The following is a 451242-nucleotide window of genomic DNA, read 5'->3' as shown; positions in this document are numbered from 1 at the left end:
TGCACGTGCGCGATGATGGCGTGGGCATCGCCGACGAAAATGCAGGCCATGGCCATTGGGGCCTGCAGGGCATGCGTGAGCGCGCGCAGCGCCTCGGCGCGGAGCTGCAGCTGTGGACCCGCCCCGGGCTGGGCACTGAAGTCGCGCTGGCGGTTCCCGCCCGGCGCCTGTATCACCGCCGCCCCTCACGCTGGCGGTGGCCCTGGAGAAGAACGTCCCATGAGTGAGTCCCCTGCCCCGATCGGCGTGCTGGTGGTCGACGACCACCCGTTGCTGCGTGACGGACTGGCTGCGCTGCTGGGCGCCCAGCCCGACCTGCGCCTGCTGGGCGAAGCCGCCGACGGCGAGGAAGCCATCGCCCGCTACCAGCAACTACGGCCGGACGTAGTGCTGATGGACCTGCAGATGCCACGCCTGGATGGCGTCGAGGCCATCGTGCGGATCCGCGCGATGGACCCGCGCGCGCGCATCATCGTGCTGACCACCTACCGTGGTGACGTACGCGCGGTACGGGCACTGCAGGCCGGCGCCAGCGCCTACCTGCTGAAGGACATGCTGCGCCACGAACTGGTCGATACCATCCGCATGGTCGCCGGTGGCCGCCGCGCGCCGATTCCGCCGGCGGTGGCGGCCAGCATTGCCGCGCACGTGGTGGAAGACCGGTTGTCGCCGCGCGAGACCGAGGTGCTGCGGCATGTGGCCGGTGGCCTGTCGAACAAGCGCATCGGCGAGCGCATGCAGATTTCCGAGCAGACGGTGAAGGCGCACATGAAGAGCCTGATGGACAAGCTCGGTGTGGGTGATCGCACCCATGCGGTCACCCAGGCACTGCGGCGCGGCATCATCAGCCTGGACGACAGCGGGCACGATTAGCGAGTGTTCGGCAGGGCCTGCAGCCCTGCACCCGCGGTAGTGCCGGCCGCTGGCCGGCAACCTCGGCAGCAACGGCAACCACAACAGCAACAGCATGGATTCCGTGGGATGGCGGGTGGTAGGTGTCGACCTTGGTCGACACGGTAGATCCACGCCATGCGTGGATGGATCTCTGTCAGATATCGAAATACATCTGGGGTCAGATCCGCTTTCCTCCGGAAAACGGATCTGACCCCGAGAGCGGTTCCAACAGACCGCAGGTGCAGGGCTGCAGGCCCTGCCAATCACCCCTACTTCAAACGCAGCAGCAGGCTGCTGCCCGCACACACTGCCGCCAACCAGGCCACGCCGTGCCATCCCCATTGCGCCAGCGCCAGGCTGCCCAGCGCGCCACCGGCCGCCATGCCGATGAACATGCCCGTGAACAGCAGCGCATTGAGCCGGCTGCGCGCCGGTGGCACCAGGCCGTAGACCAGCGTCTGGTGCGCCACAAGCGCCGACTGGAAACCGAAGTCGAACAGCAATGCACTCACCACCAGCAGCGGCAGCAGCGCAGTGACCGGCAGCCAGCGCTCAGCAAGCAGCAGGCCGAAGCCCAGCAGTGCCACTGCGATCGCCAGCCGCGCCACCGCATGGCTGCCCAACCGATCGGCGAAGCGACCGGCGAACGGCGCGGCCAGAGCACCGGCCGCACCGGCGATACCGAACGCACCGGCCGCAGCACTGCCCAGGCCCAGGCGTGCGTGCAGCATCAACGCCAGCGTCGACCAGAACGCGCTGAAGCCCACGGCCAGCAGCGACTGGCTGGCCACGGCGCGGCGCAGTTGTGGCTGCTCGCGCCACAACGCCAGCAACGAGCCCAGCAGCGCCGGATAGCGCAAGGTGCTGGTCGGTGCAAAGCGCGGCAGCGCGCGCGCCATCACCGCGCCCATCGTCGCCACCGATACCGCAGCCAGTACGAACTGCGTGCGCCAACCCCATGCTTCAGCCACCACGCCACTGACCACGCGCGACAACAGGATGCCGAGCAGCAGGCCGGTCATCACCCGGCCGACGATCTGACCGCGTTGTGCATCCGGCGCCAGCACCGCCGCGGCGGGCACGATGTCCTGGGCCAGCGTGGCCATCAGCCCGACCAGTAGGCTGGCCATCAGCAGCCCCGGCAGGTGCCCGGCCATCGCTGCGGCGCCCAGTGCCAGCGCCAGCAGCGCGGACTTCAACAGAATAAGGTTGCGGCGGTCGAAGCGGTCGCCCAGCGGTGCCAGCAGCAGGATGCCCAGCGCATAGCCGAGCTGGGTCAAGGTCGGCACCAGGCCGGCGGCGCGTTCACCTGCGCCGAGGTCCTGGGCGATCAGGCCCAACATCGGCTGGCTGTAGTACAGCGAGGCGACCGAGAAGCCGGCGCCGGCCGCCATCGCCAGCACCAACGGCGTGGACGGTGCGGTCGCGGGTGCGGCGGCGACGGACAGCGAAGGGGTAGACATGGGGAAGTCCGGTGGAGGAGGTGGGCGTATCCTGCCTGTATTCGCTTGGCGTCTGTAGTAGGCTCCTGCACATACACTTCATACGTGCCACGCATGAATGACCTTGCCACCGGCGCCGATCGCCTGGATCTGCTGCGCACCTTCCTGCGCATCGTCGATGCCGGCAGCCTGTCTGCTGCGGCCGTGCAGCTGGGCACCACCCAGCCGACGGTCAGCCGGCGCCTGCAGGCGCTGGAGCGTCAGCTCGGCCTGCGCCTGCTGCAGCGCTCCACCCACGGGCTGCAGCTGACCGAGGACGGGCTGCGCTGCCAGCGTCATGCACAACGCGTGGTCGACGAATGGGAGTCGCTGCAGGCCGAGCTGCAGGGCGAACCGGAAACGCTGCGTGGACGCCTGCGGGTAATGGTGCCGCACGCCTTCGGCCAGGCCCAGCTGCTGCCGACCATGCTGGCCTTCCTCGCCCAGCATCCGCAGCTGAGCCTGGAGTGGATCCTGGAAGATCGCCGCCCCGACTTCGTCGCCGAAGGCATCGACTGCGCGGTGCGGGTCGGCCCGGTGGACGAGCCGCGCATGGTCGCGCTGCCGCTGGCCGAAGTGCCGCGCATCGTCGTGGCAGCGCCCTCGCTGGTGCAGGCCACGGTGGTGCGCACGCCGGAACAGGCGCAGTCACTGCCGTGGATCTCGCTGGTCACCTATTACCGCGAGCGCCTGCTGCTGCATGACGCGCAGGGGCGCGCGCACACGCTGTCGATCAGCCCACGCCTGCTGACCGACAACCTGTTCGTGGTGCAGCAGGCCGCGCGCGCGGGGTTGGGCGCGGCGGTGGTCTCGGCCTGGCTGGTCGCAGAGGACCTGGCACAAGGGCGCCTGGTGCAGCTGCTGCCGGACTGGCAGGCACCGGCGCTCCCGGTGCACGTGGTGTTTCCTGCCGCGCGCCAGCAGCCGCCCCGGCTGCGCGCCTTCATCGACGCGATGAAGGCCGCATTGCCGCAGCTGCACGGAATGCGGCCGGCACCGCGCTAGCGCCCGCTCACATCATCCACGCATGGCGTGGATCTCCTGACGATACGGGTAGCTCCACGCCATGCGTGGATTCCGTTCGAGGCCACAGGGTCAGAGCGCTTCCCGGCGGGAAGGGATCGGACCCTGTCGATCATTGCGCCTTGGCAGCGTCGGCATTCCACGCCGCGACCTTTGCCTTGGTGTCGGCCAGCATCTTGTCCAGCGCGGCACGGTCATACACGTTGCCACGCAGCACCACGCTGTCGATCTTCTCGGTGGCGGCAATGTCCTGCAGCGGGTTGGCGGTCAGCAGCACCAGATCGGCGGCCTTGCCCTGCGCCACACCACCATAGCGGTCCATCTGGCCGAACCAGGCCGGGCCGGAACGGGTGGCGGCCGACAGCGCCTGCGGCGCGCTCAGGCCCTCCTTCACGAACAACTGCAACTCCTGGTGCAGGGCGATGCCCGGGAAATTGAACGAATTGAGGAAGCCCGCATCAGTGCCGGCGATGATCGTCACCCCCGCTTCCTGCAGCATCGGCAGCACGGCAGCCACCTGGTGATACTGCGCGTGGCGCGCCTCGATCTGTGCCGGTGTGGCCTTTGCCGCACGATCCACGCGCCATTGGTAGGTCGCGCGCAGGCCCGGGCCGATGTAGGCCAGGTACGGGTCGTTGGCATGGTCATCCTGGTCGAGGAAGTCGAGGATGCGGCCGCCGTTGAGGGTCGGGGTCACGAACACGCCACGCTTGGCGAAATCACGGTAGGCATGCATCGCCGTGTCACGGTCGAAACTGGCATCGAGGCGGCGGTTGGCTTCGGCGCGGTCGATGCGGCCTGCGCCGAAGTCGGCGGCGATCTGCGCTTCGTCCTTGCTGCCGGCCTTGAATGCATAGTCCAGATGCTCGATCGAGGCCAGGCCGGCATCGACCGCCTGCTCCACGGTCAGTGCCATGGGAATGTGGCCCGAGGCCTTGAAGCCGGCCTTTCGCGCAGCGCTGGCCGAGTACAGGAACAGTTCCGGCGTCAGCGTGCTGTCGGTGATCTTCACGAAATCGACCTTGTCATGCTGCAGGCGGGTGATCGCCTGGTCGACGTCGGCTTGGCTGCCGACTTCGATCGTCCCCTTCCACACCGGCTTGATGCCTTCGATCTTCGCACCCGAGCTGAGCAGGCGCGGGCCGAACAGCGTGCCCTTGGCAATTTCACCGCGCCACTGCAGCACCTGCCCGGGCAGGTCGCCGGAACAGTCACGCACGGTGGTGATGCCGTGCGCGATGTACAACGGCAGCAGTGCCTTGTTCTCTTCGATCAGCGCCGGGCCACCGCCGAAGTGCACGTGCATGTCCCACAGGCCCGGGATCAGGTACTTGCCCTTGGCATCGATCTGGCGGGCTGCGCTCCACTGGCCGCGCAGCTGGGCGTCCGGGCCGACCGCAACGATGTCCTCGCCACGGATCACCACGCTCTGCCCGGCCCGGGTGCTGGCATGTTCCACGTCGACCACGGTGGCGTTGCGGATCAGCAGGTCGGCGCGCTCGGCAGCAGACGCCGACAGCGGCGCCACCGCGAGGAGGATGGCAAGGGACAACGGACGGGAACGGAACATGGACAGCATCCTGGTGGGCACGCCCAGCGTGCGGGTGGAAGGGGTTTGCATTCAGCGCGTCGCGCCGTGCTGGCGCAACAGGGTTTCAATGCCGGCATAGCCGCGCTGGCGCGCGTGTGCCAGCGGCGTCACGCCATCACCGTCGGCCAGCTCGGGATCGGCACCGGCATCGAGCAGCAGCTGCACGATCTGCACGTGGCGCGCGCCGCCATCGCCGAGCAGGATCGCTTCCAGCAGCGCGGTCCAGTGCAGGCGGTTGACATGATCCACCGCGACGCCGGCGCGCAGCAGCGTGCGCACGGTGGCCACGTGGCCACGCTCGGCGGCGGGAATCAGCGCAGTGCCGCCATAGCGGTTGGTGCTGTGCAGATCGGCGCCGTGCGCCAGCGTCATCGCCAGGATCTCGTCCAGCCCACGCGCACCGGCATACAGGTAGGCGCTGTCCTGCAACGCATCCTTGGCGTTGACGTCGGCGCCGGCTTCGATCAGCGCGCGCGCGGCCTCCACGTTGTTGCCGTGCGTGGCCAGCAGCAGCGCCGTGCGGCCCTGGCCATCGCGCGCCTCCAGCGTGGCGCCCTCCTCGATCGCCTGTCGCACCGCATCGGCGTCGCCGCGACTGGCGGCATCACGCAGGCGGCCATCGACGTCGGCTTTGGACGTTGCGGTGCAGGCGGGCGTGGCCATGGCCAGCAGGCACAACAGCAGCACGCGCGCGAACGGCGCAGGCCTGGCAGCAGAACAATGGAAGCGCATGACGTGTCTCCTCGTGTCCGTCGCACGGAATGCCGGGCGGCGGTGGCAGCAGCCGGGCATTGCCGGGCCGTGGCCTGCATGGTAGAAGTCGGCCGGGGTATCCAGAAGTGAAATGTTCAAATGGCTGACAGTGCCAAATCGAATAGAACGCTGTTCGAACTGGACCTGCTGCGGGCGCTGGTGATGGTGGCCGACTGCGGCAGCTTCACTACGGCAGCCACGCGCCTGCATTCGACCCAGTCCACGGTCAGCCAGAAGGTGCGCCGGCTGGAAGCGTTGGCGGGGCATCGCCTGCTTGAACGCGGCCACCGCGATGTCCATCCCACCGATGCCGGCCACACCCTGCTCGGCTATGCCCGGCGCATGCTCGACCTGAACGAGGAAATGGCGCAGGCACTGGCCGGCGCCACGGTGGAGACCGCGGTGCGCATCGGCGTTCCCGAGGACTTCGTCAATGCGCAGACCACGCGCATGCTGGCCGCCTTCAGCCGTCGCCACCCGCAGGTGAAGCTGGAGATCAGCAGCGGCCTCAGCCGCGACCTGGCACAGGGTTTCGACCACGGCGAGCTGGACCTGGTGCTGGTCAAGCAGCGCCGCAACAGCCGCCAGGCGGTGCACTGCCGCCGCGAGCCGATGCACTGGATCGACAGCCTGCGCAGCAGCTGCCTGCAGCAGGATCCGCTGCCGCTGGTCACCTTCCCGCCGCGCGGGCTGTACCGCGACGAGATGATCCACGCCGTGGAAGCACTGGGCCTGCGCTGGCGCATCGCGTTCACCAGCTCGTCGCTGAGTGGCATCCAGGGCGCGGTGGCCGATGGCATCGGCATCAGCCTGTTGCCGCGTCGGGCGGTCACCCGCGACCACCGCATCATCGATGGCGATCGCGCGCTGCCGGTGATCGACAATTACGAGATCGGCCTGTTGCACCGCGCGGACGCTGATGACGCCGTGCGTGCGCTGGCCAGCGAGCTGTGGCGGCAGGTACAGCGCGAACCGGAGTGACCACAGTGGATCCACTCCATGCGTGGATGCATCCCGATCGACGTCGTCCGTTGCGGAGGCAGGCGGGAAAACCGGCGAGCATGGCCGGCGCTGCAGCGATTGGCACGGCGCGGCGCTACAGCCAGCGGCCGTCGACCACCACCCGGCGCTCCACCGGTACCGCGGCCACCGCAGCCGGGCCGTGGTCCGCACGTACGGCGACGAAGGTCGCCGGCAGGCCTTCGGCGATGCCATGCTGCGGCAGGCCGATCACCTGCGCGGCATGCGTGGTGACCATGTCCAGCGCCAGCATCAGGTCCGCATCGGTGTAGAAGCCCGAGCGGTAGCCCAGCAACATCGCACGCTGCAGCAGGTCGCCGTTGCCGTAGGGCCACCAGCAGTCACGGATGTTGTCATTGCCCGCGAACACGCGCACGCCGGCATCGTGCAGTGCACGCAGTGGCGGGAACGGATGATCGCCCGGCGCGTTGCTCATGATGGCGACACCGGCGGTGGCCAGCGCCTCACCCACCTGCAGTGCGCGCGCCAGCGGCACATCGCCCAGCGAATAGGCATGGCTGACCGCCACGCGCCCCTGCAGGCCGGCAGCACGCGTGCGCGCGGCAATGCGCAGCAGCTGCGCCAGTCCGGTTTCAGCGGGCTCGTGCAGATGGATGTCCAGCCGCACGCCATGGCGCTCGGCCAGCCCGAACAGCAGCGCCAGCTGGCCTTCGGCATCACCATCGAGCGTGGTCGGGTCGATGCCGCCGAGCACTTCCACGCCCGCGGAAAGCGCCTGCTCCAGTACGGCGGCGGTACCCGGGCAGGACATCACCCCGGCCTGCGGGAACGCCACCAGCTGGATGCGCATGATGTCGGCACAGCGCCGCGCCGCTTCGCGGACCGCCTCGAGATGGCGCAGGCCGGTGCTGCCATCCACATCCACGTGGCAGCGCATCGCCACGGTGCCGAAGCGGCTGCATTGGCGGATCAATGCCTCGGCGCGGTCCGCCATCGGCGCGGCGCCGGCTATAGCGGCCTTCTCCACCGCCAGCCGCTCACGCAGGCTGTTCACCGGCTGGTGCGGATGCCAGCGGTCCCCGACGAAGCTCTTGTCCAGATGGATGTGGCCGTCGACCAGCCCGGGCAGCAGCGCAAAACCGTGCAGGTCGATGTGTTCGGCCCCTTCGGCCGGCACTGCATCGCTGCCGAGGCCGCGGATGCGCCCGTCCTGGATATGGAACTGCAGCGGCGCACCGTCGCGGTCGACACCGCCATGGACAAACTGGAGGGTCATCGGGAACTCCCGGAAAGCCAAGTCAGGGCGCCATCCTGCGCGCAGCAACCGCCATCGGCCAACGAAATATCTGGATGCCACATATTCACCAATCCGATGAACGCGGTGGCGACGGCACGCGACGGCCACGCCGTACAGACGCCTGAACGGGTAACATAGGCGCCTGTTTCCGCTGTGATGCCGCATGGGCCCGTCCGACCGCCACGACCGTCTCCGCCGCTGGCAGGCCGCGTCACTGCTTGCGGCTGCACCGATCGCCAGCCTGTCCGCCACCGATGCCGCCGCCAGCGCGCCGCTGCAGGCGCCGCCTGGCCAGCAACGCATCGCGCCGGCGGCACTGGTCGAGCGGCTGCACCAGCGGGTACTGTCCGGGCAGAGTGCCACCGCCACCCTGGAACACTGGTGCGCCGAGCATGGCTTGGCCGAGCAGGCCCGGGTACGCGCGGTGCGCGTGCATGGCCAGGACAAGCCCGCACCCGCCGACGTGCTGCAGGCGCTGGGCGCCACGCGATCGGGCACCCCACTGCGCTACCGCCGCGTGCAGCTGGTCTGTGGCAGCCGTGTGCTCTCCGAGGCCGACAACTGGTACCTGCCGGAGCATCTCAGCCCTGCCATGAACCAGGTGCTGGACAGCACCGACGAACCCTTCGGCCGTGTGGTCGGCCCGCTCGGCTTCCAGCGCCAGACCCTGGCCGACCAGACCTTCTGGCCGCCGCGCGGCGAAGGCGACCACGGCGTGATCCTGGAGGTGCGCGCCCTGCTGCGCGACCGCCAGCAGCAGCCCTTCAGCTACGTCATCGAATCGTACCTGCAGCAGGCGCTGCCCTAGGCCACCGGCGCGCGCCATCACAGCGGATATCGACACAGCAGAAGGCCCGGCATTGCCGGGCCTTCTGTCTGCCAGCCGGATCAGCGGAACCGGTAGTCCAGCTGCAGCCAGTACTGGCGCCCATACGGGTCGTAGTTGCCGACCGGGTAGAACGGCCAGCCGCCTCCGTTCTTGTCCGCCGGCGGGCGGCTGTCACGCAGGTTGTTGACGATCACGCCCACCGACAGGTTCTCACCGAGCTGGCGGAACACGCTGGCGTTGTAGGTCATGTACGGCGCGATGCGGCCACTGCCATCGGTCTTCGGCAGCGAGCCGAAGCGGTTGCCATACAGGGTGGTGGTCCAGTCTCCCTGGTTCCAGGTGATGCTGCCATTGGCCTTGCTGCGCCACTGGTAGTCATCCAGCGAATTGCGGATGTCGCGCTCCGGATCATCGGCGAACTGCCGGTACGTGTGTTCCAGCACCACGGTATAGGCCAGGCGCGTGGTGAAGCGGCCATAGCGGCCGGCGTCGAAGCGCCAGTTGCCCTTCAGGTCCAGGCCACGCACCGATTCGGAGGCCGCGTTGATCGGGTTGATCAGCACGCGGGTGACCTGGTCCGGCTGCACCGTGGCATTGGACGGGTTGCGGATCACCCGCGACAGCGCGTCCTGGCACAGCGGCGAGCCGATATCGCGCGCTTCGCCACCGAGCGTCCGGCCCAGGCGGCAATCGGCCTCGTCACGCAGGATGCGGCTGGTATCAAGGCTGGTCACCTCGTTGTCGATGCGGATGTCGTAGTAATCGGCACTGAAATCCAGCCCGGCCAACGGCGACCAGACCACGCCGAACCCATAGGACTTGGCCGTTTCCGGCTGCAGCTGCGCATTGGCGCGGTTGCTGTAGTCGATCGACAGGCCGTTGTAGTCGCAGTTGTCGTACGACTGGCCTGCGGTGCGGCAGCGCCAGTAATCGGTCATGCCCGGGTTGTAGCCCCGGGTCTCGGTGGCGAAAACGTAGTTCATGTCCGGCGCACGGAAACTGGTCGCGGCAGAGCCGCGGATCAGCAGGCTCTCGATCGGGCGGAACTCGACGCCGAAGCTCCAGGTCGCCTTGCCGATGTGCTCGCCGCCCGCACGGTACTGGTCATAACGACCGGCCAGCGTGGTGGTCAGCGATTGCAGCAGCGGCAACTGCAGCTCCACGCCGGCCGCATAGCGGTCACGGTCACCGCCGGCACCGATACCGGCGCTGGTGTTCCAGAACTCGCCGGTGCCCAGCCGCGGGTCCGGGCGGTTGCGGTAGCCCTGGCTGCCGGCCTCGACCACCGCTGCAAGCGCGGCATCACCGCCCGGCAGCGCGAACAGGCGGCCGTTGACGCTGGCGCTGAAGGTCTGCAACCACGCCGCGTTGCGGCTTTCCTGGTAGCCGGACAGGCGGCCGTACTCCTCCGGCGTCAGCGGCTGGAACAGGCGCGACGGGTCCGGTGCATAGACCTCCACGCCATTGCGCACGCCCAGCTGCGGGCCGAGCAGGTATTCGTTGATGCCGGCCAGCAGTACCGGGCGGCGGGTGCGGTTCTCATAGCGCGAACGGCTGTAGACCGCTTCGTAGTCCCAGCCGCTGTCGCCAAGCTGGCCACGCGCACCGATATTGAACGACCACGAATTCTCCAGGAACCGGTTGGCATTGCGCGGCAGGCCACCGATTTCTTCCGGCGCGAACCGGCGGTACCAGCTCTCCAGGGTGCCGGTGTTCTGGTTGTAGAAGTAGTTGCGCGAAGAGGTCCAGGCCGGTGCGCGGGTGTTGTTGCTGATGCGTGCGCTGCCTACCGCCAGATCGGCGAACAGGTCGGTGGTCTCGTTGAGGTGGAAGGTCGCCAGGCCATAGCCGTTGAGGTTGCGCTTCTCGGTCTGCACCGTCCAGTAGCTGGCCGCGGCCTCGTTGCTGCCGCAGTACCAGCCCAGGCGCGGGTTGCTGGCGCGGAACACGCTGCCACCGTAGATGCCGGACGCAGCATCGCAGCCGTTGAGGCCTGGATCGATGTTGCGGCCGGTGGCGGCGTTGCGACGGTAGGCGATCGCCGTTGCCTGCGGCGCCTTGCCGGCTGGATCATCATCCAGCGAATCCATGAAGTCGCGCTGGCGCGCGTGGATCGCCTTGCGCACGTCGAATTCGAAGCCGAACAGCGCATCCCATCGCTCACCGGAACTGCCGCCCACCACCTGCACGCGCTGGTTGTCACCGCCGCCCTGCTGGGTGCCGCCGGCGCGCACGTTCACGTCCACGCCTTCAAAATGGTCCTTGAGGATGATGTTGACCACACCGGCAATGGCGTCGGAGCCGTACACCGCCGACGCACCGGCAGCCAGCACTTCGATGCGCTCGATCAGCGCACTGGGGATGTTGGCCAGGTTGACCACGTTCACCGAGCCTTCGTAGGCCAGCGGGTAGTCGGCCTGGCGACGGCCGTTGACCAGCACCAGCGTGCGGTTGGGCCCCAGGCCACGCAGATTGATCGTGTTGGCGGCCGGGGTGAACGTATTGCCGAAGTCCTCGCCCTGTACGTTGCCGGTATTCTCGGTCAGCGCACTGAGGGCGTCGAAGGCATTGCGGTAGCCCTGCGCGTCGATCTGCTCGCGGCTGATCACCGTCACCGGCGAGGGCCCCTCGACGCTGGCACGTGGAATGCGCGAGCCGGTGACCTTCACTTCCTGCAATGTGGTGGGTGCGCTTTCCTGCGCGAAGGCCGGCAGCGAGGCCAGCATCAGGGACGACAGCGCGAGCACCAGCGGACGCGGGCGCAACGCCTTGGGGGAGGCGGACATGGGCTTCCTGGGGGAGTGGGTGGTGGACGGGGAGCCGTGCCTGTGCGGCGCATAACGATCCCGTAACGAAAGTGTCCTGAATGGACGGTTTCAACGGAAATGACCAGCCCTGATGGGCTTATGCCTGAACCGAATCAGAGCGGTTCGCGGCAGTAGGGCGTTTTTGCAAGGATTTGCATGGCATGCCAGGCGCGATGCTTCCATGGTGGGCGAATGACCCACAGCGCCCCTTTCCTCCCTCTTGACCCGCTAAGGCCCGTGCTGCGCCGCCATCTGCTGCACCTGCAGGCCGCGCCTGTCACCCTGCGTTCGTTCCAGCGCACCGACCTGCCGCGCTGGCGCGTCTTCGATGACCGCCGCCAGCGCGTGCAGCGGCATGCGCCCGGCGTCGACGAAGAAGCACGCTTCCTTGCCAGCGTCTATCGTTCGCGCCTTCAGCAGGACAACGATCTGCTGGTGCTCGGCGTATTCGATGACGCCGAGGGCGCCCTGCTCGACCAGCTGCATGTACGCCTGCACTCCCTGCACTCGCGCTGCGCCGAGCTGCACTCGCTGCAGCACGGCCAGGCGCATCCGCAGGCCGCGTTGCGCGCGCTGTGCCCCTTTCTGTTCGACGACGTCGGCCTGCACCGCCTCTTCGTGCTGCTGCCACCGGGCTGCACCTCCCCGTTCGCCCAGGCGCTGCAGGCCCAGGGTTTCAGCTGCGAAGGCATCCTGCGCGACCACCACCTGGATGCGGCCGGATGGCATGACCGCCAGCTGCTGGCGCTCACCGCAACCACCTGGCGCAACGGCCGGTAGCGAACCGGCTAACGCACCCGCTCCAGTGCCGCTCCGGCACCGGTCAACAGCGTGCAGGCATGGTCCTGCAGCTCTTCGCCACTGGCGTCGTTGCCGTTGGCCGCGTCCACCCGGGTGGCCAGCAGGATGAAGCCAGGGTCCCCCTGCACGTCGTCGCGGCCGGCCACCACCAGGCTCCACTGGCCGACATCGCCCACCCCGCTCAGGCCATAGGCCAGCAGGTTGAGCGGATTGGCGGTCAACTCTGCGCCGGGCAGCAGGTAGGCCTGGTACTGGTGCCCGCGCAGCGGTACCGGCAACGGGGACCAGTGCGGGCCCAGGGTGCCGGCGTGCGCGTCCAGCGCCTGCAGCACGTCCGCGCGCAGGCAGTCGACATGGATGTGCAGCTGGTGTTGCGAGCGGCCATGCGGTGAATTCAGCGCCAGGCTGGCCACGCTGCGCGGCAACGGCCGGCCCAGGGCGCGTTCGGTATGCGCGCGGGCCTGCCAGGCCGCGGCAAAATAGTTGGGCGCTCCACGCCGGTACAGGCCGTGGCTTTCGATGCCGGTGACCTTGTCCAGCGGCATCAGCAGGAACTGGTAGTCACCATGCGCGTCCTTGACCAGCACGTCGCGCCGGTCCGCCGCTGTCTCCACCCGCAGGCAACTGCCCCGCGGGCCTTCCGCCGCCCGGCAGTCGCGCTCGATCAGGCGCCACAGCGCGTCGGAATGCGCCGGCGGTGGCGGCGGCGCACTGGCACAGGCGGACAGCACCAGCAGGGAGGGCAGCAACAAGGGGCGCAGGGACACGGCAGCAGCTCACGGAACAGGCACGGCGGACAGCGCCGTGCTGCATTCTAGCCAGTGCCGTACTGCAGTCAGTAGGTGCCGAACGGCACTTCAACCACGATCGGGGCAGCGCCCTCGCCGGCCTGCAGGGTGTAGCGGTCCAGCGCGCCATCGTCGTCGGCATGCGGCTGCCGCTGGAAGTGCAGCAGATAGCGGGTGTCGCCCAGCCGTATGGCACTGCCATCGGGCTCCAGCGCGGCGCCCTCGGGAATCAGCAGGCCGCCCAGGTCACTGTAAGCGCCCGCCACATCGGCGAAGCCATAGTCGGCCAGTTCGTCCACCCGCTGCATCGCATAGACGTGCGGCAGATAGGGGCGCGCCGGGCTGCGGCCATTGCTCAGGTCGGTCACCCAGGCCTGCGGCAGGTGGTACTCCTCGCGCAGCGCGGCCACGCCCAGCGACGGGCTGGCTACCTGCAGGCAGCACACCGTGCGCTTGCCTTCACGGTCGACAATGGCGAACCGATCGCCGCGGGTGGCGGCCTGCGGCAGCATCGCAAAGGCCAGATCGCGCTGGGCCGGCACGTGGCCGGCTTCGGTCTGCAGGTTGCGCCAGGCACCGAACACCGGCGTTTCCGCAGCAGCGGCCGGCGCCGGTTGAGCCGCCGACGCGGCGAACGTCAGGCCCCATGCCGACAGCGCCAGTACCATTGCCCTGCTTTTGTCACGGAAACTGCCTGCCGACATACCTCTCCAGCACCCGCACCGGAATGGCCCGGCCTGCCCGCTGGCGTGCTGCCAGTCATTCCGCTCACTATGCAGTGATCGCGCTGTGCCGGCAATGACCGGGACGCTGACGCCTTTCGCACGCTGGGTGCTATCGTTCCGCCCATCTTCCCTGCGCAGGAGCGCTGCATGTCCGCCTTCCGTCTGTCCCTGTTGCTGCCCGCGTCGGCCCTGCTGCTGTCGGCCTGCGTCAGCACCCCCGGTCCGCAGGTCAAGGGTACCGGCCACTGCGACGCCAGCCAGCTGGGCTGGGCAATCGGCCAGCCTGCCAATGAACCCAACATCCGCCGCCTGTCCAGCGAAAGCGGTGCCGGCCTGGTCAACCCGATCGGCCCCAACACCATCACCACCAAGGACATCCGCCACGATCGCCTGCGCGTGTACGTGGACAAGGACAACATCATCACCGCCACCCGCTGCGAGTAGGCGCTGTAGAGCCGAGCCCATGCTCGGCTGCGCTTCCGTGACAGCCGAGCGCAGGCTCGGTGCTACAGCTCAGGGCTCGGTATACCCCGCGCAGTCCGGTAGCGCCTGGTCGGGGTGGCATGCTCGACTGCTGTCTGTCCGGACGAGCAGCCGAGCATGGGCTCGGCTCTCCATCATCCGCAGTCGCAGCCACCCCAGCCCTTCGCTTTCGAGGTCTGGCCGATACCGGGGTTGAACGTATTGCTCGGGTCCAGCTGCCGGTAGAACCCCGCCAGCGCCGGCTTGGCCGGGTACAGGTGGCCGACATTGTGTTCGGCCGGATATTCGGCGCCACGCTGGTCCAGCAGCGCCCACATTGCATGCTCGATCGCCATCGGGTCCTCGCCCTTGCGCGCGATGTAGTCCTGGTGGAACACGTGGCACAGGAAGTGGCCGTAGTAGAGCTTGTGCAGCAGGCGGCCGTCGAGATCGGCCGGCAACTGCTCGAACCAGTCGGCGTCATCGCGGCGCAGCGCGATGTCCAGCGCCACGATGTCCTGCACCTGCGCGCGATGCACTTCGCGGTAGCGCACCGCCGCACCGGCCACGGCGAAGCGGTGCAGGAAAGCCTTGCGCCCCTCCTCCGCCGTACAGTGGAAATAGCCTCCCTCGTGCGCGGCGAAGAAGTCGCGCAACCACGCTTCGGTCTGTGCTGCGTCCTGCGCAGAGACCTTCAGCAACAGGTGGTGCTCATAGCGCTGGCGGAACTCACCCATGCGCTTGGGCAGGTGCGAGGGCAGCAGGCCGGTCAGCCCCTGCATCACCCGGTCGGTGACCCCGCGCAGGCCCAACCGTTCGAACCAGCCATCGACCCGGCTCTTCAGTGCGAACGCGGCCGGCACGCGCGCAGTGCCCAGGCGGTCGATCAGCAGGAAGCTGTCCTTGCCGTAGCGCTCGCCGATGTCATACGCATCGCGGTGGATGTACTCACCGGCAATCGGCAGCCGCTCGAAGCCGGTCAGCAGCTGGCGCCGGATCGCCGTGAGGCTGTCGATGCGGTTGCTGCCGATGTAGAAGACCTCGGCGGCCTCCTTTTCGAAGGTATCCAGGCGCACCGCGAACACTGCCAGCTTGCCGGCCGAACCGGCCGCTTCGAAGTGGCGACTGGGGTCGGCGTTGAAACGCGCCGGCGTATCGGCATCAACCCGGCGCACGTCCTCGGCATAGCGTGAATCGGAGGCGGCGCGGCCATCGCCGTCGCCCACGTCGGCAGCCGTGTAGTCACCGGCCTGCAGGCGCTGCAGGATCTGCTCGGGCGTCTCACCCAGCGCGATGCCCAGATGGTTGACCAGCTGCAGCTGGCCCTGCGCATCGACCTGCGCATACAGCGCCAGCTCGGTGTACGCCGGGCCACGTCGCACCAGCGCGCCACCGGAGTTGTTGCAGATGCCACCCAGCACCGAGGCGCCGATGCAGGACGAGCCGATCACCGAATGCGGTTCGCGGCCCAGCGGCGCCAGGGTCTGCTCCAGGCGGTCGAGTGTCGCACCGGGCAGGCACAGCACCTGGCGGCCTTCGTTCAACAGCTGGATGCCGGTCAGGCGCAGCGTGCTGACCAGCACGATCGGCCGGTCATAGTCATCGCCGTCCGGGGTCGAGCCACCGGTCAGGCCGGTGTTGGCTGCCTGCAGGATGATCGCCGCGCCGCCCTGCACCGCCGCCTGCAGCACACGCCACAGTTCCAGCAGCGTGCCCGGGCGCACCACCGCCAGCACCGGGCCGTCGCCGAAGCGGTAGCCACGGCGGAAGCGGCGCGTGGCCTTGTCGCCGGTCAATACATGGCGGCTGCCCACCGCGTCACGCAACTGCGCCAGCAGGGCATCGTGGCCACTCATGGCAGGCTGACCAGCAGATCGCGGCCGATGTCGGCGATGCGGCGCGCGCCGGTCAGCGTCATCGCCACGCGCATCTCCTTGGCGATCAGGTCCAGCAGGTTGGCCACGCCGGCCTCGCCCTGGGCGGCCAGTGCATAGACGAAGGCACGACCCAGCAGCACGGTATCGGCCCCCAGCGCCAGCATGCGCACCACGTCCAGGCCGGTGCGGATGCCCGAATCGGCAAGGATCTTCAGGTCGCCCTGCACCGCATCGGCAATGGCCGGCAATGCACGTGCGGTGGACAGCACCCCATCCAGCTGGCGGCCACCGTGGTTGGACACCACGATGCCATCGGCACCGAACCTGACCGCATCGCGCGCATCATCCGGGTCGAGGATGCCCTTGATCACCATCGGGCCGTTCCAGAACTCGCGGATCCACTCCAGGTCCTTCCACGAAATGGACGGATCGAAGTTGCTGCCCAGCCAGCCGATGTAGTCCTCCAGCCCGGTCGGGTTGCCACGGTAGGTGGAGATGTTGCCCAGATCATGCGGGCGGCCGAACAGGCCGACGTCCCACGCCCAGTGCGGATGGGTGATGGCCTGGCCGATGCGGCACAGCGAGGCGTTCGGGCCGCTCATGCCCGAATGGGCATCGCGGTAGCGCGCGCCCGGCACCGGCATGTCCACGGTGAACACCAGCGTGGTCACGCCCGCAGCCTTTGCCCGCTCCAGCGCATTGCGCATGAAGCCGCGATCGCGCAGCACGTACAGCTGGAACCACATCGGCCGCTGGATCGCCGGTGCCACCTCCTCGATCGGGCACACCGACACCGTGGACAGGGTGAACGGAATGCCACGACTGTCGGCCGCGCGCGCCGCCTGCACTTCGCCGCGCCGGGCGTACATGCCGGTCAGTCCGACCGGCGCCAGCGCCACCGGCATCGCCAGTTTCTCGCCGAACAGCTCGGTTTCCAGGCTCAGGTCGGACATGTTGCGCAGGATGCGCTGGCGCAGCGCGATGTCGGACAGGTCGGAAACGTTGCGCTTCAGCGTGTGCTCGGCATACGCGCCGCCATCGATGTAGTGGAACAGGAACGGCGGCAGCCGGCGTTCGGCCGCAGCACGGTAATCGGTGGAGGCGGAGATGATCATGGGGTCAACCGTGTGGGGAAGGCAGGCGCGAGGCCCGCGCACGCCGGGCTTCGTTGTCATCGAGGGTGCGCAGCGTGGTGTGCACGAACTCGAGGTGGGCATGCGCGGCGGCGCGCGCGCGTTCGGGGTCGCCGGCAAGCACCGCGTCCATCATTTCGCGGTGCTGGTCGGACAATGGCGAGAAGGTCCGTGCCGAGGTATAGAGCTTCTCGCGGCTCTGCGAGATGTTGGTCTGCAGCAGCTCGAACAGCCCGCGCATCACCTGCAGCAGCACCAGGTTGTGCGACGCCTCTGCGATGGACAGGTGGAAGGCCGCGTCTGCCTCCGCTTCGCCGGCGGGGTCGTCCTTGCCGTGCGCGTCCATCATGGTCTGGAACGCCAGCGCGATGCGCGCTCGGTCTTCGTCGGTCGCCCGCAGCGCCGCATGCCAGGCGGTGGCACCTTCCAGCGCGTGGCGGATCTCCAGCACGTCGAAGCGGTATTCCGGATCGCCCTGGAACAGCGGCAGGTAGGGCGCCAGTGGTTCATCCAGCGCCTGCCGCGCGCGCGCCGCCGGTTCGGCCACGTAGGTGCCGCCACCGACCCGTGCGGTCAACAGGCCCTGGCTGGCCAGCTGCGCGATGGCCTCGCGCAGCGCGGTGCGCGAGACCCCCAGCTGCACCGCCAGGGTGCGCTCGGCCGGCAACCGGTCGCCCGGCCGCAGCCCCTGCTCCTGCACCAGGCCGCGCAGCTGCGCGGCCACCCTGTCCGAAATACGTTGCGTGCTCATGGCGCCATTGTGGCCCGAAGCGCGCAGCAGGGGGTCAGAGCGCACGGCATGGCTCAGGGAATCATCCAGGTCAGCCAGTAGGCCTGGGCCAGGGTGATCAGGCCGACCATGGTGGTGAAGACCAGGCTGTGCTTGACCGTGAAACGGAACAGGTCCGACTCCTTGCCGGCCAGGCCGACCGCCGCGCAGGCAATGGCGATCGACTGCGGCGAGATCATCTTGCCGGTAACACCGCCGGTGGTGTTGGCCGCCACCAGCAGCACGTCGGACACGCCGATCTGCTGCGCGGTGGTGGCCTGCAGTGCCGAGAACAGCGCATTGGACGAGGTGTCCGAACCGGTCAGGAACACGCCCAGCCAGCCCAGGAACGGCGAGAAGAACGGGAAGGCGTCGCCGGTGTGCGCCAATGCCAGTGCCAGCGTCGCCGACAGGCCCGAATAGTTGGCGATGAAGGCGAAGGCCAGCACCATGCCGATCGAGTAGATCGGCATGCGCAGCTCACGCACGGTTTCACCGAAGGTCTTCAGCGCCGATCGGGCCGGCATGCGCAGCGCGATGATCGCGATCACCGCGGCGAGGATGATCGAGGTGCCGGTGGCCGAGAACCAGTCGAATTTGTAGACCGCCTCATAGCTGAGCGGCGCGTCCACGATCGGCGGCATCTTCTGCACCCGCTGGTCCAGGCCCGGTACCGGGAGCTTCAGCACCCAGCTTTCCAGCGGGCCGCCCGCCGCGAACAGCGACTTGAACGGCTTGATGCTCCACAACGTGACCATCGCGGTGAGGATCAGGAACGGCGACCACGCCTTGGCGATCTGGCCGACGCTGTAGCGCGGTGCCTCCAGTGCCTGTGCAGCCGCCTCGGCGCTGGTTTCGGTATCGAAGCGGAAGATCCGTACCGGCTTCCAGCGGCGCAGGAACAGGGTCAGGCACACCAGCGACGCCAGCGACGCGGTGATGTCCGGCAGCTCCGGGCCGATGAAGTTCGAGGTCAGGTACTGCGCGAGGGCGAACGAGCCGCCGGCCACCAGCACCGCCGGCCAGGTTTCCTTGATGCCACGCCAGCCATCCATGATCGCCATGATCCAGAACAGCACGATGACGGTCAGGAACGGCAGCTGGCGGCCGGCCATCTGGCCGATCTCGAATGCGTCCAGGCCGGTCACCTGCCCGGCCACGATGATCGGGATGCCCATCGCGCCGAACGCCACCGGCGCGGTGTTGACGATCAGGCACAGGCCGGCGGCGTACAGCGGCTTGAAGCCCAGCCCGACCAGCAATGCTGCGGTGATCGCCACCGGCGCACCGAAACCGGCCGCCCCTTCCAGGAAGGCACCGAACGCGAAGCCGACCATCAGCATCTGCAGGCGCTGGTCTTCGGTCACCGACAGGATCGAAGCGCGGATGATGTCGAACTGCCCGGTCTTGACCGAGACCTTGTAGAGGAACACCGCGCCGATGATGATCCAGGCGATCGGCCACAGTCCGTAGACGAAGCCGAAGCCGGCCGCACCCAGCGCCTGGGGCAACGGCATGCGGTAGAACAACAGGGCCACGCCAAGCGCGATGGCCACGGTGATCGTGCCGGCCAGCCAGCCCTTCATGCGCAGCACGGCCAGGGCAACGAAGAAGAACGCGATCGGCAGCAGCGCGATCAGGCTGGACAACCACAGGTTGCCGGCGGGGTCGTACAGGTGTTGCCAGGGCTGCATGAAGACTCTCGACTGGAGGCGGAATGTACCCACCGCAGGCGGTGGATGGCCGTGGCTGGCGATTATTGGTACTACCAATAATGAATCCGATCAGACCACGCGCGACGGATTTAACCGCCACTCCGATGAAGAGCCTATTAGACCATAGGGTTACATATTATATTGGTCCTACCATTAGCAGCACCCTGGTAGTGCCGGCCGCCGGCCGGCAACTCGAGCTTCCTTATGAAATCCGCTTCTCCAACCGCCGCATCACCGCCAGCACCAGCACGCACAGCACGCTCACGCCGATGGCGATCACGTACTTGCTGATCCCCACCGCAATCCCGATGGCCGCGGCCATGATCAGCGAGCTGGCCGTGGTCAGGCCGCTGACCTGGTCCTCGCGTGAGCCGCGCAGGATGGTGCCGGCGGCCACGAAACCGACACAGGCCACCACCGCCTCGATCAGACGCACCGGATCAACCTGCAGCAGGTCGCGATAGCGCTCCTGCTGGAAATGCTCGGCGACCGAATCACCGAGGCCGACGATCAACGCGGCGGCCCCCGCGATCAGCATGTGCGTGCGCAGGCCAGCGGCGTGCTTGCCCATCTCGCGCTCGACGCCAAGCACGCCGCCGAACAGCATCGCCGTCGCCACGCGCAGCAGGATCGAGACATCCTGGGTAAGTTCCATGGGTCAGGCTCCGGGTGTTTTTCCCGGAGCCTTGCTCGGCGGTCGTAGGGCGGGAGTGAAGACGATGGCACGCCCTCTTCACCGCACGTCCTCATCCACGCAGGGCGTGGGTCCACCGGTCAGGCATCCACGCCCTGCGTGGATCTGCTGACCGCGCGCGCTCATTGCGCCAGGTAGCCGCCATCGATGGCGTAGTACGTGCCGGTCGCGAACGAGGCATCGTCGCTGGCCAGCCAGGCCACCAGCGCCGCCACCTCCTCCGCCGTGCCCAGCCGCTTCAATGCGTGGCGGCCCTCCAGGGTGGCACGCACCTTCGGGTCCATCTTCTCCAGCAGCGGCGTGCTGATGAAACCCGGGCCCACCGCGTTGACACGGATGCCGTCTGCGGCATGTTCCCAGGCAGCGGTCTGGGTCAGACCGACCACGCCGTGCTTGGCGGCCACATAGGCAGTGGAGCCGGCATAGCCCACCTGGCCCAGGATCGAAGCCATGTTGATGATGCTGCCGCCGCTGCCGGCCGCACGCATGGCCTGGATCTGCGCACGCTGGCACAGGAAGACACTGGTTAGGTTCACGTCGATCACGCGCTGCCAGCCATCGACCGGATAGTCGCCACTGCTGGCTGCAGGCCCGCTGATGCCGGCGTTGTTGACCGCGATATGCACGCCGCCGAGCTCCTTCACCGTACGCTGCACTGCGGCCTCCACCGCCGCATCATCGGTGACGTCCAGCGCCACACCGATCGCCTGTCCGCCGTGCGCCTGCAACTGCGCGACAGTGGCATCCACCGCATCCTGCTTGAGATCCCAGACCGAGATCCGGGCACCGGACGCCGCCAGTGTCTGCGCCACCGCAAGGCCGATGCCGGAGACGCCGCCGGTCACGACCGCGGTCTTGCCGGTGAGCTGGTAATCGATCATCTGTGTTCTCCACGTGTTGTCAATCGAAGCGGAATGCACCCGCCTGGCCAGCACGCTACGCCCCGACGTGTTACGACCGTGGCATATACAGGGCCTGCAACGATCCTTCCCATCGCTGCAACGCGTTCGCGCCTATGCTCAGGTCACGCATCTCCTCCCCATGGAATTCCCGATGACGACCCCTGCCGCCGATCTGCTGTTCACGCCCACCCGCCTCGGTGATATCGCCGTAGCCAACCGCATCGCGATGGCGCCCCTGACGCGCAACCGTGCCCTGCCCGACCGCGTGCCCTCACCACTGGCGGTCACCTACTACCGGCAGCGTGCCAGCGCCGGCCTGATCATCGCCGAGGCCACGCAGATCAGCCCGCTCGGCCAGGGCTATCTGGACACCCCGGGCATCTACAGCCGTGACCAGGTCGCCGCCTGGAAAACGGTCACCGATGCAGTGCACGCCGAGGGCGGACGCATCGTGCTGCAGCTCTGGCACGTGGGCCGCATTTCCCACACCAGCCTGCTGCCGGAAGGCGAAGTGCCGGTGGCGCCCAGCGCGATCCGTGCCCAGGGCAAGACCTTCACCGCCAACGGTTTCGAAGATGTATCCGAGCCCCGCGCGCTGGGCATCGAAGAGATCCCGGCGCTCATCGAGGCCTTCCGGACTGCCGCCCGCAATGCGATCGACGCCGGTTTCGATGGCGTGGAAGTGCATGCGGCCAATGGCTACCTGATCGACCAGTTCCTGCGCGACGGCAGCAACCATCGTGACGATGCCTACGGCGGCAGCATCGAGAACCGCACGCGCCTGCTGTTCGAAGTGGTCAGTGCAGTAGCCGATGCCATCGGCCCGGGCCGTACCGGCGTGCGCCTGTCGCCGGTCACGCCGGTCAACGACGCGCACGACAGCGACCCGCAGCCCCTGTTCAATCGTGCGGTGGAACGCCTGGATGCGATTGACGGGCTGGCCTTCATCCATGTCATCGAAGGCGCCACCGGAGGCGACCGTGACAATATCGCGTTCGACTATGCGGGCCTGCGCGCTCGCTTCCGCGGCCGGTGGATCGCCAATAACGGCTACGATGCCGCACGCGCCGGCCAGGCCGTAGCCAGCGGCTACGCCGACATGGTCGCCTTCGGCCGACCCTTCATCGCCAATCCGGATCTGGTCGCGCGCCTGCGTACCGGTGCGCCGTTGGCCGAGCTGGATGCGGACACGCTGTACGGCGGCGGCGAACACGGCTATACCGATTACCCACCGTTGGACCGCTGAGTTCAATGCGGTGCCTGCCCGGTTCCGGGCAGGCACCGGAGCCGGCAGTTTGGCCGTTTGGATCCCTGTTTTTGGCCACCCCGCCCCTCATCGAGGCGGCAGCAGCAGCGAAAATAACGCGATGTCACGCGAAGGGCGAGCGTGCACCGACGCCCCGTTTTCCTTGCCGAGCGCCGAGCGATGTCCCGATATTTCACCTTTGCCGATTACCGCCGTTTCGGCCAGCGCCATGGCTTCGATTACCGCGCTGATCCGGAACACCTGCGCGAGGACCAGTGGGCCGGTCGCGGCGAGGTCAACGAACAGTTCATGCGCGGTGGCATGAGCCTGATCGCCTCTGACGTGCATAACCGGTTCCCCTATGTGGCTACCGCGCAGCAGCGTCCCGGGCTTGCCATCCGCGTGATGCTGCAGGGGCAGGTCGACGTGCGTATCCCGCGACGCGGTGCATTTACCCTGCGTGCCGGTACCGCGATGACCGCCCAGCATCGCGACCAGATCGAGATGACCGGCGCGCACCCCGGCCAGACGCGCATGCGCGGGGTCAGCGTGATCGTGCCGGCGGGAGTCGATGCGGAAGTTTTCCGGATGCCACTGCTGGAAAAGGCGCTCGACACGCACCTGGAATGCCGCCACTGGGCCATTCCACACGCGATGTTGCCGGTGCTGGGCCAGTTGTTCGACCGCCCGTGGCAGGACGGCATCGATGCCTTGTGGCGCGAGGGCGTGGCACTGCAGCTGCTGGCGCTCGGCCTGCAGGCGGAGGACCTGCAGGCCGACCCGGTGCGCACGCTGCGCGCCGGCCAGCGCGAGCGCCTGGAACGCGTGCGCAGCTACCTGCATGACGACCCCAGCCATGCCCACAGCCTGGTCGAGCTGGCCCGGCTGGCCTGCATGAGCCCCAGCTCACTGCGCCGCCATTTTGCCCAGCAGTATGGAAGCTCGGTGTTCGACTATCTGCACGAGCAGCGCATGCGCCACGCCGAACAGGGCCTGCGCGAAAACGGATGGACCGTCGAACAGGCCGCCGCCGCCAGCGGCTACCGCCACCCCAGCAACTTCGCCGCCGCGTTCCGCAAGCGCTTCGGCCTGGTGCCCAGCCGATGGCGCACCGGTCCCTCGAAGGTGGGGTGAGGATCCCCGCTCCGGTAAGTGTCGATCTTGGTCGATCGGCATGCCATGGCCCCGCCTTGGTAGGTGTCGACCTTGGTCGACACTCCCAGAAGGCGACTGCACTCCCGGCACATCTTTGCGCATGTCGCATATGCCCATTGCCTCCAAAGATGGGCCGCGCCATCGTGGTAGGGCTGACCACAGGGACTCCGCGTGGAAAACCAGGATCAACCTCGCACGCCGATCTTCATCCGAAGTATCCAAAGCCCATGGATAGCCGAGGCGGGCGCGCATGCGGACGATCTGCGTACGCTGCAGGCGCATTGGGTCGAAGCTGCGATTCCCGAAGACTTCATGCGGCTCCTGCAGTGGTCAAACGGTGGGCGCTGCGTGTTCCCTCAGGCTTATGTCGACCTGTGGTCCGTCGCCAGCATCATTCAGCTCAACCGCAGCTACCAGATCCATCGTTATCTTGGCGACTCCCTGATGGGCATTGGAACGGACGGTGGATCGACGCTCATCGCGCTGGTTCTCTGCCCGCTCAGTCGCGGACAGATCGTCTCATTCGATCTGGGCGATCTCGACATCAGCCGGGGAAAGCCCATCGCCGAATCTATCGCCGAACTCTTTCGGAAGTTCGACAGCGGGCTGCTGACTAGCGACAACATTTATCCTTGAGCTTAGAAATGCCGGCCAGCGGCCGGCACTACCACGTGCTGCCGGGCCATGCCCGGCGTCATCCTCTCCGCCTCAATACACCGGCAGATCGATGTAGCTGGCCTGCCCCGCGCTGTGCCACACCCGCTGCGTGGCCTTCTGGTAATCGCCTGGCTTGGCCAGGTAGAGGTTGGGCACGTAGGTCTGCGGATTGCGGTCATACAGCGGGAACAGGCTGGACTGCACCTGCACCATCACCCGGTGCCCCTTCTGGAAGGTGTGGTTGGCGTTGGGCAGATCGAAGCGGTACGGCAGCACCTGGTTCGCCGCCAGCGGCTTCGGATCGCTGAAGCTTTCGCGGTAACGGCCGCGGAAGATCGCCAGCGACACGGGCAGCTCGTAGCCCCCCATCTCCGGCGTCGACGCTTCCTGGTCCGGGTACACATCGATCAGCTTCACCACCCAGTCGCTGTCGGTGCCACTGGTCGAGGCCTGCAGGTGAACCAACGGTGCGCCGCCGATGCGCAGCGGCGCCGTCAGCGGTTCGGTGATGAAGGTCAACACGTCCGGGCGACCATCGACAAAGCGCTGGTCCTTGACCAGCCAGGTGGTCCACATGTCGCGGTCGCCGAAGCGGATCGGGCGCGGCACGAACGGCACCGGCTTGGCCGGGTCGGACACGTACTCCTCGAAGTCGCCCTCGCCCGCCACTGGCGCTTGGAACGCCAGCTTGCCGCCGGCACGCAGATAGAGCGGCTTGCTGCTGGCGGCACAGCCCTTGTCGCAGCTGCGCGGCCACCCTTTCAGGCGGTCCCAGTGGTTTTCGCCGGTGTTGTAGATCAGCACCGGCGGCGTGTCGGCCTTCGGTGCACCGTCCACCAGGTACTGGTCGAAGAACGGCTTGAGCACATCGCGACGGAACTGCAGCGCGGTATCGCCATCGAACTTCAGCGCGCCCAGTTCGCTGCCGCTGTAGTTCACCTGGCTGTGCCGCCACGGGCCCATCACCAGGTAATTGCGGTTGTTGCCGCTGTCGCGCCCTTCCATCGCCTGGTAGGCGTGGTTGGCGCCCCACATGTCCTCCTGGTCCCACAGGCCCTGCAGCCACATGGTCGGTACCTTCAGCGGCGTCTTCGCCATCACCGCGTCCAGCGCCTGGCCCTGCCAGAAGCCGTCATAGGCCGGATGCTCAACCAGCTTCTTCCACCAGGTCAGCTGGTCCACGCCGGTGAAACGCGCGTAGTCGCCGGCCGAACCGAGGCGCAGGAAAGTGCTGTAGTCGTCGTAGCCCAGGCTGGGCAGCGGCGTGCCCTTGCCGCGCTTCTCGGTCTGCATTGCGAAATAGTTGAAATTGACCTGCCGGAACGCACCGTAGTTGAGCCAGTCGTCACCCATCCAGCCATCGACCATCGGGCTCTGCGGTGCGGCCACCTTCAGTGCCGGGTGCGGGTCGGTCAGCGCCATCACCACGGTGAAGCCCTCGTAGGACGAGCCGAGCATGCCGACCTTGCCATTGCTTTCCCGCACGTTCTTGACCAGCCAGTCGATGGTGTCCCAGGCGTCGGTGGCGTGGTCCACCTTGGTGTTGTTCAACGGCCCGCGCAGCGGCCGGGTCATCACGTAATCGCCTTCGGAGCCGTACTTGCCGCGGATGTCCTGGAACACGCGGATGTAACCGCCGTCGACGAACACCTCGTCGCCCTGCGGCAGCAGGTCGCGCATGCGCGGCGAATCGCTGCGGCTGGCGCGGCCGGCGGCATCGTAGGGGGTGCGGGTCAGCAGGATCGGCGCATTGTGGGCGCCCTTGGGCACCACGATCACCGTATACAGCCTGGTGCCATCACGCATCGGCACCATCACCACGCGCTTGTCGTAGTCACGACCGACATCGGGAGCAACGAAGGGCTTTCCGCTGATGTCCGGGGTCATCGGCGGGGTATCGGCGGCCAGCACGGTGCTGGACAGGCAAAGGGCAATGGCTACAGCGACGGCACGCACACGCATGGACAACCCCTCCCGGCAGGAAAGCTCCAAGCCTACTCCTGCCCTGCGCCGTGAAGTGTGTGCAGGCTTTGCATTCTGCGGTGGATGCAGGCAGGACTGATGGCACATGTGCCTGCGGTGCCGCTGCGCTCGCCGGCGAACGGTAGTGCCGGCCGCTGGCCGGCGACCGCGTAACGCGCCCCAGGAGCATGAAGTTGCCGGCCAGCGGCCGGCACTACCCGGTCAGGCCACCACCACCTCGTGCAGCGCCAGCCAGCGCCAGCGACCCTCTTCCTGCCTCAGCACCGCCAGCGATTCGCGCCACGCGGGCTGGCCGTCATCGATCGAATGCCCTTCGCGATAGCGCAGCACCGCCAGCGGCAATGGCGCATCCACCGCCTGCACGGCGTCGATGGAAATCCGCAGCCCGGGGCGCGCGCCGTGACCACCGGCGAACAACGCCTGCACGGCCTGCCGATCCAATCTGCGCCCGGCGATGCCGGCCATGCTGAAGTCCGCGCAGAAATGCGCCATCAGATCACCCAGCGCGTCGGTGCCGACGTCGGCACGGAACCAGGCCTGCAGCTTGTCATGCAGGTGGTGGATTTCATGTTCTGCGGTGGTTTCCATCAGGTGTTCTCCGGTTGCGAAAAGGTGATCCTCTGCGACCTGCGCAGCAATGCCATCGGCAGCAGGGTCAGCAGGGCGGCCAGCCCCAACGCTACGCGGGTGGCGTGGGCCGGCAGCCATTGCATGGCCAGTGCCAGCAGCAGCGCGATGGCCGCAGTACCGAGGCAGAAACTGAGCTGGCGGTTGAGATTCCAGAGAGCGCTGGCATCACCCAGCGCCTCGCCTTCCACGCCCTGGAAGGCCAGCGTCTGCGCGGTACTGCTGCACAGGCTGCCGCCAGCGCCCATCAGCGCGAACAACAGCGCGGCCGATGCGAAGGCGGGCGGCGGCAGCAGCGCCATCAACAGCAGCCCACTGGCCTGCAGCAGCATGCCCACGCGCAGTACCGTGGCCGGGCCGAGGCGGGCCAGCAGCCGTTTGCTGGCCGTGATCGCCACGGCCGAGGCCAGCGCCCACGGCAGCATCAGCGCGCCGATGCGTGCGGCGCTGTAACCGGCCTGGTGCAGCTGCAGGGTACTGACCAGCTGGCTGCCGATGAACACGCCGGGTACGGCCAGATACACCAGCATCGCCAGGCGCAGCCCGCGATGGGACAGCAGTGACCAGCGCAGCAGCGGTTGTGCCTGCCGACGTGCATGCTGCAGGTGGGCCGCCGCCAGCAGCAGTGCGACCAGCAGCAACACGGCACCTGCGCCGCGATGTCCGCACTCGCCCAGCCAGGTCAGCGCCAGCAGCAGCGCGCCCAGCGCCAGCATCGCGGTGGACAGCGCATAGGCCTGCAGGCGCGGTGCACTGCGCGTGCCGTCGGCCGGCATCCACGCCAGCACCAGCCCGATCGCCACCAGCGCCAACGGCAGGCTGGCCCAGAGCACGCCGCGCCAGGACAGCCACTGCACCAGCAACCCGCCCAGCGCGGGCGCCAGTGCCGGCACCAGCAGCGCCACCAGCAGGATGCGCCGGGTCAGCGCGCCACGCTGGTCGGGCGTGCAGTGCCGGTACGCTGCCGCCTGCGCCACGGGAATCAGCAGGCCACCGGCCAATCCCTGCAGCAGGCGCCAGCCGAGCAGCCAGCCGATCCCTGGCGCTGCGCCAGCCAGCGCAGCGGCAACCGCGAACAACAGCAGCGCCACCAGCAGCAAGCGACGCTCGCCGCAGCGCGCAGCCAGCCAGGGCGCCAGCGGAATCACCACGCTCAGGCCCAGCATATAGGCGGTGCCCACCCAGGCCAGGGTGCTGATCTCGGCGTGCAGTTCCGCTGCCAATGCCGGATAGGCCACCGTGGCGATGAACATGTTGACCAGATCCAGGGCGAACACCAGCAGGAAGATCGCCTCGTGGCGCAGGCGGGGGGACGGCATCGGCGGCGCTCCAGCGGGGAAGCGACCAGCATGCCGTGTGGGTCTTGTTGGAAAAACACGACGGCAGCTGCAACACTGTCAAAACCATTTTGACAGTGAGCCGCAATGGTCAGCCTCGACCGCTTCGATATCTTCCGCGCTGTGGTCGAGGCCGGCAGCCTGACCGCTGCGGCCGATCGCCTCGGCCTCAGCCGCGCGGTGGTCAGCTTCAACCTGAAGCGGCTGGAACAGGAGTTGGGCGTGACCCTGCTGCTGCGCAGTACCCGCCACCTGGCCCTGACCGAGGCCGGCGAGCAGTTCCTGCAGCACTGCGTGCAGGCGCTGGATGCCGCGCAAGCAGCGATCGATGCCGCACGCCGCGACCAGCACCAGCTGCAGGGTGTGCTGCGCCTGACCACCACGCCGGAGTACGCCCAGCTGCGCTTGATTCCTGCGTTGGAGGCGTTCCGTGCGCGGCATCCGGCCCTGCAGTTGCATCTGTCGACCTCACCGGCGCCGGCGGACCTCATTCCCGAGCGTTTCGACCTGGCGATCCGTCTTGGCCGCCTGCCGGATTCAGGGCTGCACGCCAGCGAACTGGAGCGCCATCCACTGTGTGCGGTGGCGGCTCCTTCCCTGCTGGCACGCCTGCCCTCGGCCGATGCGGCCGATGACCCCGTGCAGCTGGGTACCCTGCCCCGCCTGGGCTACCCACGCCTGGCCGACGTGCCGGTGGTTGCCCCCGATGGCAGCGACGCGCTGTTCGCCACTCATCCGGGCAATGCCGTGGTGCGCGTGGATGGCGCCAGCAGCCTGCGCGCCTTCGCCGTGGCCGGCGCCGGGGTCACCGTGCTGCCACGTTGGCTGATCGAGGACGACCTGGCCCAGGACCGCCTGCGCCCGGTGCTGCGCCAGCACCGCTTCCCGCAGCAGAGCGTGTATGCGGTCTACCCGCACAGCACGCAGCCCTCGCCGAAGGTGCGGCAGCTGATCGATTTCCTGCGCGGGTGGTTCGCCATATGAAAAGGGGACGGAGGGGATTAAGTCGTTTATGCATAAACGACTTAATCCCCTCCGTCCCCTTTTTCAGGCACGGCCCTGTGCGGGCCGTGCCTTCATGCATCAGCGCAGCACCTGCTCCACCAACTGCACGTCCACCGTCTGCAGCGGTTCGGCGGCGTTGCGCGACAGCTGCACCTGGTAGGTGCCACCGTCGATCTTCCACTGGCGCGCCTGTGCATCGTAGTGGGCCAGCGTCTTCGGCTCGGCTTCGATGCGGATGCGACGCTGTTCGCCCGGCTGCAGGGTCACCTTGTCGTAGCCGATCAGGCGGATCGGCGTGGTGCTGCCGGCCGGCAGCTTCAGGTACAGCTGGGCCACGTCGGCACCGGCGCGCTTGCCGGTGTTGCGGATGTCGACGCTGGCGACCAGGCGCGAACCTTCCACGCTCACCTTCAGGTTGTCATAGGCGAACGAGGTGTAGGACAGGCCATGGCCAAAGGCGAAGGTCGGGGTCAGGCCCTTGGCCGCCATCCACTTGTAGCCGACGTTGGCACCTTCGATATCGAAATCGAACACATCACCGAACGGCTTGGCCGGCTTGAAGCCCAGGCCATCGATATGCGGGCGCGGCAGCTGCGACTCGTCCGTCACCCAGGTCACCGGCAGGCGACCCGACGGATTGACCTGGCCGGTCAGCAGCGCGGCGATGCCTTCGCCACCGCGGATGCCCGGGTACCAGGCCTGCAGCATCGCCGGCACCTGCGCCAGCCACGGCGTGCGCACCGGGCCGTTGGTTTCCAGCACCAGCACCGTCTTCGGGTTGGCCTTGGCCACCGCCGAGATCAGTGCGTCCTGGTTGTCCGGCAGCTGCATGTCCGGCAGGTCCACCGATTCGGCCGCCCACTGGGTCGCGAACACGATGGCCACGTCGGCCTGCGCGGCGGCCTTGGCCGCGGCCGCGGCATTGGTCCCGTCCACATATTCAACGGTCGCGTCCGGGCGCGCCGCACGCAGCGATTCCAGCGGCGAGGACGGATGGAAGATCACCGGGCCCGGCCAGGTGGTCGGCATCACGCCCGGCACCGCGTTGGTGCCCTTGGCGGTCACACCCACCATCGACGAACCACCACCACCGATCACGCCCTTGTCGGCATGGCCGCCGATGATGACGATGCGCTTCACGCTGTCGGCCAGCGGCAACAGGTTGCCCTCATTGCGCAGCAGCACGCTGCCCTCTTCCACCGTGCGCTGCGCAACGGCGAAGCCGGCCTCGGCATCCACCTTCTGGTGCTGCGGCGGGTTGTCGAAGTTGCCATGCAGGAACATCGTGCGCAGGATGCGCGCCACCATGTCGTTCAGGCGCGCCTGCGGCACCACGCCGCCATGCACGGCCAGGCGCAGCGGCTCATCGAAGAACACCGCCGCGTCGAACACTTCACCGGCCGACTGCTGGTCCAGGCCGGCCAGCGCTGCCTTCGAGCCACTGTGCACGCCACCCCAGTCGGACATCACGAAACCGGGGAACTTCCATTCCTGCTTCAGCACCTGGTTCATCAGGTAGCCGTTCTCGCAGCCGTAGGTGCCGTTGATCTTGTTGTACGAGCACATCGCCACGCCCGGGCGGCCGGCGTCCAGCGCGATCTCGAACGCCAGCAGGTCCGACTCGTGCATGGCCTGTTCGCCGATGCGCACGTCGTGGAAGTTGCGCCGGGTCTCCATGTCGTTCAGCGCGAAGTGCTTCATCGAGGAGATCACGTGCTGGCTCTGCACGCCCTGGATCAGCGCGCCGACCATCGAGCCGGCCAGCAGCGGATCCTCACCGGCATATTCGAAGTTGCGGCCGTTGCGCGGGTCGCGCTGCAGGTTGACGCTGCCCGACAGCAGGATGTTGAAACGCTGCTGCCACGCCTCGCGGCCCATGGTCGCGCCACCGGCGAAGGCAACTTCGCGGTTCCAGCTCGATGCAGTGGACGGGCCCGATGGCATTGCCGTGGCGAAGTCGCCCGGGCGGATGCCCCCCGGATTGGTCACGCCGACACCGGCATCGGCCGACTGCTGCGACGGAATGCCCAACCGCGGGACGCCCGGCACGAAGCCGGCCGAACCGACCGCACCTTCCGGCAGCGGGCCACCGTCCTTGCCCAGCCCGAAGTAGCTGTGCAGCATCTGGAACTTCTCATCCTCGGTCATCGCCTTCAGCAGCAGCGCAGCGCGCGCATCGGCGTTGAGGGTGGTGTCCATCCATGGCTTTTCACCGTGCTTGTCGGCGGCATAGGCCAGGGTCAGCAGGGTGGCGCGCAGGGTGGTGCCTGCCACCTTGAACGGTGCGCTGCTGGCGGCCTGGAAACCGTCGCTGAAATAGCTGGCATCGGCCTCCAGCGCGACACGCGCCGGATCGAAACCTGCGGCCTTGGCCGATTCACCGGCCACCGCGCCGAGCAGCACCGCCGGGGCGCCCAGCCGCGAACGCGTGACCAGCGCCGGCAGCTGCGCCGCACCTGCGCCAGCATCGGTGTAGACCGCCACGGTGTGGCGGCCATCGTCCAGGCGCAGGTAGTTCAGGCCCGGCTGGTCGGGACCGGACTCGGCGGCGATCGGCAGCCGGGTCAGCACGGCCTGGCCGCGCTGGGTCTGGCCATCGTCCTTGCCGGCGGCGATGAAGCGGTATTCATAGCCCAGGCCATCGGCCAGCACCTGCAGCGGATCGACCTGGCCGATGCCGCGCTGTACCTGGCGCACGCTCACCGCGTCCACCTGCAGGGTCTTCAACTGCGCGGCCAGGGCCGGCATCGCCGTCGCATCCGGTGCCTGTTCCAGGGTCAGTACGGTAAACGCCGCAGGGTCGGCCCAGGCCGGGGCGGCCAGTGCGGCAGACAGGGCGAGGGACAGTGCGAGCGGCTTTGTAAACGTTTTCATCGGCAGGCGTAATTCCGTTGCCAAGGCAATCGGTCCAGGGAAAGTGCCGCCGAAGGGTGCAGCGTTCATGCCGCGCAGGGGTTGCCAGGCAACGCCCCACAGGCCGGAGGACGGGCCGGTCTGCGCGCGGGACCCTCCTCCCGGCGTGACAACCTGCCTGCCCGGGCCGCGCAGGGCGACCCAATCCTGTGAAGATTGTGCGAGGGCGTTCACACCTGTCAACAGGACCTAAGTCACAGGGGCAACCTGGCCCGCAGTTATCAGGCCATCACTGGCGGTCATCAGCGGGCCGCGCAGGGCTGCCGATAATGCAGGTCCCTGGCCACGAATCGAGCCCATGAACGTACATCGCGACTTCGACCATCTCTGGCGCGACCGCTGTGACACCTCCAGCCAGCGCGCACCGCGCGTGCTGATCCGGGTGTTCGTGGCTCCGGGCGAGCTGGAGCGCAGCGTGGCGTTCTACGAGCAGTTGCAGGGCGTGGTGGCCGATGCGGGCTTCCCGTTCCCGGAAGCCGGGCTGCGTCTGGCCATGGTCGGCGCCTTCCTGCTGATCGAAGGCAGCCAGGCGGCGCTGGCCCCGTTCACCTCGACCACGGGGACACTGTTGGTCGATGACGTTCGGCCCTATCACGACAAGCTGGTCGCCGCCGGCGCCGAGATCATCTTCCCGTTGCAGGTGGTCCCGACCGGGGCGGCGTTCAACGCCGTGCATCCCGATGGCACCGTGGTCGAATACGTGCATCACCGGCCGGACCCGCAGGGGCGCTGAGGGGGCGCCACAGCACAGCAGACCCCACCATGCGTGGATGCTTTACCCCTTCAGCAACCTGAAACCCGCCCCTCCGATTTCATTAGTAATTCTACTCACAGGGCGAGTAGCATGTCCGGTCTCAGCCCCTGATACCGGCCCGTCGATACTCGCGCCATGCCCGCCGTTTCCGCCCGCTCCCGTCGCTCCCAGCCTGCCCGGCGCCTCCCCTGGAGGATCGGCTGATGGGCGCCGTCGTCGCCCTCGACCGGCTGCTGGACGGCCGCCAGTTGTGGCGCGGCCCGGCCCGCCAGGGGCCAGCCAGCGACCACCTGGCCAGCGGCCACCCGGCGCTGGACGCACGCCTGCCCGGCGGCGGCTGGCCGGCCAGCGGGCTGTGCGAGGTGCTGCAGGCGGCGCCCGGGGTGGGTGAGCTGGCGCTGGTCTGGCCGGCGCTGGCCAGGCTGAGCCAGCGCGACCGCCCGATCGTGCTGGTCGCGCCACCCCATCGCCCGCATGCCCCGGCCTGGGCTGCGGCCGGGCTGGACCTGGCCCAGCTGCAGGTCATCCACGCTGCGCCGAAGCAGGCGCTGTGGGCCGCCGAACAATGCCTGCGCTCTGCCGCCTGCGCGGCGGTGCTGTGCTGGCCACACCAGGCCGACGACCGTGCCCTGCGCCGGCTGCAGGTGGCCGCCGACAGCGGCCAGTGCCTGGGCTTCGTGTTCCGCGAGGCACAGGCGGCGCGCAATCCCTCCCCGGCCAGCCTGCGCCTGCAGCTCGACCACGGCCAGGTACGGGTGCTGAAGTGCCGTGGCGGCCTGCCGCCGGCGCAGCCGTTGCCACTGGCCATCGCCCACTGAGGCCGCGCCATGCACTGGGCCTGCGTGTTGTTGCCGCAGCTGGCGCTGGACAGCGTGCTGCGCCTGCAGCCGGACCCGCAGCGGCCACTGGTGCTGCTGCAGGGCCCAGCGCAGCGCCGCGTGCTGCGTGCGGTCAGCCCTGCCGCGCGCGCAGCAGGGCTGCGCCCGGGCATGCTGCTGTCGGCCGCGCAGGTGCTGGTGCAGGACATGCACCTGCACGATTACGATCCCAACGCCGAACAGCACACCCGCCAGCTGCTGGCCAGCTGGGCCTACGCCTACAGTTCGCAGGTCAGCCTCGATTTCCCGCACGCGCTGGTCATGGAGATCGGTGCCAGCCGCGCCCTGTTCGGTGACTGGTTGACGATCCAGCAGCGGCTGCGCGGCGAACTGCACGAACTTGGTTTCCGCCACCGGCTGGTGGCGGCGCCTACTCCGCATGCCGCGCGCGTGCTGGCCAACGTCCACGATGGCCTCGGCATCGATGCGCAGCAGCTGCCGGCGGCACTGGCGCAGCTGCCCTTGCCGCGCTGCGGCCTGCCCAGCGAAGCGGTCACCGTGCTTGGCCGTTCCGGCCTGCGCACGCTGGGCGCGGCACTTGAACTGCCGCGCGACAGCCTGGCCCGGCGCTTCGCACCGGACGTGCTGCAGCAGCTGGATGCATTGCGTGGGCGACCCACCGCGCCCCTGCGCTACTACCAGCCACCGGACCGTTTCGATGCACGCATCGAATTCGAGTACGAAATCGAATCCAGCCAGGCCCTGTTGTTCCCGCTGCGCCGCCTGCTGCTGGACCTGGCCGCGTTCCTGTGTTCGCGCGATGGCGGCGTGCAGCGCTTCGACCTGCAGTTCGAGCATGACCTGCTGCCGGCCAGCGTGCTGACCATCGGCCTGCTGGCGCCCGAGCGCGATCCCGCGCTGCTGTTCGAGATCGCACGCAACCGCATGGAGGCTTTCGCCCTGCCGGCCGGCAGCCGCGCACTGCGCCTGCAGGCCGAGCAGTTGCCGCCGTTCGTACCGGCCGCGCGCGACCTGTTCGATACCCGGCCGGCGCAGGCGATGCCCTGGAACCAGCTGCGCGAGCGCCTGCGTGCGCGGCTCGGCGATGACGCCGTGCAGCCGCTGGCGGTGCAGGCCGACCATCGCCCCGAACGCGCCAGTGGCACCCAGCCCGCGGCCAAGCCTCCGTCGTACTGGCCGCTGCGCCCCGGCTGGTTGCTGGACACCCCACAACCGTTGCGTGACCCGCGCCTGCGCATCGTCGCCGGGCCGGAGCGGATCGAATCGGGCTGGTGGGACCAGGCCGACGCACGCCGCGACTACTACGTGGTGGAAACCGCACACGGCCAGCGCGGCTGGGCCTTCCGTGAGCGCAACGATCCGCATGCGCCGTGGATGCTGCACGGCTGGTTCGGCTGAGCCGCCATGCACAGCGCCATGCACAGCGAACTGCCCGGCTACGCCGAACTGCACTGCCTGTCGGCCTTCAGTTTCCAGCGCGGTGCTTCGATCGCCGAAGAGCTGTTCGCGCGTGCCGCCGGCCAGGGCTATCGCGCGCTGGCGATCACCGATGAATGCTCGCTGGCCGGCATCGTGCGCGCCTGGCAGGCAGCGAAGACGCATGGCGTGGCGCTGATCGTCGGTGCCGAATTCCAGGTCGAGGACGGGCCGAAGCTGGCCCTGCTGTGCACCGACCAGGCCGCCTATGCCGGGCTCTGCCAGTTGATCACCACCTGCCGACGGCGCGCAGCCAAGGGCCAGTACCGCTGCCTGCGCGAGGACCTGCTCGGCCTGCCCGACGGCCTGTTGTGCCTGTGGCTGGACCGGCAACCCGCCGCCACCGACCTGGAACTGCTGCGCGCCGGCTTCAATGATCGGCTGTGGTTGGCGGTGGAGCTGCACCACGAACACGACGACGCACGCCGCCTGCAGCAGCTGCAGGCCTTCGGCGAACGCCACCACCTGCCGCTGGTCGCCAGTGGCGACGTGCACATGCACGTGCGCCGCCGCCGCGCCCTGCAGGACACGCTGACCGCGATCCGCCACCGCTGCAGCGTGGCCGAGGCTGGCTGGCGCCTGTTCCCCAACGGCGAGCGCCACCTGCGCCCGCGCACCGCGCTGGCCCAGCTGTATCCGCCCGAACTGCTGGCCGAGACCCTGCGCATCGCCGAGCGCTGCCACTTCACCCTGGAACAGCTGCAGTACACCTACCCGCGCGAGCTGGTGCCCGAGGGCCACGATCCGGACAGCTGGCTGCGCGTGCTGGTCGAGCGTGGCATCGGGTGGCGCTGGAAAGACGGCATCAAACCGAAACAACGCGAGCAGATCGAACACGAACTGGCGTTGATCAAGCAGAAGAACTACGCCTCCTACTTCCTCACCGTGCAGGACATCGTGCGCTTCGCGCGCAGCCAGGACATCCTCTGCCAGGGCCGCGGCTCGGCGGCCAACTCGGCGGTGTGCTTCGTGCTGGGCGTGACCGAGATCGACCCGGCGCGCAGCAACCTGCTGTTCGAGCGCTTCATCTCCGCCGAGCGCGACGAGCCACCGGATATCGACATCGATTTCGAGCACGAGCGGCGCGAGGAAGTGCTGCAGTACGTGTTCAAGCGCTATGGCCGCGAGCGCGCCGCACTGACCGCGGTGGCCATCAGCTACCGTGGCCGCAGCGCGATCCGCGACGTCGCCCGTGCACTTGGCCTGCCGATGGACCAGGTCAACGAACTGGGCGCGGCGATGGACCACTGGGGCGGCAACATCCCGCTGCCGGAAACCCTGCGCGAGCGTGGCTTCGATCCGGACACGCCGTTGATGCGGCGCCTGCTGGCGTTGACCGCCGAGCTGATCGATTTTCCACGCCACCTGTCGCAGCACCCAGGTGGTTTCGTGATCTCCGAGCATCCGCTGTCGACCCTGGTGCCGGTGGAAAACGCGGCGATGGCCGACCGCACCGTCATCCAGTGGGACAAGGATGACCTGGATGCCACCGGCCTGATGAAGGTCGACTGCCTGGCCCTTGGCATGCTCACCGCCATCCGCAAGTGCCTGGCGATGCTGAAACAGCATGGCCTGCATGAAGGACGCATGGATGCGATCCCGCCCAAGGATGCAAAGACCTTCGACATGATCTGCGCCGCCGATACCATCGGCGTGTTCCAGATCGAATCGCGCGCGCAGATGGCGATGCTGCCGCGCATGCAGCCGCGCACGTTCTATGACCTGGTGATCGAAGTCGCGATCGTGCGCCCCGGCCCGATCCAGGGTGACATGGTCCATCCTTACCTGGAGCGGCGGCGGATCCTGCGCGAACAGGGACCGGGCGCATTGAACGACCCGGACAACCCGCTCTACCCGCCGCAGCTGGAACGCGTGTTCGCACGCACGCTGGGCGTGCCATTGTTCCAGGAACAGGTGATGCAGCTGGCGGTCGAAGCAGCCGGTTACACGCCTGGCCAGGCCGATGCCCTGCGCCGCTCGATGGCGGCCTGGAAACGCCGTGGCGGGCTGGAACCGCATCGCGAGAAGCTGCTGGCCGGCATGTTGGAGAACGGCTTCAGCCTGGAATACGGTGAGCACCTGTTCGAGCAGATCAAGGGCTTCGGCGATTACGGCTTCCCGGAAAGCCACGCCGCCAGCTTCGCCCTGCTGACCTATAACAGCTGCTGGCTGAAATGCCACCACCCGGCCGCGTTCACCGCCAGCCTGATCAACAGCCAGCCACTGGGTTTCTACAGTCCCGACCAGCTGCTGCAGGATGCGCGCCGGCATGGCATCGGCGTGCTGCCGGTGGACGTGCGCTACAGCGACTGGGACTGCACCCTGGATTTCAGCAGGGGCGCGGCCGCGATCCGGCTTGGCCTGCGCCTGGTCGACGGCTGCAATGAAGCGGCTGTACAGGCCATCATGCGCGAACGTGCGCGGCGCCCGTTCGAGGATGTCGGCGACCTGTGCCAGCGCACCGCACTGGATCGCCGCCAGCAGGGCCTGCTGGCCGATGCCGGTGCGCTGCGTGGGCTCAGTGGCCATCGCCATCGTGCGCGGTGGGACATCTCCGGCGTGGAAAACCGCCTGCCGCTGTTCGACCAGGCCCGCGCCACTGCTGAAGCGCGCGTGCCGCTGCCGCTGCCCAGCGCCTGGGACGACATGCAGGCCGATTACCGCAGCACCGGCACCACCCTCGGCCGCCATCCGATCTCGTTCCTGCGCGCGCAGCTGCGCAGCCGCGGCTGCCTGGATGCCGCGCAGCTGGCGGGCCACGGCCATGGCCGCCGCGTGCGCATCGCCGGCCTGGTCCGCATGCGCCAGCGCCCGCAGACCGCCAGTGGCGTTACCTTCCTCACCCTTGAAGACGAGACCGGCATGGTCAATGCCGTGGTCTGGCGGCACCTGGCCGATCGCCAGCACCGGGTACTGGTCGATACCCAGCTGATGCAGATCGACGGCCGCCTGGAACGCGTCGATGGCGTGCAGCATGTCATCGTGCAGCGCATGCATTGCCTGGATGAACTGCTGCAGGGGCTGCGCAGCCACAGCCGCGACTTCCATTGACGCCGGGAATCACCGCGTAACGGCCACTGGGTGATGTCGAGCAGGTAGAGGTAGAGTCGACTGTCAGTCGACTTGCGCGCGCCAGCGCGGGAATCTCCGTGATCTGATCGAACAGCAGTCGACTGACAGTCGACTCTACCCATCGCCTTTTGCATCCGCTATCGTCGGCACATCCAAGGAAGGACCACCCGATGCCCCGTGCGCTGCTGCTGACCACACTGGTGGTCTCCACCCTCGCCCTGCTTGTTTCCGGCTGGACCGCCTGGAACCTGCATCGCAGCCAATCGCCACAGCGCATCCTCGAAGCACGCGGGCTGATCATCCACGACGGCACGGGCCAACCCCGGGTGATCCTCGGCGCGCCGGTGCCCGACCCGGTCAGCCACGGCCGGACCCAGGGGCCGCGCGCCACGGCCCTGTCCGGCCTGATCCTGCTCGGCCCGGACGGCTCCGAGCGCGGCGGCTATGGCACCAGCGATCGCGGCGGCGAAGCCGTGCTGACCCTGGACGATGCCAACGGCACCACCGAGGTATTCAAGGTGGTGGCCAACCCGGACCGGGGTGCCAGCCTGATGGTCAAGCACCAGAACAACACCGGCGCCATGCTCACCTCCTGGCAGGGCACGCCGGAGCTGATGTTCATCGATGACAGCGGCCAGTCCTACTACGTGCGCCCCAACGCCAACGCCGCACCCTGATCTGCTTCTGGCGTCGAGCCATGCTCGGCGCTACACACCGCACACCGCCGCCAGATCATCGGCCAGCTGCCGCAGCTGCGCCGCACCCAGCGCCGCGCAGGTGATGCGCAGGCCATGCCCCGGCGCAGCCACCGCGAAAACTTCACCCGGGCGCACATGCCATCCGCGTGCGGCCAGCGCCAGTACCTGCGGATGGCTGTCGGCCGGCAACGGCAGCCACAGGTTCAATCCCTCCATCGGCAGCGGCGTCGGCACGCCCCGCGCGCGCAGCAGTTCCTGCAGCGACTGCAGGCGCTGCTGGTAACGCGCTCCGGCGGCGACGATCTTCGCCCGCTGCGCCGCCGAGGCCAGCACCGTGATGGCCGCATCCTGCAACAGATGACTGACCCAGCCGGTGCCTGGCGCCAACCGCAACCGCAACCGCGTCGCGGTCTCTTCATCACAGGCCAGCCAGGCCAGCCGCAGGTCGGGACCGAGCGGCTTGGACAGCGAACGCAGCAGCGCCCAGCGCCTGCCGTCCGGCGGCAACACCGAGTGGTAGGCCTGCTGCGAGAGCAGCGCGTAATGATCGTCGATCAGCACCGCCACCTGCGGGTAGGCCGCCAGCAACTGGCGCAGTGCCCGTGCCCGCTTCGCATCCAGGCACGCCCCGGTCGGGTTGTGCGCACGCGGCGTCAGCAGCACCGCACGTGCGCCGGCCTGCAATGCCTGCCGCAGCGATTCGACCTGCATGCCATGGGCATCCACCGCCACCGGCAACGGCGCGTGGCCCGAAGCGTTGAGCACGTTGAGGCTGCCGAGGAAGCATGGATCCTCCACCGCGATGCGATCTCCCGGCAGCAGCCACGCCGCCAGCAGGCGTTCAATGCCATCGACCGCGCCATGGGTCAGCTCCAGCGCATACCCCTCGGGGCAGTCTGCATCCAGCGAGGCGCGTGCCAACGCCTGCAACCTCGGGTCGACCGTGCCCACGCCGTACAGCCGTGGCGCCGTCGACGCCAGCCGCAGGTTCGGCAGCAGGCGCGGATCCGGATTGCCACCGGCCAGGTCCTGCAGCGCCAGCCCCGGCGTGCTGCCTTCGCGCGGCATCGCCGGCGGCAGTCCGCGCACCACGGTGCCACGGCGGCCCGCCGTGCTGGCCAGGCCCGCCGCATCCAATCGCTTGTACGCAGCAGCCACGGTGTTGCGGTTCACCCCCAACTGTTCGGCCAGCTCGCGCACCGGCGGCAGCACACTGCCGGCCGGCAGGCCGCCCTTGCCGATGCCATCGCGGATGCTGTCGAAGATCGACTCGGCGCTATGCCCGGTGATTTTCATTTTGTCCTATGCCAAACTATCTCTTGTCCTGTGCCAGTGTATCCGACCCTGGCCATCCTGCATTGGAGGTGCCCGCATGCCCCTTGCCGCTGCCGACTGGCCCGTCGCCCAGTCCGTTGAACAGATCGCCGCCAACCTGGTCACGGTGCGCCAGCGCATTGCCAGCGCCTGCGCCCGCGTTGGCCGCGACCCGGCCAGCGTGCGCCTGCTGCCGGTCAGCAAGACCGTCGATGAGGCACGCATCCGCATGGCGGTGGCCGCCGGTTGCCACATGCTGGGCGAGAACAAGGTGCAGGAAGCACAGCGCAAGGCCGAGGCAATGGCCGACCTGGACGTGCACTGGTCGGTGATCGGCCACCTGCAGACCAACAAGGCGCGCTACGTGGCGCGCTTCGCCAGCGAGTTCCAGGCGCTCGACAGCCTGCGCGTGGCCGAGGCCCTGCAGCAGCGCCTGCAGCTGGAAGACCGTACGCTGGATGTATTCGTGCAGGTCAACACCTCGGCTGAACCCAGCAAGTACGGACTGGAGCCCGACGCGGTCGAGGCCTTCGTGCACCAACTGCCCGCGTTCGATCGCCTGCGCGTACGCGGCCTGATGACGCTGGCCATCTTCACCCCGGAGGTCGAGCGCGTGCGTGCCTGCTTCGTGCGCCTGCGCCAGCTGCGCGACCAGCTGCAGGGCACTGCGCCTGCCGGCATCGACCTGTCTCAGCTGTCGATGGGCATGTCCGGCGACTTCGAAGTCGCCATCGAGGAAGGTGCCACCGTGGTCCGTGTCGGCCAGGCCATCTTTGGCGCGCGCGCCACCCCGGACAGTTTCTATTGGCCCAGCAATGGAGCCCCGGCATGAAGCATGCGGTCGTCCTGCAACACGTTGCCTTTGAAGACCTCGGTACCTTGCAGCCTCTGCTTCTGGCGCAGGGCTGGCAGCTGCAGGTGCTGCAGGCCGGTATCGACACGCTCGACGCGGCCGAGGCCGCCGACCTGCTGGTGGTGCTGGGGGGACCGATCAGCGTCAACGACGTTGATCTCTATCCCTTTCTCAACGACAGCATCGCGCTGTTGCAACGCCGGCTGCAGCAGCAGCGACCCACGCTGGGCATCTGCCTCGGCGCGCAGCTGATGGCACGTGCGCTCGGTGCCGACGTCACCGCCACGGGCGGCAAGGAGATCGGCTTTGCGCCGCTGCTGCTCACCGATGACGGCCAGCGCTCGCCGCTGCAGGCCCTGCAGGGTATCCCGGTGCTGCATTGGCATGGCGAGGCGTTCGAACTCCCGGCCGGTGCACGTCGCCTGGCCAGCACGCCGGCCTGCCGCCACCAGGCGTTCGCCATCGGCAACCATGCGCTGGCACTGCAATGCCATCCCGAGCTGGACGCACGCCAGTTCGAACGCTGGCTGATCGGCCACACCCTGGAACTGGCCCAGGCCGGCATCAGTCCCAACGACCTGCGTGCGCAGTCGCGTCGCTATGGTGCGCCACTGGCGGCGGCCGCCACCGCGATGTTCGACCATTGGCTGCAGGACCTGCCGGAGCAACCGCGATGAACTACCGATTGCAGATCCACCGCGATGGCGCCTACTGGGGCCACTTCGACTGCGCCGGCCCCGATGCCCTGCAACGCATGGACGCCATCGCCGCGCAGCTGCCTGCCGGCCAGGGCTTCCAGCTGAAACGGCAGAAAGGTGTCGGCGAAGAACGCATCCTGTCCAGCAATGCCGACGGCCTGCGCGTGCTGGCGGCGCAGGTCCAGTACCGCGACCTCTGACGATCCGATGGGGCACCGGCCGCTGGCCGGCACCTCTCTGCACGGCAAGCGGATGCGGGCGAAATACCACCGCTTGATGCAAATGATTCTCTTTTGCTGTAAGGTGCAGCCGCTGCCCTTGCCGCCGCGGGCTGTTCCCTTTCCCAGTTGTCGCCCGCCCCGTGTCCACGCCTGTCGAACCGACGGATGTCGCGCAGCTGTGCGCGGCCCATTACCGGCCGCTGCACGCCCATGTCCGCCGTAAACTCCCGCAACGCTGCGACGCCGATGACGTCGTGCAGGAAACCTGGCTGCGCGTTGTCAACGTCGCCGCCAGTGGCCTGCTGGCCAACGGCCGCGCCTACCTGTACCGCGTCGCCCACAATCTGATCGCCGATCATTACCGCCAGCGCAAGCGCCGGCGCGAAGAAGCGATGGATGAGGCGCAACTGCACGCGATCGCCGATCCTGCGCCATTGCCGGTACAGCGCCTGCTCAATACCGAACAGCTGCGTCACCTCGACGCAGTCATTGCCGCCCTTCCCCCTCGTTCACGCCAGGTGTTCCTGCTGGCACGGGTGGAGCAGATGGCACTGGCCGAGATCGGCCGCCAGCTCGGCATCAGCCGGCAGACCGCGCATGGCCATCTGCTGCGTGCGCTGGTCGCACTGCAGCAGGTCCCCGGCGCATGAGCCAGGAGGCGATCGCGCGCGAGGCCGCGCGTTGGTGGCTGGACGGGCATGAAGGCGGCCGCGACGAGCGTGCGTTCAATCAGTGGTACCACGCCGACGTGCGCCACGCCGCGCAGTACCAGCACCTGCAGGCGCTCTGGCAGGCCGGTGATGCGACGCCCAGCCTGCAGCGGCACCAGCACAGGCGGCAGCGCCGGCGCCTGCGCGAGGCCGGCACCGCGGTGCTGCTGCTCTGTGCACTGGGCCTGTATACCCGCCAGGCCGCACCGCCGGCCGCGCAGGTGATGCGCACGGCCGCGGGCGAGGTCCGCGAAGAAGTGCTGCCCGACGGTTCACATGTGCTGCTCTCGCCCGGCAGTGAAGTGCGTGTGCGCATCGATGCGCAGCGGCGCCAGCTGCAGCTGCAGCACGGCCAGGCGTGGTTCAAGGTGGCCGCCGATGCGCAACACCCGTTCCAGGTGCACACGACGCACGGCACGGTCACCGCGCTCGGCACGGCCTTCGACCTTGCCGTGCACGACAATGACAGCGTGGTCACCGTCACCGAGCATCGCGTCCGCGTGGACAGCGGCATCCGCAGCGAGCGGGCCACCGAAGGGCAACAGCTGCGCTTCGATGGCCGGGCTCCCATCCGGACCCTGGCGGCCCGCCCCAGTGCCCTGGACTGGCGCGAACGCCGCCTGCACTGGGTCTCCACGCCCTTGGCCGAGGTCACCGGGGACCTGGATCGCTGGCATGGCGGCCACACCTGGATCCTCGGCGCACACCTGCGCCAGCAGCCGGTCACCCTGCTCGGCAGCGCCGACGGTGCGGCGCGCAGCCGCGACCAGCTGGCCACGCAGCTGCAGGTGCGCGTGCTCCGCCTGGGCGCGGGCGTGCAGGTGTGGCTGCCGCCACGCAAGGGACATCGCGATGCACCCTGACATCGGCCCCGCCACTGCGTCTCCCCAGGATGACGACGCGCTGCGTCAGCCCCTGGAGCCCCCGATGCTGTTTCACCGCCCCCTTGTCCTGGCACTGTCACTGGCCTGCGCCAGTCCGCTTCCGTTGTTGCCTGCCAGCGCCTGCGCGCAGGCCGCCACGCGTCACTTCGATCTTCCTGCGCAACCGCTGGCCAGTGCGCTGGATGCCTACAGCCGGCTGACCGGTGTCGATCTGGTGATCGGCGCGGCATTGCCGGGCGGCCAGATGGCGCCGGCGCTGCGCGGACGGTTCGACGATACGCAGGCCCTGTCGCGCCTGCTGGTCGGCAGCGGCCTGCGCCCGCGCTTCATCGACGCACGCCGCGCCACCCTGGAACCGGCGCCGGCCCCCCCCGCCGATGGCAGCCGTCGAACCGGCCCGCTCCGCGTCCAGGGTGATGCCGCGCAGGGTCATTCTCCCGGTGCAGGGGCCAGCCAGTATGTGCCGGCCACCCGCGATGGCTTTGCGCCAGCGGTCGGCAGCGAGCGCGTGGCGATGGCCGAACGCCAGGACGGCAACAGCCTGCTGCGCTCGATGCCCGGCACCCACAGCTTCCACTCGCGCAGCCAGCCCGGCCTGCAGGTCAACATCCGCGGCATGACCGGTGCGGGGCGGGTCAACACCATGATCGATGGCGTCACCCAGACCTTCCGCAACAATGCGGGCCACGGCTCGGGCGGGCCGTTCGCCTATGTCGATCCGTTCCTGCTGGCCGGCGTGGACGTGCAGCGCGGCGCAGTCGCCGGTGGTGATGGCGCCGGCACGCTGGCCGGCAGTGCCAATTTCCGCACGCTCGACATCGACGATCTGCTGGGCGAAGGTCGTGACTGGGGCCTGCGCGCGGGCTACCGCCATGGCAACAACGGCTACGGCAATGGCCGTACCTTTGCCGGTGCCTGGCGCCACAGCGAGGATGGCGGCGACCGCCAGTTCGGCCTGCTGGCCGCTGCCAGCAGCAGCCGCAGCAGCGAATACGCCACCGCGCGCGGGCAGAAGAACACCGCCGACCCGGGCAGCCAGCAGCCCGGCAGCTGGCTGCTCAAGGCCCGCCTGCAGCCGAGCGACCAGCACCGGCTCGACCTGAGCCACATGCGTTACGAAAACGACTTCTACCACAACTACCCGTGGCAGATTTCCGCACACAACCAGCGCGCCCGCTACCACTACACGCCCTATTCGCCTTGGATCGACCTGCGCGCGACCTTCGCCGGCAACAAGACCCGGCTGTTCTATCCGCCCGTGGAGGATTCCAGCTACATCGGCCGCCGCACCCACAGCAGCCTGAGCAGCTGGACCCTGGACAACACCAGCCGCTTCGATGTCGGCGCACTGCAGGCGCGCTGGAACACCGGCATCAAGCACCAGTCGGATATCTATGTGGCCGACACCCCCACCCTGCGCGGGGCCAACCCCGAGGGCCGCAGCCAGCTGGACAGTGTGTTCAGCACGCTGGAGCTGCAGTACGAGGTCTACGCGCTGACCGCAGGCCTGCGCCAGGATCGCTATGGCATCCGTGGTCACGTTCCCTTGTGCTCGGATGTGCCCGGCCAGTGCGCCGAGATCAACGGCGGCGGCATCGATGTGCGCCGCACCCAGCGCGCACTCAGCCCCAGCCTGGCGGCAGCGTGGCAGGCCACCGACTGGCTGCAACTGTTCGCTGAAGTCTCGCGCACTTCCCGCCCGCCGCGGGTGCAGGAGATGTTCTTCGAGAAGATTCCTCTGGAAGGCATGAGCGATGCCGATGGCGTCGGCGCCAACCCGTTCCTGCGCCGTGAGCGCTCGCGCAATCTGCAGTTCGGCGCCAACCTCAGCGCCTCCTCGCTGCTGACCGACGGTGACCTGGCGCAGCTGCGCGTCACCCGCTTCGACAACCGCATCCGTGACTACATCAAGCCGCAGTACCTGCTGATCGTGCACCCGCCGGAGGTGGAGCCATTCGTGGTGCCGATCGACAGCGATCCGCAGCTCGCTGCCTGGACCGATGCGCTGGACGTGGACGACTTCAGCACCACCACGCGCTGGATGAACCACCCGGGCGTGGTGCGCATGCGCGGTATCGAGCTGGAAGCGCACTACGCCAGCGCGCACTACCACGCCACGCTGAGCTGGACCCGTTCGCACACCCGCGCGCCCGCCATCGAATTCGTCAACCTGGAAGACATCACCGCCCTGCCCGACCGCTACTGGACGCTGGACGTGGGCGGCCGCTGGTGGCAGCAGCGCGTGCAGGCCGGCCTGCGCGCCGAATACTCCGGGCCCACCGAGGAAGGCCATGACTTCTTCCAGACCCGCAAGACCGGCGGCACCGGCGTGTTGCTCGACTTCTACGCCAGCTTCAAGCCCCAGCCCAACACCACGCTGTGGCTGAACATCGAAAACCTGCAGAACAAGTCCTATGACAACAATGCCTCGATCGACAGCATCTTCAGCCCGATCCTGGACCGCGGCAACGGTCGCGGCCGCACCGTCTCGATGGGCCTCAACGTGGCGTTCTAGCCGCCGCTGGCTGCCGCTGTGCCTGCTCGCGCTTGCCGCACTGGTGCGCGCGCAGCCACTGCCCGGCACGGTGATCGATCTGGCCAGTGGCCAGCGCCTGGACGAAGCCGCGTTCGTGAAGCGCGCAGCGAATGCACCGCGACTGCTGCTGGGCGAACGCCACGACCAGGCCACTGACCACGCTGCCCAGCGCTGGCTGCTGCAGGCGCTGCAACAGCAGCGTCCACACGGCGCGCTGGTGCTGGAGATGATCGCCAGCGAGCGCCAGCCGCGCCTGGACCGCGTGCAACGCTGGCTGGCCAAGGGCAATCGTGCCGACGGCACGCGCCTGCAGGAACTTCTGGACTGGGATGCACGCTGGCCGTGGGCTGCCTATGGCGGGCTGGTACAGGACGCCACCGCGGCCGGCATCCCCCTGTTCGGCGGCAACCTGTCGCGTGCCGAGGTCAATGCGTGGCTCGCCTCCAACGCCTCGGTGCGGTTCCCGATGCCCACCGCCCGGCAACGCCTGTCGGTCGTGGTGCTGGCCCAGCACGCAGGCGCAGCGCCGATGCTGGAAGGAATGCTGGCCGTGCAACAGGCCCGCGACATCCGCATGGCACAGGTACTGGCCGCAGCCCCTGCACCCGCGCTGCTGGTGGCCGGCCGCTGGCATGTACTGCGCGGTACCGGCGTGCCGGGCTACCTGCCACCGGACGCACCGGCACTGGTGATCGCGCTGGCTTCACCCGGTGAAACCGTCGATGCGGCCGACGCCGACCTGCTGTGGGTGCTGGGCGATGAGTGAACGGCGCCAACACTGGCAGGCGATTGCCATCAGCATCGGCCTGCACCTGTTGCCCTTGCTGCTGTTGATGCACTGGGTGGCAACGCCGCCGCTGCCGCCGCCAGCTGAGCAGGACGTGCGCATCAGCCTGCGCCTGCTGGCACCGGCTACGCCGCCCCAGCCGGTGGAAGAGCGCCAGGCCGACACCCCCAGCCAGGCGCAGCAGGCGCGCGCGTCGCGGGCAACCAGGTCGCCCCCGCCACCGAAGCCCACCACCGCGCGCGAGGGAGAGTTGACCGCCAGCGCACGCGGCGGTTCCGGCGAGCACGCCCTGCCCCCCGCCCCGGCGGCGGCCGTGACCGATACACCTCCCGCACCGGCATCGATCACGGCCGCGCCGCCCACCCCGGACGCACCACCGGCGAACATCCAGGCCGGCGCCGCCAGCGACCAGTGGGACGCCCGCCTGATGGCGCGGCTGGAGCGCTACCGCTACTACCCTGCCGCCGCGCGCGCGCGCCGCCAGCAGGGAACGGCCTGGGTCAGGGCCAGCATCGACCGCACCGGCCGCCTGCTGTCATTGCGGCTGGAGCAGTCCAGTGGCCAGCCGGAGCTCGACGCGGCCGCGTTGCAGACGTTCCGCCGCGCCCAGCCGCTGCCGCCCATTCCCGATGAACTGAAGGCACCGCAGGAACGGGTGGTGCCGGTGGAGTACTACCTGCGCTAGGCGTCGCGGAACGGCGCGGCCGTCTGCGACCCCAACCGGGGTTGACGTCACGTACCTGCGCCACATCACAGCGGCCCGCCGCGCGCACCAATCCCGGCAGGGCCTAGAGCCGAGCCCGTGCTCGGCTGCTGCACACGGAAAGCAGCCGCGCAGGGATCCGGCCCCGCAGAAGCAGGTTCAGGTCCACGCCGGGTCCGCGGTGAAATCGATGGTCAGCCAGAACGTACCGCCACGCGCGTCCAGCCGCACCGCGATCTCATCGCGCATCGCATCGACCTCGCCCACAGCGCCCAATGGCGTCGCCGGGTCCGCCAATACGTGGATCTCGACAAAGCGCATCCGCCCCATCTTCGCCACATGGCTGGTGAAGCCGGCATAGCCCCGCTCGGCGACGAACGCCTGCATCACCTGCTGCACGCGCCGGTCCAGGTCATCCGGCGCCACCTGCAGTACCTCGCGCATGGCCTTCCACGCGCTGCGCGCCGGGACCGGCAGCACCGCCAGGCTGATCAACGCCAGTACCATCGAGTCCAGGTACGGCACCCAGTGGTGCCAGTCGCCCCCATGCAAGGCCAGCGCAAGCACGAAGGCCAGCACGACCGCCAGGCTCATCAGGCCGCCCAGCAGCCAGCCGCGCACATCCAGCCACAACAGCGCCGAGCGCAGCCGACGCGCGCGCTGCGCGACGAATGCCGCCATCGCCAGGTTGCTGGCACTCAACAGTGCCGCCCACCACAGCGCGGGCCCGAACTTCACTTCGTGCCCGCCCGTGGTCAAGCCGATCACCGCGTTGGCCAGCGCATACACGCAGGCCAGCGACAGGATCACACCGCCCAGTGCCTCGACCATCGGCTCCAGGTGCCAGTAGCCGTACTGGAAGCGCGGGCTCTGTTCCCGCGCCACCAGCCGCAGTACCGACAGCGACACCAGGGTCAGGGCAACATCGACCAGGCTGTAGACGCCATCGAACAGGATGGCCTGCGAGCCCACCAGCAGGCCACCACTGAAGCCGACCGCGCTCACCGCGATGGTGACCCCGATCGAGAACTTCAGGATGCGTTGCTCGCGCGCGGTGTCCATCGCTCTCCGAAGGGCCGACCGTCGCGGGTCAGGCCTTCAGCACCTCCACCCTGTACGAGGCCACATCGCCGTCATGCTCGATGATGAGCCCGTGCACGTCCGACTCGAAGCCCGGGAAGCGCGCGTTCTGCTCACGGGCGATGCGCAGCGACTGGATGATCGGCTCGTCGCTGTCGCCGAAGCGCTCGCCCGGCATGATGGTCGGAATGCCCGGCGGGTACGGCACCAGCATCGTCGCCGCGATGCGGCCGCTGAGCTGCTCGATGTCGACCCGCTCGATCTCCCCCTTCACCAGGTGGTTGTAGGCATCGGCCGGGGTCATCACCGGGGTCGGCAGGTCCACGTACATCTCACGCATGACCTTGGCCACGGCGAATTCCTGGTTGAACGCATGGAGCGCGTCACACAGATCGCGCAGGCCCCAGCCGGCGTAGGCAACCGGATAATCAGCCGCCAGCGTCGGCAGCGCCTGGCTCAGCGGTGCATTGCGGTCATAGAGTTCCTTGAATGCCATCAGCTCCGTCACCAGGGTGCTCCACTTGCCCTTGGTGATGCCCATCGAGAACAGGAACAGCACCGAGTACAGGTTGGTCTTTTCCACGGTGATGCCGCGGCCCCACAGGAACTTGCTCAGCACCGCCGCCGGAATACCCAGCTTGCCCATGCTGCCGTCCATTCCCAGGCCCGGGGTCAGCAGGGTCACCTTGATCGGATCGATCAGCACATAGTCGTCGACCAGGTTCTCGAAACCGTGCCAGTGCGCGTCCGGCTGCAGGTACCACTCCTCGCGCTTGGCCACCAGCGGCGCCGGCGTGTCGCCCTTGTCCAGGCTGCGCTCGACCTGGGTCGGCTGCCACACGCTGAACCACCAGTCGTCGCGGCCCAGGTCGTCGCGGACGTGCAGCATCGCGCGGCGGAAGGCGATCGCCTCGTCATGCATCTCCTGCACCAGCGAACGGCCGGCATCGCCTTCCATCATCTTCGATGCCACGTCACAGGCGGCGATCACCCCGTAGTGCGGGCTGGTCGAGGTGTGCATCATGAACGACTCGTTGAAGCGCTCGGCATCCAGGTTGCGCTGGGCGGAATTGCGCACGTGGATCATCGACGCCTGCGAGAACGCCGCCAGCAGCTTGTGGGTCGAATGCGTGGTGAAGATGATCGCATCCTGCTCGCGCGGCTTGCCCTTGGCCATGCCGTAGTGGTTCTCGTAGAACGGATGGAACGCAGCGTAGGCGTACCACGCTTCGTCGAAGTGCAGGAAATCGACCGCGCTGCCGATCTCGTCAGCGATCTTCTCGGCGTTGTAGCACAGGCCGTCGTAGGTCGAATTGGTCACCACCGCGATGCGCGGCTTGGAGCCGGCCTGATAGGCCTTGCTGGCCAGCGGATTGGCGGCGATGCGCTGCTGCAGCGATTCCGGCGTGAACTGGTCCAGGCTGATCGGCCCGATGATGCCGTGCGCATTGCGGCTGGGGGTGAAGTACACCGGTACTGCGCCGGTCATGATCAGCGCATGCAGCAGCGACTTGTGGCAGTTGCGATCGACGAACACCACATCGCCGCGCGCCACCGTGCCATGCCAGACGATCTTGTTGGCGGTGGACGTGCCGTTGGTGACGAAGAAGGTGTGGTCGGCGCCGAAGTTGCGCGCCGCCTCTTCCTCGGCGTCCTTGATCGGGCCGGTGTGATCCAGCAGTGAGCCGAGCTCGGGCACCGAGATCGACAGATCGCTGCGCAGGGTGTTTTCCCCGTAGAACTGATGGAATGCACGGCCGACCGGTGACTTGGTGAACGCCACGCCACCTGCGTGGCCCGGCGTGTGCCAGGAGTAGTTCGACTCGGCTGCATGGTGGATCAGCGCCTTGAAGAACGGCGGCAGCAGGTTCTTCATGTAGTCTTCGGCCGCGCGCATCACCTGCCGCGAGATGAAGCTCTTGGTGTCTTCGAACAGGAAGATGAAACCGTGGATGTACTTGAGCAGCTTGCTCGGCACCTTCTCGATGGTGCGGCGCTCGCCGTACAGGAACACCGGCAGATTGGCACGGCGCGCGCTCTGCTCGCGCAGGAAGGCGGTCAGGCGCTGGAACTCGCCATCCACCTCTTCGCTGCCATCGATCGAGATCAGCACCGCCGAGGCCGCCACGTAGGTACGGGCACCGGCCCGGGCGTCATCCAGGTTCAGCCCGCACAGCACGCGCTGGTCGTTGCTGCGCAGCTCTTCCACCAGCGCACGGATCAGGATGCCACCGATGCGCGGCGACTCGTAGTCGTTGTCGATGACAATGACCGGGTAGTCCAGGGACTTGAAGTACACGTTGATTCTCCTTGTCGAACTCAGGAATGCCGGGCGCCGGCGCTGATGGCCGAGGCCTCGCGGGCGCGCTGCCGCTGCTGGCGGCGCTCCTCGCTGAAGAAGGGATAGAACACGGTGATGAACAGCACGAACAGGAAGGCGTACTGCACGATGGTTCCCGACGAGCCGTAGATCGCCCACAGGCAGTACACGACGGTCAGGCTGGTCAGGGTCCAGAACGCACCGGTGTGGACCAGGGTGTGCGAACGCTCGACCACGAAGTAGCACGCCACGCACGAGTAGATGTAGGGCAGCAGGGTCAGCACCACGGCCGCCGACGTGATCACGTCGAACTGGGCCGACGCGGTTTCCGAGGTGGAGGTCACCAGCACCGCCAGGGTCATCAGCACTGCCACGATCAGCACGCCCTTGACCGGCACGTCGTCCTTGTTGGTCTTGCTGAAGATGCTGGGGAACAGGCCGTCATCCGACGCTGCCTTGGCACTCTGCGCGGTCAGCAGGATCCAGCCACCCAGCGAGCCGGCGGCGCCGATGAAGGCGCACAGGCTGACCAGCGCGCCGCCCCAGCCACCGACCGCCTTGGCCGCCGCCAGCGCGAACGGTGCGTCGGACACCTGCAGTTCCGCGTTCGGCACCATGCCCATGATCACCGACGAACTGGCGATGTAGGCAATGGCAGCCAGGAACACGCCGGCCAGCGTCGCGCGGGCGACGTTCTTCTCCGGATTTTCGACCACACCGGCCGTCACCGATGCAGACTCGACGCCGATGAAGGCCCACAGGGTCAGTGCCGCGGCGCTCGAGATCGCACCGAAGTTCGACTCGCCAGACACGTTGTAGGCGCCCTTGAAGATGTCGGCATCGAAGAAGAACCAGCCGAAAATGGCGATGCCCAGGATCGGCACCAACGCAAAGCTGGTGGTGACCGTCTGCACGCGGCTGACGAAGGCCGGGCCGATCACGTTGGCAAAGCTCAGCGCCCAGACCAGCACCAGCACCGCAACGCAGCGCACCAGCGGCTCGGACAGGATCGGGAAGAAATAGCTGAAATAGCCCACCGCCGCGATCGGAATGGCGACGTTGCCGATCCAGTTGGCGAACCAGTAGATGGTATTGGTCTGGAAGCCCATGTACGGCCCGAACCAGTCGCGCGCATAGGCGTAAGGGCCGCCCGCCTTGGGCGCAAGCTTGCCCAGCTTGGCGAACACGAAGGCCAGCAGCAGCGCGCCGGCGGTGGTGATCAACCAGCCCCAGATCGAGGCGGTACCGATCTTGGCGAGGCTGGACGGCAACAGGAACACGCCTGAGCCCATCATGTTGCCGGCGACGAGGAAGGTGGCTCCGACCACCCCGATTTTCTTTGCTTCTGCCATGACGATCTCCGGTACTGGCATGAGCCCGGCAGCACCGGGCGTGGGGACGGTTACGCTGGCGTACGACCGCTGGCGTCTATTTGATGAAGTTGTATTGCAGGCTGCCCTGCACCCGGACCGTGTCGCCGCGTGCGCCGCCCTGCTGTTCCAGCCGGCCGTACAGCAGTTCCATGCCCATCGTCCAGGACGGCGCCGGGCTCCATATCAGGTTGAACACGCCGTAGCGGCTCTGCCGGAATGCATCAGCGGCGAGTGCGGCGTTGCGCTCCAGGGTCAGCTGGCCAAAGATCAGGTTGGAGCGCCACAGCTCGGACCAGTAATGGGTGTAGCCGACGAAGCCACCGTGCAGGTCGAGCGCGTCGAGCCGGCCGTCGGCGCCGACCACCGCATCCAGTCCCGAGCCGGTCAGGTCGGCGGTATAGCGGCTGAGGCCGCGCCCGCCCAGCGCACCGAACAGCAGCAGGTCGCGTTCGCCCACCGATGCCGAGCCGCTCAACTGCAGGCCACCGGCCATGTGCCGGTCGCGCTCGCCCTCTCCGTCATAGGCCAGGCTGCGCGCCACCGCACCGAACTGCAGGTGGCCCCAGTCGCGCTCCATGCGCGCGGTTACCGTCACGTCGGGCAACCGGTTCACTGCCACCCGTGAATCACTGGCACCGGCAAGTTCGGTTTGCGGGTCTTCGGCTGCCACAGTCAGGGTGTTGCCCTTGCCCATCGTGAAACTGTGGTGGATGCCCGCCACCAGCAGGTAGCCGGCGCCGCCGGGGCCGGCGAAGTCCAGCGTATCGGGCAGGCTGTCCGGGTCCATGAAGCTGGAATAGCCATAGCCGGCGTAGGTGTTGCCCAGCTGGCCATAGGCATGGCGCAGGCGGAACTGGTATCCCTCGCTGCTGCCGAAGAAGTCGTTTTCCAGATAGAAGCGCAGGTTGCCGTGCGTGGTCGGGCGCCGCGCCTCGAAGCTGAAGCGGGTCTGCTTGGCGTGGATGTTGAAGTTGGAGACATCGCGATGGCTGCCGCCGACCGGCATCGACGAAGGAATGAACTGATCCTCGTCACCGGCGGCGCGCGAATCGGCAATCGCATCGAGCTTGGCGTAGCCGCCGATGCGGATCACCGTGTCAGTGCCAGGAATGGCGAAGAAGCCTTTCAGATCGGGATCGGTCGGACCGGCTGCACTGTCGGGACGCGACGCCGCCGTTGAGGGATCGGCCACCGATTCGCGCTGCGGCAGCACCGGTTGCGCCACCCCCGGCACCTGGGTCGGGTGCAGCATGCTGGCGCTGCCGCCCGCCGTTGCTGCCGGGGTCGGGGCCTGCGCCACGGAGGCAGGCGCTGAGCCCTCGCGCTGCTCAAGCCGCTCCAGGCGCTGCTGCATGCCTTCCAGTGCCTGGCGCATGGCCGCAATTTCCTGGCGCAGCGCCTGCGCATCCTCACGGGCGTCCTGCTGCGCATGGGCGGGCGTGATCGCCAACGCGGTCAAGCAGGCCAGACTCAGTACCGCAAAACGCATTGCATCCTCCCTGGACAAACACGGGCAATGCGCTGACGGGGCACAGGCACACAGCACCCTGACCACGCGTTGCCGTTGCTGGAAATGCGGATACTGCGTCCACGACATCGATCAGCCTGCCTGTCGCAGGCAACAGGACGATGACACTGCCCTGCCCGAATCGATGCCGAGTCCATCAAGGCCGCGCTGCCAGAGAGGTGGCGACCGCAGCGGTCTGGGTAACAAGCAGGGAGTGAGAACGTCGTGAATGGCTCTGCCGCCGATCCCGGATAAGTGCGTGAGAGGCGCGGCATCCCTCGCGCGTGGACGCTGTATTGCATGCGTCACAGGCTAATCCGACTGTCGTTTTTGGCCTTGATTGGAATCAAGGCGCGATGCTTGATGTCAGTCACGATTCAGACGTGACGACGAACAGGTAGTGCGCAGCGGCAGCGCGTGCATGCGCCAGGTAAACAACAGGCCCGCATGCTGCCATGCGGGCCTGTGCGTTACATCACGCTTTGCGCACCGGTCAGCGCGGACCCAGTACCGTCTGCAGGTCAGTGCCCTGGGGCAGGCCGGCGCGACGCTGCACCTGACCCTGCGCGTCCTGGAACAGGATGCCCGGCGTGCCCTGGAAGCCCATCTCGATCATCAGCACCTGGTTGGCATCGAGCTTGCCCGCGATCTCGCGGCTGATGCTCGGCAGCGCCTTGATGCCGCCGCGGTCGAACTGGTGCTCGTTCTCCAGCAGCGCTGCACTCGGGTCACGCGCCGACAGGATGGCAGCAGCCTTGGCCGGACTGTCCTCACGGATCACGCCGACCATGATGTGGCGCAGCTGCACCTTGCCAGCATCGACCCACGGCCGTGCCGCTTCCCAGAACTTGTGGCAGTACGGACAGTTGGCATCACTGAAGGTATAGACCACGCGCGGTGCATCGGCCTTGCCGTCGCGCACCCAGGCACTGGCGTCCAGCTTGGCCCACATCTTGGCCGACATCGGCGCGGCGACCAGCTTCTCCACCGCCTCGGCCGCCACGTCGTTGCCCTCGGCATCGAACAGGCTGCCTACCAGCACATGCTTGCCGTCGGCAGTCACGTACGCGGCGGCGGGCTGCTGTCCACCCACCACTCCGGCGAAGCCACGCAGGCCAGCCGGCGCATCGAACTCGGCGACAACCTCGAAACCGTGCTTCTCGATGCCTTTCAGCACTGCGGGCCGGTCCCCCTTGGCCGCGGCGGCCGGAGCGCTCGCTGCCGGTGTCACCGCTGTCTTGCCGGGCGGGGTCTGGGCCTGGCTGCAGGCGGCCAATGCCAGCATGACCGGCAGCAACAGCACCGCTGGAGCGATGCGCAGGGAAGTCGACAACATGGGAACTCCGTAATGAGATGCCCGCGCAGGCTACCGCAGCCGGCGCAGTTTGTGTTCAAGGCCCGCCGCGGTCAGTTCGCCAAGGTGCAGTTCACGCAGGCGTCCCTCGGCGTCGAAGAACAGCGTCGAGGGATAGGCCTGTACACCCAGTACGGTTGATGCGGAGGCGCTATCGTCCAGCAGCACGCTGTCCAGCCGCAGCCGTTCGGTGGCAAGGAAAGCCCGTACCTCGTCCAGGCTTTCCCCCTGGTTGAGGAACACGAACTGCACGTCGGTGTGGGTCTGCTGTGCCGAGGCCAGCACCGGCATCTCGCGCCGGCACGGGCCACACCAGCTGGCCCAGAGATTGAGCACCACCGGCTTGCCGCGGAACTGCTGCAGGTCGACCGTACGTCCCTGCAGATCAGCCACCTGCACGGCCGGCAGCGGCATCTGCCGTTCCTGCCACGCTGACAGCAGGTGGCTGCCCGTCGCCCACAGCCCCCCACCCGCCAGCGCGCCCGCCAGCACCGGTACCCACAACGGGCGCCAGGGCTTCAGACGCCAGGCTCCCCATGCCAGCGCGGCAACCAGAACGACCGGGAGGTGATACCCACCATCGGCGATCTGCAGGATGCTCCAGGGGGCCTGACGATAGAGCGCGAAGTTCAGGGCCACGAAGCTGATACGTCCGCACAGCAGGCCGACCAGCAACATGTCCAGGACCATGCTTGCGGCAGATGGCACTGCCATGCCGTTCTTCCGTCGCGGCCACAGGTGTGCCACGGCCATGGCCAGCAGCACGCATATCAGGATCAACACCACCGGCATCGGCACCGGCCCAACACTCGACATCAGCCCACCTGTCCAATCCGCCACTGCCTGCATGGTCGAAGCGTCGCGCCCGGGTTGCAAGTGCGACGCCCGCAGCGGGCTTCAGGCAACACTGCGTGGCATCTGCATGGCGGACGCCGGTTGCAGTCCGCGCAGGCTGCCGGCCACCGATGACAGCAGCGGCCGCTCACGCCGCTTGTTGCTGACCAGCCGGCGATAGTTGGCCGGCGTCATGCCAACAATGCGCAGGAACAGGCGTCGGAATGCGCTCTGGTCGGCATAGCCCACGCCCCACGCCACTTCATCGATACCCGCGCCCTGCTGCAGCAGCGTCTGCGCCTTGGCGATGCGCAGACGCTGGCAATACTCGATCGGGCGCAGGCCCGTGGCCTTCAGGAAGCGCCGTTGCAGCGTCCGCGGTTCCAGTCCGGACACCTCGCAGATCGCGCCGAGCGTGGCCCCCCGCGCGGCAGTGGTATGCAGCCAGCGCTGCGCCTTCAATACGTCACGATCCCCGTGGGCAAAGTTGGCGCTGAAGCGCTCAAGATCCTGCTGGATGGGCGCGGGCACGATAATCCCCAGCTGCTGCGCGACCGCGCTCGCCACGCCCTGCCCATGCAGCCGGTACAGCAGGCGCAGGCCGAGGAATCGCCAGGCCTGCGGACCGGCCACGGTCAGCAGGTCGCCGTCGTCAACGAGCGCACGCTCGCTGGGCACCCAGCTTGCCGACTGCCCCTGCAGGCCCGGATGCTGCCCGAGGTCCGGACCACTGACCGTGCGCCCGGCCAGCAGGCCCGCGCGTGCAAGCATGCTGACCCCATCGCTGGCCGCCGCCATCAGACTGCCACCGTCGTAGTGCGCGCGCAGCCAGTCCAGCAGGACCTCATCGGCGCGCAGGCAGACCCCTTGGCTGATCTGGCCGGGGACGGCGATCACGGCGGGAATGTCCGCCTCGAGCATCTCCGCTCCGGCAATCCGGTGCACGCCGGTCTGGCTGGCGGGCACGATCCAGCGGGTCACCAGGACACGCTTGAACGGTCGGCGCTGCTGCTGGGCAAGCCGGTTGGCAACATGTGCCATTTCAGTCAACACGGACGCGGCCGACGGGTCGCCTCCGGGATACTCGACCACCGCGACCTCGACGAATCCTTCGTTTCTGAATCCTTCCACAGACCATCTCCTCGGTTCGTTGCAGGCCATCCAGCGGCCGGTTCAGGCGCAGGGTAGGAACTGCCACAACGGCGGGGCTATGAAGAAAGTTGCAAAGTGCGCTGAATGCGCCGCCAGCGTCGGCAGCGTTGACCCTGGACCAGACTCAAGGCTTCAGAATGACCGGCAGCATCCGCAGGAATCCGTCATGAACATTGGTCAACTGGCACGCCAGGCCGGCGTGCCGATCGATACGGTGCGCTACTACGAGCGCCAGCAGTTGCTGCCCACGGCGGCCCGCTCGGCCGGGGGCTACCGCATCTTCACCGAGCAGGACCTGCGCAGGCTGCGCTTCATCCGCCGCGCCAAGACGCTGGGATTCACCCTGGAAGAAATCGCCGACCTGCTGGCGCTCAGCGACGGCCACCCGCACGACATGGGCGGCGTGCGCAACACGGCACAGGCCCGGCTGCAGGACATCGCGCACCGCATGGCCGAACTGCAGCGCATGCACACTGCGCTCTCGCAGCTGGTCGCCGCCTGCCCCGGCCATGGCACGCTGGATGAATGCCCGATCCTGGCGGCGCTGAGCGACGACACCCCGTGAGCGCAGACGGCCCTCCACCACCACGTCCCGCGCGTGAAGAAAAGTGCAACAAATGCTTGCCAACCCCCTGGGGCAAGGCTATTATTTCGCTCCTCAGCGACGTGGGGCCATAGCTCAGCTGGGAGAGCGCCTGCATGGCATGCAGGAGGTCAGCGGTTCGATCCCGCTTGGCTCCACCAATCTTTCGGCATTAGGCCGTCGAAAGGTCGCTAAAGAACATTGATGAGAATTGCGTCCCCATCGTCTAGAGGCCTAGGACATCACCCTTTCACGGTGGCGACCGGGGTTCGAATCCCCGTGGGGACGCCACTCATCACGAACAACGAGGACCCGGCCGATAACCGGGTCTTTTTTGTTCACCGCCTACCGGCATTCAGGTTGTGGCGTTGCGGTTCCCCTGCCCTCGTGGCCGTGGTTGAGCCGGAACGAAAAAAGTTCAAAAAAAACTTCCACAAACGTGAACACGCAGGTATGATAGGCGGCTCGGTAACACGGGGCCATAGCTCAGCTGGGAGAGCGCCTGCATGGCATGCAGGAGGTCAGCGGTTCGATCCCGCTTGGCTCCACCACTTTCGACATTAGGCCGTCGAAGGTTCTACAACATGAAGTTTTTCGTGCGTCCCCATCGTCTAGAGGCCTAGGACATCACCCTTTCACGGTGGCGACCGGGGTTCGAATCCCCGTGGGGACGCCAGTTTCAAAACGGACTCTGCTCCCGGCAGATCATCCGGAGTTTCACTGGGGCCATAGCTCAGCTGGGAGAGCGCCTGCATGGCATGCAGGAGGTCAGCGGTTCGATCCCGCTTGGCTCCACCACTTCGACATTAGGCCGTCGAAGCATCTACAACTTGAAGTTTTCGTGCGTCCCCATCGTCTAGAGGCCTAGGACATCACCCTTTCACGGTGGCGACCGGGGTTCGAATCCCCGTGGGGACGCCAATTCTTGAAAACCCCGACCCTGGTCGGGGTTTTTCTTTGCCTGTGATTCCTGGGAAGGCCCTATCCATGCCATGCGTGGATGGCTTCACCCCGCTCATGGCTCAGAACCGCCGGTACATTCCGATCGACGCCGGTGCCGTCGGCGCAAACCCGAACTGCGCATACAACCGATGTGCCTCGCCGTCGGCCAGCAGGCTGACATACGCCGATGGCGGCAGATTGGCCTGCATCCAGCCATCCAGGCGCCGCATCACCTCCTTGCCCAGTCCCTGCCCCTGCAACCGCGGCAGCACCGCGATGTCGCAGACCTGCAGATGGCAGCCGCCATCTCCCACGATGCGCCCCATCGCCACCAGCTCGGACCCTTGGTACGCGCACACGCCGAACAGCGTGTTGGGCAGCGCGCGCGTTGCCGCTTCCCGGCTCTTGGCACTGAGGCCTGCAAGCACACGCAACCGGCAGTAGTCCTCGACCGTGGGCACCGCGTCGCGGAACAGGCAGGTGACGGAATCGTTCATGCGGTATCTCCTGTGGGTCGGGCTATCCTGCCGCATCCACGTCGCAACCGCTGCGACCCTCGCCCGCAGAGTCCCCATGTGCTATTCCGCCCTGATCCGCGCCGACTACGCCAAGCTGGTGCGCGAGTTCGGCGCCATCCTGTCGCTGGAAGAGTTCGCCGAACTGTACGCGCACGATCCGGGCAAGAAACGGCCCAAGACCCCGAAGGCGATGGATGACGGGTTCGCCGGGGCACGTACCGAACAGGGCCGCGACATCGTGGCGAAGATCCAGCAATGGCACGCGCAGGAGCAACAGGCACTGGAGGCCGAACTGGCCCGCCAGCGCGAGCGGCGCGCCATCGCCCATGCTGCCCTGGCCACCCGTCCCACCCAGAAGGCGCGCAACGACCTGCGCGTGGCCGGCAACCGCATCGAGCGCGCGCAAGCCCGGCTGGAAGACCTGCACCGGGTACAGCTGCTGCCGCGCGACAACCGCATTTTCCCCGGCACCTACGCGCCGGTGATGGTCAGCGAGCACGGCCAGCGCGTGATCCGCCCGATGCGCTACCAATGCCGGCTCCCGGACAAGCCGGCGCGCAACGACGTGCTATACCCCGGCACCTACAACGCGAGGCGTGACAGCCTGGAAGGCTACTGGCGCGGTGCGTTCGGACTGCGCCATGGGGTGGTCGTGGTGCAGGCGTTCTACGAGCACGTGCCGCGCCACGCGATGGCGGGCCGCAGCCTGGAGGCCGGCGAGAAGGAACAGGACGTGGTGCTCGAATTCCGTCCCGATCCGCCCCGCGACCTGCTGCTGGCCTGCCTCTGGGCGGAGTGGGAGGGGCCGGAAGGCCACCTGCTGTCATTCGCTACGATCACCGACGCTCCTCCCAGCGATGTCGCCGCTGCCGGGCATGACCGTGGCGTGGTACCGATCCGCAGGGAACACCTGGACGCCTGGCTCAATCCCGACCCGGAAGACCTCGCGCGCCAGTACCGCATCCTGGATGACCGCGAGGAGATCCGCTACGTGTACGAGGAAGCGGGTTGAGTGCCACGCCCTGGCGGTCAGCAGTGGGGGAGGCTCAGGCCTTGACGCTGGTTCGGCCCACTGCTCGCGCCAGTGCACGCGACAGATCGGCCGACAGGTACGGCTTGACCAGCAGCAGGCCGGCCAACATCGGCGCTGGCAGCTGTTCGGCCAGCATCCCGGTGGCCAGCACGAAGGGAATGCCACGCGCCGAAAGCGCCGCGGCGACAGGCTCGCTCGTTTCGTTGCGGGCCAGCCGGTAGTCCAGCAGGGCCACGTCCGGGGCACTCTGTTCCAGCAGCCGCAGGGCTTCGGACACACTCGCTGCGAGCCCGACCACGGTCGCACCGGCATGCACCAGCTGCATCTGCAGGAGGGCCGCGCTCATCTCGTCGTTCTCGACCACCAGCACCCTCAGGTCCTGCAACACTGTCATCGGCTACCGCTCCTGGTGGCAATTGCACAGGGAGTATAGCCACCAAGGGGCCGATACCGACAGGAACCGGCCTGATAGGCCATCCCCCTAGGCATCTCCCGCCCACCTCGGTTACACTCGCACGCTGCCTGCCGGTGTGGCGGAATGGTATACGCAGCTGACTCAAAATCAGCCGGGGGTGACCCCATGAAGGTTCGAGTCCTTTCACCGGCACCACTGCATCAAAGGCCAGGTCCCCGACCTGGCCTTTTGCATGTTGCGGGCCGGGACGCCCGGCACCGACGAGGATGCCAACGCCAGCCCCACCCACGCTCGCCGCTGCCCTGCCCGCGCGGCTGCGCGCCCTGCCCCTGGAATCGACCTGCCGCATCGCCGCGGTGAACCCGTCCATGACCTCGATCCGCCTTGGCAGGGCCCGGTGCCGGGCACGCAGGCAGCCCACGCGGACAGCGCTGCGTCCCCCTGTTGCCACACAACTGCGACCTCCGACAAGGTTATAGATAGACGTAGCGCACACTTTTCTTGCCAGCCTCACGTACTTCTGCCTATCGTGATCCCAGCTGGATCTGGGGGCGGGGGAATGCATGACGTTGCGTGCGGCACTGTTTTTCATGGTCGCGCATGCGCTCGTCATTGCCCTGATCGGCCCGCAGGACCCGGTGGGCTCGTACCTGATGCTGATCACCGCGCCGCTGCTGGCCGCGCTGGCCTGCGTGCGGCGGGCTCGGGGCAGCCGCCGGGCGGCGTGCAAATGGCGGACGCTGGGCGCTGCCGTCAGCCTGTTCGCGCTCGCCCTGCTGGCCCTGCTGTATCGCAACGTGGCCGGCCTCACCCCTGCGCAGATGACCGCTTCGTCGCTGATCCTGTACGTGTTCTACCGGATTCCACTGACCTACGTCGCTGCCAGCCCGGGTGGCGGCAACCGCTGGATCCGTGCGGTGGACCTGTTGATCATCACGCTGCTGTGGTTGCTGTACTTCGTGCATGCACGCGCGATGGCGCCGTTGAACAGCGCGCTGTGGACACACTGCCTGCAGACGATGAGCAGCGTGCAGAACAGCCTGGTGTTCTGCTTCGCGCTGATCCGCTTCCTGGCCGAGGACGATGCCGATCGTCGCGACTTCTTCCGCGCGCTGTCGATCTACGCGCTGGGCTACTTCCTGCTGGCGCTCTACATCACCACCTGGCAGCCGCAGGTGCCCGACGGCGGCTGGGGAGACCTGCTGATCAGCGCACTGTTCGTATCGCTGGCGGTGATGGCTGGCAGCACACGACGCCGACCGGCGCCCGGCGTACCCCGCAACCTGCGGCGCATTGTCGACGCCGCCGGGCCGCTGATGCTGCCGTTGCTGTTGATGATGGTGGCGCTGCTGGTTGCACGCCTGCAGCCGACGCTGGCCACCGTGGGTTTCATCGGCGCGATGCTCGGCTATGCCCTGCGCAGCGTGCTGACCCAGGTCCAGATCCAGCGCGAGCGCGACGAACTGGCGTTGCTGGCCCGCCGCGATCCGCTGACCGGGCTGGGCAACCGCCGCAGCTTCGATGAATCGCTCGGCAGCGCACATGGCCGTGCGCGCCGCCATGGCATGGGACTGGCGGTGCTGATGATCGACATCGACCACTTCAAGCGGCTCAACGATACGTACGGCCACCCCGTGGGCGATCGCCGCCTGCAGGCGGTCGCGGCCATCCTCGACGCCTGCCTGCAACGCGGTGATGACCTGCTGGCCCGCTACGGCGGCGAGGAGTTCATCGCGGCGCTGCCCACGCACGGCCTGGACCACGCCCTTGGCCTGGCCGAGCGCCTGCGCACCGCCGTGGAAGCCGCTGCCCTGCCCGCCGCCGAGGCCCGGGTCACCATCAGCATCGGCGTGGCCTGGCAGGCCGCGCACGACCAGGGTGACCCGCGCAGCCTGGTCGAGCGCGCGGACCAGGCCCTGTACCGGGCCAAGCATGCCGGCCGCAACTGCGTGCACGCCGCCCCGGCCGTCGAGGCCGGGGAACAACAGGTCGACCGCCGCGCCTAGACCGCGCGCAGCACCGCCGCATGCGGCTGGCCGGCAACGCCATGGACGCGGAAGCTGGCCACGGTCTGCAGCAGCTGTGCCGACTGCTCTTCCATGCTGCGCGCCGCCGCCGAGGCTTCCTCGACCAGCGCGGCGTTCTGCTGGGTGCCCTGGTCGATCAGATCGACGGCCTGGTTCATCTGCTGGATGTCGTCGCTCTGCTGCTGCGCGGCCGTGCTGATCTCGGACATCAGCTCGCTGACCCGGCGCACGTTGGTGACGATCTCGTCCATGGTGCGTCCAGCGCTTTCGACCTGAGCGGTACCGGCGCCGACGTTGGCCACCGACGCATCGATCAGCTGCTTGATCTCCTTGGCCGCGCTGGCCGAGCGCTGCGACAGTTCGCGAATCTCGGTGGCGACCACGGCGAAGCCACGGCCGTGTTCCCCTGCCCGCGCTGCTTCCACCGCCGCGTTCAACGCAAGGATGTTGGTCTGGAAGGCGATACCGTCGATCACGCCGATGATGTCGACGATGCGCCGCGAGGACGCGTTGATCACCGCCATGGTCTCGACCACCTCGTGCACAACGCTGCCGCCTCGCGCGGCGACATCGGCGGCGCCACCGGCCAGCTGGCTGGCCTGGCGCGCGTTGGTCGCAGTGCGCTGGACGGTCTCGGCCAGGCCCTTCATCGACACTGCGGTCTCCTCCAGTGACGCGGCCTGCTGCTCGGTGCGCTGTGACAGGTCGCCGTTGCCCTGCGCGATCTCGGTGGCGCCGACGGCAATGGTGTCGGCGGCGAATTTGATCTGGCCGATGATCGCGCCCATCGCCTCGACCAGCGCATTCACGCCCTCGCACAACTCGGCGATCGGGCCGTTCTTGTCGGCGGTGGCCACGCGCCGGGTCAGGTCGCCCTGCTTGGCAGCCGCCACCACCTCGCGGGTCTGCGCCACGGCGCGCTGCATGGCCTGGTTCTCATGCACCTGCGCGGTGATATCGGTGGCGTACTTGACCACCTTGAACGGCTTTCCGTTGAGGTCCAGGATCGGGTTGTAGGACGCCTGGATCCAGACCTCGCGCCCGCCCTTGCCGAGCCGCCGGTATTGGCCGGCATCGTATTCGCCACGGCCGAGCTTTTCCCAGAACTGGCGATACTCGGCACTGTCGCGATGGTCGGGCTCGATGAACAGCGCGTGGTGCTGCCCGCGCACCTCGTCCAGGCGGTAACCGGTGGCGGCCAGGAAGTTGTCGTTGGCCGACAGGATGTGCCCATCCATGCTGAATTCAATCACTGCCTGCGACTTGTCGATCGCCGCCAGCTGCCCGGCCGAGTCGGCCGCCTGCAGCTTCTGCGCCGTGATGTCGGTGGCGAACTTGACCACCTTGTACGGGCGCCCCTGCCGGTCCAGCACCGGGTTGTACGAGGCCTGGATCCAGATCTCGCGCTGGCCCTTGCCAAAACGCCGGTACTGGCCCGCGTCATATTCGCCGCGGCCCAGCCGCGCCCAGAAGTCACGGTACTCGGCGCTGCGCGCGTGCTCCGGGTCGACGAACAGGGAATGGTGCCTGCCCTGGATCTCCTCCAGCCGGTAGCCCATCGCCTGGAGGAAGTTGTCGTTGGCCTGCAGGATGGTGCCATCGAGGGCGAACTCGATGACCGCCTGGACCCGGTGCAGCGCCGCGACCTGCGCCTCGAGTTCGGAACGGGCATCGGCCGCCGCATCGACGCCGGCGCGGGGATGGGGGGCCAGCGCGCCCAGCAGGGCACGCCACGGCGACCAGCGGGTATGCAGCTCGGCCGGCGCCTGCGCGCCTGCCGTGAAGCCTGGAATGAGCATTGTCTGATCCTCGGTGTCCGGTAAGCGGTTGCGACCCGACGGGCGGGATGCCCGGCGGCAACTTCAGTTGCTTGGGACTACAGGTGCCTGCAGGCACCCCGCGAGCGGCTGGCAAGCACGCCTGCTGCGGGCGCGGCCTGCATCCGGGGGCGGCGGAACACACAGCGCGGGCCACCCGTCAGGGGCAGCCTGGGGTCCTGCAGCGGGCGACGGGAGCGGGATCCAGAGGGAGTATCGGCGACGTGATCGTTGGCTTTAGCCGGATTACGCGACGTCCGTCGCAACTTCAGATGCAACGGCAGGGATGCGATAGACAATCGCGATCTTCATCACATTCCGCTCACGCACGCGGAAAGCGGGGATGCCGTTCAAGCAAGGAAGGTTTACATGACCAACGGGAGATTCCCGGCCCACGGGGAATGGCCAGCATGCAGCGGACTGCAGGACGTCACCTGACACGGAGATCGCATGTTCCCACGCTTGGCCAGCCTCCTGATCCTGGGCCTGTGCAGCGCCGGCGCGCTTGCCGCCGACGGCACCTATCGCCCGTCCTTCCAGCCGGACCTGCTGAAAGGACCACCGCCCGGCCCCCCGAACCAGGTGATGGTGCTGGGCAGCCCGCATCTCTCCGGCCTGCCGAAGACCTTCACGCGGGAGCATCTCGAGCCGCTGCTGGAGCCGCTGCTGGCGCGCCTTCAGGCATGGCAACCGACGGCCATCGCGGTGGAGAACCTGTCCGGCATGCAATGCGACTTCATGCGACGCAACCCCGCGCGCTACGCTGACAGTGTCGAGACCTACTGCATCGACCCGGCACCGGCCCAGGCTGCGACCGGCCTGGACGTGCCCAGCGCCAATGCCGAGATGGAGCGCCTGCTCGCGGATTGGCCGAAAGCCCCGACACCGGCCCAGCGCCGCCGCCTCGCGGCCGTGTTCCTCGCCGCAGGCGAGAACGGTTCGGCCGTGGTGCAATGGCTGCGCCTGCCCAGCGATGAACGTCGCGCCGCAGACAACCTGACGCCGGAGCTGGTGCAGTTCCTCGACAGGCGCTTGGCCAGGCGCGACGAGGCCGGCATGATCGCCGGCGTCCTCGCGGCACGCCTGGGCCTGGAACGGCTGTGGTCGGTGGATGACCACACCGCCGACACGCCTGTCCCGAAGGACCGGGAGAAGGCCTATGGCGCGGCGCTCCAGGCGGCCTGGGACAACCCGGCGACCACGGCGCGGTTCGTCGCCGACGAAGCGCTGCACGCCCACCTGTCCAAGCCCGACGGCCTGCTTGCGCTCTACCGCAACTACAACGCTGCGGACACGGCGATGACCATCTACCACAGCGACTTCGGCGCGGCCCTGGGCGAGCCGTCACCCGAGGCCTTCGGGCGCAATTACCTGGGCTATTGGGAAACCCGCAACCTGCGCATGGTCGCCAACATGCGCGACGTGCTCGGCCAGCACCCGGGCACCCGCATGCTCACCATTGTCGGTGCCTCGCACAAGGGCTACTACGAGGCCTACCTCAACCAGATGCATGATGTGCAGCTGGTCAGTACGGACGCCGTATTGCGCTGACGGAAGGGGTGCCGGCGCATGGCCGGGCCGCGCCGCCCCGGACATCCACTGCGCCAGCGGGCATCTCCAGCGGCCGCTGCCGCAGATCACTGCCTTCCGGCGCGCCCCATGCCGGCGCGTGCTGATGGATGCCGCGCTGGCATCGTGCCGGAAGCGATACGCCCACGATCACGGCGGCCATGCCGCCACAGCAACAGGCAGGCCGCAAACGTGCAGGCCAGACTGAGCAGCAGCAGCGCGAACGCTCCCCGCTGCAACACGGGCAGCAACGCCTGTGCGTGCAGGTCGCCGTGCAGCTGTTCGGTACGCAGGCAAGCGGCCAGCGCCAGGCACCAGCCGATCAGGGCCGGGATGAACATGCGTACCGCAGCCGGGTTCCAGGCATTCATGGGGTCACCTGCGTGAGTGGAGATGCGCGCAGTATTCGCGCGCGTCCTCTCACAGGCTGAGATCAGTCCTCGGCGGCGTCGGGATCGTCACCCGGACGTTCGGACAACTCGCCCTGCACCTGCACGTTGTTGCGCCCCATCGCCTTGGCCCGGTAGCACTGGGCATCGGCCGCAGCGACCGCCTGGTCCACGCTCATCCCGCCCGCCAGGGGCGCAATGCCGATGCTGGCTCCGACCCGCAACCGGTGCTGGTCCCAGGGAATGGACAGCGCGGCCAGGGTCTGCAGCAGCTCGCCGCCGATGCGCGCCGCACGCCGCGGCGTGCAACCGGACAGGATGACCGCGAATTCGTCACCGCCCAACCGCGCCACCACGTCCGAATCGCGCACGCCGTGGCGCAGCACGCTGGCCACCGCCCACAGCACGGCATCACCGGCCAGGTGGCCCCAGGTGTCATTGACCGGCTTGAAGCGATCGAGATCGATGTACATCAACGAAGCCGCCTGGCCGGTGCGCTCGACGCGGGTGATCGCCTGCTGCAGGTGCACCTCGAAGCCGCGGCGGTTGCTCAGTTCGGTCAGCGGGTCGATCTCGGCCAGGTGGCGCGCTTCGCGCTGGCGCGCGCGCTGCTGGGTGTCGTCGCGCAGCACCCACACCGCGCCGCGCACATGGCCTTCGTCATCGCGCAGCCAGGCACGGGTCAGGTCCACCGGCACCGTGGCCGTCCCCAGCCGCAGCAGCAGGTCGGCGTGCAGGTCCACCGCATTGCTCTCCGGGTCCAGCAGCACCGACACGTCCAGCACCGAGCCGGGTGCGTACTCTGTGGTCAGCGCCAGCACGTCCTGCACCTTGTGCCCGGCCAGCGACAATGCGCCATCACCGGCCAGGGTGCGCACCGCAGCCGCATTGGCGTAATCGATGCGCCCGTCCAGGCTGACGCTGATCACCAGGTCGGCCACTGCGTCCAGGGTGATGCGGCTGCGCTGTTCACTTTCGAACAGGCGCTGCTCGCTGCTGCGCTGGGCGGTGATGTCCTGGATCTGCGACACGAAATGCAGCGGCTCGCCGTGCTCGTTGCGCACCAGCGACACCGACAGACGCGCCCAGATGATGCGGCCGTCGCGGTCGAGATAGCGCTTTTCCAGGTGGTAGTGGCTGCGCCGTCCCGCCAGCAGGTCCTGCACCAGGGCCAGATCGGTCTGCAGGTCATCGGGATGGGTCAGGCGCTGGAAATCGACCTGCAGCAGTTCCTCGCGCGGATAGCCCAGGATCCTGCACAACGCGTCGTTGACGTCCAGCCAGCGCCCCTCCAGCGAGACCAGCGCCATGCCCAGCGCGGCAGAGGTGAACGCGCCGGCGAACTTCTCCGCCGACAATCGTGCCTCCGCGCGCGCCTGCAGGATCTCGGTGATGTCGATAGCCATGCCGACATAGCCGATCCGCGCGCCCCCGGCACCGTCCATGCGGCTGATCGACAGGCGCACCTGGCGGGGCTGGCCATCCTTGCGCAGCAACGTCCACTGCCGCGAATAGGTCTGTCCATCGGCACGCGCACTGAGTGCTTCGAACACATCGGGACGGTTGCCGTCGGCATCGACCAGCGGTTGCATCCAGGCCGCCAGCTCGCCCGGATCGTGGAAAGCATCGAGCCGGCGCTGGCCGACCACGTCCACCGCGCTGTAGCCCAGCAGCCGCTCCGCCCCCGTGTTGAACAGAGTGATGGTGCCATCGGTATCGGTGGCGATCACCGCCACCTCATCGGACGCATCGACCACCGCCTGCAGGCGTTGCCGGGTCTCGGCCGCGTCCTGCCGCGCCTGCTGCAGCTCGGTCACGTCGGCGTGGGCACCGGCCATCCACAACGGCCTGCCCTGCCCGTCCCACTCGAACACCCGGCCACGGTCCTGGATCCAGATCCACTGGCCGTTCTTGTGGCGCATGCGCAGCAGGCAGGCGTAGTTGTCGCTGCGCCCTTCGAAATGGTCGTCCAGCGCCGCATCCGACAGCGCGATGTCATCGGGATGGACCAGTTTCAGGAAGGTCTTCTGGCAGATCGGTTCCAGCTCTTCCAGGCGGTAGCCGACGATCTCGGCCCAGCGCGCGTTGACCCGCATCTCGCCGGTCTGCACGTTCCACTCCCAGGTTCCCGCAGCGGTACCGTCGATGATCATCGCCAGGCGGCGACGCTCTTCCGCCAGCTCATGCAGGCGGCGCTCCAGCAGTCCATTGCCGTGGGTGCCCTGGCCCGCCATCAATCCGGTCCCCTGCCGGCACAGGCAGGCGCCGACCGCAGCAGGGTGCTGCGGCCGCCGGTACAGGCGACGGGTGGTGCTGGCGTCATGGCCCTCCCCAGCGACAGCGGGGTGGCCGAACGCCCCCCTCAGGCGCAAGTGTGCGCAATCACGGGGAAAACCGACAAGTCCCCCGCCACGAGTCAAGCGTGACGGGGGGCACGATCCTCAACTGCGCTTGGCGCGGGCGAAGGCCTCGGCCAGGGCGTTGTTGGCCGGCGGAGCAGACTGGGCGGGACGACCGCCCGCCCCCTGGCCCCGGTTCGGACCGCGGTTCTGGCCGCCTGCGTCGCGGCGCGGTCCCGGCGCCTGGCCGCGTTCATCACGCTGGCCCGGACGGCTGGTGGCCTGGCCGGGGGTGTCGTCCAGGCGACGGGTCAGGGCAATGCGCTTGCGCGCCACGTCGACCTCCAGCACCTTCACTTTGACGATGTCACCGGCCTTGACCACATCGCGCGGGTCCTTCACGAACGTATCGGAGAGCGCCGAAATGTGGATCAGGCCGTCCTGGTGGACGCCGATATCGACGAAGGCACCGAAAGCAGCCACGTTGCTGACCACGCCTTCCAGCACCATGCCTTCGCGCAGGTCCTTGATGTCCTCGACCCCCTCGGCGAACCGCGCCGCCTTGAACTCCGGGCGCGGGTCGCGGCCCGGCTTCTCCAGTTCCCTGAGGATGTCACGCACGGTCGGCACGCCGAAGGTGGCATCGGTGAACTGCTCGGCCTTCAGGCCGCGCAGGAAGCTGCCATCACCGATCAGCGCCTTGATCGGGCGCGCGGTGCTGGCCACGATGCGCTCGACCACCGGGTAGGCTTCTGGATGCACCGCCGAGGCGTCCAGCGGTTCATCCCCGTCGGCAATGCGCAGGAAGCCGGCGCACTGTTCAAAGGTCTTCTCGCCCAGGCGCGCGACCTTGAGCAGCTCCTTGCGACGCTTGAACGGCCCGTTCTCGTCACGATGGCGCACGATGTTCTCGGCCACCGTGGCCGACAGCCCGGACACCCGCGACAACAGTGCAGCCGAAGCGGTGTTCACGTACACGCCCACGGCATTCACACAGTCCTCGACCCGTGCATCCAGCGCCCGCGCCAAACGGTACTGGTCCACATCGTGCTGGTACTGGCCGACACCGATCGCCTTGGGATCGATCTTCACCAGTTCGGCCAGCGGGTCCTGCAGGCGGCGAGCGATCGATACCGCGCCCCGCAGCGACACGTCCAGCCCCGGGAACTCCCTGGCCGCGAACTCGGACGCCGAGTACACCGACGCCCCGGCCTCGCTGACCACCACCTTCTGCAGCTTCGGGTTGGCGCAGGCCTTGATCGCTTCACCGGCCAGCTTGTCGGTTTCGCGGCTGGCAGTACCGTTGCCGATCGCGATCAGTTCAACGTTGTGCTTCACGCACAGCTGCTTGATCGTCTGCAGTGACTGCTCCCACTGCCGGCGCGGTTCATGCGGGTAGATGGTGTCGGTGGCGACCAGCTTGCCGGTGGCATCGACCACGGCGATCTTGCAGCCGGTGCGGATGCCCGGGTCCAGGCCGAGCACGGTCTTTGGACCGGCCGGCGCGGCCAGCAGCAGATCCTTCAGGTTGTCGCCGAACACCGCAATGGCCTCGGCCTCGGCCTTCTCGCGGGCCTGGTTGAACAGGTCCAGCAGCAGATGGGTGTGCAGCTTGGCGCGCCAGGTCAGGCGACAGGCATCCAGCAGCCAGCGGTCGGCCGCGCGGCCCTGGTCGGCGATGCCGGCCTTGCGTGCCACCCGACCCTCGGCGTACTGGTGGCCGGCCTCGGCATCACTGCCCGGGTCCAGTTCCAGGAACAGGATCTCTTCGCGGCGCGCGCGGAACAGTGCCAGCAAGCGGTGCGAGGGAATCCTGGCCAGCGACTCGGCATGATCGAAATAGTCGCGGTACTTGGCGCCTTCGGTCTCCTTGCCCTCGACCACGCAGGCGCGGATCACCCCGGTCTCGCCCAGCCAGGTGCGCAGTTCACCGACCAGCGCGGCATCCTCGCCCCAGCGCTCCATCAGGATCGCACGCGCGCCTTCCAGCGCGGCCTTGGTGTCGGCCACACCCTTGTCGGTATCGACGAAGGTGGCCGCGAACGTCTGCGGGTCCTGCGTCGGGTCGGCCAGCAGGCCATCGGCCAGCGGCTCCAGCCCTGCCTCGCGGGCAATCTGCGCACGGGTGCGGCGCTTGGGCTTGTACGGCAGGTACAGATCTTCCAGCCGGCTCTTGGTATCGGCCGCCAGGATGTCGTTGCGCAGTTCATCGCTGAGCTTGCCCTGTTCGCCGATGCTGGCCAGCACGGCCGCGCGGCGGTCCTCCAGCTCGCGCAGGTAGGTCAGGCGCACCTCCAGGTTGCGCAGCTGGGTGTCGTCCAGGCCGCCGGTCACTTCCTTGCGGTAGCGCGCGATGAACGGAACGCTGGCGCCCTCGTCGAGCAGGCCGACGGCGGCGCGCACTTGGGCGGACTGGGCACCGATCTCGTCGGCGATGGTCTGGGCGATCTGCTGGGCGAGCGCGCTCTGGGCGTTCTTGGCGTCGTGCATTGCTTCAGGTCTGAACCGCGTTACGGGAAGACCCCATTCTGGCAATCCACGACGGAGCCGGACAAGGCATTGACAGGGCGCGAGGTTCAGCGGCGTCGCCGGAGTCGACGCCGGCATCCTGGCAAGGAGCGGGCTCGGACTGGCCCGGGGCTGGGATGCCGGCGCGCGCGCGCGATGGTGGGCGCGCCCTGCCGCGTGTTGCGAAGGTCAGCGGTAGTGGCGGGCGGCACGCTGCATGACGATGTCGTCACGCATGCCTTCCAGGGCCATCAGGCGGACCTTGCCGACACCCTGCAGTTCCATGAACCGCTCCGTGTAGAACTCCGGCCCCAGCGCGGTGTCGGCGCGGGATTTGCTGAAGCCGTAGGGCACCACGCCCTTCTCGCCATCCTTGCTACCACCGACATAAAGAACGATTGCCATGTGATGTATTCCTCCAAATTGCTACTGCCTACTGCACTTGACGAGCGATGCTGCGAGCTCATCGAGGAAGAGCTTACCGCGTCGAACCTGACTGGAACGTCACGAAGGCTAATGACGATCGGTTGCATGCAGATGACTGCGGGATCGCAGCAGAATGCTTACGGATCTTTAACTTCCGGCTAACGAGTCGTGGGGATTTCAGCCAACGGCGCAGCCCCTCGTGGGTGGTTTGGTTGGTCGCGGAAAGCCGGTTTGCTGTGGGCTGGCCGGGAAGGTGGGTAGGCCGGGGACGCCGTGAACCCATCCATGGGGGCTTGGCCGCGGCATCCATGCCGCGGACACCCCGCCCTACCCACCCTCCCGGCCGCTGACAGATTTCTGGTGGCTGCCTCCACCCACGGAGAAGAAAAAAAGATCAAAAGCAAAAGCGGCCTGGCCGGCTGCTTTGTTGCTTCCTGTAGAGAGGGCCATGCTCGGCTGCGAGCAAGCGCAGCGCGCGACCCGCTTCTGCTGTTCTATTTCTTCTCCGTGGCTGGACGCGCACGGAAACTGTCAGGGGCCGGGCGGGGTGGGTTCGCGGGACCGTTGGCGCCATGGATGGCGCCATCGAGCCCCCATGGACGGGTTTACGGCGTGTCCCGCGAACCCATCCTGCCCGGCCCAATCGCATGAAACGCATTCCGCGACCACGCCACGAGGGGCTGCGCCGTTGGCTGGAAACTACGGCCACCAGCCGTGCCCGAACCGGGCGAAATGATCGGCCGCGCGTTCGAACGGATTGCGCGCACTCACCCCGCCGCACAACAGGTACACCGGCAGGTACAACGGCCCCAGCACCATGTACTGGTACACGTGCGCACGTTCGTGATCATCCAGCCGGATCAGCGGTTCCACGCCCCACCCCGCCTGATGCGCATAGGTGCGGCAGGAAATGCCCAGGTCATGCCCGGTGTGCAGGATCACGTTGCCCAGAGTGATCGCCCCGCCGGGACCCCAGGGCCAGCGGTCGAACACCAGCGCGCAGTCACGCGCGCTCCAGCGCAGCGTCGCACCACCGAGCATGCCGGCCAGCCCTCCGATCAGGCCCAGCAGGGTATTGGGCGATGTCCACGCCGCGCCCAGCACCTGCAGCGCGCGCAGCCAAGTCGGCCAGGGCGTTGCTCCAGTCTTCAATCGGCCTCGTTGGGAATCAGGAGCCACAGGATCAGGTAGACCAGGATGCCAGGGAAGGCGGCGGAGGCCAGCGAAACCAGGACGTAGATCACCCGCAGCAGGGTCGCATTCCAGCCGAAGCGATGGGCAATGCCGCCCATCACGCCGGCAATCATGCGGTCGTTCAATGAACGTGACAGCGTGCGCGGCGTGGTGTTCATGGCGGTTCTCCTGGGCTACGGGGAAAGCAGTCGGGCATGGCTCGACTCTACACCGCCCCCCCTGTCTACGGCGTGCGGTGGCGCAGCGCCTGCAGGCGCGCACCGAACCAGGCGGCAGCGGTCTGTTCAGGCTGCCCCGGGCACTGGATGCGATAGGCCTTGCCGCTCATGCTGCTCTGGCTGGCGGCGCGCTCGATGAACTGCTCGGCGCTGTCCACCATGTCCTTCTTCAGCAGATAGTCGTACTTGCGCTGCAGGTGCGCGCGCGCATCGCTGCCGTCGTACCAGCGGCCATTGCGCTGGAACCGGCACTGCGAGCCGTCCAGGCTGGAGATCAACTGGGCGATCTCCCGCCGCGCGTCTGCACCGGGTGCCGCCTGGGCGACCGGGGTGGCCAGCAGCAGCGCAGCCAGCAGCATCGAAATCCTGTGCGACATCATCATTCTCCCTGCCGTCGAGCATGGCTCGACGCTGCAAATAACGAAGCAGGCGCTACGCGTCGCGTGCCTTCAGCCACCCATCGATCGTGGCCGGTACTTCACGCTGCGCGCGACCGGACACGTAGATACCGATATGCCCGCCGCGGAAACTGGACTCGGTGTAGTCCTCAGTGCCCAAGCGTCCACGCATCGCGCGCGAAGCGTCCGGCGGCACGAGGTGATCCTGCTCGGCGTAGATGTTCAGCACCGGCAGCGTCACCTGCGACAGATCCACCGCTTCCTCGCCGATCCGCACCGTGCCCTTCATCAGGCCATTGGCCTGGTAGAACTGCTTGATGAAATCGCGGAACGCCTCGCCCGCCAGGTCCGGCGAATCGAAGATCCACTTCTCCATGCGCAGGAAGTCCTCCAGCGCCGCCTTGTCATCGAGGATGTCGAGCAGGCCGACGTACTTCTGCACGTTCAGGCGGAACGGCTTGAGCATCAGGTAGCTGGCGTTCATCAGGTCGGCCGGGATGTTGCCCAGCGTGTCGACCAGCAGGTCCACGTCCACCTGCCGCGCCCAGTGCGAGAGCATGTTGTCGGCGGTCTGGAAATCGACCGGGGTGACCATGGTGATCAACTTGCCCAGCTTCTGCTGGCGCAACGCTGCGTAGCAGAGTGCGAACACGCCGCCCTGGCAGATGCCGAGCAGGTCGACCGGGCCACCACTGCGCGCACGCAGCGCGTCGACCGCGCCGTCGATGTAGCGCAGCAGGTAGTCCTCCAGGGTCTGGAAGCGTTCGGAACGATCCGGGTAGCCCCAGTCCAGCACGTACACGTCCTGGCCCAGCGCCAGCAGCTTCTGCACCAGCGAACGGTCGGCCTGCAGGTCGACCATGTACGGCCGGTTGACCAGCGCGTAGACGATCAGCAGCGGCGTGCGCCGGGTCGGCGCCTGTTCGCCGACAAAGCGGTACAGCACCACCTTGCCGTCGCGCCAGACTTCCTCGCGCGCGGTCGCGCCATAGTCCACGTCTTCCACCTGCGGCAGCAGCTTCAGCCCTTCCATCAGCTTGCGCTGCATGGCCAGGGTTTCCTGCAGCAGGTCATCGGCATTGAAGCCCAGGGGTCCCTTCATCGGTCACGCGCCCGTGCGGAAGTGCGAGGCGCGGCCTTCTTTGCAGACGTCTTTTCTGCAGCCGCCGTCTTCGCCGGTGCCGCCTTCTTCGCGGCCTTGCGTGCGACCGGCTTCACCTTCGCTGGCGCCGGCTGTGCCACGGGATCCACCTCGGCGGTCCCGGCCAGCACCGCCACCTGCGCCTGCAGGCGACGCAGGCTGCGCTCCAGCTCGGCGATGCGGCGGTGGGCGGCGTCCATCTCGCTGCGGGTCGGCAGGCCGATGCGCTCGCTCATCTGTTCCACCTCGCGCTGCAGCCCGGCGCGCAGGCGCATCTGCGCGTTGCCCAGCAAGGCGTACACCTGCTGGAACGGTTCGGACATGGCGACCTTGGCGTAGGCCTCCTCGGCCGCATCGATCCACAGGTCGAACATCGCACGCGCACTGGTCAGCTGGCTGCCCGGCTGTTCGTGCTGGGCCAGGCGCTGCTCGAACAGCGCGAAGGCCTCGTCCAGCGCCTGCCTGATCTGATCGACGTAGGCCCGCGAATGCTGCTGGTATTCCTCCTGCGCCCGCAGCAGGGCCTGCCAGCGTGCCTGGTGCTCGCGCCCGGGGCCGAACGCCGGGCTCTGCAGCCACGGACCGGCCTGCAGTTGGAACTGCTGCAGCCACGCGGCGAATTCGGGCACGGCGGCGCCGGCATGGGTGCTGCCACGGGCACCCTGCAGCATCCACTGCAGCATGCCGTCGCCCTGCGCCTGCACCGCCTCGCGCCAGGCCTGGGCCACTTCAGCGCTGCTGGCGTCGCGGCCTGCGAAACGTGCGGCGACGTCCTGCATGGTGCCGTACCAGTTGCCCGCCTGTTCGCGGAAGCGCCGCACGGCATCGTCCGGTGCGCCCTGCGCCTGCTCGGGCAACAGCTGGCCCCACCAGTCGAACAGCCGCTGCCAACTGCCGGGATCGTCACCGGCGGGTGCGCTGGGCGTGCTCGCATGGCGCAGGGCGTCGCCCCAGGCGCCGAAGTACTGCCGGGCCAAGGTTTCGAAATCGCTGCTGCCGGCGTCGTGGGCCGAGCTGGTCATCGCAGGCCTCCGCTGGGCTGGCTCATGGCTTGGGGATGCGCAGGGTCTTGCTGATCATCAGCGACCCGGACAGCGCGAACAACAGCACCATCGGATGCAGCTGCCAAGGGCCGATCTGCCACTGGCCGAACCAGATGTGGTCGCCGATGGCATCGGTGCCGGCAGCGATGGCCAGCACGATCACCAGCACCAGGCTGGTCGGGATCGGGGTGCCCTCGAAGTACGTGACCTTGCCCTCGTCGCCACTCAACGCCTCGGCGGTGACGTTGTAGCGCGCCAGGCGGCTGACGCCGCAGCAGACGAAGTAGCTCAGCACCAGCCAGTCCCAGCCGCCCTGCATGCCGCAGGCATAGGCCAGCGCCGCCGGCGCCACGCCGAAGGAGATCACGTCGGACAGGGAATCCAGCTCGCGCCCCAGGGTCGAGCTGGACTTGCGCCAGCGCGCGATGCGGCCGTCGAGGGCGTCGAAGATGAAGGCCAACGGGATCAGCGCCATGCCGAACAGCAGGTAGCCACGCTCGCCGTCCTGCAGGAAGCGCATGGCGGCAAACACCGCACCGGTGCCGCAGAAAGCATTGGCCAGGGTGAACCAGTCGGCCAGCTGGAATTCGCGCAGCATCGAGAAGTGACGTTTCATGGGGTCTCACGGAGCATCAAGGCCCACAGGTTACCGCGAGCGCCGCCGCTGGCGACAGCGCTGACGGGGCCCACCCTTCACCGCCCCCTCACCCGCCCTCACCGGCGGTGAATTTTTCGCCACCCATCTTGACAGCCTAGGGGGGTGGCGCCTGTCGCGGCTTATCCACAAAGTTGCCCACGCGTAATCCACACCCCCTGTGGACAACCGGATCTCACCGACTGCGACCGTGGACATTTCCTCATCACCCCACAGCGGGGTTTCCCTACTTCCCAAGCCGCGAGGTCGGCGCTATGGTCACCGGCGGGCCCGCCGCCACGTCCGATTCCTGGTGACCGGCGATGATGATGCCGGATGCTTCCACCTGCTGCTGGCGCAGCGGCCCTGAAGTGGTAGAGCCGGCCGCTGGCCGGCTGCCCCTGCCCTTCCGGAATGCCGGCCAGCGGCCGGCACTACCCAGCGTGCACCCGCCGCCACCGGGCGAAACACATCACCTGCATCACCAGCATCGCCGCCAATCCCAGCGGCCACGCCCACCACAGACCCGCCAGGCCGTGCCGCGCCTGCAGCCACATCGCCAGCGGCAGCTCCACCAGCACGACCGCCATCATGCCCAGCAACGCTGGCCGCCATACCGTGCCGCTGCCGCGCATCACTCCCACCAGCACCGCGCTGACTCCCATCGCCAGCACGCCCCACACCACAGTGCGCAGCTGCGACGCAGCCAGCTCGCGCACTTCGGTCGCCGCCAGGATCAGCCCGGTCAGCCCGGGCGCCAGCATCACAACCAGCACCACCACCATGCCCAGCGTCGCCAGTCCAAGCAGCACCCCGGTGCGGGCGATGGCCGGCAGCCGTGCCGTCCGCCCAGCACCCACCGCATGCGCCGCGAGAATCGTGGCGGTGATCCCCAGCGACATCGCCGGCAGCTGCACCCAGCTCATCAGCTGGTTGACCGCACCGTAGGCGGCCGTAGCGGTGTAGCCGTAGCGGTTGATCCAGGCCAGCAACACGATTTCGGCGATGGCCAGGCTGAGCATCTGCAGCGAAGACGGCAGGCCGATGCGCAGCATCGAACGGATGAGTACGCCATCGAAACGAATCGCACGCAGCAGCTCACGGCCCGGTGCCAGCGGATGCCCTATCCGGCGCCAGCGCCACAGCAGCCAGCCCAGGGCCAGCAGGGAGGCCAACGCCGCCGATACGGCCGCACTGGCTGCCCCCTGCCGTGGCAGGCCGGCCCATCCCAGAATCAGCAGCGGCGTGCACAGCAGGCCGATCAGGGTGGCCAACAGTAGCGCCTGCAGGGGCGTCTTCGCATCGCCCACCGCGCGACTCACGGCGGTGGCCAGCCACAGCAGGAAGAACGCAGGTGCAGCCAGCAACAGCACGCGCGCGTAGACGATGGACTCGCCGAGGATCGGTGCCGGTGTGCCCAGCGCGGTCAGCAGGTGTGGCGCAACACCGCCGCCCACAGCCATCACCAGCACCGACAGCAGCAGGATCAGCGCCACCGCGCTGCCGGCCACCGCCCGCGCCTGTTGCGGCCGGTGCGCGCCCCAGGCCTGGCCGATCAGCACCATCGCGCCGGTCGCCAGGCCCATCACCAGGGCCAGCAGCAGGAAGAAGACCGGGAAGAATGCTGCCGCGGCGGCCACCGCCTGCGTCCCGAGCAGATGACCGAGGTAGATGTTGTCCAGCGTGCCTGCGGCCAGCTGCAGCGCGTTGGTCAGCAGCATCGGCAGCAGCAGGGCCAGGTAGGTGCGCCACAGAGGCGGCGCGACCGGGGGCGTGGGATGTACAGGGGCGTTCATGGGGTTCTCTGGGCAAGGCGCTGCCCTGCCCGGCGTTTCCGCCAGCAAAGCAAGCACAGGGGAGCGGGCCGTGGCCCGCGATCAGGTGGCGCCGCCGCGCGACGACGGCGCGATGGTTCAGCCGTCGGCGCTGTCGAACGCCAGGCGCAGGGCGTGGTCGCGCACATCCCTGGGCCAGGAATGCAGCACCGCTTCCAGGCCCGCGCGGTCATGCGCGAACAGCATGCGGATGGCCTCCTCGAAGCCCGGCAGGTCACCGGCGATGGTCTGCAGGAAGTGATAGGCGCGCTCGGCATCGCGACGCCGCCGGTCCTTGTCCGCACCGGCGCGGCTGGCCGCCTCCACCAGTTTTCGCAGTGCCACCGAGGCACCGCCCGGCTGCTCTGCCAGCCACGCCCAGTGGCGCGGCAACAACGTCACTTCGCGCGCTACCACGCCCAGCTTCGGGCGGCCACGGCCACGCGGGGCCGCGGGTGCGTCTTCGGCAATGACCTCGGCATCCGTCTCCACGGCGGGAAACGCTGCACTTACCCGCGACAGCAGTTCTGCATCACTGCCGCGCGTATCGAAATCACGGGTATGGCCGGTGGCGTTGTCGAACACCAGCAACGGCCCGGCCGCGTTGCTGGCGCGCAGTTGCTTGAGGGCAAGCGCAGCCACTTCCGGAGTGCCGGAAGCGACCAGGCGATGGCCGTCGAAACAACTGAAAGGAGGAAGACGGGACGCAGGCATGGCAAGGGCATCAGAGGCGATGCACAAATATTGCCCGGGTAATTTGTCGACGTCAATATTGCCCGGGTATTAATTATCCGGAAAAGCGTGCCAGCCTCGGTGCACCTCCCCGATTCGCCGGGTCACAGCCGACTGTAGGACCAACTGACCATGCGGCCGTCCTTGTACGGCATCACGCCGTGGAACGGGCGCGGGTCGGTGTCGAACACCAGCGGCAGGAAGTTGCGGTCGCCCTCCCACATCGGCAGCGTGTCCAGCTTGTCCAGGTCCACCCATTCCAGCGTGCCTTCATGGTTGCCGCCGTGCGGGGTGCCTTCGAAGGTGTCGATGACGAACACGAAGCCCAGCCAGTCTTCACCGTGCTTGCCGAAACCCGGCCAGCTGAGGGTGCCGCGCAGGCGCATGCCGGTGCAGTCGATGCCGGCTTCCTCGGCGATCTCGCGACGCATGCTGGCGGCCACGTCCTCGTCCGCTTCGATCTTGCCACCCAGCCCGTTGTACTTGCCCAGATGGTGGTCACCCGGACGGGTGTTGCGGTGGATCATCAGCACCTGGCGACGATCGGGCGACAGCACGTAGCCCAGGGTGGCGACGATCGGGGTGTACGGCATGGGGCGGCATCCAGCGGCAGGTCAGCCTTGGATTATGGCCGATCAGCGCACCAGCGACAGGCGGCGCTCGGCAGGCGCACCGGCGCCATCGGGGTCACGGCGCAGCGTGGCGACGCCATGGCCGCGCTCGGCCAGGTATTCCAGCCACTTGCCGAGGAAGGTGTTCATCCGCATGCGATGGCTGATCAACTCCGCCGGTGGCGGATACAGGCCCATGGTGTCCTGCCAGCGGCGGCCGACGTAGCAATGGGTGGTCTCGGCCTGGCGCGCATCACGGTACAGGCGGACGTAGGCCGACGGGTCCGGCTCACCGGTGACCGGGTCGGCCAGGTCGTAGGTCAGGCGCAGTTCCACCGTGTACCGGTGGCATTCGATCACGTCCAGGCGCACATCCAGGCCGTCACCGATCGAGGAGATGTAGCTGCCCGCGACCAGTCCCGCCGGCTCGAACAGGCGTACCAGATGACGGTAGTTTTCCGCGTACAGGCCCATGAGCCAGCTCAGCCGGCTCAGGCGGGGAATGCGTTCGGTACGGGGCAAGGCTCGGGCCATGGGTCGATCCTACACGTTGGTGCTTCAACGTGGGGGCGCCTCAAGCCACAGCCAACCCGTCGGTCGCTTTCATCGCGGTAGTGCCGGCCGCTGGCCGGCAGCCTCGCAGCGCGGGAGTCGCTGCCACCGCGGTAGTGCCGGCCGCTGGCCGGCAGCCCCGCAGCGCGGGGAACGATCAATACAGCTCGCGCTGCAGCCCCAGCGTGGCCAGCACCTTGCTGGAAATCTCCTCGATCGAGGTATGGGTGGTGCTCAGGGTCGGGATCCGCTCCATCTGGAACATGGTCTCGGCCGCAGCCACCTCGCGCTTGCAGGTCTCCAGGTTGGCGTAGCGCGAGTTCGGACGGCGCTCCTGGCGGATCTGCTGCAGACGGTCCGGGTCGATGGTCAGGCCGAACAGCTTGCGCCGGTAGTTGCGCAGGCGTGGCGGCAGGCGGTCGCTTTCCAGGTCCTCGTCGGTCAGCGGGTAGTTGGCTGCGCGCACCCCGTAGTGCAGGGCCAGGTAGATGCAGGTCGGCGTCTTGCCGGCGCGCGACACCGCCACCAGGATCACGTCGGCATCGTCGTAGTTCACCGCAATCCCATCGTCATGGGTCAGGGCGAAGTTCATCGCGTTGATGCGGCGATGGTAGGTATCGAAATCGACCATGCCATGGGCCTGGCCGACCCGGGCCAGGCGCGGGCTGGCCAGTTCGCGCTCCAGCGGCTCGATGAACGGCGCGAACACATCCAGCATCAAGGCTCCGCTGTCAGCCAGGATCAGGCTGAGGCTCTGGTCCACGCAGGAGTTCACCACGATCGGCCGGACCTGGTAGCGCTCCCCCGCCGCCTGGATCCGGGCACAGGCTTCACGCGCTTTTTCAGGGTCGTCGACAAACGACATCCGGTCGGTAATGAAGCTGAACCCGGAGAACTGGGTCAGCAGGCTATGCCCAATGGTTTCAGCGGTGATACCGGTTCCATCGGAAACGTAGAACACCGGACGGATGGTCGACATGCGCGCTTTTACCCCCTACGAAGCTTAAAAAGGCCGCCAGCACAAGCTTGTGCCGACGGTGCTCTGCCCGGCATCATATCGGCTTCTTCCTACGGACGCGGCCACTCAGCCCGCCTCGGGCGATGGCCAAACGGAGCATCGCGCTTGAACGAGAACATCCTGTGGTTGCACGAACTGCGTCTGGCCGATCTGGCCCGCGTAGGCGGCAAGAATTCGTCCCTGGGCGAGATGATCGGCAACCTGGCCGGTCTGGGCGTTTCGGTGCCGGGCGGTTATGCCACCACCGCTGAAGCCTTCAAGGACTTCATCGCGCACAACGACCTGTCCAAGCGCATCTTCGACAAGTTGGCCACGCTGGACGTCGAGGACGTCACTGCGCTGACCGCCGCCGGCAAGGAAATCCGCAGCTGGGTGATCGATGCACCGCTGCAGCCGCAGCTGGACCAGGACATCCGCACCGCCTACGCCAAGCTGAGCGCCGACAACGGCGGCGGCGACGTGGCCGTGGCCGTGCGTTCGTCGGCCACCGCCGAGGATCTGCCGGATGCCTCCTTCGCCGGCCAGCAGGAAACCTTCCTCAACGTCACCGGTGCCGACGACGTCGTGCACAAGGTCAAGGAAGTGTTCGCCTCGCTGTACAACGACCGTGCCATCGCCTACCGCGTGCACCACGGCTTCAAGCATGAGGACGTGTTCCTGTCCGCCGGCGTGCAGCTGATGGTGCGCTCGGGGGTCGGCTCCTCCGGCGTGCTGTTCACCCTGGATACCGAGTCAGGCTTCCGCGACGTGGTGTTCGTCACCTCCTCGTTCGGCCTGGGCGAAATGGTCGTGCAGGGCGCGGTCAACCCGGACGAATACTACGTCTACAAGCCCACCCTGCAGGCCGGCAAGCCGGCGATCCTGCGCCGCTCGCTCGGCAGCAAGGCGATCCGCATGGTGTATTCGGATGTTCCGGGTGAGCGCGTCAGGATCGAAGATACCCCGGCCGAACTGCGCAACACCTTCTCGATCAGCGACGAGGACGTGCAGGAACTGGCCAAGCAGGCGCTGGTGATCGAAAAGCACTACGGCCGCCCGATGGACATCGAGTGGGCCAAGGACGGTGTCAGCGGCAAGCTGTTCATCGTGCAGGCGCGCCCGGAAACGGTGAAGTCGCGCAGCCACGCCACCCAGATCGAGCGCTTCGCGCTGACCGAAAAGGGCGGCAACGTGCTGGCCGAGGGCCGCGCCGTCGGTGCCAAGATCGGTTCGGGCGTGGCCCGCGTGGTGAAGACGCTGGACGACATGAACCGCGTGCAGCCGGGCGACGTACTGATCGCCGACATGACCGATCCCGACTGGGAACCGGTGATGAAGCGCGCTTCGGCCATCGTCACCAACCGTGGTGGCCGCACCTGCCACGCCGCGATCATCGCGCGCGAGCTGGGCGTGCCGGCTGTGGTCGGCTCGGGCAACGCGACCAAGGTGATCGAAGATGGCCAGCTGGTCACCGTCAGCTGCGCTGAAGGCGATACCGGCTTCATCTACGAAGGCAAGCTGGGCTTCGAGCGCACCACCACCGATCTGGGCAACATGCCGCCGGCACCGTTGAAGATCATGATGAACGTGGCCAACCCGGAACGTGCCTTCGACTTCGGCCAGCTGCCGAACGCCGGCATCGGCCTGGCCCGCCTGGAAATGATCATCGCCAGCCACATCGGCATCCACCCGAACGCGCTGCTGGAATACGACCGCCAGGACGCGGCAACGAAGAAGAAGATCGACGAGAAGATCGCCGGCTACGGTGACCCGGTCAGCTTCTACGTCGACCGCCTGGCCGAAGGCATCGCCACCCTCACCGCGTCGGTTGCTCCGAACCCGGTGATCGTGCGCCTGTCGGACTTCAAGTCCAACGAGTACGCCAACCTGATCGGCGGCAGCAACTACGAGCCGCACGAAGAGAACCCGATGATCGGCTTCCGCGGCGCCAGCCGTTACGTCGACCCGAGCTTCTCGGCCGCCTTCGCGCTGGAGTGCAAGGCGGTGCTGCGCGTGCGCAACGAAATGGGCCTGGACAACCTGTGGGTCATGATTCCGTTCGTGCGCACCCTGGAAGAGGGCCGCAAGGTCGTCGAGGTGCTGGAGCAGAACGGCCTGAAGCAGGGCGAGAACGGCCTGAAGATCATCATGATGTGCGAAGTGCCGTCCAACGCACTGCTCGCCGATGAGTTCCTGGAGATCTTCGACGGCTTCTCGATCGGCTCCAACGACCTGACCCAGCTGAGCCTGGGCCTGGACCGCGACTCGTCGATCGTCGCGCACCTGTTCGACGAACGGAACCCGGCAGTGAAGAAGCTGCTGTCGATGGCGATCAAGGCTGCACGCGCCAAGGGCAAGTACGTCGGCATCTGCGGCCAGGGCCCGTCCGATCACCCGGATCTGGCCGAATGGCTCATGCAGGAAGGCATCGAGTCGGTGTCGCTGAACCCGGACACCGTGGTCGACACTTGGCTGCGCCTGGCCAAGCTGAAGGCCAACGGCTGATGCCACGAGGGGCTGACGTCGCTTTCATCGACGTCCGCCCATACTGCTGCTGCACGCAAGCCCCGCCTTTGCGGGGCTTGCTGTTTCTGGCGTCCACGCACGCCCTGCCCCACGCAGACATCGCTACGCAGCAAAGGACTTTCGCATGATCGCCGCCGCACCTCCCGCCCCCGCCGCAACGCCCTGGTTCCACTCGCTCAACTGGGAGCGCCTGCTGGAAACCTACGGTGTGCCGTTGCTGGCCGCCATCCTGGTACTGCTGGTGGGCCTGTGGGTGGCACGTCGCCTGTCCAATGCCATGCCGCGCGCCACCGCGCGCATGGGCGTGGACCCGATGCTGGGCAGCTTCCTGCGCAATGTGGTCTACGCAGCGTCGCTGGTGATCGTGGTGGTGCTCGCCATCGGCACGCTGGGCGTGCAGATCACTCCGCTGCTCGCCGTGCTCGGCACCGCTGGCCTGGCGGTCGGTCTTGCATTGAAGGATTCGCTGTCCAACATCGCCTCGGGTGTGATGCTGGTGACGCTGCGACCGTTCCGCGTGGGCGATGTGGTGACCGTGGCCGGGCAGACCGGCACGGTGCGCGAAGTGCGCATCTTCCAGACCGTGCTCACCGGTGCCGACAACCAGCACACCACCATTCCGAACACGCTGATCACTGCCGCACCGATCATCAACCTCACCGCCGAACCGACGCGCCGCGTCGAGCTGGTGATCGGCATCGGCTATGAGGACAACATCCAGCTGGCACGCGATACCGCGCTGGCGTTGATGAAGGCCGACCCGCGCGTGCTGCAGACCCCCGCACCGGACGTGGTGGTCTACGAGCTGGGCGCGCACGCCATCAACCTCGGCATCCGCTGCTACGTGAAGTCGGCCGACTGGTTTGGTACCAAGGTCACGCTGCTGGAGCAGCTGAAGCTGGGCTATGACAAGGCCGGCATCAACATCCCCTACCCGCAGCAGGACATGCATCTGTACCTGCACGGCAAGGATGGCGGCGTGGTTGAGGCCGACGCGCTGGTGCGCGACAAGCCGTGATCCGGCAGTGGAATGCCGGCCAGCGGCCGGTACTACCCCCTCGCCGCCTGACTGAAATGCCGGCCAGCGGCCGGCACTACCCCTCGCCCCCCTGACTGGAATGCCGGCCAGCGGCCGGCACTACCCACTCGCCGCCTGACTGGAATGCCGGCCAGCGGCCGGCACTACCCCCGCCGCCTGACTGAAATGCCGGCCAGGATCAGGCCGCGACGCTCTCTTCCAGCGTCGGGTAATCGGTGAAGCCGACCGCGCCACCGCCAAAGAACGTCGCGCGATCCGGCGGATTCAGCGCCGCACCGGTACGCAGTCGCTCCGGCAGATCCGGGTTGGCGATGAACGGACGGCCGAAGCCGATCAGGTCAGCCCAGCCTTCCGCCAGTGCCTGCTCGGCGCGCTCGGCGGTGTACTTGCCGGCGTAGATCAGCGTACCCGGGTAGACCATGCGCAGCGCCTGCTTGAACGCCACCGGCATCAACGGTGCATCGTCCCAATCCGCTTCGGCAATGTGCAGGTAACCCACGCCCAGCTCACCCAGCAGATGCGCGGCCGCCAGATAGGTCGCCTGCGGCGTATCGTCCACCGCGCCCTGCAGCGTGGTCAGCGGCGCCAGGCGCACGCCGACGCGGTCACCGCCGGCCACCGCGACCACCGCCTGCACGACCTCGCGCAGGAACCGCAGCCGGTTCTGCAACGCGCCGCCATAGCCGTCAGTGCGATGGTTGGCCTGCGAGTCGATGAACTGGTTGATCAGGTAGCCATTGGCACCGTGCAACTCCACGCCATCGAAGCCTGCGTCCAGCGCATTGCGCGCGGCCTGCGCGAAATCGGCGACGACGCCCGGAATCTCATCTTCGCGCAGCTCACGCGGCATCGAATGCTGGATCATTTCGCCCACCCCGGCTTCGGGACCTGCCCCGGTCGGGTCGACGAATACCTTCACGCCTTCCGCCAACAACGCCGACGACGACACCGGCGCGGCGCCACCCGGCTGCAGCGCCACGTGCGAGACCCGGCCGACATGCCACAGCTGGGCGTAGATGCGGCCACCGGCGGCGTGCACGGCGTCAGTCACCTGGCGCCAGCCCTGCACCTGTTCCGGGCTGTGGATGCCCGGGGTCCAGGCGTAGCCCTGGCCCTGCGCGCTGATCTGGGTACCCTCGCTGACAATGAGGCCGGCGCCGGCACGCTGCGCGTAGTACGTGGCCATTTCGGCAGTGGGCACGTTGCCGGCCGACGAGCGCGAGCGGGTCATCGGCGGCATCACAATGCGGTTGGGCAACGTCAGCGCGCCCAGGCGGTGGGGAGTGAACAGCATGGCGGCAATCTCTTGCAGGGGACTGCCGGCAAGGATGGGGATGGCGGCGGCCACGCAACAGGCACGCACTGGCAAAACAGTTGTTCCCTCAAGGCAAGGATGGCCGGCCGGCGGTCGGATCCCTTTGAACGGAACGGGCTCCGACCCCGAAGCCGGTTACAGCGTGGGTTCGATCAGCACGCCGCCATGCGCCACGCGGTCATAGCAGGTGCGTACCACGTCCTCGCCGTACTTGCGCTCCAGCCGGCGCACGATGAAGTGGCCGCGCGCCATGTCCTGGTAGTAGTCAGTGAACATGGTGTTCAGTGTTGCGCCGGCAGCGGCACCGACGATCGGCACCGCCTGCGCGGCGAACTTCTCGGTAACGACCACGCCAAAGCGCGCCGCCACCTTCTCCACCAGCTTCGCCAGCAGCTTGCCGGCTTCCTTCGGCGCCACGCCCAGGGTCAGGTCGCGGCCGGTCACCACGCGCCCGGCCAGCTCGGCCGAGAGATGGCGCATCACATCGGTCGTGAAGCCGCGGGCCAGGTAATAGCCCGTCTCGCTGGCGTCATCACGCGGCGAGTTGCCGCCCAGCGCGAATACCTCAAGGCACGCCTGGCGGGTGCTGAACTCGGACAGGTCAAAGCCCTCGCTGCGGGCCACGTCGGCCACCGCCCGCATCATGATCGTGGTCGATATCGGCAGTTCGATGAAAAGTGCCGCGAAGCCAAAAGCGCCTCCGACCGCGCCTGACGTCGCGGCCGCGACCTTGTGCCAGCGCGTGGATGCGCCCTTGCCAGGGGTGTTGTCCATGCTCCACAGGGCCGCCTGCGCGGACTTGGACAGCGCCGCCTGCACCGCGCCGTGGATGCGGCCCGAGACCGCCTTGGGCAGCGCCTTCACCGCGAACTCCAGTGGCGTGCCGACCAGGTTCGCCATGCGCGCGGTCAGGGTCGGCGCTTCCAGCAGCGCCACCGCCCGCTGCAGGTCGGACCAGTCGCGGGCGTCGTGGGCAATGTCGCGGGGAAGCAGGATCGGCTCGTTCATGGCGCCGATCTTAGCGCCCGGTAGTTGAACGGCTCGTCGCGGGTCACGCCAGAAGGGGCGGATCCGGCGCCTTGCCAGCCAGCGGCCGGCGCTACCCGTGGGCGTGTCACCCGGCGGCGTCGTTCAGGCAGCCGGCAACCCCGACAGCGCGCCCATGAACTGGCGGTAGTGGCGCAGTTCGGCGATCGAGTCGTGCACGTCGCTCAGCGCGGTGTGGTTGCTGTTCTTGCCGACGCCGGCAGCCACGCTCGGCGCCCAGCGCTTGGCCAGTTCCTTCACCGTGGACACGTCCAGGTTGCGGTAGTGGAAGTACTTCTCCAGCCTCGGCATCTGGCGGTGCAGGAAGCGGCGATCCTGGCAGATCGAGTTGCCGCACATCGGCGAAAGGCCGGCCGGGATCCACTGCGCCAGGAAGTTCACCGTCTGCGCTTCGGCCTGGCCCAGCGTGGTGGTGCTGTCCAGCACGCGCTGCCACAGGCCGGAACGGCGGTGCTGATTGCGGTTCCACTCGTCCATCGCTTCCAGCGTTTCCAGCGGGTGGTGGATGGCGAATTCCGGACCCTCGGCCAGCACGTTGAGCTGCGCGTCGGTGACCACGGTGGCGATCTCGATGATCGAATCGTTGTCGGTATCCAACCCGGTCATTTCCAGGTCGATCCAGATCAGCCGCTCGTTGGCCGCGCCGTTGTCCGCCATGTGTCGCCTCGGTGCTGGGCAGGCGCGCGGCCTACCGGTGAAGGAAAGGGGCGTCCATCATACCCTGTCACCCCTCAGCCCTCGCCGGCGTGGTCTTCCAGCAACAGCGGCGGCTTGCCGCGCTTGGCGCGGAAATAATTGGTCAGGCGCGTGCTCGCCTCCTTGGCCAGCACGCCGCCGTGGATCTCCACCCGGTGGTTGTGGCGCGCATCGCCCAGCAGGTCGAAGACGCTGCCGCAGGCACCGGTCTTGGGGTCGCTGGCGCCGTAGACCAGGCGGGCAACGCGTGCATGCACGATCGCCATCGCGCACATCGCGCAGGGTTCCAGGGTCACGTACAGAGTGCTGCCCAGCAGCCGATGGTTGGCCAGCCGCGTGCCACCGGCCCGCATCGCCACGATCTCGGCATGCGCGCTGGGATCGTGCGAGGCGATGTTGAGGTTCCAGCCCTCGCCCAGCAGCTGGCCATCGGCGCCCACCAGTACCGCACCGACCGGAATCTCATCGAACTCGCGTTGCGCGCGCTCGGCCAGGGCCAGCGCGTGGCGCATCCAGCGTTCATCGGCGTCGTGCACCGGCACACCCAGGGCATCGGTCATGGCGGTTCTCGCGTGTCTGCAGGGCCAGGATGGCCGCCGGGGCCGCATTGTACGCCCGCGGCCGTGCAGGCGCCGCTAGCGTGCGTCGAAGCGCTCGCGGGCGGCGTCCAGTGCCGGGAAGTTGTGCTCGGCCCAACGGTCCAGAGCGGACAGCGTGTCAACCAGGCCACGCGCGACTTCGGTCAGCCGGTACTCCACATGCAGTGGCTTTTTGCCCAGCTCACACCGCTCGACCAGGCCATTGCGCTCCAGCTGCCGCAGGGTCTGGGTCAACACCTTCTGCGAGATGCCTTCGATCTTCCGCAGCAGCGCGCCATTGCGCAGCGGCCCCTGCGACAGCGCCGGCAACAGCAGCATCACCCACTTGCCGGAGATCAGCGCCAGCGCATCACGTGCCGAGCAATCGGCGGCATAGACATCGCCCGGACAGGCCATGGTTACCTCAAGGTGCGTAATTGCCGGGGCACTCCGGCATCGCGAGGATGGTCGCACACTCCACCAACACCTCGCCCCATGCGCGCCCTGATCCTGCTTGCCCATCCCGAACCCCGCTCGTTCAACGCCTACCTGGCCGCGCAGGCCGCCGAACAGCTGCGCCATGACGCCCTGCAGGTGGACGTGGTCGACCTGTATGCGGAAGGCTTCGATCCACTGGAAGCGGCCCATCATCATTCAAGGCGCCTGCAGCCCGACCGCTTCGATGCCCAGCGCGAACAGCGTCACGGCGCCGAACAGGGCCGGCTACCCGCCGATGTGCAGCGCCATCTGCAGTTGCTGCGGGCTGCGGATCGGGTGATCCTGCAGTTCCCGCTGTGGTGGTTTTCGGCACCGGCGATCCTCAAGGGCTGGCTGGACCGCGTACTGGTCTACGGGCCGATGTACAACAGCCGCCTGCGCCACGAACACGGCGCGGTGCGCGGCAAGCGTGCCCTGCTCAGCGTCACCACCGGCGCTTCGGCGCGGGCCTGCGCGGTGGATGGCCGTGAGGGTGATACCCGCCTGTTGCTGTGGCCGTTGATGTACAGCCTGCGCTACGTCGGCTTCGATGTGATGGAACCGCATGTGGTGCACGGCGTGCGTTCCGGGCTGGCACCGGAGCGCGCGCAGGCACACGACGATGCCCTGGCTGCAGCAACCCACTACTACCGCGAACGCCTGGCGCACTGGACGCAGTGGCCCACCGTGCCCTTCAACGACAGCGCGGATTTCGAGGACGGCGTGGTGCTGCGCGCGGAGGCCACCACCTACAGTCCCTTCATCCGCCATCGCAACGCCGGATGAATCCAGGTCTGCACGCTGGATCGGGACGCGCGATACTACGTGCCCATTGAAAGCACCTGGGTGAACCCATGACCACCCTTCGCGCCTCGCGCGCCGACGACGGCGCCGCCCTCGTCGACCTCTGGCGCCGCGCCGTCGACGCCACCCACGACTTCCTCAGCGCAGAAGACCGCCAGGCCATCGACGCCGAAGTCGCCGGTTTCCTGCCGCTGGCGCCGATGACCGTGGCCGTCGACGCTCAGGACCGCCCCCTTGGCTTCATGCTGATCGATGGCACGCACATGGAAGCGCTGTTCATCGATCCTGACGTGCGCGGTACCGGTATCGGCCGGCGACTGCTGCAGCATGCGCTGGCCCTGCATCCGCAGCTCAGTACCGACGTCAACGAACAGAACGCGCAGGCCGTCGGCTTCTACCAGCGCATGGGCTTCGTCGAAACCGGACGTTCACCGCTGGATTCGCAGGGCCGCCCGTATCCGCTGATCCATCTCCGGTACGAGGGCTGAGATCAGCCCCGGCGGCGGGGGTCAATCCACGGGCGGGGCGCTTGCCTCGAATGCCGCTGAGTAGCGCACTTCGCCCTGCGCGATCGGCGGCACCAGGGAGAGGGCCTGGAAGTACGCTGCTGGAACACCCGGCAGTACCAGGCCCGGTTCGGCATGGAACCCGAATCGCCCGTAGTAGGACGGCTCCCCCAGCACCACACAGCCCTGCGCGCCCTGCCCACGCAATGCGTCGAGCGCCGCGTGCATCAGCGCAGCGCCAATGCCCTGCCCCTGGCATCCGGGCAGCACCGAGATGGGCCCCACGCCAAACCAGCCGGTGCTGCCATCGCTGATCGTCACCGGCGACAGGGCGATGTGCCCGACGACCTGCCCGTCCTTCTCGGCGATCAGCGAAAGACTCAGCTCTCCACGCGAACGCAGCGCATCGACAATGAACTGCTCGGTGTGGCTGCTGTGCGGCGCATCACGGAAGGCCGCCTCAGTGAGTGCGTGGATACTTGCACGGTCTTTATTGGACTCAGGCCGAATCGTGTAATGCATGGCGCCCGTCTCCGTGATGGAAATGTGAATTATTGATTTGAATCACACATCTGCAGAAGAGCCTGAGTCGCACGCAGCGCCAGCGGAAACACCGGATCGCCCACGGCACAAGCGATACGCCCGAGGTAGCACCCGCCGGCGCGTCAAAAACATGGCGCGCCGGGTGGCAATGGCTTGCCGGCACGCTCCATAATCGGAAAACCTGTCACCCAGGAAGGATATATGGACATGGACGCGCCATGCAGGACCGAGCCATGGATGTAGCACAGCGCGAACACAGGGGACGGCCGTTGTTGGCGTTGATCGCGCTATTGCCGCTGGCCGCGTGCTCACCTTATGCCGATGCCGAGCGCGACGTTGCTGCGGGTGGACGCGGCCTGGCCAGGCTCAACCCGGCGCCGAAGCAGGCCTACGAACTGGTGCTGACAGTGAAGGATGCACCGGGCCCGTTCGCGGTTGTTGAGGGCGTGGCCCAGTATGACGTCAGCAACTACGAAGACTGCGGGCGGGTCATCTGGTCCACCGGCACGGCCAGCCGCATCACCAGCCAGGAACCGGTGGAACTGCGCAAGACGGGCGAGAACGAATACCGCGGTACGTTCTACCTCGACCGCATGCAGGACCAGGACTATTACGATCGCGGTACGTGCCACTGGACGCTGACCGGCGTTGGCGCGATGTTGCGTGCCACGACCGGCGAAGCTGATACGCGATTCCTGACGTTCATCGACAAGAAGCGCATGGACGCGGGATCGCCGTTGACTCTCTACTATCCGAAGACTGCTTATCCCCGCGCCGAGCTCGCTGCCAACTTCCCTGCCAGCGGCAAAGAAGATCCGTCGGCCTACAAGGAGGAACTGCGCGACGCGCTGTTCTCGACCACAACCACTGTGCGGACGCTCGCGCCATGAGCTGCCAGTGCCACATTTCCCCCTACACACCAGGAGGCCGACATTGCGCCACAAGATGATTCCGTGCCTTGCTCTGCTTCTGTTGACCGCCTGCCATCCGGAGACCGCCATGAACCAGGAACGTGCCGCTGCTGAAGCCGATGTCGCCCAGGGTGGGCGCGGCCTCGCCAAGCTCAACCCCAGCCCGCGCAAGGCCTATGAACTGGTGCTGCGCCTGAAGGACGCCCCCGGCGATTTTGCGGTGGTCGAAGGCGTCGCACAGTACGACGTCACCAACGAAGACCAGTGCGGTCACATCGAGCCGGCCACCGGCACGGCCGCACGCATCACCAGCCAGGAGCCGGTGGAGCTGCGCAAGGTCGCCGATGGCGAGTATCGGGGCACGCTCTATGTGGACCGCATGCTGGATGAGGACTACTACGGCCGCGGCGTGTGCCACTGGGAGTTCACTGGTGCTGGGGCGATGTTGAAGGCGACGGGCGCTGAAGAAGAGACCCGCTTCCTAACCTTCGTTGACGCCAAGCCACTGACCGAAGGTGGCGCGCATACGCTCTACTATCCGGATCTGGTCTATCCGAAGGCAGATCGCGTTCCCAATTTTCCCGCCAGTGGCGAGCCCGATCGCAGCAATTACGCCCCTGATCTTCAGGACAAGCTGTTTACGATCACCCTCTCCGCAAGTGAGGTGGCGCCGTGACCATCACCTCCCAGGATTACGCTGCGTTATCTGATGACGCCTACAAGGATCGGGCCGTCGGCCGACGTGAACCCGGCCAAGAAGAGAAAGTCACCTTAAACGGCCATGAGTACAAGATTCTTGAGCATGTCAATAATCGTCTCAACGGCTATCAAGGGACCGTCTATCAGCGCGTAGACAGCAAAGAGATCGTCATTGCGCATCGTGGCACCGAGCAGATAGCTCGCGACGCGATTCTGACCGATGGCGGCATGGTGGTTGCGCGCACCAATGTGCAGGCGCCGGACGCGATCGCGTTGACACAGAGAACACTCGAAACTGCCGCATTGCAGGGACGCTTGAATGGCGGACATGCCCCCCAGGTCACCGTCACCGGTCACTCCCTCGGCGGCGCGCTGGCCCAGATCACCTCGCACCATTTCAACGTCAAGGGCGAAACCTTCAACGCCTATGGCGCGGTCAGCCTCAGCTACCGCATCCCGGAAGGCGGCAACACCATGATCAACCATGTCATGGCCTCCGATCCGGTCAGCGCGGCGTCGCCGCACTTCGGCCAGGTGCGCATCTACGCCAGGCCGAACGAAATCAGCACGCTTGCCGCGAACGGCTTCAGCAATCACTCATTGCGCGCCCTGATCCCCGACCGGCCGATCATCGCCGCAGGCAGCTCGTTCGGCGCGCACAAGCTGGGCAACTTCCTCGGTGACGGCTCGGTGCTGCAACACCCGGAAACGCAGAAGCTGGCAAAAGACAACGCCAGGATGATCGAGGAGTACCGCGACGACGTTGAATCACTGCGCCGCGGTGTCACCCGCGCGGCGCGCGGCATTCCGGGCGGCGCCGTCGATCTGTACGACCACATCCGCGGCCCGCTGCAGCCCGGTGAGCCGGCACGTCGCGAAGCCGAGAAGAATGGCCATCACACCAGCATGCTGCGCATGGACGATCCCAACCATGTGGGCAACCCACTGTTCAACGACGCGATCCGTGGCGTGCATGCGCAGGACGTCCGCGTCGGCCGGGTACCGGACGTAATGAGCACGCAGCTGGCCGGCAGCCTGGCCGCCGAAATGCACGCAGCGGGCGGCAAGCGCATCGACGAAGTGGTCATGAATGCCGATGCCTCGCGCAGCTTCGCCGTGCAGGGCCAGGGCGGCGATCCCGCCCACCTTCGCGTGTCGGTGGATACAGCAGTGGCGATGAACACCCCACTGGAACAGAGCAGCCAGCGCATCGACCAGCAGGCCGCAGGCCAGCGGCTTGCGCTGGAGCGCGACCAACAGCTGGAACAGCAGCAGCATCAGACCCGCAGCCTGCAGGTCTGATGGCGGCGCGGGAGCCACTCCCCCCGGCTCCCGCACCCTTCGGCACGCCGGCTCAGGGGCTGGAGGCCGCCATTGGCACGCCTACTCCGGCAGTCACGAACGGATCCGGGCCCGAATCCGGGAATCCGCCGCAGGCACGATCGCCGGGTGCCACCGGATCACAGGGCCGCTGGGCGCGTGCGACCTTCTCGCGCAGCTCGAAGCGATCACCGGTCCAGACCACAAACGCGATGTGCTCGCGGTTCCAGTCGCTGTAGGCGCGCGGACCGCCCTTCTGCGCCGTTTCCGGGTACTGCACGAACCAACGCATGGCCGGGCCGTACTGCAACTTGCTGTGGTCCAGGCTGATCCGGCCCTCACGCGACAGCTGTCGCGCCCGGTCGGCGTCCGTCACCGGCGGCATGGCCGGCATGGCATCGGCAGTCACATCCCGCGGCGCCGCGTCCCCACGAACCTGGTACACACGCTGGCCCACGTAGGCCTCGCGGCAATCACCCGCTGGCACGCGGACCGGCTCCGCGCCGTACTCACCGCGGTTGGCGACCTGGTCGCTGCAGGTGAACGGCGCCGACACCAGGTAGAACGTGCTGTCGGCGTCGCGCCCTTCCAGCGAGCGCACCCAGATATCACCCATCCGCGCGATGAAATCCGGGCGTTGGCCGTAGCCCGGCACCGCCTTGAACCAGGCCTTCTGCCGCACCTCGCGCTCGCGCCAGGCGCGCGGCAAGTGGATGTCCTGCTCGGGCAGCGCGACCAGCAGCGCGGCCAGATGCGCCGGCATCGTGCCCTGGCAGGCGCCGATCAGCAGGTCGCCCTGGCTCGCCAGCCGTCCGGCCAGATCCACCGGGCAGCGGGCACCGAGCGCCCGCTCGGTCGCCTGCTCGGGCGGCAACGGCACGATGGCCAATGCGGGCGGAGCGGGTGCTACCGCCGGAGCGGTGGGCTCGCCTGCGGCGGGAGGTGCAGCCACAGGCGCCGCCGCTGCGGGCGCAACGGGCGCAGGCGCCGGGTCCGCAGCCGGCGCCGGCTGCGTGTCCACCACGGGTGTCGCAGGGGGTATCACGGCAGCCGGTACTTCGGGAGCCGGCGCCACGACAACGGCGTCGGCCGCCGCGGGCGCTGTAACGGGCGCTGCCCCTGCAGGCGCGTCAACAGTTGCCTCCGCAGCGGGGCGCGTCTCCACGACGGGCGCCGCTGCCTCCTGAGCCTGTGCCGACGCTGCGGCAAGTCCAAGTGACAGCAGCCAGAGCGGCGGCAGGCGGCGCACGGGGGCATTGCAGCGGGCCGCGGCGTGCCGGGCATTCGGGGGAACGATTCGCATGTGGTGTCCTTACGGGTGGGTTTCCATGTCGGCGCCACAGGGCGCCACGCGTCGTACGTAAAGCGCCAGCGGGCACCCTGCCCGCCGGCATCGGTGTTACAGGGATCGAGAACGCTGCTCCTGCTCGCGGGCGAGCGCGGCCGCCGGGTCCTGCTGGGCGACATTGGCAGCCAACTGCTGGCTGCTCTGCGCCAGCGGCTGCTGCGCCGCTTGTTCGCGATCAACCGATGCGCGCAGCATGGCCGGATCGCCCAGCGCGCCCTGCACGGCAAACAGCGTGCGGCCGTCGTTGCCAGCCAGTAGATGATCGATGCGCGAAATCCCCGCCTTCTGCGCGCTCAGCGCCAGTGCGCCGGCAGCATTGTCCAGTTCCTGCACGCTGCGCAGACCGCTTTGCGGCCCCATCTGCTGCAGGTGCTGGCGCGCTCCCGAGAACAGCGTGTATCCCGGCTCGCCCGGTTGCGACATGTCGCGTCCCGTTGCCTGGTGGGCAGACGCCCCCACTTCGCCGCGCTCCAGGCGCGCCATCACATCGGGGGTCAGCTTCTGCTGCCACACGTCAAAACGCTGCTGGCGGGCTTCGATGCCGTTGAGCGCGCCATTCAGGGCACGCGTGGCTTCGCGCACATCCTCGCGCGCCGCCTCCGGCACCCGCGTCTGCCACTGCCACACGGCAATGCGACCTGCGTGCTCGGGCTGCGCGGCCAGTTCCGGGTGATTCACCAGGTCCAGTTCCAGCGCCTTGCCGGCACGCTCATAGTTCTCCTTGCCGACCAGCGGCAGATAGCCGCGGCCGTGATACTTCAGTGCGTCGCCAGGGGCATCGTTGCCCATGCGCCCGCCGTACATCAGCTCAGCCAGGTTTTCCGGGCGGCCACGCAGCGCTTCCTGGCGGGCGCTCTCCAGCGCAGCGTTGCCATTGCGCCACGCCGCTTCCACCGGGATCTGCGAGATGCCCCGGGTGAAGTTGAAACTCTCGTTGAGACGGCTCAAGCCACGGGATTCATGCCCGGCCTGCGCCATGAAGTTGGCCAGTTCCCGGGACGAAGTCATGCCGGCCTCCGTGGCCTGCCGCAACAGCAACGACTCCCTATCCTGCGACACGGTGAAACTCCTGCTCGATCATCGTTGGATACTCCCGCCTCCTCACAGGCATGGCACTCAGGGCAAGCTCACGTCGGCGACGACGGACGGATCGAAATCCTCGAACCGCACCCGGCCAAGCTCGGCCGCGGAGAAATCGCGCGTGTGGGTCGCTTCGGTTTCGGTGTCCACCACCTTGCGCTGCACGCCATGCACCCAGCACGCCTGCTCGGCAGGTGCATACCGGAAGGTGTAGACGCTGCTCCAGCGTTCGCGGCTGCCGCCGTTGGTGATCACGCTGAACGCGCCGTCTTCAATCGTCACGTAGGCGAAGGGATCACCGGCCATGCCACCGCGCGTTGAGCACGGCACCAGCTTGTCGTTGCGTGCCGCCAGCTGCCAGCGGCCCGTGGCATCACCCAGCAGCAACAGCAGAACCCGGTTCGGTCCGTGCTCGCCGGGCAGCAAGCCCTCCGGAGGAGGTTGGTCGATCACCAGGAGCTGGTCCTGGAAACCATTGCCGGTCAGATCGCCGCGTACAGCTTCCAGCAGGTTCGCGCCGGACGGAACGAACGCCAGGGCATTGTCCATGTGCGTGCCACTCCCCTTCTCCATCCCCTGCAACTCCTTCAATCCCGTCTTGCCAGTTCCCGAGCGGAGGCCGGAAACGGGGCGATGCCTCGCACGTGCCCGGCGGCCGCCATGGCGGATGATAGCCCCGAGCCCACGGCAACCGCGATGGTGGCAAGCGTCACCCGCACTGCGGGGGGACACAGTCCTCATGGACGGAAAAGCTCCTGCGTTCGATGGCACCGGCGCGTCGGGATTTTGACGCGCACGCAGCTTACTTCGAGGAGGCGGGGCTCGTCGAAGGGGGCTTGGGATGAAAAGCGCACTTGATCACAAAAAAGTGCGGTTAGCGCGACTAGTTGCCGAATCGAAGGCTGATAGCAGCCGGAACGGATTGAGTGTGCAAAGCCCAACGGAACTGGCCGGCGGCTTTCACAAGAATCAATGTCAGTCTGATCTGGAACTGAATCAGAGCCCGCAGGACCCTCTCTAACGGATGCCTCGAGGTACGTTCTGCTCAGTCACCCTGAAGACCAATCACAAGCAGGGAGCTCCTGCCGTGTCCGCAAACACACCTGTGGACGTACCAGGACTCGACAGGTCACAGCGTTCTTGCCGGCCAAACTTCTTCAACGCTGTAGCTCACCCTCTCACTAAAACGGGGAGACTGCACGCACTGTATACGACGTGGCATCCCTTCTGGGATGGATCGACACAGTTCTTTTTGGCCGCCACCACTGCGAGAACTTCCGAGGAACCAGTCCCCAAACCACCTGCAGCAGCCACTCTATTCTCCGAGGGCATCACCCAAGCGGCGCATTGGTTTCTGTATTTCAGGATCATCTTGCAGTCACGCGCCCCATTCCTACCACATTGTCGCAAGGCCTCGGACTCAGCCAGAGCCTCGCTATCGCGACCGACCACATCACCCGCGTCGCTCGTAGTCTCGGAAAACGCTATGGCCCCCCATTGATCCGCGTAGCGCATCCGTGGTTTCGAAGCTCCCCCCCGCTCCGTCGCCCCGGTATTGGCACCAGGAATCGGAGCGCACCCTTGAACACCCTGTCCTCCGATTGGATAGAAGCCAAGCGGACAATTTCCCTCTGCCGAGGCGGAATCAATGCTCCAAGCAGTTCCAACCATCAGGACCATCAATGCAGGCAACAGCGATTTCATGCGGACGGGATCCCATTGACGACAATTTTGGTCAATCAAGTGTTGCCGGAGGGAGCATTGCCCCGCAAACCCGGACCTGAAGTAGATTGCACTTCGCCCTGACCTTGGAGCCTAGGTGTCGCACTCTGGTTGGCCAACACACCGGTACTTGGGTTCAAAGCTGGCGCGGGAGGCGTAAACATACCACCCGACCCACTAGAACCCGGCGGCTGCCCAGTCGGTCCCGGCGAGGTCGGCACGGCGCTACCACCTATCTGCGAATCTGCCATGAAGGTACCCAGGGTGCCCTGGAAGAACATCGCAGCCATTGGGGGCGCAGTCAGGATCAGCGTCGTCAGGATCAGGCCCATGCCGCCCTGCTGCAGCGCCATGCTGCTCATGCCCTCGGTCAGGTTCGACCCCAGCAGTGCACCCAGCGCAGACGCGCCCCAGAACGAAGCCGCCACGCGCGCCACCATTTCCATGGCAATGCCGGCCATCGCGGCCAACACCGCCATCGAACATGGAGCCGTTGCCATAGAACAACCAGCGTTGGAAGATGGACTTCGTCTGCTCAAACAGCAGGCAGAGGATGAACAGCGGACCTAAACCAATGAGCAATGACCTTGCGATCCGGTACAGCAACAGCATGCGCCTGCTGTATCGGCCGGTCCACCGCTACCAAGCCGATGATCTGTCCGCGACACGCGCTGACCTCGTCTGAGTACATCTCCAACAACTTCCGCTGGCTCACCGAAGTGATTGCGACTCAATATAGTAGAGGTTCAGCCATCAAATCATCCGCACACAAAGCTGTCTCCTCCCCGAAGCACGAGATCTGACGCTTCATATGTAGAGTCCCGAGGTCCTCAGAACAGATTCAATTCTACTGTTTCAGTAAGTCCTGAATATGGGCTTTGTGCAGTCAGTGTAAAAGACCTTGCAGGCCCCAGCTTCGTCATTTGTGCAGCCCTTCTGCGCCTCCTGCTCCGCCAGCTCAAGTGTTGGCCCTCTTCCTATGCCAGAACCTCCCCGCCCCGTCTGTCCACTTGGCACCACCCACGCGGCACATTGATTGAAGTAGGCAAGCACCACTTGACAGTCCTTTGCACCCGCCGAGGAACATTTGCCAAGCGCCTCTTTTTCCGCGCCACTTTTCTTTCGCTGACCAGTGGATACACCAGCATCGGAAGTGCGCTTGGAGGTGGCAATCGCTCCCCAAGTGGTGATCCACTCACCGGAAGGTTGAGGCGGTGAAACAGGGGCGGTTGTACCACCGCCAGTTGCCCCGGGAATCGGCGCACAACCCTGCACCCCTTGGCCACCTATAGGATAGAAGCCAGGCGGACAATTCCCCTCCGCCAAGGCGGAATCAATGCTCCAAGCAGTTCCAACCATCAGGACCATCAATGCAGGCAACACGGATTTCATGAGGACGGGATTCCATTGACGACAATTTTGGTCAATCAAGTGTTGCCGGAGGGAGCATTGCCCCGCAAACCTGGGCCTGAAGTAGATTGCACTTCGCCCTGACCTTGGAGTCTAGGTGTCGCACTCTGGTTGGCCAACACACCGGTACTTGAGTTCGAAGCTGGCGCCGGAGGCGTAAACATACCCCCCGACCCACTAGAACCCGGCGGCTGCCCATTTGGACCCGGCGAGGTCGGCACGGCGCTACCACCTATCTGCGAATATGCCATGAAGGTACCCAGGGTACCCTGGAAGAACATCGCAGCCATTGGGGGCGCAGTCAGGATCAGCGTCGTCAGGATCAGGCCCATACCGCCCTGCTGCAGCGCCATGCTGCTCATGCCCTCGGTCAGGTTCGACCCCAGCAGTGCACCCAGCGCAGACGCACCCCAGAACGAAGCCGCCACGCGCGCCACCATCTCCATCGCAATGCCGGTCATCGCAGCCAACACCGCCATCGAGAACATGGTGCCGATGCCATAGAACAACCATCGTTGGAACAGGGACTTTGTCTGCTCAAACAGCAGGCAGAGGATGAACAGCGGACCAAAACCAATGAACAATGACATTGCGATCTGGTACAGCAATAGCATGGCGCCCGCCGTAACGGCTGGTCCGCCGGTGCCCAGCCCAATGAACCACATCGCACGGGTCTTTGCGCTATCCAGCGTTACGTCGCCGGCAACATCCAGCACACTCACCGACGTGAGCGCCAGCTGCATATAACCCAGGTTCTTGTCAATCAGTTCCTCGGCGGTCGACTTCTTTCCGGTCACGATATAGGTGATCTGGTCCTGCACATCGCCAGTCAGGAAGTTCTGCAGCTTGGTCCCAAACATGGCCATCGACGTAGCGACCGTAACAATCAGTGCCGCCCGTGCCATATTCGTCATCAACGCAGCCATCGAGTCACGGCTTCGCCCAGTCACGATGCGGAAGCCCTGGATGAGCACCCACAGCGTCATCAGCACCAGGGCCATCGTGCCGACCCAGGTCATCATCCGGCTCAGGATACCGTTGCCGAAATTGGTGATCTCTTCGCGCAGATATTCCAGGATCAGCCGGAAGAAGACGAAGTCGCCCACGGAGGCGAACAACGTGCCGTGCAACAGATCATTGAACACCATACCGTGCATCATTCCCTGACTCATCACATCACCCGCCCCGCGTCGGGGCCCTGCTGGAGTGCGTTGCGCACGTGATTCACTTGGTGGAGAGCGCGGCCTTCAGCGCGCCGGCCTTGATGACACTTCCAATCGGGTTCCGCTCGCCCCGCAACGCACGCTCGGCCAGATTCTTCTGCCGCCCCTGCAAGGCAGCGATCTGCTGGTCGTAGACCTTGATGGTGGTCTCCCACTTCTTGAAGGCCTTCTCAAGCTCGACCGAGGTTGCCGTATTGTTGGAGATATCCTCCTGCAGTGCGCCTTCATTCTTGAACGCGTTGCGGATCCGACGCAGCTGCTGAAGCATCTGCTCCATCGCCGGCATGGACATCTGCACGACCTCGACAGTCTCGTTGTACTTCTTGTTCTCAAGCACCTGGATGTAAGAGCAGATCGCACGCTGCTGCGCGCCGATGTCACCGCCCGGGCTCATGTTCAGCACTGCCATCAGACCATTCATGCTGATCATGGAATCGCCACCGCACTTCTCGGCCACGTTCCAGTTCTCGGGAATCTTCGTCAGCGCGGGAGTCGGCGGCATCAGCGGGGAAGCAATGATCTGGGTCCAGTTCTGGAGCTTGGACATCCAGTTGTCGATGGTCTTGGAGTACTGCTGAGCCGTTTCACTCCAACGCTGCGCAGTCTGAAGATATTCTTGACCGGCCTTCATCTCCTGCATGAAATTCATGATCCAGTTGAACGGGTCATAGACCGTCATCGCCTGCGCGGGACTGGTGCCCGTGCTGATGGTCATGCCCAGGGTCAACACTGCGGCCATCATCGGCGCGAAGCGCCTGCGTCGCATCGGAGTGCGGCGGAATTCAGTTGTCATGGCAGTTTCCTTGTTCGTATGAGCGAGCGTCGTCATGCCGTCTCCTCCTTCTCGGCCCGCTTCCCGGACCCTTTTCGATTTTTGTAGAAGTCTTCCAGCCACTGTTCCGGCGTAAGCTCATCCACGGTAATCCGGTTACGGACCGCAGCGGTCTGCAACACTCGGTGCATGATGTCGATGTTGTCGGTCGAGGCTGAGATCACCGACAGGATGTCGTCCATGCCGCGCAAGTTCAGCTGGCAGACGCTCGATGCGTGGCCCTGCTTGACCAGGAAGCAGCGCGAGCGCTCGTCGAGCGCGGTAACCACCTTGAACTCGGCCTCGGTCAACTTCAGGCCATCCATGTAATCGCTCTTGCTGGCGTTCGGGTTCGGCAGCAGGATCAGCGTGGCGGTCTGTTCGATCAGCGCGGCGGAGATATCGCTCTTCAGCGCGTCCTCCGGGCTCTGCGTCGCGAAGATGCCCAGACCGTTCTGCTTACGGATGGTCTTCTGCTTGTTCTTCGCGAATTCCTTCAGGCCACCCTCGCCGTCCAGGATCTTCCAGAACTCGTCCATCACGTAGATCAGCGGACGGCCGTCGATCAGCGACTCCAAGCGGTGAAGCAGGTAATTGATGACCGGCACGCGCACTTCGGGATTGTCGATGATGTCGGTGTAGTCGAAGCCGATGATATTGGCCCTGCTCAGGTCAACGGTGTCGACCGGATTGTCGAAGACCCAGCCCAGCGAGTTGCCCGAAGTCCAGCGGCGCATGCGCGCGTAGAGCCCATCGTCGCCCATGTTGGGCAGGCTCTTCTGGAAGTTGGTCATGCTGCGCAGGTGCATCGGCGTATCGAGCATGCTTTCCACTGCGCGGTAGATGTCCTCTTCCTCGCGCGCACTGTACTCACGCTTGCCGGCCAGCACCTTGATCAGGTCGGCCAGGAACTGGACGTTGGCTTCATTGTTCTCGCACTGGAACGGGTTGAACCCGGTCGGCGCACCGTTCTCCAGGGCCAGATAGTTACCACCGCAGGCGCGCACGAAAATCTCCGCACCACGGTCCTTGTCGAAGAAGAAGATGGTCGGTGACGGCTCGTACTTCTGAACCTGGCTGAGCAGGAAGTTGATCAGCGCGGTCTTACCGGTACCGGACTTACCAATCACCATGGTGTTGGCGATCGCCTTCTCGCCCAGCGAGTTCTCCGACGGATGGGTCGCGTGGAAATTGAAGTAGTACGGCTGGCCGTTGGTGGTCTGCAGCGTGGTGACGCAGTCGCCCCACGGGTTGTTGTGCTGCTTGCCGGTCGCGAAGTTGTGCAGCGGCGACAGGCCCAGGAAGTTCAGCGAGCTGACATTGGCCAGGCGGGTGCGGTAGCGCCAGTTGGCCGGCAGCTGCGAGTAGAAAGACGAGGTAACCGCGAGATCTTCCTTGGTCGACACAAAACCGGCATTGGACAGCTCGGCGCGCGTCGTGGCCACGTTCTGCGACAGCTTGGCCTGGCTGTCGCCGTAGACTGCCATGATGAAGTGGTACTCGCCCAGCACGAAATTGCCCGACGACAGCTGGTCCATCGCCTGGTCCAGCTCGACAATCTGGCTGACTGCCTTGTCACCGGAGGAGATCATCATGCCCTTGGTGCGGTCGAGCACCTTGAGCGCGTCCTGACGCCCCATCGGGCTGAACGAATGGGTGATGACGTACTCGTAGTCCAGGTACTTCAGGCCGTTGAGGATGCCCGGGTAAGTCCCTTCGGCATACTCCTTGATGTTCAAGATGGCGCCGAAGTGGTTGGCACCATTAGGGGTGTTGATGACGAAGTCACCGGTTTTGGCCGAGAACATGTGCCGGCTGACCGGCAGATAGTCCTTGATCGGTGCCGACAGCACCGGGACCGGCTCGTCGATGCGATTGATCAGGTAGCCGAACAGCTCCAGCGTTTCAGAGAACACCACGCCGTTCTTGGCCTCGTACATGCCCAGGCGATACGGCGCGTAATCGCGGATCACGGCCTCGACGTTGCCGGCCAGTTCCATCAGCTTCTCGATGGCCTGCTCCTGCTCGGCCTGCAAGCGCTCGACATTCGCCGACTTTTCCACGAAGCGTTTCCCGGCCACGACCGGGCGGTAGATCATGGTGAGGTACAGCTCGTTCTGCATGATGCGCTGGGCGGACAGCATGCCCATGTACTGGTCGGATACATCCTGATTGAAGCGCTGGCTGTAGTGGCTCTTGCCTTTCAACGTACGGCGACGGCGAATGTCGTGCACCCAGAAGGCGACATTGACGAAATCCGGCGCCCTCAGCGTCTGCAGCAGGCGGTTGAACGTATTGTGCCGGTGCTCCAGCTCCCATTCCTCGCGACCAACGAACGGCAGTCCTTCCAGGTACCAGGTCAACAGGTAGTCGCCGCCCGTGGTCTTGACCACGTTCGGGGCGACATGCGTCGACAGGGGAATGAACTCACTGATGGAGGTGTCAGGGCTGAACATACGACTGCTTCCAAAGAGGTACTGCCAAGAAGTTTCAACAGACCCGACGGACGCTTGCGCCCGCGGGCCGGATCCGGACCTCAATCCATTCGGGCCGGTTTGTCGCGGTAATGGTTGGGGTTGAACACCCACATACCATCGTGTTCCTGCACGTTGCGGACTTTCAGCTTGAACAGCAGGCGCAGACCCAACAGGCGGAAGATCATTTCGTCACGCTTGGCCATCTGCCGCATGATGAAGACCGCCACCGGAATGGTGAGCAGGAACCAGAAGTTCGTGTACATGCTGAGCAGCAGCAACCCACCTGCCACCATGAAGAATGGCAGGTAGGGAACGCCCAGGAACATTGCCGGACGTGTGCAGCCGCGGAAGACGACGTTCTTATGCACTGTAGTACTGGACAGCCTGCTGGATCAGCATGGAGGTCTTGCCCTCGCAGGTGCCATAGTCGTCACCCAGCAGCATACGTGCGATCTGGCCAGCGGCACCGATCAGTACGCCACCGATCAGGATCGGAGCCACATCACCAATGCGCTTATGCGCAAAAGCAATCTGGTAGCCGGCAAAGATGACGGCAATGGTCACCACGGCGATCGAGGCCATGTTCAGCAGACCATTGATGCTGTCGAAGAAGCCACATACCTTCTTCTCGGTGCCACCATAATTGACGCCGCCCTGATTGGCGAAGACCTCCGGAGCGAACAGCGCACCAACGAAGAGGGTGGCCATCAGCAGAGTCTTCAGCGTGCGCTGGGCCTGGACGAGGTCGAGATTGGATCGCTTCATGGATTGATTTCCTTGTTGATGGACTAACACAACTGAATCGGCCAGCCGGGGGACTGGCCGCACCACGACTTCGTCAGAACACGAAGGCCGCATCCCCTGCGGGAATCTGCTGCACCGGTGCGGGCTGCACCGGCGCGTTGTACGAATTGTCGGCACCCGCCACAGGCTGGTTGCGCTCGCTCCAGGGCCGCAGCATCACGGGCCCCTCATTGCTGGCACCGGCAGCGCCCGGCAACTGCTGCGGCATGGCCATCGCCTGCGCAGCACCCTGCTGAGGCAGCTGCTGCGGCATGCCACCGGCCTGTTGCTGGGGATAGGCGGGCCCTTGGCTGGGCTGCGCCTGGGGCTGCATCATCCTGTCCACTGAACCCAGCACCACCTTGGACAGCGCCTGGTCGGCGAGATTCAGCAGACTGCCCCGCGCCATCGCACCGGTGGACGGGTACACGACATAGGCGCGTGCGGGATCTTCCGACGGCACGTACACCGGGCCATTGGACTGCGCAACGATGCGCGCCTGCGCCGGCGAAGCGAGCTGCGGATGGTGCTCGACCTTCACTGCACGGCGCTCACCGCGACTGACCACGTCGATCGGTGCGACACCATTGCTGGCGACCTGCTGGCCGCGGCGGATCGAATCGTAGATCTTCTGCACGTAGCCATGACGGAAGCCGGTCTCGAAGTTGCCCGAGTAGTAGCAACTGAACGACTTGCCCCAGTCACCGCCGGAGCGCTTGTAGCACTCGGCGAGGATGCGCGAACCGGCCTGCAGGTTCGGGCACTGCTGGAAGGCCTTCTCGTAGGAATCCAGCCCGTACTTGCCCAGGTTGTAGCGATTGACCTGGGCCAGCCCGATCGAGAAGTTGTAGCCCTTCTCTTCCAGCATCCGTACCGTCGCCAGCGCTTCGTCCAGCGCCTTGGGCTGGCGCACCAGTGCACCGCCCACCACACCGATGGCGTAGGGATTGCGCGATGACTCGACGTTGATGACGTGCTGCATCACCTCCATCGATACGGCCATCTCCGGGCACGCCATCATTTCCAGTCCTGGCAGCATCCTTCAGCCCTCCTGCCCCTGGGCACGCCCAGGATTGAAGTCGATGCCGGTGATGTAGCGCGAACCGGCATGCGCCTTGATATGCACGACGATGTCGATGGTCATCATCAACAGCCGCTTGATGACGTTGAACTCCAGGCCCGAACCCTCGGCCGAAGCCTTCACCATCAGTGCCAGCTGGTCCCAGGTCTGTTCCGGACTACCGGCGTGGCAGCTGGTGATCGACCCTGGGTGGCCGGACGCGCAGTTACGGATGAAGTAGAACGCCTCGTCACCGCGCAGCTCGGCGAGGATGATGCGTTCGGGCTTCATGCGCAGGCAGGCTTCCATGCAGCTCTTGGCCGTCACATTGCTGGTGCTCTGCCCGCCTTTGGAATACAGCAGGTGCACCACGTTGGGCTGGGTCAGGAACAGCTCGCGCGCGTCCTCAATGGTGACCAGGCGCTCGTTGTCCGGGATATGGTTGACCAACGCCTTCATGAAGGTGGTCTTGCCACTACCGGTCGCACCGGATACCACGATGTTCTTGCGGTACATCACCGCACGCCGGAAGAACTCGGCGTACTCGCGCGAATGGCGCAGCTCCAGCAGCTCGCGATCCTGCTCGCTGATGCTGCCATCGGTTTCGAGGATCTGATTGAAGAATCCATCTTCGTGATACTGCGTGAGCGACTTGGTGTGCTTGGACGGCAGACGGATGGTGATCGACACCTTGCCAGCGTCGCAGGCCGGCGGAATCACGAACTGCGCACGCTGGCCGGTGGGGAACGTGAGCGACACCACCGGATCGGCATCGGTGATGCGCTGGCCGGTGTTGCTCTCGTTCACCACCGCCGTGCAGAACTGCCGGGCCCGCTCGAACGTCAGGCTCGGCACCTCCACCCGCTGCCATCCCGCCCGGGTTTCCAGGTACAGCTCGCCGGGACGGTTGATGCAGATTTCCGTCACTTCCGGAGAGGTCATGTACTCGGCGATGCCCAGCACTTCGTACTGATAGCGCAGGAAATCGCTGGAGACGAGGGCGAGGGGTGACACTTCGGCGTCCATGATCGTTCGTTGGGTTACCGGCGGGGGTTCAGCACGTTGGTGAAGTCAACGTCCTTGGCGACGTAGACATTCACGATCGTGCCCTGGTTGATCGTGACGGTTGGCGGACGGCGCTCGCTGAGCGCCTCATTGGCAAGTCTCTCCATGGTGCGAGCGGTTGCGCTCTCGTAGGGAGAGCGCACGGCAAAGCCGTTGCTGGCGACCGTTGTCGACTCTGGACCGTGCTCGGCTGCGGCGTACTTGAAGGCGTCTGCGATCAGGCTGATCATCAGCGCCGACGCGATACGGCTACCCCAGTGCGCACTGTACTGGCCAGGATGTCCTGCCCCGCCCAGGCCGTCCGTACCAGGGCTGGACATGGCCACGTCGATGCCATTCGGCGTGGTGATGCGATCCCAGATCACTTCCACCCGCTTGCCGATCGGACCACCGCCGTAGGAGCCATAGATCTTGGAGCCCTTCGGAAGCAGCAGGCTGCGCCCATTGATCGAGTACACCGGCTCGGTCAGCAGGCACGATGTGTAGCCGGCCACGTCGGTGATGATCCGCGTTTCCAGCACGCATCTCAGGTACGTGCCACGAACCAGCAGCGCGTCAGGGCTACGGATATAGGCGGCATTGGAGACATTTTCCACGTCGGGGCCACGACGGACCTTCTGCGGCTGGGCCTGAGGATTTGCTGCCGCCTGCATGGCAGCGATCATCGCCTGGTTGTAGTCAGAGTTCTGGCTGCCGGACGACGCGCCCGCGTCGCCCCCCCCTACCCCGGAACCGCCGCCCATGCGCCGGTCCATCAACGTCGGCCCGCGATCTTCTTGTGGCCTACTCGCCGACGGAAAACCGGGCATGGGCACTTCCTGCTGGGGCGCAGGCGGCAACATCGGAATCGGATCGGCAGCAGCCACCGGCGGCGCCGGATCAGCTGCGGTACCCACGCTCGGCAGCTGTGGTGTCGTCGCACGCGCCTCTTCCCGCGGCTTGTTCTGCTCGGTCGCATCATCCTGCCCCTTGCGGAACAGCAGGAAGCCCATTGCCATCAGCAGCAGCACGATGCCACCGAGGAACAGCAGCGCCTTTCGGTTCAGCCGCTGCTCTTCGGCCGAGCGCAGCTGCGGCGCGGCCGCGTCAAGATCCGGCGCCGGCTCGGCCTGGGCCGTGCCGAAGTAAGGATTCGACGGCGCGTCCGCGGCACCCTGTGCGCCGTACGGGCTCTGGCTCTCGTCGCGTCCGTTGTTCGGGTCGTTTCCGGGAGTGTTCTGCTGGCTCATTTCTTCACGTTCCTTCGCAGGCCGACGACGAAGTCGCCGTGGCGGATGACCAGGTACGGGTAGGTCCCGTGCACGATCAGCGTATTGCCTTCAACCGTGGTGTTGACCACGAAGTCTTCACCGTATTCCGTTTCGCGACCAAACACGGCCGGGAAGATGCCGGTCTTGTACTCCGGCGAGTTCGGCAGTTTCAGGTAGGTGAAACGGCCATCGTCATAGGCGTTGACCGGGATCAGCCACCCCATCTTCTTCGCCTTGCTGGTCGAATAGGAGTAGTTGAAGTTGTACTGGCGGTCCTTGGCCAGTTCCGAACTCAACAGCGGTTTGGCCTCTTCCTCCACCGCTTCCTGGGCGACACCGAACACGGTGTCGTTGGGATAGACGAAGGCGATCTTGTACTGCACGCCTGCACGACGGGCCTGCTCCAGCTGGCGCCAGTCGGTGGCCACCACCTTCAGTTCGAAGATGTAGGAATGGGTCTCGGTGCGCACCATCATGTTGGTGTCGACGTCGACGTTCTTCGGCTTGAGGTAGAACACATTCTCGCGACGGGTCAGTTCCCAGCCGCTGCTGAAGCCGGTGCTGTAGTCGAGGATCTTCTCGTTCGGGCTCAACTCGATCTGGGTGGTGAGGCCCAGGCCGGTGCGAACCGGGTAGATACGGTCCTTCTCGTACTCGTAGTGGTCCACCGCCTGCGCCATCGCCGCTGCTGAGAACAGCAACGACAACATCGACAGCAGCGCCAGCGCGCTTCCCCTGATATTTCGACTACTCATCGGTTGCTTGCTCCATCAGCAGTTCCGGTGGAATTGTTCTGCGCCGGCCTCATGGCCGGCTGTCCGGGCATGGCCTGCCCCGGCATTGCTTGCCCCTGCACCGGCTGACCCGGCATCGGTTGGCCCGGTACAGGCTGTCCGGGCATTGCCTGGCCCGGTACCTGGCCGTTGGCTGGCACCGCGACCGGCTGGCCGGTGGCCGGGTCGATCATGGTGGCCGCGGCCGGATTGTTGGGATCGTAGACACCCTGTGCCTGCTGCGCCGCCTGTGCAGCCTGCTGCGCCTGCGCCTGCATGGCGCCGTCATCCGGCACCGGCACGCCACGTGAATAGTCGTTGTCGACGCGGTACTCGGTGACCTGGAAGGCCAGCGGATTGAGGATGCGATCTTGTTCGGACAACGCCAGGTTCTGGTTGTACTCGAAGCGCATCGTCACCAACTGGTTGTCAAGGTAGCTGGATGCTCCGGTCCGCTTGTCCAACAGGCTGCGCTGGATGCGCACCGACGCACCGCGGAAGCTGCCGTTCGGCTCAGCCCCCAACGGCGTGATGCTCAGGATCTTGACCCGAATGGCCTTTTCGCGGCCGTACATCACAAACGGGTTCTGAGGGTTACTTCCTGCGTATCGCATACGCATGCTCTGAGCAACCGGGCTGCTCGACATCACGAACACCAGCTCCCAGTCACGCAGGCCCATCACCGCCGAGTCATACGATTCGCGCGCGAGCACGTACTGGGCGACGTTGCTGCGATTGATCGCTTCGTTGGTGGTGATCGTCTCGCCCTGGAAGGTGCCACTCAACCGCGCGACGGTCGCCGTACCCGTGTAGGCATCGGCCATCACCAGGAACGGCACCTTCTCCTTCAGCGGCAGCATGTAGTAGTAGCCGCCCGCCAGTGCGAGCGACATCAGCAACGAACCTGTGGCGACCCACCATGCGCGCCGCTCGCTGCGGCGTGCCATGTCGGCCACGGTGATCTCGTAGCTGACCGCCTTGGCGACCGACTGCTCGACCTTGGGACTATTGCCGGGATCCTTCTTGCGGAACATGGATTCTTCCGTACTGCTGAAACATCAATGGGCGTGGCACCCCTGCGACAGGCGCGGGGAGCGGCACGTTCGATGATTTCGAGGTGGACTCAGGTGCCGCTGTTGGAATCAGCGCCCTGTGCCGACGCGGTCGGCGTCGAGCCAGCGCTCTGCACAACGATCTGGTTGCCAACGATGGAGACGGAGATGCCCTGCGCTGCGTAGGCCGCCGTCAGATCGATCACGGCCTGCTGAGCGTTGGTGGTGTCGATGTTGGAGACCGCGCCGTACAGGGTGAAGTCCGAGCTCAGGCGGTAATCCAGCGTGCGTCCGGAATCCTTGGCCCAGCGCTCGAGCATGGCTTTGAGCGTGCCATCCATCGGCGAGGCCTGGTAGACGTAACTGGAGTACAGCGGGATCTCGGTGGTTGCCGCAGCAAAGCGGTTCACCGGCTTCCAGCGGCCTCCGAAATCGGGAGCGGACTTGGTGGCGCAACCGGCCACCATCAACGCCGCCACTGCGGCGATGGACATTTTCGCGATAAACGCCTGATTCATACGGGCTTCACTTTGACGTACGAAAAAGCAGTCCCGAGCATTGGTCCCCTGGTCGTCCGGCGCTGCGTCGCGCACACCGGAATCGGAGCGACGCACTGACTGGCAGCACACCTGCTCCGGCTCCCCTGCAGCCAACGGCTGCCAACCAAGTCGCGGGGCCGCCAGACACTGCCGACGACACACCCGCATACCTCACCAACGTCGAAACCATCCTTGTTTCATGGCACAAACTCCTGGCCACCCTGCTCTACAACATCTGCCATCCATCACACATTTCTGAACGACATGCACAGGGTCGCACAACCACGCGTCAATTCCATGTCAGACAAGTCTGAAAATCCATGAACAAATGCCAAATTCTTGACCGAAATCACGAATTCACCTTCATAACTGCGAATCAAGTTCACAAATTAAGCGTCGTGAATTAGACGTTCAGCATCGGAACATCCACCTTTGGTAGCAACCGGGCGGTGAAGTAGCGATCCTTGTAATAGCGAATCTTGTCGCATTTCACCGGATGTGGAATGCCTTCGTACAGGAACACTTCCATGTCCGGCCCCATCGCCTTCAGCTCCTGAGGCAGCATCAGCGCGCGCCGCTCCTCGGTGAAGTTGTGGGTCTTCTCGCGGGCATGGGTAACGTTCTTCTTGCGCACCGTGGTGTAGCCCAGCATGTCCGAGTAGTCGTTGGCATCCTGCTGTTCACGCGGCGCGTACAGGATCTGCAGGGCGTGGTTGGTGATGATCGTGCGCGAGACCTCCCGGCCATAGGTGGCATCGAGCTGGGACATGCTCTGGATGATCGGCAGCAGGCGGATGTTGTAGCCGGCCATGTAGGACACCGCCGAGGCGATGATCTCGACCTTGCCGATCGAGGTGAACTCGTCCATCAACAGCAGGCACTGGTACTTCAGGTCCGGGTTGGACTTGGGCAGCTCCTTGGTGTTGAGGTTGATCAGCTGGCTGAAGAACAGGTTGATGATCAGCCGGCTCTCGGCCAGCTTGTTCGGCTGGATGCCGATGTAGATGGTCATCTTCTTCTTGCGGACGTCGGTCAGCAGGAAGTCATTGCTGCTGGTGGCCTTGTCCAGCACCGGGTTGATCCAGGGATTGAGCGGCTCCTTGAAGGTGCCCAGGATCGAGGCGAAGGTCTCATCGGCCTGCGACAGCATGTTGGCGAACGCCGACCGTGCGTTGGCACTGAGGAACGGCCGCTCCGACAGGGTCTTGAGGTACTTCTTCAGGTCGGTGCCATCACCCGAGGACAACCGGTACACCGCGCCGAGCGTGGGCGTGCCGGCGCCGCCCGGGAAACCGCTGCTGCGTTCGTCGTCCCAGTTCTCGAACAGGTACAGGGTAAAGGCCATGAACGCGTTGCGTGCCTGGCTGACCCAGAACTTCTGGTCCTCGGCCCCGTCCGGATACAGCATCGCGGCGATGCTCATCAGGTCCGACACCCGGAAGGCCGGATCGTCGGAGACGTAGCTGAGCGGGTTCCAGCGGTGCGTGCGCCGGTCCTCGGCAAAGGGATTGAACAGGTAGATCTCCTGGCCCTGGCTGGCACGCCAGCCGCTGGTCAGGTCGAAGTTCTCCTGCTTGATGTCCAGTACCACCAGCGATTCGCCGTACTCCAGCAGGTTCGGGATGACCACGCCTACGCCCTTGCCCGAGCGGGTCGGCGCGGCCAGGATCACGAACTGCTGGCCGTCGAGGCGCACCAGCTTGCCGCCATGGCTGCCGACCACGATGCTCTGGCCGGTCTTCTTGAACATGCCGTGCTTGGCCAGGTCGGCGCCGGTGGCGAAGCGCGCGTCGCCGTGCAGCGAGCGCTTGTCCTTCTTCAGCAGCAGCACCAGGCCGGCCACCAGCAGCACCAGCAGCGGCAGGCCGAAGCCCACGTAGCCGGCCCATTTGATCTTGCCCACGAAAGGCGCGACCTGCGGTTGGCCGATGGCGTGGACGTACTGGTAGTAGGTGTTCCAGGTGAACAGCTGGGTGTCCAGCCCGAGGAACAGCAAGGTCAAGTAGCCGGAAAACACGAAACCAAGCAGCAGGGTCGCCAGCGTGATGATGGCGATGAGCAGATACTTCTTACTGGGCAACACCCGAATCCTCCATGATGCGCACGCGGCGCGACGGCTAGCGGTGGCGCCAGCGCGACGCCTTCTTCCGCAGATGGTTCTCGTTTTCCAGCCCGGGCTCCTCGCCCTCTTCACGCACCAGTTGCAGCAAGCGTTGGCGCGCTTCGGCCAGTGATATCAGGTCGGTCAGACGATCCCCATCGTCGGCGACGACCGCATGGCCGACCACATCGCCCGGAGCGTACACCGGCTCGTAGGACACCGCTACCAGCTGATAGCGGCCACGGGTTTCCAGCACGTGCCTGAATTCCTGCATCGCATTCCTCCTTGTCGGGGCAGCACTGTCCCCTCTGCCCCGCCATCATGCCCGTCGCAGTGTCATCGGCGTATGCACAAGCGCTGCGGTTTTGCGCGAAACTGTCCGCGGATATCCAAGGAGACTGCAATGGACTGGGTAGCACTTGCACGCACGCTGGCCACCGAGGCCCACGCGGACCAGATGGACAAAGCCGGCCAGCCTTACATCGGCCACGTGGCGCGGGTGGCAGCTGCGGTGCGCGGCGACGATGACGCCGAAGTGGTGGCCTGGCTGCATGACGTGGCCGAAGACTGCCCGGCGTTTGCCGCGCGGATCGAGGTCTTTCCCGCCCCGCTGCGGGAGGCGGTGCACCTGCTCAACCGCGACGCGGCCCCCGACGCGGACAGCTACTACGCGCGCATTGCCGCCCACCCGCTGGCACTGAAGGTGAAGCAGGCCGATCTGGAGGACAACGCCGATCCGCAGCGGCTGGCGATGCTCGACGCGGCGACGGCCGCGCGCCTGCACGGCAAGTACGCGCACGCCCGGGCAGCGCTGGGCATCTGAGCGGGCCGGGCGGCGACGCGGTGGGCCGGCGTGTCACCGATCAAACGCTGATTTACCCTGAGTGTGGCTGCCCTTGTTGCGGTGCAGCAGTACAATGGAGGGCTCCCCGCCCCATCGCGCCCCCGCATGAGCCCCACCTCTTCCCTGGCTGCGCGGCTGACGCCCCGTCAGCGCACTCTGATCATCCTTGCCCTTTCACTGGGCGGCTTCGCCATCGGCACCAGCGAGTTCGCCAGCATGGGCCTGATGCTGGAGATCAGCCGCGGCCTGTCGATCTCCGAGACCCAGGTCGGCCACCTGATCAGCGCCTATGCCATCGGCGTGGTGGTCGGTGCGCCGATCCTCGCCTTCGTCGGTGCCAGTTTCCCGCGCCGCAAGCTGCTGCTGGCGTTGATGGGGTTCTACGCAGTGGGCAACCTCGCCAGCGCGCTGGCCCCGAACTACGGCACCATGCTGGCGGCACGCTTCGTTGCCGGGCTGCCGCACGGTGCGTATTTCGGCGTGGCGATGCTGGTGGCCGCCGCGATCAGCCCCGCTGGCCAGCGTGGCCAAGCCATGTCCCGGGTTCTGCTGGGCCTGTCGATCGCGATCCTGGTCGGCAACCCGCTGACCACCTGGCTGGGCCAGCAGCTGAGCTGGCGCACAGCCTTTGCCCTGGTCAGCGTGCTGGCCATCGCCACCGTGGCGATGATCGCCCGCTTCCTGCTGCCGGATCCGGACGAAGTGCGCACCTCGCCGATGCGCGAGCTGCGCGCCTTCAACACGTCCCAGGTGTGGCTGGCGCTGGCGATCGGCGCGGTCGGCTTTGCCGGCATGTTCTGTGTGTTCACCTACCTGGCCCCCACCCTGGTGCAGGTCACCGGTGTGGCCGAATCGTGGATGCCGCTGGCGGTGGGCGTGTTCGGCATCGGCGCGATCATCGGCAACATCGCCGGTGGCTGGCTGGTGGACAGGTTCCACTTCAAGGCCGCCGCCGTGGTGCTGGTATGGTCGATCGTGATGCTGCTGCTGTATCCGCTGGCCGCACAGTCGGTGTGGACCATCGGCCCGATGATCATCGCCGTCGGCACCATGGGCGCGCTGGCGGCGGTACTGCAGACACGCCTGATGGACGTGGCCGGTGAAGCGCAGACGCTGGCGGCGGCCTCCAACCATGCTGCGTTCAATACTGCCAATGCACTTGGCCCGTGGCTGGGCGGCATGGCCATCAGCGCCGGCTTCAGCCCGGCCAGCACCGGCTATGTGGGTGCGGCCACCGCCATCGGCGGCCTGCTGCTGTGGTGCGTGGCGGTGACGCTGGACAAGAAGCGCAGGACCGCCGTCGCCGGCAGCCACTGAACATTGCGCCGGATCGTCAGTCGCTGCCTCTGCGGTGACGGCGATCCGGTCGCAGCAACGCCGTATCGCCGGCCGCCAAGGTCGGCCTTGCCAGTTCCCCACGCTTTACGCGCTCGAGCACCCGCCGCGAATTGGCCGCGCAGTCAATGCCGTCCGGCCGCGCCTGGATGTCCTGGATGAGCGCCAGCAGGTGCGCCCGGCTCTGCGCCAACCGTACCTGCAGCGCCTCGATATCGGCCACCTTCTGCTGCAGACTCGAGATCAGCGCATCGTGCTGCCACTGGCCCAGGTGCGGCGGCAGCAGGGCACGGATCTCTTCCAGGCTGAAGCCGGCGCGCTGCGCGCCGGTGATCAGCTCCAGCAGCAGCACCGCCTGCTCCGGGTAGTCGCGGTAGCCGTTGGCCTGTCGCGGCACCACCAGCAGCCCCGCTTCTTCATAGAAGCGGATGCGCGAGGCCGCCAGACCCGTGCGGCGGGCAAGCTCACCAATCTTCATCTGTATGAATCCTCGGCACCCAGGCCTGTTGACCTTCAATCAAGCTTGAAGGTTAGCGTAGCGTCATTCCCCTGTCCTGGAGCTGTCCGATGTCGCTGTTCTCCCCACTGGTGTTGCCCTCCGGTGCCGTCGTCCGCAACCGCATCGCCAAGGCGGCGATGGAGGAAAACATGGCCGACGCCGATCACGCGCCCTCTGCGGCGCTGTTGCAGCTCTACCAGCGCTGGGCCGATGGCGGCGCCGGACTGATCATCACCGGCAACGTAATGGTCGATGGCCTCGCCATGACCGGCCCCGGCGGCGTGGTGCTGGAAGATGATCGCCATCTTGATCGCTTCATCGCCTGGGCGGACACGGCGCGCTCGCGGGACGCGCAGATGTGGATGCAGATCAATCATCCCGGGCGGCAGATGCCGGCTGCACTCGGCCAACCCGCACTCGCCCCGTCCGCCGTCCCATTGCAGATGGGTGCGCTGTCCAAGCAGTTCGCCCCGCCCAAGGCGATGACCGAGGACGACATCGCGTCGGTGATCGCACGCTTCATCCGCAGTGCCGAGCTGGCCGAGCGCGCGGGATTCACTGGCGTGCAGATCCATGCCGCGCATGGCTACCTGCTCAGCCAGTTCCTGTCGCCACTGTCCAACCGCCGCGACGACCGCTGGGGCGGCAGCCTGCACAATCGTGCGCGGCTGTTGCTGGAGATCGTGCAGGGCGTGCGCGCTGCCGTGTCACCCGCCTTCGCCGTGGCGGTGAAGCTCAACTCCGCCGATTTCCAGCGCGGCGGCTTCTCTCCCGATGATGCGCGCGCCGTGGTGGAAATGCTGGCGCCGCTCGGCGTAGACCTGGTCGAACTATCCGGCGGCAGCTACGAAGCACCCGCCATGACCGGCGCTGCGCGCGACCAGCGCAGCCTGGCCCGCGAAGCCTACTTCCTCGAATTCGCGCGCGAGATCGCCACGGTGGCGACCCTGCCGCTGATGGTCACCGGCGGCATCCGCCGATACTCCGTGGCCGAACAGGTGCTGGGCAGTGGCGTGGCCATGGTCGGCATCGCCACTGCACTGGCGATCGAGCCGGATCTGCCGCAGCACTGGCAGCAGGGCCGCGATCCGGCGCCAACACTGCGCACCATCGACTGGCGCAGCAAGCCGTTGGCCGCCAGCGCACACATGGCTGCGGTGAAGTACCAGCTGGGGCGGCTGAGCAAGCGTCGGCCCACCGCACCCGGCGTCTCGCCCGTCTGGGCGCTGCTGCTGGCACAAGCGGCCGCCAAATGCCGGACCCGCCGCTACCGTCGCTGGGTCGCTGACCGGGCCGGCGCCTGTTGAGTCGTGCAGGCTTCTCATCGCTGCAGTGATGCGCCACCATCCGTGGATGGGCTGCCCCGCAGCCCATCCACGGACGCACAAGGACTGGATGTGGCTGGGCCGACCAGGAACCGTGAAAAACTGCTTGACGACCTGCTCTCGCTGGGCCGTAACTGGGCGCTGGCGATCGCCATCGCCGGTGCGGGTGCCGCCGTCCACTACAGTGAATCGGTGTACGAGGCCGGCCTCTGGCGCGGCCTGCTGCCCACGCTCTGCTTCCTGGTCGGGGTCATCTGGATCGTGCTCAGCATCATCCGTTTCGACCTGACCCTCCAGCAGCACGTCGAGCGCCGGCGGTCGCGCTGGCTCAGCCGCCTGCTGTACGTGGTGCTGCTCGGTACCGGCATCACTGCCGTGTTCTTCGTGACCGAGCTGGCCGCCAGCAACCACATCGCGCGGATGTGCGACTCGGTGGCCAGCGAACCGGCCAGCCGCATCCACAGGTCCGCCGAATGCCAGCGCCTGTACCAGCACCGCGCGGCGTACCGGCAGCGCCTGGAATCAGCCGGGGCTGAGTTCGACTGAACGCGCTCCACCGCGCTGTCGGCGCGCAATGAACACATTTTGTGGATGTGCGTTTGGGCACAGTGCAGCCGACGCCGCGTTCCCGGCCTGCAACGGACCCGCAATGCACCACGCCCGCGCACCTGCCCGCCATGATGCCATCGCCCTGCAGGCCGGCATGCTGGGCAGCGTACTGGGCGTGGCGCTGTTCAAGGCCATCGCGCTGTCTGCATTGGCGACCGGCTCGATGATGGGCATCGGACTCTGGGTGGTGGCCTGCGCGCTGCTGGCAGCGTGGGCGCTGGCGGCTTATCTGGCCTGCCTGGCGCTGAGCCGGCGGGTGTTCGTGCTGATGCTGGTGCTGTGCACGGTACTGATGATCTGCATTGCCTGACCCAGGGGCCGGACTATCACGCATCTGTTACAGAATAACAAGTGTGATCGGTCCGATTGTGCGTGCCGGGTGTCACGGATTTGAATCCCATGGCCAGCCCGGCATCAACCGAGACCCCCATGAGCCCGCACCCCGTCCTTTACGCTTCCGTCATTGCCGCCGCTCTGGCAACGCTCAGCGCCTGTGCCACCTATGACGACAGCGCCATGCATCCGGCCTGCCAGGACTCGCCCCTGCTGAAGGACCTGCCCCGCGAGGTCGCCGCCCGCGAGAGCCGTTGCAACAAGGGCCTGGAGGTGTGGTCGAGCGAGCGCAAGGGCAGCGACAGGCCGCTGGACCTGAGCGGAAAGAAAAAGGAACCCTGAAGAAGCGGCACTGCCGGTTGCCGCGCCCGCGTTGTCGCGCCGTTCTTGATCAGGCCCATGCATCCGGCTGACTGGTCCATCACGGCAGACGCGCGAGGATCGGGTTTCCCCACCCTGTCGAGATTCAGATGCCGGACACCGCCCACCCTGTCATTCGCGCGTTCGAGGCCGTGTTCGATCTCTCAGGCGGCGTGCAGCGCATCACCGCGCTCACCGTCACCTGCCGGCACTGCTCGTCGACCAGTTCGGCCAACGAAGACAATCTGGTGCACCTGCCCGGCGGGGCACTGTTCCGTTGCGACGGGTGCGGCTGCCACCAACCGGTCAGCCACGCCCGGCTGTCGGATTGGCAACCGGCATCGTTGCTGGGCATCTGAGGGCCAGTGCATGGACATGACGGCGCACCAGCGGGAAATCCTTGAAGCAATCGCCGCCGCGCAGCCGGTGCGCGGCGATGCGGCGACATGGGCGGTCAACGCGGGATTGGCGGTACAGGCGGAAGATGGAGATATCGATCTCACCGACGCCGGCCGCGACGCCCTGGCCGCGCGGGCCGGACGCAAGGACTAGACGCGCCGATCAGGCCGCCTTCGCGCCCTCCGCGCGGCGCAGTCCGCGGGCGTAGTGAGCAGCGCGCGGCGCCGCGATAGCGGCAACCTGGTGGACAGAGGCGCAACGCTGCACACCATCGACTCGAAGTGGCGATGCCCTTCATGCCGGTGGTGTGCAGGGCGCCATGACACGCGCTCGGCTATGCTGCGCCACCTTCCTGCGCCATCGGCGGCCATGCATCCTTTTCCCCTGCCTGTCTCTGCACCCGATCAGCTCGCCTACCGACTGCTGCAGGACAGCGACTGGGCCCGCTCGGCCAATGCTGCCAGCGCCCCCGCCGAGCTTCGTACGTTGCTGGCGATGATCCTGGATTCGCCCGAACCCCTGTGGCTCGCCTGGGGCAAGGAAGACAAGGCCTTCTTCTTCAATGATGCCTACCTGCCGATGCTGGGGGAAAAGCTGCACGGCGCGATGGGCAATCGCCTGGAGGATGTCTGGGCCGACGTATGGCCGGACGTGGTGCAGGCGGTCAACGATGCCTTTGCCGGCACCAGCCGCAGCTTCAAGAACCTGCCCCTGATGATGGACCGCGACGGCACGCTGCGCGAAACGTTCTGGACGTTCTCCTATTCGCCGCTGCGCGTCGGCTGCGGCAGTGTGGCGGGCATCCTGTGCGTGGTCAGCGAGCAGACCGAACGGGTGATCGAGCGCGACCTGCACAGCCGCCAGGTCGCGGCGATCACCGAGCAGGCGCGGGAGGCCCACCTGGAACTGGTCCGCGCCCGCGAGCAGCTGCGGCAATCGCAGAAGCTGGAAGCGATCGGCCAGCTCACCGGCGGGGTGGCCCACGACTTCAACAACCTGCTGCAGGTGATCACCGGTTCGGTGGACATGCTCCTGCATACGTGGCCGGCAGACGACTCCCGGCGCCGGTACATCCAGGCCATTGCAACAGCGTCGGACCGCGCCACCAAGCTGACCGCGCAGCTGCTGGCCTTCTCGCGTCGCCAGAGCCTGTCGCCGGAGGTCTTCGATCTCTGCGAGAGCGTGCACGCGCTCTCGGACATCATCACCACGGTTCTGGGCGCGCGCATCCAGGTGTCGTTGACGTTGCCCGGTACGCCGCTGCCGGTGCTGCTGGACCGCACCCAGCTGGACACCGCATTGATCAACATCGCGGTCAATGCCCGCGATGCGATCGAGGGACACGGCCGGGTGACCATCGAAGTGGAACAGGTCACCGCGGTGCCCTCGGTGCGCTTCGCCGCGCCGATGAAGGGTGACTTTGCTGCGATCAGCGTGACCGATACCGGAACGGGCATCGACCCTGACGTGGTCGACCGTATTTTCGAGCCCTTCTTCACCACCAAGAGCGTCGGCGCCGGGACCGGGCTCGGGCTCAGCCAGGTGTTCGGCTTCGTCAAGCAGTCAGAAGGCGAAGTGGACGTGCAGAGCCAGGCCGGCGCCGGGACCCGCTTCACGCTGTACCTGCCGTTGGCGCAGGCACGAAAAACGACGGAACGGCCGGCGGCGCAGCCGGGCCTGCAGCATGGTCATGGCGTGTGCGTGCTGGTGGTGGAAGACAACGTCGACGTGGCCGAATTTGCGGTCGGCGCCCTGCGCGAGCTCGAGTACAGCGTGGTCCTTGCGCGCAATGCGGACGAGGCCCTGGCCGAGCTGGAACGGGATGCCTCGCGCTTCCATGTGGTGTTCAGCGACGTCGTGATGCCGGGCATGAACGGTCTGGATCTGGCCCGTACCATCCGCGACCGCCTGCCAGAGCTCCCAGTGATCCTCACCAGCGGCTACAGCGAGTTGCTGGCGCGGGATCCTGGCCATGGCTTCACCCTGCTACGCAAGCCTTACTCATTGAAGCAGCTGGCCTCGGTGATGACCGAGGCCGCGCGCCGCGCGCCGGCTGTGGTGGCCTCGCCCTAGCCGGTCGCTCGCCGCGGCGGACCGAACCAGCGTTCCAGCGAGGACGCCAGCCCCGACGCATCGCCGCCGGCATCGCAGGCCCAGGCAACGATACCGTCGGGGCGGACCAGCACGGCGCCCAGTCCCAGCGTGTCGCGCGCCGTGGACATCACGCAGGTGACCGACCGCTGCCAGCGCTCACTGATCGGGCCGAGCCAATCGCCGGTATCGAGCCCCAGCAGCACGCCCTGCCCTGCACGCAGCAGCTTTCCCATGCGGCGGCCATCGGCCAGATGGACGTCAGGCACGCTTCGGCCAACCCACGGGTGGCCGCCGTCGAACACCGGTGGCTGCGCCACGCCCCACAACCGCTCGGCGAGATAGGTGGCACCGTCGCCGGTCGCGGCCAGGTCGGCGATGACCGCCGCCAGCGCGCGCGACCCGGGGCCTGGCCGCATCAACGCCACCTGCGCACGCGACCAGTCGAGCACCCGGGCGCCGATCGGATGGCGCTCAGCCTGATAGCTGTCCAACAGCCCCTCCGCCACGTCGCCTCGCAGCACGGCCGCCAGCTTCCACCCCAGGTTCATCGCATCGCCGATGCCGAGGTTCAGCCCCTGCCCGCCCAACGGCGAATGCATGTGCGCCGCATCACCGGCCAACAGCACGCGGCCGCTGCGATAGGCCGTGGCCTGGCGCGCGGCATCGGTCCATGTGGTGGCCAGATGCAACGCGGTGATCGTTGCCTGGCGACCGGACACCCTCCGCACCAGCGCCTGGGCGGCGTGCAGGTCCAATGGCAGGCGGTGGCCTGCACCACCGTCGAAATCGGCCAGCGCCAGCATGCCCGGCGGGTTGAAATTGCACATGCCATGTTCGGTGAACTGACGCCCCGGGGTGAGCACCGACGGGTCCGCCAGTTCGACCTGCAGCGTGTGCCCGGTGAACTCCGGCGCCGTCCCTGCGAACACGAACCCCGATTGCTTGCGTACCGTGCTGCGGGCGCCATCGCAACCGACCAGCCATCGCCCCCGCATCAGCCCGCGAGCGGTCTGCACCTCCATCTGTGCTTCGCGTGCGTGCACCGCCTGCACCGTGCAGCCCCGCTCGATCTGCACACCCAGTGACGCTGCGCGCTCGGCCAGCACCGCCTCCAGCGACTGCAGCTCCACCGCCATCTGGGTGGGTACCGGGGTCGGCAGGCGATCACGCCAGCGCCCGCTGTCCACGTCATCCAGGGCGAAAGGAATGCCGGCGAAGTGGCCTCCCAACGGCCGCGGTTGCGCCAGCCAATGGGCGGTGCCGGGCGGCGGTGCGCCCTTGTCCGGCTTCAGCACCTGGCGGGCCGCGACCGCGTCCAGCAGGCCGCGCCGATCCAGCGCTTCCAGCGTGGGCGCGTTCAAGCCGCGCAGGCCAAAGGGCAGGCGCTTCAGGGCTGAATCGGGCGACTCAGCCTGCTCCAGCAGCAGGACCGAACAGCCGCCCTGGGCCAGCTCGCAGGACAGGAACAGGCCGACCGGGCCGGCCCCGGCGATGACGACGTCGAACAACATGGGAATTCCCTGTGAGCGCCGGACCGGCGCTCTGGTGCGCACAATGTTACACTCGGTGTACGTTTATACAAGCCAACCGCCATGACCCCGCCCCAAGGCCGTCGCGAGCAACGCAAGGCACAGACCCGACAGGCAATTTCCGATGTCGCCACCGCGCTGATCATCCGGCGTGGCTTCGAGGCGGTGTCGATGTCCGAGATCGCCGAGGCCGCCGGAGTCTCGCGCAAGACGGTCTTCAACTATTTCGCCAGCAAGGAGGACCTGGTATTCGACCGCGACGAGGAGGCGCGCGCATTGCTGCGCGAGGGCATGGCGGCGCGCCGCGGCATGGCCCCGCTGGCCGCTTTCCAGGCGCTGGTGCGGGAGCTGCTCGACAGCGGCCATCCCCTGTTGCGGATCAATGCCGGTGCAGCGACCTTCTGGGCCACGGTGGCCGGCAGCCCGGCCTTGGTGGCACACGCACGACGGCTGCAGGCACAGCTGGCCGACGACCTCGCGCAGTTGATGGCCAGCGCCGTCGGGCGGCCGGCGGGTGACGCCGAGGCACGCCTGGGCGCAGTCATGCTGCTGGCGTCGATGGTGGCCGCCTATCAGAGTGGACTGGCCAGCCAGCAGAGTGGCGAGGATCCGCGCCAAGCGATGCTGCAGCTGATCGTGCGCGGCGGCACCGGCGTGCTGGTGGCCCTGGCCGGCACCCCCTATACCGACCCGGGCCTGCGTCCATAGCGCACTTGGGGGATAGGCCCCGACGCGCTGCAAATGCTAATCTTTCTCATTTGCAGCCCGCCCCGACCCCCTCATGCCGCTTCCAACCCCGCTCAAGCACGCCCTCTGCCTGGCGCTGCCCCTTTCCCTGGCTACACCTGCACTGGCCTCCGAGGCCTCCGCTGATGCCCCGAAGGATCTGGACAAAGTGGAAGTCCGCGGCCGCGCACAGACCCTGTACCGCGCCGACGATGCCGCTGTCGGCACCCGCACCGATACTCCGCTGGAGCAGGTTCCGCAGTCGATCCAGGTCGTGCCGCGCGAGCTGATCGACGACCAGGCTGCGCGCCAGGTCACCGACCTCTACCGCAGCATCAGCGGGATCAGCTTCTTCAGCTATGCCGGCGTCACCCTGCGCGGGTTCCGCCAGGAAAACGTGCTCTACGACGGCCTGCGCGGTGATCCCTATGCAGGCTTCTCGGTGCCGCAACTGTTCAACATCGAACGCGTGGAAGTGCTGAAGGGCCCGGCCGGTGCGCTGTACGGCGGTGGTGATGCGGGCGGTGTCATCAACTACGTGACGCGCAAGCCCAGGGCCACCGCCGAACGCCGCATCGAACTGCAGGCAGGCGACAAGGACTTCCGCGCAGGATCGATAGAAGGCACCGGCCCGCTGAATGCCAGCGGCAGCATCCGCTATCGCGCCGGCCTGTATGCCGACACCGAGCAGGGCGTGCGCTGGAACGCCGACAGCGAAAGCGTGATCGGCGATGCCTCGCTGGCCTTCGACGTTGGCCAGACCGGCGAGCTGGTGCTGCAGTTCACCGACATCACCCAGAACCTGGGAGGCAACCGGCTGCGCGGTGTGCCGGTGAACGATGCCGGCAGCTTCCTGACCGACCGGCGATGGAACCACAACGAGGCCAGTGATTTCCTCGACATGCGCGCCCGGGTCGCACTGGCGCAGTATCGCTTCGCACCGCTCGATACGCTGGACGTGGACATTGCTGCGCGCTGGTTCAGCAACAACGAGCACCAGATGTACCACGAACCGATGGGCCTGATCGATCGTGACCGCGACGGCGTAGCCGAATGGATGACGCGCCAGCTGCGCAACCAGATCCGCGACAACGAGGCCTTCACCGCCAGCGGCAATGCCGTATGGCGGATCAACACCGGCCGTATCGAACACAAGGTGCTGTTCGGCGCCGACGTCTACCAGCTTGACGCCGACTTCACCGCGCAGACCGCCAACAGTGCCGACCTGGCACGCGGCGCCGGCCCGGTGCGCGGCATCGATCTGTTCAACCCGGTCTATGGCGCGAGCACCTGGCACGACTACAACCTGGCCGCCCTGCCTTGGCGCAGCACCGCCACCCGCAGCAAGCGCTACGGCGGCTACCTGCAGGATGAGCTGGCCCTGGGCACGCGCTGGCACGTGCTGGCCGGGCTGCGCTGGGATGGTTTCAAGGATGAAGACCGCATGGGTGGCAACAGCGTGGATGGCAACGCGCTCAGCTGGCGCCTGGGCAGCACCTTTACCGCCCGGGACGGCGTGAACCTGTACGCCAACGTCGCCAGCGGCTTCGTGCCGCAGAGTGCCGCCAACCAGAATCCGGCGGCCGGTGGGCCCTTCGACGCTGAGCGCAGCAGGCAATGGGAAATCGGCATGAAATCGCTGCTGGCCGACCGTGTGACCCTGAACATGGCGGCCTACCGCATCGACCGCAGCAACATCGTGCAGGCCACCGGTGAAGTACGGGACGGCGTGAACCAGCTGGCCGCGCTGGGCCTGGTACGCAGTACGGGCATGGAACTGGACCTGCTGGCCGACGTGACCGAGCGCTGGGTGGTGAATCTGACCTACGCCTACAACGACGCACGGGTGAAGGATGCCGGACCGAACGGCATCACCAATGCCTCCGGCGACCGCTTCGCGAATGCGCCACGCAACAAGCTCGGCCTGTGGACACGCTACGACCTGCCGTCGATCAACTCGGCTATCGGATTCGGCGCCGACCATGTGGGTGAGCGTGTCAGCCTGGACGGGCAGGCGGTCAAGGCATACACGGTATTCGACATCAGCTGGAAGACCACGTGGAAGCAGTGGCAGTTCCAGGCCAACGTCAAGAACCTGTTCGACAAGGTGTACGCAGCCAGTGGCTTCATCGAACGCAATGGGCACTTCCCAGGCGAGCCGCGGCGGGTGTATGTGCAGGCGGCCTACCGCTTCTGAGAAGGCCTTCCAGCAGAGCCGGGCGTCCGCGCGGCTCTGCTGCGTAACCTCAGCCCATCCGCATCGCAGGGTTGTCACGCGCGTGGACGTCGTTGTCCTGCTGGCGCTGCATGGTCGCCTGCTGTCGCTCCAGGCTGGCGGCCTCGATCTGCCGCAGCGAGTGTTCGACCGGCGTCTGCACTGCCGTGTCCGTAGGCATGACGGCTCGCAGATGCGCGGGATCGCTCATCTCGCCCTGCACCACGAACACGTTGCGGCCGGCCGGATGCTCGGCGGTCTGCGCGCTCAGCAGGACGTGGTCGGCCCGTTCAAGCTGGTTGCGACGGGCCAATGCCATCACGCTCGCTACGAGGCGCTCACTGTTCTCGTCGTGGGTACGCCCGGCGCCGGCATCGATCGCGGCCACGCCTTCGCGCACCTGTTGCATCAGTGCGTAGTCGCGGTGGCCCGGACCAATGTCGGCCAGGCGGGTCGGTGCCTGCGAGGGATCCGGCACGTCGTCCACGGCTGCGGTCAGCGGGCTGCGGGTGATGGTCCGGTACGGGTCGTCCGGGTGGAACTGGGTGCGTTTTTCCTGGCGCTCCAGACGAACCTCGCGCGCGTCGTTGAGCTCGGCGATGCGGGCCGGATCGGTGATCTCACGCATCGACATGTGGCCACCACCCGCGCTGACACTGGCCCATTTCCTGTCCGCTTCGAAGTACATCGCGTAGTAGCTGTTGCCACCGATGACGTTCGGATCGACTGCTGAGCGCCCTTCCAGTGCCTGGGTGGCTTCCAGCACGCTCAACCGGGTCAGGTACTGCCCGCCCTTCGCCCATCCCATCTGGCTGATGGCATCGACGCTGGTGTTGCCTACGCGCGGGCCTCCGGCATAGTCGTTGTTGAGCATGTTGGTCCAGAGCTGTTCCAGCTTCTCGGGGCCGCTCTTCTGCTCAGCTGCCTGCAGCAACACGCGCGGCGTCCAGCAGTTGGGATCGAGTTCATGCCGTTCAAAGGCGCGGTCGTGAGCCAGCATCACGTCCTTGCCGGGGAGATTCAGTGCCAGGTCTGGACGGCGCTCGTTCATCCACTGCTGCCGCAACTCAAGATCTCTTTCGAGCAGGGTCTGCCCAAAGGACTCCCATTGCCGCTCCGTCAACTGTGCATTTGAAAACCGGGATCCCTCGTCCTGCTGGGTCTTTGCGTAGCTTTGTGCATACGCGTTCGCGACGCGTCCCGGCAGGCTGTCATTGCGTACAACACCCAGTGCCAGTGTCCCGTATCCATCGGCTCCCGGCAGTTGCGACAGGTAGTTCCAGTAAAGCTCGCGGTTGCCGTCTCTGGCATAGCTGCCAAGGACGCTCAAATCGCGTTCGGTCAATCCACTCATACCCTGCCCCTCTTCTTCCTTGAATCACCGATCACTTGGACCGGGTGCGCGCGATGACGTCCCTGACGGCCTCTTCCATGCGCTTCCAGTCCTTCAGAAACGCTCTCTTGTAGTCCAGGCTGACGGATAGCTTGTTGTCGATGTCCACGAAGTAATGAACGCAGCCCGCGGCCACTTCCCCTGGCTCACTGATCACCTCGCGCCCCTCCAGCCGCACGCCGTCGCGTCGGAATTCCTCGCCGTCACATTTGATGAATGAACTGATCCGGCCGTCGCCCTGGCGTGCGATGTACCAGTCTCTTTCGTAGGCGGGATTGCGCACAGGCGGCTTTCCGTAACGCGCCTCATACTTCTTCGCGTACACCACCATCTTCGCTTCATCGATTGCATAGGGCGTCAGGCCCAAGGTCTCCGGCTGTGCAACGCGTTGATCGAGACGGTCCCTGGGATCCTCCCTTTCCACAGAGCCCTCCTCCGTGATGGCTTCATTTGACGACAGCCTTGAAAGCAGTGTTTCAACGGGAACGCGATCAACGTAGTTGATCCGGATGGGAATCTCCTTCCGGAAATCATTCGTACGCGGATTGGCCCGCGCACCCGGCGGTGTCGGCGTCATATCCGGCCACTCGATGACCAGCGTCACGCCCTCGCCGGGCCACGGTGCGATCTGGCTGTCCAGGTAGTTGGCCGGGATGCGGAAGGTGTTCGGCCCGAGCTTCACGTCCACGGGCGCATCGGTATAGGTGTGGCCGTTGATCGTGCGGCCGGTCTGTGGGGCGCCGGACATGGCGGGATTCCTTTCGTGTTCGGTGGACGGCGCCCGCGCACACGCGCCGGCACTCACCGCGACGGCAAGTGCAAGCGTCAGGCAACGGCCGGGGGTCATCACGTGCATGGGCATTCCATTGCAGGGTTCCAGCGCCACTATAGGGAACCGGGCGTCAACGGAACAGGAACCGCATCGCAGCCCTTCATGGAACCAGGCAGCGCTCCACCTGAAGTGACAGCACCTGGCAGGCGTTGAACAGGCCCTCGACCACGGCTGCGGAGGGACAGCAGGCGGGATCGTCGCTCTCCCGCGCCACATGCGCAGCGTGCAGCACCGCAGTCAACGCCGTGATGCCCGAAATGCTGCGGGTCGCCAGGGCCATGTCGAAGGCGCGGCCAGGGCTCAAGTGCATTTCACTCCAGGCCTCGCCATCAGCGCGCAGGTTCCTGCCGTGGCCCGCCAGGTGTGCAAAGAATGCCGATGGCGTGACGAACTCGGCGGATTCGCGGAGCGCGTCCTCCAGCGTTTCGGCCAACGCAGCGGGAAGATCGCGCACGGCGGCGCCCAGCAGCGCATGCAGGCGGGGATGGTCGGGAAGACGTTCGGGCATGACGGCAACCTCACGATGTGGCCACCTGCAGATGCAAGGTGGCGGACGGTGCGGGTTGGCGTGCCGGATACATGATGCAAGAAGCCGGCGGATCGAGAGATCCCCACGCACCGTCCACCATGAACTGGCAGGCGATGCATTGTCACGGTTGCAACTCTGGCTGCAACCGTGACGCCGCACATCATGTAAGTTCAGGACGCCAATCCCGGCCACGGCGAATGCCTTGGCGCGGCCATGGTTACCGCCTGAACCGACGGTGGAAAGCAGGAAAATCCTGATCGATCACGTTGCTACGTTGGTTGCGTCAGTGGATGTCGAGTTGTCCATTGACTGGCGTTCTTCGCCAACCGATGACTCCGGTCGACGCGCACTTGCCGGACGCCCTGGCCAGCCGTAAGCGACACGCGCGCTCCCGGTGCCAAAGACCCCCGCCGGTAGCGGTGAGCATTCGCGAAACCCACATGCGGCAAGCGCAACGCTGCGCAGCCTTCAGCTATCGCCTTGGGTGCTCTGATAGCCGCGGTAGGTCTCGCCCCACTCGCGCATCGCCAGCAGCACCGGCGCCAGCGTGCGGCCGAACTCGGACAGCTCGTATTCCACTTTCGGCGGCACTTCCGGGTAAACGTGGCGGATCACCACGCCATCGGCTTCCAGTTCACGCAGCTGGCTGGTGAGCATGGACTGGGTGGCATTGGGCACCCGCCGCGTCAGTTCCATGAAACGCCGCTTGCCGGTCATCAGGTGAAAAAGAATGATCGGCTTCCACACGCCGCCGATCACCGACAGCGTGACTTCCACCGCGCAACCGCTCTTGCCGTCCCACCGTTTGCTACGCATGCATACTCCGGAAAACCATAGTACCTACGGAAAATCGTCGTTCTTGTTGCGATAGAAGCGCGAGCCTAGCATGGCCCCATCCCATGAATGTGAGGCCATCCATGACGTTCAAAGCACTGCTCACCCGCAAGACGAACAACCAGCTCTCGACCGAGCTGGTCGATTTCGACGAGGCCGACCTGATGGACGGCGACGTCCTGGTACAGGTCGAGTACTCCACGCTCAACTACAAGGATGCGCTTGCCCTCACCGGCAAGAGTCCGGTCATCCGGACGTTCCCGCTCATTCCCGGCATCGATCTGGCAGGCGTGGTGCTGGAATCCAGCAGGGCCGACTTCAAGCCAGGCGACCGCGTCGTGCTCAATGGCTGGGACCTGAGCATGGGCCACCACGGCGGCCTGGCCCAGCGCGCCCGGGTGCGCGGCGAATGGCTCAACCGGATTCCCGACAACTTGAGCACCCGCGATGCAATGGCCATCGGCACCGCTGGCTACACCGCGATGCTGTGCGTGCTGGCCCTGGAACATGCCGGGGTGACGCCTGCACAGGGCGATGTGCTGGTCACCGGTGCCAACGGTGGCGTCGGCTCGATCGCGGTGGCGATCCTGTCGAAGCTGGGTTACCGCGTGGTGGCCGCCACCGGGCGGCCGGAGCATGCCGAGTATCTGCACAACCTGGGTGCGGCCGAGATCATCGATCGTGCGCAGCTTTCGGAGCCGCGCGAGCGGCCGGTGAGTGCCGAGCGATGGGCCGGCGTGGTGGATGTGGCCGGCGGCCCAACGCTGGTCAATGCCATCGCCGAAACGAAGTACCGGGGTGCCGTGGCCGCCTGTGGCCTGGCCCAGAGCGATGCACTGCACGGCTCGGTGCTGCCCTTCATCCTGCGCAATGTGACCCTTGCGGGCGTGGATTCGGTGAATGCCCCACAAGAGGTTCGCCAGCGCGCCTGGGATCGGCTCGCAACCGAACTGGACCCGCAGAAGCTGGAAAGCACCGTGCAGCAGATCGGCCTCGCCGAGGTGCTGGATGTCTATGAGCAGATCATCCCCGGCAAGGTGCGCGGCCGCATTGTCGTGGATGTGAACGCCTGACGCCTGCCGCGCCGGCGGGGGTGCAATGCCATCGCTGGCGCGCGTGCGCGAGTGACCGGAGACCCAGCGCGCCATGCCAAGCCGCCTTATCATGGGGCGGCAAGGGCACTTTACGCCCGGTGACGTACGCAGGGCAGTATCTGGATGTCTATGGAATGGCGCCCCTCGGGCTGGGGCCAGCGTGTGACCCGCTCGCCGGACTGGCAGTTGCGGCTGGATGGCGAACAGCTCGCGCTTTTGATCGACGGCAGGCACTACCACCTGCATGTGGCGAACGAACACAGCGTGCGGGTCGTTCGCGGCGTGCTCTGGTCCCGGGTCGAACTGACGACCGAGCGCGGTGAAGCACTGTCCGTGGATGGGCTGCCCAACAGCCAGGGCTCCCGGCTTGCGGCTGCCGTGCAGCATGTGCTTTTCGCGCGCTCCAGGAGGGGGCGCAAGGCACTGTTTGAGCGCGTTCTGGCGCAGATCCAGGCGTGGCTGGCCGAGGCAGACACGCTTACCGACCGAGGCACCACCGGACGCCGCTGGATCACCCACGAACAGCAGCAGGCGTTGCTGGCCGACCGCCCCACCCTGCCCCTGCCGCCCGCCGAGCTGGAGCAGCTGTTCCTCGACGAGGAGGTGCACGACGACCTGCACGCGCCCGGCCACCGCATGGCGCTCGACGCGCTGCACGACTGGCAGCTGGATTGGCCCGCCCTGTGGGCGGACGCGAATGAGGCAATGGCGACCCGCGAACTGGGGCTGGCCAAGCCCTTCCTGGACCGGGTCGAGAGCAGGCCACTGACCGAGGAACAGGCCCGCGCCGTCATCTGCTTCGACAACCGGGTGCAGGTCGTGGCCGCAGCCGGCTCTGGCAAGACCTCTACGATGGTCGCCAAGGCCGCCTATGCCATCGATCGCGGCTTCGTGGAGCCCGAACGGATCGTGATGCTCGCTTTCAACAAGGACGCCGCGAACGAACTGGAGGAGCGCGCGCGACGATGCTTCGATCGGCTCGGCATGGGCGACATCGTGGTCGAGGCGCGGACCTTCCACGCCCTCGGCCTGGCCATCATCGCCAAAGCCACGGGACGCAAGCCTGATATCCCGGAATGGGCGATCGACGCGACGCTGGGCTTCAACAAGCTGGCTGAACTGGTGGACGACCTGAAGGACCGCTCGACCCACTTCCGCACCCAGTGGGACATGTTCCGCCTGGTGTTCGGACGCGATCTGCCGCCGTTGGGTGCCGACATGATGGCCGATGGCTACGACCGCGATGGTGCGCCCTACATGCGTACCCTGCAGGGCGAGCGGGTGAAGAGCCTGGAAGAGTGCGTCATCGCCGACTGGCTGTTCTACAACGGCGTGGCGTATGACTACGAGCGCCGCTACGAGTTCGATACCGCGACAGACACCCACCGCCAGTATCGTCCGGACTTCTACTACCCGGACGCCCGGCTGTATCACGAGCACTTCGCGCTGGATGCCGATGGCCAGCCGCCGCCGCACTTTGCCGATTACAGCGAAGGGATGCACTGGAAGCGCCAGCAGCATATGGCGCGCGGCACTGCCCTGGTCGAGACGACCTCGTTTGGCCTGCGCAGTGGACATGCGCTGCAGGATCTTGCGGAGCGGCTGGGTGCGTCTGGTGTCGAACTCGACCCGAACCCGGACCGCGAGCTGCCTGACCAGGGCACCAAGCCGATGCCGGATGCAGACCTGATTGGCCTGATGCGCACCTTCATTGCGCATGCCAAGAGCAACTGCCTGACGCTGGATGACATGGCCGCACGCCTGCGGCAGATGCCTGAGGATCAGTTCAAGGAACGCTACCGGCGTTTCCTGGAGATCGCCGGTCCGGTTTTCCAGGCTTGGGACGATGCACTGGCTGACGAGCGCAGCATCGATTTCGAAGACATGCTCAACATGGCCGCCGGGCTGCTGGAACAGGGCCACTATGAATCACCCTACGATCTGGTGATGGCCGACGAATTCCAGGATGCCTCGCGCGCCCGTGCGCGCCTCTGCCGTGCGCTGGTCAGCCAACCGGGCCGCCATCTGTTTGCGGTGGGCGATGACTGGCAGTCGATCAATCGCTTCGCTGGTGCCGACGTTTCGGTGATGACCGGATTCCGCGAATGGATGGGGCATGGCCAGGTGCTGAAACTCGAGCAGACGTTCCGCTGCCCGCAGGCACTGTGTGATGTTTCCAGCCGTTTCATCAGCCGCAACCCCGCGCAGATCGGCAAGAAGGTCCGTTCTGCTGCGCCGGCAATGGGTCCGGTGCTGCAGGCGTTCCAGATGAACCGGCGTGAGGAGGTGCAGGATGGTGTTCGCCAATACCTTGCGACGCTGCACCAGCAACTGCTGTCAGGTGCAATGCCGCAGGGCCGCAACGGGCGCGTGACTGTATTCGTTCTGGGGCGGTATCGCGCGGACCGCAGCGCGATGCCTTCGGATTGGAAGACCGCCTTCGGCAGCACGATGGACGTCGAGTTCCTGACCGTCCATCGATCGAAAGGGCGCGAGGCGGACTACGTGATCCTGCCGGGCATGATCAACCGCAGCTTCCCGAGCCTGCGCGCGGATGACCCGGTGCTTTCGCTGGCAATGCCGGACGGGGATACCTATCCACTGAGCGAAGAACGGCGCCTGTTCTATGTCGCACTGACGCGTGCGCGGCGGTCGGTCGCGATGTTCACCCTGCAGGGCAGGCACTCGCCGTTCCTGGATGAGCTGGTGAAGGATGGAGCAGTGGAAGTGACCGCGATTTCAGGCGCGGCCATCCACGAAGAGCGCTGCCCGGTGTGCAAGGTGGGCGTGTTCGTGGACCGCAATGGGCCGCACGGGGCCTTCCGGTCGTGCTCGAGTTATCCGTTGTGCCATAACAAGCCGAAGGGTGGGCGGCGTGGCTGAGGCCGCGGGTTTCCTCGCCGCCCAGTAATTCACGCCCTGAGTGGATCGGGGCGTTGGTCAGCATAAGGAGACCACGATGCGTTCATTTGTTCTGGCAGTTGTGGTGTCATGGAAGACGCCTCCAGTTGTCGTTCTCGAGCATCCGCGCTTCTAGCGTCCAGATCTGATGTAACGCTCAAAGTACGCTTGGAATTGGCGCGACTTAGCTGGGTCAAGCTCGTTGGCAATCGTGCCAGCGATCGCCTCGGCCTCAACCATGCGCGTGCTACCGCCAAGCTCTCGAGCAGCTTCAAGAAGTGCTCTTTGCCTCACACTCAGATTACCGAAGGGATCGAAATAGGAATCGACACGCTGGTTGTCACTCACGCCTGTCCAGCTGAAACGCGCATCTCCAGCAGCCGTTGCGATCGTTCTGTATCGCTCGACGGCTTGCTCTGAGGTTATGCGTTTACGGAGCAGATCCAGCCTGGTGCGATACAGATCAACCTCGGCGCTTGGCGTGCTCTGCGCCAGCGCTGCTACCGCTTCATCAACAAACGCGTAGTTGATATTCCCGGTGCCGGCCTGAACGCCCAGTAGATTGAAGCTGGCGATTGCATACCGGTACGCATCGCGATTCGCCGCAGCCCGTTGGGCATCGCTCGGTCTACCGATGGCAGTGGGCTGTACCAGAAGAATGCTGTCATCGTCAGAAAGAACGGCTTCCATATCACGCTTGTGGAACTCGCCGACAACTACAACGATGGTGCCACCAGGCCGCGCCTTCGCAGCTGCGGCCACTCTCTTCGCCTGCAAGTAGGTTCGATAGAGGTATAAGCGACGTGGCAGGTCATCTTTTGCTCGCTTTGAGGGGGTCACAGCCCACTGGGTAACCTTGGCAAGGTTAACCTCGGTATCCGCGTGGAAAATATCTCTGTTCAGCTGTGCCGGGCGTGGGAATGACAGGAAGCCCTGAAAACCCTGATCAGGGCGCACCTGCGGAATTGCTTCCAGATCGGTGCCAAAGCCAAGCTTGGCGTCTTCTGACGGAGGCGCCCAGTCTATTGGGCACAGATCCACGCCCCTGGCGCGGGCGAAGGGCACGATCACATCCTGAACTTCATAGGTGAATTCGTAGTAGTCGTTCCGAGCAAAGGCCTCCGGAGACCGCTCGATACAGATCGCGTCGGGTTGCGCACGATCCAAGAAGGCCGCCAGCATTGCCGGACTGTCATTGGATGAAACCAATTGAGCTGCATGGTCGACGCCCAATACTATCACTCGTGACGGATCGGGCTTTTCAGTACCACTGCCAGCAATGGCTTGCAGTGGAAAACAAAGAAGAACAGTGCGCAGCACCCATGCATTCATTCAATAGATCCAATGGCGAAAGCGCTTTCACGCTACGAAACGCCAACAGGCAGTGCCCGTGCCATTGGTTGTAGTCAGTCGGATCGCCCAGCTCGAACCACCGCATGCAGACCCAAGCGTCGCAAGCGCGGCCGACATTCCGGGAGACAGCCGGCAGCCCCCGTTCTTCGGCCAGGCGAACGGGTCATTCGAACGCGCCAGCCAGAGAAATTTCTTCGATCTACGAGCGATTGAAACGCGCGGCGCCCGCTTGTGCACCCAACACGGCAAGATCAGGGCCAGCCGCTTTCCGCGCTCCATTCGCATTGGTCGCGGGCACTGTGAATGCAATCCGAGCTGCAAGGCTGGGTTCGGCAGCAGATTGCGCAGAAACGAAAAAGCTCCTATCCCCAGGAGCTTTTTGAAATTGGCGGAGAGAGTGGGATTCGAACCCACGGAAGGTTTAACCCTTCGCCGGTTTTCAAGACCGGTGCCTTAAACCGCTCGGCCATCTCTCCAATCGGGTCCCGGTCGCCCGGGCAGCGGCGTATTCTCGCACGTGAAGGGCGTTTGCCCAAGACCACCTTGCCCCTGCCCTTCGCATCCGGCACGGTGGGGGCCTTCACCGCACCCGGAGCCGCCATGGCCCATCTCGATCTGGCCAACCTGCGCACCTGCCTGCTGGACGATACCCAGCTGGCCGCTGTGGCCCTGCACCGCACCTTCGCCGGGCACCTGCCGGTCAGCAGCGGGCAGCTGGTGGTCTGCGATCCGCTGGTCCAGGCCGAGGCGCCTGCGCTGGCCGACTACACCGCCCCGCTGGGCCGGCACCCGGTCGAAATCATCGTGCACAGCGGCCGCCCGGCGCTGGCCGTGGTCTGGTTCAAGCCCCGCGAAGCCCTCACTGCGTCTGCCCTGCACTGGCAGATGGCGCGCTGGACCACGCAGGACCTGACCGGCCTGGATGAGGACAGCTTCATCGGCTACCCGGTCGACGCCGGCATCGGTTGTTTCATGGATACCGACACCCAGCAGGCGCTGCTGGCCCTGATCGAACAGGCCGATGGCGACGAAGAGAGTGAATGGTCGGATGCACTGATCGACCACGATGGCCTGGACGAAGGCGCCGAGTACCGCCCCTGGGGGGAGGACTCGCCGCACGGCCTGGTGGTCTTCACCAGCGGCTGGGGCGACGGTGTGTATCCCAGCTACTGGGCGCTGGATACGTCCGGCATTCCGGTCGCCCTGGTCACCGATTTCCTGTGCATCGAGGGTGGCGATGGGCGCGACGAGCGCGAGATTGCCGACCAGGCCTATCGCGACAACCTGCCAGCTGCAGAAGCCGAGGCGCTGGCACGACTGGTGGCCGCCGTCGAACGAGACGACACGGAGGCATTGCAGGACCTGCTGAAGGATGCGCCGCAGCGCGCCAACCAGATCGAACCGGGCTGCGGCGGCACCGCCCTGTACGAGGCGATCCGCCTGGACCGCCCGCAGGCATTGCGGGTGCTGCTACAGGGCGGCGCATTGCCGGCGATGCCCGAGCGCCTGCACATGAGCAAGGTGACCAGCTATCTGGACTATGCGCGCTTCCTGAAGAAGCCGCGCAGCGCAGAGTTGATGGCGGTGCTGGAAGCACCCGTCGTTGCGGCCGAACCGCCACCGGCCGGAGCGCGACGCCGCAGTTTCTGGGACCGGCTGTTCGGCCGGAACTGATCAGCTGGAAAACAGCAACGCCGGGCATGGCCCGGCGCTACCGTTCAGCTCTCTCAGCCGGCATCCACCGCCAGAGCACCCAGTGCACTGGCCTTGATCCGCTCCTTGGCCTTTTCACAGGCGCCGCCGCAATCCAGGCGCGAGGCCTCCAGCTGCGGCGGCAGATGCTCGGCCAGGAAGTCGATGAACACGCGCACCGCCGGCAGCAGGCCGCGGCGCGAGGCGAACACGGCGTGGCATACGCCCTGCGGCAGCGACCAGTCCGGAAGCACCACTTCCAGCTCGCCGTTGCGCACCGCGTCGGCGCACACGGTTTCCGGCAGCATGGTGATGCCGAAACCGTCCTTCACCATGCTCTGCAGCAGCGGGAAGTCGAAGCCGGCCACGCGCGGCTGCAGGTCGACCCGGCGCACTTCGCCTTCCGGGCCATGCAGCTCCCAGCGCTGGCGGGCTTCGTCTTCGCTGATGCTGAGGGTGACGTGCTGGGTCAGCTCTTCCGGGTCCTTGGGGCGGCCGGCGCGGTCCAGGTACTTCGGGCTGGCCACCAGCAATTCCTGCACCTGGCCGAAGCTGCGCATCACCAGGCTGCCGTCATCGTCCAGGCGCGAACGCACGCGCAGGGCCACGTCGTAGCCTTCATTGATGATGTCCACGCGGCGGTTGCTGATGTTCAGCTGCAGCCGCACCTTCGGGTACTGCTCCAGGAACTTGGGCAGCAGCTTGGGCAGCTGCATCTGCGCCAGTGACACCGGCACGCTGGCGCGCACCACGCCGCGCGGTTCCGCACTGAGGCGGTCCACCACTTCGCGGGCAGCCTGGGCCTCGGCCAGCATCGTCTGTGCATGGCGGTGCACGCTGGTGCCGACGTCGGTGACCGCGAAACGGCGCGTGGAGCGCTGCAGCAGGCGCACGCCCAGGTCGGTTTCCAGCTGGCTGATGCGGCGGCTCAGTCGCGACTTGGGAATACCCAGCGCGCGCTCGGCAGCGGCGAATCCGCCGTGGTCGACCACCATCGCGAAGTAGTACAGATCATTCAGGTCATGCATGCCCGAGTTCCATATCTAGAACAATACGTGGCATTCAACCACCTTTATTCCGCCTTTGCAACAACCTATCGTTCTCTCCGTCGGCGGGGCACCCCCGCCCCTTCCTCCCAGAACATAGGTGACTGCCATGAAGCTTCTGCATCTCGACGCCAGCGTGCTTGGCGACAACTCCGTCTCGCGCCAGCTGTCGGCGGCCGTGGTCGCCCGCTTCACCGGCCAGATCGATGGCCTGCAGGTCGATTATCGCGATCTTGACGCCAATCCGGTACCGCACCTGCGCAGCAGCTCGCTGGCCAAGACCGACGCCGCCGAGGCGACCGATGCTGAACAGGTGATGCAGCAGTTCCTGGAGGCCGACATCGTGGTGATCGGCGCGCCGATGTACAACTTCAGCATCCCGTCCACGCTGAAGGCCTGGATCGACCGCGTGGCCGTGGCCGGCCGTACCTTCAAGTACACCGAGAACGGCCCGGTGGGCCTGGCTGGTGGCAAGCGGGTGATCATCGCCAGCAGCCGCGGCGGCATCTACACCGACTCGCCGGCCGACTTCCAGGAGCCGTTCCTGCGCCAGGTGTTCGCCTTCATGGGCATCAACGAGGTCGAGTTCGTGCGCGCCGAGGGCATCGCCTACTCGCCGCAGCACCGTGAAGACGCCATCGCCGGTGCGCTGGCAGCACTGCCGTCGCACGAAGCGGCCGAAGCCGTCGCTGCGTAACGCGTTCCAACGTTCGGCGCCCCTCTCTCCTCGTCTGGGCGCTGAACGCGGGCCGGGATCCCCTCCCCCATCCCGGCCCACCCTGGCGGCCCCGCTCTGCGGGGCCGTTTTCTTGTGGCGTCCGGCCTGGGGTCTGCGCCATCCACGCATGGCGTGGATCTGCTGCACGCGTGCGTGGAATCCGTGCCATGCGCGGCGCTCACCAGAACGTTAGGCTGGGGCGATGGATTACATCGTGACGGCTGCGCACCGCAGCGAATTTCCGCATCCGATCATCCTGCGCCGCGGCCAGGCGCTGGTGGTGGGCGAACGCTATGAAGGCCCGGAGGGCTGGGACGACTGGTTCCTGTGCGAGGCCGAGGGGCAGCAGCCCGGTTTCGTGCCGGCGCCGGTGATCGGTCGCGATGCGCAGGGTGGCGCGTTTGCCACGCAAGATTACTGCGCGCGGGAGCTGGATGTGGATCCAGGGCAGGTGCTGCGCGGGATGCGCACGCTCAATGGCTGGGCGTGGTGCGTGCCGGAGACCGGCGAACCGGGATGGGTACCGCTGGAGAAGCTGCGCGCTGTGGAGTGATCACGGTGGTTCATCCACGCATGGCGTGGATCTACTGTGGCATCGGCGAATTCATGCCGGGCGCGTGCAACATCCTCCAGTAGATCCACGCCCTGCGTGGTGCGGTGCCATGCAAGCATGCCACCTACCCGGTCAGGGAATCAGGCGATGGTTTCCAGGCCGCCCATGTACGGGCGCAGGGCTTCCGGCACGGTGATGCTGCCGTCGGCATTCTGGTAGTTCTCCATCACTGCGATCATCGCGCGGCCAACGGCCACGCCCGAGCCGTTCAGCGTGTGCACCAGCTCCGGCTTGCCGGTGGCCGGGTTGCGCCAGCGCGCCTGCATGCGGCGGGCCTGGAAATCGCCACAGTTCGAGCACGAGGAAATCTCGCGGTAGGTTTCCTGCGACGGCAGCCAGACTTCCAGGTCGTAGGTCTTCACTGCCGAGAAGCCCATGTCACCGGTGCACAGCAGCACCTTGCGGTACGGCAGGCCCAGCTTTTCCAGCACCACCTCGGCGCAGCGGGTCATGCGCTGGTGTTCGGCGTCGCTGTCTTCCGGGCGGCTGATCGAGACCAGCTCGACCTTCTCGAATTGGTGCTGGCGGATCATGCCGCGCACGTCGCGGCCACCGCTGCCAGCCTCGGCACGGAAGCACATCGAGTGGGCGGTCATGCGCAGCGGCAGGCGCTCGGCGTCCACGATCTCGTCGCGCACGATGTTGGTCAGCGGCACTTCCGAGGTCGGGATCAGGTACCGCGTGGAGTCGCCCACGGCGGTCTTGAACAGGTCGTCCTCGAATTTCGGCAGCTGGCTGGTGCCGCGCAGCGAATCGGCGTTGACCAGCAGCGGCACGTTGGTTTCCTCGTAGCCGTGCTCGCCGGTGTGCAGGTCGACCATGAACTGGGCCAGGGCGCGGTGCAGGCGCGCGATCGGGCCGCGCAGGACGGTGAAGCGCGAACCGGACAGCTTGGCCGCGGTCTCGCCGTCCAGCCAGCCGTTGCGGGCGCCCAGTTCGACGTGGTCGAGCACCTTGAAATCGAACTGGCGCGGGGTACCCCAGCGCGCCTGCTCGACGTTGTCGTTCTCGTCGGCACCGGCCGGCACGTCATCGGCCGGCAGGTTCGGAATGCCCATCGAGATCGCTTCGATCTTCTCGCGCAGCTCGTCCAGCGCCACTTCCGAGGCCTTCAACTCGTCGGCGAAGGCAGCGACCTCGGCCATGATCGCCGAGACGTCCTCGCCCTTGGCCTTGGCCTGGCCGATGGCCTTGGAGCGGCTGTTGCGCAGGCTCTGCAGTTCCTGGGTCCGCACCTGGATGCGCTTGCGATCCGCCTCCAGGGCCTCCAGGGCAGACACGTCGAGCTCGAAGCCGCGGCTGGTGCGCAGGCGTTCAGCGAGGTCGGCGGGCTGGTGGCGGAGCAGGGCTGGATCAAGCATGGCAGGTGTCGTGGTGGGTGTCAGGAACGGGATTATCGCCTGTTATACGGATTTCTGCCGCCCGGTTCATTCCCGCCGTGGCAGAATCGAGCCATTCCGTACTGGTCCGGTCCATGTCTGCACCCCGCTCGTCGTCCTCCAAGTCGTTCACTGTGCATATCCCGCGCAACGCCCTGAAGATCGCCGGCATCGCCTTCGGCGTGGGCGTGCTGCTGTTCGTACTGGTGTGGTTGACCGGTCGCGACAAGGAGTTCTTCCGCGCCGACCCGGCCGCGCAGACCCCGCAGGAGACCGCGCAGGTCGAGCCGCTGCCCGAACCGCTGGCGGCGGCTGCCGGTTCCAGCGACATGCCTGATGCCAAGCCGGCCCCGGTCGAGGAAGACGCCCCGAAGCTGGTCGAAACCGCCCCGCCGCCGCCGGCGCCCATCGCTGAACCGGCCCCGGCCGCGCCGACCCCTGCGCCAGCCAGCACCGGCAACAGCCAGCCGATGCCGATTGCCGGCCAGTCGCCGCCGCCGACCTACCCGGCAGCCGCCCTACGCGCGGGCGAGACGGGCAGCGTGGTGGTACGCGTGGACGTGGATGCCACCGGCTATCCGAACAATGCCACCGTGATCCAGCGCAGCGGCTCACGCGAGCTCGACCGCGCCGCGACCGATGCCGTGCGGCGCTGGCGCTTCACCCCGGCGCAGAGCAACGGCCAGCCCGTACCGGGCAGCATTGAAGTGCCGTTCGACTTCAAGACCCAGTAACTGAACGTTTCCCGGCAGGCAAACTGAACCCTGCCGGTGACGTTGACGCAACGCTGACACTTGTCGCCGCCGCCCCGCGCAACACTCTGCCCGTCGTCCATTGACGGAAGGAGTTTGCGATGACCGCCACCACCCACGAAGACCTTCACTCGCCGCAGCTGCAGCAGGAATCCGGCCCGCAGCACAGGTCCACGTCGCCCTGGATGTGGATCGCGCTGATCGTGGCGATGTTTGCCGCCGCCCTGCTCTGGCTGCGTCACGCGAACCCGGAAGACGTGGCACCTGCACCGGTCGGCGAGCGCATGCTGCCCGCCCCCGAACAGGCGCCGGTGGCCGACACGCAGGCGCCTGCCGCCCGCAAGGCCGCGCCGGCCAGCGACCCGCGCCACCCCGCTCCTGCCGTGCGCAATCGCGAGGCACGTCCGCTGGCGGGCAACATCAAGCCGACCTATCCCGCCGCCGCACTGCGCAATGGCGTCCAGGGCAGCGTGATCGCCAGCCTGAATGTCGATACCCGCGGCCAGGTCACCCGTGCAGCGATCGTTTCGCGCACCGGCGAGCGCAGCCGTGACCTGGATCGCGCGGTGCTGAGCGCCGTGCAGAACTGGAAGTTCCAGCCGGCGATGCATGAGGGCCGTGCAGTGGCCAGTGTGGTGCGGGTCCCGGTGGATTTCCGTACCGAGCAGCGTTGATCGCGGACGAGGGGTTCGTGATGTTTAGACGGAGGCTTCGGCCTCCGTCCTTTTATCTGGAGAGGCGTGCCAACCCAGGTTGGCACCTACCGGGCAATGCGATCCGCCGGGCATGGCCCGGCGCTCGCGATGCCGCTCAGGCCAGGTTGAACCCGGCGCTGCGGGCCAGGCCGTCGAAGTCCGGGAAGGAGGTGGCGACGTTGGCGATGTCGTTGATGCGCACTTCGCCCTCACTGATCTGTCCAGCAATGGCAAACGCCATGGCGATGCGATGATCACCGTGGCTTTCAATGGTGCCGCTGCCCAGGCGCACGCCGCCGTGCAGGGTGGCGCCGTCTTCGGTCTCGTCCACCTGCATGCCCAGCGCGCGCAGGCCAGTGGCCATCGCGGCAAGACGATCGGATTCCTTCACCCGCAGTTCGGCCGCGCCGCTGACCACGGTCTGGCCCTCGGCAGCGGCGGCGGCCACGAACAACGCCGGGAACTCGTCGATCATGTCCGGCACCAGTGCTTCGGGAATACGCGCGCCCTTCAGGGGGGCGTAGCGCACCACCAGATCGGCCACCGGCTCACCGCCCTGCTCGGCCGGATTCTCTTCGGTGATGTCTGCCCCCATCAGGCGCAGCGCGTGCAGCAGGCCGGTGCGGCGCGGGTTCAGGCCGACCTGCTTCAGGCGCAGCTCGGAACCGGGAATGATGCTGGCGGCGACCAGGTAGAACGCGGCCGAGGAAAAATCGGCCGGCACCACGATGTCGGTGGCGCGCAGGCGCTGGCCGCCCCGCAGGCGGGCCTTGCCCGGCGAGAACTCGATGTCCACGCCGAACGCGGACAGCATGCGCTCGGTGTAGTCGCGGGTCGGGTGTGGTTCCACCACTCGGGTTTCGCCCTGCGCGTACAGGCCGGCCAGCAGCACGGCCGACTTGATCTGTGCGCTGGCCACCGGCGAGGCGAAGTCGATGCCGTGCAGCGTCTGGCCACCATGCACGTGCAGCGGCGGTGTGCCGTCGTCCTGGGTATCGATCCTTGCGCCCATCTGCGACAGCGGGCCAGTGACGCGACGCATCGGGCGGCCGGACAGCGACTCGTCGCCGATCAGCGTGCAGTCGAACGCCTGCCCGGCCAGCAGGCCAGCCAGCAGCCGCATGCCGGTGCCGGCATTGCCGCAATCCAGCGGTGCATCCGGCGCCTTCAGGCCGTCGATGCCGACGCCATGCACGATGCGCTGCGACGGGCTGGGGGTTTCGATGCGCACCCCCAGCTGGCTGAAGATGCGCGCCGTCGCGCGGGTGTCCTCGCCTTCCAGGAAGCCCTCGATATGCGAAGTGCCATCGGCCAGTGCGGCGAACATCACCGAGCGGTGCGAGACCGACTTGTCGCCGGGAATGGTCAGGCTGCCCTGCAGCGGCTGGCCCTTGCGGGCGATCCAGTGTTGCGCGTTGCTCATCGTTCGATCATTCCGTAAACGCCGGCAACGCCGGCGATGCATCAGGGAGCGGCGGCCAGGACCACCGCAGCAGCACTCAGGGCACGGCCACCGGATAGGAGCCCAGCACCTTGATCTGTGCCGAGTGCGCTTCCAGTTCGGCCAGTGCCGCCTGCATCGGCGCGTCATCGATATGGCCGGCCAGGTCGATGAAGAAGCCGTACTCCCACTTGCCGTGGTGCGACGGCCGCGACTCGATGCGGTTCATGCTGATGCCATGGCGGGCGAACGGGCTGAGCACGTCGAACAGCGCACCGGGCTTGTCATGGATGAACACCAGCACGGACGTACGGTCGTGGCCGGAGGTCGGGAAGATGTTGCGGCCCACCACCAGGAAGCGGGTGGTGTTGTCGGCATCGTTCTGGATCGGCTTGGTGACCACCTTCTTCAGGCCATACACGTGGCCGGCGCTCTCGCCGCCGATGGCAGCCGCGTCGTCGGCGTTGCGCGCGCGACGCGCACCCTCGGCGTTGCTCGACACCGGGATCTTTTCGGCCTTCGGCAGGTTGGCGCGCAGCCAGGCCGAGGTCTGCATGAACGACTGCGGATGTGCGTAGATGCGCTCGATGTCCTCGATGCGGCCGCTGCGCGACATCAGGAACTGCTGCACGCGCAGTTCCACTTCGCCACAGATCTTCAGGTTGGAGGTCAGGAACATGTCCAGGGTGATCTGGATGGTGCCCTGCCCGGAATTTTCCACCGGCACCACGCCGAAATCGGCGTTGCCCGCTTCCACTTCCTGGAACACCTCTTCGATGCTGGCCATCGGCAGGCCCAGCGCCGAGCGGCCGAAGTGCTTGAGCACGGCCTGCTGGCTGAAGGTGCCTTCCGGGCCGAGGTAGCCGATCTTCAGCGGCTCCTGCTGGGCCAGGCAGGCCGACATGATCTCGCGATAGACATGCACCAGCAGCTCGTCGCTGAGCGGGCCTTCATTGCGGTCCACCACCATGCGCAGCACCTGCGCTTCGCGCTCGGGGCGGTAGTAGTCGACAGCGGCAGCCAGCTTGCCCTTGGCCTTGCCGACCTGGTGGGCGAAACGCGCGCGCTCGGCGATCAGGCTCTGGATGTCGCGGTCGATCTGGTCGATCTTCGAGCGCACATCGGCCAGCGCCAGCGGCGCCAGGGTCGGCGCCGGGTTCGAGGCGGCCTTGGCCTTGCCCTTCGCCTTGGTGGGCGCGCTGTCCTTGGCCGGTTCGGCCTTCTTCGGCGCCTTCTTGCTCGATTTGCTGCTTGCCATCGGAATTCCTTGTTGCGGGGCACGCACCCGACGGTGCGCGCCGTTCATTGCTCAACCGTGACGCTGCTGGAAATCGGCCATGAAGGCGACCAGCGCCTCGGCCCCGGCCAGCGGCATGGCGTTGTACAGCGAGGCACGGATGCCCCCGACCACCTTGTGCCCCTTCAGCGCCAGCAGGCCGGCGGCCTTGGCTTCGGCGACGAAACGGGCATCCAGTTCGGCATCGGGCAGGAAGAACGGGATGTTCATCCGCGAACGGGCCGCATGTGCGACCTCGTTGCGGTAGAAGCCGCCGGAGCCATCGATGGCGCCGTACACCAGTGCCGCCTTGGCGGCATTGCGCCTGGCGAATTCGGCCACGCCGCCTTCGGCCAGCATCCACTTGAACACCAGGCCGGCCAGGTACCAGTTCCAGGTCGGCGGGGTGTTGAGCATCGAATCGCGGGCGACGTGCGAGCGGTAATCGAAGATGTCCGCGCGCGGCTGGCCAGTGCGCTCGAGCAGATCGCGGCGGACGATCATCACTGCGATGCCGACCGGGCCCAGGTTCTTCTGCGCGCCGGCATAGATCACACCGTAGCGGCGTACATCCAGCGGCTCGCTGGCGATGGACGAGCTGAAGTCCGCCACCAGCGGCACATCGCCGGTATCCGGCACATCACGGAACTCGACGCCGTGGATGGTCTCGTTGGCGGTGATGTGTACATAGGCGGCGTCGGGCGAGAGCTGCCAGTCGGCGCGGGGCGGCAGCGTGCGGTAGCCGTCGGGCTCGCTGCTGGCGGCAATGTTGACGTCGACATAGACGCCGGCCTGCTTGACCGCAGTCTTTCCCCAATGGCCACTGACCACGTAGTCGGCGCGCTGGCCGGGGCGGGCGAAGTTGAGCGGGATCAGCGCCTGCTGGGTGGTGGCACCACCGGACAGGAACAGCACCGCGTAGTCGTCGGGGATATCGAGCAGGCGGCGCAGGTCGGCCTCGGCCTCGGCGGCCACGGACATGAATTCCGCGCCGCGATGGCTCATTTCCACGATCGAGGCACCACTACCGTGCCAGTCCAGCATTTCCGCCTGCGCCTGGCGCAGGACCGATTCCGGCAAGGTTGCAGGGCCGGCACTGAAGTTGAACGCGCGCGTCATGTCACACCTGTGGGGCAAGACCCCTAGTATGCCGCAGTGCACCAGCCTTGCGGCCTTGTGTGGCAAGGGAAATTTGGTTTCATTGGAATCCATCGGCCGCCAGCATGGCGCCGGTAGGCGCCGACCCTGGTCGGCGTACGCCGTCAGGCGTCATGGCCTCCTGGAGAGCGTGCCGACCAAGGTCGGCACCCACCAGAGCTGACCCTCCGGGTTCAGGTCAGCGCGCGCCGAACCAGAGCAGCAGGCTGAGCAGTGCGGCCAGCAGCAGTGCACTGACCAGCAGCCACGGCCAGCGCCGGACCTTGCGTGGCGCAGCCGGCATCACTGGCGCCTGCTCGGCCTCGTGGCTGGCGTCGTCCTCGACCGGCTGCGACCGCCGGCGCGGGTCGTGCGGCACTTCCAGCACGAAACGGTGCTGGCCATCGAATACCACCTGGTCGCCGGCCTGCAGCCAGCAATGGCGCACGGCCACGCCATTGACGCGGGTGCCGTCGGCACTGCCGAGGTCGCGCAGCAGTACGCGCTCGCCGTGCACTTCCACGCGCGCATGCTGTTCGGCGAAAGCCGGATCGTCGATGGCGATGTCGGCGTCGTTGCCGCGGCCGATCAGGCGGGCCCGCGACAGGGTGAAACTGCGGCCATGGTGGAGTCCACCGACGCCGCGCAGCAGCCGCTGCTGCTCGTCGCTGCCGTCATCGTTGTTCGGCGCAGGCGCCTGCAGCAGGCTCTCGACCTCGCCCTGCAGGACCATCTCCACACCATCCACGTATACCGCATCGCCTGCACGCAACAGCGCCATCCGGCGCACCGGCCGACCGTTCACGTGGATGCCGCGGATACCGTTGCCGACCTGCAGCCAGAGGCCGCGATCGTCCATGCAGAACTGCGCCAGCAACAGCGCGCCGTGACCGGCATCGCCTAGCCGCACGCTGCCGTTGGCCTGGCGCACGATGCGCTGCACCCCGGGCCGCAGCGGCTGGTCGGGCTGTTGTTGTTGACTGAAGTGGACAAGCAGGTTCTGCACGCGGCGCAGCCTAGCAGGTTGGCCGCCAACGAAGAAGAACCTGCGATGAGTGCTTGGCGCGGACGCCCCCGATGCGCACAATGCTCGCCCTCTCTGATCATCCCCGCCCAGCGCCAGGAGCCTGCATGTCCACCATCGATGTCCGCCACGCCCACGCCCTGCCCGACGCACAGGCGCGCGCCGCGATCGAACAGGTCGCCGCCAAGCTGTCCGAGCGCTTCGGCCTGAAGTCGTCCTGGACCGCCGATGTGCTGAACTTCTCCGGCAGCGGCGTGGACGGCGCGATCGAACTGCAGCCGGGCGCTGTGCGCGTGACCGCCAAGCTGGGCTTCCTGCTGTCGGCAATGAAGGGCATGGTCGAAGGCGAGATCCAGCGCGTGCTGAAGGAAAAGCTGGGCTGAATCCTGGCGGCGGCCATCACGGCCGTGCAACGCCACCGCGCGCTACTCTCGGGGCAGGCCCAACTCCCACGGGAAGAGCGATGAACCACTACGAGAACGACGACCGCCGCAACGACGACGCCTCTTTCGGTGACCAGGCCGAGCGCTTCTCGCGCAAGCTCAGCGACTCGGCGCAGCAGGTCTGGCTGGCCGGGCTGGGCGCCCTCGGCCGCGCCCAGGCCGAAGGCAGCCGCTTCTTTGATGGCCTGGTGAAGGAAGGCGAAGCCTGGGAAGCCCGCCGCCGTGAACGCAGCAGCGAACAGGGCCCTGGCTGGCGCGACAACGTGGAATCGTCCCTGGATGAAGCCCGCGAGAAGGCCTCGGGCACCTGGAACAAGGTCGAGAAGGCCTTCGATGACCAGGTGCAGGGCGTGCTCAAGCGGCTGCATGTGCCCACGGCCGACGAAGTCACCGCGCTGGAAGCCCGCATCGATGCCCTGCACGCGCGCCTGGCCAGGCTGGAAAACCGGGCAGCGTCGGGTACCGACGCCCCTGCACCGGGCAGCCATCAGTCGCCGGACAGCATTCCCTGAGTGCAATTGTTGCAATGCAATAAATTTTGATTGACAATCGCGAGCAACCCGCCAATCGCTTCGGCTGCCGTTTGTTCCCTCCCCTCACGGCTTCAGGATTGGCGGGTTTTTCGTGCCCGCCGTATACCGATCTGCGTGCTCCATCACGCTTCCTGTCAGGAACATCCTGACCCAGCCGGGCACTGCGGCCTTTACACTGTCGTTCTCCGCTTTCGCCCCTTCCGCCCTACTCCTGCATGCTCCCCTGGATCCTGGCCCTGTTGTCGGCCCTGCTTACCTGTTCCCTGGCCGTGGTCTATCTGTGGTGGATCAAGCGGCGGCAGAAGGAGATGCAACTTGGCCTGCAGGCCCTGGCGGGGATGCACTGGCGCGAATTTTCAGTACTCGTCAAGCGCATGCTGCGCGAGCAGCGTGGCCTGCGCGAGCTGGTCGATCCGGCCGAAGATGCCCGCGAGCCGAGCAGCGACTTCCTGCTCAGCGACGGTCCCAACCAGTGGCTGGTGTCATGCAAGCACGGCCTGGCCTACCGTATCGGCACTGCCGCAGTGAACGAACTGGGGGCGGCCGCGCGCCTGGCCGGTGCGAAAGGTGGCGTACTGCTCACGGAAGGCCGGATCGAGCGCGATGGCCGGGCAGCTGCCGAGAAGCAGGCGGTCGAGGTACTGGACGGCCCGCGCCTGTGGCCGCTGCTGCAGCCCTACCTGCCGGGTGACATTGAAATGCGTGTGCGCGCCACTGCCCAGCATGAAGCCCTGCGCCGCATCGCCATCGCCGGCCTGGGATCAATCACGCTGGGGCTGCTGGTCGGCCTGGGCCTGCAGGGCCTGCGCGTGGACGACGCCGCACCCACGGCCGACGCATCGATGGTGTCAGCGCCAGTGCCAGCGCCGGCCCCTGCTCCGGCCGCTACCGCTGCTCCTGCCCCCGGAGCATCCCCAAGCACGCCCGCCACCGCGACCTCGTCGCCGCAGGGTGTGGCCGCGACGGCGGTCGACCCACGGGGCAATCCCAACCCGGATGCGGCCACCCTGGATCGCTACCAGGCCGATCTGGCCCGTGCGCTGGCTGGCAAGCCCGGCATCGCCAGCGGCGTCTGGCTGACCCGGCAGACGCTGGCGATCAACCGCACCGGCGAACTTGACGCCGTATGGCCGCTGGTCTGCGAGGAAGTGCTGCACTACCCCGCCCTGCGCAACGTGCGCATCCAGCTCAATGCCCGCCCCGGCGTGGACGAGCCGGTGCGCTGGCGGCAGTGCGCTACGTATTGATGGGACAGCATCCACGCATGGCGTGGATCGACCGAAGGTTCTCACGCATCACGTAATCCCAACCGGGATTCAGTCGTTGCACGCCATGCGTGGATACGCCCCTACCGAGCCCCCGGCGCGAAGCGCGCGACCAGGTCCCAGGCGTCGCCGAGGAACACCTGGCGCACGCGGGTGATCGGCTGTTCGCCACGCCAGGTCAGGCGTTCGATCACCAGGCAGGCGGTACCGGACTTCACGTCCAGCAGCCTGGCGGTGGCAGTGTCCGCACCCCAGGCGCTGATGCGGTGCTGGGCGCGGGTCCACGATACGTTCTGCAGCAGCCAGCTGCCCGGCGCGGTGGTACTGAAATCGACCTCCAGCACCTCGGGCACCCCCACCGGGCTGATCAGCCGATGCTCCAGCGCCAGCGGGCGGCCGTCGGCCAGATGCAGGCAGCGCATCGCCAGCAGTTTCTCGCGGCCCGCCAGCTCTACCTCGCCGGCATTGCCGGGATCGGCCAGGCGCAGTTCCCGTTGCAGCAGGCGATAGGCGTACTGGTGGCCGCGCGAACCGACCTCCATCGCAATGTCGGGAATCTCCAGCGCCACCTGTTCCAGGTGCGGGGGCTGACGCGCCACGAAGGAACCCGCACGACGGCGGCGCTCGATCATGCCGCTCTCGGCCAGTGCGGTCAGCACCTTGTTCACCGTCATCCGCGAGCAACCGTACTGCTCCATCAGCTCGTGCTCGTACGGTATGCGGAAGCCCGGCGCCCACTCTCCGCTGAGGATGCGGCTTTCCAGATCGCTGCGGATGCGCTGGTTGAGCGTGGCGGACTTGCTGGCCTTCACGTGATGGGGTCTCGGTGTCGGGAGGCGATCAGGCCAGCACGCCACGCAGGGCGGCGGCGAAGGCGCTGGTGATCGCCTCGCGCTGCAGGTGGCGGCCTTCGGCCACGCATTGACGGCCATGGCGCCAGACCGATCGCAGCGCGCCATTACGTGCGGCGAACACCCAGCTGTCAAGCCATGCGTCATCCTGTCGCGCCTGCAGCGCCGGGTGCGCGGCATCCAGTTCGACCAGATCGGCGCTGGCGCCGACCTGCAGGCCAGCGGCCACACCCAGCGCCTGTGCGCCACCGTGCAATGCACCTTCGAACAGGAAGCGGCCGCTGCTGCGGGTGGCATCCGGCGCCAGCACGTTGCGCCCGCGCAGGGCCAGGCGCTGGCCGTACTCGAGCAGACGCAGTTCTTCAGCCGCATCGATCAGCACATTGGAATCGGAGCCGACACCGAAGCGCCCGCCCTCGCGTGCGAACGCCTGCATCGGGAACAGGCCGTCGCCCAGGTTGGCCTCGGTGATCGGGCAGAGACCGGCCACGGCCTGGCTGGCCACGATGGCCGCGCGCTCGTCATCGGTGATGTGGGTGGCATGCACCAGGCACCACCGTGCATCGACCGGCGCATGGTCGTACAGCCACTGCACCGGGCGCTGGCCGCTCCAGGCCAGGCAGGCCTCGACTTCACGCACCTGCTCGGCGATATGGATGTGCACCGGGCCGTCAGCCAGCGGCAGCAGCGCGCTCAGTTCCTCGCCGGTGACCGCGCGCAGGCTGTGCGGTGCGATGCCAAGCACCGCGTCGGGAAGCACGGCCAATGCCGGCTTCGCGGCGTCCAGCAGCCGTGCGAAGCCCTCCACGTCGTGAATCAGGCGACGCTGTGCGGGATTCGGTGCCGCGCCGCCGAAGTCCGCATGCGCGTAGAACACCGGCAACAGGGTCAGGCCGATGCCGGTCTGCTCGGCTGCCGCCGCGATCCGTGCACTCATTTCGGCGCGGTTGGCATAGGCGTGGCCCTCGGCGTCGTGGTGCAGGTAATGGAATTCGCCGACGCGGGTGAAGCCGCTTTCCAGCATTTCCATATAGGCCTGGGCGGCGATGGCCTGCACCGCGTCCGGGCGCAGATGGGCGAGGAAGCGGTACATCAGCTCGCGCCAGCTCCAGAAGCTGTCACCGTCACCGCCGCCGATCTCGGTCAGGCCGGCCATGCCACGCTGAAACGCGTGGCTGTGCAGGTTGGGCAGGCCCGGCACCAGGATGCCGACCCGGGTGTCGCCGTGCTGGGCGCCGTGCCCCGCGCTGATCGCCGCGATGCGGCCATCCTGCACCTGCAGGCGGACATCACGGGCCCAGCCGTCGGCCAGCAGGGCGTGGGCGGCATGGAAGCAGTGCGTGGAACGCGAATCGGACATGGCTGGACAACCCGAAATGGACGCCTATATTGTATAGACATATAAGCACAGCCGCGTTGTGGATGCCATGCACGTCGATACCCTCTGGTCCAACGTCCACCTGATCACCCTCGATGGCGAAGGGCTGGGTGTCATCCGCGATGGCGTGCTGGCCTGCGCCGGCGGCCGCATCGCTCATGTCGGTCCAGCGGGCAGCGACGCCGACCTGCAGCCGACCACCCGCATCGACGGTGAAGGCCGCTGGATCTCGCCGGGCCTGATCGACTGCCACACCCACCTGGTCTACGCCGGTAACCGCGCCAACGAATTCGAGCAGCGCCTGCAGGGCGTCAGCTATGCCGAGATCGCCCGTGCCGGGGGCGGCATCGTCTCCACCGTGCGCGCCACCCGCGCTGCCACCCTGGAACAGCTGGCCGCCGAAAGCCGGCCGCGCCTGCTGGCGATGCGCGCCGAGGGCGTGACCACGATCGAAATCAAGTCCGGCTACGGCCTCACCCTGCCCGACGAGCGCAAGCAGCTGCAGGTGGCGCGTGCGCTGGGCGAGGAATGCCGGGTCAACGTGGTGACCACCTTCCTCGGCGCACACGCGGTTCCGCCAGGCCGCGAGGCGCAGGAATACACCGACGAGGTCTGCAACGTGATGATCCCGGCCATCGCCGCCGAAGGCCTGGCCGAAGCGGTGGACGTGTTCTGCGAGAACATCGCCTTCTCGCCGGCGCAGGCGCGGCAGGTCTTCGAAGCAGCGCGCGCCAACGGGCTGGCGGTGAAGATCCACGCCGAGCAGCTGAGCAACCAGCACGGCGCCGAACTGGCGGCCAGCGTCGGCGCACTGTCGGCCGACCATATCGAACATCTGGACGATGCCGGCATCGCCGCGATGGCCGCCGCCGGCACTGTCGCCGTGCTGTTGCCCGGTGCCTTCTATTTCACCCGCGATACCACCCTGCCGCCGATCGCCGCGCTGCGTGCGGCCGGCGTGCCGCTGGCGCTGGCCACGGACAGCAACCCGGGCACCTCGCCGCTGACCAGCCCGCTGCTGGCGATGAACATGGGCGCCACCCTGTTCCGCCTGACCGTGGATGAGTGCATTGCCGGCTTCACCCGTGAAGCGGCGCGCGCACTGGGCCATGGCGAACGCATCGGCCGCCTGGCCGTGGGCCTGGACTGCGACCTGGCGATCTGGGGCATCGACGCGCCCGCCGACCTGGTCTATCGCATTGGATTCAACCCGCTGCACGCGCGCGTGGTGCGCGGCCAGCCCGACCTGCCTGCCTCCTGGAGCAACACATGAGCAACACCCTGGTTCTTCGCCCCGGCCATGTCACGCTTGCCCAGTGGCGGCAGGTCTATCGCGGTGCGCCGCTCGCGCTCGACCCGGCCGCGCTGCCGGTGGTGCGCGCCAGCGCTGCGGCGGTGGCCGCCATCGTCGCCAAGGGCGCGCCGGTGTATGGCATCAACACCGGCTTCGGCAAGCTGGCCAGCGTGCGCATCGAGCGCGAGGACCTGGCTACCCTGCAGCGGAACATCGTGCTCTCGCATGCCGCCGGCGTGGGCGAGCCGATGCCGGCCAACGTGGTGCGCCTGATGATGGCGCTGAAGCTGGTCAGCCTGGCGCAGGGTGCGTCGGGCATCCGCGAGGAAACGCTGCTGCTGCTGGAAGCGATGCTGGTCAAGGGCGTGCTGCCGGTGGTACCCGCGCAGGGCTCGGTGGGTGCCTCGGGCGACCTGGCGCCGCTCTCGCACCTGGCCAGCGTGATGCTGGGCGTAGGCGAAGCCTTCATCGGTGACGAGCGCGTGCCGGCGGTCGATGCGCTGGCAGGTGCCGGCCTGCAGCCGATCGAACTGGGCGCGAAGGAAGGCCTGGCGCTGCTCAACGGCACCCAGTTCTCCACCGCGTATGCGTTGGCCGGCCTGTTCGAGATCGAGACCGTGTTCCAGGCCGCGCTGATCACCGGCGCGCTGTCGGTGGAAGCAGCCAAGGGCTCCGACACGCCGTTCGACCCGCGCATCCACGCCATCCGCGGCCAGCGCGGGCAGATCGCTACCGCCGCGACGCTGCGCGCGCTGATGCAGGGCTCGGAGATCCGCGAATCGCACCGCGACAACGATGTGCGCGTGCAGGACCCGTACTGCCTGCGCTGCCAGCCGCAGGTGATGGGCGCGGCGCTGGACATCCTGCGCCAGGCCGCGACCACGCTGGAAATCGAAGCCAACGGCGTCTCCGACAATCCGCTGGTGTTCACCGATACCGGTGAAGCGCTGTCCGGCGGCAACTTCCATGCCGAGCCGGTGGCCTTCGCGGCCGACATGCTGGCGATGGCGGTGTGCGAGATCGGTTCGATCAGCGAGCGCCGCCTGGCGATGCTGGTCGACCCGGCGCTGTCCGGCCTGCCGGCGTTCCTGACCCCGCGCCCGGGCCTGAATTCCGGCTTCATGATTCCGCAGGTGACTGCCGCGGCGCTGGTCTCGGAAAACAAGCAGCGCGCCTACCCGGCCAGCGTTGATTCGATCCCGACATCGGCCAACCAGGAAGACCACGTCTCGATGGCCGCGCACGGTGCACGCCGCCTGATGCAGATGGCAGAGAACGCCGCCAACGTGATCGGCATCGAGCTGCTGGCCGCCGCACAGGGCTGCGACTTCCACGGCCCGCTGCGCTCCAGTGCCGCGCTGGAGGCCGTGCGCGCCACCCTGCGTGCACAGGTGCCGACGCTGGAGGAAGACCGCTACTTCCATCCGGACATGGTGACCGCTACGAACCTGGTGCGCAGTGGCGCACTGGCACAGGGCCTGGCCGAGCTCCTGCCGACCGTGGAACCGCAGGCATGAACGCCCATCCCGACTGGCTGACGGTGCACGAGGGCGATGCGCCGTTGATCGTCAGCTTCCCGCATACCGGCAGCGAGCTGCCGCACGACCTGATCGGCGACTACCACTCGCCGTGGCTGGCGCGCCGCGACGCCGACTGGTGGGTGCATGAGCTGTACGACTTCGTGCGTGGCATGGGCGCGACCACGGTGCGCTCGGCGATCTCGCGTTCGGTGATCGACCTCAACCGCGATCCCAGCGGCGTGTCGCTGTATCCGGGCCAGAACACCACCGGCCTGTGCCCGCTGACCACCTTCGACAACCAGCCGCTGTACCACGCCGGGCGCGAGCCGGACGAGGCCGAAATCGCACGCCGCCGCGACACGTATTTCCTGCCCTACCACGACGCCCTGGCTGCGCAGATCGCGCGCCTGCGTGCGCGCCACGGCACCGTGGTGGTGTACGACGCGCACTCGATCCGCTCGCACATCCCGCACCTGTTCGACGGTGAGCTGCCGCAGTTCAACCTGGGCACCGCCGGCCCCTCGGGTGCGCCGGACACGTCCTGCGACAACACCTTGAGCGACGTGGTGGAGAACCTGCTGAAAATCAGCGGCATGAGCCAGGTGCGCAACGGCCGCTTCAAGGGCGGCTGGATCACCCGCCATTACAGCAACATCGCCGGCGGCGTGCACAGCCTGCAGATGGAGCTGGCCTGCCGTGGCTACATGCACGAACCGCTGCCGGACCAGGTGGACGAACACAGCTGGCCCACCCCGCTCGACCCCGACCACGCCGCACCGCTGCGCCACACCCTGGCGCAGGTGCTCAACGCCTGCCTTGAATTCGCTACGAACCGGAGCGCCGCATGACCCGCAACGACCCGTCCCGCACCCTCGCCGCGCCGACCGGTACCACGCTCAATGCCAAGAGCTGGCTGACCGAGGCACCGCTGCGCATGCTGATGAACAACCTGCACCCGGACGTGGCCGAGCGCCCGCAGGAGCTGGTGGTGTACGGCGGTATCGGCCGTGCCGCGCGCGACTGGGAGAGCTTCGATGCCATCGTCGAAACGCTCAAGCGCCTGGACGACGACCAGACCCTGCTGGTGCAGTCCGGCAAGCCGGTGGGCGTGTTCCGCACCCACGCCGATGCACCGCGCGTGCTGATCGCCAATTCCAACCTGGTGCCGCGCTGGGCCAACTGGGACCACTTCAACGAACTGGATAAGAAGGGCCTGGCCATGTACGGCCAGATGACCGCCGGCAGCTGGATCTACATCGGCGCGCAGGGCATCGTGCAGGGCACCTACGAGACCTTCGTGGAAATGGGGCGCCAGCACTTCGGTGGCGACCTGACGGGCAAGTGGCTGTTCACCGGCGGCCTCGGCGGCATGGGTGGCGCACAGCCGCTGGCCGCGGTGATGGCCGGCGCCTCCTGCCTGGCCGTCGAGTGCCGCAAGAGCAGCATCGACATGCGCCTGCGCACCGGTTACCTGGACACCTGGACCGACAATCTGGACGAAGCGCTGCGCCTGATCGACGAGTCGTGCAAGGCCGGCACGCCGAAATCGGTGGGCCTGCTCGGCAACGTCGCCGACGTGCTGGCGGAACTGCTCAAGCGCGGCGTGAAGCCGGACCTGCTGACCGACCAGACCTCCGCGCATGACCCGGTGAACGGCTACCTGCCGCAGGGCTGGACGGTCGAACAGTGGGATGAGAAGCGTGTCTCTGCACCGAAGGAAGTGGAAAAGGCAGCGCGTGCTTCGATGGCCAACCACATCCGCGCCATGCTCGGCTTCCACGCGCTGGGCGTGCCGACCGTGGACTACGGCAACAACCTGCGGCAGATGGCGCTGGAGGAAGGCGTGGCCAATGCCTTCGACTTCCCCGGTTTCGTGCCGGCATATATCCGCCCGTTGTTCTGCCGCGGCATCGGCCCGTTCCGCTGGGCTGCGCTGAGCGGCGACCCTGAAGACATCGCCAAGACCGATGCCAAAGTGAAGGAACTGATTCCGGACAACCCGCACCTGCACCGCTGGCTGGACATGGCGGCCGAGAAGATCAAGTTCCAGGGCCTGCCGGCGCGCATCTGCTGGGTCGGCCTGGGTGACCGCGACCGCCTGGGCCTGGCCTTCAACGAGATGGTGGCCAACGGCGAACTGAAGGCGCCGGTGGTGATCGGCCGTGACCACCTGGACAGCGGCAGCGTGGCGTCGCCGAACCGCGAAACCGAAGCGATGGCCGACGGTTCCGATGCGGTGTCCGACTGGCCGCTGCTGAACGCCCTGCTCAACACCGCCAGCGGCGCGACCTGGGTATCGCTGCACCATGGCGGTGGCGTGGGCATGGGCTTCTCGCAGCACGCCGGCATGGTGATCGTCTGCGACGGCACCGAGGCGGCGGCCAAGCGGATTGGCCGCGTGCTGTGGAACGACCCGGCCACCGGCGTGATGCGCCATGCAGATGCGGGCTATGAAATCGCGATCAACTGCGCGAAGGAAAAGGGACTGGATCTGCCGGGGATTCTCGGCTGATCCGGCGGGCGTCGCCAATGAACAGGCCTTCCCTCATCAAGCCGCACCTGCATATCCGACACCTGCCACTCATGCCCACCGAAGGTCACCAGGCGAACCGCCGCAAGACAAGAGAGGAGTCAGGGCCAAGCAAGGACGTGAGCCAGTGCCATCCAGTTCCTTGCACGGGTGCAGCCATGTTGCGCGAGATCACCAGCTTCGACATTGACTCAACCCTACGCGCGCCGGGGGCACGCAGTGCTTCTCTGCCGGTCTCCATGCATGGCATCAAGACCTTCAATGGAATTCTCTCCGACGAGAATGATTCTTCATTCTCGTCCAGCATCTGCTGCTCATCGCGGATTGCGCAATAGCGGATGGCTTCCACGCAATCCGTTACGGTTCGACCCGGGAGATCGAGGGAAGCAATGTTGTTTTCCTATCTCCGCCCGCCGACATCTCTGGTCTTGTACGATTGGCCTCAGTCAGGACGTTGATCCGAAAATGACCTGAACACGCACCACTACAGGCGACCAAGCACCGTCACGCCCAGGAAGTCAGGCCGCCCGAATGAATCGGCGCCGTCAACCCAGGACTGGCGCCAATGCGATCATGCCGAGAGTGCCGCCACCCGTCGATACCCGGGGATACGCTGGGAGTACAGGCCGGCAAGATCATCGCCCGTTCGGACGTGAACGAAGTGCTGTTTCCCAATACTGACAAAGTTGGCCTTGGTCGCGCTGTTCTGGAGAGTTCTTCCAGCTTCGACCGCCTTCAGCGCACTGATCCACAGCCATTCATCACTTCCCTTGATGGCGTACCAGACCGGCATGCGGAATACACGCTCAAAAGCGATGGCCCTCCTCAACTCATCGTCCAGACTAAGCGTATAGAACACGCGCCCATTCCATTCACTGGGTGATATGTTCTTGGCATCCACGCCAATCATACCCAGCGCATCGAACAGCAGAAGGAAATCCGGGCGCTTGACTGAGCCAGTAAACAAACTGGCGAAGGTTTCCGGTTGCTGGCAGATCGCAACATAGGGTAGTCCCTCCCGCGCGAACCAGGCTGCCAACGCGCTCTCACCTTCCAGTCCAGCGAGCGCACGTTGTTCTGCCGCTGTTAGCTCGTCCTTACCCTCGTGCAGCGTCTGCATACGCATGCCGCCGTCCTCGGTAACTGCATCCCCCAAGCTTTCACGACACTCCGGGCGATTTCGTGGCAGCGAGGGTTCACTCGGACTCCTGCCAGGATCAACGGCACTTGGGTCATACCAATCCGCCATCGGCTTTCCATGGCAAACCATGTCACCGCGAAGGTACTGACCGATGTGCTCATCAGCGAGCGCATAGATGAGATCGACAGTCCAATCATCGATCTCTGCGCCGATCGAGATCTCGCAAAGGTTTGACTTGGAGTCGTAGAAAACACGCTCTACCGTGTACTGCAATCTCCAGTTCTTCAACGCCTCGACAAAGTTCTGCAACTCGTCCAGTTCGCGCGGATCGTCATAGCGACTATCAATGAACGGGTATTCCGGCCTGCCTTCCATGTGTATTGCTTCCTGTCCAAGGTCCCGTACGCAACTCGATCTGTTTCGACATTGCAGCGATTAAGGGACCGGATATCTGTTGGTCCCAATCCGCTATCGGCAGAGCAAGCCAAAGCTTGAGCGTGCCGGTACGCATGGTCTGCTTGTGCAGGAGCACCGGGCCAAGGCGTGTGCGAAATGCAATTCCGCGCCACCAAAGTGGCTGACGATCCACCTCATGTGCACCGGACAGGGAATGGCATGACCACAAGGCGGAGCCCCAATATGGCTCGGCTCTGCACGAAGCAGGGGGTACAGGCCCCCATACGCCGCCGATGGGTGACGTAGCGCCGCCGACCTGTTAACTTGCGCGCCACTTTCGTGGTTTACAGCACTCCCGCATGTCGCTCTCGCCGTACCGCCCCACCCCGTCGCCGCTGTTCCTGGCCCTCTCCCTCAGCCTCGCTTCCACCGCCGTGGCCGCGCCGCAGGCCACCACGCTGGATGCCGTGCAGGTCACTGCTGCCGATGCCAGCGCGCAGGCGCGGGAGGCGTTGAAACGGGTACCCGGCGCCAGCAACGTCATCGACGTGGCCAAGGCCGACAGCCGACTGTCCACCAGTGCGGATGTGCTGGCCTACCAACCGGGCATCAGCGCGCAGTCGCCGGGCAACGAGGGCACCAAGATCTCGATCCGTGGCTCGGGCATCAACCGGGGCCCGGGCGCGCATGCCTCGGGCATCGCCGTGTCGATCGACGGGCTGCCACTGACCGGCCCGGGCGGCACGCCCTACGAGCTGCTGGAACCGCTGTGGCTGTCGCGCGTGGAAGTCCTGCGCGGCGCCAACGGTTTCGAGCGTGGCGCGCTCGCGCTGGGCGGTGCCATCGACTACGTCAGCCGCAGCGGTCGAGATTCGGCGGGCGTGCAGCTGCATTACGAAGCCGGTAGCCGTGGCTACCAGAAGCGCGGCGTCAGCTGGGGCGGCGTGAGCGGGGATGTCGATTACTTCCTGGCCTACACCGATACCGAGTTCGACGGCTATCAGCGCCATGCGCGTGGTGATGGGAAGGGTGCGATGGCGAACCTCGGCTGGCAGATCACGCCCGACCTGCAGACGCGCTTCTTCGTGCGCTACCGCGAGACCAATCACGAAACGCCCGGTCGCTTGACCCGCGATCAGATCCGCAACGATCCACATGCCGCGAATGCCGCCAACCTGGCCATCGATGCGCGCCGCCCGCAGCCGGGCAGCACCTGGGTGGGCAATGTCACCACGCTGCAGCTCGATGAGGACTCCTCGCTCCAGGCCGGGCTGGTCTACCACACGTACCCGATGGACTTGAACGAGAGCCTGTACCGGCAGCAGCTGGACTACGCCAACCTCAACGCCACGCTGGACTACCGCCATCGCCACCAGCTGTTCGGCCTGGACAGCGAAACCACGGTCGGCCTGCGCGTCACCCATGACCTGGATGCCGATGTGCGCGAGTCGCTGCGCTTTGCCAGCAACGGCTATGCCGCCGGCTCGCGCACGCGTGACTTCCGCCACCATGGCACCGACAGCACGCTGCACGTCGGTAACACTCTCGCCTTCAACGACCGCCTGCGCATGCAGACTGCGCTGGCACTGATCAACACCCGCCGCGCTGTTCAAGTGACCTGGCCAAGCAGCGGCGGCCGCCTGCGCGACCACGACTGGGACTACGCACCGCGACTGGGCTTCACCTGGCAACACAGCGCCCAGACCCAGTGGTTCGGCAACCTCAGCCGCTCGGTGGAGGCGCCGCATCCATGGTCGATGATCTGGGGCTCGAACCAGTACTTCGGGCCGGGCAACGGGCCATCCAGCGGCCGCCAGCGCGCGCCGGTGCCGATGCAGAACCAGACCGCCACCACGCTGGAAATGGGTGCGCGCGGTGATGCGGCGCTGGGTCGCTGGGAACTGACCGGCTACTACGCGCACGTGAACCACGAACTGCTGAGCGTCGAACTGCAACCGGTGCCGAACCTGTTCATCGCCGAGAACAATGCCAGCCCCACGGTTCACCGCGGCATTGAAGCCGGATTGGACAGCACGCTGTGGCAGGCAGCATCGGGCCGTCTGTCGCTGCGCCAGGCCTACACCTTCAGCGACTTACGCTACCGCCACGATGCACGCTTCGGCAGCAACCGCCTGCCCGGCCTGCCCCGCCACGCGTATCAGGCCGAGCTGCGCTTCGATCACGCCTCGGGCCTGTACGCCGCGCTCAATACCGAATACGCCTCGCGCATTGCCGTGGACTACGCCAACAGTTACTGGGCTGACAGCCATGTGATCTTCGGCAGCCGCATCGGCTTCGACGCACCCGGTGGCCGCTGGCAGGCCTGGGCGGAGATGCGCAACCTCGGCAATCGCCACTATGCCGCCACGGTCACGCCGGGCTATGACGATGCCGGCAGGGATGTGGCCCGTTCGACACCCGGCGAAGGCCGTGGCGTCTATGCAGGTGTGCGCTGGCGATTTGACTGATTCCCGCAGGCGGCGCCGGGTGTAATCCGGCGCCGTCGCTCCCCGGGGTCAGCCGATTCGCCAGACCGGCAGGCGCTCGCTGCGCTTCCAGATGGCAGGCGCAACGCAGATCAATACCAGTGCCGCCAACCACTTCGGTGAGGTATTGAGCACGGTCGAGGTGAGCGAGCCATCGACGGGGGCGGCCACTTCCTGCCACGGGTTGTAGCCCAGGTAGAGGATGCTGCCGGCCCACCACAGCAACGCTGCGCTGATACCGAGCAGCAGCAGGGCCAGGGTGCGACAGGTCCAGCGCTGCGAGGTGGTACCCCATTCCCGCGACGCCGCGACCAGCAGGCCCACCACCAGCAGCGACACCAGGGCCACCAGGCCGATATCGACCTTGTGCCCGATACGCTCGTAGGTGCAGGCGCGGCATCGCGCCTCTTCCGCGGCAGTGGCGGCTTCGGCGCCGTCGGCCTGCCCGGCTGCGGGCTGTGCCAGTGCAGCAAACGGCAACAACACCGCGAGCAACGTCACCATGATCCAACGAAACAACGTCCTGTTCCTGCGTGCAGCGACATCCATGCGCTTGTCCTTGTCAGGGTTGGTTGAAGCCGGGCCACGTTCCGGGGCCCCTGCGCCGATCATAGCGCAGGGCCGGGGAGGAACGAAAACCGCGAAGAGGGCCGTGGGCGATTTCTGAACCAGCCAGAGCCACGATCAGCGCCATCTGCAGGCGTGGCCACCTGCGCCGCTGCAGGTGCCGGCGCGCACGCACGGCTTCGCTGCCGCGCTTCATCGGCAATGCCAGTGGGCTGGGTGAAAAGCGGCACGAGCGCTTCATGCAGCCGCCATGGTGCGGCAGGCATGGTGGTGATGGCCGGCGTCTGGCGCGATGGTGATGATCTTCCGCTGACCTGCTGCGCGTCTCCCGCACGCGGATAGCCGGATCAAGGACGCGCGGCCGCCTTCAGCAGCTGCGCGGCCACCTGGTCGAACGGGCCGATGTCCTGCACTGCACGGCACATCGCCACCGCACCCTCCACGCTGGCGATCACCAGGCTGGCCAGCTCACCCGCCGCTGCCGGGGTATGGCCTTCGGCGGCGAACGCCGAGGCGAGGTGGCCGTGCCAGCGCGCGAACACCTCGGCGGCCGCGGCACGCGGTTGGCTGGCCGTGGACTCCACCGGCTCTTCCACGGCAGCGGCCAGCACCGGGCAGCCGGCGCGGAATTCTGAGCGCAGCAGACGCTCGCGCCACATCGCCAGGAACTGCTGCAGGCCCTGCGCCGCCCCACCCTCCAGCAGCGCCACCAGCAGCGCCTCGACCTTGTCGCCGGCCATGTGGGTGGCGCGCGCCAGCAGCTCCTGCTTGCCGCCGGGAAAGTGGTGGTAGGTGGAGCCCAGCGGCGCGTCGGCCAGCTTGGTCACTTCACGGATGCTGGTGGCATTGAGACCCACCCGTGCCAGCATCTGTGCCGCAGCATCCATCACGCGTTGGGGCGCATCAGAGGGTCGCGGGCTCACGGCGGGCTCCTTGCTAAGACAGTCGTCATAGACTAGCGTACCGGCCGTTCTATAACAGTCGTCATAGCCATGAATCTCTGGTTCCGCCTGCTCCATCTGCTGCTGCGCAGCCTGTTCCGGCCGAAGCTGGAGGCCCCGTTCGGGGTCTCGCGGCTGCAGTTCCGGGTACTGCCCAACGATCTGGACAGCAACCTGCACATGACCAACGGCCGCTACTGGAACATCTTCGACCTGGGCCGGCTGGACCTGATCCTGCGCATGGGCCTGGGCCGGGTGGCGCTGCGCGAGAAGTGGGCACCGATCGTCGGTGCCGGCACCATCCAGTTCCGCCGCGAGCTCAAACCGTTCCAGCGCTTCACTCTGGAAACGCGCCTGGTGGGCTGGGTCGGCTCGCGCGGCATCATGGAGCAGCGCGTGCTGATCGGCGCCGAGCAGAAGATCGCCACCCGTGCACTGCTGGTCACCGGCATCTACGACCGTCGCGCTCGCCAGTTCCTGGGCATGCCGAAGATGATGGAAGCGATCGGCGTGGTCGCGCCGCCGTCGCCGCCGCTCAGTGCGGCCGCCGAGGCACTGCTGGCCGCCGATGCGGCGTTGAAGCAGGACGACGCCTGAGCCTCAGGGAGCCGCCACTGGCATCGTGCGCTGTCCGCGCGATACCACCTGGGTGCGCCCTCCCACGTGCAGCACGTATTCGAAGGACTGCCGCATGCGGCTGTACGCGCCACCCTCCGGTACGCCGTAGTTGGCGCCCACGCTGAGGGTATGCCGGCCCGGCGGCAACGGCTTGAGCATCACCCAGTAGCCGTCAGCGGCGGCCAGCCGTGAGTGTTCGTCATCGGCATCCATGCGGAAGCAGCCTTCGCTGCGGACCCGATGCCTGCGCATGTCGCCCAATGGCTGGCCATCCAGCAGCACCACCGCGCTGATCAGGTAATCGTTGTTGACCGCCGCCCCGGCCTGCAGCTCCTTGCAGGACACACGCTCATCCATCTGGTAGTGCGCCATGTTGATGATCGGCAGCAACAGGTACTTGCCCGCCGGCACCACGCATTCGCGGTGTGGACGGAAACGGCCATTGGTGCCGGCCAGGTTCCAGACCGGTCCTTCCTGGCCCAGGTCACACACACGGCCATCCGGGTCGAGGTAGGGCGCGCCCCCCTGGCCGTCAGCCCACCGCCACCAGCGGGCAGTCCACTCGGCCAATGAAACACCGGCCACGGGTTCACGCGTCAGCGGCGAAGGCGCCGCCGTGTCTGCACTGAACGCCGGCACGGCGGCCAGCAGCAAGGCCATCGTTGCGCCGCTGCGGCGCAGCCACCCCTGGAATCCCTTCCGCATCACCCACCCCATCGTCCCTGGCGGCCACGCTGCGTGGCCGGCTTCGGCGCCACTGTACCTTGGCGGGCTGGATCCTGTGCAGTGCGGGTGCTGTGCCTACTCCAGCGCCATTGCGCGCCTGATTGCCGCCTCCGCCAGCGGCGCCATCATTGCATAGCCCTTCGCGGTGGGATGCACGCCATCCGCGGCCAGCGGCGGATCGAGGCCACCGGCCACGTTGGCCATCGGCGCGTAGTAGTCCAGATAGACCAGATGCTGTGCATCGGCATAGCGCTTCAACGCGGAGTTCAATGCACGCACCTTGGGCGCAGGCGTGATCCCCGGCATCCAAGGGTACTCGCTGACCGGCAGCACCGACGCCAGCACCACGCGAATGCCGTGCGCGCGTGCCAGGTCCACCATCGCGTGCAGGTTGTCTTCGATCATCGCCTGCGTGGCCGGACCAGTGTTGCCGGCAATGTCGTTGGTACCGGCCAGGATCACCACCACCTGCGGCTTCAGGGCCAGCACGTCCTGTGGGAAACGCACCAGCATCTGCGCCGTGGTCTGCCCGCTGATGCCGCGGTTGAGCCATCCCTTGCCGGGGAAGAACGCGGCGCTGCCTTCCCTGCCCCAGCCTTCGGTGATCGAGTCACCGAAGAACACTACACGCGGTTGCCCCGGCACAGCGGGGGGCACGCGTGCGTTGGCGTCGCGATACCGCTGCAGCTGCGGCCAATCAGCCAGTCGCTGCTGCATGAAACGAATCTCGTCAGGTTGCAGCTGCGCTACCGGCTTGAGCAGCAACGGATTGACCGCGCTCGCTTCAGCGGCCACGGCCGGACCGGTCACGCCGATCCCCAGGGCAAGGGCGAACGTTCTGGCAAGCACGACAGGATTACGCATGCAGACTCTCCCGATTCACGCTGACAGTCTAGCGCTTCGACCTGCGATCAGCGTGCCGCTGAACGTGCCGCCACGCCGGTCACCTTGGCCGGCATCCACATGCCGGGCGTCCAGCCGCTGGCGGCCAGGATCGCCTTTGGATTGTCCTGCTGGATCAGCGCACGCACCGCATCGCGCTTGTCCCTGGCCTGCAGGTAATAGGCCTTGGCAATGCGGTAGCCCACCCAATAGCCCAGGTCATAGGGCTCCTGCGAACCCCGCTTGTAGTTGTACAGCCACGGCGACAGATCGGTGCTGTCCACATCCAGCGCAAAGGCGCTTTCAACATGGACCTCGCGGCCGCGCGTCCACGCGGCATGGCGACTGTTGCCGACGTTGCCGGAAATCAGCTCGGCGATGAACTCGGCGATGCCTTCGCCCAGCGACACCCGCAGCACCGTCGCGCGCGGGTCGCCCGGCTCGAAGTCGGTGAGGCCGGTCTGCTGGATATGGACGTACTCGTGCGCGATCACGTGCACGAACCGATCCTGCACATCGGGATTCATGAAATCCGCCGCGCACAGCGCTTCCAGGCCGATGATCACCCCGCTCTTCGAGGTCAACCCGACCGGCCGGCCACGGCCGACCGCGATGGTCACGGGCGGGAACGCGGCCTGCGGATAGATGGCCTGCAGGTTGCCAAACACCTGCACCAGGCGCTGCTTCACCGCTGGCAGCTCCGCCAGGCAACTGCGGCCGTGCGCATACACCTCGGGCTGGCTGGCCATGGCTTCGGCAATACGCTCGGGCGTCACCCGGCGCGCCTTTGCCAGTTCATCCAGGCCCGTACTGCCGTCGGCCAGGTAGCCGGCCAGCTGGGCGACACTGGGCCTGCCGCTAGTGCTGTCGTAGAGCGCGTAGAAGCGGCTGGCATCGGTGGTGAGGATCTGCGGCCCCGGCGGGGTATCCGCCTGTGCCATGCCGACCGCCCCGGCACAGGCCAGGACAAGCAGGCAACGCAGGAAACTGGACATCGCTCCGTCCTTGGTGGAGTGCATGCGAAGCGCGCAATCTACCACTCCGCCCGCGCCTCCGCAGCGGGCACATGCAGGCCCTGCGGGGCTGTGCCAGACTGACTCTGGCACCTGCCATGGATGATGGAGCACCGCACGATGATGATCGTTCCCGCGTACTGGGCCGAAGCCCGCCTGCAGGCCCGTTTTCGTGGCCGGCCGGTGGTCGTGCGCCGCTTCGGCTGGTCCGACGAGGGCCCTGCGGAGGCGCAGGCGCATGCCGACCGCCGCGCCAACGAGGCACTCAACGCGATCCTCGCCGGCCAGGTGCTGCCGCGACGCGAAATCCGCAGCAACTACGGCGTGGAGGGCGTACCGATCCGCGAGCAGATCGTGCAGCGCGATGGCGATGTCATCATCACCCGCAACAGCTACGGCGCACTGTGCCTCAACAGCCCCGACGTGCTGTTCGCCGATATCGATCATGCGCAGCCACCGGCCGGTTGCGTGATACCGGCGATCGTCGCTGCGGTCGTGCTGCTTGCCGGTGCGGTCATCGGCACCCTGCTCTGGCACTGGCTGGTGGGCCTGGTCCTGGGCGTAGCGGCAGTGCTGCTGGTCAACGCGGCAGTGCTGATGCGGCGGAAACAACGCCTGGCCGCCGCCGGCGGCGTTGAAGGACTTGCGTTGAAGCGCGTGGAGGCCTTCAGCGCACAGCACCCCGATTGGCACCTGCGCGCCTACCGCACGCCGGCCGGGCTGCGCGTGCTGGCGATGCATGCCACCTTCTCACCCGAAGACACGCTTCCGCAGGATTTCTTCAAGGTGCTGGGTACCGATCCGCTATACGCGCGCATGTGCCGATTGCAGCATTGCTTCCGTGCACGGCTGACACCGAAGCCGTGGCGCGTCGGTCTGCGTTATCGCATCCGGCCGCCAGTGGCCGCGTGGTCAGCCGAACAGGCCAACAACCCTGACCGGTTGGCCTGGATTGCCGACTATGAAAGGAAGAGTGCCGGCTTTGCCGCGTGCACCTACCTGCGCAGCTTCGGCGACACTGCCCGCGTGCATGCCAAGGCCGAGCATGTGCGTGACCTGCATGACCGGCTGTCACGCGCGCAGGACCGGTTACCGCTTGCCTGAGCGCAACGGGCGCGCTCAGTCCGCGCCCTGCACGAACGGCTGCCCGGCCAGAGTGGTGCCCAGCCGCACCGCGACCTCTTGACCGTCCTTTTTGAAAGTCGTCGTGCAGCGGGTTCCGCCCTTCTGGCATCCGACTTCCGGAAAGCCTTCGAGCGACTCAGGCGCGCCCTGAACCGGACTCGCCTGCCACCCTGCCGCATCCATCAGGCGCTTCGCCTTGGCGTAGGGCATGCCGGCGACGATGCCCAGTTGCGCCAGTTCTGTAGGCAATGCTTGAGAATAGGCCGTTGAGATCGAGGCCAACGACAGCACTGCAGCGAGGAAGATGGCTTTCATTGCACCGACCTGGAACGAGCACACAGCCTCAGCCTAGCCCATTTGCATGACGCAGGAATGTGCCGGTAACACGTCGTTACCGAGTCTCCACAGTTGAATGCAGAGCACCTCACTCCGTTTACAGGCGAACGCCAGCCGAGCACGGGCTCGGCTCTACAGGATGCAGGAAGGCCGCCCTGAGGCGGCCTTCCCGTTCCCTTACTTGGCGTTCTTCACGTAGGTATCGAACCAGTTCAGCATTTCCGCAACCAGCTGCTCGTTCGATTCCAGCGCGGTATACCAGTGCGGCTCATTCGGCAGCATCACCAGGCGGGTGGTACCGCCGTTGCCACGGATCGCCTGGTACAGCTTGCGCGACTGGAACGGCTCGGTGCCCGGGTTGGCGTCGTCCTCGCCGTGGACCAGCAGCAGCGGCAGCTTGATCTTGTCGGCATAGAAGAACGGCGAGGCCTTCAGGTAGACATCCTGCGCCTGCCACACCGAGCGACGCTCGTTCTGGAAGCCGAACGGGGTAAAGGTCTTGTTGTACGAACCGCTGGTCGCCACGCCCGCCTTGAACAGCGTGGTGTGCGCGATCAGGTTGGCGGTCATCAGGCCGCCGTGGCTGTGGCCGGTCACGCCGATGCGGTTGCGGTCGACCACGCCCATGTCCACCGCCTTGTCGACCGCCGCCTTGGCATCGGCTTCCAGCTGCTCCAGGTAGGTGTCGTAGGCGTTCTTCGGGTCACCCACGATCGGGAACGAGGCATTGTCGATGATCGCGTAGCCGGCCAGCAGCATCAGGCGGTACGGCTGCAGACGGGTAAAGGTCTGCTGCGAACCGGACACCTGCCCCGCCTGCGCGGCGTTGGCGAAGTCGGCCGGATAGGCGTACAGGATGGCCGGCACGCGCTGGCCTTCCTTGTAGCCCGGCGGCGTGTACAGCGTGAACGACAGGTCCACGCCGTCGGCGCGCTTGTAGGTCACCAGCTGCTTCTTGATCTGGCGCACTTCCGGGGTCGGGTCGATCAGTTTGGTCAGCGCGGTCGCGGTGGACGCGAACTGCGCCTCGCCGGCCTTCGCGTCGGCCACCGCCTCACCCTGCTGGCGGATGAAGGCATTCGGCGGATCGATCACCGACTGGTGCCAGGTCAGGTAGCGGCCCGGCGTGTTGCTGAAGCCGAGGAACTGCTCGTAGGCGTCGGCACTGCTGCGGAACAGGCGCTCGCTCTTCAGCGTGCCCAGGTCCAGACGGTCGAGGAACGGGCGGTCGCCCTGTGGCGACGCACCGCGGCCACTGAGGAACACATGGTTGCCCTCGCGGCGCACGACCTGCGCGCCATTCGCCAGGCGGGTGAACACCAGGTTGCCGGGGTTGGCGTACAGCTCGTCGCTGGACATGTCCCACAGCAGGCGGCCTTCCTGCTTCGGCTGGTCCACGTCGACGATGCGGGTCTGCATCCAGTGGCGGTTCTCGTCGTTTTCGTACTGGAACGCCACGGACGGATCGGCGGTCCACGCGTAGCCTTCGAAGCGCTGTGCGGTACGGGTGATCTCGACCGGCTTGCCGTTGAACGGCGCCTTCAGCATCAGCACGCGATCACGATGCGGCACGTTGACCTTCCAGTCGCCCTTGTCCAGCGCTTCGGCATAGACCAGGGTGGCCGGATCAGTGGCGCGCCAGTCGAAACCACGCGGACCTTCCGGCACCCCATGCACCGGCACGCGGTCGGCCAGCGGCAGGCTGGCAATCGGCGCGCTGCGGCCATTGCTGATATCCAGCACGGCCACGTCATTGGCAAAACGCTGGTAGGTCACCGCGTGCGAATACGGTGCCTTGATCGATTCGGTCAGCACGTGCATGCCATCGGGTGCGGCACTGACCTCGTTGAACAATGCCGGCTGGCCGACCGGACGCACGCTGTTGGCGGTGGTATCGACCACGGCCAGCTGCGACGCAGCGTAGTAGGCGAACAGCTTTTCGTCGTGCACGCTGGTCAGCGTGTCGCGGGCTTCGTAGGTACTGCTTTCGCCGCTGCTGCCCAGCGACTCCTGCGCGTCCGGGCCGGTCGGCACGCCGCCATTGGAGGGCGCCGGGCCCTGGTTGGCCGGCACCAGCTTCACCAGCAGGTTGCGGGTGCCGCCCAGCCACTGCACGGTGGAACCGAAGATCGGGTTCAGCTGCACGTTCGGCACCTGCTTCACCCGGCCGGTCGCCGCATCGCCCACCCACAACTGCACGCTGGTATCGACCGCGTTCTGGAACGCGAACTGGCTGCCATCGGCCGACCACAGCGCACCGGTGGCGCAGCCCTGCGGCAGGTTGACCTTGGTCTCCTTGCCAGTGCCGATGTCGACCAGGGTGAAGTCGGCCACGCAGGCCGGAATGCCATAGCCGCCGGGGGTGTCATGGCGGCTGCGGTTCTTGGGCTCCAGGCGCACGCCCGCCAGCTTCAGGTACGGCTGGGCAACGCGGCTGATCGATGGGTAGGTCTGCGCGGTGGTCAGCAACAGGCGCTGGCCGCCCGGAGCCACGTTCGGCGTCGGCGGCGGCGGTGCCTTCAGCACCTTGAGCAGGTGCTCCGGCGGCTTCGCGTAGTCGGCAAGCGCCGGGCCAGCGGCCAGCAGCCCGACGGTGGCAACGGCAACGGCCGCCGCCAGAGAGGTTCGACGGATCAGCATCCTTATCCCCTGGGGTGTGAATGGGTACCCGGAATCGGGCATGAACCCGAATCTAGCACCGCAGGGGTTGTGGTGAATGGGCCGGAAGGGCTAGTGGCCGGATGGGGCAAAGTGCCACACCGGCAGGCGCCGGCCGCAGGCGCCTGCCAGGCATGGCCTGGCACTACTGCTGGGCATGCAGGTCCCAGGTGGCCAGATAGTCCGGGTCGACCACGATCATGCCGCTGCTGCGCATGCAGTACTCGCCCGGTTCGGCGGGGAGGTAGTGGTCGAGCATCGGCGGCAGATAGCGCTCATGGCCGTCATTCTCGTCCGCCAGCACTACGCCTTCGTCGGCGCTGATGCGCAGCACGGTACCGGCGTACTGCTCCAGCCCCTGCACCTGGCCGTCACCGCCATAGCGGGTGACGCCCACCAGCACCACCTTGCCGATCATTTCCTCGACCTTGGCATCGTCCAAGGGCGGCAGCATGGGAGTGAATTCATCGCTCATCGGTGCACCTCCGTAGCCTGCTGGACATCGTGGATGAGGTTTCCGCTTCGCAGTGCGGGCATCGCTGGCAGCGGGGCACCTGCCCTGCCTGGACTACCCGCATGGGGAGCGCCAGCACGCCCTGAACCCGAGGGTTCGTGACACCGATGCTGCCACCACGGACGGAACGGACAGGTGAAGGCCGAGCCCGCTCGATCGGGCCGCCGGGTTGCCCCTGCACCCACGCTAGAATGCGGGCATGCGCACCGTACATGCCCTCCGCTATATCACCCCGCTACGCGAAGGCGGCTCCCTGCCCGCCGTGGTCGAGACCGACGACGACGGCATGGCCGTGCTGAAGTTCCGCGGCGCCGGCCAGGGCCCGAAAGCACTGATTGCCGAACTGATCGCCGGCGAAATGGCACGCACGCTGGGCCTGCCGATTCCGGAAATCCTGTTCGTCGAGCTGGACCGCGAGTTCGCCCGCACCGAGCCTGACCCGGAGATCCAGGAACTGATCCGTGCCAGCGAAGGCCTGAACCTGGGCCTGGACTACCTGCCGGGTGCGATCAACTACGATCCGGCGGCGATGCCGGTGGACGCCGACCTGGCCTCGCGCATCGCCTGGTTCGATGCGTTCACCAGCAACGTGGATCGCACCACGCGCAATCCCAACCTGATGGTATGGCACCGCAAGCTGTACCTGATCGACCACGGCGCGGCGATGTACTTCCACCACGACTGGGCCAATGCCGGTGACGCCTGCGAGAAGCCGTTCGTGTTGATCCGCGACCATGTGCTGCTGCCGTTCGCCAGCCGTATTGCCGAGGTGGATGCAGAACTGGCTGCGCGCCTGACCGATGCCGAAATCGAGCGCATCGTCGGCCTGGTGCCGGACAGCTGGCTGGTGGACGAACCGGCGTTCGACAGCCCGCAGGACTATCGCCAGGGCTACATTTCCTATCTCAGGCACCGATTGAAAGTGCGTGCAGTGTTCGTGCAGGAGGCCATCCGTGCCCACGCTGCACACGTATGACTATGCGGTCATCCGCGTGGTACCGCGGGTGGAACGCGAGGAGTTCATCAACGTCGGAGTGATCGTCTCCTGCCCCGGCGCGCGCCATCTGGAAGCGGCCATCGAGATCGATCCCGGGCGCCTGCGCGCCTTCGCCCCGGCGTTGGACCAGGAGGCATTGCAGCCGTGGCTGGATGCGATCGTGGCGATCTGCCGAGGCGATGCCAGCGCTGGGCCGATCGCGCAGCTGCCGGCGCGCGCACGGTTCCACTTCCTCACCGCCAAGCGCAGCTCGGTCGTGCAGATGTCGAGCACGCATGTGGGGCGCACTGCGAACCCGGCGGGTGTGGTGGAACACCTGATGACGAAGATGGTGCGGGTCCCGGCACCATCCGAGTGACATCGATCGGGTAGAGTCGACTGTTAGTCGACTAACGCGCGCAGCGTGGGCTCTTTGGCTGTGGCTGAGAAAGGCAGTCGACTAACAGTCGATTCTACCCAGTCGACTCTACCGGTAGACGCCACCCGGCCGGTGCCATCACCATTCGCGCTCGCCTGCTGGCTCAAGCTCGTTCAACGGCCAGCGGCACCATCCATACGGATGCTCACCGATCTGCGCGGCAAGACCGGCTCGAACGGGATTTGCCAGAATGTAGCAAGCGTGCCTGCGCAGCGATGCATCACTGCGGATTGCATGATCGTAATAGCCTGCCTGCCAGATTGCACCCCGGCTCCCTCGCCGTCGGTTTATTAGAAAGCTGCTGCGTGCCTTGAAGCGCTGCACGCAGTAGCCCAGCGAATGACTACGAAGTTGAGCCAGCCAGTGAATGTGATCCGGCATGATGATCCAGGCAAGTGATGCAGTCAGGCCTTCCCGATCCATCGATCCGAGGAGCTGCATGGCAAGGTGGGCATTGGCAGGGCAATCGAATACGCGATAGCGATTCCGGCACACCATGGTGATGGTGTAGACATTGCCGGCGACGGATCGCCGGCCGGCAAGCAGTTGGGGACTTGGCATGAGTTCGAGAATGCCCGCCCGCATGGATTTCCGGCATCGGTTCACTACCAATGCCAGAATCAGGAATCATCTCGATACAGCGTGCGGGGATGTGGAGTCGACAGGGTAGAGTCGACTGTTAGTCGACTGCTCTTCTCCCCCACGCTGGAAAGCCCGCGCTTCGCGCGATAGTCGACTAACAGTCGACTCTACCCAGCCGGTTGTACCCTGTCGGCCCTATCTGGGCAGCGCATACGCCATCACATAATCGCCGTTCGGGGTTTCCATGAAGTGGTGGCCGCCGGCCATGATCACCACGTACTGGCGCCCACCCTGCTCGTACACCATCGGCGTGGCTTGCCCGCCGGCAGGCAGCGTGGCGTGCCACAGCTCCTTGCCCGTCTTCAGGTCGATGGCGCGCAGCAGGTCATCGGTAGCGGCGGCGATGAAGATCAGTCCGCTGGCCGTCACCACCGAGCCGCCATTGTTCGGCGTGCCGATCTCGATCGGCAGGCCGGAACGGATGCCGAACGGTCCATTGCCGCGTGCACTGCCGAACGGACGGTCCCACAGCAGCTTGCCGGTACGCAGATCGATGGCACGGATGCCGCCATAGGGCGGCTGCTTGCACGGCAGGCCGGTGAACGGCAGCCGCCAGCCAGCGTTGACCTGGATGCCGTACGGCGTGCCCAGCTGCGGATCGCCGGCACCCTCGCCACCGCCCCTGTCGGCACGGACCTTCTCGCGCGGCAACCAGCCCAACCGGTCGGCTTCAGCACGTGGCACCAGCCGGTTGTAGTTGGGCATGTCGTTGTAGTTGGCCACGATCACACCGCGACGCGTGTCGATGGACACGCTGCCCCAGTCCGAACCGCCGTTGTAGCCGGGGTATTCGATGGAATGGCGATCACTGCTCGGCGGCGTGTAGATGCCTTCGTAGTACGCCTTGCGGAACTGGATGCGGCAGACCAGCTGGTCGATCGGAGTGATGCCCCACATGTCACGCTCGGTCAGGTTTTGCTCCCGACGCAGCGTGTGGTACAGCGAGAACAGTTGCGTGGGAGAACGCTGTTCGGGTTCGACGCCGCCCACCGGTACCTTGCGCTCTTCGGCGGCAGTCAGCAGCTGGCCGTTGCGGCGGTCGAGGATGTACAGGTCCCCCTGCTTGGTCGGCAGCAGGATCGCCGGCACCTTCCCGGCCGCTGTCGGATAGTCGATCAGGCTGGCCTGCGAGCCCAGGTCGTAGTCCCACACGTCCTTGCGCACGGCCTGGAAATGCCAGACCGGCTTGCCGGTGGCCACATCGAGCGCCACCAGCGAGGTCGAATAGCGATTCTGGCTTTCGGTACGCGAGCCGCTCCAGTAGTCGCCTGCGGAATTTCCCAGCGGCAGATAGACCAGCCCCAGTGCTTCATCAACGGTGGCAGAGGTCCACATGTCCGGCGTGCCGCGCGTGTAGGTCTCCTCGCGCGGCGGCAGCCCGCTGCGCTCTGGCCGGTCCATGTCCCATGTCCAGCGCAGCTTGCCGGTGATCGCGTCGTAGGCCTGGATCACGCCCGAAGGTGCATCCCGGCGCTGTCCATCCAGCACCTGGTGGCCGGTGACGATCACGCCGCGCACGATGGCCGGCGGCGAGGTGATCGACACATAGCCCGGTGGCACCTCGCCCATGCCCAGGGTGATGTCGAGCTGGCCGTTGTTGCCGAAATTCGCGCAGGGGCGGCCACTGTCGGCATCCACCGCGATGATGCGGCCATCCAGCGTGCCTTCGATGATGCGGGCCGAACAGGCCGGACGACTGCCCGGTGCGGCGCTGCGGCTGACGCTGGGCGGCGGCTCGGGCAGGGCCAGATCGGCAGCGACGTCGGCCAGCACCGCATCGGCGAAGGTCGGTGTGGCGGGTTGCTCGTAATAGCTCACGCCGCGACAGGCGGCGGTGTACGGAATCGAAGCATCCCGCACCTTCGGGTCGAACCGCCACAGTTCCTTGCCGGTGGCGGCATCGAGCGCGATCAGGCGATTGCGCGCGGTGCACAGATAGAGGCGGTCACCGATCTTCAGCGGCGTGGTTTCCGCGCCCCAGCGCTTCTTCGGCAGGTCACCGGTGCGGAACTGCCAGGCCGGCTGCAGCGTAGCCACGTTGGCCGGAGTGATCTGCTGCAGCGGCGAATAGCGAGTGGCCGCATTGCTGCGGCCCCACGCCGGCCAATCGCCCGCGGCAGGCTGGTCGGCCGGCTGCAGGCCGGTGGTATCGCGCGTGGGTTCCAGTCCGGCGCTGGCCGCGCCTTCGGGGAACGGCTGCTGCCCGTCCACTTCGCCGTGCGGCGCGAAGGCCAGGCCAAAGGCGCACACGAACACCAGCATCAGCACGCCGGCCACGCTGCGCGACAGGCGCCTGGAGACCGGTTCGCGCAGGGTCGGCGCCAGCAGTGCCAGCACGATGCCGAGCACCGTCACCAGGCCCAGCCGCGGCACCCAGCGCCAGTAGTCACTGCCCGCTTCCCACCAGGTCCACAGCAGTGTTCCGATGAACAACAGCGCATACAGCAGCGCTCCGCTGCGACGGTTGCCAAACAGCAGGAGGCCACTGGCCAGCAGGCCGAGTCCGGCGATGGCGTAGTACGCCGAGCCGCCAAGGCTGAGCAACCACGCGCCGAGCCCGCCGATGACCAGGCCGAGCAGGACCAGCAGCAGCGACAGCACGGTGACCAGGGGATGCCGGGAGGCACGGACGGGAGCGGGAGCGGACTGCGGCGTGGCGGACATCGTCGATCTCCGGGGGCAGCATGCGCCGTTATCCCACCGCCAACGTGAAGCGCGCGCGCACGGGCGGCATCCGGATACGACGACGCCGGCACAGGGCCGGCGTCGTCGGGTACCTCAGGCTCGCGGCAGGATCAGTCCTGCGCGGCGTCCTCGCTGCTGGCAGCGGCCGGGGCGCCGTCGGTCGTGGCCGGCGCCGCCACGGCCACCTCGTCCTCGTCCTCGTCGATCGAGGCGTCCATGCGCTCCACCGCCTGCAGCTTCTCGTCCTTGGACAGGCGGATCAGGGTGACGCCCTGGGTGTTGCGGCCGACGCGGCTGATTTCCGAACCACGCGTACGCACCAGGGTCCCGCCATCGGAGATCAGCAGGACTTCGTCGCTGGAGCCCATCAGCACTGCGGCGACCAGCTTGCCGTTGCGCTCGGTGGTCTGGATGCCGATCACACCCTGCGTGCCACGCCCCTTGCGCGGGTAATCCGGCAACGGGGTGCGCTTGCCATAGCCGTTCTCGGTGGCGGTGAGGATGTACTGCACGCTGCTGTCATCGGCGCCGTCGATCACCGCATCAGCGCTGGCCGCGGCGTCCTCGACACCATTGTCGTCCTCGTTCTCGTCCTCGATGCCACCGGCACTCTCGGCCACGATCAGGCTGACCACTTCCTCGCCCGGCGGCATCTTGATGCCGCGCACGCCGGTGGCGGTACGGCCCATCGAGCGGACCTTGTCCTCACCGAAGCGCACGGTCTTGCCGTTGGAGGCGAACAGCAGGATGTCGCGCTCGCCGTCGGTCAGGCCGACGCCGACCAGGGCATCACCCTCGTCGAGGTTGATCGCGATCTTGCCGCGGGCCAGGCGGAAGGCGAACTCGCCCAGCGGGGTCTTCTTGACCGTGCCGTTCCGGGTGGCGAAGAACACGAACTGGCCATCGGCGTATTCGCGCACCGGCAGCACGGCCTGCACGCGTTCGCCCGGCTCCAGCGGGATCCAGTTGATGATCGGACGGCCGCGGGCGTTGGAACCGGCTTCGGGCAGCTGGTAGACCGGCAGCCAGAACACCTTGCCCGAACTGGTGAAGGTCAGCAGCGTGTCATGCGTGTTGACCAGCCACAGCTGTTCGATGAAGTCCTCTTCCTTGGTCGCCGCCGCGCTGCGGCCACGCCCGCCGCGGCGCTGTGCGCGGTAGGCACTGACCGGCTGGCGCTTGACGTAGCCGGCGTGCGACAGCGTGACCACCACGTCTTCCGGCGCGATCAGGTCGAGGATGTCCAGGTCCTCTTCGCTGTGGCGGATCTCGGTGCGGCGCTCGTCGCCGAACTCGGCCTTGACGTTGACCAGCTCCTCGCGGATCACCTGCAGCAGGCGGTCGGGATCTTCCAGGATGTGGATCAGCCCGGCGATCACTTCCAGCAGCTGCTTGTACTCGTCGGTCAGGCGGTCCTGCTCCAGCCCGGTCAGGCGGTGCAGGCGCATTTCCAGGATCTGGGTGGCCTGGATCTCGGTCAGCTGGTAGCCGCCCTCGATCAGGCCCACGCCCTTGGGCAGGTCTTCCGGACGCGAGGCTTCGGCACCGGCGGCACCCAGCATCGCGCCAACCAGGCCGGGCTCCCACACGCGTGCCAGCATGCGCTCGCGCGCTTCGTTCGGGTTCGGCGAGGTCTTGATCAGTTCGATCATCTCGTCGATGTTGGCCAGCGCGACGGTCAGGCCTTCCAGCACGTGGGCACGGGCGCGCGCCTTGCGCAGCTCGAACACGGTGCGGCGGGTGACCACTTCGCGGCGGTGGCGGACGAACGCCTCCAGCATCTGCTTGAGGTTCATCAACTGCGGGCGGCCATCGACCAGCGCCACCATGTTGATGCCGAACACCGATTCCATCTGCGTCTGCTGGTACAGGTTGTTCAGCACAACCTCGGCAGATTCACCGCGCTTGATCTCGATGTAGATGCGCATGCCGTCCTTGTCGGACTCATCGCGCAGCTCGCTGATGCCTTCGATCTTCTTTTCCTTGACCAGCTCGGCGATCTTCTCGATCAGACGCGCCTTGTTCACCTGGTAAGGAATTTCAGTGACGATGATCGACTCGCGGCCGTTGTCGGCCACTTCGATGTCGGCCTTGGCACGGATACGCACGCGGCCACGGCCGGTGCGGTAGCCGGCGACGATGCCGGCGGTGCCGTTGATGATGCCGGCAGTCGGGAAATCCGGGCCCGGGATGTACTCCATCAGGCCGTCGACATCGATTTCCGGGTTGTCGATCAACGCGATGCAGGCATTGATCGACTCGCTCAGGTTGTGCGGCGGGATGTTGGTCGCCATGCCCACCGCGATACCGGCCGAACCATTGACCAGCAGGTTCGGGAACCGGGTCGGCATGACCGTCGGCTCCAGTTCCTTTTCATCGTAGTTGGGCTGGAAATCGACGGTTTCCTTGTCGATGTCGGCCATCAGCTCATGCGCCAGGCGCGACATGCGCGCCTCGGTGTATCGCATCGCCGCAGCGGAGTCGCCGTCGATCGAACCAAAGTTACCCTGGCCGTCGACCAGCATGTAGCGCAGCGAGAACGGCTGTGCCAGGCGCACCAGCGTGTCGTACACCGACTGATCGCCATGCGGGTGGTACTTACCGATGACGTCACCGACGATACGCGCCGACTTGAAGTAGGGCTTGTTGCTGTGCGCGTTGAGTTCGTTCATCGCGTACAGCACGCGACGATGCACCGGCTTGAGGCCGTCGCGCGCATCCGGCAGCGCGCGCCCCACGATCACGCTCATCGCGTAATCGAGGTAGCTCTTGCGCATCTCGTCTTCCAGGTTGACCTGGATGATTTCCTTGGCGGTTTCTGCCATTCGGGTTCCGTTGTCTGGTAGCGGTCCAGTCCGGCGCAGCCCTCTGCGGGAGGGGGTCGCGCCGGAACCTCGATTCAACCTGTGGATACTACCACAACGGGCTGTTTTCCGCCTGCCTTTACGGGGATTTTACCGGCACAAATCAGGAACTTAGGGGGTTGCCGGCCAGCGGCCGGCACTACCGGGGCGGCGGTCGCGCCGCCCTCCCCTGCGCCTCAGCCGCCGAAGGCGGCGCGCATGTTCTCGGCGGTCGGGTTCAGGATCACCCCGCGCTCGGTCACGATGGCGTCGATCAGCTCGCCCGGGGTGACGTCGAACACCGGGTTCCAGGCGGCAATGCCCTCGGCGACGGTGCGGGTGCCGCCCACGCCGTACAGCTCGCCCGGATCGCGCTGCTCGATCTCGATCTGGCTGCCGTCCACGGTCTCCATGTCCACGGTCGAGGACGGCGCGACCACCATGAACTTGACCCCGTGGTGGCGGGCGGCGATGGCCAGCTGGTAGGTGCCGATCTTGTTGGCGGTGTCACCATTGGCGCAGATGCGGTCCGCGCCCACGATCACCCACTGCACGGCGCCGGTCTTCATCAGGTGCGAGGCGGCCGAATCGGCGATCAGGGTGGCGTCGATTCCATCCTGCTGCAGCTCCCACACCGTCAGGCGCGCGCCCTGCAGCCACGGCCGGGTCTCGCCGGCGAAGACGCGGGCGATGCGGTGCTGGGCCATGCCGGCACGGATCACGCCCAGCGCGGTGCCGAAGCCTGCGGTGGCCAGCGAGCCGGTGTTGCAATGGGTCAGCACGCCGCTGCCGGCCTCGATCAGGCCGGCGCCCAGCGCGCCCATGTGGCGGTTGGCGGCCAGGTCTTCCTCGGCGATGGCCTGCGCTTCGGCCTCCAGCAGTGCCTTCCAGTCGGCGCCGGCGGCGTGCAGGCAACGGCGCATGCGCGCCAGCGCCCACGCCAGGTTGACTGCGGTCGGGCGCGAGGCATTGAGCCGCTGCAACGCCGGTTCCAGCTGCTGCAGGGCATGCGCACCGTCGGCGGCCTGCACCCCGCGGGCGGCCAGCACCACGCCCCAGGCGGCGGCGATGCCGATGGCCGGCGCGCCGCGCACGGTCAACGCATGGATGGCGCTGGCGACCTCGTCGCTGTCATGGCAGACCACATGCTCGACCACGAACGGCAGCCTGCGCTGGTCCAGCAGTTGCAGGGCATCGCCGGTCCACAGGATCGGGCGGATGTGGTCATAACGGGCGTAGTCGATGTCGGAGGCAGTGTTCATGGGCCCATTGTAGGGCCACGCCCGGCAGCGTTGGAGCCCGCCCGGGCTCAATTCACCGAGAATTCGGCGCGGCAGCCGCCGTCCACCCAGATGCCGTTGCGGCTCCAGCCCCAGGTACTGCCTTCCTCGCACGGCGTGCTCGACAGCTGCTCGGACACGACCGCGCCAACGGAGATGCTGGCGCCGCAGAAACGCCGCTTCTTCGATTTCGATTCGCAGGTCAGGCGACGCGGCATGTCGACGAAGCGGCCATCATCGTCGGCCACTTCGAAATCGCCCTGGCAACCGCGGCTGGTCCAGATCTCATTGCGCTTGTAGCCCCAGCCCTGCCCCTCGCGGCATGGCAGCACCGACAGCTGGCGCAGCAGGCGCACGGGGGCGCCATCCAGGCGCACCGGGCAGCTCTGCGGACGGCCATTGGATTCGCAGCGCACCACGCGGCGCACCAGCCGCTTGCCGGCGCTGTCCGCAGGCGGGGCCGCGCCCGCTGCGCGCCGGGCGCGGAACTCGGCCCGGCAGCCCAGGGTGACCCAGACGCCACTGCGGTCAGTGCCCCACTCGCTGCCACGGATGCAGCTGTTGCTGGACAGCTGGCGCACCAGGTCGACGCCGTTGGCGACCTCGATATCGCAGTGCACCCAGCCCATGTCGCGCGATTCGCAGGTCACCACTTCGCCGTCGTAGCCCACCTGCTGGGCCGACGCCGGCGACGGCAGCCAGGCACCCCAGAGCGCAATGGAGTACACCGGTGCCGCAACAACCGCGAACCACTTGACCAAAGCCTTCCCCACCAGGAATGGATGAACTGCATGCCAGTGTCCGGCATTGGCCGTGATAAGAGCATCATCCTGCTTACCGACGCAAGCGCGCAGGAGCGTCGATCCGTTCAGCCTACGGTGTTCAGAAAGGCGCGACGGTCACGCGTGGGCGAAGTCGAATGCCAGCACGTCGGCAATGCGCGGCGTGCGGTTCATCGCCATCAGCAGGCGATCGACACCCACCGCCACGCCGGCACAGGCGGGCATCGACGGCAACGCCGCCAGCAGCGCCTCATCCAGCGCCGGCTGCACCTGCCCGCGCGCATGGCGTCGCTGCTGGTCGCGCAGGAAACGGCTGCGCTGCTCGTCGGCATCGTTCAGTTCGTGATAGCCGTTGGCCAGCTCCACGGCGCCCAGGTACAGCTCGAAGCGTTCAGCCAGCGGCGGCGTACCCTCGCGGATGCGTGCCAGTGCCGCCTGGCTGGCCGGCCAGTCATGCACCACGGTCATCACCGCGTCATCGAACTGCGGCTGGATGCGGTGGGTCATCAGCAGGTCCAGCCAGTCATCGCGGGTCAACCCGACCGGGTCGATATGCACGTCGCCGAGCGCGGCGCGCAACGCAGCCTCGTCGGCCTCGAACGGGTCCACGCCGACATGCTGCTGGAACAGCTCGCGGTAGCTCAGCACGCGCAGGGTTGCACGGCGCCCGACCAGGGCCAGCGCCTGGCTGACCAGCTCGGCGGTTTCCTGCACCAACCGGTGGTGGTCCCAGCCGACCCGGTACCACTCCAGCATGGTGAATTCCGGATTGTGGCGGCCACCCGCTTCGCCGTTGCGGAACACGCGGCCCAGTTCATAGCAGTCGCCAACGCCAGCGGCGAGCAGGCGCTTGAGCGGATACTCCGGGGACGTGCGCAACCAGCGACGGCGGCCACCGGCGTCGACGTGGCCGCTGAAGTCGGTATGGAAACTGTCGATGTTAGGCTCGGTGTTGCCCGCGACCGACAGGATCGGCGTTTCCACTTCCAGCACATCACGCTCGGCGAAGAAGCGGCGCACCAGCGCATTGAGCGCGGCACGCTGCCGCAGTGCACGCAGCAGGGCTTCGCTCACAGGATGCCCTCCGGGCGCGGATGGTCCAGGGGCAGGGTCAGCAGGTCACGGGTGTCGTCGATGTAGCCGCTGGCCAGGTACAGGCGGCGGGCCAGTTCGTTATGGTGGTTCACCTCCAGGCGCAGGCGGCTGACCCCACGCCCACGTGCCCGCTGCTCGCAGATCGCCAGCGCCTGCTTGCCACGTCCACGCCCACGTGCGCGATGGCTCAGGTACAGCTCGTCCAGCAGCATGAAATGCCCGCCCTGCTCCAGGCTGAAGCCCATCGCGATCACCGCATAGCCGACCACTTCAGCCGCCTCGTCCAGCCACAGCAGCACTTCACCGTTGCGCGGGTCGGCCAGCAACGCATCCACGCCGCGGCGCACGCGCGCGTCGTCGAAGTCGATCCGGTCTTCGGCGTAGAACTCGCGCATCAACGCGATCAGCCGTTCCTCGTCGGCACGGGTGGCCAGGCGGAAATCGAGCGGGGCGGTCTGCATGGGTACTCCTTTGTATTTCATGTCGGGTGCACGGGCGCCCGGCGGAATCGTCATTCGTGTTCGGCAAGGTAGGCCAGCAGGCGATCCTCATCCCAGACCGGCACGCCCAGTGCTTGCGCCTTGTCCAGCTTGGAGCCGGCCTCGGTGCCTGCAACCACGAAGCTGGTCTTCTTCGACACGCTGCCGGAGACCTTGGCGCCCAGTGCCTCCAGGCGCTCCTTGGCCACATCGCGGGTGAGCTGGGCCAGCGTGCCGGTCAGCACCACGGTCTGCCCATCCAGCGGACCCGCCACGATCTCCGCCAGCGCCGGCGCCTTGGCCAGGATCTCCTGCATCGCCTTCTCGGCGGCCAGCAGCATCGCACCGTGGCCCTCGGCGTCCAGCCAGGCGGCCAGGCCGCGCGCGGTGTCGTCCGGCAGGCCGGCGTTGACGAACTGGCCGTGCTCCGCATCGAGCACGGACTGCGCGCTGGGAAGCGCCGCTGCCAGCTTCTCCGCACGCAGGCGGGTGATGCCGGGGATCTCTGCCTCGACCAGCAGCTGCGCCAGATCCAGCCCCTCGCGCAGCCGGGCGCTGGGCGCATGAACGTCACTGATGCGCACCTGGCCGACCTGCAGCAGGTCGTCGATGGCCTGCTGGTTGCCCGGCTGCTCGAAGAAATGGCCGAGCGAACGGGCCACTTCGCCACCGATGTCCGGCACGCGCTTGAACAACGGCCACGGCAGGTGGCGGATCAGTTCCAGGTCACCGAACCACTGCGCCAGCGCCTTGGCCGTGCTCTCGCCGACGTGCTCGATGCCCAGTGCGAACAGCAGGCGCTCAAGCGTGGCGGCGCGGCTGGCGTCGATTGCAGCGATCAGGTTGTCGGCCCACTTGGTGGCGATCTTCCTGGTGTTCCATTCGAAGCCGGCCGGCTGCGCCAACGCCTGTGCGCGCCAGCCCGGATCGCTGCCGTCCAGCCTGAGCACCGCCGTGAGCACTGCACCACTGCCCTCGGCAGGCAGGTGCGGCTTCAGCGCGGCCGCGAGCGCGGATGGGTCTTCAGCATCCAGCACCAGCTTCAGGTGCAGCAGCTGGTCGCGATTGAGGCGGTACAGATCAGCCACGCTGGTGACGATGCCGGCGTCGACCAGGGTTTCGATGTACTTGTCACCGAGGCCATCGATGTCCATCGCGCGCCGCGACGCGAAATGTGCGATGGCTTCCTTGCGCTGCGCCGGGCAGGACAACTCACCGGAACAGCGCCACGCCGCGGCACCTTCCTCGCGCACGATCTCCGAGCCGCACACCGGGCAGCGCGTCGGCATCTGCCAGGGCGTGGTGCCCTGCGGGCGGCGGTCGAGGATGACGCTGACCACTTCCGGGATCACATCGCCGGCGCGGCGCACGATCACGCTATCGCCGACGCGCACATCCAGGCGCGCGATCTGGTCGGCGTTGTGCAGGGTGGCGTTGGATACGATCACGCCGGCGACCGCCACCGGGGCCAGCCGCGCGACCGGTGTGGCAGCGCCGGTGCGGCCGATCTGGATCTCGATCGCTTCGACGGTGGTGCTCTGCTCCTGCGCCGGGAACTTGTGCGCGATGGCCCAGCGTGGCGCACGCGAGACGAAGCCCATCGCCTGCTGGCCAGCGCGGTCATCGAGCTTGTAGACCACGCCATCGATGTCGAACGGCAGGCCGTCACGCTGTTCGCCGATCATGCGGTAATAACCGAGCAGGCCGTCGGTGCCTTCCACTACCTGGCACAGCGCGCTGACCGGAAAACCCCAGGCGCCGAGCTGGGCCAGCGTGCCCGAATGGGTGTCCGGCAGTTCGCCGCCCTGTACTTCACCGGTGCCGTAGGCGAAGAAGCTCAGCCTGCGCTGCGCGCTGATCTTCGGGTCGAGCTGGCGCAGCGAACCGGCCGCCGCGTTGCGTGGATTGGCCAGCACCTTGCCGCCCTGCTGGCGCGCACGTTCGTTGTAGGCCTCGAAGTCGGCGCGGGCCATGTAGACCTCGCCACGCACCTCCAGCACGTCCGGCCAGTCCTTGCCGTGCAGGCGCTTGGGAATATCGCCGATCTCGCGCAGGTTGGCGGTCACGTCCTCGCCGGTCGTGCCATCGCCGCGGGTCGCCCCGAGCACGAAGTGCCCATCCTCGTAACGCAGGCTGATCGCCAGGCCATCCATCTTCGGCTCGGCCGAGAACCGCAGGCTGCGACGGCCCAGGCGCTCGTCGATGCGGCGCACGAAATCAGCCACCTCTTCGTCGCTGAAGGCATTGGAGAGCGACAGCATCGGCACCGCGTGGCGCACTTCGGGGAAGCGGCCGGAGGGGCGTGCACCGACCTGCTGGGTCGGGCTGTCGGCACGGGCCAGTTCCGGGTGTTCGCGCTCCAGCGCTTCCAGCTCGCGCACCATCCGGTCGTAGTCGATGTCGGGGATCTCCGGCGCGTCCAGCTCGTGGTAGGCGCGGTTGGCCTGGGCGATCTGCCGGCGGAGGACGTCGGCGCGTTCGGCGGGGCTGGGGCTCATCGGGATCCGGTGGTTCTGGGATGGCCGGGGATTCTACCGCGCCCGGCCGTCAGGCCCTGTAATGCCGCCGCTTCTGCAGCTTGCCGCCCCACCCCTGCCGGCGCTAGCGTGCGACGGTCGCCCCTCGGAATCCTGCCCGTGACCCTGCCTGCTTCCCGTCGACGCTTCCTGCAACTGGCCGGCGCCGGCCTCGCCGTCGCCGGTACCGGGCTGGCGCAGCCCGGCCATGCCCAACCCGCGACAGCCGCCCGCACCGCTGCTGCCGAAGGTGCGGTGCTGCTGAATTTCAACGAGTGCCCCTACGGGCCCTCCCCCGCGGCCCAACAGGCGGCACGCGACAGCATCGCCGGGTGCGGTCGCTACCGCTTCGCGCTGGCCGGCCAGGTACGCGATGCCTTCATCGAACAGGCGCGCATCCCCGCTGATCACGTGCGCCTCTATCCGGGCTCCAGCGAACCGCTGAACCGTGCCGCCGTGCTGTGGACCGGCCCGCAGTCGGGACTGGTGGTGGCCGACCCGACCTTCGAGACGCTGGGCGAGGTGGCCGCCGCACGAGGCGCGCACGTGCAGAAGGTGCCGCTGCGCGACGACGGTGCACATGACCTGCGCGCGATGGTCGCCGCCGCACATGCCCGGCCGACCGGGCTGCTGTATGTGTGCAATCCGAACAACCCGACCGGTTCGATCAGCGCACCGGATGAGCTCGCCTGGCTGATGGCCCACAAGCCCGCCTCCACCCGCGTGCTGGTCGACGAGGCCTACCTGCAGTACAGCGAGCAGCCCAGCCTGATCGCGCAGGTGGCGCAGCGCGACGACCTGATCGTGCTGCGCACGTTCTCCAAGCTGTACGGCATGGCCGGCCTGCGCCTGGGCGTGGCAGCGGCCCATCCCGACCGCCTGCGCGAGCTGGCCGGGCTGGGCGACAATCCGCTGCCGGTGCCGGCCCTGGCCGCTGCACTGGCCAGCCTGCGCGACCCGCAGCTGATCCCGCAGCGACGCCTGCAGAATGCAAGGGTGCGGCAGGCCACCATCGCCTGGCTCGGCAAGCGTGGCTTCAGCTGCGTGCCCTCGGAGGCGAACTGCTTCGTGGTCGATGTGCAGCGCGATGGCAGCGCGTTCGCCAAGGCCATGGCCGACAACGGCGTGGTGATTGGACGCAGCTGGCCGATCTGGCCGCAGCGCGTGCGCGTGACGGTCGGCACCGAAGGCGAGATGGCCGCGTTCCGCCGGGCGTTCGCCAAGGTGGCCGGCGTACCGGCGTGACCCTGATGGTGGGGGCGAACCTTGGTTCGCCCTATCCACGCATGGCGTGGATCGACCGTTGTGAGCGCCGACCGTTGTGGTCGGCACACCGAAGAAATGCCTTTACCAGCGCGGGGTCTTGGTCAGCGGCGGTGCCTGGTGCTGGCGGTCGTAGGCGCGCAGCTCGTCACGGATGTGTGCGATGCGCTGGCGCCCCAGGGCATTGCGGCTGTCGTCCAGCACCACGCCATCGAGCAGCTCGGCCATGCGCTGCACGGTGGGCAGCATCTTCTCCCAGGCGTCCAGCGCGGTCAGCGGCGCCGGCAGCGTCAGGAAGAAGGCGATGGCCGGGGTTTCCATGGCGCGGATGTTGGCCATGTCGAAGCTGCCCGGCTTCATGATGCTGGCCATCGAAAAGATCGGGCCGCGTTCGGGGTGGCCCTCCACCAGGCGGTGGAACACGTTCATGTGGCCGAACACCAGGCCGGTCTTTTCCGCCGCCACCACGATGTCTTCACCGCGCAGCTGCTCGCCGGCCCGGGCGGCCACGAACAGCGAGACGATCTTGTCGAAGTCCTGGGTGGCGCGCTTGCCAAGGTCGCTGGCCGCGGCCGGGTCGGTGTCGGCCAGGCCAAGCTCGGCCTGCTCCCCCTCCCCGCCCATGCCCGGCTCGACGCGGCCATCGGCCACGACGACGCCATCGTCGCCCAGCACCGGCTCACGGCGCTCGCCGCTGGTCGGCTCCGCGCTTTCCACGCGGCGCCCCTGGGGCTTCTTCTTCGGACGGCCAAACAGGAAGATCGCGGCGATCAACAGCAGGCCGGCGGCCAGGATGCCGATGCGCAACAGTGCCGTGTCGGACATTCGATAGGTTCTCCGGCTAGTTCATTCAGGTAACTAGGATGGCACGTCAGGCCGCGCCCGCCAATCGCGCGGCTTCTTCCAGGTCCACGCTCACCAGGCGGCTGACGCCCGGCTCGCGCATGGTCACGCCCGAGAGCTGGTGCGCCGCCTCCATCGTCGCCTTGTTGTGGCTGACGAACAGGAACTGCACCTTCTCGCTCATTTCCTTGACCATGTTGGCCAGGCGACCGACGTTGGCTTCGTCCAGCGGTGCGTCCACCTCGTCCAGCAGGCAGAACGGCGCCGGATTCAGCTGGAAGATGGCAAACACCAGCGCCACGGCGGTCATCGCCTTCTCGCCGCCGGACAGCAGCGAGATGCTGGACACGCGCTTGCCCGGCGGGCGCGCCATGATGGTCACGCCGGTATCGAGCAGGTCTTCACCGGTCAGCTCCAGGTAAGCATGGCCGCCACCGAACAGGCGCGGGTACAGCGCCTGCACGCCGGCGTTGACGCGGTCGAAGGTGTCCTTGAAGCGGCCGCGGGTCTCGCGATCGATCTTGCGGATCGCGTCTTCCAGGGTTTCCAGCGCGGTGGTCAGGTCCGCGTGCTGCGAATCCAGGTAATCCGAGCGCTGCGAAGCCTCGCCGTACTCGTGGATGGCCGCAAGGTTGACCGGCTCCAGCCGGCGCATGCGTGCGTCGATCTGATGCACGGCCTGCTCCCAGTCGCCCAAGCGCGCATCCTCGGGGAGTGCGTTGAGCACGTCCTGCAGCACGAAGCCGGCCTTCTCCACCGCCGCCTGCAGGGTGTCGGCGCTGAGCACCAGTGCCTGCTGGTCCAGCTTGCGCTGCGAAATCCGCTCGCGCTGGGCCAACGCCTGTTCGTCGCGCTGGTGGCGGGTCTGCTCGTAGTTGCGCAGCTCGGCGTCGATGCCGTCCAGCAGCGTCCGCGCCTCGGTCAGCACGCGGTCGGCGCGCACGCGCTCTTCCAGCGCGTTCTGGTGTTCGGCCTGCAGCGCTTCGACCGGCGAGTCACCTTCGTCCAGCTGCGAGTGCAGCTCGCCCAGTCGCGAATCCAACTGCCCACGCTGGGTGCCCATGCGCTCCAGCGCCTGGCTCAACGAGGCCAGCTGCGCGCGCTGTGATTCCAGGGTCAGTGCCAGCGCATGCGAGCGCTCGCGCACCGCACGGGCGGCATCGCGGGCCAGGTCGCGGGCCTCGGTCAGCTGGCGGCGCTCGCCCTCCAGCCGCTGCCGGGTCGACTCCAGGTCACCCATGCTGCTGACCGCGTTCTCCAGCCGCGAGCGCGCTTCGCGCGCCTGCTCGTTGTTGGCTTCAATCGTTTCCTGCAGCTGCTTCAGCTCGCCTTCGATGCGGTCGATGCGCGTGCGTGCAGCCTCCACCTTGCCCTGCTGGCCCTGCAACTGGCCGGCCAGTTCGGACACCGCGCGATGGGCCTGGTACAGCGCGCGCTGCGCGTCCTCGCGCTGCTGTTCGGCCGCCTGCAGCTGCTCGCGGAAACCGGCCAGCTGGTCTTCCAGTTCGGCCTCGTGGTCCTGCAGCTGTTCGATCTGCTCGCGCAGTTCCTGGATCTCACGTTCGCGCAGCAGCGCGCCCTGCTCGGCGGCACCGGAGCGCGACACGCGCAGCCAGCCCCGGCCCAGGCGCTCGCCGCTCTGGGTGATGATCGAATCGCCTTCGGGCAGGCTGGCCTGCAGCGCCTTCGCCTCGGACAGGTCGCGGGCCGCATGCAGGTGTGCCAGCAGCCGACGGATCGCCACCGGGCCACGCACGCGTGCGGCCAGCGAGGTGGGTGCAACCTTCAGCTCGGCATCGTCGTTGGCGACCAGCGCGAGGTGGCCGTCGCCCAGCTCGCCAAGCGCGTCGACCAGGCTGGCCGGGTCATCGACCAGCACGCCTTCGATCAACTGGCCGAGCGCGCTCTCCACCGCGTTTTCCCAGCCGGCATCCACGTCCAGGCGCTCGCCGACGCGCGCCGCCGAATCCAGCCCGCGCGCCTTCAGCCAGGCGACGGCCGCGCCCTGCTCCTGGCCCAGCGCGGCCTGCTGCAGGGTTTCCAGCGAGGCCAGGCGGCCGCGCAGGCCGTTGGCCTGCTTGCGCAGTTCGGCCAGTTCGTTCTGGCCATTGCGCTGCTGTTCCTGCACGGCTGCCACGCCCTGCTTGCGCAGCTCGACGTCTTCGCTCAGTTCATCCAGCGCGGCCTTCTGCGTGTCGTGCTGCAGGTGCAGCTGCTCGAAGGCTTCCTCCAGCGCGTCCACGTCCAGCCCGGCGCGCTCGGCGGCCAGGGCTTCACGACGCCGGTCGGCATCGAGGATCTGCTTGTCCAGGTAGTCCACGCGCGTGCGCTCGACATCGCCGGCGCGCGAGGCCTCCGAACTCTGCGAGGTGTGCTGTTCCCAGCGCTGCTGCCAGCTGGCCAGCCGTTCTTCAGCCTCGCGCAGGCTTTCCTGCTTGATCTCGTTCTCTTCCTGCAGCGCTTCCAGCTGCGGGGCGGCGGCCTCCACCGCCTCACGCAGCACGCTCAGCCTGGCCTCGTCGCCGCTGATGTGCTGGCCCAGTTCGGCCAGCGCCTGCTGCGTTTCATCGCGCGCCTTGTGCAGGCGCTGCGACAGCTCGCGCTGGTGCTGGATCTGCTGTTCCAGGCGCGCCAGCGTACTGCCGACCTGGTAGACCGCCGCCTGCGCGGTGTTGAGCGCGTCGGCAGCCTCTTCGCGCCGCGCGCGCGAGGTTTCGATGCGGGCTTCGGCATCACGCTGGTCGGCAATCAGCTGCTGCAGCCGCGTTTCTTCCTGCGACAACCCTTCGCGCAGCTTGGACAGGCGTCCGTCGAGGCCGCGGAATTCCAGCGCCTTCCACTCGGCGTCCTTGACCCGGCGCTCTTCCTGCAGGGCCTGGTACTGCTCGGCCTGCTTGGCCTGGCGCTTGAGGTGCTCCAGCTGCTTGCTGATCTCGTCGCGCAGGTCGCCCAGCCGGTCCAGGTTCTCGCGGGTGTGACGGATGCGGGTCTCGGTTTCCTTGCGGCGTTCCTTGTACTTGGAGATGCCGGCTGCCTCTTCCAGGTACACACGCAGGTCTTCCGGGCGCGCCTCGATGATCTGGCTGATCATGCCCTGCTCGATGATCGAGTAGCTGCGCGGGCCCAGGCCGGTGCCGAGGAACAGGTCGGTGATGTCGCGGCGACGGCACTTGGTGCCGTTGAGGTAGTAGTTGCTGGTACCGTCGCGGCTGACCGTGCGCTTGACCGAGATTTCGTTGAACGAGGCGTACTCGCCGGAGATCGTGTGGTCGGAGTTGTCGAAGATCAGCTCGACCGTGGCCTGCGACACCGGCTTGCGGGCATTGGAACCGGAAAAGATCACGTCGGTCAGCGAGTCGCCGCGCAGGCGGCTGGCCGAGCTCTCGCCCATGACCCAGCGCACGGCGTCGATGATGTTCGACTTGCCGCAGCCATTGGGCCCCACCACGCCGGTCATGTTGGTCGGCAGGTGCAGGGTGGTCGGATCGACGAACGACTTGAAGCCGGACAGCTTGATCGTGGAAAGACGCATAGGGGTTCCGGACTGGGGCCGGCAAGCGGCCTGCGTTTACCCTCCAAGTCATTGATCCTGCTGGGATCGATGCCCGTGGATCGGGTGTGACGCCCTGAGTATACCGATGTGGCCGTGTTCTACGAATGGGCGTGGAACATTGTCCAGCCCCACCCCGCCGGCCAGACGTGGCCCGACGCCACGAAACGGAGCCATAAAACAAAACGGGCACCCTTGCGGGCGCCCGTTCTGCGGTGATGCCAGGCCTTGCGGCGTGGGATCAGGCTTCGGCGACGACGACGACCTTGACGGTGGTCTCGACGTCGGCGTGCAGGTGGATCAGCACGTCGTACTCGCCGATGTTGCGGAAGGCGCCTTCGCCCAGGATGACTTCGCTCTTGCTGACCGGCAGGCCGGCAGCGGTGAAGGCATCGGCGATTTCGCGGGCGCCGACCGAGCCGTACAGCTTGCCTTCGGTCGAAGCGTTGGCCGGGATGGTCACGCTCGCGCCGTCCAGCTTGGCCTTGCGGGCGTCAGCTTCGGCGTGGATGGCCTGGGCCTTGGCTTCGTATTCGGCGCGCTTGGCTTCGAACTCGGCCTTGTTGCTCTCGGTGGCCGGCACGGCCTTGCCCTGCGGCACGAGGAAGTTACGGCCGTAGCCCGGCTTCACGTCGACCAGGTCGCCCAGGTTGCCGAGGTTGGTGACTTTCTGCAGGAGGATCAGCTGCATGGTATTGCTCCAGATAAGTTATTCGTTAGCGAGGCGATGCCCCGCAACAAAGGCTGTCCGAATAGCTGGCACAGCGAGGGCGGCACCGGGCCGCCCCGCCGGGCATCAGACGTCGTGGTTGTCGGTGTACGGGATCAGGGCCAGGAAGCGAGCGCGCTTGACGGCGGTCGCCAGCTGGCGCTGGTACTTCGACTTGGTACCGGTGACGCGGCTCGGCACGATCTTGCCGTTCTCGGTCAGGTACTGGCGCAGGGTGTTGAGATCCTTGTAGTCGATCTCCTTCACACCTTCAGCCGTGAACTTGCAGAACTTGCGGCGACGGAAGAACTTGGACATGGGAAGGCTCCTTAGGCGGCGGAAGCGGCGTCGTCGCCGGCTTCGTTGTCAGCGGTGGTGGTGGACTCGCCTTCTTCGTCGTCACGACGACGGCGCTCACCGCGCTCCGGCTTGTCACCCTTCTCGTCCTTGCTCTTCATGATCAGCGACTGCTCGGTGTCAGCCTCGTCACGCTTGATGACCAGGTTGCGCAGCACGGCGTCGTTGAAGCGGAAGCTTTCGGTCAGTTCGTTCAGAACGGCCTGGTCGGCTTCGATGTTCATCAGCACGTAGTGGGCCTTCACCAGGTTCTGGATCGGGTACGCCAGCTGGCGGCGGCCCCAGTCTTCCAGACGGTGGATGGTGCCGTTGCCGTTCTCGACCAGCGACTTGTAGCGCTCGATCATAGCCGGGACCTGCTCGCTCTGGTCCGGGTGGACCATGAACACGATTTCGTAATGACGACTCATGTTTTTTCTACCTTTCGGATGTGGCCTTGCGGCCGGACAGCCCCCCGCCGTTGAGACCGCGGTGGGGCAAGGGTTCCCGCCAGGGAGGCAGGAAGCCGCGCATTATGGCGCAGATGGGGTTGCCGGGCAACCGGTGGGTCACCTGGCGCCCTGAACCGGGGGCGGGCGCCCAGCCAAGCCGGGTGGGGCGCCACCAGAACGATCAGGTCCCGCCGGGCCCTCAGGCCTTGTCGGCGTCGGTGGTGAAGCTCTCGCCGCAGCCACACTCGGCGGTGGCGTTCGGGTTGCTGAACGTGAAGGTCTCGCTCAGGCCGTGCTTGCCGAAGTCGATCACCGTGCCGTCCACCAGCGCCAGGCTCTTGGCGTCGACGTAGATCTTCACGCCGTCCTGCTCGAACACGGTATCGCCCTCGCGCTCATCGCGGGCCAGGTCGGTCACGTGGCCCCAGCCGGAACAGCCGGTCTTGGTCACGCCGAAACGCAGGCCCAGCGCGCCGGGGGTCTGGGCGACGAAGCGCTGCACGCGCTCGAAGGCAATGGGGGTCAGGCTGACGGCCATGGGGACTACTCCAGAGATACAGGGACATTATAAGGAGCCGTTGCCGCGAAAAATGCCTCGCAAGCGGAACGCTGCAACCGGTAAACTCCCGTGTTCACAGATCGAGTCGATCAGCAGAGGATTCAAGTCATGACGGTGGTCAGCGTTGAACATGCGCTTGCCGGGAAGATCCCGGAAGGCGGCGAAGTCACGGTACGCGGATGGGTGCGCACGGTGCGCGGTTCAGCGAATCTGGCCTTCGTGAATGTGAGCGACGGCTCCTGCTTCGCCCCGATCCAGGTGGTGGCCAACGACAGCCTGGGCAACTTCGACGAGATCAAGCGCCTGACCAGCGGCTGTTCGGTCATCGCCACCGGCACCCTGGTGAAGTCGCAGGGCAAGGGCCAGTCGTTCGAGATCCAGGCCAGCACGCTGGAGGTGGTCGGCTGGGTCGAGGACCCGCTGACCTACCCGATCCAGCCCAAGCCGATGTCGCCGGAATTCCTGCGCGAAGTGGCCCACCTCCGCCCGCGCACCAACCTGTTCGGGGCGGTCACCCGCATCCGCAACTGCCTGGCCCAGGCCGTGCACCGCTTCTTCCACGAGAACGGCTTCAACTGGATCAGCACCCCGATCATCACCACCTCCGACGCCGAAGGCGCCGGCCAGATGTTCCGCGTGTCCACCCTGGACATGGTGAACCTGCCGCGTGACGAGAAGGGCGCGATCGATTTCAGCCGCGACTTCTTCGGCAAGGAAACCTTCCTGACCGTGTCCGGCCAGCTCAACGTCGAGGCCTACTGCCTGGCGCTGAGCAAGGTCTATACCTTCGGCCCGACCTTCCGCGCCGAGAACAGCCATACCACCCGCCACCTGGCGGAGTTCTGGATGATCGAGCCGGAAATCGCCTTCGCCGACCTGGCCGAAGACGCGCGCCTGGCCGAAGAGTTCCTGAAGTACCTGTTCCGCGCGGTACTGAACGAACGCAGCGACGACCTGGCCTTCATCGCCGAGCGCGTGGACAAGAACGCGATCACCAAGCTGGAAGACTTCATCAATGCGCCGTTCGAGCGCATCGACTACACCGATGCGGTCAGCCTGCTGCAGAAGTCCGGCAGGAAGTTCGACTTCCCGGTCGAATGGGGCCTGGACCTGCAGACCGAGCACGAGCGCTGGCTGACCGAGGAACATGTCGGGCGCCCGGTGGTGGTGACCAACTACCCGGAGCACATCAAGGCCTTCTACATGCGCCTGAACGACGACGGCAAGACTGTCGCCGCGATGGACGTGCTGGCCCCGGGCATCGGCGAGATCATCGGCGGCAGCCAGCGCGAAGAGCGCCTGGACGTGCTGGACGCGCGCATGGCCCAGTTCGGCCTGGACCGCGAGCACTACAGCTGGTACCGCGATTTCCGCCGCTACGGTTCGGTGCCGCACGCGGGCTTCGGCCTGGGCTTTGAGCGCCTGGTGGTGTACGTCTGCGGCCTGTCCAACATCCGCGATGCGATCCCCTACCCGCGCGCCCCGGGCAGCGCGGACTTCTAAGCCCCACACGACCACGGAGGTGCTGCCCCCATGACCCTGTTCTTCGCCCTCTGTTTCGTCGGCGTTGCAGTGGCCGGGTTCAGTGCCTTCGTGATCTTCTGGCCGCTGACCCTGGTGCACGTGCGCGACCGCCATCCGGCGCTCGCCGAGCGCTTTGGCAGCGGCGCCTTCCTCAAGCCCGATGCCCTGGCCTGGCTGCTGCGCCGTGATTATCGCCAGCAACCGGACCGCTCGCTGTCCGGGCTGGCGACGCCGGCCTGGGTATCGCTGCTGACCCTGCTGGCCGGACTGGGCATGGCCGCCCTGCTCTGGCTGGCCTCGCTCTGGTAACGCATCCATGAATGACATCTCCGTCTCGCGCGACAGCTGGTGGCTGGCCAGCCTCGGCAACACCCTGATCTGGGCGCGCCTGCGCGTGCGCCCGGCCGGCACCGCCGAAGTGCTCGACAGCGATGGCAATACGCTGAGCTATGACAGCGAAGACACCGCGCGTTCGCAGTTGTTCGACGCCGAATTCGTCGAGTACGACGGCCTGGACGAGGAAGACGCGCTGGTGCGCGGCTTCAGCCTGCACGAAGTGCAGCCGCCGCAGGCCGACAGCGACGAGGGCCTGCGTGGCCGCATGATCCAGTCGCTCGGCGGGCGCGCCTGACCCTGGCATGTTCACCCCGCGCGCCTTCGCCGAGACCGACCTGCTCTGGCTGGACCGCCTGCTGGCACGCGACCCGTTCGTCACCGTGCTCACGACCGGCGGCGATGGCCTGCCAGAGCTGACCCGGATGCCGGTGCTGTACCGGCGTGACGGCGATCGCATCGAACTGTGCGGGCATTGGGCCCGCGCCAACCCGCAGTCGCGCCACCGCGGCACCGCCAAGGTGCTGGTCGATGGACCGCACGGCTATGTTTCGGCCAGCTGGTACCCGGACAAGGAGCCTGCTGCGCGGGTGCCGACCTGGAACTATGCGGCTGCCGAGCTGCGCGGCCAGCTGCACACGTTCGACGATGCCGGTGCGCTGGCTGAACTGGTCGGCGCGATCAGCGACCGTTTCGAAGCCAGCGTCGGCCAGGCCTGGCGGCTCGATGCCGCGCGCGCCGAACACGGCCCGGAGCTGCGCGCCATCGTCGGCTTCCGCTTCCAGGTTGAACACGTACAGCTGAAGCTGAAACTCAGCCAGAACCATCCCGACGCCAACCAGCAGGCCGTGATCGCCGCACTGGACGCGCTCGCCACCCCGTCCTCCCATGAGCTGGCGCAGTGGATGCGCTGGCACCGTGAACAGTCCGCGTCCAGCGGCTGATCACCTCAGCTTCCCGCGACAGCGCGACCAGAACGGCCGCGCCTTGCCCCCACCCGACGCCAGGGATACCGCACATGAAAGACATCCACCGCCTGCTGCAGAACAACCGCGACTGGGCCGACCGCATCGCCAAGGAAGACCCTGAGTTCTTCCAGCACCTGTCCAAGCAGCAGCATCCGGAATACCTGTGGATCGGCTGCTCCGACTCGCGGGTGCCGGCCAACCAGATCATCGGCATGGCGCCGGGTGAGGTCTTCGTGCATCGCAACGTCGCCAACGTGGTGGCACACAGCGACCTGAACTGCCTGAGCGTGGTGCAGTACGCGGTGGACCAGCTGAAGGTGAAGCACATCCTGATCGTCGGCCACTACGGTTGCGGCGGCGTGCACGCCTGCCTGCACAATACCCGCGTCGGCCTGGCCGACAACTGGCTGCGTCATGTCGGCGACGTGGTGCAGAAGCACCAGGGCATCCTCGACGCGATCGAGGATGACGAGCTGAAGCACGCGCGCCTGTGCGAACTGAACGTGATCGAGCAGGTCGCCAACCTGTGCCGTTCAACCATCGTGGAGGACGCCTGGGCCCGCGGCCAGAAGCTGATGGTGCACGGCTGGGTCTACAGCCTGAAGAACGGCCGGGTCAGCGAGATGGGCATCGACGTCGGTGCACCGGAAGAGTTGAAACCGGCCTATGAAAAGGCGCTGTCCTTCGTGCCCCGCCAGGGCCGGCGCGACTGAACCCCCACGGACCACGACCATGCTCGCTTCGCCGATCAACCTGCACGCCTGGATCGAAGAGAACCGCCACCTGCTGAAGCCGCCGGTGGGCAACAAGATGATCGACAACGGCGATTTCATCGTGATGGTGGTCGGTGGGCCGAATTCGCGCACCGACTACCACTACGATGAAGGCCCGGAGTGGTTCTACCAGCTCGAAGGCGAGATGGTGCTGAAGGTGCAGGAGGACGGCGCGGTGCGCGACATCCCGATCCGCGCCGGCGAGATCTTCCTGCTGCCGGCCCGGGTGCCGCACTCGCCGCGGCGCCCGCCCGGCGGCATCGGCCTGGTGGTCGAGCGCAAGCGCCTGCCGCACGAGAAGGACGGCGTGATCTGGCACTGCGAACGCTGCAACCACAAGCTGCACGAAGAGTTCTTCGCGCTGCAGAACATCGAGACCGACCTGCCCAAGGTGTTTGCGCGCTATCACGCCAGCCTGGAGCTGCGCACCTGCGGCCAGTGCGGGCACGTGGATCCGCTGCCGGCGCCAGCGGCGGACTGAGCCAGCGAACGGTAGTTGCCCACCTTGGTGGGCGCTTTCTTGTACGTGCGCCAACCAAGGTTGGCGACTACCGGATCACGCGGCGCTGGTGCCGGGTCGGCTGCTACCGGGCCATGCCCCAGGCGCTACACTGGCGGTCCCGTTGCAGCCTGTTGCCCGACCATGTCCGACCTGCTCAGCCGCACCCATGCCATTGCCCTGGACGCCGCCGATCCACTGCGCCCACTGCGCAGTGAATTCCTGATTCCGCGCCATGGTGGCGGAGAGCAGACCTACTTCGTCGGCAATTCGCTGGGCCTGCAGCCGCGCGGCGCGCAGGCGGCGGTGCAGGAAGTGATGAAGCAGTGGGGCGAACTGGCCGTGGAAGGCCACTTCACCGGGCCGACGCAGTGGTTGTCGTACCACCGCCTGGTCAGCGCGCAGCTGGCCCGCGTGGTCGGCGCGCTGCCCAGCGAAGTGGTGGCGATGAACACGCTCAGCGTGAACCTGCACCTGATGATGGTCAGCTTCTACCGGCCGAGCACGCAGCGCCCGGTGATCCTGATGGAAGCCGGCGCATTCCCCACCGACCGCCACGCGGTGGAAGCACAGATCCGCTTCCATGGCTTCGACCCGGCAGAGTGCCTGGTGGAAGTGCAACCGGACGAAGCCAACGGCACGATCTCGCTGAACGCGATCGAACGTGCCATCGCCGAGCACGGCCCGCGCCTGGCGCTGGTGCTGTGGCCCGGTGTGCAGTACCGCACCGGCCAGGCCTTCGACCTCGATGCGATCACCCGCGCCGCCCGCCTGCAGGGCGCGCGCATCGGCTTCGACCTGGCGCATTCGGTGGGCAACCTGCCGCTGCGCCTGCATGACGTGGCCCCGGATTTTGCCGTGTGGTGCCACTACAAGTACCTCAACAGTGGCCCGGGGGCGGTGGCCGGGGCGTTCGTGCACGAGCGCCACCATCGCGACACCACCCTGCCGCGCTTTGCCGGCTGGTGGGGGCATGAGGAAGCCACCCGCTTCCAGATGGCGCCGCAGTTCACCCCGGCGATCGGTGCCGAAGGCTGGCAGTTGAGCAATCCGCCGATCCTCGGCCTGGCGCCCCTGCGGGCCTCGCTGGACCTGTTCGAGCGCGCGGGCATGGACGCACTGCGCAGCAAGTCGCTGGCGCTGACCGGCATGCTCGAAGCACTGGTGCGCGCGCGCCTGCCCCAGGTGCTGGACATCATCACCCCGGCCGACCCGCAGCGCCGCGGCTGCCAGTTGTCGCTGCGCGTGATCGGCGGCCGCGAACGGGGGCGTGCGCTGTTCGAACACCTGCGCGGCATCGGCGTACTGGGCGACTGGCGCGAACCCGACGTGATCCGCATCTCGCCCACCCCGCTCTACAACCGCTACCTGGACGTGCACCACTTCGTCGAGGAAGTGGAAGCCTGGGCAGGCCTTTGAGTCGGCCCCTTTCCTGCTGCTGGACAGTTCGTTGATCGCACACGCTTCCCGCTCGTTGAGCATTATCGGTGCCGGCCTCGCCGGGTCCCTGCTGGCCATCCTGCTGTCACGGCAGGGCTGGCGCATCACCCTGTACGAACGCCGCGGTGATCCGCGCGTGGCCGACTACGAGAGCGGCCGCTCGATCAACCTGGCGTTGGCCGAGCGCGGGCGCAATGCACTGCGCCAGGCCGGCGTGGAAGACGAAGTGATGGCGCGCGCGGTGATGATGCGCGGCCGCATGGTGCACCCGCGCGACGGCGCGCCGCAGCTGCAACGCTACGGCCGCGACGACAGCGAGGTGATCTGGTCGATCCACCGCCGTGACCTGAACACCACGCTGCTGGAGCTGGCCGAACGGGCCGGCGCCACCGTGCACTTCCACCGCCGCCTGCACACCGTTGATTTCGATGCTGGCCATGCGCGCTTCATCGATGATCGCGACGACAGCCCGCACGACATCCACTTCGATACCCTGATCGGTGCCGACGGCGCAGGGTCGGCGCTGCGCGCGGCGATGAACCGGCGCGCGCCGCTGGGCGAGGACATCGCCTTCCTCGACCACTCCTACAAGGAGCTGGAGATCCCGCCGGCCGCCGACGGTGGCTTCCGCATCGAGCGCAACGCACTGCATATCTGGCCCCGTGGCCACTACATGTGCATCGCCCTGCCCAACCACGAAGGCACCTTCACCGTCACTCTGTTCCTGCCCAACCAGGGCGATCCCAGCTTCGCGACGGTCAATACCGGTGCGCAGGCCGAGGCGTTGTTCGCGCGCGAATTCGCCGATGCGCTGCCGCTGATCCCCAACCTGCGCGCCGACTGGGAGCAACACCCGCCGGGCCTGCTTGGCACGCTCACCCTGGAGCGCTGGCACCAGCAGGGGCGCGCCGTGCTGATCGGCGATGCCGCCCACGCGATGGTGCCGTTCCACGGCCAGGGCATGAACTGCGCGTTCGAGGACTGCGTCGCACTGGCCCGCCACCTGATGGACGCGGATGACCTGCAAGGTGCATTCGCCGCGTTCGAAGCCGAGCGCAAGCCGAATGCACGTGCCATCCAGCAGATGGCGCTGGAAAACTACCTGGAGATGCGCGACCGCGTCGCCGATCCCGCATTCCTGCTGCAGCGCGAACTGGAGCAGGAACTGCAGCGGCGCTGGCCGACCCGCTTCGTGCCGCACTACACGATGGTCACCTTCCTGCACACGCCGTACGCCGAGGCGCTGCGCCGCACCGAACTGCAACGCGACATGCTGGTGGCCGCCACCACCGGCCATGATTCACTGGACAACATCGACTGGGCCGCGCTGGAAGCGCAGATCCACGCGCAGCTGCCGGTCCTGGAGGGCGCGCACTGATGGCCGACAGCTTCCTGTTCTACGACCTGGAAACCTTCGGCCAGGATCCGCGGCGCACGCGCATCTCGCAGTACGCCGCCATCCGCACCGATGCCGATCTCAACGAGATCGACACGCCGGTCAGCTTCTTCGTGCGGCCGGCCGATGACCTGCTGCCCTCGCCGATGGCCACCCTGGTCACCGGCATCACCCCGCAACAGGCGCTGGCCGAAGGCATCAGCGAGGCCGAGGCCTTCGACCGCATCAACGAACAGCTGTCGCGCCCCGGCACCTGCGCACTGGGTTACAACACGCTGCGGTTCGACGATGAGTTCGTCCGCTACGGCCTGTTCCGCAATTTCCACGACCCATACGAACGCGAGTGGCGCAACGGCAATTCGCGCTGGGACCTGCTGGACATGCTGCGGCTGATGCGGGCGATGCGGCCCGAGGGCATCCAGTGGCCGCTGCGCGAGGACGGCGCGACATCGTTCAAGCTCGAACACCTGGCCGAAGCCAACAACGTGCGCGAAGGCGATGCGCACGAGGCGCTGTCGGACGTGCGCGCGACCATCGGCATGGCGCGGCTGTTCAAGCAGTCGCAGCCACGGTTGTGGGACTACGCACTGAAGCTGCGCGACAAGCGCTTCGTCGGCGGCCTGCTGGACGTGGCCGCGATGAAGCCGGTGCTGCATGTTTCCATGCGCTATCCCGCCAGCCGCCTGTGCGCGGCGCCGGTGCTGCCGCTGGCCGTGCACCCGACCATCAACAACCGGGTGATCGTGTTCGACCTGGACGGTGACATCGACGATCTGCTGGCACTGCCGGCCGAGGTGATCGCGCAGCGCCTGTACCTGCGCGCCAGCGAGCTGCCCGAGGGCGTGGCACGGGTGCCGCTGAAGGAGGTGCATCTGAACAAGGTGCCGGCGCTGATCGCCTGGAACCACCTGCGCGCCGATGACCACGCGCGCCTCGGCCTGGACGTGGCCGCGATCGAGGCCAAGGTGGAACGGCTGCGCGCGTTTGCGCCGCAACTGGCCGAGAAGGCCCGCCAGGTCTACAACCAGCCCCGCGCCGCCACCGTGGCCGACGTTGACGCCTCGCTGTACGACGGTTTCCTCGGCAACGGCGACAAGCCGCTGCTTGCCCTCGCCCGCACCACCGCGCCGGAGCAGCTGGCCGCGCTGGAGGGCCGCTTCCGCGACCCGCGCCTGCCGGAACTGCTGTTCCGCTACCGCGCGCGCAACCATCCCGGCAGCCTCGCGCCGGCTGAACGCCAGCGCTGGCAGGATTACCGCCGCCAGCGCCTGCTCGGCGACGGCGGGCTGGGCGAACTCAACCTGCCCCAGTACCGGCAGCAGCTCGATGCATTGGCCGCCGAAGCGCCCGACGATGCGCGGCGCCAGGCCCTGCTGCAATCGCTGCGCGACTGGGGCCAGCACCTGCAGGAGACACTGTGAGCACCTACTTCTCGGACGCCAGTTTCAGGTTCCTGCGCAGCCTGGCACGGCACAACGACAAGGCCTGGTTCAACGACCACCGCCAGCAGTATGAAGACCACGTACGGCAGCCGTTCCTGCGCCTGCTGGGCGACCTGCAACCGGCCCTGGCCGAGGTCAGCGAACACTTCCGTGCCGATACCCGCGGCGTCGGCGGCTCGCTGTTCCGCATCCATCGCGACGCGCGCTTCTCCAACGACAAGTCGCCGTACAAGACCTGGCAGGGGGCACGCCTGTTCCATGAGCGCCGCCGCGAGGTGGCCGCGCCGTCGTTCTACGTGCACCTGCAGCCGGGCGAGAGTTTCGTCGGTGCCGGCCTGTGGCATCCAGAGCCGGAAACGCAGCGCCGCGTGCGCCACTTCATCCTCGACAACCCGGGCAGCTGGAAGGCCGCCGCGCATGCCCCGGCCCTGCGCAAGCGCTTCGATTTCGAGGAGAGCGAGAAGCTGGTGCGTCCGCCTCGTGGTTTCCCCGCCGACTTCGAGTTCATCGACGACCTCAAGCACCGCAACTGGGTGATGTGGCGCTCGCTGGACGACGCCACCATGACCGGCCCACGCCTGCTGTCCACGCTGGGCAAGGACCTGGCCGCGCTCGGTCCGTTCGTCGATTACCTGTGCGCCGCGCTGGATCTGGAGTTCTGATGTCGCAGGATCTTCCGCTGGCCCGCCAGCGGCGCGTGCTCGGCCGCACCGGCCTGTCCGTTTCACCGATCGGCCTGGGCTGCTCCGGCTTCTGGGGCCATCGCCGCTTCCCGGAGCATGAGGCGGCCGCCGTGGTCGATCATGCGCTCGCCCATGGCGTGAATCTGCTCGATACGGGTCACAACTATTCCGGCTTCCATGCCGAGCCGCGCCTGGGCCGCATCCTGCGCCCGTTGCTGAAGCAGTACCCGCGCGACGCGCTGGTGATCTCCAGCAAGGGCGGCACGCTGACCGGCCAGGCCGGCATCAGCGGTGCCGAGCAGCGCAACTTCTCGCCCGCGGCCATCACCGCCAGCTGCGAGGCGTCGCTGCGCAACCTCGGCCTGGATCACCTGGACATCTACCAGCTGCATGGCGCCAGCGAGCACGACATCAACGACGATCTGCTTGCCGCGCTGCAGCGCCTGCGCGAGCGCGGGTTGATCCGGCACACCGGCATCAACACCCATTCGGCCTCGACCCTGCGCTGGATGATCGCCCATCCCGGCGCCTTCGATGTGGTGCTGCTGGACTACAACGCCCTGCAGCAGGACCGCGAACCGCTGATCGACCAGTTGCAGGCGGTGGGCATCGGCGTGCTGGCCGGGACCGTGCTGGCGCAGGGCCACCTGCTGCCCGCACGCCCGCGCCTGCCACGGCTGGCCGATGGCTGGTACCTGGCGCGCGCCTGGCTGAAGCCCAGCAGCCGCCAGCTGATGCGCAGTGCCCGCCAGATGCGCCGGGCAGTGGCCGCGATCCGCAGCCAGCGTCCGGCGCAGACCGCCTTCGCCTATGCATTGGGGCATTCCGGCGTGGCCAGCGGCATCCTCGGCACCACCCGCATCCGCAGCCTGGACGAGGTGCTGGCAACACGCGTGGAAGCGCTGGGCCCGACCGAGCGCCGACAGCTGGCGGAGGCCTTCGGCGACGGACAGGGTTCGCCCAGTCAGTAAGTCTTCACCCGGTACTGCCGCGGTTGCGGCAGTCTGGTCGCCATGAAGAAACTCTCCGCGCTTGTGGTGCTGCTGGTCCTGGCCTTGGTGGCCTGGTGGTTCGGCGGCCCGTACCTGACGGTCAACGGCCTGTCCAAGGCCATCGAGCAGCGCGACACCGCGCGCCTGGAGCGTTACGTCGATTTCCCGCGCGTGCGCAGCAGCCTGCGCGCGCAGCTCAATGACTACCTGGTGCGCCAGGCCGGCCCCGAGGTGGCGGCCAGTCCGTTCGGCGCCCTGCTCTACGGCCTGGGTGATCAGCTCGGTGGCGCTGCGGTGGACACCCTGGTGACCCCGACCGGGATCGGCGCGATGCTGCAGGGCCACGTGTTGTGGAAGCGCGGCCGCAATGAGCTGCAGGGCGGCGATGCGTTCGGCCCGACCGAGCCGGCACAGCCCCTGAAGCAGGCCGAACACCATTTCGAGTCATTCGACCGCTTCGTGATCGATGTCGATCGCGGCCCCGGCCAGCCGCCGTTGAAGGTGGTGCTGGAGCCGCAGGGCCTGCGCTGGAAGGTGGTGGACCTGCAGCTGGGGCTGTCCGCCAGCCCCTGACCGGACCCGTGGACTGACGGCAATGCCGACCAGGGTCGGCAACGACAGCCCCTAGCCCTCGTTGGCGACGCCGTGGGGCACGTGGCCGGCGGCCACATGCTCGCGGGCGCTGTCGATGTTGTGCTGCGAATCATCGAAGAAGATGTCGGCACCGAACGCCTGCAGGAACGGTCCCTTGTGGCGGCCGCCGAGGAACAGCGCTTCGTCCAGCCGCACGCCCCACTCGCGCAGCGTGCGGATCACCCGTTCATGCGCCGGCGCCGAACGCGCGGTCACCAGCGCGGTGCGGATCGGCGCGCTCTCGCCGGCCGGGAACACTTCCTGCAGCGTATGCAGGGCCGACAGGAAGCCCCGGAACGGGCCGCCGCTGAGCGGTTCGCGGGCCCGTTCGCGCTCGTGCCGGCCGAACGCTTCAACGCCCTGCTCGCGCGAAATGCGCTCACTCTCGTCGCCGAAGATCACCGCATCACCGTCGAAGGCAATGCGCAGCTGCCCGGCCGGACGACCGATGTCGATCTGGTCGGCTGCTGCGGCCGCGGTCTCGCCCGGTGGCTTGGGGAGGATGGTTGCCGCTGCGATGCCATGGCGCAGCGCGCTGCGCACCGATTCCGGGTTGGCCGACAGGAACAGATCGGTGCCGAACGGCTTCACGTAGGGCCACGTCGGCTCGCCGGCGGTGAAGGTCGCGCGGATGATGCCCAGGCCGTAGTGCTGGATCGAGTTGAAGATGCGCAGGCCGGTGTCGGCCGAGTTGCGCGACAGCAGGATCACCTCGACCCGGGGGTTCTCCGGGCTGGCGCCCTGGTTCAGCGCCAGCAGCTTGCGCACCACCGGGAAGGCCACGCCGGGGCCGAGGATGTCGTCCTCGTGCTGGCGCTGGAACTCGGCGTAGGCCGCCACGCCATCGCTCTCGAACAGTGCGTGGCTTTCTTCGAGGTCAAACAGCGCGCGCGAGGTCACCGCGACGGTCAGCAAACGGGGGGAGTTGTCGCCCATCGGTGGGGGTCCTTCAAGCGGTCGGCACGGCCGGCCGCCTATTGTCCTCAAAAAACGAACTGTTCGCTCAGGATCCGGTCTTCCAGGTTGTGCTCCGGGTCGAACAGCAGGGTCACGCGGCGGTCCCTGGACTCGCGGATGGTCACCTCCACCACGTCGCGGGTCTCGTGCGAATCAGCGGTGACACTGACCGGACGCTTGTAGGGATCGAGCACGCGGAAGCGCACCTCGGTATCCGCCTTCAGGATCGCCCCGCGCCAACGCCGCGGGCGATAGGGCGCCAACGGCGTCAGGGCGATGGTATGCGAGCCCAGTGGCAGTACCGGGCCATGCGCGGAGTAGTTGTACGCGGTGCTGCCGGCCGGGGTGGCCACCAGCACGCCATCGCCGATCAGTTCGGCGACGCGCTCCTGGCCATTGAGGTCGATACCGATATGCGCGGCCTGGCGCGTCTGGCGCAGCAGCGAGACATCGTTGTAGGCCAGTGAACCGGTGCTGGTGCCCGATTCGGTCAGCGCCACCATTTCCAGCGGGCGCAGGTTGGCCGGTTCGGCGCGCGCAATGCGGGCCTGCACGTCGTCGTCGCCACGGTACTGGTTCATCAGGAAGCCGACGGTACCCAGCTTCATGCCGAACACCGGCTTGCCGAGGTGCCCGTGCCGATGCAGGGTCTGCAGCATGAAGCCGTCGCCGCCCAGCGGGCACAGCACGTCGGCCTGCTCCGGCGTGTGATCGCCATAACGCGAAATCATCGCCGCGCGGGCCATCTGCGCAGGTTCGGTGGTGCTGGCCAGGAAAGCGATGCGGGGGGTGTCGCTCATCGGTGGATCCGGGTGGGGTGTGCCAGCAAGAGCATACCCGGTAGTGCCGGCCGCTGGCCGGCAACAGCAGCCGGTTGCGGTTCATGCGGTTGCCGGCCAGCGGCCGGCACTACCCGGCAATGCAGAACGGCCCCGCTTTCGCGGGGCCGTTCCGGTTCACGCATGCCAGGCATGGCCTGGCACTACTTCACTTACGCACCATGCGCGGCCAGCTGGCCCAGGCGCTGCACCGCGACCGAGACGGTCGGGTAGTCCAGGGTCTTCTGCTCGGCCAGTTCGGCCAGCATCGCCAGGGTGAAGCGCAGGCTGTTGTCATCGCGACCCATCCAGGCCGCCACCTTGGCTTCGGCGCTGCCACCCTTGGTGCCCAGCACCTGGCCTGCCAGGTTGCGGTGGTTGGCCGCCAGTTCGTCACGCAGCACGCCACGTGCCACCGCATGCCAACGGCCGTTGACCTCCAGCGCGTCGACCTGCTCGAACAGCCACGGCAGCTGCAGGGCATCGCCCAGGCGGAAGTGGACCTTGGACACGTCAACCGGCTTCAGCTTGCGGGTACGGGCCAGCTCGATGATGTCGAACGCCGGCTCCAGGAAGTGCAGTTCGGCCAGCTGCTGCGCCAGCGCGGACGGCAGGCCCTTTTCCTTCCACTCGGCCACCAGGGCTTCGTAGGTCGGACGCTGCGAATCCGGCAGCACGCCCGAAGCAACGCGGATGTCGTTGAACGGACCCTGGTAGCGGTTGACCGCCTCGGTGATGCCCGGCATCGCGCCCGGGCGCGACAGCAGCCAGCGCACGAACGAACGCTGCAGCTTCCAGATCACTTCCAGTGCGTCGATCTGCACCGACTCCGGCACCTTGCCGTCGAGCGCGTCGATCTGCGCCCACAGTGCACGTGCATCCAGCGTTTCACGGCTGATGGTGTAGGCCTTGGCAACCTCGGCGATGGAACGGCCGGTGTCTTCCTGCATGCGCATCAGGAAGGTGGCGCCCATGCGGTTGATGGTCTGGTTGGTCACGGCCGTGGCGATGATTTCGCGCTTCAGGCGGTGACGCTCCATCGCGTCGGCGTACTTCTTCTGCAGCGGGGTCGGGAAGTAGCGCTGCAGCTCCTTGGACAGGTACGGATCTTCCGGAATGTCCGAATCCAGCAGCTGGTTGAACGCCACCAGCTTGGAATAGGACAGCAGCACCGACAGCTCCGGACGGGTCAGGCCCTGGCCGCGTGCCTTGCGCTGCGACAGCTCGGCATCGGACGGCAGGAACTCGATCTGGCGGTCGAGCAGGCCCTGCTGTTCCAGGGTGCGGATGAAGTGCTGCTTGGACCCCAGGCGCTTGACCGCCATCCGCTCCATCAGGCTCAGCGCCTGGTTCTGGCGGTAGTTGTCGTTGAGCACCAGCTCGGCGACCTCGTCGGTCATCGACGCCAGCAGCTTGTTGCGCTGCTCGACGGTCAGCTTCTTGGCCCGCACCACATCGTTGAGCAGGATCTTGATGTTGACTTCGTGGTCGGAGGTATCGACGCCGGCCGAGTTGTCGATGAAGTCGGTGTTGAGCAGCACGCCGGCCTGGGCAGCCTCGATGCGGCCCAGCTGGGTCATGCCCAGGTTGCCGCCCTCGCCCACCACCTTGCAGCGCAGCTCGCCACCGTTCACGCGCAGCGCGTTGTTGGCGCGGTCGCCGACATCGCTGTGCTGCTCGCTGGCGGCCTTGACGTAGGTACCGATGCCGCCATTCCACAACAGGTCGACCGGAGCCTTCAGGATCGCGCTCATCAGATCGTTCGGCGACAGCGCCTTGACGTTCTCGTCCAGGCCCAGCGCTTCGCGCACCTGCGGGGTGATCTCGATCGACTTCAGGCTGCGCGGGTACACGCCGCCGCCCTTGCTGATCAGCTTGGTGTCGTAATCAGCCCAACTGGAACGCGGCAGGGTGAACAGGCGTTCGCGCTCGACGAACGACGTGGCCGCGTCCGGGTTCGGGTCCAGGAAGATGTGGCGGTGGTCGAATGCAGCCACCAGGCGGATGTGGCGCGACAGCAGCATGCCGTTGCCGAACACGTCGCCCGACATGTCGCCGACGCCGACTGCGGTGAAGTCCTGGCTCTGGCTGTCACGGCCCAGGGCGCGGAAGTGGCGCTTGACCGATTCCCACGCGCCGCGCGCGGTGATGCCCATGCCCTTGTGGTCGTAACCCACCGAGCCACCCGAGGCGAACGCATCGCCCATCCAGAAGCCGTGCGCGATGGCCAGGCCGTTGGCGATGTCGGAGAAGGTCGCGGTGCCCTTGTCGGCCGCCACCACCAGGTACGGATCGTCCATGTCGTGGCGCACGACATCCACCGGCGGCACGATCTTGTTGTTGACGATGTTGTCGGTGATGTCCAGCAGGCCCTGGATGAACAGCTTGTAGCAGGCCACGCCGTTGGCGAAGATCGCATCACGGTCGCCGTTCACCGGCGGGGTCTTGGCGAAAAAGCCGCCCTTCGCGCCGACCGGCACGATGACGGTGTTCTTGACCATCTGTGCCTTGACCAGGCCCAGCACTTCGGTACGGAAGTCCTCACGACGGTCCGACCAGCGCAGGCCGCCACGGGCGACCGCGCCGAAGCGCAGGTGGGTACCTTCCACGCGCGGGCCGTAGACGAAGATCTCGCGGTACGGGCGCGGCTTCGGCAGGTCCGGCACCAGCGCCGAATCGAACTTGAAGCTGATGACATGGCCGTGCTGGCCGTTGGCATCGGTCTGGTAGTAGCTGGTACGCAGGGTCGCGTCGATCACGCCCATGAACGAGCGCAGGATGCGGTCCTCGTCCAGGCTGGACACGCGGTCCATCAGCTTCAGCAGCGCATCGCGCGCGGCCTGCATCTGCGCGTCGCGGTCACCCTTGCGGGCATCGACCACGCTCTTGAGCACCTTCAGCGTGGCGTCGTCGCCAGCGGCCAGCACATCGAAGTGGGCCTTCAGCTGGGCCTGGCCGGCGGCGATGTCATCCTTGCTCTCGTGGCCGGTGGCCGGATCGAAGCGGGCTTCGAACAGTTCCACCAGCAGGCGTGCCAGCAGCGGGTAGCGCGCGAAGGTGCCTTCCACGTACGCCTGCGAGAACGGCACGCCGGTCTGCAGCAGGTACTTGCAGTAGCCACGCAGCATGGCGACCTGGCGCCAGTGCAGGCCGGCAGCCAGCACCAGCCGGTTGAAACCGTCGTTCTCGGCGTCGCCATGCCAGACGCGGGCGAAGGTCTCGCCGAAAGCCTCGTCGACGCTGGCGGCATCGATCGCGCCGGCGGTCGACTCGACCTCGAAGTCCTGCACGTACACCGGGGCGTTGTCGACCGTCAGGCGGTACGGGCGCTCGGCGATCACGCGCAGGCCCATGTTCTCCATCATCGGCAGCGCGTCCGACAGCGGAATGTCGTCCAGCTGGCGGTACAGCTTCAGGCGCAGGCCATCGCCGCCTTCGCGCGGCACGGCCTGCAGGCTCAGGCGCAGGTCGTCCGGGCCGGTCAGGGCATCGAGCTGGCTGACATCGTTGGCGGCAACCGCGGTGCTGTTGTCTTCGATGTAGCCGGCCGGCAGTGCCTTGCCGATGCGGGCGGCGATGCGCAGGCCTTCGGTCTCGCCGTGGCGGGCCACCAGCGCTTCGCGCAGGTCGTCCTGCCAGTTGCGCAGCACCTGGGCCAGCTTCTGCTCCAGGTCGGCGGTATCGACGTCGAGCATCTCACCCGGCTTCGGGCGCACGATCAGGTGCACCTGCGCCAGCGGCGATTCGCCCAGCACCACCGAGCTGTCGACGTACTCACCGTGCAGTGCGTCCTTCAGCATCGCTTCGATGCGCAGGCGCACGTCGGTGTTGAAGCGCTCGCGCGGCAGGTAGACCAGCGCGGAGATGAAACGGCTGTACTTGTCGCGGCGCAGGAACAGGCGGCTGCGCACGCGCTCCTGCAGGCCCAGCACGCCCATCGCGGTGCGGAACAGTTCGTCCTCGCTGGACTGGAACAGCTCTTCGCGCGGCAGGGTTTCCAGGATGTGGCGCAGGGCCTTGCCGCTGTGGCTGGCCGGGGCCAGGCCCGACTGCTTCATCACGTGCTCGTGGCGCTGGCGCACCAGCGGGATTTCCCACGGGCGGCGGTTGTAGGCGCTGGAGGTGAACAGGCCGAGGAAGCGCTGCTCGCCGATGATCTTGCCCTTGGCGTCGAATTCCAGCACGCCGATGTAGTCCATGTAACCGGCGCGGTGCACGCGCGAACGGGCGTTGGTCTTGGTCAGGATCAGCGCGTCCTTCAACCCGGACGTGGTGTTCAGGCCCTGCGCGGCCAGGGTCTTGACCGGACGGGCGGCGGACTTGTCCTTGCCGCGCATCAGGCCCAGGCCGGTGTCGTTCAGCGGCGCCAGCACCTCTTCCTTGCCCTGCTTCTCGACGCGGTACTCGCGGTAGCCGAAGAAGGTGAAGTGGTTGTCGGCGGCCCAGCGCAGGAACTCCTGCGCCTCCTTGCGCGACGCCGCGTCGACCGGCAGCTGGCGGCTGCCCAGGTCGTCGGCCAGCGCCAGCGCCTTGTCCTTCATCGGCTGCCAGTCGCGCACGATCGCACGTACTTCGTCCAGCGCCTTGTTGATGGCCTGTTCGATGGCGGCCATGGCGTCGGCCGGCTGGCGGTCGATCTCAAGCAGCATCACCGACTCGGCATCGCCCTCGCCGACCTTGACCAGCTTGCCGGCCTTGTCGCGGGTGAAGCGCAGCACCGGGTGGCCCAGCACGTGGACGCCCACGCCCTGCTCGGCCAGCGACATGGTGACCGTATCGACGAGGAACGGCATGTCATCGTTGACGATCTGCAGCACGGTGTGCGGCGATTCCCAACCGTTGGCCTTCGCGGTCGGATTGAACACGCGGACGTTGGCCTTGCCGGCCTTGCGGGCACGGGCGAATTCCAGCGTCTCAGCCGCGAGAGCGGCCCACTCTTCAGCGCTGTGGTGCGGGAACTCGTCCGACTCCATGCGCTTGTAGAAGTCAGTGGCAAAGGCCACTGCTTCGGCCTGTGCGGCCGCGGGGTAGCGCTTGCGCAAGGCCGTGTACACCGGCTCCAGGGAGAAACCAGCGGTCACTGCGACCTCCGACTCTGCTGGTTTCGTCTTGTTTTTCACGGTCTTGGCTGCGGTTTTTTGCGGTTTCATGGCAGAGCGATGCGCTTGCTCAGTTGGGAAAATGAAATTGTAGCCCTACGGCGCGAAAAGGCCTTGCTGCAGGACGGAATAAGCAGATTCGGGTTTGCTGCGGTTTAGACGCCTATTCAGTTCGCACCGGTATGGGCGTGGCGACCATTTCGGCACTGCCGGCAGGATCGGCAAAACGTGTTACCGGAAGACACACGCGGCGACGCGGATTGCATTCCACAATCCTGAACTGGACGGTATAGTCCACCGCGTGAACCCGGCCTACCTCCCCGTTGCCCTCGACGCGCGTGACCAGCGCGTGTTCGATGCCGTGCGTGACCTGCTGGCCCGGCAGGGCATGCAGATGAGCATGGAGGCGGTCGCCCAGCAGGCCGGCTGTTCCAAGCAGACCCTGTATTCGCGCTATGGCAGCAAGCAGGAACTGCTGCGCCGGGTGATGCAGCGCCATGTCGGCCACGCCACCGGGGCCATGCTTCGTGCACTCCGCGGTGACGACCTGCGTGCCAGCCTGCTCCAGTTCGCCACCGACTTCCTGGAGCATTTCAACCAACCGCACGTGGGCCAGGCCTGCCGGCTGATCGCCGCCGAGGCGTCCCAGTTTCCCGAAGAGGCGCGTACGCTTTACCGGCATGGTGCCGGCGCGCTGACGCTTCATCTTGCTGAATGGATTGAAACCGTTTGCATGCAAGGCCAGCTCCGGCATGACGACCCGCACTTCATGGCCGAACTGCTGCTGAGCATGATCGCCGGTCAGGATTTCGACAAACAGCGCTTCCATACGCCCCATCGTGATGACGCACTGCTGCGTCGGCGCTGGGCAGAGTTCTCCGTCGACAGCTTCCTGCGCGCGTTCGCGCCACAGCCGTCGCCGGCCCCGTCTACAAACCAACCCCGGAGTTCCTCCTGATGACCGCCCCACTCCGCACCCTTGCCCTGACGTGCGCCGTTGCTGTCGCGCTGGCTGCCTGCAAGAAGCCGGAACAGCAGACGCCCCCGCCGCCGGAGGTGGGCGTGATCGACGCCAAGCCGCAGACCCTGCCCCTGCAGCGTGAGCTGGTCGGCCGCCTGTCGCCGTTCCGCAGCGCCGACGTGCGCGCGCGCGTGCCGGGCGTGCTGCTCAAGCGCGTCTACCAGGAAGGCTCGCAGGTCAAGCAGGGCCAGACCCTGTTCCTGATCGACCCGGCGCCGCTGCGTGCTTCGCTCAACGCCTCCGAGGCCCAGCTGGCCTCGGCCCGCGCCACCTACGCCAACGCCAAGGTCGCCGCCGATCGCGCGCGCTCGCTGGCCCCGCAGCAGTTCGTCTCCAAGTCCGACCTGGACAACGCCGAATCGGCCGAGCGCACCGCCCTGGCCGCCGTCAAGCAGGCCGAAGCGGCAGTGACCTCCTCACGGATCAACCTGGGCTACGCCGAAGTGACCGCGCCGATCAGTGGCGTGGCCAACAAGCAGCAGGTCACCGAGGGCGCGCTGGTCGGCCAGGGCGATGTGACCCTGCTGACCACCGTCGACCAGCTCGACCCGCTGTATGTGAACTTCTCGCTCAGCGTGGATGAGCTGACCCAGCTGCGTGCGCAGCAGGCCAAGGGCGCGCTGGCGCTGTCCGGCGACGGCAAGGCCACGGTGGCCGTGAAGCTGGCCGATGGCAGCACCTACAGCGAGCCGGGCACGCTGGACTTCTCTTCGACCACGGTCGATCCGGCCACCGGCGCGGTGTCGCTGCGTGCGCTGCTGCCGAACCCGCAGCAGATCCTGCTGCCGGGTGCCTTCGTCAGCTTCCAGGCCAACCTGGGCGAGCGCAACAACGCCTATCTGGTGCCGCAGCAGGCCCTGCTGCGTGATACCAACGGCGGCTACGTGATGGTGGTCGGCGCCGACGGCAAGGTCGTGCGCAAGAACGTGAAGACCGATGGCGCGCAGAACGGCAACTGGCTGGTCAGCGACGGCCTGGCCGCCGGTGACAAGGTGATCGTGGCCGGCGTGCAGAAGGTCAAGGAAGGTGCACCGGCCGTGGCCAAGCCGTGGACCCCGGGCCAGGACGCCAGCGGCAAGCCGGCCGCAGGCGGCGCTGCACCGGCCGCGGCTGCGGCAGCGCCGGCCGCGGGCCAGGCACCGGCCGACGCGGCCAAGCCCGAGCAGGCCGATGCGGCCAAGCCGGCCGCCACCGATTCGAACAAGCAGTAACGGGAACCTTCCGTCATGCCTAAATTTTTCATCGAGCATCCAGTCTTCGCCTGGGTGGTAGCGATCCTGATCTCGCTCAGCGGCGTGATCGCGATCCTCAACCTGGGCGTGGAGTCCTATCCCAACATCGCCCCGCCGCAGGTCACCGTCTCGGCGACCTACCCGGGCGCCAGCGCCGATACCACGGAAAAGTCGGTCACCCAGGTGATCGAGCAGCAGCTGACCGGCATCGATCATCTGCTGTACTTCAGCTCCTCGTCCGCCTCCAACGGACGTGCGCAGATCACCCTGACCTTCGAGACCGGTACCGATCCGGACATCGCCCAGGTGCAGGTGCAGAACAAGGTCTCGCTGGCCACGCCACGCCTGCCTTCGGAAGTCACCCAGCAGGGCGTGGTGGTGGCCAAGGCCAACGCCGGCTTCCTGATGGTGGTGGCGCTGCAGTCCGATACCCCGACCATCAACCGTGACGCACTGAACGACATCGTCGGCTCGCGCGTGCTCGACCAGGTCTCGCGTATCCCCGGCGTCGGCAGCACCCAGCAGTTCGGTTCCGAGTACGCCATGAACATCTGGCTGAACCCGGAGAAGATGCAGGGCTATGGCCTGTCGGCCAGCCAGGTACTGGCCGCGGTACGTGCGCAGAACGTGCAGTTCGCCGCCGGTGCGCTGGGTTCGGACCCGTCGCCGGAAGGCCAGCACTTCACCGCCACGGTCTCGGCCGAAGGCCGCTTCAGCTCGCCGCAGGAATTCGAGAACATCATCCTGCGCGCCAACGCTGACGGCTCGCGCGTGCTGTTGAAGGACATCGCCCGCGTCGCCTTCGGTGCCAACAACTACGGCTTCGACACCCAGTACAACGGCAAGCCGACCGGCGCCTTCGCCATCCAGCTGCTGCCGGGCGCCAACGCCCTGAACGTGGCCGAAGCGGTGCGCGCCAAGATGGACGAGCTGCAGCCCAGCTTCCCGTCCGGGGTGACCTGGTTCTCGCCGTACGACAGCACCACGTTCGTCAAGATCTCGATCCAGGAAGTGGTCAAGACCCTGTTTGAAGCGGTCTTGCTGGTGTTCCTGGTGATGCTGATCTTCCTGCAGAACTTCCGCGCCACCCTGATCCCGACCCTGGTCATCCCCGTCGCCCTGCTCGGTACCTTCCTGGGCATGTGGATGATCGGCTTCACGATCAACCAGCTGACCCTGTTCGCGATGGTGCTGGCGATCGGCATCGTGGTCGACGACGCGATCGTGGTGATCGAGAACGTCGAACGCATCATGAGCGAGGAAGGGCTGGCGCCGAAGCCGGCCACGCAGAAGGCGATGACCCAGATCACCGGTGCGGTGGTGGCGATCACCGTCGTGCTGGCCGCGGTGTTCATTCCGTCCGCCCTGCAGGGCGGTGCCGCCGGCGAGATCTACAAGCAGTTCGCGCTGACCATCGCCATCTCGATGGCGTTCTCGGCGTTCCTGGCGCTGGGCTTCACCCCGGCGCTGTGCGCGACCTTCCTCAAGCCGACGCACAACGACAACCCGAACATCGTCTACCGCACCTTCAACAAGTACTACGACAAGATCAGCCACACCTACGTGGGGCACATCACCTCGGCGGTGCGCCATGCCCCGCGCTGGATGATCCTGTTCGTGGTGCTGACCGCGCTGTGCGGCTTCCTGTTCACCCGCATGCCGGGCAGCTTCCTGCCGGAAGAAGACCAGGGCTATGCGCTGGCGATCGTGCAGCTGCCCCCGGGCTCGACCAAGGGCCAGACCAACGAAGTGTTCGCGCAGATGCGCGGCATCCTGGAAAAGCAGGATGGCTATGAAGGCATGCTGCAGGTGGCCGGCTTCAGCTTCGTCGGTTCCGGCGAGAACGTGGGCATGGGCTTCATCCGCCTGAAGCCGTGGGAGGAACGCAAGTTCACCGCGCCGGAGTTCATCCAGAACATGAACGGCGCGTTCTACGGCATCAAGGAAGCGCAGATCTTCGTGGTCAACCTGCCTACCGTGCAGGGTCTTGGCCAGTTCGGCGGCTTCGACATGTGGCTGCAGGACCGCAGCGGTGCCGGCTACGAGCAGCTGACCCAGGCGCGCAACATCCTGCTGGGCAAGGCCGCGCAGAAGCCTGAAGCCCTGGTCGGCGTGCGTCCGAACGGGCTGGAGAACGCCCCGCAGCTGCAGCTGCACGTGGACCGCGTGCAGGCGCAGTCGATGGGCATGTCGGTGTCGGACGTGTACAGCACCATCCAGCTGATGCTGGCTCCGGTGTACGTCAATGACTTCTTCTACGAAGGCCGCATCAAGCGCGTGACCATGCAGGCCGATGGCCCGTACCGCACCGGCCAGGAGTCGCTGAAGAGCTTCTACAGCCCCTCCACCCTGACCCAGAACGCCGATGGCACCAATGCGATGATCCCGCTCAACACGGTGGTCAAGTCCGAATGGGTGTCGGCACCGCCGTCGCTGAGCCGCTACAACGGCTACTCGGCGATCAACATCGTCGGCTCGCAGGCCCCGGGCACCAGCTCGGGCGAAGCGATGCAGACCATGGAGAGCATCGTCAACGACGACCTGCCGGCCGGCTTCGGCTACGACTGGTCCGGCATGTCCTACCAGGAAATCCTGGCCGGCAATGCCGCCACGCTGCTGCTGGTGCTGTCGATCGTGGTGGTGTTCCTGTGCCTGGCCGCCCTGTATGAAAGCTGGTCGATCCCGGTGGCGGTGCTGCTGGTCGTGCCGCTGGGCGTGCTGGGTGCCCTCGGCCTGTCGATGCTGCGCGGCCTGCCCAACGATCTGTTCTTCAAGATCGGCCTGATCACCGTGATCGGCCTGGCGGCAAAGAACGCGATCCTGATCGTGGAGTTCGCGGTGGAGCAGCGCGCAGCGGGCAAGAACCTGCGCGATGCCACCATCGAGGCGGCCCGCCTGCGTTTCCGCCCGATCCTGATGACCTCGTTCGCGTTCATCATGGGCGTGATCCCGATGGCGATCTCCACCGGCGCCGGCGCCAACTCCCGCCACGCCATCGGTACCGGCGTGATCGGCGGCATGCTGTTCGCCACCCTGCTCGGCCTGCTGATGATCCCGGTGTTCTTCGTGGTCGTGCGCCGCATGCTGGGCGACAAGCTGGATGAACCGTCGAAGGAGTTCATGGAACGCCAGCGGGACGCCGAGTCCGCCCACCGCCCGGATCGTTGATCCGGCGGTGCGCTGAAACGAAAAGGCCCCGGAGCGATCCGGGGCCTTTTTTGTTGTCGCTGCTCTCGAATGCATCCCAACCTTGGTTGGCGCGCTTCGGGCAACGCCTCAGCGCAGCAGCGCGACCACCGCGCACACTGCCACCAGAGCCAGCGCGGCCCACTGCATCGGTACGAAGAAGAAATGATGGGGCGCGACTTCACCCTTCTGCCGGGGGGCACGGTTGAGCCACAGGCCCAGCGGCACGTTCACCGCCGCGCCAATTCCGGCACCCAGCAACACCTGCGGGAGCGGGATGTTGCCCTTGGGGCCTGCGTGCGGGAAGAAATACGCCAGCAGCAGGATCGCTGCGATCGGCGTGACCAGTGTCAGGATTCCCCAACCACGATAGATCATCTGTGCAGACCGGATGGAAACGGCCTGCATTGGAACAGATCCGGCATCGTTCAGCCAAGAACACGGCGCATCCACGCATGGCGCCGATCTACTGGCCGCGCCGCCATTGCAGCGGCGCGGCCGTTGCGTCTCAGCGCAGCCCGGTTTCGTTGCGGGCGATGACCAGTCGCTGGATTTCCGAGGTGCCTTCGTAGATCTCGGTGATCTTGGCATCACGGAAGTAACGCTCCAGCGGCATCTCCTTCGAGTACCCCATGCCGCCGTGGATCTGCACCGCCTGGTGGGTGATCCACATCGCCGCTTCCGAGGCGGTCAGCTTGGCCACGGCCGCCTCCGTGCTGAAGCGCTTGCCCTGGCCCTTCACCCATGCCGCACGCAGGGTCAGCAGCAGCGCTGCATCCAGCTTGCACTTCATGTCGGCAATCTTGGCCTGGGTCATCTGGAAGGTACCGATCGGCGCCCCGAACGCCTTGCGCTCCTTCACGTAGTCCAGGGTCGCTTCATAGGCGGCACGGGCGATGCCGATGGCCTGCGAAGCGATACCGATGCGGCCGGCATCGAGCACGCCCATCGCGATCTTGAAGCCCTCGCCTTCCTGGCCCAGCACGTCTTCGGGCTGCGCCACGTAATCGTTGAACTCGATCTCGCAGGTGGCCGAGGCGCGGATGCCCAGCTTCGGCTCGGTCTTGCCGCGACCGAAGCCGGCCTTGTCGGTATCGATGAGGAAGGCGGTGATGCCGCGCGCCCCCTTGTCCGGCTCGCTCATCGCGAACAGCACGATGTACTTCGCCACCGGGCCGGAGGTGATCCAGCTCTTCTTGCCGTTGATGACGAAGGTGCCGTCGGCCTGCTTCACCGCGCGGCAGCGCATGGCGGTGGCATCGGAGCCGGACTGCGGCTCGGTCAGCGCGAACGCGCCGATGGCCGTGCCTTCGGCGATCGCACGCACATAAGTCTGCTTCTGCTGTTCGCTGCCATGGGTGAGGATGCCGTTGCAGAACAGCGAGTTGTTGACCGACATGATGGTCGAGTGGGCGGCGTCGGCGGCGGCGACCTCCACCATCGCCAGCACGTACGCAACCGGGTCCATGCCCGCACCGCCGTATTCGGTCGGCACTTCGATGCCCATCAGGCCGTTCTCGCCCAGCAGGCGGATGTTGTCCAGCGGGAACTCGCCGGTGCGGTCGTGATGCTCCGCGCTGGGGGCGATCTTCTCCTGCGCGATGCGCCGCGCCACGTCCTGCAGCATCAACTGCTCTTCGGTAAAGCTGAAATCCACAACACCCTCCCGGGTACATGAAGTTATGGGCCGCATACGGCGCGCCCAGGTGCCCCGATTGTACCGGGGCCCGGCAGTTTCCGTACGCTGCCGACTTGACCGCGGGAGGCCTTCTCGGCGAATATATCTCTATATCGCGATAGGTAGATATTCATGGATCTGGAAGACTGGTCGACCCGCCTGAAGGTGTTCGCCGATGCGACCCGCGTGCGCCTGCTGGCGCTGCTGGAGCAGGAGGAACTCACCGTGGCCGAACTGTCGGCGATCACCCGGCTCGCGCAGCCGCGCGTGTCCACCCACCTGGCGCGCCTGAAGGAAGCCGGCCTGGTCCGCGACCGCCGTGCCGGCGTGTCGGCCTATTACCGTTTCGACGAGGCCCAGCTGGACCCGGCGCAGCGCGCATTGTGGCATGCCCTGAGCAACGGAAGCGACGACCCGTTGCTGCGGCAGGACGCCGAGCGCGTTGCCGCCGTGCTGGCCCACCGCGCCTCGGACCAGAACTGGGCCGACAGCGTGGCCGGCGACATGGAGCGCCACTACTCGCCGGGCCGCACCTGGGAGGCCCTGGCGCGCACCGCGTTGCCGCTGCTGGAAACCGGCGACGTGCTGGACATCGCCTCCGGTGACGGCGTGCTGGCCGAACTGGTCGCCCCCCATGCCAAGCGCTACATCTGCATCGATACCAGCGCGCGCGTGGTCGCCGCCGCCAGCGAGCGCCTGCGCCGCCTGCCCAATGTGGAAGTGCGCGAAGGCGACATGCACGCGCTGCCGTTCAAGGACAGCAGCTTCGACCTGGTGGTGCTGATGCACGCGTTGACCTACGCCAGCAAGCCGGCGCAGGCGGTGACCGAAGCCGCGCGCGTGCTGCGCCCGGGTGGCCGCCTGCTGCTGTGCAGCCTGGCCCGCCACGAACACAAGGCCGCGGTGGAAGCCTACGGCCACGTCAACCTTGGCTTCAGCGACAAGGAACTGCGCAGGTTCGTCGACAAGGCCGGCCTGCAGGTGTCCAGCCTGGAGACGGTCACCCGCGAAAAGCGTCCGCCGCACTTCGAAGTGATTTCGCTGATCGCCAACAAGCCCTGAGCCCGAGACTGCCATGCCTGCCCTGCCCTGGTTGCATCCTGATCGTGCCAACGCCCTGCTCGACGCCCTGCGCCAGCGGATCCTGATCATCGACGGCGCGATGGGCACGATGATCCAGCGCCATGGCCTGCAGGAAGACGACTATCGGGGCGAGCGCTTCGCCGGTGGCTATGACCATGCACATGGCCCCGGCTGCGACCACGGCCCCCCCGAGGGCCATGATCTGAAGGGCAACAACGATCTGCTGCTGCTGACCCGTCCGCAGATCATCGCCGACATCCACACCGCCTACCTGGAAGCAGGCGCGGATCTGGTCGAGACCAACACCTTCAACGCCACCTCGGTCAGCCAGGCCGACTACCACCTCGAGCACCTGGTGTACGAGTTGAACAAGGCCGGGGCGGCGGTTGCACGCGCCTGCTGCGATGCGGTGGCTGCAACCTCGCCCGGCAAGCCACGCTTCGTGATCGGCGTGATCGGCCCGACCAGCCGCACCGCCTCGATCAGCCCCGACGTGAATGATCCGGGCTTCCGCAACACCAGCTTCGACGAGCTGCGCGACACCTACCGGGAAGCCATCGAAGGGCTGATCGACGGTGGCGCCGACACCCTCATGGTCGAGACCATCTTCGACACGCTCAATGCCAAGGCGGCGCTGTATGCGCTGGAAGAAGCGTTCGACGCGCGCGGCGCACGCCTGCCGGTGATGATCTCCGGCACCATCACCGACGCCTCCGGGCGCACGCTGTCCGGGCAGACCGCCGAAGCGTTCCACGCCTCGCTGGCACACGCGCGGCCGTTGTCGATCGGCTTGAACTGCGCACTGGGTGCAGAGGCGATGCGACCACACGTGGAAACTCTTTCGCAGGTCGCCGACTGCCACGTCAGCGCCCACCCCAATGCCGGCCTGCCCAACGCCTTCGGCGAATATGACGAAACGCCGGAAGAGATGGCCGCCACCCTGCGCGGCTTCGCCGAGGATGGCCTGCTGAACCTGGTCGGCGGCTGCTGTGGCTCCACGCCTGCGCACATCCGCGCCATCGCCCAGGCCGTCGCCGGATTGCCGCCGCGCGCCCTGCCCGCAGCCCGGGAGCAGCAGGCCGCATGAGCACCCCGCCCTATACCCGCCTGTCCGGCCTGGAGCCGCTGGTCATCACACCGGACCTGCTGTTCATCAACGTCGGCGAGCGCACCAACGTCACCGGCAGCGCGCAGTTCCGCAAGCTCATCAAGGAAGGCCGCTACGAAGAGGCGGTGGACGTGGCCCGCCAGCAGGTGGCCAGCGGCGCGCAGATCCTCGACGTCAACATGGACGAGGGCCTGATCGATTCGGAAGCGGCAATGACCCGCTACCTCAACCTGATCATGTCCGAGCCGGACATCGCCCGCATCCCGGTGATGGTCGATTCCTCCAAGTGGAGCGTGATCGAGGCCGGGCTGAAGTGCCTGCAGGGCAAGAGCGTGGTCAATTCGATCTCGCTGAAGGAAGGCGAGGCGCTGTTCCGCGAACATGCACGCAAGGTGCTGCGCTACGGTGCCGCTGCGGTGGTGATGGCCTTCGACGAGAACGGGCAGGCCGACACCTGCGCGCGCAAGGTCGAGATCTGCACCCGCGCCTATCGCATCCTGGTCGACGAGATCGGCTTCCCGCCGCAGGACATCATCTTCGACCCGAACATCTTCGCCGTCGCCACCGGTATCGAAGAGCACGACAACTACGCGGTGGACTTCATCGAAGCCACCCGCATCATCAAGCAGACGCTGCCGCACTGCCATGTCTCCGGCGGCGTCTCCAACGTTTCGTTCTCCTTCCGCGGCAATGAAACGGTGCGCCAGGCGATCCACTCGGTGTTCCTGTACCACGCGATCGCGGCCGGGATGGACATGGGCATCGTCAACGCCGGTGCCATGCCGATCTATGACGAGCTGGAGCCGGAGCTGCGCGAACGCGTCGAGGACGTGATCCTCAACCGCCGCAGCGATGCCACCGAGCGCCTGCTGGAGATCGCCGAGCGTTACAAGGGCAGGAAGGGCGCAGCGAAGGCGGAGGACCTGGGCTGGCGCGAGAAGCCTGTCGCACAGCGCCTGGCCCATGCCCTGGTGCACGGCCTGGACGCTTATGTCGAGGAAGACACCGAGCTGGCCCGGCAGGCCGCCAGCCGACCGCTGGACGTGATCGAAGGCCCGCTGATGGATGGCATGAACATCGTCGGCGACCTGTTCGGTGCGGGCAAGATGTTCCTGCCGCAGGTGGTCAAGTCCGCGCGCGTGATGAAGAAGGCGGTGGCCTACCTGCTGCCCTACATCGAGGCCGAGAAGGCGCGCAGCGGTGACACCGCCAAGAGCAACGGCAAGATCATCATGGCCACGGTGAAGGGCGACGTGCACGACATCGGCAAGAACATCGTCGGCGTGGTCCTGGCCTGCAACAACTTCGACGTGGTCGACCTGGGCGTGATGGTGCCGGCGCAGAAGATCCTGGATGCCGCCCGCGAGCACCATGCCGACCTGATCGGCCTGTCCGGACTGATCACGCCGTCGCTGGAGGAGATGAGCCACGTCGCCCGCGAGATGGAGCGCCAGGGTTTCGACCTGCCGCTGCTGATCGGCGGCGCCACCACCTCGCGCGCGCACACCGCGCTGAAGATCGACCCGCATTACAAGGCGCCGACGGTGTGGGTGAAGGACGCCTCGCGCGCGGTGGGCGTGGCCCAGTCGCTGATCTCGCGCGACCTGCGCGAGGCCTTCGTCGCCGCCAACGAGGCCGACTATGCCGAAATCCGCGCGCGCCATCGCAACCGTGGCGACGCCAAGCGCCTGGTCACGCTGGAGCATGCACGCGCGCAGAAGTTCCAGGGCGGCTGGGACAGTTACACGCCACCGGCACCGCACCAGCCCGGCCTGCATGTGTTCGACGACTACCCGTTGGCCGAACTGGTCGACTACATCGACTGGACGCCGTTCTTCCAGGCCTGGGAACTGGCCGGCAAGTTCCCGGCCATCCTCACCGACGAGATCGTCGGTACCCAGGCCAGCGATCTGTACAAGGATGCCCGCGCGATGCTCGACCGCATCGTCGAAGAGAAGTGGCTGACCGCCAAGGCCGTGTTCGGCCTGTGGCCGGCCAACAGCGTCGGCGACGACGTGCGCGTGCAGCACCCCCAGGGCGAGGCCACGTTGTACTTCCTGCGCCAGCAGGTCGACAAGCCGGCCGAGCGGCCGGACTTCTGCCTGGCCGATTTCATCGCTCCCGCCGACAGCGGCCGCCAGGACTGGATCGGTGCGTTCGCGGTCACCGCGGGCATCGGCATCGATGCCCACGTCGCGCGCTTCGAGGCGGACCATGACGATTACAACGCGATCCTGCTGAAGGCACTGGCCGACCGCTTCGCCGAAGCGCTGGCCGAGCGCCTGCACCAGCGCGTGCGCACTGAATTCTGGGGCTACGACCGTGCCGAGGCGCTGGACAACGATGCCCTGATCGACGAGCAGTATCGCGGCATCCGGCCGGCGCCCGGCTATCCCGCCTGCCCGGAGCACAGCGAGAAACGGCGCCTGTTCGACCTGCTGCAGGCCGAAGCAAATGCCGACATGGAACTGACCGAGAGCTTCGCGATGCTGCCCACGGCCGCCGTTTCGGGCTACTACTTCAGCCACCCGCAGAGCCAGTACTTCGTGGTCGGCCGGCTCAGCCGCGAACAGGTCAGCGACTACGCCCGCCGCAAGGGCGTGGACCGCGCCCAGGCCGAGCGCTGGCTCGCCTCCAACCTCGACTACGACCCCGAATGACACAAAAAGGGGACGGAGGGGATTAAGTCGTTTATGCATTCGCGACTTAATCCCCTCCGTCCCCTTTTTGCCTCATCATTCCGCAATGACCGTTCCCGTTGCCCGCCTCTCCAGCTTTTACCTGTTCTACTACGCGGCGCTGGGCGCGTTCACTCCGTACTGGAGCCTGTTCCTGACCGCGCGCGGCATGAGCGTGACCGCGATCAGCGTGATGATGGGCCTGTGGTACGCCACCCGCGTGATCGCACCCAGCACCTGGACGTCGCTGGCGGCGGCATCGCCACGGCCGATCCGGCTGCTGCGCGTCGGCTGCGTGTTGACCCTGCTCAGCTTCGCGGTGTTCCTGCTGCCGCTTCCGCAGCCCTGGATGTACCCGGCCATGGTTGTGTTCTGCTTCTTCTACAACGCGGTGATGCCGCAGTTCGAGTCGATCACCCTCACTCACCTGGGCAACGACAGTCATCGCTACGGGTTGATCCGGGTCTGGGGCTCACTCGGCTTCATCGCCGTGGTCACCCTGTTCGGCTGGCTGATCGAAGGCGATGGCGCCAGCAACCACGCCGGATTGCTGCCCTGGATGATGCTGCCGCTGTTCGCCTTGCTGGTGGCCTCGGCCTTCAGCAACCACTATGCGCGCGACATCGGCAGGACCCAGGGCGATGCCAGCGGCTTCTGGCAGATCGTGCGCCGCCCGCCGGTGCTGGCCTTCTTCCTGGCCGCGTTCATGGAGCAGCTGTCATTCGGCCCGTATTACACGTTCTTTTCGGTCTACATGGACCATCACGGTTACCGCACCTCCACGCTCGGCCTGCTGTGGACCATCGGCGTCGTCTTCGAAGTGGGCGTGTTCTTCACCATCGGCCGCTTCTTCCGCCGCTATGACGCCAGTTGGATGCTGTTGATCGCGCTGGTCAGTTCCTGCCTGCGCTGGGCGGTGACCGCCCTGTTCCCCGAAAACCTGCCGGTGATGCTGCTGGCGCAGACCGCGCATGCGCTGGGCTTTGCCGCCTTCTTCGCGGCTGCGATGCAGATGCTGGCCACCTACTTCCCGGGCCGGCTCAACGGTCACGGCCAGGGCCTGCTGTACGGCTTCTCGTCCGGCGTGGGCGGCGTGCTGGGCGCACTGATCGCCGGTCAGCTGTGGAAGATCGACGACGGCCGCACGGCCTTCCTCGCCGGCAGCGGCTTCGCCCTGGTTGGCGCCCTGCTCTGTTTCTTCGCACTGAGCCTGCCGCTGATCCGTGCGCGCCGCAGCGCCCGCTGAAACGAAAACGCCGGGCACTGCCCGGCGTTTTCATCATCCTGCGCTTCCGCTTACCAGACCAGGTCGTCCGGTACCTGGTACTGCGGATCGGCGTATGGATCTTCTTCGGCCGGCGCATTCGGATCGACCTTCAGCGCCACCGATGCGGCAAACACCGCCTCGCACTCGGCCAGCACTTCGGCGGTCACCAGCAGGTAACGGCCATTGAGCTGGACCACGCCCAGCGCACCGGCATTGAGCGCGGTCAGCTGTTCGGCGGTCACGTAGATGCGCTTGATCTTGCCGCCGTACGGGAAGTGGCGGGCAATGTCGGCCGCCTCGGCATTCAGGCTCTTGTCCTTCAGCAGTTCTTCCAGCTTGGCCTTCGCCTCGCGGCGGACGCGTGCTTCTTCCTGCTTCAGGCGCTCGGCTTCGATGCGCTCTTCCTTTTCCCGCTGCGCGCGAATGGCATAGGCCTTGGCCAGATCCATCTCTTCGGCGTTGCGCGGCTTGCGCGGGCCCTGGCTGCGGGCCTGCCCAGCAGGCTTGCCCGGGCCGCTGCGGGCCTGCCCAGCAGGCTTGCCCGGGCCACCACGGCCATGCCCACGACGCTCACCGGGCGTGTGCTCGCCCTTGCCAGCGCCCTGCGGCTTTCCATTGCCGTTGCCACCCCTGCCCTGCGGGCGGCCGTCACGACGGGGGGCATCATTCTTGCGCTCGGGCTTGGGCGCAGGCTTGAAGCCCAGGCCCAGCAGCTGGTCGCGGAGGGTATCGCTCATAGAGGTCGGATCAGTAGTGCGGCGGCGGCGGTTCGCTCGCCGGATCGGAAGAATTCAATGCGTTGCGGACCTTGCCCAGGTCTTCCAGCAGCACGCGCAGCACATCGGCGTTGCGCATGCCCTGCATGCGGGCATCGGCCAGCGCATCGCTCAGTTCGGCCAGCGCCTGCTCCTGGAAGGACACGCGCATCTCCAGCTCGACCAGGCGCGCTTCCAGCGCCTGCTCGCGTTCGGTTGGCAGCAGGTCAGACATGCAGCGAGCGCCCCCGGCCGATTCCGTAATACGCCAGGCCCGCCGCTTCCACATCCGCCGGCTCGTACAGGTTGCGCCCGTCGAACACCACCGCGTCCTTCAGCTGCTCGCGCAGCTTCTGGAAATCGGGGCTGCGGAACTGCTTCCACTCGGTCACCACGACCAGTGCATCCGCGCCCTGCAGCGCTTCGTCGGCATTGCTGCAGAACACCAGGTCATCGCGTTCGCCGAAGATGCGCTGCGATTCGTGCATCGCTTCCGGATCGTAGGCACGCACCGTTGCACCGCCTTCCCACAGCTGCGCCAGCAGTCGGCGGCTGGAGGCTTCGCGCATGTCATCGGTGTTCGGCTTGAAGGCCAGGCCCCACACGGCAAAGGTCTTGCCACGCACGCCCTCATCCTCGCCCTTGTCGTAATGACGCTGGATCAGCGCGAACAGATGTCCCTTCTGCGCATCGTTGACCGCTTCGACGGCGTTCAGCAGCTTCGGCTCCAGGCCAGCCTGCTGCGCAGTGCGGGCCAGTGCCTGCACATCCTTGGGGAAACACGAGCCGCCATAACCGGCGCCCGGGTAGATGAAGTGCCAGCCGATGCGCGGATCCGAGCCGATGCCCTGGCGGACCTGTTCCACATCGGCGCCGACACGCTCGGCGATGTTGGCGATTTCGTTCATGAACGAAATCTTGGTCGCCAGCATCGCGTTGGCGGCGTACTTGGTCAGCTCGGCCGAGCGCACGTCCATTTCCACCACGCGGTCGTGGTTGCGGTTGAACGGCGCGTACAGGCGCCGCATCACCGCCACCGACTCGGCACTGGTCGCACCGATGATGATGCGGTCCGGGCGCATGCAGTCGGCAACGGCATCGCCTTCCTTCAGGAATTCCGGATTGGACACCACGTCGAAGGCGATGTCGGCCCCCCGTGCGGCGAGCTCGGCGGCGATGGCCGCGCGTACTTTGTCGGCGGTGCCCACCGGCACCGTCGACTTGTTGACCACCACGGTCGGCACGCTCATGTGCTGGCCGATCGTGCGGGCCACGGCCAGCACGTACTGCAGATCAGCGCTGCCATCCTCGTCCGGCGGCGTGCCGACGGCGATGAACACGACCTGGCCGTGGCCGATCGCGGCTGCGGCATCGGTGGTGAACGTCAGCCGCGACGCGGCGTGGTTGGCCTTCACCATCGGTTCCAGGCCCGGCTCATAGATCGGGATGATGCCCTGGTTGAGGCCATCGACCTTGGCCTGGTCAATATCGACGCAGACCACCTGGTGGCCGACATCGGCCAGGCAGGTACCGGTCACCAGCCCTACATAACCGGTACCGAAAATCGCAACGCGCATGTCCGTGCTGGCTCCGTGGTCGCTTACGGCAGGACGCCCAGCAGCTCGACGTCGAACGTCAGAGTCGCGTTCGGGCCGATCGGGCCACCCGGGGTGCCGTTCTCACCGTAGGCGAGCTCGCCCGGGATCCAGAAGCGGTACTTCGAACCGACCGGCATCAGCGCGACGCCTTCGGTCCAGCCCTTGATCACCTGGTCCAGGCCGAACTCGGCCGGCTGGCGACCATAGGAGCTGTCGAACACGGTGCCGTTGAGCAGCTTGCCTTCGTAGTTCACGCGCACCTTGCTGCTCGGCAGCGGGCGCTCGCCGCTGCCCGGGCGGATGACCTGGTACTGCAGGCCCGACGGGGTGGTCACCACGCCCGGCTGGGTCTTGTTCTTGGCCAGGAACGCGTTGCCTTCCTCGCGGTTGGTCTGCGCGGCGGCGGCGGCCTTGGCCTGCATTTCAGCCTGCTTGCTGCCCATGAACGCCTGGATGGTGGCAGTCGCGTCAGCTTCCGTCATCTTCGGCTGACCCTTGCTCAGGCCAGTGCTGATCGCGTCAAACAGCGAGGCGACGTCGATGTCGTCCTTCAGCTGTGCCAGCGACGGACCGACCGAGTAGGAACCGATCATCTGCGACACCTTGACGCGGTCGACCTTCGGCGGCTGCGAACCCGGCGCCATGCCCGGCACCTGCTGCCCGCTGCGGGCCATCACGACCTGGCGCAGTGCGGCATCGGTGGCCTTGGCCTGTTCCTGGGTGATCTGCGGCTGCAGGCCTTCGAACGAACGTTCCACGGCGGTGCGCAGCGCGGCCACATCGATCTCATCGGCGATCGGGGTGAACGACTTGGCGACGTCCAGGCCGATGGCGTAGCCCAGCTTCTGCTTGGGGGAATTCAAGGTTGCGGTCTCCTTGGCGGCTGCGGGGGCAGCCGGTTGTTGCGACAGAGCGACACCCGAAGTGCCCATCGCCAGAATCAGAACCGACGCCGCGGCGCCGCGCATTCCCATCTTCATTCGCTGCATTCCTGGAAGTGTCTGGGCGCCGACGTCGGCGCGAAAAGAAGCATTGTCGCACGCATGCCGTCGATGTCGAGGCATCCGTGCCGCATATCAATGCGTGGCGGCTGCGGCCAGCGCCTTGTCGATGGCGGCGGTCAGCTGCGGATCGTCCGGCGTCACCTTGCTGGCGAACTGGGCGATGACCTTGCCATCGCGGCCCACCAGGTACTTGTGGAAGTTCCAGCCCGGCGCCACGCCGGTGGCCGCGGTCAGCCGCTGGTACAGCGGCGTGGCCTCTGCGCCGACGACGTGCACCTTCTCGAACATCGGGAACTTGACGCCGTAGGTGAGCGTGCAGAAATCCTGGATCTGCTTCTCGTCACCCGGCTCCTGGCCCTTGAAATCGTTGGACGGGAAACCGAGCACGGCGAAGCCACGGCCGGCATAGCGCTTCTGCAGCGCCTCCAGGCCTTCGTACTGAGGGGTATAGCCGCACTTGCTGGCGGTATTGACCACCAGCAGCACCTGCCCGTGGTAGCGCTGCTGCAGGTTGACCTGCTGCTTGCTGGCCAGCGGGCGGTAGTCGAGGTCGAGAAGGTCGGCCGCCAGCACCTGGCTGGAGCTGGCCAGCCCGGCCACCAGCAGGGTCAGCAGGGACAGGCCGCGCAGGCGGCGCGGGGTAACGGTCGGCAGGGTCATGGAGACAGTCCGCGGTAGCCATTCACAGGGCCGGCCGGTAGCGGCCGGGAATCGGCCGAACTATAGCACCGGGCCCCGGCGCCCCTTGCTGCGGTGGGCGCCGCTGGCTTTGCGCGGCGTGGCGTTTGCCCGTCCAGTGCGGCAGCAACCGCGCAGTGATGACATAGCATGTACAAGGCTGAATGGAAGGCAGCGCCGACTCAGCCCCTGCGGAAAATTCATTTCCCTTTCCAATCAAATGGATAGGGCGATATTTCAGCGATTTGACCACCCCTGCCATCAGTTGGGCACGGCGAGGGGTTGCACGCAGGCGTGCCGGTGTTATAGTTGCATACAACACCAGTCACCTGAGACAGGGGGAAGCTATGAACACTCGGATCCGTCGCAACCTCACCGCACCTGCGGCCGCCGCTGTTTCGACCCTGATCGTGCTGGCCTGGCTGGCCGCGCCAACGCCCCCCGCCTCCCCCGACAGTCCGCAGGACGCGACCGTTTCACCGGCAGGGAATGCCGTTCCCTCCCCCCCTCCCCCGCGTCGGCTGCACAGCTCCCTGTCCATGCCGTATTTCTCGTTCGCCCAGCCGCTGACCCCACGGAGCTGAATATGAGCGACATCCAGTGGAGCGACGGCGCTCCCATCTACCGTCAGTTGAAGGAGCGCGTGATCGCCATGATGCTCGACGGAATCCTCAAGCCGGGCGATGCCCTGCCTTCGGTGCGCCAGGTGGCCGCCGACTATCAACTCAACCCCATCACCGTTTCGCGCGCCTACCAGGAACTGGCCGATGAGGGCCTGGTCGAGAAGCGCCGCGGCCTGGGCATGTTCATGACCGAACAGGCGGCCACGCAGCTGCGCAGCAGCGAGCGCGATCGCTTCCTCAATGAAGAATGGCCGGCGGTGCTGGAACGCATCCAGCGCCTGGGCCTGAGCCTCGACGAATTGCTGCCCCAGGGGAAAGTCTGATGAATAGCACTGCAAGTGAAGCGGTCATCACCGCCCGAGGCCTGCGCAAGGCCTACAAGACCACGGTGGCGCTCGACAACGCCAGCTTCAGCATTCCAAGCGGGCGCATCGTCGGCCTGATCGGGCCCAACGGCGCCGGCAAGACCACCGCGCTGAAGGCCATTCTCGGCCTGACCTCGGTGGAAGGTGAGCTGAGCGTGCTCGGCCGCGACCCGCGGCTGCACCGCGACGAGCTGATGAACGACATCTGCTTCATCGCCGACGTCGCCGTGCTGCCACGCTGGCTGAAGGTGCGCGAAGCGATCGATTTCGTGGCCGGTGTGCACCCGCGTTTCGATCGCGCCCGCTGCGAACGCTTCCTGGCCAACACCAAGCTGCAGCCGAAGCAGCGCGTGCGCGAACTGTCCAAGGGCATGATCGTGCAGCTGCACCTGGCCCTGGTGATGGCCATCGACGCACGCATCCTGGTGCTGGACGAGCCCACCCTGGGCCTGGACATCCTGTACCGCAAGGAGTTCTACCAGCGCCTGCTGGAAGATTACTTCGACGAACAGAAGACCATCATCGTCACCACCCACCAGGTCGAGGAAATCGAGCACATCCTCAGCGATGTCATGTTCATCCGCGACGGCCGCATCGTGCTGGATGCGGAAATGGACGACGTCGGCCAGCGCTACACCGAACTGCTGGTCAATGCCGACCAGCTGGATACCGCACGTGCGCTGAAGCCGATCGACGAGCGCAGCCTGGCGTTCGGCAAGACCGTGATGCTGTTCGACGGCGTGCCGCGCGCCCAGCTTTCCACGCTTGGCGAGACCCGCAGCCCGGGCCTGGCCGACCTGTTCGTCGCCATCATGAAGGGGACCTACGCATGAATGCCGTCAACCACCCCGTCAGCCCGATGGGCACCCTGCGCTGGCTGCTCAAGCGCGAATACTGGGAGAACCGTGGCGGTTTCCTGTACGCGCCGCTGATCGCCGGCCTGATTTCGCTGGTGATGAGCACCATCGGTATCGCCTTCGGCCTGTTCGCGCTGCACCGCGCCGCGCGTGATGGCAACCTGCACGTCGATGGCGAGAACGTGAACATCAACGGCCTGGACCTGGCGCTGCTGACCCGCGACATCAGCGCAAAAGACCTGGCCGACCTCGGCAACGGCCTCGACCTGACCCTGGTGCTCAGCTCGGCCTGGCCGTTCCTGGTGCTGGCCTTCGTGGTGTTCTTCTACTGCCTGGGCGCGCTGTACGACGACCGCCGCGACCGCAGCATCCTGTTCTGGAAATCGCTGCCGCTGTCGGACACCCAGACCGTCCTTTCCAAGGTGATCAGCGCACTGATCGTGGCCCCGCTGATCGCGGTGATCGCCGGCATCATCACCATGCTCGGCTTCCTGCTGGTGATCAGCGTCGTCGCGCTGATGCATGGCGGCAGCCCGATGACGCTGATCTGGGGCCCGTCCAGTCCGCTGACCCTGGCCGCCGGCCACCTGGCCTGGATTCCGGTCTACGCGCTGTGGGCCCTGCCCACCGCCGGCTGGCTGCTGCTGTGCTCGGCCTGGGCCCGCAGTAAGCCGTTCCTGTGGGCGGTGATGCTGCCGCTGTTCGCCGGGGTCATCGTCAGCACCACCAAGGTGATGCCGCTGGTCGGGCTGACCACCGGCTGGTTCTGGCAGAACATCGTCGGCCGCCTGCTGCTGGGCGGCGTGCCGGGCATGGACCTGCTGTATCGCCTCAGCGCCGGTGAAGGCGCGCGCCGCGATCTCGAATCGGTGGTCAGCCTGATGTCGCCGGCCTCGCAGCTGAAGTCGCTGGCGATGCCGGAGCTGTGGATCGGTGCCGCTGTCGGTGCCGTGTTCATTATCCTTGCCATCCGCCTGCGCAAGCGCGCCGGCGAGATCTGATCCCATCCACCTGGAGGCATCACCATGCGTTCCCTGCTCGCCTGTTCTGCGTTGTTGCTGTTGCCGCTGTCGGTGCTGGCCGCCGATGCTCCGAACTGCAAGTTCACCGCTGCCCGTACGTTGAAGCTGGAGACATCCGGCGCCAAGGCGGTGGTGCTCGAGGTGAACCAGCATGACCTGAAGGTGGTCGCCAGCAAGGGCGGTGGCCAGCTGGATGGCCGCGCCTGCGCCTCCAGCCAGGAATGGTTGGACCAGCTGGTGCTGGACCAGCGGAAGGAAGGCGACAAGCTGGTGGTCAGCCTGCGCCGCGAAGGCCGCGACAGCGGCATCAGCCTGGGCAGCAGCTATGCCTGGCTGGACATCCGTGGCAGCGTGCCGGACAACCTGCCGCTGCAGCTGAAGGTCGGTTCCGGCGATGCCAGCGTGGACAACGCGCAGTCGCTGAGCGTGGATGTCGGCTCCGGTGATGCCATCATCCGTGGCACCCGTGGCAGCATCCACGCAGCGGTGGGCTCGGGTGACCTGGACATCGACGGCGGCAGCTCGCTGAACCTGCTGTCGCTGGGCTCTGGCGACGTCAAGGCACGCAACATCGGCGGCGATGCGGTCACCGGCACGGTGGGTTCGGGTGACCTGAAGCTCAGCGATGTCCGCGGCAACGCCCGGCTGGACACCGTCGGGTCCGGCGACGTCGGGTTCAAGCGCGTGCAGGGCAACGTCGAGGTCGGCGTGGTCGGCTCCGGCGATGTCGACCTGTCCGACATCGGCGGCAGCGTGCATGTGCGCAGCCACGGCTCGGGTGACATCCAGGTCGATGGCGTGCGCGGCAGCCTGACCGTCGACCACAGCGGCAGCGGCGACGTGGGCCACCGCAACGTCAGCGGCACCGTCACCCTGCCCCGCAAAAAGTAACCGCCACCGGACCGATCGAGGACACTGCCATGAATCTGCTGCGCGTGCTGCCTGCCACCCTGCTGTGCCTGCCGCTGATCGCCTGCGGCGGCACGTCCTCCACGCCTGATACCACCGTCGGCAAAAGCGTGGCCGAGGCGACCAGCGGGGTCGGCCAGACGGTCAAGGAGGCCATGGACGATGCCCGCAAGGACATCACCCAGGGCAACATCAAGATTTCCGCCGACAAGCAGCCGCGTGCGGAGATCACGCCGGACGGGCGGCTGCTGATCGGCGGCAAGGACGTGCCGGCCGATGAGGCTCAGCGCCGGCAGCTGCTGGAATACCGCGGCCACGTCGTTGCCATTGCAATGGACGGCATGGATGTCGGCCTGGCCGGTGCCAAGCTCGGCGCCAGTGCTGCCGGAGAGGCCCTGAAGGGCATCTTCAGCGGCGACAGCGAGGGCATCGAGAAGCGGATCAATGCCGAGGCGGAGAAGATCGAAGCCCAGGCCAAGCGCATCTGCAACCGCATGCCGGCGATGCTGGCCAGCCAGCAGGCGCTGGCCGCATCGCTGCCCGCGTTCAAGCCGTACGCCACGATGGACCAGAGTGACGTCGACGACTGCGGCAAGGACACCGTGGTCCAGCGCTAGGCCTGTGACAGATCAGCGCACCCGGCCGGCAGCGGCTCCCCGCTGCCGGCCGTAACGTGCCGACCGGCTTACAATGTCGGCCCCGGACGCCCCCGAACCGAATGCCATGAAGAAGTTGTTCCTGCTGCTGGCCGCCCTTCTCTGCCTGGGCCTGGTCGGCTGTGACAAGGATTACCGCAACCACCGCGCCGAGCGCGGCAAGCCCAAGATTTCCGTCAGCGAAGGGATGGTGACCGTGCGTCGCCCGCCGGCACCGAACATCATCATCCTCGGCGATGGCACGATGAAGGTGGACGAGATCCAGATCCCGCTCGACGAAGGGCAGAAGCAGATGCTGCAGACGATGTTCGGCAGGCTGCAGGTGCTGCGCCAGAACACCCTGGTCGCCGCCCCGGCCGATCCCAACATGCAGCCGGTGAAGATCCAGCCGCCGGAAGGCATGGAAGTGATCCCGGCCGACCTGGTCCAGCGCATCCCCGAGTTCAAGGACTACACCGACACCTTCGGCAACATCGTCGCCGACCGTCGCTGAAAAAACGCCGCCCCCTGGGCGGCGTTTCCTCTTGTAGGGCCGCGCCCATGCCCGGCTCAGGCCGAGGAAGCAGCCGAGCATGGGCTCGGCCCTACGACCGGCGCGTCAACCGCCGCCGCCACCGCCCCCCGCGTGGATGCCACCGGCAGTCAGCGCGGTGGGGTCCAGCAGGCGGCGCAGTTCCGCTTCCTGCAGGCCGCTGTCTTCCAGCGCTACGTCCAGCACCGGGCGCTGTTCCTTGTAGGCACGCTTGGCAATGGCCGCTGCCTTCTCGTAGCCGATGATCGGGTTCAGCGCCGTGACCAGGATGGGATTGCGCGACAGCGCCTCGGCAACACGGTCTTCGCGCACCTTCAGCCCGGCAATCGCGCTGTCGGCCAGCAGCCGCGACACATTGGCCAGCAGGCCGATGCCATCCAGCAGGTTCACCGCGATCAGCGGCAGCGTGACGTTGAGCTGGAAGTTGCCGGTCTGCCCGGCCACGGTGATCGCGGTGTGGTGGCCGATCACCTGCGCGCAGGCCATCACGGTTGCTTCCGGAATCACCGGGTTGACCTTGCCCGGCATGATCGAGCTGCCCGGCTGCAGTGCCGGCAGTTCGATCTCGCCCAGCCCGGCCAGCGGACCGGCGTTCATCCAGCGAAGATCATTGGCGATCTTTATCAGCGCCACGGCCAGCGCATTGAGCTGGCCCGACAGTTCCACCGCATCGTCCTGCGCGGCCAGGCCTTCGAACTTGTTCTCGGCGCTGTCGAACTTGAACCCGGTCTGCTGCTTCAGTGCCTTGGCCACCTGCGCGCCGAAACGCGGGTCGGCGTTGATGCCGGTGCCGATGGCGGTGCCGCCCAGCGGCAGGCGACGCACGCGCCTGAGGCTGTCCTCAATGCGCTCCTGCGCCGAAGCCAGCTGTGCCGACCACGCGCCGAACTCCTGCTCGAAGGTCAGCGGCATCGCATCCATCAGGTGGGTACGGCCGGTCTTGACCACCTTGCGCAGGCTGCGGCCCTTCTTGTCCAGGGTCTTGCGCAGGTGCACCAGCGCCGGCAGCAGCTGCTCGTGCGCGGCCAGCACCGCCGACACGCGCAGCGCGGTCGGAATGACGTCATTGGAGCTCTGCCCCTGGTTGACGTGGTCATTGGGATGCACAGCGGCCTTGCCGGCCTTGCCGGCACGGTTGGCCAGGGTGGCGATGACCTCGTTGGCATTCATGTTCGAGGATGTACCCGAACCGGTCTGGTAGACGTCGATCGGGAAATGCGCGTCCCAGTCGCCGGCCGCCACCTCGGCGGCAGCGGCCTGGATGGCCTTGGCCAAGGTCTTCGGCAGATGGCCCAGCTCGGCGTTGACGCCGGCAGCCGCGCCCTTGACCAGGCCCAGCGCACGGATGAAACCGCGCGGCATGCGCTGGCCCGACACCGGGAAATTCTGCACGGCACGCTGGGTCTGCGCACCCCACAGGGCATCGGCAGGCACCTGCAGCTCACCCATGCTGTCATGTTCGATCCGGAATCCCGGGGTGGCACCCTTGCTTGCAGCTTTGCTCATTGCATCAACTCCGCACTACTTCAGTTGGGGAAAGGGAAGCGGCGGCTGGCAGGGTGTCGCTTCCCGGGCTGGCGGCTGCGCCAACAATACTCCGTTGCCGGTAGCGTGGGATGACGAGGACGGGCCAGAACGTTCCGTCTGCACGGCCGTTCTGCGTGCGCAAGGGTACTGCCGGCTGCTGGCCGGCAATCCATGGAGGCGTGGCCGGGCGTGGTTGCCGGCCTGCGGCGGGCACTACCTCACCGGCACGTCGTAGAATATCGGCCCCGCCGCTCGCCCCAGCCCTGCCGACATGTCCGATTCCGCCCTGCTCGCCCTGTCCCCGCTCGATGGCCGCTATGCCGGCAAGGTCGACGCCCTGCGCCCGATCTTCTCCGAGTACGGCCTGATCAAGGCCCGCATCACGGTCGAAGTGGAGTGGCTGCTGGCCCTGGCCGCCGAGCCGGGCATCGTCGAGCTGGCCCCGTTCTCCGACGCTGCCATCGCCCGCCTGCGCGCGCTGGCCGCCCGCTTCAGCCCGGCCCAGGCCGCGCGCGTGAAGGAGATCGAACGCACCACCAACCATGACGTCAAGGCGGTGGAGTACTTCATCAAGGAACAGCTGAAGGATGACGCCGAGCTGGCGCCGGCGCTGGAATTCGTGCATTTCGCCTGCACCAGCGAAGACATCAACAACCTCAGCTACGGCCTGATGCTGGAACAGGCGCGCCGCGAGGTGCTGCTGCCGACCCTGGACGGCATCGCCAGCACCCTGCGTACCCTGGCCCATGCCCAGGCCGGCCAGCCGATGCTGTCGCGCACCCACGGCCAGACCGCCTCGCCGACCACCCTGGGCAAGGAACTGGCCAACGTGGTCGCCCGCCTGGAGCGCCAGCGCCGGCAGATCGCTGCGGTCGAGCTGACCGGCAAGATCAACGGCGCGGTCGGCAACTACAACGCCCACGTGGCCAGCTACCCGGACGTGGACTGGCCGGCCTTCGCCGAGCGCTTCGTGACCGGCCTGGGCCTGGTGTTCAACCCGTACACCACGCAGATCGAACCGCACGACAACGTCGCCGAGATCGGCGATGCCGCACGCCGTGCCAACATCATCCTGATCGACCTGGCCCGTGACATCTGGGGCTACATCTCGCTGGGCTACTTCAAGCAGCGCCTGAAGGAAGGCGAGGTCGGTTCGTCGACGATGCCGCACAAGGTCAACCCGATCGATTTCGAGAATGCCGAAGGCAACTTCGGCATCGCCAACGCGCTGTTCGAGCACTTCAGCGCGAAGCTGCCGATCAGCCGCTGGCAGCGTGACCTGACCGATTCCACCGTGCTGCGTGCACTGGGCACCGCGTTCGGCCACAGCCAGGTGGCGCTGGATTCGCTGGCCAAGGGCCTGGGCAAGCTGGAAGTGAACCCGCAGCGCCTGGATGCCGATCTGGACGCAGCCTGGGAAGTGCTGGCCGAGGCCGTGCAGACGGTGATGCGCCGCCACGGCCTGCCGAACCCGTATGAGCAGCTGAAGGCGCTGACCCGCGGCCAGGGCATCACGGCCGAGTCGATGCGTGCGTTCGTGCAGGGGCTGGAGCTGCCGGCGGATGCGAAGCAGCGCCTGCTGGAGATGACCCCCGGCAGCTACACCGGTCTGGCCGAGGCGCTGGCGAAGAAGATCTAAGGGGTTTCCTTTGCGGCGGCGGCCGCAGGCGCTGCCTGCGGCAGGCAACGGCAACAGCAATAGCAACGTCAAGAGCGGCTCTGGATTGCTGCTAGCTGGGCGGGGCGGAATTTGAAAGAGGGACGCGGCTTCGCCGCGTCCCTCTTTTGCTTTGGCATGAGCAAGCGCAGCGCGCGACCCGCTGTTGCCTTTGATCTTCTTCTTCCATTCCGTGGCGGGCCTGCCAGGGGCCGGGCGGGGTGGGTTCGCGGGACCGTTGGCGCCATGGATGGCGCCATCGAGCCCCCAGGGGTGAGGGCGCTTTGCTTGCGAAGCACTGCTTCGCAAGCGCCCGAACGCACAGCCGCCAGCGGCTGGGCCGGACCCCGGAGGGGGGTTTACGGCGTGTCCCGCGAACCCACCCCGCCCGGCCCAGCCCATGAAGCCAGCGCTTTGCGCGACCAACCACCCCGCCACGAGGGGCTCCGCCGTTGGCCGGACACCCCGCGACAAGCCACCGCACGTGCGCAATCCCGACGAACGGCGGACAATGGAACCCTTGGCGGCCCGCCACGCCGCCCCTCCCGCTTTCCGCTGCAAGGATTCCCCCATGGCCGCCCGCAAGTCCTCCGCCCCCCTGATCGAAGTCACCGCCCGCCCCGGCCAGCCGCTGGGCATGGCGCCGGCCACCTTCCTGCGCGACTTCTGGCAGAAGCGCCCGCTGCTGATCCGCAAGGCCTTCCCCGATTTCCAGACCCCGGTGCAGCCGGAAGACCTGGCCGGGCTGGCCTGCGAGGAAGGCGTGCTGGCGCGCCTGATCGAGCATGACAAGACCCAGGACGGCTGGCGCGTGCGCACCGGCCCGTTCCAGGAAGACGTGTTCCCCGCCCTGCCCGACCACGACTGGACCCTGCTGGTGCAGGACGTGGACAAGTGGGACCCCGACGTACGCGCCCTGATCGAGCATTTCAGCTTCCTGCCGCGCTGGCGCATGGATGACGTGATGATCAGCTTCGCCGCGACCGGCGGTTCGGTCGGCGCCCACGTCGACCAGTACGACGTGTTCCTGCTGCAGGCCCACGGCCATCGCCGCTGGCAGATCGATGCCAGCGAATCGATCAAGGGCAGGCAGCCGCCGCTGGGCTTCCGCCCGGACGTGGAGCTGAAGCTGCTGAAGGTGTTCAAGCCCACCCACGACTGGGTGCTGGCGCCGGGCGACATGCTGTACCTGCCGCCGAACGTGCCGCACCATGGCGTCGCCGAAGACCCCTGCCTGACCTTCTCGTTCGGCATGCGTGCACCGTCGTCGGCCGAGCTGATCAGCGACTACCTGGACACCCTGATCGCCGATGCCGACGAGAACATCCGCTACCAGGATGCCGACCTGAAGGTACCGGCCGACCCGAACGAAATCGACACGGTGGCGATGGCACGGGTGATCACTGCGCTCAACGCCATCCGCATGAACGACCCGGACAAGCTGGGCGACTGGTTCGGCCGCTTCATCACCACCTACCGCGCCGCTGGCGAAGTGATGGCCCACCAGGCCGCGCCAGCACCGGAAGAAGTGGTCCAGGCGCTGGCCTCGGGCCTGCTGCTGCAGCGTCACCCGTGGGCACGCCTGGCCTGGCGCCGGGCCAAGCGCGGTGCCAGCCTGTACGTCAGCGGCCAGGACTTCGCGCTGCCGGTGAAGGACGCCCAGCGCCTGGCCGGCGCCGAACAGCTCGATGCCGCCGCCTATCGCGGCCTGTCCGACAAAGGCCGTGCCGTGCTCCAGCAGCTGCTGGTCGGCGGCGTGTTCCAGCTGATCGATCCCAGCGAAATGCATGGCGCCGAAGACGAGGACGACGGCGAGGATGCCGTGGTGCTCGGCGAGGTCGTCGAAGGCCGTGACCGCGTGGATGCGATCGACGCCGACGCGGTGTCCGACGATGTCCACACCGTGACCGTGCACGACGACGGCATCGAAGTCATCGTCAACTTCGAGGATGACGAGGAAGACGACAGCGACACGGGCCGTGCCTGAGCCCTCGCCATGATCCGGATCCAGCAGGTCAGCCACGCCGATGCCCACGCCGCCATCCACGACGTGCGCCAGCGCGTGTTCGTGCAGGAACAGGGCATCGCAGCGGCGCTGGAACGCGATGCGCTGGACCCGGTCAGCGCCCATGTGCTGGCGCTGGACGCTGATGGCCAGCCGGTGGGCACCGGCCGGCTGGCCCCGGATGGCCGCATCGGCCGCATGGCGGTGTTGGCCAGTCATCGCAGCCAGGGGGTCGGCCAGGCCCTGCTTGAGGCCCTGGTTGAAGCCGGGCGCCGGCTCGGCCTGGCTGAGCTGCACCTGCACGCCCAGCTGCCGGCCCGCGATTTCTATGCCCGCCAGGGCTTCCTGCCGGAAGGCGAGGTGTTCGAAGAGGCCGGCATCGGCCACCAGCAGATGCGCCGCCGGCTGGGCGCGGCCAGCGCGATCGACAGCCGCGCCGAAGCAGTGGCCATCACCACCGCCATCGTCCACCGCGCCCGCCGCCAGCTGTGGCTGCACAGCCGCCAGCTGGACCCGGGGCTGCTCGACGCGCCGCCGGTGCAGGCCGCCCTGCGCCGCTTCGTCACCGCCCGTCACGACAAGCAGCTGCGGGTGATCGTGCATGACGCCGCCGCGATCGCCTCTGCGGGCGCGCCACTGCTGGCGCTGGCCCAGCGCCTGCCCAGCGTGATCCAGTTCCGCGAGGTCAGCGACCCGGTCGACCGCGCCCTGGCCTCGGCCTGCCTGCTCAACGATGCGGGCGACTTCTACTTTCGTCTGATCGGCCATCGCCTTGACGGCGAGGCCGGCATCGCGCTGCCGGCACGTTCGCAGCCGTTCGAGCAGCAATTGCAGCGTGTCTGGGACCGTTCGCGCGATTGCAGCGAACTGCGCGCGCTCGGCATCTGAGCCGGCGCTGCTGACCCAACCTGTCTGGAACCGGCACCGGCGGACGTGGGATGCCCGCGGTGGTGCCCCTTCGTGTCCCGTTGGGGGTACAATTTGGCTGTTTGAACGCGCCCGCGCAGGGCTATTCATCTTCCTGCCGGGTCCTTCTGAAGCCATACCCCACAAAGCGAATCAACACCCTCCATCGTGGACAATCAACTGAAGCAGTTTGCGCAATCTTCGCAACTCGCCGGCGGCAACGCCTCCTATGTCGAGGACCTGTACGAGCAGTACCTGGTCTCCCCGGATAGTGTCGATCCCAAATGGAAAACCTACTTTGACGGCTTCAAGGGCCGCGAAGCAGGTGACATTCCGCACTCGGCCGTCATCTCCCACATCGCGGACGCGGCCAAGGATGCGCTGAAAGCTGGCACCGGCACCGGTGCGGGCGACGAGCGCGAGCGCAATGTCGGTCGTCTGATCACCGCCTACCGCTCGCGCGGCCACCTGGACGCCCGCCTCGATCCGCTGGGCCTGGCCGCGCCGGTCAACACGCCCGACCTGGGCCTGGCGTTCCACAGCCTGTCCGATGCCGACCTCAACAGCGAGTTCAGCACCGGCGGCGTCGGCGGCCAGCCGCGCATGAAGCTGCGCGACCTGCTGGCACGCCTGAAGGCGACCTACACCGGCTCGATCGGTGCGGAGTTCATGCACATCTCCGAGGTCGAGCAGCGCCAGTGGATCTACAAGAAGCTGGAAGCCGCCGGTGGCAACTACCAGCTGGACGCTGACACCCAGCGCCGCACCCTGGAGCGCCTGACTGCGGCCGAAGGCCTGGAGCGCTACCTGCACACCAAGTACGTCGGCCAGAAGCGCTTCTCGCTGGAAGGCGGCGATTCGCTGATCCCGATGATGGACACCATCATCCGCAACGCCGGCAAGGATGGCGTCAAGGATGTGGTGATCGGCATGGCCCACCGTGGCCGCCTGAACGTGCTGGTCAACACCCTGGGCAAGAACCCGCGCAAGCTGTTCGACGAGTTCGAAGGCAAGTTCGAGCACGACGAGCACGCCTCGGCCGGCGACGTGAAGTACCACATGGGCTTCTCCGCCGACGTCGCCACCGATGGCGGCCCGGTGCACCTGGCGCTGGCGTTCAACCCGTCGCACCTGGAAATCGCCGACCCGGTCGTGGCCGGCTCCGTGCGTTCGCGCCAGGAGCGCCGCAAGGACACCGCGCGCAAGCAGGTGATGCCGATCCTGATCCACGGCGACGCGGCCTTCTCCGGCCAGGGCGTGGTCATGGAACTGTTCCAGATGTCGCAGGCCCGCGGCTTCGCCGTCGGCGGCACCGTGCACATCGTGGTCAACAACCAGGTCGGCTTCACCACCTCCAACCCGTTGGACACGCGTTCCACGCGCTATGCCACCGACGTGGCGAAGATGATTGCCGCCCCGGTGCTGCACGTGAACGGCGATGACCCGGAAGCGGTGGTGTTCGCCGCACAGCTGGCCTTCGAGTTCCGCCAGACGTTCGCCAAGGACGTGGTCATCGACCTGATGTGCTACCGCCGCTGGGGCCACAACGAGGCCGACGAACCGGCGATCACCCAGCCGCTGATGTACCAGGTGATCCGCAAGCACCCGACCACCCGCGAGATGTACGCCGAGCAGCTGGAAAAGGCGGGCGTGATCGCCGCCGGCGCCGGCAAGGCGATGGTCGATGCCTACCGCGAGAAGCTGGACGCCGGTGAAGTGACCACCGAGCTGGCCAAGGTCGAGAAGACCCCGCCGAGCAGCCCGCTGTTCGTCGATTGGCCGAAGCTGCTGGAAGGCAAGCTGTCCGACCCGGTCTCGACCAAGGTCGAGAAGAACAAGCTGGTCGAGCTGGCCAAGCTGATCAACACCATTCCCGATGAAGTGCAGCTGCACTCGCGCGTGGCCAAGGTCTATGACGACCGCCGCAAGATGGCCGCCGGCGAGATCCCGGGCGACTGGGGCTTTGCCGAGAACCTGGCCTACGCCACCCTGCTCGACGAAGGCCATGCGCTGCGCCTGGTCGGCCAGGACGTCGGCCGCGGTACCTTCACGCACCGCCACGCGATCCTGCACGACCAGAAGACCGACAACTACTACATGCCGTTGCGGCAGCTGGTGGATTCGCCGGAGAAGGCCACCGTCATCGATTCGCTGCTGAGCGAAGAAGCGGTGATGGCCTACGAGTACGGCTTCTCCACCACCGATCCGAACACGCTGTGCATCTGGGAAGGCCAGTTCGGCGACTTCGCCAACGGTGCCCAGGTGGTGATCGACCAGTTCATCGCCGCCGGTGAAGCCAAGTGGGGCCGCATTTCCGGCCTGACCCTGCTGCTGCCGCATGGCTATGAAGGGCAAGGCCCGGAACACAGCTCGGCGCGCCTGGAGCGCTTCCTGCAGCTGTGCGCGCTGGAGAACATGCTGGTGGTGGTGCCGTCGACCCCGGCCCAGGCCTTCCACATGCTGCGTCGCCAGCTGCACATGACCACCCGCAAGCCGCTGGTGGTGATGTCGCCGAAGTCGCTGCTGCGCCACAAGCTGGCCGTGTCGACCCTGGACGAGCTGGCCAACGGCGAGTTCCAGCACCTGATCGGCGATGCCAACGCAGACGCCAAGAAGGTCAAGCGCGTGGTGCTGTGCTCGGGCAAGGTCTATTACGACCTGCTGGAGGACCAGATCAAGCGCGGCCAGGACGACGTGGCGATCATCCGCGTGGAGCAGCTGTATCCGTTCCCGCGTGCGCTGCTGGCGGCCGAACTGAAGAAGTACGGCAAGGCCACCGACGTGGTGTGGACGCAGGAAGAACCGCAGAACCAGGGCGCGTGGTACCAGATCCGCCACCACCTGCAGTTCTGCCTGGCCGACGGCCAGAACCTGCACTACGCCGGTCGCGCACGTTCGGCCTCGCCGGCTGCCGGTCACATGGCTGACCACGTCCGCGAGCAGCAGCAGCTGATCGCCGACGCACTGGTCAACCCGTTCAACGACCAGGTCGCTGAATAACTCTCCCCCCTATTTAGAAGACAAACCAGGAAGCTCCCGCATGGCCACCGAAGTCAAAGCCCCGGTACTGCCCGAATCCGTCGCCGACGGCACCATCGCCACCTGGCACAAGAAGGTGGGCGACGCCGTCAAGCGCGACGAAAACCTGCTTGACCTGGAAACCGACAAGGTCGTCCTGGAAGTGCCGTCGCCGGTCGACGGCGTGCTGAAGGAAATCAAGTTCGCCGAAGGCTCGACCGTGACCTCCAGCCAGGTCGTGGCGATCATCGAGGAAGGCGCCGTTGCGGCTGCTCCGGCCCCGGCCGCCGAGGCCGCTCCGGCCGCTGCTCCGGCCGCCGCCGCCGCTCCGGCTCCGGCCGCTGCCGCTGCGCCGGCCCCGGCCGCCAAGTCGGCCGCCGATGCGCTGCCGCCGGGCGCCCGCTTCACCGCCATCACTGAAGGCGTGAACCCGGCCGATGTCGACGGCACCGGCCGTCGCGGCGCGGTCACCAAGGAAGACATCGTCAACTTCGCCCGCAACGGCGGCGCCGGCAAGGCCGGTGGCGCACGCCCGGAAGAGCGCGTGCCGATGACCCGCATCCGCAAGCGCATTGCCGAGCGCCTGATGGAGTCGAAGAATTCGACCGCCATGCTGACCACCTTCAACGAAGTCGACCTGTCCAAGGTGTCGGCGGCGCGCAAGGAACTGCAGGACGAGTTCGTCAAGGCCCACGGCATCAAGCTGGGCTTCATGAGCTTCTTCGTGAAGGCCGCCGCCAACGCGCTGCAGCGCTTCCCGCTGGTCAACGCCTCGATCGACGGCGACGACATCATCTATCACGGCTACTCGGACATCTCGATCGCCGTCTCGACCGAGAAGGGCCTGGTCACGCCGGTGCTGCGCAACGTCGAGCGCATGTCGTTCGCCGACATCGAGAAGACCATCGCCGACTACGCCAAGAAGGCCCGTGACGGCAAGCTGGGCCTGGAAGAACTGCAGGGCGGCACCTTCACCGTGACCAACGGCGGCACCTTCGGTTCGCTGCTGTCGACCCCGATCATCAACCCGCCGCAGAGCGCCATCCTGGGCATGCACGCCATCAAGGAGCGTCCGATCGCCCAGAACGGCCAGGTCGTGATCGCGCCGATGATGTACCTGGCGCTGTCCTACGACCACCGCATCATCGACGGCAAGGACTCGGTGCAGTTCCTGGTGGACATCAAGAACCAGCTGGAAAACCCGGGCCGCATGCTGTTCGGCCTGTAAGAAACCTCCCGCCCCTCCGCGCCTGCGCGGAGGGGTTCTGGTAATGCATCAAGGAATAATTCAATGGCTGAACAATTCGACGTCGTCGTCATCGGTGCTGGCCCGGCCGGTTACCACGCTGCCATCCGCGCGGCCCAGCTGGGCCTGAAGACCGCCTGCATCGACGCAGCGCTGGGCAAGGACGGCAAGCCGGCCCTCGGCGGCACCTGCCTGCGCGTGGGCTGCATCCCGTCCAAGGCGCTGCTGGATTCCTCGCGCCAGTACTGGAACATGGGCCACATCTTTGGCGACCACGGCATCAGCTTCAAGGATGCCAAGATCGACGTCGAGGCGATGGTTGGCCGCAAGGACAAGATCGTCAAGCAGTTCACCGGCGGCATCGCCATGCTGTTCAAGGCCAACAAGGTCGCCACTTACTACGGCTTCGGCCAGCTGCAGCCGGGCAACGTGGTCAAGGTGAAGCAGCACGACGGTTCGGAAGTCGAGCTGAAGGGCACCAACGTCATCATCGCCGCCGGCTCGGATTCGATCGAGCTGCCGTTCGCCAAGTTCGACGGCGAGACCATCGTCGACAACGTCGGCGGCCTGGACTTCACCGAAGTGCCGAACCGCCTGGCGGTGATCGGCGCCGGCGTGATCGGCCTGGAACTGGGCAGCGTGTGGAAGCGCCTGGGCGCTGAAGTCACCATCCTGGAAGCCATGCCGGAGTTCCTGGCGGCTGCCGATGCCGAAGTGGCCAAGGCGGCTGCCAAGGAATTCAAGAAGCAGGGCCTGGACATCAAGCTCAATGCCAAGGTCTCCAAGACCGAGATCACCGGCAAGGGCAAGAAGAAGGAAGTCATCGTCACCTACACCGACGCGGAAGGCGAAAAGACCCTGACCGTGGACAAGCTGCTGGTGGCCGTGGGCCGTCGCGCGGCGACCAAGGGCCTGCTGGCCGAAGGCACCGGCGTCAAGGTCAACGAGCGCGGCCAGATCGAAGTCGATGCGCACTGCCACACCGGCGTCAACGGCGTGTGGGCGGTCGGCGACTGCGTGCGCGGCCCGATGCTGGCACACAAGGGCTTCGAGGAAGGCATCGCGGTGGCCGAGCTGATCGCCGGCCTGCCGGGCCACGTCAACTTCGACACTATTCCGTGGGTCATCTACACCGAGCCGGAACTGGCCTGGGTCGGCAAGACCGAAGCCCAGCTGAAGGCCGAAGGCATTCCGTACAAGGCCGGCAGCTTCCCGTTCGCCGCCAACGGCCGTGCCGTGGCGATGATCGAACCGGCAGGCTTCGTGAAGATCCTGGCCCATGCCGAAACCGACCGCATCCTGGGCATGCACCTGGTCGGCGCCAACGTTTCCGAGCTGGTGCACGAAGGCGTGCTGACCATGGAGTTCAGCGGTTCGGCCGATGACCTGGCCCGCATCTGCCACGCCCACCCGTCGCTGTCGGAAGTGGTCCACGACGCGGCGATGGCGGTCAGCAAGCGCGCCATCCACAAGGCGAACTGATCGTCCGGCAGTGCCGGCCGCTGGCCGGCATCACCCGGATATGAAGAACCCCGCCTCGGCGGGGTTTTTTGTTGCCCGTTTCCCTGTAGCGCCGAGCACGGGCTCGGCGCTACACCTTTCCAGCAGGCTTCTTCGGTGGATCCTCACAGACCCTGTGCTGCACCACCGTATCGCCGGCCTTCCATTGCTTGACCACCCGGCAGCGCGCCTCGGCTTTCGGCGCAGGGGCCGCCGCGGCATTGGCTTCGTCAGCCGCAGCGCTCTGCTCGCGCTCCAGCCACGCCGACGGGGGTGCCGGGGGTGCCGGGGGCGCGGCCAGCACCGGGCCTGGCAACAGGACCAGACCGGCCAGCAGCGCCCTCCTCATGCGGGAACCGCCCGGCCACCGAGCAGACGCGCCGGCAGCATGAACAGCGCGCGCAGGAAGGCGAACAGCGCCGAGAAGGTGATGCCGACCAGGCGGAACGGCAGGCTCAGCAGCCACACGAACGGCCAGGCGATCAGGGCGAGGATCGCCAGCGGCCAGCACAGCACGAACAGCAGGCACCACACACCGAGCGCGAACAGGGTCTTCATCACGGTCTCCTTGGGGCGGCACCCTGCCGCCTGCGCACACCTTGGCGCCCTGCCTGCGCCGCCGGCAAACGGTTTGCGACGAAACCGGGCTGGCGGCGATGAAACCGGTGGTGGGGAAACCGGAGATTGATCAGGTTGCCGGCCAGCGGCCGGCACTACCGAACCGAGTCACACCCGGACTGCCCCCGGGCGGCCGTGGCTCACCTGGAAGCGCGCCGCGGTGCGCACCGCGGCATCCGGGCGCAGCACGCTGTCGGCGAAGCGCAGCTCGGCGTCCAGCGTCTGCCGGTTCAACTGCAGCTTCCACCAGCCGCGGCGGTCGCCGTCGAAGTAGCGGATGTGCGGGTTCTGCACTATCGACGGACCGTAGTACGGCCCATACGGCGTATCGTCACCGCCGCTGCTGATCGCCGGGGCGATGAATTCGGTGGCGACGACCGGCGCACCGACGGCATCGAAATCCAGCTTGAGGTCGTTGACGAAGGTGGAATGCCAGTCGCCGCCAAGCACGATGGCATTGCCCTGCCCGCCCGCCTGCATCGCCTGCAGCAGACGCCTGCGTGCGGCGGGATAGCCATCCCAGGCGTCGTTCCAGAAGCGCTCGCGCGGCGTGCCTCCGTCCAGCCGAAGCTGCGCCATCAGCAGCTGCTGCACCACCACGTTCCAGCGCGCGCCCTGTGCGGCGGCCATCGACTGCGTGAACCACGCTTCCTGGCCGATGCCGAGCATGCTCATGCGTGGATCGAGCGCCGCCTCGCAGCGTGGTGACTCGCCCACACCACAGGGATTGGCCGGGCGGAACTGGCGGCAGTCCAGCAACGTCAGCTGTGCCAGGTCGCCATAGCGCAGGCGCCGATGCACGCGCAGGCCGCCGTTGCCCGCAGGCGTGCTGCGCATCGGCAGGTGTTCGTAGAACGCACGGTAGGCTGCCGCGCGGCGCACGATGAAATCCTCCGTCGAGACGCCGGGCTTCTCCGGATGGATACCAGAGTAATCGTTCTGCACTTCGTGGTCGTCCCAGATCACCGCGAAGGCATGCGCGGCATGGGCCGCCTGAAGATCCGGATCGAGCTTGTACAGCGCGTACTGGTCACGGTAGCGCTGCAGGCTGATGGTTTCACCGCTGAAGCGCGCCGCATCCAGTGTTTCGCCGCGCGCATTCTGCAGCGGGCTGTACTCGTACAGGTAATCGCCCGCATGCAGCACCAGGTCGACATCGCTCTGCGCGATGTCCCGCAGTACCGGGTAATAGCCGCTGTTCCAGGCCTGGCAGGTGCACAACGCCAGCCGCAGCTGCTGCAGCTGGGTTTCCAGTAGCGGTGCGGTACGGAAGTGGCCAACCGGACTTTCCTCATCACCGTCGCAGGCGAAGCGGTAGTAGTAGTCGCGGCCCGGGCGCAGGCCGTTGACCTCCACATGCACCGAATGCGCGAGCTCGGGCACCGCCGCGGCAACACCACGCTGCACCAACCGGCGCATCCGGGCGTCTTCGGCCACGAACCAGCGCACCGGCACCGCCCGCGACCGCATGCCACCGCCGTTGAGCGGGTCCGGCGCCAGCCGCGTCCACAGCACTGCACCCTGTGGATCCGGATCGCCAGCGGCGACGCCGAGGGTGAACGGATCACGCCCCAGCCGCGGCCGTGGGCCCGCCGTGGCCAGCCCCGGCATCGCCGCCAGCGCGATCGCCGCCCCCGTGCCCTGCCACGCCATGCGCAGCAGGCGACGACGGCTTTCCGGATCCACCGGCCCGCGCATCAGAAGCGCACGGTGGCGGTGGCCATCACCTGCCGCGGCGCGCCGACCTGCATGGTCGCCAGGCTGCGGGTCGGGTCGGCGGCGTAGGTGCCGTTGGTGTTGATCGAAGACAGGTAGCGCTTGTCGGTCAGATTGGTCAGGTTCAGCGCCACAGTCAGGTTCTGCGCCGGGCCCAGCGTGCCGAAGTCATGGGCGACCGACGCGTTGATCAGCCAGTAGCTTGGCACCGACGCGTCGTTGGTATAGGTCACGTAGCGCTTGCCGACGTGGTTGGCCGACAGGCGCATGTCCCACGGGCCCGGGGTCCAGGCCAGGGTGCTGGCGAACATCCATTCGGGAGTGTCGACGGTCTTCTTGCCGCGGGTCGGCACCACGCCGTTGTTCACATAGTCGTTGTCGTAGGTGCTGTCATTCCAGGACAGCGCGTTGGACCAGGCCAGGTCCTGCATCGGCTTCAGCTGCAGGGTCGCCTCTGCGCCGCGGCTGGTCACCGAACCGACGTTGGAGAACAGCGCCGGGCAACCCAGGATGCCGACGCACTGGGCGATCGCCAGCAGGCGGTTGTCGAACTTGACGTCGTACACCGCAACCGAGGCTTCATAGCCCTGGCCGTAGCCGCGCCAGCCCAGTTCCAGGGTGCGCGACTGTTCCGGCTTCAGGTTCTGCGCGCTGGCATCGAACGCGGCCTGTGGCACGTTGAACGGGCTGCCCACGCCCAGCGCATAGGCGGCCACGTTCTTTGCGAACGAACCGAAGATCTCGTTGCCTTCGTTGAGCTTGAAGTTGAAGCCGGCCTGCGGCAGGAAGCCCTTCTTCGAGGTCAGGCTGCTGTTGTTGGCATAGTTGCCCAGTGGCGTGCGCACGCGGGTACGGGTGTGCGGCGATTTCGCGCCGATGTCGATGGTCAGGCGGTCGTCGAACAGGCGGAAGCGGTCCTGCACGTAGAACTGGCGGGTAATGGTGGTGTAGCGCTGGTGCCACACGCGCTGGTCCGGGTTGCGCAGGAAGAAGTCGTCGGTGACCGGGCCGTCGATGTAGTAGAAGTTGCGCTGAACGCTGTGCCCGTTGTCCTCGTACCACAGGCCGGCTTCCAGTTCGTGGCCACCGACGTTCCAGGTGAACGCCGAGGTCACGCCGGTACGGTCGATCGCGTACTCGGTGGTGCGGATCGAGATCGGGATCTCGCGGAGGGTACCCGGGTTGGACGGGTTGGACGGGCTGAACCAGTGGCCCTGGCCACGGTTGCTGTGGTTGTAGACGTTGACCTTCAGCCGCATCGCCTCGTTCAGGCCGAAATCGCCGGCAATGCTGGACAGGTCATCGTTGCGCAGGCCGTGGCCGGAGTAGTACGCATCCCACGGGCTGTTGACGCCGCCGCTGAATTTGCCGCGCGCGGCAGCCACCGCGCGATCCCAGTCCGGCGCGTAGTTGTCCCAGTCCCAGCCGAGGCGATCGATCATCTCCAGCGACAGGTCCTGGTAATCGGCCTCGACGCGGCGCGAGGCGTTGAACAACGCGGTGATCCTGCTGTCCGTTCCGAAGTTGTAGGTGGCCTTGCCGTTGAACTGCTTCAGCTCCTGCGAGCCCTTGCCCTTCCACTTGTCACCTTCCGAATACACGCCGGACAGGTAGGCGGCAAAGCCCTGGTGCTCGCCGGTCTCCAGGCGCGCATAGCTGCGCCGCGCGTTGTCGCTGCCGAAGCCCTGCGCCAGCACCACGCCGTACTCGGTGGACGGATCGATCGAATAGAACTGGAACACGCCACCGAGGTTGCTGGTGGACGGCGTGCCAAGCGCACCGATGCCGGTGGACACTTCGGCCCCGCCCAGGTTCTCGCTGATCACGGCACGGCTGATGTGCAGGCCGTTGCTGTTGCCATAGGCCATGTTGCCCAGCGGGATGCCATCGAGCGTGTAGCCCAGGCGGTTCTGGTTGAAGCCACGCAGGCTGATGGTGGTGGACCATTCGTAGGCGCCGGTGGCATCGGCCGACTCGAAGTGCACACCGGGCTTGCTGGCCAGCAGCTTCAGCGGGTTGGCACCGGGCGGCAGGATCTTCATGTCCTCGGCGGTCACACGCTGCACCTGGCGGGCTTCGCCGCGGCCGATCACCGAGATTGAATCGAGGGTGGTGGCCGACGCTGCGTCGGCAGCAGGAGCAGTTTCAGCGGCAGCCAGCGACGGCAGCCAGGCACAGACCAGCAGGGCCAGCAGATTGCGGCGAAGCGGAGCGTGGGACGGCATGGAGGCGGATTCCTTGGGCACGCTGGACGCCGAAGGGCGGCGTCGAAGGGCAGCAGCGGCGGAATCGTAGAAGCGTCGCGTTACATGTCATTTACACGCCTCATACGGGCGCTCGGCGTTTCGAATGGTCTGCCGGCCGGCGGGTGGTTGCCGGCCAGCGCCCGGCACGACCGTTACTCGAACGAACCGACCGAATCGTGGGCCAGGTTGTCAAAGCGGGTGTATTCGCCGAAGAACTTCAGCTTGCACGAACCGGTCGGGCCACCACGATGCTTGCCGATGATGATCTCGGCCAGGCCCTTGTCCGGCGAGTTTTCCTTGTTGTAGTAGTCGTCGCGGTAGATGAACACGATCATGTCCGCGTCCTGCTCGATTGCGCCCGACTCGCGAAGGTCGGCCATCACCGGGCGCTTGTCGGTACGCGTTTCCAGCGAGCGGTTGAGCTGTGACAGCGCGATCACCGGTACGTTCAGTTCCTTGGCCAGGCCCTTCAACGAACGCGAGATTTCCGAAATCTCGGTGGCGCGGTTTTCGCTGTTGCCCGGCACGCTCATCAGCTGCAGGTAGTCAATCACGATCAGGCCGAGATCATGCTCGCGCTTCAGGCGGCGGCACTTGGAGCGCAGCACTTCCGGCGACACGCCCGGCGTATCGTCGATGAAGATCTTGGTTTCCTTCAGCATCTTGATCGCGCTGGTGACGCGGCTCCAGTCCTCGTCTTCCAGCTGGCCGGTACGCAGGCGCTGCGCGTTGATGCGGCCGTTGGAGGAAATCAGGCGCATCGCCAGCTGCGATGCCGACATTTCCATCGAGAACACCGCCACGCCCTTCTTCGACTTGATCGCCGCGTACTCCGCGATGTTCAGTGCGAAAGTGGTCTTGCCCATGGCCGGGCGGGCCGCGAGGATGATCAGGTCGGTCGGCTGCAGGCCGGCGGTCATCGCATCGAAATCGGTGTAGCCGGTCGGCAGGCCGGTGATGTTGCCGCCGTTCTCGAAGCGGTTGCGCAGTTCCTCGAACGCATCCTTCAGCGCACCGGGCATGGCCACGAAATCGGTACGGCCACGCGCGCCCTGTTCGGCAATGGCAAACACGCTCTTTTCCGCCGAGGCCAGCAGCTCGCTGCTGTCGCGGCCTTCGGGCTGGAAGCCATCGTTGACGATATCGGTGCCGACCTGGATCAGCTGCCGCAGCACCGCCTTGTCACGCACGATCTCGGCATAGGCCACGATGTTGGCGGCCGACGGCGTGGTACTGGCCAGCTCGATCAGGTAGGCACCATCACCCACCAGTTCCATCTTGCCCTGCGACTCGAACCACTCGCCCAGCGTCACCGCATCGAACGGACGCTCGCGCTCGGACAGCTCGCGGATCGCGCGATAGATCATCTGGTGGTCGCGGCGGTAGAAATCGCCCTCGGTCAGCTGGTCATTGACCCGGTCGTAGGCCTCGGGCGCCAGCATCAGGCCGCCCAGCACCGCCTGCTCGGCTTCCACCGAATGTGGCGGTACCCGCAACTGGTCGATGCGCGACTCGTCGCGATCGCGATCGAAGCCATCACCGCGCTCTCTGCGGTTGGAACGGAAGCCGGGACGAGCGGACATGCTGCGGTGTTTCCTGCAAAAGTGGGCCAGACGAGTGTAGGCATGCGCCGACCCCGGCGACCATGGACAAGCCTGTGGATAAGCCGTGGAGAAACGGGGGATATCCGCCGGCGCCTGGCCAGACTGGCGTGGGGGCGTCGCACTGCCTGCGACGGGCGCCCTTGCGGCACCCGAGCGGGACATTATCGCAGATCAACGTCCCGGGGTCGGAGCCCGTCGCTGCGCGTCAGGATCCGCCCTCCAGGCGCGGCCGGGTCGTCCGCAGGCGTCAATCGCCCTTGGCGTGCACTGCGATCAGCGCCAGGAAGCGGTCAACATAGCCCTGCAGGAACTTCTGCGTGCCTTCGTTGTGGATCGTGCCGTCGGCATCGATCAGGCCGTCCTTGAAGTGGATGAAGGCCTCGGGCTGGCCAAGCACGTGCATGTCCAGGAAGGCCAGGCTGTTGCGCAGGTGCTGCTGGGCCACGGCGGTGCCGATCTGGCCGATGGATGCACCGATCACCGCCGCCGGCTTGCCGGCAAACGCGCTGTCGCCATAGGGGCGCGATCCGATATCGATGGCGTTCTTGAGCACGCCGGGCACCGACCGGTTGTACTCGGGCGTCACGAACAGCACCGCGTCGGCAGCGCGCACCTGGTCCTTGAGCCGGGTGCCCTGCGGCGGATAATCGGCGTCGAAATCCTGGTCGTACAACGGCAGGTCGCCGATCTGCACGTACTGGAAGCGCGCGCGGTCACCGGCGAGCTTTTCCAGCGCATGGGCCAGCTTGCGGTTGCAGGAGTCCTTGCGCAGGCTGCCGACGAACACGGCGATGGTGGGGGTGGACATCGGGACATTCTCCTCACGGTGCGGAACGCCCAGCCTAGCCCCCGGGCACGTGCGGGCCGGTGAAGATCAGCGCCCCGCAATTCCTGCGCGCACGTCGCGCCAATGCGCCTGCCAGGCCTGGAACATCAGCACGTTCCACAGATGGGTATGCCACTTGCGCTGCCCCGCCAGGAACTGCTGCCACAATGGCTGCACCGCCGCCGCGGACAACACGCCTTCGCGCTCCAGCCGCGACGGCTGCAGCAGGTCCTCGGCCCACGGGCGCAGGTCGCCCTTCAGCCAGTCGCTGACCGGTGCGCCAAAGCCACGCTTGGGGCGATGCACCATCGAATGCGGCACATAGCGCCCCAGCACGCGCTTGAGCAGCACCTTGCTGGTGGTCTCGCTGCGCTTGAAGCCCAGTGGCAGCGACCAGGCGAACTCGGCCACGCGCCAGTCCAGCAGGGGCGCGCGCGCCTCCAGGCTGACCGCCATCGAGGTACGGTCGACCTTGCACAACAGGTCGTCCGGCAGGTAGGTCACGAAATCGGCCAGCATCATTGCATCGGCCGGCGTACCCGCGCCGTGCAGCGGATCGGCCAGGTCGTAGAAGCTGCCGGCCGCCTGCGCACCGGGTACCGCCGCCGCCGGGTCGCGCCAGCGCGAAATACGGTTGCGGTAGACGTCGCCGATGCCACGCGCACCGGTCTCGGCCAGCAGCGCGGCCAGGCCGCCGGTCCGCGAGGCCTCGCCCTGCTGCTGCGCGCGTGCCCCCATCCAGCGCCGCAGCGGCCCCGGCACGCGGCCGAGCATCTGCCAGTTGCGCAGCGCGCGTACATAGCGGGTGTAGCCGAAGAACAGCTCATCGCCACCGTCGCCGGACAGCGCCACGGTCACCCCCTGCCGCGCCAGCCGGGCGACCAGCGCGGTCGGCACCTGCGAAGCGTCGGCGAAAGGTTCATCGAACATCGATGGCAACTGCGGCACCACCGCCAGCGCGTCGGCGCCGCTGACGTACAGCTCGGTGTGATCGCAGCCCAGGTGGGTGGCCAGTTCGCGGGCAAGCGGCGCTTCGTCGTGCCCCGAACCGGTGAAGCCGATGCTGAAGCTGTGCACCGGCTGCCCGCTCTGCGCCTGCATCAGCGCCGCCACCAGCGATGAGTCGGTGCCGCCGGACAGGAACACGCCGACCGGCACGTCGGCCACCATGCGCAGCGCCACCGCGTCGCGCAGCAATGCGTCCAGCTGTTCCTCGGCCTCCTCGATGCGGCCCTGGAACGGTGCGGCCAGCGCGGCCTGCATGTGCGCACGCGCGTCCCAGTACGGGCGCTGGGCCTGCTCCGGGCGATGTGCGGCGGCCCCTGCAGCGACGGCGGCCGCGTCCAGGCGCAGCACGCGGCCCGGCATCAGCTTGTAGCAGCGCTGGTGGATGCTGTGCGGCGCCGGGATGTAGTCCAGCCGCAGCAGCAGGGTCAATGCATCGCGATCGATGTCGTTGTCGAACGCCGGGTGCTGCCACAACGCCTTCAGTTCCGAGCCGAACACCAGCGTGTCGCCGGCCCAGCCGTAATACAGGGGCTTCTTGCCGACGCGGTCGCGCGCCAGCCACAGGCAATGCTGCTGGCGGTCCCACAGCGCGATGGCGAACATGCCGTTGCAGCGCTGCAGCGTGTCTTCCACGCCCCACTGCAGGATCGCCGCCAGCAGCACTTCGGTATCGGAGTGGCCGCGGAAGGTGTGCCCCAGCGGCTCCAGCTGTTCACGCAGGGCGGCGAAGTTGTAGACCTCGCCGTTGTACGCCATCACGTAGCGGCCGTCGGCCGAGGCCATCGGCTGGTGGCCCAGCGGGGACAGGTCGAGGATGCTCAGCCGGCGATGCGCCAGCGCGATGCCGGCCTCGGCATCGACCCAGCTGCCGCCATCATCCGGCCCGCGGTGGTGCAGCGCCTGGCCCATGGCCAGGGCCTGCGCCTGCAGTGCTTCGGCCGACGCCAGCGGCGCCGGCAACAACATTCCCGCCAATCCACACATGCATCAGGGTTCCTGCGCCAGGTCGAGGGCGGCGCCAATCACCGCATTGTCGCTTGGAAGCCCGAACATTGCTGCCCCCGCCAGCGGCGTGTAGGTGTCGGCGCCACAGACCCGGCGCAGCGGCAGGTGACCCAAGCCGGCCTCGACCAGCGCCGTGACCACGCCCTCACCCACTCCGCCGCTGTGGCGGCCTTCGTCCAGCACCAGCACCCGCCGCGCGCTGGCGGCCTGGGCGGCGATGAAGCCGGCATCCAGCGGTACCAGCCAGCGCAGGTCGACCACCCGCACCTGCCAGCCCAGCTGCTGCTCGATGGCCCGCAGCGCGCGCAACGCCATCGGCACGCCATTGCCATAGGTGTAGATCACCAGGTCTCCGGCCTCCGGTGCGTAGACCCGGCCCTCGCCCGGCACCAGCGCCTGGCCCTGTGCCGGGTAGTCGAACAACCACTGGCCATCCCCCGCTTCGTGCAGGTCCTTGCTCATGTACAACGCGATCGGCTCCAGGAATACCGCCACGCGCCCATCCACCCGCGCCAGTGCGGCCAGCGTGCGCAGCATCATCACCGCGTCGTCGCCGCGCGAGGGGCAGCCCACCACCAGGCCGGGAATGTCGCGCAGCGCGGTGACCGAGTTGTCATTGTGGAAGTGGCCACCGAAGCCCTTCTGGTAGCCCAGTCCGGCCACCCGCACCAGCATCGGGTTGCGGAACTGGTCGTTGGAGAAGAACTGCAGCGAACACGCTTCGCCACGCACCTGGTCGATGGCGTTGTGCAGATAGGCCAGGTACTGGATCTCCGGAATCGGCAGCATGCCCAGGTTGGCCAGGCCCTGCGCCATGCCCAGGATCATGGTCTCGTCCAGCAGGGTGTTGAACACCCGGCGTGGGCCGAAGCGGCGCAGCAGATCCTTGGTGACGGTGTAGACACCGCCCTTCTGCGCGACGTCCTCACCGAACAGCAGGCTCTGCGGATACTTCGCCAGCAGCTCCTGCAGGCCGTGGTTGATCTGGACCGCGAGGTGGCGTGGCGGCTGCCGTTCGGGCAGGGCCTGCGCACCGCCATACAGCGCTTCGCGCGTCGCAGCGGGCACCTCGCGCCGCGCTTCGGCCTGCACCGCAGCCGGCGTGTACGGCGCAAGCGGCGCCATCACCGCCTGCAGCGACTGCAGCTTCGGCCGTCCTTCGGCCTCGGCGGCGGCGGCCATGCAGCGCGCACGCATCGTCTCGTAGGCGGTCTCGACGGCTGCCGCATCCATCCAGCCCGATTCCAGCGCGATCTGCGCCGAGCGCAGCAGCGGATCCTGCGCCTCGGCCGCGCACAGCTCCGGCAACGGGCGCCATTCCACTTCGAAGTCGGTGCCGGCGTGGCCCATCAGGCGCGTGGTGCGCAGATGCAGGAAGGTCGGTCGCCGGGTGCGCCGGCAATGGTCCACCGCGGCCTGCACCTGGGCATGCCCCACGGCCAGGTCAAGGCCATCGGCGAAGAAGTAGTCCAGCCCCGGCTGCCGGCCGAAACGCTCGGCGATCCAGCCCTCCGGCGTCTTCACCGAAATGCCCAGGCCGTTGTCCTCGCAGACGAACAGGACCGGCGCCGGCAGCGCCTGGTAGGCCGCCCACATCGCGGTGTTGAACGCGGTCTGCGCGCTGGCATGGTTGGCCGAGGCATCCCCGAACGAGCACAGCACGATGCTGTCGGCCGGAATGGGAAGCGCCTGGCCCAGTCGCTTGCCACTCTCGATGGCCAGTGCGGTGCCCAGCGCCTTGGGCAGGTGCGAAGCGATGGTCGAGGTCTGCGGCAGCACCCACAGCGGCTTGCTGCCCCACACCTTGTGCCGGCCCCCGCTGGCCGGATCGTCGGCGCTGGCGGCGAACGAAAGCGCGGCATCGCGCAACGGGTCGATGCCCGGCACCTGGCGCGAACGCTCGGCCATGAAGGCACCGGAGCGATAGTGCAGGAACGCCGGGTCGGTATGCCGGCAGGCCCGCGCCAGCAGCGCGTTGCCTTCATGGCCGGACGAACCGATGGTGTAGAAGACCTTGTTCTGCGCGCGCAGGACGCGGGCCATCAGGTCCAGCTGGCGGCTGGCCAGCTGCGAATCGAACAGTTCGCCGAACGCCGCGGCGCTGAGCGTGCTGCCCGGCAGGATCGGCGCGTCCGGCGCAGGGCGCGCGCGCGCGGTACCCCGCCAACCACGCACCGCCTCGAGGAAATTGGCGTCGCACACCTCGGCGCGGTTGAGCACGCGCATGCGCGCGGGAATCGGATCCGGGACCACAGCAAACATCGAACACCCTCCGTGTCGTTGTTGCATTCCGCCGGGCGTGCCCGGCGCTACGCTGCGGGCATCACGCGGCCTCGAATCGCGCGCGTACCTCGGCGGTCACCGCCGGCATCGGCAGGAAGCGGGGTTGCCCACGCACCCGCTGCAGCCAGGCGCGCACCTCGGGGAAAGGCTCCAGGCTGATGCCGCCCTCGCCTGCCACATCGGTGTAGGCGAACAGCGCGATATCGGCAATGCCGTAGCCGCTGCCGGTGAACCAGCGTGCCTGGCGCAGGTGCTGTTCCATCACCGCCAGCGCGCTGGCGGCACGTTCGTGCAACCGTGGCAGTTCGGCGCGGCGCGGTGAATCCGCCGGGGTCCAGCCTCGGATGAAACGCGCTACTGCGACGCACGGCTCGTGCGTGTACTGCTCGAAGAACATCCAGCTCAGCGCCTGTGCGCGCTCCCATCCATCGCTGGGCAGGTAGGGCGTGCCTTCGGCCAGCCAGAACAGGATCGCATTGGACTCGGTCAACACACGGCCATCGTCGCGGACGATCAGCGGCACCTTGGCATTGGGGTTCAGCGCGAGGAACTCGGGGGTATGGGTCTGGCCATGGGCGCTGTCCACCTCCACCCAGCGGTAGCGACTGCCGAGCTGCTCCAGCAGCAGGCGGACCTTGTGGCAATTGCCTGACACCGACATGCCGTGCACCGTCAACGGGACCCGCTCTTCCACCATTGCCTGCTCCCTCGTATCCGGCCGGCGGCCGGCTGCGTGCAGTCTGGCAAGCACGCCGATGAATGCCAAGCGCGGGTGCAGCATGGCAACGCGGTCGTGCCGGCCGCTGGCCGGCATCCTCGATGCAGCTGGTAGTGCCGGCCGCTGGCCGGCAACCTCGATGCGGCTGGATCCATGCGATTGCCGGCCAGCGGCCGGCACTACCAGGCCACGCTCAGCGCGCGCGTTGCCGCCACTGCTCGCGCGACTGCCCCCAGATCTGCATCGGCTTGTCGTTGTAGGGCGCGGGCAGCTCCCCCATGCGCAGCAGGGTGCTGCCCAGCTTTCGCGCCACGGCCCGCGAGTTGTCGTTGTTCTCGGCGATGGTGTGGATCACCTCATCCCACCCGAGCGTGTCGAACGCCCAGTCGATCGCCGCGACCGCCGCCTCCGGCGCGTAGCCCCTGCCCCAGCTGGCATGGCGGATGCCCCAGCCGACTTCGGTACCTGGCCAGTCCTGCGGCTGCCACGGTCCCATCCGCCCGATCCATTCGCCACTGGCTTTCTCGATCACGCTGAACATCGAGAAGCCGAACAGCTGCCAGGCACCGGCCAGGCTGCAGAAACCGCGCCAGGCCACCGAGGGGGGCTGCACGCCGCCCAGGGTACGCATCGTGGCCTCGTCGGCGCAGAACGCCAGATACGGCTCGTAGTCTTCGCGCAGCAGCGGGCGCAGGATCAGCCGCTCGGTTTCGATGCGCAGGTCGAAGATGCTCATGCCGACTCCATGTCGAAGGGAACGTCCATGATGGTGGATTGCCCCGCCGTGCGGATGAACACCACCGGCTGCAACAGAACGGGCCGGCATGTGCCGGCCCGTCGGGTACTGCGGTTGCCTGGGATTACTGGCGCGTCGCTGCGGCGGTGGCACCGGCTGCGGCGGTCTGCGTGACCAGCTGACCATCGACCACCGGCAGGCGATCGCTGGCCGGCTTGTTGTCCATGCGCACGGTCTTCTCGGCGCCGTCGTAGCGATAGGTCACGTTGTAGCCCTTCACCACATCATTGGTGCCCATGGCGATGCGGCTGCCCGGCTTGCTGGCCATGCGCATGGTGCCGGTGGTGCCGTCCTCGTTGCGATAGGTCACGTTGTAACCGGTGACGCGGCTCGACTCGGAGGTTGCGGTCTCGGTGTGGCACTGGCGCTCGGTGCGATTGACCACGCGACCGCCCACGTGGCGCTTGTCGATCTGGTTGCCGATGAAGCCACCGGCCACCGCACCGGCTGCGGTCGCGGCCTTCTTGCCGTTGCCGCCACCGACCTGGTTGCCGAGCAGGCCACCGACCACCGCGCCGACCACGGTGCCGCCGACGTTGCCATCACGTTCCGGCAGGCGTTCCTGCACCGTCACGTCCTGGCAGACCTCGTGCGGGGTCTGGGTGGTGGAGGTCTCGCGCACCGGATCGGTGCCGATCACGGTGGCATAGGCCTTCTGCTTCTCGGTGATCGGGTCGACCTTCAGCACGTCGGCGTACTCCAGCCCGCGCGGCGCGGACGGGGCAAGCGTGTCACCACGCGCGCCATCGTCGGTGGCGTTGCCATCGACCAGGCGCGACTCGCCATTGGGGGTTGCGGCGCTGATGGAATCGGGCGAGCGGTCGCCACTCTTCATGAAGGCGGCGGTGGCGATGCCACCGACCAGCAGCGCGCCCGCTGCGACCAGGACAGTTGTAGTTGTGCTTTTCATGACCTGCTCCTTGCGGACCATCCGCAACGTTCTCGAGGCAGATTGCAGCACGCGCTGCCTGAACGGAATCTCCACATTTCCTGCTCATTCCTGTAACCCATTCAGCATCGGGAAATGCTGGGCCCGTGGTAGCGTTTGCATATTCCCCACGAGGATTCCCGCCATGGCCAACCCGATGCTGCTGCCGGTACTGCAATGGGCGCGCCGGCTGCGCTACCCCACCCTGTTCAAGCTCACCGCCGGCCTGTTCGTGCTGACCTTGTTCATCCCGGACCCGATCCCGTTCGTCGATGAGCTGGTGCTCGGCTTCGGCACGCTGCTGCTGGCCAACTGGAAGAACCGCAACACGGCCACGCCGCCCCCGCTGGAGCAGCGTTGAACCTGCTGGTCGACAGCCACTGCCATCTCGATGCCGGCGAGTTCGACGGTGACCGCGCCGCCGTGATCGCACGCGCGCAGGCCGCAGGCGTGCGCCTGCAGGTCGTGCCCGCGGTGACCGCTGCCAGCTGGCCGAAGCTGCGCGAGGTCTGCCGGCAGGCACCGGGACTGCACCCGGCCTATGGCCTGCACCCGATGTTCCTGGCCGAGCACCAGCCTGGGCACCTGCCGCTGCTGCGCGAGTGGATCGCGCGCGAACGCCCCTGCGCGATCGGCGAATGCGGCCTCGACTTCTTCGTCGAAGGACTGGATGCCGAGGCCCAGCAGACGTATTTCATCGGCCAGCTGGAACTGGCCCGTGAATTCGACCTGCCGGTGATCGTCCACGCGCGACGCGCGGTGGATGCGGTGATCGCCGCGATCCGCCGCATCGGCGGCCTGCGCGGCGTGGTGCACAGTTTTTCCGGCAGCCCCGAACAGGCCGCGCAACTGCACAAACAAGGCTTCCTGCTGGGTCTTGGCGGTCCGCTGACCTATGAGCGTGCCCAGCGCCTGCAGCGGCTGGTGCGCGACATGCCACTGGAACAGCTGCTGCTGGAAACCGACGCACCCGACCAGCCCGACGCGGGCATCCGTGGCCAGCGCAATGAACCGGCGCGCTTGGCAACCATCGCCCGTCACGTGGCTGCACTGCGCGGGATGGAGCTGGAGGCAGTGGCCCGGATCACCACGGAAAACGCACGGCGGCTGTTCGCGCTGCCGGCGCTCTAACGGTACTGCCGGCCCCCGGCCGGCACCAGCGCTGATTCGATCATTCCGGAGTTGCCGGCCAGCGGCCGGCACTACCATCACGCCTCGGCGTCATCCTCGACCACTTCAGCCTTCACCTTCTTCGGCTCCAGCAGCATCTCCAGCGCCTTGCCGACTGCGGCGAAGGCGAACGCACCGGTGATGTGGGTCGCCGCGCCCAGGCCAGCACCGCAATCCAGCTTCAACGCCGCATCGGCGCCCAGGTTCGGCCGGATGCCGCAGACACTGCCATCGGCCTGCGGATACTTCACGTTCTCCAGCGAATACACCGCCGGCACGCCGAAATAACGCTTGGCGTTCTTCGGGAAATTGAACTCGCTGCGCAGCTTCTTGCGGATCAGCGCCAGCATGGCATCGTGCTCGGTGCGCGACACATCGCGGATGCGCACCAGGGTCGGGTCGGTGCGCCCGCCAGCAGCGCCGACGGTCAGCAGCGGCAGCTTGCGGCGGCGGCACCAGGCAATCGTCTCGACCTTGACCCGGAAGCTGTCGCAGGCGTCGATCACCAGATCGAAACCACGGTCCAGCAGCTCGGCCATGTTGGACACGGTCAGGAACGCCTGCACCGCGTCGACCCCGATGTCCGGGTTGATCGCACGGCAGCGCTCGGCCATCGCCTCGGCCTTGTTGCGACCGTAGTTGCCTTCCATCGCCGGCAGCTGCCGGTTGGTGTTGGAGACGCAGATGTCATCGGCATCGATCAGGGTCAGGTGGCCGACCGCCGAACGGGCCAGCGCCTCCACCACCCACGAGCCGACGCCCCCCATGCCCACCACCGCCACGCGGCTGCGCTGCAGGCGCTCGAGTGCGCCGACGCCATACAGCCGTTCGATGCCGGCAAAGCGTTGTTTTACCTGTTCGTTCATCAAGCTATTTTAACGTGCAGGCGCCGGCGCCTGCGTGTGCCGGCATCGAACCCACCGTTGCATGTCCGGAGAGCCCGCATGAACGCCAGCCCGCCCCGCCGCCTGTCCGCCACCCACCGCTACCTGTTCGTGCTCTGCCTGGGCCTGCTGATCGGCCTGATAGCCACGGTGATGGTGAGCCGGGCCCTGCAGGCCCGCCGCGATCCGTTCCCGGGCAGCCTGATGCAGGTCATGCAGCGGCAGGCGCAGTTGCTGCAGCAGGCCCAGCAGCAGAACCGCTGCACCCTGGCCGACAGCGTGCCGCGGCTGCAGGCGCTGCGCCTGCTGTCCAACGACCTGGACCTGGCCTTTCCGGGGCTGAAGGACAGTGCGCAGTTCCAGCAGCACGCCAGCCAGCTGCGCGGCAACCTCAACACGGCCCTGGCCTCGCCGCCACGCGACTGCAAGGCGCTGGCCCAGGTGGTCGAAACCCTGCAGGCGGACTGCCGCGCCTGCCATCAGGATTTCCGCTGAGCCGCATTCATCCTGCAGCCGGGCAGCACGCGCACGGTTGGCGCGTTGTTCACGTTCGAAAGGAGAGGATTCGTCCACCCTGCTGCACGACGCAGTACCACCCAACCCACCCGCCTTCACGGCCAGGAGACGCCCCATGAAGATCCAGCTCATCGCCGCCAGCGCCATCGCCACCCTCGCGCTGGCTGGCTGTGCCACCTCGCCCGGTTACAGCGGCGGTGGTTACAACAACGGCTACAACAACGGCGGCTACGGCAACAATGGCGGTTACAACCAGGGCCGTTGCGCTGACTGTGGCATCGTCACCCGCATCAACACCGTGCCCTCGGGCCGCACCGCGCCCAGCGCGACCGGCGCGATCCTCGGCGGCATCGTCGGCGCCGTGGCCGGCCATGAAATCTCCGACCACACCGGTGGCAGCCGTGGCAACAAGAACATCGCCGCCGCCGCAGGCGCGGTCGGTGGCGCCCTGGCCGGCAACCAGATCCAGAAGAACGTCACCAGCGATACCTACGACATCAGCGTGCGCATGGATGATGGCCGCACCATCGTGGTCAACCAGCGCGATCTGGGTGGCATCCGCGAGAACACCTACGTGCGCGTGGTCAACGGCAAGGTCATCCTGCGCTGACCTGCTGCGGGCGACTGGCAACGAAAAAGGCCCGCTTGCGCGGGCCTTTTTCGTGCCGACGGGCGGCGGGTATTACACCGGCTGCACCTTGTCAGCCTGCAGGCCCTTCTGGCCCTGCACGACTTCAAAGCTCACAGTCTGGCCTTCCTTGAGGCTCTTGAAGCCCTGGGTCTCGATGGCGCGGAAGTGCACGAACACGTCCTCGCCATTCTGCCGGCTGATGAAGCCGAAGCCCTTCGCATCATTGAACCACTTTACGGTACCGGTCTCGCGCTCAGCCATCTCACTAACTCCCTTTGACTCTCTCTTGTTGTTGGAAACGCCTGGTGGGCGGCTGACAAGCAAGGGGGAAGCGAGGTGCATCGATGCAGCGGATCGGGAAGATCTTGCTTCATCAGGCCACGATCCACGGTGACCTTGCCAAGCTCAGCGACTGCAACTTAACCCGCCCAAAACGAAAAATCAACTGGCAAAATCTTTCACTGTCAACCCCAAAACGACCACCATACGGGACAGCATGGGACTCTCATTCATCTTGTATCTGCTAGCGGTCATTTTTGTCCTGATCGGCATCGCCGGCATCGTCCTGCCGGCGCTCCCGGGCATCCCGCTGGTCTTCATCGGTCTGCTGCTGGCCGCGTGGGCCGACGGCTTTGCCCATGTCGGCTGGCCTACCCTAGTCGCGTTGGGCGTGCTGACCGTGTTTTCGCTGCTGGCCGATGTGCTGGCCACGGTGGTCGGCGCACAGCGCGTCGGCGCCAGCCGCAAGGCGCTCTGGGGAACCTTTGCCGGCAGCATCGTCGGCCTGTTCTTCATGCCGATCGGCCTGTTCGCCGGACCGCTGATCGGCGCCCTGCTCGGCGAGTACTGGCACACCCGCGAACTCGGCCGCTCGACCAAGGTCGGCCTGGCCACCTGGCTCGGCATCCTGCTGGGGCTGGCGCTGAAACTGGCGGTGGTGATCGCGATGCTGGGGCTGTTCGCATTCGCCTGGTTCTTCTGAGGCGGACCGCCTTCACGCCACACGCACGCGGTGACCGTGCATAAACCGTGGGGCTGGCCGTGCCCCGGTGCAGCCGCCACACTGTGCGATTCCCGAATTCACCGAAGGGCCTGCTGCAATGACCCTCCCCACGCTGCTTCCCCGTCTGGCGCCGCTGGCGCTTGCCCTGGCCAGTGCCCCGCTGGCTGCGCAGGAGTTCGCGCCCAGCACAGACACCTCGCCGGCCGCTTGCGCGGCGATCACCACCGATGCGGCCCGCCTGGCCTGCTATGACCGCCTGTTCGGGCGTACCCCGGAGGCCACCGCCGCCGCCGATGCGGCCGCCGAAGCGGCGGCGCAGGCACGCCGCGAAGAGCGGCAGACCGCCGCCGTGAGCCAGGGCGAGGAGAAGCTGCGCGAGCGGGTCAGCGACCTGTTCCGCCCGGCGACGCCGGACAGCGCACTGGCCAACGCCGGCCGCGGTTCGCTGCTGGACAGCCGCTGGGAACTGGCCGAGGACTCCAAGCTGGGGCCGTTCCAGCTGCGTGCCTACAAGCCGGTGTACCTGCTGCCCGCGTTCTGGACCAGCGACCGCAACACCATGCCGCACTCGCCGAACCCGGCCAACAGCGTGACCACGCCGCAGGTACTCGACAGTGCCGAGCTGAAGTTCCAGATCAGCTTCAAGACCAAGATCGCCGAGAACCTGTTCGGCGACAACGGCGACATCTGGGCCGGCTACACCCAGAGTTCGCGCTGGCAGGCCTACAACAGCGAGGATTCGCGTCCGTTCCGCGAGACCAATTACGAGCCGGAAGTGATGATGGTGTTCCGCAACGGCTACTCGATCGGTGGCTGGCGCGGACGGATGACCGGCATCAGCCTCAACCACCAGTCCAACGGGCGGGCCGATCCGCTCTCGCGCAGCTGGAACCGGGTCATGCTCAACGTCGGCCTGGACCGCGAGAACTGGGCACTGGTGCTGCGCCCGTGGTACCGCATTCCGGAGACCCGCAGCGAAGACAACAATCCGGACATCGAGGATTACATGGGCCGTGGTGACGCGACCCTGACCTGGAACCGCAATGGGCATGAAGTCTCGCTCATGGCGCGTCATTCGCTGCGCACCGGCAGCCGCTCGCACGGCGCGCTGCAGCTGGACTACGGCTTCCCGATCAGCAACCTGCTGCGTGGCCACGTGCAGATCTTCGATGGCTACGGCGAGAGCCTGATCGACTACAACCACAAGGCCACCTATGTGGGCGTGGGCGTATCGCTGCTGGAATGGTTCTGATGGCCGTGACGATCTGGCACAACCCCGCCTGCAGCAACTCGCGCGGGGCACTGAAGCTGATCCGCGACGCAGGCTTCGACCCGGTGGTGATCGACTACCTGGACAGTCCTCCCGACGTGGCCATGCTGCGCCAGGTACTGGCCGAATCCGGGCTGGACGCGCAGGCGCTGGTGCGCAGCAAGGAAGCCCAGTTCGCCGAACTGGGCCTGGACGGTGCCGATGAAAACACCCTGCTGGCAGCGATGGCCGCACACCCGCGGCTGATCAACCGCCCGGTGGTGCGCACCCCCAAGGGCACCCGCCTGTGCCGCCCACCGGAAACGGTGCTGGAGATCCTGTAACGGAAAAGGGGACGGAGGGGATTAAGTCGTTTGTGCACAAACGACTTAATCCCCTCCGTCCCCTTTTCTGGTTACCGCCAGTCGGTGATGCCTTCGCGGCGGTACACCTCGGCGAACGCCGGGCGCGCCTTCATTGCCGTGGCATGCGCCTTGAGCGCCGGCCAGGTGTCGCTGGGCCGGGGCATGTTGCGTGACCAGCGCATCAGCATCACCAGCATGTAGTCAGCCACGCAGGGCGCGGCGCCCAGCAGGTACGGGCCGTGCGCCTGCAGGTGCGTGGCCACGTGCTGCCATGCATGTTCCAGGCGCTGGCGCGCCCTCTCGCGGCTGGCGTCGATATTCGCTTCACCGGCCACTTCGTGCGGATAGAACCAGGCCCGGTAGGCCGGCTGCAGCGTATTGGCGCACCAGAACATCCAGCGGTAGGCATCACCGCGCTCGGCTGTGCCCAGCGCCGGCAACAGGCCGGCCTCGGGATGACGGTCGGCCAGGTACAGCGCGATCGCCGCCGCTTCGGTCAGGACCTGGCCATCGATCAGCAGCGTCGGCACCACGCCAGCAGGGTTCAGCGCCAGGTACTCGGCCGACTTGTGCTCGCGTTCGTCGAAATCCAGCAGCACCAGTTCGTGCTCGATGCCGAGTTCGATCAGCAGCCAGTGCACCACCAGGGCGGCGGTGCTTGTCGAACCATACAGCGTGGTGCTCATGCGGCGGATCCTGTGCAGGTGGGCCGGCCGATTATGCGCCCGTGCGAGAGACGCTGCTCAGCCGCAGCTGCTCATGCAGCTATCGCGGCGCTCGCCACAGGACATCATCGGCGCGCGCAGCGTGCAGTCATGCGTCTTCAGTTCGCAGGCACGGCGCAGGTCCGGGTTGTCCACGTCCTTGCAGCGCTTGTCCGGCGCCGGCACCACCTGCTGCTCGCAATTGCTCTGGCGGCTGCCGAGGGAGTCATTCTGCGCCATGCAGCTGCGGTAGCTGGCCTGGCACTGCATGCGGCATTGTGCCGATGCAGGGAAATCCGCGCCTTCGTACGACGCCGGGGTGCTGCAGCCGGCCAGGGCCAGCAGCACGCCGGCCACGATGAATCGATGCAGGGCCATGGACACGTCCTGTGCGAGGGTGTGCCGACCGTAGCAGAGCCCGGGCTACAGGCGCGTTAATCCTGCCTCCGGATACAACAACGGCGCCACACGGGCGCCGTCGTCTGGATCGAAGCGGGCGGACTTACTCCACCACCACCGGAATCTTGCCGATGCGGGCCTGCCATTCGCGCGGGCCGGTCTTGTGCACCGATTCACCGGTGGAATCGACCGCCACGGTCACCGGCATGTCCTGCACGGTGAACTCGTAGATCGCTTCCATGCCCAGGTCGGCGAAGCCAACGACCTTGGCCGCCTTGATCGCCTTCGACACCAGGTAGGCCGAACCACCGACGGCCATCAGGTAGGCCGACTTGTGCTTCTTGATCGCCTCGATCGCGGCCGGGCCGCGCTCGGCCTTGCCGACCATGCCCAGCAGGCCGGTCTGTGCCAGCACCTGCTCGGTGAACTTGTCCATGCGGGTCGCGGTGGTCGGGCCGGCCGGGCCCACCACCTCGTCGCGCACCGGATCGACCGGGCCCACGTAGTAGATGAAACGCCCCTTCAGGTCGACCGGCAGTTCCTCGCCCTTGTTGAGCATGTCGACCATGCGCTTGTGCGCGGCGTCACGGCCGGTCAGCAGCTTGCCGTTGAGCAGCAGGGTCTGGCCCGGCTTCCAGCTGGCCACGTCCTCCGGGGTGATCGTGTCCAGGTCCACCCGGGTGCCCTTGGACGCGTCATAGGTCAGCTTCGGCCAGTCTTCCAGCGACGGCGGGTCCAGCATCACCGGGCCGCTGCCATCCAGGGTGAAGTGCGCATGGCGGGTGGCCGCGCAGTTCGGGATCATCGCCACCGGCAGGTTGGCCGCGTGGGTCGGGTAATCCTTGATCTTGATGTCGAGCACGGTGGTCAGGCCACCCAGGCCCTGCGCACCAATGCCCAGCGCGTTGACCTTCTCGTACAGCTCCAGGCGCAGCTCTTCAATGCGGTTGGACGCGCCACGGGCCTGCAGCTCGGTGATGTCGATCGGTTCCATCAGCGCCTCCTTGGCCAGCAGCATCGCCTTTTCGGCGGTGCCACCGATGCCGATGCCGAGCATGCCCGGCGGGCACCAGCCGGCGCCCATGGTCGGCACGGTCTTCAGCACCCAGTCGACGATGGAGTCGGACGGGTTGAGCATCGCGAACTTGGTCTTCGCTTCCGAACCACCGCCCTTGGCGGCGACGATCACGTCGACGGTGTTGCCCGGCACCACCTTGACGTTGACCACGCCCGGGGTGTTGTCCTTGGTGTTGATGCGCTTGCCGGCCGGATCGGCCAGCACCGAGGCGCGCAGCTTGTTGTCCGGGTGCATGTAGGCGCGGCGCACGCCTTCATTGGCCATGTCTTCCACGCCCATGGTGGCGTCATCCCAGCGCACGTCCATGCCGATTTCCAGGAACACGGTGACGATGCCGGTGTCCTGGCAGATCGGGCGGTGGCCTTCCGCGCACATCCGCGAATTGATCAGGATCTGCGCCATCGCTTCCTTCGCGGCCGGCGACTCCTCGCGCTCGTAGGCGGCGGCAAGGTTCTTGATGTAGTCGACCGGGTGGTAGTACGAGATGTACTGCAGCGCGTCGGCGATGGACTGGATGAGGTCTTCCTGCTTGATCGATGTCACGGCTTGCTCGCTTGCTCGAGGCTGGCGGGGGTAATCCGCCCATTTTACCCCCTCCCCCGGCCCCGGGGTGGTAGTGCCGGCCGCTGGCCGGCAAGATTCCCCCGACGCTCTGTCACGCCACGCGCCGCTGCGGCGTCCTTGCCCCCATGAACGCCGAAACCGCCTTCCAGACCCACCGCCCGCGCCTGATGGCCCTGGCCTACCGCCTGCTCGGCAGTCGCGCCGACGCCGAAGACGTGGTCCAGGACGCCTGGTTGCGCTGGTCCGGCGCCGATCCGGCCAGCGTCCGCGACCCCGAGGCGTGGCTGGTCACCACCACCACCCGGCTGGGTCTGGACCGGCTGCGCGCGGCCAGGCGCGAGCGCGTGCACTACGTCGGCCCGTGGCTGGCCGAGCCGCTGGCGGTCACGCTGGAGCCCGACCCGGCACCCGGACCGGCGCAGCTGCATGCGCTGGCCGACGACGTCTCGGTCGCCTTCCTGACCCTGCTCGAACAGCTCGGCCCCGAGGAACGCGCCGCGTTCCTGCTGAAGGAGGCCTTCGATCACGACTACCGCGAAATCGCCGACCTGATCGGCCACAGCGAAGCCAACTGCCGGCAACTGGTACACCGTGCCCGGCAGCGCCTGCACGCCGGACGGCCGCGCTTCAACGCCGATGCCAGCCAGCACCGGCAGCTGCTGGCGCGCTTCATGGACGCCTCGCAGCGCGGCGACAGCGAGGCGATCCAGGCCCTGCTGCACGCCAACGCGCTGCTGGTCTCCGACGGTGGCGGCGTGGTTACCGCCGCGATCCGCCCGCTGCGGGGCGCCGAGCGCATCGGCCGCCTGTTCTGGGCCATCGCCCGCCGCGGCGCGGCGCATCCGGCGCAGCTGGGCTACGTCAACGGCGAGCCGGCGATCCTGCGTTTCCACGGCGAGCGCCTGCACTCGATCACCACCATCGAAGTGGTCGACGGCCGCATCGCCAATGTCTACAGCGTGCTGAATCCGGAAAAGCTGCCCACGGTTGTCACGCGCGATGGTGCTGCGGCGTCCTGGGAGTGAAAGGCGGCCATCGTGGCCGCCCTGGAGCCCACGATGTCCAACCACACCTCTCCCCGCGTTCCCTACATCCGCCTGGCCGCCGAGGCCTTCAAAGGCCTGCTGGCCACCAGCCAGGCCGTGCATGACAGCTCGATCGATCCGACCCTGATGGAACTGGTGTTCCTGCGCGTGTCGCAGCTCAACGGCTGCGGCTACTGCATGGACATGCACGGCACGGCCCTGCGCAAGGGCGGCATCGAGCCGCGCAAGCTGGACACCCTGCCGGCCTGGCACGAAAGCCGCTTCTTCGATGCGCGCGAGCGCGCGGCACTGGGCTGGGCCGAGGCGCTGACCCGGCTGACCGACGGCGCACCGTCGCAGGCCGCGTTCGATGCACTGGCACCGCACTTCGATGAGAAGGGCATCAGTGACCTGAGCATGGGCATCGCGGTGATCAATGCCTGGAACCGCCTCGGTGCGGGGTTGCTGCCGCCGCTGCCGTAACGGGGGGCTGGCCGGGCTGCCGCCCGGCACCCGCAGAGGCAACACCCAGAGCAACATCAAAAGCCGGCGCTACTGTGGATTGGCGGGGTGGGTCCACGCCACGCGTGGATGCGGGAGGGTCGATCCCTTTGCGTGGCAAAGGGATCTGACCCCGGTGCCGGCCACACGGCTGCACTGACCCCCTCTGCACGTAGCAGGCGCGCACAATACGCGCATGCCTGCTTCCCCCACCGCTGGCGCCGCCGCCGCGAAGAAACCCAGCCTGCGCCAGCGCTTCAAGGCGATGCGCAACCTGCCGCCATTCCTGCGCATGGTGTGGCAGACCAGCCCCGCGCTCACCCTGGCCAGCCTTGGCCTGCGGCTGATCCGGGCGCTGCTGCCGGTGGCGATGCTGTACGTCGGCAAGCTGATCATCGACAGCGCCCTGCACCTGAGCCAGCACGGCGCCGGCTTCCCGCCACTGGGCGGGGCGCTGTCCAGCGGACTGCTCAATCCACTGCTGGGCCTGCTGGCGCTGGAATTCGGCCTGGCCATCGCCTCTGACCTGCTCGGCCGGCTGGTCAGCTATGCCGATGCGCTGCTCTCGGAACTGTTCGCCAACGCCACCAGCATCCGCCTGATGGAACACGCCGCGACGCTGGATCTGGAGGACTTCGAGGACCCGGACCTGCAGGACAAGCTGGACCGTGCACGGCGCCAGACCATGGGCCGGATGAACCTGATGAGCCAGCTGTTCGGCCAGGTGCAGGATGCGATCACCGTGGCCAGCCTCGCCATCGGCCTGCTGGTCTATGCGCCATGGCTGATCCTGCTGCTGGCGCTGGCACTGGTGCCGGCCTTCATCGGCGAATCGCACTTCAATGCGGCCGGCTACAGCCTCAACTTCCAGTGGACGCCCGAGCGCCGCCAGCTCGACTACCTGCGCCAGTTGGGTGCCAGCGTGGAAACGGCCAAGGAAGTGAAGATCTACAACCTGCACCGCTTCCTGGTGGAGCGCTACCGCCGCCTGTCGGTGGCGCTGTTCCTGGCCAACCGCGCACTGGCCCGGCGCCGCGCGTTCTGGGGCACGCTGTTGGCCGCGCTCGGCACGCTGGGCTATTACACCGCCTACGCCTACATCGCCTGGCGCACGGTACGCGGCGACTTCACGATCGGCGACCTGACCTTCCTCGCTGGCAGCTTCCTGCGCCTGCGCCAGCTGCTGGAGGGCCTGCTGATCGGATTCTCGCAGGTGGCCAGCCAGGCGCTGTACCTGGATGACCTGTTCTCGTTCTTCCAGATCCAGCCGGAGATCCACTCGCGCGAAGGGGCGGTGCGCGTGCCGCAGCCGATCCGCCAGGGCTTCGTGTTCGAGGACGTCGGCTTCCGTTATCCCGATGCCGAACAGTGGGCGGTGCGCCACCTGGATTTCCAGCTGCACGCCGGCGAAGTGCTGGCCCTGGTGGGAGAGAACGGCGCCGGCAAGACCACCCTGGTCAAGCTGCTGGCACGCCTGTACGAACCGGACGAGGGCCGCATCCTGCTCGATGGCCGCGACCTGCGCGACTACGACCTGGACGACCTGCGTGCCAACCTCGGGGTGATCTTCCAGGATTTCGTGCGCTACAACCTCAGCGCGGGCGAGAACATCGGCGTCGGCCAGGTCGAGGCGATGGACGACCAGGCGCGCATCGCCGACGCGGCACGGCGTGGCATGGCCGAGGAAGTGATCGACGACCTGCCCGGTGGCTACGCGCAGCAGATCGGACGGCGCTTCAAGCAGGGCGTGGACCTGTCCGGCGGCCAATGGCAGAAGATCGCCATTGCCCGCGCCTGGATGCGCAACGCGCAGGTGATGATCCTGGACGAGCCCACCGCCGCGCTCGATGCGCGCAGTGAGTTCGACGTGTTCCAGCGGTTCAGGGAACTGGCGGATAATCGCACCGCAGTGCTGATCTCCCACCGTTTTTCCTCGGTACGCATGGCCGACCGCATCCTGGTGCTGGCCGATGGCCGCATCGAGGCCAGCGGCACCCATGAGCAGCTGATGGCACAGGGCGGCCGCTACGCCGAACTGTTCGAACTGCAGGCGGCCGGTTACCGCTGAGAACGCCTCTCGTTCCGCCCAATGAGAACCTGTCTCATTTGAGATAGAATCACCTCCGACGACTTTCGATAGATACGCCCATGTCCTCCGCTTTTGGCGCCGAAACGGTGCTTGAGGTCCGCCACTGGACCGACGCCTACTTCAGTTTCACCACCACCCGCGACAGCGGCTTCCGCTTCGAGAACGGCCAGTTCGTGATGATCGGCCTGGAAACCGAGGCGCGCCCGTTGCTGCGTGCGTACTCCATCGCCAGTGCCAACTGGGAAGAGCAGCTGGAATTCTTCAGCATCAAGGTGCAGGACGGCCCGCTGACCTCGCGCCTGCAGCACATCAAGCCGGGTGACAAGGTACTGGTCGGCAAGAAGCCCACCGGCACCCTGCTGATCAGCGACCTGCACCCCGGCAGGAATCTGTACCTGCTGGGCACCGGCACCGGCCTGGCGCCGTGGCTGTCGGTGATCAAGGACCCGGAAACCTATGAGCGCTTCGAGAAGGTGATCCTCTGCCACGGCGTGCGCTACGAAAAGGACCTGGCCTATCGCGATTACTTCGAGAAGGAACTGCGGGAGCACGAGTTCCTCGGCGACATGATCGGCGACAAGCTGCTGTACTACCCGGCCGTCACCCGCGAGCCGTTCGCCAACCAGGGCCGCCTGACCTCGCTGATGGAAAGCGGCCAGATGCAGCGCACCCTCGGCCTGCCGGAACTGAGCCCGGAAAACGACCGCGCGATGATCTGCGGCAGCCCGCAGATGCTCGCCGACCTGCGTACCGTGCTCGACGCCCGGGGCTTCCAGGTATCGCCGCGGATCGGCCAGCCGGGCCACTACGTGTTCGAGCGCGCGTTCGTCGAGAAATGATGCTGCAACGGGAGTGCCGGCCGCTGGCCGGCGCTTCCTGGCCCACGGGGTTGCCGGCCAGCGGCCGGCACTACCTCACAGCAGCGCTTCAATCTCGCCGCGCAGCTGCTCCGGCCGGGTGGTGGGCGCATGCCGCGACACCACCTGCCCCTGGCGGTCGACCAGGAACTTGCTGAAATTCCACTTGATGCGGGCACTGCCGAGCAGGCCGCGCTTCTCGCGTGACAGCCATGCCCACAGCGGATCGGCGCCTTCACCGTTGACCTCGATCTTCTCCGACAGCGGGAAGCTGACCGGATAGTCCAGCGAACAGAACTGGCGGATCTGCGCGGCGTCACCGGGCTCCTGCGCGCCGAACTGGTTGCACGGGAAGCCGATCACCACCAGGCCACGCTCGCGATACTCCTGCCACAGCTGCTCCAGCCCGGTGTATTGCGGGGTGAAGCCACAGCGGCTGGCGACGTTGACCAGCAGCAACGGATGGCCCTGGTAGCGGGCCAGGGCGTGCGGCTGGCCGTCGAGGTCGCGGAAGCTGAAATCGTAGGCAGTGGTCATGGCAGCAGGCCGTGGGCGGAGAATGCATGGTACCCGCGCCCGGCCCCGGCAACATGCCTTTTGACACAAGTGCGGGCGGCGCCGGCCGGGTTACCCTCGGGCCCTTGTTTGCCTTACCGGAGTTCCTGCCTTGACCACCCGCCTTGCCCTTGCCGTGGCCATGTCCCTCGGCCTTGCCCTGCCCGCCTTCTCGGCCGGCGCCGCCACCCCGGCTGCCAGCACCGCCGCCCAGCAGGCCAACCCGTTCTTCGCCGAAAGCCCGCTGCCGCTGCACTTCCCGCAGTTCGACAAGATCAAGGACAGCGACTTCGCCCCGGCCTTCGATGCCGGCATGGCACAGCAGCTGAAGGAAGTGGAGGCGATCGCCAACAACAAGGCCAAGCCGACCTTCGACAACACCATCATCGCCCTGGAAAAGAGCGGTGATGTGCTCGACCGCGCGACCACCGTGTTCTTCAGCCTGGTCGGCGCCGACACCAACGACACCCGCAAGAAGCTGCAGGCCGACTACTCGGCCAGGTTCGCTGCGCACAGCGATGCGATCGCGCTGAACGGCAAGCTGTTCGCCCGCATCCAGGCGCTGTACGACAGCCGCTCCACCCTGGGCCTGGACGCCGAAGGCGTGCGCCTGGTCGAGAAGTACTACGACAACTACGTGCGCGCCGGCGCCAAGCTGTCCGAGGCCGACAAGGCCAAGCTGAAGGACATGAATGCCGAACTGGCCAACCTGGGCACCAAGTTCAGCCAGAACGTGCAGTCGGAAGTGAACGCTTCGGCGATCACCGTCGACGACGTCAAGGAACTGGCCGGCCTGTCCAAGGAGCAGATCGCCGCCGCCGCCGAAGCCGCCAAGGCCCGTGGCCAGGACGGCAAGTACGTGATCACCCTGCTCAACACCACCGGCCAGCCGCCGCTGACCAACCTGGCCAACCGCGCCCTGCGCCAGAAGATCTATGAAGCCTCGGTCAGCCGTGGCAGCCGTGGTGGCGAGTTCGACAACACCGCGCTGGTCTCGCGCATCATGCAGCTGCGCGCGGACAAGGCCAAGCTGATGGGCTTCCCGAACTTCGCCGCCTACAACCTGACCAACCAGACCGCCAAGACCCCCGAAGCGGTCAACGCGATGCTGGGCAAGCTCGCCCCGGCCGCAGTGGCCAATGCCAAGCGTGAGGCCGCCGACCTGCAGGCGATGATCGACCAGGAACAGAAGGCGGCCGGCAAGCCGACGTTCAAGCTGGAACCGTGGGACTGGGCCTTCTACAGCGAGAAGGTGCGCCAGGCCAAGTACAACTTCGACGAGTCGCAGCTGAAGCCGTACTTCGAACTGAAGAACGTGCTGGAGAACGGCGTGTTCTACGCGGCCGGCCAGGAATTCGGCCTGACCTTCAAGCAGCGCACCGACCTGCCGGTCTACCACGACGACGTCACCGTCTACGATGTGTTCGACGCCGATGGCAGCCAGCTGGCGATCTTCATCTTCGACCCGTATGCACGTGCGTCCAAGCGTGGCGGTGCGTGGATGAACTCGTACGTCTCGCAGTCGAAGCTGACCGGCTTCAAGCCGGTGGTGGCCAACCACCTGAACATCCCGAAGCCGCCGGCCGGCCAGCCGACCCTGCTGACCTGGGATGAAGTGAGCACCACGTTCCATGAGTTCGGCCACGCACTGCATGGCATGTTCTCCAACGTGAAGTACCCCTACTTCTCCGGCACCTCGGTGCCGCGTGACTTCGTCGAGTTCCCCTCGCAGGTCAACGAAATGTGGGCGGACAACCCGGTCATCCTGAAGAACTATGCCAAGCACTACCAGAACGGCAGCGCGATGCCGCAGGCCCTGCTGGACAAGGTGATTGCCGCCTCGAAATTCAACCAGGGCTTTGCCACCACCGAATACCTGGGCGCGGCGATGCTGGACCAGAACTGGCACCAGATCGGCCCGGACCAGGTGCCGGCCGCCAAGGACGTGATGGCCTTCGAGCGCGCCGCGCTGGAGAAGGACGGCATCTACTACGCGCCGGTGCCGCCGCGCTACAAGACGCCGTACTTCAGCCACATCATGGGCGGCTACTCGGCCGGCTACTACGCCTACATCTGGTCGGAAGTGCTCGACGCCAACACCCAGAAGTGGTTCAAGGACAATGGCGGCCTGAGCCGCAAGAACGGCGACCACTTCCGCGCCACGCTGCTGTCCAAGGGCGGCAGCGTCGATGCGATGCAGCTGTTCCGCGATTTCGCCGGCCACGAGCCGCAGATCGAACCGCTGCTGGAAAAGCGTGGCCTGACCGGCGCTGGCAACTGATCGCCCGCGTACCGGCCTGAAACGGAAACCGCCCGGGAGACCGGGCGGTTTTTTTTGTTGTGGTTGGGGTCAGAGCCCTTTTCTGCGAAAAGGGATCTGACCCCGGGGTCTCCGCCCCCGCGCTGGCTTCAGCGCGGCGCCACGTACCCACCCGGCACGCCTTCCGGCGACAGCACCAGCTGCCACAACTGCGCATGGCGGCAGCGGAAGGTGGCCATCGACCCGGCCAGGTAGAAACGCCACATGCGCCGGAAGTGCTCGTCGTAGCGCGCATCCAGCTGCGGCCACGCCGCTTCCACGTTGCGCCGCCAGGCCTGCAGGGTCAGGTCGTAGTCGGTGCCGAAGTTGTGCCAGTCCTCCAGCACGAAACGGCCTTCGAACGCCCGGGTGATCTGCACCGCCGACGGCAGCATCGAATTGGGGAAGATGTAGCGCGCGATCCACGGATCGGTGCGATGCCGCGAGATGTTGGTGCCGATGGTATGCAGCAGCAGCAACCCGCGCCGCGACAGGCAGCGTTTGGCCACCTCGAAGAAACTTGCGTAATTCTTGTCCCCGACGTGCTCGAACATGCCGATCGAGAAGATCGCATCGAACGGCTCATCCAGTTCACGGTAGTCCTGCAGGCGGATCTCGATCGGCAGGCCCGCGCACAACTGCCGCGCGAACTCGGCCTGCTCCTGCGAAATCGTCACGCCCACGCCGCTGACACCGTAGCGCTCGGCCGCGAACTTCAGGGCTTCGCCCCAACCGCAGCCGATGTCCAGCACGCGCTGGCCCGGGCGCAGCCCCAGCTTGCGGCAGACCAGATCAAGCTTTGCTTCCTGCGCGGCATCCAGGTCACCGGCATGCCGCCAGTAGCCGCAGCTGTAGACCAGCCGCTGGCCCAGCATGGCCTGGTAGAGATCGTTGCCGAGGTCGTAGTGGCGGCGGCCGACCTCGTAGCTGCCCTGCCCGGCCTGCAGGTTGAACAGGCGCGCCTTCAGCGCATCAGCAACTTCGCGCCAGCCGTGCACCCGTTCGTCCAGGTGCGCCTGCATCAGGTGGACCAGGAATTCATCCAGGACGTTGGCATCCCACCAGCCGTCCATGTAGCTCTCGCCGAGGCCGAGCGAGCCCTGGCCCATGACCCGCGCGAAGAAGCGTGGGTCATGCACCTGGATGTCCTGTGGCTGGGTGCCGCCGATGCGGACCCCGGCTTCGTGGAGCAGGCCGGCGACCCGCTCCTGCAACCCTGTATCCACGCCACCTCCTCGACTGCGGTCAACCGCGTGCGAACAGCTCCACGTAGTCCTTGGCCACGTGCGGCAACAGCACCACCGCCGGTACGTCGGCGGTCTGGGTGCCATCCGAGTATGGCCCCACCTGGTAAGGCGGGAACACAAAGCGCAGCGCGGTGATCTGCCCCTTGTCGTTGGTCAACGGCTGGAACTGGCTGAAATTGTCGGCCTGCGGCCCGGTACCGTCGGCGATCATGCGTGACGCGTTGCGCAGCGATTCCTGCAGCTGGGCCGGATCCATGTCCTCGCCGCTGAGGCGGGTGGCCACGCGTTCGCGCAGCTGGTCGGCGACGAAATCGCTGATCGCCTTCCAGCCCTTGGCATCGGCCACCAGCTTTTCGGCACTGAGCATCTGCTGCTGCTGCGGCAACCACACAAAGCGCGCCACCAGCGGCTCGCCGTGGGCGCCGCCGGTATAACGGCTGCCATCGGCACTGACCACCACCAGCTGCGGGGTTTCCAGCAGCTTCTCGAAACTCAGCGACAGTTCGTAGGGCATGGTCGGCTTGTCGTTGCCCAGCCCGTCCAGCGCCTGCTGCAGGTCACTGCGCGCGCTGGTCGCATAGCTCTGCAGCGCGCGGGCCAGGCCCGGATAACGGTCGATGCCCGCCGGGTAACTGATACCCACCACTTCGCGCTCGTTGTTCTCGATCACGTCGCGCAGGTCCAGCGCTGCTTCCGTGGCCGGCGTTTCGCCCGCGGCCGTCGCCTCGGCGGCAGGAGCCGCGTCGGTCGCCGGTGCCGGCTCGCTTTCACGCTGGCAACCGGCCAGCAACAGCACGCCCACCACGCCGGCCAGCACGCTGCCGTGCAATGGCCGGTTGTTTCCAATCTTCATCGGGATCCCCTGTTCATGTTTGTACATCATCGCCTGCCCTGGCTGAAGCGTGACCCGCTGGCATTCAGCCAGCGAGCAGGTCGTGGTACTCCTCGTGCCGCTGCAGGAAGGCCTCGGCATAGGAACATGCCGGCACCACCTTGTACTTCTGCTCACGGGCGAAACGCAGTGCCACACGGGTCAGCTCACCGGCGATGCCGCGGCCAGCGATCGGCTCGGGCACTTCGGTGTGGGTGATGACCATGCGCTTGCGCTTGATCTGGTAGTCCAGCACCGCCAGCTGTCCTCGCACACGGGCGGTGAAGCGGTGGTTGGCCAGGTCATGTTCGACCTCGTAGGCCAGACCGGGGGGCGTGACCGAAGCCATGGAACTGTCTCCTGCGGCGACTGCGTGGATGGTGCGCAGCCGGGCGCCATGATCGCGTGAAGCCTGAACAGGGGCAAGTCCAGTCCATTCACGTCAGTTTTCGACCCTCAAGCTGGAGGGCCGCCGGCCGCTATCGCCTGTGGAGGGGTACGGCCGGGCTGGCACGACCCTTGCGATCCTTGACCCTGCGCACCACCGTGGAGCTTCCCATGCACGCCAGCAATTCCCATACCGATACCGACCGCGCCCTGCTGGAGGGCCTGCTGCAACTGGCGGTGGAAGGGCAGACCGAGGACCAGGATTTCCAGCGTATCGGCGAGGAAGTGTTCGCCCGCCTGCTGGATACCTACGGCCAGCAGACGGCGGTCTGAGCCCGGGCGGGCTGCCGCCTTGCGCGGGGCCGGATCGATGGATCCGACCCCGGCCTCCTCAACCGCCGCCGAGGCGGAAGGTCGGGTTGGAGAGTTCGCGCAGGAAGTGGTTGAAGATGCTCGGCTGCATGGCCAGCATGAAGATCACGCCGAACGCCGCGCCCGCCAGGTGCGCGCTGTGGTTGATGCGGTCGCCGCCGCGCTTGTCCATCCAGATGCTGTAGCCGACATAGAACGCGGCATAGATGATCGCCGGTGCCGGGATGAAGAACACCAGGATGATCGACCACGGCTTGATCAGGATGAAGGCGAACAGCACCGCCGACACCGCCCCGGACGCTCCGAGGCTGAGGTAGTTCGGGTTCTTCTGGTTCTTCAGGTAGCTGGGCAGGATCGAGACCAGCAGCGCACCGATGTAGAACGCCGGGTAGGTCAGGTAGCTGCCGGTCAGCTGCACCATCACGCTCTCGATGAACCCCCCGAAGAAGAACAGGGTGATCATGTTGAAGATCAGGTGCGACCAGTCGGCGTGGATGAAGCCATAGGTCACCAGCCGGTCGTACTGGCGGTGACGGTCGATGGCGGGCGGCCACAGGATCAGGCGGTCGGCCAGCTTGCGGTTGTTGAACGCCATCCACGACAGGATGGCGGTGATGGCGATCAACAGCAGATTGACGGGGGTCATGTCAGGCTCAGGCGCTGCGGTAGTTGTCGACCATACGATAGCGTTTCGCGTACCAACCGAAGGCCAACGCCGCGACGAAGGCGAAGCCGGCGAAGAAGAACATCAGGAAGGCCGCCTCGCTCAGCCCTGTACCGGCGATCTGGTGGGTCACGGTGTCGTTGCGCACGGCGGCGTTGGACAGCAGCACCCACAGGTTGCCGATGGTGGTGGTCAGGTTCCAGAAGCTCATCACCACGCCCTTCATGGCCTGCGGCGCCTGGCTGTAGGCGAATTCCAGGCCGGTGGCCGAGACCAGCACCTCGCCGAAGGTCAGCAGCGCGTACGGCAGCATCTGCCAGAAGATCGACATGGCGTTGCCGCCGTCCATCACCACCTGGATGCCGCCGACCACGATCCAGGCCAGGCCGCTGAAGGCGATGCCGGCGGTCATGCGGCGCAGTGCGGTCGGCTCGAAGCCGAAGCGGCGCAACGCCGGATACAGCACCAGGTTGTTGAACGGAATCAGGATCATCACCAGCAGCGGGTTCAGTGCCTGCATCTGCGAGGCGGTGAACCAGCTCGGCATCTGCATCTGCTGGCCCTGCAGCACCCAGGTCGAAGCCTTCTGGTCGAACAGCGAGAAGAACGGCGTGGTCAGCGCGAAGATCACCAGCACCCGCAACACCGAACGCACGCCCTCCACGGCTTCGGCCGGATGCTGGCCACGGGCGCGGTCCAGCTGCAGCCAGGTGCCGCCGCCGATGCCGGCGAGGATGGCCACCAGCGCCAGGCACAGGCAGATCACGATGCCCAGCGAGCCGACCAGGGCGAACGAGGCCGCCGCCAGCGCCAGGCCAAGCACGGCGATCACCAGGCCCGGGCGGCCCTGGCCGGCCACGCGTGCGGTCAGCGCCGTGCGCACCACGTTGGCGAACGAATGCGGATCCTTCGGCGGCAGCGGCACCAGCACGTAACGCTTGCGGCCCAGCCAGAACACGAAGGTGGCGATGAACATCAGGATGCCGGGGATGCCGAACGCCCACTGCGGGCCCCAGTTCTTCAGCACCAGCGGGATCAGCAGCGAGGCGAACAGCGAGCCGAAGTTGATGATCCAGTAGAAGGCGTCGAAGACGATCTTGGCCAGGTGCTTGTTGCTCTGGTCGAACTGGTCACCCATGAACGAAGCCACCAGCGGCTTGATGCCGCCGGCACCGAGCGCGATCAGGCCCAGGCCGAGGAAGAAGCCCTCGCGGCTGTTCTCGAACAGCGCCAGGCACAGGTGGCCGGCGCAGTAGACCAGGCTGAACCAGAGGATGGTGTGGTACTTGCCGAAGAACCGGTCGGCCAGCCAGCCACCGAGCAGCGGGAAGAAATACACGCCGATCATGAAGCTGTGCATGATGTCCTTGGCTTCACCGGCACGGCCTTCCGCAGTGATTTCCTGCAGCAGCAGCGAGGTGATCAGGAACTGCACCAGGATGTTGCGCATCCCGTAGAAACTGAACCGCTCGCAGGCCTCATTGCCGATGATGTACGGAATCTGGCGCGGCATCTTTCCTTGGCCGGCGATGGGGGCGACTGCGTCGTGGCTCATCCTGTAGGGCATTCCTGCAAAGCGAAAGGCGCAAGGTTACCGGAACCGGGGCGCGCCAGGCACGCTGCAGGGCTGCATGACAACGGTGCCAATCCGTGGCAGGCGATCCCGGCCCTGCCGGAAGTCACGGCACCTGCACGGCAAAAGCGTAAACTTATCGTTATGCGCCCCCTCGCCCACGCCCGCCTCCTGCTCAGCTGTTTCGCGCTGCTGCTGGCGTTGCAGGCACAAGCACGCCCGCAGGCCGCGGCCACCGCCGCCAGCGGCAACGGCGCACGGCAACTGACCGTGGCCGCATTGGAACTGCCCAGCCGTGACGATGCGCAGTGGAAGCAGCGCCGTGAGCAGGTCGCACAACTGCTGACCGAACTGCAGCCGGACGTGATCTCGGTGCAGCAGGTACTGCAGCAGCAGGGCCGCAATCCGGCCTGCTGGCTGGCCAGCCGGCTGCGCTACAGCTGCGACTTCGTCACCGCCGATCCGCCCAGCCAGCCGCTGCGGCATGGCAACGCAATGCTGACCCGGCTACCGGTCAGCGAAGACGGGGTGACCCTGCTGCATCCTCCTGGCACCTTCAGCGCGGCCGGCATGATGCGGCTCAAGCTGGGCGAGGCGCTGGTCAATGTCTATGTGGCGCGGCTGCGCCCGGAGCCGGACGAGGCCACCGCCCGCCAGCACCAGACCAGCGACCTGATGACCTGGATCGGCGCCACCGCCGAAGGCATGCCCAGCCTGATCGCCGGCGACTTCTCCGCAGCGACCGTGGAACTGGTGCGCAGCACCCCGGGATTCCAACCGGCCCGGCGCAATCCTGGCGGCCGGCCCGAGGCGGCCGCGGCCAATGGCGGGGGCAGCACCGGCCACGGACTGGATGTGCTGTTCCAGGTCAAGCATTTCGACGGGATCCGCCAGCAGCCGATCCTGCTGCCGGCCGACGGCGACCTGCCCGGGCTGCGCCTGGGCGTGATGGCCACGTTGCGCCTGCAAGGCAATACGGCCACCGCGGAATAGGTAGTGCCGGCCGCGGGCCGGCTCCCCCGGTACCGCACGATTGCCGGCCAGCGGCCGGCACTACCGAACGACTGCTGCAACAGAAAAGGCCGGGGTCTCCCCCGGCCTTTTCCGTTCCTCCCGTCACCGCGATCAGGCGATCGCTGCCTGGTAACGGCGCTCGACTTCGTTCCAGTCGATGACGTTGAAGAACGCGCCGATGTACTCCGGGCGGCGGTTCTGGTACTTCAGGTAGTACGCGTGTTCCCACACGTCCAGGCCGAGGATGGGGGTGTTGCCTTCCATCAGCGGGCTGTCCTGGTTGCCGGTGCTCTCGACCACGACCTTCTTGTCCGGAGTTACGCTCAGCCACGCCCAGCCGCTGCCGAAACGGGTCAGCGCGGCCTTGGTGAAGGCATCCTTGAACTTGTCGAAACCGCCCAGGTCCTTGTCGATGGCCTTGGCCACGTCGCCCACCGGGTTGCCGCCGGCATTGGGCGCCATCACGGTCCAGAACAGCGAGTGGTTGGCGTGGCCACCACCGTTGTTGCGCACCGGGCCCTGCAGGTTCTCCGGCAGCGACTTGAGCTTCTTCACCAGCTCTTCGACCGGCAGGTCAGCGTACTCGGTGCCTTCCAGCGCCGCGTTGACGTTGTTGATGTAGGTCTGGTGATGCTTGGTGTGATGGATTTCCATCGTCGCCGCGTCGATATGCGGCTCCAGCGCGTCGTAGGCGTAGGACAGCTTGGGCAGGGTGTAGGCCATGATGCATCTCCTGATTGCGAGGGCACCCGACGTTGTCGGGCGGTGCGCGGTGAATGATGGGGACAGACCGCAAGATTACCAAGGGGGATGTAAAGGAAATTGCGTCCTGCCAGTGAGTACGACGGGAATTGTTACGCAGCAGTGACGCGACGCCTCCTCATGCACCATGCAGCGCGCAGGCGCTACAGTGCATGCACCACCCTCGCCCGCCCCAGCCCATGCGCAACCCCCGGCTGCTGATCACTGCCATCGCCCTGCTGCTGCTCGGCCTGGTCGCCAACCATTTCCTGCAACGGCCACCGGCGCCGCAGTTCGCGCCCGACCTGCAGGGCACGCCCACCGCGCGCGCTACCGCGCCCGCCTCGACCAGCGGGGCCGGCGGCCTGCCCGCGTTCCTGCCTGCCGAAGCACGCGCGACCATCGCCCTGATCCAGCGTGGCGGCCCCTTCCCCCACCGCCAGGACGGCAGCACCTTCGGCAACCGCGAGCAGCAGTTGCCGCAGCGGGCACGCGGCTACTACCGCGAATACACCGTCGACACCCCCGGCGCACGCACCCGTGGCACGCGCCGCATCGTCACCGGCGGCGATCCGCCGGAAGCGTGGTACTACACCGACGACCATTACGCGTCATTCCGCAGCTTCACCGTACCGGCCCAGGGAGCGCAGTGATGAGCCATGATGATTTCGGCCTCGGCCTGCATGACATCAATAATGCCGGCGTGTATGCCATCGACAGCGACGACATCGGCGCACTGGCCGCCGCGATGCGCGATGCCGGCCTGAAGGTGATCCGCATCGATCTGGAAAACGTCGCCGACAAGCGCACGCTGCTCGCCCGGTTGGCGGCGCAGCTGGATTTCCCCGCCGGTTTCGGCGGCAACTGGGATGCACTGTCGGACAATCTGCGCGACCTGCAATGGCTGCCGGCCGCCGGCTATGCGCTGTTCCTGGCCGACGTGGATGCGCTGCGCGCCGGCGCAGCGAAGGACTTCGACACCCTGCTGGACGTGATGGACGAGACCAGCCGCGACTGGCTCGGCCGCGACGTGCCGTTCTGGGTGTTCCTGTCGCAGAGCGCGTAAGGGCAACGCCCTGATGGAGGCCGACCCTGGTCGGCATGGGCGTCTCCCCCCATGCGTGGATGCGCCGTCCTAGCGGCTGCCGTTGTCTTCCTGCAGTTCCTTCTTGAACGGGATGTCCGGCGGCGGTCGTGCCACGGCCGGCTGGTCCTGCATGTTGGGGTTGGTCAGGCCACAGCCGCCACCGGCCTGCAGGATCGAAATGACGCAGGAGATCCTGGTGTTGGTGCCCGGCAATGGAATCTCCATTGCCTTGACCCCCTTGCGCACCCACTCGGCCAGCAACGATTCCTGCGGTACCCAGTACTTGTCGAACGAGGTCGGCGTGTAGTCGTACGGCGGGCGCTTCAGCCAGGTGCCGGACTGCGCGATGCGCTCCTTGCTCCAGCCATCGTTGGCACCACCGGGCGCGCCGCGCTCTGCATGGCCGTCGCCCTCCTGGCCGGGTACACGCACGCTGCCATCGGCATTGAACAGGCCATTGCCCCGGCCGGCGGCGCTTGCCTGGCGGGCACCGTCGCTGCTGCCCTCGCGGTTGCGGCTGGATGCTCCCCAGTCATCGCCCTTGGCAGGTGTCGCCCAGTTGCCGGGATCGGGGGCAGGACGCGCGCCTGCGCTTGCCGGCGTACTGCTGGAGGCCACCGGTCGCGTGCTGCGGCTCGCCTGCGCCGTGCTGCCCTCGGCCGCAGCGGCGGGTGTCGACGTGGCGCTGCCGCTGGAGACGGCGGGCGCCACGGCCGGTGCCGAGGGCACCTGACGTTCCCGTACCTGCACGTCGCGTCCGCTGGGCGCGCGTACGGCCGGCTCACGCCCGGCCACCGCCGCCATCCGCACCTGCGGATCGGCCACGGCCTGCACTTCGCGTTCGCGCACCTGCACGTCCCGCTGCGGCACGCGCACCTGCACTTCAGCGTTGCGCAGCGGTTGGGGCGCGACGGGCGCGTCAACCGTGCTGACTTCGCGTTCGCGCACCTGGATGTCACGCACCTGCGGTGCGCGCACGGCCAGCTCCGGGGTGCGCACTGCGGTCGGTGCCGGAGGCGCCTGCACCGGTTGAATGCTGCGCTCGCGCACGCTGGGCGTGCTGTCGCGCGGCACGACGCTGACCTCGGTGCGGGGCACGCTGACCGGCGGCACCACGAAATCCGTGCTGGCCTGCGCCACTTCGGTGGCCTGGATCGGAGAAGGCGGCGGCGCGGCAACCGGCGCCGGCTCGGCTTCCGCCGGCGGCGGCGGAACGCTTGCGGCAGGTGCCGACGCGGGGGACGCGCTGGCGGCTTCGGCCGCCAGCGGGCGCGGCGCAGGCGCCGTCGCAGCGCCCGCCTCCTGCCCGGCCGCAACCTGCCCGGCCGCAACCTGACCGGCCGGTGCGGCCTCGGCGGCCTCGGCACCCGGCTGGTCGCCGCCGCCCTCTTGCGTGGCGCGGCCGACGAATTCCACCTGCACGCGCTCGCCTTCGGTGCCCTCGTCCTGCGGCGCGCTGGTGCGGATCACCGCCACCCACAGCAACAGCATGAAGAACAGCAGGTGCAGCAGCGCACTGGCCACTGCCGAGAGCCAGCGCATCCAGCGCTGGTCGCGCGGCGCGGCGTCCCAGTCCTGCCAGAACAAGCGGCGCAGCGCCTGCCACGGCGACAGCTGCGGCGATTGACCGGGTGGCCCCGGCAACGGTCGGGGCAGCAATACCGCGATCACGTCGCGCGCGTGGTACGGCCGCGGCAGCGGCCCCAGCGAGCGCAGCCACAGCGCCCAGCCATAAGGCAGGCGCGTGGTCTTCTCGAGGACGGCGCGGGGCTGCTGGCGCGCCAGCAGCAGATCGATGAGTTGCTCGGCCCGGGTCAGAGGCACGCGTCGGCGATCAGGCGACGTTGTCGCGCGGGATGTACGGCGCGTGGCCGCTGTCGTGGTCGGTCGCGTCGCGCACGGCGGTCACGCCGGGCACGCGGCCCATCAGCGTCTTTTCGATGCCCTGCTTCAGCGTCACATCGGCCATGCCACAGCCCTGGCAGCCACCGCCGAAGCGCAGCAGCACCACGCCATCGGCCGAGACTTCCTGCACGGCGACCTTGCCGCCATGCGAGGCCAGCTGCGGATTGACTTCGTTCTCCACCACCCAGTGCACGCGCTCGACCAGCGATGCCGCATCGCCGGGTGCTTCACCCTTGATGCGCGGCGCCTTGATGGTCAGCTGCTGGGTGCCGGCGGTGCCGGCGACGATGTCGATCTCGGCGCCATCAAGCCAGCCTACGCTGCCGGCATCGACATACAGGGTGAACCCATCGCAGTCCACTGCCCACTCGTCACCCAGCAGGTCGGTCGGTTCGGCGAATTCGAGCCGGGCGTCGGCGCGCGGCGTGCCGGGGTCGACCGCGCTCAGGCGCACGCCCATGCCGGGCACGCCCTCGCGTTCGATCAACTTGCGGAAGTGGGTCTGGGCAGTGTCGGAGATCTGGATCATCAGGCTATTCTAGCCAAGTAAGCGTCAGCCGCTCATTCGGTTTATACACCGTCCGGCGCATTGTTCAGTCAACACGAGGTGGAGATTCCCATGGCCGACCTGATTCCACTGGCCCAGGCCCGTTGCGTGCCGCGCAAAGGCAGCGACCACAAGCTCGGCGAAGCCCGCCTGGCCGAACTGCTGCCGCAGGTTCCCGGCTGGGAGCTGAGCGAGGGTGGCCAGGCCCTGTCGCGTACCTTCCGCTTCAAGGATTACTACGCCACCATGGCCTTCGTGAACGCGCTGGCCTGGATCGCCCACCGCGAGGACCACCACCCGGACCTGGGCGTGCACTACGACCGCGCGGTCGTGCGCTTCTCCACCCACGATGTGGGCGGGCTGAGCGAGAACGACTTCATCTGCGCGGCCAAGACTTCGGCCCTGACGGAGCAACTGCCATGAACGTACGTTTGCTGAGCCTGTCCCTGATCGCTGCGACCGGCCTGGCCGGCTGTGGCGCGTCCGAACCGCCGGCACCGCCACCGCCCGCGCCGACCGAAGTCGCAGCGGTGAAGACGCCGCCGCCGCAGTACCCGCTGGAACTGGCCTGCATGGGCGTGGGTGGCACCAGCACCTTCAAGGTGACCATCGGTACCGACGGCAAGCCGAGCGAGGTCGCCCTGCTCACCGGCGCCGGCAACCCGCAGCTGGACGAACTGGCCAGGACCGCGGTGCAGGGCTGGCAGTTCAAGGCCGCGACCCGCAACGGCCAACCGGTACCGGCCACCATCCAGGTGCCGGTCAGCTTCAACCCGCCGCAGCCGAAGCCGGACCAGTGCTTCGCCATCGAAGAGCGCCTGCGCCGCGGCGGCTGATCGCGCGCACCCGACGAGGCCCGCCGACGCCCGCCTCGCCCCCGCCGCCCCGGCCCTGTCCGGGGCGGTTGTCTGTTGACCAGGACCGCGTCGGTAGATGCTGCAGATTCCCCCCGAAAACATCTGGATCGCACTGGCGGTCACGCTGGCCGCAGGCCTGGCCACCGCGATCGGCAGCCTGCTGGTGCTGTTCTCGCGCCGCCCCAGCCCGCGCCTGCTGGCGTTCGGCCTGGCCTTTGCCGGTGGCGCGATGGTCTATGTGTCGCTGTCGGAAATCCTCAACAAGTCCATTGCCTCGTTCGCCCAGGCCTATGGCGAGCGTACCGGCTTCACCTACGGCACCCTGGCCTTCCTGCTGGGCGTGATCGTGATCGTGCTGATCGACCACTTCATCCCCAACCCGCATGAGAGCCTGGACAAGCAGGATCCCGCGTTCCGCGAGAACAGCCGCGAGTACCTCAAGCGCGTTGCCCTGCTGACCTCGATCGCGATCACCGCGCACAATTTCCCCGAGGGCCTGGCGACGTTCTTTGCGACGCTGGAAAGCCCGTCGGTGGGCATGCCGCTGGCCTTCGCCATCGCCATCCACAACATTCCCGAGGGCATCGCGATCGCGGTGCCGGTGTATTTCGCCACCCAGAACAAGGCCTATGCGTTCACCGCCAGCCTGCTGTCGGGCCTGGCCGAGCCGATCGGCGCAGCGATCGGCTACCTGCTGCTGTCCGGATCGCTGTCGCACGCCACGTTCGGCTGGGTATTCGGCCTGATCGCCGGCGTGATGGTGTTCCTGGCGCTGGACGAGCTGCTGCCGGCGGCCAAGCGCTATGCCAAGGGCCACGAAACCGTATACGGCCTGGTGGCGGGTATGGGCACCCTGGCGATCAGCCTGGTGCTGTTCAAGTGGTGAACGACCCAGAGGGGCGCATCCACGCATGGCGTGGATCTACCCAAACAAGGTAGCGGCCGGGCCTGCCCCGGCGCTACCCGGTCATTGTCAGCGCAGCCGATCCAGCGCCTCGACCAACTCCTCCGCCAGCGGCGCGTTCAGCACATACGGGCTCTTGCCGTCATCCAGCGCGAACTCCAGCGATGCCGCGTGCAGGAACAGGCGCTTCAGCCCGATCTGCTCGCGAAGCCGCTTGTTGACTGCAGGATCGCCGTACTTGTCATCGCCGGCCACCGGATGGCCCAGATGCTGGGCATGCACGCGGATCTGGTGGGTCCGGCCGGTCTCGATGCGCACCTCGCAGTACGAATGGCCGCCGCGGCGCTCCAGCACCCGGAAGTGACTGATCGATTCCTTGCCGATGGCGTTGACCTGCACATGGCGTTCGCCGCCCTGGCGCAGGCCCACGTGCAGCGGCGCGTCGACCGTCATCACCCCGTCGGGCATGCGCCCGGCCAGCAGGGTCAGGTAGCGCTTGCGGATGCCGGCGCCGTGGTCTTCACGCAGCAGCGCCTGCAGTTCGCTCAGCGCCGAGCGCTTCTTGGCCACGATCAGCAGGCCCGAAGTGTCGCGATCCAGCCGGTGGACCAGTTCCAGGGTCTGCCCGGGACGCAACGCGCGCAGGGTCTCGATCGCGCCGAAGCTGATGCCACTGCCACCATGGCTGGCCACCCCCGAGGGCTTGTTCAGGGCCAGCAGGCGCGCGTCCTCGAACACGATGGCCTGCTCCAGGCGGCGCATGAACGCCTCGGGCGGACCGGCCTTGTCTCCCTCCTCACTGAGACGGACCGGCGGCACGCGCACCTCGTCACCGGCCTCCAGCTTGCGCTCGGCCTTGGCGCGTCCGCCGTTGACCCGCACCTGGCCGCTGCGCACCAGCTTGTACACCAGGCTGCGCGGGGCGCCCTTCAGCTGGCCGAGCAGGAAGTTGTCCAGGCGCTGGCCGGCGCGGTCGGCGGGAACGGTGATCATGCGCACGGAAGGCTTGTCGCCAGCGGGCTTGGTGGGGTCTTGGGCGGTCATCAGGCTGTTTATTCTGTTACACTCGGGGGGCGAGATAAGGGATTGATTTCGTTGGAAGTTACTCAGGGCCAGAAGCCCAGCTTCCGACGAATCCGGCACAGTGCGCGACCACCGCCCGCGGGGCGGCCATGTTAGCGGCTCACCGGCCTTCCCGGCCATCGCCGGATGCCTGACACGCAACCGTGCTGAACATGTCCCGCGTGGCGCTCCAGCCTGGCTGACAGCTGCCTGCGGCCCTGCAACACCCAAAAACCATAAGAGTGAAGCGCTCCCGCGGCCTGCCGTGGTGTCGTAGCGCTGGAAACCCAAGCCGCCCTCCCCGCGCTTGCGCGAATGGGCGGCGAGCCGTGTCCAGAGGCGAAACCCCATGGCGTTCCGCGCGGTAGCCGCTTGCGAGGAACGCAACAATGAAGCGAATGCTGATCAACGCCACGCAGGCTGAAGAGCTGCGTGTTGCCATCGTGGATGGCCAGTCGTTGTATGACATCGACATCGAACAGCCGTCGAAGGAACAGAAGAAGTCCAACATCTACAAGGGCCGGATCTTCCGCATCGAGCCCTCGCTGGAAGCGGCCTTCGTCGAGTACGGCGGTGGCCGCCATGGCTTCCTGCCGCTGAAGGAAATCTCCCGCGACTACTTCCAGGCCGGTGTCGACCACAACAAGGCCGGCATCCGCGAGCTGCTGAAGGAAGGCCAGGAGATCGTCGTCCAGGTCGACAAGGAAGAGCGTGGCAACAAGGGCGCCGCCCTGACCACGTTCATTTCGCTGGCCGGCCGCTACATGGTGCTGATGCCGAACTCGCCCAGCGCCGGCGGCGTGTCGCGCCGCATCGAGGGCGAAGACCGGGCCGCGCTGAAGGACGCCCTTGACAAGCTGAACATCCCTGACGACATGGGCGTGATCATCCGTACCGCCGGCGTCGGCCGCGATGCGGAAGAACTGCAGTGGGACCTGGACTACCTGCTCAATGTCTGGCGTGCCATCGCCGAAGCCGCACTGAGCAAGCCGGCCCCGTTCCTGATCTACCAGGAATCGCGCCTGATCGTGCGCGCCCTGCGTGACTACCTGCGCGCCGACATCGGCGAGATCCTGGTGGACACCGAGGAGATGTACGAGCACGCCCGCGAGTTCATGCAGCAGGTGATGCCGCAGACCCTGCGCAAGCTCAAGCACTACAAGGACGACATCCCGCTGTTCAACCGCTTCCAGATCGAATCGCAGATCGAAGGCGCCTACGAGCGCAACGTGCGCCTGCCGTCGGGCGGCTCGATCGTGGTCGACCAGACCGAAGCGCTGACCGCAGTCGACGTGAACTCCTCGCGCGCCACCAAGGGCAGCGACATCGAGGACACCGCCTTCCAGACCAACCTGGAAGCGGCCGAGGAAGTGGCCCGCCAGCTGCGCCTGCGCGACCTGGGCGGCCTGGTGGTGATCGACTTCATCGACATGGCCTCCAACAAGCACCAGCGCGAGGTCGAGAACCGCCTGGCCAACGCGCTGAAGTACGACCGGGCCCGCGTCCAGGTCGGCCGCATCTCGCGCTTCGGCCTGCTGGAAATGAGCCGCCAGCGCCTGCGCCCGAGCCTGGGTGAATCCAGCCAGATCGTCTGCCCGCGCTGCGACGGCCACGGCCGCATGCGCAGTGTCGAGTCGCTGTCGCTGTCGATCATCCGCGTCGCCGAAGAGCATGCGATGAAGGAAAACACCGGGCAGGTGCTGGTCCAGGCCCCGGTGGAGATCGCCAATTACCTGCTGAACGAGAAGCGCAGCGCGCTGCGCGAGATCGAGCAGCGCCACGAGGCGCCGATCGTGATCGTCGCCGACGAGCAGCTGCACACCCCGCACTACACCGTCACCCGCCTGCGCGAGAACGAGCTGGGTGAAGAGAGCAGCAAGCCCAGCTACCAGCGCGGCACCCCGCGCAAGCTGCCGGTGCACGCCCTGACCAAGGGCCAGCTGAACATCCCGCCGCCGGCGGTCACCCAGGTCAAGCACACCTCGCCCGCCCCGGTGCGCGAGGAGGTTGAACCGGCCAAGGCAGCTCCGGCTCCGGTCGTCGCCGCACCGGCGGCACCCGCCCCCAGCGGCGGCGTGATTGGTTGGCTCAAGCGCGTGTTCGGTGGCGAGCCGGCCCCGGCGCCGGCACCGGTGGCTCCGGCCGCCCGCCAGCAGCAGGACGGCGGCCGCAAGGACCGCCACAAGGATCGCAACAAGGACCGCAAGGACCGTCGCGACGACACGCGTGGCAATGGCGGCAACGGCAACGCGCAGCCGCAGAAGGACGGCGGCAACCGCAAGGACCGCGGTGAGCAGCGCAAGGACGGCCGTAACGGCAATGCCCAGCAGCCGCCGCAGCAGGGCAAGCAGAAGGAGCCGCAGCAGCAGAACAAGCCGCGCAACGACCAGCAGGGCCAGGGCCAGAACCAGAACCAGCAGCCGAAGCTGAAGCAGCCCAAGCAGCCGCGCCAGCAGCAGGAAGGTGACAAGCCGGCCGAGAAGCCGCAGCGCGGCGGCGTCGAGGCACCGGCGGAGAGCGTGACCGCGGCGGCAGCCGTGGCCGCGACGACCATCGCCACCAATGCGGTGACCGCGCAGGAGGCGACCGCGCCGGTGGCGCCGGTGGCTCCGGCGGACGCCGCCGCATTGGCCGACACCGCTGCCAACGCCGGCAGCGAGGCCGAAGCCGTTGCGGTGACCGGTGACGAGGCGGTGGCTGACACCCATGGCGAGCAGAACGGTGAAGGCGCGACCCGCCGCCGCCGCGGCCGTCGTGGTGGCCGTCGCCGTCGCCGTGGTGGTGCTGAGAACACGGCCGGCAGCGATAGCCTGGGCGATGACCAGGACGACGCTGACGACGTTGATGACGCCGAGGGTGCCGAACCGAACCTCGACAACGGTGCGGGTGCTGCTTCGGCCGCGTCTGCACAGCCGACCCGCTCGCAGCCGGAATTCGACTTCGATGACGACGTCGAGCCGACCGCCTCCGACGCCGGGAAGCCGGTCCGCGCCGCTGCCGCCGTTGCCGCTGCGCCGGTCGCGGTGGTGAGCAGCGCGGTGGTGGAAACCGCTGCACCGGCCGTGGCCGAGGTGCAGGCCCCGGTCGACAGCGCCGCCAAGGCCGAACCGGCATCGCCGGTGCAGACCAGCATGCTCGATGCCATCGACGCTGCGACTCCGGCCCAGCCGGTGGCCGCTGCGGCGCCGGTGATCGAAGCCAAGCCGGTCGTGGTTGAAACCGCGCCAGTGGCTGAAGCCGCGCCGGTCATCGAAGCGACGCCGGCAGCGGTCGAGGCTGCGCCGGTCGTGGAATCGAAGCCGCAGATCGCTGAAGCCGCTCCGGCGGTCGAAGCGCCGCCGGTGGCCGTTGCGGCTGCGCCGGCGGTCGAGGCCAAGCCGGTTGTCGAGCCGGTCGTGGTCGCCGAACAGCCGGTGGCTCCGGTGGCAGTTGAAGCCGCGCCGGTGGACGCTGCGGCGCCGGTCGCCGATGCGGTGGTGACGCCGTCGGTCGATCCGGTCGCCGATGGTCACGCCGATGCCGCCGCCCAGGCGGCCGAGGCCAAGGCCGACGAAGAAGACGAAGAAGCCGCCAAGCGCACGCCGCCGGCGAACTGATCGCGGCTTGATCGCGTAAAACGAAACGGCGGGGATCGATGATCCCCGCCGTTTCCGTTTGTGGCGCTGGTCGTATCGCACCCACCCGGGTTGGCACCGACCACAGCACCCCTGCGTCAGGGCTTCGGCGCGAACTGCAGGCGCGTCCACACGCCGTAATGGTCCGAGGCCCAGCGCCCGCTGTCATCAGGCTGGTCGAACAGGAGCTTCGCTTCGCGCGCGACCATCCGGTCCTGCTGGAAGAAGATGTGGTCGATCCGCGACGGCACCTGGTAATAGTGCCGGTTCAAGGTGCTGACCCCGGCCAGGTCGGTGTTGACGTGCACGCTGCCGTAGCTGTCACCGTAGTGGCTGCGCAGCTCGCTCAGGTCGCCGGCATCCACCAGCGCGTTGAAGTCGCCTGCAATCACTACCGGTGCCCCGGCTGACGTGGCGGTGATGAAGCGCAGCAGGTCCTCGACCTGTGCGCGGCGGATGCGTTGGCCGCTTTCGTCATTGCGTTCGTTGAGATGGGTGGCATAGACGTTGATCGCCTTGCCGTCCACATCGATGCGCAGATGGGCAACGGTGCGATAGTCTTCCCGCGGCTGCAGCAGGTGCTCGCCCTGGGCCAGGACCGGGCGCCGGCTCAGCAACGCATTGCCATAGCGCTTCGGTGCACCCACCGGATCGGTGGAGACGAAGATGTACCTGTAGCCGAGCTGGCTGGCCAGCCACTGCGCCTGGTTGCGCACGTTGCGGCGCTGGATCACCTCCTGCAGGGCGATGGCATCGGGCTGCAGGCGCTTGAGTTCGGCCAGGATGGTGCGGCGGCGGCTCGGCCAGTCCTCACGGTCATGATGCAGGTTGAAGGTCACCATGCTCATGCCGGGCGCGTTGGCGGCCTCGGCCGCCGCGGCCGCCTGCGGCCCGGCCGCCAGGACCAGTCCCGGCAGCGCCAATGCAACCGCCAGCCCCAGGGCGCGCATCGTCGTGCGCGCCCTTGCTCCCTGCTGCTTCATGATTACTGCCCCTTGCGCTCGGCGCGGCGCACCGCGCCCGGCACCTCGATCTCGACCCGCGCCGGCAGCTGGTGCACGTGCAGCTCGTTGTTGACCCACTCGGCCGTTTCGCCGTTGATGGTCGCCGCGCCCGGCTCACCGGCATACGGCCATGGCAGCACCACGCCGCCGACCGGTGGCACCAGGCCCGGCTGCACCTCCAGCACCAGCTGCTTGTCACTGCGTTGCAGGCGGTAGTTCAGCTGGCCCTGCGGCGTGCGCAGGCCCTGCACGGCAACACCGTCGCCCTGCAGCCAGGCGGTCGGGACGCCTGCGGCCAGTACCAGCGCATCATCCATGTCGCGGCTGTAGGCAAACATGTCCAGTGCCGAACGCACGAAGTCCGAGGCGACCCAGGCATGCGGCAGGTCACCGACGAAGAACGGCTTGCGCGGCGTGCGCGAAACCACTTCGGCCCACTGGTTCCAGGCTTGCGGCGCACGGTCCCTGAAGAAGAACTCGGTCGCCTGCCAGGCGCGATCGCGCCAGCCCAGGCGAACGAAGGCGGCCACGTTGCGCCATTCGTACGGCGTGTAGTCCTTCCACTCGCGCTTGCCATCGCGGCGGGCTACGAATTCCTTCCAGTAACGCTCGAAGGTCGCCTCCAACGCCTGCTGCGGCAGGCGGCCCTGCTCGCCGCCCGGCGCCAGCGCGATGGTGGTCGAGGTCGCGTCGAAATCGCCCAGCTCGGCCGAGCCCGGCAGGTAGTCGATGTTGTGCTGCTGCATCGCCGACAGCAGTGACGCCTGCAGGTCATCACGGAACTGGTCACGCGACTCGGCGATCTGCATCGCTTCGACCTTGCCCAGCTGGGCCGCCAGCGTTGCCGCGTCCTTGTAGCCGCGCAGGGCCCAGAAGTTGTCCCAGTACGAGTGCATCGGCTTGGCCGAATAGCCTTCGTGGCTGATCGAGGCGGGCATCATCCCGTAGAACGCCGGATTGCGCGCACGGTTCTCTTCGGTACGCTCGCTGGCACGCAGCTGCTCCATGTAGGTGTAGGCGCCCTGCACGTGCGGCCACATCAGCTCGGCGAAGGTGCTGTCGCCGGTATAGCGCCCATATTCGGCGATGCTGTAGATCAGCTCACCGTGGCTGTCATTCTCCGGCACCGGGTCGCTGCCGCGCGCATCGACACAGCACGGCACCTTGCCGTTCTCGAACTGGAACGGCGCATACCAGTTGATGTAGTCACGTACTGCGTCGCTGCGGCCCATGCGCAGCAGGCCTTCGGAAATCATCGCGCCGTCGCGGATCCAGCTGCGCGCGTACGAGCGCGTGCCCGGCTGCAGGCGCGGGCCGACCCGCGAGATCAGCATGTGCGCCACGGCGGTGCGCAGGGTGTCGACCAGGGCCTGGCCCGCCGCCGGCACCTGCAGCGAAACCACGCCCAGCTTCTGCCGCCACTGTTCGGCCACCTGCGCCTGGGCCTTGGCCACGTCCAGCGACTGCGGCGCCCAGCTCCCGGTCTGCGGCAGTACCACTGCCACTTCGCGGCTCTGGCCGGGTTCCAGCTTGATCGTATACAGCAGCGCACCGGACGCCATGCCGGTACTGTCCTTCACCGCCGTGCTGGCCGGGTATTTCCCGGAGGCCAGGTGCATCGCGTCGAGCTTGCCATCGAACGTGCTGGCGAAGCGGGCATCGGGCACCTGCAGTGGATAGATGCGCGGCTCGCCGTTGATGCGCACCAGCTGCTCGCCCACGTCCAGCGCATCGATGCGGCTGAAGCCGCCCACCGTGTTGAGGAACTGGGTCGGCGGGTTGACCTGCCAGGGGCGGATCGCCAGCGCGAGCGTGTATTCGTGGGCGACCTTGTCCGGATTGCTCAAGCGGTAGCGGCCGATCAACTGCGCGCGCTCCGGCGTGCCCTGCACGAAGCTGGTCACCGCCAGGCCGGCCTTCTCGTGCACCCAATCGACGTTGGCGATCGGAAGATAGTGGTCCTGCAGCGACTGGGTGATGGCAACCTTGGACCAGTCCAGCAGCTTGCCGTCGAGGCGGATGAACGGCTCGATGCTGAAGCTGCCCTTGGCCGGTTCCAGGGCACCGTCCTCGCTGATCAGCGCCTGTTCCTGTCCACCGTCCAGGCCCAGCAGGGTCCAGTACGGCTGTTCGCCCACGTAGGCGCGCGGCAACGAACCGCGTGGCAGGTCGGCCGCCACCGAGGACAGGAACGCGTTCGGCGTGGCGGCAAAGGCCAGCGGCTTGAGCGTGATGTCACGGATGCCGTAACGCCAGTTCGGGCCATCGAGCAGATCGAAGCGCACGTACCGCGCATCGGTGTCCGGCAATGCCAGCCAGTCGCGGCCACCGGCAGCGCCGGTCACCTCGCGCACGGTGCGCCAGTCGCGGCCATCCTCGGAGGTCCGCACGGTATAGCGGCTGGCTTCCAGATTCGGCAGCCAGTCGATCACTGCACCGCCGATCTCGCGGCTCTTGTGCAGGTCCAGGCTGATGGTCTGCTGCTTGACCCCGCCGCTGATCCAGAACGTATCGCTCTTGCCGTCGATCATGCGGTCCTGCAACGCGGTGGCGGTATCGGCGATCACCGACGGCGCCAGCGCCGAATCATCCTGCGCTGGCAGGCCCTGCAGGGTCAGCCTGTCGAAGCACACCGTGCCGCGCCCGCCGACCTTGCTGTAGATCGTGAACTCGACCGCAGCGCTGCGCGCCATCTCCTTTTCGGGCGAGGGCCCCCACGCCTTGTCGATCTGGCGACGGCGGTATTCGACTGGCGACCATGCCTTGGGAAAACGGTAGCCCGGGCGGTTGACCCACCAGACATTGTCACCGCTGGCGTCGATCAGCTTGAACTGCAGGTCGTTGGCCGGCGAGTCACCGCGCAGCTGGAAGCCGAAGCGGTAGTTGACCGGGTACTCGATGTTCAGCGCACGGCGGATGCCGACGTAGCCGGAGACGTTGTGGAAATCGTAGTCCAGGCACAGGGCACGGCCGCCACCGGCACCACTGACCGGCCGCAGCGATCCGCTGACCTGGTCGGACAGCACCAGTTTCCAGGCGCCGATGTCGTCGAAGTCGTCCAGCACCTTCGGTGCCGGCAGCACCGGAGGTGCGGCGATCGCCAGGGAGGTCCACAACAGGCCCAGTCCAACGGCGATCACGCGCTTCATCCCTTGACGCTCCCCAGCAACAGACCTTGGATGTAGTACCGCTGCAGCACCAGGAACAGCGCCAGCACCGGAACCACGGTAACCACCGCGCCCGCCATCATCATTTCCACGTCCATGATGTGCTCGCGCGAGAGGGTGGCCAGCGCCACCGGCAAAGTGTAGTGCTCCTGGTCGGTCAGCACGATCAGCGGCCACATGAAATCGTTCCATGCTCCCATGAAGGTGAAGATGGCCAGCGTCACCAGCACCGGCTTGAGCATCGGCAGCACGATCTGGAAGAAGATGCGCAGCTCCCCTGCCCCGTCGATGCGCGCCGCTTCAAGCAGCTCGTCCGGAATCGAACGCGCGTACTGGCGCACCAGGAAAATGCCGAACACGCTGGCCAGCGCCGGCACGATCACGCCGCCGAAGCTGTTGACCAGGCCGAGCTGCTTCATCAGCAGGAACAGCGGCAGCATCGCCACCTGCGCCGGAATCACCAGCGCCGCCATCAGCACCTGGAACAGGCGCTCGCGACCGACGAAGTTGAGCTTGGCGAAGGCATAGCCCGCCATGGTGTTGAGCAGCAGCGAACCCACGGTGATGCCCAGCGACACCAGCAGGCTGTTGGCGAAGTTGCCCCCCATGCCGGTGCGCGCGAACAGCTCATGGTAGTTGTGCGTGGTGATGCTCGAAGGCAGCAGTGGCGGCGGGAAATGGCTGGCCTCGCCCTGCGGCATGAACGAGACCGAGACCATCCACAGCAGCGGTGCCAGGCTGACCAGGGCCAGCACCAGCAACGCACCATTGATCATCCACGGGTACCAGCGCGACTGGCCGATTTCACGACTCATACCAACTGCCTCTTGCGGCCGAAACGCAGCATCACGGTGGTCACCGCCAGGATGATCAGGAACAGCAGGAACGCCACCGCGGAGGCGCGTCCCAGGTTCCACCACTTGAAGCCTTCCTCGAACATGAAATACAGCACGCTGACGGTGCTCTGCAGCGGGTCGCCGCGGGTCATGACATACGGCTCGGCGAACAGCTGGAAGTAGCCCGACACGGTGATCACCCCGACCACCAGCAGCACCGGGCCGAGCATCGGCAGAGTGATGTGCAGGAACTGCTTCCAGCGCGAGGCGCCGTCGATGCGCGCGGCCTCGTACAGGTCATGCGGGATCGCCTGCAGGCCGGCCAGGAAGATCACCATGTTGTAGCCGAAGTTCTTCCACACCGCGAACAGCATGATGGTCGGCATGGCCCAGTTGGGATCACCCAGCCAGTCGATCGGACTGATGCCCAGGTGGCCCAGGCCATAGTTCACCAGGCCGTAGCTTGTATGGAACAGGTAGCGCCAGATCACCGCCACCGCCACCAGCGTGGTCACCACCGGCGCGAACAGGGCCGTGCGGAACAGGGCCTTGAAGCGGGCGGCCGGCGCATTGAGCAGCATCGCCGCGCCCAGCGACACGCCGATCGACAATGGCACGCCGATCAGCACGAAGTAGGTGGTGTTCCACAGCGACTTCCAGAACATCGGTGTCTGCAGCAGGTCGATGTAGTTGCCCAGGCCGACGAAGCGCAGGTTGCTGCTGTCGGCCAGCGCGTACAGGTCGAAGTCGGTCACGCTCAGCGCGAGCGCCGAGGCCACCGGCAGGCCGAAGAACACGCCCAGCACGATCAGCGAGGGGCCGGCGAAGATCCAGCCGGCCAGCGAAGTACGTTTCATTGCGGGCTCCCGGCGGCCACGGCGCTGCTCGAGTGCGGCGGTGGCGCGCGCTCCTGCAGGCGTTGTTGTTCATGCATCCAGCGGCGCTTGGCCAGCACCTTGTCCACGCGCTGGTCGAGTTCTTCGACGGCCTTGTCCTGCGGCAGGCCACCGCGCACCACCTTCTCGGTGACGATGCGCATTTCCTGCACGATGCGCTCCCATTCGAGCACCTTCGGCGTCGGCTTGACCCGCTCCAGCTGATCACGGAACGCGGCAGCCAGCGGATCGCTGGCCAGCGACGGCGCGTTCCAGGCACTGCGACGCGGCGGCAGGTCACCGATGATTGAATGGAAGCGCGCCTGGATCTGCGGGCGCGACAGGAATTCGATCAGCTTCCAGGACGCTTCCTTCTGCTGCGATTTGCGGAAGATCACCAGGCTGGTGCCGCCGGCGATGCCCGCGCCCGGACCGTCCGGCCCCGGCAGCGCGGCAGTGCCCCACTGCCCTTCCAGTTCCTTCGGCTGCAGCTTCTTGAACTCGCGAATGTTCCAGGGGCCGGAGATGTAGAACACATTGAAGCCGCGGAAGAACTCATCCCAGACGTTGGAGATCTGCGTCTCGGACATCTTCGGCGCCCAGCCCTGCTCGAACATGTTGGCGTAGAAGGCCAGCGTGCGGCGGAATCCCGGGCTGGCGAAATTGCCGCGGGTATCGTCGTCGCGCAGCAGTGGATCCGGCTGCTGCAGGGCCAGCGACAGCTGCTGCTCGAACTCGTTGATCGGCATCAGCACCGCATAGCGGTTGGGCCCCTGCATGCGCTTGATCGCTGCCATCTGCTCCTCCCACTCCGCCCACGTGCGCGGCGGGTGGTCGTAGCCGGCCTTGGCCAGCAGGTCCTTGCGGTAGTAGATCAGGCGCGTATCGACATACCACGGTACGCCCACCAGCTCGCCGTGGATCACGTTGGTGTCCCAGATGCCCTGGAAGTAGTCCTTCGGGTCGACCACGGCCGAGTGCTGCACGAACGGCTGCAGCGGGGTCAGTGCATCCAGCTCGGCGAACTCCGGCACCCAGGTGTTGCCGAGCTGGCACACATCCGGCAGGCCATCGGCCGCGAATGCGGTCAGCAGTTTCTCGTGCGCGGCCGTCCATGGGATGTTCTGCACATCCACCTTGATGCCGGGGTTTTCAGCCTCGAATTCGTGGATCAGCTCGCTGACCACCTCCGCTTCGCGACCCATCGCCCAGAAGCGTACGGTGGTGGTGCCCGTCTCGGGACGGGCGCAGCCGGCCACCGCCAGCGCGGCCAGGGCAGGCAGCGCCCAGCGGCGCAGGCGGTCGGTCCAGTTCGGCATCAGGTTACTTGCCCTGGCCTGTGGTGCGGTTGGCATTGTTCTTCTGTTCCTGCGCGGCAGCCGCGCGTGATTCGGCGATACCCACCGCGCGTGCTGCCGCGGCCTTCTCATCCTTCTGCAGTTCCAGGGGCTGGAACGACCCTTCCGGCGCCAGCCAGCCGCCACTGAACCCGGCCCGCTCCAGGCCCTTGCGGATGTACGGGTTCTTCTTCATCACTTCCCACACAAAATCATCGCGGTAGTTGGCGATCATGGTCAGGATCGGGCCCTGGTCGATGGCGATGTAATCGCTGGCGACCCAGCCACGATCCGGGATGACGCGGCCGGTCTTGATCGGGATGTCGTAGTTGAAACTGGGGTTGAACGAATCCAGGAAGCCGTAGCTGGAATAGATGTAGTCGCCGTAGCGCTTGTGCATCTCCAGCGTCGCCGGAATCACCTGCTCGGGTGCGAACACCACCGATGCGATCGCGGCGGTGGGGGCGATGGTGCCGTCATCGAAGTTCTCGCGCAGGCCGGCGCCGCGCGAGGAGTAATGGCGGAACTGGCGCTGCTCGCCGCGGTACTCCTGCGTGGTGTTCTGCGGGCCATCACTGGCGGTCAGGCCCCAGACGTTCTCGCCATAGTCCTTCCACTGCATCGGGTTGGCGATGGCGTATTCGCGCTGGGCCAGCGCGGCCGAGCGGCTGTTGAGGAAATAGGTGCTGCCGCGCTCGCGCATGTACGCGTCCTGGATGTCGCGGAAGTCGATCCAGACGTGGCTGTACTGGTGGCCGAACAGCGGGCCGAAGGACAGGTATTCCTGGCCCTGGTAGACACCCCAGTCGTTGTCGTAGGTGCGCGTCCACACCGTCCACGCGTCCGGGCTGACCGGATGCGTGGGCGAACCCAGGGCGAGGATGTAGACCATCATCGCCTCGTTGTAGCCCATCCAGTCGTGGTCGATGAAACCGCTCTCCGGGAACCAGCCCATCGAGATCAGCGGCGCACGCTGCTGCAGCCACGGCCAGTCGACCTTCTTGTACAAGGTGTCGGCGATCTGGCGGATTTCCTTCTCGCGCGGATCGTCACCGTCGTAGTACGACTGCGCGAACAGCACGCCCATCATCAGCAGTGCGGTATCCACCGAGGACAGTTCGACCCAGCTGTCGTAGCGACGGCCTTCCTGCATGTCCAGGAAGTGGTAGTAGAAGCCCTTGTAGCCCGCCTTGCCGGTGCGCTGCGGGCCCATCGGCACGTCGCGGAAGAATTTCAGGGTGGTCAGCGTGCGGTCGATCGCCTGGTTGCGGCTGACCCAGCCGTTCTCGATGCCGATCGGATAGGCGGTCAGCGCGAAGCCGACCGAGGCGATGCTGGCGAACGGCCGCGATGGGTAGCGGTCCGGGGTCAGCCCATTGACCTCGTTGGTGGTGTCCCAGAAGAACTGGAAGGTGCGGCGCTCGATGTCATCGAACAGCGGCGGCAGCTCCGGCTTCATCGGCCGCGGCGGTGCGTCGGCCTCGATCAGGATCACCGGCGGGCGGGGCTTGGCAGGTTCCTGCTGGGCCGGCTGGCAGGCGGCCACGGCCAGGCTCAGCGCTGCGGCGGACAACAGATGGCGTGCCTGCATGGCGCGGTTCCTCCGGTGGTCTGATCGATGGGAAAGCATACCGTCCAATGATCTGAAATCGTTTACAAGGTGTGTGCTTAAAAAACCACGGAAAACGTGGCCTGACACCGCGATCATTGCCCACGCCGCTGCCCCCTGGCCGGCAGCGGCGTGGGCAATGGACCGGCACGGGGCCGGCCATTGCCGTAGTTCATGCAGGTGATGCCGCCGCCGGAGCGGCGGCATCGGAGACCTGCATCAGGCGGCACCGCTTAGAAGCGGAAGCCCACCTCCGCCTTGACCTGGCGTGGCGTACCGACGATGTCGCCGGTCTCGTTGTAGCTGGCGGTCAGCTTGCCGTTCTTGTAGTAGTTGTAGTTCGAGAAGTTGTCGAAGTTGAACACGTTGATGATGTCGATGCGTGCGTACAACTCGGTATCGCCCGGCATCTTGAACGTCTTGGTGGCCTGCAGGTCAACCGAACGGTAGCCGAAGATCTTGCCACCGATCAGGAACTTGCCGTTGCCGCCCGGGAACGCGGCGGCCGGCGTCGGCAGGGCGTAGCCATTGGCCTGCGGCACGCCGTACCAGTCATTCACCGCCGTCGGGGTGGCCAGCGTCAGCTTGCCGCCGAAGGTGATGCCCCAGAAGCCGTCGTAGGAGCCGGTGACCACCAGGCGGTGGCGCGGCGCACCGTTGGACTTGATGAACGGATACTCGCCGATGGTGCCGCGATCGAACGAGTAATGCTCATCGATGTTGCGGTTATGGCGGGCGGTGGTCCAGGTGTAGGCGATCGAGGTGCCCCAGCCGCTTTCCTTGGTGTACGGCTTCTGCGCCGACAGCAGGACCTGGGTGGTGCGGGTTTCAATGCCCTGCTGGCCGATGATCAGGCTGCCGAAGCCCGGCACGTTGCAGCTCCACGCCTGGCCCAGGCCCGGCTCGGTGCCACCGCACAGGCGCGGGTCGTCGAAGAACTGGCCGGTCGGGTAACGGTTGCCCAGGGTGAAGGCGAAGCCGTCATAGGTCAGCGTGCGCGCGATGGTGGCGTCGGTCAGCCAGTCGCCGATCTGGTTGCTCATGCCCAGGCTGAACTGATCGGCGTAAGGCACCTTCAGGTTGTTGTTGAGCAGGTCGACTTCCAGGCCCGCATTGCTGGTCGAACCGACCAGGCTCTGCAGATTGCCGATGCCGTTGAGCAGGTTCGGGTTCCAGTCGTAGCAGGCGGCGTTGCCCTGGAAGCACTGGCCGGTGGCCGGGTTGCGGAAGTAGATGGTCGGCTGCGGCAGGGCCAGCTTGGTCACTTCCAACTGCAGGTAGTCGAACAGGTCGCGGTCGTAGGAACGGCCGGCGCCACCGTGGATCACGTGCTGCTCGTCGGCATTGATGTCATACGAGAAGCCCAGGCGCGGCTGCCAGGCGTCCTTGAACGCCTTGCGGTTGTGGCCGTTGCTGATGTAGTCGTTGATGTCCAGGCCGCTCAGTGCCAGCGTATCGGCATAGGACTGCCCGGCCGGTGCGCGCGGATCCTGCGCGAACAGCGCATTGACCACTTCCGGCGGCGTGACGAAGTCCAGGTAGGACGGGTTCTTCTCGTAATCCCAACGCAGGCCAAGGTTCAGCTGCAGGTGGTCGTTGACCTGCCAGTCGTCCTGGATGAACAGGCCGATCTGCTTGGCCTTGGAACGTACCTCGCCGGACACGCCGGACACGCCGGTCACCGGCTTCACGAACTGGGCCTTGTACGGAATGCTGTCCGGGAAGGCCGCATTGCCCACGGTGTAGTAGAACTGCGGATTGATCTGCGCCGCGTCCGAGGCGTACAGATCGATCTCCTTGTACTTGGCACCCATCTTGATGGTGTGGTCGCCCGCCCACTGGATACCGTCCAGGGTCAGGTTGTCCTCGATCGACCAGCCCTTCTGGCCCTTCACCTGCGAGGCGAATGCCGATGCGCCGCCGATGGAGACGATGGCACGCTCATCGGTGCCGTCCGGGCCGGTGTAGTTGATGCCGTTGCCCAGGCTCAGCGGCTTGGGATTGTTGAACGAATCCTCGTGGGTGAGCATCAGTTCGTTGTAGTAGCGCTCACCGCTATGGTTCCAGCGCAGCGCGTAGCGGCGATCGGTGTTCTTCGTTTCCTTGCCGTGCATCGGCGCGGTCTGGTCGGCGAACTCCTGCTGGGTCTCGTCACGGTCCTGGAAGGTCAGCTCCAGGCGATCGTTGTCGGTCGGCTCGACGTCGATCTTGGCGAAGATCAGGTCCTGCTGGAACGGCTGGCTGGCCGGGCCGAGTCCGGCGCGGGCCTCGGCCGGCAACAGCCCGGCCAGGCCGGTTACCGAGCCCTGCGGAGCAATGGTCACCGGCAGGTCGAAGCGCTTGGCCTCATAGGTCACGAAGAAGTGGGCCTTGTCCTGCACGATCGGGCCGCCCAGCGCGAAGCCGTATTCCTTTTCGGCCGAGGCTTCCTTGCTGGCACCGGCCTGGCGCTCGGCCGGCGTGCGTGCGCGCATGTCTTCATCGGTGTAGCGGTAGAACGCCTCGCCCTTGAACTCATTGGTGCCGGACTTGGTTGCAGCCGTCACCGCGGCGCTCGACACCTGGCCGTACTCGGCCTTGTAGTTGCCACTGATGACCTTGTATTCGCCGATGGCCAGCTGCGGGAACGGGTTGCCGGCGCTGCCGGACTGGCCGGCCACGCCGCCGCCCTTGACGTAGCTCTTCTGGCCCACGCCGTCGATGTACACGTTGGTGCCGTCGGCATTGGTGGCGCCGCCGCGCAGCGAGGTGTTGCCCTTGGCATCACGGGTGAAGATCATGCCCGGCACCGCGTCGGCGAACTCCAGGAAGTTGCGCGACACCTGCGGGGTGGTCTGGATCTGCTGCAGGCTGACGGTCTTGCCGACTTCGGAGGTGCGCACTTCCTGCAGCAGGGTCGGCGCAACAACGTTGACGGTGTCCAGGTTGGTGGCCGCGGTGGTGCCCGGGGTGCTGCTGGCGGCACCGGCGAAGTTCAGCGTCGCGGTCGAGGCCACGGTGACGGTGACCTTCTGCGACTGGCCGTTGGCGACCACGTCATAGGTACCCGGGTCCAGGCCCATCAGCGAGTAGCTGCCGTCGGCGCGGATGGTGCCACGGCGGACGGTACCGGTGGCCACGTTGGTGGCGGTCACTTCGGTGCCTGCCTGGGCGCCGGCAACCTGGCCGCGCAGGCTGGCGTTGGCCGACTGCGCCATGACGTTGGGGGCGGCAGCCAGCATCAGGCAGCTGACCAGTGCGGTGCTCAGCAGCCGGCGCGCCGGCATGCGGAAGGTGGTATGCATCATCAACTCAATCTCCGGGTGGCGGTAACCGCTTGCGCGGTCCCTGCGATCAGTCAAAAAAAAGAAGGAACGCCTCTGGCTTCAACGGCCGGATGGCGGAGTGGTGGAATCGCGAACTATCAAGCGGGGAACCAGGGTCTGCTTGTCCCCTGTCCCATCCGTGGAGGTGCCGTCCATCAACTGCATCAGACGCGTCATGGCCCGGTCGCCGAGCTCGGCGATGCTGACCTGCATGGTGGTCAGCGACGGGTGGACGAAACGCGCCAGTGGAATGTCATCGAAACCTGCCAGGGCAACATCGGCCGGCACACGGACCCCTGCCTGCGTGAACGCATACAGGCAGCCCAGGGCCATCATGTCGTTGGCAGCGAACACGGCATCGGGCAGCGCTCCGGCTGCCAGCAACTCCTGACCGGCGCGATGGCCGGAAGCTTCGTCGAAATCACCGGGCAGCTCGATGCCCTCGGCGCCACTGCCGAATGCCACCAGCGCGTCACGGAAGCCGCGCAGGCGCTCGCGCGCGTCGAAGTTGAGGTCCGGACCAGAAATGAAGGCAATGCGGCGGTGGCCGGCATCCAGCAGGTGGCGGGTCATCGCCATGGCGCCGGCGTGGTCGTCGATGCTAAGCACCGGGTGGTCCTGCCCGGGCAGGTAGGTGTTGATCAACACCGTGGGCAACGACTGCGGCAGGTTGTCGGTCAGGAAGCCCGGGCTCTCGGCATAGGGCGAGAGCACCAGCAGGCCGTCAACGCGGCCGCGCATGGCGCGCAGGGCAGCGCCCTGCTGTTCCTGGTCGCCGTGGTAGCTGGACACCAGCAGGTGCTGGCGGCGGTTGCGGGCCACGCCGTCGATGCCGCGCATCAGCTCGGAGAAGAATTCGCCGTACAGGTCAGGCAGCACCACGCCCACCGTATTGGTGCGGCGGCTGCTCAGGCTGCGGGCGGCGGCGTGCGGGGTGTAACGCAGCCGTGCGGCGACCTCCAGCACAAGCTGGCGGACCGGTTCGGCGACATTTTCATGCCCGTTCAGCGCGCGGGAAACCGTGGCCACGGAGACCCGGGCTTCGCGTGCGACGTCTTTGATTGTGATAGCTGCCTTGTTCACGAAGCCGCCCTCCACGGCTTGGACCTACCAGCATTGGCGCGGAATGTAAGCGTTTCCATCTGGGCTTGTAAACAGTCCGTTAGGCGAATGTCCCGAAATGGACATGGAAATCTGTCCGTGGCGCGGCCCGCAGGGACCGGCCATGACAGTGCGGGACAAGGGCTCAGCCCTGTTCTGACGGGGTCTGTGCGCGGATGGACAGCGCGTGGATATCGGTGTCCATCATCGACCCCAGCGCGGCATAGACCGCGCGATGCCGGGCCAGCGGCCCCAGTCCGGCGAACCGCTCACTCACCACATGGACGTTGAAATGGCCGCGCCCGTCGCGGGCACCGGCATGGCCGGCGTGGCGATGGCTGTCGTCCTCGATCTCAAGGACGCTCGGGGCCAGTGCCTGCTGCAGCGCGTCACGGATCCGCTCGATCCGTTCCGTGCTCACGGCAGGACCTTGCGGAACGGCCGCACCTGCACGCGGGTGTAGACGCCTGCGGCGACGTACGGGTCGGCATCGGCCCAGGCCTGTGCCTGTGGCAGCGACTCGAACTGCGCAATCACCACCGAACCACTGAACCCGGCCGGGCCCGGGTCTTCACTGTCCACCGCCGGGCACGGCCCGGCCAGCAGCAGGCGTCCCTCGTCGCGCAGCGCGTGCAGCCGCGCCAGATGTTCCGGCCGCGCCTGCAGCCGCTGCGCCAGCACATCCTGGCCGTCATACCCTTCGATCACATACCACACCGGCATTTCCTCGCGTGCGTTGTCGGTGCGCCGATTCTAGCCAATGCCGGCCCGCTCCCGGCCCCGGCTGGACACTGGCGCGGCAAAGGCTTACCCTAGTGTCCATTGCACGTGGCTGGATGCAGCAGCCCGTCGGTTTTTGCGGCCAACGCAGCCCCCGACGATCGTCCCGCTGCTTCAAACCGGACCACCCGGCCGGGCCACGTAGACGACCTCCCCGTAGTTCCGTCGCTGCCGTCTCCTGCGGCGCGTCCTGCTGTTTGATATGTGTGGAATCGCGCCGATCCCGGCGTGTCTGGTGCCCTGGGGCTCCGTGGCGTTGGCCCGGCGAACCCGGTGCCGCGACTGGTCCGTTGCAATCCTGATGTCCATTAGATGACTTCCGAACTCGCGCTCGACGCGAACCCGCCAACCCGGCCGCCCGCCCCCCAGCAGCAGGAAATGCCGCTGGCCGTGGTGCATGGGCAACCGGTCCTGCAGATCCCGCAGGACCTGTACATCCCGCCGGACGCGCTGGAAGTCATCCTGGACGCCTTCGAAGGCCCGCTGGACCTGCTGCTGTACCTGATCCGCCGCCAGAACCTGGATGTGCTGGACATTCCCGTCGCCGAAATCACCCGGCAGTACGTGGAATACATCACCGTGATGCGCGAGCTGCGCTTCGAGCTGGCTGCCGAGTACCTGGTGATGGCCGCGATCCTGGCCGAGGTGAAGTCGCGCATGCTGCTGCCGCGCCCGGTCAGCGAGGAAGGCGATGAAGCCGACCCGCGCGCCGAGCTGGTGCGCCGGCTGCAGGAGTACGAACGCTTCAAGCAGGCCGCCGAGGACATCGACGCCCTGCCCCGGCAGGACCGCGACACCACGGTGGCGCACGCCTTCATGCCCGAGCGCGCCACGGTGAAGCTGCCGCCGCCGGTGGACCTGAAGGAAATGCTGCTGGCCCTGCACGACGTGCTCAAGCGCGCCGAGCTGTTCAGCGGCCACGCCATCAAGCGCGAGGCACTGAGCGTGCGGCAACGCATGGGCGAGGTACTCGGCCGCCTGGAAGACGGCAAGTTCTATCGCTTTGAAGGGCTGTTCACGGCCGAAGAAGGCAAGCTGGGCGTGCTGGTCACGTTCCTGGCGGTGCTGGAGCTGGCCAAGGAACAGCTGCTGGACATCGTCCAGGAAGAACCGCTGGCGCCGATCTACGTCAAGTCGCTGGCGGCCGGCAACACCAACGCCCCGCTGCAGTTCAGCAGCGAGTTCGACGACAACGACGCCGCCAATGCCAATGAGTGAGCGCTGACTGCCGATGGATCAATCGCTGATCGACCGCATTGTCGAGGGTGCCCTGCTGGCTTCCAGCCAGCCGCTCACCCTGGCCCAGCTGAAGGACCTGTTCCCGGAGGAGGAGCCGGCGCCGCCGGGTAGCATCGAACGTGCGCTGGAACGGCTGCGCGAGGCCTGCGAAGGACGCGGCGTGGAACTGGTCGAGGTCGCTTCGGGCTTCCGCTACCAGGTCACCAGCGAAGTGCATGGCTGGATCAGCCGGCTGTGGACCGAACGCAAGACCCGCTACACCCGTGCCACCCTGGAAACCCTGGCGCTGATCGCCTACCGGCAGCCGATCACCCGCGGCGAGATCGAACAGGTGCGCGGCGTGGCGGTCAGCAGCAACATCATCCAGGCACTGGAAGAACGTGAATGGATCCGCGTGGTCGGCCACCGCGACGTGCCCGGCAAGCCGGCACTGTTCGGCACCACCAAGGGCTTCCTGGACTACTTCGGGCTGAAGCGGCTGGACGAACTGCCGCCGCTGTCGGAACTGAAGGACCTGGGCGAGCTGGAACCGCAGCTGGCGCTGGACCGCGATGCTCCGGCCGTTGCCGGTGCCGACGGTCCGGACGTCTCGGCCGACGGCGCTGCCGCCAACGACGACGCCGGCCTGGCCGGCAGTGACACCCCCGATTCCGCCGATGCAGCGCCTGCGTCGGCCACCGATGAGCAAGCACCTTCGCCCCTCGATGATGGGCACCCCGATTCCGCGCCGGGCGAGCGCGCGGTGCCCCTGAACGAACGCGAAGACAACGCCGTCGCGATGACGACCGTGGCTGTTGACCAAGCCGATTCCGAACCAGAGGCCGACCTCGAAACCGTCGGCCGGAGCAAAACTGATGAGTGACACCCCCCGTAACAAGCTCTCGCTGAAGCGCGAAGCCACCTCCGAACAGTTCAAGCTGGAAGAGCGCCTGCACAAGGTGCTGGCCCAGGCCGGCCTTGGCTCGCGCCGCGCGCTGGAACAGCGCATCGCCGAAGGCCTGGTCAAGGTCAACGGTGAAGTCGCGCAGACCGGCATGTCGGTCAAGAGCGGCGACAGGATCGAACTGGACGGTCGCGGCTTCGTCGCCACCGCGCTGGCCGAACCGTCGCGCGTGCTGGTCTACAACAAGCCCGAAGGCGAAGTGACCACCCGCGAAGATCCCGAAGGCCGCCCGACCGTGTTCGAGTCGCTGCCGCCGCTGAAGGGCGCGCGCTGGATCGCGATCGGCCGCCTGGACATCAACACCACCGGCCTGCTGCTGGCCACCACCGACGGTGAGCTGGCCAACGCCATGATGCACCCGTCGTTCGAGGTCGAGCGCGAGTACGTGGTGCGCGTGCGTGCACCGGAAGGCGAGGAAAAGGTCTCCGACGCCATCGTCGACCGCCTCAGCCGTGGGGTCGCGCTGGAGGACGGCCCGGCCAAGTTCGACGAGATCGAACGCATCGGCGGCACCGATTCGCACGACTGGTTCCGCGTCGTGGTGAAGGAAGGCCGCAACCGCGAAGTGCGCCGCCTGTGGGAATCGCAGGGCTGCCAGGTCAGCCGCCTCAAGCGCACCCGCTACGGCAAGGTCAGCCTGCCGCGCGAACTGGCCCGTGGCCATTCGGTGGAACTGAGCACCCCGCAGGTTGAAGCCCTGCGCGCGCAGCTGAAGCTGGAAGAAGGCGCACCGTCGGCGCTGACGCTGCAGCCGGTGATCGGCCAGCGCCGCGCCGCCAAGACCACCGTGCGCGTGCGCGAAGGTGGCCGCGGCAACGCCTACGTCAACGGCCACAACACCGCTGACGAAGGTCGCGAGCTGCGCCGTTTCGACAACGTCCGCGAAGATCGCGGTCGTGGCCGCGGTGGCAAGGGCGGTGGCTTCAAGGGTGGCCTGACGGTCAGCGGTGAAGCGGCGGCCAAGCAGTCGCAGAAGCCGTTCAAGCAGCGCGCCCCGAAGAACGATCGCTCGCTGCCGGAAGGCAACCCGGCCGCGTTCCGCACCTGGTACGTGCCGGATGGCGTGAGCACCGGCCCGAGCGGCCATCGCAACGCCGGTCCGGGCGCGCGTGGCCCGGGTGCCCGTGGTCCGGGTGCTGGCGGCCAGGGCCGTCCGTACGGCAAGCCGAAGGGCCCGGGTGCTGGCGCCGGTGGCGGCCAGGGCCGTGGCGGTTTCGGTGGCGAAGGCCGTGGTGGCGCAGGCGGCCAGGGCCGGCCGGCCGGTGCGGGCAACCGCTCGCAGGGCCAGGGCAACAAGCATCCGTATGGCCATCCGGGCAATGCTCCGAGCTTCCCGTCCGACCACGCCACGCCGGGCTTCAACCCGTACGGCAGCCCGAAGCCGGCGCAGGGCGCCCGTCCGGGCGGTCGTGGTCCGGGTGGTGGCAACCGTGGGCCGGGCGGCAATCGCGGCCCCGGCGGTCCGGGTGGCAACCGTGGCCCGGGCGGCCCCGGTGGCAACCGCGGTCCCGGCGGCCCGCGCCGCAGCGGCCCGCGCGGCGGCTGATCGTTGGCCACGCTGACATGAAAAACCCCGGCTCCGGCCGGGGTTTTTCTTTAAAAGGGGACGGAGGGGATTAAGTCGCTTTCGCCACGCTGGCGTGCCGGAGCGGCAAAAGCGACTTAATCCCCTCCGTCCCCTTTTGCGTGGCGCTGGAAGGCGGCGGGCGTGGTGCCGGTCATGCTGCGGAAAAAGGCGATGAACGGGCTCTCGGCGGAGAAGCCGGTGTCCTGTGCAACGTGGCCGATGCGATGGCCAAGCAGGAGCAGCTCCATGGCGCGCATCAGCCGCCATTGCTGGCGCCAGGCCTGGTAGCCCATGCCGGTGTCGCGCTGCATCAGACGAGCCACGGTGCGTACGCTCAGGCCCGAGCGCGCGGCCAGCTCACCCAGTTCAGGCGGCAGCTGCTCGGCCGGCGGCAGGCAGCGCGCGATGCGTGGATCGCGTGGCAGCGGCAGGTCCATCGGCGCCACCGGCGCCGCGGCGATCTCCAGCACGCACAACGCCAGTTGATGGTGCGCGCGCGGCGCCTGCCAGTCATGGTCGAACGGCGCCTGCGCGATCGGTTCCAGCAATGCCTGCAGCAGGGGGCCGACGCCGATGATCGCCGGCTGCTGCGGCAGACGTGCCGACAACGTGGCATCGAAATACAGCGAGCGGTAGTCCACGGCCTGGCGCATCTGTGCGCGATGGCGCAGGCCGCCGGGAATCCATGCCGCGCGCGACGGCGGCAGCAGGCTGATGCGGTCACCGAAGGTCAGCCGCGTGCAGCCCTGCCGGGTGTACAGCAATTGCGCACGCGCATGCTGGTGCCAGCCCGAATCATGATCGGCCAGCGACGATGCGATGCCGAGCACCGGCGCGCCCCATGCATCGGCATCGAAATGCGCATCCGGTGGTAGCCACGCCATGTCTGATTTCATCCATTTCCTGACAGGATCGACAGAGTGCGCCACGAAGTCCCGCACCACAATGCGCGGCCCTTTCTGCGGAGCACCCGCATGTCGCGTCGCCTGTTGTTGCTCACCATCGCGCTGCTGATGTTTCCGCAGTTGGCACAGACGCTGTACAGCCCGGCCCTGGCAGATCTCGCGGGGCGGTTCGCATTGCCCGCGGGTGCTGCCAGCCAGGCGATGAGCCTGTACCTGCTCGGTTTCGCCGCCGGTGTCCTGCTATGGGGGCGGCTGGCCGACCATATCGGTCGTCGCCCTGCCCTGCTCTGCGGCCTGGCCGTGTTCGCCCTGGCGGCCTGCGGCGGCCTGCTGGCCAGCACGTTCGGCCAGGTCCTGCTGGCCCAGGCAGTGGCGGCACTGGGTGCGGCGGCGGCCTCGGTGGTAACCCAGACCGTGCTGCGCGACCACCTGAAGGGTCCGGCGCTGGCGCAAGCGTTCTCGTGGATCGGCATGGCTCTGGCCTTGGGCCCGGCAATCGGGCTGGCACTGGGTGTGCTGCTGGTGGGCAGCCATGGCTATGCCGGCGTGCAGGCCGGCCTGCTGCTGATGGTCAGCCTGCTGATGCTCGGATGCGCAACGGGCCTGCGCGAGAGCCGCCCTGCGGAAGTCGCGCACACGCCCCTGCTGCCACTGTTGTGGCAACTGCTGCGTGATCGCTGGATCTGGTCACAGGCGCTGCTGGTGATGGCGTTCAACGTGGCCATGTACAGCTGGTACGCGCTGGGCCCGTTCGTGTTCCAGCGCCTGCACTGGCCGCTGGCCTGGTTTGGTGCCAGCGGCGCGCTGCTGGCACTGGGCTCGGCACTGGGTGCCTGGGGCAATGGCCGCCTGCTGCGCGCCGGCGTTGCCTGTGCCACGCGCATCCGGCTCGCTGCAGGGTTGGTGCTGGCCGGTGGCCTGTCGGCTGCATTGCTGGGCCATCAACCGGCACTGGTCGCGGCGATGGTGCCGGTGGTGGCCGGGTTCGGCCTGGCCATCCCCAATGTGCTGGGCCAGGCCCTGCGCGGCTATCCGCACTGCCTGGGCAGCGCCGGCGCCCTGTTCGGCCTGCTCTACTACCTGCTGATCGGCGTAGCGATGGCCGTGGTCGGTGCACTGCAACTGCTGGCACCGACCCTCATCCTGTGCGGCCTGCTGGCCCTGTGGCTGCAGCGGCCGGCACGGCTCAGCGCCGGCTGATGGTGAAGGCGGCGCCGTCCACGCCCAGGTCCCAGCCCTTGCCGGTGCCAGACAGGGCCAGCGAGATGTCGCCCTTGGTCATCACCTGCGCATTGCTGGATTTCACCGCGCCGGCATGCGCACCGACCGAGGCGTAGGTGCCCAGCAGCTCGTTGACGCTCACCGCGCCGGTGAAGCTGCCACGGCCATTGGTGATCTTCGACTTGCCCACGGTCAGGCCGCCGCCCTTCACTTCAATGCGCACCGGCAGGCTGGCGCCATTGCTGCAGCTGACGGTGCCGTTGCCCGACGCGGTCTTGTAGATCAACGACCAGCCGGACAGGTTGTAGCGCAGCTGGCAATCGAGGTTGCCGGCGGCGTGCGCGGCCGGGGCCAGCGTGGCAGCGGACAGGGCCAGCAGCAGGGCGAAGGGCTTGTTCATGGCGGGACTTCCAGTTCGATCGACTGCCGGCGAATCTAGCAGCGCGCACGTGCACGTTGGATGCAGGCGCGCGCGCTGCGTGGCAGGCATTCAGCCGCCGTCGTGCTGTGTCAGGCCTGCTCATCCAGGTGGAAGGCATCGGCATCGAGCATCGCCGGGAAACGCGCGCGGTGGGCGGCCAGCGCCTCAGCCGAGATGGTGGTGGTGACCACCTGTTCGCGCTCGCGGATCTCCACCTGCGGCTGGCCGAGGAAGTCGATCACCGCGCTGTCGCCGGCGTAGTGCAGCTGGTTGCCGTCCACGCCGACGCGGTTCACCGCCGCCACGAAGCACAGGTTCTCGATCGCGCGCGCGCGCAGCAGGGTCTTCCACGCATAGGCGCGCGCAGACGGCCAGTTTGCGACGAAGATCTGCAGGTCGAAATCCAGCTGCTGCGGGCGTTCGACGTTGTAGCGGTTGCGGCAGAACACCGGAAAGCGCAGGTCGTAGCAGACCTGCGGATTGATCCGCCACCCCTTCCACTCCACGCTCAGGCGTTCGCGGCCAGCAGCATAGCGCTCATGCTCGCCGCCGTAGCGGAACAGGTGGCGCTTGTCGTAGTACTGCAGCTCGCCCTCGGGCGTGGCAAACAGCAGGCGGTTGTACACGCCCTCGCCGTCGCGCAGCTGCACGCTGCCGACCACCGCCGCGTCCAGGGCCCGGGCCTGTTCGCGCACCCAGGCCACGGTCGGGCCATCCATGCCTTCGGCCTGCGCGATGGCATCATTGGAGAAGCCACTGGTGAAGGTCTCCGGCAGGATCACCAGGTCGGTGGTGCCGGCCAGCGGTGCGAGCAGCGCGCCGTAGTAGGCGCGGTTGCCGGCCGGATCGTGCCAGCGGGTGTCACCCTGGACGAGGGAAATGCGCAGGTCATTCATGTCCACGCCTCCGCTCACAGCAGCCGCAGGCGTTCGATCGCCGCGTCCATGGTCGCTTCGTTCTTGGCAAAGCACAGGCGCACCAGGCGCTGGCCGGCCGGCGGAGTCTCGTAGAACGGCGACAGCGGAATGGCGGTGACGCCCTTCTCGATGGTCAACCACTTCACGAACTCATGGTCGGGCAGGTCGCTGATGGCCGAGTAGTCCACCAGTTGGAAGTAGCCACCCGGCACCGGCAGCGCCTTCAGGCGCGTACCGGCCAGCTGCTCGCGGAAACGGTCGCGCTTGGCCTGGTAGAACGCGCCCAGTTCCAGGTGGTGTTCGGGTTCGTCGCGGATCATCGCGGCGAAGCCGTACTGGGCCGGGCCGAAGCTGGTGAACGTGTTGTACTGGTGCACCTTGCGGAATTCAGCGGTCAGCAACGGCGGCGCCACGGCGTAGCCGATCTTCCAGCCAGTGCAGTGGTAGGTCTTGCCGAAGCTGGAGATGACGAAGGTGCGCTCGCGCAGTTCCGGATAGCGCAGCGCCGACTCATGGCGGCGACCGTCGTAGATGATGTGCTCGTACACCTCATCGGAGATCAGGTAGATCTGCGTGCCGCGCAGCAGCGCGGCCAGCGCCTGCATGTCAGCCTCGTCCAGCATCGCACCGGACGGGTTGTGCGGGGTATTGACCATCAGCATGCGGGTGCGCGGGGTGATCGCCGCGCGCACGCGGTCCCAGTCCACGGCGAAGGTCTGCGGGTCCAGCGGCACGTGCACGGCGGTGGCCCCGGCCAGCTCGATCGCCGGCTCGTAGCAGTCATAGGCCGGATCGAGCACGATGACTTCCTCACCGGCACGCACCACGGCGTGGATGGCATTGAAGATAGCCTCGGTGGCGCCGCTGGTGACGGTGATTTCGGTGTCCGGGTCGATGGTGGCGCCGTACAGGTCCAGCGACTTCTGCGCGATGGCCTGGCGCAGCGGCGCGACGCCGGTCATCGGCGGATACTGGTTGAGGCCGGCCGCCATCGCCTTGGCGGTCTCGTCGATCAGGCGCTGCGGCGCGGAAAAGTCCGGGAAACCCTGGCCCAGGTTGACCGCGCCGTGTTCGGCGGCGAGCTGGGACATCACGGTGAAGATCGTGGTACCGACCTTGGGCAGCTTGGTGGTGGGTTGCATCGGCCTGGGCTGTGGGGGAACAGACCTGCGAGTTTACGCAATCCGCGCGCCGGTAGTGCCGGCCGCCGGCCGGCAACCTCGGCTGGCAGGTGGCGAAATTGCCGGCCAGCGGCCGGCACTACCCGCGGCATTCACCGCTACAATTGCCGCCGCACTCCGGCATGAAGACCCCTGCCCCTTGAACACCCCTGCATTGCTGGCCGCCAGCGGCCTGAGCTTCTCCCGCAATGACGAGCCGGTGTTCGGCCCGCTGGAGTTCCATGTGGACGCCGGCGAGGCCCTGCTGGTGCAGGGCGGCAATGGCGCCGGCAAGACCACCCTGCTGCGCGTGCTGGCCGGCCTGGCCCGGCCCGGTGCCGGCCAGGTACGGATCGACGGCAAGCCGGCCAGCAATGCCGAGCGTGCGCGCTACGTGGCCTACCTCAGCCATCTGCCCGCGCTGAAGCCGGACCTCGGTACGCTGGAGAACCTGCACTTCCTGTGCGGCCTGCATGGCCGGCGTGCCCGGCAGATGCCCGGCAACGCACTGGCGATCGTCGGCCTGGCGGGCTACGAGGACACCCTGGTGCGGCACCTGTCGGCCGGGCAGAAGCGGCGGCTGGCACTGGCGCGCATCTGGCTGTCGCCAGCGCCGCTGTGGCTGCTCGACGAGCCCTATGCCAACCTCGACCTGGAGGGCATCACCCTGGTCAACCGGATGATTTCGGCGCACCTGCGCGCCGGTGGCGCTGCGCTGGTCACCACCCACGGCGCCTATGCCGCACCGCCGGTGCGCACCCGCCAGCTCGACCTCGGCGGTGCCGCATGATCGCGCCGGGCACCGAACCGGGCCTGTGGCAGACCGCAACCGCCCTGCTCAAGCGCGACCTGCGCCTGCTCTGGCGCCGCCGCGGCGACGCGCTGCAACCGCTGCTGTTCGCGGTGCTGGTAGTGGTGCTGTTCGCCCTGGCCCAGGGCCGCGAACCACAGCTGCTGGCCGCCACCGCCGGTGCAGTGCTGTGGCTGGCCGTGTTGCTGGCCGGACAGCTGTCGCTGGATTCGCTGTTCCGTTCCGACGCCGAAGACGGCTCGCTGGAACAATGGCTGCTGGCGCCGGTGCCGCTGGCCTGGCTGGTGCTGGTGCGCGTGCTGCTGCATTGGGCCACCACCGCGCTGCCGCTGATCGTGGTCAGCCCGCTGCTGGCCGAAATGCTGCATCTGCCGCATGACCAGCTGCCGATGTTGCTGGCATCGTTGCTGCTGGGAACGCCGTTGCTGAGCCTGATCGGGGGCGTGGTCGCCGCGCTGACCGTCGGCATCCGACGCTCTGGTATTCTCGTGGCGCTGCTGTCGTTGCCGTTGTACGTGCCGGTGCTGGTGTTCGGCGCGGGCAGCCTGGCGGCAGCCGGGCGCGGGCAGGATCCGGTCGGTGCGCTGCTGATGCTGGGCGCTGGCCTGCTGGTCGCGCTGGTGCTGGCGCCGCTGGCCACTGCCGCTGCAATACGCATTTCTCTGAGTTGACCGAGCTGAGAGCCAATCCACCCCTGCTGGATAGCCGCCACGCATGAATCCGATTGTCCGCTGGTTCCACCAACTCGGTTCGCCTCCCACGTTCGATCGTTTCGCTGCCCGCTGGTCGCGGGTGTTCTACCTGGTTGCGGTACCGGTGCTGCTGGTCGGCATGTGGCAGGCGCTGCTGGTGGTGCCACCGGAAGCCAAGCAGCTGGACAGCTTCCGCATCCTCTACATCCACGTGCCCAGCGCCTGGATGAGCCTGTTCGTGTTCGCGCTGATGGCGCTGTATGCGGCCATCGCGCTGATCTGGCGGATCAAGGTCTGCGAGATCCTGGCCATGGCCTGCGCGCCGATGGGCGCCGGCTTCACCCTGATCACCCTGTTGACCGGCAGCATCTGGGGCAAGGGCACCTGGGGCACCTGGTGGGACTGGGACCCGCGCATGACCAGCGAGCTGGTGCTGCTGTTCCTGTACCTGGGCGTGATCGGCCTGTACCACGCCATCGAGGACCGCCGCAGCGCCGCGCGCGCGGCCGGCCTGCTGGCCATCGTCGGTGTCAGCCTGCTGCCGGTGATCCGCTACTCGGTGGACTGGTGGGGCGGCCTGCACCAGCGCCAGTCGATCAGCGTGTTCGGTGAATCGGCCATCAGCAGCGCGATGATCGCGCCGCTGTGGTGGATGGTGATCGGCACCAAGTTCTGGTTCGCCGGTTCGGTGCTGGCCAAGGCCCGCGCCGACAATCTCGACCGCGAGGCCGGCAAGGCCTGGGTCGGTGGCCGCGTCGATGCCCAACGCCCGGCCGGGGAGGCACAGCCATGACCCACCTGCCCTATGTGATCGGCGCCTACGCCGTGTTCGTACTGGTGCTCGGCGCCGATGCCATCGGTTCGTGGCTGCGCCTGCGCGTTGCGCGCCGGCTGGCACTGGCCCGCCAGCAGCGCCAGCAGACCCGCGCCGGGAGGCCGGACGCAGCGACGCCGCTGTCGACGGAGCTGGAACGATGACCCCGGTACAGCGTCGCCGCCTGGTGTGGGTGCTGCTGGCCCTGCTCGCCTCCGGCCTGGCCACCGCACTGGTGGCGATGGCACTGGAGCGCAACATCGCCTACCTGTACACGCCTTCGGAGGTGCTGCGCGGCGATGTCGATGCACAGTCGCGCTTCCGCCTCGGTGGCATGGTGGTGAAAGGTTCCTTCAACCGACCGGTCGGCTCGCTGGAGGCACGCTTCGAGGTGACCGACGGCGACGCGCAGCTGGCAGTGACCACGTCGCGGATCCTGCCGGACATGTTCGCCGAAGGCACGGCGGTGGTCGCCAGCGGCCGCCTGCAGGACGGCACCTTCGTCGCCGACGAAGTGCTGGCCAAGCACGATGAGAAGTACGTGCCGAAGGAAGTGGCCGACAAGATGGGCGACGCCCATCGCAAGCACGACGTGCCGGTGACGGCACCCGAGGTGCGCTGAGTGCTGCCCGAACTGGGTCAGATCCTGCTGTTGTGCGCATTGCTGGCCTCGCTGCTGCAGGCCGGCCTGCCGCTGGCCGGTGCGCATCGCAACAATGCGGCCTGGATGGCGGTGGCACGGCCGGCCGCCGTCGCGCAGCTGCTGCTGCTCGCCGGCGCGTTCGCGGTACTGACCGCCGCGTTCGTGCAGCAGGATTTCTCGGTGCGCTACGTGGCCGAGAACTCCAATTCGCTGCTGCCGATGATGTACCGCTATTCGGCGGTCTGGGGCGCGCACGAAGGCTCGCTGCTGATGTGGGCGCTGGTGCTGGCGCTGTGGACCGGCGCGGTGGCGCTGTTCTCGCGCCATCTGCCCACGCCGGTGCTGGCGCGCGTGCTGGCGGTGATGGGCGTGGTCAGCGTCGGTTTCCTCGCCTTCCTGATCTTCACCTCCAATCCGTTCCTGCGCCTGAACCCGGCACCGCTGGAAGGCCGCGATCTCAACCCGCTGCTGCAGGACCCGGGGCTGATCATCCACCCGCCGATGCTGTACATCGGCTACGTGGGCTTCGCGGTGCCGTTTGCATTCGCGGTGGCGGCACTGCTGGAAGGCCGTGTCGACGCACGCTGGCTGCGCTGGACGCGGCCGTGGACGAACGTTGCGTGGGGCTTCCTGACCCTGGGCATCGCACTGGGCAGCTGGTGGGCCTACTACGAGCTGGGCTGGGGCGGCTGGTGGTTCTGGGATCCGGTGGAAAATGCCAGCTTCATGCCGTGGCTGGTCGGTGCGGCACTGATCCACTCACAGGCCGTCACCGAAAAGCGCGGCACTTTCGGCAGCTGGACCCTGCTGCTGGCGATCGCCACCTTCGCGCTGTCACTGCTGGGCACCTTCCTGGTGCGCTCGGGCGTGCTGACCAGCGTGCATTCGTTCGCCGCCGATCCGTCGCGCGGCCTGTTCATCCTGGTGTTCCTGTCGGTGCTGGTCGGCGGCAGCCTGTTGCTGTACGCGCTGCGTGCCAGCCAGCTGAGCGTGGATGCCGATGACCCACGCCGCGGCTTCACCGCTGCCTCGCGCGAGACCCTGCTGCTGGCCAACAACCTGCTGCTGGCCACCGCCTGCGCGATGGTGCTGCTCGGCACGCTGTACCCGCTGCTGGCCGACGCGCTGTCGCTGGGCAAGATCTCGGTCGGCCCGCCCTACTTCGGCAGCCTGTTCCTGCTGCTGATGGCGCCGATGATCCTGCTGCTGCCGTTCGGCCCGCTGGTGAAATGGCAGCGTGACCAGCCCTCGCGCGCCTTTGCGCTGCTGGCACCGTGGCTGGGCCTGGCACTGCTGCTGGGCGCGCTGGCCTGGTGGCGGGCGCCACAGAACGGCTGGAAGGCCGGCATCGGCGTGGCTGCAGCGGCCTGGGTTGCACTCGGCACCGCACGCTTCGTCTGGCAGCGACTGCGCGGCAATGGCCGCTTCACCGCCGAAATGCTCGGCATGATCGTCGCCCACGCCGGCATCGCCGTGTTCCTGGCTGGCGCGCTGCTGGTGGAGGCACTGAACGTGCAGCGCGAAGTTGCATTGGCACCGGGCCAGCAGCTGGTGGTCGGCCGCCACGAAGTCCGCTTCGAAGGCGTGGACCATCGCGAAGGCCCGAACTTCATCGCCGACCGTGGCCATCTGCGCGTCTACCGCGACGGCCGCGAGCTGGCCCTGCTGCACCCGGAGAAGCGCCAGTACGCCAGCGGCGGCCAGGTGATGACCGAGGCCGGCATCGATGCACGCTTCGACGGCGATGTCTACGTGGCATTGGGCGAGCCGCTGGGCAACAATGCATGGGCGGTCCGGGTCCACATCAAGCCGTTCGTGCGCTGGATCTGGCTGGGCGCGCTGTTGATGGCCCTGGGCGGATTCATCACCGCCGCCGACCGCCGTTTCCGTCGTCCGTAGGAGTTTCCATGTCCGAGTCCCCCGCCCCTCGCCCCTCCCGCCCGCTGCCGCCGGTAGCCATCGTGATCGGCGTGCTGTTCTTCTTCGGCCTGCTCGGGCTGATGATCTATGGGGTGATGAAATCGGGCGACCCGCAGCGCGACATACTGCCGTCGCCGCTGATCGACAAGCCGGCACCGGCGTTCGCGCTGCCGGTGCTGCACGATCCGGAGATGATCGTGCACAGCGACGACCTGCGCGGTGCGCCGTACCTGCTGAATGTGTGGGGCAGCTGGTGCGCGGCCTGCCGCGAGGAACACCCGGTGCTGACCCGCTTTGCCGAGAGCAAGCGCGTGCGCGTGATCGGCTACAACTGGAAGGATGATCCGAAGGACGCGCTGCACTGGCTGGAACAGCTCGGCAACCCGTTCATGGTCGTGCTCAGCGACGTGGAAGGCCGCACCGCGATCGACTGGGGCGTGACCGCCGCACCGGAAACCTTCCTGGTCGACGGCAGCGGCATCGTGCGCTGGAAATACAGTGGTGCGATGACCCAGCGCGTGGTCGACGAGAAGCTGATCCCGGCACTGCAGAAGATCGAGAAAGCGCAGGGCAGTGCCGGCAACACCCTGCATACGGCGCCCTGAACCCATGCGCTGGCTGCTGGTGTTGCTGCTTCTGATGCTGCCGCTGGCCGCGCTGGCCCAGCAGCCACTGCACGACCCGCAGCCGCTGCAGTTCCGCGACGGCGCCGAAGAACACCGCTTCCACGACCTGGCCGCGCAGCTGCGCTGCGTGCAGTGCCAGAACCAGTCGCTGGCCGACTCCAACGCGCAGATCGCCCAGGACCTGCGCCGGGAGGTGCTGCAATTGATGCAGCAGGGCCACGACGACGCACAGATCAAGCAGTTCCTGGTCGCCCGCTATGGCGACTTCGTGCTCTATCAACCGCCCCTGCAGCCGGGTACCTGGATGCTGTGGGGCGGCCCCTTGCTGGTGCTCGGCGCCGGCGCGCTGGTGGTGCTGCGCATCGTCCGCCGCCGTGGCCGGGACGTCACGGCCGCACCGGCCGGCAGCACCGATGAAGGAGACGGATGGTGAGTGCCGGGCTACCGCTCGTGGCCGGTCTGGTGGCAGCGCTGACGGCCGCGCTGGTGCTGTGGCCACTGCGCGGCCAGGGTCGCCGTGGTTTCGCGCTGGGCGTACTCGCACTGGGCGTGGCCGGCGCCTGCCTGTACCTGCTGGTCGGTGACCCGCGTGCCGCGCAGGTGCCGCCGACGGCCTCGGTGGCGACGCTGCGCGATGGCGTGCAGGCCCTGCAGGATGCGCTGAAGGATGACCCGCAGCGGGCCGATGGCTGGGCCCTGCTGGGCCGTTCGCAGGCCGAACTCGGCAACGTGGCCGCCGCAGCGGATGCCTTCGCACGCGCCGCCGCACTCGCCCCGGAAGATCCCGGCGTGCTGGTGGAAGCCGCACAGGCGCGTGCGCAGGCCGATGCCGACAAGCAGTTCGATGACACCGCGATGGCCTGGCTGCAGCAGGCGCGTGCACAGGCACCCGATGCCGAACGTGCCAGCTGGCTGCTCGGCATCGCCCTGCGCCAGCGCGGAAAGAACGCCGAGGCCGCTGACGTGTGGAGCGACCTGCTGCCCCGGCTCGAACCGGGCGCCGCGCAGGCGTTGCAGGCGCAGATCGCCATCGCCCGCGAGGCCGCCGGCCAGGCGCCCGATACCGGCGCGGCGCCGCCGGCGCTGCTGCAGGTGCGCGTGCAGCTGCCTGCGCTGAAAAGCACTGAGTGGCCCGCCAGTACCCGGGTGTTCGTCATGGCCCGCGCCGTGGGTGGACCGCCGATGCCGGTGGCCGCACGCAAGCTGCCGCTGGCCGGTTTTCCGGACCCGGTCGGTCTGAGTGATGCCGACAGTCCGATGCCGACCGCGCCGCTGTCGGCCCATCGCGAAGTGGAAGTGCTGGCGCGCATCTCGCGCTCCGGCAGCGCCAACCGCAGCGAGGGCGACCTGCAGAGCGTGCCGGTGAAGGTGAGCCTGCCCCACGACGGTGTTGTAGAGCTGCGCTTCCCATAACGCGCCGCGGTAGTGCCGGCCGCTGGCCGGCAACCACGCAGGCGCATCAGGATTCATGAGGTTGCCGGCCAGCGGCCGGCACTACCTGCATCGCCGATGGAAACCAGCGTGTCGCCAGCTCCACATGCCGCCCCGCTAGAATGCCTGCATGACCGAATTCATCCCGCCCGGCACCCGCTTCCACGCCCTGCCCTCACCCTTTCCGTTCAAGCGCGGCGGCGCCCTGCACGGCGCACGCGTGGCCTACGAAACCTGGGGCACCCTGGCGGCCGACGCCAGCAATGCGATCCTGATCGTGACCGGTCTGTCGCCGGACGCGCATGCGGCGGCCAACGAGGCCAACCCCGCACCCGGCTGGTGGGAAGCGATGGTAGGCCCCGGCAAACCGATCGACACCCATCGCTGGTTCGTGGTGTGCGTGAATTCGCTGGGCAGCTGCAAGGGCTCGACCGGCCCCGCCTCGCTGGATCCGGCCAGCGGTGAGCCCTATCGCCTGGACTTCCCCGAGCTGTCGATCGAAGACGGCGCGCGCGCCGCCATCGAGGTGGTGCGGGCACTGGGCATCACGCAACTGGCGTGCGTGATCGGCAATTCGATGGGCGGCATGACCGCGCTGGCCATCCTGATGCTGCATCCGGGCATCGCGCGCAGCCACATCAACATTTCCGGCAGTGCGCAGGCGCTGCCATTCTCGATCGCGATCCGTTCGCTGCAGCGCGAGGCGATCCGCCTGGATCCACGCTGGAACGGCGGCCACTACGACGATGCCGAGTACCCGGAGTCCGGCATGCGCATGGCGCGCAAGCTGGGCGTGATCACCTACCGCTCGGCGCTGGAGTGGGATGGCCGCTTCGGCCGCGTGCGGCTGGATTCGGACCAGACCGATGATGATCCGTTCGGCCTGGAGTTCCAGGTGGAAAGCTACCTGGAAGGCCATGCACGACGCTTCGTGCGTTTCTTCGACCCCAACTGCTACCTGTACCTGAGCCGCTCGATGGACTGGTTCGACCTGGCCGAGTATGCCGACGGCGACGTGCTGGCCGGGCTGGCGAAGATCCGTGTGGAGAAGGCGCTGGCGATCGGCGCCAACACCGACATCCTGTTCCCGGTACAGCAGCAGCAACAGGTTGCCGATGGCCTGCGGGCCGGCGGTGCCGATGCGCACTTCATCGGCCTGGAATCGCCGCAGGGCCACGACGCCTTCCTCGTCGACTTCGAACGTTTCGGCCCGGCCGTGCGCGGCTTCCTCGACGCGCTGTAAGTGGCCTGGCGGCGCAACCTCGCGCTGGCCGCGTTCGGCGCGCTGGCCGCATTGATGGTCAGCGGTGTGCTGCCGCTGTGGCTGGGTGGCTGGTGCCTGTTGGCCAGTGCGGTGTCGTTCGGCCTGTATGGCCACGACAAGCGCGCCGCGCAGCGCAAGCAGTGGCGGATTCCCGAGCGCACCCTGCAGCTGCTGGCCTTTGCCGGCGGTTGGCCGGGGGCGCTGCTTGGCCAGGCGCTGTTCCGCCACAAGCACCGCAAGGCTGCGTTCCAGTGGGTGTTCTGGCTCTGCGTGCTGGCCAACGTGGCCTCGATCGCGGTGATGCTGCGCGAGCTGTCGCGGTAACCACCCGCTGCGGTAGTGCCGGCCGCTGGCCGGCAATTCCGTATCCGTATCAAGTGCCACGAGGTTGCCGGCCAGCGGCCGGCACGACCGTTCACGCTTCGCGCACCAGGACCCCATCACGCAACCTGTACTGCGCGTCGACCACGCCGTCGGGCAGATCGTCGTGGGTGATCATCAGCAGGCTGCGCCCGTCCAGCAGGCCGGAAAGGTCCTGCAGCAGCGCGCGCGCCGTATCCACGTCGAGGCCCTCGGTCGGTTCGTCCAGCAGCAGGATCGGCGCAGCGCGCAGCAGCGCGCGCGCCAGCGCCAGCCGCCGTGCCTGGCCGGCCGACATCGTCGCGCCGTTCTCGCCCACCCACGCCTGCAGGCCACCGTTGCGCTCGGCCCATTCCCCCAGGCGCACGCGGCGCAGCACTGCCCACAATGCGGCGTCACTGGCCTCGGGATCACCCAGCCGCAGGTTCTCGGCCACGCTGCCGGCAAACACCGGCGCGTTCTGTGGCAGCCACGCAAGCTGTCGGTGCCACTCGGCCTGGGCCACGTCGCGCAGGTCGCGGCCACCATAGGTGATTCGCCCGTGCTGCGGGTCCCACAGCCGCAGCAGCAGGCTGGACAGCGTGGTCTTGCCGCTGCCGCTGTCGCCGCGGATGGCGATGCGTTCCCCCGGTGCCAGGGTCAACTGCAGGCCGGACAACACCGGCCGCGCGGCACCCGGCCACTGGAAATGCACGTCATCCCAGTGCACGCGCGCCGCCTGCGGCACCGGCTGCGGTACCTGGGGATCCTCCACCGCCGGGGGCTGCCCGACGATGGCCTGCAGGCGATCAGCGGCGATGCGCCCGGACTGCAGCGACTGCCAGGCCAGGCCCATGCCGGCCCACAATTCAATCAGCGCCACCGTCAGGAACATGAGGCCCGCAGCCATCTCCGCTGCAATGCGCTGCTGTTCGGCTGCGTGCAGGGTCAGCGCCAGCATCGCCACCAGGCCCAGTCCGGCAACCAGGCCGTGCAGGGTCGAGGCCGCGATCAGGCGCCAGCGGCGGCGGCGATCACGCGAGGCCAGCTGCTTGGCCGCCACGCGCACCTTCAATTGCCACGCTGCATTGGCGTGCAGCGCGGCCAGGTCTCCGGCGCCTTCCAGCCCTTCAAAGGCCGCGGTCCGCAATGCGGCGCGATGCGCGGCGCGGTCGGCCTCTTCATCGTCACGCCCCCGCACGCCCAGCCATGGCACGCCGAAGGCGATCAGCACCGCCAGCACCGCCAGCAGCAGCGCCGCCGACGGCAGGATCAGCGCCGCCGATGCCACCGCGACCAGCGACAGCGCGGCCAATGCCAGCAGTGGCCCGATGGCACGCACCAGCAGGCCGTCCACTTCGCCGATGTCGCCCAGCAGCCGGGCCAGCAGCTCGCCGGTGCGGGTAGCACCCAGCCGCGCCGGTGCCAGTGGCAGCGCGCGGCGGAAGAACCACACGCGCAGATCGCGGGCGATGCGCAGCGTGGCATCGTGGCCGATCAGCTTTTCGAAGTAGCGCGACACGATGCGCGCCATGGTCAGGCCGCGGATGCCCGCCGACGGCGAGAAGAAATTGAAGCCCTGGCCGAGGCCGGCCGCACCGGCCAGCGCGGCCGCAGTGAGGAACCCACCGGACAGGCCCAGCAGAGCGGTGCCGGCCAGCATCGTGGTCCACAGCAGCAGGACGGTCAGCAGCAGGCGCGGGCGATGGCGCAGGAACACCGCGCGCAGCGTATCGGGTGAACGGCTCATGCGCGCACCGCCTGTGCTGGTTCCAGCAGACGCCCTTCCGGCAACAGCAGGCAGCGGTCGGCCCAGGCGATCACGGCCGGGCTGTGGGTGGCGACCACCACGCTGCGGCCACGCGCATAGGCCGCCAGGCTGCGCAGCAACGCGGCTTCGGTGTCGGCATCCAGGAACGCGGTGGGCTCGTCCAGCAGCAGCACCTGCGGGTCCCGCAGCAACAGCCGGGCCAGGCCGATACGGCGCGCCTCGCCACCGGACAGGCCGAAGCCGCGCTCGCCGACCACCGTGTCCAGCCCCTGCGGCAGGCGCTGGGCAAACTGCACTACCTGCGCGGCCTCGGCGACCGCGCGCAGGCGCGCCTCGCTGGCACCGGGATCGGCCAGGCGCAGGTTGTCGGCGATGCTGCCGTGGAACAGGTACGGCCGCTGGCTGGCATAGGCCACCTGTACGCCCGGCCGCACCTGCAGCTTGCCGGCACGGGGTGGCAACCACCCGGCCAGCGCCTCCAGCAACGTGCTCTTGCCGGAACCGCTGGGACCGACCAGCGCCAGGCGCTGGCCCGGTTCCAGCAGCACGTCCAGATCCTGCAGCACATCATGCGGCGCCCCCAGCGGGCGCAGCGCCAGGCCTTCCGCGCGCAGCGGCGGCAACGCGGCCTCGGCCGGCTCCACCGCGAGCGGCACAGCCTCGCTTTCGATCAGGCCCTGCTCGTCCGGCAGCGACTGCAGCAGGCGTTCCACTTCGGCGGCGGCGGCCAGTGCATTGGCGCGGTCGTGGTAGTGCGCGGCCAGCCGGCGCAGCGGCGCGTAGAACTCCGGCGCCAGCAACAGGCAGAACAGGCCCGCGCCCAGTGTCGGCACCACTGCGTGCAGCGACATCATGCCCAGGTAGCTCAGGCCCAGGTACAGCGCCACCATCGCCACGCTCACCGAGGCGAAGAACTCCAGCACCGTGGACGACAGGAAGGCGATGCGCAGCACCTTCAGGGTGCGCACGCGCACGCCTTCGGCGGCGGCCTCTACGCCGGCCAGTTCGGCGTCACCGCGACCATACAGGCGCAGCAGGCCCAGGCCTTTGATGCGATCGGCGAAATGGCCACTCATCCGCGCCAGCTCCCCCAACTGGGCGCGGCCAGCGGCTTCGGCGCCCCACCCCACCAGCATCATGAAGAACGGCACCAGCGGCGCGGTGAACAGCAGGATCAGCGCCACCACCCAGTCAACCCAGGCGACCGCGGCCAGGATCAGCAGCGGCACCACCACCACTTCGGTGCGCACCGGCAGGAACCCGCTGTAATAGCTCTCGATCGCATCACCGTGATGCAGCATCAGTTCGCCCAGTTCGCCGGTGCGGCGCTGGCGCAGCCACAGCGGGCCATGGCCGAGCAGGCGGGCGAACACGCGTTCACGCAGGGCCAGCCGTGCGGCATCGGCCACATCGCCGGCGGCCGCCTGGGTGGCGCTGCCCAGCAGCGTGCGCAGCACCAGGATCACCGCCAGCCCTGCCAGCACCGGCAGCCCCGAGGCCAGCGGCACGCGCTCCACCAGTACCTGCTGCACCAGCCAGGCGATGGCAGCCGCCTGGCCGATCAACAGGGCGCCGGACAGGCTGATGCACATCGCCGCCAGGCGCTGGCGGCCGCGCGCGGGCCGTGCCAGATCGGCCAGCCATGCACTGCGGGCGCGCCGCTGGCGGGTCGTTTCGGCGTCCTGGGACAGGCCGTCAGGGGTCGGTTCGGCGGCGCTCAAGGGGTCTTCACGGCAAACAGGGGAGACACGGCATTGTAGGCGCAGGCAACCGCCCACCCCTGCGGCCGGCGGTCGCAGTCTTCATCAGGTTGGCATACGATCAACCGGGGCACCTGTTCATACATTGATCTGGATCAAGGCTGTTTGAAGTAGTCGGTCACATCATTCACGTCGTAGACCACCCTTCCCGCCACCTGCAACGGCACTATCCAACGAGGTAGCCAGGCCATGATTGATCAGACAGTCGTAGAACTGTCGCGGCTGCAATTCGCGCTGACCGCGATGTACCACTTCCTATTCGTACCGCTCACCCTCGGCCTGTCCTTCATGGTGGCCATCATGGAGAGCGTGTACGTGATGACCGGCAAGGAGATCTGGCGCAGGATGACCCTGTTCTGGGGCGTCCTGTTCGGCATCAACTTCGCCATGGGCGTCGCCACCGGCATCGTCATGGAATTCCAGTTCGGCATGAACTGGTCGTACTACAGCCACTACGTGGGTGACATCTTCGGTGCGCCGCTGGCCATCGAAGGCCTGATGGCCTTCTTCCTGGAAGCCACCTTCGTCGGCCTGTTCTTCTTCGGCTGGAACCGCCTGACCAAGGTCAAGCACCTGATGGTGACCTGGCTGATGGCGCTGGGTACCAACCTGTCGGCGATCTGGATCCTGGTCGCCAACGGCTGGATGCAGAACCCGACCGGTGCGGTGTTCAACCCGGAAACCATGCGCATGGAAGTGGTCGACTTCATGGCGGTGGTGTTCAACCCGGTGGCGCAGGCCAAGTTCGTGCACACCGTCAGCGCCGGCTACGTGACCGGTGCGGTGTTCGTGATGGCGATCAGCGCCCTGTTCCTGTTGCGCAACAAGCACAAGGACCTGGCCCGTCGTTCGTTCGCGGTGGCCGCAGCGTTCGGACTGCTGTCGTCGCTGTCGGTGGTGGTGCTGGGTGACGAGAGCGGCTACGCCGCCAGCGAACACCAGAAGATGAAGCTGGCCGCGATCGAAGCGATGTGGGAGACCGAGCGTGCGCCGGCCGACTTCACCGCCTTCGGCATTCCCAACCAGACCACCCACCAGAACGATTACGCGGTGAAGATCCCCTACCTGATGGGCCTGATCGCCACCCGTTCGTTGAACCAGCCGATCCCGGGCATCCTGGAGCTTGTCGAGCGCGCCGAACACCGCGTGCGTGGTGGCCAGCTGGCCTACGGTGCGCTGGAACGCCTGCGTGCCAACAAGAACGACCTCGAAGCGCGCGAGATGTTCGACCGCCACTGGCAGGACCTGGGCCACGGCCTGCTGCTCAAGCGCTACCGCGATGACATCCTCAACGCCACCCCGCAGGAGATCTCGCAGGCGGCGATGGACACCGTGCCGCGCGTGATGCCGCTGTTCTGGACCTTCCGCGTGATGGCCGGCCTGGGCTTCTACCTGATCGCCTTCTTCGCGCTGGCGTTCTACTACTCGTGCCGCAACAACTTCCAGGACAAGCGCTGGTTCCTCAAGCTGGCCCTGTGGACGCTGCCGGCACCGTGGATCGCGATCGAGTGCGGCTGGTTCGTCGCCGAATACGGCCGCCAGCCGTGGGCGGTCGATGGCGTGCTGCCGACCTTCTATGCGGCATCGGGCCTGGCCCTGCATGAAATCGTGCTGACCCTGGCCGGCTTCACCGCGATCTACACCGCACTGATCGTGGTCGAGATCAAGCTGATGCTCAAGGCGATCCGCAAGGGTCCGGACGAACTGCTGCCGTCGCTGCAGTCGCCCCAGCCGCATGCTTCCCACAATGCCTCGGCGCCCGCCGCCGGCCAGGCCTGAGGCAGGAGAACCAAGATGGACTTCATTCTTCTGGACTACACCACGCTGCGCGTGATCTGGTGGCTGCTGCTCGGCATCCTGCTGATCGGTTTTGCCGTGATGGACGGCTTCGACCTGGGCGTGGGCACCCTGCTGCCCTTCGTCGCCCGCAACGATGCCGAACGCCGCCGGGTGATCAACACCATCGGCCCGGTCTGGGAAGGCAACCAGGTGTGGCTGATCCTGGGCGGCGGTGCGATCTTCGCCGCCTGGCCGCCGCTGTATGCGGTCAGCTTCTCGGGCTTCTACCTGGCGATGTTCGTGATCCTGTTCGCGCTGATCCTGCGCCCGGTCGGCTTCAAGTTCCGCAGCAAGATGCCGAGCGAGCGCTGGCGCAACACCTGGGACTGGGCGCTGTTCATCGGCGGCTTCATCCCGGCGCTGATCATGGGCGTGGCGGTGGGCAACGTGGTGCTGGGCGTGCCGTTCCACTTCGATGACAGCATGCGCATCTTCTACACCGGCTCGTTCTTCGGCCTGTTGATGCCCTTCGCGCTGCTGGCCGGCCTGCTCAGCGTGTCGATGCTGGTCGCCCACGGTGCCGCCATGCTGGTGCTGAAGACCGATGGCCCGGTGGCCGAGCGTGCCGCCCGCTTCGGCAGCATCGCGGCGATCATCGCCTTCGTGCTGTTCGCGGTGGGGGGCGCCTGGGTGGCCTTCGGCCTGCCGGGTTACCAGATCACCTCGCAGGTGGTTACCGATGGCGCCACCAATCCGTTGCTGAAGACCGCTGAACTCGGCGCCGCCGGTGGCTGGATGCGCAACTACAGCGCGATGCCGGCCACGATCCTGGCCCCGCTGCTCGGCCTGGCCGGCCTGCTGGCCAGTGCGGCGCTGCTGCGGGCCCGTCGCGGCGGACTGGCGTTCATCGCTTCGGGTGCGGCCATCGCCGGCATCATCCTGACCGTCGGTTTCGCCATCTTCCCGTTCCTGCTGCCGTCCTCGAGCCAGCCCACCTCCAGCCTGACCGTGTGGGATGCCTCGTCCAGCCACCTGACCCTCTGGATCATGCTGCTGGCCACGGCGGTGTTCCTGCCGATCATCCTCGCCTACACCACCTGGGTGTACCGCGTGCTGAAGGGCAAGACCACCACCGAAGAGATGGGCAACAACCCGAACGCCTACTGATTGCCGGTGTGCCGGCCGACCGCCGGCACACCCTTGAACTAAGGAGATTGACCATGTGGTACTTCGCCTGGATTCTCGGTGCCGGTCTCGCCTCGACGGTGGCCATCCTCAACGGCATGTGGTTCGAAGCCCGCGAGCAGAACCGCATCGAGAAGGAAAATCGTCGCTGAGCTGTAAAAAAACCTTGCCGCCCTGGCCTTCACACGGTATCTTAGGCGGCTCCTTCGGGGTGTAGCTCAGTCTGGTAGAGCGCTACGTTCGGGACGTAGAGGTCGCAGGTTCGAATCCTGTCTCCCCGACCACTTCGGTGGTCGCATTGAAGCCTGGTGAAGTCATCCAGGCTTTTTTGTTCCCTGAAGTGACACCGCTTCGGCAGTGTGAAGGAACAGCATTTACCCCTTGCCGCCACCGGGGTGAATCGCTAGAATAGGCGGCTCCCTTCGGGGTGTAGCTCAGTCTGGTAGAGCGCTACGTTCGGGACGTAGAGGTCGCAGGTTCGAATCCTGTCTCCCCGACCACTTCGGTGGTCACCAAGAAGCCTGGAAGACGTCACTGTCCTCCGGGTTTTTTTGTATCAGCCGCCAGGCCGCCCGCATGACGGGACCTTGCCGGAGCGCGCACGTACAATGGCCGCGCTGCCGGCTTGCCTGCAGCCACTCCCCCACCTGCCGCTTCGGCGTAGACCGATGCCGGCGCTGCATGCCATTGCCCGGGCATGCGACACCTGCAAGGACCACCGATGAGTTCCTCCCCTTCCGATTCGCCGTCGCTGCTGCACGGGCGCGTGCTGGCTTTCGCCGCCATCCTGCTGGCCGCGATCAACCTGCGCACGGCAGTCACCTCGATCACCCCACTGCTGGACGTGCTCGGCCAGCAGTTCGGCTTCGGCACCACCATGACCGGCGTGCTGGGCATGCTGCCGACCGCCTCGTTCGCGCTGTTCGGCGTGGCCACGCCGGCGCTGGCGCGGCGCCTGGGCCTGGAACGCACCACGCTGCTGGCGATGGTGATGGCGATGGCCGGCCTGCTGCTGCGCTCCAGCGCCGGCAACGTCGGCACGCTGCTGCTCGGTTCGGTCGTGGCGCTGGCCGGCATGGGCATCGGCAACGTGGTGGTCCCGCCGCTGGTGAAGCGCTACTTCGCCAACAAGGTCGGCACCATGAGCACCCTGTACATCAGCGTGCTGCAGCTGGGCACGATGCTGCCGGCATTGCTGGCGGTGCCGGTGGCCAATGCGGCCGGCTGGCGGGTCTCGCTGGGCATGTGGGCGCTGCTGGCGCTCGCCGCTGCACTGCCATGGCTGCTGCTGGCCAGGCGCGCACCGGCGCCGCAGGCCGACGCCACCGATCCGGCCGCGCAGCCACACGGCAGGGTCTGGCGCACGTCACTGGGCTGGAGCATGACGCTGATGTTCGGCATGACCTCGCTGATGACCTATTCGATGTTCACCTGGCTGCCGCGCATCGTGGTCGAGGCCGGCGGCACGCCCGCGTTCGGTGGCGTGATGGTGGCGGTGTTCTCCGCGTTGGGGCTGCTGCCGTCGCTGGTCATCCCGTCGATGGCGGTGCGCATGCAGAACCCGTTCCCGCTGGTGCTGATCGGCTATTCCTCGTTCGTGATCGCGTTCGCCGGCCTGCTGCTGGCACCGATGAAGGCACCGCTGCTGTGGGCCTGCCTGCTCGGCGTGGGCCCGTCCACCTTCCCGCTGGCACTGACCCTGATCAACCTGCGCACCCGCACCCCGACCGGTTCGGCCGCGCTGTCCGGCTTCATGCAGGGCGTGGGCTACAGCTTCAGCTGCCTGGGCCCGTTCCTGGTCGGCTGGCTGCACACCGTCAGCACGGGCTGGACCCTCCCGTTCAGCTTCCTGTTCGGCTGCGCCACGCTGATGCTGTGCGCCTCGTGGGTGGCCTGCAAGCCGCGCAAACTGGAAGATCTCTGGTAACCGGCCGGGGCCGCCAGACGGCCCCACCTACCGCTCGTCAGCCACCCGGGGAATTTTGACGCCGGGCTGACAATTCCGGGCGGATAGTGCCCACGAATGCCCATCCTTGCCGCGTGCCGGCATCGGGCATGGGGGCGGCACCGCCGCCCAGGCCACCACTCGGTGTGCGGGGGACTCTCGTTTCAGACAAGACATTGCAGGTCGCTGTCCGGGTTGTATCCGTCTTCGCTGGGCGGGAATGCACGAAGGGAGTGACGCGGGCCACGGCCACGCCAAGCGCTGGCATGTGATGTGCGTCACATTTTTCAGGTTGTCTGGTTTGGAAGCCAAGGGGGTCCCCAATGGTTGTCCACCGTCGGCTGGCGCTCTGCGTCGGCCTTGCCTGTACCGCGCTGGCCTGGGCCAGCAGCGCTGCTCCACCGAGCGGCCGCGAGGCGGCCCTGGCCGAGATCGGCCACTACCGCGACCAGGCCCGCTGGCTGGATGCCCTGGGCGCGATCGAGCGCGCCAGCCAGCAACAGCCCGATGACGACCTGCTGTTCAAGCTGCGCGTATTGACGCTGGGCGACATCGGCAACGCCTGGCGCGCGTGGGAGCTGTACCAGCAGCGCCCGCAACTGTTCGATGCCGCCCAGAAGCAGCGCCTGGAAGGTGACTACCTGGCCAAGCTGGTGGTCTGGAGCCTGGCCTACAGCAGCAGCGAGGACAGCCGCCTGCAAGAGGCCGAATCGACCCTGGCCCGCATGCAGCGCTACCTCGGCGGCGAAGGCACCCCACCCTCGCAGGCACCACTGCGCATCCGCATGGACCGGCTGATCCTGCTCAACCGGCTGGGCCGCCATGCGCAGGTGCGCGAGGAAGCACGGGCGCTGCAGGCCGAAGGCCACACCCTGCCCGACTACGTGCTGCCCGCCGTCGGCGATTCGCTGATGGGCACCCTGCACCCGGAGGAAGCCATTCCGGTACTGCAGGCGGCGGTGGCAGGCGACCCGACGCGCGATGCCTCGCATTCGGAGCTGGCCTATGCCTATCTGGAAAGCGAACAGCAGGAAAAGGCCATCGACCTGTTGCAGGCATGGCGCGACAAGGAACCGGCGTGGCGCTGGAGCAACGGCAAGGCACCGTACGCGAACTGGTCGCGCTACGAGGCCGATCTCAACCTGGCGATGGTGCGCGCCTACAGCGGTGACCTGCGCACCGCGCAGCACCACCTGGAATCGATGGTCGACATCGCACCGGGCAACGGCGGCCTGCAGAGTGCGCTGGGCAGCGTCTACATGATGCGCGGCTGGCCACGCCGGGCGCTGCAGCGGCAGCAGATGGCACACGCGCTCGACCCGCGAGACATCGAACCGCGGCTGGGCATGGAAGAGGCCTATGTCGCCCTGCAGCGCGACGACCTGGCGCGGCCGCTGCACGATGACCTGGTCGCGCGCTACCCCACCCAACCGGCGGTCGAACGCATGGACCAGGCCTGGCGCGCGCATCGCGGCTGGCAGCTGAAGGCCTGGACCGACATCGGCCGCAGCTCCGGGGGCGGTGGCACCTCGCCACTGGGCAACAACGACCGCCACTACGGCGTGGAAGTGGAGACACCGCTCCTTGATGACCGCTGGCGGTTGTTCGCCCTGGCCGACCGGCGCTCGACCGACTTCCAGGACCAGCGCATCGATCCGCTGTGGCTGGGTGCGGGCGTGCGTTACCGCTTCGGGCGGCTGGATGCGGAAGCGGCGGTGCTGCGCGCCAACGACCACATCGGCGACACCGGCCTGCGCTTCGGCGTCGGCTGGCAGTTCAACGATTCCTGGCACGCCGGCCTGGTGGTCGCACGCAATGACCCGGAGGCCTCGATGCAGGCGCGCGCGGCCGGCATCACCGCCGACAGCGTGAGCGCACAGGTGGACTACCGGCGCAGCGAGCTCACCCACTGGACGTTCGGCGCGAGCCGCTTCCGCTATGACGACGGCAACCACCGCGAGCTGTTCGGCACCAGTGTCCAACAGCGCCTGCTGACCCGCCCGCGCTGGCTGATCGATGGCCTGGCCAGCGCCTACACCAGTCGCGGCAGCCGCGACGATGCGCCCTACTTCAACCCGAAGCGCGACCGCATGGTCGAGATCGGGCTGCGCATCGACCAGCAGCTGTGGCGGCACTACGAGCGCCACTTCCGGCATCGCCTGACCGTCTCGCTGGGCGACTACTGGCAGGACGGTTTCGGCAGTGCACTGGTACCGACGGTGTCCTACATGCACGAGTGGCAGCTGGGTCCCGGCCGCGTGTTCGAGTATGGCGTGCGCTGGTCACGGCCGGTCTACGACGGCCACCGCGAGCGCCACATGGGCTTCGAAGCCGCATTGCGCTGGGGAGACTGACATGGCCCGCATCCTGCGACTGATCGTGCTCCTGCTGCTGGCCATTGCGCCATCGGCCCCGGCGCAGCAGGCCCTGGATCTCGATGCGATCGACAACGGCCTGCTGATCCTCAGCTACCACGACATCCGCGACCAGGTCGCCGCCAAGGGCGATGCCGACAGCTACGCGGTGAGCACGCAGAACTTCGCCGCGCACCTGGACTGGCTGGGCGCACACGGCTACCACCCGGTTTCGCTGTCGCAGCTGATCGAGGCCTCGCAGGGCCGCGCCACGCTGCCTCCCAAGCCGGTGCTGCTGACCTTCGACGATGGCCTGCGCAGCGTCTACGACAAGGCCTTCCCGCTGCTGCAGGCCTACCGCTACCCGGCGCTGGTGGCGGTGATCACCGACTATGTGGACATGGCACCGGGCCGCACCATCGACTACGGCTACCGCCGGTTCGGCCACGATGACTTCGTGACCTGGGCGCAGCTGAAGCAGATGCACGACAGTGGCCTGATCGAAGTGGCCAGCCACACCGATGACCTGCACCACGGCGTGCTTGCCAATCCGCAGGGAAACTCCACGCCCGCCGTGGTCACCCGCATCTACACCCCGGCCACGCGCAGCTACGAGAGCGAGACGCAGTATGAGCAGCGCCTGCGCACTGATCTTTCGCGCAGCGTGCAGCGCATCCAGCAGCACCTGGGCGTGCGCCCGCGCGCCATCGTCTGGCCATATGCCGCGTACAACCAGTTGAGCAACGACATTGCCGAGCAGCTGGGCATGCCGGTCTCGTTCGACCTGGAAGGCCGCAGCACGCCGGTGGCCAGCGACCTGCACGGGCTGGCACGGTTGCTGGTGAGCAACAACCCGACCGTGGAAGGCCTGGCCTACGAACTGCGCCGTGACGTCGCGCTCGACGGCATCCGCGCCCTGCAGATCGACCTGGATGATGTCTACGACGCGGATCCGGCGCAGCAGGCACGCAACCTCGACGCGCTGGTCGAGCGGGTCAAGCGCGTCGCGCCCACCCACGTCTACCTGCAGGCCTTCGCCGACCCGGACGGCAACAACACGGCCGACGCACTGTACTTTCCCAACCGGCACATGCCGATGCGCGCGGACCTGTTCAGCCGTGTCGCCTGGCAGCTCAAATCGCGCGCGGGCGTGAAGGTCTACGCATGGCTGCCGGTGCTCGGCTTCGAACTGCCCGACCCGGCGCAGCGCAAGGCGCTGGCGATCCGCAACGGCGATGCCGACGGCATGTACCGGCTGGACTTCACCAACCCGAAGGCACGCCAGATCATGCTCGACATCTACGAAGATCTGGCGGTCAATTCCTATTTCGAGGGGCTGCTGTTCCATGACGATGGCTACCTGCGCGACACCGAGCTGCCCGCGCTGGCCGCCGGTGCCGACGGCAGCGCGCGTACCCAGGCCCTGATCGACTTCACCCTGGCCCTGCGCAACAGCGCGCAGCGCTGGCGGCCGAAACTGGCAACGGTGCGCAACCTGTATGCCGAGCCGGTACTTCGCCCGCAGAGCGAAGCCTGGTTCGCGCAGCGCCTGGACCTGTTCAACCGGGCCTACGACCAGACCGCGCTGATGGCGATGCCCTGGATGGAAGGCAGCAAGCAGCCGGAACGCTGGCTCGACCAGCTGCTGGCTGCGGTACGCGCGCACGACCCGCAGCTGCAGCACACGCTGTTCGAACTGCAGACCGTCGATTGGCGCAGCGGGCAGCCGATTCCCGCCGAACGCCTGCGTGCGCAGATCCGCCAGCTGCAGGCGCAGGGCGTGCACCACTTCGCCTGGTACCCGGACGACTTCATCGGTGACCAGCCTTCCACCCACGATGCCCGCGCGGCGATGTCCGCCGGCAACTTCCCGTACCCGGAGAAGTGACGTGGACATGCATCCGCTGCTGCAGGTTCTGTTCCAGTTCGCCTTCTACTACCCGATGGTGATGGCGTTCTTCTGGATGTCCGGCGGCCTGTACTACTACTTCCGGCGTGAACGCCACTCGCGCCCGCGCAACGATCCCCCGTTGATGATCGCTCCCCCCTTCGCCACCCTGCTGGTGCCCTGCCACAACGAAGCGGAGAACCTGGACGACACGCTTGCCGCGGCGCTGGCGCAGCGCTACCCCGCCGACTATGAGGTGATCGCCATCGACGATGGCAGCAGCGATGACACCGGCGCGCGGCTGGACGCCCTGGCAGCGAAGCACCCGCGGCTGCGCGTGCTGCACCTGGACCGCAACCTGGGCAAGGCCAATGCGCTGCGCATGGGCGCGCTGGCCGCGCGCTCGGAATACCTGGTCTGCATCGATGGCGATGCCATGCTGGAGGAACATGCGCTGCACTGGATGGTCTGGCATCTGGTCAGCGGCAACCGGGTCGGTGCAGTCACCGGCAACCCGCGCATCCGCAACCGCTCCACCCTGCTTGGCCGCCTGCAGGTCGCCGAGTTCTCCTCCATCATCGGCATGATCAAGCGCGCACAGCGCGTCTATGGCCGCATCTTCACCCTCTCCGGGGTGATCGCCGGCTTCCGCCGTACCGCCCTGCACCAGGTGGGCTGGTGGTCGGATGACATGGTGACCGAGGACATCGACATCAGCTGGCGCCTGCAGCGCGCGCACTGGGACATCCGCTACGAGCCCAATGCGCTGTGCTTCATCCTGATGCCGGAAACACTCAAAGGCCTGTGGCGGCAGCGGCTGCGCTGGGCGCAGGGCGGCGTGGAGGTGATGCTGCGCCACGCCCGCTCGCTGCTGCACTGGAAAGAGCGGCGCATGTGGGGCGTGCTGCTGGAGTACGTGCTGAGCGTGATCTGGGCCTACACCATGCTGTTCATCGTGCTGCTGTGGGCGCTGGGCAAGTTCATCGAGCTGCCACCGCAGCTGCACATCGCCAGCCTGCTGCCGGAGTGGCATGGCGTGATCCTGGCGATGGTCTGCCTGCTGCAGTTCGCCAGCAGCCTGATCATCGACCGGCGCTACGAGACACAGATTGGACGCAACTACTTCTGGGTCATCTGGTACCCGATGGCGTACTGGCTGATCAGCCTTTCCACCACCCTGGTGGCGCTGCCGAAGACGCTGCTGCGCCGTCGCAGCAGGCGCGCCACCTGGACCAGCCCTGACCGGGGGATCCGATGAACGCGCACCACCCGTCCAACCGCTTCGACTCGCGGATGATCCGCAAGCCGCATCGCCAGCCACGCTTCCAGCGCACCGCCTGGGGATTTGTCACCCTGGCGTTCTGGGGCTTCTACTTCTACCTGTGGGCGCCACTGGTGACCCTGCTGTCGTGGTTGATCGGCGGCCAGCTGGCCTGGCGGCAGCTGTACGAACGACAGGGCCAGTTCGACCCGTACGTGCTGGTCGCGCTGCCATTGCTGCTGCTGTGCGCCAGCGTACTGCTGATCACCTGGGCCGAGTACAACCGCGCCCGCTTCCGTGGCCGCGAACGTCGCCAGCCAAGGCCATTGGCCAGCCTCAACGAAGTCGCGGCCGATCTGGGGGCCAGCGCAGGACTGGCCGAACGGCTGATGGGCTGCAAGGCCGCGACCCTGCACATGGATGACCACGCACGGCCGGTCGGCATCCGCCGCGAGGTGGTGTAGCCGAAGACCTGGTAGCTGCCGCCCTTGGTCGGCGCTTGGGCCTGGTGGGTGCCGACCTTGATCGGCACCGGGGTCTACCGCGAAGAGCATCCACGCAGGGCGTGGATCTGTTTATGTACGCGTCTGCCCCTCGCCGCGCACCACGAAACGTTCAACGGTGAGTGCCTCAAGACCCATCGGGCCATACGCATGCAGGCGCGTGGTGGAGATGCCGATCTCGCTGCCCAGGCCCAGCTGGCCACCATCGGAGAAGCGTGACGAAGCGTTGACCATCACCACCGCGGAGCGCAGCGCGTTGACGAAGCGCTCGGCATGGCTGGCGTCTTCGGTCGCGATCACTTCGGTGTGGTCGGAGGTATAGGTGCGGATGTGGGCGATGGCCGCCTCGAGATCATCGACCACGCGCACCGCCAGCACCAGATCGAGGAATTCGGCGGCATAGTCCTCTTCGGTGGCCGCCGTGCTGCCAGGTAGCAGCGGCTGTGCCTGCGCATCGGCGCGCAGCTGCACGCCGCGCTCGCCCAGCGCCTGCGCTACGCGCGGCAGGAACGTTCCGGCGACCTCGCGGTGCACCAGCAGCGTTTCCAGGGAATTGCACGCCGCCGGCCGGCTGCACTTGCCATCCACCAGCAGATCGAGGGCCTTGCCGGGGTCGGCACTGGCATCCACGAACAGGTGGCAGACGCCCTTGTAGTGCTTGATCACCGGCACCCGTGCATGCTCGGCAACGAAGCGGATCAGGCCTTCGCCGCCGCGCGGGATCACCAGGTCGATCAACTCGTGCAACTGCAGCAGTTCCAGCATCGCTTCGCGGCGCAGATCGGTCAGCACGGTCACTGCCGCCGCCGGCACACCGTTGGCGTTCAGGGCACCGGCCAGCGCCTGGGCGATGGCGGTGTTGGAATGGATCGCCTCGGAGCCCCCGCGCAGGATCACGCCGTTGCCCGCCTTCAGGCACAACGCCGCGGCTTCGGCGGTGACGTTCGGGCGAGCCTCGTAGATCATCGCGATCACGCCCAGCGGCACGCGCACCTTCTGCACGCGGATGCCGTTGGGACGTACGTCATCGCGGGTCACCTGGCCGACCGGGTCAGGCAGCGCGGCCACCTCGCGCACCGCCTCGGCCATCGCGAACAGCCGCGGCGGGTCCAGTGCGAGGCGGTCGAGCATGGCACTGCCAACGCCCTTGTCGCGCGCGGCGGCGAGGTCGCGTGCGTTGCCGGCCAGGATCAGTCCGGCATTCACCTCCAGGGCCTGCGCCATCGCCAGCAGCAGCGTGCGTCGCGCCGCACTGTCCAGGCCGGCAACGATCTGCGCTGCATCACGGCAGGCGCGCGCCTGGGCTTCGATTTCGCTCATCGGGGTGTCCTTCAAACCGGTCATGGCAGCACCAGGTCGTCACGATGGACGACGCTACCACCGTAGTTGTAGCCGAGCACGGCCTGGATGTCGCGCGAATGATGGCCGGCGATGCGGCGCACGTCGTCGGCCGCGTACTGGCTGACCCCGCGGGCCACGCAGACGCGGCCCTGCGGCGCGTTCCAGCACACCTGCACCATGTCGCCGCGCCGGAATGCCCCCTCCGCAGCGGTGATGCCACCGGGCAGCAGCGAGGCCCCCTTCTCGCGCATCGCCTGTGCCGCACCGGCATCGACGACGATCGCGCCTTCAGCCAACGGCGCGTGCCGCAGCCAGTGCTTGCGGGCGGCCTCACGGCTGCGTGCGGCATGGATGCGGGTACCGAACAGGCGGTCCTGTGCCAGCGCGCGCACCACATCAGCGCTGCGGCCGTTGAACAGATAGGTCTCGATGCCGAGGCGGCCCGCCTTCGCCGCCGCCTCCAGCTTGGTGCGCATGCCGCCGGTGCCAGCCCGCGAACCGGCACCGCCGGCCATCGCCAGCACATCGTCACTCAGTTCCGGCACATCGTGCAGTGGCCGCGCGTCGGCCACCGTGCGCGGATCGGCGCTGTACAGGCCATCGATGTCGGTGGCGATGAACAGCGCATCGGCATCGACCAGCGCCGCCACGGTGGCCGCCAGGTTGTCGTTGTCGCCGAGCTTGAGCTCGTCCACCGACACGGTGTCGTTCTCGTTGACCACCGGCAACGCCCCCAGCCGCAGCAGTTCGCTCAGCGTGGCGCGCGCATTCAGGTAGCGGCGGCGGTTGCGCAGGTCGTCGTGGGTCAGCAGCACCTGCGCCACGGGGCGCTCGAAGAAGCGCTGCCAGAGCCCGATCAGCTGGGCCTGGCCGAGCGCGGCCAGGGCCTGACGCGCCGCCATCGCCGCACCCGGTTCATCGGCCCGTGGCAGGATCGCGCGCCCTGCGGCGACCGCACCGGACGACACGATCACCACCTCGCGCCCGGCTCCTACATTGGCCGAGACGAACTGCGCCAGGCCCAGCGCATGGCGCGGCGACAGGCCGCCACCATCGGCCGCCAGCAGGCTGCTGCCGACCTTCAGCACCGCGCGCCGCCACGGCGGCAGCGCCTGTTGCGGGAACGGCGAAGCGACGTTGGCAGCGTGCAGGGTCATTGGTCAGGCTCTCAGCGGATGTTCCATTCGTGCACGGTCAGGTCGGAGGCCTGCATCGTCACCAGCGGGTCGGTGGCGACGATGGCCTGCGCCTGCGCCAGGCTGTCCACGTTGCACAGCACGTAGGCGCCACCGCTGCCATCGGCGAAGCCGCCGGTCAGCTGCAGCTTGCCCTGTGCCTGCAACGCATCGAGGAAATCGCGGTGCGGTTGCACCGCCGCGGCATTGAAGTCCGGACGGCGCATCGCCAGCACCAGGTAGACGGTGCCCGCCATCAGGACAGCGCCTGCCAGCGTGCGTGCAGTTGCTCCAGGCGCAGGTCGGCCGCCGAGCCGGGCGACACGCGCGCAGCCAGGCTGCCTTCCGGCGTGCGCCCCTGCCCTGCACTGTCGGCACCTGCCGCTGCCGCCTTGTAGGCCTCGCGGAACGGCACACCGGCCACGGCCGCTTCCACCGCCACGTCGGTGGCGTACATGCCCGAGTCGATCGCTGCGCGCAGCCTGTCGTCGCGCCATTCCAGGTTGGCCAGCAATGCCGGCAGCAGCTCCAGCGCGGCCAGGCCGCGGCCGAAGCCATGGAAGATGGCGCCCTTGGACGATTGCAGGTCGCGGTGATAACCCGAGGGCAGCGACAGCAGCTGCTCGATCTCGGTGCGCGCGGCAGCGACGCTGGCGTGGGTGGCGCGCATCAGCTCGATCACGTCCGGATTGCGCTTGTTGGGCATGATCGAACTGCCGGTGGTGTACTGCGCCGGCAGCGCGACGAAGCCGAACTCGGCGCTGGTGAACAGCGACAGGTCCCAGGCGATGCGGCGCAGGTCCAGCGTGGCGCCACCGAGGGCTTCCAGCGCTGCCAGCTCGAACTTGCCGCGCGACAGCTGCGCATAGATCGGCGAGATCTGCATGCGCGCGAAGCCGAGCGCCGCCGTGGTGTGCTCGCGGTCCAGCGGCAGGTTCACGCCGTAGCCGGCAGCGGTACCCAACGGATTGGCGTCGACCAGCGCAAGGGTGTCGCGGGCGCGGATGGCGTTGTCGATGAAGGCCTCGGCCCAGCCGGCCCACCACATGCCCGCCGAGGACACCACGGCGCGCTGGATGTGGGTGTATCCGGGAATCGGCAGGGCCTTCTCGGCCTGCGCACGGTCGAGCGCGACCTTGGCCACTTCCGCGCTGAGCTGCGCCACGCGCTGCAGCTTCTCCTTCAGCCACAGACGGGTGGCCACCAGGATCTGGTCGTTGCGGCTGCGACCGGTGTGGATCTTGCGGCCGGCATCGCCGAGACGCTCGGTCAGCCGTGCTTCGATCGCCGAGTGGCCATCCTCATACTGGGTATCGAGCACGAAGCGGCCCTCACGGAAGTCCTGCGCCAGCGCGTCCAGTTCGCGCAGCAGGCCGGCCAGCTCATCGGCGCTGAGGATGCCGATGTGCTGCAGGCCCTGCGCATGCGCGGCGCTGGCGGCAATGTCGTGCAGGAAGAACTCGCGGTCGAGGATCACGTCGTCGCCGGCGAGGAAGGTCTGGATCTGGGCGTCGACAGCGACGCCGGGCTTCTGCCAAAGAAGGTCTGCCATGGGGGCTCCGGAAGGCGTGTTCAGTGCGGGATCGACGTCAGTTCGTCGATGCCCAGCGCAAGGTTGAGGTTCTGCATGGCCTGGGTGGCCGCGCCCTTCAGCAGGTTGTCCAGGGTTGCCACCACGACCACCCGCTTGCCGCCCGGCGCGAGCGTGAAGCCACCGACCTGGGCACCGTGGCGGCCGGCGATGCGGCTGACCCACGGCGCTTCATCCACCACTTCGATCAGGGGTTCACCGGCATAGGCCTGCTGGAAGCGCTCGACGATCTGTTCGCGGGTCTGCACGCGGTTCAGCCACAGGTTGGCGGTCAGCGTGATGCCCCGGAAGTGCGGCGCGACGTGCGGCATGAATTCCACGGCCACGCCCAGCTGCACCGACACCTCGCGCTCGTGCACGTGGTTGGTCAGCGCATACGGCATCAGGTTGTCGGCCAGCAGTTCGACGTTGTTCTTGTCCGACGGCGTGGTGCCGGCGCCGGAGTAGCCGGACACACCGAAGCACTGCGGCGGGCCGGCCAGCAGGTCCAGCAGCGGATGCACCGCCAGCTGCATCGCCGTGGCATAGCAGCCCGGGTTGCTGATGTGCTTCTGGCCGGTGTAGCGGCCGCGGGTCAGCTCCGGCAGGCCGTAGTACCAGCCGTTGTCGAAACGGTAGTCGGCCGAGAGATCGACGATGACGGTATCCGGCTTCGCTGCGTCCAGCGCGGCCACGAACGGCGCGGCCAGGCCGTTGGGCAGGGCCAGGATCACCGCGTCCACGCCCTTGGCGGCCACCGCGTCGGCGTCCAGGTTCTCGTACTGCAGGTGCCCCTGGAATTCCGGATGGTGGTCGGACAGGCGCTGCCCGGCGCGCTCGCGCGAGGAGACGAAAGCCAGTTCCAGCCGCGGGTGGGCGGCCACCAGCTTGATCAGCTCGGCGCCGGTATGGCCGCGGGCACCGACAATGCCCAGGGTGAAGGTCGAATCGTTCATGCGTGGCTGTCCAGGCGGTACTGCAGGTGGCGCTTCACGCCCTGCCATTCCGCGTCGATGATGGAGAAGATGACGGTGTCGCGCGGCGTGCCGTCGGCGTGCCGCTTGTGGTTGCGCAGCACGCCATCCTGCTTGGCGCCGAGGCGGGCGATGGCGGTGCGCGAGGTGAGATTGAACCAGCTGGTTTCCAGCACCACGCTGATGCAGCCCATCACCTCGAACGCATGCTGCAGCAGCAACAGCTTGGCTTCGGTGTTGGCACCGGTGCGCTGCACGCGCGGCGTGTACCACGTGTAGCCGAGGCTGAGCCTGGGCACGCTGGCGTCCATGTCGTAGAAGCGCGTGCTGCCGATGATGGCGCCGGCCGCGTCGCGGATCACGAACGGCAGCACCTTGCCTTCGCTCTGTGCCTGCAGCGCCGCCTGCACATAGGGCTCGACCTGCTGCGGCGACGGCACCTGGGTGTACCAGAGCTGGTCAAGGCCACTGTCTTCGAGCGCATCGCGCAGGCCCGGCACGTGTGCAGGCTGCAGCGGCTGCAGCGTCACGTGCTGGCCGCGCAGGGTGGGAACCGCGTTCCAGGCGTCAGGAGGGCTCATCGCTCACCCCAGCAGGCTCGGCGCGCGCTGGGCGCAGTGGTCGACATAGGTCTTGATGCGGTCGATGCCATCGGCACCGAACCAGAACACCTTCCAGTGATCCTGCTTGTAGCAGCCATCGGATTCGGCGTAGTAGAAATGATTGATCGGATTGCCATGGCGCGAACGCCAGAACAGCTGCGGGGTTTCCTCCAGCATCACGTTCCAGACCGCACGGCCCAGGCCTTCGCCCTGCGCATCGTCGAGCACGGCGAACTTGTCCAGGTACACGCCCTCGGCCTCGTCGGTGAGGATCACGGCGGTGCGGTAGTTCTCGCTGACATAGGCACGCAGCAGCCGGGTCTTCTCGAAGTAGTCCGGCACCAGGGTGCGGCCGAAGCTGGACTCGATCAGGCCCTTCAGGCGCGGCAGGTCCAGTTCGTCCCAGGCGGTGGCGCGCAGCACCTTCTCGCCCTTGCGCACCAGCGTGCCCGAGCCCTTGTGGGTGAACAGTTCCTTGGCCAGGTCGGCCGGCCGGGTGATCGATACCGACGATTCCAGCGGCAGGCGATCAAGCAGATCCTTGATCTGCTCGATCTTCACCTTCATGCCGCCGTGAATCCATGGCTGCGCGATCAGGTGGTCGTACTCGGTGGACAGGTTGATCGAGTCGATCACGTTGCCCTGCTCGTCCAGCAGGCCACCGGTGCCGGTCAGGAAGATGATCTTGTACGGCTGCAGTTCCTGCACCAGTTCATTGGCGGCGAAGTCGGCGTTGACGTTGAGGATCTGCCCGCCCGCGGTTTCGCCCAGGCTGGTGATGACCGGGATCGAGCCGGCGCGCAGGCTGGCCTCGATCGGGGCCAGGTTGACCTTCTTCACCTCGCCGACCAGGCCGTAGGTGTCCACGTCCAGGTACTCGGCCTCGAACACGCCACCGGTGATCGAGGTGGCACGCGCACCGTTCTGCTGCAGCGCTTCGACCAGGCGCAGGTTGGACTGCTGGAACACCCGGCGCACGATCGCCAGCGCTTCCGGCGAGGTCACGCGCAGGCCGTTGACCGTCTGCTTCTCGATGCCGGCGGCCGACAGCTCGGCGTCCAGCTGCGGGCCGGCGCCGTGCAGCACGATCGGGGTCAGCCCGACTTCCTGCAGGAACGACAGCGAGGAGGTCAGCGCGTCGAGGTCGTCGCGCAGCACTGCGCCGCCGACCTTGACCACGGCGAAGCGCTTGGCATCCAGCTGCGAGAAGCGCTTGAGGTACTGGCTGATCTCCTTCGCGCTGGCCATGCTGGAGAGCAGGCGCACGATGGTCTGGCGGGTCTGGCGGTGAGGCTGGAGGGCAGGAGACATTTCGGTTTCGTCACAGGCGGCGGTCGCCGCGTTGCAGTTCCACCCGGCCGGGGCCGGGCGGCGTTGTAGGGTCGATCAGGCGCCGGCGGCGATGATCCGGTGCACGGCGTGGGTATAGCGCTGCAGCTGGTCCAGCGTCACGAATTCGTCGGCGGTGTGGGCCTGGGCGATGTCGCCCGGGCCGAACACCAGCGTGGTGTAGCCAGCGGCCGAGAACAGCGACGCCTCGGTCCAGAAATCCACGGCATTGCCGATCGGCAGCTCCAGCGCATCGGCCACGTCACGCGCCAGCAGGCGGCGGTTCTCGGCTTCGGCGATGTCACCGGCCGGCAGGCTCGGGCCACGGAAGGTCTCGGTGAACACGGCAGCGTCCGGTTCGGCGAAACCGGCGAAGGTCGCCAGCAGGCCGTCGATGTCCATCGACGGCAGCGGGCGGAACCCGAACCGCACTTCGGCAGCCGGCGCGATCATGTTGGCCTTGATCCCGCCTTCAACGCGGCCGATGTTGAAACGCAGGCCGGTCAGTCCACCAAAGCGGGCCGAGGCCAGCGATTCCACATGGTCCAGCGCGCGGTTGCCCCAGCGCATGGCCTGGTGCAGCGCGCTGGCGGCCGCATCCTGCTTGCCCGAGGCGTGCCCGGCACGGCCGGCGAACTGCATCAGCACCGAACTGATGCCACGGTGCGCGAGCACCGCTTCGCTCATCGTCGGTTCGGCCACCAGCACCGCTTCATACGGCAGTCCACGGGCCAGGAAGGCGGCGATGCAGCGCGGATCATTGGCCTCCTCGTCGCTGGAGAACAGGAAGGCGGCATCACCGTCGCTGGCATTCGCCGCGGCCACCAGCGCCGCGGCCGCGCCCTTGATGTCGCACACGCCGAGGCCGACCACGCGGTCATCCAGCCGGCGCATCACGTGCGGGTCGGCACTCCAGTGCGGCGAATCGGGCACGGTATCCAGATGCACGTTGAACAGGTACTTCGGCGTACCACGCACGGCGTACAGGCTGACCGCACCGGCGCCATGGTCGATCACCTCGACATTGAAGCCGGGCAGGTTCGCGCGCAGGTAATCGAAGATGCCACCGGTGGTGATCGCACGCGGCGGGTTGCGGGTGTCGAAGGACACCAGGGCCTGCAGGTGATCGAGCGTCTGGTCAAGCATGTGTCTGAATATCCGTAGGGTTCGAAATCGGTAGTGCCGGCCGCTGGCCGGCTCCGCAATGATCCGGCCGTGCCACGAGCCGGCCAGCGGCCGGCACTACCCTCCATCGACGTTGCGAGGCGCCGGCCAGCGGCCGGCCCCCCGTCACAGGTCAACCGCGATTGACCTGCGCATAGACAGTGGAGCTCATGCCGAACAGCTTGATGAAACCTTCGGCCTCCTCCACGCCCCAGTCGGCCGACTGCGCGTAGGTGGCGCCCTTGGTGTTGAGCAGGTGCGGCGACTTCACGGCCACCGCATCGACGCGGCCACCACGGGTTTCCAGCACCACTTCACCGTTGACCTTGGCCTGCGAGGACTTCAGGAAGGCTTCGATATCGGTCTTCAGCGGGTCGTGGTAGAAGCCTTCGTACACCAGCTCCACCCACTTGCGCGCCACGTCCGGCTTGAAGCGGTTCTGCTGCTTGGTCAGCACCGCATCTTCCAGCGCGCGGTGTGCGGCCAGCAGCGAGACCAGGCCCGGGGCCTCGAACACGATGCGGCCCTTCAGGCCGATCACGGTGTCGCCGGTGTAGACGCCGCGACCCACGCCGTACGGGGCGAATAGCTTGTTGAGCTGGGCCAGGATCTGGTCGCCCGGCAGCGCCTTGCCATCCAGTTCGACGGCTTCGCCCTCAACGAACTTCAGGGTGACGGTCAGCGCCTGTTCCGGCCACTCGCTGCGCGGTGCGCACCAGCCGCGCGCGCCCTCGCCCGGGGCTTCCCACCGGTCGATCTCGCCGCCGGACATGGTCAGGCCCAGCAGGTTCTCGTTGATGGTGTAGGCCTGCTGCTTGGCGCGCACGCCGAAGCCACGCTCTTCCAGGTACTTCTGCTCGTAGGCGCGGGTCTGGGTGTGTTCCTTCTGGATCTCGCGGATCGGCGCGATGATCTGGTAATCGCCCAGTGCCTTCACGGCCAGGTCGAAGCGGACCTGGTCGTTGCCCATGCCGGTGCAGCCGTGGGCGATGATGTGGGTACCCAGTTCGGCGGCACGCTTCAGCGCGGCATCGACGATCAGGTAGCGGTCCGAGACCAGCAGCGGGTACTGGCCCTGGTAGCCTTCGCCGGCCCAGACGAACGGCTTGACAAAGCCTTCCCAGATGGCCGGGCCACCGTTGACGGTGACGTGGCTGGCCACGCCCAGTTCGGCGGCGCGCTTTTCGATGAAGTCGCGCTCCTCATCATCCACGCCGCCGGTGTCGGCGAACACGGTGTGCACGTTGTAGCCACGCTCCTGCAGGTACGGCACGCAGAAGCTGGTATCCAGGCCGCCGGAGAAGGCGAGAACGACGTCTTTGTTGCTCATGGGGGTCAGGTCCACTTGGGGGATGAGAATTCGGTAGAGCCGACCATTGGTCGGCCGAAATGTTGGATGCGCCGCTGCGGGAGCAGCCGACCAGCGGTCGGCCCTACCCCTTGTGCGATCTAGCGCCCGGCAACCGCCGCCATGATCGCCTTCTGCACGTGCAGGCGGTTCTCGGCTTCGTTGATGGCGATGCACTGCGGCGAATCCATCACCGCGTCGGTGGCCTTCACGTTGCGGCGCAGCGGCAGGCAGTGGCTGAACACACCGTTGTTGGTCAGCGCCATCTTCCGTTCGTCGACGATGAAGTGCTTGAACTGGTCACGGATCGGCTTTTCCGGCTCCCAGTTGCCGAAGAACGGCAGCGCGCCCCAGCTCTTGGCGTAGACCACGTCGGCGCCGGCGTAGGCGCTGTCGATGTCATGGCTGATCTTCAGCGAACCGCCGCTCTCGGCCACGTTCTGCTCGGCCCAGCCCATGTAGCGCTCGTCGAGGATGTAGTCGGCCGTCGGGCACAGCAGGGTCACGTCCATGCCCATGCGGGTGGCGATGGTCAGCGCCGAGTTGGCCACGGCGGTGTTGAGCGGCTTGGGGTGGTAGGTCCAGGTCAGCACGTACTTCTTGCCACGCAGGTCCTGGGTGCCGAAGTGCTCCTGCAGCGCCATGATGTGGGCCAGCTCCTGGCACGGGTGGGTGATGGTCTCCATGTTGATGACCGGCACCGGCGAATACCTGGCGAAGCTGTTGAGGACGATGTCCTGGCGGTCGTACGCCCAGTCCTGGAATTTCGGGAACGCACGCACGGCGATGATGTCGCAGTAACGGCCCAGCACCTTGGCCACTTCCGCAATGTGCTCCTCGGTATCGCCGTCCATCACCGTGCCGAGGTTGAACTCGATCGGCCACGCATCCTTGCCCGGCTGCAGCACCACCGCATGGGCGCCGAGCTGGAACGCGCCCAGTTCGAAACTGGTGCGGGTGCGCATGGACGGGTTGAAGAACACCAGCGCGATCGACTTGCCCTTGAGCTGGTCGCCGAGCTTGTTGCGCTTGAACAGCGCCGCCTGGGTCAACAGCGCATCAAGATCGCTGCGGCTCCAGTCCTGGGTGTTCAGGAAGTGCTTGGGGGACATCATCTTTCCTTGCGTGGCGGCGCCGGGTTCGACGCGGTGGAAGGGAAAACAGGAAGCAAAGGTGGAGCGAAAAGGTTGCAGTTGCAGCTTTCAGAACGCGGAAACGAAAAAACCCAGCCGGCGGGCTGGGTTTTTTTCGGACGAACAGCAAAAAGCTCCGGTTACCCAGCGAGAATGTGGGGTTCCGGTCGACGCGCACGCGAGGTCATGCCCGACGCCTGTCGGGCTGCGCTGCTGTCGTGCTGGAAGTCGGTGAGCTTCATGGCCGGATATCTTTGCATGCGACCGGGGCCGGCGCAAGGGGCCCGGGTCGCAGAATCAGGGATTGCTGGCCGTGCCCTGCTCAGGGCCGACCCACGGGGTGATCGACACCCGGATCTTGAGCCGGTTGCCGGGGTCTTCCGGCAGCCGCGAGCGGTACTTGGTGCCCTTGTAGACGTAATCCACGTCATAGGCGATGGGGCGGCGGAATTCACGCCCCACCGGCACGATGCGGCAGTCGCGGGTCAGCATCGGCCCGTTGCTGGCCGGGGCCGGGGCGGGCGTCTCGGCAGCGGGGTCCTCGGAAACCTCGTCATCGCTGCGCTTGAACATCGAGCGCACCGAGTCCCAGAAGCGGCTGATCCGGCCCTTGTCCTCGACCGGTTCCTCGCCGGTCACGTTGACCGGGGCCAGAGTGCGGGTCGACACCGGCTCGCAATGCTCCTCGGTGCGGGTTGCGCGCAGGGTCTGGAACACCGGTTCGACATTCAGCACCTGTGCGTAGTCGAACTTCACGTTCTCCACGATCACCACCCGGTTGCGGGGCTCGGCCTCCTGCGCCAGCACCACGGCGGGCAGCGCCGACAGGCAGGCCAGGGTCAGCAACGCGGTGGGTTTCATTGGCGACGGGAGCAAGGACACGGCAATAGTGTAGGCAGTGGCGAGCGCAAGGGGCTGAACATTACCCGTCCACGCCGCTCCTGCCCACCCCACCCTGGAACAACCGGCGTCCACCGGTGGCAACCGGTGCCCCCAAAGGGGCGCGACACGTTCTAAAATCACAGGCTTGTCCCCCAGCCACAGCCCCATGACCCTGCGCCTGCACAACAACCTGACTCGCCAGCTCGAACCGTTCACCCCGCTCGACCCGGCCTGTCCGACCCTGTATGTGTGCGGCCCGACGGTCTACAACTACGTGCACATCGGCAACGCCCGTGGCCCGGTGGTGTTCGGGGTGCTGGCCGACCTGCTGCGGCGCCGTTTCGGCGCACTGCGCTACGCCCGCAACATCACCGACGTGGACGACAAGATCAACACCGCCGCGCGCGAGCAGGGGGTGCCGATCAGCACCATCACCGACCGCTTCGCCGCCGCCTACCGTGAAGACATGGCCGCGCTGGGCGTGGTGCCGCCGGACATCGAGCCGGAAGTGACCGCGCACATGCCGCAGATCATCGCGATGATCGAGCAGCTGATCGCCAATGGGCATGCCTATGCCGCCGAGGGCCACGTGCTGTTCGCGGTGGCCAGCTTCGACGGCTACGGCAAGCTTTCGCGCCGCGACCCGGACGAAATGCTGGCCGGTGCCCGCGTCGACGTGGCACCGTACAAGCGTGACCCGGGCGATTTCGTGCTGTGGAAGCCGTCCAGCGACGACCTGCCCGGTTGGGAATCGCCGTGGGGCCGGGGCCGTCCGGGCTGGCATATCGAATGCTCGGCGATGGCCGCCGCCCACCTGGGCGAGACCATCGACATCCACGCCGGCGGCGTCGACCTGCAGTTCCCGCACCATGAGAACGAGATCGCGCAGAGCGAATGCGCCCACGGCGGCAGGATCTTCGCCCGCTTCTGGCTGCACAACGGCATGCTCAACTTCGGCGGCGCCAAGATGAGCAAGTCGCTGGGCAACATCGAGCGCGTGCACGACCTGGTGCGCCAGCATCCGCCGGAAGCGCTGCGCCTGGCCCTGCTGTCGGCCCACTACCGGCAGCCGCTGGACTGGTCCGATGCACTGATCGAGCAGTCGGTGCGCACCCTGGACCGCCTGTACGGCACCCTGCGCGAACTGGCATCGGTCGAGGCGGTCGTGGCGATCCCGGCCACGGTCGAGGCCACCCTGGATGATGACCTCAACACGCCGCAGGCACTGGCCGAAGTGGCCCGCATCGCCGCCGATGCGCGCCGGGCCACCGAGCCGGCAGAGCAGGCACGCCTGAAGGGTGAGCTGCTCGGTGCCGGCCTGGCGCTGGGACTGCTGCAGGCCGATCCGGCACAGTGGTTCGGCACCACCGCCAGCGATGACGGCGACGATGCCCGCATCCAGGGCCTGATCGATGCGCGTGCCGCCGCCAAGAAGGCGCGCGACTTCGCCCGTTCCGACGCCATCCGCGACCAGCTGGCCGCCGAAGGCATCGTGCTGGAAGACACCCCGCAGGGCGTGCGCTGGTCGCGCAAGCGCGGCTGACGACCCGCCCTGCCCCGTGGCCGGTCCGCCGGCCACGCCCCACCGTAGAGACTGTTGTGACCGACTCCCCGTTCCCGCTTGAACCCACCGCCGCCGAGGCCCAGGCCGCCATCGCCGAGGAATTCGGCTTCTTCGGCGACTGGTCCGAGCGCTACCAGTACCTGATCGACCTCGGCCGCAAGCTGCCGCCCTTCCCTGAAGACTGGAAGACCGAACAGCATCGCCTGCTCGGCTGCCAGTCGATGGTCTGGATCGTGCCCGAAGGCAACGCGCAGTCGCTGCGCTTCCATGCCGTCAGTGATTCGGCGATTGTCTCCGGCCTGATCTTCCTGGCCCTGCGCGTGTACTCCGGGCGCTCGGCGCGGGAAATCCTGGACACCGAGCCGAGCTACATCCAGGACATCGGCCTGGCCCGCCACCTCTCGCCCACCCGCAGCAACGGCGTGGCAGCGATGCTGGCCTTCATCCGCGAGACCGCGCAGGCCCAGCTGCAGCGCGACCCGTCGTGAGCGAACCTGCCACGGCCGAAGACACCGCGCTGGGCCTGCTGTCCCGGCCCGGCTTCGCCAGGCTGCTGGCGTACCGCATCTTTGCGATGCTGTCCTACCAGGTGGTCGCAGTCACCGTTGGCTGGCACATCTACGAAGTCACCCGCAATCCGTTCTCGCTGGGCCTGATCGGCCTGGCCGAGGTCGTGCCGTTCTTCTGCGTGGCGCCGTTCGCCGGTTACCTGGTGGACCACCTGCCGCGGCGCCGCCTGGGCATGGTCGCCTGCTGCGGATTGATCGCCACCGCCCTGGTGCTGACCAGCGTGGCCATGGGCTGGCTGCCGATTGCCGGCGTGTGGCCGATCTATGCGGCCATCGCACTGACCGGCATGGTCCGCGCCTTCCTGTCGCCGATCTACAACGCCCTGTTCGCGCGCGTTCTGGCCCGTGACCAGTTCGCCCGTGGCGCCGGCCTGGGCGCGGTGGTGTTCCAGGCCGGCATGATCGCCGGCCCGGCACTGGGCGGCGTGCTGGTCGGCTTCGGTGGCAAGAGCCTGTCCTACGCGGTGGCCACCGCCTTCGCGCTGGTGGCGATGGCCTGTCTGGCCACGCTGAAGGTGGAAGAACCGGTGCATGCCGGCCCGGCCGCCCCGATCTTCAAGAGCATCGCCGAAGGCGCGCGCTTCGTGGTCGGCAACCGGATCATGGTCGGCGCAATGGCGCTGGACATGTTCTCGGTGCTGCTGGGGGGCGTGGTGGCGATGCTGCCGGCGTTCCTGCACGAGATCCTGCACCACGGCCCGGAAGGCCTGGGCATCCTGCGCGCCATGCCGGCGCTGGGCTCGGTGTGCGTCGGCCTGTGGCTGGCGCGCCACCCGCTGCACCGCAACGCCGGCCGCGTGCTGTTGTTCGCGGTGGCCGGGTTCGGCCTGTGCGTGATCGGCTTCGGGCTGTCGCAGCACTTCTGGCTGTCGGCGCTGATCCTGCTGTTCTACGGCGCCTTCGATGGCGTTTCGGTGGTGATCCGCTCGACCATCCTGCAGCTGGCCACGCCGGAAGAGATGCGCGGTCGCGTATCGTCGATCAACGGCATCTTCATCAGTTCGTCCAACGAGCTGGGCGCGTTCTATGCCGGCACGATGGCGAAACTGCTCGGCCTGGTCCCGGCCGTGGTGCTGGGTGGGTTTGCGGTGCTGAGCGTGGCCGGGATCACCGCGTGGAAGAACCCGACGCTGCGGAAACTGAATCTTCGCGACCTGCAGTGACGCTGCGAACAGCGGATTCGGCGGCGCCGGGCGTTTGGCTGGGGCCGTTGCTCTCCGTCGATGATTGGGCTTGTCACCTTCTTTTCGCGAAAAGAAAGTAACCAAAGAAACGCGCCGCCATCCGCGAGCCGGTGCTGCGCACCGGTGTCCTGTGCTCCTCGGTGAATCAGGGGACGGCGCGGAGAGCGAGCCGACCAGCAGTCGGCTCTACGGGATAGAGCGGCCTCTTCGCCCCTGATTCCCCTGCGGTGCTCGGCTCGCTACAAGGCGGACCCAACAAGGTTCACCACTGCCCGTGCCAGCCACGATCGCGTACCAACGATCCGCCAACAAAAAACCCGGCCAAGGCCGGGTTTTCTGCATGACCAGACAACGATCAGGAATCAGTCGCCCTGCTGCTTCTGCAGGTGCTCCCAACGCTCCTGGGCGTCGATGGTGCGCTCGGCGGTCAGGCGCGCTTCCAGGCGCTCCAGGCCAATCTCTTCGCCGGTGTCGACGCAGTAACCGTAGTCGCCGGCTTCCAGGCGCTTCAGGGTGCTGTCGATCTTGCCGATCAGCTTGCGGTAGCGGTCGCGGGTACGCAGTTCCAGCGAGTTCTCGGTCTCGCGGGTCGCGCGCTCGGCTTCGTCACCGATGTCACGCACTTCCTCGCGCAGGTTCTCGATGGTCTGCTTGGACTCCTCCACCAGGTCCGCGCGCCAGTTCTGCAGGCGCTGGCGGAAGTACTCCTGCTGCAGCGGGCTCATGTATTCCTCTTCCGAGGACGGCTTGTAGCCAGCCGGGAGGATCGGGCGGCCGGTGGCCTCGTCGGTCTTGTATTCGACCACCTTGTACTTGCTGCGCGGGGCCGGTGCTGCCGAGCGGGCGGCGACGGCCACGGCAACCTTGCCGACAGGGCGCGACACGGTCTTCGGGGCGGAATCGGATTTCACGGCGGATTTGGCAGGCGATTTCGAAACGGGCACGGGATTCTTGGATTGCGGGGCCTTCGCAGCGGCAGGGGCGGCGGCCGGGGCCGGCTTGGAAGCCGGTTGGGCTGCTGCCACTGCCACGGTCTTGGCCGGGACAGGCTTGGCCGGAGCCGCCTTGGCGGCAGGCTTCGGTGCGGACTTCACTACAGGGGCCGGCGTCGGCTTTGCGGCCGGCGCGGCGACATTCTTGGCAACCTTCTTTGCAGCAGCGGGCGTGGCGACCGGCTTGGCCGCTGGCACCTTCTTCGCCGCCGGCTTGGCGACCGGCTTGGCTGCCGCCTTCTTCACCGTCGCCTTCGGCGCCGGCTTGGCGGCTGCTTTGCTGGCCACCGGCTTGGCGGCGGCCTTCTTTGCCGGCGCGGCCTTGCTGGTGGCCTTCTTCACCACTGGCGCCTTCTTGCCAGCAGCAGGCTTGGCCTTGGCGGGCGCGGCAGCGGCCTTCTTTGCCACCGGCTTGGTTGCCTTGGCCGGCGCTTTCTTTGCGGTGGCCTTCCTGGCCGCCGGTTGCGAGGACGCTGCCTTGCTGACCGGCTTGCTGGCCGGCTTCTTGGCAACGGGCTTTGCCGCCAACTTCTTCACAACAGGCTTGGCGGTTTTCTTGGCGGCCGTTGCGGCCTTCTTTGCAGTTTTTTTAGCAGCCACGAAACGCTCTTCCTTGGATTTCCCGGGGCCCGGGAAAGCGGGCCTTTATAGCCTACCCGACCCGCAGCAGCAACCTTGGCACCCTGCTCCATTCAGTCCTGGAGCCAAGGCGCCCTGGAGGGCAGTCCGACGAACACGGACCGCCTTGCGCGGTACGGAACCTGGCCAGCACCCGACGGTGCTGGTACCGGTCGCAGGCCATCGGCGACATGCGACCAACGGCCCATCCTGCACAAATGCGGCCTTCATGCCAACTGGCATAAGATGACTGGGTGATCTCGCGCCTGCTCATCGCCCTGCTGCGCTTCTACAAGCGCTTCATCAGCCCCATGCTGGGGCCGCGCTGCCGTTTCGTGCCGAGCTGTTCTGAATACGCGATGGACGCCATCTCGCGGCACGGCCCGCTGCGCGGCAGTTGGCTGGCTGCGCGCCGGCTGGGCCGCTGCCATCCGTTCCATCCCGGCGGCTTCGATCCCGTGCCCGAGTCCCCCAACGCCCCCTCTTGCCGTTGCACAGGAAAACACTGACATGTCCTCCACCCTCATCACCAACGCCCGCATGGTCAACGAAGGCCGCACCTTCGATGGTGACCTGCGCATCGAGAACGGCCGGATCGCGCAGATCGGCAGCGGGCTCGCGCCGCGCGACGGCGAGCAGGTGGTGGACGCGGCCGGGCGCTGGCTGCTGCCCGGCATGATCGATGACCAGGTGCACTTCCGCGAACCGGGCCTGACCCACAAGGGCGACATCGCCAGCGAGTCGGCGGCGGCCGTGGCCGGTGGCCTGACCAGCTTCATGGACATGCCCAACACCAACCCGCCGACGCTGGATTCGACCATCCTGGAAGCCAAGTACGAACTCGCGCGCGGCCGTGCCTGGGCCAACTATGGCTTCTACCACGGCGCCAGCAATGACAACCTGGAGGCGATCCGCGCCCTGGACCCGAAGAAGGCCCCGGGCGTCAAGGTGTTCATGGGCGCGTCCACCGGCAACATGCTGGTCGACAATCCGGAAACGCTGGACGCGATCTTCCGCGAATGCCCGACCCCGATCATCACGCACTGCGAAGACACGCCGATGATCGATGCCAACCTGAAGGCCTTCCAGGAGAAGTACGGCGACGCGCTGACCCCGGACATGCACCCGGACATCCGCTCGCGCGAGGCCTGCATCAAGTCGACCCGGCTGGCGATGTCGCTGGCACGCAAGCACGGCACCCGCCTGCACGTGCTGCACATTTCCACCGCCGACGAGCTGGCACTGTTCGAGAAGGGCCCGCTGATCCGTGCCGACGGCAGCCGCAAGCAGATCACCGCCGAAACCTGCGTGCACTTCCTGCATTTCGCGCGCCCGGACTATGCGACCAAGGGCAACCTGATCAAGTGCAACCCGGCGATCAAGGAAGTGTCCGACCGCGAGGCGATCACCGCTGCGCTGGCCGACGACGTGCTGGACGTGCTGGCCACCGACCATGCGCCGCACACCTGGGAAGAGAAGCAGAAGCCCTACGCGCAGGCGCCCTCTGGCCTGCCGCTGGTGCAATATGCGCTGGTGGCCGCGCTGGAGCGTGTGCACGAAGGCAAGCTGACCCGCGAGCAGGTGGTGCAGAAATTCGCGCATGCCCCGGCGCAGCTGTTCGATGTGGAGGAGCGCGGTTTCCTGCGCGAGGGCTACTTCGCCGACCTGGTGCTGGTCGAGGACGTGCCGTTCACGGTCAAGCGCGAGGACGTGCTGTCCAAGTGCGGCTGGTCGCCGTTTGAAGGCACCACCTTCCGTTCGCGCATCGCCTCCACCTGGGTCAACGGCCAGCTGGTGTGGGACGGCAGCAAACTGGTGGGCGAACCGGCCGGCCAGCGCATGACCTACGACCGCTGATGCGTTCGGCACTTCTGATCGGGGCGCTGCTGGCCACGCCCCTGTTTTCCGTACCCACGCTGCACGCGCAGGATGGCATCGGCCGCCTGATCGACAGCCGCGTGGTGTTCCCGGCCAGTGCGTCGCAGGGCGCGCTGGTGATCGGCAAGGTTCCCGCCGGCAGCCGCGTGCAGTACGCCGGCCGCCAGCTGCGGGTGAGCGGTTATGGCAGCGTGGTGTTCGGCATCGGCCGCGACGAGAAGGGTCCGCTGCGCGTGCAGGTGCAACGGCCCGACGGTGGCAGCGAGACCGCAACCATCGCGGTGACGCCGCGCGACTGGCCGACCGAGCGGGTCAACGGCGTGCCACCGAAGACGGTCAATCCGCCGCCGGCGATCGCCGAGCGGATCAAGCGCGAACAGGCGCAGGTGACCGCCGCACGTTCGCGCGACGACGACCGCACCGACTTCACCCAGACCTTCATCTGGCCGGTACAGGGCCGCATCAGCGGCCGCTTCGGCAATGCGCGGGTGTACAACGGCCAGCCCGGCGCCGGTCACTCCGGCATGGACATCGCGGTGCCGACCGGCACCCCGGTGAAGGCGCCGGCTGCCGGCATCGTCACCTTCGCCGGCCCGGACCTGTATCTGACCGGTGGCACGCTGCTGCTTGATCACGGCTTCGGGGTCAGTTCCAACTTCCTGCACCTGTCGCGCATCGACGTGAAAGTCGGCGACCGCGTGGAACAGGGCCAGGTGATCGCCGCGGTCGGCGCCACCGGACGCGCCACCGGGCCGCACCTGCACTGGGGCATGAACTGGTTCGATACCCGTATCGACCCGTTGCTGGTGCTGGAACGCAAATAACGGTAGTGCCGGCCGCTGGCCGGCAACCTCATCCTCTTCGGCGCCTGCTGGATGCCGGCCAGTGGCCGGCACTACCCGGTACGTTGGATCAACCGCGCGCCGCCCACCACACGCGCAGCAGGGTGCGCACCGGGGTGGCTTCGATCGGCTTGCCCGCGGCCTGCGCCGCCAGGCGTGCACGCGCCAGGCTGGACCACACGCGGCGCGCGCGCGGGCCGGGCACGCGGGTGCTCCACCCCTTCAACAGGTGCTGCGCCCAGCGCTGCGCGGCCGTACTGGAATCTTCATCCAGCAGGCTGCGCGGCACACCGGCCACGCCGGCATCCTGCAGGCGCTGGGCCAGGGTCTGCAGCTGCACCGCACGACCGGCACCGGTGCGCGGCTTGTCCGCGAACAGCGCCACTTCCACCGCAGCCACGGCGTCAGCGTAATGGGCCAGCGCGCGCTCGGCACCGGCCACGTCCAATGCAACGGTGCGCGCCTCGACCAGATCCGGCAGCGCCTCGGCCAGCTGCGCCCACGGCGCACGCACCGGCTCCAGCAGGCGGCCCAGCGGGTGGCGCGAACGGTGTGCCGCCCAGCTGCGCAGTTCCTCGCCCCACCACGCCAGCTTGGCGTCGGCCGGCAGCGGATCGCCGCTGGTGTTGAGCATGTCGTCGAACTCCTGCAGCAGCGCAAACCACGCCACTGCCAGCTCGCGTTGTGATTCGGCCACGAACGGGGCGGCCACCGACCATTCCGGCCAGCGGCTGCGCCACTTGTCGAGGAAACTGTCCAGCGCGGTACTGCTCACTACGGGGTTCCTTACGGCTGGGCCGGGGCTGCCGGCCGGGTCGGCCAGAGACTGGCCAGTTGCAGAAGTTCGGCGTTCTCGACCAGCACGTCGGCCTGCCACGCCAGCGGGTCGTCACTGTGCAGGCGGTAGCCCCACAGCGCCGCCACCGACGGCATCGCGGCCGCGCGTGCGGCGATGATGTCACGCTCGTCGTCCCCCACGTAGACGCAGTCCTCGGCGGCAACGGCAATCGCCTGCGCGGCGTGCAGCAGCGGCAGCGGATGCGGCTTGCGCTCGGCCAGGCTGTCACCGCCCACCAGCACGGCGCAACGCTGCTGCCAGCCGTGCTGCGGCAGGATCAGGCGTGCCAGGTACTCGGGCTTGTTGGTGACGATGCCCCACACCGTGCCGGCGTCATCCAGCGCGGCGAGCATGCCGGCCACGCCATCGAACAGCACCGCGTGCTGGCCGATCAGCGCTTCGTAGCGCTGCAGGAATTCCGGGATCAGCGCATCGCGCTCGGCGGCATCCAGGTCCGGGAAGGCGGCCCCGACCATCGCACGCGAGCCCTTGGAGACCACCGGGCGCAGCACCGCCGGATCGACCGGTGCACGGCCGCGTTCGGCCAGCATCGCGTTGCAGGTGGCGACGAAATCCGGTGCGCTGTCCAGCAGGGTGCCGTCCAGGTCGAACAGCACCGCGCGCGGAAAGCCGGCGGCGGTCATGCCGGCTTGACCGCGTAGGCCAGGTAGTTGATGTCGGTGCGGCTGCTCAGGCGGGCATGGTTGCGCCACGGCTCGTAGGCCATGCCGCTGACGTCCACCAGCTGCAGGTCGGCTTCGCGCAGCCAGCGCGCCAGCTCGGCCGGCTTGATGAATTCCTGGTAGTGGTGGGTGCCCTTGGGCAGCAGCCGGGCCACGTACTCGGCGCCGACGATCGCCACCGCGAACGCGGCGGCGGTGCGGTTGATGGTCGACAGGAACAGATGCCCGCCCGGCTTCAGCAGGCGCTTGCAGGCCTCGATGATCGCGCCGGGATCGGGCACGTGCTCGAGCATTTCCATGCAGGTCACCACGTCGAAGCTGGCGGGCTGCTCGGCGGCCAGATCCTCGGCTGCCTGCACGCGGTAATCGACCTGGGCGCCGCTTTCCAGCGCATGCAGTCGCGCGACCTTGACCAGTTCCGGGGCCAGGTCGATGGCCGTGACGTCGGCACCGGCCTGGGCCAGCGCTTCACTCAGCAGGCCACCACCGCAGCCGATGTCGAGCACGCGCGCGCCACGCAGCGGCACGCGGTCGGCCACGTACTGCAGGCGCACCGGGTTCAACGCATGCAGCGGCTTCTGCGGGCCGTCGGCATCCCACCAGCGGTTGGCCAGTGCGGCGAACTTGTCCAGCTCGGCCTGATCGAAATTGGAGGAAGCGTGGGGGGCAGTCATGGGGGATGTCCTTGCGGCGCCAGGGATCAGGCGCGGATATGGCGGATGCGCTCGCGCCACTGGCGCGCGTTGGCGATGATGCCCGGCAGGTCCATGCCGACCAGTTCGCGCTGCACCAGCTTCGGCTTGCCGGCAATCCAGACGTCGCTGACCTGCTGGCGGCCGGTGGCGTACACCAGCTGCGACAGCACGTTGTGCAGCGGCTGGGTTTCCAGCGCAGACAGGTCGACGCAGACCAGGTCGGCCTGCTTGCCGACTTCGATCGAACCGATGCGGTCACCGAAGCCCAGCGCGCGGGCACCGCCCAGCGTGGACGCGCGCAGCGTGGTCGCCGCGTCCAGCGCGGTGGCGTCGTCGGCCACGGCCTTGGCCAGGATCGCCGCAGTGCGGTTCTCGCTGAACATGTCCAGGTCGTTGTTGCTGGCGCAGCCATCGGTGCCGATCGCCAGGTTCACGCCGGCGCGCTGCAGGGCACAGGCCGGGCAGAAACCGGACGCCAGCTTCAGGTTCGATTCCGGGCAATGCACCACGCTGACGCCACGCTCGGCGCACAGGTGGATTTCCGCATCGGTCAGCTGGGTCATGTGCACCGCGATCAGGCGGTCGTTGACCAGGCCGAGCCGATCCAGCCGCGCCAGCGGGCGCTGGCCGTGCAGCTTGATCGAATCGTTGATTTCCTGTGCGGTCTCGTGGGTGTGCAGGTGCACCTGCATGTCGAGCTGGTCGGACAGCATCCGCACCCGCTCGAAGTTGGCATCGTTGACCGTGTACGGTGCATGCGGCGCGAACGCGGTGCCGATCAGCGGATCGGTGCGCCACTGGTCGTGCAGTTCGCCGGCCTTGGCGAAGTACTCGTCGTCGGTCTTGGCCCAGGCGGTGGGGAAGTCGATGATGACCGCACCGACCAGCGCGCGGAACCCGTGCTTCTTGTAGACCGCGGCCTGCACGTCGCCGAAGAAGTAGTTCTCGTTGGCGCAGGTGGTGCCGCCGCGCAGCATCTCGGCGATGGCCAGGGTGGTGCCGTCGGCGACGAACTCAGGACCGATCACGGCCGCTTCCACCGGCCAGATGTGCTGCTGCAGCCAGGTCATCAGCGGCAGGTCGTCGGCGACGCCGCGCAGCAGGGTCATCGGGTTGTGCGTGTGCGCGTTGACCAGGCCCGGCATCAGCGCAGCCTCGGGGCGGCTGACCACCTGCGCAGCGCGGAAGCGTGCGCGTGCTTCCGCACGCGGCAGGATGGCGACGATCTCGCTGCCACGCACGGCAACGGCGTGGTCTTCCAGCACCACCGCATGCGGCTCGATCGGAACGACATAACCGGCTTCGATGAGCAGGTCGCAGGCTTCGGGGAGGTGCGGGCTATCGCTCATGCGGGCTCACTGGCTGGGGGGGCGGCGAGGTACTTCTGGGGACACGCCCCTGAGTCAGGGGCTGCCGCGAAGCGGCGGGGTCTGGAGACTCGTGAAGCGGGGCCCATGATCTGCCGAAGCAGATCACGGGAGCGCCAGCGCGAATGCGATGGCGCGTACCCGGCCAGCGGCCGGCACTACCGTAAGGTCGGCCCGTGGCCGGAACCTTACTTGACGCGTGCGGAGTATTCGCCCGAACGGGTATCGACGCGGATCACTTCGTCCTGGTTGACGAACAGCGGCACGCGCACCACGGCGCCGGTTTCCAGGGTCGCCGGCTTGCCGCCGCCGCCCGAGGTGTCGCCACGGACGCCCGGATCGGTTTCGGTGATCTTCAGCTCGACGAAGTTCGGCGGCTGCACGAAGATCGGCTCGCCATTCCACAGGGTGACCACGCAGGACTCTTCGCCCTTCAGCCACTTCTCGGCGCCGCCCATGCCGGCCTTGGTGGCCTGGACCTGCTCGAAGGATTCCGGGTCCATGAAGTGCCAGTATTCGCCGTCGCTGTACATGAAGTTCATGTCGGTATCGACGACGTCGGCTGCATCCAGCGAGTCGGTCGACTTCATGGTGACTTCCTGGGTACGGCCGTCCTTGATCAGGCGGTACTTCACGCGGGTGAAGGCCTGGCCCTTGCCCGGCTTGACGTATTCGGTGTCGATGATGACGGCCGGTTGGTTGTTGACCAGGATCTTCATCCCGTTCTTGACGTCGTTCATGCCGTAGCTGGCCATGCGTAAACTCCTGTGTGGCAAAAACGCCGCGGGTGCGGCGAGCCGTTAGAATGGAAAGCCCACCGGATGCCGGTGGGCGACTGTTTTTCTGCCCCCATGATAACCGCAGGCCCCCTCTCCATGCAGCTTTCCGCCTTCCCCCGGCCCCAGTCGCCCGGTGCGCCCGCGCGCTGGCAGCAGCTCTGGCGCCAGGCGCTGCGCGACCCGCACGCCCTGCTGGCCCGGCTGCAGCTGGACCCGGCGGCACTGGGCGTCTCGGAAGCGGCCATGGCCCAGTTCGCGCTGCGCGTTCCGGAAGGCTTCGTGGCCCGCATGCGCCCCGGCGACGCGGCCGATCCGCTGCTGCGCCAGGTGCTGCCGATCGACGAGGAAATGCGTCCGGCGCCCGGATTCAGCTTCGATGCGGTGGGCGATGGTGCAGCCAGGAAGGCCACCGGCGTCATCCAGAAGTACCGCGGCCGCGCCCTGCTGGTCGCCACCGGCAGCTGCGCGATCAACTGCCGCTACTGCTTCCGCCGCCATTTCGACTATGCCGCGGAGAACGCCGCCAAGGGCGGCTGGCAGGAAGCGGTGGCCGCCATCGCAGGCGATCCGGACATCGACGAGGTGATCCTGTCTGGCGGCGACCCGCTGTCGCTGGCCACGCACAAGCTGGTCGAGCTGACCGACGCCCTGCGCGCCATCCCGCATATCCGCCGCCTGCGCATCCACACCCGGCTGCCGATCGTGCTGCCGGAACGCGTGGACGATGAACTGGTCTCCTGGCTGGGCAGCCTGCCGTGGCCGCTGGCGATCGTGGTGCATGCCAACCACGCCAATGAGTTCGATGCCAGCGTGGACGCGGCGATGGCCCGCCTGCGCGGCCTGGGTGCCCAGCTGCTGAACCAGGCGGTGTTGCTGCGCGGGGTCAATGACAGCGTGCAGGCCCTGCAGGACCTGAGCGAGCGCAGCTTCGCCGCCGGCGTGCTGCCGTACTACCTGCACCAGCTGGACCGGGTCGAAGGCGTGGCCCACTTCGAAGTGGACGATGCCCGGGCCAAGGCGCTGATTGCCGGCCTGACCGCACGCCTGTCCGGTTACCTGATTCCCAAGCTGGTGCGCGAACTGCCCGGCGATCCGAGCAAGCGCCCGGTGTAATTCCGCAGGGGGTCAGATCCCTTTTCCTGCGGAAAAGGGATCTGACCCCGACACAACAACCGTCGGTCAGAGGCCCGATTCGATCATCCGCACCACTTCGGTGGCGGTCACCGGGTGGCTGAGCCAGTAGCCCTGGCCGAGGTCGCAACCGCGCTGCGCCAGCAGTTCGTACTGCGCCTGCTGCTCGATGCCCTCGGCCACCACGGTGATGCCCAGCGCGTGGGCCATGGCGATGATGGCCGTGGTCAGGGCCAGGTCGTCGGGATCGCGCTGCATGTCGGCCACGAAACTCTTGTCGATCTTCACGCCGTCAACGGGAACCTGGCGCAGGTGACTGAGCCCGGAGAAGCCGGTGCCGAAATCGTCCAGCCAGACCTTCACGCCGGTGCGGTGCAGCTTGTCCAGCAGCTGCGCGGCGACCATCTCGTCACCGATCACCGCGGTTTCGGTCAGCTCCAGATGCAGGCGCGACGCCGGCAGCCCGGACTCATGCAGGCATTGCGCGACCAGTGCCGGCAGTTCACCGCCGCGCAGCTGGCGTGGCGACACGTTCACCGAGACGAACAGGTCGTCGCCGGCCGCGCCACGCGGCCACTGCGCGGCCTCCATGCACGCCGCGCGCAGCACCTTCGGGCCGATGATCTCGATCAACCCGCTCTGCTCGGCCACTTCGATGAACACCGACGGCGGAATCGTGCCCAGGGTCGGATGCTGCCAGCGCAGCAGCACCTCCACACCGACCATCCGCCGGTCGCGCATGCGGAAGATCGGCTGGTAGGCCAGGCGCAGCTCGCCGCGCTCCCAGGCCCCGCGCAGCTCCTGCTCCATGTGCACGCGGCGCTCGACCGCATGGTCCATCGCCCGGCTGTAGTAGCGATAGCAGTTCTTGCCGGCCATCTTCGCCTGGTACATGGCGATGTCGCCGTTCTTCAGCAGCGTGGTGGCATCGGCCGCGTCGTCCGGGAACAGGGTCACGCCGATCGAGGTCCCCAGGAACAGCTCCCTGCCCTGCACCACCAGCGGTTTGCCCAGCTCGCGCACCAGCACCTCGGCCAGCAGGCGCGCGTTCGCGGCCACGTCGCCCTCGCCGACCAGGATCACGAACTCGTCGCCGCCGAAGCGCGCCAGCAGTGCCTCATCGCCGCCGGCTTCGGTCACCGCGCGACCGATGCGCTGCGCGAACTGCAGCAGGGCTTCGTCACCGGCCTCATGGCCGAGGGTGTCATTGACGCGCTTGAAATCATCGATATCGGCAAACAGCAGGCCCAGCCGATGATTGGACGCGCGCGCCGCCATCAGGCGATGGTCCAGCGCCTCGCGGAACGCCAACCGGTTGGTCAGCCCGGTCAGCGCGTCGGTATAGGCCATGCGCCGCACCTCGCGGTCATGCCGGGCGATGGCGTCGCGCATGCGGGCAAAACCACGCACCAGCTCGCCGACCTCGTCATTGCGGGTGTTCTCGGCCAGCGGCGCCTGGTAGTCGCCCGCCTCGATGCGGCGTGCCGCCGCAGCCAGGTCCCGGATCGGCGTGACCAGGGTGCGCTGCACGTACAAGATCACCGCCACCCCGATCACCACCAGCAGGCCCAGCATCAGCAGCAGCCAGCCCAGGTGGCGGCTGCCGACCTGCTGCAGGCGTTCGCCGAGGGTGGCATTGGCCGCCTGCTCGCGCTGCTGCACCTCGTCCAGCGCCATGCCGACCCGCACGCCACCGATGCGCTGGTTGCCGACCATGATCGGCATGGTGTTGTCCAGCACCTTGGGCGACTCCTGCACCACCAGCGCCTGCGCCCCTGCGGCCTTCGGGGCCAGCGGGTCGGTCATCGGCTGGCCGAAGCCGGAGACTTCGATCGAGCCGTCATGCACCAGCCGCCCACGCTCGTCAAACACCAGCACATAGCGCACGACCGGCTGCCGTGCCGTGCCGCGCACCAGCGCACCGACCTGGTCCAGGTCGCGGTAGTACAGCGGATTGGCCAGTGCATCGGACAGCTCGCGCGCCATGGCCTCGCCACGGCTGCGCACGCTGCGGTCGAACAGTTCATGGATGACGCCGCCGCTGAGGTTGCGCACCTCGCCCTGCATCGCCGCCTGCCGCCCCAGCAGCACCGCCAGGATCGCCACCACCACGACCATCGCCCCGCCCATCGCGAGCAGGAACCGGGCCTGCATTCCCGAGCCGAGCCACTTCATTCCACTTCCATCCGCACGCGCGTCAATCCTTGTTTCAATTCATCCAGCCGCTGCTGCGCATGCGCATCGACGCGGTGGAAACCCGAAGTGCCGAAAAACCGATGCAACGCCCCCTGCGCCTGCGGGTCGCTGGCCGCCTGCAGCAGGACATCCCGCAGCCGCTCACGCACCGCCGGATCCAGGTCGGCGCGGACCATCTCCACCGCCCGCGGGTAGGGTTCGGTGCGCAGCAGCTCGCGGAAGTCGCGCCGGAATGCCGCTGGCACCCGTCGCTCGTCGTTCCAGTCCACGCTGCTCACCGCCCCTGCCTCGACCATGCCCTTGTGCACGAACGTGGCGATGTTCAACTCGCTCCGCGCGAACACGTACCCCACACTGTCCCGGCCCGGCACGTCCCACACGCCGGCCAGGATCTGCGGCGCCAGCCCCTGCTGCAGCAGCGTCATCACCGGCACCAGGTAGGCGCTGGTCGACGCTGTGTTCTGCAGCGCCAGGCGATGCCCGCGCAGCCCCTGGAGCTGCTGGATCGGACTGTCGCGGCGCACGAAGAACACCGTCTGGTACTGGCGCACGCCATTGCGCTCGGTCAGCAGCAGCGGCCGTGCGCCACTGCGCTGGCCCAGCGCCACTGCCGTGCCCGACGTTTCCGTGACCCAGTCGACCCGGCCCCGCCGCAGATAGCTGGCCATCTGCTGTGGATCGCGTGCCATCAGGATCCGTCCTTCGGTGATGCCGACGTCATGCATGCGTGCCACCACATAGTCCAGCAAGGGCTGCAGCTGCTCGTAATGCGCCTGCGGATCATCACTGATCCGGCCCAGCACCAGCACCGGATCCGGTGCTGCATGCACCGTCCCGGCCAGCAGGATCATCACCAGGCTCAGCAGTCCCCTCTGCACTGCCCTTCGCAGACCCGACACAGGCTTCATCCCCCCTGGGTATCCGGACAGACTACCCGAAAAAATGAGAACGTCGTCAGCTGTCCTTGTTGCCCGCCTGCGCCAGTCGCGCCATGCGCTGGGTGTCGGCGAGGATGCCGCGCAACAGGCGCACTTCCTGCTCGCTCGGCTCGCTGCGCAGGAACAGCCGGCGCAGCTTGCGCATCGCCGATTCCGGGGCCCGGCCCTTGTGGAAATCGATCTCGTCCAGCGTGTCGCCAAGCTGGGCGAAGAAGCTCTCCATCTGCTCGTGGCTGGCCGCCTGTTCGCGGAAGCCCGGTTCGGCCCCGGCCGCCGGCTGCGCGCCCAGCAGCTGCATGCGCGTTTCGTAGGCCAGCACCTGCACCGCGGCCGCCAGATTGAGCGAGCTGAACGCCGGGTCGGAGGGGATATGCACCGCCGCGTGGCAGAGCTGCAGCTCTTCGTTGGTCAGCCCGGTGCGCTCTCGGCCGAACACCAGCGCCACCTCGGCCCCCTCGCCCGCCTTGGTTACCGCCCGGGCGGCGGCATCGGCCGGCAGGTACTCCTCCAGCTGCACGCGGCGGGCACGGGCGGTACAGCCCAGCACCAGGCGGCAATCGGCCACGGCCTCGGCCAGGGTGGCCACCACCGGGGCGTCGCCGAGCACGTCCTCGGCACCGGCCGAGCGGCGGAAGGCCTCCTCGTCCAGCGGTTTTTCGGGGGCAACCAGGACCAGGCGGGCCAGGCCCATGGTCTTCAGCGCACGGGCGGCGGCGCCCATGTTGCCGGGGTGCTGGGTACCGACCAGGACGAATCGGAGGCGGGTGGCGGCGGGAAACTGGGACATGAACAGGGAAAAGGTCGAGCTGGACGATGACCAATGGTAAACTGTGCGGCCGGCCACTGCGCCGGACCCGCTCTTTTCCCCCGCCAGTCCATCTCTTCTGCCTTTCCGGGAGCCCACGCCATGCAGAAACCCGCCGTCACCGTCATGGTCAAGGCCGCCCGCCTCGCCGGCAACGTCCTGTTGCGCAACATCAACAAGCTCGAGGCACTGAACGTGGTGCAGAAGGGCCGGATGGACTACGCCAGCGAAGTGGATGCGGACGCGGAAAAGGTGATCGTCAAGGAACTCAAGCGCGCCTACCCGGACTACGGCATCTTCGGTGAGGAAGGTGGCGTGCAGGGCGAGCGCCGCCAGATGTGGGTCATCGACCCGCTGGACGGCACCAGCAACTACCTGCGCGGCGTGCCGCACTACTGCGTGTCGATCGCGCTGGTCGAGAACGGCGAGCCGACCGACGCGGTCATCTTCGACCCGCTGCGCAATGAACTGTTCACTGCCAGCCGCGGCGCCGGGGCCGTGCTCAACGACCGCCGCATCCGCGTGGCCGAGCGCAAGGACCTGGAAGGCACCATGATCCACACCGGCTTCGCCCCGCGCGAGCGCAGCCGCGCCAGTGCCCAGCTGAAGGCGGTCGACGCCCTGCTGGTGCACGGCGAGGACATCCGCCGCACCGGCTCGGCGGCGCTGGACCTGGCCTACGTGGCCTGCGGCCGCGCCGACGCCTACTTCGAAGCCGGCGTGAAGGCCTGGGACATCGCTGCCGGCCTGCTGCTGGTCCGCGAGGCGGGCGGCAAGGTCTGCGACTTCAAGGGCGCGACGCTGGGCCGCATGGACAACCGTGGTCCGGAGACCCACCAGATCGTGGCCGGCAACCTGAAGGTGGCCGAGTCGCTGCAGAAGGTGCTGGTGAACACTGGCTACGCGGCGGAGTTCGACGCGAAGTTCTGAGATTCCGTGTAAAGCGGTTCATGGAGACGGCACCTGCGAGGGTGCCGTTTTCGTTTGCGCGGACTCGTTTCCGCGACCGCGGAGGGGTGTCACTTTCTTTGCTCGTGCAAAGAAAGTAACCAAAGAAACACGCCGCCGGGGCGCGAGCCGACGCTACGCGACGGTTCCCTGTGCTTCTCGGAGAATCAGGGGACGGCGCCGAACTCGCTGCGCTCAAACACCGGCGCCTCTTCGCCCCTGATTCCCCTGCGATGCTCGGCTCGCTCAAGGCGGACTGGAAGGTCAAGATCAACAGCAAGAGCATCCACGCATGGCGCGGATCTACAGGGGGCAGCTTTTGCCTTTGACGTTGGGTCCGCCTTGAGCGAGCCGAGCACCGCAGGTCCGGCGAGGGCGAAGAGGTGCGGGTGTCTGAGCGCAGCGAGTTCCCGCACCGTCCCTCGACGGACCGAGGAGCGCAGGGTACCGGCGTGCGCAGCACGTCGGCTCGCGCCCCGGCGGCGTGTTTCTTTGGTTACTTTCTTTGCACGAGCAAAGAAAGTGACACCCCTCCGCGGTCGCGGAAACGACTCTTGCCGGGTCGTACCCGGCGCCACCCATGCGTCGGCGCGCAAACAAGAACGCCCGGCACGGAGCCGGGCGTCTCTCACTCCTCTGCAAGCCGAGGCTTACGCCACCGTCGACGCCCGCAGCGCGGCAATGCGCTCTTCCAGCGGCGGATGGCTCATGAACAGCTTCTTGGCCGTCGAACCGGAAATGCCGAAGGCGGCGATCTGGGTCGGCAGCGTGCTCTGGCCGTGGTTGAGCTGCAGGCGCTCCAGCGCGGCGATCATCTTGTGGCGGCCGGCCAGCGAGGCACCGCCAGCATCGGCGCGGAACTCGCGGTGGCGCGAGAACCACATCGAGATCATCGTCGCGAACAGGCCGAACACCATCTCCAGCACGAACACGATGATGTAGTAGGCGAAGCCACGGCCGCCGCCTTCGCGGTTGCCCGACAGCGCGCTGTCGATGATGCCGCCGACCACGCGGGCCAGCACGATCACGAAGGTGTTCAACACGCCCTGCAGCAGCGCCATGGTGATCATGTCGCCGTTGGCGACGTGGGCGATCTCGTGGCCCAGGACCGCTTCGGCCTCGTCCTCGCTCATGTTGTGCAGCAGGCCGGTGGACACCGCCACCAGCGCGTTGTTGCGGTTGGCGCCGGTGGCGAAGGCGTTGATCTCCGGGCCGTCATAGACCGCCACTTCCGGCATGCCGATGCCGGCCGCCTTGGCCTGGCGCTCGACGGTGGCCAGCAGCCAGCGTTCGGTCGGGTTGCGCGGTTCGGTGATCACCACCGCACCGGTGGAGCGCTTGGCCATCCACTTGGACAGCAGCAGCGAGATGAAGGAGCCACCGAAGCCGAAGATCGCGGCCATCACCAACAGGCCGCTCATCTGGCTTGGATTGACCCCGAGCAACGACATCACGATGCTGGCGAGAATCAGGACCGCGAAGTTGGTCGCCAGGAACAGGGCAATGCGGGTAAACATGGGAAAATCCGGCTCGGAAGGGGTCGATACCGGTCAATTTGCGGCGTGGTCAGCTTGAATTCAAGCGCCAACCTGACCGACGATTCAGCCAGCATGACCTCCCCCATTCCCTGCGGTCGTTTCGCGCCCTCGCCGACCGGCCTGCTCCACCCCGGATCCCTGCTCGCCGCCTTCGGCAGCTGGCTGCTCGCGCGCCATCATGGCGGCCTGTGGCGGCTGCGCATCGAAGACGTCGATCCGCCGCGCACCGTGCCCGGGGCCGCCGCGTCACAACTGCAGGCGCTGGCCGCGTTCGGCCTCGCCCACGACGGCCCGGTCCTGTGGCAGAGCGCGCGTGGCGAGGCCTACCAGGCTGCGCTGGACGTACTGCTGGCCAGCGATCTGGCCTTCATCTGCCACTGCAGCCGCAGCGAGCTGGCCGCCAACGGCGGCATCCATCACCGCTGCATTGCGCGGCAACCGCGACCGGACCCTGCCGTCCGCTTCCGCGTGCCGCCGAGCAGCGTCGTGCACTTCGATGATGGCCTGCGTGGCCCGCAGCGACAGGACGTGCATGCCGACGTCGGCGACTTCGTGCTGCGCCGCGCCGACGGTTGCTGGGCCTACCAGTTGGCCGTGGTGGTCGATGACGCCGCGCAGGGCGTGAACGAAGTGGTGCGCGGCGCCGACCTGCTCGACTCCACAGCGCGGCAGATCCTGTTGCAGCAGGCATTGGGGCTGGCGGTGCCGCGCTACTGGCACCTGCCGCTGCTGCTCGATGCCACCGGCCACAAACTGTCCAAGTCGCTGGCATCGCTGCCGGTGGACAGCACACAGCCGGTGCCGGTACTGCGCGCGCTCTGGCAGCTGCTGGGACAGGCACCGGACGCACTGCAGCATGCGCACGACCTGGACACGCTGCTGGCCACGGCCCAACGGCGTTTCGACCCGGCGCGGCTGCCGCGCACCGACATCCTGATGGGAACGGGCCTGCCGCCGGCCGGCGCACTTTCCGCGCCGATGTTGCAGAATCCCCCTTCCCCCACCTGATACCCGGACAGCACTCCATGACATCTCGCGTCGCACTGGTCACCGGCGGAACCGGCGGCATCGGTACCGCCATCTGCCAACGCCTGGCCGACCAGGGCCACCGGGTCGCCACCAACTACCGCGACGAGGCCAAGGCCCGCGCCTGGCAGCAGGCGATGACCGAGCGCGGCTACCACGTGGCGATCTTCCCGGGCGATGTCTCCGATCCGGACAGTGCCGAAGCGCTGGTGCGCGCGGTCGAGGCCGAGCTGGGCCCGGTCGAGATCCTGGTCAACAACGCTGGCATCACCCGCGATACCACGTTCCACCGCATGCGCGCGGACCAGTGGCACGATGTGATCAACACCAACCTCAACTCGGTGTTCAACGTCACCCGTCCGGTCATCGAGGGCATGCGCCGCCGCGGCTGGGGCCGGGTCATCCAGATCAGCTCGATCAACGGCCTGAAAGGCCAGTACGGCCAGGCCAACTACGCGGCGGCCAAGGCCGGCATGCACGGCTTCACCATCTCGCTTGCCCGCGAGAACGCCGGCTTCGGCATCACCGTCAACACCATTTCGCCCGGCTACGTGGCCACCGACATGGTGATGGCGGTTCCGGAGGACGTGCGCGCCAAGATCATCGCCGACATCCCGACCGGGCGCCTCGGCAAGCCCGAGGAAATCGCCTATGGCGTGTCCTTCCTGGTGGCCGACGAAGCCTCGTGGATCACCGGCAGCAACTTGGACATCAACGGCGGCCACCACATGGGCTGGTAAGCCGCGCAGGGGGCCTGGCGGCCACTGCTGCCGGCCCCTGCCACAGGCCATGCTGCGCAGCACGCAAACCCTTGCTGCGCAACATGATCGAGCCTGAAAGCCAAGCCTGGCGGGGGCTGGGGCGGTTGCAACGGCTGCTGCACTGCGCCATGCTGCGCACCTACTGTGACGAGTGACCGCTTCAATGGCTGCGACCCGCATCATCAAGAAGTATCCGAACCGCCGTCTCTACGACACCGAGATCTCCAGCTACATCACCATCGAGGACGTGCGCCAGCTGATCCTGGACGGCGAGGACTTCGAAGTCCGCGACGCCAAGAGCGGCGACGACCTCACCCGTTCGGTCCTGCTGCAGATCATCGCCGACCAGGAGCAGGACGGCGAACCGATGCTGTCCACCCAGCTGCTGAGCCAGCTGATCCGCTTCTATGGCGATTCCCTGCAGGGCTTCATGGGCAACTACCTGGAGCGCAGCATGCAGGTTTTCCTCGACCAGCAGCAGCAGTTCCGCCAGCAGATGGGCAACCTGCTGGGCCAGACCCCGTGGGCGATGATGAACCAGCTGACCGAGCGCAACCTGGAGCTGTGGCAGGAATTCCAGCGCAGCATGGGCAGCGGCTTCGGCGGCCCGCGCCCGGGCGGCACCGGAACGGGAACCGGCACCGGCAACAAGCCCGGCGAACCGGGCACCGGCACCGGCGGCAAGACCCGCCGCTGAGCTGCAGCACCGGCGGGAACGAAAACGGCGCGCCCCTGGCGCGCCGTTTTGCTTGGAACCATGCCAACGATGCGTCAGCGTTTCGCCCTGCATGCGGTACACACCCGCTCGACCTTGTAGCCCTTCGCCTTCAGCTTCTCGACCACGCCATCACTGCCCAGCAGGTGCAGCGTGCCGACCACCACCAGCGTACCGCCCTGCCCGGCCTGCAGGTACGGCTGCAGCTTGGGTATCCAGGCATCATTGCGCCCGGTGTTGATGCGCTGGTACAGCTGCGGATACTGCTGGCGCATTTCGGCGGCCATCTTGGTCCACAGCAGGCGCTCGTCGCCGCGGCGCCATGCATCATGCAGCAGCCGCGCCTGCTCATCGGCCTTGCCGGCCTGGTCCAGCGCTTCGGCCAGCATCTGCCGCTGCTCCTGCACGGTCATCCCGTCGAGCATGCCGATCTGGGTATCGATGTCCTCCAGGCCCGCCGTCTTGCGGCCCGTCTTCTGCGCACGCTCCATGAAGTGGCGGTCCAGGCCCAGCGCCGGGTCCAGGCCCAGCTTCTGCATCTGCCCGACCGAAATGCTCAGGCCGACGAACCAGGGCTTCATGCCCTGCATCTGCGCCAGCGGCAACTGGTTCTGGGCAGCGAAGGCCTGCAGCTTCTGCCAGGTCGCCGCATCCAGATCACGCTTGAGCTCGCTGCCATCGGTGCGGGTCGCGGCCTGCACCATGCGGCTGGCCAGCTGTGGCGACTGCATGTCTTCCGGCGACAGCTCGAACACCACCCGCTGCGAGGCCTCGAATGCCTGTTCGACATCGGGCGACAGCGGGTAGTCCTGCGGTTTCAGCAGGTGGAACGACCCCAGCAGGTACACGCGGGCATCGCCCGGGCCGGTGACTTTCCACAACAGCGGCACGGGCGGCTTGGCCGCCGTTGCGGTCGCGGCCGCCGCAGGGGCGGCCTGGGCATCGCGGGCGGCGGCCAGGGGGGCTACCGCGCAGGCCGCCAGCAGCAGCGCGGCACGGAACACGTGGTTGATCGGCATCGTCAGCCTTCTCCTTCAGGCAGGTGGTACGCCTTTTCGCCCGCTTCCACGCGCAGGTCCAGCCGGTTTTCCGGCGGTGCCAGCGGACAGGTGGCGTAGGCGGTGAACGCGCACGGCGGGTTGTAGGCATGGTTGAAATCGATGCGCAGCGTGCCGTCGGCGGCGGGTGCATCGGTATCCAGGTAGCGACCGGCCGGATAACTGCCGTGGCCGCTGGTGCGGTCGGCGAAGATCAGGAACAGCGGCTGCCCGGGCGCACCGATGGCTTCCAGGCGCCAGCTGCGACCGTCGCGCTCGAACTCGACCGCGCCAGCGTTGGGCATCTCGGTGGTCAAGCCGGTGATGTCGACGATGGGGATCGTCTTGCCCGGCGGATGCGCGATGAAGCGCGCCTGCACCTGCCAGTCCGCCCCGCCCGGCCAATACTGCAGGCCGGCAAAATCACGGCGCGCCGCCGCATCGGCGTGCTTGACCCGCAGCGCATCACGCGGCCCGCGACGGATGATGCTGAGCTGGCCCTTGCCGCCATCGAACGCCAGCAGTGTCGGCCGCGCGTCCTTGTCGGTGTCGACGCGGATGCGGCCGCGCACCGGCTGGCCCTCATGGCTGACGTCGACGCCGGTCTCTGGCGTGAACCACCACTGCGTGCCCTCGCGGCGCAGCAGGCCCAGCTTGTCCGGTCCGACCGCCAGGCGGATGCCATTGGTCGCGCCACTGCCGACGAAGTGCGACGTGTTCTGCAGCCAGTGCAGGCCCACCAGCGCCGTCCAGCCATCGGGCCGGGTCAGGTCCTGGTAGCGCGCCACGCGCCATTGCTGCTGCGCGGCCGCGTAGGCCGGATCTTCAGTGACCGCTGGCGCCGCCGGCGGCGCCGGGCTGCAGGCGGCCAACATCCAGGCGGCCAGCAGGCCCGCCATTCCCCGATAACGCATCGATGCTCCCCTCAACGTCCGCGCAGGAACCAGCGGTCGATCTCCGCCAGCGAAAAACGGGCCCAGGTGGGCCGGCCGTGGTTGCACTGGCCGGACCGCTCGGTGATCTCCATGTCGCGCAGCAGCGCGTTCATTTCCGGCACGGTCAGGCGCCGGTTGGCGCGCACCGCGCCATGGCAGGCCATGGTCGACAGCAGTTCGTCGCGGGCACTGGCCACGCGGCGGCTCTGCCCATGCTCACGCAGGTCGGTCAGCACGTCGCGCAGCAGCCCTTCCGGTTCGGCATGCGCCAGCAGCGCCGGAATGCTGCGCACATGCAGCGAACCGGGGCCGGCACGGGTCACCTCGAAGCCGAGCGCCGCCAGGGTTTCGGCTTCGCTTTCGGCGGTATCCGCCTCGCGCTCGCCCACCGCCAGGGTGATCGGCACCAGCAGCGGCTGCGACTGCAGGCCGATGCCATCGTGCGCGTTCTTCAGGCGCTCGTAGCCGATGCGTTCGTGGGCCGCATGCATGTCGACCACGATCAGGCCTTCGGCGTTCTCGGCCAGGATGTAGATGCCGTGCAGCTGCGCGATCGCATAGCCCAGCGGCGGCACGCCCGCATCGGCGCTGGTTACCGGCAACCCGTTCTCGCTCGGCATCGGCGGCAGTGCCACTGCACGTTCGGCGCCTGCCGGCGTGGCATACAGCGCCGCATAGGCAGCCGGCGCGTCGGCCACCTGCAGGCCCAGCGGCTGCTGCGGTCGCCATCCGGAAAAGCCACCACCGCCTCCACCGGAGCCAGCCCCGGGTGCCGGGCCGCGCACCAGCCCGAAAGCGGAGGCGCCCGATGCGGAGGCGCCCGATGCGGTGGGCACGGCCGTGGCATCCACCGGCTGCGCAGCACCGGCACCGATCTCCTGCGCCGACATGCCAGCGCGGGTATCGGCCAGTGCATCCTTCAACGTGCGATAGACGAAGTCATGGACCAGCCGCGAATCGCGGAAGCGCACCTCGTGCTTGGCCGGATGCACGTTGACATCGACGCGGGTCGGGTCCAGCTCGAGGAACAGCACATAGGCCGGCTGGCGGCCGTGGTACAGCACGTCGCCGTAGGCCATCTTCACCGCGTGGGCCACGCTGCGGTCACGCACCGAACGGCCGTTGACATACAGGTACTGCTGGTCGGCGCTGGCGCGCGAATAGTGCGGCTGCGCGATCCAGCCGTGCAGGCGCAGGCCGGCGCCGCTGTGGTCCACGCGCACCGCTTGGTTGGCGAAATCCTCGCCCAGCGTTTCGGCAAGGCGCGCGTCGGAATACAGATCGCCCGGCTTGTAGCGGCGCGAGGCCTTGCCGTTGTGCGACACGCGCAGTTCGACATCCGGCCGCGCCAGCGCCAGCGACCGCAGCCATTCTTCGATATGGCCCAGTTCGGTGCGCTCGGCGCGCAGGAACTTGCGCCGCGCCGGCACGTTGTAGAACAGTTCGCGCACTTCGACGGTGGTGCCCGGCGCATGCGCGCGGGGCGTCACCTCGCCGATCTTGCCGCCTTCGATCTGCAGCGCCGAGCCGTGCTCGTCGTGCGCGCGGCGCGAGCACAGGGTGAAGCGGCTGACCGACGCGATCGACGGCAGCGCTTCACCCCGGAAGCCGAGCGTGGCCACCGATTCGAGATCGTCCAGGTCGGCGATTTTGCTGGTGGCATGCCGCGACACCGCCAGCGGCAGTTGTTCCGGCGCGATGCCGCTGCCGTTGTCACGGATGCGGATCAGGCGCACGCCGCCCTCTTCAAGATCGATATCAACGCGGCTGGCGCCCGCGTCGATCGCGTTCTCGACCAGCTCCTTAACCACCGACGCGGGCCGTTCGACCACTTCGCCAGCGGCGATCTGGTTGATCAGGATGTCCGGCAACGGCCGGATCGGACGCGGACCGGGCGCACTCATGGGTGGTGATGGGCAGCAGACTTCATGGGTCGATGATAGCGGAGGCTGCGCACGTAGAGTCGACTGCTCTTCGCCGGGCACCGCCCCCGCGCTGCGCGCGTCGTCGAGTGACAGTCGACGCTACAGAAAGCAGTAACCCGCCGTCGGCGGGTTACTTGCTGCCGCCGGCCATGGTGCCGGCCGCGTCGATCTCGGCCTGGGCGCGGGCGGCATACAGCGTACCCGGCGGCGGCTGGCGGCTGAAGAAGGTGTGCACGCCATCCAGCACCGCGCCCGCGACCTTGCGCTGGTAGGCCGGGTCCATCAGGCGGCGCTCTTCATCCGGATTGGAGATGAACGCGGTTTCCACCAGCATCGCCGGCATGTCCGACGTGCGCAGCACGGCGAAGTTGGCGCGCTCGATGTTCGGCTTGTGGTTGTTGCCGATCCGCTTCAGGCCACCCAGCACATGACCGGCCGCGTCTTCCGACGCCTTCATGTAGCCGCTCTGCGCCAGATCCAGCAGCACGTTGGCCAGGGTGCCCTCGGTCTGCTGCAGGCGCACGCCGCCGACCAGGTCGGCCGCGTTTTCCTTGTCCGCCAGCCAGCGGGCGCGCTGCGAAGACGCACCCTTGGTCGACAGCACGTAGACCGACGAGCCGGTGGCGGATCGGTTCTCGGCCGCATCGGCGTGGATCGAGATGAAGATGTCGGCCTTGTTGGCGCGCGCCTTCTGCGCACGCATCGGCAGCGGAATGAACACGTCGCTGTCGCGCGTCAGGTAGGCCTTCAGGCCCGGCGTGGCGTTGACCTGCCGGGCCAGTTCGCGTGCCACCGCCAGGGTGACGTCTTTCTCACGCTTGCCGGTCGGGCCGATCGCGCCCGGGTCCTGGCCACCGTGACCGGGATCGATCGCCACCACCAGGTGGCGCATGCCCGGCTGCATGCGGATGCGCGAGGCATCGCTGGGCATGGCCGGACGCGGCGGCTCGACCGGCGTCGGCGTCGGCGCCGGTGCCGGAACCGTGGACGGCGGCGTGGTTACCACCGCAGCGGTGCGCTGGCCGGCGAGGATCGCGGCCGGGGACGACGAAGGGCTGCTGCTGGCCGTGACCCCGGCCGCAGCGACCTGGGCCGGCGCGGTGGACGGTGCCGGCGTCGGCGCGGCCGGTGCGGCGGCCGTGGCGCTGGCCTGCTGCTGGACCTGCGCGGTCAGCAGCGCGGTGGCACGTGCGGCATCGGTACGCGACGAAGCGTTGGCAACCGGGCTGGACGCGGCCGGAGCGGGTGCGGGCGCGGCCCCCGCAGCAGGCGCCTGCGAGTGCACGGCCGGCGTTGCCGCCGGGCGGCTGGCGGCCACGGCCGGGCCATCACCCGGCCATTCGATCACCAGCTTGGATTCATTGCCCTCGCGCTGCATCTGCGGGCGGAACGGCGCCACCGATTCGGCGAGGTCAAAGACGACACGGAACGTCCCCGGAACCGGCTGCCCGGTACGCACCGCCGTGACCACGCCTTGCGCGGCCGGCATCTTCAGGTTGCGTATCGCGCTGGAGTCGGGGAAATCGACCACCAGGCGGTTCGGGCTGGCCAGCGACAGGGTCTTGTAGCCGCCACTGCCCACCAGCGAGATCTCCGCGCGGGTGCCGGTGGCGCCGGTATTCAGCAGCACCTGGCGGACTTCGCCCGCCCACGCACTGACGCTCGTCAGACCCAGTCCGACGGCGGCACAGATGGCGATGAGACGGTTCCCCGGGCGCATGGCTCAGGATTCAATCACCGCGCTGAACGGAATGCAACACCTTTTTCCTTAATAATCCGTAACCTGCCGATGTTTGTTCTCGTCAGCCGACAGAAATGGCCTGCAAGTCACCACCGCTGGGCAGCCGCGTGAGCCATTCACGACCCACGTCGCTGGCCCCAGTGAGACGGACGCGACGCCCCGTTCCTTCGATCTCCAGCGCCACCACCAGGTCGGTTGGCGGCAGCGCACCGGCGCCCCGCTCGGGCCATTCGACCAGCCACAGCACCGCGCTGCCTTCGTCCAGGCCGAGGAAATCCAGCTCACCGGCCTGGCCGATGCGGTACAGGTCCAGGTGCCAGGCCTCACCACCGGTGGCTAGCGGATAGCGCTCGACCAGGGTGTAGGTGGGGCTGCGGATGGCGCCCTGCACGCCCAGCGCGCGCAGCAGCGCGCGGGCCGTGGTGGACTTGCCGGCCCCCAGGTCGCCGCGCAGTTCGACCAGCGCCTGCGGCGGGCGGGTCGCCGCCAGCCACTGCCCGAGCAGTTCGGTGGCATCGCTGTCGGCAAGGAAGAAATCGGTCATGGCGAGAGTTCCGGGTTGGCCAGTCGCCGCAGCGGCGCCAGCAGGTCAGTAGGAAGCAGGCCACGCGCACCGTCAGCGGCAGCCCTGTCGCCGGCCAGTGCGTGCAGCAAGGCACCCGCAGCAGCCGCATCGAACGCTGCCAGGCCCTGGGCGCGCAGGCTGGCGATGATGCCGGTGAGCAGGTCGCCCATGCCACCGACGGCCATGCCGGGGTTGCCGGCGGCAATCAACCGTGGCCTCTGGCCAGGCGCCGCCACGATGCTGCCGGCCCCCTTCAGCACGACCACCGCGTGGAAGCGCTCGGCGAGCGCCTGCGCTGCGGTATAGCGGTCGGACTGGACATCGGCGGTGCTGCAACCGAGCAGCCGCGCGGCCTCCCCCGGGTGCGGCGTGAGAATGGCAGCGGGCAAGGCGCGCGGGTCCTGTGCCAGCAGGTTCAGGGCGTCGGCATCGAGCACCAGGGGGCGGGGGCTGGCCAGCACGCACGCAAACAGGGCGCGTGCCCATTCGTCCTGGCCCAGCCCGGGTCCGATCGCCACCACCTTCGCCTTGTCCAGCAAGGCCGGCAGTGCATCGCCGTCTTCCAGCGCATGGGTCATCGCTTCGGGCAGCCGCGCCAGCAGCGGCCCCACGTGGTCGCGGCGGGTCCCCAGGCTCAACAGCCCCGCACCTGCGCGCAACGCGGCTTCGGCCGCCATCGCGATGGCGCCGCCGCTGCCATGGTTGCCGCCCACGCACAGCACGTGCCCGGATTCGCCCTTGTGGGTATTGGCACGGCGCGGCGGCAACAGGGCCGGCAGGCGCGCCTGCGTCCAGTGCTCTGCAGCGGGTGCCACGCCCTGCCAGGCGGCGGCAGGCACCTGCAACGGCGCCAGGTGCTTCTGCCCGCAATGATCCAGCGCGTTACCGGTGTACAGCCCGCGATGCGCCACGATGAACTGCAGGGTCAACGCCGCACGTACCGCCACGCCCGGCACCGCCCCCCGGTCGGCGTCGACGCCGCTGGGGACATCCAGCGCCAGCACCGGCGCCGCCTGCGTAGTGAGCGCGACAATCAGCGCTTGCGCCGAACCCTCTGGCGCGCGATCGAAGCCCAGCCCGAACAGGGCATCGACCCAGATATCGGCCTGCGGCAGCGCACCGTCGAAATCGATGACCGAGCCGCCTGCGGCGCTGAAGTCCGATGCTGCACGTTGTGCCAGCGCAGTCGATGGCGGCCTGCCCGGCAGGGCGACCACCCTCACCTCGCGCCCGGCCTGCAGCGCGTGGCGGGCCAGCACAAGGCCGTCGCCGCCATTGTTGCCCGCACCGACCACCACGCCGATCCGCTGCGCCTGCGGCCAGTGCTGCAACAGGCACTGCCAAGCGGCCTGGCCGGCCTGTGACATCAGGTCCCAGCCGCCTTCGGCGGCCAGCGCCGAGGCCTGCGCATCGAGCGCACGCGCGGCAGCGGAATCGAACAGATCGGCAAGGTTGGCCATGCAGGGATTTTATACTGGTGCACATGTCCCCCGCCCCCGCCCCCGTCGATCCGGCCCAGGCCGTGCAGCGCATCCGCGCACTGGCCCGCGCGCATGGTTTCCAGCGCTGCGGCATCGCCGGCATCGAGTTGGGCGAGGATGAAGCGCACCTGGCCGACTGGCTGGGCCAGGGCCTGTACGGCACGATGGACTGGATGGCGCGCCACGGCACTCTGCGCGCACGCCCCGCCGAACTGTTGCCCGGCACCGTGCGGGTGATCTCGGTGGGCATGGACTACAGCCACAAGGACGACACCGAGGCCTGGGCGACGCTGGCCGACCCGGGCCGCGCCTACGTGGCGCGTTACGCGCTGGGCCGCGACTACCACAAGCTGATGCGCAACCGCCTGCAGAAGCTGGCGACGCAGATCAACGACGAAGTGGCGCCACTGGGCTACCGCGTGTTCGTCGATTCGGCCCCCGTGCTGGAGCGCGCACTGGCCCGCAACGCCGGTCTCGGCTGGATCGGCAAACACACCTGCCTGATCGACCGCCATGGCGGTTCCTGGTTCTTCATCGGCGAGATCTACATCGACATCCCGCTGCCGATCGACACGCCGGCCACCGCGCACTGCGGCACCTGCACGCGCTGCATCGATGTCTGCCCCACCCAGGCCATCACCGGCCCGCAGCGGCTGGACGCGCGGCGCTGCATTTCCTACCTGACCATCGAACACGACGGTGCCATTCCCGAAGACATGCGGCCGTTGATCGGCAACCGCATCTACGGCTGCGACGACTGCCAGCTGGTGTGCCCCTGGAACAAGTTCGCCAAGCGCACCGACGAAGCCGATTTCCGCGCGCGCAACAACCTCGATAGCGCGCGGCTGGACCAGCTGTTCGCCTGGGACGAAGGCGAGTTCCTGCGCCGCACCGAAGGCAGCCCGATCCGGCGCAGCGGCCATGAGCGCTGGCTGCGCAACATCGCCGTGGCGCTGGGCAATGCACCGTCCTCGGCCGAAGCGCTGGCCGCATTGCACACCCGCGCCGATGATCCCTCGCCGCTGGTGCGCGAACACGTGCAATGGGCGCTGGACCAGCACACGGTGCGCTGACGTGCGATCCTGAAGCCCCGGTCCACCTGCAGCACGCCGTTCCCATGCAGCCACGCAACAACGACATCTTCACCCCCAGCCAGCTCAACACCCTGGCGCGCGACCTGCTGGAAGGCAGCTTCCCGGCGATCTGGGTCGAGGCCGAACTGGGCAGCGTGGCGCGTCCTGCCTCCGGGCATCTGTATTTAACCTTGAAGGACGCGCGTGCGCAGCTGCGCGCGGCAATGTTCCGGATGAAGGCGCAGTACCTGAAGTTCGTGCCGCGCGAAGGCATGCGCGTGCTGGTGCGCGGCAAGGTGACCCTGTACGACGCGCGTGGCGAGTACCAGATGGTGCTGGACCACATGGAGGAAGCCGGCGAAGGTGCGCTGCGCCGCGCGTTCGAAGAGCTGAAGGCACGCCTGGAAGCCGAAGGCCTGTTCGACCCGGCACGCAAGCGCCCGCTGCCGGCGCACGTGCAGCGCCTGGCCGTGATCACCTCGCCCACCGGCGCCGCCGTGCGCGACGTGCTGAGCGTGCTCGGCCGCCGTTTCCCGCTGTTGGAGGTCGACCTGCTGCCGACCCTGGTGCAGGGCAGCAGCGCCGCGGCGCAGATCACCCGGCTGTTGCAGGCTGCCGACGCCAGTGGCCGCTATGACGTGATCCTGTTGACCCGCGGCGGCGGTTCGCTGGAAGACCTGTGGGCGTTCAATGACGAAGCCCTGGCCCGTGCGATCGCCGCCAGCCGCACGCCGGTGGTATCGGCGGTGGGCCACGAAACCGACTTCAGCCTCAGCGACTTCGCCGCCGACCTGCGCGCACCGACGCCATCGGTGGCGGCCGAGCTGCTGGTCCCGGACCAGCGCGAACTGGCGCTGCGCCTGCGCCGCACGGCCGCGCGCATGGTGCAGCTGCAACGGCATGCGATGCAGCAGGCCATGCAGCGCGCCGATCGCGCCCTGCTGCGCCTGAATGCCCAGAGCCCGCAGGCGCGGCTGGATCTGCTGCGCCGCCGCCAGCTGGATCTGGGCCGGCGCCTGCATGCCGCGTTCAACCAGCAGCAGGAGCGCCGTGCCGCGCGCCTGCGTCACGCGTCTGCGGTACTGCGTGGGCATCATCCGCAGCGCCAGCTGGACGCGATGCAGCGTCGCCTGGCCGCCCTGCGTGGGCGGCCGCAGGCGGCCCTGCAGCGGCGGCTGGAACGTGACGCGCTGCGCCTGCGCGGGCTGGCCCGCTCGCTGGAAGCGGTCAGCCCGCTGGCCACCGTGGCCCGCGGCTACAGCATCCTGACCCGCAGCGACGATGGCACGCTGGTACGCCAGGTCGATCAGGTGCGGCCCGGTGACGCACTGCAGGCCCGCGTCGGCGACGGCGTGATCGACGTGCAGGTCAAGTAGAGGGGGTTCGGCAGGGCTGCGCCCTGCACCCGCGGTGGTGCCGGCGCTGGCCGGCAGCCTCAACAGCAACAGCCAAAGCGGCTCTGGATTGCTGATGGCTTGGCGGGACGGTCGGTAGATCCACGCCATGCGTGGATGAAATCTGTCAGATCGCGAATCAATTCGGGGTCAGAGCCGTTTTCCCAGGGAAAACGGATCTGACCCCAGGAGCATTCCGGCAGACCGCAGCACACTGTCGAAACCCGCTTCTGCTGTTGCTGTTGCTGTTGCTGTTGCTGTTGCTGTTGCCGGCCAGCGGCCGGCACTACCTAGCGCGGGGACAACACACCCTACTTTGCCTGCTCGCAGAACTTCTGCCGGTACTCGAGCGCCTTCGGCATCAGCGCCTGCAGGTTCTGGATGCGGGTGCCCGGATTGGGATGGGTGGAGGCGAACTCCGGCGGCGACTGGCCACCACTGGCCTGGCCCATGCGCTGCCACAGCGGCACCGCCTCGCGGGGATCGAAGCACGCCGCTGCGGCCAGCATCAGCCCCACTTCGTCGGCCTGCGTCTCGTGGCTGCGCGCATAGGGCAGCAGGTAGCCGTAGCCCATCGCCGACATCATCATCTGTTGCTGCTGCGCATCCATGCCGCTGGCGGCGCCGGCCACCTGGCCGATCTGGGTCAGCTTCTGCTGCGCCATGCGCTGCGCACCGTGACGCAGCAGCGCGTGGGCGATCTCGTGGCCCATCACCACCGCCATCGCGTCGCGCGTGCGCGCCACCGGCACCAGCCCGGTATAGACCGCCATCTTGCCGCCGGGCAGGCAGAACGCATTGGCCTGTTCGGATGGAATCACGTTGACCTCCCACTGGAAGTCACGTGCGAAATGCGCCGGCTCGACGCCGTGCTCCTGCGCCAGCGCGGTCTCCACCACATCGACCTTGGCAATCAGGCGCTGGGCGATGTCGCGCACATCGCGCGCGATCGGCGCGTTGGGGTCCATCGGCGGCTCCTCCGAGAGGATCTGCTGGTACGCCTGCAAGCCCAGCGCAGTCTCCTGGCGGGCGTCCAGGCTGCTGTCGATCATCACCTTCTCGCCGGTGTAGGGATCGACCGTGCGGTTGGAGAACCAGTAGAACACCGCATAGCCCGCCGCCAGCAGCAGCACCCACCAGCGGATGTTGCCGAACAGGCCGCGACGCTGCGGGCCTTGCGGCGAGCGGGAAAAGGGATCATTGCGCATCAGGGGTCCGTCCAGCAGGCCCCGCCGGCCGGCGGGCACGGCGCAATCTTAGTGCGCGGGCGCCAGCAGCGGGTGAAGCCCGGTGCCGCTCAGATGCCCCGCACCAGGCGGAAACCGATGCGCGCGCTGGTGGTGTCCGAATCCTGGGACTGCCGCCACGCCGCACGGGTCTGCTCGGGCGCGTTGGCCCAGTTGCCGCCCCGGATCACCCGTGACCGGCAGCCCGGGTTGAACCAGGCGACACCATCGGACGGCGCACGCCGGTAGCTGGCATGCCAGCAGTCGGCCACCCACTCGCTGAGATTGCCGGCCATGTCGTGCAGGCCGAAGGCATTGGCCTGGAAACTGGCCACCGGCGCGGGCCCCCACCAGCCATCGCCATAGCCGACGAAGGCGTTGTGCCAGTGCCGCCCCGAGGGCGAGACATCCTTGCTCCCGGTGAAGTTGCCAGCGCCGGGCGGCGGCGTGCCGGCGTCGCCCCATGGATAGCGGCCACTGCTGCCGGCGCGCAGCGCATACTCGAATTCGGCCTCGCTGGGCAGGCGGTAGCTGCGGCCGGTCTGCTCGGACAGCCACGCCGCATAGTTTTCGGCATCACGTACGCTCACATGCATCACAGGCGAGTTTCCCAATGCGCGGCCACCGTCATAGTCCGAACGCCAGTCCACCCCGCTGCGACGGATGAAGTTGCCGCTGCGTTCGTCATAGACCACCGAATGGCCGCGCCGGGTCGCGCGCGGGCGCGCATTGGACGCCTTCACGTAGCGCTCGAAATCACTGACCGTGATCTCGGTGATCGCCATCGCAAAGCCACGATCGAAGCGCACGTAATGCGAGGGCCGCTCGGCATCGCTCGCGCCCGGCTCGGTATCGCCCGCGCCCATCTGGAAGCCACCGTGCGGCACCACCACCATCTGCGGCCCGCGCCCGCCATCGCGCATGGCGTCGCTGAACACCTGCCCGGGGCGGAAGCTGCCGTAATGGGTGGCCAGGTCGATGCGCTCGCGCAGCTGGGCCACCACCGCATCACCCGGCAGGGCGATGCGCAGGGCCTCGGCCAGCTTCTCGCGCGCCGGCTTCAGGCCCTGCGGCGTCGCCAGGTCGCGCAGGCCATCGTCGCGCAGCTGCAGCAGCGCCGCCGCGCGGATCTGTTCGATGCGCTCGAACGCGTCGGCGATGGTCGGTGACGAATCGCGGACCTTGCTGGCCTCGGCCAACCACGTCCCCGCGCTGGCGAAATCGCGCACGCGCGCCGCCTCCTCGGCACGGCGGATCAGGCCACTCTCGGCCGCCGCCAGGCCCTGCCGTGCCCGGCTGTTGTGTTCATCCAGCGCCAACGCCTCGCGGAAGTTGCCGATCGCACCGTCACCGTCCTCGCCGATGCGCCCCGAACGCAGGTCCTCCTCGCCGGCGCGGTTGTAGGCGACCACGCGCTGTGCGCGCTCAACCCGGGCCTGCAGCGCACGCACCTGCTCGTCCTTCGGCGCCAGGGTCAGCAGCACCAGCGCCTGGCGGCTGGCCTCGGCCAGCGCTTCACGCTGCTTCAGCGGCCGCACCAGCAGCGCATCGGCCTGCTTCTGCAGCCGCTGGCGGGCACGTTGCAGGCCCAGCCGGGCCTGGCGGTCGTCCGGATCTTCCTGCTGGACCGCCAGCCACAACGGAATGGCGGCATCGGCGTCCTCGTAAAGGTGGTCCTTGGCAAACGCCTGTTCGGCCGCACGCCGCAGCTGGGAAAGACTGCGGCCCTGCCGGTCCACCCGGGGAGGCGTCCACTGCTGCACATCCTCGGCGGCATCCTCACCGGCAATGGTGACGCTGCCCCGCCCGTTCCCCGGGGTCGCGTCCGCCTGCGGACCTTCCTGCTGCCGCGCGTCTTTGCCAGCCACCGGCCCCGGCTCCGGGGTCGCCGAGGGCGATGGCGTGCAGCCGGCCAGGACCACGGCCAGGGCGGTGCACAGCACGGACGACAGCGGAAAACGCAAGCAGGGTCTCCTTCGGCACGGATGCGCACCGACGTTAGGCTATTCTCCCCTGCCTGAGCAAACCCGAGTAGTAGGCCCTGACCCGTGGCAACCTGGATCACCACCCCCGCCGAGCTGGATGCGTATTTCCAGCAGCGCCCGACCCGAATCGGCCTGGATACCGAATTCATCCGTGAACGCACCTTCTGGCCGCAGTTGGCACTGGTGCAGATGGCGGTCGGGCAGGACATCCTGCTGATCGACCCGCTGATTCCCGGCATGACCGAGGCGCTGGCGCCCTGGCTGGCCGATGAATCGATCATCAAGGTGATGCACAGCGCCAGCGAAGACCTGGTCGCCTTCAAGTGGGCGTGCGGCGTGTTGCCGCGACCGTTGTTCGACACCCAGATCGGTGCCGCGCTGTCCGGCATCGGGGGCGGCATGGGCTACCAGAAGCTGGTGGCGGAAATCACCGGCGTGGCGTTGGCCAAGGGCGAAACCCGCTCGGACTGGATGCGCCGTCCGCTCTCGGAATCGCAGTTGCAGTACGCCGCCGACGATGTCGAGCACCTGTTCGCGCTGCACGACGCCATCGACGCCAAGCTGCAGGCGCTGGGCCGCCAGCAGTGGCTGTACGACGACGGCGAGCGCCTGCTGGCCAGCGTCGCCAACGACGAGGACCGCTGGCCACACCTGGCGATGCGCTCAGCGCAGTTCCTCGATGCCGCTGCGCAGCGCCGCCTGCTGCGCCTGCTGCGCTGGCGTGACGTGCAGGCACGCAGCAGCGACCGACCGCGCAGCTGGATCCTGGACAACGAACTGGCCGCCACGCTGGCACGCACGCCACCGGCCGATGCCGCCGCGCTGGCCGCGCTGTTCGAACAGTTCCCGAAAGCGCCGCGCAAACTGGCGGGCGCCGTGTGGCAGGCGCTGGACACGCCGCTGGCCGATGAGGCCGAGGCTCCGCTGGCGCTGCCGGCCAACGACAGCAACAAGCAGGCATTGAAGAAGCTGCAGGACGCCGTTGCCGAGCGCAGCCGCGAGCTGGGCCTGCCGGATGGCGTGCTGGCCTCGCGCAAGCATCTGGAAAGCTACCTGGAGCGCCGCCAATGGCCGGCCGCGTTGGCCGGCTGGCGCCAGCAGGAGCTGGAAGCGCAGCTGCAGGCGCTGCTGCCGGCACGCTGAAGCAGCGGGCGCGGCGCCGGATTGCATTCCCGCCGCCGTCGAACGCAACAAAAAGGGCGGCCCGGATCACCGCGCCGCCCTGCGCACTCCAGCAGTGCGAGGGTGGGACCGCCCACCCTCGCGGCAACGCCTTACCAGTTCATGTTCAACGAGACACCGACGGTGCGCGGTTCGTTGTAGACCGCGGCCATGTAGTTCTCGATCACACCCTTGAGGTTCTTCTCATTGGTGATGTTGCGCGCGAACAGCGCCACTTCGTAGGCACCATAGTTGCCCGAATAGCCGATCTTCAGGCCACCCTCGAAGTCACCCTTGGAGTTGAACTCCTTGCTGTCGTACAGCACGAAGCTGGTGTAGCCCTGCTTGTTCCAGTCGGTGGACACGAACAGGGTGCCCGCGTCGCTGACCGGGACGTCATAGCGGGCGGCCAGGTTGACGTTGTACTTCGGCGCATTCGGCAGCGGGTTGCCGTCGATCTGCGCGAAGGTGTTGGCACCGACCTTGATGGTCGGGTCATTCACCGTGCACACCACCTGGCCGTTGAGGCCGCAGACCTGCGCGTAGACGCGCTTGTCCTTGATCTCGCTGTGCAGCAGGCTCAGGCCGGCGCTCAGGGTCAGGTTCGGGATCGGGCGCAGTTCCATGTCCGCTTCGAAGCCGTAGGCCTTGGCCTTGTCGGCGTTGAACAGCACGCCATTGCCATCCGAATCGTTGCCGTTGAGCTGGATGTCATTGACGGTGTAGGTGAACGCGGTCGCGTTCAGGCGCAGGCGGTTGTCCCACAGGCTGCTCTTCACGCCCGCTTCCCAGGACAGGATGGTCTCGGAATCGGCGGTGGTGAAATCGGCATTGAACACCGCCGAACGGCCCTGGATGGTCGGGCCACGGAAGCCGCGCGCGACCTTCGCATAGACGCTCACATCCGGGGTGATCTGATACATCGCGCTCAGATCCCAGCTCGGGGTGGTGTCGGACATCCTGACGTCGGTGCGGCCCTTGTAGGTGACCACGCCGGCGGCAGTGTCAGCCGTCTTCAGCAGGCGGGTGTGCTTCTCGTCCCTGGTCTGGCGCAGGCCGGCGGTAACGGTGAACTTATCGGTGAAGGCGTAACTCAGCTGGCCGAAACCGGCCCAGGAGGTGTTCTTGTTGCGCAGGCGCACCCAGTTGTTCGGATTGCGCGCGGCACCCTTCAGGAACCAGGCGCGCTGATAGAAGTCGGTGGTGTCGCTGCCGTTGAAGTAGAACGCACCGGCCTGCCACTGCAGCGCACTGTCGTCATGGCTGGCCAGGCGGAATTCCTGGGTCCACTGGTCCAGGTCGCGGATGCGGCCCATCGACTGGCCGTAGCCGTTCGGCACGCCGTTGACCGGGAAGTTCACCGCAGCGCCGCCGTCGGTGTCACCACGGCTGTAGCCGGAGGTGGTCTCATAGGCGGTGATCGAGGTGAAGTCGATCGCACCGAAGTCGTAGCGTGCCTTCACCGAACCGCCATAGGTCTTGTAGGCCTGCGGGTTGTTGTCGGCTTCGTCGTAGGCGACCTGGTCGCGCGGCACGTCGGTCCTGTTCGAGCCCTTGGTCAGCGCGCCGCGCAGGAACAGGGTCGAGGTGCCTTCGTAGTCACGGGCATGGGCCGAGGCCAGGATCGAGAACTGGTCGCTCGGGGTCAGCAGCAGCTGCGCACGCACGTTGCGGTCATCGAAGCCGCCCATGGCGTTCTTCTTCGGGCTGACCGTGCCGTCGGCGCTCGGGCCCTTGTAGGTGTTGTCGACGTAGTCGTCGCGGTGCTGGTACAGCGCCGACACGCGGAACGAGGCGATGTCGTTGATCGGGCCGCCGAAGCCGCCGTCGATCGACACGCTGTTGTAGGTCGCGTAGCTGGCGCTGACGCGGCCGGTGTAGTCCTGGGTCGGCTTCAGCGTGTCGAACTTGACGATGCCGGCGGTGGTGTTGCGGCCGAACAGCGAGCCCTGCGGGCCGCGCAGCACTTCCACCTGGTCCACGTCATAGACCGGGTTGGACTTCAGCACCACGTGCTCCAGCACCACATCGTCCTGGATGATCGACACCGGCTGCGAGGCACCCAGGTAGAAGTCGATGTTGCCCAGGCCACGGATGTAGAAGCGCGGGAAGATGCGGCCGGTGGTGGTTTCCGCATACAGGCTCGGCACGCGGCCGGACAGCGCCAGCAGGGTGTCGTCGCCGCCGGCGGTGAAGTCGCGCATGCGCTCGCCCTGCACCACGCCGACCGAAACCGGCACTTCCTGCAGGTTCTGCTCACGGTGTTCGGCGGTCACGGTGATCGTGTCCAGGCCGGTCGGGGTCGGAGCGCTGTCCTGCGCGGCGGCACCGAAGCTGCCGACCAGGGCCAGGCCGGCACAGGCCAGGGCCAGCGGATGGCGGCGGAAGGAAACGAAGGAAGACGACAGACCCGACGGGCGGCGGGAATCGGAATGGGAGGGCATGGAATGCTCTGAGGAGGCGTCCGTGCGGCCTGCGCGAGCCGGGCGGCAAAGAGGAGGAAAACTGCGCAAGCGGCCATTATCCCCCAAATTGTTACGATTTCGTTGCGCGGCATCCGGGCCCGGCAAACCGGACGGTTTCGGCACAGTTGCGCGTGCTCACGCCACGTCGCCCGGCACATCCCGGGTCGGCTTGGCAAGGCGCAGCCAGTTGGCTACACTGAAGCCCTGCCGTGGGGCCATAGCTCAGCTGGGAGAGCGCGTCGTTCGCAATGACGAGGTCAGGAGTTCGATCCTCCTTGGCTCCACCACTCATAAGAAGACCCGCAGATCGTCGCGATCTGCGGGTTTTTTCTTTTCAGCGCTCCGGCTCAGGCCGGCTCCTGGTCTCCATCCTTGCGTTGCGGGCCACGCGAGTGCGCGTCGCGCACCTGTTGATCGCGCTGCCCCGGCCGCTGCTTGGCCACATCGTCCTGCTTCCTGTCCTGGCGGCTTTCCTGGATGCCCTGCTTCGGGTCCTGATCCTTGCGTTGCTCGTTCATCGAAAACTCCCTCGCCGGCAGCAGGCCAACGTTGCAACCACGCTAGAGGTTGCCGGGTGAGCCGCAGGTCAGTCCCGTGCCAACATCGTGTGGAGGAGCGGCTTGCCGCCACCGCCCCGCGCGGCCAGAATCCGGGGCACCACGCTCACCGGTGTGCCATGCCCTCCCCCGCCCAGCACGCAGCCCACGCGTTGCCGATGCGCCTTGATGCAACCGACGGCAGCATCCAGCTCGGCAATCTGCCGACGCTGATCGGCCCCACCCTGTCCCGGGAAGAAGCGAGCGTCGCCTTCGCCGCGCTGGTGCGAGGGGAACGCGATGTCGGCACCGGTTATCACTGGCTGAGCCTGCACCGGCTCAGCCTGGGCGGTGCACCCGCTGGCATCAGCCTGTGCTTCCACGGGCAACAGCTCGACATGGTGGCGATCGGCGTCGATCTGCCGGGTGCGCCACGGGAAGACGGCTGGCCGACCCAGGCCGCGATCAATGCCGAAGTCGCTTTCATGCGTCGCACCTTGGCCACGGCACTGGGGCGCAAACTGGCAGGTGGCCGCGCCCGGTTCGACTGGGGCGAAGCCTGGGCCCGTTTCGATCCGAAGGGCTTCATGGCCAGCAGCGGAATCCGCTACGCGCCACGCTCGTGACGCCGCTCAGGTACGGGTGATCGACACCCCGCCCTCCACGCGCATCGCGGTACCGGTAACGAAACTGCTTTCATCACTGGCCAGGAACAGCGCCGCGTTGGCGATCTCCTCCGGCTCGGCCATGCGCTTGAGCGCGTGCAGCGAGCGCACGAAGTCGCGGGCATCGCCGGTCGGTGCGGCCTGCCGGCCCATTTCGGTATCGGTACCGCCGGGCAGCAGCACGTTGCTGCGCACGCCCCGCGCCCCGTATTCGGCGGCGATCACCTGGCTCAGGCCGATCAGCCCGGCCTTGCTCGACGCATAGGCCGCCATGCCCGGGAAGCCCACGGTATGGCCAACAAAGGTGCCAACAAACACCAGCGAGCCGCCGCCACGTGCCAGCAATGCCGGCAACTGCGCGCGTGCCGCGTGGAAAGCGGCATCGAGATTGGTCGCCATCACGTCGCGCCAGGCCTCTACCGGGAACTCCGCCGCCGGTGCGCCGGGACCGAGCATGCCGGCGTTGTTGAGCGCGATGTCCAGGCCTCCGAATGACTGCCGGGCCAGATCGACCAGCGCCTGTGCCGTGCCCGGTTCGGCCACGTCGGCGGCATGCACCACGACCTCGCCGCCGGCGGCACGGATCTGCTCGGCCAGTTCCTGCAGCGGTTGCAGCCGCCGCGCGTTGAGCACCAGTTTCGCGCCTTCGGCAGCGAAGCGCAGCGCACTGGCGCGGCCAATGCCGGCGCTGGCACCGGTGATGAGGGCGATCTTGTTGTTCAGGCGCATGGTCGTGGTACCGGGTGTGAGGTGGCCACCACGATGCCGCGCCTGTGGCCGGCCAACACTCCGTTTCAGGGCCAGGCAGAGGGGTGCAGGAAACGGAGTTTCCGCAGAAGCGGCACGTGCCAGAATCCGCCCATGGACAGCACCACCGCCACCGCCCTCGATGCCCGTGTCGAACGGGTCTGCCGCCACCTGCAGGCCAGCCTCGACGAGCCCTCGCTGCAGGAACTGGCCGACATCGCCGGCTGCAGCCCGACCCGGCTGCATCGCCTGTTCAAGCAGGCCACCGGGCTGACCCCGAAGCAGTACGCCGCCGCGCTGCGCGCCGATCGCCTGCGCAGCGGGCTTGAGCAGCATGAACGCATCACCGATGCCTTCCACGATGCCGGCTTCGGTTCCAGCGGGCGCTTCTACGAGAACGCGCCGCGGCTGCTGGGCATGACACCGAAGCAATGGCGTGCCGGTGGTCGCGGCGAAGTCATCCACTTCGCGCTTGCCGAGAGTTCGCTGGGCAGCGTGCTGGTGGCCAGCAGTGCCACCGGCGTAGTCGCGATCCTGCTCGGCGACGATCCGGAGACGCTGCTGCAGTCGCTGCAGCAACGCTTCCGCCAGGCCGAACTGGTCGGCGCCGACCGGGGCTATGAGCAGCTGGTGGCACAGGTGGTAGGCCTGGTCGAGGATCCCTCGCGAGGCGCCACACTGCCGCTGGATATCCGCGGCACCGCCTTCCAGCAACGGGTATGGCAGGCGCTGCAGCAGATTCCGCGAGGACAGACCGCCTCGTATGCCGATATCGCCGCGCGCATCGGCGCGCCCCGCTCGAGCCGCGCCGTGGCCCGCGCATGCGCGAGCAATCCATTGGCGGTGGCGGTGCCCTGCCACCGCGTGGTCCGGCGCGACGGCGACCTGTCCGGCTACGCCTGGGGCGTGGCACGCAAGCGCGAACTGCTGCGGCGGGAAAACGCGGCACACGGCTGACACGACCCGGCCGCCCTCCCCTTGCTCGGCACAGCCGCAAGGCCCTCAGTCCAGCTTCACCACCAGCTTCCCGAAGTTGCGCCCCTGCAGCAGCCCGAAGAACGCCTCCGGCGCATTCTCCAGTCCGTCCACCACGTCCTCGCGGTACTGGATGCGGCCTTCGCGCAGCCACTGCAGCATCTCGCGTTCGAACTCCGGCCACAGATGGTTGAAGTCGTGCACGATGAAGCCGCGCACGGTCAGGCGCTGGCGCAGGATCTGGCTGAACAGCGCCGGCAGGCGGTCGGGGCCGGGCTGCGCGACGCCGCGCTCGTTGTAGGTGGCGATGGTGCCGCACACGGGAATGCGGGCGAAGTTGTTGAGCAGCGGCAGCACCGCATCCAGCACATGGCCGCCGACATTCTCGAAGTACACATCGATGCCCGCTGGCACCGCGTCACGCAGCTGCTGGGCGAAATCAGCGGCGCGATGATCCAGCGCTACATCCACGCCCAGCGTCTGCAGGTAGCTGCGCTTGGCCTCGCCACCCGCGATCGCCACCACCCGCGCGCCCTGCAGCTTGGCCAGCTGGGCCACCGTGGCGCCCACCGGCCCGGTCGCGGCGGCCACCACCAGCGTCTCGCCCGGCTGCAGGCGGGCGATTTCATGCAGGCTGGAATACGCGGTGAAGCCCGGCATGCCGTACACGCCCAGCGCGGTGCTCAGCGGCAGGCCGGCCGGATCCAGCCGGCGCCCCAGTGCCGTGGCCGGCAACACTGCATGGGTCTGCCAGCCACCGGGCGCCAGCACCCGCTCGCCCACTGCCACGCCCTCGGCACGGGACTGCAGCACCTCGGACACCGTCTGCCCCTCCATCACCGCGCCCACCGCCACCGGCGCGGCATACGAGGGGCCCTCGTCCATGCGTCCGCGCATGTACGGGTCGAGCGACAGGTAGCGGTTGCGCAGCAGCACTTCACCCTCGGCCAGTGGCGGCAACGCGGCCTGCTCCAGGCGGAAGTTGGCCGCACGCGGTGCGCCCTGCGGACGCGAGGCCAGCACGATACGGGAGGTGGTCGATGAGTCGGACATGGCGAACGTCTCTGCTGTGGGCAGCATCGGGAAAGGAAAGCCGACACTACGCCGCAGCGTCGCTCCATGGCGGCCACGAAAACAGCGTTCCATCGACCGGCGTGGCCATCGCCGCGTGCAGGCCTTGCCCGTGCAGCTTTGCCGATCAGCATGGCCCGCTGATTTCCGCCGCAGGTGACGATCACCACGCCCCGGCGCCGGGTGAATCGTCCTGCAGTACCCTGCCCTCCGTGCCGCGACGGAGGATCAAGCACTTGCACCTGCGCAGACGGCAATGTGAAGGTTTTTTGCCAAAATGCTTGCCGTAGGCGGCCGACCTCCGTAATATGCGCGTCCTTGGCAGCGACCTCGCTGCAACGAAACACGTGGCCGAGTAGCTCAGTTGGTAGAGCAGGGGATTGAAAATCCCCGTGTCGGCGGTTCGATTCCGTCCTCGGCCACCATGTTTGAGGACCTGCAGAAATGCAGGTCTTTTTTTCCGGAAATCGCAATGGCGGTTGCCGCACAATTTGGCCGAGTAGCTCAGTTGGTAGAGCAGGGGATTGAAAATCCCCGTGTCGGCGGTTCGATTCCGTCTTCGGCCACCATCTTTCGAGACCTGCAGAAATGCGGGTCTTTTTTTGCCCGTGGCGTGCGCCCGGTTGACGGAACATTTACACCGGCCTACGCCGCGACACCTACGCTCAGGGCTCCTGCCTGGAGTCCATCGATGCTGACGCGCCCTGCCCTGCTCGCATTCCTGCTGCTGGCCGCCTGCCCGGCCCTCGCCGCCGAACCGGTGCGCGCGGTCGACCATCTGGACATCGACCGCTATGCCGGCCAGTGGCACGAGATTGCCCACCTGCCGGTCTCGTTCCAGAAGCAGTGCGTCGGTGACATCACCGCCAATTACGGGCTGCGCAGCGACGGCCGCATCAGCGTCACCAATGCGTGCCGCAAGGGCGACGGCGAACGGGTGGTCGCCGAAGGGGTGGCTCGGCCGGTGGCCGGTCATCCCGGGCAACTACAGGTCCGCTTCGTCCCGGACTGGCTGAGCTGGGTGCCGCTGGTCTGGGCGGACTACTGGGTGCTCGCGCTGGACCCGGACTATCAGTGGGCACTGGTCGGCGAACCCGGCCGCAAGTACCTGTGGATCCTCTCGCGCCTGCCGGAAATGGAGCGCGGCCGGTTTGAACAGCTCAAAGCCACGGCCGAATCGATGGGGTACGACCTCGCGCCGCTGCGCCTGATGGCCCCGCTGCGCGATTCCGCGGCTGACTGAACCGCCCTGCATCGGGCGCATCGCACGCGGCCGATCCGGCATTTCGCACGCCCGGCCGCCATCTTCACGCGCTACCCTCTGCGACGGGTCGCCTTGGGCGATCCACAAAACCATACGCCGTAGTATGCTTACCCCAACGCACCCCCTGCAGAGGACTTGCGCCCATGCTCCACCGTGTCCGTACCGTCTTGATCGTCCTGTTCACCCTCGCCCTTGCTGCCTGCAGCAACGGCATCGTCAAGCGTGTCTCGGAACCGGCGGCCAGCCTGCAGCAGTTGACCGTGCGCGCCGACGGCAGCTGGACCGTGGCCCTGCGCCTGCAGAACTACAGTTCGATGCCGATGACCTTCGATGACGTCGCACTGGCACTGACCGTGGGCGACAGCGCAGCTGGCACCCTGCAGGTCAAGCCCGGCATTTCCATCGGCGGCACCTCCGCCGACGTCATCAATGTCGACCTCGTGCCCAGTTCGGCCGCGCGCCTGGTGGTGGCCGACGCGCTGGCCGGCAACCGCACCCTGGCCTATGGCCTGAAGGGAACGGTGGCAGCCACCCCGCAGGAAAAGAAGCAGCGCAGCTTCGACATCAGCAGCCGCAGCACCCTCAACCAGGCCCCGGGCCTGCCGGGCGTGCTGCGCTGACGTTCGCCTTCCGTTGCGGCGCCCCGGCGCCGCGCCCCCGCCCTGATCCAATCGAGACGTACCGATGAGCAGCTACACCGCCCCGCTTTCCGACCTTCGTTTCGCCCTGCACGACGTGCTCAAGGTCGAACCCCTGTTCGCCCGGCTGGGCTTCACCGACGCCACCGCCGACGTGGTCGATGCCGTGCTGGAAGAAGCCGGCCGCTTCAGCGCCACCGTGCTGGCCCCGCTCAACAGCGTGGGCGACGAGATTGGCTGCGTGCTCGACCAGGCCACCGGTGAAGTGACCACCCCGCCCGGCTTCAAGCAGGCCTACGACCAGTTCGTCGATGGCGGCTGGACCGGCCTGACTGCTTCGCCGGAGCTGGGTGGCCAGGGCCTGCCGCACACCCTGGGCGTGCCGCTGAACGAAATGATCAATGCTGCCAATCTGGCGTGGGGCAACTTCCCGCTGCTGTCGCACGGCGCCATCGAAGCGCTCAAGCAGCACGGCGAAGCCTGGCAGCACGACGCGTTCCTCAAGCCGCTGATCGAGGGCCGCTGGACCGGCACCATGTGCCTGACCGAGCCGCACTGCGGCACCGACCTGGGCCTGCTCAAGACCAAGGCCGAGCCGAACGCCGATGGCAGCTATGCGATCACCGGCACCAAGATCTTCATCACCGCCGGCGAGCACGACCTGACCGACAACATCGTGCACCTGGTGCTGGCCAAGCTGCCTGACGCCCCTCCGGGCGCCAAGGGCATCTCGCTGTTCGTCACCCCCAAGTTCAAGGTCGACCGCGAAGGCAACGTCGGCGAGCGCAACGCACTGCGCTGCGGTTCGATCGAACACAAGATGGGCATCAAGGGGTCGGTCACCTGCGTAATGAACTTCGATGGGGCACAGGGCTACCTGGTCGGCCAGCCGCACAAGGGCCTGCAGGCAATGTTCACCATGATGAACACCGCGCGCCTGGGCGTCGGCCTCCAGGGCATCGGCCTGTCCGAGCGCGCCTACCAGAACGCGCTGAAGTACAGCCGTGAGCGCCTGCAGTCGCGCGCCCTGAGCGGGGCGAAGTTCCCGGACAAGGCAGCCGACCCGATCCTGGTCCACCCGGACGTGCGCCGCATGCTGCTGACCGTGAAGTCGCTGGTCGAAGGCAGCCGCCTGCTGGCCCTGCACGCGGCCACCCTGATCGACGTCGCCCACCACGCCGAGGATGCCGCCGAGCGCGAGCGCGCCGACACCCTGGTGAGCTTCCTGACCCCGATCTCCAAGGCCTGCCAGACCGAATGGGGCATCGAGAACACCTACAACGCCCTGCAGTGCTTCGGTGGCCATGGCTACATCCGCGAACACGGCATGGAACAGCTGGCCCGCGATGCCCGCATCACCACGCTGTATGAAGGCACCACCGGCATCCAGGCGCTGGACCTGATCGGCCGCAAGACCGCGTCCAGCCAGGGCGCCGGCCTGAAGCTGATGCTGGCCGAGATCGAAGCGTTCGCCAAGGAACACGAGGGCAACGAAGCGCTGGCCGAGTTCATCGGCCCGCTGCGCGCCAAGGCCGCCGAATGGGGCGCGCTGACCCGCGACGTGCTGCAGCGCGCGGCCGCCAACCCGGACGAACTGGGCGCCGCCAGCTACGACTACCTGTTCTATTCGGGCTACGTGGTGCTGGCCTACTGGTGGGCCCGCAGCGTGGCCGCCGCCGATGCCAGCGCACACGGCGCCGCGTTCGCCCAGGGCAAGCGCGAAACCGCCCGCTTCTACTTCGCCCGCGTGCTGCCGCGCACGCTCAGCCACGCCGCAGCGATCCAGGCTGGCGCCGCCCCGCTGATGGCGATGGACGACGAGCGCTTCGGCGCCTGAGCCGGGCTTCGCCAGGCACCGGTAGTGCCGGCCGCTGGCCGGCAACCGCAACAGCCGGCTTCCTGCGGGATGGCGAGGTGGGTCCAATTGCGGGGGACGGCGCACGCCACCGGACCCACCCCGCCTTCGACAGATTTCCGCTGCTGTAGATCCACGCCACGCGTGGATGAGAACCCCTGAAATCCTTCTGGAGAAGAGCCCCCTTTTGTTAAAGGGGGCGCGCCGACAGGCGCGGGGATAAGGAGGAATGCGTGGACCTGAATGTTGACGATTTGCGTGTCGCCGACAGGCGATACACAAATCGTCAACATTCAGGTATAAGCTGTTCTCCCGATGGAGACAGACACTACACGCTTGGGTCTGATCGAAGCCGGAGCTCCGTTTTCTGCTCCGGGCGCCGAAGCATCGCCCAACGCCACGACGCTGCATCGCCCCGGCTCGGTCCGGCTGCTCTCGCTGGATGCCCACGGACGCGTACTGGACTGGATCACCTGGCAGGATGCGGCCTGCCTCTACGCCCGCGAAGCGGTGGCCTGGACGCTCGGCGATCCCTGCCTGCACATCCACGGCGGCACCAACCGCTTCAGCGGCCTGCAGAGCGGCATGGACCTGCACCCGATCATCGCCGCCCGCGGCCACGCCCGCTCGCGCGCGATCGACCCGACGCCGAACCTGACCAACCAGGCCCTGTTCGCCCGCGACGCCCATCTGTGCATGTACTGCGGCCAGCAGTTCAGCCGCCCCACGCTCACCCGCGACCATGTCATGCCGCTGTCCAAGGGCGGCCTGGACTGCTGGGAAAACGTGGTCACCGCCTGCTTCCACTGCAACTCGCGCAAGAGCGACCGCACCCCGCAGCAGGCCGGCATGCCCCTGCTGGCGGTGCCCTACCGGCCCAGCTGGATCGAGCACCTGATCCTGTCCAACCGCAACATCCTGGCCGACCAGATGGCCTTCCTGAAGGCACAATTGCCCAAGCGGTCGAAACTGAGCACCTGAACGCCTGAAAATGCAACCCTCACCGTCCTGTCACGGGCGGCGGCGTTTGCTTGCCCCACCCCCGTTTGAGGGCGAAAATGGGCATTCAGAAAAAGTGCGAACATGATGATCGACTCTGCCCGCTATCCCCGCCTCGCGCGCATCCAGACACCGGATGACCTGCGCACGTTCGACGAATCCGAATTGAGGGCGGTCGCCGACGAACTGCGCGCCTACCTCATCGAATCGGTGGGCAAGAGCGGCGGCCACTTCGCCGCCGGCCTGGGCGTGATCGAACTGACCGTGGCCCTGCACTACCTGTACCAGACCCCGGTCGATCAACTGGTCTGGGACGTCGGTCACCAGACGTACCCGCACAAGATCCTGACCGGTCGTCGCGACGAGATCCACACCGTCAAGCAGAAGGACGGCATCGCGCCGTTCCCGAAGCGCGAGGAAAGCGAGTACGACACGTTCGGTGTCGGCCACTCCTCGACCTCGATCTCGGCCGCACTGGGCATGGCCATCGCACGCCAGTCCGAAGGCGACGACCGCAAGATCGTGGCGGTGATCGGTGACGGTGCGATGACCGCAGGCATGGCGTTCGAAGCACTGATGCATGCCGGCGGCATGGAGCCGGAACCGAACCTGCTGGTGATCCTCAACGACAACAACATGTCGATCTCCGAGGCGGTCGGTGGCCTGACCAAGATGCTGGGCCGCGCCACCGGCAGCCGCACCCTCAACGCACTGCGCGAAGGCGGCAAGAAGATCCTCGGTGACAAGAAGAACAACCCGGCGCGCTTCGTGAAGCGCTGGGAAGAACACTGGAAGGGCATGTTCGTCCCCTCCACGATGTTCGAGGAAATGGGCTTCCACTACACCGGCCCGATCGACGGCCATGACATGCCGGCCCTGCTGTCCACGCTGAAAACGCTGCGTGCCTCCAAGGGCCCGAAGCTGCTGCATGTGATGACCACCAAGGGCAAGGGCTACGAGCCGGCCGAAGGCGATCAGATCGGCTACCACGCCGTCGGCCCGTTCGACCCGGACAAGGGCCTGGTGGCCAAGGCCGGTGCCAAGAAGCCGACCTACACCGATGTATTCAGCGACTGGCTGTGCGATGCCGCCGCCGCCGAGCCGCGCCTGTACGGCATCACCCCGGCGATGCGCGAGGGCTCCGGCCTGGTGCGTTTCAGCAAGGAGTACCCGCAGCGCTATTTCGACGTGGCGATCGCCGAGCAGCATGCGGTCACCCTGGCCGCCGGCATGGCCACCCAGGGGGGCAAGCCGGTGGTGGCGATCTACTCGACGTTCCTGCAGCGCGCGTACGACCAGCTGGTGCACGACGTGGCGATCCAGGACCTGGACGTACTGTTCGCGATCGACCGCGCCGGCGTGGTCGGCCCGGACGGTGCAACCCATGCCGGCAACCTCGACCTGAGCTTCCTGCGCTGCGTGCCGAACCTGGTGGTGATGGCACCGTCCAACGAAGCCGAGTGCCGGCAGATGCTCAGTACCGGCCTGCAGCATCCCGGCCCGGCCGCCGTGCGCTATCCGCGTGGCACCGGCACCGGCGTCGCCGCTGGCAACGACCTGTCCACCCTGCCGATCGGCAAGGGTGAGCTGCGCCTGCAGGGCAGCCGCATCGCCCTGCTCGCCTTCGGCAGCACCGTGGCCGCCGCTGAGCAGGTCGGCCGCGAACTGGGCCTGAGCGTGGTCAACATGCGCTTCATCAAGCCATTGGATCGGGAACTGGTGCTGTCCATCGCTGCCCAGCACGAGGGCCTGGTCACGATCGAGGACAACGTGGTGGCCGGCGGCGCCGGCTCCGGCGTAGGCGAACTGCTGAATGCCGAAGGCGTGCTGCGCCCGATCCTGCACCTGGGCCTGCCCGACAGTTACCAGCACCACGCCAGTCGCGAAGACCTGCTGGCCGAGGCCGGCATCGACGCGGCAGGCATTCGCGCCGCCGTGCTCAAGCGTTGGCCACAGCTGGCCGTTGGCACGCCGCCGCTCAGCGCGGCAGGCTGAGGCCGATCAGGAACCCACGCATGACGGTGAAGGTGCGGCCGAGGGCCTGCACCGTCTACGGTGGAAGCAGGTAGTTCCACGCCACGCGTGGAAGGCGGTACTCCGCAAGCCTGCCTCGGCAGGCACCGCACGCTCAGCCGTAGCTGACCGCTTCGACGAATGCGCCGCTGGCTTCCACGCGCACGGCCGCACGCTGCCCGGTGTCGACGAAGTGCAGGCGGGCCAGGGTCTCGGCGAAGTCATAGGCACGGGCGCCATCGCGGAACTCGATCGGCTCCGGCCTATCCGGATGCAGCACGCGCCACTGGCGCTGTTCGCATTGCAGGCGGATCAACATGCAGCTCACTCCTTGAGGCAGCGTATCGATGGCGGCGATGCCCCTGCCGGTAACGGCGCGAGGCACGCAGGGGATCAGGGCATATGGGATGCCCTGATCGCGGACAATACGGCGTTCAAAATGTGAGCTGTATCAGATTATTCTGATTTTTACGGGCTGAATCCGTAAAGCTCAATTCACCTGGATCAGTTCACCTGGAACTGTGCCCGGCAACCGTCACTGACCCAGATGCCGCGGCGGTCCCAGCCCCAGGTCTGGCCTTCGATGCAGGCGCTGCGCGAATCCTGGCGGATCAGGCGCACACCGCGGCGGATACGCGCATCGCAATATTCCTGGCGATGGCCGTTGGAATGGCAGGTGACCACGTCACCGCCGCCCCATCCGTTGCCATTGCCATTGCCCCAGCCGCCGCCATTGCCGCCCCAGCCGCCACCGCGGCGGTACTCACCCACGAATTCGGCCCGGCAGCCCTGCGTGACCCACACGCCATTGCGCGACTGGCCCCAGGTCTCGCCTTCCACGCACGGTGAGCCGGACAACTGCCGGATCAACCGCGCGCGACCGTCCAGGCGGCACTCGTTGCTGCGGTTCTTGACCGACTCGCAGCGCACGATGCCACTGCCGTCGCGGCCGCCGTAGCGGTCGTCGTCATAGCCGTAGCCGTAGCTCTGCGCCTGGGCGCTGCCGGCCGCCGCCAACATCGGCAACAGGGTGCAGGCCAGGGTGCGCCAGGTGAGTGCCTTGCCCATCGAAATCTCCAGATGAATACGATGGCGCAAGCATCGGGGATTCCCGGCCCGGCGCACAGTAGGGCCGGCGCCGGCAGTTTTTCCCCATTCAAACAACTCAACCGTGGCTGACTGCGCCACGGCCGCTGCTGTCATTCTCCGACGTGAAGCGCGTCCACCGTGTTGCCGAGCGCCTCGACCCGCACCGTGCTGCGCTGGCCGGTTCGGCGGTGATGTTCCAGGGCAAGCGCGGCGGCGGCGTCAAAGGCGTCGGCACCCCGGGCATAGGCGGTGGCATCGCGCAGCTGGGGATGCAGCACGGACCATCGCTGGGCCGAGCATTGGACGGTGATGACCATGGGGAAGCTCCTGTGGCTGGAAGGGGGCGTGGCAGGCCGATGGGGGGCCCGCCGGTACACCATCAGGCTAGCGATCGCCTCGGAGTCGGCCTATCAGATTTGTACGAAAATGCCGCGCCCTCGGGTCGTCCCTTCACACCCTCACATCCCTGAGCCCGTTTAGCCGGTTCATTCCGTGATCCTTGTCACGGAGTCAGCCTGGCTTCACACTACCGTCATCAACAGGGGCCCCTTCCACATGCGCACCTTCTTCTCGCACCAGCGTTCGACGTTGCTGAAGTTCTATTTCGTGGCCAGCTATCTCGTCCTGATCGAAGAGCTGATCCGCGCCGCCGTGCATTGAGCGCTTGCTGGCCCGGCAGCCGGCAAGCACACTGCGGTTTTAGGCACGGAGCCCGCCGGATGAAAGCGCTGTTTCTGATCCCCGCCCTGCTGGTCCTGGCCGCATGCGCCAGCCCGGACAAGGCACCCCCGCGTGCCGACGACGGTGCGGCATCGACCTCGATGCCGACCGTAGGCGGTGATCGCGACGCCCACGGCTGCATTGGTTCCGCGGGCTACCAGTGGTGCGAGCACACCCAGCGCTGCGAGCGCCCATGGGAGCTGGCACAGGCGCAAGGCCTGGCCAACACGGCCGAGGCGATCGACGCCTATTGCGCCAAGCCGGCGACGCCGGCACGCAAGTGAGCACGATCGGTCATGGCTGAATTGAGTCCCCTGCCCGACCTCGCCCGCGGCCGCTACCGCCACTTCAAGGGCGGCGAATACGAGGTGATCGACATCGTGCGCAGCAGCGAGACGCTGCAGCCCATGGTGCTGTATCGCGCCCTGTACGGCGACGGTGGCCTGTGGGTGCGCCCCTACCCGATGTTCATCGAGCAGGTGGCCGGCGAACACGGTACGCAACCGCGCTTTGCCCGCATCGACGACTGATCCGGTGCGAGCCGCGGTGACCTGGAGTGTCCGATGAATCCCTATGTCTATCTTGCCGCTGCCATCGTGCTGGAAGTGATGGCCACGTCGCTGCTGAAAGCCTCCGACGGCATGAGCCGGCTGTGGCCAACCGTCGGCGCGCTGGCCGGCTATGGGCTGTGCTTCTACCTGCTGTCGGTCACCATGAAGTCGGTGCCGACCGGCATTGCCTACGCGATCTGGTCCGGCGTCGGCATCGTGCTGATCTCGCTGATTGGACTTGTGGTGTTCAAGCAGCGCCTGGATGCACCGGCGCTGGCCGGCATCGCGCTGATCTGCGCCGGCGTGCTGGTGATCAACCTGTTCTCGCGCAGCAGCGCGCACTGAGTGCACGCTGCCGCGCAACACGCACTAGCTGACCTTCCTGGCCACGCTCATGCCGATCAGGAACAGCACCACGGCGATGATGATGCCGGCCCAGAACAGGAACTTGGCGATGCCGACAGCGGCACCGGCAATGCCGCCGAAGCCGAGCACGCCGGCGATGATGCCGATGACGGCGAAGATGATGGCCCACTTGATCATGTCAGTCCTTTCCCCACAGGGAATGCAAACGGTGTGATCAGGCTAGGCCGCAGCCGATGCGGCAGTCGTGAACAGGCCGCGTGCGCGGCGTGAATCAACGCGGGCGGAAACGCAGCAATGCCACCGCAAAAGCCAGGAACACACTCCCCACCAGCCGCTCGAACCAGCGCCGCGCGAACGGCGTTGCGAGCCAGCGACGCAGGCCGTGCCCGCCGGCCGCGTACATCACGTACCAGAACAGTTCGCAGGCCGCGAAGGTCGCCACCAGCACGCTGTACTGCACGGCCTGGCCACGTGACGGGTCGACGAACTGCGGAAGGAACGCCGCGGCGAACAACAGCAGCTTGGGGTTGCTCAGGCCAACCCACAGGCCGCCACGGAACACCGTCCCCGCGCCATGCACCGGCGCCAGCGTGACCTCGGCATCGTCGGCCCCTGCGGGCGCCGGCCGGCCGCTGTCACGCCACGCCTTGATGCCAAGCCAGGCCAGGTAGGCCACGCCGAGATAGCGCAGCACCTCGAACAGCCTCGGTGAGGAGTGCAGCACCGCGCTCAGGCCTGCAGCGGAGGCGGCCAGCACCAGCAGCATCGCCAGCAGGCAGCCGGCCATGGCCGGCACGCTGCCTCGGAAGCCCAGCCCGACGCTGCGTCCCAGGATGTGCAGCATGTTCGGCCCGGGCGTCCCGCACAGCACGAAGACCGTGACCAGGAACCACCACCAGGTATGCAGGGCCATGCCGGTTTCCACTTCAGAAGACGGCGCCAGCATACGGCGCTCGCCCGCGATGCGGCACATACAGCATTCGGCGGATGCGGCGGTTACAGATACCGGCGCCCCTGCACGGCAACGCCACCGCCATCTGTGCTGCAATGGCCCCTTCCGGCATGGAGCAGTGCATGAAGACCCTCGGCCTGATCGGCGGCATGAGCTGGGAAAGCTCGGCACAGTACTACCGGCTCATCAACGAGGCGGTGCGTCATCGCCTCGGTGGCGCGCATTCGGCGCAACTGCTGCTGTGGTCGGTGGATTTCGCCGGCATCAAGCAGCTGCAGCACGACGGCCGCTGGGACGTGCTGGGCGACCACATGCTGGACGCCGCACGGCGGCTGCAGGCCGGTGGCGCCGAGCTGCTGGTGATCTGCACCAACACCATGCACACACTGGCGGCGCGGATCGAAGCGCAGTGCCCGTTGCCACTGCTGCACATCGCCGACCCCACTGCCGCTGCGATCCGCCAGGCAGGCCTCCGCAGGGTAGGCCTGCTGGGTACCGCGTTCACCATGGAGCAGGCCTTCTACCGCGACCGCCTGCAGGACCGCTTCGGCCTGCAGGTGCTGGTTCCGGAAGCCGATGACCGCCGCATCGTGCACGACATCATCTACCAGGAACTGATCGCCGGGGTGGTGAGCGCACACTCGCGGCAGGTCTACGCAGGCGTGATCGCGCGCCTGGTCGCACGCGGTGCCGAAGCGATCATCCTCGGCTGTACCGAAATCATGTTGCTGGTCCGCGCCGAGGACAGCCCGGTGCCGCTGTTCGACACCACCACCCTGCACGCCCGGGCAGCGGTGGATGCGGCACTGGCCTGAGCCGCGCGCTCAGCCTTCGCCCTGCACTTCCAGCGCGGTGATGAGCCAGTCGACCACCGCCTGTGAATCACACAGGAAGAAAATGGCATCGCCCGACCGCGCTTCGGTCAGCAGCCGATAGACCGTGATCGCCACCGCCGACTGGTTGGCGATGAACACCTCCGGGCTGCGCGGCCCTTCGCTGTGCCCCGCGACGGCATGCAGTGCCTTGCGCGCGGCCACGGTTGCGGCCGGGTCTGCGCTGCGGGCCAGTTCCGGCCCGCGCAGGCCCCACGCAATGAACACGTGCTTGCCCTTGAACGTGGTGTCCAGGACACGCACCTGCCCGGCCTCTGCGCCAGCCGAGCGATGAATGACGGTACTGCTGATCAACGCAACCCCCTGTGGTCGTCGTGGTCCGCGCATCCTCCTCCACACGCCGGCCGCACGCCAGTGACGGCAGCCACAGGCTGTGCCGACACACGTGGGAAACATGTAAGAAGGTGTAAGCCGATGCGATCGGATGTGCAGCGATGATAAGGGATGTAAGGCCCTGAATGGGTTCGTGCGCACTACTAAATCCCTACTGAGCCGACGTCGGAACGATCCGTTCCGGAGGCCTCGGGCTGGTCCATCCTTGCGGCCCGTTCCCCCGCCGAGGTTCCCATGACCCATCGCCTGCTGCTGCCGATCACCACCGTCACGATGGCCCTGCTGCTGGCCGCCACCACAGTGGCCGCCCAGGATGACGACAGCGATCACATCCCGCCGCTGCGCTGCGAGTCGCAGTTCAACAAGACCGAACAGTGCCCGATCGAGGGCCGCATGCGCCTGGCCAGGCAGCTGTCGGTCACCCGCTGCGTGGAGGACCAGAACTGGGGACAGAGCCGTCGCATGCTCTGGGTCACCGCTGGCTGCCGTGCCGAGTTCGTCGCCGATGGGCAGGGACGCGGGCGCTGGCCGGAGCGCGGCCGGGGACGTGACCGGGATGACGATGGCGAGCGCCTGGTCTGCGAGTCCTACGAGCAGAAGGACAGGGAATGCCGCATCCGAGTGCGCCGCGAGGTGCGCCTGGTCAAGCAGAAGTCGGTGACGCCGTGCGTCGAGGATCGCAACTGGGGCTGGGACCGCCGCGGCGTGTGGGTCAGCGACGGCTGCCGTGCCGAGTTCCGTGTGTATTGACGGCCGACCACACGCTGGCAGTGGCGGATACGCAGATACGGCCGAGGTGATCGATAGACTGGGCGCACCCAGCCCAGGAGCCTTCGATGGCACCACCCGATCCTTCCTTGACGACGCTGCATATCCGCGAAGCAATGCCCGCCGACGTTCCCGCGTTGATCGCGCTCGACAGCGTTGCGGCCCACGATCCGCGGCGCGCACGGCAGATCAGCGACTGGCAGGCCAGCGGTGGCGTGCACGTGGCCGGACGGGCCGGCCAGCTGGCCGGTTACCTGGTCATCCACCATCACTTCTTCAGCGAAGCCTTCGTCGAGATGCTGATGGTGGCGCGCGAACAACGCAACCAGGGCGTCGGCGCCGCCCTGCTGCGCCATGCCATCGCGCTGCAGGGGCAAGGCAAGCTGTTTACTTCGACGAATGCTTCCAATACCGGCATGCAACGCCTGCTCGCCGCCTCGGGTTTCATCGACAGCGGCATCGTGCATGGACTGGACGAGGGCGATCCGGAACTGATCTATCGATTCGCTGAGGACTGATCATCGCCATCGGCAGCACGCACAAAAAAGCCCACGCATCGCTGCGCGGGCTTCTTGATTCATCACAGTGGTCGGGACGGCCGGATTCGAACCGACGACCCTCTGCCCCCCAGGCAGATGCGCTACCAGGCTGCGCTACGCCCCGACTGATGCTGCGATGTGCCCGCCAGTGCGGCGGGCCGTGAAGTATAGCGGATTACGAGGAAAATAGGATCAGCGGCGCAGCAACTGCAGCACTTCTTCCAGCTCCATGCGCACCTGCTTGATGATCTGGTTGCTCAGCGCCGATTCCTCGCGGGCATCGGGGCCGTCCAGGCGCAGGCGGGCACCACCGATGGTGTAGCCCTGTTCGTACAGCAGGCTGCGGATCTGCCGCACCATCAGCACGTCATGGCGCTGGTAGTAGCGGCGGTTGCCTCGGCGCTTGGCCGGCTCAAGGCTGGGAAACTCGGTCTCCCAGTAGCGCAGGACGTGCGGCTTGACGTCGCACAGCTCGCTGACCTCACCAATGGTGAAGTAGCGCTTGGCCGGGATCGGCGGTAGTTCGCGGTTACTGCCCGGATCCAGCATAAGCTTCCACCCTCTCCTTGAGCTTCTGGCCCGGACGGAAGGTGACCACCGTACGGGCGGAAATCGGAATTTCCTCACCGGTCTTGGGGTTGCGACCCGGGCGCTGGTTCTTGCGCCGCAGATCGAAATTACCGAAGCCCGACAGCTTCACCTGACGTCCCTGTTCCAATGCTTCACGCAGCACATCGAAAAACGCGTCGACGAATTCCTTGGCTTCCCGCTTGTTCAGACCGACTTCGTCGAACAGCTTTTCCGCCATCTCCGCCTTGGTCAATGCCATTGCCTGCTACCCCCGAGTGCTGCCCGCTCAGCCGCGGATCCGGGCGTGGTGTTCACGCTCGATGGCAGTGACCGCCTCGGCCACCACCGCATCCACGTCGCGGTCCGTCAGAGTGCGCGACTTGTCCTGCAAAATCAAGCCCATAGCGAGACTCTTGAATCCCGGCTCGACGCCCTGGCCGACGTAACGGTCGAACAGGTTGAGGTCGCGCAGCAGCGGGCCGGCGGCCTGGCGGACGGTGGCCGCCAGGTCCGTCCACGCCACCTGTTCAGGCACCAGGAACGCCAGGTCGCGGCGCACCGCCGGGAAGCGCGACAGCTCGCCGGCACGCGGCAGGCGACGCGCAGCCAGCGGCTCCAGGTCGAGCTCGAAGGCATAGACATCGGCCTCGATGTCCATCGCCTTGGCCAGACGCGGGTGGATCTGGCCGATCCAGCCGATCGCCATGCCCTCGCGGAACACCTCGGCCGAACGCGCCGGATGGCCGTAGGCACGGTCCGACGGACGGAACTCCAGCTGCGCGCCACTGGCGGCCGCCAGCGATTCCAGGTCGCCCTTCAGGTCATGGAAATCGACCTTGCGGGTCGGCAGGCCCCACTGCACCGCCTGCGCCTCGCCGCAGACCGCAGCGGCCACGCGCAGGGTTTCCAGCGGTGCCGGCCGGCTTTCGCCAGTCGACGCCCCGCCGGCTTGCTGGGCGAACACCCGGCCGATCTCGAACAGGCGCACGCGACCGAGCTGCCGCGCTGCATTGCGGCCCAGCGTGGCGACCAGGCCCGGCAGCAGCGACGGGCGCATCACCGCCAGTTCGGCCGACAGCGGGTTGGCCAACGGCACCAAGCCGTCGCGCAGCTGCCACTGGGCCAGCAAGGCGTCGTCGACGAAGGCGAAATTGACGGTTTCCTGCTGGTCACGGGCGATCAGCTGGCGACGCACGCTCAGCGCGTCCAGCTGGGTTTCACTGGGCATCGCCACGCGCGAGGCACCGCCCGGCAGCGTGGTCGGGATCTGCTCGTAACCGTGGATGCGGGCCAGTTCCTCGATCAGGTCCTCTTCGATGGCGATATCGAAGCGACGGCTCGGCGCGGTGACCTGCCAGCCGTCGGCGCTGGCGACCACGTCCATGCCCAGCGCGCGCAGGATGCGTTCGACTTCGGCATCCTCGATGGTGATGCCGAGCACGCGGGTGATCCGCGCGCGGCGCAGCAGGATCGTCGCCGGCTGCGGCAGATCGCCCTCGCGCACCGCCTCGGTGACCGGTGCCGGGGTGCCCCCGGCCAGGTCCAGCACCAGGCGGGTGGCGTACTCGATCGCGGTGCGCGGCAGTGCCGGATCGACGCCACGCTCGAAACGGTGACCCGCGTCGGTGTGCAGGCCGAGCTTGCGTCCACGGCCCATGATCGCGGCCGGGGCGAAGTGCGCGGCTTCCAGGAACACGGCCGTGGTGGCGTCTGTGACGCGCGTGTCGAAGCCGCCCATCAGGCCGGCCAGGCCAACCGCACGATCGGCGTCGGTGACCACCAGGAAGCTGTCGTCCAGCGCGGCATCGCGGCCATCGAGCAGCTTCAGGCTCTCGCCCGCGCGCGAACGGCGCACGGCGATGCTGCCCTGCAGGGTGCCCAGGTCGTAGGCATGCATCGGCTGGCCGAGTTCGAGCATCACGTACTGGGTGATGTCGACCAGCAGCGAGACCGGGCGCACGCCGCTGCGGCGCAGGCGTTCGGCCATCCACAACGGGGTCCTGGCCGCGGCGTTGACGCCTTCGATGACGCGCCCCAGGTAACGCGGCGCCTCGGCGCCCGCGTCGAGCTGGATGCTCAGCTCGCGGCTGCCGACCGCCGGAATGGCATCGGCGGCGAAGTCCAGCACTTCACTGCGGGTAGCGGCGGCGACATCGTAGGCAATGCCGCGCAGGCTGAAGCAGTCGGCGCGGTTCGGGGTCAGCTTGATCTCGATGCTGGCGTCCGGCAGGCCGAGGTAGGCGACCAGGGCCTGGCCGACCGGGGCGTCATCGGGCAGCTCCAGCAGGCCGGAGGCATCGTTGTCCAGGCCCAGTTCCTTGGCCGAGCACAGCATGCCGTTGGACTCGACGCCGCGCAGCTTGGCCGGCTTGATCTTCAACTCGCCGATCTGCGCACCGACCATCGCCAGTGGCGCGACCAGGCCCGGGCGGGCGTTCGGCGCACCACAGACGATCTGCAGCAGCTCGCCCTGCCCGGCATCGACCCTGCACACCTGCAGGCGGTCGGCTTCCGGATGGCGCACGGCCTCGACGATGCGTGCCACGACCACGTGATCGAGGCCTTCGCCCAGCGCGGTCACGTCTTCCACTTCCAGGCCGATGGCGGTCAGCACCGCACTCAGCTCATCACGCGAAGCGCGGGTCGGGACGTGGCTGCGCAGCCAGTTTTCGGAGAATTTCATGGTGTCATCCTGGTGGGCCCGGCGCATGCGCCTGGGCCTGCGAATTTGGGAGCAGTCGTTTCAGGAGCAGCCGGGCATGGCCCGGCTCTACAGGGTTGCGGCTTACGCGAACTGTTTCAGGAACCGCACATCGTTCTCGAAGAACGCGCGCAGGTCGTTGACGCCGTAGCGCAGCATTGCAAAGCGCTCCACGCCCATGCCGAAGGCGAAGCCGGTATAGCGCTCCGGATCGATGCCAACGTTGCGCAGCACGTTCGGATGGACCATGCCGCAGCCCAGCACTTCCAGCCAGCGGGTGCTGCCATCGGGCTGCTGCCAGGCGATGTCCACTTCCGCGCCCGGTTCAACGAACGGGAAATAGCTGGGGCGGAAGCGCATCTCGAAATCGCGCTCGAAGAAGGCACGCACGAACTCGGCCAGCGTGCCCTTCAGGTCGGCGAAGGTCGAATGCTCGTCCACCAGCAGGCCTTCGACCTGGTGGAACATCGGCGAGTGGGTCTGGTCGCTGTCGCTGCGGTACACCTTGCCGGCGGCGATCATGCGCAGCGGCGGCGCGTGGTCACCCATGTAGCGCACCTGCACGCCGGAGGTATGCGTGCGCAGCAGGCGGCCGTCGCCGAAGTAGAAAGTGTCGTGCATGGCGCGCGCCGGATGGTGCGGCGGGAAGTTCAGCGCCTCGAAGTTGTGCCAGTCGTCCTCGATCTCCGGCCCTTCCGAAAGCTCGTAGCCCAGCCGGCCGAAGATGCCGGTGATGCGCTCCAGGGTGCGGGTGATCGGGTGCAGGCCGGCGCGCTCGCCGTTGCGGCCCGGCAGGGTGATGTCGATGGCTTCGGCCGCCAGGCGCGCATCCAGGGCCGCGTCTTCCAGCAGCGCCTTGCGCTCGCCCAGCGCGCGGGTCAGCGCGTCGCGGGCCTGGTTGATCGCTTCACCGGCGGCCTTGCGCTCGTCGGCCGGCAGGGCGCCGAGCTGCTTGAGCTGCGAGGTGATGCTGCCGCTCTTGCCAAGCAGGGCCACGCGCAGCTGTTCCAGCGCATCGGGGCTCTGTGCGGCGGCCACATCGGCCAGCGCCTGGGTGGTGAGGGATTGGATGTCGCTCATGGGGGGCCGGAACTCCAGTCGATCTGCCATCGCGATGCGCGAAGGGCCGACCCCTGTCGCCACCGCCGTCCCCGCGCTGCCGCTGTGGCCGCGCCGGGACCCAAAAAAGAATGGGGAAGGACTTGCGCCCTTCCCCATGCATTGCCTTGACCTGACACCGTTCCGAGTGAACGGTTACGGCATCGGGAAGGACTTATGCCGCCAGCGCGCCCTTGGCCTTTTCGGCCAGCGCGGCAAAACCGGCTGCGTCGTGCACGGCGATGTCAGCCAGGACCTTGCGATCCAGGGTGATGCCGGCCTTCAGCAGGCCGTTCATGAAGCGGCTGTAGCTCAGGCCGTTGATGCGGGCAGCCGCATTGATGCGGGTGATCCACAGCGAACGGAAGTTGCGCTTCTTCTGCTTACGGCCGATGTAGGCGTACTGCTGTGCCTTGATGACCGCCTGCTTGGCAACGCGGAAGACCTTGCGACGGGCGTTGTAATAGCCCTTGGCGAGATCCAGAATCTTCTTGTGGCGGCGACGCGCCTGTACGCCACGCTTAACTCGTGCCATTTTTCAGTTCCTCAGAGGTAAGGGAGCATGCGGTCCAGACGGCCTGCGTCTTCTGCACGGACATGGCCCGTCTGACGCAGATTACGCTTACGCTTGGTCGCTTTCTTCGTGAGGATGTGGCTACGGTTGGCGTGGCCGCACTTGTACTTGCCCGAGGCGGTCTTGCGGAAACGCTTGGCCGCTGCCCGGTTGGTCTTGATCTTGGGCATTGCAATGTCCTTGATGGGATTTGACCCTGGTTTCTGACTGATCTGGCGGCGGCCTGGGCCGCTCTTTCCGTCCTGCCATGATCGGCGTACGACCCGTCCTGGGTGGGTCGAGCCGGGCATGATACAGGCAAAACCGCCTTGCTGCCAGCCCCTGCCCCGCTTTCACCGGCAACCCGCAGCCTGCCGGAAAAGCAAAGGGACGCCAGCGGCGTCCCCTTACCCTGAACCATTCAGCCAGGCGCCCCGGAAGGCGGCCCGTCAGGCCTCAGGTCTTCTTCTTCGGCGCGATCATCATGACCATCTGACGCCCTTCCAGGCGCGGACGGGATTCAATGACGATGTCCTCGCCCAGATCGGTCTCGATCCGGTTGGCCATTTCACGGCCCAGTTCCTGGTGGCTCATTTCGCGGCCACGGAAGCGGATGTTGACCTTGATCTTGTCACCATCCTCGAGGAACCCACGCATCTTGCGCAGCTTGATCTGGTAGTCGCCCTCGTCCGTGACCGGACGGAACTTCACTTCCTTGATCTCGACCTGCTTGGTCTTCTTCTTGGCCTCGCTGGCCTTCTTCTGCGCTTCGAACTTGAACTTGCCGAAGTCCATGATCTTGCAGACCGGCGGGTCGGCCTGCGGCTGGATCTCGACCAGGTCCAGGCCTTCATCTTCGGCCATGGACAGCGCTTCGTCGCGCGACAACACGCCGATCATTTCTCCGTCACTGCCGATCACGCGGACGCGCGGCACACGGATTTCCTGATTCTTGCGGTTCTGTTTGTTGTCAGGGGTGCTGATATTACGTTCTCCCAAGGGTATCGAACCGGCCCGGGTGCCTGTGCCCCCGGACCGGACCTTTGCTTACGCGCCCTCGGCGTGGAGCCGCTCGATGAAGGCCTGCAGGCTCATGCTGCCCAGGTCTTCGCCAGAACGCGTACGCACCGCCACAGCCCCATTCTCCTTCTCGCGGTCACCGATGACCAGCAGGTAGGGCACGCGCTGCAACGTATGCTCGCGGATTTTATAGCCGATCTTCTCGTTACGCAAATCCGAGCTGACGCGGAAGCCTTGCTCCGCAAGGGTTTTGGTCACGCCCGAGACGTAATCGGCCTGGGCGTCGGTGATGTTGGCCACCACCACCTGGGTCGGCGCCAGCCAGGTCGGGAACTGGCCGGCATGGTGCTCGATCAGGATGCCCAGGAAGCGCTCCATCGAGCCGACGATGGCGCGGTGCAGCATGACCGGATGCTTCTTCTGGCTGTTCTCGTCCACGTACTCGGCGCCGAGGCGGCCCGGCATCATGAAGTCGACCTGCATGGTGCCCAGCTGCCAGGTGCGGCCGATGGCGTCCTTCAGGTGGTACTCGATCTTCGGGCCGTAGAAGGCGCCCTCGCCCGGCAGCTCCTGCCATTCCACGCCACAGCTGGACAGCGCCGAGCGCAGGGCGCCTTCGGCCTTGTCCCAGGTGGCGTCATCGCCCAGGCGCGATTCCGGGCGAAGCGCGATCTTGATCTGGATCTCGTCAAAGCCGAAGTGCTTGTAGACCGCCAGCGCCTGCTGGTGGAACGCGGTCACTTCCGACTCGATCTGGCTCTCGGTGCAGAACACATGGCCGTCGTCCTGGGTGAAGCCGCGCACGCGCAGGATGCCGTGCAGCGCGCCGGACGGCTCGTTGCGGTGGCAGGAACCGAACTCGCCGTAACGGATCGGCAGGTCGCGGTAGCTGTGCAGGCCCTGGTTGAACACCTGCACATGGCCAGGGCAGTTCATCGGCTTGACCGCGTAGGTGCGCTTCTCCGACTCGGTGAAGAACATGTTGTCCTGGTAGTTGTCCCAGTGGCCGGACTTCTTCCACAGGCTCACGTCCAGGATCTGCGGGCAACGCACTTCGCCGTAGCCGCTGCTGCGGTAGACCTTGCGCATGTACTGCTCGACCACCTGCCACAGTGCCCAGCCCTTCGGGTGCCAGAACACCAGGCCCGGCGCCTCTTCCTGCAGGTGGAACAGGTCCTGCTGCTTGCCGATGCGGCGGTGGTCGCGCATCTCGGCTTCCTCGATGCGCTTGATGTACGCCTCGAGCTGCTTCTTGTCGGCCCAGGCAGTGCCGTAGATGCGCTGCAGCTGTTCGTTCTGCGCATCGCCGCGCCAGTAGGCACCGGAAATGCGGGTCAGCTTGAAGGCCTTCAGGAAGCGGGTATTCGGTACGTGCGGGCCGCGGCACATGTCCACGTATTCCTGGTGGTAGTACATGCCCATCGCCTGGATGTCATCGGACATGTCCTCGATCAGGCGCAGCTTGTAGTCCTCGCCACGGGCCTTGAAGATCTCGATCACTTCGGCGCGCGGGGTCATCTTCTTGATGACGTCGTAGTCCTGGGCGATCAGTTCACCCATGCGCTTCTCGATCGCGGCCATGTCGTCCGGGGTGAACGGGCGCTCGGAGTAGATGTCGTAGTAGAAGCCTTCGGCGATCACCGGGCCGATGACCATCTTCACATCCGGGTACAGCTGCTTGACGGCATGGCCGACCAGGTGGGCGCAGGAGTGGCGGATGATCTCCACGCCCTCCTCGTCCTTGGCGGTGATGATGCGCAGGCTGGCATCGTGATCGATGACGTCGCTGGCATCGACCAGCACGCCATCGACCGAACCGGCGATGGTGGCCTTGGCCAGGCCGGCGCCGATCGACTGGGCGACGTCCATGACGCTGACGGGGTTTTCGAACTCGCGGCGGCTGCCGTCGGGAAGGGTAATGTTGATCATCGCAGTGGCTTCGTGCGGGGCCCGCGGGGCGGGCTGGAAAGCGTTCCCGGGCCGTTGCCCGGGCAATAAAAAAGCGCCGCGAGGGCGCCTGCAACACAGGGCCTTCGGGGGCAGGTCAACAGGGGGCGGAGGTAGTGCTCATGTCGCACGCTCGGCCGGCGCTGGGCGCGGGCCACCTTGTTCCAGTCAGGGTTCTGCGGTGATCTTAAACCAGCGCACGGGAAAGCCCAAGGGCTGCCGTACGGTCCGCTGAATGGCGAGTGCTGGCGGCGTGAAAACGCAATGATTACCATGTCCGCGCAGCCCGCCCCGTGCCAGCCTGCCCGCTTTCCCCAGGACCTCGTGATGCGCCACCCGCTCCGACCGGCCCCCGCCGGCCCCGCCCGTGCCCCGCGTTCGCCGGCCCGCTGCCACGGCGGCCGCCCGCGATGATCACCGTCGGCCTCTCCACGCTGGGCTTCTGCAGCCTGGGCATGCTGGCGGCGATGTTCTCGGCACTGGCCTTCTATGCCGCCTCGCCGCACTGCCGCTGGCCCCGCCTGCGCCGCGCCGGCCGGCTCGGCCGCCAGATCGGCGTGGTCGCCGCTGCGGCCGCATTGTGGTTGTGGATGGCCGAGCTCGGCGTGGCCGCGGGCCTGGTGGCGATGCTGTGCACCTGGATGCTGGCCGCGATGCTGCTGCCGGCGCTGGCCGCCTGGCATCGCCCGGGCACGGAGTCACCCTGATGTGGCCGCGCGCCTTTGCCGGCATCATCGCCGGCTTCCTGCTCGCAGCCGCCGTCACCGGCCTGCTGGCCTGGCTGCCACCGGGCCCGTGGCAGCGCGCGCTGGTGCCGACCCTGATTGCCTTCATCCCGCTGTGGATGCTGGCCGCCCTGTGGGCGTTCAGCTTCCGCAGCGCACTGCGCGCCTGGCTGGTGCTGGGCGGCAGCGCCGCCGTTGGCTTCGCCGTGCTCGCGCTGCTGCGCCTGACCGGCGCGGTGCAATGAGATCCCTGCCATGAAGTTCAGTTCGCAGACCCTGCGCACGTTCACCACCCTGCACACCTGGGTCGGCCTGGTCGCCGGCTTCGGCCTGTTCGTGGCCTTCTACGCAGGTGCGCTGACCCTGTTCCATCACGACCTGCCGCTGTGGCAGACCCCGGGCGCAGCCACGGCGTTGCCGGCCGGCCTGGATGACTCGCAGTACCTGCTGGAAGACGTGCTGGCGGCCCATCCGGAAGCGCGCCGCCACGTGGGCATGACGTTCCCCGGCGCCGAGCACCCGCAGCCACTGGCGTACTGGCAGGCCGACGACGGCAGCTGGCGCTATGCCTGGCCGGGCCAGATCGCCGGCAGCCCAGCCCCGCCGCAGACCGGACTGGCCGAACTGGTCAACGAACTGCACTACAGCCTCGGCCTGCCGGTGGCCGGCGTCTACGTGATGGGTATCGTCAGCCTGCTGTATGGCATGGCGCTGCTGAGCGGGCTGGTGATCCATCTGCCGAAGCTGTTCGGCGACCTGTTCGCGCTGCGGCCGGGCCGCAACCTGAAGCAGTTGTGGCAGGACGCGCACAATGTGATCGGCGTGCTCAGCCTGCCCTTCCACCTGATGTTCGCGGTCACGGGCGCCCTGCTCTGCCTGGTGTTCGTGCAGATGGCCCTGCTCAATCCGCTGATCTACGACGGCAAGGCACTGCAGGCGGTACCGACGGCGATGGACACCGCGCCGGTGCGCGAGGCCAGTGGCATTCCGGCGCCGCCGGGCAGCCTGCGCGTGCTGCATGCGCGCGCACTTGAAGTCGCCCGCGCACAGGGCGTGGCCAACTTCGAGCCGGCCTACCTGAAGCTGGCCAACGCCGGCGACGCCAACGCCACCATCGAGATCACCGGCGAGGCCAGTGGCACCCTCGGCCCGCTTGGCGCCGTGGCGTTGGATGTGGCCAGCGGCGACCTGCTGGCCTCCCAGCTGCCGGGCCAGCGCGATGCCAACCACGCCACCCTCAGTGCCGCCTATGCACTGCACTTCGGTGAGTTCGGCAACGGCGTGGTGGTCTGGCTGTACTTCCTGCTCGGCCTCGGCGGTGCGTTCCTGTTCTACTCCGGCAACCTGCTGTGGATCGAGTCGCGGCGCAAGCGTCGCCAGCCGCACCAGCCGCGTGCCGGTGTGAACATGGCGCGGGCCACGGTCGGCGTCTGCATCGGCCTGTGCGTGGCGATCTCGGTCGCGTTCATCACCGCACTGGTGCTGGAGCGGCTGGCACCGTCGGCCGTCGACCACGGCATCCGCTGGGCCTGCTTCGGCAGCTGGGCGGCCTGTGCGCTGTGGGCCGCGCTGCGTCGCCCGGCGCAGGCCGCACGCGAACTGCTGTGGGCCGCGGCGATCAGCACCGCGCTGGTGCCGGTGCTGCACGGCGCGCTCAATGGAGATTGGCTGTGGCGCGCGGCCGCGCGGGGGCACTGGCCCCTGTTCTGGGTCGATGCCATCGCGCTGGCGATGGCCTTCGGCTTCGCCCGCCTGGCCGTGGCCAGCCAGCGGCGCGCCCGCAACGGCGACCCCAACAGCGTCTGGGCCAACTAAGCTTTCGCCGGGCATGGCCCGGCGCTACCGCTGCGGGTGTTCTTCGCCCGGATAACGACTTATTTCGATCAGGTTGCCATCCGGGTCGCGGACGTACACCGATTCGATCGGTCCCAGCGCACCGGTGCGTGCGACCGGCCCCTCCTCCACCACAATGGCCTGCGCCTGCAGATGCGCCAGCACATCGGCCGTCGCTGTGCGCGTGACCAGGCACAGGTCGGCACTGCCCGGCGTCGGCCGCAGCGCGTGCGGTTGCAGCGGTGCGCTGGCCGGATGCAGGTTGATTTTCTGCTGGCCGAACTGCAGCGCGGTGCGACCGGCACCGAAGCGCACGATCTGCATGCCGAGCACGCGCTGGTAGAAATCACAGCTGCGTTCGATGTCGGCGACGGTGAGGACCAGGTGGTCCAGGCGTTCGAGAGGGATCATGCGCAAAGCGTAGCGCCGCCGGCGTCGTCGCAGTGTGCGGTGTCGGGCCGGTGGCGTTGCCGCACGGCGCCGGGCGTGACCCGGCGCCGCCGACTCAATCGCCGATGCGCGCTTTCTGCCACGGGCCGAGCATGGCGTTGAGCAGGCTGGCCTGCCCGTCGTCGCCGGTCAGTTCCCACATGAACACCCCGGCCAGGCCCTGCTCGCGGGCGAACCGGGCACGCAGGCCGATCGAGCGCGGGTCTTCATAGCTGATGAAGATCTTCTGCCCGGCGTTGTACAGCCACGGGCTCTGCGCCTGCGGTTGCCAGTGCTTGGTCCAACCCGGCTGGTCGAGATAACGCGCTTTGATCACCCGCCAGTCGCCGGCATCGGCGGGTGCGCTGTAGGGCTGATACAGGCCATCCGGCACATCACCGGTAACCTTGAAGCCGCGCCCGTAGAAAGGCACGCCCAGCACCAGCTTGTCGGCCGGCACGCCGTGCTCGCGGTAGTACTGCACCGCACCGGCCACGTTGTTCCAGCGCCGCAGTTCCGGCGCCAGCGGATCGGCCGGCACTTCATGCAAGGGCGCATTGAAGGTCGACACCGAAGAGAAGCCGGTGCCCATGTCGTAGCTCATCAGGTTGATGAAATCCAACACCTTGGCCAGCGCCGGCAGGTCGTAACTCGCGGCCGGATCGTAAGGACCGTCGGTCTGCAGGCGTCCGGCGGCCAGCGCGGCAGTCAGTAGCATCGGCTGTCCCGCCTTGCGGCCGCGCGCGTCGAGTGCCTGGCGGAACGCCTGCGCGAGCAGGGTCAGGTTGGCGCGATCCTGCGGGCGGTGCGCCAGCTCCTTCGGCCCGCCACTGACCGGAAATTCCCAGTCGATGTCGACGCCGTCGAAACTGCCCGCGTGGCGATCGAAGAACAGCGCCATGCACGAGTCGACCATGCGCCTGCGGCTGGCCTCGGTCAGTGCCGCATCGGAGAACCCGCCTGCGCCCCAGCCCCCAATCGAGATCAGCGTGCGCAGGTGCGGATGCGCCCTCTTGAGCTCGGCCAACGCGGCGAAGTTCCTCGGCGCTTCCGCGCCGACCGTGCAGCGCCCGTCCTCGAGGGTGGAGAACGCATAGAACAGGTGCGTCAGCCGCTCGGCCGGAATGCTCGAGACCGGATAGCGCTCGGCCGAACCGCCCGGGTAGTAAGCGCCGAAGATCGGCGGCTGTGCGGGCCGCGCATGCGCGGCGATGGGCAAGGCACCGGCAATCAGCACGGCAAGGACGGCCACGGTCTGGCGGAACATGGGATCTCCCGGTTCGAAGGCGCAGCCACGTTAGCAAACGGATGGGGCGTCGGGACGCATGTCGCGGCATGTCGTCCCATGGACAGGCGGCCACCCATGAAAGCTGTCACAGGCTTGGCCAGCCAGCGGCAAACGCCGGTCACGACAGGACAACAATGCGACCCGCGCAGGCGGTCAGGGCACAGGTTCTCACCGGCTCACGGTCACCACCACCCCCACCTGCACTACGTGCACCCGGGCCGTGGAGCCGAACCAACCTGGCGTTGGCGGTCTCGTCAGGCGTGTAACCCTCCGGTCGACGAGCCTTGTGGCACAAGGGCTTCAGAATTCTTCAGGCCGGCTTCCAGCACTTCAGATCGTTCGCAGGCCCAATCGGGCCCCTTTCGGTGGAGCCCGATGATGCGTTCGATCCTGTCCGTCCTGACCCTGCTGCTCTGCGTCACCTGTGGCGCGCCCCTCGCCGCCCGCGCCACGCCACCGGACCCGGCCCGGTTGGTGGCGCTGGAGCGTGCGATCGCCAGCGACGAGCTCAAGCAGATCCGCAGCGTGCTGCTGCAGGTCGATGGCAAGGTGGCCTATGAAGGCTACTTCAACGGCGCAGACGCCGAGACCCTGCATGACGTGCGTTCGGCCAGCAAGAGCGTGACCGCGCTGCTGGTCGGCGCCGCCATCGGCGAAGGGCGATTGGCCGGGGTCCAGGCCAAGGTCTACGACTCGTTCCCAGACTTCACCGCACGCCACCAGGTCGACCCGCGCCTGCGTGCCACCACCGTGCAGGACCTGCTGACCATGAGCAGCCTGTGGGAATGCGATGACGAGAATCCATTCTCGGCTGGCCACGAAGAACGCATGTACGTCAGTGAGAAGTGGCTGGACTTCGCGCTGGCGCTGCCGGTGAAGGGCTTTGCGCCGTGGATGCAACGGCCGGAGAACAGCCCGCATTGCCGTGCGTTCGCCTACTGCACCGCCAATTCGTTCGTGCTCGGCGCCGTGCTTGAGCGGGCCACTGGCCAGCCCCTGGCCGACTACGCCGCGCGTGTGCTGGAGCAGCCGCTGGGCATCACCCGGAGCCAGTGGAATCGTTCGCCGGAGGGAATCGGCATGGGGGGCGGCGGCACGCGCTATCGCACGCGCGACCTCGCGCGCATTGGGCAGCTGGTGCTCGACGGTGGCCGCTGGCAGGGGCGGCAGCTGGTACCGAAGGACTACATCGAGGCAATGATACGGGCGCAGGCAACTACCGCGGATGGCAGTGACTACGGCTACCAGTGGTGGGGCCTGAAGCTGGACGTCCAGGGCTCAGCCCGCACGGTGTGGGCGATGTCCGGCAATGGCGGCAACTATGTGTTCGTGATGCCGGAGCAGCGCGTGGTCGCGGTGGTCACCAGCCAGGCATTCAACCGCAGCATTGCGCATCCGCAGTCACGACGGATCCTCACCGAGTTCCTGCTACCGGCGTTGCACTGAGCGTGGCCAGGTCGGCGGGGCGCCAGTCTGCGGCCAGCACCTGCGCGCGCTGGCGGGCAATGTCGGCATCAAGTCGGTCAAGGAGCGCCGCCCAGCCCGGGGTGTCATGCAGCAACACGAACAGTGGCGTGGCGCGCAGCCACGCCACATCGCGGAAGCCGTCATCAGCGGCCCGGTGCAGAGCTGCAACAGCATCGTTGGCGCGCCCGTCGGCCTGCAGCAGCAATGCCTGCTCCAGCGCAGCGTCGGGCCAGCCATCGCCGTCGTCGGCGGCGAGCCTTTGAAGTCGCTCAGCAATCCATGCAGGGTCCACCGGCTGCGGCCCGTGCAACACCGCCAGCACCTGGCCCAGCGACTGCCGGGGACGCAGCTGGCGGCCACGCTCGAAAGCCTCGCCGGCGGCAGCGTGGTCGCCGGCCAGCAGCGCCAGTTCGCCCTGCAGGCGCAGCAGCTGCGGATGCGGCGTGCCACGTGCGAGCGCTTCGTCCAGCACCTGTCGCGCCTGTTGCGGTGCCCCCGCCACGTACAGGCTGCGCGGCCAGGCGATGTTGGAGAAAACGTTGTCCGGGTAAAGCTGGAAGTTGCGCGCATGGCGTTGCGCAGCCACCTGGGTGAAGCCCAGCAGCTCCAGTTCGCGCGCAACCTGCACCTCCCGGAACCGCACGCGCTCGGGCGCTTTCAGCGACAGGTTTCCGCGCAGCGCGGTCACCAGCTGTCCGCGCTCCTGCTGCAGGTAAGCCAGCGACGCGCGGCTGCGCTCGTCGTCCGGGTCCAGTTCGATGGCACGCACGTAGCCGTCGATGGCCAGGCGCATGTTGCCCGCGCAGTCCTGCGCATAGCCCCACAACGCATGGGCGGCCGCATCGCGCGGCGCGCGCTGGCGCTCGTGCTCGGCCAGGGACATCGCTTCGCTCAGCTGCCCGGCCGTACCGTTGAACAGGCACCCCTGCGCCGACAGTGCCCGTGACAGGCCACGCCGCGCCGCCGTGGAATCGGGGTCGGCCTGCAATGCCTGCCGATACAGCTGGATGGCCCGTTCGTTGTTGCTGGCCTGGCCGATACCGGCGTAGTAATCGGCGCGCTGCAGGAACGACTGTCCACCGGCCTGCGGCGGCGGCGGTGACCACGGCAGCAGCGCCGACGCCACGCCCAGCGCCAGGCCCAGCGCCACGACAGCCGCTGCGCCCCAGCCGAAGCGGTGATACCCGCCTGGTCGTGCCGCCGGTAAGGCGGCGGGCAGCGGCGGTGCGCACAGCTGATAGCCACGGCCGCGAACCGAACGGATGTAGCGCGGGCGCCGGCTGTCATCGCCCAAGGCCTGCCGCAACAGCTTGACCCGCTGGCTGACCGCATCTTCGCCGACCACCGCCGGTGCCCAGACCTGCGCCGCCAGCATGTCGAAATCCACGACGTCGGTGCCATGTGCAAGCAGCACGTCCAGCAGGGTCCAGCTGAGGCCGCTGACCGGCAACGTCTCACCGTTGCGGCTGACGCGCTGCGCCGGGCGATCGATGTCCAGGTCGAGCAGGCGCAGGGTATCCATGGCCGAAGCATAGCGGTTGGAAAGCGCCGGCGGACAGGCAAAGAAAAAGCGGGCCGGAGCCCGCTTTTTCATTTTGCGAAAGCGTGAGGACCAACGGTCCTCACCCACCGCACAATCCGCCGTACCGATTACTCGGCGCTGACGGCGTCGCCTTCTTCCACGGCCTTCATCGACAGGCGGATACGGCCCTGCTTGTCGACTTCCAGCACCTTGACCTTGACCACATCGCCTTCCTTCAGCACGTCGCCGACCTTCTCGACGCGATCGCTGGAGATCTGCGACACGTGGACCAGGCCGTCCTTGCCCGGCAGGATCGTGACGAACGCACCGAAGTCCATGATCTTGGCGACCTTGCCTTCGTAGATGCGGCCCGGCTCGACGTCCGAGGTGATCTGCTCGATGCGGGCCTTGGCGGCCTGGGCAGCGATGGCATTGACCGAAGCGATGACGATGGTGCCGTCATCCTGGATGTCGATCTGGGTGCCGGTTTCCTTGGTGATGGCCTGGATGGTCGAACCGCCCTTGCCGATCACTTCGCGGATCTTGTCCGGGTGGATCTTGATGGTCAGCAGGCGCGGCGCGTAGTCCGACAGCTCTTCACGCGGCGCGGTCAGGCCGTGGGCCATTTCGCCCAGGATGTGCAGGCGGCCAGCCTTGGCCTGCTGCAGGGCCTGCTTCATGATCTCTTCGGTGATGCCTTCGATCTTGATGTCCATCTGCAGGGCGGAGATGCCCTCAGCGGTACCGGCCACCTTGAAGTCCATGTCGCCCAGGTGATCTTCGTCACCCAGGATGTCGGACAGGACGACGAAGCGCTCGCCTTCCTTGACCAGGCCCATGGCAATACCGGCCACCGGTGCCTTCACCGGCACGCCGGCGTCCATCAGGGCCAGCGACGAGCCGCAGACCGACGCCATCGACGAAGAACCGTTCGACTCGGTGATTTCCGAGACGACGCGGATGGTGTACGGGAACGATTCCAGCGACGGCATGACAGCCAGCACGCCACGCTTGGCCAGGCGACCGTGGCCGATTTCGCGGCGCTTCGGGCCCATCATGCGGCCGCACTCACCCACCGAGAACGGAGGGAAGTTGTAGTGGAACAGGAAGTTTTCCTTGTACTCACCGGCAACGGCGTCGATGACCTGGCCGTCACGGGCGGTGCCCAGCGTGATGGTCACGATGGCCTGGGTTTCGCCACGGGTGAACAGCGAGGAACCGTGGGTACGCGGCAGCACGCCGGTCTTCACGGTGATCGGGCGGACGGTGTCCAGCGCACGGCCGTCGATGCGGACCTTGGTGTCCAGCACCGAGTCACGCATGGTGCGGTATTCCAGTTCGCCGAATTCCTTCGACAGCTCGGCCGGGTTCCAGCCTTCGGCGGCCACGCGGCCGGCCAGGGCTTCGAACACGTCCTTCTTGATCGCCGAGATGGCGTCACGGCGCTGCAGCTTGTCACGCACCTGGAAGGCTTCGCCCAGGCGCGGGCCGATGGCTTCCTTCAGGGCGGAGATCAGCGCGTCGTTCTTGGCCGGGGCTTCCCAGGTCGACGGCTTGGTGCCGGCTTCGACGGTCAGTTCGTTGATCGCGTTGATGACCTTCTGCATTTCGCGGTGACCGAAGGTCACGGCGCCCAGCATCACTTCTTCGGACAGCAGCGCGGCTTCGGATTCGACCATCAGCACGGCGTTGGAGGTACCGGCGACGACCAGTTCCAGCTGCGAGTCAGCCAGTTCGCTGACGGTCGGGTTGAGGATGTACTCGCCGTTCTTGTAACCGACCTTGGCAGCGCCGATCGGACCCATGAACGGGGTGCCGGCCAGGGCCAGGGCAGCCGAGGCACCGATCAGGGCCGGAATGTCACCGTCCACGTCCGGGTTCAGCGACATCACCGTGGCGATGATCTGCACTTCGTTCTTGTAGTCTTCCGGGAACAGCGGGCGGATCGGACGGTCGATCAGACGCGAGATCAGGGTTTCCTTCTCGGTCGCACGGCCTTCACGCTTGAAGAAACCACCCGGGATACGGCCGCCGGCGTAGAACTTTTCCTGATAATCGACGGTCAGCGGGAAGAAGTCCTGGCCTTCGCGCGCGCTCTTGGCGGCGACGGCGGTGACCAGCAGTACGGTGTCGTCCATCTTGACGATGACGGCGCCGCTGGCCTGACGGGCGACTTCGCCGGTCTCAAGCGTGACGGTGTGCTTGCCGTACTGGAAGGTTTTGGTGATTTTTGCCACGGAGGGTGTCCTTGGGGATGCTGTCTGCGAATTTGGACCGTCGGCGACCCTTGCCGCCAGCGGGTGACCGGATCGTTCCGGCCTGAATCGGGGATTGCGGTACTACAAAACAAAACCGCGGCGCATCGCTGCGCCGCGGGGGATTCGTTGCTTAGCGACGCAGGCCAAGCTTCTCGATCAGGGCCTTGTAGCGCTCGACGTCCTTCTTCTTCAGGTAGTCGAGCAGGCTGCGACGGCGGTTGACCATCTGCAGCAGGCCGCGGCGGCTGTGGTGGTCCTTCTTGTGGGTCTTGAAGTGGCCGGTCAGCAGTTCGATGCGGGCGGTCAGCAGGGCCACCTGGACTTCCGGGGAGCCGGTGTCAGCGGCGCTGCGCTTGTTGTCTTCAATGACCTTCTGGGTGTCGATCGACATTTTCTTTTTTCTCTGTGATGCGTGGCCGGCAGGAACGCGCTTCGCGCACCGCCAGGCTCGCCGTGGACTACGAGGATGAAACCTGCGCGGGGCAGGCTGCCGGAAAACGGCCGCGAAATTGTAACGGCCGGGGGCTTCCGGGACAAGGACCGGGGCTGAACCGGCAGACCCGGGTCAGAGGTTGAAACGACGCTGCGGGGCCAGCAGGCCACTCTCATCGACCTGGCCCAGGCCCTGGACAGCATCGTCCGGTCCAAACACGGCCACCAGGCCACGGGGCCAGGACAGGTCGCGCTGGCGCTGGCCGACGCAGAACCGGTGGGCCTGCTCGGCATCGAGGTCGACCCGGGGGTAATCCGCCAGGCCGGCCGCCAGCGGCAGCAGCAGCGCGTCCATGCCCGCCTCGTCCCCGGCCTCGGCCATCGCCCGCAGCTGGTCCAGGGTGACCATGGCCGGCTCGCGGAACGGCTCGACCCACAGCCGGCGCAGCGCACTGATATGGGCGCCACAGCCCAGGCGTTCGCCGAGGTCGCGGGCCAGGCTGCGGATGTAGGTGCCGGAGCCACAGGTCACGCGCAGCCGCAGTCGTTCCGGCTGTTGCTCGAGTATGTCGATGGCGTGCACCTGCACCTCGCGTTCGGGCGCCTCGATGACATCACCGCGGCGGGCCTTCACATACAGCGGTTCACCGCCCTGCTTCAGCGCCGAATAGATCGGGGCACGCTGGCGGATGCTGCCGGTCAAAGGCGCCAGCGCCGCCTGCAGGGCTTCGGCGCTGATTGCCGCCACCGGGCGCTGCAGCAGCACCTGGCCTTCGGCATCGTCGGTATCGGTGGTCTGGCCGAGCACGATCTCGGCGTCGTAGGCCTTGGCCGACCCCAGCAGCAGGCCAGCGATCTTGGTCGCCTCGCCGAAGCACAGCGGCAGCAGGCCGGTGGCGAGCGGGTCGAGGCTGCCGGTGTGGCCGCCCTTCTCGGCGCGGAACAGGCGGCGCGCCACCTGCAGGGCGGCGTTGGAGCTCATGCCGGTCGACTTGTCGAGCAGCAGGATGCCATCCAGGCGGCGGAACTGAATTCGGGTCATGACAGGATTGTGTAGCGCCGAGCCATGCTCGGCTTCCGCAGCGATGCGCGAGATCAAAAGCAGCCGAGCATGGCCCGGCGCTACAGGAACACTATTCGTCGTCGCTCTCGCGACGCTTCTCGGCGGCCAGCGTATCGGGCAGGTCGCGCAGGATGTTGTCGATGTGCTCACCACGGTCGACCGAGTCGTCGTAGTGGAAGTGCAGTTCCGGCACGTGGCGCAGCTTCATCGCACGCGCCAGGTCCATGCGCAGTCGGTAGCCCAGCTCCTTCAGGCCGGCCACGGCCTCGGCGGAGCGCTCGGGCATCAGCGCGGTGACGAACACCTTGGCATGGGCCATGTCACGGGTGATTTCCACGTCGGACACGCTCACCGAGGGCAACCCATGCTCGCGCACGGCGTTGTGCACCAGGGTGCCGAGTTCACGGCGCAGCTGGGCGGAGACACGGTCGGTTCGATGGAAAGTCTTGGGCACGAGGAGCTCTTGGTTCAGTTGTCGCCCGACCAACGGTCGGGCGCTACATCTACATGGTACCCGACCGTGGGTCGGGTTCTACAGCATGGCAGGGCCCCACCGGGCTCTTCCCTGGCAGGGCCCGACCGGGCTCTACCAGGGTAGGGCCCGACCGCTGGTCGGGCCACCGTGCAGCATTACAGGGTGCGCGGCACTTCGATGCGCTCGAAGCACTCGATCTGGTCGCCCGGCTTGACGTCGTTGTAGGCCTTCACCGCGATACCGCATTCGGTACCGTTGCGGACTTCCTCGACGTTCTCCTTGAAGCGGCGCAGCGATTCCAGTTCGCCCTCGAAGATCACCACGCTGTCGCGCAGGACGCGGATCGGCTTGTTGCGCTTGACCACACCCTCGATGACCATGCAGCCGGCGACGGCACCCAGCTTCGAGCTGCGGAAGACGTCGCGGACCTCGGCGATACCGATGATCTCTTCGCGGATTTCCACGCCCAGCAGACCGGAAGCCACCTGCTTCACCTGGTCGATCACGTCATAGATGATCGAGAAGTAACGCAGGTCGACACCGTTGGATTCGATGATGCGACGCGCCGAAGCGTCCGCACGCACGTTGAAGCCGATGACGGTGGCCTTCGACGCGGCTGCCGAGTTGGCATCCGACTCGGTGATGCCGCCCACGCCGGAGTGGATCACGTTGATGCGGATGTCGTCGTTGGACAGCGCGACCAGTGCCTGGCTCAGGGCCTGCACCGAACCCTGCACGTCGGCCTTGATGACCAGGTTGAGGACCTGCTGGCCCTCGCCCTTGCCCAGGGTCGCCATGATGTCTTCCATGCGGCTGCCGGCAGTAGCGACCAGGCGCGATTCACGGCGCTTGGTCTCACGCTGCTGGGCCACGTCCTTGGCCAGGCGCTCGTCCTCGACCACCACGAAGTCGTCACCCGCTTCGGGCACGCCGGACAGGCCCAGGACCTGCACCGGAATGGACGGGCCGGCGAACTCCGGCTGCTTGCCGGTCTCGTCGAACAGCGCACGCACGCGGCCGTACTGGATGCCGCACACCAGGTAGTCGCCCTTCTTCAGGCGGCCCTGCTGCACCAGCACCGTCGCGACCGGGCCGCGGCCCTTGTCCAGCGACGATTCGATCACCACGCCGGAGGCGCGGCCTTCATCGACCGCCTTCAGTTCCAGCAGTTCGGCCTGGATCGAGATGGCGTCCAGCAGGTCGTCGATGCCCAGGCCGGTCTTGGCCGAGATCTCCACCATCTGGGTGTCACCACCGAAGTCTTCGGCCACGACCTGCTCGGACAGCAGTTCGTTCTTGACCCGCATCGGATCCGCGTCGGACTTGTCGATCTTGTTGATCGCCACGATCAGCGGCACACCCGCCGAACGGGCGTGCTGGATCGCTTCCTTGGTCTGCGGCATGACGCCGTCATCGGCGGCCACGACCAGCACCACGATGTCGGTCAGCTTGGCGCCGCGCGCACGCATCGAGGTGAAGGCGGCGTGGCCCGGGGTGTCCAGGAAGCTGATCACGCCCTTGGGCGTGTCCACGTGGTAGGCACCGATGTGCTGGGTGATGCCGCCCGCTTCGCCGGTGGCGACCTTGGTGCGACGGATGTAATCCAGCAGCGAGGTCTTGCCGTGGTCGACGTGGCCCATGATGGTGACCACCGGCGGACGCTGGGTGGCCTCGCCCTGGTTTTCACCGGCGGAGGCCAGCAGTGCGTCTTCGGCGTCGTTGTCGTTGGCACGGATCGCCTTGTGGCCGAGTTCTTCGGTCACCAGTGCGGCGGTGTCGTGGTCGATGGACTGGGTGATGGTCGCCATCACGCCCATCTTGAACAGCGCCTTGACCACCTCGCCGCCCTTCAGCGCCAGCTTCTGCGCCAGGTCGGCCACGGTGATGGTGTCGCCGATCGCCACTTCACGCACCACCGGTGCGGTCGGACGCTCGAAGGCGTGCGGACCGGCATTGTTGCCACCGCGCGACATGTCGCGACGGCCACCGGCCTGGTTGCGGCCGCCCGGACGACCCCGGGTGTTGCTGTTGTTGCTGTTGCCACGACGCGCACGATCGGCGGCCGACAGGTGCATCTGGCCGGCGAAACGGTCACCCGGGCCACGCTCGTTGCGCGGCGCGCTGCGGTTGTTGCGGTCGTCGTTGCGCGGCGGCGGCGGTGCACCACGCGGCGCAGCCGGGGCTGCGGCCGGGGTACGCGGCGGGCGCGGCGCGGTTTCGTCGATCGGAGCACGCTTGGGCTTGCTGGCAGCCAGCGTCTCGGCCGCCTTGGCGGCAGCCGCAGCTTCCTCGGCGGCCTTCTTCTCGGCCTCGGCGCGTTCCTTGGCGGCGGCCTCTTCCTCACGGGCACGGACGATGGCTTCGTCGCGCAGACGATCCTTTTCGGCCAGGGCCTGCTGTTCGGCGAGGTTGCGCGCGCGCGACTCTTCCAGCTTGCGCAGGATGTCGGCGCGCTCTTCGTCCGGCGTCATGGCGCGAGCACCATCCTTGACGTAGGTCCGCTTCTGGCGCACCTCGACATTCACGGTCGTCTTGCTGCGACCGGAATTGACCGTCACTTCCTGCTGCTTCCGGCGGTTGAGCGTGATCTTCTTTGCAGACTGATCGGTCTCTTCCGGGGCCTGCTCGGGCTTGCCGTGCGAACGACGAAGGAAGCCCAGGAGCTTCACCTTCTCGGAGCTGGTCACGACCTGGTCGGGACCGCTGAACTTCATGCCGGCACCGGCCAGCTGTTCCAGCAGTTTTTCGACCGGCGTGTTGACCAGTTCGGCAAGCTTGCGGATGGTGGTTTGCTGCGACATTCGGATCCTATGATCTTGTGGGCGCCCCCCCGCATCTGGAGGTGGCGCGGATTCTACGCCCTGAGCGGCTCAGGGCCCTGTTCATTGCCGGCTCATTCGCCGCGTTCCAGTCGGGCGATCTCCTCGGCACGGGCGGCCAGGATCAGCGCAGCGGCGCGCGCCTGATCCAGTCCTTCGATGCCGAAGTCCATGACCTCGTCGGCGGCCAGGTCGGACAGATCCTCGCTGGTACGCACGCCGTGGCCGGCCAGCGCGTATGCGGTGGCTTCGTCCATGCCCTTCAGGGACAGCAGGTCCTGCGCCGGCTGGCCGTCTTCAAGGCCTTCTTCGACTGCCAGGGCCTCATTGAGCAGCGCATCGCGGGCACGAGCGCGCAGCTCTTCGACGATGTCCTCGTCGAAACCTTCCACGGCCAGCAGTTCGCCGACCGGGACATATGCGATTTCCTCGACGGTGCCGAAGCCTTCGCTGACCAGGATGCCGGCGATTTCCTCGTCCACTTCCAGCTTGTCCATGAACAGCTGGCGGGCGGCAGCCTGCTCGGCCTCCGACTTGGCGGTGACCTGGTCCTGGGTCATCACGTTGAGCTGCCAGCCGGTCAGGCGGCTGGCCAGGCGCACGTTCTGGCCGCCCTTGCCGATCGCCTGGGCCAGGCGGTCTTCGGCAACGGCCAGGTCCATCGAGTGCTTGTCTTCATCGACGATGATCGACTGCACTTCGGCCGGTGCCATCGCGTTGATGACGAAGTTGGCCGGGTTGTCGTTCCACAGCACGATGTCCACGCGCTCGCCATTGAGCTCGTTGGACACGGCCTGCACGCGCGAACCGCGCATGCCGATGCAGGCACCGATCGGATCGGTGCGCTGGTCGTGGGCCAGCACGGCGATCTTGGCGCGGTCGCCCGGGTCACGTGCACAGGCCTTGATTTCCACCAGGCCCTGGCCGACTTCCGGCACTTCCAGCTTGAACAGCTCGATCATGAATTCCGGCGCGGCGCGGCTGATGAACAGCTGCGGGCCACGCGGCTCGGAACGCACTTCGGCCAGGTAACCACGCACGCGGTCACCGGCGCGCAGCACGTCGCGCGGGATGCCCTTGTCCTTCGGAATGAAGCCTTCGGCGTTGCCACCCAGGTCGACATAGATGTTGCCGCGCTCGGCGCGCTTGACCACGCCGGTGATCAGTTCACCCACGCGGTCCTTCCACGCATCCACGACCTGCTGGCGCTCGGCTTCGCGCACGCGCTGGACGATGACCTGCTTGGCCGCCTGGGCAGCGATGCGGCCGAAATCCGGGTTCTCGATCTGCTCTTCGATGTAGTCGCCGACCTCGACGCCCTCGGCTTCGTCGACGGCGTCCATCAGGCGGATCTGGCGGTCGGGCGATTCCATGACCACGTCATCGGCCACCACTTCCCAGCGGCGGAAGGTCTCGTAGCTGCCATCCTTGTGGTCGATGACCACGCGGGTCAGCACTTCCTCGTCGGGATAGCGCTTCTTCGCTGCCGAGGCCAGGGCGGCCTCGATGGCATCGAAGATCACTTCACGCGGCACGCCCTTCTCGTTGGCGACTGCGTCGACTACCAGCAACAGTTCCTTGCTCATTGGCTCACTCCGCGCGCGGCTTCTTTGCCGCCGGCTCGTTGGAAGAAGAATTCGTGTTCGGCTTCGGACGCTTCGGTGCCGGACCGGTCGGCTTGCTCGGGGCCAGCCCCAGCGCCACCCAGTCGGGCATGATCCGTGCCTTGTCGATGTTGTCGGCCGACACGACCACTTCGGCCTTGTCGACGATGAACGTGATGGTCCCCGCCGCCTCGTCGGTCGCTTCGATACGACCCTGCAGGCGACGACGGTTGTCCTGCGGCAGCTTCAGCGTGACCTTGGCCGATTCGCCCTGGTGGCGGGCAAACTGCTCCAGGTTGAACAGCGGCCGGTCCACGCCCGGCGAGGACACTTCCAGCGTGTAATTGCCGCTGATCGGGTCCTCGACGTCCAGCTGCGCCGACACTTCGCGGCTGACCCGCTCGCAGTCGTCGACATTGATGATGCGCTCGGGCTGTTCAGCCAGCGGCACGTCGATGTAAAGGCGCAGGGTCGCACCGCCGGGGGCCGGCAGATACTCAACGCCCAGCAGCTCCAGGCCCAGCGACACAACGGTCGGGGCGAGCAGATTCGCGATGTCGGTTGCCTTGTCGCTCACAGCCTGCCTTGATCTCTATGGTTGGGTGCCGGCCTTGGCCGGCGTGGAAACATGACGCCCCGGAAACGACAAAGGGCCCGCTGGGCCCCTTTTCCGGAAAGACTCCGGTGACTGGATTCCGGTTGCAACCCGCATGGCCTGCCGGTTGCGGCCCTCCTTCCGGATCTGGACTCCCGCCGGGAGACCGCCTTCAGGGGTACTGCTAGGCCGCTGATGATAGCGGCTGCACCGCGCTGGTGCAAGGTGCGGACCCGGGGTCAGATCCCTTTTGCCGTGGAAGAGGGATCTGACCCCGATCACGCGGACACGACGCAGACCCCAAAGAAAAACGCCTCCGAAGCAGGGCTTCGAAGGCGATTCCTTTACTTGGTAGCGGGGGCAGGATTTGAACCTGCGACCTTCGGGTTATGAGCCCGACGAGCTGCCAGACTGCTCCACCCCGCATCAGAAGCGGAATTATGAGCGATTGCTTCGAAACATGCAAGCGATCCCTCATTCATCAAACCGGTTGGCGCCGATCCGACGTTGGTAGCGGGGGCAGGATTTGAACCTGCGACCTTCGGGTTATGAGCCCGACGAGCTGCCAGACTGCTCCACCCCGCACCGGAAGTACTTGAACTGCTGCCCCGCCCTTTCGAGGGAGGCTGCCGCAACGATGTTCTGGCTGAACCGCTGCAGTGACAACTCAGGCTGCGCATATTACACGAATCGCGCAGCTTTGTGTCAACTTTTATGCAAGATGCGCAAATGCCTGCTGGCACCAGACCATGATCGGGTTCCAGGCCAGGCCCAGCGCGAGCAGCGCCAGGGCATTCACGCCCAGCACCACGCCCAGCACGCGGTCATTGCTGCGCGGCATGGCCTCGCCCACCGGCTCATCGAAGTACATGACCTTGATGACGCGCAGGTAGTAGAAGCAGCCGACCACGGCGCACAGCACGCCGAGGATGGCCAGCCACAGCAGGCCGCCGTTGACGGCCGCGCCCAGCACCGCCAGCTTGGTCCAGAAGCCCAGGAACGGCGGGATGCCGGCCAGCGACGCCATGATGCACAGCACCAGGCCGGCCATCCACGGGTTGCGGGCGTTCAGGCCCTTGAAGTCCTCGATGTTCTCGGCTTCAAAGCCGGCACGCGACAGCGCGATGATCGCGCCGAAGGCCGCGGTGGACATGATCGCGTAGGCCAGTGCGTAGAACAGCGCGGCGGCGTAGCCCTGCGAACCGCCACCGGCGATGCCCATCAGCAGGAAGCCGATGTGCGAGACAGTGGAGAACGCCAGCATGCGCTTGAGGTTGCTCTGCGCGATGGCCATCAGGTTGCCGATGACCAGCGATACCGCGGCCAGGCCGGCGATCAGCAGCTGCAGTTCGGTCGACAGCGGACCCACGCCCATTTCCAGCAGGCGGTAGGCCATGCCGAACGCGGCCAGCTTCGGCGCCGAGCTGATGAACAGTGCGATCGGTGCCGGGGCACCCTGGTACACGTCCGGCAGCCACATGTGGAACGGCGCGGCACCCAGCTTGAAGGCGACGCCGGCGATCATGAACACCGCACCGGTGATCAGCAGCACGCGCTCTTCCGAGTGCGGGATGGCCTCACGGATCACATCCAGGTGCAGGCTGCCGGTGGCGCCGTAGATCAGCGACATGCCGTACAGCAGCAGGCCCGAGGCCAGCGAACCCAGCACGATGTACTTCATCGCCGCTTCCGAGGCCAGGCCGCTTTCGCGGTTGCTGGCGACCAGGGCGTAGGAGCACAGCGCCAGCAGTTCCAGGCCCAGGTAGACCATCAGCAGGCTGCCGGCCGAGACCAGGATCATCATGCCGGCGGTGCCGAACAGGATCAGCACCGGGATCTCGCCCTGGAACAGGTCGCGGTCACGCAGGTAGCGCCAGCCGTAGACCAGGGTCAGGCCGCTGAGCAGCACGATCCCGGTCTTCATCACGTCCGCGGCGGTATCGCGCACGAACATGCCATGGAAGACCTCGCCCTGCCCGCCCACGCCGGTGGCCAGCATGAACAGCACCACGGCCAGCGCAGCGAGCGAGAACAGGTGGGTGACGATCTTGTTCCGGTTGCTGACGAACAGGTCGAGGATCATCAGGGCGAAGGCGCTGCCGATCAGCACCAGCTCGGGAGCGAGCGGTGGCAGGTCAGCGGCGGTCAATGGCAGCAGCGGCGAGGTGGTCATCATCAAATCCTGGAATTACAGCAGCTTGCTGGATGCGATCTGCATCGCCAGCTTCGCGATCGAGGGCTCCATCAGGTCGGTCAGCGGCTTGGGGTAGATGCCCAGGGCCAGCACGCCGATGGCGAACACGCCCAGCACCAGCCATTCGCGGCCGTTGATGTCCTTCAGTTCGGCAACATGGCTGTTGGCCACTTCACCGAAGAAGATGCGCTTGTACAGCCACAGGGTGTAGGCGGCGCCGATGATCAGGGTGGTGGCCGCGCCCAGGGCGATCCACGGATTACGCTGGAAGGCCGAGAGGATGACCATGAACTCGCCAACGAAGCCGCTGGTACCCGGCAGGCCCGCGTTGGCCATGAAGAACAGCATCGCGAAGGTCGCGAACCACGGCATCACGTTGACCACGCCGCCGTAATCGGCGATGCGGCGGCTGTGCATGCGGTCGTACAACACGCCGACGCAGGAGAACATCGCGCCGGACACGAAGCCGTGCGAGATCATCTGCACCATGGCGCCCTGCAGGCCCAGGCGCGCGGCATCGGCGTTGCCGGCTTCACGCACCAGCCACAGCGCGATGAAGGTGCCCAGGGTGACAAAGCCCATGTGCGCGATCGACGAATAGGCGATCAGCTTCTTCATGTCGTCCTGCACCAGGGCGACCAGGCCGACGTAGATCACCGCGATCAGCGACAGTGCAATCACCAGCCAAGCCCACTCCTGCGACGCGTCCGGGACGATCGGCAGGTTGAAGCGCAGGAAGCCGTAGCCACCGATCTTCAGGGCGATCGCGGCCAGGATCACCGAACCGGCGGTCGGCGCTTCCACGTGGGCGTCCGGCAGCCAGGTGTGGACCGGGAACATCGGCACCTTGACCGCGAAGGCGATCAGGAAGGCGAAGAAGATCCAGGTCTGCTCCTTGGCCGACAGCGGCAGCGCGTACAGGTCGGCCAGCTGGAAGCTGCCGCCCTTCATGTACAGGTAGATCAGCGCCACCAGCATCAGCACCGAGCCGAGGAAGGTGTACAGGAAGAACTTCAGCGCGGCGTAGATGCGGCGCGGACCGCCCCAGACACCGATGATCAGGAACATCGGGATCAGCATCGCTTCGAAGAACACGTAGAACAGCATCGCGTCCGTCGCGGCGAAGATGCCGACGGTGACGCCTTCCAGGATCAGGAAGGCCGCCACGTACTGGTTGACGCGCTTGTCGATGGCGCTCCAGGCGCCGATCAGGGCAAGCACGCTGACCAGGGTGGTCAGCAGGATCAGCGCCACGGCAATGCCGTCCACGCCCAGGTTGTAGCCGATCTTGTACGCCGGGATCCAGGCATGGGTCTCGACGAACTGCAGACCATCGACGCCTGCGTTGTAGCCGCTCAGCAGCGAGAGGCTCGCCACGAACGTCAGCACCGCTACGCCCAGCGACGCCCAGCGGGCGGTCTGCGCATCACGGATCGCAAGGATCAGGGCACCACCGATGATCGGCAGCCAGATGAGGACACTGAGTAGAGGCCAGTTCGACACGTCTTCTTATTCCGTACAGGTCATCAACGCAGGTAATGCATCAGCACGCCCAGCAGGGCAATCAGGCCGATGATCATCGCGAAGGCGTAGTGATAGAGGAAACCGGATTGGGTACGACGCAGCACGCCGGCTGCGACGTCCACAACACGTGCCGAGAGATTGACCACGCCGTCGACGATGTTGCTGTCGATCCAGCGCGAGACCTTGCCCAGCTTGACGCTGCCACCAGCAAAGCCATCGATCCACAGCTTGTCGAAGCCGTACTTGTTTTCCAGTACCGACACCAGCGGAGCGAAGGTCTTGCGGGCCTTGCCCGACAGGTCCGGCTTCCACAGGTAGAACAGCGCGGCCAGCAGGAAGCCCGCAACGGTCAGCATGAACGCCGGAGCCATCATGCCGTGCAGCGCGAAGGCGACCGGGCCATGGAACTCCTCGCCCAGGAAGCCGATGGTGTTCTTGGCCGGATCGTAGAAGTCGACGATGCCGGTGAAGAACGTGTGCGCCTGGCCCTTGATGGCATCGTGCGCGTGGTTGCCGGCCCAGTCGGTGCCGTACAGCATCGGGCCGATGCTGAAGAAACCGATGGCGATCGACGGGATGGCCAGCAGGATCAGCGGGAGGGTCACCACCCACGGGGTTTCGTGCGGCTCGTGCGGACCGTGGCCATGGCCGTGGTCGTCATGATGCGCATCGCCGTGGTGGGCGTCGGCGGCGTGGTGATCGTCATGGCCGTGGCCATGGGCGTGGTCATCATGCGCGTCGCGGAAACGCTCCTTGCCGTGGAAGGTCAGGAACAGCAGGCGGAAACTGTAGAAGCTGGTGACGATCACGCCACCCAGCACGGCCCAGTAGCCATAGGTGGCCACCCAGCTGTTGGACAGGTGCGCGTGCAGCTCGGCCGCCTCGATGATGGTGTCCTTCGAGTAGAAGCCGGAGAAGAACGGCGTGCCGACCAGCGCCAGGGTACCGATCCACATGGTGATGAAGGTGATCGGCATGTACTTGCGCAGGCCGCCCATCTTGCGCATGTCCTGCTCGTGGTGCATCGCGATGATGACCGAGCCGGCGCCCAGGAACAGCAGGGCCTTGAAGAAGGCGTGGGTCATCAGGTGGAACACGGCGGCCGAATAGGCCGACACGCCCAGCGCAACCGTCATGTAGCCCAGCTGCGACAGGGTCGAGTACGCGACCACGCGCTTGATGTCGTTCTGCACGATGCCGATCAGGCCGGTGAAGAACGCGGTGGTGGCACCGATGAACAGCACGAAGTTCAGCGCGGTCTGCGACAGCTCGAACAGCGGCGACATGCGGGTGACCATGAAGATACCGGCGGTCACCATCGTCGCGGCGTGGATCAGTGCCGAGATCGGGGTCGGGCCTTCCATCGAGTCCGGCAGCCACACATGCAGCGGGACCTGGGCCGACTTGCCCATGGCACCGATGAACAGGCAGATGCAGATGACGGTGGCGATCGACCAGATCACCGGCTCGTTCAGCAGCTGCATGCCCAGGATCGTGCCGTCCCAGATCTGCAGCTGGGCGCGCGGGTCAGCCAGCATGCCGGCCTGCGAGAACACCTGCGAGTAGTCCAGGGTGCCGAACACCCACAGCACGCCGGCGATGCCCAGCAGGAAGCCGAAGTCACCGACGCGGTTGACCAGGAACGCCTTCATGTTGGCGAAGATCGCGGTCGGGCGCTTGAACCAGAAGCCGATCAGCAGGTACGACACCAGGCCCACCGCTTCCCAGCCGAAGAACAGCTGCAGGAAGTTGTTGCTCATCACCAGGGTGAGCATCGAGAAGGTGAACAGCGAGATGTAGCTGAAGAACCGCTGGTAGCCCGGATCGTCCTGCATGTAGCCGATCGTGTAGATGTGGACCAGCAGCGACACGAAGGTCACCACCACCATCATCATCGCGGTCAGCTTGTCGACCATGAAGCCAACGTGCGCCGAATACTGGCCCACTTCGAAGAACGTGTAGATGTTCTGGTTGAACGGCTGCGCACCGCCCCACAGCAGCTGGTAGAGCGTGTACATCGACAGGCCGCAGGCCACCGCGACGCCGAGGATGGTGATGGTCTGCGCGCCGAAGCGCTTGACCTGGCGACCGAACAGGCCGGCGATGATGCTGCCGAACAGCGGTGCGAGCACCACTGCGATCAACAGACTCTTGGAGAGAGTGATTTCCATCTGTGGATCAGCCCTTCAACGAATCGACTTCGCCGACATTGATCGTGCGGCGTGTACGGAACAGGGTCACCAGGATCGCCAGGCCGATGGCGGCTTCCGCGGCGGCGACGGTCAGGATGAAGAACACGAACAGCTGGCCGGACGGATCGCCCAGCTGACGCGAGAAGCCGACGAAATTGATGTTCACCGACAGCAGCATCAGTTCGATCGACATCAGCAGGACGATGACGTTCTTCCGGTTGAGGAAAATGCCGGCCAGGCTGATGGCGAACAGCACCGCGCCCAGCGCGAGGATATGGCCAAGGGTGATCACGGCTGGGTCTCCTCGCCGGCGACCGGCTTGCTGTTGCTGTGCACGACCGGTGCTTCGGCACCCATCTTGACCATGCGCAGGCGCTGGCCGGCCTTGACCATGGTCTGCTCGCCCGGGTTCTGGCTCTTCACGCCGGTACGGCGACGCAGGGTCAGCATCACGGCGGCAACCACGGCCACGGTCAGGATGACGGCGGCGAACTCGAACGGCAGCAGGTACTCGGTGAACAGCGTGCGTGCCAGCCAGGTGATGTTGGAGCTGTCGGCGGCGACCGCAGCGGCGTTGTCGGCCGGGAACGGCGTGACCGAACGCGCCTTGACCCCGATCAGGATCAGCATCTGCGCCAGCATCGCGACCGCGACAATCAGGCCGACCGGCAGGTAGCGCACCCAGCCCTCACGCAGCTTGGTGGGGTCGATGTCCAGCATCATCACCACGAACAGGAACAGCACCATCACCGCGCCGACGTAGACCAGCACCAGCGCCACACCGAGGAACTCGGCGCCCACCAGCAGCCACACGCAGGCGATGGAGAAGAAGGTCAGCACCAGGCAGAGCACGGCGTGAACCGGGTTGCGCACGCTGATCACCGCACCGGCCGAAACCGTTGCCGCGATGGCGAACACCCAGAAAGCGATATTTACCCAATCCATCTCTCGACCTCAGCGGTAAGCGGCATCGGCGGCGCGACGCTCGGCGATCTCGGATTCGAGACGGTCGCCCAGGGCCAGCAGCTGCGGCTTGGTAACGATGTTTTCGCCACGATTCTCGAAGTGGTACTCGAGGATGTGGGTTTCGACGATCGAGTCCACCGGGCAGCTTTCTTCACAGAAGCCACAGAAGATGCACTTGAACAGGTCGATGTCATAGCGCGTGGTGCGGCGGGTGCCGTCCTCGCGCTTGGCCGAGTCGATGGTGATGGCCAGCGCCGGGCACACCGCTTCGCACAGCTTGCAGGCGATGCAGCGCTCTTCGCCGTTGGGATAACGGCGCAGCGCGTGCAAGCCCCGGAAGCGCGGCGACTGCGGGAACTTCTCCATCGGGTACATCATCGTGTACTTCGGCTTGAAGCTGTACTTCAGCGTCAGCCAGAGGCCCGCCAGCAGTTCGAGCAGCAGCAGGCTCTTGAAGTAATGGGTAATCCTGTTCATCACTTTAGACGCCCTTTTGAATCACGCCGAAGAACACCATGACGGCGGTAACCGCGATCCACAGAATGGCCAGCGGGATGAAGACCTTCCAGCCCAGGCGCATGATCTGGTCGTAGCGGAAGCGCGGGAAGCTGGCACGGAACCAGATATAGGCACTGGCGAAGAAGAACACCTTGACGAACAGCCACGGCGCGCCCCCCTTCCAGATCCAGTCGACCAGCGGCGAGACATCGCCGAAGTTGACCCAGCCCTGGACCGGGCTCAGCCAGCCGCCGAGGAAGAAGATCGAGATCAGGAAGCTGATCAGGATCATGTTCGCGTATTCGGCCAGGAAGAACAGGGCGAAGGCACCGCCGGAGTACTCGACCATGTGGCCGGCGACGATTTCCGACTCGCCTTCCACCACGTCGAACGGCGCGCGGTTGGTTTCAGCCACGCCCGACACCCAGTAGATGACGAACAGCGGGAACAGCGGCAGCAGGAACCAGTCGAAGAAGCCGGAACTGCCGGCCTGCGCCATCACGATGTTGCTCAGGTTCAGGCTGCCCGAGGCGATCATCACGCCGACCAGGGCGAATCCCATGGCGATTTCGTAGCTGATCATCTGCGCCGACGCGCGCATCGCACCCAGGAACGCATACTTCGAGTTGGATGCCCAACCGGCCAGGATGATGCCGTAGATGCCCAGCGAGGTCATCGCCAGCAGGTACAGCAGGCCGGCGTTGGCGTTGGACAGCACGATCTGCGAATCGAAGGGCACCACCGACCAGGCCGCGAAGGCCGGGGCCAGGGTGATCAGCGGGGCCAGCAGATAGATCGCCTTGTTGGCGCTGCTCGGCTGGACCACTTCCTTGAACAGCAGCTTGAAGACGTCGGCGAAGGCCTGGAAGATGCCCATGCCCACGTACATCGGGCCGTGGCGGACGTGCATCCAGCCGATCAGCTTGCGTTCCCAGACCACGTAGAAGGCCACCGAGATGATCACCGGAACGGCGATCACCAGGATCTTCAGGATGATCCAGATCAGCGCGCCGATGTCACCGAGGCCCAGCAGCCACTGGTGCAGCGGGTCGACCGCGTTCAACAGCAATTCGTTCATGCAGCCACCACCGATACGCGAGCGGCACCCAGCGGCGCGGTCGCGCCGTGGCCCGATTCAATCCAGACCGAACCCGCAGCGACGCGGGCGTCGACCACCACCGGCAGGGTGGCCTTGCCGGCATCGGTGCCGACCTTGGCCATCTGCCCTTCCTGCAGCTGCAGGCGAGCGGCATCTTCAGCGTTCAGCACGATGCGCGGGGCGTTGTTGAGCGGATGCGACTGCAGTGCCGGGGCGCGACGGACCACCGCATCGGTGCGGTAGATCGCGGCGGTCGAAGCCACTTCCAGGCCTTCGCCGGCAACCATCGGCTGCGCCGAAGCGGCAACGGTGACCGACACCGGGGCCAGGCTGGCACGCAGGCCGGCCAAGTCGGTGAAGTCGAAACCGGCCAGCGCCATGTCGCCGCCCAGGGCACGCAGCACGCGCCAGCCCTCACGGGCCTCGCCCGGCAGCTTGCCGCCGGCACGGGCGGACTGCTCGCGACCATCAAGGTTGGTCAGGGTGGCGTCGATTTCCGGCAGCGCACCGATCGGCAGGATCACGTCGGCGACGTCGCGGGTCGAGGCACAGGCGAACTGGCTGAAGGCCACCACCTGGGCGCCGACCAGCGCCTTGCGCGCGGCAGGGGCATCGGCAAAGTCCAGGCCCGGCTCCAGGCCGTACACCACGTAGGCCTGGCGCGGCTGCGCCAGCATCGCGGCGACGTCCCTGCCGGCCGGCAGCACGCCGGCGCGGGTCAGGCCAACGGCGTTGGCGCCCTGCGGGATGCGGCACAGCTTGGCACCGGTGGCGGCGGCGAACTCACGCGCGGCAGCGCGGATCGCGGCAGCCTGCGGGTGGTTTTCGGCGATGCCACCGACGATCAGCACGGTGTTGTTGCCGCCCTGCACTGCCGAACGCAGCTCGGCGTTGGCCAGCGCGTCGACGAACTTCGACGGCGCAACGATCTGCTTGCCGGCGATGCTGAAGGCGAAGTCGAAGTCCACCGGGTTGACGACGTGGATCTTCGCGCCGTTGGTGGTCTGCGCCTTGCGCAGGCGGGCGTGCAGCAGCGGCAGTTCGTGGCGGATGTTGCTGCCCAGAACGACGATGCGGTCGGCGCCTTCGATCTCGGCCAGCGGCAGGCCGAACACTTCGGCGGTTGCGGCGTCGGAGAAATCGCGGTTGTTGATGCGGTGGTCGATGTTGCTCGAGCCCAGGCCCTTGGCCAGGCGGGCCAGCAGCGCACCCTCCTCGTTCGAGGTCGACGGATGCACCAGCACGCCCAGGTTGTCGCCCTGGTTCGCCTTGAGGATCTCGGCGGCCGCGGCCAGGCCTTCGGCCCAGCTCACTTCCTTCCACTCGCCATTGACCTTGCGCAGCGGCTTGACCGCACGGTCTTCGCTGTACAGGCCCTGGTGCGAGTAGCGGTCACGGTCGGACAGCCAGCATTCGTTCACCGCTTCGTTGTCGCGCGGCACGGTGCGCAGCACTTCGCCGCGACGCACGTGCAGGAACAGGTTCGACCCCATCGCATCGTGGTAGCCCAGCGATTCGCGCGCGGTCAGTTCCCACGGGCGGGCGCGGAACTGGAACACCTTGTTGGTCAGCGCGCCGACCGGGCAGACGTCGACGACGTTGCCGGACAGCTCGGTGGTCAGCGGCTTGCCGTCGAAGGTACCGATCTGCAGGTTCTCGCCGCGGTACATGCCACCCAGTTCATAGGTACCGGCAACGTCGGCGGTGAAGCGGACGCAGCGGGTGCACTGGATGCAGCGGGTCATCTCGGTGGCGACCAGCGGGCCCATGTCCTCGTCCGGCACCACGCGCTTGCGCTCGTTGAAGCGGCTGACCGAACGGCCATAGCCCAGCGAAACGTCCTGCAGCTCGCACTCGCCGCCCTGATCGCAGATCGGGCAGTCCAGCGGATGGTTGATGAGCAGGAACTCCATCACCGAGCGCTGGAACTTCAGTGCCTTCTCGCTGCGGGTGGCGACCTTCATGCCGTCCATCACCGGGGTGGCGCAGGCCGGCGCCGGCTTCGGCGACTTTTCCACGTCCACCAGGCACATGCGGCAGTTGGCGGCGATCGGCAGCTTCTCGTGGTAGCAGAAGCGCGGAATCGGAATGCCGGCCTTGTCGGCCGCCTGGATGATCATCGAACCCTTGGGCACGACCAGCGACTTGCCATCGATCTCGATGGTCACGTGATCCGGTGGCACGTTCGGGTTTACGGGTTGCGCGCTCATGCGGCGGCTGCCTCCACCTTCTTGCCGTCAACCATCGAATGACCGTTGACGATGTAGTACTCGAATTCGTCCCAGAACTGGCGCAGGAAGCCCTGGATGGGCCATGCAGCCGCTTCACCGAACGCACAGATGGTGTGGCCTTCGATCTGCCCGGCCACCGCCTTCAGCTGGTGCAGGTCCTCCATCGTGGCCTTGCCGGCGACGATGCGCTCCAGCACGCGGTGCATCCAGCCGGTGCCTTCACGGCACGGGGTGCACTGGCCACAGGATTCCTTGTGGAAGAACTGGCTGATGCGGCAGGCGAACTTGACGCAGCACACGCTGTCGTCGAGCACCACGATCGCACCCGAGCCCAGGCCGGAGCCCAGCGCACGGATGGTGTCGTAGTCCATCGGCAGGCCCTTCAGCTCGGCCGCGGTCAGCACCGGCATCGACACGCCGCCCGGGATCGCGCCCTTGAGCTTGCGGCCCGGACGCAGGCCACCGGCCATTTCCAGCAGGTCGTCGAAGGTGGTGCCCAGCGGCACTTCGAAGTTGCCGCCGTTCTGCACGCAACCGGACACCGAGAAGCACTTCGGGCCGCCATTGGCGGTCAGGCTCAGGCCCTTGAACCACTCCGGACCGTTGCGGATGATCGCCGGCACCGAACCGTAGGTTTCGGTGTTGTTGATCGTCGACGGCTTGCCGTAGAGGCCGAAGTTCGCCGGGAACGGCGGCTTGTAGCGCGGCTGGCCCTTCTTGCCTTCCAGCGATTCCATCAGCGCGGTTTCTTCGCCGCAGATGTAGGCGCCGGCGCCCAGCGCGCCGTAGATGTCGATGTCCACGCCGCTGCCGAGGATGTTCTTGCCCAGCCAGCCGTTCGCATAGGCGTCGGCCAGGGCCTGCTCGAAGTGCTCGAACGGCTCGTGGTGGAATTCACCGCGCAGGTAGTTGTACCCCACGGTCGAACCGGTGGCGTAGCAGGCGATCGCCATGCCCTCCACCACCGAGTGCGGGTTGTAGCGCAGGATGTCGCGGTCCTTGCAGGTGCCCGGCTCGGATTCGTCCGAGTTGCAGAGGATGTACTTCTGCATGTTGCCCTTGGGCATGAAGGACCACTTCAGGCCGGTCGGGAAGCCTGCGCCACCGCGGCCGCGCAGGCCCGAGGCCTTGACCATCTCGATGACCTGCTCCGGCGGGATCTTCTCTTCGAGGATCTTGCGCAGGGCGGCGTAGCCACCGGTCTTCAGGTAGCTTTCGTACGACCACGGGGTGTCGTAATGCAGGGTGGTGTAGACCACCTGGTGCGGCAGCGGCGCCGGGCCGACCGGACCCTTGGATTCGTGGTGATGTGCCATGCCCTTACTCCAGCCCGTCCAGCAGCTCGTCGACCTTTTCCAGGGTCAGACGCTCATGGTAGTGACCGTTTATGACCATCATCGGCGCGCCGCCACAACCGGCCAGGCACTCTTCCTCGCGCTTGAGGTAGACGCGGCCGTCCGGGGTCGATTCACCGTGCTTGATGCCCAGCTTCTTCTCGCAATGGCGGACGATGTCCTCGGCGCCATTGAGCCAGCAGCTGATGTTGGTGCAGATGGCCACGTTGTTGCGGCCCACCTTCTCGGTCTCGAACATCGAGTAGAAGCTGGCGACCTCGTAGGCCCACACCGGCGGCAGGTCGAGGTACTTGGCGACGGCGGCGATCAGCTCGTCGGTCAGCCAGCCCTGGTTCTGCTCCTGGGCCGCATGCAGGCCCTGCAGCACGGCAGAGCGCTTGCGGTCCGGCGGGAACTTGGACAGCCAGTGATCGATGTGAGCGCGGGTCTTGTCGCTCAGCACCACCATCGGGTCGACGTCGCGCGCCGCCTCGAAATTACCTGTCGCCTTCATCGGCCGACCTCAGCGAAATGCATAACGTGAAATTCCAGAAACTGCGGCGCCGGCTTGCGCCGGCTGCCTGCAGCGGGCGTTGGCGTGGCGGACGGCATTACCGGTCAACCTCGCCGAACACCAGGTCGTAGGTACCGATCATCGCCACCACGTCGGCCAGCATGTGGCCGCGTACGATCGAATCGATCGAGGACAGGTGGGCGAAGCCCGGTGCGCGCAGGTGCACGCGGAACGGCTTGTTGGCGCCATCGGAGACCAGGTAGCAGCCGAATTCGCCCTTGGGCGCTTCCACGGCCGCATAGGTTTCACCCGCCGGCACGCAATAGCCTTCGCTGAACAGCTTGAAGTGGTGGATCAGCGCTTCCATGTCGTCCTTCATGTCCTCGCGCTTGGGCGGAGCGACCTTGAAGTTCTTGACCATGACCGGGCCGGGGTTGGCCTTCAGCCACGCCACGCACTGCTTGATGATGCGGTTGGATTCGCGCATTTCGGCGACGCGGACCAGGTAGCGGTCGTAGCAGTCGCCTTCCTTGCCCAGCGGGATGTCGAAATCGACGGCATCGTACTTGGCGTACGGGCGCTTCTTGCGCAGGTCCCAGGCGATGCCCGAGCCGCGCAGCATCACGCCGGTCATGCCCCACTGGTGGGCCAGTTCCGGAGTGACCACGCCGATGCCGACGGTACGCTGCTTCCAGATGCGGTTGTCGGTCAGCAGGGTTTCGTATTCGTCGACGCGCTTGGGGAACTCGACGGTGAAGTTTTCCAGGAAGTCGAGCAGCGAGCCTTCGCGCGAAGCATTCAGCTGCTTCAGCGCCTTGCCCTTGTGCCAGCGTGATTCCTTGTACTTCGGCATGTGGTCCGGCAGGTCGCGGTAGACGCCGCCCGGACGGTAGTACGCCGCGTGCATGCGCGCGCCGGAGACCGCTTCATAGCAGTCCATCAGTTCTTCGCGCTCGCGGAAGGCATACAGCATCACCGCCATCGCACCCAGGTCGAGCGCGTTGGAGCCCAGCCACATCAGGTGGTTGAGGATGCGGGTGATTTCGTCGTACATGGTGCGGATGTACTGCGCACGCTCCGGCGCTTCGATGCCCATCAGGGTCTCGATCGCGCGCACGTAGGCGTGCTCGTTGCACATCATCGACACGTAGTCGAGGCGATCCATGTAGCCGATCGACTGGTTGAACGGCTTGGACTCGGCCAGCTTCTCGGTGCCACGGTGCAGCAGACCCACGTGCGGGTCGGCACGCATGATGGTTTCGCCGTCCATTTCCAGGATCAGGCGCAGCACACCGTGAGCGGCCGGGTGCTGCGGGCCGAAGTTCATGGTGTAGTTGCGGATTTCCTGCCGGCTTTCGGCGGCGTTGCTGGCGAACGCTTCGCCGGCCTGGTGTACGTGGCTCACTTCACTGCCTCCTGCGCGCGCTCACCGGCTGCGGTCTGCAGACGGGCGTCGTCACGGATCACGCGCGGCACGCCGACACGCGGCTCCACCGAGGTGACCGGTTCGTAGATCACGCGCTTCTTTTCTTCGTCGTAGCGGACTTCGACATTGCCGATCAGCGGGAAGTCCTTGCGGAACGGATGGCCGACGAAACCGTAGTCGGTCAGGATCCGGCGCAGGTCCGGGTGGCCTTCGAAGATCACGCCGTACAGGTCGAACGCTTCGCGCTCGAACCAGTTCAGGCCCGGCCACACGCTGGTCAGCGAGGACACCACCGGCAGCGCTTCGTCAGGGGCGAAGCAGCGCAGGTGCATCATCAGGTTGTGCTGGTACGAACGCAGCTGGGCGACCACGGCGAAACGCTGGGTCGGCATGTGCTGCGGGCGGGCACCGTCGGCACCGTTTTCCTCGGTGGGGAACTCGCCCCACGCGAAGCGGCCCTGGGCCTTGCCTTCGACGCCACGGCTGAAGCCCTGCGAGGACACGTCGGCGGTGTCCCATTCGTCGGAGCCATAACCGAGGTAGTCGACGCCGCACAGATCCACGGCCTGCTCGAAACCAAACTCGTCACGCAGCGCCAGGGCGGTGGCGTGCCACTCGGCGGCAGGCACTTCCAGCGTCACTTCGCCGCGGGGTTCGACCACGATGACCTTCGCACCAGCGAAACGTGCGGAGAGTCGGTCGATGAAGGATGCTTGCTCTGCCATGGGGGCTTGGCGCGCTCTTGTCAGGTGAAGGGGTCAGCGGGCGATGGTCTGTGTACGCCAGATCTTCTTCTGCAGCTGCAGGATCCCGTACACCAGCGCCTCGGCGGTCGGCGGGCAGCCCGGGACGTAGACGTCCACCGGCACCACGCGATCACAGCCGCGCACGACAGAATAGGAGTAGTGGTAGTAGCCACCGCCGTTGGCGCAGCTGCCCATCGAGATGACCCACTTCGGGTCCGGCATCTGGTCGTAGACCTTGCGCAGCGCCGGGGCCATCTTGTTGACCAGGGTACCGGCCACGATCATCACGTCGGACTGGCGCGGCGACGGGCGGAACACCACGCCGTAGCGGTCAAGGTCCAGGCGCGCGGCGCCGGCGTGCATCATCTCGACCGCGCAGCAGGCCAGGCCGAAGGTCATCGGCCACATCGAGCCGGTGCGCGCCCAGTTCAGCAGTGCGTCGACGCTGGTGGTGACAAAGCCCTTTTCCAGCAGCGGGTTGTCGCCTTCCGGCCGCAGGATGTCATCAACCCGGCCTTCCGGCGACGGGTTGTTCATGAGGCCATCGAGAGTCTGAATCACTCCCATTCCAGCGCTCCCTTCTTCCAGACGTAAATGAAACCGAGGAACAGCATGCCGACGAACAGGCCCATGGTGACCAGCGAACGGGCGCCCAGCTCCATGAAGACCTGGGTCCACGGCACGATGAAGATGATTTCCAGGTCGAAGACGATGAACTGGATCGCGATCAGGTAGTAGCGCACATCGAACTTCATGCGCGCGTCTTCGAAGGCCTCGAAGCCGCACTCGTACGGCGAGAGCTTTTCCAGATCGGGGCGGCGGGGACCGAGGAATCGACCAACCAGCATCAGCGTAACGCCGATACCGGTGGCAACGATCAGAAACAGCAGAGAAGGCAAATATTCGGCCAGCACAGCGATTCTCTCTTGCCTCTGCCGCCGCGCCTGCAGGCGCTTTGGCATGGGGGAGTGGACGGGAACCTGCCTGGCGCCTTGCGCGCCAGACGAACCCGCTTTACTTACAAATGGTGCCCAAGAGGGGACTCGAACCCCTACGACTTGCGTCGCTACCACCTCAAGGTAGTGCGTCTACCAATTCCGCCACCTGGGCAAACGATCACATCAGACTATCTTCCCGATGCGCCGCGTATTGTAACCGGCTTCAGTGTTTCTGGGAGCCTTCCGAAGGCTTTTCTTCACCAGAAACCGAAGATTCCGCCTGAGCCGGCACATTCGCCGCCGGAACCGGGGCGGCCGGGACCGGATCGGCCTTCGGAACGGCCGGCAGTTCGCCCGCCGGAGCCGCCGGCGCGCTGGCCGCCGGGGCGGACATCAGGCCCAGGTCCTGGTCGGCCGCCGGACGGGTGCCGTGACCGGCATACCAGGCCATGAAGAGACTGATGCCGAAGAACACGACTGCCAGCCACTTGGTCGACTTGGACAGGAAGTTCGAGGCGCCACGCGCACCGAACACCGTGCCCGAGGCGCCGGCACCAAAGCCCGAACCCGCCGCCGCACCCGAGCCACGCTGCATCAGGATCAGCGCGATCATGGCCACAGCGACCAGCACGTAGACGACATTGAGGATCAACATCAGCATTGGAAACCGCCCTCGGACAATACTTCTAGGATTAGTTCGCGGCCGCCGCCCGTGCGATGGCCAGGAAGTCCGCGGCCACCAGGGAGGCACCGCCGACCAGCCCACCATCGACATCCGGCTGCGCGAACAGTTCCCCGGCATTGTCGGGCTTCACGCTACCGCCGTAAACAATGGGCAGTGAATCAGCAATTCTAGCATCGATGCGCGCGACTTCGCCACGGATGAACGCGTGCACCTGCTGCGCCTGCTCCTTGCTAGCGGTACGCCCGGTGCCGATGGCCCACACCGGCTCATAGGCGACCACGGCCTGGGCGAAGCCGGCCGCGCCGGTCAGTTCCAGCACCGGCGCCAGCTGGCTGGCGATGACCGCTTCGGTCTGCCCGGCCTCGCGCTGCTCGAGGGTTTCCCCCACGCACAGCACCGGCACCAGCCCAGCGTGCAGGGCCGCGGCGAACTTGCGCGCGACCAGCTCGCTGCTCTCATGATGGTACTGGCGGCGTTCGGAATGACCGACCAGGCCATAGCGGGCCCCCACCTCGACCAGCATGGCGGCGCAGACCTCACCGGTGTAGGCGCCCTTCTCGTTGCTGCTCACGTCCTGCGCGCCAAAGGCCAGGCCGGTCTGGCCGAAGTCCTCGACCAGCTCGCCCAGGTACGGCAGCGGCGGCAGGATCACCACATCCACCCCATCCACCGGCAGCCCGGCGGCCACCTGCCCCAGCAGTTCATTGGCGAATTGACGGCTGCCATGCAGCTTCCAGTTTCCGGCGACGATCTTGCGGCGCATGAGCGGGTGGCTCCTGTGTGAAGTCAGCCGATCATGATACCCGTTACGGCAAAAATCCGTTTCCGTGTAAGCGGTTACATCGATTTTCAGCCAACGGCGCAGCCCCTCGTGGCGGGGGTCTGGTTGGGCTGGGCGCGGAAAGCCCGGTTGGATGGGTGGGCTTGGCCGGGCGGGTGGGGATGGCGGGGGACGCCGTAACCCGTCCGTTCTGGCCGTGGACTTGCCGGCCAGCGGCCGGCACTACCGCGGCTGCAGGGCGCCGCCCTGCAAAGACAAAGGCCGCCTTTCGGCGGCCTCGCGTCTCATTACTTCAGCTTGATCTCGCGCAGGCGTTCCTCGAGGAAGCCGTGGGCGGTGATCGGCTCCGGATACCGGCTCGGGTTCTCCGGGGTGATGCACGAGGGCAGCACGTCGATCAGGAAGTCCGGGTTCGGGTGCAGGAAGAACGGCACCGAGTAGCGCGGCTGGCGCGCCAGTTCGCCCGGGGGGTTGACCACGCGGTGGATGGTCGACGGATACACGTGGTTGGTCAGGCGCTGCAGCATGTCGCCGATGTTGACCACGATGGTGTCCGCGTCCGAGGTGAACGGCACCCACTCGCCATCATGCGACTGCACCTCCAGGCCGGCGGCACTGGCGCCGACCAGCAGGGTGATGAAATTGATGTCGCCATGGGCGCCGGCGCGCACGTTCGGAATGTCGTCGGTGGTGATCGGCGGGTAGTGGATCGGGCGCAGGATCGAGTTGCCGAAGTTGGTCTTGTCGGCGAAGAAGTTCTCCGGCAGGCCGATGTGCAGGGCCAGCGCCGACAGCACGCGCGAACCCAGGTTGTCCAGCGCCTGGTACAGGCCGTAACCGCGCTCACGGAACCCCTCGACCTCGGTCGGCCACAGGTTCGGCGCCATCACGTCACGGTACTTGGAGTCGTCGGCGATCTCGCGACCGATGTGCCAGAACTCCTTCAGGTCGAAATGCTTGGAGCCCTTGGCGGTTTCCACGCCGAACGGGGTGTAGCCGCGGGCGCCACCGCTGCCAGCGACGTGGTACTTGCGCTTGACCTCTTCCGGCAGGGCGAAGAAGGCCTTGAAGGCATCGTAGGCCGCGTCGATGTCGGCCTGCGGAATGCCGTGGTTGCGGATGCCCGCGAATCCCCATTGGCGGTAGGCCGCGCCCAGCTCGGCCACGAAGGCCTCGCGGTCGCTGTCAAAACGGGTGATGTCGAGGGTGGGGATCTGGCTCACAGCGGTTCCTGGCTTGTCGTTGGGTCTGGGGGGCCAGCGCATTCATGGCCCGCCTGAACATTGTGACAGATCGCCCGGAGGACGCCACTCGATACGAAGAAACAAACCGATACAATGCGCGACCCGCGCGTGGCGCAACGCGGCCATCACGTTGCCGCCGCTCCCCGTTCCCGCGCTCCCCGAACCCGCCCCGCCATGCCCGCCGCTGTCTCCGCCGCCCCTGTCGTCGAAGGTCCCGCCCAGCGCTGGCGCCGGCTGGCCTGGTGGTCGCTGTTCATCGCCGGCAACGCCGTCCTGGCGGCGGCGATCGCGCTGGGCAACGTGCCACTGCGTGACAATCCGGGCGGTGCCACTGGCCTGGCCTATCTGGCGATCGCCCTGCCCGGCCACCTGCTCGCGTTCGGCGCGCTGGCCGGCCTGCTGCCACTGCTGCTGGGCCTGTGGCCGCGCCGGGCGCGCACGTTGAGCGTCAGCGCCGTACTGCTGCAGGGGCTGTGGCTGTGCCTGCTGCTGGTCGACGCCAAGGTCTTCACCCTGTACCGCTTCCACCTCAATGCCATGGTCGTGAACATGGTGTTCGGCGGCGCCCTGCAGGACCAGGTCGCCCTGTCCTGGAAGACCTGGCTGCAGGTCGCGCTGCTGGTCGCCGCGGTCTTCACCGCCGAAGGCCTGCTGGCCTGGGCATGCTGGAAGCTGCTGCCGGCGGCATCGCATCGGCGCCGGGTGCTGCAGGCCTGGGCGGCGGTCGCGCTGCTGATGGGCGGCGGCCAGCTGGCCACGGCCTACTACGACGCGCGCGGCGACCGCGATGTGATCGCACAGTGGAACTACCTGCCGTGGGCACAGCCGATCACGGCCAAGAGTTTCATGCGGCGCCTGGGCGTGGTCAGCCAGCAGCAGGCCGGCCTGCCCGACCCGCGCCACGCGCAGCTGCTGTACCCGCTGCATCCGTTGCGCTGCCAGAGCCCACATCGCCCGAACGTGCTGATGGTGGTCCTGGAATCGCTGCGCCACGATGCGCTGACACCACAGCTGATGCCCCATACGTCGGCGCTGGCGCAGGACGCGCGCGTGTTCGACCACCACTTCAGTACCGGCAATGCCACCCGCTACGGCCTGTTCGGGCTGCTCTACGGCCTGCCCGGCGGCTACTGGCCGAGCATGCTGGACGAGCAGCGTGGTTCGCAGCTGTTCCAGGTGCTGGGCCAGCAGGGCTACGACCTGCACCTGTACGGCAGCGCGCCGATGTACAGCCCCGAATTCGATCGCACCGTGTTTGCCGATGTGCGCGACCAGCTGCACCAGGGGCCATCGGCGCTGAAGTCCGACGGTCGCGACCGCGCGATCGTCGGCGCGCTGCAGCAGGACATCCGCGCCAGCCAGGCGGCAGACCACCCGTGGTTCGGGTTCGTGTTCCTCGACTCCACCCACGCGCCCTACCACATGCCCGAGGGCTATCCGCCGGTGACCACACCGATGGCCGCCGACATCGACTTCCTCAAGTTCGGCCCGGAGCATGACCCGACGCCGGAGCTCAACCGCTACCGCACCGCCGTGCACTATGCCGACAGCCTGATCGGATCGCTGCTGGACGACCTGCGCGCGCAGGGCCTGGCCGAGGACACCATCGTGCTGGTCACCGGTGACCATGCCGAAGAGTTCAACGACCTCGGGCTGAACTACTGGGGCCACAACGGCAACTTCTCCGACTACCAGCTGCAGGTGCCGTTCGTGCTGCATTGGCCGGGCAAGGCCGCTGGCCACGACGCACGCACCAGCTCGCACGAAGACTGGGTGCCAACACTGATGCGCCACGCGCTGGGCTGCGAGAACGCACTGGCCGACTACAGCACCGGACAGGACCTGCTGGCCGAGCCACAGGGCCAGCGTGCGCTGGTGGTCGAAAGCTGGTCGCAGCGCGCGGTACGCCATGGCGATGCGATCTATGTGTTCGACAAGTTCGGCAACGCCACCGCTCTGGACCTGCACTATCGCCCGCTGCCGCAGCAGGTGCCCGATGCCGCCGCCGTACGTACCGCATGGGAAGCGCTGACCCGCTTCCGCAATCGTTGACCTTCAAGGATCGATCCCGCATGAACCGTCCATTGCGCATCCTGCACACCGAAGCCGCCAAGGGAATGGGCGGGCAGGAGATCTACATCTTCCGCCACATGCAGGTGATGCGCGCGCGCGGCCACGAGGTGGCCCTGCTGTGCCAGCCCGAAGCCCGCCTGGCCACGCTGGCCCGCGATGATGGCTTCACTGTCCACACCCTGCGCATGGGCGGCCTGCTGCGCCTGCTGCGTGGCATCTGGTCGGTCTCGCGCCTGGTGCGCCGCGAGCGCTACGACGTGGTCAACACCACCAGCCGTCGTGACGCGCTGATCGCTGCCGCTGGCGCCCGCCTGGGCGGCACGCCGCTGGTGGTGCGCTCGCGCCACCTGATGAGCCCGGTCAATTCGCTGCTGACCTATACCGGCCTGCCGCACCGGGTGCTGACCGTCAGCAGCTTCGTCAAGCAGCTGCTGACCGAGCGCGGCATTCCGGCCGAGCGCATCGGTATCGTGCCGCCCATCGCCGTGCCGCCGCGCTGGAGCGAGATCCGCAAGGCCGATCCCTGGCAGTGCCTGCAGGACGTGCGCGCGGACGTGCGTGCCGAACTCGGCTTCGGCGAACAGGACATCGTGGTCGGCTGCGTGGCGGTGCTGCGCGAGCCCAAGGGCCACGCCGACCTGCTGCAGGCGATGGTGCCGCTGTGCAGGACGCATCCGAACCTGCACCTGGTGGTGATCGGCGATGGCCAGCCGGTCATGGATCGGCTGCAGGCGATGCGCGACGAACACGGGCTGCAGCAACAGGTGCATCTGCTGGGCTACCGCGATGGCGCCTGCCGGCTGATGGCCGGTTTCGACATCTTCGCGCTGGCGTCGCACAAGGAAGCGGCCGGTACCGTGTTCCTGGAAGCAGCCTATGTCGGCGTGCCGATCGTGGCCACCCGCGTTGGAGGCGTGCCGGAGATGGTGGTCGATGGCAGCAATGCGATCCTCACCCGGCTGGGCGACAATGCAGCCCTGACCGGTGCCCTGCGCCTGTTGGTGGACGATCCGGAACGGCGCCGGCAGATGGGCCGCGCCGGGTGGGACTGGATGCGCAGCGCGCACCGCTTCACCCCCGACGGCCACGGCGAGACCACCGAACACTATTACCACCAGTGGCTGAAGGAGCTGGGACATGGCTGATGCCCGAACCGTACCGGTGCTGATGCACCACCACGTCAGCCCGTCGCCGGGCATGATCACCGTGTCGCCGGAGAATTTCGAAAGCCAGATCGCCTGGCTGGCCGGCAACGGCTGGACTTCGCTGACACTGGACCAGTACGCCGGTTTCCTGGCCGGCCGGCCGGTGCCGCGCAAGTCGATCGTGATCACCTTCGACGATGGCTACCTGGACAACTGGGTGTATGCGCACCCGATCCTGCAGAAGTACGGGATGCACGCGGTGGTGTTCGTGGTCACCGGCTGGATGGGCGAAGGCCCGCAGCGGCCGCATGCGGGGATGGCCGGCGCAACGCTGCCCCCCACGCCCGACCACCGCGGCTGCGAAGCGGCGATCTACGAGCAGAACCGCAGCGACGACGTGATGATGCGCTGGAGCGAAGCGCGCGCGGCCATTGCCGCTGGCACTTTCGAAGTGCATTGCCACACCCATACCCACACCCGCTGGCTGCGCCGCGACGACCTGGACCGCGCGCAGCGCCGTGCCGGCCTGAGCCGGGACCTGGCAGTCTCGCGCGAGGTCCTGAAGGAAAAGCTGGGCGAGGTGTCGGACACGCTGTGCTGGCCCTACGGCGATTTCGACCAGGATCACATCGAGGTGGCCCGCGAGCAGGGCTTCCGCTACCTGCACACTACCCACCCGTTCGGTCGCAATATGGTGGGCGGCGACCCGGAACGCATCTACCGCTTCGCGATCCGCAACCGCCCGGCCAGCTGGCTGCGCAAGCGCATCGCGCAGAGCTACAACCCCCTGATCGCGCCGCTGTTCAATGGCTTCAAGGCACGGCAGAAGAAGATGGTGCCGGGCCCGTAAGCGTCACGCTGCCCTGTCGCTTGAACGAAAAACGCCCCGGCTTTGCGGGGCGTTTTCCGTTTGCTGAAGGTGCAGCCGCCTCAGGCAGCGGCTTCACGCACCGCTGCGGACAGGCGATCCAGCGTGTCCTGCATCAGCGCTGCGTCATCGGCCTCGACCGTGACCCGCACCACCGGCTCGGTGCCGGACGGGCGCAGGAACGCACGGCCGCGACCGGCCACCGACTGCTGCGCGACGGCCAGTGCGGCCTGCACGCTGTCGGCCTGCACCGTGGCCTTGGCCGAGACATTGCCCAGCCGCACGTTGACCGTCTTCTGCGGCACCCGCACCAGCCCCTTCAGCGCCTGGCGCAGGGTCTGGCCGCTGTTGCGCAGCGCCACCAGCACCTGCAGCGCGCTGACGATACCGTCACCGGTGGTGGCGCGGTCCAGGCACAGCAGGTGGCCGGAGGCCTCCCCGCCGAGCACGCCACCGCCTTCGATCAGCGCCTGGTGCACGTAGCGATCACCGACATTGCTGCGCAAAAACGGAATCTGCAGGTCGGCGAACGCCTTCTCGATGCCATAGTTGCTCATCAGCGTGCCGACCACCGGGCCGCGCAGGCGGCCTTCGTCCTTCCAGGCACGGGCCAGGATGTACAGCAGGTCATCGCCGTCGACCGGATTGCCCTGGTCGTCGGCCATCAGCACGCGGTCGCCGTCGCCATCGAAGGCGATGCCGAGATCCGCGCGGGTCTCGCGGACCTTGGCCGCGAGGTTGTCGATATGGGTCGAGCCCACGCCGGCATTGATGTTGACGCCATTGGGCTCGGCACCGATGCCGATCACCTCGGCGCCCAGTTCGCGGAACAGCAGCGGTGCGATCTGGTAAGTGGCACCGTGCGCGCAATCCAGCACCAGGCGCACGCCACGCAGGTCGAACGCGCGCGGTACGCTGGCCTTGCAGAACTCGATGTAGCGGCCGACCGCCTCGCGCGCGCGCGCGGCCTTGCCCAGCTTTTCCGATTCAGCGGTGGTGAACGGAACGTCCAGCGCCGCTTCCAGGGCCAGCTCGGTGGCATCGTCGAGCTTCTCGCCCTGGGCGGAGAAGAACTTGATGCCGTTGTCGTAATGCGGGTTGTGCGAGGCGCTGATGACGATGCCGGCATCCACGCCCAGCGTACGGGTCAGGAATGCCACCGCCGGGGTCGGCATCGGTCCCAGCAGCTGCACGTCGGCACCGGCGGCGACCAGGCCGGCTTCCAGCGCCGCCTCGAACATGTAACCGGAAATGCGGGTGTCCTTGCCGATCACCACGATCGGCCGCCGCCCATCCTGGCCGCGCTGGGCGACCAGGACGCGACCCAGGGCGTTGCCCAGGCGCAGCACGAAGTCGGCCGAGATCACGCCCTGGCCGACCCGGCCTCGGATGCCATCAGTACCGAAGTACTTGCGGCCTCCCATCAAGCCACCTCCGGCGCCGGCTGGCGACCCAGCATCGCCAGCAGGTCGGACAGGCGGTCGCGCATTTCGCGGCGGTCGCAGATCTGGTCGATGGCACCGTGCTCGAGCAGGAACTCCGAGCGCTGGAAGCCTTCCGGCAGCTTCTCGCGCACGGTCTGCTCGATCACGCGCGGGCCGGCGAAGCCGATCAGCGCCTGCGGCTCGGCGATGTTGATGTCGCCCAGCATCGCGAAGGAGGCCGAGACGCCACCGGTGGTCGGATGGGTCAGCACCGAAATGTACGGCAGGCCGGCTTCACGCAGCTTGCCCAGCGCGGCCGAGGTCTTGGCCATCTGCATCAGCGAGAACAGGCCTTCCTGCATGCGGGCGCCGCCGCTCTGCGAGAAGCACACGTAGGGCGCACCGATCTCGACTGCGGTTTCGGCAGCCAGTGCGAAGCGCTCGCCGACCACCGAGCCCATCGAGCCGCCCATGAAGGCGAAGTCGAAGGACGATGCCACCAGCGCACGGCCCTTGAGCAGGCCGCGCATGGCGATCAGCGCGTCGTACTCGCCGGTGTTCTTCTGCGCGATCTTGATGCGCTCGCTGTACTTCTTCTGGTCCTTGAACTTGAGCAGGTCGGTCGGCCCCAGGCGCGCACCGATCTCGGTGGTGCTGTCGGCGTCGAACAGGGCGGCCAGGCGCGCGCGCGCGCGGATCGCCATGTGATGGCCGCACTTCGGGCAGACTTCCAGGTTCTCTTCCAGTTCCGGACGGTACAACGCGCTGCCGCAGTTGCTGCACTTTTCCCACAGGCCCTCGGGGACACTGCGCTTCTTGCTGGGGGTGTTGTCGGTGCGGATGCCGGACGGCATCAACTTGCTGAGCCAACTCATGCGGGAGGACACTTCCGTTCAGGGCGGCCCAGGGGCCGCAAAGGCGGACAGTCTAGCTCCGCTTTCCCCGCCCGTGCACCCCCTTGCCAGCGGCGGGGCAGCCGGAAAAAACCATGCTGGGACGTACGTTTAGGTGCTGGGCGGTACCCGCCGCTGGCCGGCAGCCGTTGCGTGCAGACCAATGGGTAGTGCCGGCCGCTGGCCGGCAGCCCTTGCACGCGCGCCCTCAGGAGGATGCCGGCCGGTGGCCGGCACGACCATTACGCGTCCAGCGCCTGCCGCAGCGGGGCCAGGAAAGCGCGGGCACGCTGCGCGGCCTCTTCAGCCGAGCCCGCTTCGGCCAGCGCCGCCACCAGCGCGCTGCCCACCACCACGCCGTCCGCCTGCCGGGCCATGGCTGCGGCACTGGCGGCATCCTTGATGCCGAAGCCCGCCACCACCGGCACCGACGCGCGCGCGCGCAACGCCTGCAGGCGGGCACTGGCGGCATCGCTGTCCAGGCGCTCGGACGCGCCGGTGACACCGGCAAAGCTGACGTAGTAGAGATAGCCACGGGCCAGCGCCAGCAGCTTGTCGGCACGTGCTTCGCTGGTGGTCGGCGATGCCAGCAGGACCAGCGCAAGGCCGGCGGCGTCGAACGCCTGCTGGGCCTCGCCCGCCTCTTCCGGCGGCAGGTCGACCAGCAGCACGCCGTCCACGCCGGCGTCG

General features: G+C 67.2%; 408 protein-coding genes, 17 tRNA genes and 2 pseudogenes (2 of these 427 only partly in view). 186 read left to right on the top strand and 241 right to left on the bottom strand.

The features are described from left to right. Positions 1–227: the 3' portion of a sensor histidine kinase gene (locus AC5P9C_RS03130; RefSeq protein ID WP_414615276.1), read on the top strand. 2803 nt of this gene lie to the left of the window's left edge; 227 of the gene's 3030 nt are visible here — the last part of the coding sequence; its start codon lies beyond the left edge, outside the window; the stop codon is at positions 225–227. Further along, the gene (locus tag AC5P9C_RS03125; protein WP_057493747.1) at positions 220–873 is read left to right on the top strand and encodes a response regulator; all 654 of its coding nucleotides are present in this window, start codon (positions 220–222) and stop codon (positions 871–873) included. Before AC5P9C_RS03130 ends, AC5P9C_RS03125 begins: the two co-directional genes overlap by 8 nt. A 290-nt stretch (positions 874–1163) precedes the next feature. On the opposite strand, the gene AC5P9C_RS03120 is transcribed toward AC5P9C_RS03125, so the two are convergent. Then, a complete protein-coding gene (locus AC5P9C_RS03120) occupies positions 1164–2357 on the bottom strand; it encodes an MFS transporter (protein WP_343542779.1) in 1194 nt (397 codons plus the stop codon). 93 nt (positions 2358–2450) lie between these two features. On the opposite strand from AC5P9C_RS03120, the gene AC5P9C_RS03115 reads away from it, so the two are divergent. Beyond that, entirely contained in the window at positions 2451–3380 is a 930-nt protein-coding gene (locus tag AC5P9C_RS03115; RefSeq protein ID WP_053505897.1) for a LysR family transcriptional regulator, read from the top strand. A 130-nt stretch (positions 3381–3510) separates the two neighbouring features. Here the strand turns inward: AC5P9C_RS03115 and AC5P9C_RS03110 are convergent, their stop codons facing one another. After that, on the bottom strand, positions 3511–4968 hold the full coding sequence (locus AC5P9C_RS03110; RefSeq protein WP_329854235.1) for an amidohydrolase family protein: 1458 nt from the start codon (positions 4966–4968) through the stop codon (positions 3511–3513). A 51-nt stretch (positions 4969–5019) separates the two neighbouring features. Beyond that, the gene (locus tag AC5P9C_RS03105) at positions 5020–5721 is read right to left on the bottom strand and encodes an ankyrin repeat domain-containing protein (RefSeq protein ID WP_057493745.1); all 702 of its coding nucleotides are present in this window, start codon (positions 5719–5721) and stop codon (positions 5020–5022) included. A gap of 120 nt (positions 5722–5841) precedes the next feature. Between AC5P9C_RS03105 and AC5P9C_RS03100 the strand changes: the two genes are divergently transcribed. Then, positions 5842–6723 carry a LysR substrate-binding domain-containing protein gene (locus tag AC5P9C_RS03100; protein WP_049465161.1) on the top strand — a complete coding sequence of 294 codons (882 nt, stop codon included), beginning with the start codon at positions 5842–5844 and terminating at the stop codon, positions 6721–6723. Positions 6724–6838: 115 nt separating this feature from the next. Here AC5P9C_RS03100 and AC5P9C_RS03095 read toward each other — a convergent pair whose 3' ends face one another. Beyond that, a complete protein-coding gene (locus AC5P9C_RS03095; RefSeq protein ID WP_414615277.1) occupies positions 6839–7999 on the bottom strand; it encodes an amidohydrolase family protein in 1161 nt (386 codons plus the stop codon). Between the two features lie 184 nt (positions 8000–8183). On the opposite strand from AC5P9C_RS03095, the gene AC5P9C_RS03090 reads away from it, so the two are divergent. Further along, entirely contained in the window at positions 8184–8828 is a 645-nt protein-coding gene (locus AC5P9C_RS03090; RefSeq protein ID WP_414615278.1) for a hypothetical protein, read from the top strand. An 80-nt stretch (positions 8829–8908) separates the two neighbouring features. Here AC5P9C_RS03090 and AC5P9C_RS03085 read toward each other — a convergent pair whose 3' ends face one another. Further along, complete coding sequence (locus tag AC5P9C_RS03085; RefSeq protein ID WP_164083249.1) at positions 8909–11635, bottom strand: TonB-dependent receptor domain-containing protein; 2727 nt, start codon at positions 11633–11635, stop codon at positions 8909–8911. A 213-nt stretch (positions 11636–11848) separates the two neighbouring features. Between AC5P9C_RS03085 and AC5P9C_RS03080 the strand changes: the two genes are divergently transcribed. After that, complete coding sequence (locus AC5P9C_RS03080; RefSeq protein WP_057493741.1) at positions 11849–12436, top strand: GNAT family N-acetyltransferase; 588 nt, start codon at positions 11849–11851, stop codon at positions 12434–12436. 8 nt (positions 12437–12444) lie between these two features. Here AC5P9C_RS03080 and AC5P9C_RS03075 read toward each other — a convergent pair whose 3' ends face one another. Both AC5P9C_RS03075 and AC5P9C_RS03070 read right to left on the bottom strand, forming a co-directional pair. Then, positions 12445–13224, bottom strand: a complete 780-nt coding sequence (locus AC5P9C_RS03075) for a CDP-diacylglycerol diphosphatase (protein WP_103283232.1) — start codon at positions 13222–13224, stop codon at positions 12445–12447. A 68-nt stretch (positions 13225–13292) separates the two neighbouring features. Then, complete coding sequence (locus tag AC5P9C_RS03070) at positions 13293–13949, bottom strand: decarboxylase (RefSeq protein ID WP_343543251.1); 657 nt, start codon at positions 13947–13949, stop codon at positions 13293–13295. 168 nt (positions 13950–14117) lie between these two features. Between AC5P9C_RS03070 and AC5P9C_RS03065 the strand changes: the two genes are divergently transcribed. Continuing rightward, the gene (locus AC5P9C_RS03065) at positions 14118–14414 is read left to right on the top strand and encodes a hypothetical protein (protein ID WP_014037553.1); all 297 of its coding nucleotides are present in this window, start codon (positions 14118–14120) and stop codon (positions 14412–14414) included. A 173-nt stretch (positions 14415–14587) separates the two neighbouring features. Here the strand turns inward: AC5P9C_RS03065 and dld are convergent, their stop codons facing one another. The 6 genes from dld to AC5P9C_RS03035 form a co-directional block, all read right to left on the bottom strand. Continuing rightward, positions 14588–16288 carry a D-lactate dehydrogenase gene (gene dld / locus AC5P9C_RS03060; protein WP_343540283.1) on the bottom strand — a complete coding sequence of 567 codons (1701 nt, stop codon included), beginning with the start codon at positions 16286–16288 and terminating at the stop codon, positions 14588–14590. Further along, on the bottom strand, positions 16285–17424 hold the full coding sequence (lldD, locus tag AC5P9C_RS03055) for an FMN-dependent L-lactate dehydrogenase LldD (RefSeq protein WP_343540282.1): 1140 nt from the start codon (positions 17422–17424) through the stop codon (positions 16285–16287). Before lldD ends, dld begins: the two co-directional genes overlap by 4 nt. 4 nt (positions 17425–17428) lie before the next feature. Further along, positions 17429–18193, bottom strand: coding sequence for a transcriptional regulator LldR (gene lldR, locus AC5P9C_RS03050; RefSeq protein ID WP_053463220.1), 765 nt, complete (start codon positions 18191–18193; stop codon positions 17429–17431). A 53-nt stretch (positions 18194–18246) separates the two neighbouring features. After that, on the bottom strand, positions 18247–19905 hold the full coding sequence (lldP, locus tag AC5P9C_RS03045) for an L-lactate permease (protein WP_074725366.1): 1659 nt from the start codon (positions 19903–19905) through the stop codon (positions 18247–18249). Between the two features lie 223 nt (positions 19906–20128). After that, positions 20129–20581 carry an MgtC/SapB family protein gene (locus AC5P9C_RS03040; RefSeq protein ID WP_049445899.1) on the bottom strand — a complete coding sequence of 151 codons (453 nt, stop codon included), beginning with the start codon at positions 20579–20581 and terminating at the stop codon, positions 20129–20131. Between the two features lie 161 nt (positions 20582–20742). Then, complete coding sequence (locus AC5P9C_RS03035) at positions 20743–21501, bottom strand: SDR family NAD(P)-dependent oxidoreductase (protein ID WP_495205067.1); 759 nt, start codon at positions 21499–21501, stop codon at positions 20743–20745. 172 nt (positions 21502–21673) lie between these two features. On the opposite strand from AC5P9C_RS03035, the gene AC5P9C_RS03030 reads away from it, so the two are divergent. The 3 genes from AC5P9C_RS03030 (at position 21674) to AC5P9C_RS03020 (ending at position 24559) form a co-directional block, all read left to right on the top strand. Continuing rightward, complete coding sequence (locus tag AC5P9C_RS03030) at positions 21674–22768, top strand: oxidoreductase (RefSeq protein ID WP_343540281.1); 1095 nt, start codon at positions 21674–21676, stop codon at positions 22766–22768. A gap of 180 nt (positions 22769–22948) precedes the next feature. Beyond that, the gene (locus AC5P9C_RS03025; protein WP_049465136.1) at positions 22949–23902 is read left to right on the top strand and encodes a helix-turn-helix transcriptional regulator; all 954 of its coding nucleotides are present in this window, start codon (positions 22949–22951) and stop codon (positions 23900–23902) included. Positions 23903–24094: 192 nt separating this feature from the next. After that, the gene (locus tag AC5P9C_RS03020) at positions 24095–24559 is read left to right on the top strand and encodes an SMI1/KNR4 family protein (RefSeq protein WP_343540280.1); all 465 of its coding nucleotides are present in this window, start codon (positions 24095–24097) and stop codon (positions 24557–24559) included. A 72-nt stretch (positions 24560–24631) separates the two neighbouring features. Here the strand turns inward: AC5P9C_RS03020 and AC5P9C_RS03015 are convergent, their stop codons facing one another. The 3 genes from AC5P9C_RS03015 to AC5P9C_RS03005 all read right to left on the bottom strand — a co-directional run bounded on the left by AC5P9C_RS03015 (position 24632) and on the right by AC5P9C_RS03005 (position 28509). After that, a complete protein-coding gene (locus AC5P9C_RS03015; RefSeq protein ID WP_343540279.1) occupies positions 24632–26542 on the bottom strand; it encodes a CocE/NonD family hydrolase in 1911 nt (636 codons plus the stop codon). 222 nt (positions 26543–26764) lie between these two features. Further along, a complete protein-coding gene (locus AC5P9C_RS03010) occupies positions 26765–27151 on the bottom strand; it encodes a DUF4440 domain-containing protein (protein WP_074725369.1) in 387 nt (128 codons plus the stop codon). After that, positions 27151–28509 (bottom strand): MFS transporter, encoded by a 1359-nt coding sequence (locus AC5P9C_RS03005; protein WP_074725370.1) that lies wholly within the window; start codon positions 28507–28509, stop codon positions 27151–27153. The genes AC5P9C_RS03010 and AC5P9C_RS03005 overlap by 1 nt, the downstream gene beginning before the upstream one ends. Before the next feature lie 105 nt (positions 28510–28614). Between AC5P9C_RS03005 and AC5P9C_RS03000 the strand changes: the two genes are divergently transcribed. After that, positions 28615–29511, top strand: a complete 897-nt coding sequence (locus AC5P9C_RS03000; protein WP_053462938.1) for a LysR family transcriptional regulator — start codon at positions 28615–28617, stop codon at positions 29509–29511. A 99-nt stretch (positions 29512–29610) separates the two neighbouring features. On the opposite strand, the gene AC5P9C_RS02995 is transcribed toward AC5P9C_RS03000, so the two are convergent. After that, positions 29611–32406, bottom strand: coding sequence for a beta-glucosidase family protein (locus tag AC5P9C_RS02995; RefSeq protein WP_074725372.1), 2796 nt, complete (start codon positions 32404–32406; stop codon positions 29611–29613). 337 nt (positions 32407–32743) lie between these two features. Here AC5P9C_RS02995 and AC5P9C_RS02990 point away from each other — a divergent pair, with 337 nt between their 5' ends. The 5 genes from AC5P9C_RS02990 (at position 32744) to AC5P9C_RS02970 (ending at position 39263) form a co-directional block, all read left to right on the top strand. Then, positions 32744–33178, top strand: a complete 435-nt coding sequence (locus AC5P9C_RS02990; RefSeq protein ID WP_053462937.1) for a VOC family protein — start codon at positions 32744–32746, stop codon at positions 33176–33178. Between the two features lie 224 nt (positions 33179–33402). Beyond that, positions 33403–34017, top strand: coding sequence for a translesion DNA synthesis-associated protein ImuA (imuA, locus tag AC5P9C_RS02985; RefSeq protein WP_053462936.1), 615 nt, complete (start codon positions 33403–33405; stop codon positions 34015–34017). A 9-nt stretch (positions 34018–34026) separates the two neighbouring features. After that, positions 34027–35436 carry a Y-family DNA polymerase gene (locus tag AC5P9C_RS02980; protein ID WP_064238755.1) on the top strand — a complete coding sequence of 470 codons (1410 nt, stop codon included), beginning with the start codon at positions 34027–34029 and terminating at the stop codon, positions 35434–35436. 18 nt (positions 35437–35454) lie between these two features. Then, on the top strand, positions 35455–38565 hold the full coding sequence (locus AC5P9C_RS02975) for an error-prone DNA polymerase (RefSeq protein ID WP_074725373.1): 3111 nt from the start codon (positions 35455–35457) through the stop codon (positions 38563–38565). A 191-nt stretch (positions 38566–38756) separates the two neighbouring features. Next, entirely contained in the window at positions 38757–39263 is a 507-nt protein-coding gene (locus AC5P9C_RS02970; protein WP_049469321.1) for a hypothetical protein, read from the top strand. 30 nt (positions 39264–39293) lie between these two features. Here AC5P9C_RS02970 and ptsJ read toward each other — a convergent pair whose 3' ends face one another. Continuing rightward, the gene (ptsJ, locus tag AC5P9C_RS02965; protein ID WP_074725374.1) at positions 39294–40580 is read right to left on the bottom strand and encodes a MocR-like B6 salvage transcription factor PtsJ; all 1287 of its coding nucleotides are present in this window, start codon (positions 40578–40580) and stop codon (positions 39294–39296) included. Positions 40581–40656: 76 nt separating this feature from the next. On the opposite strand from ptsJ, the gene AC5P9C_RS02960 reads away from it, so the two are divergent. From AC5P9C_RS02960 to AC5P9C_RS02925, 8 genes are all read left to right on the top strand, one after another. Next, positions 40657–41430, top strand: a complete 774-nt coding sequence (locus AC5P9C_RS02960; RefSeq protein ID WP_074725375.1) for a YggS family pyridoxal phosphate-dependent enzyme — start codon at positions 40657–40659, stop codon at positions 41428–41430. After that, positions 41427–42128, top strand: a complete 702-nt coding sequence (locus AC5P9C_RS02955) for a glutamine amidotransferase (RefSeq protein ID WP_049469326.1) — start codon at positions 41427–41429, stop codon at positions 42126–42128. Before AC5P9C_RS02960 ends, AC5P9C_RS02955 begins: the two co-directional genes overlap by 4 nt. After that, on the top strand, positions 42125–42349 hold the full coding sequence (locus tag AC5P9C_RS02950; protein WP_049469329.1) for a hypothetical protein: 225 nt from the start codon (positions 42125–42127) through the stop codon (positions 42347–42349). The genes AC5P9C_RS02955 and AC5P9C_RS02950 overlap by 4 nt, the downstream gene beginning before the upstream one ends. 161 nt (positions 42350–42510) lie before the next feature. Then, positions 42511–43020 (top strand): RNA polymerase sigma factor, encoded by a 510-nt coding sequence (locus AC5P9C_RS02945; RefSeq protein WP_049469331.1) that lies wholly within the window; start codon positions 42511–42513, stop codon positions 43018–43020. Continuing rightward, entirely contained in the window at positions 43017–43943 is a 927-nt protein-coding gene (locus AC5P9C_RS02940; RefSeq protein WP_074725376.1) for a FecR family protein, read from the top strand. Before AC5P9C_RS02945 ends, AC5P9C_RS02940 begins: the two co-directional genes overlap by 4 nt. 64 nt (positions 43944–44007) lie before the next feature. Further along, positions 44008–46479, top strand: a complete 2472-nt coding sequence (locus tag AC5P9C_RS02935) for a TonB-dependent receptor (protein ID WP_074725377.1) — start codon at positions 44008–44010, stop codon at positions 46477–46479. 40 nt (positions 46480–46519) lie between these two features. Beyond that, positions 46520–47266, top strand: a complete 747-nt coding sequence (locus tag AC5P9C_RS02930; RefSeq protein WP_308304150.1) for a ChaN family lipoprotein — start codon at positions 46520–46522, stop codon at positions 47264–47266. Further along, positions 47259–47972 (top strand): energy transducer TonB family protein, encoded by a 714-nt coding sequence (locus tag AC5P9C_RS02925; protein WP_074725378.1) that lies wholly within the window; start codon positions 47259–47261, stop codon positions 47970–47972. The genes AC5P9C_RS02930 and AC5P9C_RS02925 overlap by 8 nt, the downstream gene beginning before the upstream one ends. A gap of 177 nt (positions 47973–48149) precedes the next feature. Here AC5P9C_RS02925 and AC5P9C_RS02920 read toward each other — a convergent pair whose 3' ends face one another. From AC5P9C_RS02920 to AC5P9C_RS02890, 7 genes are all read right to left on the bottom strand, one after another. Next, positions 48150–49052: a cation diffusion facilitator family transporter gene (locus AC5P9C_RS02920; protein WP_103281762.1), complete on the bottom strand. Its 903-nt coding sequence runs from the start codon at positions 49050–49052 to the stop codon at positions 48150–48152. A gap of 28 nt (positions 49053–49080) precedes the next feature. Continuing rightward, positions 49081–51369 (bottom strand): Orn/Lys/Arg family decarboxylase, encoded by a 2289-nt coding sequence (locus tag AC5P9C_RS02915; RefSeq protein ID WP_049469343.1) that lies wholly within the window; start codon positions 51367–51369, stop codon positions 49081–49083. 20 nt (positions 51370–51389) lie between these two features. After that, the gene (gene adiC / locus AC5P9C_RS02910; protein WP_014647526.1) at positions 51390–52742 is read right to left on the bottom strand and encodes an arginine/agmatine antiporter; all 1353 of its coding nucleotides are present in this window, start codon (positions 52740–52742) and stop codon (positions 51390–51392) included. A 76-nt stretch (positions 52743–52818) separates the two neighbouring features. Next, the gene (locus tag AC5P9C_RS02905; RefSeq protein ID WP_343540276.1) at positions 52819–54252 is read right to left on the bottom strand and encodes a DcaP family trimeric outer membrane transporter; all 1434 of its coding nucleotides are present in this window, start codon (positions 54250–54252) and stop codon (positions 52819–52821) included. Positions 54253–54763: 511 nt separating this feature from the next. Next, positions 54764–55606 carry a thiol:disulfide interchange protein DsbG gene (dsbG, locus tag AC5P9C_RS02900; RefSeq protein ID WP_343540275.1) on the bottom strand — a complete coding sequence of 281 codons (843 nt, stop codon included), beginning with the start codon at positions 55604–55606 and terminating at the stop codon, positions 54764–54766. Positions 55607–55636: 30 nt separating this feature from the next. After that, positions 55637–56440 carry a redoxin family protein gene (locus tag AC5P9C_RS02895; protein ID WP_414615269.1) on the bottom strand — a complete coding sequence of 268 codons (804 nt, stop codon included), beginning with the start codon at positions 56438–56440 and terminating at the stop codon, positions 55637–55639. 81 nt (positions 56441–56521) lie between these two features. Next, positions 56522–57589, bottom strand: a complete 1068-nt coding sequence (locus AC5P9C_RS02890; protein ID WP_343540273.1) for a GlxA family transcriptional regulator — start codon at positions 57587–57589, stop codon at positions 56522–56524. A gap of 187 nt (positions 57590–57776) precedes the next feature. Between AC5P9C_RS02890 and AC5P9C_RS02885 the strand changes: the two genes are divergently transcribed. The 7 genes from AC5P9C_RS02885 to AC5P9C_RS02855 all read left to right on the top strand — a co-directional run bounded on the left by AC5P9C_RS02885 (position 57777) and on the right by AC5P9C_RS02855 (position 59114). Further along, on the top strand, positions 57777–58175 hold the full coding sequence (locus AC5P9C_RS02885) for a heavy metal-responsive transcriptional regulator (protein WP_064238767.1): 399 nt from the start codon (positions 57777–57779) through the stop codon (positions 58173–58175). A gap of 103 nt (positions 58176–58278) precedes the next feature. Then, positions 58279–58354 (top strand) — tRNA-Ala (locus AC5P9C_RS02880). A gap of 54 nt (positions 58355–58408) precedes the next feature. Continuing rightward, positions 58409–58484, top strand: a tRNA-Glu gene (locus AC5P9C_RS02875). Positions 58485–58668: 184 nt separating this feature from the next. After that, positions 58669–58744 (top strand) — tRNA-Ala (locus AC5P9C_RS02870). Between the two features lie 49 nt (positions 58745–58793). Further along, positions 58794–58869 (top strand) — tRNA-Glu (locus tag AC5P9C_RS02865). A gap of 46 nt (positions 58870–58915) precedes the next feature. After that, positions 58916–58991: transfer RNA gene (locus AC5P9C_RS02860), tRNA-Ala, on the top strand. Positions 58992–59038: 47 nt separating this feature from the next. Then, a tRNA-Glu gene (locus AC5P9C_RS02855) sits at positions 59039–59114 on the top strand. 101 nt (positions 59115–59215) lie between these two features. Here AC5P9C_RS02855 and AC5P9C_RS02850 read toward each other — a convergent pair. Next, entirely contained in the window at positions 59216–59632 is a 417-nt protein-coding gene (locus tag AC5P9C_RS02850) for a GNAT family N-acetyltransferase (protein ID WP_049471472.1), read from the bottom strand. A gap of 76 nt (positions 59633–59708) precedes the next feature. Between AC5P9C_RS02850 and AC5P9C_RS02845 the strand changes: the two genes are divergently transcribed. After that, on the top strand, positions 59709–60665 hold the full coding sequence (locus tag AC5P9C_RS02845) for an SOS response-associated peptidase family protein (protein WP_343540272.1): 957 nt from the start codon (positions 59709–59711) through the stop codon (positions 60663–60665). A 34-nt stretch (positions 60666–60699) separates the two neighbouring features. Here the strand turns inward: AC5P9C_RS02845 and AC5P9C_RS02840 are convergent, their stop codons facing one another. Beyond that, complete coding sequence (locus AC5P9C_RS02840) at positions 60700–61080, bottom strand: response regulator (protein ID WP_049471469.1); 381 nt, start codon at positions 61078–61080, stop codon at positions 60700–60702. A gap of 130 nt (positions 61081–61210) precedes the next feature. Here AC5P9C_RS02840 and AC5P9C_RS02835 point away from each other — a divergent pair. Together AC5P9C_RS02835 and AC5P9C_RS02830 are read left to right on the top strand one after the other, a co-directional pair. Further along, positions 61211–61296, top strand: a tRNA-Leu gene (locus AC5P9C_RS02835). A gap of 368 nt (positions 61297–61664) precedes the next feature. Beyond that, positions 61665–63107, top strand: a complete 1443-nt coding sequence (locus AC5P9C_RS02830; protein WP_343540271.1) for a GGDEF domain-containing protein — start codon at positions 61665–61667, stop codon at positions 63105–63107. Here AC5P9C_RS02830 and AC5P9C_RS02825 read toward each other — a convergent pair. Next, the gene (locus AC5P9C_RS02825) at positions 63104–64927 is read right to left on the bottom strand and encodes a methyl-accepting chemotaxis protein (RefSeq protein WP_049469863.1); all 1824 of its coding nucleotides are present in this window, start codon (positions 64925–64927) and stop codon (positions 63104–63106) included. The genes AC5P9C_RS02830 and AC5P9C_RS02825 overlap by 4 nt on opposite strands. A 468-nt stretch (positions 64928–65395) precedes the next feature. Between AC5P9C_RS02825 and AC5P9C_RS02820 the strand changes: the two genes are divergently transcribed. Next, the gene (locus tag AC5P9C_RS02820) at positions 65396–66496 is read left to right on the top strand and encodes a DUF5694 domain-containing protein (protein WP_343540269.1); all 1101 of its coding nucleotides are present in this window, start codon (positions 65396–65398) and stop codon (positions 66494–66496) included. An 86-nt stretch (positions 66497–66582) separates the two neighbouring features. Here the strand turns inward: AC5P9C_RS02820 and AC5P9C_RS02815 are convergent, their stop codons facing one another. The 15 genes from AC5P9C_RS02815 to ppsR form a co-directional block, all read right to left on the bottom strand. Further along, a complete protein-coding gene (locus tag AC5P9C_RS02815; RefSeq protein ID WP_049469872.1) occupies positions 66583–66885 on the bottom strand; it encodes a hypothetical protein in 303 nt (100 codons plus the stop codon). Positions 66886–66947: 62 nt separating this feature from the next. Then, entirely contained in the window at positions 66948–69137 is a 2190-nt protein-coding gene (locus AC5P9C_RS02810; RefSeq protein WP_049469873.1) for a PAS domain S-box protein, read from the bottom strand. Positions 69138–69344: 207 nt separating this feature from the next. Next, positions 69345–71732: a Tex family protein gene (locus AC5P9C_RS02805; protein WP_103281767.1), complete on the bottom strand. Its 2388-nt coding sequence runs from the start codon at positions 71730–71732 to the stop codon at positions 69345–69347. A gap of 207 nt (positions 71733–71939) precedes the next feature. Next, positions 71940–72155, bottom strand: coding sequence for a hypothetical protein (locus AC5P9C_RS02800; protein ID WP_005417149.1), 216 nt, complete (start codon positions 72153–72155; stop codon positions 71940–71942). 720 nt (positions 72156–72875) lie between these two features. Further along, complete coding sequence (locus AC5P9C_RS02795) at positions 72876–73328, bottom strand: hypothetical protein (protein ID WP_057494650.1); 453 nt, start codon at positions 73326–73328, stop codon at positions 72876–72878. Continuing rightward, the gene (locus AC5P9C_RS02790) at positions 73325–73528 is read right to left on the bottom strand and encodes a PspC domain-containing protein (RefSeq protein ID WP_049466571.1); all 204 of its coding nucleotides are present in this window, start codon (positions 73526–73528) and stop codon (positions 73325–73327) included. The genes AC5P9C_RS02795 and AC5P9C_RS02790 overlap by 4 nt, the downstream gene beginning before the upstream one ends. A 65-nt stretch (positions 73529–73593) precedes the next feature. Next, positions 73594–73968, bottom strand: a complete 375-nt coding sequence (locus AC5P9C_RS02785) for a YfeK family protein (protein WP_370596843.1) — start codon at positions 73966–73968, stop codon at positions 73594–73596. 52 nt (positions 73969–74020) lie between these two features. Next, positions 74021–75088, bottom strand: a complete 1068-nt coding sequence (gene phaC / locus AC5P9C_RS02780; protein WP_053462691.1) for a class III poly(R)-hydroxyalkanoic acid synthase subunit PhaC — start codon at positions 75086–75088, stop codon at positions 74021–74023. Beyond that, the gene (gene phaE / locus AC5P9C_RS02775) at positions 75085–76149 is read right to left on the bottom strand and encodes a class III poly(R)-hydroxyalkanoic acid synthase subunit PhaE (RefSeq protein ID WP_329853775.1); all 1065 of its coding nucleotides are present in this window, start codon (positions 76147–76149) and stop codon (positions 75085–75087) included. Before phaE ends, phaC begins: the two co-directional genes overlap by 4 nt. Positions 76150–76171: 22 nt before the next feature. Beyond that, a complete protein-coding gene (locus AC5P9C_RS02770) occupies positions 76172–76786 on the bottom strand; it encodes a CDP-alcohol phosphatidyltransferase family protein (RefSeq protein ID WP_049466577.1) in 615 nt (204 codons plus the stop codon). Between the two features lie 452 nt (positions 76787–77238). Next, on the bottom strand, positions 77239–78600 hold the full coding sequence (locus AC5P9C_RS02765) for an MATE family efflux transporter (RefSeq protein WP_343542190.1): 1362 nt from the start codon (positions 78598–78600) through the stop codon (positions 77239–77241). A 117-nt stretch (positions 78601–78717) separates the two neighbouring features. After that, complete coding sequence (locus AC5P9C_RS02760) at positions 78718–79332, bottom strand: DUF2239 family protein (RefSeq protein WP_049466581.1); 615 nt, start codon at positions 79330–79332, stop codon at positions 78718–78720. Positions 79333–79454: 122 nt separating this feature from the next. After that, positions 79455–79943 (bottom strand): NUDIX hydrolase, encoded by a 489-nt coding sequence (locus tag AC5P9C_RS02755; protein WP_049466582.1) that lies wholly within the window; start codon positions 79941–79943, stop codon positions 79455–79457. Between the two features lie 42 nt (positions 79944–79985). Next, a complete protein-coding gene (locus AC5P9C_RS02750) occupies positions 79986–80495 on the bottom strand; it encodes a DUF1249 domain-containing protein (protein ID WP_033833151.1) in 510 nt (169 codons plus the stop codon). 175 nt (positions 80496–80670) lie between these two features. Further along, positions 80671–81492 carry a posphoenolpyruvate synthetase regulatory kinase/phosphorylase PpsR gene (gene ppsR, locus AC5P9C_RS02745; RefSeq protein WP_049464808.1) on the bottom strand — a complete coding sequence of 274 codons (822 nt, stop codon included), beginning with the start codon at positions 81490–81492 and terminating at the stop codon, positions 80671–80673. 144 nt (positions 81493–81636) lie between these two features. On the opposite strand from ppsR, the gene ppsA reads away from it, so the two are divergent. Together ppsA and AC5P9C_RS02735 are read left to right on the top strand one after the other, a co-directional pair. Then, entirely contained in the window at positions 81637–84015 is a 2379-nt protein-coding gene (gene ppsA, locus AC5P9C_RS02740; protein ID WP_049464810.1) for a phosphoenolpyruvate synthase, read from the top strand. Between the two features lie 145 nt (positions 84016–84160). Next, the gene (locus AC5P9C_RS02735; protein WP_343543781.1) at positions 84161–85054 is read left to right on the top strand and encodes a mechanosensitive ion channel family protein; all 894 of its coding nucleotides are present in this window, start codon (positions 84161–84163) and stop codon (positions 85052–85054) included. Positions 85055–85253: 199 nt separating this feature from the next. Here the strand turns inward: AC5P9C_RS02735 and AC5P9C_RS02730 are convergent, their stop codons facing one another. The 5 genes from AC5P9C_RS02730 to AC5P9C_RS02710 form a co-directional block, all read right to left on the bottom strand. Beyond that, entirely contained in the window at positions 85254–86369 is a 1116-nt protein-coding gene (locus AC5P9C_RS02730; RefSeq protein WP_414615032.1) for an alkene reductase, read from the bottom strand. 156 nt (positions 86370–86525) lie between these two features. Next, the gene (locus AC5P9C_RS02725) at positions 86526–87398 is read right to left on the bottom strand and encodes an EcsC family protein (RefSeq protein WP_312580964.1); all 873 of its coding nucleotides are present in this window, start codon (positions 87396–87398) and stop codon (positions 86526–86528) included. A 123-nt stretch (positions 87399–87521) separates the two neighbouring features. After that, complete coding sequence (gene orn / locus AC5P9C_RS02720; RefSeq protein ID WP_053462697.1) at positions 87522–88094, bottom strand: oligoribonuclease; 573 nt, start codon at positions 88092–88094, stop codon at positions 87522–87524. Between the two features lie 74 nt (positions 88095–88168). Beyond that, on the bottom strand, positions 88169–88693 hold the full coding sequence (tadA, locus tag AC5P9C_RS02715) for a tRNA adenosine(34) deaminase TadA (protein WP_064238779.1): 525 nt from the start codon (positions 88691–88693) through the stop codon (positions 88169–88171). A gap of 75 nt (positions 88694–88768) precedes the next feature. Then, positions 88769–89128 (bottom strand): winged helix-turn-helix transcriptional regulator, encoded by a 360-nt coding sequence (locus AC5P9C_RS02710; RefSeq protein WP_057494659.1) that lies wholly within the window; start codon positions 89126–89128, stop codon positions 88769–88771. A 78-nt stretch (positions 89129–89206) separates the two neighbouring features. Here AC5P9C_RS02710 and AC5P9C_RS02705 point away from each other — a divergent pair, with 78 nt between their 5' ends. Further along, on the top strand, positions 89207–89974 hold the full coding sequence (locus AC5P9C_RS02705; protein ID WP_343543156.1) for an NAD(P)H-dependent oxidoreductase: 768 nt from the start codon (positions 89207–89209) through the stop codon (positions 89972–89974). A 68-nt stretch (positions 89975–90042) separates the two neighbouring features. Further along, on the top strand, positions 90043–90480 hold the full coding sequence (locus AC5P9C_RS02700) for an acetyltransferase (protein ID WP_049464826.1): 438 nt from the start codon (positions 90043–90045) through the stop codon (positions 90478–90480). A gap of 21 nt (positions 90481–90501) precedes the next feature. Here AC5P9C_RS02700 and AC5P9C_RS02695 read toward each other — a convergent pair whose 3' ends face one another. Beyond that, on the bottom strand, positions 90502–91020 hold the full coding sequence (locus AC5P9C_RS02695; RefSeq protein WP_312557474.1) for a GNAT family N-acetyltransferase: 519 nt from the start codon (positions 91018–91020) through the stop codon (positions 90502–90504). A gap of 254 nt (positions 91021–91274) precedes the next feature. On the opposite strand from AC5P9C_RS02695, the gene AC5P9C_RS02690 reads away from it, so the two are divergent. The 3 genes from AC5P9C_RS02690 to AC5P9C_RS02680 are packed head-to-tail and all read left to right on the top strand — an operon-like array spanning position 91275 to position 93953. Beyond that, complete coding sequence (locus AC5P9C_RS02690; RefSeq protein ID WP_414615033.1) at positions 91275–91931, top strand: hypothetical protein; 657 nt, start codon at positions 91275–91277, stop codon at positions 91929–91931. Positions 91932–91974: 43 nt separating this feature from the next. Further along, entirely contained in the window at positions 91975–92628 is a 654-nt protein-coding gene (locus tag AC5P9C_RS02685; RefSeq protein WP_053462701.1) for a hypothetical protein, read from the top strand. After that, entirely contained in the window at positions 92625–93953 is a 1329-nt protein-coding gene (locus tag AC5P9C_RS02680; protein WP_414615034.1) for an XVIPCD domain-containing protein, read from the top strand. Before AC5P9C_RS02685 ends, AC5P9C_RS02680 begins: the two co-directional genes overlap by 4 nt. A gap of 52 nt (positions 93954–94005) precedes the next feature. On the opposite strand, the gene AC5P9C_RS02675 is transcribed toward AC5P9C_RS02680, so the two are convergent. The 19 genes and pseudogenes from AC5P9C_RS02675 to AC5P9C_RS02585 form a co-directional block, all read right to left on the bottom strand. Then, positions 94006–95274 carry a hypothetical protein gene (locus tag AC5P9C_RS02675; protein ID WP_414615035.1) on the bottom strand — a complete coding sequence of 423 codons (1269 nt, stop codon included), beginning with the start codon at positions 95272–95274 and terminating at the stop codon, positions 94006–94008. A gap of 96 nt (positions 95275–95370) precedes the next feature. Beyond that, entirely contained in the window at positions 95371–96378 is a 1008-nt protein-coding gene (locus AC5P9C_RS02670) for an XVIPCD domain-containing protein (RefSeq protein ID WP_414615036.1), read from the bottom strand. Between the two features lie 57 nt (positions 96379–96435). Further along, positions 96436–96972, bottom strand: coding sequence for a hypothetical protein (locus AC5P9C_RS02665; protein WP_019660284.1), 537 nt, complete (start codon positions 96970–96972; stop codon positions 96436–96438). Between the two features lie 597 nt (positions 96973–97569). Then, positions 97570–97914, bottom strand: a complete 345-nt coding sequence (locus tag AC5P9C_RS02660; RefSeq protein ID WP_414613564.1) for a DUF4189 domain-containing protein — start codon at positions 97912–97914, stop codon at positions 97570–97572. Positions 97915–98138: 224 nt separating this feature from the next. Next, a pseudogene (locus tag AC5P9C_RS02655) lies at positions 98139–98768 on the bottom strand (type IV secretion system protein); the annotation flags it as partial. Positions 98769–98976: 208 nt separating this feature from the next. Then, positions 98977–99480 (bottom strand): DUF4189 domain-containing protein, encoded by a 504-nt coding sequence (locus AC5P9C_RS02650; protein ID WP_080053036.1) that lies wholly within the window; start codon positions 99478–99480, stop codon positions 98977–98979. A 68-nt stretch (positions 99481–99548) separates the two neighbouring features. After that, the gene (locus AC5P9C_RS02645; RefSeq protein ID WP_414610661.1) at positions 99549–100703 is read right to left on the bottom strand and encodes a TrbL/VirB6 family protein; all 1155 of its coding nucleotides are present in this window, start codon (positions 100701–100703) and stop codon (positions 99549–99551) included. Between the two features lie 52 nt (positions 100704–100755). Next, positions 100756–101583, bottom strand: a complete 828-nt coding sequence (locus AC5P9C_RS02640) for a hypothetical protein (protein WP_240908224.1) — start codon at positions 101581–101583, stop codon at positions 100756–100758. Further along, positions 101580–104021, bottom strand: a complete 2442-nt coding sequence (locus AC5P9C_RS02635; RefSeq protein ID WP_164687893.1) for a VirB4 family type IV secretion/conjugal transfer ATPase — start codon at positions 104019–104021, stop codon at positions 101580–101582. The genes AC5P9C_RS02640 and AC5P9C_RS02635 overlap by 4 nt, the downstream gene beginning before the upstream one ends. Positions 104022–104101: 80 nt before the next feature. Continuing rightward, positions 104102–104410 (bottom strand): VirB3 family type IV secretion system protein, encoded by a 309-nt coding sequence (locus AC5P9C_RS02630; protein WP_005417227.1) that lies wholly within the window; start codon positions 104408–104410, stop codon positions 104102–104104. After that, positions 104403–104807 carry a TrbC/VirB2 family protein gene (locus AC5P9C_RS02625; protein ID WP_014647573.1) on the bottom strand — a complete coding sequence of 135 codons (405 nt, stop codon included), beginning with the start codon at positions 104805–104807 and terminating at the stop codon, positions 104403–104405. The genes AC5P9C_RS02630 and AC5P9C_RS02625 overlap by 8 nt, the downstream gene beginning before the upstream one ends. Positions 104808–105386: 579 nt before the next feature. Further along, a pseudogene (locus tag AC5P9C_RS02620) lies at positions 105387–105864 on the bottom strand (lytic transglycosylase domain-containing protein); the annotation flags it as partial. A 3-nt stretch (positions 105865–105867) separates the two neighbouring features. Further along, positions 105868–106911 (bottom strand): P-type DNA transfer ATPase VirB11, encoded by a 1044-nt coding sequence (gene virB11 / locus AC5P9C_RS02615; protein ID WP_099495541.1) that lies wholly within the window; start codon positions 106909–106911, stop codon positions 105868–105870. 14 nt (positions 106912–106925) lie between these two features. Then, positions 106926–108179 (bottom strand): TrbI/VirB10 family protein, encoded by a 1254-nt coding sequence (locus tag AC5P9C_RS02610; protein ID WP_164687891.1) that lies wholly within the window; start codon positions 108177–108179, stop codon positions 106926–106928. Continuing rightward, a complete protein-coding gene (locus AC5P9C_RS02605) occupies positions 108176–108955 on the bottom strand; it encodes a TrbG/VirB9 family P-type conjugative transfer protein (RefSeq protein ID WP_032954280.1) in 780 nt (259 codons plus the stop codon). Before AC5P9C_RS02605 ends, AC5P9C_RS02610 begins: the two co-directional genes overlap by 4 nt. Continuing rightward, the gene (locus AC5P9C_RS02600) at positions 108952–110007 is read right to left on the bottom strand and encodes a VirB8 family type IV secretion system protein (RefSeq protein WP_154351044.1); all 1056 of its coding nucleotides are present in this window, start codon (positions 110005–110007) and stop codon (positions 108952–108954) included. The genes AC5P9C_RS02605 and AC5P9C_RS02600 overlap by 4 nt, the downstream gene beginning before the upstream one ends. A gap of 89 nt (positions 110008–110096) precedes the next feature. Next, positions 110097–110543, bottom strand: coding sequence for a hypothetical protein (locus AC5P9C_RS02595; protein WP_012480646.1), 447 nt, complete (start codon positions 110541–110543; stop codon positions 110097–110099). 424 nt (positions 110544–110967) lie between these two features. Beyond that, entirely contained in the window at positions 110968–112647 is a 1680-nt protein-coding gene (locus tag AC5P9C_RS02590) for a type IV secretory system conjugative DNA transfer family protein (RefSeq protein ID WP_053462705.1), read from the bottom strand. Positions 112648–112681: 34 nt separating this feature from the next. Then, positions 112682–112939, bottom strand: a complete 258-nt coding sequence (locus AC5P9C_RS02585; protein ID WP_005417248.1) for a hypothetical protein — start codon at positions 112937–112939, stop codon at positions 112682–112684. A gap of 129 nt (positions 112940–113068) precedes the next feature. On the opposite strand from AC5P9C_RS02585, the gene AC5P9C_RS02580 reads away from it, so the two are divergent. After that, positions 113069–113488 carry an HD domain-containing protein gene (locus tag AC5P9C_RS02580; protein ID WP_150826840.1) on the top strand — a complete coding sequence of 140 codons (420 nt, stop codon included), beginning with the start codon at positions 113069–113071 and terminating at the stop codon, positions 113486–113488. A 126-nt stretch (positions 113489–113614) separates the two neighbouring features. Beyond that, a complete protein-coding gene (locus AC5P9C_RS02575) occupies positions 113615–114826 on the top strand; it encodes an MFS transporter (RefSeq protein WP_057494669.1) in 1212 nt (403 codons plus the stop codon). A gap of 16 nt (positions 114827–114842) precedes the next feature. Here AC5P9C_RS02575 and AC5P9C_RS02570 read toward each other — a convergent pair whose 3' ends face one another. Beyond that, positions 114843–115322 (bottom strand): MerR family transcriptional regulator, encoded by a 480-nt coding sequence (locus AC5P9C_RS02570; RefSeq protein WP_057494670.1) that lies wholly within the window; start codon positions 115320–115322, stop codon positions 114843–114845. Between the two features lie 89 nt (positions 115323–115411). On the opposite strand from AC5P9C_RS02570, the gene AC5P9C_RS02565 reads away from it, so the two are divergent. From AC5P9C_RS02565 to AC5P9C_RS02535, 7 genes are all read left to right on the top strand, one after another. Further along, a complete protein-coding gene (locus AC5P9C_RS02565) occupies positions 115412–116650 on the top strand; it encodes an NADH:flavin oxidoreductase/NADH oxidase family protein (RefSeq protein ID WP_343543523.1) in 1239 nt (412 codons plus the stop codon). Positions 116651–116740: 90 nt separating this feature from the next. Then, the gene (locus AC5P9C_RS02560; protein WP_414615039.1) at positions 116741–117214 is read left to right on the top strand and encodes a hypothetical protein; all 474 of its coding nucleotides are present in this window, start codon (positions 116741–116743) and stop codon (positions 117212–117214) included. 103 nt (positions 117215–117317) lie between these two features. Then, positions 117318–117587 (top strand): hypothetical protein, encoded by a 270-nt coding sequence (locus AC5P9C_RS02555; RefSeq protein ID WP_049471373.1) that lies wholly within the window; start codon positions 117318–117320, stop codon positions 117585–117587. Positions 117588–117706: 119 nt separating this feature from the next. After that, positions 117707–117952, top strand: coding sequence for a hypothetical protein (locus AC5P9C_RS02550; protein ID WP_064238796.1), 246 nt, complete (start codon positions 117707–117709; stop codon positions 117950–117952). A 128-nt stretch (positions 117953–118080) separates the two neighbouring features. After that, complete coding sequence (locus AC5P9C_RS02545; RefSeq protein ID WP_049471376.1) at positions 118081–118329, top strand: hypothetical protein; 249 nt, start codon at positions 118081–118083, stop codon at positions 118327–118329. Between the two features lie 10 nt (positions 118330–118339). After that, positions 118340–118522: a hypothetical protein gene (locus AC5P9C_RS02540; protein WP_057494672.1), complete on the top strand. Its 183-nt coding sequence runs from the start codon at positions 118340–118342 to the stop codon at positions 118520–118522. A 216-nt stretch (positions 118523–118738) separates the two neighbouring features. Beyond that, positions 118739–120442, top strand: a complete 1704-nt coding sequence (locus AC5P9C_RS02535; protein ID WP_154330848.1) for an ATP-binding protein — start codon at positions 118739–118741, stop codon at positions 120440–120442. Here the strand turns inward: AC5P9C_RS02535 and AC5P9C_RS02530 are convergent. Then, a complete protein-coding gene (locus AC5P9C_RS02530; protein ID WP_414615040.1) occupies positions 120439–121974 on the bottom strand; it encodes an FAD-dependent monooxygenase in 1536 nt (511 codons plus the stop codon). The two genes, AC5P9C_RS02535 and AC5P9C_RS02530, sit on opposite strands and share 4 nt — an antisense overlap. 81 nt (positions 121975–122055) lie before the next feature. On the opposite strand from AC5P9C_RS02530, the gene AC5P9C_RS02525 reads away from it, so the two are divergent. Beyond that, positions 122056–122700 (top strand): TetR/AcrR family transcriptional regulator, encoded by a 645-nt coding sequence (locus AC5P9C_RS02525; RefSeq protein WP_343540955.1) that lies wholly within the window; start codon positions 122056–122058, stop codon positions 122698–122700. A 73-nt stretch (positions 122701–122773) separates the two neighbouring features. Beyond that, positions 122774–124915 (top strand): TonB-dependent siderophore receptor, encoded by a 2142-nt coding sequence (locus tag AC5P9C_RS02520; RefSeq protein WP_495205066.1) that lies wholly within the window; start codon positions 122774–122776, stop codon positions 124913–124915. 49 nt (positions 124916–124964) lie between these two features. Here AC5P9C_RS02520 and AC5P9C_RS02515 read toward each other — a convergent pair whose 3' ends face one another. From AC5P9C_RS02515 to AC5P9C_RS02500, 4 genes are all read right to left on the bottom strand, one after another. Then, positions 124965–126287: a Smlt3024 family type IV secretion system effector gene (locus AC5P9C_RS02515; RefSeq protein ID WP_343540952.1), complete on the bottom strand. Its 1323-nt coding sequence runs from the start codon at positions 126285–126287 to the stop codon at positions 124965–124967. A 31-nt stretch (positions 126288–126318) separates the two neighbouring features. Continuing rightward, positions 126319–127182 (bottom strand): Smlt3025 familytype IV secretion system inhibitor, encoded by an 864-nt coding sequence (locus AC5P9C_RS02510; RefSeq protein WP_343540951.1) that lies wholly within the window; start codon positions 127180–127182, stop codon positions 126319–126321. Positions 127183–127258: 76 nt separating this feature from the next. Next, the gene (locus tag AC5P9C_RS02505; protein ID WP_049471386.1) at positions 127259–127666 is read right to left on the bottom strand and encodes a hypothetical protein; all 408 of its coding nucleotides are present in this window, start codon (positions 127664–127666) and stop codon (positions 127259–127261) included. Between the two features lie 489 nt (positions 127667–128155). Beyond that, positions 128156–128503 carry a winged helix-turn-helix transcriptional regulator gene (locus AC5P9C_RS02500; RefSeq protein WP_049471387.1) on the bottom strand — a complete coding sequence of 116 codons (348 nt, stop codon included), beginning with the start codon at positions 128501–128503 and terminating at the stop codon, positions 128156–128158. Between the two features lie 101 nt (positions 128504–128604). Between AC5P9C_RS02500 and acuI the strand changes: the two genes are divergently transcribed. Beyond that, the gene (gene acuI / locus AC5P9C_RS02495) at positions 128605–129594 is read left to right on the top strand and encodes an acrylyl-CoA reductase (NADPH) (protein ID WP_343540948.1); all 990 of its coding nucleotides are present in this window, start codon (positions 128605–128607) and stop codon (positions 129592–129594) included. 150 nt (positions 129595–129744) lie between these two features. After that, a complete protein-coding gene (locus AC5P9C_RS02490) occupies positions 129745–132498 on the top strand; it encodes a UvrD-helicase domain-containing protein (protein WP_343540946.1) in 2754 nt (917 codons plus the stop codon). Positions 132499–132648: 150 nt separating this feature from the next. Here AC5P9C_RS02490 and AC5P9C_RS02485 read toward each other — a convergent pair whose 3' ends face one another. Beyond that, complete coding sequence (locus AC5P9C_RS02485; protein ID WP_343540944.1) at positions 132649–133848, bottom strand: hypothetical protein; 1200 nt, start codon at positions 133846–133848, stop codon at positions 132649–132651. Between the two features lie 407 nt (positions 133849–134255). Then, positions 134256–134345 (bottom strand) — tRNA-Ser (locus tag AC5P9C_RS02480). 124 nt (positions 134346–134469) lie between these two features. Here AC5P9C_RS02480 and AC5P9C_RS02475 point away from each other — a divergent pair. Continuing rightward, on the top strand, positions 134470–135543 hold the full coding sequence (locus AC5P9C_RS02475; protein ID WP_343540942.1) for a DUF4241 domain-containing protein: 1074 nt from the start codon (positions 134470–134472) through the stop codon (positions 135541–135543). A 53-nt stretch (positions 135544–135596) separates the two neighbouring features. Here AC5P9C_RS02475 and AC5P9C_RS02470 read toward each other — a convergent pair whose 3' ends face one another. After that, positions 135597–136589, bottom strand: coding sequence for a LysR family transcriptional regulator (locus AC5P9C_RS02470; protein ID WP_005410175.1), 993 nt, complete (start codon positions 136587–136589; stop codon positions 135597–135599). A gap of 127 nt (positions 136590–136716) precedes the next feature. On the opposite strand from AC5P9C_RS02470, the gene AC5P9C_RS02465 reads away from it, so the two are divergent. Continuing rightward, on the top strand, positions 136717–137304 hold the full coding sequence (locus tag AC5P9C_RS02465) for an FMN-dependent NADH-azoreductase (RefSeq protein ID WP_049471397.1): 588 nt from the start codon (positions 136717–136719) through the stop codon (positions 137302–137304). Between the two features lie 223 nt (positions 137305–137527). Next, positions 137528–137878, top strand: coding sequence for an SH3 domain-containing protein (locus AC5P9C_RS02460; RefSeq protein WP_414615041.1), 351 nt, complete (start codon positions 137528–137530; stop codon positions 137876–137878). Positions 137879–138018: 140 nt separating this feature from the next. On the opposite strand, the gene serS is transcribed toward AC5P9C_RS02460, so the two are convergent. Further along, on the bottom strand, positions 138019–139299 hold the full coding sequence (gene serS / locus AC5P9C_RS02455) for a serine--tRNA ligase (protein WP_049471400.1): 1281 nt from the start codon (positions 139297–139299) through the stop codon (positions 138019–138021). 113 nt (positions 139300–139412) lie between these two features. On the opposite strand from serS, the gene AC5P9C_RS02450 reads away from it, so the two are divergent. Together AC5P9C_RS02450 and AC5P9C_RS02445 are read left to right on the top strand one after the other, a co-directional pair. Beyond that, positions 139413–140051, top strand: coding sequence for an energy transducer TonB (locus tag AC5P9C_RS02450; protein ID WP_057493178.1), 639 nt, complete (start codon positions 139413–139415; stop codon positions 140049–140051). 119 nt (positions 140052–140170) lie between these two features. Then, positions 140171–140743 (top strand): energy transducer TonB, encoded by a 573-nt coding sequence (locus AC5P9C_RS02445; protein WP_057493179.1) that lies wholly within the window; start codon positions 140171–140173, stop codon positions 140741–140743. 136 nt (positions 140744–140879) lie between these two features. On the opposite strand, the gene aroA is transcribed toward AC5P9C_RS02445, so the two are convergent. The 4 genes from aroA to AC5P9C_RS02425 form a co-directional block, all read right to left on the bottom strand. Further along, on the bottom strand, positions 140880–142187 hold the full coding sequence (gene aroA, locus AC5P9C_RS02440; protein ID WP_049471405.1) for a 3-phosphoshikimate 1-carboxyvinyltransferase: 1308 nt from the start codon (positions 142185–142187) through the stop codon (positions 140880–140882). Between the two features lie 76 nt (positions 142188–142263). After that, on the bottom strand, positions 142264–143463 hold the full coding sequence (gene pheA / locus AC5P9C_RS02435; RefSeq protein ID WP_049471406.1) for a prephenate dehydratase: 1200 nt from the start codon (positions 143461–143463) through the stop codon (positions 142264–142266). 51 nt (positions 143464–143514) lie between these two features. Continuing rightward, a complete protein-coding gene (serC, locus tag AC5P9C_RS02430; RefSeq protein WP_049471408.1) occupies positions 143515–144600 on the bottom strand; it encodes a 3-phosphoserine/phosphohydroxythreonine transaminase in 1086 nt (361 codons plus the stop codon). Positions 144601–144817: 217 nt separating this feature from the next. Further along, positions 144818–145624, bottom strand: coding sequence for an FHA domain-containing protein (locus AC5P9C_RS02425; RefSeq protein WP_057493181.1), 807 nt, complete (start codon positions 145622–145624; stop codon positions 144818–144820). Between the two features lie 125 nt (positions 145625–145749). Between AC5P9C_RS02425 and AC5P9C_RS02420 the strand changes: the two genes are divergently transcribed. The 3 genes from AC5P9C_RS02420 to AC5P9C_RS02410 all read left to right on the top strand — a co-directional run bounded on the left by AC5P9C_RS02420 (position 145750) and on the right by AC5P9C_RS02410 (position 147865). Beyond that, complete coding sequence (locus tag AC5P9C_RS02420) at positions 145750–146025, top strand: polyhydroxyalkanoic acid system family protein (protein WP_005417302.1); 276 nt, start codon at positions 145750–145752, stop codon at positions 146023–146025. An 80-nt stretch (positions 146026–146105) separates the two neighbouring features. Then, on the top strand, positions 146106–146597 hold the full coding sequence (locus AC5P9C_RS02415; protein WP_049471412.1) for a phasin family protein: 492 nt from the start codon (positions 146106–146108) through the stop codon (positions 146595–146597). 236 nt (positions 146598–146833) lie between these two features. Next, on the top strand, positions 146834–147865 hold the full coding sequence (locus AC5P9C_RS02410) for a restriction endonuclease (protein ID WP_343541748.1): 1032 nt from the start codon (positions 146834–146836) through the stop codon (positions 147863–147865). Between the two features lie 101 nt (positions 147866–147966). Here AC5P9C_RS02410 and hutC read toward each other — a convergent pair whose 3' ends face one another. Then, positions 147967–148695: a histidine utilization transcriptional repressor HutC gene (gene hutC, locus AC5P9C_RS02405; RefSeq protein WP_343541750.1), complete on the bottom strand. Its 729-nt coding sequence runs from the start codon at positions 148693–148695 to the stop codon at positions 147967–147969. 28 nt (positions 148696–148723) lie between these two features. Continuing rightward, the gene (locus AC5P9C_RS02400; protein WP_343541752.1) at positions 148724–150094 is read right to left on the bottom strand and encodes a formimidoylglutamate deiminase; all 1371 of its coding nucleotides are present in this window, start codon (positions 150092–150094) and stop codon (positions 148724–148726) included. 67 nt (positions 150095–150161) lie between these two features. On the opposite strand from AC5P9C_RS02400, the gene hutI reads away from it, so the two are divergent. The 4 genes from hutI to hutU are packed head-to-tail and all read left to right on the top strand — an operon-like array spanning position 150162 to position 155438. Beyond that, positions 150162–151385 carry an imidazolonepropionase gene (gene hutI, locus AC5P9C_RS02395; protein WP_343541754.1) on the top strand — a complete coding sequence of 408 codons (1224 nt, stop codon included), beginning with the start codon at positions 150162–150164 and terminating at the stop codon, positions 151383–151385. Beyond that, entirely contained in the window at positions 151382–152923 is a 1542-nt protein-coding gene (hutH, locus tag AC5P9C_RS02390; protein ID WP_270950429.1) for a histidine ammonia-lyase, read from the top strand. Before hutI ends, hutH begins: the two co-directional genes overlap by 4 nt. Then, positions 152920–153774, top strand: coding sequence for an N-formylglutamate deformylase (gene hutG / locus AC5P9C_RS02385; RefSeq protein WP_064238817.1), 855 nt, complete (start codon positions 152920–152922; stop codon positions 153772–153774). The genes hutH and hutG overlap by 4 nt, the downstream gene beginning before the upstream one ends. Continuing rightward, positions 153771–155438: a urocanate hydratase gene (gene hutU / locus AC5P9C_RS02380; RefSeq protein WP_057493188.1), complete on the top strand. Its 1668-nt coding sequence runs from the start codon at positions 153771–153773 to the stop codon at positions 155436–155438. The genes hutG and hutU overlap by 4 nt, the downstream gene beginning before the upstream one ends. 589 nt (positions 155439–156027) lie before the next feature. Here the strand turns inward: hutU and AC5P9C_RS02375 are convergent. Then, positions 156028–156972: a hypothetical protein gene (locus tag AC5P9C_RS02375; protein ID WP_259344793.1), complete on the bottom strand. Its 945-nt coding sequence runs from the start codon at positions 156970–156972 to the stop codon at positions 156028–156030. A gap of 380 nt (positions 156973–157352) precedes the next feature. On the opposite strand from AC5P9C_RS02375, the gene AC5P9C_RS02370 reads away from it, so the two are divergent. Continuing rightward, positions 157353–159461, top strand: a complete 2109-nt coding sequence (locus AC5P9C_RS02370; RefSeq protein ID WP_312557536.1) for a TonB-dependent receptor family protein — start codon at positions 157353–157355, stop codon at positions 159459–159461. A 48-nt stretch (positions 159462–159509) separates the two neighbouring features. Here AC5P9C_RS02370 and AC5P9C_RS02365 read toward each other — a convergent pair whose 3' ends face one another. Then, complete coding sequence (locus AC5P9C_RS02365; protein WP_057493191.1) at positions 159510–160028, bottom strand: hypothetical protein; 519 nt, start codon at positions 160026–160028, stop codon at positions 159510–159512. 365 nt (positions 160029–160393) lie between these two features. Further along, the gene (locus tag AC5P9C_RS02360) at positions 160394–160969 is read right to left on the bottom strand and encodes a TetR/AcrR family transcriptional regulator (RefSeq protein WP_312557541.1); all 576 of its coding nucleotides are present in this window, start codon (positions 160967–160969) and stop codon (positions 160394–160396) included. 69 nt (positions 160970–161038) lie between these two features. On the opposite strand from AC5P9C_RS02360, the gene AC5P9C_RS02355 reads away from it, so the two are divergent. After that, on the top strand, positions 161039–161584 hold the full coding sequence (locus AC5P9C_RS02355; protein WP_049469009.1) for a thioesterase family protein: 546 nt from the start codon (positions 161039–161041) through the stop codon (positions 161582–161584). A 3-nt stretch (positions 161585–161587) separates the two neighbouring features. Here AC5P9C_RS02355 and AC5P9C_RS02350 read toward each other — a convergent pair whose 3' ends face one another. The 3 genes from AC5P9C_RS02350 to AC5P9C_RS02340 all read right to left on the bottom strand — a co-directional run bounded on the left by AC5P9C_RS02350 (position 161588) and on the right by AC5P9C_RS02340 (position 164208). Beyond that, on the bottom strand, positions 161588–162310 hold the full coding sequence (locus tag AC5P9C_RS02350; RefSeq protein ID WP_312557543.1) for a hypothetical protein: 723 nt from the start codon (positions 162308–162310) through the stop codon (positions 161588–161590). Between the two features lie 96 nt (positions 162311–162406). Continuing rightward, positions 162407–163195, bottom strand: coding sequence for an SGNH/GDSL hydrolase family protein (locus AC5P9C_RS02345; protein ID WP_074724841.1), 789 nt, complete (start codon positions 163193–163195; stop codon positions 162407–162409). 47 nt (positions 163196–163242) lie between these two features. Continuing rightward, on the bottom strand, positions 163243–164208 hold the full coding sequence (locus AC5P9C_RS02340; RefSeq protein ID WP_074724842.1) for a DUF2268 domain-containing putative Zn-dependent protease: 966 nt from the start codon (positions 164206–164208) through the stop codon (positions 163243–163245). Positions 164209–164346: 138 nt separating this feature from the next. Between AC5P9C_RS02340 and AC5P9C_RS02335 the strand changes: the two genes are divergently transcribed. Beyond that, positions 164347–165330: a hypothetical protein gene (locus AC5P9C_RS02335; RefSeq protein ID WP_074725071.1), complete on the top strand. Its 984-nt coding sequence runs from the start codon at positions 164347–164349 to the stop codon at positions 165328–165330. A 15-nt stretch (positions 165331–165345) separates the two neighbouring features. Here AC5P9C_RS02335 and AC5P9C_RS02330 read toward each other — a convergent pair whose 3' ends face one another. The 3 genes from AC5P9C_RS02330 to AC5P9C_RS02320 form a co-directional block, all read right to left on the bottom strand. Further along, positions 165346–165666 (bottom strand): hypothetical protein, encoded by a 321-nt coding sequence (locus AC5P9C_RS02330; protein WP_074724843.1) that lies wholly within the window; start codon positions 165664–165666, stop codon positions 165346–165348. Positions 165667–165864: 198 nt separating this feature from the next. Next, complete coding sequence (locus AC5P9C_RS02325) at positions 165865–168327, bottom strand: S9 family peptidase (RefSeq protein ID WP_343541606.1); 2463 nt, start codon at positions 168325–168327, stop codon at positions 165865–165867. Between the two features lie 163 nt (positions 168328–168490). Continuing rightward, positions 168491–168820: a hypothetical protein gene (locus AC5P9C_RS02320; protein WP_049465874.1), complete on the bottom strand. Its 330-nt coding sequence runs from the start codon at positions 168818–168820 to the stop codon at positions 168491–168493. Between the two features lie 238 nt (positions 168821–169058). On the opposite strand from AC5P9C_RS02320, the gene AC5P9C_RS02315 reads away from it, so the two are divergent. Next, a complete protein-coding gene (locus AC5P9C_RS02315) occupies positions 169059–169835 on the top strand; it encodes a HipA family kinase (protein WP_074724845.1) in 777 nt (258 codons plus the stop codon). Further along, entirely contained in the window at positions 169813–170214 is a 402-nt protein-coding gene (locus AC5P9C_RS02310) for a DUF3037 domain-containing protein (RefSeq protein WP_057493200.1), read from the top strand. The genes AC5P9C_RS02315 and AC5P9C_RS02310 overlap by 23 nt, the downstream gene beginning before the upstream one ends. Before the next feature lie 138 nt (positions 170215–170352). Here the strand turns inward: AC5P9C_RS02310 and AC5P9C_RS02305 are convergent, their stop codons facing one another. The 8 genes from AC5P9C_RS02305 to ligA form a co-directional block, all read right to left on the bottom strand. After that, positions 170353–170835, bottom strand: a complete 483-nt coding sequence (locus AC5P9C_RS02305) for an REP-associated tyrosine transposase (RefSeq protein ID WP_169790285.1) — start codon at positions 170833–170835, stop codon at positions 170353–170355. A 216-nt stretch (positions 170836–171051) separates the two neighbouring features. Continuing rightward, entirely contained in the window at positions 171052–173580 is a 2529-nt protein-coding gene (locus AC5P9C_RS02300) for a membrane-bound PQQ-dependent dehydrogenase, glucose/quinate/shikimate family (RefSeq protein ID WP_414615042.1), read from the bottom strand. A gap of 131 nt (positions 173581–173711) precedes the next feature. Then, positions 173712–176426 (bottom strand): DNA gyrase subunit A, encoded by a 2715-nt coding sequence (gene gyrA, locus AC5P9C_RS02295; RefSeq protein WP_057493202.1) that lies wholly within the window; start codon positions 176424–176426, stop codon positions 173712–173714. A 215-nt stretch (positions 176427–176641) separates the two neighbouring features. Further along, a complete protein-coding gene (gene mtnA, locus AC5P9C_RS02290; protein WP_343541845.1) occupies positions 176642–177706 on the bottom strand; it encodes an S-methyl-5-thioribose-1-phosphate isomerase in 1065 nt (354 codons plus the stop codon). A 47-nt stretch (positions 177707–177753) separates the two neighbouring features. Then, positions 177754–178485: a DUF3011 domain-containing protein gene (locus tag AC5P9C_RS02285; RefSeq protein ID WP_049465856.1), complete on the bottom strand. Its 732-nt coding sequence runs from the start codon at positions 178483–178485 to the stop codon at positions 177754–177756. A 138-nt stretch (positions 178486–178623) separates the two neighbouring features. Next, entirely contained in the window at positions 178624–179580 is a 957-nt protein-coding gene (gene epmA, locus AC5P9C_RS02280) for an EF-P lysine aminoacylase EpmA (RefSeq protein WP_057493204.1), read from the bottom strand. Continuing rightward, positions 179577–180062 (bottom strand): GNAT family N-acetyltransferase, encoded by a 486-nt coding sequence (locus AC5P9C_RS02275; protein WP_040007425.1) that lies wholly within the window; start codon positions 180060–180062, stop codon positions 179577–179579. The genes epmA and AC5P9C_RS02275 overlap by 4 nt, the downstream gene beginning before the upstream one ends. 50 nt (positions 180063–180112) lie before the next feature. After that, entirely contained in the window at positions 180113–182584 is a 2472-nt protein-coding gene (gene ligA / locus AC5P9C_RS02270; protein ID WP_343541850.1) for an NAD-dependent DNA ligase LigA, read from the bottom strand. A gap of 132 nt (positions 182585–182716) precedes the next feature. Here ligA and AC5P9C_RS02265 point away from each other — a divergent pair, with 132 nt between their 5' ends. Next, a complete protein-coding gene (locus tag AC5P9C_RS02265; RefSeq protein WP_049465848.1) occupies positions 182717–183841 on the top strand; it encodes a pyridoxal phosphate-dependent aminotransferase in 1125 nt (374 codons plus the stop codon). Between the two features lie 102 nt (positions 183842–183943). Here the strand turns inward: AC5P9C_RS02265 and zipA are convergent, their stop codons facing one another. The 6 genes from zipA to AC5P9C_RS02235 all read right to left on the bottom strand — a co-directional run bounded on the left by zipA (position 183944) and on the right by AC5P9C_RS02235 (position 190287). Then, positions 183944–184684: a cell division protein ZipA gene (gene zipA, locus AC5P9C_RS02260; protein WP_053504747.1), complete on the bottom strand. Its 741-nt coding sequence runs from the start codon at positions 184682–184684 to the stop codon at positions 183944–183946. Positions 184685–184730: 46 nt separating this feature from the next. Continuing rightward, a complete protein-coding gene (gene smc, locus AC5P9C_RS02255; protein WP_182068147.1) occupies positions 184731–188234 on the bottom strand; it encodes a chromosome segregation protein SMC in 3504 nt (1167 codons plus the stop codon). Between the two features lie 259 nt (positions 188235–188493). Continuing rightward, positions 188494–188943 carry a 50S ribosomal protein L9 gene (gene rplI, locus AC5P9C_RS02250; RefSeq protein ID WP_043398478.1) on the bottom strand — a complete coding sequence of 150 codons (450 nt, stop codon included), beginning with the start codon at positions 188941–188943 and terminating at the stop codon, positions 188494–188496. A 105-nt stretch (positions 188944–189048) separates the two neighbouring features. Continuing rightward, a complete protein-coding gene (gene rpsR / locus AC5P9C_RS02245) occupies positions 189049–189279 on the bottom strand; it encodes a 30S ribosomal protein S18 (protein ID WP_002804494.1) in 231 nt (76 codons plus the stop codon). An 11-nt stretch (positions 189280–189290) separates the two neighbouring features. Continuing rightward, positions 189291–189728 carry a 30S ribosomal protein S6 gene (gene rpsF / locus AC5P9C_RS02240; protein WP_006452997.1) on the bottom strand — a complete coding sequence of 146 codons (438 nt, stop codon included), beginning with the start codon at positions 189726–189728 and terminating at the stop codon, positions 189291–189293. 220 nt (positions 189729–189948) lie between these two features. Then, on the bottom strand, positions 189949–190287 hold the full coding sequence (locus AC5P9C_RS02235) for a HesB/IscA family protein (RefSeq protein ID WP_049428383.1): 339 nt from the start codon (positions 190285–190287) through the stop codon (positions 189949–189951). A 129-nt stretch (positions 190288–190416) separates the two neighbouring features. On the opposite strand from AC5P9C_RS02235, the gene asnS reads away from it, so the two are divergent. The 12 genes from asnS (at position 190417) to AC5P9C_RS02175 (ending at position 200931) form a co-directional block, all read left to right on the top strand. Further along, complete coding sequence (asnS, locus tag AC5P9C_RS02230) at positions 190417–191811, top strand: asparagine--tRNA ligase (RefSeq protein ID WP_057493207.1); 1395 nt, start codon at positions 190417–190419, stop codon at positions 191809–191811. Positions 191812–191841: 30 nt separating this feature from the next. Then, entirely contained in the window at positions 191842–192141 is a 300-nt protein-coding gene (locus tag AC5P9C_RS02225; protein ID WP_005417403.1) for a hypothetical protein, read from the top strand. A 7-nt stretch (positions 192142–192148) separates the two neighbouring features. Further along, positions 192149–192463: a hypothetical protein gene (locus tag AC5P9C_RS02220; protein ID WP_049465843.1), complete on the top strand. Its 315-nt coding sequence runs from the start codon at positions 192149–192151 to the stop codon at positions 192461–192463. Between the two features lie 7 nt (positions 192464–192470). Continuing rightward, positions 192471–193109 (top strand): FMN-binding negative transcriptional regulator, encoded by a 639-nt coding sequence (locus tag AC5P9C_RS02215; protein WP_414615230.1) that lies wholly within the window; start codon positions 192471–192473, stop codon positions 193107–193109. Between the two features lie 74 nt (positions 193110–193183). Beyond that, positions 193184–193846 (top strand): carbonate dehydratase, encoded by a 663-nt coding sequence (gene can, locus AC5P9C_RS02210; protein WP_049465839.1) that lies wholly within the window; start codon positions 193184–193186, stop codon positions 193844–193846. Between the two features lie 19 nt (positions 193847–193865). Further along, positions 193866–194387 (top strand): 3-hydroxyanthranilate 3,4-dioxygenase, encoded by a 522-nt coding sequence (locus AC5P9C_RS02205; RefSeq protein WP_343542326.1) that lies wholly within the window; start codon positions 193866–193868, stop codon positions 194385–194387. A gap of 162 nt (positions 194388–194549) precedes the next feature. Then, positions 194550–195824, top strand: coding sequence for a kynureninase (kynU, locus tag AC5P9C_RS02200; RefSeq protein ID WP_103281819.1), 1275 nt, complete (start codon positions 194550–194552; stop codon positions 195822–195824). Positions 195825–195855: 31 nt separating this feature from the next. Next, complete coding sequence (locus tag AC5P9C_RS02195) at positions 195856–197223, top strand: FAD-dependent oxidoreductase (protein WP_049465833.1); 1368 nt, start codon at positions 195856–195858, stop codon at positions 197221–197223. Beyond that, entirely contained in the window at positions 197223–198662 is a 1440-nt protein-coding gene (gene sbcB / locus AC5P9C_RS02190; protein WP_057493210.1) for an exodeoxyribonuclease I, read from the top strand. Before AC5P9C_RS02195 ends, sbcB begins: the two co-directional genes overlap by 1 nt. Further along, positions 198659–199345: a DUF2461 domain-containing protein gene (locus AC5P9C_RS02185; RefSeq protein ID WP_049408575.1), complete on the top strand. Its 687-nt coding sequence runs from the start codon at positions 198659–198661 to the stop codon at positions 199343–199345. Before sbcB ends, AC5P9C_RS02185 begins: the two co-directional genes overlap by 4 nt. After that, positions 199345–200337 carry an aldo/keto reductase gene (locus AC5P9C_RS02180; RefSeq protein ID WP_343542331.1) on the top strand — a complete coding sequence of 331 codons (993 nt, stop codon included), beginning with the start codon at positions 199345–199347 and terminating at the stop codon, positions 200335–200337. Before AC5P9C_RS02185 ends, AC5P9C_RS02180 begins: the two co-directional genes overlap by 1 nt. 42 nt (positions 200338–200379) lie before the next feature. Next, entirely contained in the window at positions 200380–200931 is a 552-nt protein-coding gene (locus tag AC5P9C_RS02175; protein ID WP_074724854.1) for a DUF2939 domain-containing protein, read from the top strand. Positions 200932–200982: 51 nt separating this feature from the next. On the opposite strand, the gene AC5P9C_RS02170 is transcribed toward AC5P9C_RS02175, so the two are convergent. From AC5P9C_RS02170 to AC5P9C_RS02160, 3 genes are all read right to left on the bottom strand, one after another. Then, complete coding sequence (locus tag AC5P9C_RS02170; protein ID WP_019660382.1) at positions 200983–201927, bottom strand: 5'-nucleotidase; 945 nt, start codon at positions 201925–201927, stop codon at positions 200983–200985. 47 nt (positions 201928–201974) lie between these two features. Then, positions 201975–202748, bottom strand: coding sequence for an NAD kinase (locus AC5P9C_RS02165; protein WP_049465824.1), 774 nt, complete (start codon positions 202746–202748; stop codon positions 201975–201977). Between the two features lie 191 nt (positions 202749–202939). Next, positions 202940–207916 (bottom strand): NAD-glutamate dehydrogenase, encoded by a 4977-nt coding sequence (locus AC5P9C_RS02160; RefSeq protein ID WP_053504756.1) that lies wholly within the window; start codon positions 207914–207916, stop codon positions 202940–202942. A gap of 250 nt (positions 207917–208166) precedes the next feature. Between AC5P9C_RS02160 and AC5P9C_RS02155 the strand changes: the two genes are divergently transcribed. Genes AC5P9C_RS02155 through AC5P9C_RS02145 form a run of 3 tightly spaced genes read left to right on the top strand, consistent with a single transcriptional unit; the run spans position 208167 to position 213286 of the window. Continuing rightward, the gene (locus AC5P9C_RS02155; protein ID WP_049465820.1) at positions 208167–208823 is read left to right on the top strand and encodes a TetR/AcrR family transcriptional regulator; all 657 of its coding nucleotides are present in this window, start codon (positions 208167–208169) and stop codon (positions 208821–208823) included. Beyond that, positions 208823–210097, top strand: coding sequence for an efflux RND transporter periplasmic adaptor subunit (locus AC5P9C_RS02150; protein ID WP_049465818.1), 1275 nt, complete (start codon positions 208823–208825; stop codon positions 210095–210097). The genes AC5P9C_RS02155 and AC5P9C_RS02150 overlap by 1 nt, the downstream gene beginning before the upstream one ends. 15 nt (positions 210098–210112) lie before the next feature. Then, positions 210113–213286, top strand: coding sequence for a multidrug efflux RND transporter permease subunit (locus AC5P9C_RS02145; protein WP_053504758.1), 3174 nt, complete (start codon positions 210113–210115; stop codon positions 213284–213286). Positions 213287–213394: 108 nt separating this feature from the next. Here the strand turns inward: AC5P9C_RS02145 and AC5P9C_RS02140 are convergent, their stop codons facing one another. Together AC5P9C_RS02140 and AC5P9C_RS02135 are read right to left on the bottom strand one after the other, a co-directional pair. Beyond that, on the bottom strand, positions 213395–213682 hold the full coding sequence (locus AC5P9C_RS02140; protein ID WP_343541095.1) for a hypothetical protein: 288 nt from the start codon (positions 213680–213682) through the stop codon (positions 213395–213397). A 130-nt stretch (positions 213683–213812) separates the two neighbouring features. Beyond that, positions 213813–214961, bottom strand: coding sequence for an acyl-CoA dehydrogenase family protein (locus AC5P9C_RS02135; RefSeq protein ID WP_049465813.1), 1149 nt, complete (start codon positions 214959–214961; stop codon positions 213813–213815). Between the two features lie 153 nt (positions 214962–215114). On the opposite strand from AC5P9C_RS02135, the gene AC5P9C_RS02130 reads away from it, so the two are divergent. The 4 genes from AC5P9C_RS02130 (at position 215115) to AC5P9C_RS02115 (ending at position 221097) form a co-directional block, all read left to right on the top strand. Further along, entirely contained in the window at positions 215115–216044 is a 930-nt protein-coding gene (locus tag AC5P9C_RS02130) for an ArsR/SmtB family transcription factor (protein WP_049465810.1), read from the top strand. 13 nt (positions 216045–216057) lie between these two features. Further along, positions 216058–217152: a homocysteine S-methyltransferase family protein gene (locus tag AC5P9C_RS02125; RefSeq protein ID WP_343541092.1), complete on the top strand. Its 1095-nt coding sequence runs from the start codon at positions 216058–216060 to the stop codon at positions 217150–217152. Continuing rightward, on the top strand, positions 217149–219833 hold the full coding sequence (gene metH / locus AC5P9C_RS02120) for a methionine synthase (protein ID WP_343541091.1): 2685 nt from the start codon (positions 217149–217151) through the stop codon (positions 219831–219833). The genes AC5P9C_RS02125 and metH overlap by 4 nt, the downstream gene beginning before the upstream one ends. An 85-nt stretch (positions 219834–219918) precedes the next feature. Further along, complete coding sequence (locus tag AC5P9C_RS02115) at positions 219919–221097, top strand: MFS transporter (RefSeq protein WP_329849010.1); 1179 nt, start codon at positions 219919–219921, stop codon at positions 221095–221097. A 50-nt stretch (positions 221098–221147) separates the two neighbouring features. Here AC5P9C_RS02115 and AC5P9C_RS02110 read toward each other — a convergent pair whose 3' ends face one another. From AC5P9C_RS02110 to AC5P9C_RS02090, 5 genes are all read right to left on the bottom strand, one after another. Continuing rightward, positions 221148–221855 carry a DUF2058 domain-containing protein gene (locus AC5P9C_RS02110; protein WP_312557576.1) on the bottom strand — a complete coding sequence of 236 codons (708 nt, stop codon included), beginning with the start codon at positions 221853–221855 and terminating at the stop codon, positions 221148–221150. Positions 221856–221865: 10 nt separating this feature from the next. Further along, complete coding sequence (locus tag AC5P9C_RS02105) at positions 221866–222108, bottom strand: SlyX family protein (RefSeq protein ID WP_005410256.1); 243 nt, start codon at positions 222106–222108, stop codon at positions 221866–221868. Then, the gene (locus AC5P9C_RS02100) at positions 222101–223450 is read right to left on the bottom strand and encodes a UDP-glucose dehydrogenase family protein (RefSeq protein WP_049464354.1); all 1350 of its coding nucleotides are present in this window, start codon (positions 223448–223450) and stop codon (positions 222101–222103) included. The genes AC5P9C_RS02105 and AC5P9C_RS02100 overlap by 8 nt, the downstream gene beginning before the upstream one ends. 23 nt (positions 223451–223473) lie before the next feature. Further along, complete coding sequence (locus AC5P9C_RS02095; protein WP_032962085.1) at positions 223474–224451, bottom strand: FKBP-type peptidyl-prolyl cis-trans isomerase; 978 nt, start codon at positions 224449–224451, stop codon at positions 223474–223476. Between the two features lie 96 nt (positions 224452–224547). Next, the gene (locus tag AC5P9C_RS02090) at positions 224548–225135 is read right to left on the bottom strand and encodes a glutathione peroxidase (protein ID WP_049464346.1); all 588 of its coding nucleotides are present in this window, start codon (positions 225133–225135) and stop codon (positions 224548–224550) included. A gap of 604 nt (positions 225136–225739) precedes the next feature. Here AC5P9C_RS02090 and AC5P9C_RS02085 point away from each other — a divergent pair. From AC5P9C_RS02085 to AC5P9C_RS02060, 6 genes are all read left to right on the top strand, one after another. Next, a complete protein-coding gene (locus AC5P9C_RS02085; protein ID WP_006453095.1) occupies positions 225740–226099 on the top strand; it encodes a GntR family transcriptional regulator in 360 nt (119 codons plus the stop codon). After that, complete coding sequence (locus tag AC5P9C_RS02080; RefSeq protein ID WP_053460829.1) at positions 226099–226974, top strand: ABC transporter ATP-binding protein; 876 nt, start codon at positions 226099–226101, stop codon at positions 226972–226974. Before AC5P9C_RS02085 ends, AC5P9C_RS02080 begins: the two co-directional genes overlap by 1 nt. Beyond that, positions 226971–227999, top strand: a complete 1029-nt coding sequence (locus AC5P9C_RS02075) for an ABC-2 transporter permease (protein WP_343542782.1) — start codon at positions 226971–226973, stop codon at positions 227997–227999. Before AC5P9C_RS02080 ends, AC5P9C_RS02075 begins: the two co-directional genes overlap by 4 nt. Positions 228000–228023: 24 nt before the next feature. After that, positions 228024–228911: a DUF4097 family beta strand repeat-containing protein gene (locus AC5P9C_RS02070; protein ID WP_130767887.1), complete on the top strand. Its 888-nt coding sequence runs from the start codon at positions 228024–228026 to the stop codon at positions 228909–228911. Positions 228912–228940: 29 nt separating this feature from the next. Beyond that, positions 228941–229546 (top strand): YggN family protein, encoded by a 606-nt coding sequence (locus AC5P9C_RS02065; RefSeq protein WP_312557581.1) that lies wholly within the window; start codon positions 228941–228943, stop codon positions 229544–229546. A gap of 106 nt (positions 229547–229652) precedes the next feature. Next, positions 229653–230078, top strand: coding sequence for a hypothetical protein (locus AC5P9C_RS02060; protein WP_032953534.1), 426 nt, complete (start codon positions 229653–229655; stop codon positions 230076–230078). A gap of 105 nt (positions 230079–230183) precedes the next feature. Here the strand turns inward: AC5P9C_RS02060 and AC5P9C_RS02055 are convergent, their stop codons facing one another. After that, on the bottom strand, positions 230184–231623 hold the full coding sequence (locus tag AC5P9C_RS02055) for a class II fumarate hydratase (RefSeq protein ID WP_197639702.1): 1440 nt from the start codon (positions 231621–231623) through the stop codon (positions 230184–230186). Positions 231624–231915: 292 nt separating this feature from the next. Between AC5P9C_RS02055 and purB the strand changes: the two genes are divergently transcribed. The 6 genes from purB (at position 231916) to lpdA (ending at position 241958) form a co-directional block, all read left to right on the top strand. Next, complete coding sequence (gene purB, locus AC5P9C_RS02050; RefSeq protein ID WP_074724862.1) at positions 231916–233283, top strand: adenylosuccinate lyase; 1368 nt, start codon at positions 231916–231918, stop codon at positions 233281–233283. A 589-nt stretch (positions 233284–233872) separates the two neighbouring features. After that, complete coding sequence (locus AC5P9C_RS02045; RefSeq protein ID WP_103281824.1) at positions 233873–235288, top strand: ribosomal protein uL16 3-hydroxylase; 1416 nt, start codon at positions 233873–233875, stop codon at positions 235286–235288. Between the two features lie 9 nt (positions 235289–235297). After that, complete coding sequence (locus tag AC5P9C_RS02040) at positions 235298–236194, top strand: GNAT family N-acetyltransferase (protein WP_049467628.1); 897 nt, start codon at positions 235298–235300, stop codon at positions 236192–236194. Between the two features lie 186 nt (positions 236195–236380). After that, complete coding sequence (locus tag AC5P9C_RS02035) at positions 236381–239212, top strand: 2-oxoglutarate dehydrogenase E1 component (protein WP_049467626.1); 2832 nt, start codon at positions 236381–236383, stop codon at positions 239210–239212. 40 nt (positions 239213–239252) lie between these two features. Continuing rightward, complete coding sequence (gene sucB / locus AC5P9C_RS02030) at positions 239253–240458, top strand: dihydrolipoyllysine-residue succinyltransferase (RefSeq protein WP_057495046.1); 1206 nt, start codon at positions 239253–239255, stop codon at positions 240456–240458. 63 nt (positions 240459–240521) lie between these two features. Then, positions 240522–241958, top strand: coding sequence for a dihydrolipoyl dehydrogenase (lpdA, locus tag AC5P9C_RS02025; protein ID WP_049467622.1), 1437 nt, complete (start codon positions 240522–240524; stop codon positions 241956–241958). Positions 241959–242067: 109 nt separating this feature from the next. On the opposite strand, the gene AC5P9C_RS02020 is transcribed toward lpdA, so the two are convergent. The 11 genes from AC5P9C_RS02020 to AC5P9C_RS01970 form a co-directional block, all read right to left on the bottom strand. After that, on the bottom strand, positions 242068–242325 hold the full coding sequence (locus AC5P9C_RS02020) for a hypothetical protein (protein WP_082591249.1): 258 nt from the start codon (positions 242323–242325) through the stop codon (positions 242068–242070). Further along, entirely contained in the window at positions 242322–242534 is a 213-nt protein-coding gene (locus AC5P9C_RS02015; protein ID WP_014647705.1) for a hypothetical protein, read from the bottom strand. The genes AC5P9C_RS02020 and AC5P9C_RS02015 overlap by 4 nt, the downstream gene beginning before the upstream one ends. A gap of 168 nt (positions 242535–242702) precedes the next feature. Next, the gene (locus AC5P9C_RS02010) at positions 242703–244292 is read right to left on the bottom strand and encodes an alkaline phosphatase D family protein (RefSeq protein WP_495205065.1); all 1590 of its coding nucleotides are present in this window, start codon (positions 244290–244292) and stop codon (positions 242703–242705) included. Further along, on the bottom strand, positions 244292–246535 hold the full coding sequence (locus AC5P9C_RS02005) for a TonB-dependent receptor (RefSeq protein WP_414615297.1): 2244 nt from the start codon (positions 246533–246535) through the stop codon (positions 244292–244294). The genes AC5P9C_RS02010 and AC5P9C_RS02005 overlap by 1 nt, the downstream gene beginning before the upstream one ends. Before the next feature lie 173 nt (positions 246536–246708). Then, the gene (locus AC5P9C_RS02000) at positions 246709–248139 is read right to left on the bottom strand and encodes a replicative DNA helicase (RefSeq protein WP_014647708.1); all 1431 of its coding nucleotides are present in this window, start codon (positions 248137–248139) and stop codon (positions 246709–246711) included. Positions 248140–248407: 268 nt separating this feature from the next. Then, the gene (locus tag AC5P9C_RS01995) at positions 248408–248968 is read right to left on the bottom strand and encodes an NADPH-dependent FMN reductase (RefSeq protein WP_049467617.1); all 561 of its coding nucleotides are present in this window, start codon (positions 248966–248968) and stop codon (positions 248408–248410) included. A 66-nt stretch (positions 248969–249034) separates the two neighbouring features. Beyond that, complete coding sequence (gene asnB / locus AC5P9C_RS01990) at positions 249035–250978, bottom strand: asparagine synthase (glutamine-hydrolyzing) (protein WP_495205064.1); 1944 nt, start codon at positions 250976–250978, stop codon at positions 249035–249037. A 3-nt stretch (positions 250979–250981) separates the two neighbouring features. Beyond that, positions 250982–253261, bottom strand: coding sequence for a thiamine pyrophosphate-dependent enzyme (locus tag AC5P9C_RS01985; protein WP_343542799.1), 2280 nt, complete (start codon positions 253259–253261; stop codon positions 250982–250984). 61 nt (positions 253262–253322) lie between these two features. Further along, positions 253323–253979 (bottom strand): glutathione S-transferase family protein, encoded by a 657-nt coding sequence (locus AC5P9C_RS01980; protein ID WP_053462551.1) that lies wholly within the window; start codon positions 253977–253979, stop codon positions 253323–253325. 214 nt (positions 253980–254193) lie between these two features. Beyond that, entirely contained in the window at positions 254194–254736 is a 543-nt protein-coding gene (locus AC5P9C_RS01975) for a GNAT family N-acetyltransferase (RefSeq protein ID WP_053460845.1), read from the bottom strand. Positions 254737–254860: 124 nt separating this feature from the next. Beyond that, positions 254861–255706 carry a glycine zipper 2TM domain-containing protein gene (locus AC5P9C_RS01970; protein WP_049466688.1) on the bottom strand — a complete coding sequence of 282 codons (846 nt, stop codon included), beginning with the start codon at positions 255704–255706 and terminating at the stop codon, positions 254861–254863. A 163-nt stretch (positions 255707–255869) separates the two neighbouring features. On the opposite strand from AC5P9C_RS01970, the gene AC5P9C_RS01965 reads away from it, so the two are divergent. Together AC5P9C_RS01965 and AC5P9C_RS01960 are read left to right on the top strand one after the other, a co-directional pair. Continuing rightward, the gene (locus AC5P9C_RS01965; RefSeq protein WP_049466674.1) at positions 255870–256085 is read left to right on the top strand and encodes a DUF6116 family protein; all 216 of its coding nucleotides are present in this window, start codon (positions 255870–255872) and stop codon (positions 256083–256085) included. Beyond that, on the top strand, positions 256082–256855 hold the full coding sequence (locus tag AC5P9C_RS01960) for a TatD family hydrolase (protein ID WP_343542798.1): 774 nt from the start codon (positions 256082–256084) through the stop codon (positions 256853–256855). The genes AC5P9C_RS01965 and AC5P9C_RS01960 overlap by 4 nt, the downstream gene beginning before the upstream one ends. Positions 256856–256932: 77 nt before the next feature. On the opposite strand, the gene AC5P9C_RS01955 is transcribed toward AC5P9C_RS01960, so the two are convergent. After that, entirely contained in the window at positions 256933–257760 is an 828-nt protein-coding gene (locus AC5P9C_RS01955; protein WP_343542795.1) for a tRNA threonylcarbamoyladenosine dehydratase, read from the bottom strand. Positions 257761–257838: 78 nt separating this feature from the next. Between AC5P9C_RS01955 and AC5P9C_RS01950 the strand changes: the two genes are divergently transcribed. After that, positions 257839–258273 (top strand): hypothetical protein, encoded by a 435-nt coding sequence (locus AC5P9C_RS01950; RefSeq protein ID WP_343542793.1) that lies wholly within the window; start codon positions 257839–257841, stop codon positions 258271–258273. A gap of 136 nt (positions 258274–258409) precedes the next feature. Further along, entirely contained in the window at positions 258410–258904 is a 495-nt protein-coding gene (locus AC5P9C_RS01945; protein ID WP_005417545.1) for a glycine zipper 2TM domain-containing protein, read from the top strand. Between the two features lie 72 nt (positions 258905–258976). Here the strand turns inward: AC5P9C_RS01945 and AC5P9C_RS01940 are convergent, their stop codons facing one another. After that, on the bottom strand, positions 258977–259186 hold the full coding sequence (locus tag AC5P9C_RS01940) for a cold-shock protein (protein ID WP_014647720.1): 210 nt from the start codon (positions 259184–259186) through the stop codon (positions 258977–258979). A 235-nt stretch (positions 259187–259421) separates the two neighbouring features. Here AC5P9C_RS01940 and AC5P9C_RS01935 point away from each other — a divergent pair, with 235 nt between their 5' ends. The 3 genes from AC5P9C_RS01935 (at position 259422) to arsC (ending at position 261521) form a co-directional block, all read left to right on the top strand. Continuing rightward, positions 259422–259907: a DUF456 domain-containing protein gene (locus AC5P9C_RS01935; RefSeq protein ID WP_049466682.1), complete on the top strand. Its 486-nt coding sequence runs from the start codon at positions 259422–259424 to the stop codon at positions 259905–259907. A gap of 118 nt (positions 259908–260025) precedes the next feature. Then, the gene (locus AC5P9C_RS01930) at positions 260026–261180 is read left to right on the top strand and encodes a phospholipase A (RefSeq protein ID WP_053460849.1); all 1155 of its coding nucleotides are present in this window, start codon (positions 260026–260028) and stop codon (positions 261178–261180) included. Next, on the top strand, positions 261180–261521 hold the full coding sequence (gene arsC / locus AC5P9C_RS01925; protein ID WP_074724873.1) for an arsenate reductase (glutaredoxin): 342 nt from the start codon (positions 261180–261182) through the stop codon (positions 261519–261521). Before AC5P9C_RS01930 ends, arsC begins: the two co-directional genes overlap by 1 nt. A 71-nt stretch (positions 261522–261592) precedes the next feature. Here the strand turns inward: arsC and AC5P9C_RS01920 are convergent, their stop codons facing one another. From AC5P9C_RS01920 to AC5P9C_RS01910, 3 genes are all read right to left on the bottom strand, one after another. Next, positions 261593–262228 (bottom strand): glutathione S-transferase family protein, encoded by a 636-nt coding sequence (locus AC5P9C_RS01920; protein WP_346715547.1) that lies wholly within the window; start codon positions 262226–262228, stop codon positions 261593–261595. Between the two features lie 57 nt (positions 262229–262285). Then, positions 262286–262624: a hypothetical protein gene (locus AC5P9C_RS01915; RefSeq protein ID WP_049466798.1), complete on the bottom strand. Its 339-nt coding sequence runs from the start codon at positions 262622–262624 to the stop codon at positions 262286–262288. 124 nt (positions 262625–262748) lie between these two features. Then, the gene (locus AC5P9C_RS01910; RefSeq protein WP_049466799.1) at positions 262749–264266 is read right to left on the bottom strand and encodes a fumarate hydratase; all 1518 of its coding nucleotides are present in this window, start codon (positions 264264–264266) and stop codon (positions 262749–262751) included. 146 nt (positions 264267–264412) lie between these two features. Between AC5P9C_RS01910 and AC5P9C_RS01905 the strand changes: the two genes are divergently transcribed. The 4 genes from AC5P9C_RS01905 (at position 264413) to AC5P9C_RS01890 (ending at position 268741) form a co-directional block, all read left to right on the top strand. After that, complete coding sequence (locus AC5P9C_RS01905) at positions 264413–265312, top strand: RNA polymerase sigma-70 factor (RefSeq protein WP_343540422.1); 900 nt, start codon at positions 264413–264415, stop codon at positions 265310–265312. A 33-nt stretch (positions 265313–265345) separates the two neighbouring features. Beyond that, positions 265346–265795 (top strand): carboxymuconolactone decarboxylase family protein, encoded by a 450-nt coding sequence (locus tag AC5P9C_RS01900; RefSeq protein ID WP_049466804.1) that lies wholly within the window; start codon positions 265346–265348, stop codon positions 265793–265795. 214 nt (positions 265796–266009) lie between these two features. Then, entirely contained in the window at positions 266010–267881 is a 1872-nt protein-coding gene (locus AC5P9C_RS01895; RefSeq protein WP_343540420.1) for an ABC transporter ATP-binding protein, read from the top strand. 80 nt (positions 267882–267961) lie between these two features. Next, complete coding sequence (locus tag AC5P9C_RS01890) at positions 267962–268741, top strand: ferredoxin--NADP reductase (protein ID WP_049466808.1); 780 nt, start codon at positions 267962–267964, stop codon at positions 268739–268741. Between the two features lie 75 nt (positions 268742–268816). Here the strand turns inward: AC5P9C_RS01890 and AC5P9C_RS01885 are convergent, their stop codons facing one another. Further along, the gene (locus AC5P9C_RS01885; protein ID WP_049466810.1) at positions 268817–269296 is read right to left on the bottom strand and encodes a glutathione peroxidase; all 480 of its coding nucleotides are present in this window, start codon (positions 269294–269296) and stop codon (positions 268817–268819) included. A gap of 130 nt (positions 269297–269426) precedes the next feature. Between AC5P9C_RS01885 and AC5P9C_RS01880 the strand changes: the two genes are divergently transcribed. Continuing rightward, on the top strand, positions 269427–271595 hold the full coding sequence (locus AC5P9C_RS01880) for a M3 family metallopeptidase (RefSeq protein ID WP_064238869.1): 2169 nt from the start codon (positions 269427–269429) through the stop codon (positions 271593–271595). A gap of 128 nt (positions 271596–271723) precedes the next feature. Here the strand turns inward: AC5P9C_RS01880 and cfa are convergent, their stop codons facing one another. The 3 genes from cfa to AC5P9C_RS01865 are packed head-to-tail and all read right to left on the bottom strand — an operon-like array spanning position 271724 to position 274080. Then, complete coding sequence (gene cfa / locus AC5P9C_RS01875) at positions 271724–272839, bottom strand: cyclopropane fatty acyl phospholipid synthase (RefSeq protein WP_103281834.1); 1116 nt, start codon at positions 272837–272839, stop codon at positions 271724–271726. Positions 272840–272858: 19 nt separating this feature from the next. After that, positions 272859–273740, bottom strand: a complete 882-nt coding sequence (locus AC5P9C_RS01870) for a DUF3298 domain-containing protein (protein ID WP_164081916.1) — start codon at positions 273738–273740, stop codon at positions 272859–272861. A gap of 37 nt (positions 273741–273777) precedes the next feature. Beyond that, complete coding sequence (locus AC5P9C_RS01865) at positions 273778–274080, bottom strand: GNAT family N-acetyltransferase (RefSeq protein WP_019660442.1); 303 nt, start codon at positions 274078–274080, stop codon at positions 273778–273780. A 209-nt stretch (positions 274081–274289) separates the two neighbouring features. On the opposite strand from AC5P9C_RS01865, the gene AC5P9C_RS01860 reads away from it, so the two are divergent. Next, positions 274290–274451, top strand: coding sequence for a hypothetical protein (locus AC5P9C_RS01860; RefSeq protein WP_164687841.1), 162 nt, complete (start codon positions 274290–274292; stop codon positions 274449–274451). Between the two features lie 58 nt (positions 274452–274509). On the opposite strand, the gene AC5P9C_RS01855 is transcribed toward AC5P9C_RS01860, so the two are convergent. Further along, positions 274510–275136, bottom strand: coding sequence for a rhomboid family intramembrane serine protease (locus AC5P9C_RS01855; RefSeq protein ID WP_014037807.1), 627 nt, complete (start codon positions 275134–275136; stop codon positions 274510–274512). 7 nt (positions 275137–275143) lie between these two features. Continuing rightward, on the bottom strand, positions 275144–276709 hold the full coding sequence (locus AC5P9C_RS01850; RefSeq protein ID WP_103281835.1) for a POT-type proton-dependent oligopeptide transporter: 1566 nt from the start codon (positions 276707–276709) through the stop codon (positions 275144–275146). Positions 276710–276871: 162 nt separating this feature from the next. On the opposite strand from AC5P9C_RS01850, the gene AC5P9C_RS01845 reads away from it, so the two are divergent. Further along, positions 276872–277720 carry an endonuclease/exonuclease/phosphatase family protein gene (locus AC5P9C_RS01845; RefSeq protein WP_053505433.1) on the top strand — a complete coding sequence of 283 codons (849 nt, stop codon included), beginning with the start codon at positions 276872–276874 and terminating at the stop codon, positions 277718–277720. Between the two features lie 132 nt (positions 277721–277852). Here AC5P9C_RS01845 and AC5P9C_RS01840 read toward each other — a convergent pair whose 3' ends face one another. Further along, the gene (locus tag AC5P9C_RS01840; protein ID WP_088476395.1) at positions 277853–278464 is read right to left on the bottom strand and encodes a superoxide dismutase; all 612 of its coding nucleotides are present in this window, start codon (positions 278462–278464) and stop codon (positions 277853–277855) included. A 218-nt stretch (positions 278465–278682) separates the two neighbouring features. Between AC5P9C_RS01840 and AC5P9C_RS01835 the strand changes: the two genes are divergently transcribed. Beyond that, positions 278683–279135, top strand: coding sequence for a guanyl-specific ribonuclease (locus tag AC5P9C_RS01835; protein WP_049466823.1), 453 nt, complete (start codon positions 278683–278685; stop codon positions 279133–279135). Further along, positions 279135–279548 (top strand): barstar family protein, encoded by a 414-nt coding sequence (locus tag AC5P9C_RS01830; RefSeq protein WP_049466827.1) that lies wholly within the window; start codon positions 279135–279137, stop codon positions 279546–279548. The genes AC5P9C_RS01835 and AC5P9C_RS01830 overlap by 1 nt, the downstream gene beginning before the upstream one ends. Before the next feature lie 69 nt (positions 279549–279617). Here the strand turns inward: AC5P9C_RS01830 and AC5P9C_RS01825 are convergent, their stop codons facing one another. Both AC5P9C_RS01825 and AC5P9C_RS01820 read right to left on the bottom strand, forming a co-directional pair. Next, on the bottom strand, positions 279618–281393 hold the full coding sequence (locus tag AC5P9C_RS01825) for a hypothetical protein (RefSeq protein WP_343540409.1): 1776 nt from the start codon (positions 281391–281393) through the stop codon (positions 279618–279620). Positions 281394–281403: 10 nt separating this feature from the next. Next, positions 281404–282003 carry an NfuA family Fe-S biogenesis protein gene (locus tag AC5P9C_RS01820; RefSeq protein WP_053460863.1) on the bottom strand — a complete coding sequence of 200 codons (600 nt, stop codon included), beginning with the start codon at positions 282001–282003 and terminating at the stop codon, positions 281404–281406. Between the two features lie 90 nt (positions 282004–282093). Here AC5P9C_RS01820 and AC5P9C_RS01815 point away from each other — a divergent pair, with 90 nt between their 5' ends. The 3 genes from AC5P9C_RS01815 (at position 282094) to zupT (ending at position 283764) form a co-directional block, all read left to right on the top strand. After that, a complete protein-coding gene (locus AC5P9C_RS01815; RefSeq protein ID WP_049466833.1) occupies positions 282094–282444 on the top strand; it encodes a 4a-hydroxytetrahydrobiopterin dehydratase in 351 nt (116 codons plus the stop codon). After that, positions 282441–282857 carry an energy transducer TonB gene (locus AC5P9C_RS01810; RefSeq protein ID WP_049466835.1) on the top strand — a complete coding sequence of 139 codons (417 nt, stop codon included), beginning with the start codon at positions 282441–282443 and terminating at the stop codon, positions 282855–282857. The genes AC5P9C_RS01815 and AC5P9C_RS01810 overlap by 4 nt, the downstream gene beginning before the upstream one ends. Before the next feature lie 97 nt (positions 282858–282954). Next, a complete protein-coding gene (zupT, locus tag AC5P9C_RS01805; RefSeq protein ID WP_049466837.1) occupies positions 282955–283764 on the top strand; it encodes a zinc transporter ZupT in 810 nt (269 codons plus the stop codon). Between the two features lie 87 nt (positions 283765–283851). On the opposite strand, the gene AC5P9C_RS01800 is transcribed toward zupT, so the two are convergent. Next, the gene (locus tag AC5P9C_RS01800) at positions 283852–284826 is read right to left on the bottom strand and encodes an RluA family pseudouridine synthase (protein WP_103281840.1); all 975 of its coding nucleotides are present in this window, start codon (positions 284824–284826) and stop codon (positions 283852–283854) included. Between the two features lie 407 nt (positions 284827–285233). On the opposite strand from AC5P9C_RS01800, the gene rne reads away from it, so the two are divergent. Then, positions 285234–288440: a ribonuclease E gene (rne, locus tag AC5P9C_RS01795; protein ID WP_164687835.1), complete on the top strand. Its 3207-nt coding sequence runs from the start codon at positions 285234–285236 to the stop codon at positions 288438–288440. Positions 288441–288556: 116 nt separating this feature from the next. Here rne and AC5P9C_RS01790 read toward each other — a convergent pair whose 3' ends face one another. From AC5P9C_RS01790 to AC5P9C_RS01745, 10 genes are all read right to left on the bottom strand, one after another. Next, positions 288557–289441 (bottom strand): endonuclease/exonuclease/phosphatase family protein, encoded by an 885-nt coding sequence (locus AC5P9C_RS01790; protein ID WP_164687834.1) that lies wholly within the window; start codon positions 289439–289441, stop codon positions 288557–288559. Positions 289442–289443: 2 nt separating this feature from the next. Next, entirely contained in the window at positions 289444–292611 is a 3168-nt protein-coding gene (locus AC5P9C_RS01785) for a discoidin domain-containing protein (protein WP_164687833.1), read from the bottom strand. After that, entirely contained in the window at positions 292608–293444 is an 837-nt protein-coding gene (locus tag AC5P9C_RS01780) for a carbohydrate ABC transporter permease (RefSeq protein ID WP_057493560.1), read from the bottom strand. The genes AC5P9C_RS01785 and AC5P9C_RS01780 overlap by 4 nt, the downstream gene beginning before the upstream one ends. After that, positions 293441–294322, bottom strand: coding sequence for a carbohydrate ABC transporter permease (locus AC5P9C_RS01775; protein WP_005410323.1), 882 nt, complete (start codon positions 294320–294322; stop codon positions 293441–293443). The genes AC5P9C_RS01780 and AC5P9C_RS01775 overlap by 4 nt, the downstream gene beginning before the upstream one ends. After that, on the bottom strand, positions 294319–295659 hold the full coding sequence (locus AC5P9C_RS01770; RefSeq protein WP_049465030.1) for a sugar ABC transporter substrate-binding protein: 1341 nt from the start codon (positions 295657–295659) through the stop codon (positions 294319–294321). The genes AC5P9C_RS01775 and AC5P9C_RS01770 overlap by 4 nt, the downstream gene beginning before the upstream one ends. Positions 295660–295663: 4 nt before the next feature. Continuing rightward, positions 295664–297268, bottom strand: coding sequence for a glucoamylase family protein (locus tag AC5P9C_RS01765; protein WP_049465028.1), 1605 nt, complete (start codon positions 297266–297268; stop codon positions 295664–295666). 251 nt (positions 297269–297519) lie between these two features. Then, positions 297520–300573: a TonB-dependent receptor domain-containing protein gene (locus AC5P9C_RS01760; protein ID WP_049465026.1), complete on the bottom strand. Its 3054-nt coding sequence runs from the start codon at positions 300571–300573 to the stop codon at positions 297520–297522. Between the two features lie 78 nt (positions 300574–300651). Continuing rightward, a complete protein-coding gene (locus tag AC5P9C_RS01755) occupies positions 300652–301689 on the bottom strand; it encodes a LacI family DNA-binding transcriptional regulator (protein ID WP_049465024.1) in 1038 nt (345 codons plus the stop codon). 148 nt (positions 301690–301837) lie between these two features. Further along, positions 301838–302113: a BolA family protein gene (locus tag AC5P9C_RS01750; protein WP_049465022.1), complete on the bottom strand. Its 276-nt coding sequence runs from the start codon at positions 302111–302113 to the stop codon at positions 301838–301840. Further along, complete coding sequence (locus tag AC5P9C_RS01745) at positions 302110–302409, bottom strand: YciI family protein (protein WP_014037825.1); 300 nt, start codon at positions 302407–302409, stop codon at positions 302110–302112. The genes AC5P9C_RS01750 and AC5P9C_RS01745 overlap by 4 nt, the downstream gene beginning before the upstream one ends. Positions 302410–302784: 375 nt before the next feature. Here AC5P9C_RS01745 and AC5P9C_RS01740 point away from each other — a divergent pair, with 375 nt between their 5' ends. From AC5P9C_RS01740 to AC5P9C_RS01730, 3 genes are read left to right on the top strand one after another with little or no spacing between them, the layout of a single operon-like run. Then, positions 302785–303690, top strand: a complete 906-nt coding sequence (locus AC5P9C_RS01740) for a segregation and condensation protein A (RefSeq protein ID WP_005417635.1) — start codon at positions 302785–302787, stop codon at positions 303688–303690. Positions 303691–303703: 13 nt separating this feature from the next. Continuing rightward, complete coding sequence (gene scpB, locus AC5P9C_RS01735; RefSeq protein ID WP_049465020.1) at positions 303704–304573, top strand: SMC-Scp complex subunit ScpB; 870 nt, start codon at positions 303704–303706, stop codon at positions 304571–304573. Beyond that, a complete protein-coding gene (locus AC5P9C_RS01730) occupies positions 304566–306200 on the top strand; it encodes a pseudouridine synthase (protein ID WP_053460875.1) in 1635 nt (544 codons plus the stop codon). Before scpB ends, AC5P9C_RS01730 begins: the two co-directional genes overlap by 8 nt. Positions 306201–306316: 116 nt before the next feature. Here the strand turns inward: AC5P9C_RS01730 and AC5P9C_RS01725 are convergent, their stop codons facing one another. Then, positions 306317–307105 (bottom strand): AraC family transcriptional regulator, encoded by a 789-nt coding sequence (locus tag AC5P9C_RS01725; protein WP_164687830.1) that lies wholly within the window; start codon positions 307103–307105, stop codon positions 306317–306319. A 90-nt stretch (positions 307106–307195) separates the two neighbouring features. Between AC5P9C_RS01725 and AC5P9C_RS01720 the strand changes: the two genes are divergently transcribed. Then, on the top strand, positions 307196–308326 hold the full coding sequence (locus AC5P9C_RS01720) for an MFS transporter (protein WP_495205063.1): 1131 nt from the start codon (positions 307196–307198) through the stop codon (positions 308324–308326). Here the strand turns inward: AC5P9C_RS01720 and AC5P9C_RS01715 are convergent. The 3 genes from AC5P9C_RS01715 to AC5P9C_RS01705 all read right to left on the bottom strand — a co-directional run bounded on the left by AC5P9C_RS01715 (position 308313) and on the right by AC5P9C_RS01705 (position 310827). Further along, positions 308313–308747 carry a hypothetical protein gene (locus AC5P9C_RS01715; protein WP_005417639.1) on the bottom strand — a complete coding sequence of 145 codons (435 nt, stop codon included), beginning with the start codon at positions 308745–308747 and terminating at the stop codon, positions 308313–308315. The genes AC5P9C_RS01720 and AC5P9C_RS01715 overlap by 14 nt on opposite strands. 110 nt (positions 308748–308857) lie before the next feature. Beyond that, positions 308858–309664, bottom strand: coding sequence for an amidohydrolase (locus AC5P9C_RS01710; protein WP_182068050.1), 807 nt, complete (start codon positions 309662–309664; stop codon positions 308858–308860). 14 nt (positions 309665–309678) lie between these two features. Then, positions 309679–310827 carry a pyridoxal phosphate-dependent aminotransferase gene (locus tag AC5P9C_RS01705; protein ID WP_049465014.1) on the bottom strand — a complete coding sequence of 383 codons (1149 nt, stop codon included), beginning with the start codon at positions 310825–310827 and terminating at the stop codon, positions 309679–309681. Here AC5P9C_RS01705 and ccmA point away from each other — a divergent pair. The 11 genes from ccmA (at position 310781) to AC5P9C_RS01650 (ending at position 319370) form a co-directional block, all read left to right on the top strand. Further along, positions 310781–311635 carry a heme ABC exporter ATP-binding protein CcmA gene (ccmA, locus tag AC5P9C_RS01700; RefSeq protein ID WP_414615324.1) on the top strand — a complete coding sequence of 285 codons (855 nt, stop codon included), beginning with the start codon at positions 310781–310783 and terminating at the stop codon, positions 311633–311635. The genes AC5P9C_RS01705 and ccmA overlap by 47 nt on opposite strands. Then, positions 311632–312327, top strand: a complete 696-nt coding sequence (gene ccmB, locus AC5P9C_RS01695) for a heme exporter protein CcmB (protein ID WP_312557638.1) — start codon at positions 311632–311634, stop codon at positions 312325–312327. The genes ccmA and ccmB overlap by 4 nt, the downstream gene beginning before the upstream one ends. Before the next feature lie 43 nt (positions 312328–312370). Next, on the top strand, positions 312371–313141 hold the full coding sequence (ccmC, locus tag AC5P9C_RS01690; protein WP_049465009.1) for a heme ABC transporter permease CcmC: 771 nt from the start codon (positions 312371–312373) through the stop codon (positions 313139–313141). Then, positions 313138–313326, top strand: a complete 189-nt coding sequence (ccmD, locus tag AC5P9C_RS01685) for a heme exporter protein CcmD (protein WP_057493567.1) — start codon at positions 313138–313140, stop codon at positions 313324–313326. The genes ccmC and ccmD overlap by 4 nt, the downstream gene beginning before the upstream one ends. After that, positions 313323–313784, top strand: a complete 462-nt coding sequence (ccmE, locus tag AC5P9C_RS01680) for a cytochrome c maturation protein CcmE (protein WP_014647764.1) — start codon at positions 313323–313325, stop codon at positions 313782–313784. The genes ccmD and ccmE overlap by 4 nt, the downstream gene beginning before the upstream one ends. Continuing rightward, on the top strand, positions 313785–315704 hold the full coding sequence (locus AC5P9C_RS01675; protein WP_495205062.1) for a heme lyase CcmF/NrfE family subunit: 1920 nt from the start codon (positions 313785–313787) through the stop codon (positions 315702–315704). Positions 315705–315712: 8 nt separating this feature from the next. After that, positions 315713–316330, top strand: coding sequence for a DsbE family thiol:disulfide interchange protein (locus AC5P9C_RS01670; RefSeq protein WP_049465004.1), 618 nt, complete (start codon positions 315713–315715; stop codon positions 316328–316330). A gap of 4 nt (positions 316331–316334) precedes the next feature. Continuing rightward, positions 316335–316784 carry a cytochrome c-type biogenesis protein gene (locus tag AC5P9C_RS01665; RefSeq protein ID WP_343541211.1) on the top strand — a complete coding sequence of 150 codons (450 nt, stop codon included), beginning with the start codon at positions 316335–316337 and terminating at the stop codon, positions 316782–316784. Then, a complete protein-coding gene (locus AC5P9C_RS01660; protein WP_495205061.1) occupies positions 316778–317764 on the top strand; it encodes a tetratricopeptide repeat protein in 987 nt (328 codons plus the stop codon). Before AC5P9C_RS01665 ends, AC5P9C_RS01660 begins: the two co-directional genes overlap by 7 nt. Positions 317765–317912: 148 nt before the next feature. Beyond that, positions 317913–319025: a homoserine O-acetyltransferase MetX gene (gene metX / locus AC5P9C_RS01655; RefSeq protein ID WP_049464998.1), complete on the top strand. Its 1113-nt coding sequence runs from the start codon at positions 317913–317915 to the stop codon at positions 319023–319025. After that, positions 319026–319370, top strand: a complete 345-nt coding sequence (locus tag AC5P9C_RS01650; RefSeq protein ID WP_049464997.1) for a DUF1294 domain-containing protein — start codon at positions 319026–319028, stop codon at positions 319368–319370. 91 nt (positions 319371–319461) lie between these two features. Here AC5P9C_RS01650 and cydC read toward each other — a convergent pair whose 3' ends face one another. Together cydC and cydD are read right to left on the bottom strand one after the other, a co-directional pair. Continuing rightward, positions 319462–321135 carry a thiol reductant ABC exporter subunit CydC gene (gene cydC / locus AC5P9C_RS01645; RefSeq protein ID WP_064238887.1) on the bottom strand — a complete coding sequence of 558 codons (1674 nt, stop codon included), beginning with the start codon at positions 321133–321135 and terminating at the stop codon, positions 319462–319464. Continuing rightward, positions 321132–322877 carry a thiol reductant ABC exporter subunit CydD gene (gene cydD / locus AC5P9C_RS01640; RefSeq protein ID WP_414615323.1) on the bottom strand — a complete coding sequence of 582 codons (1746 nt, stop codon included), beginning with the start codon at positions 322875–322877 and terminating at the stop codon, positions 321132–321134. Before cydD ends, cydC begins: the two co-directional genes overlap by 4 nt. Positions 322878–323105: 228 nt before the next feature. Here cydD and AC5P9C_RS01635 point away from each other — a divergent pair, with 228 nt between their 5' ends. The 10 genes from AC5P9C_RS01635 (at position 323106) to pgaD (ending at position 333792) form a co-directional block, all read left to right on the top strand. Continuing rightward, the gene (locus tag AC5P9C_RS01635; protein WP_049464990.1) at positions 323106–324695 is read left to right on the top strand and encodes a cytochrome ubiquinol oxidase subunit I; all 1590 of its coding nucleotides are present in this window, start codon (positions 323106–323108) and stop codon (positions 324693–324695) included. Positions 324696–324710: 15 nt separating this feature from the next. Further along, entirely contained in the window at positions 324711–325862 is a 1152-nt protein-coding gene (gene cydB / locus AC5P9C_RS01630) for a cytochrome d ubiquinol oxidase subunit II (RefSeq protein ID WP_049464989.1), read from the top strand. Positions 325863–325915: 53 nt separating this feature from the next. After that, positions 325916–326032 carry a cytochrome bd-I oxidase subunit CydX gene (gene cydX, locus AC5P9C_RS01625; protein WP_005410354.1) on the top strand — a complete coding sequence of 39 codons (117 nt, stop codon included), beginning with the start codon at positions 325916–325918 and terminating at the stop codon, positions 326030–326032. A gap of 55 nt (positions 326033–326087) precedes the next feature. After that, a tRNA-Pro gene (locus tag AC5P9C_RS01620) sits at positions 326088–326164 on the top strand. A 139-nt stretch (positions 326165–326303) separates the two neighbouring features. After that, positions 326304–326380: transfer RNA gene (locus AC5P9C_RS01615), tRNA-Pro, on the top strand. Positions 326381–326601: 221 nt separating this feature from the next. Further along, positions 326602–327807 (top strand): CynX/NimT family MFS transporter, encoded by a 1206-nt coding sequence (locus AC5P9C_RS01610; protein WP_049468153.1) that lies wholly within the window; start codon positions 326602–326604, stop codon positions 327805–327807. 341 nt (positions 327808–328148) lie between these two features. After that, positions 328149–330179, top strand: a complete 2031-nt coding sequence (gene pgaA, locus AC5P9C_RS01605; protein ID WP_343540969.1) for a poly-beta-1,6 N-acetyl-D-glucosamine export porin PgaA — start codon at positions 328149–328151, stop codon at positions 330177–330179. Between the two features lies 1 nt (position 330180). Beyond that, positions 330181–332067 carry a poly-beta-1,6-N-acetyl-D-glucosamine N-deacetylase PgaB gene (gene pgaB / locus AC5P9C_RS01600; protein WP_343540967.1) on the top strand — a complete coding sequence of 629 codons (1887 nt, stop codon included), beginning with the start codon at positions 330181–330183 and terminating at the stop codon, positions 332065–332067. Positions 332068–332074: 7 nt separating this feature from the next. Then, positions 332075–333325, top strand: coding sequence for a poly-beta-1,6-N-acetyl-D-glucosamine synthase (gene pgaC / locus AC5P9C_RS01595; protein ID WP_180995869.1), 1251 nt, complete (start codon positions 332075–332077; stop codon positions 333323–333325). After that, positions 333322–333792, top strand: a complete 471-nt coding sequence (pgaD, locus tag AC5P9C_RS01590) for a poly-beta-1,6-N-acetyl-D-glucosamine biosynthesis protein PgaD (protein WP_049468144.1) — start codon at positions 333322–333324, stop codon at positions 333790–333792. The genes pgaC and pgaD overlap by 4 nt, the downstream gene beginning before the upstream one ends. Positions 333793–333903: 111 nt before the next feature. Here pgaD and AC5P9C_RS01585 read toward each other — a convergent pair whose 3' ends face one another. From AC5P9C_RS01585 to AC5P9C_RS01535, 11 genes are all read right to left on the bottom strand, one after another. Further along, positions 333904–335175 (bottom strand): glutamate-5-semialdehyde dehydrogenase, encoded by a 1272-nt coding sequence (locus AC5P9C_RS01585; RefSeq protein ID WP_343540964.1) that lies wholly within the window; start codon positions 335173–335175, stop codon positions 333904–333906. After that, positions 335172–336329, bottom strand: coding sequence for a glutamate 5-kinase (gene proB / locus AC5P9C_RS01580; protein ID WP_343540962.1), 1158 nt, complete (start codon positions 336327–336329; stop codon positions 335172–335174). The genes AC5P9C_RS01585 and proB overlap by 4 nt, the downstream gene beginning before the upstream one ends. Before the next feature lie 11 nt (positions 336330–336340). After that, positions 336341–336604: a YciI family protein gene (locus AC5P9C_RS01575; RefSeq protein WP_053505935.1), complete on the bottom strand. Its 264-nt coding sequence runs from the start codon at positions 336602–336604 to the stop codon at positions 336341–336343. Beyond that, the gene (argH, locus tag AC5P9C_RS01570) at positions 336604–337899 is read right to left on the bottom strand and encodes an argininosuccinate lyase (RefSeq protein ID WP_414615334.1); all 1296 of its coding nucleotides are present in this window, start codon (positions 337897–337899) and stop codon (positions 336604–336606) included. Before argH ends, AC5P9C_RS01575 begins: the two co-directional genes overlap by 1 nt. Positions 337900–337919: 20 nt before the next feature. After that, positions 337920–338873 carry an N-acetyl-gamma-glutamyl-phosphate reductase gene (argC, locus tag AC5P9C_RS01565; protein WP_343543403.1) on the bottom strand — a complete coding sequence of 318 codons (954 nt, stop codon included), beginning with the start codon at positions 338871–338873 and terminating at the stop codon, positions 337920–337922. Continuing rightward, positions 338870–339472, bottom strand: a complete 603-nt coding sequence (locus AC5P9C_RS01560; protein WP_343543401.1) for a GNAT family N-acetyltransferase — start codon at positions 339470–339472, stop codon at positions 338870–338872. The genes argC and AC5P9C_RS01560 overlap by 4 nt, the downstream gene beginning before the upstream one ends. A 3-nt stretch (positions 339473–339475) precedes the next feature. Then, positions 339476–340804 (bottom strand): acetylglutamate kinase, encoded by a 1329-nt coding sequence (locus AC5P9C_RS01555; RefSeq protein WP_064238899.1) that lies wholly within the window; start codon positions 340802–340804, stop codon positions 339476–339478. 75 nt (positions 340805–340879) lie between these two features. Continuing rightward, positions 340880–341968 carry an acetylornithine deacetylase gene (locus AC5P9C_RS01550; protein ID WP_053460902.1) on the bottom strand — a complete coding sequence of 363 codons (1089 nt, stop codon included), beginning with the start codon at positions 341966–341968 and terminating at the stop codon, positions 340880–340882. 151 nt (positions 341969–342119) lie between these two features. After that, on the bottom strand, positions 342120–343316 hold the full coding sequence (locus AC5P9C_RS01545; protein WP_049468128.1) for an argininosuccinate synthase: 1197 nt from the start codon (positions 343314–343316) through the stop codon (positions 342120–342122). Positions 343317–343435: 119 nt separating this feature from the next. Next, entirely contained in the window at positions 343436–344446 is a 1011-nt protein-coding gene (locus AC5P9C_RS01540) for an N-acetylornithine carbamoyltransferase (protein ID WP_057493584.1), read from the bottom strand. 318 nt (positions 344447–344764) lie between these two features. After that, entirely contained in the window at positions 344765–345328 is a 564-nt protein-coding gene (locus tag AC5P9C_RS01535; protein WP_053460905.1) for a glycine zipper 2TM domain-containing protein, read from the bottom strand. 187 nt (positions 345329–345515) lie between these two features. On the opposite strand from AC5P9C_RS01535, the gene cysS reads away from it, so the two are divergent. Genes cysS through AC5P9C_RS01520 form a run of 3 tightly spaced genes read left to right on the top strand, consistent with a single transcriptional unit; the run spans position 345516 to position 348645 of the window. Beyond that, positions 345516–346892, top strand: coding sequence for a cysteine--tRNA ligase (gene cysS, locus AC5P9C_RS01530; RefSeq protein WP_329853261.1), 1377 nt, complete (start codon positions 345516–345518; stop codon positions 346890–346892). Positions 346893–346948: 56 nt separating this feature from the next. Continuing rightward, on the top strand, positions 346949–347401 hold the full coding sequence (locus AC5P9C_RS01525; protein WP_164687818.1) for a SufE family protein: 453 nt from the start codon (positions 346949–346951) through the stop codon (positions 347399–347401). After that, positions 347398–348645, top strand: coding sequence for an MFS transporter (locus AC5P9C_RS01520; protein ID WP_103281855.1), 1248 nt, complete (start codon positions 347398–347400; stop codon positions 348643–348645). Before AC5P9C_RS01525 ends, AC5P9C_RS01520 begins: the two co-directional genes overlap by 4 nt. A 383-nt stretch (positions 348646–349028) precedes the next feature. Here AC5P9C_RS01520 and dksA read toward each other — a convergent pair whose 3' ends face one another. After that, positions 349029–350258, bottom strand: a complete 1230-nt coding sequence (dksA, locus tag AC5P9C_RS01515; RefSeq protein ID WP_074724906.1) for an RNA polymerase-binding protein DksA — start codon at positions 350256–350258, stop codon at positions 349029–349031. A gap of 329 nt (positions 350259–350587) precedes the next feature. On the opposite strand from dksA, the gene yidD reads away from it, so the two are divergent. The 3 genes from yidD to AC5P9C_RS01500 are packed head-to-tail and all read left to right on the top strand — an operon-like array spanning position 350588 to position 352978. After that, positions 350588–350785, top strand: a complete 198-nt coding sequence (yidD, locus tag AC5P9C_RS01510) for a membrane protein insertion efficiency factor YidD (RefSeq protein WP_229302008.1) — start codon at positions 350588–350590, stop codon at positions 350783–350785. Position 350786: 1 nt separating this feature from the next. Next, positions 350787–352133 carry a dihydroorotase gene (locus AC5P9C_RS01505; RefSeq protein ID WP_046988151.1) on the top strand — a complete coding sequence of 449 codons (1347 nt, stop codon included), beginning with the start codon at positions 350787–350789 and terminating at the stop codon, positions 352131–352133. After that, positions 352133–352978 (top strand): M23 family metallopeptidase, encoded by an 846-nt coding sequence (locus tag AC5P9C_RS01500; RefSeq protein ID WP_053460910.1) that lies wholly within the window; start codon positions 352133–352135, stop codon positions 352976–352978. The genes AC5P9C_RS01505 and AC5P9C_RS01500 overlap by 1 nt, the downstream gene beginning before the upstream one ends. A gap of 88 nt (positions 352979–353066) precedes the next feature. On the opposite strand, the gene AC5P9C_RS01495 is transcribed toward AC5P9C_RS01500, so the two are convergent. The 5 genes from AC5P9C_RS01495 to efp form a co-directional block, all read right to left on the bottom strand. Next, entirely contained in the window at positions 353067–353771 is a 705-nt protein-coding gene (locus AC5P9C_RS01495) for an isoprenoid biosynthesis enzyme family protein (protein WP_343543757.1), read from the bottom strand. Positions 353772–353782: 11 nt separating this feature from the next. Further along, positions 353783–354478, bottom strand: coding sequence for a phosphoglycolate phosphatase (locus AC5P9C_RS01490; RefSeq protein ID WP_103281857.1), 696 nt, complete (start codon positions 354476–354478; stop codon positions 353783–353785). After that, a complete protein-coding gene (gene ubiG / locus AC5P9C_RS01485; protein ID WP_032956138.1) occupies positions 354475–355191 on the bottom strand; it encodes a bifunctional 2-polyprenyl-6-hydroxyphenol methylase/3-demethylubiquinol 3-O-methyltransferase UbiG in 717 nt (238 codons plus the stop codon). Before ubiG ends, AC5P9C_RS01490 begins: the two co-directional genes overlap by 4 nt. Positions 355192–355217: 26 nt before the next feature. Next, positions 355218–356561 carry a TRZ/ATZ family hydrolase gene (locus tag AC5P9C_RS01480; RefSeq protein WP_053460913.1) on the bottom strand — a complete coding sequence of 448 codons (1344 nt, stop codon included), beginning with the start codon at positions 356559–356561 and terminating at the stop codon, positions 355218–355220. Positions 356562–356767: 206 nt separating this feature from the next. Further along, the gene (efp, locus tag AC5P9C_RS01475) at positions 356768–357334 is read right to left on the bottom strand and encodes an elongation factor P (RefSeq protein ID WP_005410381.1); all 567 of its coding nucleotides are present in this window, start codon (positions 357332–357334) and stop codon (positions 356768–356770) included. Between the two features lie 120 nt (positions 357335–357454). Between efp and epmB the strand changes: the two genes are divergently transcribed. After that, the gene (gene epmB, locus AC5P9C_RS01470; protein WP_053460914.1) at positions 357455–358471 is read left to right on the top strand and encodes an EF-P beta-lysylation protein EpmB; all 1017 of its coding nucleotides are present in this window, start codon (positions 357455–357457) and stop codon (positions 358469–358471) included. Between the two features lie 66 nt (positions 358472–358537). Here epmB and AC5P9C_RS01465 read toward each other — a convergent pair whose 3' ends face one another. The 3 genes from AC5P9C_RS01465 to AC5P9C_RS01455 form a co-directional block, all read right to left on the bottom strand. Beyond that, positions 358538–360664 carry a putative bifunctional diguanylate cyclase/phosphodiesterase gene (locus AC5P9C_RS01465; protein WP_343542410.1) on the bottom strand — a complete coding sequence of 709 codons (2127 nt, stop codon included), beginning with the start codon at positions 360662–360664 and terminating at the stop codon, positions 358538–358540. Then, positions 360661–361536 (bottom strand): phosphate/phosphite/phosphonate ABC transporter substrate-binding protein, encoded by an 876-nt coding sequence (locus tag AC5P9C_RS01460; protein ID WP_049468096.1) that lies wholly within the window; start codon positions 361534–361536, stop codon positions 360661–360663. The genes AC5P9C_RS01465 and AC5P9C_RS01460 overlap by 4 nt, the downstream gene beginning before the upstream one ends. A 103-nt stretch (positions 361537–361639) precedes the next feature. Then, entirely contained in the window at positions 361640–362410 is a 771-nt protein-coding gene (locus AC5P9C_RS01455) for an RNA methyltransferase (RefSeq protein ID WP_049468094.1), read from the bottom strand. A 120-nt stretch (positions 362411–362530) separates the two neighbouring features. Between AC5P9C_RS01455 and AC5P9C_RS01450 the strand changes: the two genes are divergently transcribed. Continuing rightward, positions 362531–363358: an inositol monophosphatase family protein gene (locus AC5P9C_RS01450; RefSeq protein WP_049468091.1), complete on the top strand. Its 828-nt coding sequence runs from the start codon at positions 362531–362533 to the stop codon at positions 363356–363358. 668 nt (positions 363359–364026) lie between these two features. On the opposite strand, the gene htpX is transcribed toward AC5P9C_RS01450, so the two are convergent. Continuing rightward, positions 364027–364893, bottom strand: a complete 867-nt coding sequence (gene htpX, locus AC5P9C_RS01445; RefSeq protein WP_312557668.1) for a protease HtpX — start codon at positions 364891–364893, stop codon at positions 364027–364029. 93 nt (positions 364894–364986) lie between these two features. On the opposite strand from htpX, the gene gluQRS reads away from it, so the two are divergent. The 3 genes from gluQRS to phaR all read left to right on the top strand — a co-directional run bounded on the left by gluQRS (position 364987) and on the right by phaR (position 367398). Beyond that, positions 364987–365922, top strand: coding sequence for a tRNA glutamyl-Q(34) synthetase GluQRS (gene gluQRS, locus AC5P9C_RS01440; protein ID WP_414615168.1), 936 nt, complete (start codon positions 364987–364989; stop codon positions 365920–365922). A gap of 17 nt (positions 365923–365939) precedes the next feature. Next, positions 365940–366680, top strand: coding sequence for a beta-ketoacyl-ACP reductase (locus AC5P9C_RS01435; RefSeq protein WP_049466763.1), 741 nt, complete (start codon positions 365940–365942; stop codon positions 366678–366680). Between the two features lie 184 nt (positions 366681–366864). Beyond that, entirely contained in the window at positions 366865–367398 is a 534-nt protein-coding gene (gene phaR, locus AC5P9C_RS01430) for a polyhydroxyalkanoate synthesis repressor PhaR (protein ID WP_041864232.1), read from the top strand. Between the two features lie 74 nt (positions 367399–367472). Here phaR and AC5P9C_RS01425 read toward each other — a convergent pair whose 3' ends face one another. From AC5P9C_RS01425 to AC5P9C_RS01400, 6 genes are all read right to left on the bottom strand, one after another. Continuing rightward, positions 367473–368435, bottom strand: coding sequence for a TraB/GumN family protein (locus AC5P9C_RS01425; protein WP_343543586.1), 963 nt, complete (start codon positions 368433–368435; stop codon positions 367473–367475). 2 nt (positions 368436–368437) lie between these two features. Next, on the bottom strand, positions 368438–369367 hold the full coding sequence (locus AC5P9C_RS01420; protein ID WP_343543588.1) for a DUF1684 domain-containing protein: 930 nt from the start codon (positions 369365–369367) through the stop codon (positions 368438–368440). Between the two features lie 11 nt (positions 369368–369378). Continuing rightward, positions 369379–371292 carry a DNA mismatch repair endonuclease MutL gene (gene mutL, locus AC5P9C_RS01415; RefSeq protein WP_049466756.1) on the bottom strand — a complete coding sequence of 638 codons (1914 nt, stop codon included), beginning with the start codon at positions 371290–371292 and terminating at the stop codon, positions 369379–369381. Positions 371293–371443: 151 nt separating this feature from the next. Then, positions 371444–373033 (bottom strand): N-acetylmuramoyl-L-alanine amidase, encoded by a 1590-nt coding sequence (locus AC5P9C_RS01410; protein ID WP_414615167.1) that lies wholly within the window; start codon positions 373031–373033, stop codon positions 371444–371446. A gap of 82 nt (positions 373034–373115) precedes the next feature. Then, positions 373116–373598: a tRNA (adenosine(37)-N6)-threonylcarbamoyltransferase complex ATPase subunit type 1 TsaE gene (gene tsaE, locus AC5P9C_RS01405; protein ID WP_053460923.1), complete on the bottom strand. Its 483-nt coding sequence runs from the start codon at positions 373596–373598 to the stop codon at positions 373116–373118. Continuing rightward, positions 373595–375079: an NAD(P)H-hydrate dehydratase gene (locus AC5P9C_RS01400; protein ID WP_343540868.1), complete on the bottom strand. Its 1485-nt coding sequence runs from the start codon at positions 375077–375079 to the stop codon at positions 373595–373597. The genes tsaE and AC5P9C_RS01400 overlap by 4 nt, the downstream gene beginning before the upstream one ends. Before the next feature lie 23 nt (positions 375080–375102). Here AC5P9C_RS01400 and queG point away from each other — a divergent pair, with 23 nt between their 5' ends. Together queG and xseA are read left to right on the top strand one after the other, a co-directional pair. Further along, positions 375103–376173 (top strand): tRNA epoxyqueuosine(34) reductase QueG, encoded by a 1071-nt coding sequence (gene queG, locus AC5P9C_RS01395; RefSeq protein ID WP_053505956.1) that lies wholly within the window; start codon positions 375103–375105, stop codon positions 376171–376173. Between the two features lie 44 nt (positions 376174–376217). Continuing rightward, positions 376218–377549 (top strand): exodeoxyribonuclease VII large subunit, encoded by a 1332-nt coding sequence (xseA, locus tag AC5P9C_RS01390; RefSeq protein ID WP_343540870.1) that lies wholly within the window; start codon positions 376218–376220, stop codon positions 377547–377549. Between the two features lie 329 nt (positions 377550–377878). Here the strand turns inward: xseA and AC5P9C_RS01385 are convergent, their stop codons facing one another. Beyond that, positions 377879–378775 carry a M48 family metallopeptidase gene (locus tag AC5P9C_RS01385; RefSeq protein ID WP_049466747.1) on the bottom strand — a complete coding sequence of 299 codons (897 nt, stop codon included), beginning with the start codon at positions 378773–378775 and terminating at the stop codon, positions 377879–377881. An 89-nt stretch (positions 378776–378864) separates the two neighbouring features. Continuing rightward, positions 378865–380757: a formylglycine-generating enzyme family protein gene (locus AC5P9C_RS01380; RefSeq protein WP_057493600.1), complete on the bottom strand. Its 1893-nt coding sequence runs from the start codon at positions 380755–380757 to the stop codon at positions 378865–378867. An 84-nt stretch (positions 380758–380841) separates the two neighbouring features. Between AC5P9C_RS01380 and rnd the strand changes: the two genes are divergently transcribed. Then, complete coding sequence (gene rnd, locus AC5P9C_RS01375; protein ID WP_312557685.1) at positions 380842–381921, top strand: ribonuclease D; 1080 nt, start codon at positions 380842–380844, stop codon at positions 381919–381921. Between the two features lie 131 nt (positions 381922–382052). Here rnd and AC5P9C_RS01370 read toward each other — a convergent pair whose 3' ends face one another. After that, on the bottom strand, positions 382053–384383 hold the full coding sequence (locus AC5P9C_RS01370) for a TonB-dependent receptor (RefSeq protein ID WP_288431504.1): 2331 nt from the start codon (positions 384381–384383) through the stop codon (positions 382053–382055). 232 nt (positions 384384–384615) lie between these two features. On the opposite strand from AC5P9C_RS01370, the gene AC5P9C_RS01365 reads away from it, so the two are divergent. Beyond that, a tRNA-Ala gene (locus AC5P9C_RS01365) sits at positions 384616–384691 on the top strand. A gap of 60 nt (positions 384692–384751) precedes the next feature. Here AC5P9C_RS01365 and AC5P9C_RS01360 read toward each other — a convergent pair. Continuing rightward, complete coding sequence (locus tag AC5P9C_RS01360; protein WP_164687808.1) at positions 384752–384922, bottom strand: hypothetical protein; 171 nt, start codon at positions 384920–384922, stop codon at positions 384752–384754. A gap of 158 nt (positions 384923–385080) precedes the next feature. On the opposite strand from AC5P9C_RS01360, the gene AC5P9C_RS01355 reads away from it, so the two are divergent. After that, the gene (locus AC5P9C_RS01355) at positions 385081–385566 is read left to right on the top strand and encodes a hypothetical protein (protein ID WP_343540874.1); all 486 of its coding nucleotides are present in this window, start codon (positions 385081–385083) and stop codon (positions 385564–385566) included. Between the two features lie 6 nt (positions 385567–385572). On the opposite strand, the gene AC5P9C_RS01350 is transcribed toward AC5P9C_RS01355, so the two are convergent. Then, positions 385573–386334 carry an SDR family oxidoreductase gene (locus AC5P9C_RS01350; protein WP_197639020.1) on the bottom strand — a complete coding sequence of 254 codons (762 nt, stop codon included), beginning with the start codon at positions 386332–386334 and terminating at the stop codon, positions 385573–385575. A gap of 132 nt (positions 386335–386466) precedes the next feature. On the opposite strand from AC5P9C_RS01350, the gene AC5P9C_RS01345 reads away from it, so the two are divergent. Continuing rightward, a complete protein-coding gene (locus AC5P9C_RS01345; protein WP_053460932.1) occupies positions 386467–387309 on the top strand; it encodes a bifunctional transcriptional activator/DNA repair enzyme AdaA in 843 nt (280 codons plus the stop codon). Positions 387310–387354: 45 nt separating this feature from the next. Here the strand turns inward: AC5P9C_RS01345 and curA are convergent, their stop codons facing one another. Next, complete coding sequence (gene curA, locus AC5P9C_RS01340; protein WP_049466733.1) at positions 387355–388380, bottom strand: NADPH-dependent curcumin/dihydrocurcumin reductase; 1026 nt, start codon at positions 388378–388380, stop codon at positions 387355–387357. 367 nt (positions 388381–388747) lie between these two features. Between curA and AC5P9C_RS01335 the strand changes: the two genes are divergently transcribed. From AC5P9C_RS01335 to dxs, 7 genes are all read left to right on the top strand, one after another. Continuing rightward, positions 388748–388823, top strand: a tRNA-Phe gene (locus AC5P9C_RS01335). 68 nt (positions 388824–388891) lie between these two features. After that, positions 388892–388967: transfer RNA gene (locus AC5P9C_RS01330), tRNA-Phe, on the top strand. Between the two features lie 122 nt (positions 388968–389089). Next, positions 389090–389641, top strand: a complete 552-nt coding sequence (locus AC5P9C_RS01325) for a lipocalin family protein (RefSeq protein ID WP_064238918.1) — start codon at positions 389090–389092, stop codon at positions 389639–389641. A gap of 164 nt (positions 389642–389805) precedes the next feature. After that, entirely contained in the window at positions 389806–390282 is a 477-nt protein-coding gene (locus AC5P9C_RS01320) for an LEA/WHy family protein (protein WP_049466943.1), read from the top strand. Positions 390283–390346: 64 nt separating this feature from the next. Then, on the top strand, positions 390347–392137 hold the full coding sequence (locus AC5P9C_RS01315; RefSeq protein ID WP_049466945.1) for an acyl-CoA dehydrogenase C-terminal domain-containing protein: 1791 nt from the start codon (positions 390347–390349) through the stop codon (positions 392135–392137). Between the two features lie 333 nt (positions 392138–392470). Then, complete coding sequence (locus tag AC5P9C_RS01310) at positions 392471–393136, top strand: HNH endonuclease (protein WP_032956174.1); 666 nt, start codon at positions 392471–392473, stop codon at positions 393134–393136. Positions 393137–393241: 105 nt separating this feature from the next. Next, positions 393242–395149 (top strand): 1-deoxy-D-xylulose-5-phosphate synthase, encoded by a 1908-nt coding sequence (gene dxs, locus AC5P9C_RS01305; protein ID WP_049466971.1) that lies wholly within the window; start codon positions 393242–393244, stop codon positions 395147–395149. Between the two features lie 133 nt (positions 395150–395282). Here dxs and AC5P9C_RS01300 read toward each other — a convergent pair whose 3' ends face one another. From AC5P9C_RS01300 to AC5P9C_RS01290, 3 genes are all read right to left on the bottom strand, one after another. Further along, positions 395283–395486, bottom strand: a complete 204-nt coding sequence (locus tag AC5P9C_RS01300) for a hypothetical protein (protein ID WP_005417823.1) — start codon at positions 395484–395486, stop codon at positions 395283–395285. Positions 395487–395671: 185 nt separating this feature from the next. Next, complete coding sequence (locus AC5P9C_RS01295; RefSeq protein WP_343540351.1) at positions 395672–396235, bottom strand: DUF3011 domain-containing protein; 564 nt, start codon at positions 396233–396235, stop codon at positions 395672–395674. Positions 396236–396366: 131 nt separating this feature from the next. After that, positions 396367–396573 (bottom strand): hypothetical protein, encoded by a 207-nt coding sequence (locus AC5P9C_RS01290; protein WP_049466948.1) that lies wholly within the window; start codon positions 396571–396573, stop codon positions 396367–396369. Positions 396574–396975: 402 nt separating this feature from the next. Here AC5P9C_RS01290 and AC5P9C_RS01285 point away from each other — a divergent pair, with 402 nt between their 5' ends. The 3 genes from AC5P9C_RS01285 to AC5P9C_RS01275 are packed head-to-tail and all read left to right on the top strand — an operon-like array spanning position 396976 to position 397872. Further along, positions 396976–397260 carry a hypothetical protein gene (locus AC5P9C_RS01285; RefSeq protein ID WP_343540349.1) on the top strand — a complete coding sequence of 95 codons (285 nt, stop codon included), beginning with the start codon at positions 396976–396978 and terminating at the stop codon, positions 397258–397260. Positions 397261–397272: 12 nt separating this feature from the next. Then, a complete protein-coding gene (locus tag AC5P9C_RS01280; RefSeq protein WP_053460935.1) occupies positions 397273–397506 on the top strand; it encodes a DUF1653 domain-containing protein in 234 nt (77 codons plus the stop codon). Between the two features lie 33 nt (positions 397507–397539). Then, positions 397540–397872, top strand: coding sequence for an SMR family transporter (locus tag AC5P9C_RS01275; protein WP_049466951.1), 333 nt, complete (start codon positions 397540–397542; stop codon positions 397870–397872). A 24-nt stretch (positions 397873–397896) separates the two neighbouring features. Here AC5P9C_RS01275 and AC5P9C_RS01270 read toward each other — a convergent pair whose 3' ends face one another. Beyond that, positions 397897–398070, bottom strand: a complete 174-nt coding sequence (locus tag AC5P9C_RS01270) for a DUF1328 domain-containing protein (RefSeq protein WP_049466953.1) — start codon at positions 398068–398070, stop codon at positions 397897–397899. 94 nt (positions 398071–398164) lie between these two features. Further along, complete coding sequence (locus AC5P9C_RS01265) at positions 398165–398806, bottom strand: LysE family translocator (RefSeq protein ID WP_049466973.1); 642 nt, start codon at positions 398804–398806, stop codon at positions 398165–398167. 161 nt (positions 398807–398967) lie between these two features. Between AC5P9C_RS01265 and AC5P9C_RS01260 the strand changes: the two genes are divergently transcribed. Then, positions 398968–399660 (top strand): aspartate/glutamate racemase family protein, encoded by a 693-nt coding sequence (locus tag AC5P9C_RS01260; protein WP_053460936.1) that lies wholly within the window; start codon positions 398968–398970, stop codon positions 399658–399660. Between the two features lie 9 nt (positions 399661–399669). Here the strand turns inward: AC5P9C_RS01260 and AC5P9C_RS01255 are convergent, their stop codons facing one another. After that, positions 399670–400065: a hypothetical protein gene (locus AC5P9C_RS01255; RefSeq protein WP_053460937.1), complete on the bottom strand. Its 396-nt coding sequence runs from the start codon at positions 400063–400065 to the stop codon at positions 399670–399672. Positions 400066–400305: 240 nt separating this feature from the next. Between AC5P9C_RS01255 and AC5P9C_RS01250 the strand changes: the two genes are divergently transcribed. Beyond that, positions 400306–400821 (top strand): DUF3011 domain-containing protein, encoded by a 516-nt coding sequence (locus AC5P9C_RS01250; RefSeq protein WP_057493609.1) that lies wholly within the window; start codon positions 400306–400308, stop codon positions 400819–400821. 86 nt (positions 400822–400907) lie between these two features. Continuing rightward, positions 400908–401357, top strand: coding sequence for a GNAT family N-acetyltransferase (locus AC5P9C_RS01245; RefSeq protein ID WP_343540347.1), 450 nt, complete (start codon positions 400908–400910; stop codon positions 401355–401357). 68 nt (positions 401358–401425) lie between these two features. Here AC5P9C_RS01245 and AC5P9C_RS01240 read toward each other — a convergent pair. The 9 genes from AC5P9C_RS01240 to thrS form a co-directional block, all read right to left on the bottom strand. Further along, positions 401426–401502: transfer RNA gene (locus AC5P9C_RS01240), tRNA-Pro, on the bottom strand. Positions 401503–401570: 68 nt separating this feature from the next. Further along, positions 401571–401927, bottom strand: coding sequence for a MerR family transcriptional regulator (locus AC5P9C_RS01235; protein ID WP_005410431.1), 357 nt, complete (start codon positions 401925–401927; stop codon positions 401571–401573). Further along, positions 401908–402207 (bottom strand): integration host factor subunit alpha, encoded by a 300-nt coding sequence (locus AC5P9C_RS01230; protein WP_005410432.1) that lies wholly within the window; start codon positions 402205–402207, stop codon positions 401908–401910. Before AC5P9C_RS01230 ends, AC5P9C_RS01235 begins: the two co-directional genes overlap by 20 nt. Before the next feature lie 27 nt (positions 402208–402234). Further along, positions 402235–404631: a phenylalanine--tRNA ligase subunit beta gene (pheT, locus tag AC5P9C_RS01225; RefSeq protein WP_343540346.1), complete on the bottom strand. Its 2397-nt coding sequence runs from the start codon at positions 404629–404631 to the stop codon at positions 402235–402237. Positions 404632–404733: 102 nt separating this feature from the next. Beyond that, positions 404734–405729: a phenylalanine--tRNA ligase subunit alpha gene (locus AC5P9C_RS01220; protein ID WP_049466965.1), complete on the bottom strand. Its 996-nt coding sequence runs from the start codon at positions 405727–405729 to the stop codon at positions 404734–404736. Positions 405730–405922: 193 nt separating this feature from the next. Further along, on the bottom strand, positions 405923–406282 hold the full coding sequence (rplT, locus tag AC5P9C_RS01215) for a 50S ribosomal protein L20 (RefSeq protein ID WP_005410435.1): 360 nt from the start codon (positions 406280–406282) through the stop codon (positions 405923–405925). An 11-nt stretch (positions 406283–406293) separates the two neighbouring features. After that, positions 406294–406491, bottom strand: coding sequence for a 50S ribosomal protein L35 (gene rpmI / locus AC5P9C_RS01210; protein WP_005410436.1), 198 nt, complete (start codon positions 406489–406491; stop codon positions 406294–406296). Between the two features lie 265 nt (positions 406492–406756). After that, positions 406757–407299: a translation initiation factor IF-3 gene (gene infC / locus AC5P9C_RS01205; RefSeq protein WP_005410437.1), complete on the bottom strand. Its 543-nt coding sequence runs from the start codon at positions 407297–407299 to the stop codon at positions 406757–406759. Positions 407300–407347: 48 nt separating this feature from the next. Further along, positions 407348–409249: a threonine--tRNA ligase gene (thrS, locus tag AC5P9C_RS01200; RefSeq protein WP_049466967.1), complete on the bottom strand. Its 1902-nt coding sequence runs from the start codon at positions 409247–409249 to the stop codon at positions 407348–407350. Between the two features lie 428 nt (positions 409250–409677). Between thrS and AC5P9C_RS01195 the strand changes: the two genes are divergently transcribed. From AC5P9C_RS01195 to AC5P9C_RS01185, 3 genes are read left to right on the top strand one after another with little or no spacing between them, the layout of a single operon-like run. Further along, the gene (locus AC5P9C_RS01195; RefSeq protein WP_064238922.1) at positions 409678–409974 is read left to right on the top strand and encodes a hypothetical protein; all 297 of its coding nucleotides are present in this window, start codon (positions 409678–409680) and stop codon (positions 409972–409974) included. Then, positions 409974–410237 carry a hypothetical protein gene (locus AC5P9C_RS01190; RefSeq protein ID WP_049469462.1) on the top strand — a complete coding sequence of 88 codons (264 nt, stop codon included), beginning with the start codon at positions 409974–409976 and terminating at the stop codon, positions 410235–410237. The genes AC5P9C_RS01195 and AC5P9C_RS01190 overlap by 1 nt, the downstream gene beginning before the upstream one ends. A 10-nt stretch (positions 410238–410247) precedes the next feature. Next, positions 410248–411807, top strand: coding sequence for a PepSY-associated TM helix domain-containing protein (locus tag AC5P9C_RS01185; RefSeq protein ID WP_343540345.1), 1560 nt, complete (start codon positions 410248–410250; stop codon positions 411805–411807). Positions 411808–411831: 24 nt separating this feature from the next. Here the strand turns inward: AC5P9C_RS01185 and AC5P9C_RS01180 are convergent, their stop codons facing one another. Next, complete coding sequence (locus tag AC5P9C_RS01180) at positions 411832–412236, bottom strand: VOC family protein (RefSeq protein ID WP_197647863.1); 405 nt, start codon at positions 412234–412236, stop codon at positions 411832–411834. 94 nt (positions 412237–412330) lie between these two features. After that, the gene (locus tag AC5P9C_RS01175; protein ID WP_312557838.1) at positions 412331–413521 is read right to left on the bottom strand and encodes a glycoside hydrolase family 18 protein; all 1191 of its coding nucleotides are present in this window, start codon (positions 413519–413521) and stop codon (positions 412331–412333) included. A gap of 399 nt (positions 413522–413920) precedes the next feature. Here AC5P9C_RS01175 and AC5P9C_RS01170 point away from each other — a divergent pair, with 399 nt between their 5' ends. Continuing rightward, complete coding sequence (locus tag AC5P9C_RS01170; protein WP_154331498.1) at positions 413921–414988, top strand: serine hydrolase domain-containing protein; 1068 nt, start codon at positions 413921–413923, stop codon at positions 414986–414988. Here the strand turns inward: AC5P9C_RS01170 and AC5P9C_RS01165 are convergent. From AC5P9C_RS01165 to AC5P9C_RS01030, 28 genes are all read right to left on the bottom strand, one after another. Continuing rightward, entirely contained in the window at positions 414957–416531 is a 1575-nt protein-coding gene (locus AC5P9C_RS01165; RefSeq protein ID WP_343540344.1) for a winged helix-turn-helix domain-containing protein, read from the bottom strand. The two genes, AC5P9C_RS01170 and AC5P9C_RS01165, sit on opposite strands and share 32 nt — an antisense overlap. A gap of 128 nt (positions 416532–416659) precedes the next feature. Then, entirely contained in the window at positions 416660–418768 is a 2109-nt protein-coding gene (pnp, locus tag AC5P9C_RS01160; protein WP_049469447.1) for a polyribonucleotide nucleotidyltransferase, read from the bottom strand. A gap of 151 nt (positions 418769–418919) precedes the next feature. Next, positions 418920–419180, bottom strand: coding sequence for a 30S ribosomal protein S15 (rpsO, locus tag AC5P9C_RS01155; RefSeq protein ID WP_005417886.1), 261 nt, complete (start codon positions 419178–419180; stop codon positions 418920–418922). Between the two features lie 174 nt (positions 419181–419354). Next, on the bottom strand, positions 419355–420263 hold the full coding sequence (gene truB / locus AC5P9C_RS01150; RefSeq protein ID WP_343540343.1) for a tRNA pseudouridine(55) synthase TruB: 909 nt from the start codon (positions 420261–420263) through the stop codon (positions 419355–419357). Positions 420264–420354: 91 nt separating this feature from the next. Further along, positions 420355–420738: a 30S ribosome-binding factor RbfA gene (gene rbfA / locus AC5P9C_RS01145; protein WP_049469441.1), complete on the bottom strand. Its 384-nt coding sequence runs from the start codon at positions 420736–420738 to the stop codon at positions 420355–420357. 176 nt (positions 420739–420914) lie between these two features. Continuing rightward, positions 420915–423560: a translation initiation factor IF-2 gene (gene infB, locus AC5P9C_RS01140; RefSeq protein ID WP_053460943.1), complete on the bottom strand. Its 2646-nt coding sequence runs from the start codon at positions 423558–423560 to the stop codon at positions 420915–420917. A 92-nt stretch (positions 423561–423652) separates the two neighbouring features. Then, on the bottom strand, positions 423653–425164 hold the full coding sequence (gene nusA, locus AC5P9C_RS01135) for a transcription termination factor NusA (protein ID WP_014647859.1): 1512 nt from the start codon (positions 425162–425164) through the stop codon (positions 423653–423655). Between the two features lie 4 nt (positions 425165–425168). After that, on the bottom strand, positions 425169–425759 hold the full coding sequence (gene rimP, locus AC5P9C_RS01130) for a ribosome maturation factor RimP (RefSeq protein ID WP_019660578.1): 591 nt from the start codon (positions 425757–425759) through the stop codon (positions 425169–425171). Positions 425760–426126: 367 nt separating this feature from the next. Next, positions 426127–426203 (bottom strand) — tRNA-Met (locus tag AC5P9C_RS01125). Between the two features lie 82 nt (positions 426204–426285). Next, a tRNA-Met gene (locus AC5P9C_RS01120) sits at positions 426286–426362 on the bottom strand. Between the two features lie 127 nt (positions 426363–426489). Then, positions 426490–427950, bottom strand: a complete 1461-nt coding sequence (gene nuoN, locus AC5P9C_RS01115) for an NADH-quinone oxidoreductase subunit NuoN (RefSeq protein WP_032957446.1) — start codon at positions 427948–427950, stop codon at positions 426490–426492. Positions 427951–427965: 15 nt separating this feature from the next. Beyond that, positions 427966–429474 carry an NADH-quinone oxidoreductase subunit M gene (locus tag AC5P9C_RS01110; RefSeq protein WP_019660580.1) on the bottom strand — a complete coding sequence of 503 codons (1509 nt, stop codon included), beginning with the start codon at positions 429472–429474 and terminating at the stop codon, positions 427966–427968. 23 nt (positions 429475–429497) lie between these two features. Then, positions 429498–431666: an NADH-quinone oxidoreductase subunit L gene (nuoL, locus tag AC5P9C_RS01105; RefSeq protein WP_032957444.1), complete on the bottom strand. Its 2169-nt coding sequence runs from the start codon at positions 431664–431666 to the stop codon at positions 429498–429500. Between the two features lie 7 nt (positions 431667–431673). Then, positions 431674–431979: an NADH-quinone oxidoreductase subunit NuoK gene (nuoK, locus tag AC5P9C_RS01100; RefSeq protein WP_005417921.1), complete on the bottom strand. Its 306-nt coding sequence runs from the start codon at positions 431977–431979 to the stop codon at positions 431674–431676. Then, complete coding sequence (locus tag AC5P9C_RS01095; protein WP_049470676.1) at positions 431976–432632, bottom strand: NADH-quinone oxidoreductase subunit J; 657 nt, start codon at positions 432630–432632, stop codon at positions 431976–431978. Before AC5P9C_RS01095 ends, nuoK begins: the two co-directional genes overlap by 4 nt. 9 nt (positions 432633–432641) lie before the next feature. After that, positions 432642–433130 carry an NADH-quinone oxidoreductase subunit NuoI gene (nuoI, locus tag AC5P9C_RS01090; RefSeq protein WP_005417924.1) on the bottom strand — a complete coding sequence of 163 codons (489 nt, stop codon included), beginning with the start codon at positions 433128–433130 and terminating at the stop codon, positions 432642–432644. A 4-nt stretch (positions 433131–433134) separates the two neighbouring features. Further along, complete coding sequence (gene nuoH, locus AC5P9C_RS01085) at positions 433135–434229, bottom strand: NADH-quinone oxidoreductase subunit NuoH (protein ID WP_014037948.1); 1095 nt, start codon at positions 434227–434229, stop codon at positions 433135–433137. Beyond that, positions 434226–436460: an NADH-quinone oxidoreductase subunit NuoG gene (gene nuoG / locus AC5P9C_RS01080; RefSeq protein WP_343542401.1), complete on the bottom strand. Its 2235-nt coding sequence runs from the start codon at positions 436458–436460 to the stop codon at positions 434226–434228. Before nuoG ends, nuoH begins: the two co-directional genes overlap by 4 nt. Beyond that, positions 436457–437797, bottom strand: a complete 1341-nt coding sequence (nuoF, locus tag AC5P9C_RS01075; RefSeq protein ID WP_005417934.1) for an NADH-quinone oxidoreductase subunit NuoF — start codon at positions 437795–437797, stop codon at positions 436457–436459. Before nuoF ends, nuoG begins: the two co-directional genes overlap by 4 nt. 4 nt (positions 437798–437801) lie before the next feature. After that, positions 437802–438329, bottom strand: coding sequence for an NADH-quinone oxidoreductase subunit NuoE (gene nuoE, locus AC5P9C_RS01070; RefSeq protein WP_014647867.1), 528 nt, complete (start codon positions 438327–438329; stop codon positions 437802–437804). 97 nt (positions 438330–438426) lie between these two features. Further along, complete coding sequence (locus AC5P9C_RS01065) at positions 438427–439734, bottom strand: NADH-quinone oxidoreductase subunit D (protein ID WP_049470672.1); 1308 nt, start codon at positions 439732–439734, stop codon at positions 438427–438429. Then, complete coding sequence (locus AC5P9C_RS01060) at positions 439731–440480, bottom strand: NADH-quinone oxidoreductase subunit C (RefSeq protein WP_014647869.1); 750 nt, start codon at positions 440478–440480, stop codon at positions 439731–439733. Before AC5P9C_RS01060 ends, AC5P9C_RS01065 begins: the two co-directional genes overlap by 4 nt. A gap of 33 nt (positions 440481–440513) precedes the next feature. Next, positions 440514–441068 (bottom strand): NuoB/complex I 20 kDa subunit family protein, encoded by a 555-nt coding sequence (locus AC5P9C_RS01055; RefSeq protein ID WP_005417936.1) that lies wholly within the window; start codon positions 441066–441068, stop codon positions 440514–440516. Continuing rightward, on the bottom strand, positions 441059–441415 hold the full coding sequence (locus AC5P9C_RS01050) for an NADH-quinone oxidoreductase subunit A (protein ID WP_005417937.1): 357 nt from the start codon (positions 441413–441415) through the stop codon (positions 441059–441061). Before AC5P9C_RS01050 ends, AC5P9C_RS01055 begins: the two co-directional genes overlap by 10 nt. Positions 441416–441526: 111 nt before the next feature. Next, a tRNA-Leu gene (locus AC5P9C_RS01045) sits at positions 441527–441611 on the bottom strand. Between the two features lie 51 nt (positions 441612–441662). Next, a complete protein-coding gene (secG, locus tag AC5P9C_RS01040) occupies positions 441663–442100 on the bottom strand; it encodes a preprotein translocase subunit SecG (protein ID WP_014647871.1) in 438 nt (145 codons plus the stop codon). A 31-nt stretch (positions 442101–442131) separates the two neighbouring features. Further along, entirely contained in the window at positions 442132–442887 is a 756-nt protein-coding gene (gene tpiA / locus AC5P9C_RS01035; RefSeq protein WP_064238927.1) for a triose-phosphate isomerase, read from the bottom strand. A gap of 305 nt (positions 442888–443192) precedes the next feature. Beyond that, positions 443193–444170: an isopenicillin N synthase family dioxygenase gene (locus AC5P9C_RS01030; protein ID WP_049470666.1), complete on the bottom strand. Its 978-nt coding sequence runs from the start codon at positions 444168–444170 to the stop codon at positions 443193–443195. Positions 444171–444323: 153 nt separating this feature from the next. Between AC5P9C_RS01030 and AC5P9C_RS01025 the strand changes: the two genes are divergently transcribed. From AC5P9C_RS01025 to AC5P9C_RS01015, 3 genes are read left to right on the top strand one after another with little or no spacing between them, the layout of a single operon-like run. Continuing rightward, entirely contained in the window at positions 444324–446201 is a 1878-nt protein-coding gene (locus AC5P9C_RS01025) for a DUF3413 domain-containing protein (protein ID WP_343542177.1), read from the top strand. A 20-nt stretch (positions 446202–446221) separates the two neighbouring features. Next, entirely contained in the window at positions 446222–447367 is a 1146-nt protein-coding gene (locus tag AC5P9C_RS01020) for a glycosyltransferase family 4 protein (RefSeq protein ID WP_495205060.1), read from the top strand. Continuing rightward, on the top strand, positions 447360–448217 hold the full coding sequence (locus tag AC5P9C_RS01015; RefSeq protein WP_343542174.1) for a polysaccharide deacetylase family protein: 858 nt from the start codon (positions 447360–447362) through the stop codon (positions 448215–448217). Before AC5P9C_RS01020 ends, AC5P9C_RS01015 begins: the two co-directional genes overlap by 8 nt. A gap of 80 nt (positions 448218–448297) precedes the next feature. On the opposite strand, the gene glmM is transcribed toward AC5P9C_RS01015, so the two are convergent. The 3 genes from glmM to trpA all read right to left on the bottom strand — a co-directional run. Beyond that, on the bottom strand, positions 448298–449659 hold the full coding sequence (gene glmM, locus AC5P9C_RS01010) for a phosphoglucosamine mutase (protein WP_343542172.1): 1362 nt from the start codon (positions 449657–449659) through the stop codon (positions 448298–448300). Next, on the bottom strand, positions 449659–450534 hold the full coding sequence (gene accD, locus AC5P9C_RS01005) for an acetyl-CoA carboxylase, carboxyltransferase subunit beta (RefSeq protein WP_005410473.1): 876 nt from the start codon (positions 450532–450534) through the stop codon (positions 449659–449661). Before accD ends, glmM begins: the two co-directional genes overlap by 1 nt. Before the next feature lie 260 nt (positions 450535–450794). Further along, positions 450795–451242: the 3' portion of a tryptophan synthase subunit alpha gene (gene trpA / locus AC5P9C_RS01000; RefSeq protein ID WP_343542169.1), read on the bottom strand. The gene runs 362 nt beyond the window's last position; 448 of the gene's 810 nt are visible here — the last part of the coding sequence; its start codon lies off the right edge, out of view — the gene reads right to left on this strand; the stop codon is at positions 450795–450797.

Source organism: Stenotrophomonas sp. YJH_SMC_10, from assembly GCF_059371555.1.
This window is presented reverse-complemented; position numbering and strand designations above follow the sequence as displayed.

Excerpts from the sequence above, each read along its gene's own strand:
- AC5P9C_RS02445 (WP_057493179.1), top strand. The coding sequence starts at position 140,171 with ATGACCGCCACCACCCACGAAGACCTTCACTCGCCGCAGCTGCAGCAG.
- tadA (WP_064238779.1), bottom strand. The coding sequence starts at position 88,693 with ATGACCGATGCCCTGGGTGTGCCGGTGCACGACGCCGATGAACGCTGG.
- metX (WP_049464998.1), top strand. The coding sequence starts at position 317,913 with ATGACCGAATTCATCCCGCCCGGCACCCGCTTCCACGCCCTGCCCTCA.
- AC5P9C_RS02555 (WP_049471373.1), top strand. The coding sequence starts at position 117,318 with ATGCACCACGCCCGCGCACCTGCCCGCCATGATGCCATCGCCCTGCAG.
- acuI (WP_343540948.1), top strand. The coding sequence starts at position 128,605 with ATGACGTTCAAAGCACTGCTCACCCGCAAGACGAACAACCAGCTCTCG.
- AC5P9C_RS02065 (WP_312557581.1), top strand. The coding sequence starts at position 228,941 with ATGAATCTGCTGCGCGTGCTGCCTGCCACCCTGCTGTGCCTGCCGCTG.
- lpdA (WP_049467622.1), top strand. The coding sequence starts at position 240,522 with ATGGCTGAACAATTCGACGTCGTCGTCATCGGTGCTGGCCCGGCCGGT.
- cydB (WP_049464989.1), top strand. The coding sequence starts at position 324,711 with ATGGACTTCATTCTTCTGGACTACACCACGCTGCGCGTGATCTGGTGG.
- AC5P9C_RS02350 (WP_312557543.1), bottom strand. The coding sequence starts at position 162,310 with ATGCGGAAGGGATTCCAGGGGTGGCTGCGCCGCAGCGGCGCAACGATG.
- AC5P9C_RS02525 (WP_343540955.1), top strand. The coding sequence starts at position 122,056 with ATGACCCCGCCCCAAGGCCGTCGCGAGCAACGCAAGGCACAGACCCGA.
- AC5P9C_RS02070 (WP_130767887.1), top strand. The coding sequence starts at position 228,024 with ATGCGTTCCCTGCTCGCCTGTTCTGCGTTGTTGCTGTTGCCGCTGTCG.
- AC5P9C_RS02575 (WP_057494669.1), top strand. The coding sequence starts at position 113,615 with ATGAGCCCCACCTCTTCCCTGGCTGCGCGGCTGACGCCCCGTCAGCGC.
- AC5P9C_RS01255 (WP_053460937.1), bottom strand. The coding sequence starts at position 400,065 with ATGCGCGGACCACGACGACCACAGGGGGTTGCGTTGATCAGCAGTACC.
- AC5P9C_RS02340 (WP_074724842.1), bottom strand. The coding sequence starts at position 164,208 with ATGTCCAGTTTCCTGCGTTGCCTGCTTGTCCTGGCCTGTGCCGGGGCG.
- AC5P9C_RS01920 (WP_346715547.1), bottom strand. The coding sequence starts at position 262,228 with ATGAGCACCACGCTGTATGGTTCGACAAGCACCGCCGCCCTGGTGGTG.
- AC5P9C_RS03105 (WP_057493745.1), bottom strand. The coding sequence starts at position 5,721 with ATGCGCTTCCATTGTTCTGCTGCCAGGCCTGCGCCGTTCGCGCGCGTG.
- AC5P9C_RS01760 (WP_049465026.1), bottom strand. The coding sequence starts at position 300,573 with ATGATGCATACCACCTTCCGCATGCCGGCGCGCCGGCTGCTGAGCACC.
- AC5P9C_RS03040 (WP_049445899.1), bottom strand. The coding sequence starts at position 20,581 with ATGGAACTTACCCAGGATGTCTCGATCCTGCTGCGCGTGGCGACGGCG.
- AC5P9C_RS02325 (WP_343541606.1), bottom strand. The coding sequence starts at position 168,327 with ATGCTGATCCGTCGAACCTCTCTGGCGGCGGCCGTTGCCGTTGCCACC.
- AC5P9C_RS02115 (WP_329849010.1), top strand. The coding sequence starts at position 219,919 with ATGACCGTTCCCGTTGCCCGCCTCTCCAGCTTTTACCTGTTCTACTAC.
- purB (WP_074724862.1), top strand. The coding sequence starts at position 231,916 with ATGTCCGATTCCGCCCTGCTCGCCCTGTCCCCGCTCGATGGCCGCTAT.
- infB (WP_053460943.1), bottom strand. The coding sequence starts at position 423,560 with ATGTCGCAGCAAACCACCATCCGCAAGCTTGCCGAACTGGTCAACACG.
- AC5P9C_RS02545 (WP_049471376.1), top strand. The coding sequence starts at position 118,081 with ATGCCGGACACCGCCCACCCTGTCATTCGCGCGTTCGAGGCCGTGTTC.
- nusA (WP_014647859.1), bottom strand. The coding sequence starts at position 425,164 with ATGAGCAAGGAACTGTTGCTGGTAGTCGACGCAGTCGCCAACGAGAAG.
- AC5P9C_RS01360 (WP_164687808.1), bottom strand. The coding sequence starts at position 384,922 with ATGAACGAGCAACGCAAGGATCAGGACCCGAAGCAGGGCATCCAGGAA.
- AC5P9C_RS02940 (WP_074725376.1), top strand. The coding sequence starts at position 43,017 with ATGAGCCAGGAGGCGATCGCGCGCGAGGCCGCGCGTTGGTGGCTGGAC.
- AC5P9C_RS01420 (WP_343543588.1), bottom strand. The coding sequence starts at position 369,367 with ATGCGTTATCGGGGAATGGCGGGCCTGCTGGCCGCCTGGATGTTGGCC.
- AC5P9C_RS01775 (WP_005410323.1), bottom strand. The coding sequence starts at position 294,322 with ATGAAACGTACTTCGCTGGCCGGCTGGATCTTCGCCGGCCCCTCGCTG.
- AC5P9C_RS01250 (WP_057493609.1), top strand. The coding sequence starts at position 400,306 with ATGACCCATCGCCTGCTGCTGCCGATCACCACCGTCACGATGGCCCTG.
- yidD (WP_229302008.1), top strand. The coding sequence starts at position 350,588 with ATGCTGGGGCCGCGCTGCCGTTTCGTGCCGAGCTGTTCTGAATACGCG.
- AC5P9C_RS02805 (WP_103281767.1), bottom strand. The coding sequence starts at position 71,732 with ATGCACGACGCCAAGAACGCCCAGAGCGCGCTCGCCCAGCAGATCGCC.
- AC5P9C_RS01265 (WP_049466973.1), bottom strand. The coding sequence starts at position 398,806 with ATGGCCCTGCATACCTGGTGGTGGTTCCTGGTCACGGTCTTCGTGCTG.
- lldD (WP_343540282.1), bottom strand. The coding sequence starts at position 17,424 with ATGATCATCTCCGCCTCCACCGATTACCGTGCTGCGGCCGAACGCCGG.
- AC5P9C_RS01665 (WP_343541211.1), top strand. The coding sequence starts at position 316,335 with ATGCGCTGGCTGCTGGTGTTGCTGCTTCTGATGCTGCCGCTGGCCGCG.
- AC5P9C_RS02300 (WP_414615042.1), bottom strand. The coding sequence starts at position 173,580 with ATGTCCGCCACGCCGCAGTCCGCTCCCGCTCCCGTCCGTGCCTCCCGG.
- scpB (WP_049465020.1), top strand. The coding sequence starts at position 303,704 with ATGGATCAATCGCTGATCGACCGCATTGTCGAGGGTGCCCTGCTGGCT.
- AC5P9C_RS01810 (WP_049466835.1), top strand. The coding sequence starts at position 282,441 with ATGAACGTACGTTTGCTGAGCCTGTCCCTGATCGCTGCGACCGGCCTG.
- cysS (WP_329853261.1), top strand. The coding sequence starts at position 345,516 with ATGACCCTGCGCCTGCACAACAACCTGACTCGCCAGCTCGAACCGTTC.
- AC5P9C_RS01950 (WP_343542793.1), top strand. The coding sequence starts at position 257,839 with ATGAACGCCAGCCCGCCCCGCCGCCTGTCCGCCACCCACCGCTACCTG.
- AC5P9C_RS02450 (WP_057493178.1), top strand. The coding sequence starts at position 139,413 with ATGTCTGCACCCCGCTCGTCGTCCTCCAAGTCGTTCACTGTGCATATC.
- AC5P9C_RS03030 (WP_343540281.1), top strand. The coding sequence starts at position 21,674 with ATGACGACCCCTGCCGCCGATCTGCTGTTCACGCCCACCCGCCTCGGT.
- AC5P9C_RS01870 (WP_164081916.1), bottom strand. The coding sequence starts at position 273,740 with ATGTACAAACATGAACAGGGGATCCCGATGAAGATTGGAAACAACCGG.
- AC5P9C_RS01435 (WP_049466763.1), top strand. The coding sequence starts at position 365,940 with ATGACATCTCGCGTCGCACTGGTCACCGGCGGAACCGGCGGCATCGGT.
- ccmE (WP_014647764.1), top strand. The coding sequence starts at position 313,323 with ATGACCCCGGTACAGCGTCGCCGCCTGGTGTGGGTGCTGCTGGCCCTG.
- AC5P9C_RS02640 (WP_240908224.1), bottom strand. The coding sequence starts at position 101,583 with ATGACGACGCTCGCTCATACGAACAAGGAAACTGCCATGACAACTGAA.
- AC5P9C_RS02925 (WP_074725378.1), top strand. The coding sequence starts at position 47,259 with ATGAGTGAACGGCGCCAACACTGGCAGGCGATTGCCATCAGCATCGGC.
- AC5P9C_RS02205 (WP_343542326.1), top strand. The coding sequence starts at position 193,866 with ATGCTCGCTTCGCCGATCAACCTGCACGCCTGGATCGAAGAGAACCGC.
- secG (WP_014647871.1), bottom strand. The coding sequence starts at position 442,100 with ATGCTGATGTTGATCCTCAATGTCGTCTACGTGCTGGTCGCTGTGGCC.
- AC5P9C_RS03125 (WP_057493747.1), top strand. The coding sequence starts at position 220 with ATGAGTGAGTCCCCTGCCCCGATCGGCGTGCTGGTGGTCGACGACCAC.
- AC5P9C_RS01235 (WP_005410431.1), bottom strand. The coding sequence starts at position 401,927 with ATGCTGGATCCGGGCAGTAACCGCGAACTACCGCCGATCCCGGCCAAG.
- AC5P9C_RS01245 (WP_343540347.1), top strand. The coding sequence starts at position 400,908 with ATGGCACCACCCGATCCTTCCTTGACGACGCTGCATATCCGCGAAGCA.
- AC5P9C_RS01175 (WP_312557838.1), bottom strand. The coding sequence starts at position 413,521 with ATGTTCCGCCAGACCGTGGCCGTCCTTGCCGTGCTGATTGCCGGTGCC.
- AC5P9C_RS01980 (WP_053462551.1), bottom strand. The coding sequence starts at position 253,979 with ATGGTGGAAGAGCGGGTCCCGTTGACGGTGCACGGCATGTCGGTGTCA.
- AC5P9C_RS01490 (WP_103281857.1), bottom strand. The coding sequence starts at position 354,478 with ATGACCGCCGCCGGCTTTCCGCGCGCGGTGCTGTTCGACCTGGACGGC.
- AC5P9C_RS01400 (WP_343540868.1), bottom strand. The coding sequence starts at position 375,079 with ATGGCCAACCTTGCCGATCTGTTCGATTCCGCTGCCGCGCGTGCGCTC.
- AC5P9C_RS03070 (WP_343543251.1), bottom strand. The coding sequence starts at position 13,949 with ATGTCGGCAGGCAGTTTCCGTGACAAAAGCAGGGCAATGGTACTGGCG.
- nuoH (WP_014037948.1), bottom strand. The coding sequence starts at position 434,229 with ATGAACGAATTGCTGTTGAACGCGGTCGACCCGCTGCACCAGTGGCTG.
- AC5P9C_RS01280 (WP_053460935.1), top strand. The coding sequence starts at position 397,273 with ATGGCTGAATTGAGTCCCCTGCCCGACCTCGCCCGCGGCCGCTACCGC.
- AC5P9C_RS02315 (WP_074724845.1), top strand. The coding sequence starts at position 169,059 with ATGCGCACCGTACATGCCCTCCGCTATATCACCCCGCTACGCGAAGGC.
- AC5P9C_RS02765 (WP_343542190.1), bottom strand. The coding sequence starts at position 78,600 with ATGAACGCCCCTGTACATCCCACGCCCCCGGTCGCGCCGCCTCTGTGG.
- AC5P9C_RS02595 (WP_012480646.1), bottom strand. The coding sequence starts at position 110,543 with ATGAATCAGGCGTTTATCGCGAAAATGTCCATCGCCGCAGTGGCGGCG.
- AC5P9C_RS02725 (WP_312580964.1), bottom strand. The coding sequence starts at position 87,398 with ATGAACGAGCCGATCCTGCTTCCCCGCGACATTGCCCACGACGCCCGC.
- AC5P9C_RS01850 (WP_103281835.1), bottom strand. The coding sequence starts at position 276,709 with ATGAGCCACGACGCAGTCGCCCCCATCGCCGGCCAAGGAAAGATGCCG.
- AC5P9C_RS01820 (WP_053460863.1), bottom strand. The coding sequence starts at position 282,003 with ATGATCCAGATCTCCGACACTGCCCAGACCCACTTCCGCAAGTTGATC.
- gyrA (WP_057493202.1), bottom strand. The coding sequence starts at position 176,426 with ATGGCAGAAACCGCCAAGGAAATCATCCAGGTCAACCTGGAAGACGAG.
- AC5P9C_RS01260 (WP_053460936.1), top strand. The coding sequence starts at position 398,968 with ATGAAGACCCTCGGCCTGATCGGCGGCATGAGCTGGGAAAGCTCGGCA.
- argH (WP_414615334.1), bottom strand. The coding sequence starts at position 337,899 with ATGGCAGACCTTCTTTGGCAGAAGCCCGGCGTCGCTGTCGACGCCCAG.
- AC5P9C_RS02015 (WP_014647705.1), bottom strand. The coding sequence starts at position 242,534 with ATGAAGACCCTGTTCGCGCTCGGTGTGTGGTGCCTGCTGTTCGTGCTG.
- pgaC (WP_180995869.1), top strand. The coding sequence starts at position 332,075 with ATGCATCCGCTGCTGCAGGTTCTGTTCCAGTTCGCCTTCTACTACCCG.
- AC5P9C_RS01300 (WP_005417823.1), bottom strand. The coding sequence starts at position 395,486 with ATGTTGATCCGCCTGCAATGCGAACAGCGCCAGTGGCGCGTGCTGCAT.
- AC5P9C_RS02800 (WP_005417149.1), bottom strand. The coding sequence starts at position 72,155 with ATGGCAATCGTTCTTTATGTCGGTGGTAGCAAGGATGGCGAGAAGGGC.
- AC5P9C_RS01060 (WP_014647869.1), bottom strand. The coding sequence starts at position 440,480 with ATGGCAGAGCAAGCATCCTTCATCGACCGACTCTCCGCACGTTTCGCT.
- pgaB (WP_343540967.1), top strand. The coding sequence starts at position 330,181 with ATGGCCCGCATCCTGCGACTGATCGTGCTCCTGCTGCTGGCCATTGCG.
- AC5P9C_RS01290 (WP_049466948.1), bottom strand. The coding sequence starts at position 396,573 with ATGGTCATCACCGTCCAATGCTCGGCCCAGCGATGGTCCGTGCTGCAT.
- AC5P9C_RS02130 (WP_049465810.1), top strand. The coding sequence starts at position 215,115 with ATGGATCTGGAAGACTGGTCGACCCGCCTGAAGGTGTTCGCCGATGCG.
- argC (WP_343543403.1), bottom strand. The coding sequence starts at position 338,873 with ATGAACGATTCGACCTTCACCCTGGGCATTGTCGGTGCCCGCGGCCAT.
- AC5P9C_RS02160 (WP_053504756.1), bottom strand. The coding sequence starts at position 207,916 with ATGAAACCGCAAAAAACCGCAGCCAAGACCGTGAAAAACAAGACGAAA.
- AC5P9C_RS01025 (WP_343542177.1), top strand. The coding sequence starts at position 444,324 with ATGCCCGCCGCTGTCTCCGCCGCCCCTGTCGTCGAAGGTCCCGCCCAG.
- hutH (WP_270950429.1), top strand. The coding sequence starts at position 151,382 with ATGAGCAACACCCTGGTTCTTCGCCCCGGCCATGTCACGCTTGCCCAG.
- AC5P9C_RS01930 (WP_053460849.1), top strand. The coding sequence starts at position 260,026 with ATGACCCTCCCCACGCTGCTTCCCCGTCTGGCGCCGCTGGCGCTTGCC.
- AC5P9C_RS02150 (WP_049465818.1), top strand. The coding sequence starts at position 208,823 with ATGACCGCCCCACTCCGCACCCTTGCCCTGACGTGCGCCGTTGCTGTC.
- AC5P9C_RS02580 (WP_150826840.1), top strand. The coding sequence starts at position 113,069 with ATGGACTGGGTAGCACTTGCACGCACGCTGGCCACCGAGGCCCACGCG.
- AC5P9C_RS02960 (WP_074725375.1), top strand. The coding sequence starts at position 40,657 with ATGCCCCTTGCCGCTGCCGACTGGCCCGTCGCCCAGTCCGTTGAACAG.
- rne (WP_164687835.1), top strand. The coding sequence starts at position 285,234 with ATGAAGCGAATGCTGATCAACGCCACGCAGGCTGAAGAGCTGCGTGTT.
- AC5P9C_RS01780 (WP_057493560.1), bottom strand. The coding sequence starts at position 293,444 with ATGAGTCGTGAAATCGGCCAGTCGCGCTGGTACCCGTGGATGATCAAT.
- thrS (WP_049466967.1), bottom strand. The coding sequence starts at position 409,249 with ATGATCAACATTACCCTTCCCGACGGCAGCCGCCGCGAGTTCGAAAAC.
- AC5P9C_RS02470 (WP_005410175.1), bottom strand. The coding sequence starts at position 136,589 with ATGCATGACCTGAATGATCTGTACTACTTCGCGATGGTGGTCGACCAC.
- AC5P9C_RS02785 (WP_370596843.1), bottom strand. The coding sequence starts at position 73,968 with ATGATGTCGCACAGGATTTCGATGCTGCTGGCTGCGCTGCTGCTGGCC.
- AC5P9C_RS02990 (WP_053462937.1), top strand. The coding sequence starts at position 32,744 with ATGAACGTACATCGCGACTTCGACCATCTCTGGCGCGACCGCTGTGAC.
- AC5P9C_RS02530 (WP_414615040.1), bottom strand. The coding sequence starts at position 121,974 with ATGTTGTTCGACGTCGTCATCGCCGGGGCCGGCCCGGTCGGCCTGTTC.
- AC5P9C_RS02815 (WP_049469872.1), bottom strand. The coding sequence starts at position 66,885 with ATGAATGCCTGGAACCCGGCTGCGGTACGCATGTTCATCCCGGCCCTG.
- AC5P9C_RS03095 (WP_414615277.1), bottom strand. The coding sequence starts at position 7,999 with ATGACCCTCCAGTTTGTCCATGGCGGTGTCGACCGCGACGGTGCGCCG.
- AC5P9C_RS03115 (WP_053505897.1), top strand. The coding sequence starts at position 2,451 with ATGAATGACCTTGCCACCGGCGCCGATCGCCTGGATCTGCTGCGCACC.
- AC5P9C_RS01900 (WP_049466804.1), top strand. The coding sequence starts at position 265,346 with ATGTCCAACCACACCTCTCCCCGCGTTCCCTACATCCGCCTGGCCGCC.
- AC5P9C_RS02170 (WP_019660382.1), bottom strand. The coding sequence starts at position 201,927 with ATGGGCGACAACTCCCCCCGTTTGCTGACCGTCGCGGTGACCTCGCGC.
- virB11 (WP_099495541.1), bottom strand. The coding sequence starts at position 106,911 with ATGGACGCCGAAGTGTCACCCCTCGCCCTCGTCTCCAGCGATTTCCTG.
- AC5P9C_RS02820 (WP_343540269.1), top strand. The coding sequence starts at position 65,396 with ATGTTCCCACGCTTGGCCAGCCTCCTGATCCTGGGCCTGTGCAGCGCC.
- mutL (WP_049466756.1), bottom strand. The coding sequence starts at position 371,292 with ATGAGTGCGCCCGGTCCGCGTCCGATCCGGCCGTTGCCGGACATCCTG.
- dsbG (WP_343540275.1), bottom strand. The coding sequence starts at position 55,606 with ATGTTGTCGACTTCCCTGCGCATCGCTCCAGCGGTGCTGTTGCTGCCG.
- epmB (WP_053460914.1), top strand. The coding sequence starts at position 357,455 with ATGCAGCTTTCCGCCTTCCCCCGGCCCCAGTCGCCCGGTGCGCCCGCG.
- AC5P9C_RS02690 (WP_414615033.1), top strand. The coding sequence starts at position 91,275 with ATGGATGTAGCACAGCGCGAACACAGGGGACGGCCGTTGTTGGCGTTG.
- AC5P9C_RS01945 (WP_005417545.1), top strand. The coding sequence starts at position 258,410 with ATGAAGATCCAGCTCATCGCCGCCAGCGCCATCGCCACCCTCGCGCTG.
- AC5P9C_RS01585 (WP_343540964.1), bottom strand. The coding sequence starts at position 335,175 with ATGACCGGTTTGAAGGACACCCCGATGAGCGAAATCGAAGCCCAGGCG.
- AC5P9C_RS02095 (WP_032962085.1), bottom strand. The coding sequence starts at position 224,451 with ATGAAGATGGGAATGCGCGGCGCCGCGGCGTCGGTTCTGATTCTGGCG.
- asnB (WP_495205064.1), bottom strand. The coding sequence starts at position 250,978 with ATGTGTGGATTGGCGGGAATGTTGTTGCCGGCGCCGCTGGCGTCGGCC.
- AC5P9C_RS01480 (WP_053460913.1), bottom strand. The coding sequence starts at position 356,561 with ATGAGCGATAGCCCGCACCTCCCCGAAGCCTGCGACCTGCTCATCGAA.
- AC5P9C_RS02950 (WP_049469329.1), top strand. The coding sequence starts at position 42,125 with ATGAACTACCGATTGCAGATCCACCGCGATGGCGCCTACTGGGGCCAC.
- AC5P9C_RS01935 (WP_049466682.1), top strand. The coding sequence starts at position 259,422 with ATGGGACTCTCATTCATCTTGTATCTGCTAGCGGTCATTTTTGTCCTG.
- AC5P9C_RS01055 (WP_005417936.1), bottom strand. The coding sequence starts at position 441,068 with ATGGGAGTGATTCAGACTCTCGATGGCCTCATGAACAACCCGTCGCCG.
- ccmD (WP_057493567.1), top strand. The coding sequence starts at position 313,138 with ATGACCCACCTGCCCTATGTGATCGGCGCCTACGCCGTGTTCGTACTG.
- AC5P9C_RS02710 (WP_057494659.1), bottom strand. The coding sequence starts at position 89,128 with ATGGCCTGTCCGGGCGATGTCTATGCCGCCGATTGCTCGGCACGTGAT.
- AC5P9C_RS01015 (WP_343542174.1), top strand. The coding sequence starts at position 447,360 with ATGGCTGATGCCCGAACCGTACCGGTGCTGATGCACCACCACGTCAGC.
- AC5P9C_RS03110 (WP_329854235.1), bottom strand. The coding sequence starts at position 4,968 with ATGTTCCGTTCCCGTCCGTTGTCCCTTGCCATCCTCCTCGCGGTGGCG.
- AC5P9C_RS02165 (WP_049465824.1), bottom strand. The coding sequence starts at position 202,748 with ATGAGCGACACCCCCCGCATCGCTTTCCTGGCCAGCACCACCGAACCT.
- AC5P9C_RS01715 (WP_005417639.1), bottom strand. The coding sequence starts at position 308,747 with ATGAACAAGCCCTTCGCCCTGCTGCTGGCCCTGTCCGCTGCCACGCTG.
- metH (WP_343541091.1), top strand. The coding sequence starts at position 217,149 with ATGAGCACCCCGCCCTATACCCGCCTGTCCGGCCTGGAGCCGCTGGTC.
- AC5P9C_RS01800 (WP_103281840.1), bottom strand. The coding sequence starts at position 284,826 with ATGACCGCCCAAGACCCCACCAAGCCCGCTGGCGACAAGCCTTCCGTG.
- AC5P9C_RS02790 (WP_049466571.1), bottom strand. The coding sequence starts at position 73,528 with ATGAACACCACGCCGCGCACGCTGTCACGTTCATTGAACGACCGCATG.
- AC5P9C_RS03100 (WP_049465161.1), top strand. The coding sequence starts at position 5,842 with ATGGCTGACAGTGCCAAATCGAATAGAACGCTGTTCGAACTGGACCTG.
- pheT (WP_343540346.1), bottom strand. The coding sequence starts at position 404,631 with ATGAAATTCTCCGAAAACTGGCTGCGCAGCCACGTCCCGACCCGCGCT.
- AC5P9C_RS01855 (WP_014037807.1), bottom strand. The coding sequence starts at position 275,136 with ATGACCCCCGTCAATCTGCTGTTGATCGCCATCACCGCCATCCTGTCG.
- zipA (WP_053504747.1), bottom strand. The coding sequence starts at position 184,684 with ATGTCCGACACGGCACTGTTGCGCATCGGCATCCTGGCCGCCGGCCTG.
- AC5P9C_RS03085 (WP_164083249.1), bottom strand. The coding sequence starts at position 11,635 with ATGTCCGCCTCCCCCAAGGCGTTGCGCCCGCGTCCGCTGGTGCTCGCG.
- dld (WP_343540283.1), bottom strand. The coding sequence starts at position 16,288 with ATGAGTGGCCACGATGCCCTGCTGGCGCAGTTGCGTGACGCGGTGGGC.
- AC5P9C_RS01740 (WP_005417635.1), top strand. The coding sequence starts at position 302,785 with ATGACTTCCGAACTCGCGCTCGACGCGAACCCGCCAACCCGGCCGCCC.
- AC5P9C_RS02060 (WP_032953534.1), top strand. The coding sequence starts at position 229,653 with ATGAAGAAGTTGTTCCTGCTGCTGGCCGCCCTTCTCTGCCTGGGCCTG.
- AC5P9C_RS02005 (WP_414615297.1), bottom strand. The coding sequence starts at position 246,535 with ATGCCGTCCCACGCTCCGCTTCGCCGCAATCTGCTGGCCCTGCTGGTC.
- AC5P9C_RS02475 (WP_343540942.1), top strand. The coding sequence starts at position 134,470 with ATGGCCCATCTCGATCTGGCCAACCTGCGCACCTGCCTGCTGGACGAT.
- AC5P9C_RS02850 (WP_049471472.1), bottom strand. The coding sequence starts at position 59,632 with ATGAACGATTCCGTCACCTGCCTGTTCCGCGACGCGGTGCCCACGGTC.
- AC5P9C_RS03015 (WP_343540279.1), bottom strand. The coding sequence starts at position 26,542 with ATGCGTGTGCGTGCCGTCGCTGTAGCCATTGCCCTTTGCCTGTCCAGC.
- hutG (WP_064238817.1), top strand. The coding sequence starts at position 152,920 with ATGAACGCCCATCCCGACTGGCTGACGGTGCACGAGGGCGATGCGCCG.
- rpmI (WP_005410436.1), bottom strand. The coding sequence starts at position 406,491 with ATGCCCAAGATCAAGACCAACCGGGCAGCGGCCAAGCGTTTCCGCAAG.
- AC5P9C_RS03025 (WP_049465136.1), top strand. The coding sequence starts at position 22,949 with ATGTCCCGATATTTCACCTTTGCCGATTACCGCCGTTTCGGCCAGCGC.
- AC5P9C_RS01995 (WP_049467617.1), bottom strand. The coding sequence starts at position 248,968 with ATGTCCACCCCCACCATCGCCGTGTTCGTCGGCAGCCTGCGCAAGGAC.
- hutI (WP_343541754.1), top strand. The coding sequence starts at position 150,162 with ATGCACGTCGATACCCTCTGGTCCAACGTCCACCTGATCACCCTCGAT.
- AC5P9C_RS01185 (WP_343540345.1), top strand. The coding sequence starts at position 410,248 with ATGAAGTTCAGTTCGCAGACCCTGCGCACGTTCACCACCCTGCACACC.
- AC5P9C_RS01895 (WP_343540420.1), top strand. The coding sequence starts at position 266,010 with ATGCCTGCTTCCCCCACCGCTGGCGCCGCCGCCGCGAAGAAACCCAGC.
- AC5P9C_RS01770 (WP_049465030.1), bottom strand. The coding sequence starts at position 295,659 with ATGCCGAACTGGACCGACCGCCTGCGCCGCTGGGCGCTGCCTGCCCTG.
- AC5P9C_RS01355 (WP_343540874.1), top strand. The coding sequence starts at position 385,081 with ATGCCCTCCCCCGCCCAGCACGCAGCCCACGCGTTGCCGATGCGCCTT.
- AC5P9C_RS02705 (WP_343543156.1), top strand. The coding sequence starts at position 89,207 with ATGCGCGCCCTGATCCTGCTTGCCCATCCCGAACCCCGCTCGTTCAAC.
- AC5P9C_RS01500 (WP_053460910.1), top strand. The coding sequence starts at position 352,133 with ATGCGTTCGGCACTTCTGATCGGGGCGCTGCTGGCCACGCCCCTGTTT.
- AC5P9C_RS02770 (WP_049466577.1), bottom strand. The coding sequence starts at position 76,786 with ATGAAACGTCACTTCTCGATGCTGCGCGAATTCCAGCTGGCCGACTGG.
- AC5P9C_RS01830 (WP_049466827.1), top strand. The coding sequence starts at position 279,135 with ATGAGCCATGATGATTTCGGCCTCGGCCTGCATGACATCAATAATGCC.
- AC5P9C_RS02500 (WP_049471387.1), bottom strand. The coding sequence starts at position 128,503 with ATGCGTAGCAAACGGTGGGACGGCAAGAGCGGTTGCGCGGTGGAAGTC.
- AC5P9C_RS01940 (WP_014647720.1), bottom strand. The coding sequence starts at position 259,186 with ATGGCTGAGCGCGAGACCGGTACCGTAAAGTGGTTCAATGATGCGAAG.
- sucB (WP_057495046.1), top strand. The coding sequence starts at position 239,253 with ATGGCCACCGAAGTCAAAGCCCCGGTACTGCCCGAATCCGTCGCCGAC.
- AC5P9C_RS02935 (WP_074725377.1), top strand. The coding sequence starts at position 44,008 with ATGCTGTTTCACCGCCCCCTTGTCCTGGCACTGTCACTGGCCTGCGCC.
- AC5P9C_RS02845 (WP_343540272.1), top strand. The coding sequence starts at position 59,709 with ATGTGCTATTCCGCCCTGATCCGCGCCGACTACGCCAAGCTGGTGCGC.
- cydC (WP_064238887.1), bottom strand. The coding sequence starts at position 321,135 with ATGAGCCGTTCACCCGATACGCTGCGCGCGGTGTTCCTGCGCCATCGC.
- AC5P9C_RS02490 (WP_343540946.1), top strand. The coding sequence starts at position 129,745 with ATGGAATGGCGCCCCTCGGGCTGGGGCCAGCGTGTGACCCGCTCGCCG.
- AC5P9C_RS02320 (WP_049465874.1), bottom strand. The coding sequence starts at position 168,820 with ATGAGCGATGAATTCACTCCCATGCTGCCGCCCTTGGACGATGCCAAG.
- AC5P9C_RS02220 (WP_049465843.1), top strand. The coding sequence starts at position 192,149 with ATGAATGACATCTCCGTCTCGCGCGACAGCTGGTGGCTGGCCAGCCTC.
- AC5P9C_RS01845 (WP_053505433.1), top strand. The coding sequence starts at position 276,872 with ATGCGCCCCCTCGCCCACGCCCGCCTCCTGCTCAGCTGTTTCGCGCTG.
- AC5P9C_RS01890 (WP_049466808.1), top strand. The coding sequence starts at position 267,962 with ATGTCCTCCGCTTTTGGCGCCGAAACGGTGCTTGAGGTCCGCCACTGG.
- rpsF (WP_006452997.1), bottom strand. The coding sequence starts at position 189,728 with ATGAGTCGTCATTACGAAATCGTGTTCATGGTCCACCCGGACCAGAGC.
- AC5P9C_RS01030 (WP_049470666.1), bottom strand. The coding sequence starts at position 444,170 with ATGCGCTGGCCCCCCAGACCCAACGACAAGCCAGGAACCGCTGTGAGC.
- AC5P9C_RS03010 (WP_074725369.1), bottom strand. The coding sequence starts at position 27,151 with ATGGAAACCACCGCAGAACATGAAATCCACCACCTGCATGACAAGCTG.
- tsaE (WP_053460923.1), bottom strand. The coding sequence starts at position 373,598 with ATGACCGATTTCTTCCTTGCCGACAGCGATGCCACCGAACTGCTCGGG.
- lldP (WP_074725366.1), bottom strand. The coding sequence starts at position 19,905 with ATGCAGCCCTGGCAACACCTGTACGACCCCGCCGGCAACCTGTGGTTG.
- htpX (WP_312557668.1), bottom strand. The coding sequence starts at position 364,893 with ATGTTTACCCGCATTGCCCTGTTCCTGGCGACCAACTTCGCGGTCCTG.
- AC5P9C_RS02330 (WP_074724843.1), bottom strand. The coding sequence starts at position 165,666 with ATGAAAGCCATCTTCCTCGCTGCAGTGCTGTCGTTGGCCTCGATCTCA.
- truB (WP_343540343.1), bottom strand. The coding sequence starts at position 420,263 with ATGACCCGAATTCAGTTCCGCCGCCTGGATGGCATCCTGCTGCTCGAC.
- AC5P9C_RS02110 (WP_312557576.1), bottom strand. The coding sequence starts at position 221,855 with ATGAGCGATACCCTCCGCGACCAGCTGCTGGGCCTGGGCTTCAAGCCT.
- AC5P9C_RS01095 (WP_049470676.1), bottom strand. The coding sequence starts at position 432,632 with ATGGATTGGGTAAATATCGCTTTCTGGGTGTTCGCCATCGCGGCAACG.
- AC5P9C_RS02700 (WP_049464826.1), top strand. The coding sequence starts at position 90,043 with ATGACCACCCTTCGCGCCTCGCGCGCCGACGACGGCGCCGCCCTCGTC.
- AC5P9C_RS02920 (WP_103281762.1), bottom strand. The coding sequence starts at position 49,052 with ATGGACACCGCGCGCGAGCAACGCATCCTGAAGTTCTCGATCGGGGTC.
- AC5P9C_RS03065 (WP_014037553.1), top strand. The coding sequence starts at position 14,118 with ATGTCCGCCTTCCGTCTGTCCCTGTTGCTGCCCGCGTCGGCCCTGCTG.
- AC5P9C_RS03000 (WP_053462938.1), top strand. The coding sequence starts at position 28,615 with ATGGTCAGCCTCGACCGCTTCGATATCTTCCGCGCTGTGGTCGAGGCC.
- AC5P9C_RS02730 (WP_414615032.1), bottom strand. The coding sequence starts at position 86,369 with ATGCTGTTCACTCCCCACCGCCTGGGCGCGCTGACGTTGCCCAACCGC.
- AC5P9C_RS01170 (WP_154331498.1), top strand. The coding sequence starts at position 413,921 with ATGCGTTCGATCCTGTCCGTCCTGACCCTGCTGCTCTGCGTCACCTGT.
- AC5P9C_RS02175 (WP_074724854.1), top strand. The coding sequence starts at position 200,380 with ATGAAGAAACTCTCCGCGCTTGTGGTGCTGCTGGTCCTGGCCTTGGTG.
- sbcB (WP_057493210.1), top strand. The coding sequence starts at position 197,223 with ATGGCCGACAGCTTCCTGTTCTACGACCTGGAAACCTTCGGCCAGGAT.
- tpiA (WP_064238927.1), bottom strand. The coding sequence starts at position 442,887 with ATGCGCCGCAAGATCGTCGCCGGAAACTGGAAGCTGCATGGCAGCCGT.
- ccmB (WP_312557638.1), top strand. The coding sequence starts at position 311,632 with ATGATCGCGCCGGGCACCGAACCGGGCCTGTGGCAGACCGCAACCGCC.
- AC5P9C_RS02955 (WP_049469326.1), top strand. The coding sequence starts at position 41,427 with ATGAAGCATGCGGTCGTCCTGCAACACGTTGCCTTTGAAGACCTCGGT.
- AC5P9C_RS02465 (WP_049471397.1), top strand. The coding sequence starts at position 136,717 with ATGAAGCTTCTGCATCTCGACGCCAGCGTGCTTGGCGACAACTCCGTC.
- AC5P9C_RS02540 (WP_057494672.1), top strand. The coding sequence starts at position 118,340 with ATGGACATGACGGCGCACCAGCGGGAAATCCTTGAAGCAATCGCCGCC.
- AC5P9C_RS01885 (WP_049466810.1), bottom strand. The coding sequence starts at position 269,296 with ATGACCACTGCCTACGATTTCAGCTTCCGCGACCTCGACGGCCAGCCG.
- AC5P9C_RS01765 (WP_049465028.1), bottom strand. The coding sequence starts at position 297,268 with ATGCAGGCACGCCATCTGTTGTCCGCCGCAGCGCTGAGCCTGGCCGTG.
- AC5P9C_RS01370 (WP_288431504.1), bottom strand. The coding sequence starts at position 384,383 with ATGCCCTCCCATTCCGATTCCCGCCGCCCGTCGGGTCTGTCGTCTTCC.
- AC5P9C_RS01555 (WP_064238899.1), bottom strand. The coding sequence starts at position 340,804 with ATGTCTCCTGCCCTCCAGCCTCACCGCCAGACCCGCCAGACCATCGTG.
- can (WP_049465839.1), top strand. The coding sequence starts at position 193,184 with ATGAAAGACATCCACCGCCTGCTGCAGAACAACCGCGACTGGGCCGAC.
- AC5P9C_RS01970 (WP_049466688.1), bottom strand. The coding sequence starts at position 255,706 with ATGAAAAGCACAACTACAACTGTCCTGGTCGCAGCGGGCGCGCTGCTG.
- AC5P9C_RS01180 (WP_197647863.1), bottom strand. The coding sequence starts at position 412,236 with ATGATCCCTCTCGAACGCCTGGACCACCTGGTCCTCACCGTCGCCGAC.
- AC5P9C_RS01720 (WP_495205063.1), top strand. The coding sequence starts at position 307,196 with ATGTCGCGTCGCCTGTTGTTGCTCACCATCGCGCTGCTGATGTTTCCG.
- AC5P9C_RS02075 (WP_343542782.1), top strand. The coding sequence starts at position 226,971 with ATGAATGCCGTCAACCACCCCGTCAGCCCGATGGGCACCCTGCGCTGG.
- AC5P9C_RS01790 (WP_164687834.1), bottom strand. The coding sequence starts at position 289,441 with ATGAAGCAGCAGGGAGCAAGGGCGCGCACGACGATGCGCGCCCTGGGG.
- AC5P9C_RS01410 (WP_414615167.1), bottom strand. The coding sequence starts at position 373,033 with ATGCGCCCGGGGAACCGTCTCATCGCCATCTGTGCCGCCGTCGGACTG.
- AC5P9C_RS02020 (WP_082591249.1), bottom strand. The coding sequence starts at position 242,325 with ATGAGGAGGGCGCTGCTGGCCGGTCTGGTCCTGTTGCCAGGCCCGGTG.
- AC5P9C_RS01660 (WP_495205061.1), top strand. The coding sequence starts at position 316,778 with ATGGTGAGTGCCGGGCTACCGCTCGTGGCCGGTCTGGTGGCAGCGCTG.
- AC5P9C_RS02225 (WP_005417403.1), top strand. The coding sequence starts at position 191,842 with ATGACCCTGTTCTTCGCCCTCTGTTTCGTCGGCGTTGCAGTGGCCGGG.
- AC5P9C_RS02585 (WP_005417248.1), bottom strand. The coding sequence starts at position 112,939 with ATGCAGGAATTCAGGCACGTGCTGGAAACCCGTGGCCGCTATCAGCTG.
- AC5P9C_RS01965 (WP_049466674.1), top strand. The coding sequence starts at position 255,870 with ATGGCCAACCCGATGCTGCTGCCGGTACTGCAATGGGCGCGCCGGCTG.
- pheA (WP_049471406.1), bottom strand. The coding sequence starts at position 143,463 with ATGGCAAGCAGCAAATCGAGCAAGAAGGCGCCGAAGAAGGCCGAACCG.
- aroA (WP_049471405.1), bottom strand. The coding sequence starts at position 142,187 with ATGAGCAACGCGCAACACTGGATCGCCCGCAAGGGCCAGCCGCTGCAG.
- AC5P9C_RS03005 (WP_074725370.1), bottom strand. The coding sequence starts at position 28,509 with ATGCCGTCCCCCCGCCTGCGCCACGAGGCGATCTTCCTGCTGGTGTTC.
- AC5P9C_RS01905 (WP_343540422.1), top strand. The coding sequence starts at position 264,413 with ATGAACGCCGAAACCGCCTTCCAGACCCACCGCCCGCGCCTGATGGCC.
- AC5P9C_RS01560 (WP_343543401.1), bottom strand. The coding sequence starts at position 339,472 with ATGAGCCCTCCTGACGCCTGGAACGCGGTTCCCACCCTGCGCGGCCAG.
- AC5P9C_RS02810 (WP_049469873.1), bottom strand. The coding sequence starts at position 69,137 with ATGGCGGGCCAGGGCACCCACGGCAATGGACTGCTGGAGCGCCGCCTG.
- AC5P9C_RS01540 (WP_057493584.1), bottom strand. The coding sequence starts at position 344,446 with ATGTCCCCCAAGCACTTCCTGAACACCCAGGACTGGAGCCGCAGCGAT.
- AC5P9C_RS03120 (WP_343542779.1), bottom strand. The coding sequence starts at position 2,357 with ATGTCTACCCCTTCGCTGTCCGTCGCCGCCGCACCCGCGACCGCACCG.
- AC5P9C_RS01955 (WP_343542795.1), bottom strand. The coding sequence starts at position 257,760 with ATGAACGAACAGGTAAAACAACGCTTTGCCGGCATCGAACGGCTGTAT.
- AC5P9C_RS01195 (WP_064238922.1), top strand. The coding sequence starts at position 409,678 with ATGATCACCGTCGGCCTCTCCACGCTGGGCTTCTGCAGCCTGGGCATG.
- AC5P9C_RS02370 (WP_312557536.1), top strand. The coding sequence starts at position 157,353 with ATGTCGCTCTCGCCGTACCGCCCCACCCCGTCGCCGCTGTTCCTGGCC.
- AC5P9C_RS02055 (WP_197639702.1), bottom strand. The coding sequence starts at position 231,623 with ATGAGCAAAGCTGCAAGCAAGGGTGCCACCCCGGGATTCCGGATCGAA.
- AC5P9C_RS01785 (WP_164687833.1), bottom strand. The coding sequence starts at position 292,611 with ATGAAGCGCGTGATCGCCGTTGGACTGGGCCTGTTGTGGACCTCCCTG.
- AC5P9C_RS02485 (WP_343540944.1), bottom strand. The coding sequence starts at position 133,848 with ATGAATGCATGGGTGCTGCGCACTGTTCTTCTTTGTTTTCCACTGCAA.
- AC5P9C_RS02570 (WP_057494670.1), bottom strand. The coding sequence starts at position 115,322 with ATGAAGATTGGTGAGCTTGCCCGCCGCACGGGTCTGGCGGCCTCGCGC.
- AC5P9C_RS01550 (WP_053460902.1), bottom strand. The coding sequence starts at position 341,968 with ATGCTTGACCAGACGCTCGATCACCTGCAGGCCCTGGTGTCCTTCGAC.
- AC5P9C_RS02650 (WP_080053036.1), bottom strand. The coding sequence starts at position 99,480 with ATGGTTGGAACTGCTTGGAGCATTGATTCCGCCTTGGCGGAGGGGAAT.
- AC5P9C_RS01275 (WP_049466951.1), top strand. The coding sequence starts at position 397,540 with ATGAATCCCTATGTCTATCTTGCCGCTGCCATCGTGCTGGAAGTGATG.
- rpsR (WP_002804494.1), bottom strand. The coding sequence starts at position 189,279 with ATGTCCAAGTTCTTCCGTCGCCGCAAGTTCTGCAAGTTCACGGCTGAA.
- ubiG (WP_032956138.1), bottom strand. The coding sequence starts at position 355,191 with ATGACTGCCCCCCACGCTTCCTCCAATTTCGATCAGGCCGAGCTGGAC.
- AC5P9C_RS02415 (WP_049471412.1), top strand. The coding sequence starts at position 146,106 with ATGAACCACTACGAGAACGACGACCGCCGCAACGACGACGCCTCTTTC.
- AC5P9C_RS02625 (WP_014647573.1), bottom strand. The coding sequence starts at position 104,807 with ATGAAGCGATCCAATCTCGACCTCGTCCAGGCCCAGCGCACGCTGAAG.
- AC5P9C_RS01295 (WP_343540351.1), bottom strand. The coding sequence starts at position 396,235 with ATGGGCAAGGCACTCACCTGGCGCACCCTGGCCTGCACCCTGTTGCCG.
- AC5P9C_RS02840 (WP_049471469.1), bottom strand. The coding sequence starts at position 61,080 with ATGACAGTGTTGCAGGACCTGAGGGTGCTGGTGGTCGAGAACGACGAG.
- AC5P9C_RS01575 (WP_053505935.1), bottom strand. The coding sequence starts at position 336,604 with ATGGCGGGCACCGTCTACCTGGTGCTGGCGATGCGCCGTCCGGACTTC.
- AC5P9C_RS02735 (WP_343543781.1), top strand. The coding sequence starts at position 84,161 with ATGATCGCCGCCGCACCTCCCGCCCCCGCCGCAACGCCCTGGTTCCAC.
- AC5P9C_RS01450 (WP_049468091.1), top strand. The coding sequence starts at position 362,531 with ATGCAGAAACCCGCCGTCACCGTCATGGTCAAGGCCGCCCGCCTCGCC.
- AC5P9C_RS02645 (WP_414610661.1), bottom strand. The coding sequence starts at position 100,703 with ATGAGTCAGGGAATGATGCACGGTATGGTGTTCAATGATCTGTTGCAC.
- AC5P9C_RS03090 (WP_414615278.1), top strand. The coding sequence starts at position 8,184 with ATGGGCCCGTCCGACCGCCACGACCGTCTCCGCCGCTGGCAGGCCGCG.
- AC5P9C_RS01460 (WP_049468096.1), bottom strand. The coding sequence starts at position 361,536 with ATGATCCTGCTGGCCGGGACGGTGCATGCAGCACCGGATCCGGTGCTG.
- AC5P9C_RS01865 (WP_019660442.1), bottom strand. The coding sequence starts at position 274,080 with ATGGCTTCGGTCACGCCCCCCGGTCTGGCCTACGAGGTCGAACATGAC.
- kynU (WP_103281819.1), top strand. The coding sequence starts at position 194,550 with ATGTCCGACCTGCTCAGCCGCACCCATGCCATTGCCCTGGACGCCGCC.
- curA (WP_049466733.1), bottom strand. The coding sequence starts at position 388,380 with ATGTCCGACTCATCGACCACCTCCCGTATCGTGCTGGCCTCGCGTCCG.
- queG (WP_053505956.1), top strand. The coding sequence starts at position 375,103 with ATGTCCCCCGCCCCCGCCCCCGTCGATCCGGCCCAGGCCGTGCAGCGC.
- gluQRS (WP_414615168.1), top strand. The coding sequence starts at position 364,987 with ATGACCTCCCCCATTCCCTGCGGTCGTTTCGCGCCCTCGCCGACCGGC.
- phaC (WP_053462691.1), bottom strand. The coding sequence starts at position 75,088 with ATGAAGGGACCCCTGGGCTTCAATGCCGATGACCTGCTGCAGGAAACC.
- AC5P9C_RS01670 (WP_049465004.1), top strand. The coding sequence starts at position 315,713 with ATGTCCGAGTCCCCCGCCCCTCGCCCCTCCCGCCCGCTGCCGCCGGTA.
- AC5P9C_RS01710 (WP_182068050.1), bottom strand. The coding sequence starts at position 309,664 with ATGAATGACCTGCGCATTTCCCTCGTCCAGGGTGACACCCGCTGGCAC.
- AC5P9C_RS02180 (WP_343542331.1), top strand. The coding sequence starts at position 199,345 with ATGTCGCAGGATCTTCCGCTGGCCCGCCAGCGGCGCGTGCTCGGCCGC.
- AC5P9C_RS02520 (WP_495205066.1), top strand. The coding sequence starts at position 122,774 with ATGCCGCTTCCAACCCCGCTCAAGCACGCCCTCTGCCTGGCGCTGCCC.
- cydX (WP_005410354.1), top strand. The coding sequence starts at position 325,916 with ATGTGGTACTTCGCCTGGATTCTCGGTGCCGGTCTCGCCTCGACGGTG.
- AC5P9C_RS01315 (WP_049466945.1), top strand. The coding sequence starts at position 390,347 with ATGAGCAGCTACACCGCCCCGCTTTCCGACCTTCGTTTCGCCCTGCAC.
- ptsJ (WP_074725374.1), bottom strand. The coding sequence starts at position 40,580 with ATGAAAATCACCGGGCATAGCGCCGAGTCGATCTTCGACAGCATCCGC.
- AC5P9C_RS01190 (WP_049469462.1), top strand. The coding sequence starts at position 409,974 with ATGTGGCCGCGCGCCTTTGCCGGCATCATCGCCGGCTTCCTGCTCGCA.
- AC5P9C_RS01635 (WP_049464990.1), top strand. The coding sequence starts at position 323,106 with ATGATTGATCAGACAGTCGTAGAACTGTCGCGGCTGCAATTCGCGCTG.
- accD (WP_005410473.1), bottom strand. The coding sequence starts at position 450,534 with ATGAGTTGGCTCAGCAAGTTGATGCCGTCCGGCATCCGCACCGACAAC.
- orn (WP_053462697.1), bottom strand. The coding sequence starts at position 88,094 with ATGGCGGACAACGGCGCGGCCAACGAGCGGCTGATCTGGATCGACCTG.
- AC5P9C_RS01985 (WP_343542799.1), bottom strand. The coding sequence starts at position 253,261 with ATGTTTGCTGTGGTCCCGGATCCGATTCCCGCGCGCATGCGCGTGCTC.
- AC5P9C_RS02125 (WP_343541092.1), top strand. The coding sequence starts at position 216,058 with ATGCCTGCCCTGCCCTGGTTGCATCCTGATCGTGCCAACGCCCTGCTC.
- AC5P9C_RS02970 (WP_049469321.1), top strand. The coding sequence starts at position 38,757 with ATGCCCCGTGCGCTGCTGCTGACCACACTGGTGGTCTCCACCCTCGCC.
- AC5P9C_RS01220 (WP_049466965.1), bottom strand. The coding sequence starts at position 405,729 with ATGAGCGACATCCAATCCCTCACCACCCAGGCGCTGGCCGATGTGGCC.
- AC5P9C_RS02635 (WP_164687893.1), bottom strand. The coding sequence starts at position 104,021 with ATGTTCAGCCCTGACACCTCCATCAGTGAGTTCATTCCCCTGTCGACG.
- AC5P9C_RS02305 (WP_169790285.1), bottom strand. The coding sequence starts at position 170,835 with ATGCCAAGTCCCCAACTGCTTGCCGGCCGGCGATCCGTCGCCGGCAAT.
- ppsR (WP_049464808.1), bottom strand. The coding sequence starts at position 81,492 with ATGTCGACCATCCGTCCGGTGTTCTACGTTTCCGATGGAACCGGTATC.
- arsC (WP_074724873.1), top strand. The coding sequence starts at position 261,180 with ATGGCCGTGACGATCTGGCACAACCCCGCCTGCAGCAACTCGCGCGGG.
- AC5P9C_RS02100 (WP_049464354.1), bottom strand. The coding sequence starts at position 223,450 with ATGCGCGTTGCGATTTTCGGTACCGGTTATGTAGGGCTGGTGACCGGT.
- AC5P9C_RS01535 (WP_053460905.1), bottom strand. The coding sequence starts at position 345,328 with ATGAAACCCACCGCGTTGCTGACCCTGGCCTGCCTGTCGGCGCTGCCC.
- AC5P9C_RS01505 (WP_046988151.1), top strand. The coding sequence starts at position 350,787 with ATGTCCTCCACCCTCATCACCAACGCCCGCATGGTCAACGAAGGCCGC.
- AC5P9C_RS02085 (WP_006453095.1), top strand. The coding sequence starts at position 225,740 with ATGAGCGACATCCAGTGGAGCGACGGCGCTCCCATCTACCGTCAGTTG.
- nuoF (WP_005417934.1), bottom strand. The coding sequence starts at position 437,797 with ATGGCACATCACCACGAATCCAAGGGTCCGGTCGGCCCGGCGCCGCTG.
- AC5P9C_RS02755 (WP_049466582.1), bottom strand. The coding sequence starts at position 79,943 with ATGCCGTACACCCCGATCGTCGCCACCCTGGGCTACGTGCTGTCGCCC.
- phaR (WP_041864232.1), top strand. The coding sequence starts at position 366,865 with ATGGCTGCGACCCGCATCATCAAGAAGTATCCGAACCGCCGTCTCTAC.
- AC5P9C_RS01425 (WP_343543586.1), bottom strand. The coding sequence starts at position 368,435 with ATGCCGATCAACCACGTGTTCCGTGCCGCGCTGCTGCTGGCGGCCTGC.
- AC5P9C_RS02045 (WP_103281824.1), top strand. The coding sequence starts at position 233,873 with ATGGCCGCCCGCAAGTCCTCCGCCCCCCTGATCGAAGTCACCGCCCGC.
- AC5P9C_RS02505 (WP_049471386.1), bottom strand. The coding sequence starts at position 127,666 with ATGCCCGAACGTCTTCCCGACCATCCCCGCCTGCATGCGCTGCTGGGC.
- serS (WP_049471400.1), bottom strand. The coding sequence starts at position 139,299 with ATGCTTGATCCAGCCCTGCTCCGCCACCAGCCCGCCGACCTCGCTGAA.
- hutU (WP_057493188.1), top strand. The coding sequence starts at position 153,771 with ATGACCCGCAACGACCCGTCCCGCACCCTCGCCGCGCCGACCGGTACC.
- AC5P9C_RS02750 (WP_033833151.1), bottom strand. The coding sequence starts at position 80,495 with ATGGCCCGAGCCTTGCCCCGTACCGAACGCATTCCCCGCCTGAGCCGG.
- AC5P9C_RS01835 (WP_049466823.1), top strand. The coding sequence starts at position 278,683 with ATGCGCAACCCCCGGCTGCTGATCACTGCCATCGCCCTGCTGCTGCTC.
- AC5P9C_RS01730 (WP_053460875.1), top strand. The coding sequence starts at position 304,566 with ATGAGTGACACCCCCCGTAACAAGCTCTCGCTGAAGCGCGAAGCCACC.
- AC5P9C_RS02215 (WP_414615230.1), top strand. The coding sequence starts at position 192,471 with ATGTTCACCCCGCGCGCCTTCGCCGAGACCGACCTGCTCTGGCTGGAC.
- pgaA (WP_343540969.1), top strand. The coding sequence starts at position 328,149 with ATGGTTGTCCACCGTCGGCTGGCGCTCTGCGTCGGCCTTGCCTGTACC.
- AC5P9C_RS02885 (WP_064238767.1), top strand. The coding sequence starts at position 57,777 with ATGAACATTGGTCAACTGGCACGCCAGGCCGGCGTGCCGATCGATACG.
- AC5P9C_RS01325 (WP_064238918.1), top strand. The coding sequence starts at position 389,090 with ATGCTGACGCGCCCTGCCCTGCTCGCATTCCTGCTGCTGGCCGCCTGC.
- AC5P9C_RS02600 (WP_154351044.1), bottom strand. The coding sequence starts at position 110,007 with ATGTTCCGCAAGAAGGATCCCGGCAATAGTCCCAAGGTCGAGCAGTCG.
- AC5P9C_RS01915 (WP_049466798.1), bottom strand. The coding sequence starts at position 262,624 with ATGGCCCTGCATCGATTCATCGTGGCCGGCGTGCTGCTGGCCCTGGCC.
- AC5P9C_RS02040 (WP_049467628.1), top strand. The coding sequence starts at position 235,298 with ATGATCCGGATCCAGCAGGTCAGCCACGCCGATGCCCACGCCGCCATC.
- AC5P9C_RS02980 (WP_064238755.1), top strand. The coding sequence starts at position 34,027 with ATGCACTGGGCCTGCGTGTTGTTGCCGCAGCTGGCGCTGGACAGCGTG.
- AC5P9C_RS02235 (WP_049428383.1), bottom strand. The coding sequence starts at position 190,287 with ATGGCCGTCAGCCTGACCCCCATTGCCTTCGAGCGCGTGCAGCGCTTC.
- AC5P9C_RS03035 (WP_495205067.1), bottom strand. The coding sequence starts at position 21,501 with ATGATCGATTACCAGCTCACCGGCAAGACCGCGGTCGTGACCGGCGGC.
- AC5P9C_RS01385 (WP_049466747.1), bottom strand. The coding sequence starts at position 378,775 with ATGCGCAATGATCCCTTTTCCCGCTCGCCGCAAGGCCCGCAGCGTCGC.
- AC5P9C_RS02145 (WP_053504758.1), top strand. The coding sequence starts at position 210,113 with ATGCCTAAATTTTTCATCGAGCATCCAGTCTTCGCCTGGGTGGTAGCG.
- AC5P9C_RS02400 (WP_343541752.1), bottom strand. The coding sequence starts at position 150,094 with ATGTCCGATTCGCGTTCCACGCACTGCTTCCATGCCGCCCACGCCCTG.
- rplT (WP_005410435.1), bottom strand. The coding sequence starts at position 406,282 with ATGGCACGAGTTAAGCGTGGCGTACAGGCGCGTCGCCGCCACAAGAAG.
- nuoG (WP_343542401.1), bottom strand. The coding sequence starts at position 436,460 with ATGAGCGCGCAACCCGTAAACCCGAACGTGCCACCGGATCACGTGACC.
- AC5P9C_RS02510 (WP_343540951.1), bottom strand. The coding sequence starts at position 127,182 with ATGCACGTGATGACCCCCGGCCGTTGCCTGACGCTTGCACTTGCCGTC.
- AC5P9C_RS02895 (WP_414615269.1), bottom strand. The coding sequence starts at position 56,440 with ATGTCGAGTGTTGGGCCGGTGCCGATGCCGGTGGTGTTGATCCTGATA.
- imuA (WP_053462936.1), top strand. The coding sequence starts at position 33,403 with ATGGGCGCCGTCGTCGCCCTCGACCGGCTGCTGGACGGCCGCCAGTTG.
- AC5P9C_RS01725 (WP_164687830.1), bottom strand. The coding sequence starts at position 307,105 with ATGGCGTGGCTACCACCGGATGCGCATTTCGATGCCGATGCATGGGGC.
- AC5P9C_RS01165 (WP_343540344.1), bottom strand. The coding sequence starts at position 416,531 with ATGGATACCCTGCGCCTGCTCGACCTGGACATCGATCGCCCGGCGCAG.
- AC5P9C_RS02010 (WP_495205065.1), bottom strand. The coding sequence starts at position 244,292 with ATGCGCGGGCCGGTGGATCCGGAAAGCCGTCGTCGCCTGCTGCGCATG.
- AC5P9C_RS01270 (WP_049466953.1), bottom strand. The coding sequence starts at position 398,070 with ATGATCAAGTGGGCCATCATCTTCGCCGTCATCGGCATCATCGCCGGC.
- AC5P9C_RS01310 (WP_032956174.1), top strand. The coding sequence starts at position 392,471 with ATGGAGACAGACACTACACGCTTGGGTCTGATCGAAGCCGGAGCTCCG.
- smc (WP_182068147.1), bottom strand. The coding sequence starts at position 188,234 with ATGCGTCTTTCCACGATCAAGCTGTCCGGCTTCAAGTCGTTCGTCGAT.
- serC (WP_049471408.1), bottom strand. The coding sequence starts at position 144,600 with ATGACGCGCGCGTTCAACTTCAGTGCCGGCCCTGCAACCTTGCCGGAA.
- adiC (WP_014647526.1), bottom strand. The coding sequence starts at position 52,742 with ATGGCAGAAGCAAAGAAAATCGGGGTGGTCGGAGCCACCTTCCTCGTC.
- mtnA (WP_343541845.1), bottom strand. The coding sequence starts at position 177,706 with ATGAACACTGCCTCCGACATCGACTACGCCCGTTATGACCACATCCGC.
- AC5P9C_RS02090 (WP_049464346.1), bottom strand. The coding sequence starts at position 225,135 with ATGACCCTGCCGACCGTTACCCCGCGCCGCCTGCGCGGCCTGTCCCTG.
- AC5P9C_RS02365 (WP_057493191.1), bottom strand. The coding sequence starts at position 160,028 with ATGGATGTCGCTGCACGCAGGAACAGGACGTTGTTTCGTTGGATCATG.
- AC5P9C_RS01345 (WP_053460932.1), top strand. The coding sequence starts at position 386,467 with ATGGACAGCACCACCGCCACCGCCCTCGATGCCCGTGTCGAACGGGTC.
- AC5P9C_RS02830 (WP_343540271.1), top strand. The coding sequence starts at position 61,665 with ATGACGTTGCGTGCGGCACTGTTTTTCATGGTCGCGCATGCGCTCGTC.
- rpsO (WP_005417886.1), bottom strand. The coding sequence starts at position 419,180 with ATGTCGATCGACACCCAGAAGGTCATTGAAGACAACAAGCGCAGCGCC.
- nuoE (WP_014647867.1), bottom strand. The coding sequence starts at position 438,329 with ATGAAGGCGACAGGTAATTTCGAGGCGGCGCGCGACGTCGACCCGATG.
- AC5P9C_RS02420 (WP_005417302.1), top strand. The coding sequence starts at position 145,750 with ATGTCCACCATCGATGTCCGCCACGCCCACGCCCTGCCCGACGCACAG.
- proB (WP_343540962.1), bottom strand. The coding sequence starts at position 336,329 with ATGACCCTGCACGCTGCCAACGTCGCTTCGCCGTTCCCGCAACAGGCG.
- AC5P9C_RS02105 (WP_005410256.1), bottom strand. The coding sequence starts at position 222,108 with ATGTCTGACCTGCTGCCAACCGAACGCGAGCAGGCGCTGGAAGCGCGC.
- AC5P9C_RS02535 (WP_154330848.1), top strand. The coding sequence starts at position 118,739 with ATGCATCCTTTTCCCCTGCCTGTCTCTGCACCCGATCAGCTCGCCTAC.
- AC5P9C_RS02080 (WP_053460829.1), top strand. The coding sequence starts at position 226,099 with ATGAATAGCACTGCAAGTGAAGCGGTCATCACCGCCCGAGGCCTGCGC.
- pgaD (WP_049468144.1), top strand. The coding sequence starts at position 333,322 with ATGAACGCGCACCACCCGTCCAACCGCTTCGACTCGCGGATGATCCGC.
- zupT (WP_049466837.1), top strand. The coding sequence starts at position 282,955 with ATGCTGCAGATTCCCCCCGAAAACATCTGGATCGCACTGGCGGTCACG.
- AC5P9C_RS01320 (WP_049466943.1), top strand. The coding sequence starts at position 389,806 with ATGCTCCACCGTGTCCGTACCGTCTTGATCGTCCTGTTCACCCTCGCC.
- AC5P9C_RS02565 (WP_343543523.1), top strand. The coding sequence starts at position 115,412 with ATGTCGCTGTTCTCCCCACTGGTGTTGCCCTCCGGTGCCGTCGTCCGC.
- AC5P9C_RS01860 (WP_164687841.1), top strand. The coding sequence starts at position 274,290 with ATGCACGCCAGCAATTCCCATACCGATACCGACCGCGCCCTGCTGGAG.
- AC5P9C_RS01610 (WP_049468153.1), top strand. The coding sequence starts at position 326,602 with ATGAGTTCCTCCCCTTCCGATTCGCCGTCGCTGCTGCACGGGCGCGTG.
- AC5P9C_RS01465 (WP_343542410.1), bottom strand. The coding sequence starts at position 360,664 with ATGAAGTGGCTCGGCTCGGGAATGCAGGCCCGGTTCCTGCTCGCGATG.
- AC5P9C_RS02695 (WP_312557474.1), bottom strand. The coding sequence starts at position 91,020 with ATGCATTACACGATTCGGCCTGAGTCCAATAAAGACCGTGCAAGTATC.
- AC5P9C_RS02515 (WP_343540952.1), bottom strand. The coding sequence starts at position 126,287 with ATGAGTGGATTGACCGAACGCGATTTGAGCGTCCTTGGCAGCTATGCC.
- asnS (WP_057493207.1), top strand. The coding sequence starts at position 190,417 with ATGACGGTGGTCAGCGTTGAACATGCGCTTGCCGGGAAGATCCCGGAA.
- AC5P9C_RS01545 (WP_049468128.1), bottom strand. The coding sequence starts at position 343,316 with ATGAGCAACAAAGACGTCGTTCTCGCCTTCTCCGGCGGCCTGGATACC.
- AC5P9C_RS02605 (WP_032954280.1), bottom strand. The coding sequence starts at position 108,955 with ATGAGTAGTCGAAATATCAGGGGAAGCGCGCTGGCGCTGCTGTCGATG.
- AC5P9C_RS01840 (WP_088476395.1), bottom strand. The coding sequence starts at position 278,464 with ATGGCCTACACCCTGCCCAAGCTGTCCTACGCCTACGACGCGCTGGAG.
- AC5P9C_RS02660 (WP_414613564.1), bottom strand. The coding sequence starts at position 97,914 with ATGCGCTACGCGGATCAATGGGGGGCCATAGCGTTTTCCGAGACTACG.
- nuoN (WP_032957446.1), bottom strand. The coding sequence starts at position 427,950 with ATGACCACCTCGCCGCTGCTGCCATTGACCGCCGCTGACCTGCCACCG.
- AC5P9C_RS02825 (WP_049469863.1), bottom strand. The coding sequence starts at position 64,927 with ATGCTCATTCCAGGCTTCACGGCAGGCGCGCAGGCGCCGGCCGAGCTG.
- xseA (WP_343540870.1), top strand. The coding sequence starts at position 376,218 with ATGCAGCCACGCAACAACGACATCTTCACCCCCAGCCAGCTCAACACC.
- AC5P9C_RS02665 (WP_019660284.1), bottom strand. The coding sequence starts at position 96,972 with ATGGAGAAGGGGAGTGGCACGCACATGGACAATGCCCTGGCGTTCGTT.
- nuoL (WP_032957444.1), bottom strand. The coding sequence starts at position 431,666 with ATGGAAATCACTCTCTCCAAGAGTCTGTTGATCGCAGTGGTGCTCGCA.
- AC5P9C_RS02905 (WP_343540276.1), bottom strand. The coding sequence starts at position 54,252 with ATGCGTTTTGCGGTACTGAGTCTGGCCTGCTTGACCGCGTTGGCGATC.
- AC5P9C_RS01285 (WP_343540349.1), top strand. The coding sequence starts at position 396,976 with ATGAAAGCGCTGTTTCTGATCCCCGCCCTGCTGGTCCTGGCCGCATGC.
- AC5P9C_RS02460 (WP_414615041.1), top strand. The coding sequence starts at position 137,528 with ATGGATTACATCGTGACGGCTGCGCACCGCAGCGAATTTCCGCATCCG.
- dxs (WP_049466971.1), top strand. The coding sequence starts at position 393,242 with ATGATCGACTCTGCCCGCTATCCCCGCCTCGCGCGCATCCAGACACCG.
- AC5P9C_RS02675 (WP_414615035.1), bottom strand. The coding sequence starts at position 95,274 with ATGCGAATCGTTCCCCCGAATGCCCGGCACGCCGCGGCCCGCTGCAAT.
- AC5P9C_RS01705 (WP_049465014.1), bottom strand. The coding sequence starts at position 310,827 with ATGCAACCCACCACCAAGCTGCCCAAGGTCGGTACCACGATCTTCACC.
- AC5P9C_RS02410 (WP_343541748.1), top strand. The coding sequence starts at position 146,834 with ATGCTCCCCTGGATCCTGGCCCTGTTGTCGGCCCTGCTTACCTGTTCC.
- AC5P9C_RS02375 (WP_259344793.1), bottom strand. The coding sequence starts at position 156,972 with ATGGAAGGCAGGCCGGAATACCCGTTCATTGATAGTCGCTATGACGAT.
- AC5P9C_RS02335 (WP_074725071.1), top strand. The coding sequence starts at position 164,347 with ATGATGATCGTTCCCGCGTACTGGGCCGAAGCCCGCCTGCAGGCCCGT.
- lldR (WP_053463220.1), bottom strand. The coding sequence starts at position 18,193 with ATGAGCACGCAACGTATTTCGGACAGGGTGGCCGCGCAGCTGCGCGGC.
- AC5P9C_RS02140 (WP_343541095.1), bottom strand. The coding sequence starts at position 213,682 with ATGATCTATCGTGGTTGGGGAATCCTGACACTGGTCACGCCGATCGCA.
- AC5P9C_RS02975 (WP_074725373.1), top strand. The coding sequence starts at position 35,455 with ATGCACAGCGAACTGCCCGGCTACGCCGAACTGCACTGCCTGTCGGCC.
- AC5P9C_RS02345 (WP_074724841.1), bottom strand. The coding sequence starts at position 163,195 with ATGCGTAATCCTGTCGTGCTTGCCAGAACGTTCGCCCTTGCCCTGGGG.
- ccmC (WP_049465009.1), top strand. The coding sequence starts at position 312,371 with ATGAATCCGATTGTCCGCTGGTTCCACCAACTCGGTTCGCCTCCCACG.
- AC5P9C_RS01230 (WP_005410432.1), bottom strand. The coding sequence starts at position 402,207 with ATGGCATTGACCAAGGCGGAGATGGCGGAAAAGCTGTTCGACGAAGTC.
- AC5P9C_RS02610 (WP_164687891.1), bottom strand. The coding sequence starts at position 108,179 with ATGAGCCAGCAGAACACTCCCGGAAACGACCCGAACAACGGACGCGAC.
- AC5P9C_RS03080 (WP_057493741.1), top strand. The coding sequence starts at position 11,849 with ATGACCCACAGCGCCCCTTTCCTCCCTCTTGACCCGCTAAGGCCCGTG.
- efp (WP_005410381.1), bottom strand. The coding sequence starts at position 357,334 with ATGGCCAGCTACGGCATGAACGACGTCAAGAACGGGATGAAGATCCTG.
- AC5P9C_RS01975 (WP_053460845.1), bottom strand. The coding sequence starts at position 254,736 with ATGAGCATCTTCGACCTGCGCATCGAAACCGAGCGGCTGATCCTGCGC.
- rplI (WP_043398478.1), bottom strand. The coding sequence starts at position 188,943 with ATGCAGCTGATCCTCCTGCAGAAAGTCACCAACCTCGGCAACCTGGGC.
- AC5P9C_RS01350 (WP_197639020.1), bottom strand. The coding sequence starts at position 386,334 with ATGCGCCTGAACAACAAGATCGCCCTCATCACCGGTGCCAGCGCCGGC.
- AC5P9C_RS02995 (WP_074725372.1), bottom strand. The coding sequence starts at position 32,406 with ATGAAAACGTTTACAAAGCCGCTCGCACTGTCCCTCGCCCTGTCTGCC.
- AC5P9C_RS01815 (WP_049466833.1), top strand. The coding sequence starts at position 282,094 with ATGGCCGACCTGATTCCACTGGCCCAGGCCCGTTGCGTGCCGCGCAAA.
- AC5P9C_RS02760 (WP_049466581.1), bottom strand. The coding sequence starts at position 79,332 with ATGCCTGCGTCCCGTCTTCCTCCTTTCAGTTGTTTCGACGGCCATCGC.
- AC5P9C_RS02355 (WP_049469009.1), top strand. The coding sequence starts at position 161,039 with ATGAATCTCTGGTTCCGCCTGCTCCATCTGCTGCTGCGCAGCCTGTTC.
- nuoI (WP_005417924.1), bottom strand. The coding sequence starts at position 433,130 with ATGAACAGGATTACCCATTACTTCAAGAGCCTGCTGCTGCTCGAACTG.
- glmM (WP_343542172.1), bottom strand. The coding sequence starts at position 449,659 with ATGGGAGGCCGCAAGTACTTCGGTACTGATGGCATCCGAGGCCGGGTC.
- AC5P9C_RS01020 (WP_495205060.1), top strand. The coding sequence starts at position 446,222 with ATGAACCGTCCATTGCGCATCCTGCACACCGAAGCCGCCAAGGGAATG.
- AC5P9C_RS01455 (WP_049468094.1), bottom strand. The coding sequence starts at position 362,410 with ATGTCCCAGTTTCCCGCCGCCACCCGCCTCCGATTCGTCCTGGTCGGT.
- AC5P9C_RS02000 (WP_014647708.1), bottom strand. The coding sequence starts at position 248,139 with ATGTCCGCTCGTCCCGGCTTCCGTTCCAACCGCAGAGAGCGCGGTGAT.
- AC5P9C_RS02550 (WP_064238796.1), top strand. The coding sequence starts at position 117,707 with ATGAGCCCGCACCCCGTCCTTTACGCTTCCGTCATTGCCGCCGCTCTG.
- phaE (WP_329853775.1), bottom strand. The coding sequence starts at position 76,149 with ATGACCAGCTCGGCCCACGACGCCGGCAGCAGCGATTTCGAAACCTTG.
- AC5P9C_RS02275 (WP_040007425.1), bottom strand. The coding sequence starts at position 180,062 with ATGCAGACCGCCCCGCTCGATTTCCGCCTGGCCACCCGTGCCGACGAG.